The sequence below is a fragment of the Breznakiella homolactica genome (genome assembly GCF_016616095.2).
In the GTDB taxonomy this organism is placed as follows: Bacteria; Spirochaetota; Spirochaetia; order Treponematales; family Breznakiellaceae; genus Breznakiella; species Breznakiella homolactica.
In genome coordinates, this window is sequence record NZ_CP067089.2 from 1553520 (window position 1) to 2014892 (window position 461373).

Sequence of the window (461373 nt, forward strand, 5' to 3'; positions counted from 1 at the left end):
GGACCATGAAAATATCCGCGGAATTGCTGGTTTTCCTCAGCCCCATCTTAGGATACATTATCCGTCTGGTCCAGATATCTCCCGCGTCCGGCGGCGGATTATACAGAAAAGCGGCGGTTTCTGTTCCCTGCGTCCGTTTTTGTATTGACACCGCTGTATATAGCAGATTATTATCATAAATAACGCTACATATAGCGCCATAATTAACCGATAGTTAAAATACCCATGGAAGAGGCTAAGGAGTAGACAATGCCCACACGGATACTGAAACGGGACGGCCGGGAAGCACCCTTTAACATTGAGAAAATCACCAACGCCATTTACAAGGCGGGAATCGCCGCGGGCACCATGGACTGGGAACAGGCCATGAACCTTTCGGAGTCGGCGGCAAAACGCCTGCAGTCGGCCTACGCGGGGACAACCCCGGGGGTGGAGGAAATTCAGGATACGGTGGAGCAAATCATGATCGAAAACGGTCTGTCCTCGGCTGCCAAGAAGTTCATCCTCTACCGGGCGGAGCGCACCAGGATCAGGGAAATGAATACCAGGCTCATGCGGATTTTTGAGGAAATCACCACCAAGGATGCCAAGGATAACGACCTGAAGCGGGAAAACGCCAACATCGACGGCGATACCTCCATGGGGCACATGCTTAAATACGGTTCCGAAGGGGCGAAGCAGTTCAATGAACTGTTCATCCTGAAACCCGGCCACGCGCGGGCCCACCACAACGGGGATATCCATATCCACGATCTGGATTTTCTCACCCTGACCACCACCTGCTGCCAGATTGACATCGCCAAGCTTTTCACCGGCGGTTTCGGAACCGGCCATGGGGTTATCCGGGAACCCAACGATATTCAAAGTTATTCCGCCCTGGCCTGCATCGCCATTCAATCCAATCAAAATGACCAGCACGGGGGCCAGAGCATCCCCAATTTCGACCGGGGCTTGGCACCGGGGGTGGCGAAAACCTATGTCAGGCTGTACCGGGATAACCTGTTCAAAGCCCTGGATCTCCTGGCGCCGGAAACCACGGAACAGATAAAAGAAACCCTGAAGGCGGAACTGTTTACCGGGCACCTGAAACCTTCCCTGGAGGACAACGAAGCCTATACCCAGGCAGAATCCGGGATTCTGGACAAATGGCTCGAGCCGAAAATCCGGCGCCCGGTACAGGACTTTGCCCGGAACACCGCCCTCAGGGAAACCGACCGCAGGACCTACCAGGCCATGGAAGCGCTGATCCACAACCTCAACACCATGCACAGCCGGGCGGGAGCCCAGATACCTTTTTCTTCAATTAACTACGGAACCGATACGTCCCCGGAAGCCCGCATGCTTATCCGGAATCTCCTGGCGGCCACCGAGTCCGGCCTCGGTGACGGGGAAACGGCCATCTTCCCTATCCAGATTTTCCGGGTTAAGGAAGGGGTTAACTACAATCCCGGGGACCCCAACTACGACCTGTTTCAGCAGGCCTGCCGGGTCAGCTCCAAACGGCTCTTCCCCAATTTTTCTTTCCAGGACGCGCCCTTCAATTTCCAGTATTACCGGGAGGGCCGGCCGGAAACGGAGATTGCCTATATGGGCTGCCGGACCCGGGTAATAGCCAATGTCCATGACCAGGAACGGCAGACCACCTACGGCAGGGGGAACCTGAGTTTCACCACCATAAATCTTCCCCGGATTGCCCTGAAAGCCCGGGGGGATACAGATGAATTCTTCAGGGACCTGGACGGGAAAATTGACCTGGTCATTGACCAGCTCCTGGAGCGCTTCGAAATCCAGGCAAGGAAAAAGGTAAAAAACTTTCCCTTCCTCATGGGCCAGGGAATCTGGCTCGATTCGGATACCCTGGGATGGGAGGATGAACTCCGGGAAATCCTGAAACACGGCACCCTTACGGCGGGATTCATAGGCCTGGCGGAATGCCTCAAGGCGCTGTGCGGCAAACACCACGGCGAATCCGCCGAAGCCCAGGCCCTGGGGCTGCGGATCATCGGCCACATGCGGAGCCGCATGGACGCCGCGGTCCTGGAGCACCGGCTGAACTTTTCCCTGATCGCCACCCCGGCGGAGGGCACCGCCGGACGGTTCGTCAAAATGGACCGGGAGAAATTCGGTTCCATTCCCGGAGTAACGGACCGGGAGTACTATACCAACAGTTTCCACATACCGGTGCATTACCCTATCGGAGCGCTGAAAAAAATCGAACTGGAAGCGCCCTACCACGCCATGACCAACGCGGGCCATATCAGCTACATCGAACTGGACGGGGACGCCTCAAAAAACCCCGAAGCCTTTGAGAAAATCGTCCGGGCCATGAAGGAGGCGGGAATCGGCTACGGCAGTCTGAACCATCCGGTGGACCGCGACCCGGTCTGCGGGTACCGGGGTATCATCGGAGAAACCTGCCCCCGGTGCGGACGCAGCGAGGGTGATGAGCCCTTTGAGCGGATCCGGCGGATCACCGGGTATCTGGTGGGAACCCTGGACCGTTTCAACAACGCCAAACGGGCGGAAGAGCGGGACCGGGTCAAGCACTTTAATGTATCCGGCGGCGGAGCGTCTTCCGGGGAATGACGGCCCCGAATCATCCCCGCGCCGCGGACCCGGCCGCCGGCAAAGATATCCTCATTATCGGCGGACGGGAGCCGGAATCCATTGTTGACGGCCCGGGCTTCCGGTACACGGTCTTTGTCCAGGGCTGCGCTCTGGCCTGCCCGGGGTGCCATAATCCCCAGCTCCAGGCCTTTACCGGAGGCACCCCGGTTTCCGTAAAAGAAATTCTCGCGGAGATCGGGGCAAATCCCCTCCTTTCCGGGCTCACCCTTTCCGGAGGTGAGCCGTTTACCCAGGCAGGTCCCTGCGCGGCCCTGGCCCGGGGCGTCAGGGAAATGGGACTTACGGTGGTGACCTATACGGGACTTACCTGGGAAAAAATCATTGTTTCCGGCCGGGAAGACTGGGCCGGGCTTGCGGCGGCTACGGATATCCTCGTGGATGGTCCCTTTATCCGGGAGCTGCGGAACATCGATCTCCGCTTCCGGGGATCTTCCAACCAGCGGCTCATCGACGTGCGCCAAAGTATGGCTTCAGGGGTGGCAGTCACTTTTCCGGAATGACCAAAACGTCCGGAAAATCCCGTTTACGGATGGACCGGAATGCCGCCGCGTACATCATTCATTTGCCGCCAAGAAGCAGTATCTCGGCAATTTCAGACTTAGTTCCGACACGGACATACGGAATTGGCGTACAGGTTCCCGAGCTGACAATGGAATACATATCCCCGTATTTTCTGCACCCATGGTAGTGCGGAAAGAACCGGCGGACAATACGGTTGAGGGGATAAAACTGCCCTCCGTGGGTGTGGCCGCTTAAAAGAAGATCCACCCCCGCTTCTTTCGACCGTTCAATATCCCCGGGCTGATGATCCAGTACAATGATCAGGTTATCTTTGTCGGAAGGCTCCAGGCATTGGGGAATGGTTTTTCTCGTCTGCCCTTCATTTCCTCCCGGGGCCATATCCGAACGGCCAAGCAAGACAACCCCGTCCTGCCGTACAGCGCAGTCCTCTAAAACACGGATATTCGCTTTTTGGAAAAAACTCAGCATATCCGGCAGATCAACCCCTGCGTCATGGTTGCCTAAACAGGCAAACACACCATACCGGCTTTGCAGACCCGTAAGTTCCGCGGCGATTTTCTCAAATTCAAAAACCTCTCTGACATTTTCGGTAAAGGTATCCCCGGTGATACAGATTAAGTCGGGCCGAAGACTGTTTGTCTTTTTTACGATTTTCCGCACGGTCTTCAGGTCATTGATGCTGCCCAGGTGCAGGTCGCTGAGCTGGGCAATGCGCAGCCATTTACCTTGGAAGACCGGTCTAGAAACTTCACAGGTATAGGGGGTGACTGAAATATTTCTGGTATGAATTATTCCATAGACCGTCAGTACAGCGGTAAGTGCGAAGAGGAAAAGCGAGAGAACCGCAAACTGTGACGGCGGAAGGATTTTAAGCAGCGCTGTCAGAATAATATACGCGGGCAATTCAACAAGGCAGGCAAAGAAAAGGGTTATCTGAAAGCTGACCCAATAGCTTCCGAAAATCATGAGAATTTTTGAAACCTTCGAATGTGGCAGCAGGAAACCAGCCGGCAATGCCGCGGAAAATAAAATGCAGACTGTCACATAGAAGATTGGTGAAAAACCGGGCAGAACTCCCTGCGCGGCGACCAGGGTACGCCAGGTGACAAGAAAGGCAATGATACCGTACGCGGACACCAGGGATACAGCCGCTTTTATCTGTTCTTTTCCAATTTCTTTTTTCATCTCACCGCCGTGCTGACTCATCCTCTATGTTTTTTTAAAATAGATTAAATCTTAATAATAACATAATAAAAAAACCGCGGAAAATACCATTTGCGGTGAAAGAATTCAAAAAAGAATTTTACAGAAGAGAAAAGAGAACCGTCACATCATACCATAGTGTGATACTTTCAGAGGCTCACCTCCGGAGGGTATTGCAAGCAGGCTTGCAGATACCCCGCTTAGGGCTGTATCTGTTCATGCGTTTAAACAGTTTGACAATTTCAACCGCCGGAATGATTGCCGCGGCAAGACTGAGAGCAATTAGAAAACTGCCGGAAGAAAGAGGGGTTAACTGGAAATTCCTGCTGAGGCCGGGGATATAAATAACTGAAACGGTCAGCGCTGTGGAAATGGCCATCGAAACAAAAAGGTATTTGCTGCGGTTCTTAATTGAAAAGACAGAAGCGGTCCGGGATTTCATGCTGATGGAATGAAAAATCTCGCAAAAAGACAGGGTCAGAAAAGCCATGGTCATTCCGGTAATAGCGGAAATCTTCAACCCCGTCAGGAAAGATACAATAGTCAGGGCCGCAATGGTAAATCCCTGATATATAATTTCAAAAGCAATACCGCCGGAGAAAAGGCTTTCTCCGGGATCACGGGGTGATTTTTTCATGGAATCAGGGTCGGCCTTTTCCATCCCGAGGGCCATAGCCGGAAATGTGTCAGTGATAAGGTTTAACCACAGGATATGAACCGGCGCAAAAAGCTGCATCCCCGCCAGGGCAGCGGCACATATCGAAATTACTTCCCCCAAATTTGCCGAAAGAAGGAACTGGACAACTTTACGGATGTTTTCATAAATCCGCCGGCCTTCCTCCACGGCATATAGAATGGAAGCAACATTGTCATCGGCAAGAATCATATCAGCGGCGCTTCTGACCCCATCCGTTCCGGCTATGCCCATGCCAATTCCGATATCTGCGTATTTCATAGCCGGAACGTCATTCTCCCCGTCGCCGGTCATGGCGGTGATTTTACCCAGCTTCTTCCAGGCTCTGATAATCCGTGCCTTGTGTTCCGATTCGACCTGGACGTAAACGGCGATCCGCTGGATCCGTTCCTCAAATTCTTTATCACTTAATCCGGAAAGCTCTGCCCCCGTTATAACTTCCTGTCCGGGTGAAAGAATGCCCAATTCCGCGGCGATGGCTATGGCAGAATCCTCATGATCACCCGTAATCATGATAGTCTTAATTCCGGCGGCGCGGCATTTTTCAACCGCATCCCGTACCCCAGGCCGGACAGGGTCTATCAGTCCCGCAAGACCAATAAAGGTAAGATCCCGTTCCAGGGATTCCGCGGAAAGGTCCGCCGGCAAGCGGGAATAATCCCGGTAAGCGGCGGCAAATACCCGCAGGGATTTACCGGCCATATATTTATCATCCACAAGGATCTTTTCTTTCACTTCCCGTGTCATGGGCTGAATCCGGCCGTCGAGAAAAATTTTTGTACAGCGTTCCGCTATTTCGCCGGGAGATCCCCGGGAATACTGCCGCCAGAACAACGGAGAAATTCCGTCTGTTCCGAGCATTCCATGAATGGTAGAAACCATATTACGCTTGGCATCAGAAGGAAGTTTCATAACCTGGGGTTCCAGCATTTCCATCTGCTGTTTTTCCAGTCCCTGGGAGATTCCGAATTCCGCCAGGGCAAGCTCCGCGGGTTCTCCAAGAAGAGTTCCATCCGGCCCCGCGGAAATATCGGCGGAAAGCGCCATAGCCTCGGCTAAGAAAGCTGTATCCCCGGTATGATCTGCCACAGCCATTTTATTCCGGGTAAGGGTACCGGTTTTGTCCGAACAGATTACCTGGGTGCAGCCCAGGGTTTCCGCCGCGCTTAAGCTGCGGACAATGGTATGCCGGCCGGACATCCGGGTCATTCCCATGGAAAGAAGAATAGTAACAACCAGCACCAGTCCCTCCGGAATGGCCGCGACAGCCAGGCTCACCGCCGTAAGAAACATCTCAGACGTGTGACCGCCGAAAGAACCGCCGTTCCGCAAAATACTGACAATGAAAAAGAACAGGCATATACCCAGAACAGCAAAACTTAACACCATGCCGAGGGAAGCCAGATTTTTCTGAAGAGGGGTTTTTTCAGTACGGCTGTTTGCCAGGATTCCGGCGATCTTTCCGATTTTTGTTTTCATACCTGTGGCCATAACGAGACCTTCACCCCGTCCACAGACGACACTGGTACCCATATACGCCATAGTGCTCTGTTCACCCTGGGCTGCATCCCCGCGATGGCCAGAAACAGCCAGACTGTTCTTCTCCGACGGTATTGATTCACCGGTAATAGACGCTTCTTCTATTGTCAGATTTTCCGATTCAAATATTCGAAGATCCGCGGGAACCGAGTCGCCGGTTTCCAGAAGAACAATGTCCCCCGGGACGAGTTCTTCTGTTTTTATTCTAACCTCCACACCATTCCGGCGGACCGTTGCATAGAGGTCTTTCAAACCCTGTAATCCAATTATTGCCCGCTCGGCCTTATTCTCCATAATAATTCCCAGGGCAGTGTTAAGGATTACCACCGCCAGTATGGCTGCCATGTCGATGTTTCTGCCGAAAATCCCCGAAAGAACAGCCGCGGCAATGAGAACAACAATCATAGGATTCTTTATCTGTTCCCATATCCGCTCGGCCATGGTTTTCTTTTTAATATCGTTGAGTTTATTCGGCCCGAATAAAGCCTTCCGCGCAGTAACCGCGATGGTATATAGTCCATTTCTGGAATTTTTCTGCACGGATAATATTTCTGCGGTCCTTTCCAAATAGGCGTTCATAGTTTCTCCCTAAAAGATATTGTTTTTATGAAAAGCCCCTCACTTCTCAGGAAACAATCTATAAAAATACTATTCAAAGATATTTACTTAAACATTAGACAAAAAAAGTGTATTGCCTAAAAAACAGACAACCACTTCAATTTGCCTATTTCCAAACAGCTTCGGTTTATTTTCTAATGCGGATACCAAAGTAACCGGCGGCTGTTTGATGCGTCCTTTCAAAATAAGGATTATGGTCCGGTAACTCAGTCAGCGGGTTATTTTCAGCTAAACTATTATGGAAGATTATTTACGATTTTAAACGCTGCCTGCCCGGCGGAATCCTTCATCATGCCCATCAATTTTTCCGGAGGAACCTCAGTTCCCGCCTTCAGCCACCAGGTTATGGACGCCAGAAAGATGTTGGCGCAGAAAACTGTATAAAACCCGTCGGCAGCTGTTTCTTCAAAACACTTGTCAACGAAAAAAACATTTATTTTCTGCATCATTTCGAAAAAGTAATCTGAAAAGCAATTATAACCGGTTATTGTTATGGCTTTGGCATAGAAAGATTTGTTTTCATAGAAGAAGTAGGTGAGTTTTTCAAGGAGGTCCCATCCGGTAAGCGGCCGGTCTTTTTCAAGTTTCTCGATAAAATCATGATAGAATATCCAGTTCACCAGTTCATATTTATCCTTAAAATGATAATAAAAACTGTTCCGGTTTAAACGGCAGTGCTGCACCAAATCTCCCACGGTTATTTTTTCAAAAGGCCGTTCCGTCATAAATTTCTTCATGGCGTCCGCCAGCATTTCTTTAGTCACATTAGAATGAGACATGATCGCCTGCTCCAAAGTCAAAAATAAACAACCAAAATTAAATCTTATTTTTTTAAAGTATTATGATTATTTTGAATAAAATAATGGATTTTGTCGAAGAAATCATTTTGTTTTTTCCGCTTTTATGGAGAATATTCCGAAAAACCGGCTTTATTAAAAATATTTTGTATTTTCATAAACCTAATCATCTCCGATAAACAGGGCTATTTATTGCTATAATAGTAATATTGCGGCTGATCAGCGCGTGGGGAATTGGACCGTGATAAAACCGCGGCCTCATACTTGACTCCCTGGATATAAGTCACTACAGTTACCTATAGTTGCATACGCAACAATTGCGCAGACAACAAACAGAGGGGATAGCCGTGAAGAAACGGTTCATGAAATATATAAACACCATCGCACGATGTGCGACGCTGTACCGGGACGGACGTCTTGAAGGAACTGGTCTTGGAGGATATCAGGCACCCTATGTCCTCGAAATATGCCGCTCCCCCGGAATCACCCAGGACCAGATTGCGCAGGAGCTCCACGTCAACCGCAGTTCGGTTACCCGCCAGCTGACCCTGCTGGAGGAAAACGGCTTTATCCGCCGGGAACGGAGCGGGATGGACCGCCGGGCCATCGAAGTATATCCCGCGGAAAAAATGCTGGAGTTACTGCCTTCGGTACGGGGTGTGCTTACGGACTGGCATTCCGCCCTCGCAAAAATCCTTACCCAGAATGAACAGGATACATTGGCAGGTCTTTTGGAACGGCTCGCCAAGCACGCGGAAACAATCGTATGAATACAGTAGTCCGTTACGTAAGCCGCAAATGGAGGATCATCAGTGTTGGTCTGCTTATCAAATTTGCCGGGACCATCGTTGAGCTCCTGCTGCCGTGGATGCTGTCGGTTATTCTGGATGACTATGTGCCCCGGAAGGACATACACAGCATTCTTCTCTGGGGAGGACTCATGGTCCTCGCTTCCGCTGCCGGGCTTTTTACCAATGTCTTCGCCAACAAGCTGTCCACAAGGATCTCCCGGGACATCACCAGAAAACTGCGGTACGATCTCTTTGCCAAGGTGATGAAGCTTTCCTGTACCCAGGAAGATTCCTTCACCGCATCTTCTCTTATTTCACGGCTTACCAGTGATACCTACAATGTCCACCAGATGATCGACCGGATGCAGCGTTTGGGAGTGCGGGCCCCTATTCTGCTGCTGGGAGGTATAGCGGTTACGTTTATGCTTGAACCGGTACTCACCCTGGTTCTGGTGGCCATCCTTCCGCTTCTGGCCCTGGTGGTTTTCTGGGTATCCCGCAAAGGGGTGACGCTTTTTACACGGACGCAAAAGGCGCTGGATATACTGATCCGCCGCGCCCAGGAGAGCATGGCTGGGATCCGGGTTATCCAGGCGCTCTCCAAAACCGACTATGAAATACGGCAGTTTGATTCAGCCAATACGGAGATGATGCGGCAGCAGCGCAGCGCCAATCTGCTCATGAATCTGACCAACCCGGCGATGAACATGTTTCTGAACGTCGGGCTCACGGCGGTCATAGTGGCAGGCGCGTACCGGGTCAACGCCGGCATCACCCAGCCGGGGATCATTATTGCCTTCCTGAGTTATTTTACCATTATTCTCAACGCCCTAATGATGGTGTCCCGCCTCTTTGTTCTTTATTCCCAGGGAACTGCCAGCGCCCGGCGCATTACGGAAGTACTGGACGCACCGGAGGAAATGCAGATTGAAGAACACCCTCCCCTTAAAGACGAGGCGCATATACGGTTTGATAAAGTCAGTTTCTCCTATGGCAAGGTCAGGGACAATCTGCGGGATATCAGTTTTTCACTCCTGCCGGGTCAGACCCTGGGTATCATTGGTCCGACGGGCAGCGGCAAAAGTACGCTTATCAGTTTGCTCCTTCATTTTTACAATCCCGATACCGGCAGTATCCATATCCACGGACAGGACATCCGATCCATCCCGCCGGAACTGCTGTACAGCATGTTCGGCGTGGTATTCCAGAATGATTTTTTATTTGCCGGGGAAATCCGCGGAAATATCGATTTCGGTCGCGGCCTCTCGTCGGTACAAATAGAAGAAGCCATACAGACGGCCCAGGCGGAATTTATCCGCCAGCGGGAGGGCGGCCTCGCGGCTCAGATAGCTCCCCGGGGAATGAATCTCAGCGGCGGGCAGAAACAGCGGCTTTTGATTGCCCGGGCTCTCGCGGCGGATCCGGATATACTGATCCTGGATGACAGCTCCAGTGCCTTGGACTACAAGACCGACGCCCAGCTGCGCCGGGCCCTGGCAAGAAATTTCGCGCGTACGACAAAAATCATTATTGCCCAAAGGGTCAGCTCCATTAAAAACGCCGACCATATTTTGGTCTTGGACCAGGGACAGGAAATAGGATACGGAACCCACAGTGAATTGATGCGAACCTGTGACAGTTACCGTGAAATTGCGAAAATGCAGATGGGGGAGGCGGTATAAATGGCGGCGATGAAAACAGGAGGCGGCCCCGTCAGTACCTCTTTTGAACGTCCTTCAATTAAGGTTACCGTAATTCTCGGGCGGCTCTGGAAGTATCTAAAAAAATTTAAATGGATGCTGCTACTTGCTGTGGCGCTCAGTATTGCGGGCAATCTTTTAGCCCTGGTAGGTCCAAAACTGTCCGGCCACGCGGTTGACGCGATCCACCCGGGACCGGGGGGAGTTGATTTTCAAAGTGTCTTTTTTTATGCGGGATGGATGGTCGTTTTTTATATTGTTTCCGCAGTGCTGAGTTATCTGCTGGCGGCGCTGCTGGTAAATCTCGGCAGCCGGGTGGTATACGAAATGCGCCGGGATGTGTACGAACATCTGATGCGGCTTCCCGTCAGGTTTTTCGACTCCCATGCGGCCGGAGAAATACTCAGTGTGCTTTCCTACGACATTGATACTGTCCAGGCTTCTTTATCCAACGATTTAGTACAGATGCTGGCAAGCGTCATAACCGTCCTGGGATCATTGTGGATGATGCTCACCATTTCTCCGCCCCTGGTGCTGATCTTCGCGGTTACTATTCCCTGTTCAATCCTCTTTACCCGTTACCGTTCCATCAAGGTCCGTCCGCTGTACCGTCAGAGATCCATCAACCTGGGTAAGCTCAACGGATATACCGAAGAAATGACCGGGGGGCTGCGGACCATCAAAGCCTACCACCGCCAGGAATACTTCGCCGCCGGATTTGAGAAAAAAAACGCCGAAGCTTGTGAGGCGAATTACCAGGCGGACAGTTTCTCCAGCGCCACCGGCCCATCGGTCGGTTTTATCAATAACGTCTCCCTGGCGCTTATCAGCCTCTTCGGCGCACTGCTGTATATGTCGGGCAGTATCTCCCTGGGCAGCGTGTCTTCCTTTGTATTGTATTCCCGGAAGTTTTCCGGGCCTATCAATGAATTTTCCAATATTATCAGTGAACTCCAGTCCGCCCTGGCAGCCGCGGAACGGGTTCTGCGTCTTCTGGATGAACCGGAAGAGGAATCCGATCCCGCGGACGCCCTGCCCCTTACGGAGGTACAGGGCAATGTGGAACTGCGGGATGTCAGCTTCGGATATCAGCCGGGGGTACCGGTGCTTCAGCATTACAACCTTACGGCAAAACCCGGACAGGTGGTTGCTATTGTGGGACCCACCGGGGCAGGCAAGACAACCATCATCAATCTGCTTATGCGGTTTTATGATGTGGATTCCGGCGTTATTTTTGTGGACGGCTGCGATATCCGGCGGATACGCCGCGGGGATTTACGGAGAGCGTTTTCTATGGTACTGCAGGACACCTGGCTTTTTACCGGTACCATCCGTGAAAATCTTACCTACGGGAAAGAGAATCTTTCCGAAGGTGAGGTAATCGCCGCTACCAAAGCGGCAAAGATTCACGACTTCATTATTTCCCTGCCCGCCGGTTATGATACAATCCTGAAAGAGGGCGGGAGCAGTATATCGAAAGGCCAAAAACAGCTGCTGACCATTGCCCGGGCAATGCTGCTGGACGCACCTATGCTGATCCTGGATGAAGCGACTTCCAATGTCGACACCCAGACGGAACGCGTTATACAGGCGGCGATGCTCAGTCTGATGAAAGGCCGGACCAGTTTTGTTATCGCCCACCGTCTGTCCACTATTCAGAACGCCGATGTCATAGCGGTACTGCGGAACGGCTGTGTAGCCGAATGCGGTACCCACGAAGAACTCATCCAGGCGGGCGGATACTACGCGGAACTATACCAGGCCCAGTTTGATACAGCGGAACAGTACAGCGATTTTGAATGACGGCTTTATTTATCCGCCATGGGTCCTATGTATCGAACTTTATGGTGCCCAGCATCGTAACGACCTCCGGGTCCCGGTGGGAGAAGAAGACACTCTCCCCGGTATCCAGGGCGGCTATTTTTTCCATATCCTCCGGGTTTAACTCAAAATCAAAGACCGAAAAGTTCTCGGCAATCCGTTCCTTGTGCACCGACTTGGGGATAACCACCACCTCCCGCTGAATGAGCCACCGGAGAATCACCTGGGCCGGGGATTTCTGGTATTTCGCGCCGATTGATGAAAGTACTTCATTGGTGAATATATTGTTCTGCCCCTCCGCGAAGGGACCCCAGGATTCAATCTGCACCCCGTTTTCCTTCATAAGTTTCGCGCTTTTAATCTGCTGGTTAAAGGGATGGGTTTCCACCTGGTTCACCATAGGGGCAATTTCGTTGTGCAGGATGAGGTCCACCAGGCGGTCGGGATAGAAATTGCTCACCCCGATAGCCCTGACCCGGCCTTCCTTGTACAGTTCTTCCATGGCCCGCCAGGAACCGTAGTAATCACCGAAGGGCTGGTGGATGAGGTAGAGGTCCAGGTAATCCAGGCCCAGCCGTTCCAGGGATTTATTGAAGGCTATCTTCGCTTTTTCATATCCCTGGTCCTGGACCCAGAGTTTGGTGGTGATGAACAATTCATCCCGGGGCACCCCGCTCCGTTTAATGGCCCGGCCCACGGCTTCCTCGTTTTTGTACGCCGCGGCGGTATCGATGGAACGGTAACCCGTTTCAAGGGCGTCCATCACCGCCTGCTCGCACTGGGCCGGGTCCTCAATCTGGTAAACCCCGAACCCGAGGACAGGCATTTTAATTCCGTTATGTAATGTCACATAGTTCATATTTATTCTCCCTTTTTATATTTTGTATGTTTGTTGTACCCTTGTTACTTTCTTTGCGCAAGGACTTCCCCGAGCACGGAAGCCGCATTGTCCCCCGCCTCCTTTCCGAGGGTATCCCCTATGGACTGTACAAGGCCGCGGAGCTGGGCTTCGGTGATGCCCGTGTTCAGGGCGATACCCATGTGCGCCCGGAGCTGTGGGTTCACCCCATCCAGCCCGGGGATTCTGCCTGTTCCGTTTTTCCGCCGGCGTGGAGCCCCGCGGAAAACATCAGGCCCGCCGTCATCATCAAAAGTATTTTCTTTTTCATACATGCCCCCTTTTGCCTGCGGCCCTGCGCCGGATGATTTATTCTGCCTTAAAAATCCCGAAGAATTGTGAAGAATCTGTGAAAGAACCGTGAGATTTCCATGAGAACGGGTATTCCTCGGGCACTTTATATCCCAGACAAAGCGAGACAAATCCGGTATACTCTTCCCATGAATCTGCTTTCCGTAAAGAATCTTTCCAGGAACGGCCGTGAAGAGCCGCTGTTTACCAACGCGAGTTTTACCCTTGATGAAGGGGAAAAGGCGGCGCTCATCGGGAAAAACGGCTCCGGAAAAAGCACCCTCCTTGCCTGTATCGCGGGGAACCTTGACCCCGGTGAAGGGGACATCATGTTTGCCAAGGACGCGGGGGTTTCATTCCTTCCTCAGAATCCGGTTTACAATCCCGCCCACACCATCCGGGAACATATATTCAAATCCGAAAGCGCCAAGCTCGGGGCAATCCGGAACTACGAGGATATCTGTGAACAGATGGCCGGACGGAGCGAGGCGGACATCACCGCGGGGCTGCGGGATAAACTTGACCGGGCCACCGAGGAAATGACCAAACGGAATCTCTGGGATTACGAAACCCATATCAAACAGATTCTGACCACCTTAGGGATAACAGGCATGGAACAAACCATGGGAACCCTTTCGGGGGGTATGGTAAAAAAGGTTGCCCTGGCCCAGGTGCTGATCGACGATACGAAGATTCTCCTTCTGGACGAGCCCACAAACCATCTGGACATCACCACCATCGCCTGGCTGGAGGACCACCTGCGCCTGACCGACCGGGGGGTATTGATGGTAACCCACGACCGGTACTTCCTTGATAATGTGTGTTCGTCAATTTATGAACTTGACCGGGCGCGGATAAAATCCTACGCGGGGAACTATTCCATCTACCTTGAAAAGAAGGCGGTGGAAGCGGAAATTGAGCAGAACACGGAACGGCGCATCGAGTCAGTGCTGCGGACCGAGCGGGAATGGCTCCTCCGGGGTCCCCAGGCGCGGGGTACCAAGGCTAAGGCCAGGGTCGACGCGGTCCACCGGATGATAAACCGGGACAAAATAAAAGAAGACAAGGATTTTGCCTTTGAGGTTTCCGGCCGCAGGCTGGGAGGGAAAATTCTTGAGCTTGAGCACATCTCGAAATCCTGGGAACCGGGCAAGCCGGTGATTGAGGATTTTTCCTACAGTTTCAAAAAGGGCGAACGTCTGGGCATCTTCGGGGCAAACGGCAGCGGGAAAACCACTCTGCTCAATATCCTCACCAATACCATTCCTCCGGATTCAGGAACCGTAAAGGCCGGGCAGAATACGGTGTTCGGATACTACCGGCAGAATATCGATATGGAACTGTCCGCTCCGGGCACGGAGGCGCCCACGGTGCTTGAGTATATCGAGGAAACCGCGGAGGTCATCACCATGAACAACGGCAAGACCCTCACCGCGGCCCGAATGCTGGAACAGTTCGGCTTTGAGGGGAAAATCCAGTATTCCCCGGTGACCGCCCTGTCCGGAGGTGAACGGAAACGGCTGTACCTGGTGCGGCTCCTCATGGCGAACCCGAACTTTCTGGTCCTGGATGAGCCCACCAACGATTTCGATATCTTCACCATGTCCATCCTGGAATCCTTTCTGGAATCCTACGCGGGCTGTTTGGTGATTGTTTCCCACGACCGCTGTTTCATGGACAAAACCGCGGACATGCTGCTCATCCTTGATAACGCCGGCGGCGTATCCGGTTTCGCGGGAAGCTGCACCGAATACCTGGAAGCCCGGAAAACCTTTGCCGCGGAACCAAAACCGGGCCAGCAACCGGCATCCCCAAAAGACGCCCCGCAAAAAACATCAGCGGAACCGCAGCAGTCAAACAAAAAACAAAAACGGACCTTCAAGGAGCAGAAGGAATTCGAAGCCCTGGAAAATGAGATAACCGCGTCGGAAAACCGCAGGAAGGAACTGGAGGCCCTGCTCTCCGGGGGCGAGACCGATTACAGTAAAATCGGCGGCCTCGGCGCGGAATATGCATCCCTCGGCACGGCCCTGGAAACGCAGTACGCGCGCTGGGAAGAGCTGGCGGAGCTGGAAAACTATTGAAGAAAAATCACATTACGGAACAGCCCCGGTTCATACACAGTGTTCCCGATTCCTTCCGGCTTTCCGCAGAAAATGCTTGACAGGGTAAAAAAACCGTTCAATAATTTCTTAAAACGTTTTAAATAACAGCCGTTCCTAAATACCAATCTGGGATGGCTGCCGATTAAAAACAGAGAGAGCCCGTTCTACACCATCCGATTCTAGAACTGGCTGACTGTGCTTAAAAAAGGTGTTTTCGGACAAGGGAAAATGGCAGTTACCATAAAGGATGTGGCAAAAATGGCGGGAGTCTCAATCAGTACCGTTTCCATGGTACTTAACGGCAATCCCGCGATAAAACTGGGAACCCGCAAAAAAGTGCTGGCCGTCATTGAACAGTGCAACTATAAACCAAACCAGAACGCCCGTTCCCTGGTAACCAAGTCCAATAAGATAATCGGGGTTATCCGGATGACCGATGAAGCCACCCCCGCTCCCCATATTTTCAATTCCACCGTGGATACCTACCTTAGTGAAATGCTCTGGGATATGGAAGCGGTGGCCCATGAAAAGGATTACAGCCTGATCCTGGACTGGCATGACATCAATGATACCAGAAAAATACTTCCCGGCATTGTGGATCCGAATAAGGTGGATGGGATTATCTGTGTGGGGGGAATTATCACCGATTCCTTCATTGACGCCCTCAGCAACAGCAAAATTCCCGTGGTACTCGTGGGAGCCCGGTCCGAAAAAATCGATTTCGTGGACGCGGATTCGGAAAAAGCCATATTTTTAACCACCAGTTACCTCATTGAAGCCGGAAACGGACGGATCGCCTTTATCAATAATATCGGAACATCCCAGAGCGCCAGCAGAAAACTGGCGGGATTTGAGAATGCCGTAAAGGACAGGCAGGTCAGAACCTGGATTACCTCCGCCCGCTTCAGCGGACAATCCGCCTACGATGCATTCGCGGAAATCTGGAAAACCAGTGACGAAAAACCCACTGCGGTGGTTTGTTCATCGGACTGCATAGCCATTGGGGTCATGCGCTACATGAACGATCATGGGCTGCGCTGCCCCGATGATATATCGGTCACCGGGTATGAGGACGGGCTGCTTTCTGAATACAGCATACCCGCCCTTTCAACTGCCCGCATTCATAAAGCCCGCATAGGTCTGGAAGCCTGCGAAGTACTTTTTAACCGCATCAGCAACCGAAGAGCCCGGCATGTAAGCCGCATCATTGAGCCTGAATTGGTTATCCGGGATTCCGTAAAAAGATTAAACCAGGGGAGCTGAGATTTTGTTAAAATAATGCCGATTTTTAAAACGTTTTAAATATATAGGAGAAAGGGTATGCATAAACATGCGGAATTTGAATGTGATGTGGCGGTCATAGGAGCCGGACCAGGCGGGTTGACCGCCGCGATTGCCGCTGCCCGGGAAGGGATGCAGGTAATCCTGGTGGAACGGACCGCGGTCCTGGGGGGCTGCGCTTCATCCGGTTTGGGAATCCTCGGCTATCTTGACGCTAAGGGCAGAAAAACCCTGGGCGGCATATCCTGGGAATACCTGGAAAAACTAAAAGAAATAGAGGGAACGATGATGCCTTCCCCCTGCCCGGTACACAACTCCATCACCCCCATATCTTCAGAAGCCTTTAAATGCCTGGCGGTGCGGATGTGCAAAGAAGCCGGGGTAAAGGTGCTGTTTAACTGCGACCTTACCGGAGTACAGGTGGAAAACGGAACGGTCAAAGCGGTGAGGGTATACGGGAAATGCACGGATATTGACATAAAGGCGAAGGTTTTTGTGGACGGCACCGGCGACGGGGATCTGGCCTATATGGCCGGCGCGGAATATGTACGCGGCCAGGACGGGACTGCCCTCATGCAGCCCTCGACCATGATGTTTTCCGTAACCGGCCACGATCTTGAGAAGTTTTACGCCTTCCTTGAAAAGAATCCTTCCGAACTGGGAATTAAAGAAAAATACGCCGAGGGATATGACCTCAACTTTTTCAGGACTGTCCCGGGACATTGCCTTATCGGCCTTACGGAGATGATAAAAAAAGCCCAGGCCGCGGGGGATATGGATGTCCCCAGGAACCAGTTTATCTACATCAAGACGGCAAGCGAAAAAATTCTCGCCATAAACACTTCCAGGATCATCAACATCGATGCTTCGGACCCCTTTGAGCTTTCCGCGGGAATTGAAGAAGGGTACCGGCAGGTAGAAGTTCTCATGGCATTCATGCGGAAGTACATTCCGGGGTTTGAACATGTGGCGCTGGCCAATATTTCATCCACCCTGGGAATCAGGGAGACCCGGCACTTCATCGGCAAAAAACGCTTGACCAGGGAGATGCTGCCCCAGTATATCAGCGGAGCTCCGGATGACACCGTCGCCCTCTGTTCCTACAACATAGATATCCATTCCGGGGACGGAGATTATATAGATCTTTACCGGGTAGAAGAACCCTTTGGTATCCCCTACGGATGCCTGGTTCCTGAAACCGTTAAAGGGCTCTTTCTGGCCGGACGGACCCTTTCAGTGGACGGCTACGTCTTTGCCGCTGCCCGGGTGATGGGTCCGCTCATTGCCTGCGCCGAGGCCATAGGCGTGGCGGCATCCATGGCGGTTAAGGAAAATCTGGATCCTGCGGAAATAGACGTGGCGGCGCTCCGGAAAACCCTTCTTAAAAATGGGGCGATCCTTACGGTTTAAACAGGTAAATTATTCTGAAGTTTTCAGAAGATTGAATTCGAGAAAGGAGAAAGAAGTATGAAAAAGACCCTGATGATTCTGTTGACGGCAGTCATGATCTCGGTGAATCTTTTTGCCGGCGGCTCAGGAGAAAAAAAGGAAGACTCCGGACAAAAGACCATACGCATGTGGACCTTCCTTGATCCCACCAAGACCGACGGCCGTTCGGTGGCGCTTAAACAAATTATTGACAACTTCGAAGCCGCTAATCCGGGAGTAACGGTAGTCGTGGAACCACAGAACTGGAGTACCATGACGGCGAAGTTCCTCGCCTCAGCGGCCAGTAAAACCGCTCCCGATGTGATCTGGTGTCTCCAGGACGAAATGGGGGGAGTCCTCAACGCGGGAGCCCTGGAACCCTTCGAGAATCTATTCCTGAAAAACTGGACCGCCGCCGAAATTGAGGACATCAGCGATGCCCAATGGGAATTCGCGGTCCGGGACGGCAAGCATTACCAGGTAACCCTGTCAAAGAACCTGATCGCCCTGCTCTACCGGGAAGACCTCTTCAAGCAGAACAACATACCGCTGCCCAGGACCTGGGATGAACTGTTCGCGGCGGCGCAGAAACTTACCGGCCGGGACTCCGCCACCGGCATCATGCGCTACGGCCTGGGACAGAGCTTTACCACGGAAAGCTCCGACGCCCAGATCATCGCCAATATGATTCTCGAAGAACAGGGCTCCCCCTTTGATAGAAACGGAAGAGCCAACTGGGCAAACGCGGCCGGAAGGAAGGCACTTGAACTGACGGTAAATACCATCAAGTCGGGGATCACCCCGGAGACGGCCCTTACCACTACGGTGGACGATGTGTTCCTGGAATTCGGCGCGGGGAAATACGCCATGATGCTTGGCGGCGCGGTGCGGGTACCCAATGTCAAAGCTACCGCATCCTTTGACCCCAACGCGGTACAGCTCATGCTCATCCCCAGTTTCAGCGGCACAAAGAATTCTCCCTCGGTGCTCACCGGCTGGTCCGTGGGGGTATGGTCGGGCAGCCCCGAAAAGGAACTGGCGGGCAAATTTGTGGAAGCCATGATAAGCCCCGAAAGCGACAAACTCTGGGTGCAGGTAGGCGGACAGGCTCCGGTCCGGAAGTCAACCACCAGGGCGCTGGAATCCTGGCTCAACGATCCGTCCAGGGCGTACCTCAAGGTCATGAGCGAAGGCTTTTCCACCGCCGGCTGGGCCCAGCCCACGGATACCTCCGTCGGGGGATGGAAATTCGACCTGAACCAGGCGGTGCAGAATGTGCTGGTAAACGGTATGAGTATTGATGACGCCCTTAAGGCTACTGCAAACCAGTTCAATTCCCGGAACGGGAAATAGGACACCTCGAAGTTGATTTCTATTCCATTTATATTTTAAAGAATAGAAATCAACTTCATGTTTATAAATATAGCGGGGGATATGCCATGAAGGGTAAAAACGGCTTTTTGTTAGTTCTTCCAGCGATGCTGCTGATTCTGTTCATCCTGGTTATCCCTCTGTTTTACGCATTCTATTGCAGTCTTTATAACCTGGATTACCTGGTAAAAGGACCTTTCCAGGGCTTGGGTAATTACCGGTACCTCCTGAACGATCCGGAGATAACGGGGTCCTTTATCCGCACCACCGTAATAACCATCCTGGCCGCGGGGGTATCCCTTATTCTGGGACTCGCCCTTGCCCTCTGGATAGACCGCCATACCGGGCCCTTTGCCTATGTCATAGAGATGATAGGCCTTGTGCCGTGGGTTATCTCCATGGTGGTGGGGGCGCTGCTCTGGCGCTGGATATTTACCACGGATCTGGGATTGATAGATCTTTTCTACGGCAAGCTTACCGGCAAACCCGCCCACGTTCTCAGCCGGGTACGGCCCGCCCAGATCCTGCTGACTTCGGTTCTGGCGTGGAGGACCGTCGGCTATTCCATGATTATGATTCTCGCAGGCCTCAAGGCACTATCCCCGGATCTGATAGAAGCGGCCCGCATCGACGGGGCGGGTCCCTGGCAGATCCTTATGAGGATAAAACTTCCGCTGATAAAGACACCGATGCTTGTTTCCAGCATTGTTCTTACCTTAAGTAACTTTACGAACAATACCGTCCCCATGGTACTTACCGCCGGCGGGCCGGGCTCGGCGACCAATGTGATTACCCTGCATGTGTACAAAATGAGCTTTACCTATTACCAATTTGGACGGTCGTCGGCTCTCTCCATATTGGTATTTCTCGTTACCCTGATCATGGTGGTCTTTTATACCAAGGCGGTAAAATATGATATCTAAGGCAAACACCAAGCATAGAGCCGTCCGTCTCCTTTTCGAAATTCTGATTCTTGTGGCAGTGGCGGTTATAAATCTGCTTCCGATTTATTGGGGTGTGGTCACCTCCCTTAAGAGTCCCCAGGATATTTCATCGTATCCGCCAAAGCTGGCCGGCTTCGATGTGGTATGGACCCATTACCGCCAGATCATGAACAGCGGTTTTCTCCAGAGCCTTCTGAACAGTGTCTTTTATTCGGGGTCTTCCATTATTGCCGGGGTTATCCTCGGTTACTTAGCGGGCTACGGTTTTCAGCGTACCCGTTTTCCGTTCCGGAAAATACTGTTTTACATAGTACTAGCGGGGATTCCCCTGTCGGTGGGTTCATCGGCGCTGCTCATCCCGAATTACCTGTATCTGATGAAGATAGGTTTAACCAACCGCTGGTTCACCCTGATAATACTCTATACGGCCTACAATCTGCCCATGGCTATCTGGATACTGCGCGGCGGGGTGGCTGGGGTGCCCATAGAAATTGAGGAAGCCGCGGCCATCGACGGCTGTTCCCGGTTTTACATTGTTTCCAGCCTCGTTCCCAAGATGATGACGCCCTCCATCGCTTCCTCGGCGCTGTTCATTTTTATCGGCGCCTGGAACGAGTTCATCGCCGCCGCGGTGATGATAGACAAGCCCGCACTGCGGTCGGTACAGCTTTCGATTTATTATTACCAGGGATTCTACGGCCGTGAATGGGGGCCCCTTACCGCCGCCGCGGTGGTGGCCATCATTCCCATACTCCTGGTGTTTTCCATCCTGGGAAGACTGATGGTATCGGGCATGACCGCCGGCGCGGTAAAGGAATGAACTGCCCCGGAGTAAGGGTAATCATCTTGGACAAACCGCTTATCGTCTTGCCCTGGCCTCAAGGTCTCTCATATCCGGTTCGGCCATGGGCCTGAATTCCTTGGCAACCCGGACGTCTTCCTCAAGAACCTGAATGTCGGAAATTCCTATTACCGCGGTGGACACCGGATACGATAAGACGTACGGAAGAAGCTGCCGGATGGTAAGGCCTCTGGTGATCAGATCCCCCCGGGCCACCACCTTCATGGCAATAACTCCAACGTTCTTTTCCCGGGCGATTCGAAAAAACCGGTCCAGATGTCCGGGATCGTCCATGACCTCTCCCGCGGCGTTAAGGGTAATAAGGGCACAGTCATAGGGATAATCTTCCAGGGCATCCGCGAGAACCCGGGACGAGTGGCCGGTAACGCCGAGGAACCGAACAGTCCCATCATCGCGGAGCTTTTCAAAAGCCTGGCGGGCGCTGTTTCTTCCCCGGAGCTGCCCGAGGGTTTGACTGTTGAGATAATGGTGCTGATACAGATCTATGCGATCAGTCTGGAGGCGCCGGAGACTTTGTTCAAAAAGCCGCATGGCGCCGTCATAAGTATAATCATGGCTTTTGGTGGCGAGAAAAACTTCGTCCCGCCGGTCCTTCATCACGTAACCGATATTGGTTTCACTTCCCCCTCCGCCGTACATGGCGGAAGTATCTATATAATTAACACCCAGGTCAATGGCCCTGTTTACGATCTGTACCGCCTCGTCCCGCCGCGAAGCCATGGAGGTGGTAAAGAGCCCGCCGAGCCCAAGAATGGTAACCGGAGCGCCGGTCTTTCCGAGGATCCTCGTGGGCAGCGTTCCTGTCCCGGCGGTGCCGCTCCGGGGCTCCGCGAAAACCTTGCCCGCGCCGGAGACCGCGAGGCCGACACCGGCGGCTGCCGCGGCAAACCCCTTGATAAACGTTCTTCGGTCAATTTTCGTCTCCATATTGTTCTCCTGATATTAATTAATATTTAAATATTTCAGTTTCTAGAGCTGCCATGGAATAAGTACACCATGGCAATTTGCACGGGTCAATATTTTTTCGGTTTTCTTCATAAAAGTTTCACAATTGTGAAATAATTGTAAGATTTACGCAAAAACGGTTTCCCTCCCGGTTCAGCCGGGCTATACTTGACGTGCGTTGATTTCAGGCTGAAGAACGCAACTTATATATAGAAGAAGAAACATGGCGAAACTACTTATTGTGGACGACGACATCCATATCCGCAAACTGGTGCTCACCTACGCAGAGCTGGAGGGCCTCCAGTGCGCCGAGGCGGCTTCCGGCAGGGAGGCCCTGGAAAAAATCAAGGCCGGAGATTTCGATCTGGTGATACTGGATATCATGATGCCCGGTATCGACGGTTTCGAGACTCTCGGGGAACTCCGCAAGCTCAGCCAGGTACCGGTAATCATGCTCACCTCCCGGGGAGAGGAAGGGGACAAACTCCTGGGCTTCAACCTGGGGGTGGATGATTACGTGGTGAAGCCCTTCAGTCCCAAAGAGCTTATGGCCAGGGCGGGCGCGGTAATTAAGCGGAGCAAGTCAAGCGTGAATGAAGAAATCCGTTTCGGAGACCTTTACATCAGCCCCGGCGCCCGGACGGTCCTGATCGGGGACCGCTCACTGAACCTGACCCCTAAGGAATTCGATCTTCTCCTCATCCTTGCCCAGAACGAGCGGCTGGTCCTCACCAGGGAACAGCTTCTGGAAAAGGTCTGGGAATATAACTACGTCGGGGACACCCGCACGGTTGATACCCATGTCAAATCTCTCCGGGAACACCTGGGTGAATACCGGAATCTGATTCAAACCGTCTGGGGGGTGGGATACAAATTTGAATACCATGAAGAAACCTGAACAAAGGGTCTTCCGGACCAGCATGGTCCTCCGGCTCTGGTTTTTTATGATGGCCCTGGTGCTGCTCAGCGTGGTCTTCATGTGGGTGGCCCAGATTTTTCTGCTGGAACGGAATTACATCTCCGCCACCATTGCTGAGGTTCAGAACCGCTTGGAGCCGGTGATGGAGGATTTAAAAACCGAAGACCTGGCAATGAACGCAAAACTCCTCCCCTATTTGAGCAAATCATCCAGCGGAAAAATAATGCTGGCTAATGCATCAGGCCAGTTATTAGTCATGTATACCTACGGCCATCCCATTGATTTGGCCGCGGCGGAAACCGAAACCCTGGTCTGGCCCATGGTGCAGCGGAGCGAGGAATTTCCCCAGCTTCTGCGGGGGGAATCCTACCAGAAAGTGTTCCGCATGGCGGATTCCCGGATCATGGCATTTGAGATGGGCATCCCCGCAACCTACGGTGGTGAGCCGGCCTTTGTCATTCTCCACCGGTCCCTTTACGAAATGTACACGGTGCTCCGTATCAACCGGGGCCAGCTTACGGTGCTGAGCATTATCCTTGCCCTGCTGGCGGCCCTGCTCGCGGCGCTGCTCACCTGGCGTTTTGTGAGGCCCATCCGTATCATCAAGGATACGGTTGACCGCCTTGCCAGGGGTGACTTGGATGCCGTTCCGAATATTACATTAAAGGATGAGATAGGCCAGCTTTCGTTTTCGGTGGAAGAACTGGGAATTGCACTCCAGCGGGTGGACGTTCTCCGGCAGGAGGTGATTGCCAACGTATCCCATGAACTCCGCTCCCCACTGGCGCTTATCACCGGCTACGCGGAGATGGTCCGGGACATCAACTGGAAGGATGAGGAAAAACGGAACGCCGACCTGAACCTTATCATCCAGGAAGCCCGGCGGATGAGCGAGATGGTGAGCGACATCATGGATTATTCCCAGTTCCAGGCAGGGTACATCAGCCTGAAAAAGGAATGGTACAGCCTCTGGGAAATTGTTGAGTCCGAGATTCTCCGGTGCGGCAAAACCGCAGCGGAATACCATATCCGTATCCTCCTGGAAAGTCCGGAGAGCGAAAGCCAGGTGTTTGTGGACGCCTTAAAGATAAGCCAGGTGATCCGAAATTTATTGTACAACGCAATCAACCACACGACCGGAGGAGACACGATAACCGTGACCGTGACGGAGCAGAACGGAGACTGGAAGGTAGCGGTAGCCAACCCGGGAGAGCCCATCCCCGAGGAAGACCGGACCCTCATCTGGGAACGGTACCAGCGCAGCCAGCACCAGGGAGGCCGCCGCCAGGGTACGGGTATCGGCCTTTCCATCGTCAGCACCATCCTCAAGGCGCACCGTATGGACTACGGGGTTGAGTACCGGGACGGACGGACGGTGTTCTGGTTTACCGCCCCAACACACACTGAATTGTGAATTTTTTATGAAGAAATCCCGGATTGCCTTGACCGACATCGGACTCCATGGGGTATTATTTTTTTAGAATTAAGAATCAGTTCCAATATAATTATTGGAACCCTGTATCCCAGTTACACAGGAGAATAATATGAAAAAGACTTTGTTTGTATTAATGGTCTTGGTAATCCTATCGGGCTGCAACAGTAATGCGGCCAGCAACACTGGCAGCAGTGGGAACGCGGTCCAGTCTCAGGGAACAGCGGCGGCCGCGCCGGAGAGCGGTGTTTCCGCCGGAAATCCCGGCGCCTCGGGCAAAGCGGTGGTGTACATGACCTCCGACATAAGCCCGGCGGGACTCGCGGCGGTTTACGGCGCCCTGGGCAGGGAAGCCGCGGGAAACAATGTGGCGGTGAAGCTCAGCACCGGAGAACCCGGCGGAAAACATTTTCTTTCCCCGGATTTAATCAAAGATCTGGTCCAGAGTGTGGACGGTACCATTGTTGAGGCCAACACCGCCTACGGCGGCCGCCGGGCAGCCACGGCTATGCACTACCAGGTGGCCAGGGATCACGGCTTTACCGCAATCGCCCCGGTGGTTATCCTGGACGAAAACGGCGACATCCCCCTCCCGGTAGCAAACGGCAAGCATTTGAAAGAAGACCTCGTGGGAGCCCATTTCAACGACTACGATTTCCACATGGTCCTCTCCCACTTCAAGGGACATGCCATGGGCGGTTTCGGGGGCGCCCTGAAAAACCTGTCCATCGGTTATGCATCATCCCGGGGAAAGAGTCTTATCCATTCGGGGGGGAAGAGCCTTACCAGTCCCTGGGGCGGGGAACAGAACGACTTCCTGGAATCCATGGCGGAGGCTGCCCAGGCGGTGGTGAACGCCGGGGGACCGGAAAACTTTGTCTACATCAATGTGATGAACCACCTCTCCGTGGACTGCGACTGCTCAAGCAATCCCGCGGCGCCCACCATGGCGGATATCGCTATCCTGGCGTCCCTTGACCCGGTGGCTCTGGACAAGGCCTGTGTGGATTTGGTCTACGCCGCGCCGGACGGAAAAGATTTGATTGAACGCATCGAGTCCCGGAACGGCATCCTCACGGTGACCCATGCCGCCGCCATAGGCCTTGGCAGTATGGACTACGAACTGGTACGCCTGGACTAAGGCTGGACTGATGCTTGAAATCCTCCGGCGGGAATGGGTTTACTTCTGGTACTACTTTACCGTTCAGCTTGAACAGGTCTTTCCCTACTGGGTGCTGGGCATCCTCATCGGATCGGTAATTTCCGTTTTCGGAAAGGAAAAAATCCACGCCCTCCTGGGAGCTCTCCAGGGAAAACGCCTAGGTATTCTGGGTGTGGTGCCCGCGAGCCTCATCGGCATTGCTTCGCCTTTGTGCATGTACGGTACCATTCCCATCGCCGCGTCCTTCTCCGAGAAGGGAGTCAAGGACGATTGGCTGGCCGCCTTTATGATGAGCTCCATCCTGCTCAACCCCCAGCTCCTTATCTACAGCGCGTCCCTGGGAACCAGGGTGCTGCTTATCAGGCTGGTGACCTGCTTCATCTGCGGCATGGCCGCGGGACTGCTGGTGCGGATTTTCTACCGGAACAAAAGTTTCTTTAACTTCTCCGGCTTCGGTGCATCAGCCAGCCGGGACACGGACCCCAATCCCATGCTCCGGCTGCTCAAGAATATCTGGCGGAACATCAAAGCCACGGGGATTTACTTCCTCATCGGCATTGTGCTCTCCGCGTTGTTCCAGCGTTACGTCCCCGCATCGGTGGTGGAAAAACTCTTCGGGAACAACCGGGGCTTCGGGGTGCTCATGGCTGCCACCATCGGGGTGCCTCTGTACGCCTGCGGCGGCGGTACCATTCCCCTGATTTCCGGGTGGCTGGCCAACGGCATGAGCCTGGGTTCCGCCGCGGCGTTCATGATTACCGGCCCCGCCACGAAGATTACCAACCTTGGGGCCATGAAGATTGTCCTGGGAATGCGGCGGTTTATTCTGTACATTGTCTTTTCCATCGCATTCGCCTGGATCTGCGGCATGGCCGTGGATTTGATTTTCTAGCAAACACGCAACAGGAGAAACATTACCATGAAAAAACTCGGATTCGGCCTCATGCGTCTGCCGCTGATAAACACAGATGATCCCAAAAGCATCGACCAGGACCAGGTTAACCTGATGACGGACTATTTCCTGGAACGGGGTTTTACTTATTTCGACACCGCCTATCCTTATCACCAGGGCATGAGCGAAATTGCCGCCCGGCGGGCTCTCACGGAGCTCCATCCCCGGGATTCTTTTGTCCTGGCGGACAAGATGCCGACCTGGATGGTGACCGGAACAGAAGACTATCAGCGTTTTTTCATCGAACAGCTGGAACGCTGCGGTGTAGAATACTTTGACTACTACCTCCTCCATACTCTGGGGGAACAGCTCTATGCCGATTCAGTAAAATACGGCGGCTTTAAATTCCTCAAAACCCTGAAAGACCAGGGGAAAATACGGCATATTGGATTCTCCTATCACGACAGGGCGGAACTACTGGACCGGATTCTCACGGAACAGCCGGAAGTTGACTTTGTCCAGCTCCAGCTCAATTACATTGACTGGGACAACGAATCTATCGAATCCAGGAAATGCTGCGAAGTTGCGGTGAAGCACCGGAAACCGGTGATCGTCATGGAGCCTGTCAAAGGCGGTTCCCTGGCCCAGGTACCGGAGGAAGCGGAAAGATTATTAAAAGAGTATGCCCCTCAATCAAGCGCCGCATCCTGGGCGGTCCGCTTCGCCGCGTCTCCGGACAATGTGCTTACGGTCCTCAGCGGCATGAGCAGTCTTGAGCAGATGGAAGACAACGCCGGCTATATGGACAATTTTGTTCCCCTGAATTACGAGGAAGAGGAAATCATCGGGAAAGTGACGGATATTATCAATACGGGCATTGCCATTCCCTGTACGGCCTGCAAATACTGCGTGGATACCTGTCCTCAGGATATCTCCATCCCGGAATACTTTTCCCTGTACAACAACCAGCACCGGTTCCGGCTGCTGCCGCTCCACATGAATTATTACAGGAACCTGACGGTAAAACATGGGAAAGCCTCGGATTGTATCGGGTGCCGGGCATGCGAAAGCCACTGCCCTCAGCATATTGCCATTGCCGATAAGATGAAGGATGTAACCGCTGTGTTTGACCGGGCTTAGATCATTTCGGTTTCTGCGGGATTTTGATTTATATGAAGGCAATTTCATTTCTCAGAATCCGCAGGGCAGCAACAAATTATGATAAAACAAAAACCGGGAATTATCCGCAACTTTACAGCCTAATACATTCAATAATAGTACAGCGGGAACTCTAAGTATCCGTAAAAAAATATCATACCCCCCATTTTTGATTTCCCCGCTTTGTATCCTAATAGCATCCCCGCCGAATAGTGAAAAAAAATAGACGGCGGGCCCGGTATCACCTGGGATAAGCTGTTATTATAGGATGGGTTTTATGTACAAATCTCGCAATCCCGTATTACTTTCCGCCGCGCTTCTCGCCTCAGGCCTATTCTGGGGCTGCGCGGCAAAAGAGGATGCCGTCCGGTATGAGTACGCCGTCATCAGCCGGGGGACTGTTGAAAATACAATTTCCGCCACCGGTACGCTGGACGTGGAGGCGCGGGTAACGGTCCAGGCCCCGGCAACGGGTATCGTCGAGGCCCTCTACGCCGATTACAATTCGCCGGTGAAAAAGGGCCAGATTATAGCGGAGGTCAACACCGCCGCGAATCCGGTGCAGAAACAGATCACCGCCGTGTACAGCCCCATGGACGGGTTTGTCCTTGACCGGACGGTAAACGTAGGCAGCGCCATTCTTGGCCGGGGCAGTCCCGCCGCCACGACGCTGTTCACCCTCGCCCCCGGCCTTGCGATGCTGAAGATTACCGCCTCCATCGGGGAAACGGATATCGCTTCCGTCAGGGAAGGTCAGGAAGTCCGGATCAGCCTGCAGTCCCTGGCGGGGCGGAAATTTACCGGCAATGTCTCAAGCATTCATCTGATGCCGGCCATCACCGATAACGTCGTTTCCTACACGGTGATTATCGGGCTGAACAATACCGATGGTTCACTGCTGCCCGGTATGACCTGTGTCCTGCAGTTTGTACAGGCTAAGGAAGAAAATGTTCTGGTGGTTCCCAACGCCGCCCTGCGGTTCGCCCCGGCAGGAGAAGCTCCCGCTGTCCCGGCTTCAAGCTCAGCCGGAAGCGCCGGTTCATCGGTATCGGCCGTTACCAACGCCCTGACGGGCGGCAAGGCCGGCGGCGGGGGCAATCCTTTCGGGCATCCAACCGGTGGGACTTCCTACGCGGGCGGAGACACAAACCAGGGCGAACCGGATAAAACAGCCGCCGCGATGGAAGTGAAAACCGAAAAGACCCTCTGGTACACCGACGACAGCGGCAAACTGGATTCAGTGCAGGTGTATGCCGGCACCAGCGACGGACTCAGGACAGTGGTGCGGCCCGCTGAAGAAGGGGTGAATCTTGAGGGCTTAAGGATCATTCTCCGGGAGGCCGAATAATGGTCATTGAGCTGGAAGGGGTCAAGCGGATATACCAACTCTCAATGCCGCGCCGCGGAAAAAAAGATCACGGCATAAACGACCAGGAAACGGAAGTGCGGGCTCTGCGGGGAGTGGATCTCTCCGTGGAGGCCGGAGACTTTGTCGCAGTCAGGGGTCCTTCGGGGTCGGGGAAGTCAACGCTCATGAATATCCTGGGCTGCCTGGATAAACCCGACGAAGGGCGGTACCGGCTGGACGGCATTGAAACCGCCGGCCTTGGTTCAGGGGACACCGCGGTCATCCGCAACCGGAAGATTGGTTTTGTGTTTCAATCCTTCAACCTGCTTCCCCGCACGACTGCTTTGGAAAACGTGGAGCGGCCCCTCCTCTACCGGCGCCTCCTGACCGGGGAAGGCAAAAAACAATTCTCCGGCGGCAGGGAACGGAAGGACCGGGCCGCGGCGGTGCTCCGGGAACTGGGGCTTGAAAACCGGATGGACCATCTGCCGAGCCAGCTTTCCGGCGGACAGCAGCAGCGGGTGGCCATAGCCCGGGCCATGGTGAATGACCCGGCCTTTATTCTGGCGGACGAACCCACGGGTAACCTGGACACGGAGATGTCCCTGGAAATCCTGGGCATCTTCCAGGATCTCAACCGCCGGGGCAAGACTATCATCATGGTTACCCATGAACCGGAATACGCGGCCTACTGCCGCCGGATTGTCACCCTCCGGGACGGACGGATCGTATCGGACAAAACCATTCCCCGGCCGGCGGACGCCGTTCTCAACTTAAAAAAATTGCGGGAACAGAACGCCGGTATCGAAAAGGAAGAATCATGAAGCTGCTGCAATTGTTACAAACCTGTTTCCAGTCCCTGGCGCGGAACCGCCTGCGGAGCCTGCTTACCTCCCTGGGAATTATTATCGGCGCCGCCAGCGTCATCGTCATGATGGCCATCGGCGAAGGTTCCCAGAAGCTCATTGACGAACGGATCGCCGCCATGGGAACGAACCTCTTGCAGATTATGCCTCAGCACCAGTACGGTGCCCGGGGGTCGGCGACCCCTAACCTCAAACCGGCCCAGCTCACCATGGCGGATCTGGAGAAGGTCCACGCCGAAGCCGCCTACGTTTCCGCCGTTTCCGGTTTGGCCCAGGGCAGCTTTACCGCCCAGGGGCCTTCCGGCAGCGGCACCATCACCGTCACCGGTGTTGAGAACGATTACCTTTTCATTAAAAACAGGAGCCTGCAATCCGGCTCGCTCTTTGATGAGGACGACCTGCTGCTCACCCGGCGGGTGGCTATTATCGGTACCACCACGGCGCAGAAGCTGCTGGGCACTGCGGACGGCGCGGTGGGTAAGACCATCCAGGTGGGCAGCGGTATCTTTACGGTCAAGGGCGTACTGAAACCAGCGGGTACCAGCGGAGGCCGGGATCAGGATGACCTGTTCTGGATACCCCTGGAAACCTTCCAGGTTCGGCTTTCAGGCACCGGAACCCTGGAGAGCATCGCCGTGAGCGTCCGAACCAAGGCACTCATCTCAAAGGCGGAACAGGATCTCTCCGCCATCATCCGGGAAGCCCACGGCCTTACGGCCGGACAGGCCAATGACTTTTCCATCATGAACAGCGCCGACGCCCTCAGCGTGGCCTCCTCAACGGCCAAGACCATGACCACCCTGCTGGCGTCCATTGCCGCGGTTTCCCTTTTGGTGGGCGGCATCGGCATTATGAACATCATGCTGGTCTCGGTGACCGAACGCACCAGGGAAATCGGCATCCTCATGTCCATCGGCGCCAACAAACGGGACATCCTTCTTCAGTTCCTGTCGGAATCGGTTGTCTTAAGCCTCGCCGGCGGCGTTATCGGAATCGTCTTCGCCCTGATCGCCTGCCGGGTCTTAAACACCATTGATGTGTTCACCGTGGTTAACGCGGGCGTCATTGTCCTTGCCGCGGGTTTCTCCGCCCTGGTGGGCATCTTCTTCGGATTCTACCCGGCGCGGAAAGCGGCGTCCCTCTACCCGATAGACGCCCTGCGGTATGAGTGAGAAAAAACGGCATTACAAGATGAGACGGCGGGGTTATTCACAGCCGCCTCATCTTTTGTATTCGTAATCAAGAATATCACCGGTTAAAGCGTCAATTTCATACTCGTATTTTTCACCAATGATTGTTTTTAGTTCCACTTCATAGTAATAGACGTTTTTATCATTATCCAGTTTGATCTCCTGCTTTTTCAGAGAAGCAGCAGGCAGGCCGGAATCGGAAACGGCAATGGCCAGAGCTTCTTCCGCAGAAATAAATGCGCTCATATTCACTTCGGCACGCGGATCTGACTGGTAGAAAAAACTGATACTATCCGCGATCTCCCCGGTGGACGCGTTAATAGTATAGACATATTTTGCAGCGGAGGTATGGAAAACAAATTTATAAAAGTTTTCATAGCCGGACCGGTAGGCCGCCAGTTCATCGATTTGTGTCACCTGGCTTTCCTCTATACCGGCGTCTTTATAGGCGATTGATTTTGCGTCATCTCCGCTGATAAAAGTTGCCGCCGCCGCCGGAACGGGCACACTAAAAAATACGATAAAAAAAGCGATAAGAGTAATGATCCATTTTTTCATATTGTTGTTCCTTAGTTACGAGTTTGTTTTTTAAATCTTTTTTAAGCATCTCAATAGATAGATCTGTTTGACCATTTTTGTTTGCCAAACAAGTCTATCTATAATTATTATGAAAGTCTGCGGTTTTGCAAATAAACTTTTTTGATTCTGTGAACCGGAGACATTACGGGCAATTGATAACCCACTGAATAAAATTTGAAATAAAGTCTCCCTTCCGTTCCGCTGTTGTATGGCTTTGGGCCCAGACCATTTCAAAGTCAACGCTGCCGTATTCCGCGAGGGCCAGCGCCAGATTGAGATCCATCGTCAGTGGCGCATTGCCCTGAATGATCCCGGAATTGATCCTCCAATGCTTTGCCACAGCTGATGTCCCATAACCGCCGTAATATTCAAGGAGATAGTACAGGGGATTATACATATCCTGCCGGTACAGAGAATCGCTGCCAAGCGCATCAACACTCACCAGGTATTCCTGATAAGCCTCAGCATAGACTCCGTCCCAATCGGTGTATTTGGCGTAAGAATCCCGGTTTGCCTGGAGAAGCCGGGCCATATCCGCGTTATAATGCAGTGCATTGTGCGCGCTGTCGCCGAACAGGAAGTTCTCGGCGGTGGTGCGTTCCAGGGAGTCAAATGCTCCCACACTGTTGGTCGGTGTCTTCAGGTGGGCGGCAAAGGCTCCCACACCTGTGATGGCCGCCGTGTTAGTTTCCTTCTTGTAAACCACCCATACGTCATCCCTGTTCAGTGAATCAATATAGGCCTGCGCCGAAGGGAATGTTTCGGGACTGGCGCCGCCGGAACCCCAGCCTCCGCTGCCGGACCATTGTACTCCGCCGGCGGTATTCATGCCCGCAGGCGGGGATCCCTCCCCCGGGAGGCCAGCGCTTGTTTTGAATGAGACGGTGCCGGGAGTATACGGAAATTCAGTGTCCGCGAGAAAATTGTTTAGTGACCGTTCGATCTCCGAAAGAAGGCAGTCGTAATAGCTTCCGGCGCTGTATATACCGCCGGGAGAAGATATGAGGGTCAAACTGCGGCCTGACGTATCGGTGAGACCGAGCCTGTTGATATACTGCGCGTAGGATTCAGATAAATCGCCGGAAAATGCCGAGGTCCAGGTATCATCCGCGCGGGAATAGGTATTAAAATATTGACCCATCATCCATTCATAGCCCTGATCGGCGTAATCGAAACCGGTTATGGGACACCAGGCCTTTGACCCGTATACCGCGTCGCTGACATAAACGCCGCGGTCATACATGACGGCTCCAATGGATTCCAGGTAGGGGAAGTAAAGCTCACTGTCGCCGCTTGCTCCCATCAGCGCGCTCTGCGCGCCGCCGCCGCTGTGGCCCAGGGTGAAAATACATTCCGTATTGCCGGGAAGTGCCGCTTCATTGTAGCGCAGGTAGCGCACGGCGGCCTTCAGGCCGGTCACGCCCCAGGGCGCGCCGCCGTTATAGGTGAGCGTCCCATCGCTGCCGTAGCCGTTGTCCCTGCCCCTGCAGCCCGCGAACACGTAAATAAATCCCGCATCCATAAAGGGCTTAAGCCCGGTGTCAGTGTAATCTGTGGGCGCGTATTGGCCGGAATAGCCTGCAGTATTGATCGGCAAAATGATCGGCGCTGTCCGGGCTGTGTAACCGTTCACCTGAGCCGATTCATTGATCCGGCAGGTATATGTACCATCGCCGTTACTGACTGACATTATGTAATCTCCCGGAACGTAGATCCCTAAGGATTCATACTCAACGGCCTCAGGTGTTTTACAGTATACAATACCGATCTGCCAGTATATGTTGTATTCCTCATCGTAATGCCACGAAGTATTATCAAAGGCCAGCACCGAATAGGGATCGTCCGCCTTATCCGTCCGGTTTGAGCTGACACAGGCGGCTATCAACAAGGTAAAAGCAAGTAAACCAAGGAGAATCAATTTCTTCATACGAAATTCCTTGCGGTCTTTTCTGCCGTTTAGTATTCCCCGTCATACGGCGGGTTTTTGTTAAACCTATGGGTTACTTAAGGATACAGAATCACGGCTCCCGAAACAGGGGGTGAATAATAAAAAATCGCATGCCATAGGCTTCGAAATTATTCTAGCCGTACCACAGCTCAAGAATACCGTCACAGGATATAGCGCGGCAGAAAAGGATGCCTGAATACTCCGGCGCGGCGTAAGGATCCTATCTGATTGGTTTTTCAGTTTTTTAAATTGATTCCCAAACAGCTATTAACGCTTTATTCCATTGAAGTTTATTAACTATATATTGTATATCGTTCATTCTATAATCTAATGATACTGATAGATCTTTATAACTTCTGGCACTCTCATTATTTCCTTCTAATTTAAGCAAGATTGATAATCCCGCGAAACTTTCCGCCCGCAAACTTTGATTATTTAAATTTACCTCATTGCTTTTTAGAAAATATTCTTCCGACAGAGCGTTTTTATTTTGCTCTAAATATAAAAAACCAAGATTATTATACGGTTCCGCGAACATATAATTTAGATCAATAGCTTTCTTAAATGCATTCTCTGATTTTTCAAAATCTTTTAAATGGTAATACACAACTCCTAAGTTATTCTGAAGGTCAGGATTATTTTGATCTATCTTTTCCGCTTCAGTTAAATAATATAATGCTGTGGTAAAATTATTCCCTTCATCGTATAAATACGCCAATGAAATATAAGAAAATTGATACTTCTCATCTTCTTCAATCGATTTTTTTAAGTAATACACCGCATTATGATGGTCGCCGCAGTAATAATAAAACCAGCCTAAAGAATTGTATATCGATGGTTTTTCAGTAAAAGGTATTATTGGTTGAATAGAATCGATTTCTCTTCCTGAAATCAGTTTTTCATATACTGTATTGTAATTTTCCCTGGCAATTAAATAGTCCGTGTTTGAAATAAATGAGAGATGAAAATATTTAAGCGCGTTAGCGTAATCTCTATCCTGATAGTAAGAAACACCGATATTATTTAATACTTCATAATTGTTTTCATGTTCTTTAAGGGTAATAAGAAAATAATCACGGGCTGCAGTGTTCATATTCAAATGCAAATAGCATAGGCCGTATAAATATGACAGCTCCTGTTGATTGGTAATAAAATATTTATTTAATAATCTAATAACTTCCTCATGTTCGCCGAGAAAATATTTAGTTAGAAGATAGTCAATATCATTTTCGTAAGATATATCTTCACCAAATACCAGAGAGCTATTTGGTGACAAAAAAACCAGGGGGAGCAATAAAAAAACAATATATTTCTTTATCATATTATTTGTTCAATTCCTTGATCTTTTTTTCTTTTCTTTCCCTTAAAGCTTTTAACTCCCGGTCAAATAATTCCCAAAAGTCCATTTCCATTTCTTCCAGGATGTTTTCCTCATGATTATAGCGGGCAATTTTCCCGGCTTCATTTACGCAGTATACATCCGCGTCACCAATTATCCTTAATATGGGAACGGCTTTTATCCCTGTTTCTTCAAGAAAATCCTTCCCCGCGGCATCAAGCCTCATCCAATCTTCGCTTTCCTTTGACGCTGTAAATGTATGAATTCCATATAAGAATGACCAAAACGGACCAACGTCGTATTGTTTGGGCCTCGGCCACACGTCCTCTTTTACTTCTATATACAGACCACGCTCACCCAGAACTTCAGAACCTCCGCCTAAAAGATGCGCAATATACTCTTCAGGAAGTTGAATTCCCAGATCCTTTTGCATTTTATCAATACCGGACATTGTCGATTTATTGGGAGCCATCGGTGAAACACGAAAATCCTTATCCAAATATTTTTCCAATATTTCCATGGTTTTATCGTTCATCAATCTCCTCCGGTAAGTTTTAAAAAAATATGTCTCCGAGACATATACATTTACCCGGAAACTGCCAGACGGGAATCCGCCGCCATTCTCCGTGGTTATCAGACACAGAAAACACAATTATAGTTCAAAACATCCCTCAAAACAGCTTTTTGATACTTAATCAGAAAGTTTTTAATACCAACAATATACCACAGGCTTTGGGTACCGGGAAAGATAAATCACTCACGCTCCGCAGTGATCCCTGGCCCCTGCAGAAATACGCTTCCCTTTGCGCCGGTCTGCGCCGGCGGGATGCGGAACAGTGGCTGCGGAAAAAACAATCAGGATCGCCGCGGCTGTGTCCCGCCATCTTTTTGCACGGAATGTTTTTTCTGTCCGGGATTACGGCAAACCGCCGGTACTGTTTTTCCTGGACTTTCTGGCCATTCTGGGGCTCTACGTGTTTATTGCCTGCTACGGGCTGAAGCTGCCGGACCGCGGCAACCGGGCGTCAGCAAAAGAAATTACGGACACAATGCGGGAAACACAGAAAACCTGACTATTCGTCCGCACCGCAGGAGATTACTATTCAGCCTGTTCAAAAACAAATACACAGGGATCCCTTCCGCTGCTGTTCAGCGGGGAACTTTTTACCTGTTTGGTTTTCAGCGTTATGCCCAGAGCGTTCTGATAATGGTATCTGAAATGTCCCGCGCAGCACCAACAATAGGTTAGCGAAACAGCGGGCTGTTTTTTTAATCTATGAAAATTCGGACAGACACATGTAAACTTTTCATCAACCCGGTAATATATTCCGGTTACGATACACCCGTCATCCCGCAATACCGGATTACCCATATTAGGTATTTTTTTTATTGTTCTAATCTTGTCAGGCAGCGTTAAGGCGCTGATTTTTTTCGCGTGGAGTTTTACATTTTTGTCCCGGACACCGCTTTTGCAGCAGGCGTTGAAATCCATAATTTTACTTTTTAAATCGTTGTCAATGTTTTTATCGAGAATAACCATCGCACGGAAAAAGTACAGACTTTTTTCCTGAATTTTTGATGAGCTGACTAATTTTTCATATCCGTTATTTATTTCATCAATTATGGAGCTGGGAACTCCAAACAATTCCAGTGATTCCTTGAATTTTTCAGGACAGGGCATACCGCGTCTCCATGGAATTCTGCTGACATAGCATATTCCTGAAACCTGTACCTTGACAAGTCCTGTAATAATGTTGCATGTGGCTAACCCGTTACGTACAGCTCATCATGGGCGATCAAGCGGCAGGGTGAATATACCGGTGTGGGTACCCCGGCACCCTGGTATCTTTCCGAGGATGGACTAGCATCCCTGGATATAATGCTTTCCGGCTTGGAAAAAGCCCTTTTTAAGTAAAAACTGAAGGGATTATGCATATAATGGCGTTCCGGCTTACATAATCCGGAGCGCCTTTCATTTTTTCGGTAACTGCAACTTCGCGGATCAGGAAAATTTGACATAACACCGAAGTTGTAACAACATAATAGTAAGAATACGGCGGCAGGACTTTACCGGAAAACCATGGACACAGAAACGGCGCTTATTACCATTAAGAAAACACTCGGGCGGATACTGGCCGGGGCGGTAAAGTTTTCAAATATTATATTGTTTATTCTGCTCTTTCTTTTCGCTGGAATTCTGGTCGGAATAATTCTTATTGACCGGTACGTAACGGACAGTTTTTTTACCGGCCAGATAATCAATATTTTAATTGAAAATAAACTGGCTGTTTGGCTGTTTTCACCGGCCCAATGGCTGATTAAACACAGTATAGCCAACATGCTGGGGTTTCTGCTGATATGCACCGTACTGCTGCTTCTGAAGAGCTTTTTCAAAAGAGTTGTATACAAGAAACAGCGCGGCACCTGGCGGGTGATTATCGCGAGTTTCGCCAACCTGCTGGTCAACTTTGCGATTCTCATCATTCTGTTTGTTGTTTTTGTAAATATTATTGTCGCGGGCTATGTGACCAACACCTATGACAGCATCGTCTCGGGAGACGGCGGAAAATACGAATACGCCGATATGGTAAACCAAATTGAAATGCACCTGAATGATACAAAGGCCGCCGCTAGCCTCGCATTGGGTAAACTGATGTTCGATGTTAACTACAGCCGGGATATCCCCGAAAACCTCAGTGATGATGAATACCGTGAACTTGCCCTTGAACTCTGCGCCCTTATTGAACTCAAAGGAAGCGTGGACAATGCGGAAGAACACTACTTCCGGAATAATTTCTCCCGGGCGCCGAAAACGCTTTCCGGAATGATAGAAACCATCACCAGTTCCGAAGACAATAAATTCGGCTGGAAGCTTATGCCCCCGGACCAGTCACTTCTGCATATGTACGGACCCGACGGGGAATACAACCTTAAATTTATTTCCTCCGACGGATATTTTGAAGCGGTTTACAACAGAGCCGGAGAGCTTCTCACGGAGGAAAATGACCCCGTGAACATGGGTACCTTTAATTACGCCGATCCCGTCTCAGCGCCGGGAAAACATTCGGTTTACGATGTGCTGCCCTACTTCGTCTGGAACAATACCGAGGAAGTCCTCAGGATGTACAGCGACGGCATGGGCGAACCGCAGGACTATTACGCAAACGAAGACGCCCAGGAACGGTACAACAGATACCGGGCATTTTCAGAAAACTGAAAACACATAACCGCAGAAAAAAGCCTGTCCTATTTCAATCCATAGGCCACATCCGAATTTAATACCGGTCCGCCGGTTCCGGACTTGTATCATTTTGCGGTCAGGTATACAATCCTAATGTTAGCATTAGCTAACCGAAACGCCCGCTCCGGTACAGCCGGAAAACGGGTGTTTCTATCAAAATTTTAGGAGCCGTAAATTATGGACACAGAAAAGAACCGGGTTCCGAAAACGGGGATGTCCCGGCTTCTGGAACTGGCGGCAACAAAAAAACCGCTGGTTATCACATCGGTCATTCTTTCTATCCTGGCGTCGGTCTGCAGTTTTATTCCGTATATAGCTATTTATTATGTTATCCGGGAGCTGCTGTGGGTCTATCCTGATTTTTCCCTCCTGGATACCGCCCGGGTTCTCCGACTCGGCGGACTGGCATTCGGGGGAGTCGCCGCGAATATACTGCTTTACTTCGGTGCCCTCATGTGTTCCCATTTGGCAGCCTTCGGCACCCTCTACGAGCTGAAGGTAAATTTCGCGTCCCATCTGGCCAAGGTTCCTCTGGGTTTCCATGTAATTGTGGGCAGCGGCAGGCTCAGGAAGATCATGGACGAGAACATCGAAAAAATCGAAGAATTCATCGCCCACCAGCTTCCGGATCTGGCCGCGGCCTTAACCGCGCCGGTGGTTATGGTAGCCATACTTCTGGGAGTGGACTGGCGTTTCGGCCTGGCCGCGCTGGCGGGGGTAGTCCTGGCGTTCCTCATTCAGTTTCTTATGTACGGCAAGGAGGGAGCCCGCAGGATGATGGCTGCCTACCAGAAGAGTCTTGAGGAAATGAACAACGCCGCGGTTGAATACATCCGGGGTATTTCTGTGGTCAAGGCCTTCAAGCAGACGGTATACTCCTTCCGCCGGCTCCGGGATACCATCCGGGCCTACACCGAAGTGGTAATTCCCTACACCCTCAGCTGGGAAAACTCCATGTCTCTCTTCGTCACACTGATCAACAACATCTATCTTTTTATTGTTCCCGTTGGAATCTTCGTGGGCATGCGGGCCGCCAGCCCGGCGGCCTTTGCGGGCAATTTTATTTTCTATCTGCTCTTTGTGCCAAGCATTGCCACGGTGCTTATGAAGGTAATGTATGTCAACTCCAACAGCATGCGGATTATCAACGGGGTTGAGGCTATGGACGCCCTGCTGGCGAAGCCCGAACTGCCCCGGCCGGCGGATCCCAAAATCCCGGAACGGTTCGATATTGAATTCGATGCGGTAGGTTTTTCCTACACCGAGGACCGGGAAACCGCGGCACTGGAAGAAGTGAGCTTCACCGCGCCCCAGGGTCAGATCACCGCCATTGTGGGTCCCTCCGGGGGCGGTAAGAGTACCATCGCCCACCTTATTCCCCGGTTTTTTGACGTCACCGCCGGAGCCATACGTGTCGGCGGGGTTGATATCCGGGACATGGAACCGGAGTATCTTATGAAGCAGGTGAGCTTTGTGTTCCAGGATGTGTTCCTCTTCAAACAGAGCGTCTGGGAAAATATTGCCATGGGCGGCGGAAATACCGAAGCCACGGAAGAAGAGATCATAGCCGCGGCAAAAGCGGCCCAGTGCCACGATTTTATCATGCGGCTCCCCAAGGGATACGACACCGTGATCGGTACCAGGGGAGTACATCTTTCCGGCGGGGAAAAACAGCGCCTGGCCATTGCCCGGGCCATCGTCAAAGACGCCCCGGTGGTGGTTCTGGACGAGGCTACCGCCTTCGCGGACCCGGAAAATGAGCATCTTATACAGAAAGCCTTTGAAATTCTGATGAAAAATAAAACCGTCGTGATGATCGCCCACCGGCTGTCTACCATCCGCAGCGCGGACAATATTATTGTGGTCGACCGGGGCCGGGTCGCGGAACAGGGAACCCACCAGACGCTGCTTAACCAAAAAGGCAAATACAGCGCCATGTGGGAAACCTACGTCAGTACCGCAAGCTGGCGGATGCATAAAAACGAGGAGGTACATAACCATGCCTAGGAACAGAAAACCCCGGCTCCAGGACGCCCTGATGCTTACCGACAAGGGATACCGGGACCTGCTGAAAGCCACCCTGGCCTGTACGCTTACCAACTTTTCCCTGATGCTACCTTTTATGGTGATGATCCAGATGCTGGTGGAAGTCCTCAAGCCGCTCTCCGGCGGGGAAATCTCCTGGAACCGGATGTGGATCTACCTGGGACTTGGGATCATAGCGGCGCTGCTGGTGTTCCTGGCCAGCAAGAACGATTACAAGAAATGCTACGTTGCCTCTTATATGGAAAGCGAAAACACCCGGATCAGTCTTGCGGAACATATCCGCCGGCTGCCCATGAGCGTTTTTAACTCCAAGGACCTGTCTGAGCTGACCACCAATATGATGGGCGATGTTACCACCAGCGAACATGTGATGAGCCACATCATTCCCCAGCTTTTTGCCAACGCTATTTCCATTACCCTGATCTGTATCGCCATGGCCTTCTTTGACTGGCGCATGGCCCTGGCGGTCTACGCCACGGTTCCCCTGGCGTTCCTGATTGTTCTGGCCAGCCGAAAAATGCAGCGCCGCTTGGGGAATAAGCACGCCGAGGCGAAACTGGCCGCCGCCGGCCAGGTCCAGGAATATATTGAAGGGATCAAGGTAATCAAGGCCTGCGGTCTGGACGGGGAAAAATTTACCGCCCTGGAAGAAGCCCTGCGGGCAATGAAAAATCTGGCTATCCGCTTTGAACTGGGGACCGGTGTCTTTATCACCGGCGCACAGGTGGTGCTTCAGGCGGGGATCGGTATCACCGTACTTGCGGGAACCTACCTCATCACCGGCAGCGCCATCGGATTTATTCCCCTGCTGATGTTTCTGCTTATTGTGACCCGGATCTACGGACCGGTCCTTACCGAGCTTACCCTGCTCCCGGAGCTGCTGTACCAGCAGATTGCCATCGGGCGGATGCGCCGGCTCATGGAGGAGCCCACCATGGAAGGGGATACGGACGTTGCCTTAAAAGACTATACCATTCAGTTTGACAAGGTGGATTTCAGGTATAATAAAGAAGGGGAAGCCGCCATTAAGGAAATGAGTGTTACCATCCCCGCGGACAGTATCACCGCCCTGGTGGGGCCTTCCGGAAGCGGAAAAAGCACCGTATCCCGGCTCGTCGCCCGGTTCTGGGATGTCAACGCCGGTACCATTACCATCGGCGGCAGGGACGTAAAAACCATTGACCCCGAGGAACTCATGGGTTACATGTCCTTCGTGTTTCAGGATGTGGTGCTGTTCAACGATACCATCTACAACAATATCCGCATCGGCAATATAAACGCCACCCATGACGAGATAATGGCCGCGGCAGAAGCGGCCTGCTGCGATGAGTTTGTCCTGAATCTTCCCCAGGGTTACGATACCCTCCTGGGAGAAAACGGCAGCACCCTCTCCGGCGGCGAACGGCAGCGGCTGTCCATTGCCCGGGCGCTGCTCAAGGATGCGCCCATTGTACTCCTGGACGAAGCCACCGCCAGCCTGGATCCGGAAAACGAGGCGCTGATCCAGCGGGCTATTTCCCGGCTTATCGCCGGCAAAACCGTGATCGTCATCGCCCATCGCCTCAGGACCATTACCGAGGCCGACAGGATCATAGTTATGAATGAAGGCCGGGTAGCGGAACAGGGCCGCCATGAGGAGCTGATCACCCGGAATGGACTGTACCACCGGCTTTTTTCCATTCAGCAGGAAAGTCTGGGCTGGAGTGTGTAAAAACCCTTCATAAGGAACAGAATAAAATTGACAATTGTCATTATATATCATTATAATGACAATCATTTCTCAAGGAGTTAGCAATGGGTAATTGGTGGAAATACGGATTGGCCTTCCTCGCCGGAGCGGCGGTCGGTGCGGCGGTGTATAAAAACAGCAAGGAAATCAGAAATCTCTGTACCAAAGCCCTGGGCGGTGCCATGGATCTTAAGGACAAGGCTATGGAAACCGCCGAAGTGATCAAGGAATCGGCGGAGGACATCCTCGCCGAAGCGGACGCGAAACGCAAGGAAAGCGCCGCCGAAGCCTGATATGGAGTTTTCGGTAGTTCATTCTTTACCCGGCAGGATCCGGTGCCGGACAAACCCCGACAGGCTCAGGGTATACCGGTACCAGACTGCAGCTCACGCGCTTTCGGAAATTCCGGGAATCAGGAGCGCGGAGATAAATCCCCGGACCGGAAGTTTTCTTCTCTATTACGACGATACCCTTCTTCCTGAAGGAGCGGTCAAAACGATTCTGGAAAATCTTCCCCTGGACCGGTTTCCCCGGAATGACGCGAAGGAAAATGAACATTCCCTGGGATGGTCCTATATCGGATACCTGCTGTACCGGTTCCTGCAGCCTGCCTGGCTGCGGCCGTTTTTAACGGTCATAGGTGCGGTCCCTTTCCTTATTGCCGGAGTAAAATCCCTCATCCGGGGGAAGCTTACGGTGGATGTACTGGACGCTTCTGCCATCACGGTATCCCTGGCCCAGAAAAACTATTCCTCCGCGTCCACCCTCACGCTGCTCCTCAAAACCGGGGAATACCTGGAACGATGGGCGAAACAGCGCTCCAGGGAAAATCTCGTTTCCGGCATTTCCCTTAATGTCGGGCAGGTATGGGTCCGCAAGGATGGAGAGGATATCCAGATTCCCTATTCACAGCTCAAACCCGGGGACCGCATCGTGCTCAGGGCAGGGACCGTCATCCCGGTGGACGGAGAAGTCCATGAGGGGGATGCCCTGGTAAACGAATCCTCCATGACCGGGGAGCCCCTCGCCGCCGCCCGGAGCGCGGGCGATTCGGTTCACGCCGGAACGGTTATTGCCGAAGGAGAACTCATTGTCCGGGTGCTCAGAATGGGCGAAGATACCCGGTACCAGCGGATTGTACAGCTCATCCATGAGTCCGAGGCGGCTAAATCGAAAACCGAAGCCCGGGCAAATGAAATCGCCGATAAAGTGGTTCCCTTCAGTTTTATTGCGGCGGGCCTTACGTATTTGCTGACCCGCAGCCCCATGAAAGCGGCGTCGGTTCTTTCGGTGGATTATTCCTGCGCCATTAAACTCTCCACTCCCCTGGTATTCCTTGCAGCCATGCGGGAAGGACTGGCCAACGGAGTCTTCTTTAAGGGCGGGGCGCCGATGGAGACCCTCGCGGAGGTGGATACCATTGTGTTCGATAAAACCGGGACCCTCAGCCGGGCGGTGCCGGAAGTAGCCGGTGTAGTTCCCTTCAACGGCTACAGCCAGCGGGAGGTACTTAAGATCGCCGCCTGCCTGGAAGAACATTTTCCCCACCCGGTGGCAAAAGCCGTGGTCCGCCGCGCCCTGGAAGAAAAAGTTGAACATAAGGAAGAACACACCAACGTTAAATATATCGTCGCCCATGGAATCGCCACGGAATACAAGGGCAGGCACACCGTCATAGGGAGCCGCCATTTTGTGTATGAGGACGAAGCGGTCGATATTTCAGCCGCCGCGGAGGAAGAGGAAAAAGCCGCCGCCCGGGGTTTTTCGGTGCTGTACCTAGCCCGGGAAAACGTTCTGGCCGGAATTATCCTTATCCACGATCCCGTACGGGAAGAGGCGGCCGAGGTTATCGCCATGCTGCGCCAGACCGGGATACAGCGGATCTATATGCTCACCGGTGACAACCGCCGGACCGCCGCCAGAGTTTCGGAAGAACTTGGCCTGGACGGTTTCCTAGGGGAAGTGCTGCCCAACGAAAAAGCGGAGATCATCAGGAACCTGAAAAACCGGGGCTGTTCCGTTGCCGTGGTGGGAGACGGCATGAACGATTCTCCGGCCATGTCCGCCGCCGATGTGGGTATTGCCATGAAGGACGGAGCCGACCTTGCCCAGGATGTGGCGGATATCACCCTGAAGGATCCATCCCTCTATCCCCTGGTCATCGCCCGGCTTATGGCCCAGCGGAGCATGAAACGGATAAGGACCAACACGGTTTCGGCCATCGCCATCAACAGCGCCCTTATTATCATGGGGATTGCGGGGAATGGAACCACCGACCGTTCGGTATGGCTCCATAACCTGACAACCCTGGGGATAAGCATGAACAGCATGCGGCCCCTGCTGCCCGAAAGCAAAGGCCCCTGATTATGGTGGTAAGTTACAGTGAAGGCCGGATCAGGCTCCGCTTCAGGGAACTGAGAAATCCCCTGGCGGCGGCCGCCGCGGAAGCGCGGATCCGGGCCGTTCAGGGGGTTACCAAGGTTGCGGTCAAAGTCCTTACCGGCAGCATTCTTATCGAATTCGACCCCGAAGTCCTCCCTCTAAAAAAACTCATCGAACTCGGAAAAAAGGAATTGGGTGTCCTTGGGCTGAGTATTGATATTCCCGGACTGCCCCAGGACTGACTGCCGCCGTACCAGAAAAATACGGAAGTCCCCGCCCCGTGTCAGTAAAAAAAGTTTTCCGCTTTCAATGCAGCGTCACACGGTACTTACCGTCAAGAAAATTACTCCAAAAAATCAAAAATTTGACGGAAAGAAATTACTCATGTACACTGATAAAGGAATCCCAATAATCAATTTTCCATAAAACTCGCAGGAGGAGTAGGAGTGAAAAAGGAAGCTGTATCCCGCAGAAATTTCTTAATCAGTGCCGGTAAAGTAGCCGGCGGCGCCGCCGTTGGAACTATGCTTGCAGGCTGTACCACCAGTCCCGCCAGAACGGACGCAAAGATAAACTGGGACCGCGAAACCGACGTCCTGATTATCGGAAGCGGTTTTGCCGGCATGGCCGCCGCCGTTGAGGCCAAGAAAGCCGGAGCCGACGTTCTGGTTATCGAAAAGAACACGGTTCTCGGGGGAAATTCAATCCAGTGCGCCGGAAATATCCAGCTCGGCGGCGGAACATCCACACAGCTCGCCGCGGGAATCCAGGATACCTGGCAGCGTTTTTACAATGATATCTTTGCATACGGCCACCACCGCGCCGATCCGGAACTTCTCCGGGCGGTCTGCCAGCATATTGTGCCCACCCACGACTGGTTTATCGATCTGGGCCTTAACTTCCGGAGAGTAGTTACCAAGGACGAGGGAATGACCGTCGCGTGTTCCCACAATGCCGCTCCCGGAGACTATCCCGGCAGCAGGGGTATCTCCCAGTGGTACGTTATCTATAAAAAGGTCAAGGAGCAGGGCACGGAAATTCTTACGGAGTGCAAAGCCGGAGAGCTTATAACCAATGCCGACGGCGCCGTTATCGGTGCAAAAGTTACCTATCAGGGCAAACCCATGTACTTTAAAGCCCGGAAAGCGGTTTTCCTGGGAAGCGGCGGATGGAAGTCCAATGTGGCTATGCGCCTCAACTGGGATCCGCGTCTGGACGAGGATCTCGCCGCCGGCGGCGCTCCCTTTGTTGAGACCAGCGGAGAAATGATCAACGCCGCGGTGGATATCGGAGCCGGGATGCGGGACATGTCCTTTGTCTGTGAATTCCGTTTCAAATGGGGTACGAAAATTTATTCCAGCTGGGATCCCCCATCCATAGAAGTTGTTCCCGGCGGCGCGGGCGTCACCATCAGCGCGTTCAACAACATCGTATTGCTCAAGAACGGCGGAGTACGCTTTGTGGATGAGAACGCCGCGGGAGCTTATCCCCAGATTCCCTTCTACAACGCCTTCCTCAATATCAACGACAAACCCCGGAACGTCTGGGCCATTACCGACGCTGCGGGAGCAGCGGATCTGAAGTGGAATCTTGACCATCTCAGATCCCCGTCAGAGACGGCGGCCCCCTATCTGAGCCCCTCCTGTGTCGCCGTGGCCAATACCCTGGAAGAACTCGGAGCAAAAATGGGTTTCCCCGGATCAGCGGTTGCCTCGGAGATCGCGAAGTACAACGGTTTTGTGGATGCCCGCAATGACGCGGACTTCGGCAAGCAGAACATGGGCCGGAAACTCGCGGCGGCGCCCTATTATGCGGTCAAGTGCCAGTTCTTTGCCCACGACCAGATGGGCGGCCTCGCGGTGAACACCAAGGGACAGATCCTCAAGCGTTCGGCGGCGTACGGCCCGGCCCCGATTCCTCTGGATCAGCAGGAAGTTATTCCCCATCTGTACGGCGCCGGCGAGTCGGTAGGCGGCTACGTTGGTGAAGAACGGGGACACGGCAAGATCGGCCTCTACATTGCCCACGCCCTGCTCAGCGCGCCGCACATGGCAGCCGAGACGCCGATCGCGTAACCCTCAGCACAATCCGCCGGTACCGGCGGATTACCATGTAATCTGAAAACACCCGGCTTTACCGCCGGGTGTTTTTTCGTTACGGCATAAATATCAGGATTCCCGTTTTCCATCCCCTTGCCCGGCGGCGGGGGCTTTTTCGCTGCCGCCCTCCGGATCGGATTTTTTCCGGTTCCCTTCCAGAACCTGGGCAATACGTCCGGCAATGGTCCCGGTTTTCGTGTTGTCGGTGGAATCCGGACCGCGGTGGGTGGGCAGAAACAGATTGACCGGCAGGGCGACTAAAATACCTACCAGGGTATCGGTAACCCGCCGCAGGGCCGACCAGATGGGCGGACGTTCGCCGCTGTAAGCCAGGATGATCACCAGATACACGATGCAGGTCAGTGCCGTAGCTTCGGGGAATCCGGTACGCACCGGGATAAGAATGAGCAGGAACAGAAAAAGGCTCATAACCAGATAAAACGGCAGATCGAACAGGGGCCAGCCCATGGCCTTAAAAACCGTAAGAACCAGGGCCGCCGCCAGGCCTCCCAGAATAGTACCGATAATCCTGGTAACCGCGGTCTTAATGCTGTTGGCGGTATCCGGCTGGATGCAGAGTATTGCGGCGATGGTACTCTGCATCGGTACGGTGCTGCGGAAATAGTCGATTACGCAGCAGATAAATACCGCCACCACGGTCTTAACCGACCGCATCCCGATATGGGGCAGGCGGATCCGGCGTTTTCGTTCTCCATTCTCAGGCAATGGCCCTGCGGTATCTTTCTTCATGGCAATATATTGTTAAGTGTAGGCGGAAACCACGGGAACCGCAAGCAAAACGGCCGGTTCAGGGATATGCAGAACCAGCCCGGAGCGTTGCTGTTTCCCGATCCCCTACCCCATGAGAAGCGTGAATAACGCCGACACCGGAAACACCAGAATCAGGGCCGGCAGCAGGTTGGCGGCGCTGATATGTTTGATACCGGCGATGCTGATCCCGACCACAAACGTAAGAAGCCCTCCGACGGAAATAAAATCCAGAATCATGGTTGCCGAAACCACGGGCATGATAAAATTGGCCAGATAAAAAAGCGACGTCAGAATCAGGCACTGGGGTATCACAATAAGGATCATGGCGTAGCCCAGCCGGGAAGCGAAAATCGCCGCGGCGAAAATGTCCATCACCGCCTTGGAAATAAGCACCGTACTGTCCCCGGTCATACCTTCATTTAAAGCCCCGAAAATATTAGCTCCGCTGGCGCAGAGGGTTACCGCCACCAGCAGATAGAACTGCATATATGAATCATGATCGCCCTCAATCGGAAATTTGAGGTGCCGGATAAGCCGTGAAAGAACATTCTTTATCCGCAGGTCAAGATTGAGAAGTTCCCCTATGAGCGCCCCGGAGATCAGAGCCAGCAGCACCGCCGGCAGGGAATGAAGCCTGATAAACGACGTAATGCCAATACCTATGGCGGCCACGCCGAAAATAACGGTTAAAGGCTCTTTGATTCTCTGCGGGATACGATCCCGGCATGAGGCTCCGATAAGTCCGCCGATGAGGACACAGGCGTTGTCAATCCACACTCCAATGGGAAGCATACACTACTCCAGTCAAAAGATTGAGCTACGCTAACATAGAAGATGGTTTGTTTCAAGAAAAAAGTGTGCCGATTGTTTTGGAGCGGGGAAATGTCAGCCGTTCAGAATCTCGGTTTCATCGGAGGTGAGTTCCTCAAATTCATCCTGCTCAAATTCGGCGATTTTCTTGACAATCTGGACCGCTATTTTTTTTCCGATCACACCGGGCCGGCAGAGAAATTTCCGTTTATTCCCAATATTGAGGGAAAAAGGTTCGTCCACCCTGCTGTTGTATAAATTCACGATATCACCGATCCGGAGGGATATGACATCCTTTGCGGTAACCTGTATACTGCCGACCTCAGCGGAAACGCTGATGCTGGCGTTTGAGATTTTATCCTTGAGGATATTCAGGTTTTCCGTGGTGGTTCCCCGGCGGACCGACGAATACCAGAACTGCGCGGAAAGTTTGCCGATGATCGGCTCTATGGTAATATAGGGAATACAGAGGTTCATCATGCCCTCCACATCCCCGATCTTCGTTTCCAGGGTTACGAGAACAACCATTTCGTTGGGAGCGACAATTGAAGCGAACTGGGGATTGGTATCAATCTGGCCCAGCCGGGGCCGGAGATCGATTACCGTTGACCACGCTTCCCGCAGGTTTCCCAGGAGACGGACAATAATGCCTTCCATAACCGATGTTTCAATATCCGTCAGTTCATGCTGGGATTTGGTCCCCTCCCCGGTACCGCCGAAGAGGCGGTCGATAATGGAAAAGGTGATCGCCGGGTCTATCTCCAGAATGGCGTTGCCCTTGAGCGGGTCCATGTTGATAATGGCCAGGGTCGTTGGGGTCGGTATGGAACGGATAAATTCCTCATAGGTCAGCTGGTCCACCGACGCTACGTGGAGATGCACAATACTCCGGAGATTTGCCGAAAGGTTGGTTGTCGCCAGCCGGGCAAAGGTGTCGTGCATGATCGAAACCGTACGGATCTGTTCCTTGGAGAATTTGTCCGGCCGCTTGAAGTCGTATATTTTTATCTTTCGGGTATCCGCCGCCGGCCGGAAATCCTCCGGTTCGGTATCCCCTGCGTTTATCGCGGTGAGTAACTGGTCTATTTCATCCTGGGACAGAACTTCGGTCATAGTCTATCTCTATTTTCGGCTTAATAATATGGATAATAACCCAATATTACATAACTATACAACATTTCCGTAAAAAACAACAGTCTTATATCAGAGGGAACCGCTCTGTGACACGGGTATCGAAAGGGTAAAACAGACCATTTCATCCCGGTTTCCGCCGCTGATAGTACCGTGATGCAGCCCCGCGATAGCCTTGGCAATGGAAAGCCCCAACCCCGATCCGCCTTCGGAACGGGCGGCGTTTCCGCGGTAGAGCCGGTCAAACATATGGGACTCATCCCGGGGAGATAAGTATCCGGTATTGGCAACCTCAAAAATAATCCTGCCGCGGTCTTCCCGGAGGTCCACCGTCACGAGACCGCCGGGCTCCGTATACTGGAGGGCGTTTTTGACCATATTCGAAACACAGCGCTGGAGCAGGTAGGCGTCGGCGGAAAAAACCGTATCCTCCGGAGCGGAGCACCGGAACCGTATATTCCGCTGCATAGCCAGGAACTTGAACCCCCTGCAGGTTTCGGTAACAAACTGGGCCGCGATGATATCCGCGGGGATGATTTTCATTTCCGGGGATTCGTAGCGGCTCAGCTCCTGGAGGCTCATGACCAGCTGTTCAATATGGCCGAGCTCCGCCAGGAGAGCTGCCAGGCGGGAACGGCCGGTGTCGAGCACCCCGTCGGCCATGGCTTCCAGCTGGGCCTTTACCGCGGCCACCGGAGTGCGGAGGTCATGGGAAATATCCTGCATCCATTGGCGGCGCAGGGATTCTTCCCGCTCGAGGCGTTCCCGGAGCTGCTCCGCGGACCGGACAATCACCGCAAACTCATGGGTTTCCGCTGCAACCGACGGAGGTCGCTGGCCGTCCCCGCTGATGGAAACAATATCCCCCGCGAGGGCGGCGGCCTGTTTTGAGAAAACCGATGAAATGAGCAGGGAAATTCCCAAAGCAAGAAGCACCGCAGCGGATCCTCCCGCCAGGGCCGCCTTGATCATGGTGGACAGGAAAATACGGTTCGCCCGGTACGCCAGGAAGTCGGCGTTGTCCACCGAAAAATACCCCACCGGTATGCCGTTGTCCTCGATCACCCGGGGAGGATTCAGGGCCAGGAAGGTCTGCATGGGGCCCATACGCCGTTCCATCTCCGCCGGGCTTATGCGTTTTCCTTCATTAAGAAGAATCATCGGTTTTTTCTGTTCGTCAAAGACAAACACATAGAGGGAATCGGTCATATAGGGAAGCAGCGCGGCCTCGAGCTCCGCGGGGGAAAACCCGCCCCGGAGGCGGTAAACCTTGGACAGTACCGGAAAGAGCAGGTTTTCCAGGTCAGCCTTTTTGTCGGTGTTCCAGCTTTCGATGGAAACCCGGACAGCGAAAATAAAAATCACCGTCATGATCAGGAAAACCGCCAGCACCGCCGTGATCTGGCCGGAAAAAATACGGGTAAAAATATTTTTCATGCCACTGAATTTACGGCAGCCCCTTTGGGAAGGGGTTCCCCGTTAAAACGGTAACCGTAGCCCCGGACCGTACTGATCCAGCCGGAATCTTTCAGTTTCTGGCGCAGGTTGGCGATATGGGTATCCACGGTCCGCTCACTGCCTTCAAAAAAATAGTTGAGGCATTGGGCAAGGATTTTTTCCCGGGAAACAACCTGACCGGCGTTGCGGGCAAGGTACTCGAAGATCTCCCATTCCGCGCCGGTGAGATGTATATCCGTTCCGTTGAGCTTAAGCAGATGGCCCGCGGTATCCATGGCAATCCGGCCGCCCTCCAGGGCCCAGGCCAGGGAAGACCCGCAGTCCCCCCCGGAATTCCCGGCGGTTCTTTTGAGCAGGGCCTTTACCCGGAGCACCAGTTCCTTGGCGGAAAAGGGTTTGCAGATATAGTCATCGGCGCCGAGTTCAAACCCGAGGATCCGGTCGGATTCCGAATCTTTGGCGGTGAGGAATACGATGGGTATCGCCGAAATTCCCCGGATTTTCTTGGCCAGGGCAAAGCCGCTTCCGTCGGGGAGCATGACATCCAGGATAACCAGATCAGCGTTTTCCCGTTCTATGACATCCAAAACCCCGTCGGTTCCCCCGAACTCAATGGTTTTATAGGATTCCAGCTGCAGGTAGCCCGCGCAGGCTTCCCGGATAAGGGTATTGTCTTCAACCAGTATAATACACGCCATAGTTACTCTCCGTAGGTAATCTCCCGCAGGGTGTATACCGGGCCGCGTTCTCTTCGGCGTACCCAGTTCCCCTGGCCATCGTAGATGTAGCTGATTTCCGCCTCTCCGGAATCCCCGCTGAAAAGCCGTTCTCCGATGACGGTGCCGTTTTCCCCATAGGCCCTTTCCAGGGAAGTTTTTACGGTACTGCGGGCATCCAGGGTTTTCCGGCGTGAAAGTCTGCCTTCTTCGGTGTAGGAGTATTCAACCTGTTCATACAAACCGTTCCCGTCATAGCGGGTCTCGGATACCAGGTTGCCCGATGTATCATAGGAAAACTCCGTGCGTTTAAGGAGTTTTCCGTCGGGATACAGGGCTTCGTATACCGAGAGCCGGCGGTCTTCGGTATAGCCGTAGGTCTCCCGGAGACTTACGGTTCCGTCGCTCTTGTAGGTGGTCTTCTCTGCGGCAAGGTGCTGGTCGTTGTAAACGAAACAGGCCTTCCATTCGGCGGCGCCGCCGGAACCGGAGGAGACTTCCTCCGAAAGCCGCCCTTCTTCGTCATAGCGGTATTCGTATTTCCATTTGAGGTCGCCGGAACTGCCGGTACCGGTTATTTCCGACAGGGCGCCGTTTTCCAGATAGGAATAACGGGTTTCAGTCTTAACCGAACCGTCCGTTTCATACTGGGCCATAAGAACCGGATGGCGGTCATCGAAATCGATGGAGCTCTTGAGGCTCAGGTCTCCAAGATCCGTTCCCTGGTATTCACGGATACGGACCGCTTTTCCTCTGATATCTTCGGCTATGCCGGTCAGAGCCGCAGTTTCGTCCTGGGCGGCGCAGGGGACGGCGGCCCCCAGAAAAACACACCACAGAACCGTTCCAATCTTCTGAAACAGCTTCAATACAATTCTCCGGGAATGATGGTATTTCCAAAGAAAAAACATTTCAACGCGGTCCGGCGCTCCGGAAGGATTCCATTGAAAGATAATTATAAAATTCAAAAGATATTTCAAAAATTCGGCGTTCATCTTTGCAGAATCTTAACAATACCCCCAAAAAGCCCTGACCTTTACCGGCTAGATTCTTTGGTATACAGACAGCGGGCTCCGGAGCCAAGTTTTGGCATGGCCCGCAATTTAAACTGAAGGAAGGATAAGATCATGAAAAAGCTTATCACAAAAATCATTACTGCGGCCCTGATAGCGGGAACCGCAGCAGGTATCCATGCCCAGGAATTCGGCATGCCCCGGGACGCAGTCACCATCGGAGAAATGGTTTCCGCCAGCGTTGACTGCACCCAGCTTGTGGACGCGCTGGACGATCATGTGGATCTTTCGGAATTTACCGTGGCGGTATCGGACCTGGCGGACGAAGTGGACATCCTGGCGGACGCCGGAGGCATCACCGTATTTGCTCCGGTGAACGAAGCCGTGGAAGATACGACATTTATGGATTCTGCGGTGGCCGATTATATCGTCCCCGGCACTTTTACCATTGAAGCCCTCCAGGGCATGGAAAGCCTCACCGCCCTTTCGGGAAAGGAACTTTCCGTGGAAGCCGGAGAAACAGGGGTTACCGTAAACGGGATTGCCCTGGCAGCGGATGACAGCATCACATCCCAGGGAATTATCATCAACAAGCTCGCAGGTACCTTTGAAGAGACCCTGCTGACCCTGCGCTGAACAGCTTCGCCGACTGGAGTATAGTATGGAAAAAGGAAAAATATTTAAAAAAATAATCGTGGCGGTATCCGCCGCCGCGGCAGCCTTGGCCTTAGCAGCCTGCGGATCCGGCGAGATGGAACAGGTTTCGCAGCCCGCGGAGCTATCCGGAAGCGGATACGATGTTTCAGCCCCAAAAGACCTCGATTCCGTCTACAGCGGGGCGCTGCCCCAGGATAACGGTACGGTTACCGAAGAATCCGAAGAAAATAAGGAAAATGAGGAGAATCCGGCAGCACCGTAAAAAAATGTTCCAGTAAGTAAAAAAGTATAAAACGGCGCTGTCCGGGAGAAGGATTACGGTTTATCCTGTACCCCGGGCGGCGTTTTTTTTCATTAAATTAAGTAAAAGGCTTTTTCCTGCATCAGCTTCCCGGAAGCGTTGCCAATCGGTGAATTTATCGTATAATGGGAATCACGGAGAAGCGGACCTCGTAATGGAATCAAAAAAAACGTCCCTGTCGATCCGCCTGGGCCAGTTTCTGACCCGGTTAGGCATTGGCATGCAGGCAAAATTGATCATGATTTTCCTCCTGGTGCAGGTTCTGCCATTGATTCTGCTTACGGTTATGGCCTGGCAGCAGGTCCATATCCTGGGGGATATTCTCCGGGAAATTGCCGTGGAGGATGCCTCCGACGCGCTGAACCGGAGCGCGGTGGAAAACATCGAACGGATGTCCACCGACGCCGCCAACAGGGTGGCGGAGTTTCTGTACAGCAGGGACGATGATATCCTCTATCTGGCCACTCTGGAACCGACCCTGGAAAATTACCGGCGCTTTTCCGAGATGCAGCAGGGCGCCATTGTTAAAAAAGGCGAATGGGTCCTGGCAGATGACGGACTGTCCTGGGTGCTTCAGAACCCGCCTCCCGCGGATTCCGCCGGCGGAGTATCCACCAACAGCGAAAACAACGACATGGACGGTTTTAATTACCGTCCGCCGGAAATATACCCATCCGAGAAGGTTCCATTTTACGACGAGATTACCTTTGTGGATCTCGACGGAACGGAACGGGTAAAATACGTTACGCCCCATTCCACCAAGGTCCGGTTTCCCCTGGATTCCCGCCGCCGGGATGTATCCCGGCGGGAAAACACCTATATCAAAGCGGAAAATTATTTTGAGAAACTGACGGCCCTGCAGCCCGGTGAGATTTACGTATCCGATGTGATCGGCGCATACGCGGGATCAAACTACATCGGGATGTATACTCCGGAGAATGTGCAGAAGGCCGCGGCGGACCGGGGCTACGATATTCCCTACCTTCCGGAGGAACAGGCCTACGCCGGGGAGGAAAACCCCAACGGCCGGCGTTTTGAGGGCATTGTACGGTGGGCCACGCCGGTAACCGGGGCGGGCGGCGCGGTCGTAGGGTACGTTACCTTTGCCCTGAACCATGACCATATTATGGAATTTACCGACCATCTTACCCCTATGAATGAGCGGTATACCCGGCTGCCCAGCGCCTATGACGGCAATTATGCCTTCATCTGGGATTACCAGTGCCGGAGCATCTGCCACCCCCGGCACCATTCCATCGTGGGTTACGATCCGGAAACCGGCAGTCCCCAGATTCCCTGGCTGGAATCTTCAATATACGAAGGATGGAAATCCAGCGGACTGGAGAAGTGGACCGATTACGCAAAAGACATACCGGTCTTTTACGAGCAGTCCCGGGCAAAAATACCGGCCCCGGAGCTCACCCGGGCAGGTCTGGTAGGTCTGGATGGCCGGTACCTGAACAACGCCCCCCAATGCACCGGCTGGATGGACCTCACCGGGGAAGGCGGCTCCGGTTCCTTCTATATACTCTGGAGCGGTATTTACAAGCTCAACACCGCCGCGGCAATCCCCTACTACACCGGGCAGTACGCCCCTTCGGAAGCCAATGGGTTTTCCCGCCGGGGCTTCGGTTTTGTGGCCATCGGTTCGGGGCTGGAGGACTTCACCCGTCCGGCGGCGGACATGGAAGGCCGGCTCATTGACGCCATCCAGGAAAACCAGGAATCCACCACCCAGCGGCTCCTGTTCACCACCATTGTCCTAATCATCCTGGTGGTATGCATTGCGATCCTGGTAGCCAGTTCCATTACGGGAAAGATCAACACCCTTATCGCGGGGATCTCCCATTTCCGGGGAGGAGAACGCCAGTTCCGGTTTAATGTACCGGTTAAGGATGAGTTCGGAGCCCTGGCGGATTCCTTCGATGATATGGCGGACAGCATCGTGGCCAGCGTGAAGAATTCCCTGAGCATCACCGACATGGATCGGCGGATCATCTATATGAACGGGCCGGGGCTGGAATTCTGCCGGAAAACCCTGCCGGAAGTAACCGGAGCGCCCTATGCCGAAACCAGTGTGTACCCGGCGAACTCACCCTATGATCCTATTCTGGCGCTGGAGGAAGGAAGGGAAGCGGAAATTTTCTACCTGGAAAACAGCGACCGCTACCTTAAAGGAATAGCCAATTACCTTCTCGATAAAGAAGGCCGGCGGATCGGCTACATCATCGAAACCGCGGACATGACCGATATGGTCCGGGAGCAGATCCGTATCGAGGAACAGAAATCCCTTCTGGATAAAATCTTTTCCGCGTCCCCGGACCTGATCTGGTATATGGATTCCCGAGGGGCGTACTTTACGGTTAATCCCCGGTTTGCCGCCATCGCGGACAGGCCTACGGAAGAGTTTACCGGCAAAACCGCGGAGGAGATTCTTCCGGCGGATATCGCCCGGGGATTCGCGGAGAATGACCTGAAGGCCATTGCCGGATCGGAGCCCCTGTACTCGGAGGAACATCTCAGCTTCGCCGACGGCCACAGGGAAATCCTCGATTCGGTGCGCACCCCCATTTACGACGGCAGCGGTTCCCTCATCGGCCTTCTGGGTTTTGCCCGGAACGTCACCATCCGGGTGGAAATGGAGGAAAAGCTCCGCAGGACCCAGCTGGACCTGGAAAAAGCGGTTAATGACGCCAACGAAGCCAATGCCCACAAAGGGGAATTCCTGGCGCGGATGAGCCATGAAATCCGGACACCCATGAACGCCATCATCGGCCTTACCGCAATTGTACAGAAAAAACTGGGGGAGCTTGCCAGCCGGGAAGGCGCCATGGATCTGGTGGCCGATCACATAGACCAGATCGAATCATCCTCCCAGCATCTGCTGGGGCTTCTCAACGATATCCTGGATCTTTCCAAAATCGAAGCCGGCAGGATCGAACTTACCGATGAAACGGTGCAGCTTTCCCAGCTAGCCGCCACGGTGGCCAACATCATCCGGCCCCGGTGCGAAGAAAAAAACATACACTTTGAAACGACGGTCCCGGATTTCAATCCCCCGGCGTTCCGTCTGGACTCCCTCCGGCTCCGGCAGGTGCTGATAAACCTCCTGGGCAACGCGGTAAAATTTACCCCGGAACACGGCACCATTGAGTTTAAACTCATCAAGAAAGAACACCGGGACGGGAAACTCCTGGTGGAATTCATCGTCAGGGATACGGGTATCGGTATTGCCGGAGAGGATGTCGGCAAAATCTTTGAATCCTTTGAACAGGGCGGAAGCGATATTGCCCGGAAACACGGCGGCACCGGCCTGGGGCTGGCTATCAGCAAACGGATACTCCATATGTTCGGCAGTGAAATTATCGTGGAAAGTACCCCGGGTAAGGGCAGTACCTTCCGTTTCGAGATATGGCTCACGGAAACCCAAGAAGGGCTTGATGAAAAAACCGCCGAGCCCTCCGTGTCCGGAAAATTCCCCGGGGCGCGGATGCTCCTGGTGGACGATGTGGAGGTCAACCGCCTCATCGTGCGGTCCCTGCTGGAGGACACGGGCATTCAAATTGACGAGGCCGCGGACGGAAAGGAAGCGGTGGACATGTTCGCCGCGTCGGCCCCGGGTTATTACAATGTTATTCTCATGGATGTGCAGATGCCCCGGATGGACGGCTATGAGGCGACGGAAGCCATCCGGGTTCTTGATCGGCCGGACGCCGGGACAGTTCCGGTCATCGCCCTGACGGCCAACGCTTTTAAGGAAGACATAGACCGGGCTGCTTCCCACGGCATGAACGACCACATTGCCAAGCCCGTGGAGCTTGACGCGTTGATGAAAGCCCTGTCCCGGTTCCTCAGAGGCAGCGAAGAGGAAACGGAATGATCCCGCTGTATAGCACCGTCTGCACCCTGCTGCTGCTTCACGAAATCGAATCGGCCTATGAGAAGGAATGGGAAATTCTGCATTTACCGGGAAAAATAACGGGATTCCTGCTGATGCACATTCCCATTATAGCGGTTATGTTTCTCGGCCTGTACTGGCTGGCTGCGGGTTTTCCCGCGGGAAACATCGTTTCCCTCATTGTGGGTATTGCCGGACTTTTCCCCTTCACGGTCCATAAGCTGCTGGTCAGGAGGAAGGAACATTTCGGCAGTTTAACTTCAAACATCATTATCATCGCCAGCGGAATAACCGGCATTGCGTTGGCGGCACTAAGCATAGGGAGACTGCTATGAACATGGCGCTGCTTATTATTGACATGCAGAAGGCGTATTATGAAGGTCCCGGTAAGGTGTCCATGGACAAAGCGGCGGAATACATCAGCGAGGCCCTGGGCCTGTTCCGGGAAAACGGTCTTCCCATAGTCTGGATCCAGGACGCTGACGAAGAGGACGGCATTGTCCCGGGAACCCGGGGCTACGAAATCATCGACATACTCAAACCGGAAACCGGAGAAGAAATCGTCAGCAAAACATACAGCAACAGCTTCAACAAAACCGATCTATTCCCCTTCCTCACGTCCCGGAATGCGGATACCGTGATCATCACGGGATACAGCGCGGAATACTGCGTTCTCTCCACCTACCGTGGCGCCAAGGACCATGACCTGTTTCCCATACTGCTGCGGCACGGCTTAGCCAGTGACAGCAAAGAGAACAATACCTTCGTGGAAGATATCAGTGAAACGGTAACCCTTAATGTGCTCAGGCGGATGGTTGAAGGCTAGGACGTCTTAAAATACAGCGGAAGATTTATTCCGGAAGAAACCGGCAATTTTCTCTTGACAAGGCTAGTGTTTACTAGCTATACTAAAGCTAGTAAACACTAGCCTTTAATTGGGAGGAATATGGAACGGGGCAATACAAAACAAAGGATCCTCGACGCGTCCCTGGATCTGTTTTCCGTGCAGGGCTTTGACGGGGTTTCCATTAAGGAAATAGCCGGCCGGGTGGGAATAAAAGACAGTTCCCTGTATAAACACTTTCCCAGCAAACAGGCAATTTTTGACACCCTCTTCGAGGAGATGAATACCCGATTCGAGGAAACCGTGGCTTCCTACAGACTGCCCCAGGGGGAGATCAGGAAGGTAGCCAAAGAGTACGGCCGGAACGATCTGACCTGGCTCAAGAAAGCCTGCGAAGCGGTGTTTCTCTTTTTCCTCAAGGATCCGCGGGCCTCAAAATTCCGGCGGCTCCTGATGATCGAACAGTACAAGAACGGCGCGGCGGCCGCGGCATTCAGAAGCTGGTTTACCGACGCCGCCATGGAATTTCAGACAGCCTTGTTTACGGAGATGATTAAACAGGGAGCTTTCCGGAAAGGGCCGCCGGCAACCATGGCTCTTCAGTTTTACGCTCCCTTTTACCTGCTTTTATTCCAGTACGACACCATGCCGGAGAAAACCGGCGAAGCCCTGGCGGTCCTCATGGCCCATGTGGAACAGTTTGCCGCGGTTTATCAAATACCCCAGAAGGAACGGAAAAAATGAACCTGAATATATTTATGCAGAAAGGCATCGCCAATATTATGAAGACCGCCGGCCGCTTTTACCTGAACAGCAGAAAAGGCCGGGCTTTCCTGGCACGGATAATTCCGGAAATCACCCGGAGCGCCGCACTGCGGGAAGAAAACGAGAAAGCCGGCTGCCACGTGCCGCCCTTCCTCATCGCCAGCATCGCGTCCCGGTGCAATCTGTCCTGCGCGGGCTGCTACGCCCGGGCGGGCGGCGCCCTGAAGGATACTGCCTGCGGCGGCGGACTCAGTCCCGCGGATCTTTCGGCGGAGGAATGGATGGCGGTCTTCGCCGAAGCGGCAAATCTGGGTACGGCGTTCATCCTCCTCGCCGGTGGGGAACCCTTAATGCGCCGGGATGTAATCACCGCGGCCGCGTCAATGCCCAGCCTGGTGTTCCCGGTTTTTACCAACGGAACCCTCATGGATGGAGAATTCCTCTCCCTTTTTGATGAAAACCGCCATCTGATTCCGGTTCTGAGCCTTGAAGGAAACAGGGAGGCCACCGATGTCCGCCGGGGAACGGGAGTCTACGCCGGGGTCGAGTCGGCGATGGCGGAACTCAAGGAGCGGCGTATCCTCTTCGGTGTATCCGTAACCGTCACCCGGGAGAATATGGCGGAAGTGCTGGCCGAATCCTATACCGCGGAACTCCGGAGCCGGGGCTGCGGTATCGTCTTTTTCGTGGAGTATGTCCCGGCGGAACCGGGTACGGAATCTCTGGCCCTGGATAAAGCAGGCCAGGAGGAACTCCAGAGACGCACCCAAGGCCTCAAGGGCCGGTTCAGCGACACCGTTATTCTCTCTTTTTCCGGGGATGAAGAAGCCATGGGCGGCTGCCTGGCCTCGGGGCGGGGATTTTTCCATATCAACCCCAAAGGCGGCGCGGAACCCTGCCCCTTTTCACCCTTCGCCAAAGAGAATATCAAAAACGCTTCCCTCAGGGATATCCTGGGATCGCGGTATTTCGGAGAGATCCGGAACCTAGCTGCGGGAAACCATACCGGGGGCTGTGTACTCTTTGAGAAGGAAGCGGAAGTCCGGGCGATCCTCGCGGGGTAACCGGCCGGTCAGGGACTATTCGCTTACCGAAGCATTGTATTCACTTGACCCTTCCGTGGGAAATACGATTATATGAACCCTATGGTTGTACGAAACAGGCCGGTAAAAACAGTTATAGTAAAATCAAAACTTCCCGTATCGGATTACGCGGTTAATCCCTATGTAGGCTGTCCCCATAAGTGCGTCTACTGCTACGCCTCATTCATGAAGCGCTTCACCGGCCATGGGGAACCCTGGGGAGAATTCCTGGATGTCAAGGAATTCCCGCCCATCACCGATCCATCCCGGTACGACGGCAAGGCACTGTTCTTCGGCTCGGTCACGGACTGCTACAACCCCTACGAAAAAAAATACGGAAAAACCCGGGAACTCCTCCGGCAGTTCGCGGGAACGAAAGCTGAAATAAGTATTTCCACCAAGTCTGCCCTGATCCTCCGGGACCTGGATATTCTTAAACAGATCGAAAACCTCACTGTTTCCTTCTCCATCAATACCCTGGACGAAGGGTTCCGCCGGGATATGGACCGGGCATCCCCGATCAGTGAACGGATTGATGCCATGGCGGTCCTCAATAAAAACGGTATCCGAACGGTGACTTTTATCTCCCCCATTTTTCCGGGGATCACTTCGGTGCCGGATATTGCCCGGGCCACCAGGGATCACTGCGGAGAATACTGGCTGGAAAACCTCAACCTTCGGGGGACCTACCGCCATACGATCATGCAGTATATAGAAAAGAAGCATCCCGGCCTTCTGCCCCTGTACCAGGGGATATACCAGGAAAGGGACAAAAGTTACTGGATCGCTTTGAGCGAAGAACTGGAAGCCTTTGCCCGGCGGGAAGGACTTGTTATGAAAAACTATTTTTACCATGAACTGATCCGGAAAAAATAGAAGACCATCGGGTCAGGAGAGGAAATTTTTATGAACAAAACAGAACTGCGCCTGCGTCCATTGGAGGACGGGGACATCCCCCGGCTCACCGCGTGGCTGTACAAAGACTATATCAGGCAGTGGTACCATGATCCGGAAGAATGGCTCAAGGAAGTCCGGGAACGGAAGGGCGCCTTCGCCTTTCTGCGCCATTTTATTGTCCTGGACGGGGATACACCCTTGGGGTTCTGCCAGTACTATGACTGTTTCGACGCTCAGGAAGAATGGTATGAAGTTACCGAACCGAAAACTATTTACAGCATCGATTATCTTATCGGGGAAGAAGCATATCTGGGCAAAGGCTGGGGCACGGCTATTGTCGGAGCCCTGGTGGAAGCCATCCGGAATCTGGGCCATGCAAAAACCATTCTGGTCCAGCCCGAACCGGAAAACATTCCCTCGAACAGGGCACTGCTGGCAAATGGTTTTATTTTTGATGAAGCTAAGGGGTATTACCGCTTCAGCCTTGTGCCGTAATCCGGCGGCGCGGCAGGCTTTATTTCTACCCGTCGATCCGTTCCAGCTTAAAAATCACCGGACGGACGCCATCGTTGCAGCAGGTGATCATCACTTTCTCATCATTGGTCCAGCCCCGCATGATGGACCCGCCCTGAATGGCGGCGTAAACGTAGCGGCTGATGCTGTCCCAGGCTTCGGAACAGAACTTTCCGCCCAGCATGGGGAAGTAGTTTTCGCTGTCCACAATGATCTCCTGACCGTCCTGGAAAAGTTTGCACTTCCCCGCCTGGGGATCCGCCAGGTATTCGTCGGCCAGGTCCTGGAAATACTCCCGCCGTAAAACCGTTATTTTGCATTTATGCTTGTTTGCCATGGCATTACCTCCCTGATTTCAGACCGCCGTCTTGGTATAATTCTAACATTTTTTTCCGGTTTATCAACACGTACCGGCAAAACCGGAGGATTACGGCATCCGCGGGAAAGGCCGCGGCGTTAACTCCGAAGCTCCGGCCGCAACACTTGATTCTCCGGCGCTTAATCTCTACTATGCAGGAACCATGGTACCTGTTTCACCCCATTCAAAAAAACCTATCCGGATAAGACAGCGGATACTTTGTGTCCTGGTCTGCATCATGGCCGCAGGCCTCTGTTATGCCGGAGAAAATCCTTCCGGGAATATCATTCCCTATGAGGAAGATTTCACCCTCACGGTGTCAGGAAAATACAATATCGTGAGTGTCGGGGACCGGATGGCCGCCAGTTACGAGGCGGACAAACCCTGGGCTCTGGGTCTGGGGCTCCGGTACAAGAGCCTTTCGGCAAGTTTCAGTATTCCCCTCTACAAAATATCCGGCAGGGAACCCTTCAGTACCTTTGACTTCAGGATGAATTCCTATCCGGGCAAGTTCTACTATTCACTGTTCTGCATGCGGTACCAGGATTTTTACCGGGACGCGGATACCAGCGATGTCCGGGACACGGACATGCAGCTCTTTTCCGCGGGCATCACCGGTGGCTGGGTTATGAACCACAAAAACCATTCCCTGGGGGCTGTCTACAATTTGTCCGGCCGTCAGGAAAAATCCAGCGGCAGTCCGCTCTTGGGCTTTGGCGTATTTTATACATCCCTGCACAGCCGGGACGGCGCGCTGGAACAGTACCGGGATAAAGACCGGCTCGTGTCTTTCGGTCCCAGCGCGGGGTACTCCTACACCTTTGTCTTTCCCCGGAATTTCTTCCTCAATCTCATGGCCGCCGCGGAAGTAAACGCCGGTATCAGCGTTGACAGAAAGACCTGGCACTTCATGCCCCAGATCATGCCCAGAATTTCCTTTGGCTACAACCATACGTCATGGTCCCTGAATTTTGTGGGGGACTGCCGCTTCCTGCTCATCCTCCGCAACCCGGAACGGCCCGACGGATTGCTCACCTCCTCCATGACAATAAATTTCTCCTACCGGTTTTGACAGAGCCTTCCGGATTATCTGAAAATAGGAATCGTTTTTAGGAAATCGCTTAAATTGATGGCGTCCCAGGGAAGATGCTCGGCGACAGCCAGACCCGCCAATTCGGTTTCCGCCGCGGCATCCCGGAACAGCCAGGGAAAAATCGCCAGAGCACGGCCCCGCGATTCGGATGCAGCTGCCGGATAACCAACCGGCAGCTGTATCGGATGCTTCTTTTCAGCCTGTCAAAAATAATCTACACTTGAGGCTGTCTTTGGCGCCGCCGGCAGCCAAGGATACCGCGGCAGCGGTATAAAGGAGCGAATGGATGACAAAGCAGGATTTCTGGAATATTATGGACCGTTGCCGCCGCGAGGATACCGAAGCGTACCGCAGCGCCCTGGAAGCGGAAACCGCGGCACTGCCGCCGGAGGAGCTGCGGCTGTTCCGGGCCTACCTCGGCGCGTATATGAACGGTGCCGCCGAGTGCGTATGGCTGGACATGGCATGCAAGGTGATAAACGGCTACGTCAGCGACGACACCGCGCTCTACTTTGCCCTGTGGGTTATCGCCCAGGGAAATACGTATCTGATAAACGCGCTGAAGGATCCGGACTCCCTGGCTGACCTGCCCTATATTCCCTTCGGGCATGCCGAGTTTGAAATGCTCATGGGAGTGGGATTTGATGAAGAAGATTTCGAAGCCCCGCCCAGCGGAGAGTACGGCGCGTTCGAAGAAGCGGATGGTTATGCCGGGGAAGCCGGATTCGCAGTTCCCCCGCAGATCAGTGCGGAAATAGGCGCGGAAATTATCTACAAAAACGGCGGCAGGTACGGCGGGTTTGAAAGCTTCGAAGAAGCCATGGCCGCTATTCCGCAGACCCTGCCCCGCCTGATATCACGCGCGGAACGGGAAGGTTTTATATGGAAGTGAACGTCAACGGAGTAACCCTCTATTACAAAAAAACCGGCAGCGGCCCGGCGCTGGTGCTGCTCCACGGCAACGGAGAGGATCATACCATCTTTGACGAGCTCACCGAAAAACTGAAGGACCGCTTTACCCTCTATGCCCCGGACAGCCGCAACCATGGCCGGAGCGAACAGACCGAAGTGTACGCCTATGAAACCATGGCGGAAGATATTTTTCAGTTTATTAAAAAACTGGACCTGGCTCCGGTGTACCTGCTGGGATTCAGCGACGGCGGTATCATAGGATTACTTCTGGCCATGAAGCACCCGGAGGTTCTGCGGAAGGCGGCCCTCCTGGGGGTCAACCTTAAGCCGGAGGATTTTACCGAAGAGAGCTACGCGTACGTTAAGGAAACCTATGAGCAAACCGGCGACCCGCTCTTCAAACTTATGCTGGAACAGCCGGATATTCCATTGGAAGCCCTGAGGGATGTCCATGTTCCCCTGCTCCTGATGGCCGGGGAGAATGACATCTACAGACCGGAACTTTACAGGGACCTCGTCCGCACCCTTCCGGACGCCCGGCTCATTACCATGGAGGGCCACGACCACTCGAGCTATATTGAACACTCGGATTTGATCGGCAATGATGTAAGGGCTTTCTTTGAGGAATCCCGGCAAAAGCCGATCCCCTGAAACAATGACAGGATACACCAACCAAATGATTACTATCCGGAAGGAAGAACCCAAAGATTATCCGGAAGTCCGGCGGCTCGTGACCGCCGCCTTTGCGACCGTGGAGTACGGAGACGGAACAGAGGCGCATTACCTGGACAGCCTGCGGGAAAAACCGACCTTTATCCCTGAGCTTTCCCTGGTTGCTGAAACCGGAGATAAAACCATCGCCGGCCAGATCGTGCTCTGCAAAACGGAAGTTGCAGCGGCGGACGGCATGATCACAACCCTGGTCCTTTCTCCCCTGAGCGTCCGGCCGGAATATTTCCGGCGGGGGATCGCCCGCAGTCTCATGGAGCGCGCCTTTGGTATTGCCCGGGAGCTGGGGTACACGTCGGTATTCCTCTGCGGGGAACCGGAGATCTATCATGGCCTGGGATTCGTTCCTTCCTATACCTTCGGCATTCACCACCGGAAAGACCCAAAGGCAGACTGGTGTCTGGCCCGGGAACTGGTCCCCGGGGCACTCGAAACCATACAAGGGATCATAGATATTGTCTGACAGGTACGGCGATACACCGGCAGCGTCATCTTAACCACCCATAGGCTGAGTATCATTCAATTCTTTGGACAATCTTTCAATTTATAGTGGCATTTGTCCTTTTTTTAGGTATTAGGGTGAAATTTATTCCCGCCGCGGGTTTATATTATATATATACCTATGTATAAATCGGAGGATTTAATGAAAACCAAAGGTAAGATTTTTCTGCTCGTCCTGAGCCTGTCCGTTATGATTTTTTTGATTGCCTGTGATAACGGAACTACTGATGACCCCGAACTGTATATCTCATCGGGGGCAATATCCGGGACCGAGATCATCCTCAGTCAGCAGCAGATTTACGATTTTTTGGGACGGGAAACCAGAAGCGGTACCATCGCGGTAAAATCCGGCCATCCCACTTCATCGGTAATACCGACCTCAGGATCAATAACAACCGGATTATTTACGGTAACCATCGACAGCGCGGACATTAATGATTCACACCTGTTTTCCCCGTCGCTTTTCGGTTCCGGCGGATTGTCCGTTTCGGATCCCAACGCGAAGATCGCGGTCCTGGATTTCATTCCCACATTCAATGATTCCGGAACTTATTCCATTGTCGAGATCCAGAGCAATAATGACGACCGCTTCTATAAATATGTCTACGCGGACAGGGCCGTCACAATAAACGGCGAAACCGCGTACTACGATGAGGAAGACCGGGAAATCGCCTTATGGAAGGTGTCCCTCGTACAAGGCTGGAACTGGATGGCCTTTGACGATGACCGGTTCGTCTCCTCAAAACCCGCAGACATTACCTGGATCCGTGAAGGTGTTGATTACGACTTTTTTGACTAATCATTAAGCGCGGGCCCGGAAGCCTCCGCGGCTATACGCCGGGCCTCATCCAGGACTTCCGCTATGGACTTATTGGCCTTCCGGACATCCTGGACGCTTTCGTTCACTTCCCGGGAGGTGGCGGTGAGTTTACCGATCTCCCCGGATATGAGGCCGCTCACATTCTGTATTGCTCCGGACTCGTTCTGAACCTCCCGGGTGGTTTCCTCAATATTCTTGAGAGATTCCAGAATCTGCCGTCCGCCCACGGCCTGTTCCTCCACCGCCCTGTTCACGGTATCAAAGGACGTTTCCATATTGTTCACTTCGGTAAACATCACGGAGATGGACCGGGATGTCTCATCCGTGGCGGCCACCATTTCCGCGATTATCTGTTCCATCTTTTTGATCTCATTGGCAATGGAAACCGATTCTTTGTCGGACATCTCCGCCAGCTTCCGGATTTCCCCCGCCACCACGGCAAAACCCTTCCCCGCCTCACCGGCGTGAGCCGCCTCAATGGCGGCGTTCATGGCCAGAATGTTTGTCTGGCCGGTAATGTTCGCGATGGTCCGGTTTGCCTCCTGCAGAGCCCGGGACTGTTCCGAAACCTGCTGGAGTTTTCCCACCAGCTGCGCCATATTATCCCGGCCTTGTTCCGAGGAATCCGACAGGGTGCCGGTGATGGCGCTTACCTTGTTGACCACGGTCCGGATGGATTGGATGCTGGCCACCATCTCCTCAATAGCCGCCGACGAGACAATGATATTCTCCGATTGGGTGGCCACCGCCCGGTTAAGGGAACCGATATTGCCGATGATGGTATCCACGGAACCGGCGGTCTGTTCCACCGATTCCAGCTGCAGGTCGGACCGGCTCTGCACGGAATCCATGTTCTGATTTATTACCGCCAGTCCCTCGGCGGACTTGGACATGGCCGTATCCAGGGTTTTGCTTAAGGACGTTAATTTGGCAAGGTGATCGTTGAGGACATCCAGGGCTTTCCGGAAATTGTCCCGGATCACCATCAGGGCTTTCTGGAGGCTGCCGATCTCATCTGTCCGGAACTTGTTTATTTCCACATCGAAATTCATGTCCGCCAGATCGCCGGTAATTTTGAGGACTTCCTTGATGGGTTTTATAAGAAAGGAAGAAACCTGGAGTGACAAGAGGGCCGCCAGAACCGCCGCCAGGAGCAGGGCCAATCCCAGGGCAATCCAGGCGTTCTTCAGGAGATTGGTCATGAAGGATACCTCGCAGTCCAGAACGATGAGCCCGATAATCCGTCCGTCCCTGATCACCGGGAGATAGGCCGAAAGGTACGTCCCCCACTCGTCCACAAATGGTTTGTCCGCAACCTGGGGGGTTCCGGTGGCGTAGGCCTGGAGTACCTCCTCGGGGATTTCTTCATTAAAAGAAAAAAGATTGGTCAGAAAGCCGTCAAAGTTCCCCTCTTCCAGGAAATTCGTGTCAAAGAGAAACCGGTACCCGTCGGGTCCTTTTTCAATCATGGACACAAAATCTATTTCAAAAATCTCCCCGATGGACTTCATCCCCCGGATAAAGTCCCAGAGTTCCGGCGAATTGTTCTCCACCCCCCGGACAAAATAGTCCCGGTCCCCCACAAAGGGATACTGGGTATCGATCATGGTGGCGACCTTGGTAAGGTTATCCTGAATAGAATGCTTGATATATCCGGCGTATTGAACATACATGGTAACGCCAGCGCCCAGGGAGACAATAATCCCCAGGCCGATAAAAAAAAGGAAGAAACGTGTCTTGAGGCTTTTCAAATGAGCCCTCCATGCGTATTATTATATAGTTAATTATAGCTAATTATAGCCTATAAAGCGGATTTATTTAACCATGTCCGGGGAAAGCCAGGAAAACCTCGCAGAAATAGACACGGAATGAGAGGTCCGGCCAGGGATAATACACTACCCTGTTGGTAAGGAGATGATGGAATGGATTGGCTTGGCCGGTTTAACGGCGCCCTCCGCTACGTGGAGGATAACCTGGACGGGGACATAGATCCCGACCAGCTGGCCCGGATCGCCGGCTGTTCAGGGTTCCACTTCCAGCGGATGTTTTCGTATATGGCGGGGATGCCCCTGTCGGAGTACATCCGCCGGCGGAGAATGACCCGGGCGGCGTTCGATCTGCAGAACGGCGATGAGAAGGTCATCGATATTGCCCTGCGCTACGGATACGACTCCCCCACCGCGTTCAACCGGGCCTTCCGGAATGTCCACGGAGCGGCCCCCTCGGCGGCGCGTCGGAAAGGTATCCGGCTCAAGGCATACCATCCCATCAGCTTCAAAATTACCATACGAGGAGAAGCTGAGATGAATTACCGAATCGAAGACCGGGAAGCCTTCCGCATTGTGGGAGCGAAAATGGAAACCGACTGGAACCCGGAAAAGCAGGAAGGTTTTGTTGAGGTGCCCAAGTTCTGGGTTGAGCAGAAACAGAAGGGTATTATTCCTGAATTATGCGGCCTCATGGACAATAAACTTCCGGGTATTCTGGGTGTGTGCGTGGGTGACTGGCAGAAGCCGGGTAAGCTTGAATATTACATCGCCGTGTCCAGCGGGAAATCCGTACCAAAGGGCATGGCGGAATACCAGGTCCCGGCCTGTACATGGGCGATTTTTGAGTGCATCGGTCCTATGCCCGGTGCCATCCAGAAAATACAGGAACGGATCATGACCGAATGGTTCCCGGGCAGCGGCTACGAGTACGCAGACGGTCCGGACATTGAGGTTTACAGCGACGGCGACCAGTCCGCCGAGGATTACGTCTGCTGGATCTGGGTGCCGGTGAAGAAATAAAGGCCTGAACGCCGGCCCGGTCGGGCCGGGGCTCCGGCCGGAATAATGTTAAGTTTATCAGGTTTTATGTATTTTTTTATCCGTACGGGTGGTGAAATCCTGCAAAGGGCCTACTACAATAGGTAAAATCGCGGGCTTCCGGAGGGTAAAACATGAATACAGCGGCAGGCAGTGCCTGGCAGAGCCGCCTAGCCTACTCTGCTATTAATTTTGGTTTCAGCCTGCTGGGCATGACCGTGAGCATGCTGCTCATGTACTACTACACCGATGTCCTGCTCCTGCCGGCCGCGGCGGTCAGCGGAATCCTCTTCTCAGCCCGTCTCTTTGACGGTGTCATCGATCCTTTTCTGGGCCATTACATGGACCGCCGGACCACCAGGTTCGGAAAATACCGCGGATACATTCTGTACTGGGCCGTACCTATGTGCGCTGCCTTCGTGCTGATGTTTGCGGCTGTCCCCTTTGGCGGTACCGCGCGGATACTCTGGTGTCTTTTGGTCTACCTGGGGTTTACCCTGTGCTTCAGTTTTGTTGAAACCTCCAGTCTTCCCATGCTTTCCTCCTTCGGCAGCAGGAAAAACCGTTCCGCCTGCAATACCTGGAAAATAGCCGGCTGTATTATCGCAACCCTGGTTGTTTCTATTTCCGCTCTAAAGCTGGTCCGGATTCTCGGCAGCGGGTCGGAACAGACAGGGTACTTCCGGATGGCAGTCCTCTTTGCCGCCGTGGTTCTCGCGGCGCTGATCCTGGGGGGCCGGAAACTCAGGGAGGGGACCTATGCCGTCTCAACGGAATCCCGTCCTGGTGACGGTTTCTCCGGCTGCCGGGCGATTGCACTGGCGCTGCGGGAAAAGCCTATTGTCTTTCTTCTCTGCATGTACCTCTGCATTGACGCGGCCACGGCCTTTAAGATACAGGCTGGTATTTATTACCTTAAATACAACATTAACCGGCAGGATCTTACTTCCCTGTTTCTGACCAGTTCCATCGCCATGTCCTTATTGGTGCAGCCCTTGGTTCTGTATTTGTCCGGACGGGTCAGCAGCTGGATCCTGATGGCCGGCGGAAGCATCGTGTCCGCCCTGGCCATGGTAGGGATCGGGTTTTCCGGGAACTCCCCGGTTCTGCTCATAGGGGCGAACTGCATATTCGGTATGGCAAGCGCCTTTCCGGTAAATTTGGCTTTTTCGTCCATGGCCGATATGTCCGAGGCACTTTCGGCAAAACACGGAAAATCCTTCGGAGGGGTGGTTAATTCTTTTCTGGGCGTGGCTTCCCGGATCGGCAGTTCTTCAGCCAGCGCGCTCCTTGCCATCATCCTCTCAGTCACGGCGTATAGCCCCAATACCGTCCAGACTAGCAAAACCCTGCTGGGGATATCCATTGGATTCACGGTAATACCCGTCTTTGTCCTGCTGCTGAGCGGACTCTTCGCCATCCTTTCGATGTATTCCTTTGAGGGAAAAGACTCAAAAAGGCCGGTTCTTCCGCAGCATCTCAGCGGAACTGCTCAGGAAGCGGAGTCTTCATTATGATGGAACGGCCCTCAGGAGAATCACCTCCCAGGTTACTGCGGAAAAAAAACTCTGATTGTGGTATCCCATCAGGCATGGTACACTTTTTTCCAAAGGGTCATACCGTTATGGCGCCCCAAAGCCATCTGCCGCTGTACCAGGGAATGCTCCGCCGGCCGCGGGTGCAGTCACTCATCCAGCAGGGGCTGGAGTATCCGCTCCTGATACTTTTGGCTGCCCCGGGATACGGTAAAACTCAGGCCATGGCTGAGTACCTTTCCCAAAGCAATGCCAGGACTCTCTGGCTTCGCCTGGGCAGCCTGGACAATTTGTATACTCATTTCTGGGCCCATCTGAGGCAGGGTCTTGAAAGGGATTTTCCGGCGCTGGCTAAACGCCTGCGGACCCTGGAATTTCCCGATACACCATCAAAATTCATTGTTTTTCACAATGTCCTTTCCAAAGAAATCAGCGGGGAAGGCCCGGTGATTTGGGTTTTGGATGACTTCGGCGAAATCAACAGTCCGGGGATGAAAACCTTCTTCCGGATGCTTACGGAACTGGAACCGGAAAACTTCCGGCTGGTTCTGGTATCCAACGTTCCATCAAGCATACAGTTCCTCCCGCTTATGAGCGGCCGCCGGTTTGTTATTACCGGAGAAAACCTGCGCTTCACCGCAGAGGAAATAGCCGAACTCTACAGAATGCACGGAGTTTCTCTGGGCCCTGAGGAACTGCACCGCATCGAAGGTTATACCGAAGGCTGGCCACTGCCGCTGCATATTCTGGCCCTGAATCCCGCAGCCATCCCCGGCTCACAAAACGATGACGGAGTCCTAACACACCGGCGGATTTCTTCTATGTTCGAGGAACGCTTTTTTTCCGCTTATTCCCGGCCCCAGCAGAAACTGTTTGCGGGACTGTCCCTGCTGCATTCCTTTACCCGGGAACTTATGGCTGATCTTTACGAAGGGGATCCGGCGGATCTGGAGGCAGCCGCAGGCCACGCGTTTATTATCAATGAACCTGCCACGGGACGGTTTTTCTTTCACTATTTATACTGCCTCTTTCTTCAGGGCAAAACGCATCTCCTCAGTTCCGGAGAACAAACACAGGTATGGCGGCAGGCCGCGGAATACTACGCCGCCGCGGGGGATGCCATACCGGCTATTGCCTGCTTCAGGAAATGCGGAGACCATCAGGGGATGCTTACGGCCATGTGTGACTGTGCCCGGACCCAGCACGGCATTACCATGGGGAACGCGGACTTCTTCCTGGAACACCTGGACCTCCTGACCCCGGAGGAGCAGCGGAATTTTCCCGTAGCGGATTATCTCCGGGCGCTGGTGCATCTGAACACCCTGGAACTGGAAAAAACCGAGTCCCTGCTCCTGGGTCTGGAACAGCGGCTTCTGGCCCAAGACACCCCTGAAGCCCTCAGCCTCCTGGGAGATGTGTACGCGTCTTTGGGATCCCTCCACATGATGGAAACCCGTGAGGACTTCGGGGACTATTATAAAAAAGCATCGGGTTACCTCCCGGCGGGGACAAATTTCAAAAATAAAAACAAGCTGCTCAACCTGAACAACCATAATTTTTCCATGGCGGACAACCAGCCCGGGGCCCGGGAACGGATGGAGCAGGCGGTGCATTACGGCGTTCCCTGGGCATCCCGGGTTCTGGCCGGAGGTCTCAGCGGTATGGAATATATTTTTTCAGCCGAAGCATCATACCTTTCCTATGAACTGGATGCCGCGCAGCAGCACGCTTACCGGGGAATTTACAAAGCGGAGGCCAGTGCCCAGCACGATCTGGTGTGCAACGGATTCTGTATTCTCGCCCGGACTGCCTATATCAGGGGAGATTCCGAAAAACTCCAGGACCATATCCAGAGTATTACAGACTATGCGGAACGGTATGAACTGAACGCTCTGAAGGAAATCCGCGATACCGCCCTGGCGTGGTATTACATCAAACTCCGGGACTTTAAAAAAATCCCCAAAGCTATTCTGACAATCAACGAGTCAGAACATCCGATGCTTGCCTATGGACGGACCCAGATTGTATATGCCAATTTCCTTATTGCCCGGGAGGAATACGCCAAGCTGGTGGGGATGCTGGAGTACCCCAAAGGACTGTTCCTCACCCAGGGAATCTGGCAGGACAGGATAGCCCTGTTCATCATGCGCGCCATCGGGTACTGCCAGATGGAAAAACCCGGTGCCGCCATGGAAGCGCTGTGGACCGCCTACGATATGGCGTACCGCAATAATCTCACCACCCTGTTTATTGAGGCTGAACACTTCATGCTGCCGCTGATCAGTCTGGCCCGGGAGCAGCGGGAGTACGCCTTTGACCGCCAGTGGCTGGACCATATCGACGAACAGGCCGGTGCGTTTGCCAGGCGTGCAGCAGCGGTCAGGGCTTCCTACCGGAAACAAAGTACGGTGAAAACGGGCAGACCCAATCCTCTGACACGCCGGGAAGAGGAGATCCTCCGGGATCTTTCCCGGGGGCTCACCCGGGAGGAAATCGCCGTAGTGTATTCTATTTCCGTCAACACGGTAAAGTCCTTTATACGGACGATCTACAATAAGCTGGACGCGTCAAACAGGGCGGAAGCCGTATCCATAGCCATTCTGAATGGTTATATCGATACCCCGGAATTCAATGAACAATAATTTATTCTATTAAAAAACTTGGAGGAATACTATCTATGGACAATGGCAGTACTGTAAAAACACTGTACCATAATGCGGCAGAATACCAGTTTTCCGCTTTTTCGGAACTATTTGACAAACTGTCCCCAGGATCCCTCTCTGAGGGAATTCTAAACGCCTACGCCATGAGAGGGCAGATCAGACTCTTTGCCGGAGACGATACCTGTATCCAGGATCTGGAAAAAGCCGATGCCCTGGACGGAATGCCCTGGTTCCCCTGCCTGAGCAGACCGTGGCGGCCGGACAGTCCCAACCGGTTTGTGGTATTCAGGGAAACCAACGGCGGGATTCGGCAGTTTTTACGGCTTCTTCCCCGGGCCCGGAAAATTCTAACACGCCGGTACGGCGAGGAAGGCGGCGGCATGGCCCGGCAGATGGAAAGTGAAATCCATTATTTTCTCGGAGATTTCGATTTAGCTATGGCGTTGGCGGAAGAACAGTATAAACGTACCCGGAAGCACTATGGGGAGTCCCTTATGGCTCAGTTTGTACTGTACCGCTGTTATCTAGCTACCGGCGCACCGGACAAAGCTGAACGATGTATGCTTGATATTGTACGGGCCGTCAGAATGCATCCCGAATGCATCGGTCCATACCGGGAAATCCGGGAATGGGCCAATATTACCACCGGCTGGAGCGGAGACAGCCCCCGATTCTGCCCGGCCCCCGGGGGAGGATCCCAGCCGGTTCTGGATGACCGCCGGGCGGCATTGCGGCATGGACTTTCCCTCCTGAGTCCGTCGGAGAAGCCTTTCGCGGTCTATGCGAAGCAGCGCTATGAGGGAGTCTACACAATGCGGCAGTATTATATGGATATATTCCTCTGTATACACTGGTTCCAAGCCGGAGATGTCAAGCAGGCAGAGTCCCATTTTATCAGAGCCTACCATGTGGCGGCAGCCAGCGGACTGGTAATGCCCTTTGTGGAATACGGCGGACAGATTATCCCTCTCCTGGGTTATATTAAAGAAAACAATACGGAATGCCCCCCGGAGTGGATCTCCGCGATTATCCCCCAGGCGGAACAATACGAGGAGAGTCTAACCGCTTACCGGAAATAAAAACCAAACGAAAATTTTTATGCCAAACGCGACAAACCAAACCGAATACGAAACAGTTTGTCCCGGATTTATGGGAAAAGTATACTGAGGCCTTTCTCCGGGAAACCCCCAGGCTGGGCCGGCGGACCGTTTCCTCCGGCATAACCCCGGAGGAAACGGCGGATCGGATACGGGCATACTATTCCTAGCTAATAAACCGGCCGCGGTTACTTTGTTTGCTGAAACAGCCAGTCTCTGGCGGCCTTTAGTTTATAGGCGTGGTCAAAGGAGTACATGTGTTCAACGAAAGCCTCAGGCTTGTCTGAGGCAAACCTCTCCGGCAAAACAGTACCTTTATCGAAACGGATAAAATTTATATTCTCCCCCCGGCGGATCAGCCCTCGGACATACTGTTCCTGTTCCTCCCCCGGGAGACGGGCGGAAAACTGTGTTTCTCCAAACGCGGCGCCGGATTTTTCAAGCATAGCCTCCAAGGCATCCATTCCCGCGGAAGCCTTTGGGTCGGCTTCGGATACGATATAGAAGAACTTTGTGTCCGCCAGCGGACGCAGTACGGCGGTATCCCACTGCCCTCCCACATACATGGCCGCGGCGAATAAATCCGGATGGTTCGCATTGATATAAAAAGACATCATACAGCCCATGGACTGGCCGGTAATATACATCCGGTTTTTATCGATACGGTACTGAGTGACAATGGAATCCAGAAGGCGAAGGGTCATATCCAGTTCCGGTGAGACCTGCCAGTCGTCATTGGTGACAGGATCGGGTCCGGCATACGCGGGAGCAAGCACAAAGGCAGGATTCTGCGACTGGCTTTCTTCGGCTGCCCATATGATAGCTCCGTAACCCTGCATCAGCGGGGCTTCAACCCGTTTCCCGACACAGCTTGCGTCATGGAGGAAAATCACCAGAGGATAGCTTTTGGTCCCGTCATAACTTTCAGGTATAAAAAGGTTATAGGCAAGGGTCCGGCCGGTTACCGCGTCACTGAAGCTGAATTGATTGAATTTTGGAGCTATCCGCTCCCGCAGAACCAGCAGTCCGGTATCAAAGCTTTTATCCGCGCCTCCGTAGGACGCATCCCAGCCGCCGGACCGCCGCGCGGTTTCCGCCGTGGAACACCCGGCAATCATCAGAATTGTTTCAAAAACAATTAATAAAAAAAATACCCTTCGTTTCATACAATCCTCCCGCAGCTTTTTTAATTAAAAACTATGCCGATATTTTTTCCGCGACAATGCAGTACGACTTTTCCGTACTAATTTCAATAATATCTTTGACACGAAAACCGTATCTTCCGGTCATTTCTGCCAGCTCCTCAAGAGTGTATTTTTTAAATCCGTGGTTTGTATATTCCAGTGTATCCAGCCAGTTCTTGGTATAAAACGCGTTGAGAAACAGTCCGTTTTCCCTGAGGACCCGTTTTATTTCGGAGAAACTTTTTCCGGCGTCATTCCAGAAGTAGCAGGTATTAATCGTATATATTTTATCAATTGTTCTATCTTCCATGGGAAGCTCTGCGATATCGGCTTTTAACACCGTTACATTGGCGGCGTCCATAAATTTCTTCCGGCCTTTCCGCACCATGTCTTCGGATATTTCGATACCGTAGATTCTGCGGGGACGCAGCTCATTAAGTTTTTTAATCATATATCCGTTGCCGAAGCCAATATCCAAAATTGTTTCGTCCGGTTTTATATGGATGTTCCCGGAAACCGCCTGGTATTGTTTCCGGTTCATTCGGTTCATAATAAATGTTGATACCGTCCCGCCGATTCCTTCCGGCCGGGCGAATTGCTCCGCAACATATTTGATAAAGGTTTTCTTCATAATTATATTGTATAATAGTTCACTTAAAAAAACCGGGGGTGGCTGCCATTTGTACCAGATATTCAGGGATTCATCTCCGAGGGCCATTTCCAACAGGATTTTTCGGGATTAGCAGAGGTTCTCAAAATCGTGTATAGTTAAACCGGATACATTCTTCAAAATGGAGAGCGTTATGAAAAAAAAATCACCCTGTTTCCTAAGTGTCCTGGCGATTTTTATACTGGCCTGCTCCTCATCCCCCGCTTCTCCAGAAGAGGTTGCTCTGCGTTTTGATACCGAAGGGTTTACGGAAAAAACCGTAACCTTTCCGGACGGCGCCAGTCTCAGATACCGGGCATATAAAAACATCTTCTTTGTACCCAATGCGGAAGACAGGCCCTACCAGTACCTGAATATCTGCACCAAACTGGTAAATCAAGGATACTCCGCGGATTACCAGCCGGCGCGGAACCGCGGCCACCGGGGTGACTACAACCTGGATGAAGCCTTTGCCTGGCTCGCTTCGATTCCAGGCCTTTCGGAGAAAGAATGAAAACAACAAGGATGAAGTTATTTACGGTGATGGTGCTGTTCCCGTTCGTCTGCGCGGCGGCATACGCGGCGGATGAACTGGAAGTGTCCTTAAGCCTGGGTTATCCCCTCAGGGTGTATTCCGGTGACCCCCGGGTATTCCGGTTAAGTGTAACAAACAACGAAGAACAGCCGCTGGAACACCTGGAAATTCTACCGGGAGAGTCCGATGACTTTACCATGGTTCCGGACCGAACCCGTATTCAGCATCTTGATCCTGGTGAAACCGCGGTGATCGACCTGGAGGTTACGGCTATCCGGTCCCGGTACTTCTCCGGATCCGGCTGTCTGAGGCTCGGCGTGGCGGCGGGCGGAGCCACGGTGGGCCGGAGTTTCTGGCTTGAGATTAAACCGCCCCGGTATTTCTGGTCCCGGACTGCGGCGCTCCTGGGAGCGGCAGCTGTCCTGGCCATGGTTTTCATCTTTATTAAACTAAACAGGGAGGATACCCCGCATGATAGATAAGGTACACGAACATATCCTGGATGAACTTCGGATTAACGCCCGGACCGATACGATTTTTATTATTACGGCGATTATCATTAATTTTCTTACCCTGGCCATCAACGCCGCCCTGGCCAATTCCGGAGGCGACAACACCCTCATCATGCTTGCGTTTGTGGTTCTGACCATCGTAGTGTGTGTGGTAGCGGAGATAGGACTTATCCGGGGACGTCAGGCCAGCGGCAAGCTTATCAAAGGACTCATCGCCATGTACAAGGATAATGGTGTTGCACAATACTACGACGAGAGCCTTCTTACCCATTATAAGCTGCGGTACAATCTCTTTGTGACGGTTATTCTGGTTACCGGAATTATTTCCATGGTGGTGCCCTTTCTGGATGTATAACGGGCTTACTTTATTTCCGTATACTCACCGGTACGTATCTTCTCAAGTATTTCGCCATAATCCGGGTCAATAGGAAAGATTCGGGCCTTCCGTTTCATTTCATCGGAAAATACCGGCGTGATTGAGCTTATGCATATATCGGTGTATTTATTTCCCTCAAAATATGATTGTACCCGTATTTTTATTCCATCTGTCATTTGGGGGAATTGTATTTCCTGAAATTGAATTCTGTCATCCACAAACTTAGTTATTGAAAAGTTTCCGTGTTTATCCGCAATTGCCAGTTCCCGGACTCTTCTGTTATTTTGATATAAATGCGGCCGCTTAAAATCAACAAATCCATTTAAGAACAGAATCCCTTCAACATCATGCTCAAAATCGATGGTTATTTCAAACTGTCCCAGCTGATCGGCGGAAACAGCAAGCGGCGGTGAATTAAACCAATAATTATACATAAAGGTTCTGTCGGACGCGAAAAATTTCCTTGAAAAATTATCCGCGGAATATTCGCTCCCGTCTTCACATAAAAAAACAGTGGAACTGCTGTTTTTTATAAAGGTATTGCTGTATCCGTAGGGCGGTTCACTTTGTGTTTTATAGTAATCTATCCAGCTATTATCATCCATAATAAAATACTGCCTCGGGGCCAGCAATAAATAGTACTCGGTCTCTTTTAAAATAAAATATGACGTTTCGCCGGTTTTATAGCTGATTTTTAAATAGCCGTTATTATCAAGAAAACACAGATCTGTTATATCCCGGTATTTTTTAATCCAATCATTGCATTCATACAGCCTATTATTATGGCCGAAGAAATAAAATCCGTCTTCACCGTAAGTTTTTACAAAATCCGGAATAGTAACCTGGGAATAAACAGCAGCGGAAAAAGAAAAAAACAGTATAGCAAAAAAATATCTTTTCATATTTGCCGGTTCCTCCTGACGGACAGTAAAAAACATGGAGCACGCTTTTTTACGCATCATTATTATGTTCCACCATACGCATAAGCCAATTGAGATCAAAAGATGTCTCCTCGAGATTTCCTTCATTGATTTGAAACAGACCATTTTGATCTTTATAATATATTGTACTCTCCATTATTGTTTTCCTGAGATTTTCCTCTGAAAAAAGATATTGGTATAATGATGTATAACCTTCCATTTCTTCATCGGTTTCGGGCATATGATAATAATATTTTTTTTCTATAATAAAGAAAGCATCAGAATCAAAATAATACAGGCAGTATTCTGCCTTTCCCATCTCACCGAATAAAAATAAATCTGTTTTCCGGGCTGTGTTCCCGTCAAAATAGGTATCTATATAACCGCCTTCTGTTGAATATCCCATCCGGCTTTCAGATATTTTTCTCAGTACATTCTGATCATAGCCTGATACTAATTGTATTTTCTCAAGCAGTTCCTTGTTTGGCTCGCTGAAAAGTGAATCCCATAATTTCTTTTCCACTTTTCCATTGGGTTCAAAGCCCAGAAAGAACTGTATTTTCGAAATCACATTCGCCGTTAACGGGCCATAGTATCCATCGATTTCACCAATTTCAGTAAAACCGTATTCAACCAGCTTCCGCTGGAGTTTAAGAATATCGGATCCGTACATTCTATGATTCGTAAGTTCGATTGTCCGTGAATAGCCCTGAGAAAAAAGTAAAAAGGCCGCGTTAAAAAAAAGAAAGGCAAAGCCATATTTCAACATTTTTTACTCACTTCTTTATTATCCAATCGGCTGTTTATTTTATAATTATCCTGTATCCTATTTCAAAAAAATACGCGTTATAAATTCCATAATAATCACTGTTTAGATTCAGATAATCAATAATTTTTACCGCGTTCCGATGCAGTATTCCGAATCCGATCGTCAGATAATTTTTTTTATATATCGGAATATCGAAATTTGCTTTGGCGCTAAGCAGATACGGGAAATGATTGAGAAACAGTATATAGGATCCCCCCATCCCGAACCCAAATGTTAGGCTGAATATTTGCTTAAACGGATACAGTGTTATTCCGCCGTCAAAATACAGATCAAATATATTTCTGTTTAATGAAAATAAGGCTGACAGACCTAAGCTTAAATACATATTCGGCGAATGAAGCATTGTCGTATCCATGTTCATGTAAATAATCTGATTGTCAGAATCAAATATTTTGCCGGAACCCAATACACTGCCATAGGCTATATCGAGATCGAATTCGAGACCTTCCCGTTTATAATCAGGACTGTATGACAATGAGAATAAATTTACTGTTACAAAAACCACGCTTATACAAAGCCATAGTTTTTTCATCAGCCGTGTTTCCTTCAGGTGGTAATCAAAGGTTCCGCAATCTCCCGGCGTCACCGAACCTATTCGATCAACGCCAGTATACCATAGCGCCCGCCTGGTGCATAGAAAAACATTCCGGCTTTTCCGGCAGCGCAGAATATCAATCCCGCGTACCGGATTTTTCCCGGTGAAGCAGGTATACCGGATACAGCAGAAATACGCTGAGCATCAGTCCGTATACGGTGCTGAATCCGGCGTAGCAGAACGCTGTGGATGCGCTTATTTCGACTGCCGCCTGGGGATTATCCCGGACCGTAAGAAAATACGAAAACAATCCCTGGGCCGTGGACACGAGCCCGGCGGTGAGGGATACCCATATCAGAGACCGGTAGTGCCGGGCGGTTCCGCCGGAACCTTCAAACTTTTTCAGTGAAAATAGAAACATTGTCCTGAGTCCCCGGACAAATTCTTTCCAGCGGAAACTGAAAACCGAAAAGAGCAGCACCGCCGCCGGACTTATGGGCATGGAATCCGGATTGATAAAAAATCCCGCATTTCCGCTGAACCAGGCGTAAAGCAGGAAAATTCCCGAAATGAGCAGAAACCCGATAAAAATCATAACCATTCCTTTAGTGTGGCAAATAAGGGTGTATTTTTTATTCAGCCTATATTATTATACGGAAATTCTCCCAGGGTGTTGGAAAAAACAAAACCACAAGAATTCGTAAAACGCATTAAAAAATATACGGTACAGTATGCGGCAAATGGAACAAAAGACTATGAACAATATCGGAAAAGTCCGGGCGGCCGTCGGATATATTGAAAACCACCTTACGGAAAAACTGGATCTGGAAACCATTGCCCGGGGACTCCGGTATTCCAAATACCATCTCCACCGATGCTTCTCAGAAACCCTGGGGGTTACCATCGGGGACTACCTCCAGCGCCGCAGACTCACCGAGGCAGCCAGACGCCTGGTATTCACCAATGAGCCTATCATCGGGGTCGCGCTCGAGGCCGGCTACGAAAGCCAGCAGGCATTTTCCGCGGCCTTTAAATCCATGTACAAATACCCGCCCAACAGATTCCGGGAAGCCGGGATATTCTATCCCCTGCAGCTGGCCCTTGATCTGGATGAAAATCTCGCCGCGTTCCCGCCGGACGATGCCGCGTTCGAACGGCGTATAACCTTTGCCCTGGAGGAAGACATTCCCCGCTGGATGGAGCTGGTCCGGCTGGTGGCGGATGCCTTTCCGTTCCTGGACGAAGATGAACACCGCCGGACCGCAGAATACTGTATCCGCAAGAAACAGGCATTCATCCTGAAGGAAGGCAGCCGGGCGGCGGGGATCATGATTTTTTTCCGCGATACCGGGAGTATCGGCTTTCTGGGTGTCCATCCTCTTTGCCGCGGCAGGGGAATCGCCCGGGCTTTTCTCGATAAAACCATGGATGAACTGCTCCCGGACCGGAGCACCATCACCACTACCACCTACCGTGCCGGGGACAAAGCCGACCGTGGCAGCCGGACAGCGCTGGAACGGCTGGGCTTTACCCAGGGTGAACTGCTCACCGAATTCGGCTATCCTACGCAGCGCTTCAGTATTTCCAGCCGCCCGAGGAATATGAGACAGTTCCATGGCTGAAGTTCAAACCATAACTAAAACCTCCGAAGCGAATCCCCTTGCCCAAGATTTTTCCGCGGGGTCCCTCCTCCGCTTTGCCCTGCCAACCATCTGCATGATGGTGTTTTCCGGGCTGTACACCACCGTAGACACGGTTTTTGTTTCCCGCTTCGTGGGAACCGACGCGCTTTCTTCCATAAATATTGTGACCCCGGTAATCAATGTCATCGTGGGTCTGGGAACCATGCTTACCGCAGGAGGCAGCGCCATCGTGGCCCGCAAGATGGGGGACCGCCGGAACCGGGAGGCCCGGCAGGATTTTACCCTGATTGTTTTTACCGCCGGGCTGTTCGGCCTGGTTATCGCCATTGTGGGACTGCTGTTCCTGGAAAAGATTATCCGGGGGCTCGGAGCGAGCGACCGGCTTCTACCCTACGCGGCGGAATATCTTTCGGTTCTGCTGGCCTTTTCCCCGGCCAATATGCTTCAGGTGGTATTCGCAAGTTTCTTTGTCGCCGCGGGCAGACCCGGCCTGGGTATGGGGCTGGGACTGGCCGCGGGTACCGTCAACGGGGTTCTGGATTTCTTTTTTATGGGAATTCTGGGCATGGGTATCCGCGGTGCTGCTATTGCCACCGGCCTGGGATATACAATCCCCGCTCTTGGGGGAATGATTTTTTTCCTGAGAAATAGGACCGGAATCCTGCGCTTTGTCCGGCCGCGGCTCAGATTCCGGGTCCTGGGAGAAAGCTGTGTCAACGGTTCTTCGGAAATGGTGAGCCAGCTCTCAGCTGCGGTGACTACTTTTCTCTTCAACGCCGCCATGATGCGCCGCCTGGGGGAAGACGGGGTGGCGGCTATCACCATCATAATCTATTCCCAGTTTCTGCTCACCACCCTGTATATCGGGTTCTCCATGGGGGTTTCCCCGGTAATAAGCTACAACTACGGCAGCGGAAATACCGGCGGACTGAAACGGATCTTCAGGATCTGCACGGGCTGTATTACCCTGTTCTCATTGGTGATCTTCGTACTTTCCCTGTGCGGCGGGCCATGCCTGGCGGGTTTCTTTTCCGCTGAAGGCACTCCGGTATACCTCCTTGCCCGGACAGGGTTCCGCATTGTGCCATTCGGTTTCCTCCTCTGCGGACTGAATATTTTTGCATCGGCCTTGTTTACCGCCCTGTCCAACGGCAAAGTTTCCGCGGCTATATCCTTTCTCCGGACATTTGGTTTTCTGACTATCGGAATTGTTGCCCTGCCTCTCTGGATCGGAGACACGGGAATTTGGCTGGCCATTCCCCTGGCGGAATTTCTGACCCTGGTGTTTTCCCTGTTCTGCGTGAGACGCTACCGGAGGGTATATAAATACTATTAATAATTCATTACATGATATATTTCAGCCATAGCTGTTCCTAAAGAATTTTGGCGAAAAAAGAAAAACACAATCAGCATAAGTTTTGAAGACGGCTTTGGGAAGCCGCGAAACCGCCGGAGACTATGAAGCGGACTATCATAAAAATGCAGGACGTGTTTATTCAGCGATAACTGAACCCAGTTCTTTCCCCCAGAAAAAAGCCAGTTCCTCCGCCCTGCGGTTAATCCGTTTCCGGGAAGCCGCGCTGATAGTCCCGAAAGGAAAAACCCTGAGATCCATCTGTTTTCCCTTCATGGAATGCCGCCAGGTGCCCAGCGCTTTGGTGCCGTCCAGGACCACCGCCTCCACCCGGGCGGCGCTCTGCCAGACCGCCTTCTGGGACTTCTCCGGAACGATCCAGTCTTTCCGGCGGTAGGATACAAAAAGGGGATCGAACTTTCCCAGGAGAAAAAGCCCGCCGGATTCAGCCTTCTCCGCCCGCGGAATGTCCCCCAGGGAGTAGTATTCCGTTCCGTCAAAAGTACGGGCTGAGAGCCGGTCCCTGATCAGGTCCAGGGCTTTCTTGGATAGTCCCGCCGTGAGCCCCGCCCAATGGCGGAAATCCTCAAGGCTCGCGGGGCCGTAGAATTCAAAATATCGGGCCATGAGTTCCCCAACCGCGGGCAGTTCCCGGTTTATATCCTTCTCCCACCGGTTCTCCCGGACAGCACGGTGGAAGACAAAGGTCTTGATGGCGGGCTTCTCGGGCAGGCCAAAAAAGAGCCCCGTAACACAGCAATGGCGGATCAGAGCGTATTCGAAATAGTCGTTCTCAGTAAGGAGGTTTTCCATATAGCGGTTGGTTATTTCACGGACATCTTTTTTCGCGATACGATCCCGGTCACGGCATTCCCGGTTCAGGTTTTCAAGGATACCGGCAAACTCTTTGGGAAAAATGTCCCGGTAGTTCTTGCCGAAAAAACGGTTATGGTATACATGGCAGACCAGGTCCCAGTCTTCCGCAGTATACATGTGCAGGGTATGCCGCTGCCCCCAAAGATTTATTATTCTATGGCTCCGATACAGTTCCGCCAGATCCTGTATGGCTGGAGATGGGGTACAGCGGTTCCGGATGGAAACTTCCGCGAACTGCTGAAACTGGGACTGGATACCGCCCAGGTTTCTGATACAGTCCAGCGGAGAAACAAAGGGGTTAAGCAGGCCGTTCCGGCAAAGCCGTTCCAGGGCAAGGTCTTTGGTATTCATCGCAGTTTACTTCATACCACAACAGCGGATAATTATCCAGCCGAAAACGGGCCTTGACCATTACTGCCCAATGGCGGCAGGATGGAAATATCCGTCCCGAGTTAGAAACCGAACGGAAAACAGGCAAGTATTACAGAGAAAAACCGTGATCAGGAGGCGGCATACTATGGCTTTATCCCAGAAGACGCTGGAATTTCTTTTCCAAAACCGGATGGAAGACAGCCGGGACTGGTTCAACGAACACCGGGGAGAATACCGGGAGTACGTTCTGGAACCACTAGCCCAGCTGGTGACTGATCTGACCCCGGGGATGCTGGAAATCGACCCCCTGTTTATCACCGAGCCCAAGGTTGACCGGTGCATTTCCCGGATACACCGGGATGTCCGCTTTTCCCGGGACAAGTCCTTGTACCGGGAAAATTGCTGGATTCTCTTTATCCGGGATAAAAAACTCTACAATGGACTCCCGGCTTTTTACTTTGAAGTGAACCCCGCCAATTTTATCTACGGTATGGGTTATTACCAGGCGTCCACAGCCTCCATGCAGGCGATCAGGAAGCTTATCATCGCAGGTACTCCGGCGTTTAAAAATGCTTTTGAAGCATATAAAACCCAGGACACTTTCCATATCGAAGGGGACCGGTATAAACGGTCCAAGTACCCGGACCAACCCGAGGAACTCCGGGAATGGCTGGACCGGAAGGGACTCTCTTTTAACGCTTCGTGCGCCGACAAAAAACTTCTTTTTTCAGATTCTCTGAGTAGTTTTCTCCTGGAAGGCTTCAGGAAACTGGCCCCGGTCTACCATTTTCTCTTCAGCGCCGAGGATTGGAAGGAAGGATAAGACAAGAAAAAGATACCTCCATTTATTTTACATAGACCGTGATGCGGCCAATGATTTGCCTTATTTAAAATCCTCTCTGCCGGAAGACATAGTGTTATGTGTTATCACTTTGTATTGGTATCGGAGCTGTAAATTGCAGATCCACGGAATAATAAATATTTATGATATAAAATGACAAAGAAACAGTAGTTGTATTAACTACCCAAGATGTCACGAATGGTAATTCATCCTGAAAGTTATATACCGCTGAAGAAGAAATAGGTTCGGTTATTGGCCCAGCATCCATCCGCAAAAAAGGATATCCATACAACGATGTTAGTTTTTTCTGTAAATCAAGATATACATTTATAAAAGGTGAAGGATCCGGATTATCAAAGACTGATATTTTCTGAGGAAATGATATGGTATATAAGGCCGAAGAAATGTATTGTTTTCCATCATACATTTTGAAATAGTATTCAAGCCTGGAGTCATATTCTCCAACGTTTTTATTGTTGTATCGCAGGTAGGAAGTGCCGTCATTGATCAACCCTTTATAATCAGGGAGTCCTTCTTCCACAATAACCTTTTCAAGTGTTGAATCCCATGGCAATCCGCGGAACAGGAATTGATCCGATGCGGAAATATGTACTGCTGAAAATAGAAAAAAGTAAAACATGAGTTTATTCATTGATTTTCCTCATTCTATTTTAGAAAAATGAAAAAATCCTTATCTTGCGCCTGGCAATCAGATTTTGCACAATGTCATTTTAGCCCTGCGGAGGTTAATTAGCAATATGAATCTTAGGCACTGGCAATGGTATCTGTGTACAGTGTATAGCCGTTGCAAGACCCTTTGCGGCTTGCGGTGAGATAAATATTGAGCACGTCTCCTTCCCTGAAAAACACCGGCACCGCAATTGCCACAGGATCGCCAGTTCCCCGATCGATGGTATTCCAGCCGTAGGTATCAGAGGTTTCGTTGTACACCACAGCAATCAGGGTGTCATGCCTATGGGCAGATCCACCGCAAAGAGGTGTGACCAGAAGTTCAACAGTCCCTGACATAGCGGAAGCAGTGACACTCATTTCTTCGGCTACGGGAAGGTTTCCGGAGAAAATCCGGATATTCCAGTAACCCGCAGCGGGATCAGCAATAAATTCACGGTTAATCTTGATAAAACGATTAAAGGGGCTTAAGTTTCGTAAAGCCTTAGCCTGATAAGGCTTGAGTACCCCCTCATTGATGGCCGACCCAAAGAGGGCAATCCGCCCAAACCGGTCCCGCACCGCTCGCTGGGCTCCGGTATTGGCATCCTTCTGTTTGACATAGGCCCGGACATAGGAAATCCCCTTCCACTTAGCCCCTACAAGAGCACCCACTTTGTTCCTAAGTTCCCCGGATACAATGTTTGTAATAGCCATATTCCACACTCCTTTGTTGGTATTTTCTGGTACCACCGCTGCTTCGCCCCTGAAGACCAAAGGGTTCTTCCCGAAAACCATCATCCGGGCTTCCGGGATTCATAACCGCCGGAAGTACAGGCCCCATCCTAGCTTATTTTCACCGAAACCGTGTAATAACGGTTGTTATTAATTCCGTACTCCCATAGTATGGTACAGGCCACGATCCTGCTTCAATGTTCAATGTCCAAAGCATTGTAAAGCCATTTAAACGGTAGTGGTACGTTTCGGGTACGGTAAGGGTACGGTGTGATACCTAAGCTAAACTGCTGTTGCTGAATGCATCGTGCGCTGATATTAACCGGTTTTATACCCCAGATTTTTGGAGGAAAATAGCTATGAAGGTATTTATCGTCTATGCCCACCCCAGTGAAGATTGTTTTACTCGCCATTCCAGGGACAGCTTTATTCAGGGCCTTGAAGCAGCAGGCCACAGCCATACCATATCAGATCTGTATAAGATGGATTTCCGGACAGATATGACCGAGACCGAATACCTCCGGGAATCAAACTACAGGGAGGACCTGCCGGTACCGGAGGATGTACTATCGGAACAGGAGAAAATCAACGCAAGCGATGCTATTACCTTTATATATCCGGTATTCTGGACGGAGGCTCCGGCTAAACTCGTAGGATGGTTTGACCGGGTTTGGACATATGGCTTTGCCTATGGTCAGCGCAGAATGAAACAGCTCAATAAGGGATTGGTGATTTGTACTGCCGGTCATGAGGTACGACACCTAGTTGAGTATGGCCATCTTGAAGCCATGAAAACGGTCATGCTTGGGGACAGGCTGTTTGACCGGGTACGGAACAAGGAATTTGTAGTTATGGATGCTATGACGAAAGGGACGCCCGAGGCGCGCAGGGACAATTGGAATAAGCACCTAAAAACTGCTTACGACCTGGGGGCGGAATTCTAACCGAAGGGCCTTTTCAAAAGAAGAGCTTTCCGTGCCGCCGTTGCATGAAGATTGAGTTAATAACTGGGAATAGTATATACCTTCCGGCAAAGGAGATTATCTTTTTACGGAGGTACCGTTCGGGTTTTGGAGGAATGGGGAACATCTTGTTTCCCTGTACTATACTTACAGTAAGGAGAATCCTTGATACGAAGATATATCCTTGCGGCGCTGGTTCTGTTTCTGGGGGTACTGCCCCGGCTCCCAAGCCAGGAATTCCCGGCATTGGACCTGGATCAAAATCTTGAAAACGATCCTTTGACAGTTAAACTCGCCTTCTTCGGACCCGGAAAAGAACTCTATTCCTGGTGGGGCCATATGGGCTTGGTCATCGAAGACAGTAAAACCGGCGGGGCTGCAATTTTTGATTACGGTGTTTTCTCCTTTGAGTCGGAAAGTTTTTTCCGTAATCTACTTACCGGCAAACTGCTGTACAGCTGCCAGGAGAGTACCGCAGAGTGGAATATACACCGCTATGTATCTGCCGGCCGGGATGTTCGGCTCTATACTCTGGACCTTTCCCCGGAGATCAAAAAACGGATTCTCCTGCAGGCCCGGTGGGATACGGCACCGGAAAACCGGGACTACTATTACCATTTTTTCAAGGACAACTGCGCAACCCGGACCCGGGACATCCTGGCTATGGCCACAGAGGGTGCGTTTTTCCAGGAATACGGTGAAGCACCGGGCCGGTATACCCTGCGGCAGCAGGGCCTGCGGTACACATGGTTTTCTCCTTTCTTTGACTGGCTTCTGGATTTCGCAATGGGCCGGGATATCGACACGCCGGCGACGGTCTGGGAAGAAATGTACCTGCCATTGGAGATTGAGCGGAACATCCGGGATTTTACCTATCCTGATCCAGGAGGGACCATACGGCCTTTGGTACTGTCGGTTGAAACGGTCCATACCGCGGACCGGCCAGCTCCATTAGTGGTCCCAAAGGAACAATGGCCCCGGGCGCTGCTTGCCGGTACCGGTACGGCCCTGGCGCTTATATTACTGGGACTGCTACGGAAATCCCGCTCCACCGCGGGAAGAATACTTATGGGAACCTTCCATGCCGCAGCGGGCTTCTTTTTTGGTATCCTGGGAAGCATTCTCTTTTACCTGTCCCTCTTTTCCATGCACGACTATACCTGGCACAACATCAATCTGTTCTTCATCAATCCGCTGCTTCTGGCGGCGATACCTCTGGGGATTCTTCTGGCTGCGGGACGCGGTCAGGGGTGGAAAATTTCTCCTGAAAAAATGCTTAAGGGATTATGGTCGCTCATTCTTCTGGGAATTCTCCTGGCAGCGGGTATAAAAATCATCCCTGGTTTTTATCAGCATAACCGGACCAGTGAAGCTCTGGTATTGCCTATAGCCCTGGTGTTAAGCCCCGTCCCGGGGTGGCTGCGGAAGAGAATTCAAAAGAAAAGATGAAGAAGTAATCCGGGGGAAAATCTTCCACTCTGTCTCTTTATAAACCCAGAAAAACTGACCAGGTTTATCCGCCGGAGGCAGTTCCCCGCCTCCGGCTGATTTCCCCCGCCGCAGTGGTAACGATGCCGATGACCAGGGTAAAACTCACCCAGAGCCAGAACCGGGGCTGCGCTGCTCCGGGAATCATAATAACCACCGGGAATACCGGAATAAAGGCGTTAGCAGTGCCGTGGGCAATCAGAGCCGAAAGAGGCCGGTTTCCGGAAGCCCGGAGTACCCAGGCGAAAAAGAAAGAATAGCCCGTGGTGAGCATGAGAAAACCGAAGAAATTCATGTATCCCTGACTCGCTCCGGGGACAAACCACAGAGGAATATGCCAGCAAGCCCAGATAACCGAGAGCACCAGGGAACCGCATATCCGGCCGAAACGTTTTTCCAGGAAGGGCAGTATATAACCTCGCCAGCCGATTTCCTCCTGGCCGCCCCCAAGAAAAACCATGGCGAGCCAGTATACAGGAAAGATAAAGATACCAGGCAGCAGCATCGGAGCCCGGTGTTCACCGAAAAACTCCGGAATAATCCAGGCAGCCGCGGTGGACAGTCCCAGTACAAGGAAAAGGGCGGCCCAGGTTTTCCAGCCGAATCGCAGCGAAAAGAATGGTTTAAGAAAAGCCCGGAAAGCACCTTTTCCCTGAATGGTCCGGATAGAAACATAGGCACCAAAGGCTGGTCCGAACGCGCCGATAACGCTTATGAGAACGGAAATGAGCGTCAGCGCATCACCCTCTAAGGAAATGATGCCCAAGCCTACCAGCACCAGCGGTAACCAGAAAAGCCATGACCAGGCAAAGGCAGCTGTAAAAAAACGGACAGGAATGAAATTCTCTTTCACTGCGGAATACTCCAATTAAGATATACTAAAAAAGCCGGTCTCTGATAAGAGACCACTATACTGTAACACATAAAACGAAAGAATTTATTCCATCATAAAAGTTAACTCTGCAAAAATTAGGACACTATTTTCTGAGTACAGAAGAATGAGGAGATATTACTATGGCTGATTTCGATTCACTTCATCCCGGAAGATTCTGCATCCCTGGGCTTCAATAACTTTATTAAAAACGCGGACGCCCATTTTGATGAAGAAATGGAACATTTTGAAAATGATTAACACTGAAGCCCAGGGAACTGCCACCCGCCGGGAACTCTTACCGGCTGAAGGTCAGCGTTTCGGTCCCCCCGGGAACAGCGTCAAACCGGAAAAAGTTTGAAAAGGCAGCTCCGGTTTCACTGGCGACAAAGAGCACATTGTGTTTCACCTTTGTAGAGATTTCAATGGTCTGGCCGCTGCCGAGAGAACCCGCCCGCACACCGTTGAGAAAAACCGGAAAGTCAATAAGAGCCCCGATAAAACCGCCGCTGCGGGTCAGTGAAATCGTACAGGGACTTTCCAGGAGTTCCTCCGGTTCAGCGGGCCGCGGCCGGCCGGTAAATTTTGTTCCGCACTGGAGACATCTGCAGACCAGGGGACCGTGTTCGTTGGTATGGGCCATGGTCCTCAGCCCCAGCTGGGAAAAAATCTCACGGGAAGCGGAACCTTTGAATCCTATGGGTTTGAATTCTCCGGAGCCGCATTTTGGACAAATCAGCGCCTGCAGTGAAAAGACCTCAGTATTTTCAGTATCCATAACCTACCCCTAATTTTTATAGTAAGTATACTACAGAATTTAATCCCCCGCTATCAAACCGGAAAAATATCAGAGATGCGCCGTTTCCCGGAAAAGAAAAAGGCCGCGGTTCACACCGCGGCCCAGTGTTTTACGGTAAAATGCGCTAAGCAGCCTGCCTGAACTGGCTGTGGTAGATGTCCGCGTAAATTCCGTCCCGTTCAATCAGCTCCCGGTGGGTGCCGGTCTCCGCCACGTCACCGTGATCCATTACAACAATACGGTCGGCGCTGTATATTGTGGAAAGCCGGTGGGCGATGACAAAGCTGGTACGGTTCCGCATGAGCTCCTTCATAGCTTTCTGGACAATCATCTCCGTACGGCTGTCCACATTGGAAGTAGCTTCATCAAGGATGAGGATCTCAGGGTCGGATAAAAAGGCCCTGGCAATGGTGATAAGCTGACGCTGTCCTTGGGAAATATTGCCCGCATCCTCCGTAAGTTCCGTATTATACCCATCGGGAAGCTGCAGAATAAAAGACTCTGCATAGGCGGCCCGGGCCGCAGTGATTACCTCTTCGTCGGAAGCACCGGGCTTGCCGTATTTGATATTGTCCAGAATGGTACCGGAAAAAAGCCAGGTATCCTGGAGTACCATGCCGATGCGTCTGCGGAGAACCGGGCGGTCCAGACCCCGGATGTCTTCTCCGTCCACGCGGATAACGCCTTCCTGGATTTCGTAAAACCGCTCCAATAGGTTAACCAGGGTAGTTTTGCCTGCCCCGGTATGGCCCACTATGGCAACGGTTCTGCCTTCCTCCACTTCCAGGCTGAAGTTTTTCATCAGAGGCATATCGCTGTAACCGAAGGTAACGGAGTCAAAGACTACCTTAGCGGCCCCGCTTTGAATTTCCGGAGCACCGGCGTTTTCTTCCATTTCTTCGGTATCCAGGAGGATGAAGATCCGTTCCGCCGAGGCAATGGCCGAAAGAAAACTGCCCCAGATACTAGACAGCCTGGCTACCGGTGACGCGAACTGCTGGGAATACTGCAGGAAAGCCTGTAGGTTACCGATGAGAAGGCCGCCGGCAATAACCCGGAGAGCCCCCAGGGCGGCGATGAGCACATAGACAATATTCTGCGTGAACATCATGATATGCATCATACTCTGGCCGAAAAATCTGGCCCGCCATCCTGATTCACAGACATCCGCATTGGAACTCCGGAACGCCGCGAGGGCTTCTGCCTCTCCGCTGAAACTTTTGATTACCGTAAAGTTATTGCAGCTTTCCTCAATACAGCCATTCAGTGAGCCCAGGCCGGCAAAGTATTTTTTATTATGCCGCTGCGCCGGCGGGGTAAATATTTTAGCGGTAAGAATGCTCGCCGGAACCATAAAACAGGAGAGAAGAGTCAGAAGAGGGCTGATCGTGATCATGATAATCAGGGTTCCCGCCAGAAGTATGACGCTGGAAATAAGCTGGGTCAGACTCTGCTGGAGGTTCTGGGCAATGTTATCAATATCGTTCACCGCCAGGGACATCATATCCCCGGTAGAATGTTTATCGAAGTAAGAAACCGGAACACGGTTGAGTTTGGCCTTTACGGCGTTCCGCAGGGTCTCGGTGGTTCTTAAGGAGACTACGGTCATAAGCCGTTCCTGCAGAAAGGACGCCAGAAAAATCCCCAGGTACAGGAGAGCCGCCGATACAAGCACCCCGGCCAGAGCGGCCAGATCAATACCCGTCCGTGACTGCAGCCCCTGGAAAATCAGTGTGGTGGCTCCGCCCAGAAGTTTTGGGGTGAATACCTGCATGAGGGTTCCGGCAGCGGCTATGATCACAGTGAAGATCACCAGAGGACGGTGCTTCTTCATATAGACCAGCAGGCGCTTCAGGGAAGCCGCCGGGGACACCGGGGCCGCTTTTTGAGCCGCGGATCTTCCGCCGCCGGCGCTGCCGGCGGTACCGCCGCCCTGGATGTTCATTTTCATGTTCATGCCGCTTCCTCCTCGTACCCCTGTGACCGGATGATTTCCCGGTACACAGGGCTGTTTTTCAGCAGTTCATTGTGGGTCCCAAGGCCCGCCAGCACGCCCTTATCCAGCACCGCGATACAGTCCGCGTTTGCAGTAGTGCCTGCCCGCTGGGCCACCAGAACAACGATCTTATCCTCCAGCCGCCGCTTTAAGGAACCCCGCACGGCTGCGTCGGTCTTAAAGTCCAGGGCCGAAAATGAATCATCAAAAAGATAGATGTCCGCCTCCTTGATAATGGTCCGGGCTATACAGAGCCGCTGACGCTGGCCGCCGGAAAAATTGGCCCCGCCCTTTTCCACCGGACTGTCCAGGCCTTCCGGGAGTTCCCGGATAAACTCCGCGGCGCAGGCGTCTTCCAGGACCGCCCAGAGTTCTTCATCCCCCGCACCGGGTTTGGCCAGGAGTAAATTGCTCCGGACAGTCCCTGCCAGGAGAGCTGACTTCTGGGGGGTATAGCTCACTAATTTCCGTAAATCGTTCTGGACCATGGACCGGACATCGGTTCCGCCTATCCGGATACTGCCGCTTTGGACGTCGTAGAACCGCGGGATAAGTGACAGAAGGGTGCTCTTGCCGTCCCCGGTGCCGCCGGCGATTGCCAGGGTCTGTCCCTTCCCCACGGTAAAACTGATATCCGAAAGGGCCGGTTTCGCGGCGCCGGGATAGCTGAAGCTCACCCCGATAAAGGACAGGGAGACAGCCCCGGCAGGTTCCGGCTGTAATGGGTCCTGGAGGCTCAGGGGCGTGTCCAGGACTTCCCGGATACGCCGGGCCGATACCTGGCCCCGGGGCAGAATCAGAAGAACGTTGGTCAGAAGGCCGAAGCCCATGAGAATCTGGGCCGAATAGGAAAGCGCCGCCATGATGGCGCCCACGTCCATATTTCCTCCGGCGGTGGAATTTCCTCCTATCCAAACGATGGCAAGCGCTGCCAGGCTGATAATCAAGGTTATCAATGGCACAAAGACGCTCATGATGGTACCCGCGGCAATAGCGGTTCCGGTATAGTCCCGGTTGGTGGTTCTGTATTTTTCATAATCCACCTCCTCCCGGGCAAAGGCCCGGATAACCCGGACGCCGGTGATGCCCTCCCGGAAAAGGAGATTAAGCCGGTCCAGGAGGGACTGCATTTTTCCGTACAGGGGCACCGCGAAACGATAAATCACCGCCGCGGCCAAAGCCATAAAGGGTACAACCGCCGCAAAGGGAAGCGCCAGGGCCGGATTCAGTTTCCAGGTGAGACAGATACCGCCGATAAGGTAGATTGGCGAGAGGATAAGGAACTTGAAGAACATCTCCACCACAGTCTGCACCTGGGTCACATCACTGGTATTTCTGGTTATCAGAACCGAGGTACCGAAACGGTCGTATTCGGTTTTTGAAAAACTCAGTACCTTGGTGAAAATTTCCTCCCGGAGTTCCTTTCCCAGCCGGAAGGCAATCCTTCCGGCGATGTACATATTAAGCAGAGCCCCCGTGAGGCTTAGGGCTGCGATGCCCAGCATGGTGCCGCCCTGCTTCCAGATGAATCCGAAGTCGCCAGCCATGATGCCCTGGTCCACCATTCCAGCCATCAGGTATGGCAGGTACAGGGCACAGCCGGTTTGCAAAAACAGAAAGACAATGGCAAGAATAGTTTGAACCGGGGGAAGCCGTTTGAATATGCTAAACATGGACCGCCTCCTCCTGTTCTTTTTCCGCCATGGTGATGAGAGCATACAGGCACAGTAATACCGTAAGAAACATAAGCATTGAGAACATGGTGACTGCTCCTCTTTACGCTGCTACAGGGCGATGCCGGATGAGGCTGGTTTCTTCAGGTTTTTAAACCAGCACAGGATATCTCCCAGGATATACCGGAATACAGCTCGGAAGGGAATCATGATCATTCCCCCTTTTCGTTTTTTTCCGAAGAAACGCCGGAAGGCCCGGTTCCATCCCGGTCGGGAACGGGACCGGTGTAATCCGGGCTGAACCGTTCCGCCCCGGGCATATTCTCGGGCGCGGGCCCGCGGCCGTGCCGTCCGCCGCAGCCTTCAAAGCCGCCGCGGAAGGGTCCGCCCGGATGGCCGTGGCGGTGAGGCCTCGGGCCGCCCCGCATTTCCATGAGCCGTTCGAACATCTCCGCGCCCATGCGGGAACGGGCACCATTCATCCAGTCAAAACTCTCCTCATCAGCCTCGATACCCAGCTGAGCCTCAAGGGCGGCGATGATCCGGTCCAGGTAATCCCCGAAGGCGGTCCGCTCTTCGGGATTGAGGCAGCTGAAAATGCCGGAAAAATCCCCCTCCGACTGAGGTTCGGCTTTTCCCTTCTCGGTGAGCCTGACCATCATGATCCGACGGTCGGCTTCCGAGGGAATACGCTCAACAAAGCCCGACTTTTCCAGCTTGTTCAGCAGTTCGTTCAGAGACTGCTGCCGGATGCCCAGGAGATAGGAAAGATCCTTGGTGCTGATTTCCGGCTGAAGCTTAAGAATGGCCAGCACCCTGCCCTGTCCCCGGGTCGGGTCCGCCATGGGACCGCGTTCAGCGTGGCTCTGGAAATGCTGCCGCTGCAGAAGCCACTGGAGCCGGGAAAGTTTTTCATTTAATTCCGTATAATTATCTATCATCATTTTAATCCTCCGTAAGATTTAATACAGGTACCTTCTGAATTAAATATAACAGGTACCTGTATTATTTGTCAAGCATTTTCTACCGGTACCTGTAAAATATTTTCGATATATTTCTTATTTCCGGTATGGAATGGTACTGCCGGTGCGGTGTACTGGGGGTAATAGGTAAAATCGCGGAATTAAAAAAACACCAGGAGGCGGTTCGATTCGCGGCCTCCCGGTGATGGGTATCTGCTGCTGTCTGTGAAGCCGGTACAATTCAGCATCACAGACGTACGGCTTTATTCCAGCTCAAAGACACCGGTGTACAGCTGGTAATAGGTTCCTTTTTTCGAAATCAATTCGTCATGGGAGCCCCGCTCGATAATCCGGCCCTGGTCCATGACCATGATGACATCGGAGTTCATCACCGTGGAAAGCCGGTGGGCAATGACAAACACGGTCCGGCCTTCCATGAGCCGGTCCATACCTTCCTGAACCAGCGCTTCGGTGCGGGTGTCGATAGATGATGTTGCCTCATCCAGAATCATCACCGGCGGGTCCGCCACCACAGCCCGGGCAATGGAGATGAGCTGGCGCTGTCCCTGGGACAGGCCGCTGCCGTCACCTTCCAGAACCGTGTCGTAACCATTGGGCAGCATCATGATGAAGTTGTGCGCGTTGGCAAGTTTGGCCGCTTCGATACACGCTTCGTCGGTGGCGTCCCGGTTCCCGTAGTGCAGGTTTTCCATGACCGTCCCGGTGAAAAGGTTCACATCCTGCAGCACAATACCCAGGGAGCTCCGCAGATCGGGCTTTTTGATTTTTTCGATGTTGATGCTGTCGTACCGGATCTTGCCGCCATCGATATCGTAGAAACGGTTGATCAAATTGGTGATGGTGGTTTTCCCCGCGCCGGTGGCGCCCACCAGGGCAATCTTCTGTCCCGGTTCGGCGGTCAGGGTTATATCGTGCAGAATCTGCTTTCCCGGGGAATAGCTGAAATCAACATGCTCGAACACTACCTGGCCGGAAAGTTTTGACAGGGTGATGGTGCCGTCGCCGTGGGGATGCTTCCATGCCCAGGTTCCGGTATGGCTGGCAGTTTCGCGCATGGTCCCCTTTTCATCCTCCGTGGTGTTTACTAATGTCACATAGCCTTCATCGGTTTCAGGCACTTCATCCATCAAACTGAATATGCGGGTAGCTCCGGCAAGGGCGGTGATAATCGAATTAAACTGGTTGGCCACCTGGGAGATGGGGCTGGTAAAGTTGCGGGAAAGGGTGAGGAATGAAGCGATGGTCCCCAGGGTGATACCATTCATCCCGAACAGGGTGAGGTTGCGGGCCTGCATAATCGCCATCCACGCGCCGATGATTGCCACCACCACATACTGCAGGTAGCCGATGGAGTTTGAAACCGGCATGAGGGCGTTGGCGTATCCGTTCGCGTTGGAGGACGCGTGTTCCCAATTCCGGTTCCTCTGGCGGAAATCCTTTTTCGCCAGCTCCTCATGGCAGAACACCTTGACGATTTTCTGCCCGTTGACCATTTCCTCCACATAGCCGTTAAGCACCCCCAGGGTGTCCTGCTGCTTCACAAAATAGAAACCGCTTTTGCCGGTGAGTTTTTTCGTAACCAATAACTGCACCGTCACCGCGGCCAGTACCACCAAGGTGAGGTAGATGCTCTGGTACAGCATGGCGCAGAACACCGCCACAATAGTACAGACCGAAGTCACCAGCTGGGCCAATGACTGGGCAATCATCTGGCGCAGGGTGTCGGTGTCATTGGTATAGCGGCTCATGATGTCCCCATGGGTGTGGGTATCAAAATACCGGATGGGCAGGTCCTGCATCTTGGCGAACATCTCATCCCGGATACGCTTGAGGGTCCCCTGGGCGATGGTGACCATAACCCGGTTGTACACCAGGGTTGCCAGGGTGCCAATCAGGTAGACCAGACCCATGAGGGCCAGCGCCTTTATGAGGCCGGTGAACACCGGGTTAGCGGTACCTAATAAGGGGACGATGTAATCGTCAATCAAGGACTGGAGAAAGAGGGATGAGGCCACGCTGGCCAGAGCGCTCAGCACGATGCAGACAGCTACGGTGATGAGTGCGGCCCGGTAGGCCTTAAGATACGAAAGCAAACGCTTTACTGTTTTGAGGTTAAACTGGTTATTGTTCATCTGTTTTGCTTCCTTTCTTCTGGGATTCAAAGACCTGCCGGTAAATCACGCTGGTCTTCATCAGTTCCTCCGAGGTGCCGACGGCTTCGATTTTTCCGTCATCCAGGACGATGATTTTATCCGCCTTTTCCACCGAAGCGACCCGCTGGGCAATGATGATCTTTGTGGTTTCGGGAATATATTTTTTGAACGCCTCCTGGATCCGTTTGTCGGTTTTGGTATCCACCGCGCTGGTGGAGTCGTCCAGAATGAGTATCTTTGGTTTTTTCAGGAGCGCCCGGGCAATACAGAGCCGCTGCTTCTGTCCGCCGGATACGTTGGCGCCGCCCTGTTCAATATGGGTATCGTAACCGCCGGGCATCGCCTGGATAAACTCACCCGCGCAGGCCAGCCGGCAGGCTTCTTCAATTTCCGCATCCGTGGCGTGCTCGTTTCCCCAGCGCAGGTTTTCCTTGATGGTCCCGGAAAAGAGGGTGTTCTTCTGGAGCACCATGGCCACTTCGTTCCGCAGGGTGTCCAGGTCATAGTTCCGCACATCAATGCCGCCGACACTGACCGAACCGGCGCTCACGTCGTAGAGCCGGGGAATGAGCTGTACAAAGGAAGTTTTGGATGAACCCGTGGCGCCGATGATGCCCACGGTTTCCCCGGAACCGATGGTAACCGAGGCACGGTCAATCACCTTCTTCTGCGCCTTTGAGGCGTACATAAAATCCACATTGTCGTAGCGGATGCCTCCGTCTGCAACCTGCATCACCGGATTCTCCGGGTTTTTGATATCCGTTTCCTCGTTGAGGATTTCCCCGATGCGCTCCGCCGAGGATGAGGCAATAGTCACCAGGGCAAAAATCATGGACAGCGCCATAAGGCTGTACAGTATCTGGAGTACATAGGAAAAGAGGGCGGTAAGCCCGCCCGTGGTGAGGCCCAGGGCCGCGCTGTTGCCGCTTGCGATGATGGCCTTCGCGCCGAACCAGGAAATGAGAATCATACAAACGTACATGCAGAACTGCATCAGGGGCGAATTGAAGGCAATCATCCGTTCCGCTTTGGCAAAATCCTTATAGATAGATTCCGATGTTCTGCCAAATTTCTTGATTTCATAATCCTGCCGGTTGAATGACTTTACCACCCGGACACCGTGGAGGTTTTCCTGAACGATGTTGTTCAGCTTGTCGTAGGTCCTGAACACCCCGTCGATGATGGGTTTTGCATAGCGGAGAATGAGAAATAGTCCCAGGGCCATGACGGGAACCGTGACCAGGAACATCAGCGATATTTCCCGGTTAATCCGGAAGGACACCACGATGCAGAAGATAATCAGCACCGGGGCTCTGACGGCGGTGCGGATTATCATCTGGTAGGCGTTTTGAATATTGGTGATGTCCGTGGTCAGCCGCGTGATGATGGAGGAGGTTGAAAACTTATCAATATTGGAAAATGAGAATGTCTGCACATTGTCATAGATGTCCTCCCGGAGGTTGGCGGAAAATCCCGCCGCCGCCCTGGCGCCGAACCGGGCGGCGCCCATTCCGGTGATAAGCTGCAAACATGCGAATATTGCCAATGCAGCCCCATACCGCAGCACCGCCGCCATGGAGCCATCCTCGACCCCGAAATCAATCAGGTTCGACATGCATAGGGGAATGGCGATGTCAAAAAACGCTTCCACCACAGATAAAACAACGGTAACCCATGTTGTCCTTTTATGCTCCCGTATGCTTTTTACCAGTGTTCGTATCATTATATCCTCCAATTATGTAACATGTTACATATTAGGTAAAAAAAATAAAGCCGGAAATTATCCTTTATATGAATCAATGTTTTCATATACGGTCAAAAGCAGCCTTCGGAGAGTCTCGGTTTCTTCCTTTGACAGGGCATGAACCAGCATCTGTTCTCCGAAGCGTATCTTCTTTTGTATCTCCCCGGTTATTTTTTTTGCCTTAGCCGTAAGGCCCACCATCTTATTCCGTTTGTCCTCCGGGTCGGCGTACGAGCAGACAAATCCTTTTTGTTCCAGACGGCTCACAATACCCGCCGCTGCCGGGTGGGAAACCCCGAGGAAGTTTTCAATCTCTTTCTGGGTCGCGTCTTCCCGGCGGTCATGCAGGTAATTGAGAACAGTGGACTGGGAAAAGGTCAGATCCTTTTCCTTCAAATCCGCGTCCCCGCCGGCCTTCATTTTATCGGTAATGATTTTTAATAAAGCACCTATATCCCGCTGATCCATACGTTGAAGTTACCATCCTTCGTTAATCTGTAACATATTACAGATTATATGACCACCACCGAATACTGTCAATACATTTATGGAATAAAGAGAATTTATTTGAAAAAACAACACCTCAGCAATAGGTTTAATTATCCCGGCCGCGGTCATTGGCAGTCCGGCGGCGTCCCGCACTATACTTATACCAGGAGGCTGCGGAATGGAAAAACGGGTCTTTTCAGGAGTCAGGGAACAGTGGTTTCCTCTGTATGAAAAGCTGAAAGCCGCCGTCACCGGCCTGACGGGTCCTTTTGAGGAACAGGAGGCATCCAGAACCATTCGCTGGAAACACCGTACCAGTTTTGCGGAGATCAGCGCCAAAAAAACAGCTTTGGTGGCGGCTTTTGCTTCGGACAAGCTCCGCCCGGAATGGAAAGCCTCAAAAACCCAGCAGACCTCCCGGAACAGAATTATACACTACGTTGAACTTACCGACAGCAGCCGTCTTCCGCTCATAGCCGGAGGCATACGGGAGGCTTATGAACTGACCATGGCCACCCCTCCGCGGAAACGGGAACCAGGAAAATCCTATTCCAGCGTGGATGAATATATCGCCGGTTTTCCTCGGAATGTTCAAGACATTCTCCGGGCAGTACGGAAGGCTATCCGACGGGCCGCTCCGGAAGCGGAAGAAAAAATCAGCTGGCAGATGCCCACTTATTATTTCCGGGAAAACCTGGTTCATTTCGCCGCGGCAAAAAACCATCTAAGCCTTTTTCCCACACCGGAGGCGGTGGAAGCCTTTGCCCCAAAGCTTAAGGGATATACCACCACCAAAGGCGGAATCAGGTTCCCGCTGGACAAGGATCCGCCGTACGGCCTTATCGAAGAAATCACCCGCTGGCGGTTGGACCAGGTTAAGAAAAAAGACACACAGCCGAAATCAAAACGTTTTTGATCCGGCCGGGGTTAGGATTTACTCAACCTTGAATTTCGATACCTCCGCCACCAGCATATCGATGCTTGTTTTATTCTGCCCGCTGATGGTGTTGACCTGGTTTACCGCGGAATTGATCTGCTCCGCACCGGAGGCCATCTCGTTTATTCCGTCGGTTATCTGCTGGGTTACCATCTCCAGGTTCTGGCTCTCCCGGATAACCTCGTTGCTCCCGGTGAGCATTTCTTCGGAACCGCCCTTTACCATCTGGGTAATATTGTTGAGCTGGCTGATGGCATCCAGGATCTGCTTGCTGCCGGCACCCTGTTCTTCCATGGCGTTCCGGATATTTTCCTCCTGATCGGATACGGTCCGCACTCCCGAGTCGATGGCTTCAAACTTGCTCAGCACCGCATCGGTGGACTTCGTGATTTTATCGATGGATTCCTTTATCTTCTTCAGTACCGCGGAAATAGTCTTGGACTGTTCCCCGGAGGATTCCGCCAGCTTCCGGATTTCGTCCGCCACCACTGCGAAGCCCTTCCCCGCGTCGCCGGCATGTGCGGCTTCGATGGCGGCGTTCATGGACAGGAGGTTCGTCTGGCTGGCTATATTCTCCATTACAGCGTTGATTTCGAGGAGGCCTTCGGATTCCCGGGCAATCTCCCGGATATCCGCCGAAACTTCCTGCAGACCCGTACGTCCCACCTCGGATGCGTCCGCGAGATTCTGTACATTGTCGGTATTCTTTACCAGGGTCTGGGTGACGGACTGGATATTGGCGAGCATTTCTTCCACCGCAGAAGATGACTCGGCCACGCTGGCGCTCTGGTTTTCGATATGGTTATTGAGCTTGTCAATGTTGACGGTTATCTGTTCCATGGTGGAATTGGTTTCGGTCACGCTGGCGGACTGGTTCACTGCTTGGGTTTTTATGCCCTGGATATTGGCGGTAATTTGATTGACCGCCGCCGCGGTTTCGGTCATGTTGGAGGACAGTTCCGCGGCGATATCAAAAAGGACACCGGACTGGTTCTTTATGGCGACAATCAGGCCTTTGATTTTATCTAGGGTTAAATTAAAGTAATGGGCCATGTCGCCGATTTCATCCTTGGAGGAAAGGCTGATCCGCTTTGTCAGATCCCCCTCGCCTTCTGAAATATCCTTGAGCATGGCCGCCACGCTGACAATAGGTTTAGTGATCCGCAGGGATACCAGGAAGATCACCGCCGCCACCAGGAGAATCGCCGCCAAGGCAAGTCCTATGGTAAATTGGCCCATACCGTAAATCGGATCCATGACCTTGTCCATGGGAATCCCCACCATGATAGCCCAGGGCGCGGTACTTTCACCCACGGTAAAGGGATAATACACAACATGCATATCCGTTTCGTAAATTTTTGAAAAGTAGGATACCTCTATCAGCGTGCCGGTCCTGATGGACGAAACCACACGGTCAAAATTGGAACCCAGCAGTTCCCGGTCGGTGTCCCGGATATTCTGTCCGGTCCTGTTATGGTCGTAGTGGGCCGCCATGGTACCGTTGTTGCTGATCACCGCCGCGACTCCGCTTTCATAGGGTTTAATTCCATCCACAATATCCTGTAGTGCGGTGATGTCGATGTTTACCCCTACCGCTCCCAGAACTGTGTTATTTTTCTTCACCGGGGCAATGACAGTCACCACCAGGGTCTGTTTTCCCTGCACCGTGCGGTATATGGGATCCAGAATACGCTCCCCCTGGGTCTGGTCCAGAACGGCCTGGTAATCCGTATAGGCCCGGAACTCCATGGCTCCGGTTTCACGGGTATACCAGGAAATATACTGCCCCGACCCGTCGGTTCCGGGGGTATTGGCGTACTGCGCGTCCATACCGTCCAATGCGTTGGGTTTCCATACGGTAAAGATCCCCACGTACCGCGGGTTTGATTCCATAATATCCCGGATCATATCATTGTACCGGCCCCTGCGTTCCGCGGGGGCCACGTTCTCAAAACTGTCCATAATCTGTGCCAGGAAACGGGCGCTGTCCAGATAGGATTCGTAACGCCGCTGGATGGTTCCGGCGTTTACCGCCGCGATATTGCGGGCATTCTCATAGGCAGCCGCTGACTGGAGCCCAGCGGACCGGAGCAGGATGATCATTGCGATAGCGGCGATAACCACCGCCATTATCGCCCCAACAATAAGACTCAGCCGGAATTTCAATTTCATGCAAATTCTCCTTTTCCTTGTATCATTGCGTTACAAAAAAACGCAACCGGCGGATTTGCGGATCCCGATGGATCCTGCCGCCGGTTTAGCGTATATAGTTTTCACCCATTCGGGGAAAAGGGCTGCTGTTTCTGTACCATTGTTTCCGGGACTTCGCGGGATATTTTTCCGGACCGCGGTTCATCCGCTGTCCTAATCCGGAAATAACGGTTTAAGTATTATGAGGTGTTCTTCCGATTTTTACAATAAAAATCTTTTTTATGGTATTATTTTACGGTTACTATCGTTCGGGTTACAGCCGGAGACCCGCCGGCAGAATTAGTTTTGAGGAAACCGGCGGAGGGTGTCCCATGTCTATGCATGAAATTGAATACTTTGTGGAAATCGGCGTCCGCGCTGTGGCCGGTTCCGGTCTTCCCGTCCAGGAAAAACGCAACCTCATTTATACCTTGTTCCGCCTCGAAGAATACGGCGACTGTTCCTTTACCAACGCCCGGACCATCAGGGAAATGGCCGAATGCCGGTATACCTTCCTCTTTGACAAGGAGGAAATGTGGGATTATGAAACCAACCGCGGGTTTTACGATACCGGCGGGCTGGAAAAAGATTCGTACGGCATAGGGGATCTTTACATCTACCATGATTACGATGACCGCTTTCCCGAAGGAGACAATAAAATCTGTGTGGATTCCGGCTCGCCTGCCTGGGAGGAAATCGTAAAGGCGGGAAAAATCACCGGACCGGATGCCCAGCCCGTGGAGCAGGTTAACAGCCTGGAGGCGCTGCGCATCGTCAAACTTCTGCTGACCTGGGCAGACTGGATGGATGAGTACGCCTATGAGGGATACATGATGGTCTTCTACATGAGTGACGCCGAACAGCTCATGCAGGAAAATCCCGACGACAGCCTGCTCATGGAGCTTCTCGGCCGCAGCCGGGAGGAGTTCGACGATGAGGCTGCGGACGATGATTTTTCGGACGCCGGCGAACGGTTCGAGCCAGTTCCGGAGGAATTTCTCCCCGCCCGGGTCTACCGCTTCGCGGATACCCTGATTCCGTTCTGCGCGGACCAGGAAACCTGGCCGGACCATTCCTGGGTTTTACGGGGATACAGATCCGCTCTGCCCTATCCCCTGCGATTCTGGGACAGGGAAATTCCCTGCGGGCTGCGGCTTATCCCGGAGGCCGCGCCGGTCCGGATCAACCCCTTTGCTTTTGACGAACAGCCGGTATCATGGATGATTCGGATGGACGATTTACTGGAGGAAATAACGGCGGCCTTTACCGTTATGCAGGGTATCATATACCGCGGCTTTCATGATGAAGACCCGCAGTCGCTGCGGAACTATTTGGATATCCATGGTTTCAAGGACATCCTTTCCAGGATGAGCAAAAACAGCGACACCGTTACCGATGCCGCCGCCGTGGAATTTGCCGGAGCGTTCCGGGACGCCGCGGTTATCTGGGAAAACGCAGTTCCGCAGAACGAACAGACCGCCCCTGATACGCCCTTTATTCAATTCCTGCTCTACTGGAAATCATTGATGCCTACCTACGGTCCCCTGGAAGAAGGCAGCGGCTTTGCGGAGGATACGGTCTCGGCCTATAACGGATCGCACCGGCGGCTGGCGAAAGTCCTGGAAATCCTCTGGGAGCGGTACAAACCGCTGACAGAACAAGCGGAACCGCTGGCGCGGGAAGGCGCCGCGGAGGCAAAACGCTGGAGCGATGAGTTCGCGGAAGCGGCAGATAAGGAGTCGGCGGAAAACAATGGCCGCAGACTGGAGCTCATGGTTTCATTATGGAAGAGCCCGTCGGTTCCCCTGGATGAAAGAATTGACATGATGATGCGGCTTTTGGGCTTCCTTACATCCGCCCGGAAAGAACTCGATTCCGCCGTCACCGAAGCAAAAAATTTCTACGGGAAAGTCCCCAATCTGGAGCCTTCCCTGGCCAAGGCGGGAGAGGCGCTGGAAACACTGCGGACCATTCCCAGGGAGAACTTTCTCGCAAAGGCCGGTGAATTCCGGCCCCGGGGTGTTCCCGAACCTGTCCGCGCGGAAATTACCGTCCGCCGGAAAGGGGAAACCCGCAGCGCCGCGGCGGTGGTGTACTTTTCCGACCCGGCCTGGGAAAAGCCCCTGGCAATTACGGGCGCCGGAGGCAGGATACATTCCGCGGAATTCGAAGAGCCGGTTAAGTAACCTGGCCGGATCAGGCTGCCTGCTTTCCGGAAATGGCACGGACTTAGTTCTTTTTCCCGAGATTATCCAGAATCTCCCGGTAGCGTTTTGTCGCCGGCTCACTGGGTTCGCCCTTGCGGCAGAAGGAAAGCCCCGCCAGCTTTGGTACCACCCGTTCCACCACAATCTGCCCGTCCGCCAGTTTATCTTCCAGCGCGGACAGGGCTTCCCGAAAACGCCGGTCCTTTCTGGCGCGCCTGTAAAACGAAAGCACATACACATAGAGGAAAAGGTTGTAATTCCTGAAGGGGTACTCCACCTGCATGAAGAGTGTCCCGATTCCGTAATGGCAGGGACCCAGGGGCAGACGGGTTTCCCAGTGGGACAGGAGGAAGTCCACCGCCCGGTCCAGGGAGGATTCCGTGCCATAGTACGGGGTATAGCGGAACACGTCCAGAGCGTTGAGGGTTGGCAGCGGATTGGAATGGTTTGTCTCCGGTCCGCGGCCAAAGAAAAACTTCTCACAGCGCCAGCCGCCGTCGGTGTACCGGGTTTCCAGAAGATGCCGTAAGGTTATTTCCATCCGGGGATCATCGGCGTAACCCAATCTGCAGAGGAGCGCCGCGGCGTGGATGGTCTGGCAGGGAAAGACCGCGCCCTTGGGGTAAACCCTGAACCGTCCGTCTTCCTGCCAGGCTTCCCAGAAAAGGTCCGCCACGGCTTTGAGCAGGGGATCTTCCGGATCCATGCCCAGTTCCAGCAGCATGAGAGCACTTTCCAGCGCGGAAAACGGAGCCCCCTTTATGAGGCGCTTGTCCGGGGTGGTCCAGAAGTCAGCCCCCTGGTCGTACCGGCGGGCGATTATCGCTTCGGCATCTGCGGAATAATGTTTGTCCACGGCCATTGGTTCCTCCTGCCCTGCCCCGCCGGAATATTACCCCACCCGGCGGGAGAAAACTCACGCCACAACGGTGTACTTTTCTTCCGGTCTCTGGGCTTCGATATTTTCAAGCATATTAAACAGAAGGAGCACCGTGTTGTCATTCCGTCCGTCCAGACCCGTGTTCCCGCCGGATAGAATATTCGTAAGAAAATACAGAGGCGGACAGCAGTAGTAATCATTCGGCGATACGATGTACACCCCGGCCTCGTCCGATGTCTCCCCGAGATGCATCCAGCGCCAGCCGTAAGCGCGGATAACCGATTCCGCCCAGGCACAGCCCAGGGTGATTCCCAGTTCCTGGGCTTCATCGGGATCACCGCTGCCCTGTTCGAGATAGTCGCCGGCGCGGCGGTAAATTTTCTCCACAATTTCTGCGGGGGTGTCCGTCCCGGCGGCACCCAGCAGGCTGAGAGCTTCCCGGTATTCCGAGCGGATTTCCTCCGCCAGATCCCCGGGCATTTCACTGATGTAGGTGAATCGTTCCATGGTTATTCCGTCTCTCCTTTTTTCCAGATAATAGTGCTTTCCATTTCCGAACCGTAAATATGGATCAGGATTTCCGCGCGTACTATGCCGCTGTCCCCATCCGCTTCTATGGTTCCCCTGGCATTGTCATCGGTATACCACATGCCAGTTATGTCCTCACAGCTTATATCGGTTAATGTTCCCTGCGTGGTTGTTCCGGTGGTTTTTACATCCGCGATCCTGAAGGTAAAATATTCGCTGCTTTCATCACCGGAATAATGGATTTTAATTTCGTAGTAGTTTCCGTCCCGCAGGGATACTCTCATATATTCGACCCCGGCCGTTTTGTCGGTTTTGCCGGCAGTATAAGCCATGGGTTTCATAAAACCAAGTTCCAGCATGGGGGCCTCCGTTTGAAGGGAAGAAAGGGAAACGCAGAGCAGCAGGAAAAAAATTACGGCCGTATGTTTTCGATTCACCCTTTATCCGCCTCTTTGTTTTAAATTTGTTTCCTCCACAAGTATATGGATTTAAGGCTTTTGTAAAGGGGCGGAAAGTCAGCCTATTATATAGGAGGTCATGGAAAGGGAACCCATAACCCGTTCGCTGTTGAATATCCGAACGGGGTCACCGGAGTCCGCGGCTCCCAGGGTATACAGCAGCGGGTCGTAATGGTCACGGGAGGAAAATGCTCGCCGGGCGGAGGGACCGGCGGCGTCATAATTGACGGCGGCGTCGTACCGTCCTTCTTCCACCGCCGCTCTGATATATCCGTCGAATTCATCCGCCCAGGGATAACCGCCGGACCGGTTCCAGTCGACCAGGGACAGGTTATGTACGATGTTGCCGCTGCCCAGAATCAGCACCCCTTCTTCCCTGAGGGGACTGAGTTTCTGTCCAGCCAGATAACTTTCCATAGGTGAATTGCCGGCGTTTACCGAGAGCTGACATACGGGTATATCCGCGCCGGGGTACATACAGTGGAGAACACTCCAGGCGCCGTGGTCCAGCCCCCTCCGGGAATCCGCCTCAGTGCCCGGCCCCATCAGGGAAACTGTCCTGCGGGCCAGATCCGGCGCGCCGGGTGCGGGGTACTGCACCGCGTAGAGCTCTTCGGGGAAGCCGTAAAAATCGTGGATGGTCTCCGGCGTTCCGGTTTCCGATACAGCGTCCCAGGGGCCGAACCAATGGGCGGAAACACAGAGAATCGCTTCGGGCTTTGGCAGGGCTTCCGCCATAGCCGCCCAGCCCCGGGTAAATTGGTTCTGTTCCACGATATTCATGGGTGAACCGTGGCCGGCAAACACTACGGGCATTCTTTTCATTGTACTTTCCTGTTTTTTAAATCTCCAGGAACAATTCTACAACACCGTTCCGGGGGCCGCAAGGCTTCCGCTGAAACGGTCTACTCCCGGTTTCCCGCGGCGTACTCTCCCGGGGCGATGTCCAGGACCTCCCGGGCCGGCTGGATTAAGGCCGATTCGTACCGGCAGGTCCACTGCACGGCAGGATCAATGCCATCCACGGTGTGGCCCGATTCAATGGGCGCGTCGTATTCGAACTGGTAATAGGCTACATTATAGGCGTGACTGACCACCGCGTTGGGATCCAGTCCGCGGAAATGGTATTGTACGTCCGGCAGCCCGAAGGCGTAGAGCCCCAGGGTATCCACCACTTTGTCCTCGGTCCCCTGGATATTAAAAAACCGGGCGTTAACCGCCCCGCGGAGGAAGCGCCGCCATCCCGTATCGGTATTATCCCGCAGCTGTCCGGCGGCAAGTAGTTTTCCAGAGGGCTGAAAAAAACTGCCGCGCAGGATGGGTAGAGTCCGAGGACAATATCCAGCCAATCCCCAAGGATAACCGCCCGATCTACGGGTCTGAGTCCCGCGGCCATCATATCAGAGACCATAACCTGATACGGACAGGAATCCAGAAGTTCAGTTCCATCGGGAACATCCCAGAACTGGGTGCGGGCAAGACTGTCCCCCAGGGGCCGCTTTACCGGCTCGCAGCCGGTGAGCATAACCATGGACGGCGCCGGTCCCTGCTGGTACGTCACGGTGTGTTCCTTTAGGGCAAATGACCGGAGTCCCGTATCCCGGGAGACCGGGTCCGCCGCGCCGAGCCGTTCCGAAAGTTTCTCCAGGATAGTTTCCGTATCCGGGTCCCCGGCGGGTTCCTTAAAAAGGAGGTTCACCATGTAGACGCCGGAAAACCGGGCTTCTTCGCTTAAATCCTGTTTGAGTATCCGCTGCTCTTCCGGCTGTTCTTTTGTATCCATAGTTCTATCCTCCGTGACCGTGTATTTCTTCAGCTTAGCACAAAATCAAAACTGCATCCTGCAAATAGGTGGAAAGAAACCATTGTTTTTACGTAAATAAAAAGATAGTTTATATATATGGGAGAAATAGAAAAAAAACATAAAAAACAGAAAAGAGCTGTTTACGTCTGCCTAGCCGTGATTGTTCTTTTTTTCTTTTCCGCATGTAAAAGTCATCTTAGTAATGACACTGGTGTTTACCATTATCCTGTTTTGCCGTTGGATGAAAGTTTTACTAAAAAACACGTTTTTTTAATCGGATTAGACGGATGGGGAAGTTACAGTTTTGAGAAATCGGACATACCGGTGATCAGAAGCAGTATGGCGGCAGGTTCTTATACGCTTGATGCGCTGGATGTCATGCCGTCCATCACTGTCCCCAATTGGGCATCCATGTTTATGGGAGCCACTCCGGATATCCATGGTTACAAAACTAATCCCCCAACAAATAATGATCCTCCATACGCTGAATCATCTGTCATTGACAAATATGGATTGTTTCCGTCAATCTTTACACTTCTGAAGGAAGAACGTCCCAACTGTACGGTCGCCTATTTTTATGAAAAACCTAAACTTGGTTACCTGTGTCCTGACAATGTACTAGATAAAAAAGAACATATACCGGATCTTTCCGGCGGGGCTTCCGCTCTATTACGTATAACTTCATATATTGAAGCGGAAAAACCTAATTTTACCGCCATCGTCTTTCTCGAACCGGACGGTATTGGACATAGTGTGGGCCATGATACAAATGAATATTACAATCAGCTGAAAAAATTGGATGAATATGTTGCACAAATCATACAGTCAATTCAAAACGCAGGAATATGGAACAATACCATATTGATTTTCTCATCTGACCACGGTGGGATTGGTACAAGCCATGGCAACGATACCGCTGCCGAAAGGAAAATACCAGTGATTATTGCGGGGAAAAATATCCGGCCAGCTTATACAATACCCGGACCTGTGATGGTTTACGATATAGCACCCACTATAGCTCATATTTTCGAACTCGAGATTCCTTTGTTCTGGCAGGGCTCTGTCCTGGATGTGTTTACAGAATAATATCTCATCGGAACTTTCCGTTCAGCAACATACCCTCCAAAAAAACCGGCGGCAAAGCGACAGCCGCCAGTTTCCGGCATGTGCGTTCAGTGGTTATCCTCCGGCGCCCGGTCCGCGCTGTCCATAATCAGGCCAGGTTCTTTATGGGATTGGCCTTCAGGAAGGATTTGTTCTCGGTGAGCAGATCCAGGGCCACGGCGTAGGGTTCCTGATGGACCCCCATGGCAAGCCCCCGTCCCAGAAGAACCGAAACAATGTACTCTTCCCAGGTTTTGAAATTTTCCTTGATCTTCACCGCAGCCTTGGCCATCCATTCCCAGGCTTCCTCCTCGGTGATGTATCCGATGTTGACGAAGAGCCGGGCCAGGTAACCGATACGTTCCAGGTCCCAGGCGTAGAGGGTGGTACAGTTTTCCACCAGTTCCTCCGGCAGCTCCAGGATTTCCGTGATGCCGGAAACACTGGCTTCGTAATCCTCCACATCATCCGCGTCCAGACCCTTGGTATCCCCGGCCTTGAGCTTGGCGAAGGTTTTGGCGAAGTGTTTGGCGTGCCGGCCTCCCAGGAGGGATTCCAGCATTTCCAGCCCTTCATCCCTGCTGTCGATCCCCCAGCCGTTGGACAGGATAGCATCGGTATCGTCTTCATCCATGATAAGATGCAGCGTCTCGTAGGGTTCCCCCTGGGTACCGATGAGGAGAGCCCCGATGGGCATGTACTTTTTATACTCGTCGGGTACGGGATTCTCCGCTATAAAAGCGTTGAAGGCTTCCTCGTCGAATTCATCATCATCGTCTTCTTCGTCGTCGTCATCACCGGCCTGCATCATCTGGCTCATCATATCTCCCAGATTCGGCATACCCTGCATCCCCGCCATGTTCTGCATCATGGCCGCCTGCATCTGCATTTGCTGCCGCATCATTTCAATGCTCTGTTCGGCCTGGCGGGTATAATCGTCGATAAGTTCCTGCCGGTCTTCTTCAGTCACTTCCTGGCCCATTTCCTTGGCCATTTTTTTCTGCTGATCCAGGGCTTCCTTCAGGGCCTGGTCCATTGTTTTTTTGTACTGCTCGATATTGGCGTTAATCAGTTTTTCCATATCGTCCATTTTTCCATCCTCCTGCGGTATTTGTGAATTGTGTTTATTCTCACACCTTGGTTAAAAGAAAATTTACCAGGGGTTCATTATCCTGTTCCGTGGCGAAAGCCAGGGCGCTCTTGCCGTCGTTGTTCACCGTGTCGGGCTTGGGGTCGCCGAATTCAAAAAGCATTTCCGACATGGTCTTGGCCATGGTCTTGTTCCGGTTCTGCGCGGCGTATATGAGGGGTGTGTTTCCTTCCTTGTCCCGGGCAGCCACATCGGCTCCGGCTTCCAGAAGGGAAATCTGAATGTCCTCCATGTAACCGCTTCCGCCCTGACACACCCACATCAGCGGGGTCTGGCCGGCGTTGTTGGGTATGTTCGGATCCGCCTTATACCGCAGCAGCTCCCTGATGAAGGTTCCCTCCAGGGTATTGCTGTTATAGCCTGTGGCCCGGTCCACCCGCCGGCAGACAGTGTTAAGCAGGGTGTTGCCCCCGTCGTCGGCTTCGCCGTTCACCGTCAGGCCTTTATCCGTCATAGCTTTCATTATGGTTTCAATGACTTTGTTTTGGAAGGTCGTATGATTCACGCCCACACCCACGGAGAAGCAGTACATCAGGGGGATTTTTCCCTCACTGTCTTTGAGGACTGGATTCGCCCCATGATCCAGGAGCAGACCGATGAGCCGGGTATCCAGGAGAACGCAGGCAAGGGACAGGGGTACTTTGCCCATGAGGGGAATGCTGACGTGCCGCAATTCTTCACCGTAAAATTCATTGGGATCCGCTCCCAGTTTCAGCAGGGCCTCCACGGCTTCATGGTCCCTTTTTTCGACCGCCTGCATGAGATTCATACCCTTGGCGAGCATTTCCAGCCGGGTGTTTTCATCGTTCTCCGCCCCTTCGGTGTATGTACCGGCCAGCAGAGCGGGGACCCGGATATCCCTGCATTCAAAGGCGATTTCCTTGGGAGTTGTCCCGTAATTATTTTTCTGATCAGGATCGAGCCCGGCGTCCAGGAGCAGCTGAATGGTTTTAAAATACCGCTCCACCTCCTCCCAGTCCCGGTCGTACTGTTCCTGGGCGGATTTTTGCCGGTCCGCCAGCATACGGTCATTGAATTCGTTGCCGTCGCTTTCCTTGGCCATGGCCTCGTCGTATCTCGGTTTTGTGTATTTATAGAAAGATTCCGCCGAACGGACCGCCCGGTCGCAGGCTATGTGGAGCGGGCTTTCGCCGTTTTTGCCGGGAAAGTCCATTTTTTTTCCCGCTTCCTTAATGGCTTCCAGCATTTTGTATTTACCCCGCTCGGCGGCGATATAGGTTGGCGTGACCCCGTCCACATCCTTGCGGAGAACGCTGGTACCGGCATTCAGAAGCAGCTCAGCGGCTTTCTTTTCATCCGCCCAGTAGGCGTAATCACTGGTGTTTTTATAAGCCATACGGTGGAGCGCGTTATAGTTGTATTCACTCTGGTAAGCCGCGTCCGCGCCCGCGGCCAGGAGGGCCTCGATGCCCGCGGCGTCGGCGTGTTCGGCGGCGTAAATCAGCACCGGATAGCTCAAATATTGAAAATTGGGATCCTCCAGCTTTCCGTACAGCGCCGCAGTGCCTTCGGCGGTACTGTTCCTGTCCCGGTAGGAGCTGGAAATTTCGTTCATGATATCGTTGTCCATGGTCTTTGCCCTCACTTCTATTATTGAAGGTATCACGGGAAGAGACCAAATTCAATGAAAGTTTTTTTCATCCGGTTATTTTGAAAGGAATATGATTCCGGGCCCTTCCAGGAGGGGTATTGTTCCCCGTATTCCTACAGCGCTGAACCGCCGGCGAAAAGCCTCTGGTTCCCCGGCTTCCGTTTCCGCCGGTTTTTCTCGCCCCAGTCGCAGAGGGCGTCTAGAATGGGGATCAGGGATTTTCCCCGGCTGGTAAGGCTGTATTCCACCTTGGGCGGAATCTGGGGATACTCCTTCCGGTGAACCAGCCCGTCGGCTTCCAGTTCCTTGAGGGTGAGGCTGAGAGTCTTGTGGGAAACGGTCTTGAGAAAGCGCTTCATTTCATTGTACCGCACCACACCAAAGGCCGAGAGGCCGTACAGGACAGCCATCTTGTATTTCCCGCTGATCAGGGACAGAGTATAGCTGAAGCCGCTCTCCTCGAGGTTTGCCTCGGAAATATATTCCGCGCCCATAGTTTAACTCTCCTTTTGGTTAGTACCGCACCAAAATGTGCGTACTTGCGATTCATCCCATGTATGGTAAAATTATCCCATAGGCAGCCGGCTATGTCCAGAAAAAACACCGGATGCCTGCGGCTAAGAATAGAACAAAGGAGAACCCATGAGCAGGAAAATCATCGTACTCAACGGAAGCCCGCGGCCCAAAGGCAACACCGCTGCCCTCATCGAGGCTTTTACGAAAGGAGCGGAGGAAGCGGGTCATACCGTGACGGCCTTCTTCCTGGATAAGATGAACATCGGCGGCTGCAAAGGCTGCTACGGCGGAGGCAAGGATCCGGAAAGTCCCTGTGTGCAGAAGGACGGCATGGATACGATCTACCCGGTTTTGCGGGAAGCGGATATCGTGGTCTTGGCCTCACCGCTGTATTACTGGACCATCAGCGGACAGCTCAAAACCGCCATTGACCGGATTTTCGCCGTAGCTGAAAGCTACCCCGAATACCATATCCCGGCAAAAGACTGTGTTTTGCTTATGGCCGCGGAAAGCGACGAATACGAAGAAGCTCTCCATTATTACCGGGGCCTCATGAAACATCTTGGATGGAATTCCGCCGGCGAGGTCCTGGCGCAGGGGGTCGTTTCTGTGGGAGATATCACCGGCAAACCGGTCCTTGAAGACGCCCGGAAACTAGGGGCATCGATCCGTTAGAAGCCTGTAATGATCCGCCGCCGGGTTCCGCCGGCGGATCATAACCGGAGGGTTTTCGCGTCTTCGCTCATCCAGACCGGCTTCCGTCCCAGAGGACGGGGCATGCGCTTCGCCTGCGCCAGAAGCGCCGGGAGAATTTCCTCAAACACGGTTTTGCGGAAGTACTTCTCAAAAAGGTACCCCTTATCCCCTTCGCTCAAAGCGATCCGGCCCAGGCGTTCCCCCGGGAACAGCCGGTACAGCGGACTGGTACCGCTGATTCCCAGAACCAGAGTCAGGAGCACATCCCCTTCATCGCTGCAGGCGGTTATTTCCGCCTCCAGGTCCTCCTCGTAGAAACAGGTCTCCAGATACACTTCGTCCCGCAAAGCATTCAGCATGATCTGCCGTTTTGCCGTGGTAGTCATCATTTTTCACCGTCCAGGATAATGCCGGTTCTATTTTTCCCTGTCCAGGGCCTGGGTAATCCATTCCGGCTTCCGCAGGGCCGTGTATTCCAGGAGAGCCGCCATAATGCCGGTATACCCCCGGCCGAGACTCTTCCAGACTTCCAGAGCATCCGGGGAAACCCGGACCGAAACCACGTTTTTTTCCTGCCGCCGGGCGAGCTCCCGGATCCTGGCCAGTTCTTTTTTATAGCTATCGGCGCTGTCCGGCATATCAGCCCTCCCGGTTCGGTTAAATCCGCAGCAATAGAATCGGATAATGTAGTTATTTTTTACTACATATTGTAATTATATTTTACTTCAATTTTTTTATCAATCCCGGCGGCACGGGCTGTAAAGAAAGTTCTTTTTTCATGTCCGCGAGGCTTACCTTGGAGAGGGATTTCCTCAAAGCCGCGATTCCCTCCTCCAGGTGTGACAGGAGCAGTCCGCGGATATTGCTGCCAACGGGACAGCGGGCGGAAGTATTAGGATGAATTTTAAACATTTCCTCTGTTTCATCGCTTTCCACCGCGGTATAAATATCCCAGAGTGAAATTTCTTTTGCCGGCCGTGCCAGAGAAGTTCCGCCCATCCCGGTGCGCACCGAAAGGAGCCCCGCCCTTTTGAGTTTCGGGAAAATATTCCGCACGATCACCGGGTTGCATCCGGCGCTGGCGGCAACCATATCACTGGTGATTCTGATATCCTTAAAATAGGCCACCATAAGAAGGATATGGACGGCAATAGGAAACTGGGTACTCACCCGCATAGGATCTCACCTTCACAATAACAATAATTTTTTGGTACAAATTGTTTGTAACAATTGACATTACAAATGTATCATATTATCATTGTAATATCAACTATTACAAATAGGAGTATACAATGGATCTGCAGGAAGCTATGCGAACGCGCCATTCCGTCCGGGCCTATACGGACAGAAAGATAGAGGGTGAAACCCTGGAAGAACTCCGCCGGACCGTGGAGGAATGCAACCGCGACAGCGGACTGCACATTCAGCTCTGCACCGATGAGCCCGAAGCCTTCTCGGGGATGATGGCCAGGTACGGGAAATTCCGGAACGTCCGGAATTATATCGCCCTGGTAGGAAAAAAGGATGAAACCTTTGAAGAGCGCTGCGGGTATTACGGGGAAAAACTCGTTCTTAAAGCCGCGCAGCTGGGGTTAAATACCTGCTGGGTGGCCTTGACCTTCAGCAAAGGGAAAACCGCCGCCGCCGTAGGGCCGGGAGAAAAACTGCTGATGGTGATAACCATCGGCTACGGTGAAAACGCCGGGGTACCCCACAAGACGAAATCCCCGGAAGAACTGAGTTCCGCCAACGGAGACGCGCCGGAGTGGTTCCGCCGGGGTGTGGAAGCAGCCCAGCTGGCGCCCACAGCCATGAACCAGCAGAAGTTCCGGTTTACCCTGCGGGGTGATATCGTGGCGGCCAGTCCCGGTTCCGGTTTTTATACCAAGACGGACCTGGGGATCGCCAAGTACCACTTTGAGGCCGGGGCCGGCAGCGAAGGCTGGCGCTGGGCGTAGACGGCTAGCGTTTTACCGGCCGGAGGGTTCCTGAGATCTTCAGGATATTCTGTTCAAGAGTCACCTGGAGGGTGCCGTCCCAGTTGAACATAGCCTGGGGATCGCCGGAATCACTTACGATAATTCCCGTCCGGGCGCTGATTCCCGGGGTTATTTCCTTTCCGCCGGGGATACCGGGATCCCAGATTTTTTTCCAGTCCGCGGCGGCGGCTGTCCCGTCGGAGGAAAATTCCCGGGAAAGCACCTGGGGGCCCGCTCCCTGGATATAGCCGATTGTCCGCATGGAAAAACCGCCCCGGGGAAAGCCGAGTTTTCCGTTTTTATCCGTGGTTATTTTATACGCCGTTCCCCGGTGTACGTACTGGATAGTAATGGTCCCGTCGGAAGCTTTTTCCGCGGTAAGGTTGTCGTCGGTCCGCATGGCCGGCGGGGCTACGGCGAACAGCAGCACTCCCCTGAGGCCGCCGGAAAAAACCGGCCGGCCGTACATGTCCATCAGATAGGGAGAAAAGAAAGCCGTCGACCGGGATTTTGACGCGCCGGAAACACTGTCAAAGGTATCCGCCTCCACCCCGGCGTAGCGGACCGGCCCCTGGAAGGTCAGGTAGTTCGCGGAATCGGTCCGGGCTGTGTTAAACCGGTAATCGATCTTCAGTTCCTGGGCGGCGGCAAAGCCGCCGGCAAAAATAATCAGTACAGCAATAACAGAAATTTTCCGTATCATATTCAGCTCCTTGGTTCATCACACCTTGAATGAACCGATAGTTTTTTCCATGACCTGGATATTGTCGTGGGTTTCCCTCGCCAGACTGAGGACATTCTCCGCCGCGGCATTGACTTCCCGGGCATTGCCGCCCATACGGACAATACCTTCCTGGATGGTAGTCACAATACCGGTAAGTTCGTTCATTTCAGTATTCACCCGGTCCATATTGGCGGTGAGCTCCGCGGAGGTTTTCTGCACATCCGCGGAGGAACCGTTCATCTCCGCCAGGGAATGGAGAATCTGGTCCGAAGCGACACGCTGTTCATTCATGGCATTGTGAATTTCCAGCATGAGGTCATCGGTGATGTTTATCTGGGAAGAGACCAGCCGGAAGGCTTCCTGGGATTCCGCCGATGACCGGACCGTATCATTGATCGACTGGGTGATCTCCTTCAGTTCTTTTTTAATTGAAACCGACTGGCTTTGGGAATTCTCCGCCAGTTTTCTGATTTCATCGGCCACCACCGAAAATCCCGCCCCGGCGCTGCCGGCGTGGGCAGCCTCGATGGCGGCGTTCATGGCCAGCAGGTTTGTCTGGGCGGCGATGGTGGCGATGATGGTATTGGCCTCGATGAGCAGCTGGGATTGTTCCAGGATATGCCGGATCTTCCCGTCCACCGCCGCCTGCTTTTCCCGCCCGGAATCGGAAACCGCCACCAGTTCGCCGAACTGGGTTTTCATCTTCTGCACCGAGTTGGTTACGGCTTCGATATTACTGATCATTTCTTCGATGGACGCCGAGGATTGGCTGATGGATTCACCCTGACTGCGGATAAGGCCGTTGAGGCTCACAATGGAATCCGCGGTATGGCCCAGGACCTCAGTGGTCCGGACCAGGGAAGATGACTGGTTTTCGGTCTGGTTCCTGATATCCTCCGCAGCGGCAATGATGCCGGCATTGGCCTTAACCGATTCTTCGGAATGGCTCTCCAGATTTTCGCCGATACCCTGGAGGGCGCCCTGGGCATCCTTGATCTTGAGGACTAATTCCCGCTGGGCCCCGATAAAGGTATTGATATCGCTGATAATCATTCCGATTTCATCGTTCCGCTCCAGGGGAATCCGGTAGGTCAGGTCCGCCTCGCCGGATGTAAGGTTTTCCGCCGCCGCCGCGGTGGCCCGGATGGGAAGCATGACAATGTTCCGGAACATGATAACCAGAAGCACAAAAAGAAGGGTGATTCCCACAATAAGCAGGGGAATGATCACCGAGTTGAGAACCCGGGCTATTTCGTAAACCGAAGAAACCGGAAGACCCATGGAGACAATACCGATGACGGACCCGGACAGGTCCCGCAGGGGGATATGGACAGCCAGGTACTGCTCACCCCGGGCACGGTATTCCCCGGAAAAATTCTCCCCCAATCCCAGGACCGTGTCGGCGATTTCAAGGGCCGCCGGGGAATCATCCATGGCTGTTCCGGAGGCGGCGGAAACCGCGTCAGCGGCGGAAACCCGGGGCTGCGCCGGTGTCACGGCGGAACTGACGGGAGCCGGTTCCCGGATTGCCGGAGAGATTCCGGACTGGACCTGGCTGGCGCCGGTAAACGCGTCGGCCTGGAGGCTTCCGGCACCGGAACCGCTGATACTCCAGTAACCTGACGGGTCCGCCGGAGATGCCGGCATATCGGCGGTGCTGGCCCGGCGGGCCGATCCCTGGTACACATCGATTTCGCATTGGGTAACAGCCTTGAGATCATTGAGAAAACGCCGGGACTGGAGGCTGTATTCAAGTATGCCGTAACCCGCAAGCTCCCCTCCGATAAAAACCGGGGCGGAGGCGGCAATTTCCATGACCGAATCCAGGGAATAAATCCGGACGGAACTGTTTTGGTCATCGGTGTAGGATACAATGGTTCTGGCGTAATCTCTGCCGATGGTGGGAGGTCCGCTGGCACCGCCGATGACATACCCATCCGGATCCACCAGAACGATGCCGTCCACATCCAGGGCTCTGAGAAGGGACGCGGTTTCCTCCCGGATTATCCCGGCATCCTCTCCCGAAAAGAGCCGCAGCACCAGGGGCGATTCGGCGAACCAGGAAATCTTGTTCCCCAGAAGGCGGAGCTGTTCCTCTACCTGTCCGTAAACGAGAAATTCCTTCTGCTCCAACTGCCGCCGGAACGACCGGGACGAGGTATAGATGGTCAGAAAGTTGATCGCCGCCACCACCACGGAAACGAAAACAAGGAAAGAAATCAGTATAGGAATCATCAGCTTTACGCCAATGGACCGTTTTGCCTTTGCCATAGAAATGGTACCCTCAGATTAATAATGAAATTTTCCCTACGCTACAGGTAAACCATGTTAGGTATATCTTGCTTTGTCAATATAGGACAAGTTGTACTTAGAAAAACGCCGTGCTGCGACGCTTCCCGCCGCGGTAAAAACGGCGGAAACTATGCCGCTGTTTAGCGGGAGGGTCAGCAAAGATTTGTTTACTGTAAATGAATAAATTTTTACCCTATGGTAATTTTTCCGCGGTAAAGAAAAAGCGGGGAAAGCGGAAGATTACCGAACCATTTTCCTGGACGGGATACGCTTCCGCAACCCGCCGGAAGACGTCACTTTCAAAACCGGGCCGCAGATCCTCCGGAAGGGCTTCCAGATACGGACGCAGTCCCGTGCCGCGGTACCATTCCATAATGTCCTCATGGGATTGCAGAATATGGTAGTAGGTTGTTTCCCATAAAGAAACATTGCCGGAAATTCCGGAGAGCAAATCGTAATAGTCTCCGGGAAGCAGGTTATAGAACACCCGGGGATTGGTAATATGGGTTTTCCATTTTTTTGAGCCGATCATTTCTTCGATAATTATGTGAATAGGTTCTTTGTAGTTCATGGGAGTCTGGACCGCAAGAACGCCGCCCGGAGCCAGAAGCCCCATAAGCCTGGGAAGCAGTCCGCGGTGGTCCGGGATCCACTGGATGCAGGCGTTGGAGAACACCACATCGAAACCGCCGCCGAGGGAAGCAAGATTCCCGGCGGCGTCCACGCATTCGAAACGGACCGCCGGCATTTTTTTCCGGGCGGATTGTATCATGTCAGGAGAATTATCAATGCCGATAATTTCCGCCCCGGGGAAACGCTCAGCCAGAACCGCGGTGCTGTTTCCCGGGCCGCAGCCCACATCCAGCACCTTTTTAGGGGAACCCAGGGAAATCCTGGCCGCAAGATCTATAGCGGGCTGAGTGCGTTCTCTTTGGAATTTCAAATACTGCGACGGGTCCCAAGCGGGCATGGTCTTTTCTCCTTGCTTGGCGTTTTATTCTTCTGCCGCCGGAACCAGATATAGTGATTCCGGCAAAATCCTCCGGCCCCGGACTCAGTCCAGGCGGAACTTCTTTATCAGTTCCCGGCTTTTCTTCCGGGTCTTGGGGCTGGCCGAGTCCCGGCGGTCCCGGATGAAGCCATCCGCGGCCGCCCGGTCCGGCAGACCGCCGTAAAACTCCTCCAGGATTTCCAGCACTTCGTATTCCAGCAGGGCTTCCTGGCGTTCACTATACTTCGAACGTTCCTTTCGGTTTAAAAGAATCGGAATCACCTTGTCCCGGTACTGCGGTTTATTCCGGAGAACTATCCGGAGATACCGCACCGAGAGTACGCCGATAAGAATTTTCTTATCAAATCCCAGATCCAGATACTGCGGAAGGATATCCGAAAAACAGTCGTCTTTGTCGGCCCGGCTCAGATGGGCCAGGATCACCAGGGCAATCTGCCGGTGGTAGGTGTTTTTGTGGTTAAGCAGCGGGGTGAACCGCTGCCAGTAAGGGTACAGCAGTTTCGGATTCCGCTCCGCCGCGGCGTCAAGAATATGGTAGCCGTGGTAGTACACCATGATGTAGGGATGGTTAACGGTTAGGTCCACCACATCCCGCCGGACCGCTGCATCCTTCAATACCGCATCGGTATAAAAACCGCAGCCAAAATCCTTTTGGGAAATAGCCTCCGCCAATTGGAGGTTTAAGGAAAGCTCCTGTTTTCTGCCCATTCCGATTTATCTCCAGAATAAACCCAGGATACACCGGCCCGCTGTTTTCGTCCAGAAGATTTCCGCAGCGGTGCCCGGCCGCCGCCCTTGCCGAAGCCCTGCCCTTCCCCGTACTATGAAGCATGGGGAAGGACTGTATCATGTGCTGGACCTATAAAAAAGCTATCCCCGGGAACCAGCAATATGAAAACAGCGATCTCGCGGTATTAATAAGGAAAAGAATGAAACGGTTTGAAATTGAAGTAGAAACAGTTACCGGCTGCTGCGCGGCGGGCTACAAATCGGGAGACCGGTTCTACGCGTCGGGACTCAATACCCCGGACGGACCATTCTGCGGCGGGGCGTACATGGCCCTTTTCCCCATGCAGAACGCCCTCCACGGCGGAGCGCGTTTTTCCTTTGAGAAAGACCCCAGAAGTAAAACCCGTCTGGCCTGCCCGGACAACGGCTGCGTGGTGTTTACCATCCGCCTGCTGGAGGAGCCGGGCCAGTAAAACCGGAACGGTTTCAGCGCAGGCACTAAAACAATGAGAAACGTAATAGCCTTCAGCTTTAATCTGCCTTTAATTTTGGGTTAGTATTAGTATGGTATAAGGAGTTTCTTATGTCAGTTATAAAAAAGGCGGGTTTCGCTGTCCTGTTTTTCAGTGTTCTGGTCCTTGCCGGAGGATCTCTGTTTGCCCAGGGAAAAGGGGATATCGGGCTTGAAAGAGCGGAAGAAAGCGCCCTTGCCGAAGCCGGCGGCGGCACGGTGGTCCACAAGGATCAATTCCGGGACCGGGGAATCCGGTATTATAAAATTGTCCTGGTCAATGAAGGGCTGCGCTATTATTTTGAAATCGGCGCTGACGACGGAAGGGTTTACACCCAGAGAACCAGTCCGGTCCGGGAAAATATCCGGAGCACCTCCGATACGGTGCCGGCAATCAGTGAAGAGGCGGCCGTAAAAATTGCACTGGAACGAACCGGAGACGGTACGGTAACCGAAAGCAGGCTGTCCCGGGAAGATGATGGTATATTAATTTATGAAATCAAAATCGCCGGCAGTGAAAACTGGTACAAGACTGATATCGATGCCGTTACCGGGGACGTGATTTTTTATGAACGCCGGCTCCGGGACCGGAGATAAGACACATTCCCCGCCGGTAATAATACGTTAGTTGAAATAATTCCTCAGAACGGTGAATATCCTCATCGGGCCGGCGGTATCTGTGCGGGGTAGTGAAAAAATACCATTGACCGGATGACCGGAACGGAAATTAGGCGTATACTGTACGCTTTAAAGTGAAAGGAGAGCAAACCATGGAATACCGGGAAATCGGAAGAACCGGCAGAAAAGCCGGCATCATCGGTCTGGGCTGCGAAAACTTGGACAACAAACCCTATGACCAGACAGCGGATACCATCAGCGCCGCCCTTGACCGGGGGATAAACCATTTTGATGTTTTCATGCCCGGAAAGGAAATCCGGGAGAATATCGCCAAAGCTCTGGGCAGCCGCCGGAAGGATGTTTATATCCAGGGGCATATCGGATCCACCGACATCAACCAGCAGTATGACATAAGCCGGGACATGCCCACGGTGCAGAAGTATTTTGAAGACTGCCTCCGTATTTTCGGCGGGTACATCGACTTCGGCATGCTCTTCTTTATCGATTCCCAGGACGACTTTGACAAAGTCTTCAGCGGCGGTGTGGCGGATTACGCGGTCAAGCTCAAGGAGAAAGGCGATATCGGCCACATCGGTTTCAGCTCACACCGGCCGGACATTGCCGCGAAGGTGGTGGAAACCGGCATTCCGGAAATCATGCTTTTCAGCATAAATCTGGCCTTCGACCTCTGTCCCCCGGACAAGTATACCCTGGACACCCTGCAGGCAGGCTGGAAGACCGAGGAGTTCAGGGGGCTGGACCCGGAACGGGCCGCCCTCTATACCCTCTGTGAACAGAAGGGAGTGGGTATCAGTGTGATGAAAACTCTGGGCGCGGGAAAACTCATTTCCCCCGAACACACCCCCTTCTCAAAACCCATGACGGTGAACCAGTGTGTTCATTACGCCCTGAGCCGCCCGGCGGTTTTCAGTGTGCTCCTGGGGTGCAGAACCGGAGCGGAAGTGGAAGACGCCCTTACGTATCTGGACGCGGGAGACGCGGAACGGGATTACACCCCCTTTCTGAACGAACTGCACAATGATTTTTCCGGAAACTGTGTGTACTGCAGCCACTGCCAGCCCTGCCCGGTGGAGATCGATATCGCGGCGGTCAACAAATACCTGGACATTGCCCGGCTGGATGAGAGCACTATTCCGCCGTCGGTTCTGTCCCATTACGGCAGCCTGCAGCACCGCGGCGCCGAATGTATAGCCTGCGGAAACTGCGAAGAGCGGTGTCCCTTCGGTGTGCAGATCATTAACAATATGGCCAAGGCCGCGGAACTTTTCGGGTCATAAGGAAGGTAACTGCCAGCGGAACCCCGCGCCCTTTGTTTCAGCGTTCCGCCGAAACAAAGGGCGGAAACCGATCCGCGGAAACCCGGCGTTCCAGGGTCAGGGGATCCACGTCAAAACTCACACCGTCATACTCGTAGTGCAGCTTGCCCTCCTTAAGGAAGAAGCGGTGATTTGACCGGAACGCCACGGCTTTCCAGCTGCCGTCGCCGGCAGGCTGGTCACGGTACAGGGCCTGATCTTCAGTAAGCCTGAGAGCCCCCTCCTCAAGGCGGACATCACGGATACCGCTGACCACCGCTTCCGAGGGGACCTCCGTGCCGGACGCCGATATGAACCGGAAAAGACCGGTAAGTTCGCCCGTGCTTTTCCGGAGGGCCAGCTCGTAGCGGAACAGGGCCGCGCCGCTGAAATCCTTCCGCAGAGATTCCCGCTGTTTCCCCTCCCCTATAGTGTAGATCTTTTCGTTGGATACGATAAACATATCCAGCCGCAGTCCGCTTTTTGAGTACAGTAAATTTGAAAAAGATATCTGATCCGAATAGACTCCCTGAAGGGCTCCGCCCTCAAGTTCATAGACCAGTTCTTTGGTGTACAGGGTTTTTCCGTTTACCCGTGTTACCAGAAAATCAAGAATATCCTTCATAACAGAACTCCTGTTTTTTGTGTTTCTGAAAAATCAGTATACGGGATATACCATGACATCAGTCTGTCATATATCCCGCCGGAAAAACGCAGCGGGAAATTTATCGGCTCTTCTCTCAGTTATTGCCGCCGGGCAGCCAGAAACTGAAAACACTGCCCCTGCCGGGTTCGCTGTCAAGGGAAATACTGCCGCCATGGGCTTCGATAATCCATTTTACCATAGGAAGGCCGAGGCCGAAGCTGACATTTCTGCCGTCCGCGGTGACACCGCTCCGGGACTGGTCAGCCCGGTAAAACCGCTCCCAGACCAAGGGCTGTTCATCCCGGGATATACCCGGCCCGTTGTCGGCGACACGCCCTTCAAGACCTCCGTCCTTCCGGGAAAAACACACCCGCACAAAGCCCCCGTCCCGGCCGTATTTAATACCGTTGGAAATTAAGTTAAGAAGCATCCGGGCCATGAGCGTCCGGTCTCCTTTAAAAGTCAATCCCGGCTCCGTCTCGGCGCTGAGGGCAATACCTTTTTCCCGGGCCTGGGGTTCCAGTTCCGCAATAACTGCGGCGGCGAGCTCATCCATATCGATGGTCTCGGTATCGAGCTCCTGCCGCCCATTGTCCATCCGGGCCAATGCCAGCAGACGGGACACCAGAAGGGACATCCGCCGGGCCTGAGCCTCAATTGACCGCAGGGACTCCATCCGCTCTTCATCGGTCCGCGCCTGGGTCAGGGCGTATTCGCAATGGGAAATAATCACCGCAGCGGGTGTCCGCAGTTCATGGGACGCGTCGGAAGTAAAACGCCGTTCCGTCTCAAAGGCCAGTTCTATCCGTCCCAGCATCTCATCGAAAATCCGGGCGGTTTCATGGAGCTCGTCCTCCGCGCCGGAAAGATTAATTCTCCGGGAAAGGTCCTTTCCTCCGGTAATGGCCTCCGCCGCGGCGTTGATTTTTTTCAAGGGACCCAAGGCCCGTTTGGTGAGAATGTAGCCGCCGGCCAGCGCGGCGGCTACCAGGAGCGGGAAAATGACCGCCGCCAGGAACCTGAGGGATCTCGCCGCGGAAGTTATGGTACCGATAGGTGAAATTCCCCGGATAACCGCCGGACCGTACCCGGGAATATCCGCGGAAAGATCGTAGACCAGGTAGTGGTCGTCGTCCCAGCCGGTTTCCTGGATGGCCCCCGGAGTAAATTCAAGTCCGGGAAATCCCCGGGGAACAGATCCATAGAGCACAGCCCCTCCGGGAGCGCACACCAGAATATACACGCCTTCGTAATCCTCAAGGCTGTCTCCCCGGAAACGCCCCCGGATATACTCGAGGTCGCCGGCATTGTCCGTCACCGCCCGGACAAGCCGTTCCCCGGTATGGGCTTTCTGGATCCGGGTTCCGGTGGCGGATATGAAGAACAGCACCGCCCCGCTGATAACGGCCATAAAGGCGGCGTACCAAAGGGTCATCCGCCAGGTGATCGTAAGCTTCATATACTACTCCCGCAGTACGTAACCGGCGTTTTTTATCGTGTGAATAAGTTTTTTCCCGAAGGGTTCATCCACTTTGCGCCGGAGGTACCGGATATACACATCAACGATATTGGAGCCCCCTTCGTAGTCGTAGCTCCAGACATGCTGTTCGATGGAATCCCGGGACAGTACTATCCCGGCGTTCCGGATCAGATACTCCAGCATGGCAAATTCCTTGCCCGAAAGATCAATAGCCCGGCCGCTCCGTTCCACGGTATGGGTTCCGCAGTCCACAGTCAGGTCGGCCAGGGTAAAGATATTCGTACGCTTCCCGGCGGTCTTCCGGGTCAGGGCCCGGAGCCGGGCGAGAAGTTCTTCAAAAGCAAAGGGTTTAATAAGGTAATCATCAGCGCCGGAGTCCAGTCCGGTAACCCGGTCATCCACGCTGTCCCGGGCCGTGAGGAGCAGAACCGGGGTTGTATTTCTCTGCTCCCGGATGCGGCGGAGAACCTCAAGTCCGTCAAGCTTGGGCATCATGATATCCAGCACCGCCGCATCGTATTCCGCGGATTCCAGGTAGTACAGCGCGGCCTCACCGTCGGTACAGGAATCCACACTGTAGTTTTCCGCCTTAAACCGCTTGGAAAGGACCTCATTCAGATCCTGCTGGTCCTCAGCAATCAATATTCGCATGTTTCTTCCTTATATATAAGGATATACTACCATTCGAAAATTAAAAACAGATTAAGCCGGATAAGTTTTAAAAAAATAAAATATTTCACAAAAAAAGTATTTTTTAATTTTCCTTTAATCTTGATCCCGTATTATTTGGTACAGAAGGGAGGCAAAAGCCTCATAGTCGGATTAAAATTATTGCAAGGAGTTTAGTATGAAGACAAGTAAAAAAACCGGGATCGCAGTTTTCCTCTGTATCATGGTTCTGCTGCCGGCGGGTCTGTTTGCCCAAACATCGCGGACAGATATCGGCTTTGACAAGGCGGAAGAAATCGCCCTGGCCCAGGCCGGCGGCGGCACGGTGGTGAGTTCCGAACTGGACCGGCACGACAGGTTTTATTATTACGAGATAGAAATTATCAAGGACAATGAACGCCACGAATTCGAAATCGGCTCCGATGACGGCCTGGTCTACGAACACAGCATCAAACAGGTACGGAATATCCGGCGGACCAGTACCGCCCGGACCGCGGAAATCTCCCAGGCTAACGCCGAGGCCATTGCCCTGGAGCGGGCCGGCGGCGGCAGGATAACCAGGTCCAAACTCGACCGGGAAGACGGAATACTGGTGTATGAGATAAATATCAGCGACGGTGATACCCGTTACGAACTGGACATCGACGCGGTTACCGGAGATGTGGTCTCCTATGAAATGGAAGTCCGGTACCGGAGGTAACCTGATCACTTCCGGAATCGGCTGTCCCCGCTTCAGGGGCGGCCTGCTCCGGGAGTTTCCGGGCCGGGGTTCGGTATTTCTCCGGCTTATTCCGAAAAATTCCGTTATTCCATAAAATATCTTTGTATAAATCTTGAATTCCGCTATATTATAATAAAGAAAAATCCATACACAATTAAAGGAACCGTACGGATGAGAATTCAGCATTCAAAAGAAGACTATCTCGAAGCCATTCTGATCCTGAGTGAAAAAAACCCCCGGGTCCGGTCGGTGGACGTGGCGGAATTCCTCAGTTACTCAAAACCCAGCATCAGCCGGGCGATTACCCTCCTCCAGGAAGATGGCTTTATAGAACTGGATGTGAACAAACATATCCTGCTCACCAAGGAAGGAAAAAAGATCGCGTCCAAGGTCTATGAAAAGCACACTTTTTTCCGGGAGATGCTGGAACAGGCCGGAGTGGATAAGGATACCGCCGCGGCGGACGCCTGCCGCATCGAACACGCCATCAGCAACAAATCCTTTGATAAACTAAAAGCCGCGTACAATAAAAACCATACCGCTCCCGGCGGCAAGTAGCGCTGGGCTGACTCAGAATAAAATATTCCCCTGGATCCCGTACCAGTTACGGTTTAAAAACAAACTCTTTTATGGCAATCCATGAGCCTCCGTTTTTATACAACCGGTTGCCGGGAAGTTATTGCCCGTCTGTCCGATACTGTATATACTAGCAGAGGACCGGCGGGCTGGAACCGGAACGGTTAAGTAATAATTACCAAGGAAGAATGTGAATAGAATTTTTCGAAACGGACCATTGCTCTGCGTTACTGCCATGATGGCTTTGTTCTCCTCATGCGTATCAACCATAAAACTCAAGGATGCCCAGCGTGAAACCGTGAGCCTCGAGGCTCAGGAATATTACCAGAAACACAAGGCAGTCCGGCTTCCCGCTCTTGGAATCACCGAGACCATTGCCGCGGGAATCGCCGCCTATGATGCCCGGAAACACGCGCCGGAGGTGAACCTTTATCTGGAACAGCATAAACTGGCGGTTGACCGGGAAACCATCGCCGGTGTGCCCGTGGCGGTGATCACCCCCTCCGGAGGATCCAGGGACGATGTACTGGGTTTGTATATCCACGGCGGAGGGTTTATAGCCGGAGAGCCGGTGGACTATTTCGTTCTCCATATGGCCCGGCTCCTGGGGATTTCTATAGTAAGCATTGATTATTCATTAAGCCCCCGGGCCCAGTTTCCGGAGGCTCTGGACGAATGCTTCCGGGTATACCAGGCTTTGGTCAGCGCCCCGGAAAGCGGCAGGATTATTGTATTCGGGGTTTCCGCCGGCGGCAATCTGGTACTCACCACACTGCTTAAAGCCCGGGAGGCCGCACTGCCCTATCCGGCCGCGGCGGTGCTCTGCACACCCTGGGCCGATCTTACCGGTTCCGGGGATTCCTATGTAGCCAACGACGGACGGGATATCCTGGCATGGAATAATTCCGTAGAAAAGACGGTTCTTGCCTATATCGGAAAACGGGAAGATTTTACGAATCCCCTTATTTCCCCGATTTACGCCGATTATCCCCGGGACTTTCCTCCGTGTTTTATTACCACCGGAACCCGGGACCTGCTTCTGAGCGACGCCCTGCGGCTGAGGGTTCTTCTGAAGGAATCGGGGGTTCCCGTACAGCTTGCGGTCTATGAGGGCATGTGGCACGGTTTCAACACCGTTCCGGATATACCCGAGGGAGAATCCTGCAATCAGGAAATCCTGGATTTTCTTTATTCCCTCGGACTGTGACCGCCGCGATGGATTACATCAGACAGGAAGCCGTTCCCGGAGCCGGGCGATTTCCTCCCGGTGTTCTTCCAGGGTGATTGGCGTTTCGGTAATAAACGGCAGTCCCCGGAGCGCGGGATGACTGATTATTGCCAGAATGGCGTCCATGCCAATATACCCGCCCCCCAGAACAGCGTGGCGGTCCTTCCGGCTGCCCCGGCCGTTCTGGCTATCGTTAATATGGAAGGCTTTTAGATACTTAAGCCCGATAATCCGGTCAAAGTTTTCCAGTACGCCGTCCAGGTCATGTACGATATCATAGCCGGAATCCCAGAGATGGCAGGCGTCGAAACAGATTCCCAGGGAATCTCCGGGCAGGGCGGCCTTGTCGATAATAGCCGCCAGTTCCTCAAAGTTCCGCCCCACTTCACTCCCCTTGCCTGCCATGGTTTCCAGGAGTACCGTGGTAGGGCGGCTCCCCGCCAGGACGGTTCTGAGCATCCCGGCGATATAATCCACCGCCGCGGACAATTCCTGGTCCTGGCGGCTACCGGGATGGAAGTTATAGTAATTCCCCGGAAGAAGATCCATGCGGTCCAAATCTTCTGAAAACATCTGCGCGGAGAGCTCCCGGAGATGCGGATCCCGGGAGCAGGCATTTACTGTATAGGGGGCGTGGGCCATAATCTTCCCGAAGTTATTCTCCGCAAGCACCGCGGAGAGGCCCGCCAAATCATCCCGGTTCAGAGGGCGCGCTTTGCTGCCCCGGGGATTCCTGAGAAAAAACTGAAGGGTATTGGCGCCGATCTTTACGGCATCCCGTCCCATGGCGGTATAGCCTTTGCCGGAGGAAATTTGGGTGCCGATATAGTATACCCGGGGGCTGCGCGCGTTTGTTTGTGTCCCTGATCCTTCGGCCATAATTCCGGGTATCCTTTTTCCGTAAAATTTTCCGCCTTTGTCCGCCGGACGGATTTTCATTTTAATACAATTTTTTTTTAAGAAAAACCATCCGGCGTCAAAACCCGGTCCGTTTGGTATATTTATAAAAAGAACACAGCGTATTGAATCCGGGAACTTATTCGGATATGCTTAACAGTATACCATGATGCTGCGGACAATCACGGCGGATGACATGGACAGGGTCATCCAGATTTGGTTTGAATCCTCAATTATAGCCCATGCTTTTGCGGACCCGGAATACTGGCGGTCAAAAACAGAAGCCATGCGGACCTTATATATCCCGAACTCCGAAACCTGGGTCTGGGAGGATGATGAAAACATACAAGGCTTCCTTTCCCTGAACAAAAACGACCTGGCCGCCCTGTTTGTACTGCCTGAAGCCCAGGGACACGGGATCGGTACGGCTTTGATGGATTTAGCCAAAAGCCTCCGGGACGAACTCACCCTCGCGGTCTATACTGAAAATACCCGAAGTGTCTCGTTTTACCGGAAACAGGGGTTTACGGAAATACGGGAACAAACCGATGAGCATACCGGACGCCGGGAACTCATCATGGCCTGGAAGAAATAGAGCAACGCTTTCCTAAAGGGGGTATCATGAAAAAAAGAATCACCGCTGGTCTGGTACTGGGTTTGCTGATCCTGGCTGCCCTTCCCGCTCAGACGGGACAGGACAGTTCCCTGGAAGGGATCTGGACCGGAAAAGACGAAATAGGGGCTTTTCATTTTATTTTTCAGGGAAACACCCTCTTCATGCTCAGCCGGAATACGGTCAGCGTGGGAACATTCTCCGCCGGCGGAGGCAAACTCAGGTACACCGTCCAGAAGCAATACGACGGGTACCAGTGGAACACCGGGAAAAATGATATCCTGGATCTGGAGTATCTCTTTTCCGGAGGGCGTCTGATTCTTGTTTTCGGGGGAGATCCGCTGTCCCTGGAAAAGGTTAATTAGGACCGCCGCCTTCCCAGCGGAACACGGAAAGGAATCGTATGGTATATCTGGCACTGCTGCGCGGAGTCAACGTAGGGGGCAAAAATCTCATCAGGATGGACGCCCTTAAGTCCGCCTTCGAGGGGTTGGGATTTACCGATGTGAAGACCTATATCCAAAGCGGCAATGTCATTTTTTCATCCGCTGAAAAGGACAAGTCCGCTATTGCAAAAAAAATCAGGGAAGAAATCCGGGAAACCTTCGGCGCGGATACGGATATCCTGGTTTTTACCGGCAAACAAATCAGGACTGTGGTCGCGGAAGCTCCGCCGGATTACGGCACCGATGAAGCATGGAAGTATGATGTCCTCTTTTTTGCGGACACCTGCAATCCGGAAGATGTAATCCTGGATTTTCCGGTCCGGGAAGGTGTTGACCGGATCCACCTGGGCAGACAGGTTATTTACGCTGCCCGGCTCAAAAGCCTCGCTTCCAGAAGCCATATTTCCAGGATTATCGGTATGCCGTTTTACAGAAGCCTGAGCATCAGGAACTGGAACACCACCCGGAAACTCAACGAACTCCTGGGGAATTAAAAACCGGCTGCGGGCGTTTTCCGGGAAACGGCAGGCCCTAAAGGAACATCCATGGATAACTTCAAAATCGGACTCCTGCAGATAGCCCCTGCCGCAACCCAGGAAGGAAACCTCGGGAAAGGTCTGGACTACTGCGGCCGGGCAAAAGCGCTGGGGTGCGACTTGGTTCTGTTCCCGGAGATGTGGAACACCGGGTATGTTTTTTCCCGGGACAGCCGGGAAGCCCTGGATGCCGGTTCGCCCTTTGTGCGGGCCTTTCAGGAACAGGCCGGGAACCTGGAAATGGCCGTGGCGCTGACGTATCTCGAGGCCGTTCCCGGAGGAACCAGAAATACCGTTACGGTGTTCGACCGTACCGGGAAAAACATCCTGACATACGCCAAGGTCCACACCTGCGACTTCGGCGATGACGCCTGTCTCATTCCGGGGAATGAGTTCACGGCCGCGGTCCTGGACACCGGCCGCGGAAAAATCACCATCGGCGCTATGATCTGCTATGACCGGGAATTCCCGGAAAGCGCCCGGATCCTGATGCTGAAGGGTGCGGAGCTCATCCTCATTCCAAACGCCTGTCCCATAGGCATCAACCGGAAAAGCCAGCTCCGGTCCCGGGCTTTTGAAAACATGCTGGGGGTGGCCATGGCCAATTACCCGGCGGACAGGGAGGACTGCAACGGCCATTCCCTGGCGTTTGACGGAATAGCCTATGACGATGATTCCCCGGACTGCGGTGAGCGGGATATGCTCCTGACGGAAGCCGGGGAAGCCGAAGGAATCTATACGGCGGAATTCAATATGGACAAACTTGCGGAATACCGGAAACGGGAAGTCTGGGGCAACGCCTACCGGAGACCCGGACGGTATTCCCTTCTCTGCTCCGAAGAGGTCAAGCAGCCTTTTATACGGCGGGATGCCCGGCGCTAAGCCGGAAAAAGAGGATACATATTGGTTGAATTTAAAGTACTGGAACTGAAAAGCAGAGCGGGACAGGAGGATGTGACGGTTTATCCGGTTCTCATCATAAACGGAACGGAGACCCTCCTGTTTGACGCGGGTTACCCGGCCCAGGCCGATACCATTGAATCGGAGCTCAGCCGGCGGGGTTTTTCAATTTCGAATCTCACCGGAATTATTATTTCCCACCACGATCATGACCATGTGGGCTCCCTGCGGGCGCTTAAGACGCGGAATCCTTCCATTAAAATAGCGGCCCATAAAAACGAAGCGCCCTATATAGACGGCAGCCGCACATCCCTGAGGCTGATTCAGGCTGAAGAATACAACATGACCCTGGAGGGCTCCGCCCGGGATTTTGGACTCTGGTTTGCCGGGTATCTGAAAACCATAGAGCCCTGTCCCGTGGATCTTCTCCTCGATGATGCCGCCGGAGAAATAAGCCCGGGGATACGGGTTATTCCCACCCCCGGCCATACCCCGGGACATATCTCCCTCTGGCTGTATGAAAGCGGCACCATCCTGACCGGAGACGCCCTGGCCTTTGAGGGAGGCCGCCTCACGGTTCCCAACCCGGAATTTACGCTGGACATGAAAAAGAGTCTCGCTTCCGTGGAAACCATCCGGGCGCTGTCTCCCAGGACAATAGTCTGTTACCACGGAGGGACGGTGCGGGAAAATATCCCCGGACTGCTGGAAGCTGCGGCCATGGGAAAAACTGAATGAAACAGTGTCCGGGCGGGAGGTGTATATGAATATCCTGAGCGTTGCCCTAGGCGGCGGAATCGGGGCGGTACTGCGGTACGGTTCGTCAAAGCTGGCCCACCGGATTTTTGAAACGTCCTTTCCCCTGGGTATCCTCCTGGTAAATATTCTCGGTTCTTTTCTGATCGGGTTTCTTTTTTCATTATTCAGAATTCATAAAGTTTCGGCCCCGGCGGAATTGTTTTTTATCACCGGCCTGCTCGGGGGCTATACAACATTTTCGTCCTATGCGCTGGAAACCATGGTGCTATTTATGGACGGAAAAACCGGGCCGGCTTTATTAAATCTCCTGCTGAGCAATGGCCTCTGCCTTTTAGCGGTCCTGGCCGGTCTTTGGCTGGGAAAAATCATCTTCCAGCCGGGGTCGGCGGGCTGAGCAGGAAACGGCGCGGAGGGCTTTGGTTAGCCGCTGGCAAAGGGCCGTATCTGTGGTATTATTTCAGCTGACAGAATACAGGATTTACCAACAGGGAGGAACGAAGATGCTCAGATCCTTTTCGGCCTGCACAGACGAAATAGACGACGCGGAACGGGCTGTGTCCGATCTTATCCGGGGACTAGATTTTGAAGGGAATCTGCTCAACAATACCGTGGGTATTCTTTCCTGTTTTGCCGAATTCCTGGAAACGGGAATTATCGAAGCCCTGCAGAAAACACTGCCCTTTGACATCATCGGGACTACTACCATAGCGAATGCGGCTGCCGGAACCCTGGGAGAAACCAGTCTCTGTCTCCTGGTAATTACCAGCGACGACATAGAATTTTCCCTGGGACTCAGCGGGCCCATTTCCGGGGAAGACCCCGAGACATTGAAACAGGCTTACCGGGATGCATCCTCCGGGCGGGAGAGCCGCCCCGCGTTTATGTTCAGTTTCGCGCCCCTGCTCTTCAACACTGGGGTCGACTTTTTCGTCGAAAACCTGGATGAAATCTCCGGCGGGATTCCCAACTTCGGGACCCTGGCGGTGGACCATAACGCGGATTACCATGATTCCCAGGTGATCTTCAGGGGTCAGTCCTGGAGGGACCGCTGCGCGGTACTCCTGGCTTACGGGGATTGTGTCCCGGATTTCTACATCGGGACCATCTCCGACGAGAAGGTCTTCCCCGAGAAAGGGGCGGTTACCGCCTCCCAGGGCAATCAGCTCCAATCGGTGAACAACAAATCCGTCACAGATTATCTGCTCTCTCTGGGGCTCACAAAAAATGAGGAAGGTTCTATCACGGGGATCAATTCCTTCCCTATTATCGTAGACTTCAACGACGGTACCGAGCCCGTGGTCCGGGCAATGTTTGCCCTGACCCCTGACGGGAGTGCCGTGTGCGGCGGTAAGATTCCCGTGGGATCCATCTTAAGTATCGGCCGCTTTGACGCCGATGAGATCATCGATTCATCAACCGCCGCTCTGAACAAGGCGCTGTCCAAAGGCAGGGAGTACAGCTTGCTTTTAGCCTATTCCTGCATAGGCCGGTACTTTACCCTGGAATACAAACAGCTGGCGGAACTGGAATTGCTGGTATCCAGAATGAAAGGCCGCAAAACAAACTACATGATGGCCTATTCCGGCGGCGAAATCTGCCCGGTCCGTACCCGGGATGGGAAAACCGTAAACCGGAGCCACAACAATTCCTTTGTTATCTGCGCACTGTAAGGAGCGGAGAAAGTATCATGGAAACGGGAGACAGGAAAAGTTCTGAAGGGGAAGCGTCCGCAAAAAAGCTACGGGAAGAACTTACGGCCCTCCGGGCCGAAAAAGAAAACCGGGAACGGGAATTCCGGCGGCTGGGACGGGAACTGGCAATGCTCAGACGGCAGCTCGACCGGAACCGGGAAGCCGCCGCTGCACGGGAAAGCATCCAGCGGACCATCGCGGCGAAGCGGTCCGAACTGGAACGGTACATGAAACTCCTCATGGAGAACTGTCCGGACACCATCATTCTCTTCGACAAAGAAGGCAGAATGGTCTATTGTACCGCTTCTTTTCTGCGGAGCTGCGGCATCCCCGCCCTGGGTATGGTCCAGGGACTCCATTACCGTGAACTCCTGGAGCCCTATGCCGAAGCGGACTTTCTTGAAAAAATTGACCGGGGATTTTCCGCGGTTTATGCCGGGACTTCCCTGGTGGAACTTTCCGAAACCGTGGATTTTGCCAGGGACGGAACGCCCCGGAACTACAGCATCCAGCTTACCCCCATGCTGGGGGATGACGGAACGGCCCAGGGCGCCATGGCCTTTTTTTATGACATGACCGAAGTACTCAAGGCCAAAGGCGAGGCTGAGCGGGCCAACGCCGCAAAGTCGGATTTTCTGGCCACGGTCTCCCACGAAATCCGGACCCCCATGAACGCCATTATCGGCCTTTCCGGAATGCTCAAGAGTACCGGACTGGACAATACCCAGCATCAGCATCTCCGGAATATCCAGAACGCTTCCCAGGTACTGCTGAATCTTATAAATGACATTCTGGATTTCTCCAAGATTGAAGCCGGAAAAATGGAAATCTTTCCGGAGTACTTCAGACTGGCCGGGCTCCTATCCAATCTCAGGGCCATGTTTGAACTCATGTTCAGCCAGAAGGGACTGGAATTTTCGTGTACCTTTGCGCCGGACCTGCCCGAGGTTGTCCTGGGTGACGAATCGCGGATCCGGCAGATTTTCACCAATATTCTCAACAATGCCCTCAAGTACACCGAACGGGGACGGATCGATTTTACCGCGGCCCGGGCTCCCGGCGGGAACCTCGCGTTTATTGTGGAAGATACCGGGATCGGAATAAAGGAAGAGGCTCTGCCCCGGCTGTTTACCGCTTTTGAGCAGCTCGATCTTGCCCGGAACAAAAAGGTCACCGGCACCGGTCTGGGTCTGGCCATAACAAAAAAGCTCTGCCTACTCATGGATGGAGATATCCGGGTGGAAAGCCGTTACGGCGAAGGCTCCCGCTTTACCGTTACGCTTCCTCTGGCCGAAGGCCGCCCGGAGGATCTTCCCGCGGAAACCAGAGCCAGCCGGATAGAATTTACCGCCCCGGAGGCCCGGGTGCTGGTGGTGGATGATATCGATATAAACCTCCAGGTTGCCGCGGCCATGCTGGAGCCTTTCAAGGTACAAACCAGCTTTGCCTCCAGCGGAGCTGAGGCGGTGGAAATGGCCGGGACCAATGCCTATGATCTTATTCTTATGGACCACATGATGCCCGGCATGGACGGTGTCGAAGCCGCCGGCCGGATCCGAGCACTGGGAGGGAAAGAAGCCCAGGTGCCCATCGTAGCCCTTACAGCCAACGCCGTAAGCGGCGCCCAGGAAATGTTCCTGGCCAACGGTTTCAGCGGTTTTCTCTCAAAACCCATGGACGAGGGAGCCCTGGCGGATTGCCTCATGACCTGGCTGCCCAGGGATCTGGTTGTTAAGAAATAAGCCATAGACCATTGGGACGTTACGCTTTATGACGGAAAAATCAGGAGGGACCAGTGAAACCCCAGGAACAATTTGTGGCCGAGCTTTTTGAAGGCCAGAACCTTTCATTTATCGGCTCCGTTGACGGGGACGGCTTTCCTCAGATCAGGGCAATGCTCCGCCCCCGAAAGCGGGAGGGCGTCAAAATCATTTATTTTTCCACCAACACCCCCACCAACAAAATCCGCCACTTCCGGGAAAATCCAAAGGCCTGCGTGTACTTCTGTGACCCCAGGGGATTCCGGGGAGCTCTGCTCACGGGAACCATGGAGGTTCTTGAAACCCCGGAATTCAAGGAACTCCTCTGGCATGAGGGCGATGAACTGTACTATCCCGGCGGTATCACGGACCCAAACTACTGTGTGCTCCGGTTCACCGCCCAAAAAGGCCGGATCTACGGAAATCTTCAATCCGAGGATTTTACTGTGGATTACGGTGAATAGGCCTGGGAATCCCCGGCCAGGTCTCCCCTATCTCACGGGAATAGTGTACACTCGTTCCTGTGAGGTATAAAAATGAAGGTAAAATTCTTTTCTTTTTTCTTAATTTTATTTGCTGTATGCGTTTTACCCCTCTTCTGCGGCGGTGCTTCGGAGCCGGTGCTGGTCAATACCGAAACCATTGATCCCGCCCGTGCCGGAAGTGTCTCCGTGGTCTACGGGGCCGATGATATTGAACTCTTCCAGGGTGATGGGGAAGCCCTGATTGTGAAAGAATACATGAGCAAGGACAGCCCGGATTATTACGCCAGGGTTAACAGCGGGACCCCGGATATAACTATCGAACAGGGCCGGCGGCCCCTGGGGAGTTTCCGTTCCCGGATAGAGGTCACCCTTCCCCGGTCCTATACCGGAGAACTGCGGATACGCAGCCAAAGCGGCAGTATCCGGAGCGGCGCTGTTCTCGGCTTATCCACCATACGCCTGGAGACTTCCAGCGGAAAAATACAGATAGATGAAGCCAGGGCGGGTTCCCTGGAAATCACCTCCAGCAGCGGGGGCATTTCCGCGGGAAACCTGTCAGCAAATACCATAACCATCTCCTCCAGCAGCGGCAAAATCCGATGCGATACCGCCGCCGGTACCTTCCGGGCCGAAACCCAGAGCGGGAGCCTCAGTTTCGGTAATCTCCGCGGGGCGGTATCCCTGGAAACATCCAGCGGGGTCGTCCAGGTAGATAGCCTGGAAGGTTCCTTCACGGCCCGGTCGTCCAGCGGCGCCATACGCTGTGCCGTATCCAAGCCCCTCGGAAACATCGGCATGGAGACTTCCAGCGGAAAAATACAGCTCAGCCTGCCGGAAACCACGGCGTTCCAATTCAACGCCGAAACTTCCAGCGGCGCCATACAGACCCCCTTTTCGGACAAGCTGGCGGTACCCTTCAACGACCGGAAAAGCGCCCAGGGTTTTATCAACGGCGCTGAGAATTCCGGCGGGACCTTTTCCGTGAATATAAAAACCTCTTCTGGGTCCATCACCGTCGGCTGGCTGTAGAGCCTGATGAAACTGGGCATCCTCAGAGAATAACAGCCCTGGGGTACCGGCAGGGAAGCAGCCGCCATGACAAATACCCTACTGATTCTATTTTACCTTCCCCTGCTGATTATCAGCGGTATCCTGCTGGTGTCCACAATCTTCCGCAAAAACAAACTCTATGTGGACCGGGTTTATATTATTCTCTGCCTGCTTCTCATAGGGTGGCAGAGTTTTGAACTGCTGTTTTATGGTACCGCCGATCCCCGGGTGGTGGAATTCATTTACTCCGCCAAGTTTATGTTTCTGGCGTTTATTCCGGTGGTTTTTCTTTTCCTGGTTGCCGGGGTGTACCGGATACAAAAGAGAATTCCGTTCTGGGTCAGGATTGTTCTTATTACGGTCCCGGCGGTCACCGCAGTCATGGGGCTCACCGCCATGGGCCATGGACTTTTTCGGACCGGCGTCCAGGTTCTGTCCATGGCTCCGCTCACCCAAATCAAAAGCAGCCGGGGTATCTGGTATTACGTGAATGTCGTCTTTACTTTTGTTCCGGTGCTGAGTATCGGAATCATAGCCTTGGCTCAGCGCAGGAATCTCCCCGGGGTTTATCGTCCCACGGCGACACTGATACTGCTGGGATTCCTGGTTTTTCTCACCGGTTTTCTTACGGAGATCCTGGGCATAGACCAAGGGCACCGGCTGGATTTCAATCTTATCGGTACCAGTGTCGCCAATTTTCTGTTTTACATCGGTGTATCAAGCAACGGCAGGGCGGATTACCTGAACGTATGGCGCCGGAACATGTTCGACTATCTGGATGAAACCATCCTTGTGCTGGACGAGGCCGGAACAGTGGCGGACGCCAATGGACCCGCAAAAAAACTGTTCAGTTCCCTGGGGATACGTCCCCTGGGGCTTCCCGCTGAAACCTTATGGAAAACCCTGGCCGCCGCGGGGAAAATTACCTTCCGCCGGCTGGAAAGCCAGGACCATTCCGCAATGGGCGAAGACATGTACGTGTCCAACGGCAAGTACCCGGTGGTCTACAATATCCGGCACCGCAATCTTTCCGCCGCGGAAACCAGCAGCATGGGAACCGCGGGTACAGGCGGCTTCATTATCCTCACGGAGGTTACCCGTAACCGGCTGCTCATTGAGCGGCTCCGGAGCCTTGCGGGGATCGATTCCCTGACCAAACTTAAAAACCGTTTCGGCTACAACCTGGCCCTGCGGGAACTGGACCGGCCGGAAAACCTTCCCATAAGTATTATTATCGGGGACATCAACGGCCTTAAGAGTCTGAACGACCGTTTCGGCCACGAAACCGGTGACGCACTGCTGGTCAAGGCGGCGGAGATCCTCAGCCGCTGCTGTCCGGAAGAAGGAATTGCCGCCCGGCTGGGAGGGGACGAGTTCGCCATCATGGCAGGACACTGCGGTGCCGGAGCGGCGGCGGAGCTGATCAGGAGTATTCAAACCGCGGCGGAAGAGGTAAATGATTTTCCCCATCCGGTATCTATCGCTTTGGGATGCGCCACTAAAACCAGACCCGGGGAAAATATAAACACCCTTATATCGGCGGCCGACTCCTGTATGTACACCGACAAAAAGTCCGGAGGGCGGAAAGCATGATCGACGCCGTTCCCCTGGCTGTTTACACAGTTCTTGCGCTGTGCTCCCTGGTTCTTATCTTTCTGACTTTGCACAAAAAAGACCGCAGCCGCATGGACAGGGACCTGATCTTTGTGACCGCTGTGATCCTCTGCTGGCTCGTTTCCGCGATTGCCTTTTTCAGTACCCGGGATGCGGCTCTGGCCCGGTTTCTCTTTGATCTGAAACTTCCCTTTGTAGCCCTCACCGTCCTGGCCTGGTTTCTGTACATCGTACGATTTTACGGTCTCACCAGCTATTTTCCCCGGGCCGTCACCGCGTCTCTCTTCATTATTCCAATCTTTACCCTGGGGATTGCGCTGACTTCACCGTACCATAGTTTTATCCGTCAGGAAATGGAAATCCTGGGAACCTATCCCCGCCACATGGTACGTATGGTCCGGGGACCCTGGTTCTGGTACCACTCCGTATACTGTTACATACTGATGCTGGCGGCATTTATTCTTGCCCTGACCCAGCATAAACAGATCCTCAGGATTTACCGCCTGCCTTCAACCCTGCTGCTCCTGGGTATTTCACTTTCAGTGGCAGCCAATATCCTGGTGGTACGGATTTCCCTGGCTTTGGATTTGTCCCTGGTATCGGCAAGCTTTTCTTCAATGCTGCTTTACCTGGCAACGAAAAACTATCACGGCCTGGACTTCTGCATCCGCGCCCGGCAGGAGGCGTTCCATTACCTGGACCGGTCCATATTCATCCTGGACGATGAGGAAGGAATCGTCAGTGCCAACAGGAGCGCACGCTCCTGGCTGGAACAGACGGGAATTACTCCAGAAGGCGGATCATTCCGGAGCGTGGCCGAAAAAATGGCGGCGCTGTCGGAAAAACAGGAATCCCTGGATGATCTTGGCCAGGGAAATGATTTTTACTTCCGCTCCGGACGGATTTTCAACCTCCGAAAAAAACCCATCTACGACAGGCGGAACAATCCCCTGGGGTCTTTTGTCTTCATTACCGACGAAACGGAAAACCGTAAACTTATTGCTTATCTGGACCGGCATTCGGGCATGGATGCGTTAACGGGGTTATCCAACCGGCGGCAGATGGAGGAAGTTTTTTCCCAGCTGGACCGGGACGGCGGCTATCCCCTGGCAATTATCGCCGGTGATCTCAACAATCTTAAGGAAATCAATGATACCCTTGGCCACCAGCAGGGAGACATTCTCCTCCGGGTAACGGCGGAAACCCTTCGCAGTACCTGCCCGCCAAGGGCCCGGATTTTCCGTACCGGAGGGGATGAGTTTACCATCCTCCTGCCTGGTCACGGGACAGAGGACGCGGATTTGCTGACGGACGCCATCCGGAACGCCCTGGAAAAACAGCGGCACCGGTATCCCTTTAAACCTTCTATCGCCCTGGGTGTGGCGGTACAGGAGAACCCCGGGGAGGAGTTTTCCGGGACTCTCCGGCGCGCCGATGCCGCTATGTACCGGGACAAAGAACGCTGTAAATCCCAGCAGGCAAAAAGAACGTTATAAAACTGGCGGCGCTGTTCCAAGGTTTATGAACCCGTAAAAGCCGCGGTAAATTCTTTTATAAAATCCGCTATAAAATACGCGGAAGGTTCCACTAACCCCGGGTCTACCGTATCCAGAGTATCCCGGGGGGTGTGGGTATCCCGTAAGCCGCCGCTGCCCATGTCCGAGGACGCCAGGGCCAGACAGGGTATCCCCTTAACAGCAAAGGGAACATGGTCTCCGGCGTACCAGGGTTCGCCGGTTACCGTTTCTTTCCTTCTTCCAATAATATCCTCCGCCAGCAGCCGTGCTGATTCATCCAGGTTGTAAAATGAAACCGCCGTCCGGGAACCTCTATGGCAGGGGGAATCGCTGTTGATTACCAGTAAAGGCAGGACCGGCGGCCCTCCCGGAATCCCGCCGCCCTGTTCCAGATAAGCAAGATAGGCCAGCATCCCCGGAGCGCCGTAGTAATCCTCGCCGTTGACCGGAACAATATCAACACCAAAGACCCCGGATCCAAGACCCCGGGCCGCCTCAAGAAGCACCGCTGTTCCCGCGGCGTTGTCCAGCGCTCCGGGGGTGTTGTAGGCAGTATCCATGTGGGCGCAGAACACAATCCGGCCCCGGGGTTGCACCACCCGCCGGGACGCAACCAATTGGCGGCTCCGCGCGGGGAGAGTCTTTGAGTTAATCGTGAGAGCCGCGCTTCCTCCCGGGAAATCTGATTCAATTTCCCTCAAAATACCGGCGCTGATATACGCCGAAGGAATGGTAAAATTGCCATCCTCAAAAAGGGGAAAAGGATCCATTCCGCAGAGGGGGTGCTGTCCGGTGGCGGCGACAATGGCCGCCGGCGCCTTCTCCTCGAGAAGGGTAATGAGCCGCCGGTGATCTTCAGGGTAATAAAACGGATAGTCCTTGGGCTGGAGCGGTCCCTTGGTAAGTTCCCCGGTAAGCAGGAGAATCCGGCCGCGGCAGTCAAGGGTCTCCAGTTCCGCCATGGTCCCGGCGGCGGCGGTTCCGGCGGTACCGGAAAAACCACGGGAAAACGTACCGGGAAAGACTTCGAACTCCCGGCCGTTAATGGTAAGCACGGATCTCCCCCGTTCCCAGATCCTGCAGCTGAATGGCAGGGACCGGACATCATATTCCATATTCCTGAGATGCTCCTCAAGATACGCCAGCACCGCGTCGTTCCCCGGGGTGCCTACAGGCCGTTCCCGGGAAAGGGTCTCCAATATTTTTCGAACCATGTATCTCTCCTTCTGCTTTTTCAGAGTAAAGGTACGGAAAATGCAGAGGGTGGTGTACAAGTGTAAGGTTTGAAAATCAAAATTTTGAAATACTCCGGATCAGGACTGCCCTACAGGTCTTCCTGAGGCAGCGCTGCCATCCGGTCAAAAAGACCGGGGAGATTTTCCGCCGCTTTTTTGAGAATCGTAAGTTCTTCCAGCCAGCGGTCCCCGGCGGACAGCAGTTCATCCGCCGGCGGTTGGGACAGGCCGCTAAGTACTTCCCCGGGACGGCCCCGGTCAAAGAGACTGAGGCTGCGGTGGACCGCGGACATGCTGTACCCCGACCGGCGGAGCATGCAGACAATACGCAGCCGTTCCATATCAGCCGGACTGTAGAGCCGTTCCCCTTTGTCCCCCAGAAGTTCCGAATGGACCAGCCGGTTTCGTTCCCAGTTCCGCAGGGTCTCCGCCGTTGTACCCAGAATCATGGCAGCTTCTTTCCGGGAAAGAAACCGTTCAGGCGGAGGATTCCTTTTCTCCGGACCACGATGCCCTTCCCCGGGATTGGCCCATACCCGGAGCAAATCCGCAGTTTCCCGGGCCCGGCGTATTTCTTCTTCAATAATATGAATATACTCCAGGGCAAGATCCCTGCCCGTCTCAAAATCCCGGGACGCCCCGGCACGGATCACGGCATACCCCGCGGCGCGGATTGTCCGGTTGCTGTAGAGAAAACCGAAGATATTCCGGCAGATTTCCAGCTGGAGAACCTGGAGTTCCGTAAAACAGCGGTAATTGTTCTCCCCCCGCTCCGCCGGTGAAATAAAGCCAAGACGTTCGTAGAGCCGTATGGTATTGGGGTGAAGGCCGAAACGCCGGGCCAGGTCTATGGGTTTATAGCAGTCCAAAGAAAAATTCCTTTTTGGAATTCTATACTTTTTCAGCATACTATGCAGAAACGGGAATGTACAGCCAAACCAGTCAGGGCTTGATTGCCAGTTTCCAAAAGAAAGGATATAACAGATCTATGATCGATATGACCCAGGGGAACCCCCTCAGACTGATTTCCCGTTTTGCCCTGCCCCTTTTGGCGGGCAACGTACTCCAGCAGATGTACAACATGGTGGACAGCATTGTGGTAGGCAATTTTGTGGGGAAAGAAGCCTTGGCGGCGGTGGGCAATTCCTATGTGATAAATTTCCTCCTGACATCGCTTTTTATGGGGATCGGACTGGGCGCGACAATTCTCATTTCCCAGTTTTTCGGCGCAAAGCAGAACAGCCGGATCAAGGAAACGGTGGATACCATGTACATCGCCTTGCTTATTTCCGGCGCGGCGGTGACGGTAATAGGCATCTTTATAGCCGAACCCCTGCTCCGCCTGATGAATACCCCCGAAGGCATAACCCTGGACTGGTCCGTGGAGTATCTGCAGATTCTGTTCCTGGGGACAGTTTTCAGCTTCGGGTACAACATTAACAGCGGCATCCTCCAGGGCCTGGGGGACAGCAAGCTGCCACTCCTGTTTCTTGCCATCGCTGCGGTGCTGAACGTTATCCTGGACCTGGTTTTTGTGGTGGCCTTTGGCTGGGGCGTGTTCGGTGTTGCCCTGGCGACCATTATTTCCCAGGCTTTTTCTTTCCTCTTCGGTATCTGGTTTATGAACCGGTACGTAAAGACCGTGCATATTTCCCTCAGGCGTATGCGTTTTAATCCGTCGATCCTCATTCAGAGCATCCGGATCGGGCTTCCCGCGGGGCTGCAGAATATGATGTTTTCCCTGGGAACCATGGTACTCCAGCGGCTGGTAAACAGCTACGGGCCGGCTTTTATGGCGGGGTACAGCAGCGTAGGCAAAATCGACTCATTTGCCTTTATGCCCATCTCCAGTTTTGCCACCGCGGTGACCACCTATGTGGGACAGAACATAGGAGCCCGGAAGATGGACCGGGTAAAAACCGGTGTCCGGAACACTCTGTTCATGTCCGGAGTTTTATGTATAATCATCAGCTTCCTGGTGATTGTGTTCGGCCGATATCTGATGATGGCTTTTTCCAATGACGAGGAAGTGATTCTCACGGGGGTTGAATTTCTCAAACGGCTCATGCCGTGTTACGTTCTGCTGTCCGCTTTGTTTATCTTTAATGCCGCCCTCCGGGGTGCGGGCAGTTCCATACTGCCTCTGGTTTCGTCCATAGTATCCATGCTGGTATTCCGGGTTCCCCTGGCGTATTTCCTGGACAGCCGCTTCGGGAAATTCGAAATGTTCTGGTGTTACGGTATCGGGTGGGCCGCGGGACTTCTGATTTCCGGTATTTACTACATTTCCGGCCGCTGGAAGAAAAAAGCCTACCAAACATTGGAAGCCGCAGAAGGCCAGGGGTGAAGGATTTTTACAGCGCCGCAGCAGAAGCGAAAAAGACAGGAACAATGCGGCCTTATGTACTATACTTTGTATTATAATGTAGAAAGAGGAGTTAAAAATGAAAAAACTGTATTCCACAAAAATGACCAATACCGGAGGCCGGTCCGGGGAAGTGCATTCCCCGGATAAGTCCTTTGCTTTCAAGATCGCGGCGCCGGGCCAGACCGCGGAGGGTGCCACCAATCCCGAGCAGCTATTCGCCGCGGGATTCAGTTCCTGCTTCAACAGCGCCCTGGATGTGGTAATGCTCCAGGAAAAAATCAGGGCTAAAAGTACGGTCTCTGCCATTGTCTCCCTGTATGAAATGGATAAACTGGATTTTAAAATCGGGGTTGAAATCGAAGGCCACATTGAAGGGCAGACACCGGAAAAAACCGAAGAGCTGCTGAAAAAAGCTCATCAGGTCTGCCCCTACTCAAAAGCCACCCGGGGAAATATTGACGTCGTAATAAAGGCCGTGTAAAAAAGCGGTTTCGATAGAATATTCTTCTGATTGATACAAAACGCCGGAACAGGCTGAAAAGGCCTGGATCCGGCGTTCTTTATTTTTACGGTATTATCGTGTACAGTTAACCATCCGGAATCCAAACAGATATCCCGCTGCGTCCGGCGGGACACAGCGGGAGAGGAGCACCAATGACCCTGGATATGACAAAAGGCCCCCCGGCCCGTCTGATGATCCGATTCGCCCTGCCCTTGCTGGCGGGGAATCTGTTCCAGCAGCTTTACAATATCGCAGATACACTTATTGTAGGGCGATACCTGGGCAGAGAAGCGCTGGCTGCAGTGGGTTCGGCTTTTGCCATCATCGTCCTGGTCAATTCCATCCTCATTGGATTATCTATGGGCGCCGCGGTTCTTTTTGCCCAGCTTTTCGGCGCCCGGGAGTACCGCAAATTAAAAAGCGCCATAACTATGGCGGCCGTGTTCATCTTCGGCATTACGGTTATCCTCTCGGCGGGAACATTTTTCTTTACCGATGGCATCATTTCCCTCTACCGCATGCCCCCGGAGACCCTGAACTACGCCGGAGATTACCTGCGGTGCATTTTCGCGGGGTTAATCTTTGTCTCGCTGTACAATTTTTCCGCAAACATTCTCCGGGCTCAAGGCGATTCAAAATCACCGCTGTTCTTCCTTACCGCCGCCTGTATCATCAACATCATTCTGGATTTCTGTTTTGTGCTGGGTTTCGGGATGGGTGTCTTCGGCGCTGCCCTGGCCACAGTTATTGCCCAGGCAATTTCCGGGATAAGCTGCACAATCTGGACCGTGAAAAAGCTGCGGTTTCCTGAATTCAAAAAAAGCGACCATGGCTTTGACCGGGGACTTTTCAGTCTGGTGAGCCGCTATGCCCTGCTCACCGCTATGCAGCAGTCGGTGATGAACTTCGGCATTGTTCTTATCCAGGGATTGGTAAATACCTTCGGGGCGGCGCTTATGGCGGCTTTTGCCGCGGGAGTCAAGATCGACGCCTTCGCATATATGCCGGTACAGGATTTCGGCAACGCTTTGGCGACCTATACAGCCCAGAATACCGGAGCCGGACATGATGACAGAGTCCGGTCCGGTCTCCGCTGGGCGGCGTTAATTTCGGGAATCTTCTCCGTTTTTGTTTCAGTACTGGTTTTTATTTTCGCGGAATCCCTCATCGGAATATTTCTCCGGGACAGTGACCGGGAGGTTACCGCCATGGGAGCCCAGTACCTGCGTATTGAAGGCGCCTTCTATGCGCTTATAGGTTTTCTTTTTCTTTTTTACGGTTTTTACCGGGGGCTTGGCCGGGCGGGTATGTCAATTATACTTACCATAACATCCCTGGGAACCCGGGTGCTCCTGGCCTATTCCCTGGCTCCTGGCTTCGGCTACAAGGCAATCTTCTGGGCTATCCCCATCGGATGGTTCCTCGCCGATCTCCTGGGTCTTCTGGTGTGGCTTAAGACACGGAGGAGTTTGCGCGATGATTTTTCATTTTCTCCGTAGTTTCAGTTAAAACCAAGTTTTTCTTTTTTATTCTTCCCGAAGGTTCTGTATTTTTTCATAGTTAGGTCAATTGATTGTTCTGCAGCTTCTAATGATGTTTCAGCATCAGTATTTTTTCACCACTTCAAGAACTTTATATTTTAAATCGAAATTTATTCGGCATATTACGGTCTAACCATCGTTCATAATAAATCATAACATTAAATAAATCAGAAAAAGCTATAATACACAGGAATACAGTTAAAATAATAAAATGCATATTATTTATACTTACATCTCTCGGTTCTTTCAAAAAGAACCTTATAATAATTGAGCTTGTAAATGAAAAAGCAAAAAAATACAAAGAAATTGCCGCTATATCAAATGAGCTGTGGTTTGACTCCGCTGTAAACACTAATGAATAAAATAAAAAACCAGCAAGAAGAATTATATAAATACCTAACAACAATAGGTTACATAATTTTAAAATCATTTTAATGCTTCGATTCTCCTTTTATATCAATCTTTTTTCTATTAAATATGTTACATATAACACCACAAAAATAACAATATCACGAATGGTACTTGCTTAGCGATATAGAGATAACAGGGTGTGGGTTCGTATAATATATACCGCAGATGCCTTCTATGCGGAGGATTTTCCTGACAGCAGACAGGATATACCAAAAAGGGCCGTCCGGATTTCCCGGACAGCCCTCAATTTCAGATTACCTGTGTAGTGTATTTCTTTATTTTCTCTTCATCCAATTCAACACCAAAACCAGGACCATCAGGAACCATCATAAATCCGTTTTCGTGTTTCAACGGATTCTTCGCGATTTCATCGGCGGGACCGGACAGCTGGCCGAAAGGTACGATGTCATGGGCATAATACGACGCATACGATGTTGATACCGCAGTCAGCCATATTGACTGGGACAAACTGCAGCGCGGACGGTGGAGCACTATCCCGACTCCAGCTCCCTCACATATCGCGGATACCTTGAAGAATCCGTTTAAGCCGCCCGTGCGGTACGGGTCAATGCTTAATACGTCAACACAGTCCATCCGTATAAGGTCTATGGCTCTCTGCACCGCCATTTCCGGGGTAAAGGTATGATAGCCGTTGAATTGCTCACAGATACATACTGGTACGCCGGTGAGTTCCCGCAGCTTCTTAAAGCCGTAGGATTCAAACATCCGGAGACACCCTTCGGAATATTGGAGGTTATACTCGGACATCCGTTTGATTATCCGCGCTCCATCCGCCAGGTCATACGCCTGATTCGCGTCCACACGCAGTATCACATCTTCCCACCCAAACTGCCGGCGTACTTCCTTCAATATCTCAAGATCGTTCTTATCATTGGCGCCGACCTTCAGTTTGATTGTTTTTATTCCTTCGGATATGGCCTGCCCGATCTCCTTAATTGCCTGGTCAACCGGTTTCTCTCCCACGAAAAGCGTAATCGCCTGGCGTTCCCGTACCTTTCCGCCAAACAGTTTATACACCGGAAGTCCCATCTTTTTACCGATCGCGTCGTAACAGGCTTCCTCCACCATATGGATATAATTGCGTTCCCGGACTTCGGCGGTGGGATAACTGTTCCGCCAAACCCGTGAGATTCCCGGGCCACGGCGGTTCGCGATATCCTGGATGTCAAACACATCCATCCCTATCACGTTCTTTTTTATTCCGTCAAGATTTCCGCGGAACCCATAGGTTGATTCCCACTCGGATTCACCGACAATTCCTTCATCGGTATACACCCGTAAGATACTGGTCATTATATTTCCGGCATGGGGCCATTTCCCGACCCAGCTTTCGGTCTCTTCCTGAGTTTCATTACGGTAGGGATTTCCATCGTATCCGTCATTTCCGCCGGTCACTGTGGTGCCAACTTTCGGCATCTTCAGCGCGATAGCTTTAATATCAGTGATTTTCACTTCCATTCCTCCAAAAAAATATTGTTGTAAAAGTCCTAAATCAAATTACCTGTGTAGTGTATTTCTTTATTTTCTCTTCATCCAATTCAACACCAAAACCAGGACCATCAGGAACCATCATAAATCCGTTTTCGTGTTTCAACGGATTCTTCGCGATTTCATCGGCCGACCCGGACAGCTGGCCGTGAGGCACGATGTCATGGGCATAATACGACGCATACGATGTTGATACCGCAGTCAGCCATATTGACTGGGACAAACTGCAGCGAGGACGGTGGAGTACTATCCCGACTCCAGCTCCCTCACATATCGCGGATACCTTGAAGAACCCGTTTAAGCCGCCCGTGCGGTGCGGATCGATGCTTAATACATCAACACAGTCCATCCGTATAAGGTCTATGGCTCTCTGCACCGCCATTTCCGGGGTAAAGGTATGATAGCCGTCAAATTGCTCACAGATACATACTGGAACCCCGGTGAGTTCCCGCAGCTTCTTAAAGCCGTAGGATTCAAACATCCGGAGACACCCTTCGGAATATTGGAGGTTATACTCGGACATCCGTTTGATTATCCGCGCTCCATCCGTCAGGTCATACGCCTGATTCGCATCCACACGCAGTATCACATCTTCCCACCCAAACTGCCGGCGTACTTCCTTCAATATCTCAAGATCGTTCTTATCGTTGGCGCCGACCTTCAGTTTGATTGTTTTTATTCCTTCGGATATGGCCTGTCCAATGTCCTTAATCGCCTGGTCAACCGGTTTCTCTCCCACGAAAAGCGTAATCGCCTGGCGTTCCCGTACCTTTCCGCCAAACAGTTTATACACCGGAAGTCCCATCTTCTTCCCGATCGCGTCGTAACAGGCTTCTTCTACCATATGTATGAAATTGCGTTCCCGGACTTCGGCGGTGGGATAGCTGTTCCGCCAAACCCGTGAGATTCCCGGGCCACGGCGGTTGGCGATATCCTGGATGTCAAACACATCCATCCCTATCACGTTCTTTTTTATTCCGTCCAAGGTTCCGCGAAGGCCATAAGTCGCGTAACATTCGGATTCGCCGACAATTCCTTCATCGGTATACACCCGTAAGATGCTGGTCATTATATTTCCGGCATGGGGCCATTTCCCGACCCAGCTTTCGGTTTGCTCCTGGGTTTCATTGCGGTACGGATTTCCATCGTACCCGTCATTTCCGCCGGTCACTGTGGTGCCAACTTTCGGCATCTTCAGCGCGATAGCTTTAATATCAGTGATTTTCACTTCCATTCCTCCAAAAAAGAAATAACTGCTGAAACCCTAAAAATTCACATGTATAATACACAGGCAACTTTTCTGCCTGGCTCCACTTCAATCAAAGGTATATCCTGGGTCTTGCACCGTTCCTGGCAATATTTGCAGCGCGGGGCAAAACGGCAGCCGGGTTTGGGATTGATGGGATTTGTGACTTCACCGGATAAAATTATTCTTTCCTGTTTTCGATCAAGAACCGGAAGCGGTACGGCGGAAAGCAGCGCCTGGGAATACGGGTGAAACTGTTTTTCAAACAATTTGTTTTTTTCAGTGTACTCCACAACCTTTCCCATATACATGACCATGATATTGGTACTTATATGTTTCACAACACAAAGGTTATGGGTTATAAACATATAGGCCAGGCCGTTTTTTTCCTGCAGATCCATGATTAGATTAAGTATTTGTGCCTGAATTGAAACGTCCAAAGCTGAAACCGGTTCATCGCAGACAATAAACTTTGGGTTAAGCGCCAATGCACGGGCTACGCCTACCCTCTGGCGCTTTCCTCCGTCAAGTTCGTGCGGATAAGTATTCACGTAGCGGGAAGAAAGCCCGACAATATCCATCAGTTCAAGGACCCTGTTTTTTATTTCATTTTTGTCTGTTAAGGTTTTACGGACATAAATTGGCTCCGCTATAAGAGCCTGGACCGAAAGCCGGGGGTTAAGTGACGAAAAAGGATCCTGAAAGATCATCTGCATTTCGCTGTAGAGTGGTTTCTTCTTTCTTCCAAAGGGTCCAAATATGCTTTCACCGTTGTAAAGAACTTCACCCTCTGTTGCTTCCAGCAGACCAAGAAGAACTCTTCCGAGAGTGGACTTTCCGCACCCGGATTCTCCGACAACTCCAAGGGTTTCTAATTGGTCTATTTTCAGATCAACATCATCAACAGCATGCACCAGACCGCTGGGGACCTTAAAATATTTTTTTAATCCACGAACTTCCAAGATAGGTACAGCCATTTCTATTCACCCCATTTGTCTTTGTAAAGAAAACACTTGATTGTATGAGTACCTTTCGTATAGTAATCTGGTTCTTTTTCAGCACATATATCTTTTTTATATATACAGCGCTCATAAAACTTGCAGCCCTTTGGCAGATCTTCAGGATTCGGCATCGAGCCTATTATGGGTGTAAGTCTGCGGGCGTTGGTAGTTAAGTCAGGTATACATTTAAAGAGCCCTTCGGTGTATGGATGATTTTCCTTCCGTACGTATATATCTTCTATTTTACCAATCTCAAATATTTCACCGCTGTAAATTACTGCTATTTTTGAACAAATCTCCACGACGATACCAAGATCATGTGTTATCAGCAGCATTGCTGTATTAAATTCAGATTTTAATTTTCTGATAAGTTCCAGTATCTGCGCCTGAATGGTTACATCCAGCGCTGTCGTCGGTTCATCCGCAAGAATAAGTTCAGGTTCGGCAATTAATGCCATGGCTATAATTATTCTTTGCTTCATGCCGCCGGAAAACTGGAAAGGAAATTCTCCCTGCCTGGCTGGAGGTATCCCAACGAGGGTCAGGATATTATCAACTTTTTTCTTTTTTTCCGCCAATGAAAGTTCTTTAAAATGCAAATCAAGAACTTCCATGATCTGTACACCTACAGTTTTGGTCGGATTAAGGCTCGACATGGGATCCTGAAAAATCATTGATATTTTCCGGCCCCTGATTTCCTGCATTTCCTCATTGGAAAAGTTTATCAAATCTTTTCCGTCATAGCTTATACTGCCTTTTTTAATTTCACCAACATTCTTGGGAAGCAGCTTTAAAATGCTCAAAGCCAATGTAGTTTTTCCGGCACCGGTTTCCCCAACCAATCCTACAGTTTCCCCGGCCTCAAGAGAAAAATTGAGCCCGTTAAGCGCGTGTACAACTCCGCTGTCGGTATTGTATTGAACAAACAGGTCTTTTACTTCCAATAAATTGGACATATTGTCCTTCCTTATCTCTTCATTTTCGGATCGAGAGCATCACGAAGCCCATCACCGATAAAATTGGCGCATGCGACAGTCAACCCAATCATCACTCCGGGAATAATACCCAAGTGCGGGAAATGCCTTACAAATTGTCGGTTTTCCGAAAGTATGGTCCCCCATTCCGGAGTAGGCGGGGAAACACCGATACCCATGAATCCCAGTGCGGCTATAGAGAGAATAGCTCCCCCAATAGCAAAAGTCGCTGCGATAATAACCGGCCCGATTCCATTAGGCAGTATATGTTTTGCAATTATCCTGAAATTACTGGTCCCGCAGCATTTTGCGGCTTCCACAAATTCCTGGCTCCGTAATGTTAAAACAGAAACTCTGGTAAGCCGCGTGAATCGTGGAATTTCGGTTACTGCTATGGCAAACGCCAAAGTAAAGGTGCCGTCACCGAGAGCGATACAGACTGCCATTGATAATAATAAATTCGGACACGCCTGCAAAACATCAGAAAGGCGCATAATAATTGTATCTAACACACCGCCGAAGTATCCGGCCGTCCCGCCCGCAACGAGGCCGATTGAAAGACCGACACCAACAGCTACTATACCGGAAAAAAGCGAGATCCTGCCGCCGTATATAATTCTGGCTAATAAATCTCTTCCAAGAGCGTCAGTCCCAAAAATATGCGAGAAACTAGGCGTCGAAAACCGGTTTGGTATATCCTGCGTGATCACATCTTCATAATCGATATACAACGGAGCGCTCACAATAGCAATCACGATAAAACTCAAAATAACAAGTCCCACTATGGCGAGCTTATTTCTTTTATAACGGGCGAGAATCAACCCCCACTGTGAAGTGTCTTTCTTTTTCCCCATAGCGTCACTTTTATCAGACATGGAATCCCCCTCTGCTGTTGTTCATAGCATCAATAATTACTATTCAAGCTTCACCCTGGGGTCAATAAACGCATAAATAAAATCAATCAATAAATTCACCACCGCTACAAATACCCCTACAAAGAAAATCACACCCATTACAACAGGTATATCCCGGACCCTCGCAGCATTTGCTACGTATGAACCAATCCCCGGAATCGCAAACACCGTCTCGATAACGAGGCTGCCGCTTATTACATTTGCAAACATAAGACCAATATGAGTAACTACGGGCAGAAGTCCATTACGGACGACATGGTTTCTGATTACCCAGCCCTCGCTGCCTCCCTTCGCCCGTGCCGTCCGGATATAATCCTGAGTCAGAACATCGAGCATACTGGAACGGGTTATTCTGATTGTAGAAGCCCCGTGACTGGAACCGCTGCTGAAGGAAGGCAATATATAATGCTTGAATGTTGCGGCGCCCATAACAGGGAGCCATCCAAGTATTGTCCCGAAAATCATCTGCAAAAACATTCCAAGCCAGAAAGTTGGAATACTGAAAAACAGCATCGCAAAAGCAAGGACGGAATAATCTATTGGCGTATTATGTTTAACTGCTGCAAGAATCCCTAAAGATACGCCCATAACCGCCGCGACGAGAGTTATCAATACCGCCAATTTGAGTGTATAAGGAATACGCTCGAAAAACTCATTAAAAACAAGTCTCCCGGTAAACCAGGATCTTCCAAAATCACCCTGGAGAGCGTCCTTCATGTATGTGACGTATCGAACCAGTATGGGATCATCCAAACCAAGTTCAATCCGCTTTTCTATTATTTGTTCAGGAAGGGCGTCCGGACCTAAAATAAGAGAAGCAGGATCTCCAGGGGCAAGTGCGAGTATGGTATAAATAAATAAAGTAACGCCGATTAAAACCGGAATAACCAGCAATATACGTTTCAGTATATATTTTAGAATAGTCATCTATACGTACTCCCTGCTATTTTTATAGGTATTCCGGGGATTACCCCGGAATACATCAATTAAATCCTAATAACCCCAGAACCAATACTTGTAGAACAGACCCCGGCACAGCTGGACATCGAGACCTTTTCTCCAGGCTAAGGTATTTACTTCCTGCAGGATGTGAAGATTATAAGCATCTTCAGCGTCAATAGTCTCAACGTATGCCCATCCGGCGGCACGCTTATCGGGATCGGGTTCTCCGCGGTTTTTCAGGAGGAACGCATCCAATTCCTCATTCTGCCTGGGCCCGTTCCAGTTTGGATAGAATGGGCGCCGCGGACGGTACAATTCATTAAACAGGCGGTCAAAATCCAGATGTGAGGCGGAAGAACTCGACAATAAGGCATCAAAATCACCGGTTCTGTTTTCAATTTCCACGCGGGTTGCGGCATCCACCACAAGGATGCTCATGTTAATTCCGGCTTCCCGCAATGAACCTTGAATAACTTCCGCCGCTCTTTGCTCAGGTCCGGCCCGGACTACAACCTTAAATTCCTGGCCATTATAATTTGCGGCCTTAAGGTATTCCCGTGCTTTATCAAGATCCCTGGTATAGGTGTAATACGTTCCATCAGGCGGCCGTGAAGTAAAAGACTTTGAACCATATAAACTGGTGACCTCGCCTCTTCCGGCGTACACCGCCATATTGACAGCGTCCTTATCAACCGCGTGCTGAACAGCTTTACGGAAATTCATGTTATTCGAAACCCAGCTTTTTTCCAGCAAATTAAATCTCATTGTTAATGTCGTGGAAGAATCGATGGTGTCCCATACTACATTGGGGTCACTCAGGAACAGCAGATTATCAATGGGAGAATTAATTACCACATCAATTTCACCGGACTGCAGAGCAAGTATCATTGTGTTGATGTCGGGTATTGTCCTTATAATAACACGCTTAAACTGTGAAGGCCCTCTCCAATAGTCTTCATTTCTTTCAAGGGTAATCGAGTTTCCAGGTATGCTGCTTACATATTTAAAGGGACCTGTTCCGATAGGTTTATCCTGCATACCCTGAAGACCTACTTCGTCAAAATACTTTTTGCTCTGAATACCAAAATGTCTGATACACATCCAGTTTATCGCGGGCGCATACGGAGCGGTAAAATGAATTATAACGGTCAAGTCATCGACAATTTCGACGTGGTCAAGATTCATCCCGATCCGCCCAGGATTCATTCTTTCATTCCCTTCTATAGTAAAATGGAAATCTTCGGCCGTTAATTTATAACCGTTATGGAAATAGACATTGTCCCTGATATTAATTTTTAGCTGCATCAAGTCAGGAGTGAACTCCCAGGATTCAGCCAGTTCGGGATTTATCTGCATGTTGTAGGTGTCAAAATGAAACGGGAAATCAAATACATTATAAAGAATCGGATGGTCAAATTGGCTTGAATTTCTAGAATGCAAAGATGAAAAAAGAGTAGGTTCCTGCAAAACGCCGATAACCAGTTCCCGGTCCATTCCTTTAGTTCCATCACCTGCAGAGCCAGTGGCAGCATCTTTTTTATTACTGCAACCCAGCATGACCGCTGCAAAACATACAGCAATCAGGATCATTGCGATCTTCTTAGCTTTCATACCCTCTAATTCTCCTTTCCTTGCAATAAAATAAAAACCATATCCCCGTATGGTGGGCTGTACTTTAAAAAACGGAGACTGAAATTAAGCCACCAGTCCGGCAGAAACAAAACACCAAACATCCTCCTTAACGGACAATACACTTACCCTTTGCTTTGAAGATTATAAGAACGGATTTTTTAATGCGTCAACAAATATTTGTATGATTTCATGAGTTTGAATATTCCGATGCAATTATTTGCAAATCTGTGCAGCGCATTCAAACTATAAAAACCAAACCCAACGGTGTGATTTAATTTTTTTACCGGAAGAAATTCACTGCGGTGTTTTTCATAGATTGCGCACATGCAGCATGCCAGAAGCGGAAAATTATTTTCTGACCAGTACAAAGAAAACATCGGCATCCTCCGGAATACATTCCAACCCAATTGTGACAACACTCAATTTATTACGCAGATGCGCAAATCATTTTTCTCTTCAGAATTACGTCTGCTTCTACCAGGCACATTACCCCGAGGCGCACACCAATAGCGCACACCGACATTCCTATGCTCAGCGATTTTGGCGATCATCACCATAAACCGACAGATCATTTCAGTGTCCCAGGGTCGAGAAAAAAATTACAGTTTTTTAAAGATTTTTTACGGACAGGTAGATACAGAAAACTTTATTAACAGAAAATACGCTAAGTGTATTTTCTATAAGCTTTTCTGCGCAGGACTTCCTCCTTTCTGGACTAATAGTAACTCGACTATATATACTTGTCAAGAAAAATCACTCCAAAATATCCAATTATATATATAGGACAAATTTATTAAAAAAGCAGAAGACATGATTAAACCGGAATTATAATAGAAAATATTTAAAAGATCGTCAGACAGAAATGAAGCCAGTGATCTGTACTGTGAATACACAGAAAATTTCTCTCAGTTCATGACAATGATTTTTGTGCATACCCTAACTGCAGGAGTAAATTGTTTTTCATCTAGTCACGCAGGAATTGATTGAGATGCCGAGCCCGCTCCGCTTTGTTCAAACGCTTCATTTATTTTTTTTGCGCCGGTAACCTGCGCTTTGGTATTCCCTGACGGCCATCAGTTAAACGGTACATTAATGTGGTCACCATAAACCCGATCCGCTTCTTTTTAACGCACCCCTTAGCTGCAGTAAAACCTTTGCATTCACTCAAGCGTATTGAAAAGAAATTTCGCAGAGATTATAGCTTTGTATTTGATTATGCACTGCAAACACAGTATCAATACTAGCCGTACTGAAAAATCAATCAGATGTTTTTTGAACTCGATTGCGGCATAAACTGCGGCCCTTCTCTATCAATGTCCGCATTGATATGACACGCCATGATACTGAGAGTAAAATACATCTTAATTATTTTTTGAATCATGATGAACTGAAAAGAGCGATGATATATTTCATGCGGTATTCTCTTAAACACCAATCCGTCAATGATAAAGAAATCGATGATAACGAACTTTGTTCAATCAAAGACATCCATCGGTGAAGTGGCTGTACAAAATTTTCAGCCGGCGATGGATATTGCTGTCATCGTAAATATCATGCCGCTCGTTATTATTGATGATGTAATTAATGGCTGGAGTGTGTGTGACAGCATCTGAATCAGCGGTGCACAAAAAACCGCAAATCTAAAATAAGATTTTCAGTTTCATCGAAAGCTTTACGGAAACGGCAGCCCAGCCGGTTTCCCCAGGGGACCATGAGACGAACCTGCACAGATTTGCAAATAATTGCATCACATTATTCAAACCCGTGAATAACGTACAAATATTTGTTGACATATTGAAAATTCCATCTCTATAATCATCCAGCTGAAATGGAAAGCACATCGTTAATTACTTCGCGGAAAATTTTACAATGGAGGATAGTATGGATTTAGCAACGTTGGACATATCTTCAATGAAGAAGAAAATAATTGAAGCGGAAGGTACCCACTACCCGTCCAAAACCTATGCCGAATATGCCAATAAGCCCAACTACGACACATCCAAAAAGGAATTTCCTATTTTGGTGAGTATCCAGAAAGCTCATTTTTTCATGCTGGTAAAACAAAACTTATTAAACAAGGATGATACCGAAGCAATAAAAAAAGCACTGTCGTCCATTCCCTATGAGGAATTCTATTCCAGTGAATACGACAGAAAAAACGAAGACATGTACTACACCATGGAAAGCTGGATGATGAAAAAGTTCGGGGATGGAACGGGAAATCTCCATCTTGGCAGGAGCCGGAATGATATCGGAAACACTACCATGCGTATCCGCTTAAGAAATTCCCTGCTGGAAATTATGGACTCGCTGCAGGAACTGCATACCGCCTTTATCGCATTGGCAAAGGAATACCGTGATCTGATTATGGTAGCCCATACCCATTCCCAGCAGGCGCAGATCGGTACCTTCGGTCATATACTGATCGGTTTTGCGAAGGTCCTTGAACGGCGTATGGAGGACTGCAAACACGCCTATGCGACGGTCAACCAGAGCCCCATGGGCGCGGCGGCCATTGAAACCTCCGGTTTCAATATGGACAGGGATATTGTTTCGGAATTATTAGGGTTTGACAGCCTGATCGAAAATTCCTATGACGCCATCGCGTGTTCCGACCATATTTCTCAGGCTGCCTGTGCGGTGAAAATTACCGCGATAGAAATCGGACGCATTACCACCAGCCTTTTGTGGTGGAATACCCAGGAATTTGATCTGATCAGATGTGCCCCGTGTTTTGTCGGAACCAGTTCCATTATGCCTCAGAAAAGAAATCCCGGACCGCTGGAATATATCCGGAAAAAAAATGCCCGGATAATCGGTGAGTGTGATGCGGTACTGCTGGAAGCGGATAATGTTCCTTACGAAGAATATCTCAACCTGGGGGAAGCAACGGAAGGTGCGCTTTCCGCGATGTCCGGACTGAAAAAGGTCATCCATCTGCTGTCTCTGGTTATGTCGACCATGGGTGTGGAAGAGAAAAGTTTTGAAAGATGGGCACGGCAAACCTTTGCCGGAATTACCGAGTTTTCCGATATGCTGGTACGGGAAGAAGGAATAAATTACCGATTAGCCCATCATGTGGCTCATGAAATTTCAGGCTATTGCGTTGACAACAGCATTACTCTGGACAAAATGCAGTTTGATATTATTGAAAAATCCTTTGAGAAGGTTGTCGGAAGAAAATTGTCCGCCAGCCATGACACGGTTATGAAAAGCCTTGATTCAACCAATTTTGTGAAGGTCCGTACGGTAAAAGGCGGGCCGGCCCCGGAACCAATGCAGGTCATGCTTGAGAATTGCGCTAAAATCCATAACCAGAACGATCAATGGATTGCCGGCACAAAATCAAGATTGGAGGAAAGTGCCCAAAAACTGGAAAAAGCGTTTAATTCTATTAATTAAGGTTTCTGTACATGGGTTATGTTACTTGAGGTTTTTCATAACCCAAAATTTGAAAAAAGCAGATTTTAAATTTGAGAACTGTATGGCAAAAAACTGTCTGCTTTAGAGGTCTGTGGGGACGTTGCTCAAAACCAACCGGATTTTGAGCAATCCTTAAATATTTGTCCTTTTAAAGGAGTTATTACATGAAACGCATGGTACCTGTTTTTTTGATTTTAGGTCTCGCGGCTATGATGTTTACAAGCTGCAGCGGAAGCAAAGATACACCGTCCGCTTCTTCCGGCGCCGGCGGGGCGCAATACAAGGATACCTTAAATGTCGTTATAGAATCAGAACCCAGTACCCTGTTCCCCTACGACCAGAATGAATTCTACACAGAAACTATTATTAAGCTCATTTACGATACCCTGATCTACAGAACCAATGATGACAAATGGGAATTCACCAGCGAAGTAGCGAAGAGCTGGGAATATATCGCCGACAACCAGGTCAGATTCCATTTGAATGACAATATTTATTTCAGCAACGGTGAAAAGATGACCGCGGAGGATGTCAAATTCTCCCTGGAAACCGCCAACACTTTTACCCGGGTATTGTTCTACAAACAGCTCGATAAAGTCGAAGTAGTCGATGATCTCACGGTTGATGTGTATACCTTCGGACCAAACCCGGCCCTGTTCAGCAACCTGGCCCACCCCCGTTCGTCGCTTATTTCCAAGAAATACTATGAAGAAGTCGGCAAGGAAGGGTACGCCCGGAAACCGGTCGGTTCAGGTCCCTACACTTTGGCAAACTGGAATACCGGTATTGCTATTGATGTCAAGGCCAGAGACAATTACTGGAGAGGTACACCCGGAACTCCCAACATTCATTTTTCGTTTGTTCCCGAAGCTGCCAGCCGTTCCGTGGAAATGGAAACCGGCGCGGCCGATATAGTCACCAGCCCGGACTACAATGACCTTGACCGAATGACCGGACTCGGCTTTGAAGTGGTCGCCAAGAAAAGCGCCCGGATCGCAGGTGTATTTGTCAACTACGGAAACGTACCGGACCTGAAAATCCGCCAAGCCCTGGCATACGCCATTGATTACCCCGCGGTGGTCGAGGCTGTGTACGGCAATATGGCCACCGTTGCCGACGGTATATTCCCCAACACAGTACCCGGATATGAAAAAAACTGGACCATTTCGTATAATCTTGAAAAGGCGAAACAGCTTGTGGCTGAATCCAGGACTCCCCGCGGTCTTTCCCTGGAAGTCATGAGCTACGATCAGACTGAAACGAGCCAGCTTGCCGAAATACTGCAGTTCTATTGGAAGCAGATAGGGATAGACGTAAAGATATCCCAGAACTCCTTTGCCACGGTGCAGAAGCGGCAGTCGGCGGGGGATTATCAGCTGTATCCCATGGCAAGCCAGTACGGTACCCTCGATCCGAGCCGCGCTACCTATCAGTTTGACGGAAAAATTCCCACCATGCTCAATCTGCCCCCGGAAATTAATGCCGAGTTTAAATCCTATTGGGACAGGGGTGCGACGGAAATTGATCTGACCAAGCGTCTGGCTATCTATAAGGAATATCAGGAAAAGATTGTGGAACAGGTGGTGTATATTCCTATAGCGCATAAGATGATTGCCTATATTACCAGTAAGAATGTAGAAGGCTTCTACGGCGCTCCCGGAGGTATCACAACCCTCTGGCAGGTAAAAGTTAAGAAGTAACAATCCTTTGCTCAGGGAGGGCATGTATGAGCCCTCCCTGTTCCTATATTTTTGGGGAATTAATATACCATGATTAGATTTATCATAAAGCGGATACTTTTGATCATCCCTGTTTTGCTTGGTATCTCTCTGTTGATTTTTACAATGCTTTATTTTACTCCCGGCGATCCCACCATAGTAATCATGCCCCAGGATGCTACTGAAGAAGCACGGGCTCAAATGCGCCATGAACTGGGATTGGACAGGCCCTTCTGGGTCCGGTACGGTGAATATTTGAAGAACATCGTTACCAAGCTGGATTTCGGGACTTCATATACAACCCGGCAATCCGTTTCTGTGGAATTGTTTCAAAAATTTCCTTTTACCTTAAAATTGGCTTTTTTGAGCGCCATAGTGGCCACGGTATTTGGGGTAATTCTGGGAATTGTTTCCGCGGTACGGCAGTATACTATTTTTGATAACCTATCTACGGTAATAGGGTTGGCGGCCTATTCTATGCCTATCTTCTGGTTGGGAATGCTGCTGATAATAGTATTTGCCGTCAATCTGCGGTGGCTGCCATCATCGGGAGTAGCTACCTGGAAGGGCTGGATTCTCCCCGCTGTTACCATCGGCACGAATCATATAGCAAAAATAATGCGTATGACCAGATCCAGTATGCTGGAGGTTATGCGGCAGGATTATATCACCACCGCCCGCGCAAAGGGACTGGAAGAACGGGAAGTTATTTTCAAGCACGCCTTCGGCAATGCGTTTATCCCCGTCATTACTACGATTGGGCTTACCTTCGGCCAGACTCTGGGCGGAGCGGTAGTGACCGAACGGGTGTTCTCCATCCCCGGCATTGGTATGTTTATGGTAGATTCAATACGCATGCTGAACTATCCCGTTGTGCAGGGTGCTGTTCTTCTGACAGCCTTCTCTTTCAGTATGATGAATCTGTTAATTGATATTCTCTACGCGTTTATTGATCCCCGCATTAAAGCCCAGTACATGAAAAAGAAGAAACACAAAGTCCCGGTAACAGCAAAGGGGGCAGTGCAATCATGAAACCGTATCTGAAAAAAGAACAGAATGAATATGGCTTCGGTCCGTGGCAGCAGGCCTGGCTTACCTATAAAAAAAGCAAGACTGCCATGGCTGGCCTGATTGTTTTTGCAGCCTTGATTCTGGTGGCGGTATTTGCGGACAAAATCGCCCCCTACGGATATGACGACCAGAATCTGGCGGTGCGTTTTACCCCGCCGGGGAAGGATTTTATCTTCGGTACCGACAACTTCGGCAGGGATATTTTCAGCCGCATTGTCCTGGGAAGCCGTTACTCAATGGTAATCGGGGCGGTGGCCATGTCTTTTTCCTGTATCGTAGGAACAATCCTGGGAGCAATCGCCGGTTTTTACAATGACATCATTGATAACGCCATCATGCGCTTTATTGACCTGCTCATGGCTATTCCCAGTATCATGCTGGCCATAAGTATCATCGCGGTATTGGGGAATGGTGTCCAGAACGTAATACTCGCGGTTGGAATCAGCTCAGTGCCGGCCTATGCCCGGCAGATCCGGGCAACAGTTCTATCAATCAAAGACCAGGAATTTATTGAGGCCGCTACCTGTATCGGGTCAAGCAGAATCCGTACCCTGTTCCGCCATGTGCTGCCCAATTGTCTGGCGCCGATTATCGTTCAGATGTCGCTGAGCGTTTCCCAGGCTATTCTTTCAGCGTCCTCCCTGAGCTTTATCGGCCTTGGGATCACCCCTCCCCTTCCTGAATGGGGAGCCATGCTTTCCGCAGGGCGGCCTTATATACGGGAATATGCCTGGATTGTCACTTTCCCCGGATTGGCAATAATGCTTGTGGTCTTTGCCCTCAACCTGATGGGCGACGGACTCCGTGACGCCCTTGACCCCCGGCTTAAGCGGTAAGGAGACAGTATGAGTCTTTTAGAAGTCAATAACCTTACCATATATTATGAGAAAGAACAGAGTGTAGTAAAAGCGGTTAATGGTATTTCCTTTAAACTAGCCGAAGGGGAAACCATGGGACTGGTGGGAGAGACCGGCGCGGGTAAAACGACAACCGCCCTGGGTATGATGAATCTGGTACCAAATCCTCCGGGAAAGATAAAATCCGGGGAAGTACTGGTGGATGGAAAAAATGTCCTGACCATGTCCAAGAAGGAATTGAGTCGTTTCCACGGGAACCAGGCTGCAATGATCTTTCAGGATCCCATGACTTCCCTTAACCCGATTATGACCGTAGGGAATCAGATCGCGGAAACCATCAGGCATCACGAGAAACTTTCCAGGGCCGATGCGTATAAGAGCGCGGAAAAAATGCTTGAGACCGTCGGTATTGATTCGGACCGTATGAGCGATTACCCTCATCAGTTCTCCGGGGGAATGAAACAGCGGGTAGTGATAGCCATAGCCCTAGCCTGCAATCCCAGGCTGCTGCTGGCTGATGAACCTACCACCGCCCTGGATGTAACTATACAGGCGCAGATCCTGGATTTAATGAACGATCTGAAAAAGAAATACAGTATGGGCATGCTGATGATCACCCACGATCTGGGGGTAGTGGCTGAAATGTGCCAAAGAGTTTCCATTATGTACGCAGGCCGGCTTGTGGAGAGCGGTGATCTGGAAGATGTTTTTGACAGGCCATCCCATCCCTATACGAGAGGTCTGCTCAGTTCTCTGCCGAGTCTCAACGAGGACATGGAGCGGCTGAGGCCCATACCGGGCATGATGCCCGACCCGGCCAATCTGCCTGCCGGCTGCCCATTTTGTCCCCGCTGCGAACAGCGCATGGAAATATGCCAGGATACCATGCCCGGCAACATGGAAGTCAGTAACGGACATTTTACCATGTGCCATCTGTATTCATCCAACAAGGGAGGCACGACATGAGTACCTTTCTGGAAGTTTCAAATCTGAAAAAACATTTTAAAACTCCCAAGGGATTGCTCCATGCCGTGGATGGGGTTAATTTCAAGATTGATGAAGGCAAGACATTAGGCGTGGTCGGAGAATCCGGGTGCGGCAAATCAACCCTTGGCCGGCTCATTGTACACCTCCATGAAATTACGGATGGGAAAATATTTTTTGAAGGCCGGGATATAACCAACCCGCCGCCCAAGGAAATGAAAATCCTCCGCAAAAAAATGCAGATGATTTTCCAGGATCCCTATTCCTCAATCGACCCCCGGATGACGGTCTTTGAGATCATAGGAGAGCCGCTGAAGATCCTGAATCTGTATTCGAATAAGGAAGATTACAATAAACAAATCGATCAGATCATGGATATCGTGGGCCTGGCAAAAAGGGTGCGCGGGGCCTACCCCCATGAACTGGACGGCGGCCGCCGTCAGCGTATCGGCATAGCCAGGGCGCTCGTCCTCAATCCCCAATTTATTGTCTGTGATGAACCCGTTTCCGCGCTGGATGTTTCAATCCAAGCCCAGATACTGAACCTCATGCAGGATCTTCAGCGGGACCGGAACCTGACGTATATGTTCATCACCCATGACCTTTCGGTGGTAAAACATATCTCGGACAATATCGCCGTTATGTATCTTGGCCTGATAGTAGAGTTCTGTGAAACCAAAGCGCTCTTTAAAGCCCCTGCCCATCCCTACACCCGGGCATTGCTGTCCGCCATACCTATTCCGTCGGTCCACGAAAGACGCAAACGGATTATATTAAAAGGAGAAATTTCTTCTCCCATAAACCCAGCGGAATGCTGCCGTTTTGCCGGACGCTGTATTTACGCAAAGGAGCGCTGCCAGCAGGAAGCGCCCCAGCTGCGCGAAGTCACTCCGGGTCATTTCTGCGCCTGCCATTTCGCGGAGGAGATATAACAGACGGCCTTCAAAAAGCAAAGGTCTTTAGCAGGCTGCCATAAAAGGTCTTGAAAGAATAAAAATGAAAATTACTGCAATTGAAACAGCCGTTTATCAGTGGGAACGCAAAATTCCTATTACCAACGGATTGCATACCTATCCGACTCATACATTGGGGCTTATAAAGATAAAAACCGATGAGGGAATTGAAGGGATTGGGTACGGCAAGGTACAGCTGGTAAAACAGTTTGAAGAACAGTTACTAGGCGAAGATCCGTTATGTGTCGAAAGAATCTGGCATAAATTGTGGATTCCAAAACTGGTTGGAAGAAGAGGTCCGACAACCAACGCGATAAGTTCTATTGATATTGCCCTCTGGGATATCCGTGCTAAAGCAGCCGGCATGCCCCTTTACAAATTACTGGGCGGAGCAAAAGACCGTATCCCGGTCTATATAGCCGGCGGGTATTATCAGGAAGGAAAGGATCTGCCTGCGTTAGCCCAGGAAATGAAAGATTATATAGCGATGGGTGCTACGGCTGTTAAGATGAAGGTGGGGGCTAAATCAATCAGCGAAGACGCGAAGCGGGTTGAAGCTGTAAGAAAAGCAGTGGGTGATGAAATAAAAGTCATGGTTGACGCCAATTGCGCGTACAATTTACATGAGGCGATCATGTTTGCGAAACGGATCGAGGAATATTCTCCGTACTGGTTTGAGGAACCGGTTCAGCCCGATGACTATGACGGTTTTAGAAGAATTGGAGAAGCGACATCTATTCCGGTGGCAACCGGAGAAAATGAATACACCCGTTTCGGGTTCCGGGATTTACTGAATCAGGGGCAGGTACCGATCTTAAACGCCGACGCGTTTGTATTAGGCGGGATAACCGAGTTTATGAAGGTAGCCGCCTTAGCCCAGGCGCATAACCGAATGATAGCACCCCATGGCGACCAAACAATACACGTTCATTTACAGTGCGCTATTCAAAACAGCCTTATTCTGGAATATTACCCGGAAAGATTTTATGATCTAAAAGACACGGTGTATACATACTCATTAGGACTCAACTCTGATGGAACCGTTTCCCCTCCCGCAGTTCCGGGCCATGGGTTTTACCCCAATGAGGATTTTCTTAAGCCATACCGTATAGATATTTAATTAAAAAAACAAACTGGGATGGCGCGGCCGTAAAGCCGGCACACATATAGGAGGCGACAAGGACCTTTATTTTTTTCTTGATTGCTCCCTCATTGGATTGTATAATTCTTTTCGAAACCCATGTTATTTTTTCATCCGGAAAGCAGGGGTCCTTACCATGATATAGGAGGATTGTGTAAAAAATGAAAAGTAACATAGAAAATAATGACAGCCATTATACAAGGATAAAGTCGTTCCTTTCATCAATGTCCCCGGCTCAGCAGAAGATAGCCAATTATATTATTTCCAGTTCCGAACAGATCAGTCATTTATCAATAACACAGCTTGCCAGGAAAACCGGGGTTGATCCGGCGACCATTACCAGGTTTTGCCACTTTCTTGGGTTTAAGGGATATTCAGATTTTAAGTACTCGATCAGCCACCGGCTTGTTTCACCGCAAATTATTGAGTTTAAACCTTATTGCGAGAATGATACGGTTTCCGAAATTATGGAAAAAATGAACGTGAACTGCCAGCAGATTTGGCAGGATGTTTACCATCTTATAGATCCTAAGTTGATAGAGCGGACAGCTAAGCTGATTTACAATTCTAAAGCGGTTTATATTTTTGCCGCCGGCGGCTCAACGGGAACCGCGTATTACGCCCAGAAAATATTTCTCCAGATTGGCATTCAATGTCATTTGTTTTCCGACATTATGTTTTCCATACCCGCTTCCGAACACTTAAAAAGTGATGATGTGGTGTTTGCTATTTCCTACTCCGGTGAAGGTAAAATGGTTGTTGAATCGGTAAAAAACGCAAAAAAGAAATGCGCCAATATCATTGGGCTTACCGGGTTTCCGACTTCCGAATTGGCGAAAAACTCAGATATTGTTTTGTGTTTTAATTCAAGAGTTCCGGATGATATTATGTATGTGCACATGGTCTGTATAATGGAAATTTCTATTATTGGTATGTTACAGCACACAATTTATAATAAATACCACAAAGAACTGCTTCCGTTTATAAAAAAATCAAAAGACGCTGTTAAGCTTGCTTTGAATAATTAGCGGTTGCTGATGTTTTCAGTCCTGAACGATTCTCTTTAATTGCTTTATGCGTAATGATATAGAAAGAAACCAGAAATGTCCGCACGGTAATTATCATCCGCGCAAACACAATACATACTATTTCTCTATTCATATATTTTCGCGGCCATTAGAATGTTTGCAAAAACATTCCAGGAAATATCCGCTGGTGTTTTTTCTCCCATATTTATATAGTAACCATCTATTTGACTTACCCATGCCGCCATAGCGCTTAAATAACGGGTCAGATCTGCATTTTCCCATTCATCTGGATTATCTTTCAAATCCTTTTTCAATAGTTTTATGAACTGGACAAAATCATTTTTACTTCTTACGTTATTGACTATTTCATATAATTTCATTGTAGTTAGCCTTTAGTAATTTATTGCAATCGAAGTACCTTCATTTTTTCAGATCTAATTATTTTTTACTATTTTACTGTATACTATCATCCCATTAGGGAAAAATCTATTACCTTTACTAGATGTAAAGCCAGACTGCCATAGAACGGACCATCATGGGGGTTTGATGCCGGTACAGTGTCTGCAGTATACTGGCTGTCAGCATTCATACAAAGGAACTTCCGTGGAAGAAAAAGCCATCGTTATTGTCGGAGCCCGGCAGAACAACCTCAAAAATCTCTCCCTGCGGATTCCCAAAAATCGCATCACCGTTTTTACCGGCGTCTCCGGCTCCGGAAAATCTTCCCTGGTTTTTGAGACCATCGGCGCCGAAGCCCAGCGGCAGATCAACGAAACCCAATCGGGTTTTGCACGGAATCGTCTCGTTCACATGGGCGCCGCTGAGGTGGATTCCATCGAAAACCTCAATGTGCCGGTGATCATCAACCAGAAACGTCTGGGCGGCAACGCCCGGTCCACCGTGGGCACCGCAACGGATATATACACCCACCTCAGACTGCTCTTTTCCCGGGTTGGCCGGCCCTTCGCGGGATTTTCCCATGTGTTTTCCTTTAATCATCCCCAGGGCATGTGTCCCCGCTGTGAAGGACTGGGGTATATCCAGACTATCAGCACGGAGAGGCTTATCGACAGAGAAAAATCCCTGAACGAGGGGGCCATCCGTTTTCCAACCTTCCAGCCAGGAGGCTGGCGGCTCACCCGGTATACCAAATCAGGATACTTCGACAACGAAAGGAAACTGAAGGATTTTACCCCCGAAGAATGGAACACACTCCTTTACGCAGAAGAGCACAAACCCAAAAAGCCCGATTCCGACTGGGGTAAAACCGTACTGTACGAAGGGCTTTTTCCCCGGATAGAGAAAGCCTTCCTCAAAAAGGATTCCCGGGAGCACGCCCAGCGGAAGAAGCTCCTCAAGGAAATCATCATCAAGGAAATCTGTCCGGAATGCGGCGGGAAACGGCTCAATAAGAAAGTTCTCTCCTGCCGGATTAACGGTATGAATATCGCCGACTGCGCGGCGCTGCCCGCGGATGAGCTTTTGGCCTTTGCGGAGACCATAGACAGCGGCCCCTTTGAAAGTGTGGCCGCGGAACTCCGGCGCAAACTCGAACATCTCGTGGCCATCGGCCTTTCCTATCTGAGCCTAGACCGAGAGACCGGTACGCTTTCCGGCGGAGAGTCCCAGCGGATAAAAATGGTGAAACACCTGGGGAGCAGTTTGGTGGACCTGCTCTATATATTCGATGAGCCCAGCATCGGACTCCATCCCAAGGATATCCACCACATTGCGGAGATCATCACCCGTATCAGGGACAAAGGAAACACAGTGCTAATCGTGGAACACGATCCGGACCTTATCAGGCTGGCGGACCACGTGGTGGATATGGGACCCAGTTCGGGCAGGAACGGCGGGGAAATTGTTTATCAGGGAAGTTTCAGCGGCCTGGCCCGGTCAGCGGGAAAGACCGGCGGTTACTTCTCCCGGAGCAGGGGATACAACCGGACGCCCCGGGAACCCCGGGGTTTTCTGGAAATCAAACACGCCGGGCTTTACAACCTCAGAGATCTCACGGTTAAAATACCCCGGGAGGTTTTTGCCGCCGTCACCGGAGTGGCGGGTTCGGGAAAGAGTACCCTCATAAGCCGGGTGATGCCGCTCCAGTATCCGGAGGCGGTGATCATCGACCAGGGGGCTTTTACCGGCACGGTCCGGGGGACACTGCTCACCTACCTGGGACTTCTCGGCGATATCCGGGATCTCTTTGCCCGGGTAAACAGGGTCAGTCCCGGACTCTTCAGCCGGAACAGCGGCGGAGCATGTCCCAGCTGCCGCGGCCTCGGCATGGAACGCCTGGACTTGGCTTTTATGGGAGATATTGAAACCATCTGTGAGGTCTGCGGCGGAACCGGTTTTAATCCGGAAGTGCTGAAATATGAATTTAATAGAAGAAATATTGCTCAAGTGATGGACCTTACCGTGTCCGAAGCGCGGGATTTCTTCCGGGAGGATTTCTCCGGGGACAGTGTGTTTATGGAGAAACTTAATCTTCTGCACCGGCTGGGACTGGACTACCTCACCTTGGGCCAGCGGCTGGACAGTTTTTCCGGAGGAGAACGTCAGCGGCTGAAACTCTCCAAACGCCTGGACAGCACCGGCCGGCTCCTGGTGCTGGACGAGCCCAGTACCGGCCTCCACTCCGCGGATACTGAAAAGCTTATGGCCGTGCTGAACGGCCTGGTAGACCAGGGCAATACCCTTATCGTCATTGAGCATAACCTGGATATCATTTCCCGGGCAGACTGGATTATTGATCTGGGTCCGGGTGCCGGAAGGAACGGCGGAAAAATTGTCTTTGAAGGAACCGCGGAGGAGCTGCTCGAATGCAAGAGCTCCGAGACAGGCCGGTATCTCAGAAAGCATCTGGCATCATAACGGAATCTTCGGTATACTGGTTATACTATCGAGGGGTGATGTTTTGAAACTTCCTATTGCCCATGCTCCATGCAAGGTCTGATACAGGACGGAAATTGCATGGAGCGGCAGTTTAATGACGCCGTCCTAATCAGGCTTTGCATTTCAATCTATTACGATTTGAAGGAGCAAAGCCATGAAGAAATCACATATATTTTCAGACCTCAGGGATTTTCTGATTCTCTGGGTTTCTCAGTCCGTATCCACCCTGGGTACGGCCATGACCAATTTCGCGCTTATCGTCTGGATATACGGACAGAAAGGTACGGCTTCCAGTGTAACGCTGCTGTCGGTCTGTTCGTTTTTACCGTCCATACTCTTTTGTTTTATCGCCGGCACCATTGCTGACCGGTGGGATAAAAAGCGTATCATGCTGGCAGCCGATCTTATGGCGGCCGTGGGAACCGTAACAATACTGGCGCTGTATCTCACATCGTCGCTGCGGATATGGCATCTGTATATCATCAATTTTCTGCTTAGTTTTATGAACGCCTTTCAGAATCCCGCTTCCTATGTGGCGACGAGCTTACTGGTTCCCAAGGAACACTATATCAAAGTCAGCGGACTGCAGGCTTTGTCCGGTTCTATAGCGACGATCCTCGCCCCGGCCATGGGCAGTATGGTACTTGCCTTCGGCGGCCTGGAGGCTGTCCTCGCTGTGGATCTTACCACATTTTCAATCGCGTTTCTGATACTGCTGTTTGCGATCAAAATTCCAAAGGTCAGAAGCGGGGCTGAAAATACAGAAGAGTCTTTTATAAAAAGCTGTATGGCAGGCATACATTTCCTGCGGAGCAACCAGGCCCTGCTGGGTATTATCCTCTTCTTCGCTTTTATCAACTTCATCTCAAAAATGGGCGGATACGGCATGCTGCCGGCGCTGGTCCTCAGCCGGACGGGGAATAATCAGATCGCCCTGGGAATGGTGGAAGCCGCGGTCGGACTCGGCACGCTCGCCGGCAGTATTCTGGTAACCGTCATAAAACCCGCAAAAAGCCGTATTACAGTTATCTTTTTTTCCTGCGGTATTTCGTTTCTCCTGGGCGATGTGGGACAGAGCTTGACCCGCAGCCTACCCTTCTGGATAAGCGCGGCGTTCGCGTCCAATATACCCATGGCTTTTCTGAACGCCAATTTAACGGCCCTTATGCGGACCGCGGTTCCCATCGGAATGCAGGGGCGGGTTTTCTCCGCCCGGGATACCATCCAGTACAGCACCATACCGGTGGGCCTTTTCCTCGGCGGTGTGCTGGCGGACAAAGTTTTTGAACCATTTATGGCAGCAGCCTCACCGCTGCAGAAAATACTGTCGTTTTTTTTCGGTTCTGGGAAAGGTTCGGGCATTGCCGTCATCTTTTTCATCGTGGGCGCCCTCGGATTCGCGGCAAGCTGTCTCGCCTTCCGGAATCCGCTGTACAGAACCCTGGATGAAAAATATAACCGGGAACAAAAACAATAATGCATCCGGAACCCGGGATTTTTCCGGGTTCCGGCCGTTTCTGATACTAAAATCCTAGATAAAAACGGCCCTTTTCATACTTTTTTCCGATTCGCGGAAAGATTTTTTTTGCCATAGTTACTGCAGAAACGCCGCGCCGGAAGCAGAAAAAACGCGGAAGCGGCGGAAAAACTATGGGAGTTACAGAATGAACAAAACCGGATTTTATCTATGGATACCGGTACTGATGATGGTACTGGGCTTGGGCACTGCGGCGGGGGACACCCTGGAAACGGATACCCTTATACGGCGGAAAGGTCCTGCCTTTGAACTGGGGGTGTATGCCGGTCTTGGGGGCGGTATTGCCGTTCCCGGAAAACACGTTATTCCCCTTGCGGAAGCCTCCGCGGGGATTCAGATTACCCCGTGGCTGGGAATCGGCGCCTTCTGCGGGATCAATCCCCTGTCGGACTTTGAACACGCTAAGCTCGGAATCTCCGTGGCCGATACCCCGGGGGCTTATGGTTTTATGTCCGGCATGGAAATCATATTCATGCCCCTGGCGGCCCGGACAGTCCATCCCTTTATCCGGGCGGCCCTGGGGGGTATCACCGTAGGCTGGCTGAGTGATGACGACGGAAAAGAAGGATACGACACAGCCCATGAGGAACGGTTTTTCTTTGCATCCCTTTCCGCCGGAGCGGAGGTCAACTTGTCCCGCCATTTCCGGCTTTACCTCCGCGGGGGATACCGGTTCGCGGGAAACAGCACAATCATGGGAATCGGAAACGGCGGCCTCAGCGGCGCCGAGGCTGCCCTGGGACTGCGCTTTCTGTGGAAAGCCGTAGTGGACTGAACAGAGGCTCCGGCCATGCAGAAAACTGAATCCCGGGGCCGGCGCTTGTTTCTGACCGGCTCCGGGATCTTTTCTTTTCCCTGCCGCTGTATTATCCTTGGGGTGTATGGAACACATTACCCTGGCGGTGTACATTCTCCTTCTTGCCGGAGGCGCCGCAGGAACCGCCGGCCTCGCGGTCATGAAAATCAGGACCGGAAGCGCCATCCCCGGGAAACTCCTGGTGATCCACCTGGTATTCTACGGGGGACTCGGTTTATCCCTGGTATATTATTATCTGAATGCCGTTCTTGGTCTCGCCCCGGCGACTCCGGCGATGGGGATCCTTGCGGTTGTATCCAGCCTGATCCAGGCCGGGCTTTATCTCATGGCGTTCATCTTTCTCCGGGAGATCGCACCGGGAACTCAGCGGTTCAGGATACTTTACCGGATCTGCCGTATTTTCTGCCTGGCGCTGGGAGCGGTCAGCGGGTTTGCGGCTTTATTTTATGGAATGGTCCTTCTGGGCCTGCCCTGGAAAACCTGGCCAATTCCTTCAGCGGTAACCTACAGTCTGGTGGGACTCACGATGCTGCTTCTGGGACTGTACTGTATTCTGACACCGCTGGGTAAAGAGGTTCCCGCGGTGGTATTCCTCATCCGCGGCTGGGGTATAGGGTTTCTGCTCTTCGTGCCTCTTTCCGCGGCGGAATGGGCCTTTAAACAATACGGAACCATTGCCGTGGGTCCTCTGTCCCTGGATTACCTTTTCTTCTGCATCTGCAGCGGCGTATCTATCGCCGCGGCGTTCCGTTCCCTCCGGGCCCGGCCTGCGCCGGCCGGGGAAATTGCTGTCTCCGATGAGGCGGCCCGGCGGTTCGGCTTCACCGTCCGGGAATGTTCCATGGTTCCCATGATTGCCCGGGGATTATCCAATAAGGAAATCGCCGCGGAGCTGGGGATCTCCCCGGCGACAGTACGCAGCCACCTCTATAATCTCTACCAGAAAGCAGGGGTCCGCAGCAGAATAGAACTGCTCAATACCTTGAAGGAATAACGGCTGACCATGGAAGACACGCACGTGACCCTCAGCGCCTACCTTCAAAGCGGGGCAACCAAAGCAAAAATCACCGGCCTTATCTCGGAAAACCTTCTGCTGCTCAAAAGCATAAACTCACAGGAATATCTCCGGGATTACGCTTCTTCTCTGTACAATTGGTTTTTCCGGGAATGTATCAATTACAACCAGTTCATAGGATTTTCCGGCGGCCAATGCCGGACTATCCTTTCCTTATACAAAAAACTTATTGTCTGCCTGGGGGATCTTTCCGTAAAAGCATCCCCGGACGATATAGGGACCATTGTGGATGAACACCGGAGAGCCTTATTGGAAACAATCGCGGCAGGTCATACCCAGAACCGGGAACCGGAAGAAAAGAAACTCTGCGCCGAGTACAGTACGGCTGTTCAGAAGGCAGTTATGCGCATGGACCCGGCGGAACTCCCGGAACCCATACTGGATATCGGCTGCGGAGAAAATGCCTTTTTTCTCCGGGACTGCCTCAATGCCGGCAGGGATGCTTACGGCCTGGATTACTTTCTTCCGAAAATTTTTCCTCACCGCATCTGTACAGCCAGCTGGCTGGAGTATAATTTCGGAACACAGTGCTGGGGCAGTATAATTTCACACATGGCCTTTACGAATCACTGGGCCTACCATTTAGCCCATGGAACAGCGGAGACTGCGGCGTACCGGAAAGCCTACACCCGGATACTGGAGAGCCTTAAACCCGGCGGTTGTTTTTACTGTGTACCGGCGGTTCCGGATATGGAAAAAATTACCGACCGGACTGTATACCGTGTGCGGCGCTATGATAACTTCGCGGCCGGGATAAACATTCCCTCCGCCAGGGTGGAAAGAATTAACCCTTCCGAATAAGTACACTGTCCGCTTTGCGGCTGATTCACTTTTGCCCCACGAAGTTCCACATTACACCGTACCTGTCAAATACCACCCCGGCGCAGGGGCTGTAAAAGGTCTCCGCCAGGGGCATGCCGATACGGCCTTCTTCGGCGAGCACTCCAAAGGCGTGCCTGACGATTTCCGTATCAGCTTCGATGGCCAGGGATATCCGTTCCGACTCAGGGGCATTCAGGTCCATACCGGGGCCGCAGTCGGAAAGCCGGATAAAGTCATCCCCGAAACGCAGCGTTGCCTGGAGTATCCGGTCCTTAAACTCCGGCGGAATGGAATGGCCGGGACTTGGCGGCAGCTCTCCGAAGGTCATCACCTGGATTGTGTCTGTACGGAAAGCCCGTTTGTACAGCGCGATGGCTTCGGCGCAGTTTCCCTGGAAGGTCAGATAGGGTCTGATTTTCATGGCAGCTCCTTTTTTTAACTATAACTCCGTGTCCGGAGAATTGCACATCCGGAGAATTTTAGCGGAAACGGCCTTCCAGGCTCGCCTGCTGAATAATATGCCCATCCATGGCAGCCAGGAGATCCCGCTTCCGGGATTTAGGCGGAATGTCCAGAACTGTATCCAGGACATATACGGTGAAGCGGTATACATGGGACCAGTTGAAGGGCGGCTTCGGTCCGCGGTAACGGTTTTTTCCGTAGCCCCGTCCCTGGACGGCTCCGTCAAGGGTATCGGTCTGTTCACCGGGCGGGATACCGCCGGGAATCACATTCTGAGGAGGAATATTCCAGATGGTCCAATGGTTGAACGCCGGAATGGGATGGCCCATGTCATCCATGATCACCGCCAATGACCGGGCCCCTCGGTCCAGGCCGGAAAGCTGGAGCTCCGGGGACAGGTCCTCTCCCCGGCCGGTATATCGGACCGGTATGGTCTCCCCGTTCCCGAAGGCGGGGCTGGAAACAGTGAACGATTCTTCCATATATTTTCCTTGGCGCTGCCAGCCGCGCATATCCGTTACGTGCGGCGGTTTAGTTTTTCCGCATGCAGCAATCTATAGAAGATTATGATATACATTTTCCATTTTGAAAATGTATCGGGCGCTGTTTTTTGTTGTCCCGGACTATTTTTCCAGCCTGCCGAAGTTCTTAAGGAACAGAAGTTTCTCCGTCGCCTTGGAGGCTTTCCACCAGTTTTCACTCAAACAGAATTCCCGGGAATATTTTTCAAGATTGTCGAACCAGGTCCAGGAGATATCCCAGACACCGCCGGGATGCCGGGTTTCGATGAGGTAGTCCAGCTCCGCGGCTACAATTTCTTCATTTCCCGGATAAAAAGGACTTTCCGGTGAATCAATAAACAGGGACGGCCGGGGAGTATAGTACTGCCACTTAGAGGGATCCCGTTCGATGGTTTTATTTATCAGTGCTGGAATCCGTTCCTTCAGAGAAGCGTAATCGAAAGATACCGGAAGGTTCCGTTCTTCGATGGCCTTAATGAGGGACAGTGCACCGGAAAGCCCCATTTCCCCCTGGGGATCAGCCTGGGCATAATCCGCAAAAAAGATCTCCGCGCTGGAAAGCGCGCGCCGGAAAAGTTCTGATTCCCTGTCACCGTAACGGAGGATAATCCCTGAGATTTCCGCGGTAAGCCCCGGTCCCTGGGCGGTGTTTTCCTTCTCACTGTAATTCCACCAGGGCGCCCGGGGATAGCGGTCGTTTTCCGGCACACTGAAAAGCCATCCCCCGCCGGGCTGCTCCGCCTCTTCCAGAAAGGAAAGGATACCGCCGCAGAGGGGGCTGTCCGGATCCCAGAAGCCGATCGCCCCGAGGATATGCAGGGCATACAGGCAGGTGTTGGGAGTCGATCCCGGATTCCAGTTATCCGGCTCCATGGCATGGCCGAAGCCGCCGTCATGGTTCCGGTATGGCTCCAGGGCCGAAAGCACCGCTTCACGGCTGCCCTCTTCAAAAAAATACCGCCAGAGACTCAGCTCCAGTTCCCGGGCGTTCCGGTGGATCCACCCCGCGATTTCCCCATAGGCTTCTGTATCGAGAATTTTCATACCTGCTCCTGTTTTCTTCAATAAATAATTGTTGAAGATACCGGAAAAAACCATTCCGGTATTGTAAAAAACCGCCATCCCGGGCGGAGGATTCCGAAACCCGGAATGGCGCCGGCCCGGATACAATGCCCCCAGCCCAATCGGCGGTTTACGGGCAATCATTCATTTTTATATTCCGTTCAGAGAAAACTTTTTTTGCGGTATTAACCGCGTTTAAAACTCTCGGAAAACCGGTATAAGGGATGCAGTGTATAAATATTTCAATAATTTTCCTGGGGGATATTCCGACGTTGAGGGAGCCGTTGATGTGAACCTCCAACTGCGCTTCACAGCCGCCGGAAGCAAGCAATGCTGTTACGGTGATCATTTCCCGTTCTTCCAAAGAAAGACCATCCCTTGAGTAAATGTCCCCGAACGCGAACTCAATGATATATTTTCCGAGATCCGGCGCGATATCCGCGAGAGAGGCAATTACTTTTTTTCCGGCGTGACCGTCAACCTGAGAAAGATTGTGAGAACCCACGGCAAAACGGGATTTTTCCATACAAACTCCTTAAAACATGGTATACTTAAAATATAGAATCTAGAGTTAACTCGAGGTCAAGGAAAAAAGCACAATTATGGAATATTCAATAGGCGAATTTTCGGAAATCACAACAATCGGAATATATACACTGCGGTATTATGAGAAAGAAGGATTATTAAAACCTGAAAGGAATGGGAGCGGAAGAAGGGTATACGATGAAAGGGATATTGCCTGGATAGAATTTATCAAAAGGCTGAAAGATACCGGAATGCCGATTACCGAAATACGGGAATACGCTGTACTGCGTGAGAAAGGCGATAAAACATTGCGGCAGCGGTACGCGCTGTTAACAAAACATAAAATCTATCTGGGGAAAAAAATCAAAGAGCTGAACAGGCATTACCGGAAACTTGATGATAAGATCCGGTATTATGAGAATGAAATTAAGAAACGGAAATAACCATAGAATACTTCGGCATACGGAATGGCACCCTTGCGGACAGCTGTTTTTTCCGGTAGAATTATCATCTAATCTTTAAGGAGGTTAACAGCATGGCTGGAATATCCGGAATACTTGCGGCGGCTTGCGTCATCAGGGACAAACTTGCCCGCACCGCCCTGCCCCATCCGGAGAAGGCCTGACAGCGCTGCTGCTCCTTGTCTTGTCCTCCTCCGTATTCCATAATCAGCGAGGACGAATTATATGCATACCAAAATTAACCAATCGCATTGGAAAAAAAGGATCGCCTATTTTCTGGCGAGCCAGAATATTTCCCTCTTCGGTTCTTCGGTGGTGGGGTTTGCCATAATCTGGCACATCACCCTGGAAACTTCTTCCGGTTTCTGGATGATGCTCTCCACAATATGCTCCCTGGTTCCCCAGGTGCTCATCTCCCTCTTCGGCGGGGTCTGGGCGGACCGGCACAACCGGAAGTATCTAATTATGCTGGCGGACGCCTTTATCGCCCTGGCGACCCTTGCCCTGGCGATATCCTTTCTCCTGGGCTTCCGCCGGCTGGAACTCCTCCTCATGGCGTCGGTGGTACGTTCCGCCGGAGCGGGAATTCAAACTCCCGCGGTGAGCGCTATTTTCCCTCAGCTCGTACCTGAAGAAAAACTTACCCAGATCCAGGGGATCAACCAGACCCTGGGTTCGGTGCTCATGCTTCTTTCCCCGGCAGTGGGCGGATTGCTGCTGGGCACCGTGGGTATCGTAGGCGCTTTCTTCGTGGATGTGGTCACCGCGGCCCTGGCTATCCTGGTGATGAGCCGCATCTCCGTTGAAAAAGTGGAACGGGTAAATCCGGAAACTTCCGTATGGGAAGATCTCAAGGGGGGATTGCGGTACACCTTCGGACACCGCCAGCTCCGGAACATCACCATCTGCTATATTTTTTCGTTCTTTCTCATTACCCCCGCGATGGCGCTCACACCCCTGATGGTGGAACGGAGTTTCGGCAGCGAGGTCTGGCGTCTTACGGCCAACGAAATGGTCTGGACCGTGGGATCACTCCTGGGAGGGGCATACGTCGCCCTCAAGGGTCAGTTCAGAAATAAAGTCCGGACCGCGGCGGTCTGCCTTATTGCGTTCGGTATCCTCTTCGGTCTCCTGGGAGTTTCCTGGAACTTTACAGTCTATCTCGTTATCATGGGACTAGCGGGCTGCTTCATGCCTGTGCTGTCCACAACTCAGACGGTGTTTATCCAGGAGATCACCGAAGCGGATGTCCTGGGACGGGTGTTTTCCGTGATACAGCTCTTTTCTTCCAGTGCCATGCCCGCGGCTATTCTTCTCTTCGGCCCTCTGGCGGACCTGGTATCGGTGGAATCCATTATGCTCGTCTGCGGCGGGCTCCTGGCCCTGGTAGGGCTGGTCTACGGGTTTTCAGAAAGGCAGCCGAATAAGCCGGTTTCCTGACAGCGTATTGGTTTAAAAGGAGGCAAACCATGACATACGGACCGGACCCCCGGGCGGTATATCCCAATCCGGCGGTTAAAAGTCTCTGTTTTATAAAAAACACCATCACCCGGAAGAACATCACCGCGGGAGATTACAGCTATTACGATGACGATACGGGGCCGGAGGACTTTGAGCGGCACGTTACCCATCACTATGAATTTCTTGGAGACCGGCTCATCATCGGAAAATTCTGCGCCATCGCAAAAGGTATTGAATTCGTCATGAACGGAGCCAACCACCGGATGGCATCGGTCACTACGTACCCCTTTAACATCATGGGCGGCGGCTGGGAAAAAGCCGTTCCCCAAATCGGTGACCTTCCGTTTAAAGGGGACACCGTGGTCGGGAATGATGTGTGGATAGGCCAGCATGTAACGGTTATGCCCGGTGTCCGCATCGGCGACGGCGCGGTCCTCGCGGCAAACGCCACCGTGGCAAAGGATGTTCCCCCGTACTGTATTGCCGGGGGCAATCCCTGCCGGGTTATCCGGAAGCGTTTCGACGATGAACTCATTGATTACCTGCTGAAACTGAAATGGTGGGATTGGCCCGCGGAGAAAATCTTCCGCAATCTGGAAATTCTCTGCAGCGCCGAGCTGACCGCCATCCGCGGTATCCGGGATTAAGCCTTGGCCGTCCGTAACCGGTTCCGGAAGAAAAGCCCGGCCGGTTACGGAAGTACGGTAGGGAATCTCCGTAAAGGCTCCGGGTAAATCCCTTTGAAAACTTGCATTTGGCGTAAAAGGTTTTATATTTAAAAAAGGCTGTCCTGATACAGTTTTTAGCGGACAGCCGAATACATGTAAAAAGGAACATGCCATGTCCGAGAGAACAGTCAAACGCCTGGTCCGGGGATTCCCCGCAGTGGACGGCGCCGGGGTCCACCTGGTCCGGGTCCTGGGCCATGAAACGGTAAAGGACTTCGATCCTTTTCTTATGCTGGATTCCTTTGATTCCGCCAACCCCGAAGATTATATCGCCGGATTTCCCATGCATCCCCACCGGGGCATTGAGACCATAACCTACCTCATCCGCGGGGAGATTGACCATGAGGACAGCCTGGGCAACGCCGGCCGCATCCGGGACGGCCAGAGCCAGTGGATGACCGCGGGCAGCGGCATACTCCACCAGGAGATGCCTCAGCCAACGGAACGGCTTTTGGGGGCACAGCTCTGGCTCAACCTGCCCGCCGCGGAAAAGATGGCCGAGCCCCGGTACTTCGATATTACCAAAAACATGATCGGTGAAAAACAGACAGCCGATGCCACGGTACGGGTCCTTGCCGGAGAATACGGGGACGTAAAGGGCGCTAAACCTTACCACATTCAAGCTACGTATTACGATGTTGCGGTTAAGCCGGGCAAATCCATCACCATAGATACCAAGGCCGGAGAAACGGTTTTTATATTTCTTATTGAAGGAGACGCGGTCATCACCGGAGACCGGATTCCCGAAAAGACCGCGGTACTCTTCGGCGAGGGGGACCGTATCACGGCGGCGGCTCCCAAGGACGGCCCTTCCCGTTTCCTGTTTCTCTCGGGGAAACCCCTGGGTGAGGAAATTGCCTGGGGTGGCCCCATTGTGATGAATACCCGGACCGAACTCTTTAAGGCTTTTCAGGAACTGGAGGAAGGAACCTTCATCAAGCATAAAGCCGCGCCGCCGAAAGAAAATTAAATACAGCAGGCGGGGTTTACCGCCCGCCTTTGTTTTTCCATTTAAAAAAGGAGACCCATGAAAGACGTGGTAATTATCGGCGGAGGCCCCGCTGGGCTTACCGCCGCGATTTACGCTGCCCGGGCGGGTATGAAGGTCCTGGTCCTGGAAAAGATGTCCTATGGCGGCCAGGTATCCCTTACCGCTGAAGTTGAAAACTATCCCGGCTTTAAGAGTATTCCCGGGATGGAATTCTCCGGGAACCTCTATGAACACGCCCTGGCCCAGAACGCGGAAGTTGCCTTTGAGGATGTCCGGCAGCTCAAACCCCGGGGAGAGAAAAAGAAAATAATCACCGCCGGGAAAACCTATGAGGCGGCGACCATCATTGCCGCCAGCGGCGCCGCCCGGAAAAAACTGGAATGCCCCGGAGAGGCGGAATACATCGGAAAAGGGGTGTCCTTCTGCGCCACCTGCGACGCCGCGTTCTTCCGGGATAAAACCGTTGCCATCGTAGGCGGGGGAAACACCGCTCTGGGGGACGCCCTCTTTCTGTCCAACAGCAGCAAAAAAGTCTACCTGATCCACCGCCGGAATACCTTCCGGGCCCATCTCGCGGTACAGCGGGCGGTACTCAAACGGAAGAACATCGAAATTCTTTACAATACAACCGTGGAATCCATTGCCGGCGGGCAGTTTGTGGAAGGCTGCAAAATCCGGACGCCCCAGGGAACCAAAGATCTTCCGGTGGACGGCATCTTTGTTGCCATAGGAATGAAGCCCGAGACGGAACTGCTTAAAGGCCTGGTAAAGCTGGACCGGTACGGTTACGTGCTCACCGACGAACGGTGCGCCACCGCCATACCGGGACTGTACGTTGCCGGGGATATCAGAAAAAAGCCTCTCCGCCAGATTGTCACCGCTGCTGCGGATGGGGCCGTAGCTGCCGTAGCGGCCTCGGAATACGTGACCATCCGGCAGGAGCGTTTAAAATTCATACATCATCTGGAATAGAAACAAAACAGAGGAACCCTTCAAAAGGATTTATTCCATCCGCATATGCAGAATGGGAAAGTCCCTGCCTTGTCCGTCTTTTTCCGAGCGGCTGAAAATTTTGAAACCAAGGTGTTCGTAAAACCCCCGGGCCCGGGGGTTCTGTTCGTTCACGTCAACACAGCGGGCATCCAGGGTTTCCACGGCATAGAGCGCCAGGGCCCTGCCGCCGCCCTGTCCCCGGGCATCGGGCCGCAGAAAGAGCATTTCAATTTTTCCGTCCGCCGCACCCATAAAACCCAGGATTGCATTTTCGGCGTTTTTGAGAAGATACAGGCCGGAGATGGTTTTGAGTGCTTCCCGTACCAGCGGTTTGAGGGATTGAATGTCCTCTTCATTTAAAAAATCGTGGGTTGCCCTGACTGAGGCTTCCCAGAGTTCAGCAAGAACGGCGAGCGTTTCATCATCCCTGCACGGGGCGGCTTCAATAAACATTTTTGTTCTGTCCTAAAAAAATAAAATCCCGGCGCCGCGGAAAACGAACATATCCGGCGGCAGTCAGTCCGCAGACGCCCGCAATGTAACCGGTTTCCGTCTGTTCGGCCGCCCAGCCTGCGGAAGGTCTTATATAGGATATCCCCAGGACGGGTTTCCGTCCAGGGGAATTGCGGAAAATATTACCATGGTTTTGGTGAAACATGACAGGGTGCTGTCAGTTTTTATTCTGTATACTGAAAGATACCGGCTCATCGGCAGCCGCGGTTTTACAGGAGGAGGAGCGTATGAAGGAAACACAGCAGCCCGAGGGCTGGGGGAAACGGCTGCTTGACGGCAGCCACCAGCCGGCAGAACCGGAGATCCGGGATTATCTGGGGCCGGAAAGCTGTGCCAGGCTCGAACGGCTGGAAGCCATGTTTCGGGAATGTTATGACCTAAGCCGTTCGGTTAATTTCCCCTTTGGCAGCAGCTACGGCTGGGCTTACCGGTACACCCATAAAAAAGCACTGCTCCTCTATGTCTTTTTTGAGGAAGGCCGGTTCTGCTGTACTATTTCCGTTGGGGGCAAAAACGCCCGCCGGGTGGAAGCATTGCGTGACACCTTAAGTCCCAAAGCCCGGAAGCTCTGGGATGACCGCTACCCCTGCGGGGACGGCGGCGGATGGATTCATTATACCGTTGACCGGGACAACCAGCTGGGGGATATTCTCGCTTTTACGCAAGCGAAGGTCCCTCCCCGCCGTAACAGCGGTAAATGAAACAGGAGAAACACCATGTTCCTGCGGGCTAGAGAAAAAGAACATCCCCCGGTTAGCTGAGAAGAACCATGACCCTGGTAAGCAGCTTATCCGTCCCGTATTCCGGGCCGTTGAGGTAATACTCAAAGACTCCCTCCTCCATTACGAAGCCCCGGTCTTTCGCGAAAGCGGCGAGTTCTCCGTAGACCGGTTCCATCAGGGCATTGTCCCCCTGGTAGTAGCAGAAGAGCTTTTTCCCCGCCGGGATCTGCCATGGGATAACGTCACCGGAACCAATGATTGGTTTCGACACCGCGGTGCCGGCCGTGACATTGAGTATTCCCGGCTCTGCCGGGATAATCCGGAGAAAGGGACAGTCCGCTGCGATTGATCCTTCCTGCCACAAAGTACTGCCGATCTCCGCAAAAGCGCGGCCGATAAACTCCGGGATATCCCTCTCCGGGATTGGTGCGCTGATAACCGCCGTATCCTGGGCCGGGGTATCCACAAGAAAAAATTCCGTTATTCTGGGCATAAGGCGCTCCTTTTTTAGCTGTTACTTGCGCTCCGCGGCAATACTTCAGCCGTCGAAGGCCTTCTGGAGTTCGGCAATGTTCAGTTTCTTCATGGTGTACATGGCGGTAAGCATCCGTTCCACCTTGGCTCTGTCGGGATCGGCGCTCAGCCTGGGGATAATGGATGGGACCACCTGCCAGGACAGCCCGTATTTGTCCTTGAGCCATCCGCAGACCTGGGCCGCGGGATCACCACCGTCCGAAAGCCGGTCCCAGTAATAGTCAACTTCATCCTGGGTCTCACAGGTGATTACCAGGGAAACCGCCTCATTGAAGGTGAACACCGGACCGCCGTTCAGGGCGGTAAAGCTCCGGCCGTCAAGTTCAAAATCAACGGTCATCACCGAACCCTCTGCCTGACGGTGGTATTCCTGCCCCGCTTTGCCGTAGCGTTCAATTTTTCCTATGGATGAATTTTTGAAAACACCCGTGTAGAACCGGGCCGCCGCTTCCGCCTGGCTGTCGAACCACAGACAGGTACTGATCTTTTCCATTTTTACCTCCCGGGGTTCAGCCGGTAAACAATACCCCGCAGATAAACTATAGGAAAAATACTCTCCCGCCGCAAGTTTTCCGGTTCACCTTACACAGATGTCCTGCGGGGATTCAAAGTTACGGGAACCTGGATCTCCGTGAGCCATTCTTCGGGGCTGGACCGGTTCCAGATACCGTCGATATGGGACTCCCGGGGATGGTCCGCCGGTTCGTAGTCATTATCCCCGATCCAGTCGTATACCGCAGCGTAGGCCCGCGGCAGCGTTTCGTAGGGTCCCCGGTGGAGTACACAGGCTGCCTGCGGAACCCGGTCCACGGTCTTGAACACGATCTCCGCGGTTCCTCGTCCACGGGCCTCCACAGCCTGGCAGAATTCAATATTTATATCCCGTTCCCGGTATTCTCCGTCGTGGTAGATAATAAAGCAGTACGGGGGATCCTCACAGCACCGGATTCCGGGATTCAGATCCCGGATGATCCGGCCGATTTCCGGCACCACCGTAAAATAGCTGTCATAGGAAGGCACCTGCATCCGTTTGCTGAACACCAGCACCCTGGGAAGTTCCTTCACCACAATTTCATACTGCCGGGGCTCATCCTTTTCAAAGAGGTCCAGGTAGTGATTGATTGAAGAAAGCTGCACGGCGGTCTCCACAGCCTGCCGTTCCAGGGCTTCCCGCCGCCGCCGGAAGAGCTCCGCCGAATCCTTTCCGTCAAGGATTCCCTTGATTTCAGCCACGGAAAAACCGCACTGTTTCAAAGCCACAATCCGATGGGTCACCGGAAGCTGGGAACTGTCGTAATACCGGTATCCCGTAACAGGATCAATGAAAACCGGAGCGATGAGACCTTCTTCCTCATAAAAACGCAGGGCTTTGACCGTAACCCGGGCTATTTTTGAAAACTGTCCGATGCGGTACATCCGCCGCCTCCTTATGGCTGTGCCGGAACCCGCGTCGGGCTACGGGATTTCCGGAGATGGCATTTTAACCAAAACAACTTTCCCGGGCAAGACGCTCCGGCAGCGTCATTCCCAGCGGAAGAAAACCAGGGAAATTCCCAGGGCAATGAGAGCGGTGATTCCCAGAATTATGAACCTGACCGTATCAGCGGCCATGTCGGTTCCGGTCACCGCCCCCTTCAGAAGCAGGATACCCTGGGTCAGGGGAAAAATCTGTGAAACCCGTTGCAGCCCGCGGGGCAGGATCTCAAAAGGCACGGTGGTGCCGGAAAGAAAAAGCATGGGAAAGTACAGGACTGTACAGATGAGGTTGGCGGTCTTCATATTCGGCGCGAGGCTTGCCACCAGGAATCCGACGGAATAGACCGCAAGCTGGACAAATAAAAAGGTCAGGATATAACGGAAGGGCGCTTCCGGCGGTTCCATACCGAAGGCCAGCCATGCAGTAAGGTAAACTCCGAAACCGGAGACCCAGGCAAAAACCAGCTGGAGTGTTCCCACTGCGGCGAGCAGCATAAAAGGACTCACCGGACTTACCCGGAAGCGTTTGAGGATTTTGCCGTGGCGGTATCCGGCGAAAGTCAGCGGAATGCCCATGAGTCCGGCGGCGCAGATTCCCACAGCAGCTACACCGGCGAAGTTTTCCCGCACACCCTGGCCGCCGGAAATACTGCCGATGAGAAGCATGAGGCCTATGGGCATGAGGACCCCGAAGAAGGGCATATCCATTCCCCGGAGAGAGAGCTTCGTTTCTGTTTTCAGCATCGTGAAAAAAGTATTCATACTTATACCGCCTCCATTTCTTTTTCCATATAGAGAAGAAAAACATCCTCCAGACATTTTTTCTCGTGGATTTCCAGGAGTTCCTCCGGCCGGCCAAGGGCGGCCAGCGTTCCGGAACGCATCAGGGCGATCCGGTCACAGAGGTATTCCACTTCGTCCATATAATGGGAAGTAAGAATCACACTCACCCCCTGGGCCTTCAGTTCCTTGATATACGCCCAGACAGACCGGCGGGCGGCCGGATCGAGCCCCGTGGTTAGTTCATCCAGAAAAAGCACCTCCGGTTCGTGGACCTGGGCAATTACCACTGCCAGGGTCTGCCGCTCACCGCCGGACAATGCCGAAACGGGAAGCCCCTCCTTGTCCGACAGGGAAAAATGCCTTAAGAGTTCCCGCCAGTCTTTGGGCCGCCGGTACAGCGACGCCGCAAGTTCACAGGCTTCGCCCACCCGGAGCTTGTCCTGGAACCGGGTTTCCTGGAACTGGACCCCCACCCGGGAGAAAACTTTTTTCCGCTGTTCCCGGGGGTCCATACCCAGAAGCCGAATTGTTCCGCTGTCCGGTGTCCTTACTCCCAGGACACATTCCAAAACAGTAGTTTTTCCCGCACCATTATGTCCCAGGAGCCCGAATATTTCTCCCCGCCCCACGGTAAAACTGACACCGCCCACCGCAGCCAGGGACCCGTATCGCTTCCGCAGATCCGTTACATCGAGAATTGTCTCCATGCGTGCCTCCTGGACAAACTTTAGGGTCTCCCCTAAGAGGAGAGTCAAGGATTGTGAAAAAATTCCGCCGCGGTAAGCTGGCCGCTGTCTCCGGAAAAAAATCCGGCGGCTTCAGATTCCCTATCAGCTATTCACTATAATTGTTAACAATTGGTAACATTTTTACTTGACACCCCCCAGGGGTGTAGTGTATATTCAGAATGGAGCTACAAATGAAAGAAAAATACACGGTTACCGGGATGACCTGTTCCGCCTGCAGCGCCCATGTGGAAAAAGCAACCCGCAAGGTCTCGGGGGTCAGGGATGTGTCGGTCAACCTTCTTCAGAATTCCATGACAGTGGACTACGACGAAACGGAAGCCTCTCCGGATACCATAATCAAAGCCGTTACCGGCGCGGGGTACGGCGCGGCGGTGGCCGGGAAAACCGGCGGACAGGCTTCCGCAGCCCAGGCATCCCGCACAAAGGATCCCGCGGTACAGGAAGCCCGGAATATGAAAAACCGACTTATATGGTCTATCGTCTTTCTGGTGCCGCTTATGTATGTGGCCATGGGGCCGATGGCAGGACTCCCCCTGCCCGCCTTTCTGACCGGGCTCGAAAACGGGGTTACCTTCGGGATGGTCCAGCTGCTGCTGACCCTTCCGATCATGTACCTCAACCGGCGGTACTACGAGAAGGGGTTTAAAAGCCTCGCCAAGGGAGCGCCTACCATGGACGCGCTCATCGCCATTGGATCCTCAGCGGCGGTTATTTACGGCATCTACGGCATTATCCAGATGGGCCGGGGACTGGCGATGCAGGACTTCGCCCTGGTTCACCAGTACCATATGGATATGTATTTTGAATCCGCCGGGACCATCCTCACCCTTATCACGGTGGGTAAGTATCTGGAAAGCCGATCAAAAGGCAAAACCAGTGAGGCTATTGGCCGGCTCATGGATCTCACCCCAAAGACAGCGGTTGTCGAACGGAACGGTGAGGAACAGGAGATTTCCGTGGCCGAGGTGGTTCCCGGGGATATTCTCATTGTAAAACCCGGAAGCCGGATTCCCGTGGACGGCGTTGTCACCGAGGGGTTTGCCGCGGTGGATGAATCCGCTATCACCGGGGAGAGCATTCCCTCGGAAAAAACCCCGGGAAGCCCGGTTACGGGAGCCACGGTTAATACTTCGGGATTTATGAAAATCAGGGCCACCCGTGTCGGGGAAGATACCACCATCGCGCAGATCATCCGCCTGGTTGAGGAGGCCGGGGCCAGCAAAGCCCCCATCGCGCGGCTGGCGGACCGGGTAAGCGCGGTTTTTGTTCCGGTGGTAATTGCCATTGCGGTGATCGCCACCGTGGTCTGGCTCATTCTGGGGTATCCCGTCAACTTTGCCCTGTCCATCGGCATTGCGGTACTGGTGATCAGCTGTCCCTGCGCCCTGGGCCTGGCGACACCCACCGCAATTATGGTGGGAACCGGCAAGGGAGCGGAAATGGGAATTCTTTTCAGGAACGCCGAAAGCATCGAAACCGCCCATACGGTGGGAGCCGCCATCCTCGATAAAACCGGCACGGTCACCCAGGGAAAACCCTCGGTGACGGGAGTCTACCCCGCGACGGGAACCAGCGAAGAAGAACTTCTGTCCCTGGCGGCCGCGGCGGAAAAACCGTCGGAGCATCCCCTGGGAAACGCCATTGTCGAAAAAGCCGCGGCCATGAATATCACCCTTCTCCCGGCTTCGGGATTCGAGCAGGTTCCCGGCAGGGGGATACGGGTCATCATCCGGAATGAAACAGTCATGGCGGGCAACGCAAAAATGCTCGCCGAAGCGGGTATCGCCGCGGGCGCGGAACTGGAAAAACTCGCCCGGGACGCCGCGGCGCAGGGACAGACCCCGCTGTATATTGCCTGGGGAAATTCCCTGCTGGGAATCGTAACCGTGGCGGATACCGTAAAGAGCGACAGCCCGGAAGCTGTCCGGGAACTCCGGGACCTGGGTCTCGATGTAATCCTTCTCACCGGAGACAATGAAGCTACCGCCCGGGCGATAGCCGGTCAGGTCGGCATCGATACGGTCATCGCCGGAGTGCTGCCCCAGGGCAAAGAGCAGGAAGTCCGGAAGCAGCAGGAAAGCGGGACCAAAGTTGCCATGGTAGGGGACGGAATCAACGACGCCCCCGCGCTTGCCCGGGCCGATGTGGGGATTGCCCTGGGAGCCGGAACGGATATCGCCATAGAAAGCGCCGACATCGTACTGATGAAGAGCAGTCTCAGGGATGTGGCGGCGGCAATCAAGCTCTCCCGGGCGACAATCCGCAACATCAAACAGAACCTTTTTTGGGCGTTTTTCTACAATATATTAGGTATTCCGCTGGCGGCGGGAGTCTTTTACAGCATCCTTGGATGGAAACTCAATCCCATGTTCGCGGCGGCGGCCATGAGTCTTTCGTCGGTATTTGTAGTTACCAATGCCCTGCGCCTGCGTTTTTTCAATCCAGAAAAAAAATACCCCGGAAAACAAAACAAACCGGGCAGTACCATATCAACCAAAACCAATGGAGGAACAGAAATGAAAGCGACCATGAAAATCAGCGGCATGAGCTGCGGCCACTGCAAAAACAGGGTAGAACAGGCCCTCAACGGAATTCCCGGAATCCAGGCGTCGGTAGACCTCGATTCCGGTACCGCTTCCGTCACCGGGACAGCGGCGGTCGACGCCGATACCCTGACGAAAACCGTAACCGACGCGGGGTACACCGTGGAATCCGTGGATATTTCCGGATCGTAACATGCGGGCAAATAAAGAAAAGGTAACTAAACTGCTCAGGACCGCCCGGGGGCAGATTGACGGCATCATACGGATGGTCGAAGCCGACCAGTACTGTATCGATATCGTCAATCAGCTCCTGGCCAGCGACGCTATTCTCAAGAAAGCCATGAAAGAAGTCATGCACGGCCATATTACCGGCTGTGTCAGTGACGCTTTCTCCGCGGGCAAAGAAGAGCAGGAAGAGAAAATCAACGAGATAATCGGGGTATTTGATAAATTAAGCAGATAAAACAATTTTTCTATTACAGTGGTAATTTATTTTTTTAGTGAAATAAAACACAACAGAATGTAATATTGCACATAATTCTCCGGGATTCATTTAAAAAAAATACATAACATTGTAACGCACTACAAAAAACTTCAGCATTATTTATAAAAGTATACTATAATAAAAATAGAGAATGGGTATAAACGCCCATTTCAATCCAAACAATTATTTTTTAAAACGGAGGATTAAATGAAGAAACTGTGTGCAATTGTATTGACTGGCTTGATGATCTGCGGCATCGCATTTGCCGGCGGCGGAGGTGATACCACCGGAGTTGTCATGAACAAAGATAAACCCCTGGTTTTCTTTAACCGGCAGCCCTCGGACCCGACTACCGGTGCGATTGATATGACATCCATGAACTGGAACGACAAGACCTATTATGTAGGTTTCGATGCCGCCGGCGGCGGAGCGGTTCAGGGTAAACTGATTACCGACTATCTCGCTACCCGTGACGCTTCCATTGACCGGAACCGTGACGGCACCATCGGATACGTTCTGTGCATCGGCGACGTCGGACACAACGATTCCAAAGCCCGTACCGAAGGTATCCGGAAAGCCCTGGGCACCTGGAACGGTTCCACCGACCCCGGGAGGGCCAAGGAAGGTTCCGTTACCATCGGCGGCAGAGCGTACAAAGTAGTCGAACTTGAAGGCAAAGCCATGACCGGCACCGACGGTTCCACCTGGAACGCAAACGCGGCCACCGAAGCCATGGGCGGATGGGCGACAAAATTCGGCAATCAGATCGACCTGGTGGTTTCCAACAATGACGGTATGGCCATGGGTTGTCTCCAGGCTTCCAACTACCCCGCGGGAGTACCGATTTTCGGTTACGACGCCAATGCCGACGCTATTGAGGCGATCGGAGCGGGAAAACTTACCGGAACCGTTTCCCAGAACGTGGATGCCCAGGCAACCGCGACCCTGCAGGTCCTCAGGAACCTCCTGGACGGACTGACCGGAGCCGATGTGTATACCAAGGGAATCACGGTACCGGACCAGTACGGCAACAAGATCTCCGCGCCCATTGAATACCGGGCTTCCGAGAAGGCGCTGCTGGCCCAGAACTCCGGTGTCAACGCTTCCAACTGGAGGGATTATACCGCGGGAACCCGGGATGCGGGAATCAAAAAATCAACCGCTGCCGCAAAAAGAGTGCTTCTGACTATCTACAACTCTGCGGATAACTTCCTGTCATCATCCTATGTACCTGCCCTCAACTATTACGCGCCGCTGCTCAACATCAACCTGACAATTGTTCAGGGTGACGGCCAGAATGAATCCAGTACCCTGGATAAATTCACCAACCTGAACAACTACGACGGCTATGCCATCAATATGGTAAAGACCAATTCCGGCAGGGACTATACGGACAAGCTGAGATATTAATCTGATCCGCTGATTGTATGAGGTTCATGCGCCTATCTATGGCGCATGAACTTTGCTGTATCTCATAGTGTATTCTAAACGGACAAATGGGGAAGTTTATGGATGAGACAGTACTAGAAATAAAGAATTTGTCCAAATCATTTGCTAAAAACAAAGTTCTCGACGGCATCAGCCTGACGGTAAAAAAAGGATCCGTTTTAGGCCTTATGGGTGAAAACGGCGCCGGCAAATCAACCATGATGAAATGCCTCTTCGGAATTTACAGTAAGGATGAAGGCCAGATTTCGCTGCTCAGCAAACCGGTAGATTTCAGGAATCCGAAAGAAGCACTGGAACACGGGGTTGCCATGGTTCATCAGGAACTGAACCAATGCCTGGACAGGACGGTCACCGACAATCTTTTTCTCGGAAGATACCCTACCCGCTTCGGCGTGGTAGATGAAGCCCGGATGCTCAAGAAAAGCCTCAGTCTTTTCTCATCCCTGAATATCAATGTTAATCCCAAAACAATTATGCGGACCATGTCCGTTTCCCAGCGGCAGATGGTCGAAATCGCCAAGGCGGTTTCTTATGATGCCAAAATCATCGTTCTGGATGAGCCCACTTCATCCTTAACGGAACGGGAAGTATATAAACTTTTTACGATAGTTAAGGACTTACGGAAACAGGGTGTTTCCTTTGTATATATATCCCACAAAATGGATGAGATTTTTCAGATCTGTGATGAAGTCGCGGTGCTGCGGGACGGTAAAATGATCCTCACCAGCCCTATCGATGATACGGATATGAACAAACTCATCTCCGCCATGGTCGGCCGTTCCCTGGATAAACGGTATCCCGATGTAGACAATACCCCGGGGGAGGATTTCCTTGAGGTCCGGAATCTGACTACGAAATTTGAGCCGGTGCTGGAGGATATTTCATTTACCGTTAAAAAGGGAGAGATCTTCGGACTCTATGGTCTTGTGGGAGCAGGCCGGAGTGAGCTCCTGGAATCCCTCTTCGGGGTGAGGACCATCGCCTCCGGTGAGCTTATCGTGGGAGGCAGGAAACTGCGGTTCAAAAACAGCAGGGACGCCATGGACCATGGTTTCGCCATGGTTACCGAGGAACGGAAGCTGAACGGCATGTTCGGCAAGGACACCATTCAGTTCAATATAACCATTACGAACCTGCCGAGCTATAAAACCGGCGGGGTTCTGTCCAACCGGAAGATGTGGGATGCCGCCGAACGGGAAGCAAAAACCATGAAGGTAAAATACGTTTCCGTAGACGAACTGATTACGGCTCTGAGCGGCGGCAATCAGCAGAAGGTTATTATCGGAAAATGGCTGGAACGGCAGCCGGAGGTTTTCCTCATGGATGAACCGACCCGGGGTATTGATGTCGGCGCTAAATATGAAATTTACCAGCTCATCATCAGAATGGCAAAAGAAGGAAAAACCATAATTGTAGTTTCCAGCGAGATGCCTGAAATCCTGGGAATTACCAACCGAATAGCGGTCATGTCAAACCGCCGGCTTGCGGGGATCGTCGACACAAACGACACCGATCAGGAAGCATTGCTCAGGCTGTCATCAAAATATTTGTAACGAGGTAAATCATGGGAAACGGAGAAAAAAAAGAAACCCCCGCTGCTGCTGAAGTAACATCCTTTGAAGAAGACCCAAAACTTAAAGAATATACCCGTTCGCTCATGGAGCTGCGTAAGGACGGTGTCAATAAAGTCCTGTCCGTTAAACAGGAAATATCCGCTGTTAAAAAGAACAAGCTCCTGGAACCTGATGCGAAACAGGAAATGCTTACCCGTTACAGGCAGGAACTGGCGGAAGCCCAAAAAGTCGCCGCCGAGAACCGGGAGGAAGAACAAAAATTGTCCCGGGAAGGTGTGGCCTACACCAACGACCTGGCAAAGGTATATCTGAAACAGGTCGTGGCGGAGGAAAACGAGAAACTCAAGCAGAATAAGGAAGGATATCTCGGGGAAATACGGCAGATAAAGGAAGAATCCGCCGCAGAAGAGGAAAAAATCCGTTCTTCCTTTGCGGAGAAAACCTCAAAAGCCGACCGCGCTTCCCTGAAAGAAGAAATACAGATCCAGCGGTACCAGCTAAAATCGAAACTCTTTGACGCGAAAAGCAAATACTTGACCGCTATGGAAAGCAGCCGGGATGCCAAAAACCAGGCCTATGTTGACCATATTCATACAAACAGAAATCTGCGCAACGGCAAAACAAAATTCTCGGAAAATATAATTCTGAATTTCAGAAACTACATCTACCGGTTTACTTTGTCACAATTCTTTCTTGATAACGGGCTCTACCTTGCCATTATCGTATTCTTTATTGTGTGTATTATTCTGGCGCCCCTTTCAAACCAGGGGAACCTTTTGTCCCTGCCGAATATATTTACCATTTTGGAACAGGCCTCCACCCGTATGTTTTACGCCCTCGGAGTCGCGGGACTCATCCTGCTGGCCGGAACCGACTTAAGCGTCGGGCGCATGGTCGCCCTGGGTTCGGTCATTACCGGTCTGATTCTCCATCCCGGAAGAAACATTGTCACATTTTTCGGTATGGGTCCCTGGGATTTTACGCCCATGCCCATGGGCGCCCGGGTCATCATGGCGCTTGTTCTATCGGTCGTTTTGTGCGTGCTCTTCAGTTCCTTTGCGGGGGTTTTTACCGCCCGGCTTAAAATGCATCCCTTTATCTCAACCCTGGCGACCCAGCTTATCATTTACGGCCTGCTCTTCTTTGGTACCAGCGGCACCCCGGTGGGTTCCATAGACAGCGGTATCAAGGATCTTCTCGGCGGACGATGGATACTGGGAGTTATCAACGGACAGCTGATTACCTTCCCTAAGCTTATAATCCCCGCGGTCATCGCCGTCATTGTGGCATGGTTCATCTGGAACAAGACGATATTCGGCAAGAACATGTACGCCGTCGGAGGCAACTCCGAAGCGGCCAGCGTCAGCGGCATCAGCGTTTTCAAGGTTACCATGGGCGTCTTTATCATGGCGGGAATTTTTTATGGCTTCGGTTCCTTTTTTGAAGCCTTCAAGGCGAACGCCAGCGCCGGAACCGGCCAGGGATACGAACTGGATGCCATAGCGGCGTGTGTCGTCGGCGGAATTTCCTTTAACGGCGGGATCGGAAAAATCGGCGGAGCCGTTATCGGGGTCATCATTTTCACCAGCCTCACCTACTGCCTGACCTTCCTCGGCATTGATACAAACCTTCAGTTTGTGTTCAAGGGCTTCATTATTATCGCCGCGGTTGCCCTGGACAGCGTTAAGTATCTGAAGAAAAAGTAAGAAACTATCCGCGGGAAGCTGTCCGAAAACAAAGAATACCTTCGGACAGTTTCCCAGGGTTCGGGTTTTAAATCTCCGTATTCGATTCTATTAAGCGCTTTCTGAGAAAAACCAGATTAGGCAATACAACGGCAAGATGCAGCAATCCGGCGTAGAGCAGGGATATCAGCGCCAGAGCGAAATTAGGCCCCAGGGCCGTGCGGTCTTCCAGGTTGATCAGCATGGCGATAACCGCGATAAGAACCGTCACCATGGCGGTTATCCAAAGAGTTCTGCTGTAGCTCCAGAAAAACAGCCGGGCTTTTTCCGCCTGTTCCGGAGTGGTGTCCTTTCTGAATCCCGCGGTAAAGGCGGACTTTACCGCGGCGGAGCCGAATAAAAGCAGCTGATACACAACGGGAAAAAACACCATGATCAGCAGACTGGGAAGATCCAGATAATGCAAAAGCATCCCACCGGAAATATACACGGTACCGGCAAAACTCAAGGCCAGGACCGCCACGGCAATACAATAGTTCAGTATCATATACTTCTCCTTTCAAACAGTGAACTTGCTTTACATTTCTGAACGGACCGCAAGGATGAATTCGTACAAAGAATCCCAGGAGTTTTCCGGGATAATACCGGATACGGCAATCTCCTGGTCTGCCAGGGGACTTCTGAAAATGCCATGCTGAAATGCCGCCTCACTGTTTGCATCAAAAACCATTCTTTTCAGCCGGCTTTCCACAGTATCCATATATATTTTTATATTAAAGTATAAAACTGTCTCAAAACATCAGAATAAAAGGTTAATATAATAGAAGAAATTATTAAATTCTCCAAATTCTGCGGATTTTATCCCCTGATTTGCCCTAAAATTTAGATAAAAACCGGCAAAAAAATATTCAAATAATTAGCCATTGACAACTCGGTTAGCATGTAGTAATTTATTTTCGCACCAATAGTTTAAAAGCACTAACATTATCCTTATTTAAGGAGCATATATGCCGTTGACACTAGCCCGGCACGGCAACACATGCGTTATCAAACGGATAACCGGAAAAGATGATACGATCCGGCATCTCGAAAACATGGGCCTCATCATCGGCCATGAGGTGACCGTCATCACAGAAAGCGCCGGGAATCTCATATTAAAAGTAAAAGGCTGCCGGATTGCGGTGGATAAGGCACTGGCGGCACGGATATATATTTAGGAGGATAGGTCAGGATGAAAACATTGCGGAATGCGGAATTAGGCCAGACAGTTACCGTGGTAAAACTCCATGGCAGCGGAGCCGTCAAACGGCGGATTATGGATATGGGTGTGACAAAGGGAACTGAAATATTTGTTCGCAAAGTTGCCCCCCTGGGAGATCCTGTTGAAGTTAATATCCGCGGATATGAGTTAAGCCTGCGCAAAGAAGACGCTGAAATGGTGGAAATAGCCTGAATTAGGAGGAAATAAAGTGGCAGTAACAATTGCGCTGGCGGGAAACCCTAACAGCGGCAAAACAACAATGTTTAATGATCTGACCGGCAGTTCACAGCGGGTCGGAAACTGGCCGGGTGTAACGGTTGAAAAGAAAGACGGAAAACTAAAAACCGACAAGAATGTGATCATACAGGATTTACCGGGGATTTATTCTCTTTCGCCCTACACAATGGAAGAAGTTGTCACCCGGAATTACCTTATCAAGGAAAAACCCGATGCGATTATCGATATCGTGGACGCATCCAATATCGAACGGAACCTGTATCTGACAACACAGCTTACGGAACTCGGTATGCCTGTGGTGGTCGCCCTGAACATGATCGATGTGGTACAGAAAAACGGCGACACCATTGATACAAAAAAACTGGGCAAAATGCTGGGCTGTGAAGTTGTCGAAACATCCGCGATTAAGGGAACAGGCTCCCGGGAAGCGGTTCAGGCGGCGAGGACGCTGGCGTCAAAAAAAGCCGGGTCCGATCCGAAACATACATTTTCCGCCGACGTGGAAAAAAGCCTTGAGGAGATTTCAGATCTTATCCGGGGAAAAATCCCTTCAGACAATATGCGGTGGTATTCCATCAAGGTTTTTGAACGGGACAAGGAAGTAATAAAAGAACTGTCCCTGGACAAAAACACCCGGGAAAAAGCGGAAGGAATAATCAAAGCCTGCGAAGAGAAATACGACGATGACAGTGAAAGTATCATCACCAATGAGCGGTATAACTATATTTCCCAGGTAATACAGGCCTGTGTTACCATAAAAAACAAAGGCTCTCTTTCCACATCCGACAAAATCGACCGGGTTGTAACGAACCGCTGGCTTGCCCTCCCCATCTTTGCGGTGGTTATGTTCCTGGTATACTTTATTTCAATCTCCACCGTGGGAACATGGATGACCGACTGGGTCAATGACAGCCTGTTCGGGGAAATCATCCCTGAAGGCTTCGGCGGCTGGCTGGAAGGAACCGGGATTGCCGTATGGCTGCATTCCCTCATTATGGATGGTATCGTAGCCGGCGTTGGCGCCGTGCTTGGATTCCTGCCTCAGATGCTGGTTCTGTTTTTCTGTCTGGCGATTCTTGAGGACTGCGGATACATGTCCCGCATCGCCTTTGTGCTTGACAGGGTCTTCAGGAAATTCGGACTTTCCGGTAAATCCTTTATCCCCATGCTGATTTCCACCGGCTGCGGTGTCCCGGGAATTATGGCTTCACGGACCATAGAAAGCGAAAATGACCGGCGGATGACCGTAATGACCACCACGTTTATTCCCTGCGGCGCAAAACTTCCCATTATCGCGCTGATCGCGGGAGCGCTGTTTCCCGCTTCAATATGGGTCGGGCCTTCCGCGTATTTCGTGGGTATAGCGGCGGTGATCGTATCGGGCATCATGCTGAAAAAAACAAAGCCCTTTGCCGGTGATCCGGCGCCGTTTGTCATGGAGCTTCCCGCGTACCATCTCCCCAAATTTTCCGGGGTTATCCGCACCATGTTTACCCGGGGATGGGCATTCGTAAAGAAAGCCGGAACCCTGGTACTCATCGCCACAGTAGCGGTCTGGTTCCTCAGCAGCTTCAGCTGGTCCATGCAGATGGTGGATACCGAAGAATCCATGCTGGCAGGTATCGGCAATGTGATCGCTCCGATATTCAGCCCCCTCGGCTGGGGAGACTGGAGAGCGGCGGTGGCAACCTTTACCGGTTTAATTGCCAAGGAAAATGTTGTGGGAACCTTCGGTGTCCTCTACGGTTTTGCGGAAGTTGCCGAGGACGGCGCCGAATACTGGCCCATGCTGGCGGCGGCCTTCACCCAGCTTTCAGCCTACTCCTTCCTGCTTTTCAACCTTCTCTGCGCTCCCTGCTTCGCGGCCATGGGTGCCCTGCGCCGGGAGATGATGTCAGGGAAATGGACCGCCTTCGCAATCGCCTATCAGTGCGTATTTGCCTATGCCGTATCCCTGATGGTGTTCCAGTTCGGTACGCTCTTTACCGGCGGCGGTTTCGGGGTCGGAACTGTCGCGGCTATACTGGTCCTGGCTCTGATGCTGTATCTGCTGTTCAAAAAACCCTGGACTCCTAAACAGCAGATGGAATTGGGACTCCAGGGAGCGGACTGATAATGGCGGCGACCATAATTATCGGGGCAATCGTACTGCTGTGCATTGCATTAGCGGTGCGCAGCCTGATTAAATCCCGCAACAAAGGCGGCTGTGACTGCGGGTGCGGAGGATGCAGCCCCGATAAGCATTGCGGTAAATAAGGGAAAACGGAGGGACGGCCTGAAGCACCCTCCGTTTTTTTTAGGCTCAAGAGGATCTGAGTTAATTAGTAAGAAATGACTCTTCTTTAATTAATTGCAATAATATTACATATATCATATAATTTCGCTGAAAAATATTTACGGTTCTGAGAAACAATGAAAACAGAAAACAACCGGGAAGCGGAGCGGCTTCCGCCGCTAATTGAACATATTCCGGCGGTAATTTTTAGGCTTTCCCATAAAGAAGATTCCTGGCACACGTGGTTTGTCTCCCATAATATTTCAATGTACGGCTACAATGCCGAGGATTTTTTTGCGGACCGTATCCGCTGGCTCGATATTGTCCACCCCGATGATCGGGTCCTGGTAAGCAAAACCGTCAGTGATTACGAAGCAAAAAACATCAATTCATTCAAACTTTATTACCGTCTGATCGCAAAGAACGGGGATTCGTATCCGGTAACCGAATACAACACGGTAAACAGGGACGATGCCGGGGTTATCATCTGCTATGACACGGTAATTACCAGCAATACCCAGGGTGAGGATAACCTGCGGCTGATCAAAGACCATCTCCGGCAGCAGATAGTGCTCAATGATATTCTGATGAGCCTCCATGATTCCGATCCGGACCATGCCCTGCAGATTATTCTGGACCGGACCGGCGCTTACCTGGACACAAGCAGGGCGCTGCTTTTCAAGGACAGCCCCGATCATACAACCTGCAAAATTGTGTATGAATGGTGCAACAAAGATATTGCCTCCGTGATGGCACTGGATTACAGTATCACCTATGAAACCAGCATGCCTGAGATTTACGTCGCCCTCCAAACCACCGGCAATCTGCTGATTAACTACGGGGAGATTCCGGAGAACTGCCGGGAAGAATTTGAGGCGGAAGGACTGGTCGCTTCGGCGATCTTTGCGGTATATCTAAACGGAAACCATTACGGTTTTGTCTGCTTTGACGACTGTGTGGTTGAGCGGCAGTGGGACGATGATACCATCCGGTTTCTTAAAAATATTTCAAACCTTATATCCACGGTGCTCGCGAAACAGAATGCCGCGGAAAAACTCGCCCAGAACCGGAAAACCTATGAAGCCGTTCTGAACAATGTCGATTCATATATTTTCGTCACCGACCCTGCAAACGGGGAAATTATCTACGCCAACCGCTCATTCCGGACAGCGGTCAATGAGGACTGTACCGGCAAGAAAGCCGGAAACTACCTGAACACAGGGATATGCGGTTCCGGATCCTCAGAGGCAAATGCGGAAGGGAACGGGGATTACCAGGAACTGTACTGGGAACGGACCGGCGAGTGGCTGGCTGTTTCATCGGAAGAGATAACCTGGATAGACGGCAATAAGGCAAGACTGTTCAACTGCTATGATATTACCGCGAAGAAACGGTTTGCCGAAACCCTGGAAAAAAGAATTGAGGAGCGGACCGGCGAACTCAAGCTGATGTCCGAAGAAGCGGAACGGGCAAAGGAAAAGGCTGAAGAAGCGGCCCTGGCAAAGACCCAGTTTCTGGCGAACATGTCCCATGAGATGCGGACGCCGATGAACGCCATCATCGGTATGACGACCATGGCAAAGAACACCTCCGATACGGAACGCAAGGATTACTGCATCGGCAAAATTGAAGAAGCGTCGACCCATCTCCTTGGGGTTATCAATGATATCCTGGACATGTCAAAAATCGAAGCCAATAAACTGGAGCTCTCCTTCGGGGATTTTAATTTTGAAAAAATGCTGGTCCGCATGGCCAATGTCATCAACTATACCGTTGGAAGGAAAGGCCAGACCTTCCATGTCACTGTTGACAGCACTATTCCCTTCTGTCTGTACAGCGATGAACAGCATATCGCCCAGGTAATCACCAATCTGCTCTCAAACGCTGTCAAGTTTACCCCAGCCGGCGGGACTATCACCATGTCGGCGCGGATGATTGGGGAGGAAGACGGGGTCTGTTCCATTGAAATAGCCGTATCCGATACGGGAATCGGTATTTCCGGGGATGAACAGAAACGGCTGTTCCGGTCCTTTGAACAGGCTGATTCCGGGATCTCGAGAAAATACGGGGGTACCGGACTGGGACTGGCAATCTCACAAAGTATTGCCGCCATGCTGGACGGCGAAATCACGGTACAGTCAGCGCCCGGCAAAGGCTCAACCTTTGTATTCAACTTTAAAGCCCGGCGCGGCAAAACAGAACAGCGGACCACCCTTGATGAGGATATACACTGGGACAATCTGCGGATCCTCGCAATTGATGCGGCACCGGAAGTGCGGACTTTTTTCACAAACCTCGCGGGAACTCTCCATTTTTCATGCAGCACCGCGGCGGACAGTTCCGAAGCCCTGGAAATAATCAAAACCTCCGGAGAAAATTTTCATATTATCTTTATGGACTGGAACCTGCCGGAAGTAAACAGTTTCGCCCTGGCAAGACAGATCCGTGAGTACGGTGATTTTCTGATCATCATGGTATCCGCGGTTGAGTGGAGTGATATAAAAACGGAAGCCCAGGAAGCCGGGGTCGACCGCTTTATCACAAAGCCGCTCTTCCCTTCTTCAATCATTGACTGTATCAGCGGCTGTCTGAGCAGCAAAGCCGCCGCCGGCCAGTCTCTGGACAGACAGCAGGAGATTGATTTTTCGGGCAAGCACATTCTTCTGGCGGAGGATGTGGAAATCAACCGGGAAATTGTCATTTCTCTTCTGGAACCTACCGGTATCTCCATTGACTGCGCGGAGAACGGAGCCGAAGCGGTAAGCATCTTCAGGGCAAACCCGGAAAAATACGATGCCGTCTTTATGGATATCCATATGCCTGTCATTGACGGATACCAAGCAACCCGGGAGCTCCGGGCGCTGGATCATCCGCGGGCAGCAAAAATTCCTATCATCGCCATGACCGCTAATGTGTTCAGGGAAGACATAGAACAGTGTCTTGCCTGCGGCATGGACGACCACGTCGGGAAACCCCTGGATATGGAAGAAGTAATATCAAAACTGCAGAAATATCTGGGGGTATCCCAGTTCCGGTAACCCCGTACAGTTTCAGCCGGAGCTGTCCCGCGGTCCGCTGCCGGGAACCGATAAGGGAATCCAGTCCGGATTCGCGGTAAAAACAATATCGATGTCACTGTATTTCCAGTAACGCTTGATGGTGAGAATCATATCCTTGCGGATCTTATCCACCTTCCGCACCATGGTGTTGTCATCTTTGAGAAATACATAAATTACCATATAGAGATTGCGGCCCCGCTTGGTGGAATATATCTCGAACCCTTTGAAATCATTTTTTTCCACATAGGACCGAACAATTTTTTCAAGCTCCTGCTGAATTTCCTCCGGCGCCGCGGCAACAAGCAGTTCCCGTATGTTGGCGATAAACTGGCTTACCAGGGTGGGAATAAGGAAGAGTACGAGGATGATAGTCACCGCCGGATCCACGTATACCGCGTAGGGAGCCAGGGTGGTTTTTCTCATGATCATCATAATCAAAAAGGCAATAAGCACCGAAAGGCTTAGAAGCGTGTCGTTGAGCCAGCTCCGGTATTCCGCCGCCAGCAGGGCCGAATGCTGCTGCCGGGATATTTTTCTGAGCATAACGGTGACAAAAGCGCAGCCTCCCACGGAGATCACCGAATAAATCAGGATAAAGGAAACCTCCACCTGGTTTCCGCCGCTCATGATGGAAAATACCGCCGTGCACAGCAGGGCGGTATTCATAATAAGCATAACCGTGGTTCTGATGATGATAAAGAACGGCTCAAAGGATCCGAAGCCGAAGGGGAAGTCCTTGGTATCCGCCCGGGTAACCAGCTTTACAATTTTCAGGGAAGTAAGCGTAAAGAGGGTTGAAATAAATGAGTACAGTCCGTCAAAAAGCACTGAAGTTGACTTGGCCAGTGCTGCGGTAAGGATCCCCAGGAGGGCAAAGAAAAAATTGAGGATGGTGGCGATTTTCATCACCGATGATTCGTTATACTGCTTCATACATTGACTCCGCCGGTCTTAACGGCTGATCTAGGTCTGGCCTGTTTCCGCGTTGGCTGCAGCCAGTATACCCTGGATATGTTCCGGGGTCACCATCCCCTGGCTGAACATAATCAGAGCCCTGAGGGGTAGGTCTCCCAGCATCCGCTGCACCATCCGGCTTATCCCATCATCACCGGAACCGCTTTCCATAACGGTTCCCATGTTCCGCCCAATCTGCTCCAGAAGGACGGCTCCGGCCTTGGTCCCGGCAATTTCCCCAAGGGTGGTATTAACGGTATAGGGTTCACCGGGAACGCGGTTCTGGGCCGGCAGCGGTTTTCCGCAGAGTTCCTAAAAGGCTTCCCGGGAAATCTCCAGGGGAAAGCCGGGATGGCTATATTCATCGGGAACCGGAATATCCGGCGGAACAGCTCCGTCAATGGAGACCGGCGCCGTGCAGCGGATATCCCTGCTGGAGGCTGCCGCGGCCAGAATGTATTCCCCGGCCTCCGTAATCCATTCACCCTTCTGCGGATTGTAATACGCAAAAGCCCTGGGCCCCAGGGTAACGGAAAGGTTTTTCTCCTCCCCTGCCTGAAGGTAAACCTTTCCGAAGGCCCGGAGTTCCCGGACGGGACGGAAAACCTTCGTGTTTTTTGGAGACACATAAAACTGAACGGCTTCGGCTCCGGCCCTGGTTCCGGTGTTTTTTACGCGGACCGAGGCCGTCACAGAACCGCCAGCCTGGGATACCGTGAGATCGCCGTATTCAAAGGCGGTGTACGACAGGCCATACCCAAAAGGAAAGAGTACATCCGCCTCCGCCGCGTCATAGTACCGGTATCCCACGTAAATACTCTCCCGGTACTCTACCGTTTTTTCTCCCCCGGGAAAATTTCTGAAGCTGGGATTATCCTCCAGCTTACGGGGAAAGGTTTCGGCCAGTTTGCCGCAGGGATTGGCGTCACCGAAGAGCAGATCCGCTGACGCCGCCGCGCCGGCCTCGCCCGCCAGGTACAGCATCAGCAGGGCTTTGGCATGGGCCAACCAGGGCATTTCCACAGCGCTTCCCCCGGAAAGGAGAACCACCGTATTGGGATTGACCCGGGAGACGGCTTCAAGAAGGGCAATATGGCTTTCCGGGAGGCGAAGATGGTCCCGGTCAAAGCCCTCGCTTTCATAGGATTCCGGGAGGCCGATACAGACCACCGCCGCTTCCGCTTCCCTTGCAGCGGAAACCGCCGCCTCGATCAGCCCCGGATCCGGCCGGTCATCTTCGGAAATATACCCCGGCGCGTACGTAAAGGGTATTCCCCGCGCTTCAAGGATACCGCAGAGATTGTCCACCTGCCGGGGGTTGATACGGCTGCTGCCGGTTCCCTGGTACCGGGGTGTTTTTCCGAACACCCCGAGGACCGCGATTTTTTTTGTTTTATCCAGGGGAAGAACGGCCCCATCGTTTTTCAGAAGCACCGCAGATTGGGCAGCCGCTTTCCGTGCGAGTTCGTGGTGGGCGTCTCCGTCATAGGTATATCCCGGCTTCCGGCTGTCCTTCGCGGCCAGGAGCAGGGAGATGATCCTGACTGCGGCGGTGTCCAATACTGACTCCCGGAGCCGGCCTTCGGCAACCGCCGCGATGATGGCTTCATCGCTGGCAGGTCCGGTGTAGGGCATATCCAGGTCAAGCCCGGCGGCAAGTCCCTGGACCCGGTCCACCGTTGCCCCCCAGTCGGTCATCACAGAACCTTTAAAGCCCCACTCCGTCCGGAGAATGTCCGTGAGCAGCGTTTTATTCTGGCTGGCGAATTCACCGTTAACCTGGTTGTAGCTGCACATCACGGTCCAGGGCCGGGCCTGTTTTACGGCAGTTTCAAAACCGGCCAGATAAATTTCCCGGAGCGCGCGCTGATCAACGACTGCGTCAATGACCATCCGCCGGGTTTCCTGGTTGTTTACCGCGTAGTGTTTGAGGCTGGTACCGATGCCTTTGCTCTGGATACCTTCGATCAGAGCCGCGGCCATTTGACCCGTAAGACAGGGGTCCTCGGAAAAATACTCGAAATTTCTGCCGCAGAGGGGGCTGCGCTTGATATTGACCCCGGGTCCCAGAATGACAGCCACATCCTCCTGGAGGCATTCCTCCCCCAGGGCTTCTCCGATTTCCCGGAGCAGCGCCGGATCAAAGCTGCAAGCCGTGGCCGCGGCGGTGGGGAAACAGGTGGCCGGGACACTCCGGTTTATCCCCAGATGGTCGCTGCTGCCTTCCTGTTTGCGCAGGCCATGGGGCCCGTCGGTAACCATTATCCGGGAAAGGCCCAGGCGTTCTACACCTTTCGTATGCCAGAAGTCGCTCCCGCTGCAGAGACCGGCTTTTTCTTCCACGGTCATCTGCGCCGCAAGTTCTTTGGCTTTCTTTTCATATTGCTTCATACAGCCCCCTCCGTAACATGCTGAACTAACGGATAAAATTCGTCCTGGCCGGAGGTTCCTGTTCCGGGAATGGTACGCCCGCCTTGATCCCGGCGTCCCGGCATTTGAGAAGCCAGGCCATGTTCCGCCCCAGGGTCCGCATGATCTGGAGTCCCTCCAGATCCCGGACCACATCTTCGGGGGTGGATCCGTGGACCATATTCCAGTACTGGGATGAAACCACGGGCATCTGGGAAATGGTAAAGTACTTAATCAGCTGGTCAAAGGCAGCGGTTGTCCCGGCCCGCCGGGCGGAAACCACCCCGGCGGCGGGTTTGAGGAAAAAAAGATTTCTCCCGGAGGACCCGTTGGCGTAAAACGCCCGGTCCATGAAGGACGTGATCCCCCCGGAAGCGGCGGCGTAATGGACCGGAGTACCAAAAATAAAACCGTCCGCTGTCCCGGCCATATCCAGGAAGACGTTCACCGTATCGCTGAATACGCAGCGGCGGAGCTCCCGGCATTTTCCGCAGGCAATACATCCGGAAAGGGGTTTATTTCCTATGTGAAATATTTCCGCGTCGACACCTTCGTGTTTTATGGTCCGGGAAACTTCTTCCAGGGCCGTATAGGTGCAGCCCCGTTCGCGGGGGCTGCCGTTTACCAGCAATACCTTCATATATTCTACCTCTGTTACAGACTTAATTTTACTATAACAGAGTTCCGGAATTATGCAAGAATTCCAGCGGTATAAAATGACGCGGATTTAAGAATAAAAACGGAACGGAACTTGAATATTAGCCTTTGCCGTCCTGAAAGGACGGGTACAGGGTCATGCCGCCGTCCACATAGAGGGTTATTCCGGTAACGTATTTCGATTCAGCCGAAGCGAGCCAGGCGGCGGCCGCGGCCGCGTCTTCGGGATCGCCGATTCTTTTCATGGGAATCATATCCGTGGTCTGCTTAAGCGCCTTCGGGTCGGAGAATTTTTCGGCATTGATGGGAGTATTCATTGCCCCGGGCCCAATGGCGTTGATCCGGATATTCCGGGACGCGTACTCCATGGCGATGCTTTTGGTAAACATCCCCACCCCGCCCTTGCTGGCGGCGTAATGGGCGAAGGTTGGCCATGGAATGATCTCATGCACCGAAGACATGTTGATGATATTCCCCGGAACACCGCGGCCAAGAAAATATTCCAGAGCGTATTTTGAACCGAGGAACACCCCCGTGAGGTTAACCCCAATGACGGTGTTCCAGTTTTCCAGGGACATCTCATGGGTGGGAACCTGGTTCTCCACCCCGGCGTTGTTTACCCAGATGTCGAGCCGCCCGAAATTGGCGATGGAAGCATCCAGAAGGCTGCGGACACCTTCTTCGGTACTGATGTCCGCCTGGGCCGCCACGGCATTCCCGCCTATAGCCCGGATATCCCGGACAGCCTGATCAGCGCCGGCCTTGTCCGAATGGTAATCTACCACCACGGAAATCCCTTCCCGGGCGAAGCGTTCGGCCACGGCTTTGCCCAGCCCCCTGGAACCGCCGGTGATCACCGCGGCCTTACCTTTCAAATCATCGTACACGTTTTTTACCTTTGTAAGAAAAGCCCCGGCGAACCGGGACAAATAAGATTTTTATACCAGTCCGGATTTTTCCAGCATTTCGTAAATGAAGGTCCCCTTGGCCTTTTCCAGTCCCTTGTGTTCCAGCCACCGCAGGATAAAGGGCAGTTTGATTTCGGTGATCTTCTTCTTGTCCAGCCATTCATGGGAAGCGGAGAGAAGGATACGGAGATCGAAGGCGGACGCGAAGGTTTCAGGTACACCCCGGTCCACATTGAGCAGCGTATAGACCGCTTCCATGGCGGTGCGTACCGAATACTCCGTGGTGAATACCGTATCCCGCTCGGTCTCGGAGAAGTTTCCGATAAAAGCAAGATTTACGCTTCCCTGGGGAACAACCAGCGGCCGGTCGCCTATCCGCCGGGGCATGAAATAGGACATGACGTAGGGCATCATCACCGGCACGGTGTTGGTGGATTTCTCCGCCAGTTCGGGAATCTGGTTTTCGGGAACGCCCATGTGGTAAAGCCATTCCTGAGCGATCTCGATGCCGGTACATTCGCTGGCGGTTTTCTTGACGTAATCACCGGGAACATCATTGAACAGGGCGTAGAACCATACCACCAGTTCATTTTTTCCCTGCTTGTGGAAATGGGGCTGCCGGTTCAAAGTCCAGCTTAAGAGCCAGCTGGAATCCTTGACGGTAACAATCCCGCCGGTAACCACCGTTCCAGCGAAGGGATCCCGTTTGCAGATTTTTTCTATATAAGGAGGAATCTTGTCGTCCAGGGTGGTTATGGTGGCGGAGATGAATTTCGTCTTGGGAATGTCCCCGCAGAATTTCGCCGGTTTGCCGAAGGCAGGATCTTTGGCAGCCAGAGTCTGCCAGAGGCCCCAGCTGCCGCCGGGGGAGGAATTGAGTTTCGCCGGGGTTTTGTGGTCCCCCAGGGAAGAACTTTCGGTGATGCTGCCGTTGGTTACGAAGACCAGATCGTTTTCCGTAAGATTGATGGAACCGTCCTTGCCGTCCTGGGTGTAGAGGATTTTTTTGGCGGTCTTTTTACCCCCGGAAAGATCCATTTCAATATCCTTTACAATAGTACTGAACATGAACTGGACGCCGTTCTTTTTGAGGTAGTCCACCAGGGGCAGCACCAGGGATTCGTACTGGTTGTACTTGGTGAACTTGAGGGCGGATAAATCGGGGAGTCCGTCCAGGTGATGGATAAAACGCATAACGTAGCGGCGCATTTCCATGGCGCTGTGCCATTCCTCAAAGGCGAACATACTCCGCCAGTAAAGCCAGAAATTGGATTTGAAGAAATTTTTGCCGAAGACCTCATTGATTTTTTTGTCGTTCAGGGATTCTTCCGTGGCGAGGATAAGTTCCACCATTTCCTTGGTAGCCGTTTCGTCCAGGGTGAATTTCCCCAGATCCGGCGCGGGTTTGCCCTTTTCAATAGTGGCCCGCATGTGGGAATAGTTGGGGTCCTTCTTGTTGAGCCAGTAGAATTCATCCAGAACCGAAGCGTCTTTTACGTCCAGAGATGGGATCGAACGGAAAAGGTCCCACAGGCATTCGAAGTGGTTTTCCATTTCCCGGCCGCCCCGGATGACCCAGCCCTGGGGCTCGCAGATACCGTCCAGGCTTCCCCCGGGGATTTTCAGCTGTTCCAGAACATGGATATTCTGCCCTTTCATCTGGGCATCCCGTACCAGGAAGGCCGCTGCCGCGAGACCCGCCAGCCCTCCGCCGATAAGATATGCGGATTTATTATCCACCCCTTCGGGTTTTACCGGGCGCGCAAAGGCTTCAAAATTTCCGTTACTGTGATACATAATGGACCTCTTTTTTATTTATTATCTTTAATACCTAATTTAATCGTATAATTAAAGCCTAAGCGTATTTTTATTCATTGTCAAACCGCCAAATACTTCCCGAAAAATACCGGACACAAAAAAACCGGCCTTCCGGCCGGCTTCGGATATGCGGACCCTGTTACGCCAGAATTTTTTCCAGATCTTCCCGGGCAGTTCCGATGGGGGTCAGGCTGAAATTCTCCGACAGGTAGTTCAGTACGTTGGGAGACACAAAGGCCGGGAGCGTCGGGCCGAGGCGTATATTTTTAATACCCAGAGCCAGCAGGGTAAGAAGAATCACCACCGCCTTCTGTTCGTACCATGAAAGGACCAGGGTCAGGGGAAGGCCGTTTACGTCGGTGCCGAAGGCATCCGCCAAAGCTGATGCTACTTTGACGGAGCTGTACGCGTCGTTGCACTGCCCCATATCCATGATCCGGGGAAGCCCGCCGATCTCGCCGATGTCCAGATCGTTGAACCGGTACTTGCCGCAGGCCAGGGTCAGAATCACCGTATCCTTGGGGGTGCTTTTCACGAATTCGGTGTAGTAGTTCCGGCCGGGCTTGGCTCCGTCGCAGCCTCCCACCAGGAAGAAATGTTTGATATCCCCGGATTTTACGGCCCCGATGACCTTCTCGGCCGCGCCCAGTACGGTACCGTGGCCGAACCCCGTGGTCACTTCCGTGCCGCCGTTTATCCCGGTCATGGGATGGTTTTCCGTATAGCCCCCCAGCTCCAGGGCTTTGTCGATCACCGGGGTAAAATCCTTTTTATTTCCGATGTGAACCATGCCGGGATAGGCAACCACCGCGGTGGTAAAAATCCGGTCCCGGTAACTGTCCCTGACCGGCATGAGGCAGTTGGTGGTAAAAAGTACCGGCGCGGGAATGCCGTCAAATTCCTTCTGCTGACTCTGCCAGGCGGTGCCGAAGTTTCCCTTTAAATGGGGGTATTCCTTAAGCTTGGGATATCCGTGGGCGGGAAGCATTTCCCCGTGGGTGTATATATTAATGCCTTTGCCCTTGGTCTGTTCCAGGAGGAGTTTGAGGTCATGGAGATCATGGCCGCTGATAACGATAAATGGCCCCTTCTCCACGGCCAGAGGGACCGTCACCGGAACCGGTGTGCCGTAGGTTTCGGTGTTGGCCTTGTCCAGAAGTTCCATACATTTTAAATTAACCTGACCGGTTTCCATTACCAGGGGGAGCAGGCTTTCCATAGTCCCCTCGCCGCCGATTGCAAGCAGGGCTTTGTAGAAGAAACCGTTCACCTCGGGATTGGTATAGCCCAGGGCCGCGGCGTGATGTGCGTAGGCGGCCATGCCCCGGAGCCCCAGAAGGATCAGGGTCTTGAGAGACCGGATATCCTCGTCAGATTCCCAGAGACTAGCCATGTCGTAATCTTCAGCCTTTGCTCCCAGGGCTTCCTTTTCCATAAGCACCCGTGAAATCTGGCTCCGTACGGATTCATCGTCAAAGTTAACATTGGTTACGGTGGTAAAGAGGCCGTCGATTACCGCGCTGTCCGCGGCAGCCCCGGGGCTTTTTCCTTTTGACGCCCGCGCAAGTCCGATGAGCGCCCCGGTGAGGGCATCCTGCAGAACGGCGGTATGATCCGGTTTGCCGCACACCCCGGCTTTGCCGGTGCAGCCCTTTCCGCCCGCGGTCTGTTCACACTGAAAACAAAACATTTTATACTCCTTTTTTTACATACTATAAAGAATAGGTAAAAATCACGGTAAAATCAAAAAATGATTCGGCGCAAAAAACTCAGTCTTCCAGAATTCCGCCGCTGACGGAGATGGTATGTATCTGCCAGGGAATAGTCCGACCGCTTTTCTGCAGGGCGGTCTTCACCGCCTGGACAATACCGCCGCAGCAGGGAACTTCCATGCGGACCACCGTAACGCTTTTGATATCGTTCTGTCTGAAAATTTCCGTAAGCTTTTCCGCGTAATCCCCGTCATCCAGTTTTGGGCAGCCGATGAGGGTGATCCGGTTTTTCATAAACCGTTCATGGAAATTCCCAAAGGAAAAGGCGGTACAGTCCGCGGCAATGAGCAGGTTGGCATCCTTAAAATACGGGGCGTTTACCGGAACGAGCTTGATCTGCACCGGCCACTGGCCCAGGCGGCTGGGAAGCGCTTCCCCGGAAGGGTTTGAATTCTTGATCCGCTCTTTCTCTTCCCGCTTGAGAATTGCCATCCGGCTTCCGGGACAGCCGGAAAACAGCGCCTCGGGCTGTCCTGCGTTCCGGGCGGCAAGGTGTTTCCGTACAGCGTCCTCGTCGTAGTCCGCGGCTTCCCGCTCCTCGAAGCTGATAGCTCCGGTTGGACAGGCCGGGAGGCAATCTCCCAGACCGTCACAGTAATCGTCACGGATGAGCCGGGCTTTGCCATCCTCCATGGCAATCGCCCCCTCATGACAGGCAGCGGCACAGAGGCCGCAGCCGTTGCACTTCTCCCCGTCAATCCTGATGATTTTCCGTATCATAAAGCTCTCCTTGCTTCCTGTTTTCAGATTATTTGAATGGACGCCTCTCCGTTCCCTTCTTATATATAATACTTGTATTATGGTTCCAAGTATGTTGCAGATGCAACATACAGATTTTTTTCCGGGGTTACTATAAACGGAAAGGAGTGAAAACCAATGAAAGCAGGATTAATCCGGTGCATGCAGACCGAAGAACCGTTGCAGTTGCAGCACAAGAAAAATTTAAGTATTTTTCAGATATGAACGTATCCGCAGCGGTTTTGAGACAGTTCCCCCTCTTCGGGCATATCCGGACCGAGGATATCCCGGCGGTCCTGAAATGTCTGGGCGCCCGGGAAAAAGAATACCGCAAGGGACAGTTTCTCTCCTTCTCCGGAGACGACATCCGCTACGCCGGGCTCGTCCTGGAGGGAAGCATTCACATGGTCAAAGAGGATCTCTGGGGGAACAAATCCATTTTTTCCGTTATGGGGCCGGGAGCTTTCCCGGATGCGGGATGACGGGCTTCTGGAATACGACAGGAACTGCTACACCTTGAGGGGAAAGGATTCCGAAGGTTATAAAGATTTCCTAAAAGAGTTCCGGCCCCGCCGCGGGTTTGCCCAGGCGCCGTTCCGTAATACGGTCATCCGGCCGGGGATAATCGCAGAGCATGGGAGAATCCGGGTCGTAGGTTCCGGCTTTGTCTGACGCGCTGTCGTGGGAATGGTTTGCGTAGCAGTACACGCAGCCGTTCCTGCAGGTATTGTAGGAACCGATATCCACACTGGGGACGCAGTAGCATTCGGTCCGCTGTCCAGGGTCTTTTCCCGGGGATATGCTCCGGCCGCTTACGCGGGAAACCAGGGCCGCGTCGATACAGCCCAGGGGCTTGAGACCGGCGGCGGCAAGGTCCAGGTTTCCGCATCCCCCCAGGCTTATCCCGTGGGCTTTCCCTATTTCAGCAAAATCCTGGACCAGCCTGAGTTTTTCCTGCTCCGGAACATCCGTTATGCCCATGGCATTCATCCGGGGTGTTATTTTCGCGTACAGGTCGAGGAAGCTGATCCGGCACAGTTCCGTGCGGCCCTCCAGATGGCGGGCGAACTTCTCAAAATACGTGCGGTGATGGTCGGGGGTGTAGCCGCGGCCAAGCAGCACCGGACTGTAGCGCCATACGGTCCGTTCGGCGCCGATAGTACCGGAGAGTTTTCTGAAGGTGTCCAGAAGCCGGGCTTTTTTGGGAAGCCCCCCTTCAATATCCTCTCCGTAGGCATTGACCGTAAACTGTATGAAGTACGGATACGGATCGAGGGCCGTAAGCTCCGGAAACATGGGTTCGGGATTCTTTGTCCAGAACGCGATACAGTCAATGGTTTCCGGCGACAGGGAAACCCGGCTGACCTGACGGCGGTTCATGGGGTTGCGCACCAGGGCATACCCCTCCCGAAGGCGGCGGAGGAACCAGTCAAAATAAAAACGGGGTATATCCGTACGCCGGGATACACTGAGGATCATACGGCTCCCTGTCAGCGCCCGACCGGCACGTACTGCTTCATCTTGGCAATCATCTCATCGGCGTTAACCGGTTTTCCGATATGGTCGTTCATGCCCGCTTCCAGGCAGCGGTCGATGTCCTCCCGGAAGACGTTGGCGGTCATGGCTATTATGGGAATGGCCGCGGCCCTCGGTATATGGGTCTTGCTCCTGATAATCCGGGTCGCGGAATATCCGTCCATAAGGGGCATGTGAATATCCATAAAAACCAGATCGTAATCGCCGCCGCTCTCGTCAAAGAGTCCGCAGGCGGTCTGGCCGTTTTCGGCTTCCGTAATTTCTATGCCCGTTTCTTCCAGCATGGCTTTGATAATCTCCCGGTTTACTTCCACATCCTCCACAAGAAGCAGTCTTCTCCCGAGGAAAATATCGGCATTGGATATACCGTTGGCCTGGAGCTGGTCCACCGGCTTTGTCCGTTCCCCGAAGCATCGGTTGATGCAGTCAATAATCGGCGAAGGCAGCAGCGGCTTTGAGATAATATATTCTATTCCCGCCGAAGCGGCTTCTTCAGCGTTCGCGCGGTCCCCGGCGGATACCATAATTACGGAGACGGGTTCAGCGGATTGGGCCCTGATTTTCCCGACCAGTTCCATTCCGGTCATATCCGGCAGAAGCCAATCCACAAAAACCACCTGGTAAGGCTGTTCCCGGATTTTTTCCAGAGAAGCCTGTCCTGACCGTACGGTATCGCACGCGATACCCAGGGAATCGGTGATCGCGTCGAAATACCGGAGCACATCTTCGGAGCCGTCCGCCGCCAGGATCCGGACCTTGCTCCAGTCCACGTTGGGGCTCAGGTGGCTGGAACGCGTGGCGAACCCCCGCTTAACCCGGATGGTAAAGGTAAAACCGGAACCTTTTCCCGGAACGGAACGGACCGATATTGATCCGTCCATCATTTCGACAATGGTTTTTGAAATGGCCAGCCCCAGGCCGGTTCCGCCGAAACGCCGGGTGATACTGCCGTCGGCCTGCTCAAATGAACGGAACAGACGGGACTGCTCTTCTTCGGTCATACCGATTCCTTCATCGGTTACTTCGAAGCACAGAGTGCAGTACCCGTCTTCCTCTCCCAGGGATTTGACCGACAGGGTAATTCGGCCCCCGTTGGGGGTAAATTTTGCGGCGTTCGAAAGCAGGTTCGTTATTACCTGGGCAAGGCGCTGCTGGTCCGCGACAATGGAGGTGGGGACATCGGTATCCACCAGGATGGTAAAATGCTGCCCCTTCTGTTCAAAACGGAAATTATTGACATTCGTTACCCGCTGCAGCATGTACTCCAGCACGAAATCGGAATTCGACAGATCGAATTTTCCCGCCTCTATTTTGGACATATCCAGGATATCGTTGATCACACCCAGCAGATGAACCGAGGCATCGTCGATGCTGCCCAGACACTCCCGGATCCGTTCGATACTGTCACTTTTTAAGGCAATGCCCGTCATACCGATGATGGCATTGATGGGCGTTCTGATTTCATGGCTCATCCTGGAAAGGAAATCACCCTTTGTTTTGCTGGCGTATTCAGCCTGATCCTTCGCGGCGACCAGATCCTCTTCCAGTTTTTTCCTGCCGGTGATATCCATGGCCTGCTGCATATGAACCAGCGCGCCGTCGGTCCATTCGATCATCGATTCCCGGTTGTGGAACCACCGCCCGGTGCGTTCGTGCCGGTAATCCCATTCAATGGGCGTATCGGGTTTTTCATAAAGCTGCTGAAGCGGACAGAACTCACACCGGCTATTGTATCCGTGGAGCGCCTGCCAGCATGGCTGGCCCGTAGGATCGTAGTCGATGGCGTAGCCTTTTTTCATTTTATCATTGATAAATATAATATGATCCGTATCCGGTGCCGTAACAAGCAGCTGGACATCCATTCCGCGGAGAATTTTTATGAAGCTGTCGTTACTCAGTTTTTTTTGAACAGATTCCATTGGACAACCTTTCGCATTTATGACAGGATTGACGCAGCGCAAATAAATAGCTGACTTAAAGTATACTTTATTAAAATACACCAAATCTAGTTCTTAATAAGAAAAATTTATAGAATAATCGAAAAAATACCGGGAAACGACCGCGATATCCCATACCGGCTGCCCAGACAGGTATTCTCCATGCTTAGCGGCTGGGTGTCTTGTTTTTTTTTACGATTCGCTATATAAATTTTAGGTCAATTTCTTAAATTTACGGCAGGAAATTGGCGTAAAACGAGGTGGTCGTTAATGGGGAAAACCGGCAGGGGTTTCTTAAAAAGCGTTTTCTGGGTTGTTTATGCCTGCTCACTGGTATATTTTTTACTCCCCTCCGGTCTGGCCGACACGATTAAAACCCCGGTTTCACTTCCAAAGGAAACCCTTACCGCGGATATAGAAGATCCGCTCTACGGTATGGGGATGCAGTACCCTGAAAACCTGGAAAGCCTCGACGTACCGCCGGAATCGGATTACCTGATTTCGGGGATCCCCGAACCGGAAGCGTATTCACGGCCGCAGCCGATACTGTATACGGCCTATACCGTTAAGCAGGGGGATATGATCGGTGAACTGGCGGCTGATTTCGGGTTAAATCAGGATACGCTGATTTCCGTGAATGATATAAAGAATTCCCGGCTCATCCAGATAGGACAGGCCCTTAGAATACCTAATCAGGATGGGGTGCTCCATACGGTAAAAGCGGGAGAAACTTTGCAGGGAATTGCCGAAAAATACAGCGCCGATTCATCAACCATCATCCTGGCAAATGAATTATTCTCCGAATCCGCCAACGCCGGAACCGCGCTTTTTATTCCCGGTGCCCGGATGCAGAGTGTCGAACTTCAGGAAATAAACGGCGATCTGTTCATCTGGCCTGTCCGGGGTTATATCACGTCACCGTATGGATACCGCGGCAGTCCCTTTACCGGGGTCCGCCAGTTCCACACGGGGATTGATATCCGGGCCGCCACCGGGACACCCATCAAGGCGGCCATGTCCGGGCGGGTCATATCCACGGGATATGACAACATCATGGGAAACCACGTCGTCATCAGCCACCATTCGGGATACCGGACCCTGTACGCCCATTTGAACGTTATCCGCACCAAAGCCGGAAACTACGTCCGCACCGGTGACCATATCGGCGATGCCGGAAGCACCGGCCTGAGCACAGGTCCCCATCTGCATTTTACGGTCTACAAAAACGGGGTCACCGTTAATCCGCGTCTTCTGATGAACTGAACTATCCTGTATGAACACCCCGATTATTTACGAAACCCATCGGCTGTATACCCGGGAAATAAACACCGGCGACATGGAATCACTATCGGCGATTCTTCAGGACCCCGAGGTAATGACCGCGGCATCGCCATGCCCCATTACGCTTTTTCCGCTACTCAACCTTGAACCGGGAAATCTCCTTAACCAGGGTTTCAATATGGCCTTTGTTTTCTTCGCTGATTTCATTGACCCGGGTTACCGCGGCATTAATCTGATCGGCGCCGGTGGCCATTTCGTTCATTCCGTTGGATATTTCCTCGGTCACCCGTCCCAGATTTTCACTCTCGTGGATAACTTCCTTACTGCCCTGGAGCATTTCCTCGGACCCGGTTTTAACCTGCTGGGTAATTACGTTGAGGTCCTCAATGGCCTCAAGGATCTGCTGGCTCCCCCGGCCCTGTTCTTCCATGGCGTTGCGGATATTTTCTTCCTGCTCCGCCACGGTTTTGATCCTGGTATCCATGGCTTCAAACCGTTTCAGCACTTCTTCGGCGGACAGGGAAATTTTATCAATATTTTCCGTTATTCGTTTTAAAACCACGGATATCGTTTTCGACTGTTCTCCGGATGATTCCGCAAGTTTCCGGATTTCATCGGAAACCACGGCGAACCCCTTACCCGCGTCCCCCGCATGGGCGGCTTCTATGGCCGCGTTCATTGAAAGCAGGTTGGTCTGGCTCGCGATGTTTTCAATCACCGCGTTTATTTCCAGCAGGCCTTCGGACTCCTTGGATATTTCCTGGATATCCACGGACATTCCCTGGAGGCTGCTCCGCCCGACATCAGAAGCTTCGGTTAATTCTTTGACGTTTTCCTCATTCTTCATAAGTGTCTGGGTCACGCTGGAGATATTCGCGAGCATTTCCTCTATGGCGGAAGATGACTGGGCGACACCGGCGGCCTGGCTTTCGATATGGTCATTGAGCCTTTCAATATTTGACACAACCTGTTCCATGGTCGAATTGGTTTCGGTTACACTCGAAGACTGGTTGATGGTCTGGCCTTTGATAGCCTGTATGTTCGCGGTTATCTCATTAACCGCGGCGGCGGTCTCGGTCATATTCGACGCCAGATCCGTTCCGATATCGGACAGATCTGAGGATTGGCTTTTTATTACCACAATAACATTCTTGATCTTTTCGATAGTAAGGTTGAAATAATGGGCCATGTCGCCGATTTCATCTTTGGAATGGATATCCAGGGACTTTGTAAGATCCCCCTCCCCTTCGGAAATATCCTTAAGCAGTGAGGCCATATATACAATCGGTTTCATGACTCTGCTGATGATAAAGTATATCACGAACATAAGTATCAGCACAGCGCCTATGCCAAGGCCAATGGTAAATTGGGTTATTTCCCTGAGAGGCGCAAAGACCCGGTCATAGGGTACGGCAATCATGAAGCCCCAGGGGGTGTCGGTATGGCCTACCGTAAAGGGCGCCTCAACTATTTTCATATTTGATTCGGTGATTATATAATCGACGGGCCGTCCGTCCCGGACAGCGTCGGCTAAAGTATTGATATTACCGCCCTGCAGTTCCCGTTCCGTGTCCCGCATCTGCAGGCCCAGATTTTTTTCATTGTAGTGTGCCGCCACAATACCGCTGTTGCTGAACATGGCTGCGAATCCTTCGTCATAGGGGTGTATTCCGGCGACGGTCCGCTGCAGATACTCAATACTGACGGTTATTCCCACACCGCCGATGATTTCCCCGTTCCGCTCAACGGGAGACCAGACATCCACCACCATGGTTTTCCGCCCCTGGATTGTGCGGAAGACCGGGTCGAGGATTAACTCCCCGTTCAGTTTTGCCAGTATTTCCCGGTAATCGGTATACGCCCTGAATTCCACCTGGCCGGTGTTGGTTTCCCGGGTATACCAGGAAATATACTGCCCGGAAGCGTCGGTTCCCGGAGTGTTTGCGTACTGAGCATCGAGGCCGTCAAGGAGATTCGGATAGAATACGCCCGCTATGGCTACAAAATTCGGATTGGACTCCAGCACGCTTAGCATAATGCCGTTATAGGTTTCCCGCCGTCTGCCCGCTTCAAAAATTTCGGTGCTGTCCAAAATCTGCGCCACCGTACGGGCGGCGTCAATGTAAACTTCCAGCTCCCGGGACATGGTTTCGGCGTACTTTCCGGTAAGATTGATAATACTTTCCCTTGCCGCGGCCCGCTGCAGTGTCCGGGAACGCATCAATATCATTGTTGATATTGACGCAACAACGACAATCATCAGCAACGTTACGATTCCGCTTAATCTGAATTTCAGTTTCACAGTATTCTCCGATTTTTTTTAAATATTCTCTACAACAAGAAACAATTATTTAGCAGTAAGCTATGCGGAAGGATGAACAAAAGTAGAGCTTTACTATTTAATTAATATATTTTTCAATCTTTTCATAATTTTAGCTTATTGACAGGGATTATCAAGGTTTTGACATAAAAAAATGTAATTTTACCGGTTTCCGGGCCGGCCGCGGTTTGAGGCCGCGGAACTGTTTTTCCATGACACTCTAGACAGTTATTGTCATTAAAAACTATAGTGTCTGCAGCAGCCTTTAAACGGAGTGAACCATGAAGATTGCAATTTACGGAGCAGGATCCCTGGGAACAATTCTGGGGGCGTATCTTACCAAAGCAGGGACCGCCGCGGACCTGGTCAACCGCAACCGCGCGCATATTGAGGCGCTTCGGAAAAACGGGGCCCGGGTTACGGGAACCGTGGAGTTTACCGTTCCGGTAACGGCGCTGCTGCCCGAGGAGATGACCGGTCCCTACGATGTGATTTTCCTCCTGACAAAGCAGCTGGATAACGAAAACGTCGTTCGTTTCCTTGCCCCCTTCCTTTCCGAAAACGGGGTTATCTGTTCCATGCAGAACGGCATTCCCGAACCGCTGATCGCGTCGATTATTGGAGCGGAAAAAACATTAGGCTGTACCATCGGCTGGGGCGCGACCCTTCTCGGACCGGGGGTGGCGGAACTTACCTCCGAACCGGACCACGAAAGCCTCTCCTTCAGCCTGGGGCGGCTCACGGGCCCGGTGGATGATACGGTCCGGGAAATAAAAAACATTCTGGAAATTATGGGCCATGTCGATATTGATGAAAATTTTATGGGTGCCCGGTGGACGAAGCTTCTGATAAACGCCACCTTCAGCGGTATGGCAACCGCCCTGGGATGCACCTTCGGGGAAGTGGTGGACAATAAGGAAGCCCGGTCCGCGGCCCACCGGGTCATGAAGGAATGCTTTGACACCGCCAAAGCGGCGGGAATAAAACTGGAGCCCCTCCAGGGTAAAAATCTCTCACTGCTCTTTGATTACCGCGGCGGGTTAAAACGCAGAATCGCGTTTATGCTGCTTCCCGCGGCAATGAAGAAGCACCGCAGGCTTAAACCCAGCATGCTTCAGGATATTGAAAACGGAAAACCAACGGAAGTCGATGCCATCAACGGCGCGGTAAGCCGGGCCGGCAGGGAAGCCGGAGTACCCACACCGTTCAACGACAAAACCGCGGAAATAATTCACGCCATTGAGGCGGGAACCATAAAGCCTTCCATGGACAACCTGGCGCGGTTTTCCGGGATTTCCTGACCGCCGGAATAGAGCGGCGGCGGTCAGGTATTATGTTTCAGCGGGTTTTTATTTACATATCCTGCATGATACGGATAACGGAGAAGTCTCCGCTGACCGCCGCGCAGAGAATCGGTGCCATGTACTCATCTACCAGTGACGGAGTCAGCGGTACGGGCATGTTCTTCAGTTTCATTTCAAGCTGGGGATTTTTTGCTGCGTCCAGGGCTTTGACAATATAGTCCTCACTGAAACCCGGAAGTTCGCCGAGGGTGACCGGTGCGCCTATCGCTTTACCGAAGTTTATCATGCCCCGGGCAACGGCTATACCGAGCGCTTTTCCGCTGAGGCCTTTCAAGTCCTCCGTAATATATCCGGCATCAGAAAATATTCCGCCGATCCGCCGCAGCTGTTTTTCGATGGCGGGAGAAAAGAAAACAGCGTAATAGGGATTCATGATGCCGCAGGCTTTTCCGTGGCTGGTTAGGTTCACCAGGGAAAAACTCGTCAGATGGGCGCCGTTGGTTCCGCCCACCATAATAGCGTAGCCGCCGAGATCCGTAGCCATTCCGATGGCGGTACGCGCTTCAGCGTCATTGGGGTTTTTCAGAATCCGGGGAGCGTATTCTACCGTCAGGGCAACGGCGCAGTCCGCAATGGACGCGGCAAGATCGAATTTCGTCTCATCAGCTCCCGCGAAAACCTCAAAACAATGGGCTATGGCGTCGAGGGCGCCGTCGATGGTGACCGCCGCGGGCATGGAAGCGGTAACGGCGTAATCGAAGAGAGCAGCCGCGGGTATGATGGCGTCATCTACAATCAGTTTTTTCTGTCCCGTAACCATATCGGTCACATTGGAATATTTTGTAAGATGGGAACCGGAACTGGCGGATGTCTGAACCGCGATGAGGGGCAGCAGGGTATTGCCGGTTTTCCGCAGGGCATCCGAGACGAGGCCCGTTCCAAAATAAGCCTCAATATCCGCGTCGCAGTCCCTGCCGAGACATGCCAGAATATTGGCCGCTTTGCACGCGTCTATTGCGGACCCTCCGCCTACCGCGATGATGCAGTCAGGTTTATGGTGAAGAATATAGCTTTCAATCCGGTACACATCCTCCCGGGGGGCGTTTGGTCCCGCCTCAGGGACAATCAGGTTTCCGGCCAGGGAAACACCGGAGGCCGCCAGAGACCGGCTGACCGCGTCAGCCACGGGTTTCAGGTACGTTGTATTGCAGACGAGAAGGGCGTTGGTTCCATACCGGGAAACGGCCGGCCCGATCCGGTCCAGGATATCCCATCCGAAGGTATACGATTCACCCTTCCACGCGGAAAGCAGAGACTCTGCCTGCTTGAATAGGTTATTCATACTCAATACTCGCTGTCGCCAAGGTAATTTCTGATTTTACTCAGATCAACGTCCCCCACCGCAGTATTGTCCCCGGCGGATACGGCGGCGGCAATACCCGCGGCGGTGCCGGTGGTGATACACGCCGGCTGATTGCGGAGATGCTTGTGCGCCAGGAAATCGCAGGAAACGTTTCTTCCCGCAAGAAGAACGGTTTTGGAACCCTTCGGAATAAGGATCCGGTACGGAATCTTGAAACTCACCATCCGGCCGACAGCCTGCCGCACGGCATAATCGTTTTCCGATCCTTCGGTACCGTCCGGGGAATGGCCTTCGCCCTGGTGGCCCAAGGTCTGTCTGCCTTTGCAGTATCCGATGCTGTCTGGCCAGTCACGGCCGGCGGCAATATCATCCTCCGTCATGTATAATTCACCGACAATCCTCCGGGTATCCCTGACTCCGATAATCTGTCCCGTGGATGTCAGGAAGGATTTTTCCATACCGGGAATAAACATACGGACAAACTCCATGATCTTGCTCTGCTGCCGCCGGGCTTCCACCACAGCGGAAACAATATCGCTGTTTCTGGTACCGTCGGAATCGTAGACCCGGATGGTGTTTATCGTGGCAGTCCCCCGTTCGGGGAACATGGCCTCGATCCTGAAATAATTGCAGGAATCGTAGAGATACCCGGCTTTCTTCGCTTTCTCAACAATGCTGAAAAAACCGAAAACACGGATCTCCCCGGTTTCCTCATTGACAATACATTGGTTGGGATCAGGGGAAAATTCACCGGGGTTTTCCTTTACATAATCAAGAAACTTCCGGCAGTCAATACCGCCCACGGTAAACAGCAGCGTCAAAGGCCGCATCTTATGATCTTCGGCCCTGCCCTGCTCATAGGGGAACCCGGTGTAAAATGAAACGTCGCCGTCCCCGGTAGCGTCCACAATCCGCTTTCCCTTAAGAATACCCATCCCCGGTTTATTAACCACCAAAAGACCGTCCACGTCTCCGGCGCTGTTTTTGCTTACCCCGCATATCCAGGTATCCAGAAACAAATCTACCTTCGCCTCGCTGAGGAATCTGAAGAACTCGGAAACACAGAGTTCCTGGTCAAAGGGGACGGTCTCGCCTTTTACGGCGCCGCCCTTTGACTCAAGAACCGAAAAAAGCTCCCTGCCAAAACCGGACATAACTTCATAGGGTGTATAGAACAGATTCATAAGACCGGCAGTGGCGATACCGCCCACAGTCTGGAGCCGTTCCACCAGACAGGTCTTCGCGCCGGTACGGCCGGCGGCGACCGCGGCGGCGACACCGGCCATACCTCCGCCGGCAACAATAACATCGTATTCACCCAAAACCGGAAGATCGGCGCCGTACTGTAAATCAGGTCCCAGGAAAAGATTTCCTTTTTCCATACTGTTGCTCCTTATCCTTTAACCGATCCTGCGGTCAGGCCTTTTATAAAATCCTTCTGCAGGAACTGGAATATTATCGTTACCGGCAGCAGTGCAATACAGGCCGCCGCCATAACCGTTCCCCATCTGATCTCACTCGTTTCCATGATAAACTCCGAAATCTTTACCGGCAGTGTTTTTAGCTGGCCGGACATGATAACCGAAGCGTACAGGTATTCGTTCCATGATGAGATAAGGGTATAGGTCATCACCGAAGCGATACCGGGCCCCGCCAGAGGCGCTATAATCTGGAGGAAAATCCTGACCGGACCGGCGCCGTCAATGGTCGCGCATTCATCAATGGATTTGGGAATAGTATCCATGTAGCCTTTCAGCAGCCAGATACCATAGGGAATGGTAAACGTGAGGTGGGCGATTCCCAGCCCCGGATATTTATTTATCAGTCCCATTTTTCCAATGATGAGGTACAGCGGCAGAACGAGCAGTATGGACGGAAACATGTACGTAAAAATAACCATCTTGCTTAAGGTATTTTTAAACGGGAACGTATACCGTGAAAGCCCGAAGGCCGCGGTGGTTACCACAATCAGGTTTACGAACATTGTTCCGATGGCGACGATAAAACTGTTGAATATATTTTTCGTTATCGGTGTCCGTACAAAAACTTCCTGGTACCATTGAAAAGTAAATTTTGAGGGAATAAACTGGTACTTCACCTGGAAAATTTCATTCGAAGGCTTGAAGGAAGTAAGCAGCACATTTACTAGGGGGAAAATAATGATCAGCATAAGTATGAACGCTATCAGAAATCTTTTCCAGCGCATAAATTACTCCTCATCCTTAATCATCTTGAAATACAGGCTGCTGAAGAACGCGAGAACCAGGAACATGGTCATTGCGATAGTCGCGGCTTCACCGAATTTATAAGAACCGAAAGAACGCTGATACACGTAAATCGGCAGGGTTTCCGTCGCAGATGCCGGCCCGCCGCGGGTCATAAGCCAGATCAGGTCAAAGTCGTTGAAAATCCAGATAGTCCTGAAAAGAATAATAATCGCCACCATCTTCTTGAGAAGCGGCAGGGTTATACTGATGAGCTGCTTCCAGGGAGAAGCCCCGTCTATAACAGCGGCTTCATAAATATCGGAAGGGATCGACTGGAGAGCCGCGATAAATCCTACCATTATAAGGGGAAAGCCCCGCCATATACTCACGGTCATTACCGATACGAGCGCAGTATTCGTATTTGCCAGGAACGCGACCCGTTCCGGTGTTATCCGCAGTATCTGCAGAATATAAGTAATCGCGCCCCACCGTTCATGGAGCATCATCCGCCAGGCAAGGGCGGTCACCACCGTAGGAAGAATCCACGGAAGAATATAGAGGGAACGGAGAACATTGATACCTCTGAAAGGCGCGTTGAGAATTATCGCTATGGTCAGCGCCAGAAGGACCTGACCGAGCAGTGTGCCCGCGGTGTACAGGATTGTCCTGCCCAGGGCGTTCCAGAACGTCGGGTCTTTGAAGAGATTAATATAATTTGAAAGACCGGCGAAGTTATTTTTCTTCGTAAACCAGTTGTAGTCACGGAAGCTCAGGGTCACCGTATACACAAAGGGATAACCCACAAACAAAATAAAAACCAGCAGCGCAGGGAGAAAAAACAAATAACCTGTTCTTGCCTGTTTATCAAGTTTCATACAATACCGCCTTAATCCCGGACGGATTTACCATCCGCCCGGGCAGGAAAAATCATGTGCTACTTTTTCGCAAAAGGACCTTCCAGGGGGTAATCAAATTCCTTCATTAAACTTTTTAGGCTTGTGTCGATAAACTCCATGGTCCGGTCAAGGGTCCAGTTGTTGAAAAGATAATTCTGCACGGCATCACTCAGGAAAAGCTGTGAAGAAATCTGTCCCGCGATAATGGACGGTCCCGCTTCAAAGCCGACCCGCCGTGCCGTAGGCAGGGCGTTCTCAAACAGGTAATTAATATGGCTTCTGAATTTCTGCGTCACAGGATCTTTATAGAACGAATCGGATTCAAGAACACTGCGCTGCAGCGGGAGATTGTACACCGGTCTGGCGGCGCATGCCAGGGATACGTTTTCCGGGCGGAAGAAGAACTCTACCCATTTGTTAACGGCTTCCAGGCGCGCATTGCTGTCGGTTTTCGAAACACCCCATGCCCACAATCCTGCGTCATGATAGGGAGGATAGTCAGCGGCGCTCGGCCCCGCGGGGTGTACAATAACACCGAGGTTATCAAGCATGGACGGATTTATATCAGCGGCGACACCGACATCCCCGGCCCATGATGAGGTAAATACCAGTTCACCATTTGCCATGGCGGTCCGGTAATCGACCCACATCCAGTTGCTGATTCCCGAAGGGAACATACCCGTATCATTGAGCTTCTTAAGATACTGGAGCGCTTCCGCTACCTTCTGCCGTTCGGAAGGAATATCCAGGAGATACGCGCCGGTTTCTTCATCAAAGAAATTACCGCCGTTGGCATTGGTCCAGATAAGAAGCTGCTGATAAGCGGCTTCCCGCGCAAGAGCCATACCCATCGCTGTCAGCCCGTTTCCCTTTGTCTTCACACTGGCATTGTACAGATCATCCCAGGTCTTTATAGAATTGGGATCAATACCGGCCTTGGCCAGGACATCCTTGCGGAACCAGATGGCGTTGATATTTGTTGAGAAGGGAATTCCCCAGACCTTTCCGTCCGGTGTCTGGCAGGATTCAATCGAGGCTTTTCCGCTGACGAAGTCCGTACCCGACGGATCGATACGCTTCAGCACATCGTTCATCGGTGACAGCATATCCTGGTAATACATCCAGGAGATTTCCGACTGGTCACAGAGCACCATGTCCGGGCTGTCACCGGAAGTCACCGATGTCATGAGCCGGGTATACCAGTCTTTGTGAGATACATATTCCGCCGTAACCGTAATATCCGGATTTTCCTTCTGGAACTGGTCGATCAGCGCCGCGTGAACTTCCTTGTCCGCGGTTGTGGTCAGTGCTGTCCAGAAAGTCAGATTAATCTTGGAAGAATCCGTACTTCCCCCCGCAAAAACAGCAGTACTAAACAGCAGTGATACAATCATCAGTACTGCAGCCAAAACCATTCTTTTGATTTTCATAGCACTCTCCTTATACCTGTACTTAGGCAAACATATTGATATGGGCAATATCATTTCCCATATTGCAATCCGTAGCATCCTCAACAATGATCTCAACCACATAGGGCTTAGCCGCGGCGGCGGCCCGTTCCAGGGCAGGCTGAATTTCCTCGTAGGTAAAAACCCGTTCAGCCTGGCATCCCAATCCCTGGGCTACCTGTATGTAATTGATAAAATCCTTATTTTCCTTCATGGCGACTTCATATTCGTATTTATACGCGTACTTCTGGTTCTGCCGGATGAGACTGAGGTACGCATTGTTCAGAATAATCACCACAATGGGGAGTTCATATTTCGCCGCCACCGCCAGTTCCTCAACCAGGAAGGTAAATCCGAAGTCACCCATAATACAGACGGCTTTCTGTTTTCCGGCTCCGACGCTGGCGCCTATGGCCGCGGGAATATCAAAGCCGAGGGTTCCCGCTCCGCCGCTGGGAAGGTATTTCCGGGGACGGTTTATTTTCTGGTACTGGCCGCTCCAGATCTGATTCAGGCCGCAGCCGGTGGTGAAATACGTTTCATCATTAAAAACCGAATTGATGTACCCGAAAACATCCCGGGGATCTATTACCTCACCAGCGTTGTTCCACTTCCGCTCGGCGTTCTTTTTCCGGAGCGGAATCGCACCAACCCTGGGTGATCCTTTCCGGGCCGATCCCGTGCTGCGGGCTTCCTGCAGCAGGGCCGGGACGGCTTCCGCCGCGTCCGCCGCGATACCGACTTCGGGTTCGATGAGTTTTCCGATTTCATTTGGATCGATATCAATATGGATAAACCGCCGGTCGCCTTTGTATACACCCAGCGCGCCGGTATGGCGGTCCGTAAAACGGCACCCTACCCCGAGGACCACATCCGATTCAAGGAAAATCTGGTTTCCGCTGGAACTTGCCCCTGCCTGAATACCCATCTGTCCGGCGTTCAGCGGATGGGCTTCCGGAAGGCCGCCTTTGGCCATATAGGTTGTTATTACCGGAATATTCATAAATTCCGCAAATTCCAGCAGCTGTTTCTCGGCGCCCGCGGATACGGTTCCGCCGCCCATAACGATGACGGGATTTTCCGCCGCGTCCAGGAGCGAAACGGCTTTTTTAATCAGCTGCTGATCGGGCTTGGCTTTTCCCGGAACCACCGGGGTATAGTCCGCTATATTGAATTCAATATCCGCCATCTGGATATCCAAAGGAAGATCGATCAGCACCGGCCCGGGCCGGCCGGACCGGGCTTCGGCAAAGGCTTCCCGCAGGGTTTCGGCGATCCGGGAAGCGTCCAAAACACAGTACGATTTCTTGCATACCGGTTTAACGATGGCGGCAATATCCACGCACTGGAACGCGCCCTTTCCCAGCTGGGAGGAATTACCCTGGCCGGTGATGGCAATCAGCGGCACCGAGTCAATCCACGCCGTATATATGCCGGTTACAAAATTTGTCGCCCCCGGGCCGGAAGTACAGATAGCCAGGGCCATTTTTCCCGACGCGCGGTAATACGCGTCAGCGGCATGGACCGCCGCTTCCTCATGGCGCATAAGATAATGGTGAATTTCCGGCGTTTCCTTAAGATATTTATAGACCGGATTAATGCCCGCCCCGGGAATCCCGAAGGCATCGGTTATGCCTTCCTTTTTAAGAATTTCGACGATGACCTGCGCAATTTGCATAGTGCCCCCTGTTCAAAAATTATTCTGAAGTATTTAATCTTTCTTTTAATTTTAAATATTGGAATTGATTTTTAAAATTGTACATCCGCTTCATAAATATTGTCAAGAAAAATATTTTTTAAATGTTTTTGAGATATTTGTATCTTTTTTTATATATAAATTCTAATATTTAAAATACAATTTTGATATTTATATCCTTTACAGATCAGGAAAAAACGGGTATAGTAACAAACGGATTAAAGATTTATCACGGGAGATGATCAGGATTCAGCCATGCAGGAAAAGACGGTTAAGAAAAACAGCGAAGGGACGAAAAAAAACCAGTCCCTGAGAAAGGCTTTGCATATACTCGAGGGGATGACCACCATCAACGGCGCCGCCCGGCTGCAGGACATAGCCCAAAAACTGAATATGCCCCAAAGCACCCTGCTCCGTTTCCTGAATACGTATATCGATTTTGGATATGTGGGCCACGATCCCAACACCCAATGTTATTACCTCACCCTAAAACTGGCGGAACTCGGCTCCCGGGCAAAGGATAATTTTCCCTTCCAGAGTTCGCTGTCAAAATACGTAAAGGAAATAGCGAGAACGTTCAATGAGTCCGCGTCGCTGTGCATAGAGCACGATATGCAGATGGTGTATATCGCCACCGAGGAAGGGCCCGGAAGAATGCTCCAGACCCTCCAGCGGATCGGACGGATAGCCCCGATGCACGCCACCGGCGTGGGCAAACTTCATCTCATGAATTATTCCGATTCCCGGCTCTCGGAACTGGAGAAACGGTACGGCCTCGGCAAATACACCGAACATACTATTACGGACATGGAATCGCTTAAGCGGGAGATAGTGAAAATCCGGGAACAGGGATACGCCGTCGATGATGAAGAATGCGAGGATGGGGTCCGCTGTGTCGCCGTCCCGGTCCGGGATTTCTCAAACGCGGTTATCGCGGGGATAAGTCTTTCCGCCCCGATTACCCGTCTGGATCTGCGGAAAATGGATGAAATCATCAAGTATCTCAAGGATATTTCGGTACAGGCGTCCCGGGAATTGGGATGTGAGTTGTAAGAACCGCCATACGCCGCCGCGGCGATTGATCCGATAAGCAAGAGACCGTACAATAACTGACACCATGAAAAAGCTGCTCATTCTTCTGCTGACTGCGTCTCCGGTATTCGCGCAGTACGCTCCCATTGTACTGGATCCTTCATACGAACACGATAAATGGGGAACCCTGCCCCAGGATCTGGTCTACCATTTTGCGGCGTATACCGTCAGTTTTGACAGCGCAGACGACAATAACGGAGACGGGACCCCGGATCTTTGGGGCATACCGGAATGGGTTTCCTTTGAAATAAAAACAGTTACGGAAAAACACAGCTTATCCGCCCGGCCCCGGTGGATGACCGATCCGCATCTCTACGCCGCGGGGATTGCCCCCGGGGATGAGTCTTACGCCGTGTCCGGCACGGGCCAGCTGGGTGAAGTAAAAACCGACTACCGGTTTGTCCGGGGACATTTGTGTCCCAAGGATACCGCGGAGCGGATAAGCCGGGACGCGGCATATAATACCCATACCCTGCTGAACGCAGTGCCCCAGCTGCAGTGGCAGAACAACGGCATCTGGAAAACCATAGAAAACCTCTGCACCGACTGGGCCGACAAATACGGCCGGGTCTGGGTTGTCTGCGGGCCGGTTTTCTTCGGCCGGAATCCTTCGATGTGGCTGGGCCAGGCCGGCGAAATGCCGGTGGCGATTCCCGACGCGCTGTTTAAGATCGTAATCCGTGAGGATTACGCAGATTCCATAAAATCGATAGCCTTTCTCATACCCAACATCCTGCCGAAGGAACAAAAAAACCCCGGCCAATTTATAACCACCATAGAACGGATCGAAGGGCTGACGGGCTTAACGTTTCTTGCGGCTTTTGAGCAGGATACGGCAGCCCATAAGCAAATCCAGGGAGCCTTGACGGATTGGTAACCCCATAACACTTGTCATTTCCCGGGGAAAAACCCTGTAATATCTTGTATACTTAAAATTTAAGTACTGCAGATTGAATTTAAAAATATCCGGGGTTTTCTATGGCAAAAACACTGGCTGCCATTGCGGTCATGGCGTTACTGCTTTCCTGTGATCAGCCCGCCGGCAGCGGAGAAAAAGAACCGGCGTCCGCCGGAGAAGGGAAATCATTTTCAATAATAAACGAACCGGTGGTCGGACCGGACGGCTCGCTGCTGTCCTACCTGAATGAAACCGTCACTGCCAGTGTGGGCGGGACCGTAATTGCGGCGGGGACTATCAGCGGAGGCTATTTCTCCATCAGCATTCCGGAGCTCGATGTCTTCATGCTCGGGACACCGCCCTTCCCGCCTTCCGTTGCAATCGACCCCGGCAATGCCCTAACCGGAGAACTCTCACTGTATTTCTCCTATGACCTGGGGGTATACAATATGCATAAGGGGATCTATAGCCAGTCCTACGGCGGGCTGACCGGGGAAACCGTGTATGTTTTTTCGGATACTGACTGCACCATGACCGGGAATTATTCCGGATCCGGCAGTACGGGAACCGTCAGTTACACCGTAAACGCCAGACTCCTCAGCCAGTGGAATTCCATTACCATAGAAAGAGTGCCCCAGGGAACGGCCGGGGCCCAGGGCACCGTCACGGCAAAAAGAGACGGATCCTACAAATGGCACCTCAATCTACAGGATTGAGCGCCGCGGGACGCCGCCGGTAAAATCTTAGAGACCGCTTAATTCTTCAATGAACTAAACCGGAAAAAATCCATTGATTCTTTAATTATTCCGGCCCTGGCGTTCAATTCGGTCCAGACGTTCGTGGAGGGCGTCAATCGTTTCCTGAAGGACATCATGCTTCCGGTGGAGTTTTTTCACGCTGGAATGAATGGAAGCTCCGGTGCCCGCGGCGATGGAAGCCCCCAGGGCGCTGAGCACATTGGTGTAATTGCCCATGATCAGCTGGGTCATATCGGTCGGCGCCAGATTGCTGAGCGCCGGGATCAAAAGACACAGCGCCGCAAAAATAACAAGGTAAAAAAACAGAAACAGGTAGATAAAAATGGATATTCTGCTCGACAGTACCGCGGGAATTTTTTCAAGAAAAGAACCGTTTTTTTCCAATTAAAAGCTCCTATCCGGTTTATTTTTAACTATACTTAATTATATACGAATTGCGGAAATTTCCGAATACCGGTCAGATCCGGCGGGATGGATCCGTGTATGTAAAAAAGAATGGCCTATGAGTAAGTACGTTTTTCCGAAAAAATCACTGGACGCATTTTCCTGCCCCCACTGCGGCGCTTATGCCCAGCAGATGTGGAATCCCTGGACCGACAGCGCGAGGCTGGGACCGCTTTCCGGTGATGCCGCGGAAATCAGTGTAAGCCAGTGCATGTACTGCAGCAATATCGGAATATGGATAAACGACCGCATGTGCTACCCCGATACGGGCTGCGGGCTTGTGCCCGCGGCGGGCATGCCCGGGGAAGTACTGTCCCTGTACCATGAAGCCGCGGCGGTGGCAGGCAAATCCCCCCGGTCCGCGGCAGCTCTTCTGCGGCTGGCGGTTCAGCATTTATGCCGGGATCTGGGCGCTGTGGGATACACCATGGACGAAGATATACAGCATCTGGTTATCCGAGGATTGCCCGAAAAAATAGAGCGGCTCTTTTCCAAGGTAAAAGTTACGGGAAACGGCGCGGTTTTTCCGGGACAAATCGCCGACGATGACCGGGAAACCGTGGAAATACTGTTCTCCCTGGTAAATCTTATGGTTGAATATATGATCCATGGCCCCGGGGAAGTGGACCGGATATACCGGCAGCTGCGGTAGAACCCGGTATTAAACCGGAAGCCATACGGCTCCGCCGGCGCGGCGGCCGGCGGATATCCGTATCAGCCTTCTATTTCGCCCAGGAGATCCTCGGCGGCAACGTATTTTTCGCCGGCAATGGATTTTTTCCATTCTTCCTTGGCCGCGGCGAGTACATCCTTTTTGGTCATAATATCGTAGCACGCGCAGCCGAAGATTTTCGAGGCGTAAATCATGCCCTTCATGCCCACGGTCGACCCCGACGCGGCGGTGGCCTGCCAGGTATGGGCGCCGATACCAATGGGATACGCCGCGGTATATACCTGGGCGACCGGGGTAATATGGGAAACATCCCCCACATCGGTGGAAGCCGGGATCGTGTAGTCTATTCCCCAGTAGCCAATGCCGTCATGGATCGGCTTGTTCATGAGGTCGTCCGCGGAATCGGGGTCAACCCCGAGCCCCAGCAGGGTGTTGCGCCGCTGATCCGGGGTCAGGGTATCCGCCAGTTTTCGGCAGAAATCGAGTTCCTCCGGGGTGTACTGGGGGATATCTATGGCCTTGAGATTCTCATACAGAAGGTCCGACATGGCTTTGTTCGCGATCACGTCATAGCAGCCGTGGTTTATGGCGTACTCCACGGTGGTGCCGGTCATCATGGCCGCGCCTTTTGCCACGTCGATAACCCGTTTGATCAAAGGAATAAGTTCCCGCATCCGGGGGCAGCGGACCTGGAAATCCCCGGAAGCGAAATCCGGGACAATATTCGCCCGCTCACCGCCGGAGGTAACCACGTAATGGATCCGGGCGCCGGTGGGCATGTGCTCCCGGAGGAATTCCGTGCCTACCTGCATCAGGGTAAGGGCGTCCAGGGCTGAGCGGCCGAGATGGGGGACCTGGGCCGCGTGGGCGGGGATGCCGTGGAATTTAAAGGTCAGCTGTATGGAGGCGTTGGTGCCGAAGGCCGCCACGGTATTGAGATCCGACGGATGATAGCCGAAAGCCGCGTCGAGATCCGAGAAAACCCCGGCTTTGGCGAGGACCGGCTTGCCGAGCTGCTCCTCCGCGGGGGCGCCGATATACCGGATGGTCCCGGAAAGAAGCCCCGCGTCAATAGCGGCTTTGACCCCCACTGCGGCGCCGAGAAGGGCCGTACCAAGAATATTATGGCCGCATCCGTGCCCGGGGGCTCCCGGTACCACCGGTTCCTGGGTGGTCTGCACTTTCTGCGAAAGCCCCGGAAGAGCGTCAAATTCGCCGAGCAGCCCGATCACCGGGGAACCGGAACCCCACTCCGCCACAAAGGCGTAATCCTGAATATGGTCAAGTTCGGTAACTCTGAACCCCGCTTCCCTGAGATATTTTTTCTGAAGCGCCGAGGATTCTTTCTCTTCATGGGAAAGCTCAGGGTTCTTCCAGAGTTCCTGGGCAATGCGGATAAAATCGTCTTTTTTTTGTTCGATAACCGAAATAATAGTGTTCTTTGCCATAGAAACCCCTCCAGGTGGTAAAAAAATACTGTACTAAATCACGTATCCATAATAATATAATATCACACTAATATCTATAATATTGTAAAGGAGACAAGCTAATGCGAAAATTGATGTTTGTGCTTTTCATTGTACTTGCCGCGGGAATGGTCTTTGCCGGCGGGTCCAGTGACTCCGGGGAAGTGGTCCTGGTGGTTGGCCAGTCCACGGATCCCGTCATCCTCGACGGTCCCATGTACAGCGATACCCCGACCCATAACCTTAATCTGGTACTGTACAATCGGCTCTACGACCTCACTCCGGAAGGGGTACTTGAACCGGACCTCGCGGTGGATATGCCTGTTATCGAAGAAAACGGGACGAAATATACCATCAAAATCAAGCAGGGCGTAAAATTCCACAACGGGAATCCCCTGACCATCGATGACGTAATATTCTCATTTAACCGGGGCGCGTTCCACGAAAAATCCCAGATGAAGTCCATCTACGCCATGATGTACAATGTGCAGAAGGTCGACGAATATACCATGACCTTCCGGACCGGTAAATTCGATTCCTCCAAAGCCCCCGCAGGAATGAAGGACAGTGACCTGAAAACCTTTGAAGAACGGGGAAAATACTACAGCCCCGCGTCATTCGGCTCCCAGGTCAACCAGCTTTCCTGGCTCGGCGCTTCCATCAATGACAAAGAAACCATGGAAAAAGCCGCCACTGACGGCACCCTCCAGGACTACGGCCTTACCTGGGCGGTGGGCACCGGATCCTTCAAATTCGACAGCTGGCGCCAGGGCGACAGCGTAACCCTGGTCCGGAATCCGGATTATTTCGATCAGTCCATTAAATCCAACGTGGACAAAATCATCTTCAAGACCATCCGGGACCCTTCGGCCCTCAAAACCGCCTTCCTCAACAAGGAAGTGGATCTGATTATGAACGTCGTACCCCTGGATGCCCGGGAAATCGAACGCCAGGGCGGAAAAATTCTTACCACCTCCGGTTACTTCGGCTACCACTACCTGGGATTCAACATGAATTCCCCCCGGGTTGGCCAGGTTAACGCCGACGGAACTCCTGACAAGGACGGGGTTTACGATCTCAACGCCCCGTCGGCTAAGCTCCGGGAAGCCATCCTGTACGCCATCAATCCCGCGGATATCGTCAATTCCCCGGACATCATGGATAAACGGGGTATTGTGAGCCTCCAGTACATGGAAACCCTTCCCTTCGGCAAGATCACCGATCCCCGGGGAACCCGGATGGAACAGGGAAATAATCAGACCGGCTATTACAATCCCACCAGGGCTAAACAGATCTTCGACGCCCTCCCGGCATCATACAAGCAGGCGGGAAGCCTCAAATGTACGGTCCTTTCCGGCAGTGTGTACGAAAAAGAAGCCCTGGTCGTTAAGGATCAGGTACGCCGCGCCCTCGGGGTTGACCTGATCAACATCGAACGGGTAGCCCTCTCCGAAGTCGCAACCCGCCGGGGAACCGCCGATCCCAATACCTGGGATCTCATCGTTAACTGGACCCAGACCGACGACAGCTACTATATCTTCGTAGCCTTTGACGGATTCAACACCTCCCTGCTTCATGACACCAAATACTATGAAGCGGCGGCGCAGACCTATATTGACCAGGGCAACTCCCTCCCCAACGGCCCTGCCCGGAATGAAGCCTATCAGAATGCTCAGAAGATCATCCTGAATGCCCTTCCCCGGGTACCTCTGGTAGCCATGCAGGGAATTTCAGCCAGCCAGACCAATATCGAAGGGGTCGCAATTTCTCCCTCCGGGTCCTTCAGGCTGAAGAACGTCGTAAAAAACAAATAAGCCTCCGGAGAACGGGCCCCGTCAGACCATGACTCTGAACCGGCGGCTCGTTCAAGAGGATTTAATCCGGTCCGGGTTAACACCCGGACCTGCAAAAAACACTGCCTGAATGAAAGGTAATCTTATCCGTAACGCGCCCCCAGGGTTCCCTGCCGGGCCATACCCGGGGACTGTCCCGGGGCTGCGGGTTTCAATTTTTTATCTTGATGCCCTACGGGGATGTGATTTGTAAGGAAAAAACATGCTGCATTATATTTTGAGGCGGGTGCTGCAGCTTATTCCCGTCGTTATCGGGGTTACCTTTATTGTGTTCGCCCTGACATACATAGCTCCCGGGGACCCTGCGCGGCTGCTCTTACCCCAGGACGCCAGCGATGAGGACGTCGCGGAAATGCGGAGCGCCATGGGACATGACCGTCCTATGCTGGTTCAATATTTCCATTTTCTTTTCGGATATGACGGCCCCGGAGATTCCTTTGATTACAAGGGGCTTTTACGGCTGGATCTCGGCCGTTCCTATGTTTCAAACCGGCCGGTTTTCGGCACAATTCTTGACCGCTTCCCCAATACTGCGCTTTTGGCGGTTATAGCGCTGGTACTGTCCATAGTGGTATCCATACCATTCGGTATAATTTCCGCCACGCGACCGTACTCAAAAACCGATATGGTGGTCACGGTGCTGGCATTGCTGGGTATTTCCATGCCCGCCTTCTGGCTGGGGATGATGCTGATATGGATATTTTCAGTCCAGCTGCGGCTTTTTCCGTCGCTGGCATCCCCTGCGAACCTGATCAGCCTGGTGCTTCCCGCCATCACCCTGGCGGCCATGAGTACCGCGGTGCAGACCAGAATGACCCGTTCCTCCATGATGGAGGTTATCCGCCAGGATTATATCCGGACAGCCCGGGCAAAGGGCCTCAGTGAAAAGCAGGTTATCCGCAAGCATGCCCTGCGGAACGCCCTGATCCCGGTGGTAACCGTTATCGGGCTCCAGGTCGGAAACCTCATGGTCGGATCGGTAATGACCGAAACGGTATTCTCCTATCCCGGAATCGGGACGATCATGGTGGATGCCATCCAGCGGAAGGACAACCCCCAGATACTGGCTTCGGTGGTCTTTATGGCCCTGGTATTCGCGGTGGTAAACCTGCTGGTGGATATACTATACGCTTTCATCGATCCCCGTATAAAAGCGCAGTACGAAGGATCGGCGAAAAAGAAGAAAGGAGGGTTCCTGAATGGCTTCAAACGCACAAAAACCTGAACATACCCATCCGGGCTCCCTGATCGCAGACGTAACCGATGAAGAGGAAATCGCCGTCCGGCAGGACCGGTCCGCTTTCGGTGAGTTCTGGCACCGGTTCAAAAAGAATAAACTCGCCGTCATCGGTCTGGTGGTGGTGGTTCTGTATATTCTGCTGGCTGTTTTCGCGGATCTTTTTTATTCCGAGGATTTCATTCTCAGCAACCAGATATCCAACGCCTTCGCTTCCCCCGGAACCGTAGCGGACATCGACTGGAATGATGAAATAAAACCCCACCGGTATATTCTGGGGGCGGACAATTTCGGACGGGATGTCCTGGGACGGATTATACACGGCGCCCGGGTCTCGATGATTATCGGGTTTGTGACGGTTATTTTCTCCATAATAGTCGGCGGCGGCCTTGGTGCCCTGGCCGGGTATTACGGCGGCGTCCTGGAAACGATCATCATGCGGGGAGCGGATATTCTGCTGGCAATCCCCAACGTTCTTTTTGCCATGGCCATTGTGGCGGCCCTGGGGCCGAGCTTCAGAAACCTGCTGCTGGCCATAGGGATCACCGCCATACCAACCTATGTCAGAATTGTCCGCGCTTCGGTGCTTACGGTGAAGGATCAGGAATTTGTTGAAGCCGCCCGGGCTATCGGAGCGCGGGATCACCGGCTTATTCTGTTCCATGTTCTTCCGAACTGTATGGCACCGGTTATAGTCCAGGCGACCCTGGGAATCGCCCAGAATATCCTTTCGGCGACATTCCTGTCATTCCTCGGCCTCGGGATCCAGCCGCCTTCTCCGGAATGGGGGAACATGCTTTCCGAAGCCCGCCAGTATATTATCTCCGCCCCGCACACGCTGATCTTCCCGGGGCTGGCGATTATGACAGTAATTCTGGCGTACAATCTGATCGGCGACGGCCTCAGGGATGCCCTGGACCCGAAGCTGAAACGGTAGGAGGGATACTATGGCAGACAAACAATTATCGATTACAACCCTCCGGGTACATTACGAAACTGAAAAGGAAACGGTCCACGCGGTTAACGGGATCAGCCTCGAAATGGATGAAGGGGACAGCCTCGGTATCGTAGGCGAAACCGGCGCCGGCAAAACGACCACGGCGCTGGCAATTCTGGGCCTGCTCCCGAAACCCACCGGAAAAATAATAGAAGGGTCCATACTGTTCGACGGCCAGGACCTGGTACAGGCGGGAGAAACGGAGATGCAGAAAATCCGCGGGAATAAAATTTCCATGATTTTCCAGGATCCCATGACCTCCCTGAACCCCATATTTACCATCGGAGAGCAGATAGCCGAAGTTATCGAAATACACAACGAAATAACGAAAGACGGAGCCATGGAACGGGCGGCGGAAATGCTCGAACTGGTGGGCATTCCCCAGGCCAGAATGGGAGAATATCCCCATCAGTTTTCCGGGGGGATGAAGCAGCGGGTGGTTATCGCCATGGCGCTGGCCTGCAATCCCAAACTTCTTCTGGCGGACGAACCCACCACGGCCCTGGATGTTACCATCCAGGCGCAGGTGCTGCGGATGATGCGGGGACTCAAGGAAAAATTCAACACATCCCTCATTCTTATCAGCCATGACCTGGGGGTTGTCGCCCAGATCTGCACCAAGGTCGCCATCATGTACGCCGGGGAAATCATGGAATACGGGAATATCGAGGATGTTTTCGAAAAGCCCCTGCACCCGTATACCGAAGGACTCTTTAATTCCATCCCCCGGCTCGACGTCGACCGGGACCGGCTTTCGCCCATATCGGGACTTATGCCGGATCCGTCGCGGCTTCCCAAGGGCTGTGTGTTCCATCCCCGGTGTCCCTATGCGGAAGAGGTCTGTGCCAAACGGGTTCCCCAGGTCAATGATACGGAAAACCGCAAGGTCATGTGTCTCATGTATGAAGGCATCATGGAAAACAAGATGAGGAAAACCCATGCCTGAGCAAAGCACAAAAAAAATCCTGGAAGTCCAGGGTCTAAAGAAATACTTCTCCACCCATAAGGGTGAACTGCATGCGGTGGATAATGTTTCCTTCGATATTTATGAAGGGAAAACCCTCGGGGTCGTGGGAGAGTCCGGATGCGGCAAAACCACCGCGGGGCGGACCATACTGCGCCTGCTGGACCCCACCGCGGGCAAGGTTATCTTCGACGGGATCGATGTAACCGCCGCGTCCTCCGCGGAGATGCGGAACCTCCGGGAACGGATGCAGATTATTTTTCAGGATCCCTACGCGTCCCTGAACCCCCGGATGTCCGTCAGCAAAATCATCGGAGAACCCCTGAAAATCCACCGCCGCATAAGCAGCAAGAAGGAACTGGAAAAAAAGGTCCGGGAACTGATGGCCGTGGTTGAACTGGCGGACCGTCTGTACAATTCCTATCCCCATGAACTCGACGGCGGGCGGCGGCAGCGTATCGGTATAGCCCGGGCCCTGGCCCTGGAACCGAAATTCCTGGTCTGCGACGAGCCCGTATCGGCCCTGGACGTTTCCGTTCAGGCCCAGATTCTCAACCTGATGCAGGACCTTCAGGATAAGCTGGGGCTGACCTACATGTTCGTAACCCACGACATGTCGGTGGTAAAGCATATTTCCGACGATATCGCCGTGATGTATCTGGGGCAGGTGGTGGAGAAATCTCCCTCCCACGCGCTGTTTGAAAAGCAGCTGCATCCCTACACCAAGGCGCTCATCGCCGCCATCCCGGTGCTTAAACCCGGCGGGTTCAACGACGACGCCATCCTCAAGGGGGAAATCTCCTCCCCCATCGAGCCGAAACCGGGATGCCGCTTCGCGCCCCGCTGCCCATACGCGACGGAAGCCTGCACCCAGGCGGACCCGCCGCTCCGGGAAATTCAGCCTAACCGGTTCGTTGCCTGTATCAGGGCGGAAGAACTGGCCTAGATATGAAAATCGGACTTATCCGGGTCATCACCTTGGATGACCCGGAACAGACCGGACTCCACGGCCGGATTCTTGAAGAACGGTTTCCCGGCCTGGAGGTTTTTTCCCGGTGTATTCCCGGCCAGCCCCGGGGTGTGTTTGATAAAAAAACCGAACAGGAAGCGGCTCCGAAAATAGCGGAACTGGGGCAGCGTATGGCCGAGACCGGGGGAGCCGAAGCTATTATCATAAGCTGCGCCTCCGATCCAGGACTGGCGGAACTGCGCGGAGCCGTTGGGATTCCCGTTATCGGAGCGGGAACGGCGGTGGCCGCCCTGGCGCTGGTATTGTCCGACCGGGTGGCGACCATGGGGATAACCGGGCAAACCCCGGACCGCATGCGGGAAATCCTCGGGCCGCGGCTCGTCGGAGAGGTCCGGCCGGGCGGTGTGTCTACCACCCTCGACTTGCTGACGGAACAGGGAAAAAACGCCTCCCGGGAAGCCTGCAAAAAACTGGCTAAGGAATCCGGCGCCGGGGTAATTGCCCTGTCATGCACCGGTTACGCCACCATCGGTTTCGCGGCGGAACTTGCCCAAGCCGCGGGTATCCCCGTGCTGGATCCCCTGATTGCCGCGGGCTACGCGGTTCTGTACACTGGTACTTCAGATTAAATAAACAACCCTGCCATACAGGCATGAGGTATGTTATTCATAACAGATAACACCACGACTAAGGAGAATGGAATGCTTAAACAGGTTTTGGAAATGTACGAACTCCTGGACGACGCCGGAGTCAGCGGAAAAAAGGTTGAGGAATTCCTCAGAGGCCGGGGGCTTACGGATATACGGGTGGAAACCATCAAAGGTGAAAAGGGATCCACCGATTTCATACAAATTACCGTACCCGGCAGCTCCGGAAAAAAATCCGGAGGCAAAGCCCCTACTCTGGGGCTCATCGGAAGGCTCGGCGGTATCGGCGCCCGGCCGGAACGGATCGGCATTGTATCGGACGCCGACGGAGCCGTGGCGGTTCTAGCCTGTGCCCTTAAACTGGCGGACATGGCGAAACGGGGCGACACGCTTCCCGGGGATATTATTATTTCAACCCATATCTGCCCCGACGCGCCGACCCAGCCCCACGAGCCGGTACCCTTTATGGGATCTCCGGTGGATATGCAGACCATGAATTCCCACGAAGTGGTTCCGGAAATGGACGCGATCATTTCGGTGGATACCACCAAAGGCAACCGGGTAATCAATCACCGGGGATTCGCCATCAGCCCGACGGTCAAATCCGGCTATATCATGCGGACCAGCGAGGATCTGCTGGATATCATGGAGTGGTCCACCGGCCTCGTGCCGGCGGTATTCCCCCTGGCCACCGGCGACATTACACCCTACGGAAACGGAGTATACCACCTGAACAGCATCCTGCAGCCTTCCACCGCAACGGACGCGCCGGTGGTTGGCGTTGCCATCACCACGGTCAGGCCTGTACCCGGCTGCGGTACCGGCGCCAGCCGTGAGACTGATATCGAAGAAGCCTCCCGGTTCTGCCTCGAGGTCGCCAAAGCCTACGGTGCCGGAAGCTGCGGTTTCTACGATGCCGATGAATTCGCGCTCCTGGAAAAACGCTACGGGTCAATGAAGCAGCTTCAGACCTTCGGTCTGTAGATCTTCGGAAATGCATAGGATCCAGATTACCCTGACTCCGGCGGAGGCCAAACGGATCATTGCCAAGGCAATCGCGGCGCTGCCGGAGGTCAGGGATGCTCTGGCCCAGGGGGCAATTTTTCTCAAAGGCGGCAGCACCGCCTCCGCGGTGGCGGAGGAGTTCGGGTTTCCGGCTCTGCACCTGAGCGGCCGAATCTCCCCCCGCGGGACCCTCGGCGCGGCGGTATCTCCCGATATTCCCCACAACGGACTTATCAGAAACGGTTCCCTTGTTTCAGCTGATGATGACACAGTAACAATAGTGCGGAACCTCGGCAGAGGGGACATCATCATCACCGGAGCCAACGCCGTGGATTCCGAGGGAAACGCCGCCATGATGGCCGGAGCCGAAGGCGGCGGAAATCCCGGAGCGGCCTGGGGCGCCTTCAGCACCGAAGGCGCTTCCGTTATAATTGCCGCGGGCACCGAAAAACTGATCCCCGGTTCCATACGGGACGCGGTTTCCGCCGCCGGACGGAAAGGTGTGGATGTCTCCACCGGCATGGCCGTGGGGCTGCTTCCGGTTTTCGGCAGGCTGATCACGGAACGGGAAGCCCTGGAAATCCTCGCGCCGGTACGGGCCACCGTAATCGGGGCCGGGGGAATTACCGGCGGCGAAGGCTCGTCGGTAATTGTGATAGAAGGCGAACAGTTCGATACACGGAAAGTGTTCGACCTTGTTCTTTCAATAAAAGGAACGGAATTGAGCGGTGCGGCGGAAAGCGCCGGTGAATGCCGGGGCCCCAACTCCCGGTGCGGCCTTCACCGTTCCTGCATATACGCGCAGGGAGGCGGATAATGGAACATAAAAAAATAAGAATCGGAGCGGTCACCATAGGACAGTCCCCGAGAACGGATGTGGCCCCCGAATTTGAATCCGCCCTGGGAATGGATGCCGAACTTATCCAGGCCGGCGCGCTGGACGGCCTTTCCCTGGAAGAAGTACGGAAGCTCGCGCCGAACCCCGGGGATTACATTCTGGTCACCCGGATGCGGGACGGAACGGAAGTTAAAATAGCGGAACACCATATCCTGGACAGGATGAAGGCCGCCATCAGGCAGTTCGAAAACGACGGCCTCGACCTGATTGTGCTCTTCTGCACCGGCCAGTTCCCGGAGATTGATTCCCGGTCCCTTATCCTCAAGCCGGATGTTCTTATGGTGCAGACCGTTCCGGGCATCCTCAAGAAAGGCCGCCTCGGCGCGGTGGTGCCCTCCCCAGACCAGATTCCGGCGATGACGAAAAAATGGGAACAGACCGGGCTGGAGGTCGTAACCGCGGCGGCGTCCCCCTATTCCGGGAAGGAAGAGGATTTCCGGGCCGCGGGCAGAAGCCTGGCGGAACAGAAAGCGGACCTTATCGTTCTCGACTGTATCGGCTATAACAGTGCCATGAAGAAAATCATTAAAGAAGAAAGCGGAAAACCGGTCATCCTTCCCCGGACTCTTCTGGGGAGAATTGCCGGAGAAATAGCAGGAGGCTGAAATGGACATACGGAAAGGAGCCAGAATAGTAATTGCCGATTGCCTCGGCGCTAAACCGGGAGAAACGTTTCTCGTGGTTACGGATCCTTCAAAGCAGAATATCGGGGAGGCCCTGTACAAGGAAGCCCTGGAACTGGGGCTTACGGCACATTACCTTCTCATGCCCGAAACCGGAACCAACGGCGCGGAACCGACCACCGTAGTTTCCGAAGCCATGAAACACGCGGACGTCATCGTCTGCCCCACCCGTTATTCCCTGACCCATACCAACGCCCGCAAGGAAGCCGCCGCCCGGGGTGCCAGGATAGCCACCATGCCCGGAATCACCGAGGATATGTTCGGCGCCGGGGCAATCACCGCGGACTACAAAAAGGTCGCAGCCCTGAGCGACAAAGTAACGGAAATCCTGAGCCGGGGCGAAAACGCCCGGATCGAAAAGGACGGCAAAATCCTGGAGATGTCCCTCAAAGGCCGGAACGGAGTCTCCTCCAACGGGCTCTACCATACGCCGGGCAGCTCCGGAAACCTTCCCACCGGCGAAGGCTATATCGCGCCCCTGGAAGGAACCGCCAACGGGACCATTATCGTCGACGGCTCCCTGGCGGGCTTCGGGAAAGTTACCGGCCCCCTGGAAATAACCATCGAGAACGGAAAGGCTGTAAGTTTTTCCGGCCCCGAAGCGGAATGGATGGAGAAAACCCTGGCCAGCCCGGAAGCCCGCAACGTTGCGGAGCTTGGGGTGGGAACCAACGACATGGCACGGATCACCGGGGTTATCCTGGAGGATGAAAAGGTATACGGAACCATCCACGTCGCCTTCGGCAGCAACGCCACCTTCGGGGGAACCGTCTCCGCCGGGGTTCATATCGACGGGATAATCCTGGGAGCCACCCTCAGCATCGACGGACAGGTTATCGTCCGGGACGGAAAAGTACTGGTATAATGTGGAGCGTGCCGGCGGCGGTAAAATATCGTATATAGCCTTCAGGAAATACCAGGAGGACATACTCGCCGACTTCGAGCGCCGGCGCCTCTCGGGGGAACGGAAGTTTCACTACGTTTCCCCGCCGGGTTCAGGAAAGACCCTCATAGGGCTGGAACTGTTTCTCCGGCTCAATAACAAGGCCCTGGTGCTCTCACCGACTCTGGCAATCCAGGAACAGTGGATCGGAATGGGGCGGCAGCATACCGGCGGAACCAGTTACTCGGCGGATCCTTTTTCCGACGCGGACATGGTATCCCTGACGTACCAGTCCGTAAGCGTCAAGGACGGAACGGCCCTCCATCGGAACGCGAAGAAAATCATCGCCGCCCTGGATCAGCGAAAAGTAGTTATCTTTGATGAATGCCACCACCTTACCCGGTTCTGGGCGGATGTGGTCAAAGCCCTGGATACCAGGGACCGGTATTTTATTGCCCTTACCGCAACGCTCCCCACGGACCGGGATAAAAAAGAAACCGAAACATATTATAAACTGCTCGACACGGTTGATTACGAGGTCCTGCTCCCGCCGGTTATCAGGGAAGGCTACCTTGCCCCCTACAATGACCTTGTGTACACCGTATCACCCACGGATACGGAACTCAAAACCATAGACCGCCTCAGCGCTCCCTACCGGGAGCTTATGACGGAACTCAGGACGGTCCGGGATGTTGCCACCCCCCAGTCCTGGGCGTATGACCGGCTGGATTCCTATTCCGACTCCGCGGGAGTCCCGATTCCCTTTGATGAGCTCTACAGGCAGAAACCGGACTACTGCATCGCCGCCGCCCGTTTTGTCCTGAAGCACGGCATGGAACTTCCCTATTCGGTTATATTCACCAATGAAATGGAGGAAGCGCCGAACTTCGAAGACGTGCTGCTGGTCATGGAGGATTATATACACAGCTGCCTCCGGAAACAGGAGCCCGGCCTTGCATACGCAGAAAAAGCCGTCCGGGCGTTTAGAACCCTGGGATACCATATCGGTGAAGACGGCATAAAGGTTATCCACCGGGGCATCAGGGATATCCTTAGCAACTCCCAGGGAAAACTGTTTGCGCTAAAACCCATCATCGGGACCGAACTCCCGGTCATGGGGGACGATTTTAACTGTCTGGTTATCTGCGATTACGAAGAAAACAAATCCGGCTGCGGCGCCCGGGAGGCCTTTGAGTACATCCTCCACGAACCGGAAATAGCTCCCTGCAGGCCGGTGATGCTTACGGGAAAACGGGTTCTGGCGGCCCCCGCGGTCACGGACGACCTCATGGCCTGCGCCGCGGTCTTTCTGGAGAGGGAAACCATTAACCTCCGGCTCCGGGCCGTCCCCTGCGGGGATGCTTTCGAAATTTTTCCGGAAAACGGCACCTGGAATACCCGGGTTTCGGTTCCCCTGGTAAGCTACGCCCTGGAACGGGGTATAATCCGGTGTCTCATCAGTACCCGTTCGCTTCTGGGGGAAGGCTGGAACGCTGTACGGCTCAATACGCTGATTGATCTGACCAGCGTGACCGGATACGCCATGGTCAACCAGATCCGGGGGCGGACCCTCCGGCTGGATGATAAACGGCCCTTTAAAACCGCGAACAACTGGGATGTGGTGACCCTCATCCAGGATCCGGAACAGGGTGCCTACGATGTTACACGGCTCCGGCAGAAATTTACCCGGTTTTTCGGTCTGAGCAGCGACGGGCAGATAGAAAAAGGCATAGGCCATGTGCATCCGCTGCTGGCCCGCAACACCACGGAAGAACTCTACGCCGCGAGAAAAGATTTCAACGAAACGATGCTCCGCCGGGCCACCGGCCGTCTGGAGGTTTATAAAAAGTGGAATGTTCACAGTCCGTATAAAAACACCTTTATCCACTGTATTGACGCGAAACTGTCAGGGAATAGTGAAGCCGGCGGCACCCTGGCCGCCGAGGGGACCCTCCGGCGGTTATTCCTGCGGACAGCCGGCCCGGCAAAGGCGGTTTCATTTACAGTACCCTTACTGATCCTGGCCGGAGCGATACTGGGAACAGGCCGGCTGCCTGTACTGTTCATTCTCGCCTGTCTGCTCATTCCTGCGGCGGCGGCAGTCCTTCCCGCGGTACTGCCGCCGCCGGTTGTATTTCTGCGGATGCGGAAAAACGCCGCCGCCGGTTTTCTCGGTACGGTCCCGGTATTGGCAGGCCTGATCACCGAAACATTGGTTTCCCTTAATCTGGCGGAAAAGGATAAAACCGCGGGACGGGACGGGATAAAAATTGTCCCCCGGGAGAATAACACCTACCGGATCTACAGCGGCGACGAGATTCTCTCCCCGCTCCTCTCCGACGCCCTGAACGACATTTTCAAGCCCATAGGCAATCAGAAATATTTCCTGTCCGTGCAGAAATACCAGCCCCTGCGGTACCCCGCGGTTTCGTTTCTCTGGAACCAGTTTTACCGGGGAATCAGTAAAAGGAAAAACCTGAAACCCGGGGAATATTATTTCTGGTTCCGCCAGGCGTGCGTAGCATGGAACGGTATTTCCCGGATAAAACTGCTCCCGGAAAGGGTGCTCGTTCCTGTCCCGGAGATCTTCAGCAGAAGGAAAAAAGACGCGGAAAAATTCAGAGCCCTGTGGCAGGAAGAAATCGGAAGCGCAAAACTCGTGGCTTCCCGGGGCAATTCCCGGCAGGAGATCGCGGGTTTTGCCGGAAAGAAGCTTTTTCCCGTCACCATAACCCGAAAGGAACTCTGGATATAACCGTTCCACCGAAAACAGCCCCCGACTCCCGGCCCCGGCGGTCCCCCTTGAGGATTGCCCGGAAACCTGGTAATAATAGGTGACGGTTTATATGATGAAAAACGAACAGGCCATTCTGCGTTTCGCCGTATCGGCTGGAGAGGTTCTGCTGAAAAACGGCGGCGAAATATTCAGGGTACAGGAAACCATCAGCCGGATTCTCGAGGCCTTCGGGCTGCGCAACCATTCCCTGTACATTCTTTCCAACGGCATTTTTGTGACCCTCAACGAAGGGGATGAAAATAACTGTTTCGCCCTCCGGTTCGTACCTTCGGCAAAAACCCATCTCGGGCGTATTGCCGCGGTTAACGAACTTTCCCGGAAAATCGGCAGGGAAGGCGGCGATCCCGTAAAACTTACGGAATACGAAGCGGAACTCGCCGCCTGCGAGAGTCTGCCCTTCGCGCCCCTGTGGATACAGGTACTGGCATGCGCCGCCGGAAGCGGAAGCTTCTGTTTTCTGTTCGGGGGCAAGGCCTTTGACTGTCTGGCGGCTTTTGTGTGCGGCATAGTGCTGCAGCTTTTCCTGTCGTTTTATGGGAAGCGCCAGGTATCCCGGTACATACCGACGATCCTCGGAAGCGCGGTGGTCAGCCTCATGGCTGCGGGGATGGTAAGTTTTTTCAGCGGCCTGTCTCTGGGGCACATCATCGTCGGCTCCGTAATCGCCCTAGTTCCCGGTGTGGCGTTCACCACATCCATCCGGGAGTTTTTCAACGGAGATTACCTGTCCGGCAGTATCCATCTTATTGACGCCCTTCTTACGGGAATATGCATAGCCGCCGGGGTCGCTACCAGCCTGTGGGTATGGCAGCTTATCAGCGGCAGAGGGCTGTTCCTGTGATACTCCAGATTGTTTTACAGGTAGCCGCCGCCATGGTGGCGACTTTGGCTTTTTCGATTCTCTTCAGCGCTCCGGTAAACCACCTTCTCTTCTGCAGTATTGTCGGGGGTGTGGCGTGGTTTGTGAATATCGGACTTATAAGCCTTGGGGTGAACATAATCTTTGCCTGTTTTGCGGCGACCCTGGCGCTCACTATCTGCGCCCGGATCTTTTCCTATTGGAGAAGAGCCCCGGTTACGGTATTCCTTCTGGCGGGCATATTCTCCCTGGTTCCCGGGGCGGGAATTTACTATACGGCGTATTACGCTTTTTCATCGGGGTTTTCCAGGGCCTTTGACAAGGGGCTCGAAACGCTCATGCTCGCGGGCGCTATTGTGGTCGGCATTCTTTTCGGATTCGCCCTGCCCAAAAAGCTGTTCCATATTTTCTCAAAATGAATTCGGCGGACCGCCGGGGTTAATCGTTTATCCCTTTGATGCGGTCCATTTTCCCCCGGTAAAACGCGGAAGTACCGGAACGGCTGTCGATTTCCGTCTGGATCACATCGCGGACCGCTCCGGCAAACTGATGGACCGAATCCATTTTTATTTCACCCTTATCATCCCGGCTGATAAACTGCGCCGGATATACGGGATCAAGCACAACGAGTTTCTGCCTGGGCAGTGAACGGCCCCAGAAGTTTCCCCGGTTAATCCGCCCTTCGGAAAAGACCGTGGCCAGGGGAACCACGGGGATATCCAGCTCCGCGGCAATAAGAAACGCCCCGGGTTTGAACTCCCTGACCTGCTGGTTGTACAGATAGCATTCCCCTTCAGGATAGAAATGAATGAAACGCCGGTGTTTAAAGGCTTTTTCACATTCCGCGGCCAGCTGCCTGAATCCCGACCGCCCCCGGGGTATGGGCATCCCGCCCAGGAGACGGGTCAGGGTTCCCAGCACGGGGGTCTCCACGGTAGCTTCCAGCAGCGTGTGCCAGGTACGGCCCGGAAGGAATATCCGGCTGATCATCACCGGATCCAGAAACGTCGTATGGTTTGAGACAACGATGGCCCTCGGTATTCCCTTCAGTTTTCCGATGTTCTCATAGGAGGAAGAATAAAAAAGTATGTTAACGAACTGCGCCACAGGCCACACCGTATAAAACGTGAGGGTTGACGCCAGCCTGAAGGCCAGTGAATTGTCAATAAGGGATTTTCCGTGTTTGTAAGGCATACTGCAGTCCATCCTCCCCGGAGTTTACGTAACAACCCTGCCCTTCCAGGCAAAACCCTGGCCCGATACGGTTTTGAACCATGACAGGCAGGCCATAAACAGCAGATTAAGAATCATCAGAGGCCATAAAAATGAATACATCGGATTGAGTCTGCGGTCCATAAACAGCATTCCCCAGGTCATGGTGTACAGAATATTTACCATGAGCAGCTGCGCCGTGAACGGGCCGGCGGTCAGCAGCGAGAAGATCAGCAGGGGGAACGGCATAAACAGGAAAAGAAGGGCCGCGACAATGATCAGCGCCAGCAGCACCGTATTTTTCCCGAGAAAATCAAAAATATTTTTTCCGATCCCTTCCACCGCGCTCTGGTAATCAGAGTACATGCGGCACTGAACCTGGCTGCTGATATCGAGAAATTTTGTTTTATATCCTTTGTTCTTGACGTGCCGGGCCAGATACACATCTTCGCTGGTCCGCTTCTTCACCGCTTCAAACCGGCCGCAGCTGTCAAGCACATCCTTTTTAACGGCGATAAACTGCCCCACGGCGGTGGAGAAAAACCCCGATTTAAAGTACGTATTGCACCGGAGGGGAATTATAAAACCGGTAAGAAGAAACATGATCGGAACCGTCACCTTTTCCCCGAAGGTCTGCAGGTCCTGGCCGACGTAACCGGAAATAAAATCGGCCCCCGTGGAATTGAGATTGGTAACCGCCCATGAAACGGAGGTCCTGCTGTGGAGCGTATCGGCGTCGGTAAAAACGATTATTTCACCCTTTGCTTTTTCGGATAGCTGCTGCAGGGCGTGGGGTTTCCCGTACCAGTCGTCGGGAAGCGCGTCCCCCCGGAACAAACGGACCCGGGGGTTCTCCTCGGTTATTTTTTTAATGATCGCGTAGCTGTTGTCGGTGGAGTTGTCATCCAGAACGAGGATCTCGTAATTGCGGTACGTCTGGTCAAGAAGAGAATTGAGACACCGTTCGATGTTTTTTTCCTCGTTCCGGACGGGAATCAGCACCGAAACGAAGGGCCCCTCGGTTTCTTCCGCGGGCCTGGTATCCCTTTTCATCTCCGCGATATTAACCCTCGCAAGAATCAAAAAATACAGCGCCAGGATGATGCTGATTAAAAAATATAAATCCCCGAAGTAGAGCCAGATATTCTGCATGCCATTATCCCAATCCCCGCAGAAGGCCCTGGACGTATTTGTTTGTAGGATATACCGTCAGGGATTTTTCAAGCCAAGGCCTGGCTTCCGCGTTTTTTTTCTGCTGAACGTATGCGTATCCGATAGCCGAATATACATTAAACTGATCATCCTTCTGCATACTGCCCGCGTATGATGTAACAATTTCCTCCATCATTTTTATACCTTTCTTGTAATTATTAAACGGGGACGGAGCGTAGATATACCGGGCGGCAATCATATACTGGGCGGCGGTATTGCTGGGATCGAGTTCCAGGGCGTTTTTGGCGTACTGCCCGACCTTAAGCCCGTTGGACATGGCGTAGGACACGGACTTTACGGCGCAGTTCTGGGAAATATTATCCGCCAGCATCTGCCAGCCTTCCGCGGTTTTCGTCTGGTCCAGGGATTTCTGGGCGTATTCAATACCCCGGTCGTAACAGGCGCCGGCTTCATCCTTCCGTTCTTCATACTGGTAGGCCCGGCCCATCATATATTCACACCGGGAAAGCATGGTATTAAGCTCGGAACCGGTCAGTTTTTCCTGGGCGGTTTTGACGGTTTCCTGGTATAAGGGCACGATTTGATTGGCGCTGAGATTCTGCTCGTACAGGGCATCCCGGAGAACGATAAACCAATCCGGCAGAGGATCGGCACCGATGGTGCAGAACGCGGCAAATAGTATTAATACGATCAGTACAATTTTTTTATTCATCTTATTTAAATCCTTTCCGGCGGGCATCCCCCACTAAATACCCTTACTTAATAATAAACATGGTACGAATGTTTTGGAATAGTTTTCCCGCTTTTTGTGTCAAAATAATCATAATCAGAGAAATTTGCCACAACCCGGAGGCCGCTGCCGTAAAAAGTCTGCTGAATCAGCCGGTCGGGGCTTAAAATTTCAAAGTCCGTCATTTCCGCGTAAGCCGCCTTCCGGGCGAATTCCGACCAATTCCGGGAGTGGTTTACGATCAGATCCTTATTTTCCCCGAAGAAATCCCGGTCGAGGTGGAACATAGGGGCCGTATTATACAGGAATTCATAGGCCATGCGGTTTTCCGTTTCCTCCTCGATCTTCATGGTGGCCCAGTCCCAATGGTAGGAAGTGACCACTGAATCGTTGTACACCAGGTTATACAGGGGAAGGTTGTAGGCCTGGTCGAGAAATATTTTCCTGAAAAACGGCTTTACCGGAACCGGTTTGATCATTTTTTCCGGAGCGCCACCGGTCTGGGAATAATACCGCCCCAAATAATAGGGACTTTCCCGGTTCGCCTTCATATCCTGGTCCATCCAGGAAAAACTCATAAGATCGATCCCATGGGCGAAGGCAATCACCGGCGCGGCAAAGTCGTTTCCCCCTTCGGATCCCACAACCATGGAATAGGTTTTAGCGATATAATCCATGCGGTACAGCCGGGCTTCCAGATCCTTTTCCTTGGTTGTCGGGTGATAGGGCGAATAATCGTCATACACCTCGCCGGTGGCGTCGCAGTCGACAAACCACGCGTTGTAGGGGAGCCCGGAGGCGGTGATCGTTTTAAGTCTGGTCCTGACTTCATCCATGGCAAATACCGGATTTACTTTGCGGCCGACCCCCTGGAACCCCGGGATTTTAACACCATCCCGGTCTTCTATGGCAGCCGATTCATACAGGTCCGGATTATTGAACCGGGCGGTAATCCACGCTTCCGTTCCCGGCTCGTGGATTGAATGGTATGAATCGTACGCGCCGATAAGATACCCGCAGTCCGCGGCTTTTCGGACCGCTTCGGGCTGGATGTATCCCTGTTCCCAGCTGTTAAAAAGAATCATCGCCCGGTCAATCCCGGAGGCATAGAGTTCGTCCACGATGCCCGTTCCCCGGTTGTATGCCCATCCGGCCGGTGGCCGCGCAAAAACATCCAGGTTCGCGTAGAGAATTTCCTTGTTGAAATCGATCCGCTCAAGCCGGCCCAGGGTGCGGAGGTCCCGGCGGAGGTAAGCTTCGGTCTTGTCCGTATGGACCGTAAAAATACCGGGGTCGTAAAAATCGTCCCTAACAAGCATGGCGCTGACGGCACCGGTGATCACCCGCCGCTGGTACTGGTCGATATAGTCCTGGTTTTCCGCGGCCGCGAGCACCCGCCGGAAGTCGGCGCCGCCGTCTTCCAGGCCCCGGGAAAATTCCGCCAGATAGGTAACCGCCGGCGTACCGAGGCTGTTCCGGAACTTCTGCCACCCTATGTCATCGGGATCGATGACTGTCTCGTCAAAAAGGTATATATGCACGGCGCCGGGGAGTTTCGCGATATTCCTGTTGGTTTTGCTTTTATCCCGGAGGCTTACAAATAAATCCTGCTCCTGGATATATTCCCGGTATTTTTTCGCCGCCGTCACAGGATCATGGTCCAGGGCGTACATTCTGAAGCCGAACCGTTTATCCGTATTAATGTCGGGAAAGGTATGGGTAAAGGACGCGGTCAGATCCGGGGACGCGCCGAACCGGATTTCATTGTTGAAATTGTTCTTTATGATGAAAAGGAAAGTCCGTTCCGGCTGGGATACGGCGAAAAAACCCATGGAAAAACTCTGGAGCGGATCAAGGTCCTGCATATACCGGGTAAAGAAATCAATAAAATCGGCATCCCCCGCGGGGATGTACTTTCCCTGGCCGAAGGGCAGTGTATAGGAAGAACCCGCCAGCCGGGGAAAGGTAAAGCGGCCCTCCCCGCCCCCGTAATAGGTAAACTCAATATCCGTATAGTCGGGGAAGTGCTCCACCGCAACGGAAACCGATTCTTCGGGATACTTCCAGGACTCGGTGTTTCCCGATGACGCGTACGAGCTGACAACTCTCCGGTCAGCCGCGGCGGATACGGTTTCCTGCCGGTACGTAATAAGGAGCGTTTCGGGGTCTACGGTAAAGGGCCGTTCAATAAACGAATAGTTTCCCGAAGGCCTCGGACTGGCCCCTTTAACCGGACTGTTCCGGTTAAAACAGGATACCAAAACAAGAGAACAGACCAGAACCGCGCTGAACTGTCTTACAAAACTTTTCATTTCCGGACCTGCTGATATATTATTCCGCTGCACATTGTACAATCCGTAATCCCTTCCCCCTACTATAGAGTTTGTCCGCTGTTTTTTCCAGCCCGGGAGAAGGGGGAGCACAAAGCCGTTCAATCCGGAAAGCACCCGATGAATACCGGTGCCGCGGGTCCTGTCATTACCATTACGGCCCGGATGCTTTCCGGCTTAACCGGTTCAGCGCTGCCCCAAAAAGAGGGCTGCTCCCCCTGGCTCCAAACCTGCATAGCAGGTTTTACGCTACCCCCACTTCTGGTTCCTGGGTTATGGGTATTGTTTTGGTGATATAATGACGGATCCCAAAATCGCAACTAACCCGCTCCGCAAACGGGCTGTCTTTCTGTTTGCATGCCCCGGCGAAGCCATTTAAGCGGTAGTGGTACGTTTCGGGTACGGTAAGGGTACGGAGCGGGTGCGGTGACCAGTCAGGACATAGGTAAGCCAATTTCCGGTCAGGTCTTACTCTAACCTGGAATAATCCCCTACACCCAGCACCCCGCAAAAGCAGGGCAACTGTATTATTTTAGGAAAAAAAAAGCAAAGAAGAACGGTGTTTATTCGGTAACGAGGGGTGCCTGGGCACAGGGGATATGAGCGACTTTCGAGGCCGTTAGGCCGCTGAGGAGCCATATCCCCTGTGCCCAGGCAGGACCCCCGGACCATTATTACGTGCTTCTTTGTATTTCCCCAGGTAATAAAGCAGTTGCCCTGAAAACATCTCATTGACCCCTCTTTTGTAATTAAGTACCTTAGAATAAGAATAAAAATCTACTTTTTCCGGAGGAACCAATGAGCAAGGGCTTTAAATCCTTTTTAATAGCCATCGGGATTTTGATTGTCCTGGTAATTATTATCTATTCGTTTTTCGCGGGCAACTACAACAAAATGGTGGATGCCGAAGAACGGGTTAAAGCCCAGTGGGCGCAGGTTGAAAACGTGTACCAGCGGCGGTTTGATCTGATCCCCAATCTCGTGGCCACCGTCCAGGGGGCAGCCTCCCATGAATCTGATGTCCTGACCCAGGTAACCGAAGCCCGGTCCAGGGCCGGCGGTGTCATGCAGGTCTCCGATGAGGTTCTCAGTGACCCGGACGCGTTCCGGCGGTTCCAGCAGGCCCAGAATGACCTGGGAAGCGCCCTGCAGCGCCTGCTGGTGGTGACGGAAAACTACCCTGATCTAAAAGCCAATTCAAACTTTCTCGCCCTCCAGGACCAGCTTGAGGGAACGGAAAACAGGATTGCCGTGGAACGGCAGCGGTACAACGAGGCGGCCATGGGATACAATGCGTTCATAAAGAAGTTCCCCAGGACCATACTTGCCAATATGTTCGGATTCAGGGAAAAAGCCTATTTTACCGCGGATGCCGGAGCCCAGCGGGCGCCGACGGTAAACTTCAACTAGGGGCCTTTTGTGAAACAGACAAAACTCCTTGCCAAGCTGAACCTCACGGAAAAAGATCTTGATGAGATAAAAGAGGCCGTTGTCCGGGCGGAACAGGAAACCACCGGGGAGATAGCCCTGGCGGCGGTCGGTGAAAGCGACGATTATTCATTTTACGAACTCTTCGCCGCGGTTATCGCGGCGGTCCTCGCATTTGCCGTTCTGCTTCCCTTTCACGGACCCGTAAGCAGATGGATTGACGGGCTGGTATGGGATTTCTCACCCTGGCTGGTGACGGCTTTTTTCGGGGTCGTAAGTTTTGCCCTCATGGCGGCGGTGTTTCTGCTGTTCAACATCCCCGCCCTGGACCGGCTTATAATTCCGCCCAAAGCCCGTTCGGAGTCGGTGTACAGCCGCGCGGCCCGGTATTTTGTTGAAAGCGGCGTATACGCGACCCGGGAGAACAACGGCATTCTGCTGTTTATTTCGCTTATGGAACACGAAGTCCACGTCATCGCCGATTCCGGGATTCTTTCAAAAACAGATTCTCCCGAACTGTCTGTCATAGCGGCAAATCTTGCGGGGGGAATAAAAAACGGAACCGTGAAGCAGTCCCTGCTTGAGGCTGTCCGTTCCTGCGGCGAAATACTCATCCGGGAATTTCCCGCCAAGGACAAAAACACCAATGTACTGGCCGACGGCCTCGTTCTTCTGGAGAAATAAATGAATCGGAAACCATGGCATACTCTGAGGAAAATCATTCCGTTTGCGGTAGTTTTATGCCTGGCGGTTCCGGGCCTGTACGCCCTGGATGTACCGCCTCTCAAGGGACCGGTAAACGACCTGGCCTCGGTAATGACCGCCGCCCAGCGGGAGGAGCTCACAAGCTACCTCATGGCGCTGGATGAACAGACCTCGGTGCAGATGGCGGTTCTTACGGTTCCCAGTCTTGAAGGGGATTCCCTGGAAAGTTTTGCCGAACAGGTTTTTAAAACATGGAAACTCGGACAGGCCGGGAAGGACAACGGAGCCCTGCTCCTGGTGGTGATGGATGAACGGGCAGTCCGCATCGAAGTCGGGTACGGTCTTGAGTCCGAACTGACGGATATAAAAAGCGGCCTCATTATCAGGGAGGTCATTATCCCCGCGTTTCAGGACGGCCGGTACGGAGCCGGAATCACCGCCGGGATCAAAAACATGGCGGGAATAGCCACGGGGAACGAAGAAATAGTCTCCAAGCGGGTCCGTGAGGGCGGGAGCAGCGGCTCCGGAACCGCGGGCATCTTTTTTTCATACGTTTTCTTTTTGTTTATGATCGTCCTGATTGCCGCAAGCAGGAGAGGACGCCGCAGAGGGCGCCGGTATTACGGCGGAGGCCCCTATTACAGGGGCGGCGGCTCCTCGGGGTCATCCTTCAGTTCCCGGGGCGGCGGCAGTTCGGGAGGCAGCAGTTTTTCCGGCGGCGGCGGCCGTTCCGGCGGCGGCGGCGCTTCGGGGAGGTGGTAGCATGAAGTATCCGATTCCGTCCGAGCTGCTTTCCTATGTTGAAGACAGCCATGAAAGACTTCTCGGCCTTATCCGGGAACTCTGCCGTATTACCGCCCCATCCCTCCACGAGGAGCGGCGGGCGGATTTCTGCAGGAAATGGCTGGAAGACCGGGGCGCCGCGGGTGTATATACCGATGCGGCGAAAAATACGGTCTTTCCCGTAAATATTGAGAATAAGAATTCCATTACCGTGATCATGGCCCACACGGATACGGTATTTCCCGATACGGAACCCATGCCCTTTATCGAAAAAGACGGCCGTTTCCACAGTCCCGGGGTCGGAGACGATACGGCAAACCTGGCGGTTCTTCTGATGCTGGCGGCCTTCGTGGCGGAAAAACGCCCGGCTGTTCCCGGCGGTATGCTTTTTGTGGCCAATTCCGCGGAAGAAGGCATGGGAAATCTCCTCGGCTGCCGCCATCTCATGGAACAGTACAAAGGAAGGATCGGGGAAGTCATTTCCCTGGACGCGACCCAATTCAAATATATCCATCACGACGCGGTGGGTTCCCACCGGTACCGGGTGGCGGTTAAAACCGAAGGGGGCCATTCCTTCGGGAATTTCGGCAACCGGAACGCTATCGCCTATCTTGCGTCCCTGATCCAAACCCTGTACCAGATTAAGGTTCCGGACATCGGTACCACAACCTACAATGTGGGAACCATCTCCGGAGGAACTTCGGTCAACACCATTGCCCAGCACGCGGAAATGCTCTACGAATACCGTTCGGATTCCCGGGAGGCCCTGGAAATCATGAAGCGCTTCTTCTATTCCGCCGTGGATACCTACCGGAACATGGGGATTGGCATTGAGGCTGAACTGGTTGGAGAGCGGCCCTGCAGCGATATCAGGGACCATGAATCCCAGAACCGCCTCGTAGAAAAATGCCGGGATATTTACGCCGAATACGCGGGAATAATCCCATCCCTGGAGGCCGGCTCCACGGACTGCAATATTCCGCTTTCCCTGGGCATACCAGCGGTCACCATCGGCGTTTGCCGGGGCGGCGGGATCCATACCCGGGAAGAATGGCTCGAAACCGAGAGCCTCAAAACCGGATTCAAACTCGCGGCGGCGGTAACCGCCAGCTATTTTACGCAGTAAAAGACCGGCGGCAGCCGGGCTGCCGGATATGGGTTTGCGCAGAGCGTAAAAAATGTATACCCTGAAATAGTATGGAAAACACAATTCTCATTCAGGGCGCCCAGCTGGTACGTGATGAGGGTATCACCCCGGGAGATGTCCTCATCAGCGGCAGCCGTATTGCAAAAATCGCCCCGGCCGGCGGAATCACCCCCGGGCCGGATACCGCGGTAATTGACGGAAGAAACCGTATTCTTTCCCCGGGTTTTATAGATCTCCACTGCCACGGCGGCGCCGGAGGTGACGTCAACGACGGCGACCCGGAGGCTTACCGCAAAATGGAGGAATTCCACCGGTCACGGGGGGTCACGGCCTTCATGCCGACCCTTTCGGTGGATCCCATGCCTAAACTCGAAAAGGCCTGCGCCATGGTACGTGCTCTCCGGCAGGAAGATGCCGGCGGCGGGGCGGAAATTCTGGGGGTCCATTTTGAGAGTCCCTATATAAATCCGGTTTACAAAGGATGCCAGGCGGCGGAATGTATCCTGCCTTTTGACGAAAAGGCAATGCATTTTATCCGGCAAAACAGCGATATCATCTCGCGGATCACCCTGGCCCCGGAGCTGGACGGGGTCCTGGAAGCCATACCGGAGCTGCGTCAAATGGGGATACTCGTTTCCGGGGGCCACTCCAACGCGGACGCCGTGATGTTCCGCAGAGCAGCCGACCGGGGAATGACCATGGCAACCCACCTCTACAACGCCATGTCCAGCGTCCGCAAGGAAGGCCCTTACCGTATTCCCGGCGTACTGGAAGCCGCTTTGACGGACGACAGGATTTATACGGAACTCATTGCCGACGGACACCATGTGCCCGGTGAGCTCCTGCAGATTGCCTACCGCTGCAAAGGTCCTGACCGGTTTATGGCCTGCTCCGACGCGAGCAGGGCCGCGGGATACAGCGGTTCGGAACGTGTTTTTATCTGCGGTCAGGAAGCGGTTATTGAAAACGGCGTGGGCATGCTCAAGGACCGCTCAAGCCTGGCATCTTCGGTGGTTGCCCTGGATACCATGGTCCGGGTCCTTGCGGAAAAAGCCGGCCTCACCCCGCACCTGGCGCTGAGAGCCGTCTCGTATGTGCCGGCGAAGGCGGCGGGTATCGATAACCGGAAGGGGCGGCTTGCGGAAGGGTACGACGCGGATCTGGTCCTGCTCGATGAGAAACTCAATGTTTGTTCTGTCTGGTGCCGCGGCATCAAATCCGGAGGAAAATAAAGACGGCACAGGTTTTCCTGTGCCATTGGCTGCCGCATGTAATAATCTGTAACGGAAAAAGTCAGAAATTGCCAGGAAAAAGAAAGTATCAGGCGCCGGACAGAATCGAACTGTCGCATAAAGGTTTTGCAGACCTCTCCCTTACCGCTTGGGTACGGCGCCGTATGTATAGACTCTACTAAATTACGCCTCTTTTGTCCAGCCAGGGGGCCGGACAATATCAAATACAGTTCTCCCGGATATGACCGTCTTTAGGTTCGGCTGTCTCTATATTACCAGTTCTGATGTACCTGGCTGCGGATATACTTGTCGTATATGTTCTTTACCCCGTCCATTTGGGCCGCGGTTAACTCCGGAATTGAGGCCGCCGCCGCGTTGGACAGCACCTGGCGGTTATTGCTTGCGCCGGGAATGACCGAGGTGACCGCGTCAAACATCAGAATCCATTTGAGCGCGTACGGAATAAGGTCATCCGTGCCGAACAGTGATTTCAGTTCCTCGGCTGCCTGCAGGCCCGTATCAAAATCAACACCGGAAAAAGTTTCCCCCTTGTCAAAGGACTCTCCGTGGCGGTTAAACGTTCTGTGGTCATTTTTGCCAAAGGTAGTTTCCTTTGTGTATTTGCCGGTGAGAAGCCCGCTGGCAAGAGGCACCCGTGCGATAATTCCGATATTTCCGGCCTTGGTTTTTGAAAAAAGTTCCTCCGCCGGCTTTAAGCGGAACATATTGAAAATAATTTCGACAGCCGAGATAGGATACTGCATGGCATCCATCGCTTCGCTGACTTTTTCCACACTGACGCCGTAAGAAAAAAGTTTGCCCGACCGCTGCATAGCATCAAGCCTGGTAAAAATCTCATCTTTCCGGTAAACGGAACTGGGCGGGCAATGAAGCAGGAGCATGTCCAGTTTTTCGGCCTGCAGACGTTTAAGGCTTTCGTCGGCAAACCGTTCTACCGCCTCGGGGGTATACATTTCCGCGGTGTGGGGATTGAGTCCCCTGCCGCATTTTGTCACCACAAAAAAATCCGCGCCCGTATCCTTCATGAATCTGCCGATGGATTTTTCACTTTCCCCGGCATTGTAGATATCGGCGGTATCAATAAAGTTTATGCCGTTTTCAGAGGCGGTTTTTAGTATTTTCTCCGCCTCCGCCGGGTTAAAGGTCTCACCCCACTTTGTGCCAAGCTGCCACGTGCCGAGCCCGATTTCCGAAACCGACGCGCCGCTTTTCCCGAGGATTCTTTTATTCAGCATCGTAATTTCCCCTTTATTTTTTCTGTAATAAAACTATTTTTATATCACCTCTTTTCAATCTTATATATCAAAATGAAAAAGAGGGGAAAATTCTCATAATTAAAATCCCCGCAGGCCTGCCCGCGCCGCTGTGCATGGGCGGCCGCCGGGAAATGGGGTTTGGAAGAACCGGCGCTGCGGAGAAACTCAGCCCATGGGGGGGAATATATCCCCGGAACCGGTCAGTCCGTTGGGGCCGGCCTCCGCGATCACATCAGCCAGGGGCTCCCTTATTTTGTCCGTGGGTTTTTCCCCGCGGTATCCGAAGGGAATCACCAGGGAAATAAGCCAGTCCGCGGGATCGGCCTTAAGGATATCCAGGACTTTCCGTTCATCGAAGCCTTCCAGGGCACAGCTGTCGATTCCCAGGGAAGCGGCGGCGTTCATCATATTGGCTGCCGCGATGTACCCCTGGGCGCGGGCCCATTCGTTTGTCCGGTTGTTCGAAGAAATGAATTCCCAGTATCCCCGGTAGTCATCCACGAATACCGGATACCCGCCGGGGAACCGTCCCGAACGGCGGCGGACGAATTCCGATTCCGGGTGGTAATGTTTCGCGGTCCGTACCAGGATAACAGAAACAAAGGAAGCGGTCCGGACGTTTTCCTGGGAGAAACAGGCGTCAAACAGCCGGTCCAGGACAGACTTTTCCCGGGCCGACACGAATAGCCAGGGCTCCAGCCCGAAGGACGAAGGAGAAAGCCTCCCCGCCTCCAGGATGAGTTCCTCATGGTCCGGGGGTATTTTCTTTGCGATGTCAAAAAATTTACAGGCGTACCGGGTAAGCATAGCGGAAAAGAACTCCCGGGTACCTTCCGGGAGTTTCCGCAGGCTCTGATCGAATTCTTCCGTGTCCGGGGAAAGCAGCTCCATCATTCGGCGAATTCCAGGGCGATTTTAAACATGTTCACCAGGGAGGTCTGCCGTTCCTCGGGGGTCATTTCCTTCCGGGTGACATTGGAATCGGAACAGGTCAGCATGGTCAGGGCCTTCTTCTTAAGATACGCCGCGTTGCAGTACAGGGCGTAGGATTCCATATCCGTTCCGGCGCATCCCATTCGGGCCCACTTTTTCCAGCCCTCTTCCCCTTCCGCGTTGTAGAGGGAGAAAATATCCGAGGAGAAAACATTCCCCACCCAGTGGCGTACGTTCATGCTCCGGGCCAGGGAAACGGCTTTTTCCAGCAGCCCGTAATCGGCGCAGGCGGCGTAAGTCCCGGAGAGGCCGTACTGGTAGGCGTAGTTTGAATCCGTGGATGAAGCCTGGGCAAACAAAACGTCCCCGACTTCCACATCCGCGGTGAGGCCCCCGCAGGTTCCGATGCGGATAATATTTTCCACACCGTAATGGCAGAACAGTTCATAGGAATAAATCCCCATACTGGGGCATCCCATACCGGAACCCATTACCGAAACCGGGCGGCCTTTATAGGTGCCGGTAAAAACCAGCATATTCCGGACGCTGCTGTTCTCCTTGACGTTTTCAAGGTAATTATCCGCTACGAATTTCGCCCGCAGGGGGTCTCCGGGCATAAGCACGGTTTTTGCGATATCCCCGGGACAGGCGTTGTTATGGGGTGTCCCTTCTTTGGGACCGAAAATACTTTTAACCATCTGAATCTCCTGATGTTTTGATTTGCTCAGCAGCGGCTCCGGAGAATCTCTCCGGAGCGCCTGTCACAAAGATATTAACTTTTTCCCTTATCAAAGGGAACACCCACGGACCGGGGCGCGTAGTCCTTGCCGCTGAAAATCACCAGGGTCAGGAGGGTGATCAGGTACGGCAGGAGATTGAAAAACTCCGGGGGGAGGAATTTAAGGGACTCGATATTGACAATATACACCGCCAGGGCCGAAGACGCCCCGAAGAGCAGGGACGCTCCCAGAATTCCCAGGGGCAGCCAGCGGCCGAAGGATACCGCCGCCAGGGCAATAAAGCCGCGGCCGTTTATGGTGGTGGTCGTGTACTGGATGGTCTGGGTAAGCACCAGACAGCCCCCGGCGAGGCCCGCCAGGGCACCGGAAACGAGGACCGCGATATACCGGACTTTCATGACATCGATACCCGCCGACGCCACAGCCTGGGGATGCTCCCCGCAGGCCCTGAGCCGCAGCCCCCAGGGCCGTTTATACAGAACGTACCATACGACCACAAGGATAATCAGGGCTATCCACGCGGTAGGATAGATGCCGCCGATCCCGGGCATCATCCCCAGCTTGAAGGGCTCGGTCCGTTCCTGCCGGAAAATAATCTGGCAGAGGAACACCGTGACCCCCGTGGAAAGCAGGTTGATACCGGTTCCGGATACGACCTGGTCCGCTCTGAGGGTGATCGAGGCGAACGCGTGGATCAGCGAGAACAGACAGCCCGAACCCGTGGCGACCAGAAGCGCCAGGGGAATCGACATGCCGGTTTTAACCTCCAGCAGTGTATGGGCGGTGGCCGCCGCCATGGCGCCGATCCCCATGAGTCCTTCCAGGGCAATGTTGGTAACCCCGGAACGTTCACAGAACATGCCGCCGGTGGCGGCTATCAGTATGGGCGCCCATATCATCAGGATTGAAGGAAGCATACCTGTTATGGTCTGGAATACATCACTCATTCCGCGTTTCCTCCTTTTTTCGCTTTTTCTTTCATCTGCCACTCAACAACAATCCGGATTCCCGCCCGCAGTGAAATAAAGACCACCACGAGGCCCATGATAATCGAGGCGATTTCCTTGGGAATCTGCCGGGACTGCATGAGCGGCTGGGCTGATTTAAGCATGCCGAAGAGCAGTCCCGCCAGGGCGGTTCCGCCGGCGGTGCTGTTCCCCACCAGGGCGACGGCGATTCCGTCAAAGCCGTACCCGTCCTGGCCCGCGAGAACCCGGCCGTAGTTGAAGGACCCCAGGGCAACAATGGCGCCGGCAAGCCCCGCAAAGGCCCCGGAAATGGCCATGGCCGTGGTTATACTTGTATTTACGCTGATGCCGCCGTATTTCGCCGCATCCTTGTTGAGCCCCGTAGCCCGCAGGGAATACCCAAGCCGGGTTTTTCCCATCACTAACCAGAAAAAGAGAATGGCAATAATCGTCAGGTAGAGTCCGTAGTTAAGCCGGGACCCGTTGGTGATAGATTCCAGAAAGGGACTCGATAGTTTTGCCGTATCGGGAAAGGTCGGGGTCCGGTACGTATTGGTCCCCGGGATCTGCATGGTAAAATACCGGGACGCGTACAGCGCGATATAGTTCATCATAATGGTGGCCACAACTTCGGACATACTGAACCGGGCCTTGAGGTAACCGACGATTCCGCCCCAGACGGCTCCCGCCGCCAGGGCGGCCAGTACGGCGAGGATCCAGTGCACGTAGGGAATCTGGGGGCCGTAAACCGCCACGAACTGGGCTGCGGTGAGCCCCACAATATACTGGCCTTCGGCGCCGATATTAAAGAGGCCGGTCCGGGAGGCAAAGGCCATGGAAAATCCGCAGAGGATCAGCGGCATGGAAGCGACCAGCCATTCGCCGATGTACCGGATATTCCATACTCCCCGGCGGAGATCCCAGCCGGTGATTACCTGGACAATCGCCGAATACATGCCGCCGGGATTGCGGCCGACCACCAGAACGAGGATGGTGGCCACCAGGAAGCCGAGGATTACCACGGCAACGGAAACCAGGGCATCGGATCTGGTGAAAACTTCCAGTATCCGGTCACGGATGGAGCTGCGGTTTTTGTCAGACATGGGGACCTCCCTGGGGTTGGTTCGGACTGCCGGAAGCCTTTCCGTTTCCGGCGTCGGTACTGCCGACACCGGCCATCATGGCGCCGATTTTCCGTTCATCCGCGGATTCAGCGGGAACGACCCCGACCACGGATCCCTTGGATACCGCGGCGATCCGGTCGCAGAGATTGAGGATTTCATCCAGTTCAAATGAAACCAGGAGAACCGCCCGGCCTTTGTCCCGTTCCTCGATTATGCGCCGGTGAATATATTCAATAGCGCCTACGTCGAGCCCCCGGGTGGGCTGCGAAACGATAAGCAGATCCGGTGAAAGGTCGATTTCCCGGGCAATGATCGCCTTCTGCTGGTTCCCCCCGGACATGGACTTCGCGGAAGTCGCCGGTCCGCTGCCGGCCCGGATGTCGAACTGGGAAATCAGATCCTCCGCGTGCGCGGCGATGGCGGGAAATGACAGGAAGCCCAATTTATTCGAATACGGCTCCCGCCGGAAGCTCTTGAGGACGAGGTTTTCATCCAGCCTGAAATCGAGGATCAGGCCGTATTTATGCCGGTCCTCGGGCACGAGGCCGATACCGCTCTCGTTGCGGCGGCGGATGCTTTCCTTGGAAATATCCGTCCCGTTGAGCAGGATACGCCCGGATTTTACCGGGAGCAGCCCGGCGATTGCGGAGACCAGTTCCGACTGGCCGTTGCCGTCCACCCCGGCCACCCCCACCACTTCGCCGGCCCGGACTTCCAGGGAAAGATTCTGGACCGCCGGAACGCCCTTTGATCCGATGACCGTAAGATCTTCGATCTCGAGCACTATTTTTCCCGGCTGCGCCGGTTTCTTATCGATTCTGAAGCTGACCGACCGGCCGACCATCATCTCGGCAAGCTGATCTTCGTCAGCGGCAGCGACATCTACCGTTCCGATATATTTTCCCCGCCGGAGAACCGTACAGCGGTTGGCGGCGGCTTTTATTTCCTTTAGTTTATGGGTGATGAAAATAATGGTTTTTCCTTCGGACTTGAGCCGTTCGAAGATTTCCAGGAGCTCATCAATTTCCTGGGGAGTGAGAACCGCGGTGGGTTCGTCAAAAATGAGTATATCCGCGTTGCGGTAGAGGATTTTAAGGATTTCCACCCGCTGCTGCATGCCCACGGTGATATTCTCAATCTTATCCCGGGGCTCAACCGCAAGGCCGTATTGGGCCGAAAGCTCGGCCACCCGTTTTTCCGCTGATTTAAGGTCAAGGTTACCCAGTTTGTTTTTTGGTTCCAGCCCAAGGACAATGTTTTCGGTAACCGTAAAATTACTGACCAGTTTGAAGTGCTGATGCACCATGCCAATACCCAGGGAGGTGGCATCATTGGGGCTCCGGATGGAAACTTCCTGTCCCCGGATTTTGATTATCCCCGAATCGGGCTCGTATAACCCGAACAGAATCGACATGAGGGTTGATTTGCCCGCGCCGTTTTCCCCCAGAAGGGCGTGAACTTCCCCCTGGTCTACTTCGAGCTTCACATTATCATTGGCAATGACCCCGGGAAATATTTTTGTAATATTAATCATTTCTATGGCAGGTTCGGCCATGAGCACCTCCTCACGGGACATCACATAAACATCACTGTGATTTATGGTATAGGGATCAGCATTGTGCAATGCTAAACAGCCGGTCCCAGAGGACCGGCTGAAGAAAAAGAAATCTGATGATTAGTTATCCATGGCCTTGAGATTCTGCGGGAAGCCCGGAAGCCGTTTCGCATCCGCGTGGGTGGCGGCAATTTTGATCTGGCCGGAAATAATCTGCTGTTTGACCTTTTCGACTTCGTCGACGATGGCCTTGCTCAGCGCCTTATTGGCGGTTGAATACCCCACACCGTCGGCGGCGAGGTCCAGAGTAATGAGCTCACCTTTAAAGGTGCCGTTTTTACAGGCGTTGAGACCGTAGATGGTACCGGTTTCAACACGCTTGAGCATGGAGGTCAGAACCGCGGAATCGGTGGCATTGTAGAGCCCTTCTTCAAACTGGTCCGAGTCAACCCCGATGGCCCAAACGTTGCGGCCCTGGGTCCGATATTCCTTTGCCTGGGCAATGGTGCCGTTTCCGCTTCCGCCGGCGGCGGAGTAGATGGCGTATACGCCGGAGTCGTACCAGTTTTTAGCCTGGGCTTTGGCGTCCGCGGGATTCCCCCAGTCGTTTACGTAATAGTCCACGATTTGGGCATTGGGAAGCACCGAAAGTACGCCCTGCACATAGCCGACTTCGAATTTGGTGATGGTCTGGCCGGCGATACCGCCGATGAAGCCGAACCGGGGATTGGTGATCCCGTCGGCTTTGGCCTTAAGGGCCGCGGCAACGCCTACCAGGTAGGAACCTTCGTGCTCGGCAAACATAACCTGCATGACGTTGGGGAAATTCACCCAGTCAACGTCGATGATCATGTAATTCTGGTTGGGGTTCCGCTGGGCGACATCCGAAAGGGCGTCCGCGAAGGTAAATCCCGTGGTGATAATAAGATCGTAATGTTCATCCGTGGCCTGCATCAGGTTGGGGATGTACATATCCTGGGTCTGGGCGGTAACCACATCGTAAGCCGAACCGCGGAGCTTGGTGTTGTTCCAGGTATCGCCGTAGAATTCCAGGATTCCCCGCCAGGCGGCTGCGTTGAAGGATTTGTCGTCAATGCCGGTGGCATCGGTAAGAAGACGGACCGTTACCTGATCTCCGCCGGATCCGGACTGCTGGCCGCCGCCGCCGAATACCGAAGAAACCACCAGCACAGCGGTCAGCAGAACACAAATCAAAGCTTTTTTCATTATCATTTTCCTCCTGAGCTAATGTAATGCCGTACTTGGACGCCATTAACTGCATAATATACGTCCTTAAGAATAATTCTGTTTGTGAGCTAGGTCAAGAATGCATGCAACAGTATTTTGTTGGTATTTTACGACACTTGGTATATATATTGTCATAGAAATGATGAAATTTGCATAATTGCAGTTTTATTCGGTGAAAATATTCTATGCTGATTATATGAAATAATATGGAGGCAAAAATGTTCAGTCCGCGGAAGATTGTTCCGTTTTTTTTAATGATTACCATTGTCTGTTCCGCCGGGGCAGAAGAATTTATCGGCGGAGACGCGCTGACCGAACTGTACAGCCCCATTTTTTCCGGGACCGGAGGATTTACCACATCCCAGGGCGCGGCGTCGGCCAGCGCCATAAACCCCGCCGCCGGGGGCGACGCCCAGCTCATTACCTTTGACGCGGGCTACAACGCGCTCTCGGGAATGGGCGACGAGAGCGGTCTCGGCCACGCGGCGGCGGTCGGGGGACTGCTCCCAACGAAATACGCCGTATTCGGCGCGTCCCTGCGCTTTCTCCACAGCCCCTTCGACACGTTTCCGGTGGGAACCACCTTCGGGGGCAACCTCAGCGCGGCAAAGGAACTGTACCCCGGAATGAGCGTCGGCGCGGGACTCAACTTTGGGTTCGGGACGGACTGGACCCTGTCCGGGGATCTCGGATTCCGGTACAACATGGGGAAACTCGGTTTTACGGATAATTTTACCTGGGCCGTGACCATGAAGAACCTGGGAAAAAGCTGGCCCATGGAGTGGCTCACCCCCGCGGCGGGGGTTTCCGCGGATCTGGTAACAATTGCGGGAAAGGACGGGAAACCCTCCCCCTTTAAGCTCGGCGCGGCCGTGGATGTCGGTTTTCCGGGGTTTACCAACATGAACGGAAAAGCGGGGATTTCCGCAACCATCGCGGATCTCGTCGTGATTTCCGGTTCCCTGGGATTCAATGTACAGGAAATAATCGACGGGACCAACGAGACGCCCATACCTTCCGTGGGAATACGCCTTAAATTCACCCTGGATAATACCGGCAGTTCCGAGCCCGGCAAACTGCCCTCCGATGGAGAAGTGGCGGTAAGCCTCAGCGGAAAACCCATTTACAACGACATCTGGGCTATCGGCGGCGGCGTAATCTGGACCGTCGGGGTGCCGGACAAAAAACCGCCGGTGATTACCCTGGATTACCCGGAAACGGTCTGGATCTCGCCGAACAACGACGGCCTCGCGGACGCGCTGGAATTCCCTATTGCCATAACAGACCAGCGGTACGTCATGGAATGGATCTTTGAAATCCAGGATGAATCCGGCGCGGCGGTAAGAACCTACCGGAACAAGGACCGCCGGCCCGAGACCGAAGGGGTCAGGAACGTTATCAGCCGGCTGACGGATGTGAAATCCGGAGTGGAAATCCCTGAAACCCTGCGGTGGGACGGATCCCTGGAAGCCGGAGGGGTCGCGCCGGACGGCCGCTATTTCTTTGTGATCAGCGCCGCCGACGACAACGGCAACCGGGCCGTAACCGGGCGGTACGAAGTAATGGTGGATAATACGCCGCCGGAAGTGGCCCTTGAGGAAATATCCGTTTCCGACAGAATTTTCTCTCCCGACGGTGACGGAAACAAGGATACCCTGGAAATCGTCCAGTCCGGTTCCGCGGAAGACCTCTGGGACGCGGGTATCTATGATGCCGCCGGAACCAAGGTAAAAACCTTTGATGTCGCCGGGGGAGCCCCGGAAACCATCATCTGGGATGGAACCGACGACAGCGGCGCCGTCGTATCCGACGGTGTGTACAGCTACCGCATCAGCGCCACCGACCGGGCGCTCAATTCCACCGGCGCGGTTATCGAAAATATCATCGTAAACACCATCCGGCCCGCGGTCACCCTGCATATCGGAGAAGCGTTTTTCTCTCCCAACGGTGACGGCATAAAAGATATCATGGTCTTTACCCCCGGGGTGCCCGTAACCGACGGCGTCGTAGAATGGTCCGTTGAAATCAGGGATGGTTCCGGCGCTCCCAGGCGGACCATCAGCGGAAGCGGATCCGTCCGCGGAAGAATTGAATTTAACGGCAGGGACAGCAGCGGGACAATGCTGGCGGAAGGCGCATATCAGGCCTTCCTTTCGGTATATTACCGGAACGGCTACGTGTCCACCGCGGTCTCGCCGGCGTTCACCCTTGATATCACGCCCCCCAGCGCAGCTATCCGGGCGGACTACACCGCGTTTTCACCCAACAACGACGGCATACAGGATACGATGATCTTCATACAGGACGGATCGGAGGAAACTTCCTGGACCGGGGAAATACGGAGCGCCGGCCCGGGAAACGGCACTGTTAAGACCTTCCGCTTCAGCGGCAGGCCCGATCCGCGGCTGGAATGGGACGGACGGGACGACACCGGCAGGCTCGCGCCGGACGGGAACTACGAATACCACCTCTCCGCAACGGACGAAGCGGGAAATTCCGGCGCTTCCAACGTAATCGCCTTCAGCCTCAGTACGGCGGATACGCCGGTCATGGTGAGCACCGACCTGCGGGCGTTCTCCCCCAACAACGACAGGGTCAAGGATACGATTACCATTCTGCCCCAGATCCAGGTCAGGGAAGGGATCGCTTCGTATAGAATCGATATCCGTGACAGCCGGGGAACCGCTGTCAGGACCTTTGAAGGAACCGGGTCCGTACCGGCCAGTATAAACTGGAACGGCAGGGACAGCGGCGGGAACCAGGTTCCTGACGGCAGTTACACCGCCGAAATCACCGTGGTCTATACCATGGGGAACCAGCCCACCGCCCGGTCACAGGCATTCCTGGTGGATACCCAGGCCCCGGAGGCTGAAATAAGCGTTCCGTATACATTGTTCTCCCCCAACGGGGACAGCAGGCGGGATACCCTGCCCATAACGGTTACGGCCCAGGGCAGCGACGAATGGTACGCCGCCGTTACCGATGCCCGGGGAACCGAAATCCAGGCCTGGTCATGGAAGGGTCAGGCTCCGGAGATCCGCTGGAACGGAACCGACCGGGCGGGCAATCCCGTGGCCGACGGAACCTACCGGTTTGAACTCCGGGCCGAAGACGAAGCGGGGAACAGCACCAGAAAAACCCTGGACGCCATCACCGTGGACGCCCGGGTGCCCCGGGCCTTCCTCACAGCCTCAGTAAACGCCATAGCGCCGAAGGAAGGGTCCGCGAACGCGGAAGTACGGTTTGCCGTTATGCTTACCCCCAGGGACGGCGTCGGCAGCTGGTCACTGGAACTGCGGGATGAAACGGGAACCCTCCGGCGGCGCTTCGCCGGCCAGGCTTCGGCCCCGCCGGAAGCCATTATTTGGGACGGCAGGGACGAAGCCGGTACGATCCGGGAAGGGAAATACACCGCCCGGCTGACGGTGGACTACGAAAAGGGCGACCAGGTAGACCTTACCGCGGGTCCGGTCACGGTGGATATTTCCGGACCGGTCTTAAGCTTTACCACCAGACCCGAATACTTCAGCCCCGATAATGACGGTGTTGACGACGATCTGTTTATCTCCCTGAAAGCCGAGGACAGTTCGCCCATAGCGAGCTGGAGCTTTGAAATCCGGGAGCCCGTGGCGCCCTACAACCTGTTTTACAGCATCGAAGGCCGGGGAACACCGTCGGACCGCATTGTCTGGGACGGCAGGAGCAATAAGGGTGAGCTTGTCCAGGCCGCAACGGATTATCCGGTACGGTTTACCGCCGCCGATACCCTGGGCAATACCACCAGCATCGACGGAATGATCGGGGTGGATGTCCTGGTTATCCGGGACGGCGACGTGCTCCGCATCCAGGTGCCTTCGATTATTTTCAGGGAGAACGCCGCGGACTTTGAAAGCCTTGCCGAGGATACGGTGGCGAACAACCTGCGGGTGCTCCGGCGGGTCGCCGAAATCCTGAACAAGTTCAAGGATTACCGGGTCAAGGTCGAAGGCCACGCGAACCCGGTCACCAGGACCGCCGCGGAAGAGCGGAATGAGCTGCAGCCCCTGAGCGAAGCCCGGGCAAAGGCCGTGGTGGACCGCCTGGTCGGGTTCGGGGTGGACCGCAACCGGCTTACCTACGTGGGCATGGGCGGCACCAGGCCGGTGGTCAAATACGAGGATCACGACAACTGGTGGAAAAACCGCCGGGTCGAATTCATCCTGATTAAATAACAGATTGAAACGAAGAGCCCCGCCGGCCGCCGGCGGGGCTCTTTTTCGGTCCTGCTTTATTTGAACCCGGAGTGGGGGTAACGGAAGCCACGCGAAGCGGGGCTGCAGTGAGGGGGAGCAGCCCGCGCGAACGGGCAACACCGAGCCGGTTAAGCCGGCAAGTACCCGGCCGTACTGGTAACGCCGGGTGTCGTGTAAAAATGGGAATGAGCGACTTTCGAGGCCATAGGCCGCTGAGGAGCCATTTCCATTTTTACACGACAGGACCCGCAGAACCGTACCCCGGATACTTGCCGGCTTGTCAGACTCGGCGCTCCCCCGCATAATGAGCGACTTTCGAAGCCGCAGGCCGCTGAGGAGCCATACCCCTTGTACCAAGACAGGCCCCCCGGCATTGGCATCGCCATGCTTCTGTGCCGGTAACACCTATTCTCTGGGTGCCCTGCCTACTTTATCCCCACGGTGATCATCATCCTGGCATCCTGATCGTAGGGAGAGCCGTCCCATTCGCCGTAGGTATGGACCGCGGAAAACCCGGCTTCCAGGAACAGATACCGCAGTTCCGCGGCGGAATACAGCCGCCGGACGAAACTCCGTTCCAGCCGCTTTCCGTCTTTGATCAGGATCCACCGGTGGCCCAGGCCCGCCCAGGAATCCACACAGAAGTATTCGGTCAGCACCGTAAAGCCCGCCCGTTCGAACCATTCATTGTCAACAAAATCCCGGACAGCCAGCTCCTTGCCCTGGGTTTCAATAATAAAAACACCCCCGCTTTTGAGGGAATCACAGGCGTTTCTGACAAAAAGTTCATCATCCGCGGGGTTTTCAAAATATCCGAATGAAGTGTAGAGGTTGACGGCGAGATCAAAAGCATCCGGCTCCCTGAACGACCGGACATCATTCAGGATAAAGCGTCCGTCCAGTCCTTCATAGGCAGCGTTTTCTTTGGCAGCCTCCAGGTAGGAAGGGGTAATATCAACCCCCGTGACGGCAAACCCCCGGCGGGAAAATTCATTGGCGATCCGGCCCATACCGCAGCACAGGTCCAGAATCCGCGCATTCCCGGCATCCTCCAGCCCGGAAAGCCGGAGCGCGCCGTCAGCCACAGCGGGGACTTCCGCCCAGCGGTCTTCATCAAACATAATGGGAGCAAAGGACTCCCAGAACCGTTCGTCTTCAAACCATTCTTTTTTAATACCCATGGCCGAAGTATGCCATATTGCTTGACTATTAATAAGAGATGGAAAATGTACTGCTTTAATTCAGGCTTCTGTATAATGAATTAGTTACTTTTTTATACAGAAACACCTGTAATCGGAAATAGTCGAAAAATTCAGATTATTCGACTATAGTTATTTTATGAGTAAAACAACGGAAAAACGAGCCATGTACCATAGGTTTCCCGCTCTCGCCGGTATAACCCTGATTATCCTCACCTCCTGTGTCGTCGGAGGCAAGCCGCGGGAGGATATGCTGCAGAATGCCGGGATATCGGAAGGGATCCGGGCAGACGGGTTCCGTCAGTATCCATTGACCGCGGAAAGTATTTTATATCCTGAATATGACAAGAAAAGTCCCCGGATTGTCTATACCTTTGATCTGCTGGAGGTCACCGGTTCCCGGACCCTTGCGGAAGGGATCTACGGAACCATGTACCAGGGCCAGGAACCGAAGGATTACGCCCGCCGGAAGATTGACGATTTTAACCGGGAAAATTCCAACCCCGGGGATATTGAAATGTACCTGCGGCTTCCCCCGAGCAACCTCACCTGGGAATACACCGAAAGCACCCAGCTCCAGAGCATGGCACCGGGCATCCTGGTAACCAGCCGGGAATACTGGTATTACACCGGCGGAGCCCACGGTATGGGGGAAAAGACCTACTTTGTTTTTGATATTGAAACATCGCAGCGGCTGTCCGTGGGTGACGTTTTCACGGAACAGGCAATGCCGGAGCTTGCGGAATACATTCAGGATGCCCTCCGGGTTTGGTCGGAAATTCCCCCGGGAGCGCCGCTGACAGAGGGCGGTTTTTTTGAAGACACCGTCGAAGTTCCGGAGGATTTCTTCCTCAGCCCCCAGGGAGCCGGTTTCCAGTGGGACCAGTATGAAATAGCCCCTTATGCGTGGGGACAGATCGAGGTGGTTCTCCCTGAGGAGAAGATATCGGGACTGCTCACGGAAAAGGGAGCGGAACTGCTCCGTTCCCTGGCCGCAACAGCCCAATAAGGAACTCCTAGACGGTTCCGCTGTCCCCTTCCCTGATTTCCACCCGGCGGATCTTGCCGCTGATGGTTTTGGGCAGTTCCTCCACGAATTCAATAATCCGGGGATATTTATAGGGCGCGGTGGTTTTCTTGACGTGGTTCTGAAGCTCCGCCTTGAGGCCTTCCTCGGGTTTCCATCCCTTGGCGAGAACCACCGTGGCTTTTACTACGGTACCCCGGTCGGGATCGGGAACCCCCGTGACGGCGCATTCCAGCACCGAGGGATGTTCCAGGAGCGCGCTTTCAACCTCAAAGGGGCCGATCCGGTAGCCGGAACTTTTGATCACGTCATCCGCCCGTCCGACGAACCAGTAGTAGCCGTCCTCATCCCGCCAGGCCATGTCCCCGGTATAGTATATATCATCGTGCCAGACGGATTTCGTCAGAACGTCGTCCCGGTAATATCCGCCGAACATGCCCGCGGGTTTGCGGCGGTCGGTCCGGACGATAACCTGCCCTTCCTCACCCATATCGCAGGAGGAGCCGTCTTCCCTGATAAGGTCAATGTCGTATCCCGGCGACGGAAGGCCCATGGAACCGGGTTTCGGGTTCATCCAGGGAAAGGTCGCCAGGGAGATGGTCAGTTCGGTCTGGCCGTATCCTTCCCGGAGTTTGTGCCCCGTGGCCGCCTTGAACTGTTCGTAGATTTCCGGGTTTAAGGGCTCTCCGGCGACACAGCAGTATTCCAGGGAGGAGAAATCGTATTTCGACAGATCTTCCTTGATAAAAAACCGGTAAATCGTCGGCGGCGCGCAGAAGGTGGTTACCTTGTGCCGGATGATGGTTTCCAGCATCGCCGCCGGAACGAACCGGTCGTAGTCATACACAAAAACAGCGGAACCGCAGATCCATTGGCCGTAGATCTTTCCCCAGGCAGCTTTGGCCCAGCCGGTGTCAGCCACGGTCAGGTGGAGACCGCCGGGTTTGACGCACTGCCAGTATTTCGCGGTAAGCACGTGGCCCAGGGGATAGGCAAAATCGTGGCGCACCATCTTGGGCATGCCCGTCGTTCCGGAGGTAAAATACAGGAGCATGATATCACCGTTGGAAACCGCATCGGCTCCGGAGGGCCGGGCAAAATCCGCCGACGCGTTTTTGACCAGGGCGTTGAAATCGTTCCAGGGCAGGAGGCGCTCACCGGAAAGTTCCGGCGGAGCCTTCTCAGCAAACAGCCGCGCCCCTTCCCCCGCGGGGTCACTGTCCGCGGGCGCGTGAACCGACCGGACAAAGGCCTTGAACCGGAGGGTCGGCTTGTTTTCCGTATCCCGGTTCATCTTTGCTTCGGCTTCATCAATATTGGCGATGACTTCGGGCTCATCCACACAGACGATGCCCGCCACATCCGCAGCCCGGCAGCGGTACACAATATCCTTGGGAGTCAGAAGATGGGTCGCCGGAATGGCGATAGCCCCGAGCTTGTGAAGCCCCAGGAGAGCCGGCCAGTATTCGTGGCGGCGTTTGAGGATAAGCATCACCGGATCGCCCTTTTTGATCCCCGCCGCCCGGAACGCGTTGGCCGCCTGGTCGGACAGCCGTTTCATGTCCCCGAAACTGAAAACCGCCTCGCCGCCTTTCTCATCGCACCATACCAGGGCACGGTCGCTTCCGCCGGCTGCCGCAAGCTCATCCACCACGTCAAAGGCAAAATTGAAATTCTCGGGAATGGTCAGGGAAAAGTTCGCGTAAAAATCCTCATAGGAATCGAATTCGGTCTTTGATAAAAAACGCTCCAGCATACAAAACTCCTGTCATATAAGCGTCCGGAAGCACAGAAAAAATACGGACGCAGAAAATAAAAGACCAGCAGGCCTTAAGTATGGTCCGCGGCACGGCCGCGGGATATTACATAATCATCGCCAGAAAACGCGCCCGGGTTCCCCCCAGAGCCTTCATGCCGTGGGGCTCGCTGGAATCGTAATAAATGCAGTCCCCGGCTTCGAGTTCCATTTCATGGCCTCCCACGGAAATAAGGAGCCGCCCTTCAAGGACGTAATCAAATTCCTGGCCCGGATGGGTATTGAGGTTCAATGGTTTTGATTCTGAATCCGGAGCGACCTCCACCAGGAAGGGCTCGGCTTTTTTATGCTGAAAGGTATAGGCCAGATTCCAGTAGGCATAGGCGGGACGCCGCCGGACCTCCGGAGCCTTGCCCGCCCGGGTAAGGCTGAAGGTCTTGAGTTTCGGTGTTTCGCCGCTTACCAGTTCCGCAAGGTCGACATTAAACCGGGAGGCGATTTCCACCAGAGCCCCCAGGGGGAAGTCGGCGTTTCCCGACTCCCATGCATCGTACTCTTCCGGGGTAAACCCCAGTTCCTTGGCAAGCTTTTCACTGGAAATTTCCTCGATTTCCCGGAGAACCCGGACCCTGGCGGCAATTTCACGGACCTGATCGGACATGGTATCCTCCTTAACAGATACTGATTCAAGGGGGTAAATATTACGGGCTGCCGGCGGTTTTCGGCTCCGGCGATTCCCTAATGGCCTCCGTCGGCTCTCCCCCGGAGCGTACGGGCCAGTTCCTTCCAAATGACTTTATCATTTTCCGGAAGACGGCTGAATTCCCCCTGCCGTCCGTAGGCGGACAGGTCAATAAAGGTTTCAGTCTTCCTGAGCAGTTCCTCAAATTTTCCTTCCTGAAATTCCCTGAGCCAGCCGGGAATCTTCCGGCACAGTTCCTGCATCTTCCCGTAATGGGGCGCGCAGAGACCGTCCGAAGCGGTAAACGCCGCCCGCAGGTCCCGTTCATCCTGGCTGTCCCCGTCCGACTGGGCCAGGAAACTGAGGTACTCCTGTTCAATGCGGTCCCGTTCGGCGCAGACGGGACATTTCCCCTTGGGTTTCCAGGGCTTGTTTTTTTTAAATGCCTCTATCCGGTCCTCCAGGATATCCCGGCCCAGAATCGCCACCGCCAGGCCGTCCCGGAATGATTCGAGATTCCGGGAATGGACATCGCAGAATCCGCCCGCGGCCCGGTACAGTGCCCTGAATCCCCGGTCGGAAACGTGTTCAAAAAGCATATTGTCGATATACCGGTCCGCCCGGTCGGAAATTATGCGGCACAGGGGGCATCCCGGTTTTTCCGAAGCTTTCTGGAGTTCGAAAAAATTGATATGACGGTCAACGGCCATGGTTATTCCCGGACTTCCACGGAACCATCGCCGCGGCCCACAAAGACCGTAGGATGTTTCCGGGTGAAGAGGCCGTTCTCCACAACCCCGGGGATGCGGTTGAGTTCCGTTTCCATAGCAGCGACATCAATAGGTTTTTTGAACCGGATATCCAGAAGTATATTGGCGTGTTCGGTGATGACCGGACCGGCCTTGCGGAGGGCTTCCCGGAGCGCGACTTCGGCGCCCAGGGATTCAAGAGCTTTGGTGGCGGTAACCCGCGCTTCGGGAACCACCTCCACGGAAACCGGAAACCGGAGTCCCAGATTGCCGACTACCTTTGTTTCGTCCACCACGATCGCGTAAGCGGCGGAAGCGTAGGCGACGACTTTTTCCACCAGTAGCGCTCCGCCGCCGCCCTTGGTACAGTTCCCCTGGGGGTCGACTTCATCGGCGCCGTCAATGGTCAAATCCAGGGAACCGCCTATTTCGGCTGAATTGAGAGTAAACAGCGGAATACCCCATTTTTCGCATTCAATGGATGTCTGGAAGCTGGTAGGAACCGCCCGGATATCCGTAAGCTTACCCTGCTGCAAAAGCAACCCAATATGGCGCACCGCGGGAATCGCGGTTGAACCGGTCCCGAGGCCGAGTTTCATGCCGCTTCTGACGAGCTTTTCCACCGCAGCCCTTCCGACGGCATCTTTCATTGCATTCTGATCCATAGGTTTCTACTATACCCCACCTGGGGCATCCATGCAATGCGGACAGGGCACCTGCGGTATACCTGAATAATCCGGCATCGAAGCATGGTTGATACCAGGTTTCGGGGTCCTGCCGGGGTATATGAGGGTATGGCGCGTGTCCTTTGGACACGACTCAGCGGCCTGCGGCCTCGAAAGTCGCTCATACCCTCATATACCCCGGCACCCCGCGTTACCTGTATGGCACCATGCTTCGCTTCCGCTTGTTGAACATACCACAGGTCCCCTGCCTTACCGGAGGTGCTGAGTAAGAGGGGCATTTCCGGGGAGGTGTTATGGCCGAAGGCGGGGGATGGTCACTGACACGGTGGCACTGCGTAACAGCAAACCATATTCCGGTGCAAGCGTTATGACCCCACAGAACAATCCACCCATACCCAGCTTCTCCGAAGACCGGGACTGCCGCAGTCCCTATCCTGTCAGGAAAGGGCAAAGAAGCATGGTGTAAAAAACGGTAACAAGGGGTGGCGCGGAGTGCAGAGTCCGAGCGACTTTGGAGGCGCAGCCGAGACAGTTGTGTCCTCCGGACACGCGCCGGACCCCGCACTCCGCGACAGGACCCCCGGACACGGTTTTAACCATGCTTCTTTGCCATATCGCGGATAGTATACTGCGGCCGCCCCGGACGGCAGCTCAGAGGTTCAGTTTCTGGATTATCTGGTTATCCAGATCCGCTCCCATGAAAAGGTTGTACTGGTATTTGGCCTGCTGGATCAGCATGTCGTAGCCGTTTATGATGCTGCAGCCCGCGTCCTCCGCCCGGGAAAGGAGCTTTGTTTTTTCCGGGCGGTAGATAATATCCATTACCATTTCCTTTCCGGAAAAATTGTACAGTTCCAGGGGGTCAGCATCGACATCGGGCATCATTCCCACCGAAGTCGTCTGGATTATGATATGGGAATACCGGTCCATGAGACCGATGCCGTGGTTGTCCAGGCCTCCCCAGGCAAACCCGTAGCGCTGAGCCAGATCCTTTGCCCGGTACACCGTGCGGTTGAGGATAAGCCCCCCGCCTTTGAGACGGTACACCTCGGCGGCGATTGCCCGGGCGGCTCCGCCGGCGCCGATAATGGTGACCCGCTTCCCGAAGAGGTTTTTCCTGCCGATAAATTTGAGCAGTGAATCGGAAAATCCCCGGGCATCGGTATTGTACCCCATCCATCCCCGGGGGCTGCGGACAATAGTATTGCAGGCGCCGATATAATCAACCTTTTCGGAGCGGCTGATGAGATGGGGAATGACCTCTTCCTTATACGGAATCGTTACCGAAGCTCCTTCGAGCTGTATTTCCTCCGCCAGGCGGAGAAAGGAATTGAGGGAATCAGCGGGAAACGGAACGTACACGGCGTCAACCTTTTCCTGGGTAAACAGGGGATTGAAAAATTCCGGGCTCGACGTCACCGTAAGGGGATACCCCACAACACCGTACACCTTCGTATTCCCGGTGATCTTGCGGAAACGGTACAGTTTGTCCAAGTCCCGGGGATCGAGGTGTCCCGGGGCGGCGGGCTCCATGTCTGGTTCCCCTTTCACGCTGGTATAGCTTAGATGGGAACCCAGGTGTTCCGCCAGGATCCGGGTATTTATTCCATAAGCCCCCATGCACAGGAGAATCTTTTCAATGCCCGCGGTTTCCTTGGCGACCTGATAAATCCTGATAACATCCGCAAGCTTCTGGGGCATGATCGCTACTTTGGCGATTTCGTCCCCCACCCGCCGGAGGTTCATTATTTTTTCCTTGAGATTATCATCGACTCCCTGAAAATTATGGTATGAACGGATGATCCTGGTTCCGAATGTCCGGGCGGCTTCCTCGAGGCTCGGAACATCGAGATCTTCCTCAAGGTCAACGTAGGCGAAGTTTTTCCGCCGGTCCGCATCCGCGAAGGCAAGGCCCTTCGAAAACAGGGTAATCCGGGCCCCTTCCCCGCCCACGAATTTCCCGCCGTCGCTGATGCGCCGGAGGGTAAGGATAACCGGAATCCCCGCCATTTCCGGAAACCGGCGCAGGTTGAACCGTTCATCCGCGTCAAGGCAGTCCGCCCTCAATTCCGCAATATCGATATATTCCCGGCATTTTTCGAGAATTTCCAGGTTCCGGGCCAGGGTCTTTCCGGTCAAGCTGAGGCATATTCTTGCCATTCTTCCTCCTAAAAATCGGAACGGTACACAAAGAGGCCGGAAACAGATCCGCCGCTGAAGTTCACCCTGAGGGCCGCGGGCCACGCCCGGCCGGGAAGAGAAAACACCAGATAGCCTTCCTCATCCCGCAGAGGGGTGCCCAGGACTTCCGAAACCCGCTCCCGGGGGTCGCCGGTCCTGATTCCGAATCCCGATACGGTCGCCACCTGCCAGACCCGGTCCTTGAAAAAATAAATATCCAGGGGCGGATACACAAAGACCACATCATCCTGCCAGGGCTCAAGACCGCGGACCGCGTATACCGATTCGGGGATTCCGAACTGCCGGATGATGCCGTTCAGATCGGCGCCGATAAGAAGCAGCGGATCAATTCCGCTCCGTTCCCCCGCGGGGATCGTTTCGGTTTTTTCGGTATCCTGGGCAGAAAGGACTCTTCCCGGAAACATAACAAAAAAGACTGTCAAAATAAGAACATACTTTCCCCAGCGCATACCCTAAATCTACCGGGAGAAATCCATATCCGCAATAGGTATCCGGGGCTGCCGCAGTGTACTTCCAGGACATTGCAAAGAATCATGGTTACTGCCAAGTCCGGGGGTCCTGTCTTGAGGAAAGGGTGTATGGCTCCTCAGCGGCCTTCGGCCTCGAAAGTCGCTCATACACCCTTTCCTCAAGACACCCCGTGTTACTAATATTGCACCATGCTTCTTTGCCTTTTCCCGGCAGGACCGGGGACTGCGGCTGTCCCGGCTTGGGGAGAGGGCTGGGTATGGGCAGATTTTTCCGGGCGGGAGCATAGCGCCTAGGCAGGGATTTAAGCCACCGCCGCCCGGTACGCCCGCGTCAGCAGCCATCCTCCGTAACCGGCTCTCTCACCACCCGGAAATGCTCCCCTTACCCAGTACCCCCGCAAAATCAGAACACCTGCGGTATGAACACAAGCGGCAGCGAAACATGGTGTCTAAACGGTAACACGGGGTGTCATAGGGTATGGGGTATGAGCGACTTTCGAGGCCGAAGGCCGACACGTCGTGTCCGAAGGACACGCACCATACCCCATACCCTATGACAGGACCCCAAACCAGGTATCAACCATGTTTCGCTGCCGGGTAATACGGCACACTGCTGGTATCCTGATTTCCTTATTAGAGGAAATTATCTTATATTATAAATAGGGAACAGAGTTGGTTTGGTCCCGCTGAACAGGAGTTAAAAAATTGATCTATTTGGAAAAAAGAACCCTTCCTGAGCTGGCACTCAGGGCGGCGGCGGAATTCGGACAGAAACAGGCCTTTGACTTTTACGGTGACCAGGGACTGTACAATCCCATTTCCTATGGAGAATTCGGGCGGCGGACCCGGCAGTTTGCCCGGCTTCTGCAGGATATGGGGGTTCAGCCCGGCGGCCGGGTGATGCTTTTTTCGGAAAACCGGCCCGGGTGGGTAATAGCCTATTTCGGCATAGCCCTGGCGGGCGCCGTTTCGGTGCCGGTGCTTACTGATTTTATCCCGGAACACATTAAGACCATTTCCGAACACGCCGAAGTCTCCCTGATTTTCGCCACCGAACGGACGCTTCATAAAATCTCGGAAGCCGGCATTGATTCCGCCATTCCCGTGGTACGCCTGGACAAAATAACCGGCGACACCATTACAGTACTCCAGAACGGCTCGGAACAGGTTCAGTCCCTCAGTGAAGCCGGAGAATTCCCTTCGGTAAAAGAGGAAGATCTGGCTTCCATACTCTATACATCGGGAACCACCGGCAGCAGCAAAGGAGTTATGCTCTCCCACAGGAATATCGTATTCGATGCCCAGGCGACCAGATCAATCATAAAGGTTTTTCCCCGGGACCGGTTCCTTTCGATCATTCCCCTGGCCCACACCTACGAATGTACCATCGGCATGGTGGTAGCGCTTCTGAACGGAGCTTGTACAACTTACATGGACAAACCGCCGTCGCCGGCAATACTCGTCCCGGCAATGCAGACCCTGCGGCCCACGTTTATGCTCACGGTTCCTCTGATCATTGAAAAAATCTACCGGAGCAGAATAAAACCTACCCTGGAAGCCCATATCCTGTATAAATTCCCCCTGACCCGACGGCTGGCCATACGGTCGGCAGGCCGGAAACTGCTGGCAACCTTCGGCGGGGCCATCCGGTTTTTCGGCATCGGCGGCGCGGCCCTGGCCCCGGATGTGGAAACATTCCTGAAGAAAGCCAAATTCCCCTATGCCATCGGATACGGCCTGACCGAAACCGCGCCCCTGCTCGCCGGTTCGGCGCCTTTCAAAACGGCCCTCCGGTCCACCGGTCCGGCCCTGGCGGGTGTGTCTCTGCGGCTCGCCGATCAGGATGGAAAGATTATCGCCGGAACGGGCGCCGAAAAATACAGCTCAAAAAACCGGGAAGGAGAAATACAGGCCAAGGGCTTGAATGTTATGATGGGGTATTATAAAGACGAGGAACGTACCAAAGAAGCATTCACCCCTGACGGCTGGTTCAGGACCGGCGACCTGGGAAGTTTCGACCGCAAAAGAAGGCTTTCTATAAAAGGGCGGTCCAAGGCCATGATCCTGGGTCCTTCCGGAGAAAATATCTATCCCGAAGAAATTGAGGGAATTCTCAACGCATCGGAATTTGTGGAGGATTCCCTGGTTTATCCCGGCGACAAAGGGGAACTGGTGGCCCTCATTGTGCTGAGCGAAAAAGCCCAGACCATGATCGCGGCCCTGGGGGATATGATTTCGGATCTGAAAAACACGGTAAACAAGCGGCTGGCGGCGTTTTCACGGATCAACCGGATCGAAGTACAGGATGAACCCTTTGAGAAAACCGCGACGAAAAAAATAAAACGATTCCTCTATCCCAAAAAAGACGGTAAGGACACGGAAAAATCCTGATGCGGGGGCCGTTCCGGACGGACGCGTAAAAAGCGTCCGCGGGAAACGGTCCGAACATCAGAATTGTTCATAGGGCATGGTATCCGACGCGGGGTACTGTACGGTCTCCCGGTGCATTTCCCGGTTGACCATGGAGAGGATCAGCACCGATCCTACAGGCAGCCGGTAGGGCACCGAAAATTCACCGCCGGGATGGTCCACCGAGGCGATACGGCGCCGTTCCCCCGAAGGAAGCACAGCCTCAAGCCGCACCGCCAGGGGATAGGGATTTTCCGGCAGGGTATAGCTGAACAGATCGAAGACTTCCCCGGTTTCCAGGGTCAGCGGCGTGGACGCCACCAGGGCAAGGCGGACATTGGATTCCACCACGGACTGACCGGTGGGATTCTGGTATACGATGGTTTCGGGACTTTCCCCGGGCCTGATATTCCGTATGGTAAATGTAAAGGCCACCCCGTTCTGCCGGAGCTGCTCCAGCGCGTCGGCAACCGGCAGCCCCACAAGGTCGGGGATCTTTATCATGGTGTTTTCCGGGCCCCGGCTGACCACGAATTCCAGGGCCGTGGGGCCGGAAATATCCGCCCCCGGCAGAGGATTCTGCTGGAGTATGGTTCCCGGCGGTTCCGAAGAAAACTCGTACATAAAGGGTTCTTTAAGCGAAAGCAGGGGCTGCACCGCGGAGGCGAACAGGGCCTGGAGATCCATCCTGACCTCATCGAGGTCGCGGCCGACGTAATCTTCCACCCGGTCCATTATCACACCCTGGCTCACCACCAGCCTTATCCGCCGGCCGGCCTTAACGATGGTCCCGCCCGCCGGTTCCTGTTCAAGAATGGTACCCTTGTCCTGGGAAGTCTGGGAATACCGGAGCTGTATCCGGGGATACAGCTCCTTGACCTGGAGTTCCAGCAGGGCTTCGGTGAGGTCCTTGCCCCGGATATCCGGAACCATGGTCTGTTCAGCCCCCCGGACCGCGACGAAAAAAACCGTCAGGGCAACGAGGCCCACCAGTACAATTATTCCGATAACCAGAGAGACAAACAGCCGCGCGTGGCTGGCAACATACGATTCTATGGCATCAAAGTCAAAATCAAAACGCTTCCCCATACTTACCCTCTCAGCGGATACCCGCCCCTATCCCAGGACCGTACCGATAAAATCCTTTGATCCGTTCAAAAAGGAACGCCAGTCCAGGGGCTTTTTCGTCCGGTACTGGAGCCGCGTTACGGCAAATATTCCTTCTCCAGTTTGTACCAGTATCCCCGCCTGCTTGTCTATGCCCAGGACTTTTCCCGGAACAGCGCCGCCTTCGGCTCCGCCGGAACCGGCATTCTCCGGGGGAGTCCCTCCGTAGGGATTCCCCTCAAGAATAAAGAGTTCCTGGTTATTATGCAGGGTAACACTCAGCGGCCAGGGTGTAAACGCCCTGATGCGGGCATCAATGGTCAGAACGTCCGCGGACCAGTCGATGGTACCGTCTTCTTTTTTTATAAGGCCGCAGTAGCTTGCCCGGGTATCATCCTGGGGAATCCCCGGCGGAAGGCTGTTCGAGACATCCCGGAGCAGCGCCTCAAGCATCCCGGCACTCCGGACCGCCGCAAGGGCACCCAGGGATTCGGTGGTTTCCCGCCCGGAAAGCGGGAGCCGTTCCTGTGCCAGGATATCCCCGGCGTCCATGGCAAGCGTCAGTTTTTGAATGGTAATTCCGGTCTCCCGTTCCCGGCCAAGGATCGCCGCGGGTATGGGCGTGGCGCCCCGGTATTCGGGCAGAAGGGACGGATGGATATTGATTCCCCCCAGGGGGAAAAGTTCCAGGAATTTCGGGCCGAAAATACGGCCGTAGGCAAAGGAAATCAGAAGATCCGGGCTGAGAGCGGCAATCTGCTCCCGGGCGTCCCGGTCAAGTTTTTCCGGTTTAATCTGCGCCGGCGGGGGCAGACCTTTTTCAGTATAGCGTCCGGAAAGCCGGTCCAGGGCTTCCCCGGTATCGGTGGGCACCGGGGTCCCTTTCCGGCCCCGGGGCGTATCGGGGTTTGTCAGCAGCCCCGCAAGCGCATGGATTCCGGTCTCAAGCTGGAGTTCCGCGAGTTTTTCCAGACAGGGAACCGCGATGGCGGGGCTGCCTGCGAAAATAATGCGCATGGGCTAAGCCTGCTTCCGTTTCTCGTATTTGGCAACCACCCTGGTCCGCTTCATCTCCGAAAGCCGGTCTATGAACAGTACCCCGTCCAGGTGATCGTATTCGTGCTGAATAACCCGGGCGGTAATTCCTTCCGCCTCCATGGTAAAAGGCCTGCCCCGTTCATTCCAGGCTTGGATCTTTACCGCCGCGGGGCGGATCACATCGGCCCATACCCCGGGAATGGAAAGACAGCCCTCTTCATATTTGACCTGATCCTGTGAGGTCCCGATGATCGACGGATTGATGAATACCCGGGGAATATCGCCGTCCACATGGATTACGAAAATCCGCTTCAGGACGCCGACCTGGGGACCTGCCAGGCCGACGCCCTTGTCGGCGTGCATTATTTCAATCATTTCTTCGGAAAGCTTCCTAATTTCGTCATCTATTACCGCAACAGGCTCCGCTTTCAGCCTGAGCAACTCGTTTCCTAAGGTTAATATTTCCATATATACTACATACTACTAAAAAAGGCCCTTCCAGACAAGATATGAGGGGGAGCACAGGGTCTTGCAAGCCGGAAAGCACCCGGGATACCGACGCCGCGGGTCCTGGCTGAGAGAAAGGGTTTTGGCTCCTCGTAGGCCTTCGGCCTCGAAAGTCGCTCAACACCCTTTCTCTCAGCCACCCGGCGTTACCGCTGCGGCCCGGGTGCTTTCCGGCTTAACCGGCCTGGTACTGCCCAGTCGAGAGGGCTGCTCCCCCTCGCTGCAGCCTTGCCGCACTATCTCCGGAGTTTTGCTCCACAGAACTCCTAAAAGACTTGATGCCGCAGGCGGCAAGTCTTACGCTACCCCCACTCCGGGTCCGGCATCACCGCTTACCGGAAAATCCGCTGCCACCAGAACCTCCAACACAGAGCACCTGCATTATACCCGGAAAAGCGGCACAGAAGCATGGTGTAAAAAAGGCAGCGCGGGGTGTCGTATGAAAAGAAATACCGCTATGCGGGATTTTTTTCATACGACGGGTCCCCTGACCTGGTAACCCCATGCTTCTGTGCCGTGTTATTTAATGCAGGTGCCCTGAGCGGACTTTAGTTTTTTCCGAATTTCTGCCATACTTAATACTGTAAAAACTGAATTATTCGGACGGAAAAATCCTTGCCGGTAAAAAGGGGTATCCATGTTCAATGATTGCATTATTATGGCTGGCGGTTCGGGCACACGGCTGTGGCCTGCGAGCAATTCAAAGACGCCGAAACAATTTCTGACGATCCCCGGATCAGGGAACTTTTTTAAGGCCGCGGTCGACCGGGCTCTTTCGGTCATAGATATCGAAGGAGACGGAAAAGTCATTATCATTGCCGGTAAAAACCACGTTCCCCATGTGTCCGAAACCTGCAGATCTTACAGCCGGGACATCCTCAAACACCTGGTACTCATTCCGGAACCGGAAGCGAAAAATACCGCGCCGGCTATTGTCTGCGGGGCGCTGTACACGGACTGGATATCCGGAAGGGACAGAACCATTCTGGTGCTCACCAGCGATCATATCATCAACCCCCTGGAGGTGTTCCAGGCGGACGCGGCGGCGGCGGCGGCCCTGGCTGAAAAACAGCGGCTGGTGGTCTTCGGGATTCCTCCGTCAAAACCGGAGACCGGGTACGGGTATATAGAAGCCGGGGACGGATTGTCGGTATCCGTTGACGCGGAACTGCGGAAGGCCTACGGCGCCGGCGGCGGTCCCAGGGCATTTACGGTTACGTCATTCAAGGAAAAACCCGACAAAAAAACCGCGGAGCAGTACCTTGCGTCGGGCCGATATTACTGGAATTCCGGGATGTTCGCTTTTTCGTCCCGGTTTATCCTGGAGGAATTCCGGAAAAACGCCCCCGAAGTGATTCTTCCCTTCGATAAACTGCGGGCTCCCGATGAACGGTCCTATACGTTTTCCAGCGGTCTCCAGGTTCTGACCACGTGGCTCGATCTGGATAAGGCCTATGCGGGAACCGCCGCTATTTCCTTCGATTACGCCATAGCGGAAAAAACAGCCAAACGCGCCATGGTCGCCGGGGCTTTTGACTGGGTGGATATCGGCAGTTGGGATGAATACGCCGCCCTGACGGGCCGCGGCCGGTCCGAGGTTTATACGGTGGATTCCGGCAACTGTTTCGTGGACTCTGATATACCCGTTGCCCTGGCCGGGGTGGACGGCCTCATCGTGGTGGTCCGTTCCGGAAAAAACGGGGAAACGCCGTCGGTGCTGATCGCTAAAAAAGGCGAAAGCCAGAAAGTACGGGAAATCAGCGATCAAATCCGCGCCGCCGGCAGGACAGAACTCCTGTAACATGCTATACTGCCACCGCTGCGGAGCATTCAGGCAAAGCGGTTTCAAATAATACAATAATTCCGGCGGAATTGCCGGACACACTCTGGAGGTTTACATGGTTATTCTGACACTGAACTGCGGCTCATCATCTGCAAAATATCAGGTGTACGACTGGGATAGTAAGGATGTTCTTGCGGTAGGTATCGTCGAACGGGTCACCCTGGGTGGTTCTTTTATCAGCCACAACGCCAAGGGAAAACCCGAATACACCCTCAAGCATGACTGCCCCAATCATACGGAAGCGGTAGACCTCATTATCAAAACCCTGACCGACCCCGAACACGGGGTTATCCACGACATGAATGTCATAAAAGCCGTGGGCCACCGGGTACTCCACGGGGGCGACCGCTTTACCAAGTCTGTTGTAGTTGACGCCGCCGCGCTCAAGGTTTTTGACGAAGTCCGCGACCTGGGACCGCTGCACATACCCGCCAATATCATGGGCATCGAAGCAGCCCAGAAGGTGCTGCCCAATGTTCCCCACTGCGCGGTAATGGATACCGCCTGGCACCAGACCATGCCCCCGGAATCTTTCCTGTACGCCGTACCCTACGAATGGTACGAAAAATACTCCGTCCGGCGCTACGGCTTCCACGGAACGTCCTTCCTGTACACCGCCAAGCGCGCGTCCGTACTTTTAGGCAAGGATCCCTATAAGACCAATCTTATCATCGCCCATCTGGGGAACGGTTCTTCCATAAACGCGGTTAAGAACGGCTGTTCCTTCGACACCTCCATGGGTCTGACCCCCCTGGAAGGACTCGTCATGGGAACCCGTTCCGGCGACTGCGATCCGGCAATGCCTTTCTATGTGATGCGCAAGACCGGCATGACCGCCGATGAAATGGAATCCGCCCTGAACAAGAAATCCGGACTCCTGGGTCTGACCGGCAAATATACCGACCGCCGGGATATCCAGGCTGCGGTGGAACAGGGAGACGAACAGGCCCGGCTTGCCCAGGATATAGAAGCCTACCGGGTGCGCAAATACATCGGATCCTATATCGCGGCCCTGGGAAGCATCGATGCCCTGGTGCTCACCGCGGGGGTGGGCGAATTCGCATTCTTTATGAGGAAGAAGATCCTTGAAGGCCTCCAGCCCCTGGGGATAATCTACGATCCCAAAAAGAACGAACTCGCCCGGACCCGGAATGCCGAAACCTGCATCTCCGCACCGGAATCAAAGATTCCGATTTTCATTATTCCCACGGACGAAGAGCTGGTAATGACCGAAGACGCCTTCGCTCTCATGGCCGGTACCTATGACGTACATACCAATTTCACCTACTCGTTCCAGAGCAGGGATTACGTAAACAAAGGAAGGGCCGAGGGACTCAAGAAGGATCTTGAAAAAAAACCGGGACTGGCTTCCATAATCGCGGAGCCTAAATAAGGAAGTATATTGAAAAATCAGGAGGGGGCGGATCTTCTCTGCGTGGGAAACGCCATCATAGACGTATTTTCCCAGGTTGATGAGGAAGTGGACAGTTACCTTCCCCTGGGGCCGGCGGTCCGGCACGTTTCCTTTGACCAGATAACGGAGATCCTCGTAACCCTTCCGGAACCGGTCTTCAGTTCCGGAGGGGGATCCGCCAATGTGGCGAAAATCGCCTCCCTCCTGGGGACCCCGTCCGCTTTTATCGGCGTTGTAGGGTCCCAGCCTTCCGGAAAAAAAGACCATTTCGCAGAGCTGTTTGAAAAGGAACTGCAGGATGCCGGGGTAATCCTGGAGCTTATCCAGGGGAAAGCACCCACGGGAGCCTGTATAATTCTTCAGAAATCCGACGGGTCCACAATAATTACCGCATCGCCCTCAGCCTCCCTGGAACTCACCCCGGAAGACATTCCCGAAGAAGCGATCCGCAGGGCACAGGTCCTGGTGATCGACGGCTACATGCTCGGGCGGGAAACCCTGGTGCGCCGGCTCCTGGAAATGGCCGATGAACACGGGACCTCGGTGGCCCTGGATGTGGGGTCCGCGGAGATTGCCAGAACCTGGGCGCTTACCATTGAAGCCTACTGCCGGGCCTATCCCCTGATTCTGTTCATGAACGAAGCGGAGGCGGAAGCCCTGTACACGGCGCTGCTGGAAAGTCAGAAGAGGGATGTCCGCCGCCCTGTGGGCATACGGCAGATTGACGCGTTTTCCCGGGAAATGTTTGAATTCTTCCGGGAATTTACCGCCCAGGATATCTTCCCTATTATTGTTGTGAAACGCGGTCCCAAGGGAGCCGCGGTTTTTGCCGGCGGCAGGATCTACCGGTCCGAGACCCTGGCGGTCATTCCCCTGGAAACCACCGGCGCCGGGGATGCTTTCTGCGCGGCTTTTCTCAGCGCCTGGATACGGGAAAAATCCCTGGGCCAGTGCGCGGACATGGGCAACCGGGTGGCCCGGGAAGTCCTGGACACCCCGGGCACCCGGATCGACAAAAAGAAATTCACCGCCCTGGCCAAAAGTCTGGACTGGTAGGACCGTCCGGAACGGCCGCAGTTTACCTCCGGGATAGAATAAAGAAGCATGGTTAATAACGGATCCGGGGGTCCTGTCGGAGTATTACGGGTATGGCTCCTCGTCGGCCTTTGGCCTCGAAAGTCGCTCATACCCGTAATACTCCGCCACCCCGCGTTACCTTTTTACACCATGATTCTTTGCCTTCTCTCGGCAGGATGGGGACTGCGGCTGTCCCGGTCTTAGGAGAAGCTGGGTATTGGCGAATTTTTCTGTACAGGGCAGAGCACCCAAGCCGGGGATTGGCTCACCGCTGCCGGGACCCCGTACCGGCGGCCGGCTTCCGATACGGCCATAACACCATCCCGGAAACAGCCACCGCGATCCAAAACCACATCAAGGCCAGAACACCTGCATTTTTTCCGAAAGCAGCAAAGAAGCACGGCGTGAACAGGCAGCGCCGGGTGTCGTATGAAAAGAAATTCCGTCATACGGGATTTTTTTCATACGACGGGCCCCGCGGACTGCATCTCTCCATGCTTCTTTGCCGGGTATCATGCATAATGCAGGTGTTCTGGGTTACACCCGTACCAGAGTCGCGGACACAACCGCGGCGGCTTTGTCCGGGCCCGCCAGAATTTCCGCCATTGTGACGGCCCATTCGGCGGCCGTTCCCGGGCCACGGCTGGTCACAATAGTGCCGTCGGTTACGACCCGGTCTTCCGACCATTGGGCACCGGTTACACTGCCTTCCATCCCCGGGAAACAGGTAAACCGACGCCCCTGGAGTATTCCCAATGGCGCCAAAACCACCGCCGGGGACGCGCAGATCGCCGAAACCAGTTTTCCCTTGGCTGCCATATCCTTAATAAACCCGCAGGCATCTCCGGAAGCCGCAATATTCGAGGCCCCGGGCATACCCCCCGGTATAAGTACCCCGTCCCACCCGGAAGGAACGAGGCGGCCTTCTTTTTTCAGGTCTTCCAGCGTGGAATCCGCCTGTACGGAAATCCCCCGGGCGCCGGTAACCAGCAGATCCTCGCCTACCGCGGCGATATGTACGGCAACTCCTGCCCTCCGGAGATAATCAACGGGGGTCACCGCCTCAACTTCCTCAAACCCCTGGGCCAGAAAAAGCACCACATTTTTTTCCATTTTTTATAACTCCTTAATTCAAAAGATTGTAAAACCTTTCCTTACTAGTATATACTTGCCTTCAATGGTTTCCTACCGTACAATTTAGGAACAATACAAAACGGAGTTTTTCATGAAACATGTTCTTGTAATTGATGAATCACCTTTATTTCGTGAATACCTGCGGATAAAACTATCCGACAACGGCCTCGAAGTCAGTACCGCCATCAATGTCCTGGACGGCATTTCAAAAGTAAGGACCCTTACCCCTGACCTGATTATCATGGATTTTAACCTCAGCAAAGGCCGTCAGGATGCTTTTGAAATTCTCAAAGAAAAGAAAAACAACCCCAATACAACGAAAATACCGGTCATCATCATGTCTCAGCGGATCGACCAGAAACGGATCATCGAGCTGGTACCGTATAATGTAAAAAAGGTCTTTACCAAACCCATAAAAATCGACGCCCTCTTCGCCACCCTGGCGGAACTCCTGGAAGTCCAGTTCGAAGTGGATGAAACTCCGGGAATTGTGGAAGTCCACGTCAACGATGATATCGTTTTTATCGAAATCGCCCAGGGGCTTAACCGGGACAAACTGGATCTGCTCCGGTTCAAGATAATAGAGCTTATTGAACTGTACCAGATCCGGGTACCCAAGGTAATCGTAATGCTGAGCGACATAACCCTCACCTTTGCGGACGGACCAAATATCCAGAAACTGCTTGATACGGTTATCCAGGCTTCCCGGGCGCGGCACAAAAACATACGGATCCTGACCCGGGATAGTTTCGTAAAAAAATTCGTTCAGAGCCAGAAGGAGTATGCGGATATCGAAGTGGTGACCAATCTCCAGTACGCCCTGGACGGTCTCCTGTCCGAGCTGGACCGGAACATGGAATTCGGGGAGAAAAAGGCTGAAATAATCGGGGACAAAGTACTGTCCGCGGAACACAGCCAGATGCCCGAAGCCATGCAGCTCCGTTTCGACGCGGAAACCAAGGCAAAGCCCCTGGATATGGAAGAAATCCAGAATATTGCCGCCAACATCCGGATCGCCGCGGTGGATGACGATTTTGTCATCCAGGAACTCATCAGAACTACCTTCGAAAAAGCAGGGGCCCAGGTTTCAGTCTTTTCCGACGGATCCGAATATCTCGCGGCGCTGGAGAATGAAACCTTTGACCTGGTGTTTCTCGATCTCATGATGCCCAATATCGATGGGTTCGAGGTACTCCAGACCCTGCGGTACAAAGATATCCGGCAGCCGGTTATCGTACTGTCCGCGGTGACCCAGCGGGATACGGTTATCAAGGCCTTCCAGATGGGGGTAAAAAGCTATCTGGTAAAACCCCTGAAGCCGGATGACATTCTGAAAAAATCCATGGAAATCCTCAGGACTAATTTTTAGCATGGCCAAGGAAAGCGGCAGGATTGCCAGCCCGTATTACCGTTTTTTCAAAGAGTCGGGAGCGGCTCTGGCCGTAGCGGACAAAGACGGCCGAATCATAGCCACAAATCCCGTTTTTAACCATCTCCTTAAAACCCTTTCCGGAAAGGATACTGCCTCACTGGAAGTTCCGCTCCAGGATTTTCTGGCCCTCCGGGAAACCCCGGAAGCCTACGAGAAATTTTCTAAAGTCCTGACGGGGACAGCGCGGTCAATTCTTCTGGAAACTCCGTACCGCAATGAGCCGGGGGAACTGCACTGGCTGAGAATCAAGGCGTGGACCATACGGGAAATGAGCGGTACCGAGGATAAATTCCAGGGGCCGTTTATCGGAATCAGTCTGGAGGACCAGACCAAGGAACGTCTGGAGGAACGCCGGCTCCAGGCGGATAAGGAAATCGCGGAACGGGGCATGGAGGCAAAGAGCCAGTTTCTGGCGAATATGAGCCACGAGATCCGGACGCCTATCCAGACAATTCTCGGCATGACGGAACTGCTCCAGGACACAAAACTCGACAGGGAACAGACGGAATACACCAGACAGGTAAAATTCTCGGCGGAGGTGCTCCTGTCGCTCATCAACGATATTCTGGATTACTCCAAGATCGAAGCCGGCAAGATGGAACTGGAGAATATCGAATTTGACCTGGAACAGACCATAGAGCAGGCGGTGGAAATGATCGCCATGGAAGCCCATAAGAAGGGCCTGGAAATGATCGTGGACATACCGCCGGCGGCGGATATTCTGGTCCGGGGAGATCCGAATAAATTCCGGCAGATCGTTATCAACCTGGTAAAAAACGCGGTTAAATTCACCAAAGAAGGGAGCATTACTATTTCCGCCCGGCTCGGCGAAACGGACGGGAAAGAATCGGTTACGGTGGCCATTGCCGACACCGGAATCGGCATTTCCGAGGAAAAACGGGCAGGACTGTTCACCACCTTTTTCCAGGGGGATCCGTCAAATACGCGGCAGTTCGGGGGAACCGGTCTGGGGCTCGCGATTTCCCGCAACCTGGTGGAACTCATGCAGGGAAAGATCGAAATGGTCCCCAACGAAGGCGGCGGATCCATATTCCGGTTTACCGTTCCCCTGAAACGGGCGGGAGACCAGAAAACCCCCAAAAGTCCCGCGGAACTCAAGGAAGACCGGGTCCTGGTGGTGGACGACCATCCAAACGCGGGCCACATTATCAGCACATACCTGCGGGATATCGGATACGTAAATATTGAACGGGCATCCTCCGGGGAGGAAGCCCTCCACGTTATGCGGGCCGCCGCCGCCAACGGATGGCCCTTCACGCTGTGTTTTATCGATATGGACATGCCCCAGATGGACGGCTGGCGGCTGGCCGCTGAAATCAACAACAACAAGGAAATCAACCAGGCGCGGCTGGTGCTGATGGTTCCCCACGGTCTTTTGGGAGCCGACGCCAAGATGACCCTCCTCCAGTGGTTCAACGGGTATATAAACAAACCTATCCGCCGGCGTGATCTTGAGGAAACCATCAAATCCGTTACCGCGGAGTCCGAGATTGACCTGGAGCAGGTTCCGGAGAACGGTGACCCAGGGAGTTTATACAGGAGCCAGATCCCGGAAACAGCCCCGGAGACGGTTCCGGCGGAAAGCGAACGGGATAAGCCCCTGATCCTCATTGTGGAGGATCATCCGGTCAACCAGAAGCTTTTCTCCATGATCATGGACAAGCTGGGTTATCCGTCAATCCTTGCGGATGACGGTCTGGATGCCCTGGAAAAAGCCGCGGACAATCCCGTTTCCCTAATATTTATGGATATCCAGATGCCCCGGATGAATGGCTACGAAGCGACCCGGACCCTCCGGGAACGGGGCTTCAAAATACCCATTATCGCGGTTACCGCCAGCGCGCTTTCGGATGAGCGGGACCGGTGCCTGCGGGTGGGAATAGACGATGTTCTGGTAAAACCTTCCAAAAGAAAGGATATCGAAGCCATGCTGAAAAAATGGATCGATATCGGCGCGGAAATCGTCTACCGGGGGATAGAACCGGACCGGCCTGCCCCGTCAGCGGCGGAATCCGCCCCGGAACAGGTTCCGGCGGCGCCTGTTTTCGACAGCCGGGAAGCGCTGGAGACCTTTTTCGACAACCAGGAAACCCTTATGTCCCTGCTTGCCCGTTTTATTGAACGTACGGAAAAGCAGCTGGCCGGAATCCCGGACAGCATCAAACAGGGCGATTGGGAAACCGGGCGGCGGGAGGCTCATACGATAAAGGGCAGCGCCCTTACCCTGGCGGCGAAGGAGCTCGGCCAGGCAGCGGCCAGGCTTGAAATAGCCTTTAAAAAAGAGGATCCCGCGGAAGTTACCGAGACGTACCCCCCGGTAATGGCCGCCTTCCGCCGGTTCAAAGCCGAAGCGGAAATATTTATCAAACCGTAACGGAAAGCACCCGACGGTAATGGTAACACCGGGTGTCATACAAGAATGGGAATGAGCGACTTTCGAGGCCGCAGGCCGACGAGGAGCCATTCCCATTCTTGTATGACAGGACCCGCGGACTCGGTACCGCCGGGTGCTTTCCGGCTTGTCAGACTCTGTGCTACCATAGCCCATGCGTTATTCAAACCTGCATACCCATTCGCTTTTCTGCGACGGGACCGATTCAATAGAAACTTTATGCGAAAAAGCCGCTGAAAAGGGCTTTGAGATTTTGGGGTTCAGCTCCCACGCGCCCCTGCCAAAAACCAGCGGACTTATTTCGGATTGGCACATGCCGGAGGAAAAACTGCCGGAATATATTGACACGGTCAGGAAGGCGCGGCAGCGGTGGAACGGCAAACTGAAGGTATTTCTCGGCCTGGAGGTTGATTATATCCGGGGGATCATGGGACCCGCGGATCCGATTTACCGCAGCCTCGGGCTCGACTATATCATAGGCGCCGTGCATTACGTCCGTCCGCCCCGGGGGGAGCCTTTTACCGTTGACGGGCCGCCCCGGGAGCTTGATCGGGACGTTGCATCGGGTTTCGGCGGCGACGGCAGCGCCCTGATGGAAGCGTACTGGAACGCCCTGGGGGAAATGATTGCCGCCGGAGGATTCAATATCATAGCGCATCTGGATCTGATCAAAAAAAACAACGTCGGAAACCGGTATTTTTCGCCGGAAAGTCCGCTGTACCGGAGCCATACGGACAATATCTGCCGGGCCGTGGCCCGTTCCGGTCTTCTAGTGGAGGTAAACACCGGAGGCTGGAACCGCGGCGCCATTGCCGAGGTATATCCTTCCGGTGCTATTCTGGCGGAACTGCGCAGGGAAAAGGCCCCGGTTCTGATAAACTCCGACGCCCACGCCCACAAAGACCTTGACGGCCACTACCGGGAAGCCCGGGAGGAACTTCTCCGGGCAGGCTATACCGGTGTTATGCGGCTTTCTGAGAATAAAAACGGGATGATTGAATGGGCTGAAGACAGCCTGTAAAACGCCGGACCGGCTTTAAATCAGCGGTTGCGGCGTTCGTCCGCGGTCTTGCATTCTATGCACATGAGGGCATAGGGAATCGCCTCAAGCCGGTTCTGGGGTATTCTTTTCCCGCATTTCATGCAGAGGCCGTATTTACCCTGCTGTATCCTGGTCAGGGCAGAATCGATAAGCCGGAGACGCTTAAGGTCCTGGGACCCGATAGCTTCTATCATCTTGCGGTCAATATCGTCGGAAGCAATGTCCGCAAAGTCCTTCGGGTCCATTCCTTCAACAATTTCTTTAAAGTCATCGTTGCTGGTCATTAAATTCGAGATAATTTCTGATTTCAGATCGGTCAAGGATTTGTCCATTCGCTGCACAAAAGTTTGATCCATGGCGGTCCCCCTACGTACTATTTTTAAACATAGCACTCTGTTTTTTTATCTGGGGTACATTGCAGGACAATTCACTTTTTGTCAAGCCATTGACAGAATTTACATGCAAAAAGCCTATATCCGGGTATTTTAAGGCGGATCAGCCTCTGTTGACAAACCATGGCGGTTCCCTATAGCATTATAAGGTATTTTGGACCGTTTTACGGCGGTCCGCAGATTTCCACCTGAAAGCCAAGGAGTTACTGTGGCGAAAGAAGAAGCGATTGAAGTAGAGGGTGTGGTGCGGGAAGCCCTTCCCAACACTATGTTCAGAGTTGAACTGGATAACCAGAACGGGCATCTGATTCTTGCCCATCTGTCCGGTAAGATGAGAAAACACTATATCCGTATCGTTCCCGGAGACCGGGTCCGGATTGCCCTCTCCCCCTATGATTTAAGCCGCGGCCGCATTATTTACCGGGAACGGTAAATTCCAGAACATTCCTACTTCTTTAGTAAAACCCAAGTAGCCCCTGTCCCCCCTGAAGCGGAGGGATTGTATCCCCGTTCGCCGGCATAGGGACAGCGTTCCAGAAATTCCCGGACCGTCCGTTTAAGGACCGCCTCCCCCTCCGAATGGGTTCCTTTTCCGTGGATAATAACCACTTTCTCAAAACCCTTCCGCCGGGAATCGGCGAAAAAGGCTTCCAGGGAAGCCCAGGCTTCGTCCCTGGTTAAGCCGTGGAGATCCACCGCGGCGTCGGCCTTTTTTTTGAGAAGCCGCTGCCGGTTCCGGGCGGGGGATGCTTCGGATAATCCGGCTTCGGCATCCTTATCGTACACTCCGTTGTTCCTGAGCCATATTGTCATGGGATCGGCTTTTTCGGAAAACTGATCCCGCGCAGCCGTATCCGGCCCGGCGGGGCGCTTTGTACCGGATGAGTCCGGAGGTGCTTTTTTGCCGCTGTCCCGGGATCCGTCTCTGTTCTGACGTTCCCACTGATCCAGAATATCCCCGAAATCCATGGCGTCCTCAGTACGGAATAGTGAATTTACGCTCCGTCCAGCCGGACCGGCCGTCGAAGCTTTCAATATAAACCCAATCCTCGGCGGCGGTGATGATTTCCACGGGCTGCCCCTCGGGAAACTCCGCCGCGGCGGCGCCGTCCGGGGAGGGAACCCGGTACACGGTACAGGCGGACACCACCGCGGGTTTGTGTTTCGATCCCGGGTGTACGCCGCTCAGGAGCCACATTAGGGCGGAAAAACCGATCAAGGCGGTTCCAAGCAGAGCCATACCGTACATAAATCCCGGCGGCCTGGGATCCGGTTTCTTTCCGCGGCGCCGGGACAGGGCGGTCAGCCCCAGAACCAGGAAAACAAAAAGGAACCCGGCGGCGGCAGCCGTAAGGGGAACCCGCGGAACCCACCGCTCATCCTCGGTATACCCGAGACTGAGCTGCGCTTCCGCTTCCCGCCGGAGATCGGCCACGGCGCCTCCGGAGATAAGGTCCCGTTCCGCCCGGCGGAGAACCGCCAGCGACTGCGCCCGGAAACCGGCGTCCCAGTGCGTTTCGGCTTCCCGCTTTATCCGTTCGTATTGGGAACGGAACAGAAAAAAGATCCCGTCCTCCCGGGGATTCACGGGAAACGAACGGGGTTCCGCGGCAGTACCGGAACTGGTATCGGCGGACCGGGGACTTCCGGCCGCGGGAGAAGCGGACGCGGAACTTCCGGACTGCCGGGCGGCAATAACCTGAAAAACCAGGGGCGGCGCGCTGAGATGCGTTCCCGAATAATCGAGATACACCGGCGGGATGGTGAGTTCCCCTTCCTCCAGGGGAATTACCGCGAGTCTGAGCACCGCTCCGCGGTTCCGGTCCGGGACCGCCGGGAGGAGCTGTTCAAGGAGCGCCGTTTCCGGCAGGGTAACCCGGAAGGGAAGCGGAAACGACAGGGGTTTTGACGGATCCCAGCCGGACAGGAAAAGAAGGAATTCCCGCCGTTCCCCCGCCCGGATCTGCCGGGGAAGTTCCCCCCAGTACAGCCGGGGGGAATACCGCTGTCCGTTATTTTCCTGGCCGGTGACATACAGTTCCACCGGGGCTGTTACGGTTTCCCGGCCCGGCACCCGTACTGTAAAAGGCCCCCAGGATATCCGCCCGGCTATCCCGGGGGTGCAGATGAATTCCACCACCGTCCAGCGTTCGCCCCGGCTGCTTCGGTCCGGGATAATCCGGGATTCGCTGCGGATTCTGTCCAGGGTCACTCCGGCGGGCAGTGCCGGAAGGGGAATTTCAACCTCCGAAGGAACCGGATGGCTGACCAGAAATATTACCGCCAATGACTCGCCGGCCTTCGGGGCTTCCGGAGAGATCTGCACGATTACCTGCAGGGGTTCATCCGGGCCGGAAACGGCCTGAACCGGGAAAATACAGAAAAACAGGAGTAAAAGGGTCAGTAATCCAGACTGGAGTCGGAGGTATCCTCCGACCATTCCCGGCTCTTCCATTGGTCCTGCTCCTTTTGTCGGATATAATCAAAGATGGCATTGTTCCTGCCTTCGTCCCGGCGTACATCCACCTGGGAGGATGAAGACGCCGCGGCTTTCTCCCGGGACGCGGAGAGCAGGCTCAGCTCGAGATTGCGTTTTGCCTCAACCTTGCCGGAGTCAATTTCCAGAGCCTTCCGGAACTCATCCGCCGCGCCGGCGTAATCCCCGGTCTGGAACCGGATTATACCGGTGTTGTACTGAATACGGTACTGAAGTTCCCGGTGAGACCCGTCACCGGCCGCGGAAAGAGCCTCCCGGGCGGAGGCAAAACGTCCCAGGGCGGCTTCATTTTCATCCATATTGAGATACACCGTTCCGAGCCCGTATTCCCCGTAGGCGGCGGATTCAGGGTGGGAAAGGGATTCCATATAGGCGGAAATCGCTTCGGTATATCTGCTCCGGGAACTGTAAAAATTCCCTTCCATAACAAGGAGTTTCCCCTGAATCCCGGAACAGCCCGCAAACAGCAGAACAGCCCCGGCAAAAAGCGGTGTATACCGGCGTTTCATTGCCTGCCTCCCAAAGCCCGGCCGATCAGAACCGACAGCGCCAGCGCCGCCAGCCCTGCCACAATGAAAATATGCCATTGGGCTTTCGTTTCCCTCCGGTAGCCGCCCACCGCGGAATCGACCGCCAGGGAATTGATGTATTCCCCCAGGAGGGACGCCGCGTCGTTCCGGCTGCCGTCTATATAAAACCCGCCGGTTCTGTCCGCGGCGTGCCGGAGAGAATCCGGCCGCAGGGAACTTACCACGGGACTGCCGCCGTCCTGCAGCAGGAACCGGTCCGACCCCGGGCCCATTGGCACGGGGCTTCCGGCCTCGGTTCCCAGGGCAACGGCAATCAGGGATATATCGGCGTCTCTGAGGCGTTCCGCCGCCGCCGAAAGGGCGCCGGACAGGGCCTCCCCGTCGGAAAAAAGAATAAGCTGCCGCCGGGTAGAAAAACTGTCCTGGAATGCTCCGGCGGCGGCATCCAGCAAATGCTCGAGATTCGTCCCGGTCCCGGTAAGGGATGAACCCGACAGGCTTTCAAAATAGGTGAGCAGCGCTTCGGAATCGTCCGTCAGGGGGACCGCGAGAACCCCGCTGCCCCGGCCCAGGGCAAGGGCGAACCGGATTCCCCCGGAATCCCGGACAATAGTCCCGGCGATTGACACGGCCCGTCCAAGCCGGGAGGGGGCGACATCCCGGGCATTCATGCTCCGGGATACATCCACGGCGAATACCACATCGACGCCCTTGCGGAGCTCCGGAACGAGACGGCTCCCCCAGCGGGGGCCCGCCATGGCTACGGTAATCGATGCCAGAAAAACCAAAAAGAATACCGCGGACAGGCTGTATACCGCCGAAAAACGGCGCATCGAATCCTGGCGGTCTTCCCCGCCCTGGGGAGCCAGGAAGGTGATAAGGACTTTGATACGCCGCCGGGTAACGGAAGCGGCGGCAATTCCTAAGGGAATCAGCAGAAAAAGAAGATACAGAACCGCGGGCTTATCAAAGCTCATACCAGCGCCCCCAGTATCTGGTACCTGATTATCCGGGAAACCAGAATCAGGATCATGGCGGCGATGATTATGGGTTCATGGAACGCCGCGGTCCTATTTACGGTTCTCGACCGCCGCACGGTCATCTCTCCGGAATCGACCCGGGAAAATGCCGCGGCAAAGGCCTCCGCGGAGGGCGCCGAAATATAGGTCCCCTCCCCGGCCCGGGCAATGGCCTTAAGGCTCTCCGGGTCAAAACGCGAATCAAAAGTACCGGTCCGGCGCATCCGTGTTTCGGGGTCCACGTAATCGATGGCGACCTCGCCGGTACTCCCTACGCCGATCACCCAGAGGTTCGCGCCCACCGACAGAACCGCTCCGGCGGCGGTCTCCGGGTGTATCGCTCCGGCGTTGTTTTCGCCGTCGGTAATCAGGACCACCGCCTTCCGCGGCGCGTGGGAACCGCGGATATGGAACGCTCCCAGGGCAAGACCCGTTCCCAGGGCGGTGCCGTCCCCCAGTTCGCCTATACTCAGACTGTCCAGGCGGGAAGACAAGGCCCGCCGGTCCACGGTGGGCGGTACGAGCAGAGCCGCATCCATACCCAGCGCGGCCAGGCCGATGGCGTCCGAAGGACGGTCCCGGGCAAAATCCCGGACCAGTTCCCGGGATGCGTCAAACCGGCTCCGGCCGTTCATATCCATTCCCGCCATACTGGGACTAATATCCACGACAAACAGGATATCCGCCCCGCGGTTGAGCCAGACCGTTTCGGCGGAAATAAATACCGGTCCGGCGGCGGCAATGATGAGCCCCGCAGCCCCGGCAATCTCCATCACTTTGAGAATTTTTATAATGATTTCAATACTGAAAGGAGCCTTAAAGGATGAACCTCCCGGCGGTCCCAGAGGAATGGAAAAAACAAGTCCCTTTCTGAAAAACCGGGAAACCGCCAGGAAGGCTGCCAGCAACGCAAAGCCGGCAAAAAGCAGGACCGGCCGTTCAAATCCTATACTCACCGGGCACCTTCCTTGTACGCCGGATTTCCGGATACGGCGCCGGTTTCCGTGTCCGGTCCCGGCTGTTCAAGCCCGGCGGAAAACTCCCGGACCGCTTCGAGCATGGCCCGGATGTCCGCCGGCCCGGCGCCTCCGCCGAACCGGTACGCATCGGAACGCCGGAAAAAATCATGCAGAAAAGCTTTTTCCCTGAGAAGGTAACGGGTTTCCCCGTTTTCCGCCCCGGGCTGGAGATACAGAAATTCCCCGGGAACCATGGAACAGCAGTTAACCCCGGCAAAAAAACTGAGGTATCTCCGGAATTCACCGGAAAGGGATGCCAGGATTTTTTCCGCCGCCTCCCCGGAAAAAGAAGCCTTATTCAGTTCTTCCCCGAGTTTCTTGAGGGTTTTCCGGAGGGACCGTACGGTCTGGGCGCGCCGCATGTTGTACTGGAAACTGCCCAGACGCGGAATTCCCCAGGCCATAACCGCAATAACCGCGATGGCTAAAAAAATGAGGGCAGCAATGCTTCCGTAAATAACAGCCATGGTACCGGGTACGCTTGCCCCGGAGGCCGCCGGAGAAAGAATCCGGGAATCGCCGTCACCGCCGAGGATCGAAGTAATATGGACCCTAAGCCCGGTAAATTCATGGGTTCCGAGTTCGATTAAAGGAAGCTCCACCACACCGGGAATGTATGCCTGAAAATCGACCAGGAGGCGCGCGGCCCCGCCGCGGCGTTCCAATTCAACCCTGAGGATCTCCACATCCCGTGCCCGGGGGAGCTCCGAAGGAATATCCCGCACCATACCTTCCGTCCCCGAAAAAGCCGAGCCCAGGGGAACCACCAGCCGGGCGCGGTCTCCCACAAAAACAGTTTGGGGAATAAGGTACGGAACGGTGCTGCTTCCGTTTCCGGATGCCTGCTGACAGAACAGCGGATGCAGGATCAGCAGCCCCCAAAAAACGGCAATTCCCATACGCTTCATATCCGCCGCCTTCCGCTGAAAAAACGGCTCAATTCCACCGCCGCCTCACCGGCGGTGGACAGTTCCTTATGGGCCGCGCCGCTCCGGCGGCAGATAGCTTCCCAGGAGGTACTGCGGTCCCGGTGCCAGCCGCTCCAGGCCTCCCGGAAAGCCGAAAAAGCCGTGGGGGCGTACAGCCGTATCCCTGTTTCCGGATCCTGGAAGCGGAGCAGTCCGGCTTTGGGCATATCAGTATCCAGAGGATCGGTGATTTTTATAGCTATCACATCGTGCCGCCGGCATAACGATCCCAGTTCCTGTTCCCAGTTAATACACAGAAAATCGGAAATCACCACCACCAGGCTCCGCTTCCGCAGCAGGCGTTCCGTTCCCGACAAGGCTTTGCCCAGCCCGCTGCCGCCCTTGGGGACAGCCGACGCCAGCGCGGCGGTAATAACCGCCATGGTATGGGACCTTCCCTTCCGGGGTTTAAAAATACGGGTTATATCCCGGTCAAAGAGGACCGCTCCCAAAGGCTGTCCCGCCCGTTCCGCGGAAAAGGCAATCAGCGCGGCGGCCATAACGGCCTGTTCATAACGGCTTAACGGCCCCTTTCCCCCGGAATGCATGGACGCGGAACAGTCCAGCACCACAGAAACGGTGAGTTCCCGTTCCTCCCGGTACTGTTTTACATAGGGCGTCCCGAACCGGGCGCTTACGTTCCAGTCAATGGAACGGACATCATCCCCGGGCTCGTAGTGCCTGACCTCATCGAAATCGATTCCCTGGCCCTTAAAAATCGAACGGAAATCCCCCGAAAGAAGGTCATCCGCCAGTTCGGCGGCGATCAGGGGAAAGGTGGTAATCCGCTCAAAGAGTTCGTGCCGGTCCATAGCGATCCTAGGGAACGGGAATAAACGACAGTATTCTGGAAATGACGCCGTCGGCATCGAGTCCTTCGGCCTCGGCTTCATAGGAAAGAACAATCCGGTGGCGCAGAACCGGAAGGGTAACAGCCTTAACATCCCCGGGAGTTACGAATGTACGGCCTTCAAAAAGGGCGGCAATGCGGGAACAGCGGTACAGGGCCAGGGTTGCCCGGGGAGAGGCCCCGAAGGAAATAAACCGGTACAGGTCGTCCCGGCTGCCTTTCTTGCTGTCTTCGCCGGGCCGGGTGGCGGATACCACCGATACAATATACTTCTGGATCTGTTCATCGGTCCTGACCGCTTCTGCGGCGGAACGGAGCATCGCCAGGTACTTGCCGTCCAGAATCGGCCGGATGGGCTCCATCCGGGTATGCCCCGAGGCGGAAATATTTTTACCGAATTTGAGTATCCGCAGTTCCTCCTCGGGGCTCGGGTATTTTACCAGAAGCTTCAATAAAAAGCGGTCCAGTTCCGCCTCAGGCAAAGCGTAGGTACCTTCATGCTCAATGGGATTCTGGGTAGCCAGCACAAAAAACGGCTCCGGAAGGGGGTAACTCTGCTCACCGATGGTAACCTGATGTTCTTCCATGGCTTCCAGCAGCGCGGACTGGACCTTAGCGGGAGCCCGGTTTATCTCATCCGCCAGTATGAGGTTGGCGAACACAGGGCCCCGGCGCACGGAAAAAGCCCCCCGGGCCTGTTCCCAGATCAGGGTTCCCGTGAGGTCCGCCGGCAGCAGATCCGGGGTAAACTGAATCCGCTTGAAATCAAGCCCCGTCAGTTCCGCCAGGCTTTTTACGGCCAGGGTTTTGGCCAGCCCCGGAACCCCTTCCAAAAGCACATGCCCTCCGGCGATGAGCGCCATGAGAAGGCCGTTCACCATTTCCTGCTGGCCCACGATACGTTTGGCAAGTTCGCTGCGGCAGGAATCCAGGAGAGTGCTCACATCCGCCGGGATTTTCCCCGTTCCTGTTTCTTCTTGATCCATACCAGTATTGTACCGCCTCCCGCCGTTCCCTGGCAATAATGCGGGGGAGCACCGAGTCTGACAAGCCGGAAAGCACCCGAAGAGTACCGGTGCCGCGGGTCCTGTCGTACAAAAAGGGGAATGGCTCCGTGTCGGCCGGCGGCCTCGAAAGTCGCTCATTCCCCTTTTTGTACACCACCCGGCGTTACCATCACGGTCCGGGTGCTTTCCGGCTTAACCGGCTCGGTACTGCCCTTCGCGGGCGGGCTGCTCCCCCTCGCTCCAGCCTTGCCGCAGTTAAGTATGGAGTTTTGCTCTGCAAAACTCCTAAAAGACTTGACGCCGCAGGCGGCAAGTCTTACGCTACCCCCACTCCTGGTTCCCGGGTATAGGAGTACCCCATACCGGCTATACCACCCCGGAATCAGCCCCGGGAAACCCGGTACCGTTAAGCCGGGTACCCGCATCACCGGGAACAGCGGCACAGAAGCATGGGGCCATAATGGCGACGCGGGGTGTCTGATGAAAAGAAATACCGCCCTGCGGATATTTTTTTCATCAGACGGGCCCCCCGATCCCGGTATCCCCATGCTTCTGTGCCGGGTAACCCAGTATAATGCAGGCCCCCTGGTTGACACACCGTTTTCCTGGGGCTAGTGTAGGACCATGAATATCCTAGCAGAAGAACTAAATTCCGTACTGGATGGAACCGTGGCCGGCCGGCTTTTCTCAAAGCTGGGACGGCGGATTTACTTTCCCAAGGGTATAATCGCCCAGTCCGGGGAAGCGAAAAAGCATGCCCATGTGGCAAACGCCACCATCGGTATGGCATTCAAGGACGGGAAACCGCTGATCCTGTCGGCCATCGCCGAAGGCATGCCCACCCTTACCCCCGCGGAGGCCGTGACATACGCCCCCACCGCTGGAGTTGAGGCGGTCCGCAATGCCTGGAAAAAGGAAATAATCAGAAAAAATCCTTCTATTAATCCTGATGGTTTTTCGCTTCCCGCGGTAGTGCCGGGGCTGAGCGCGGGGATATCCTATCTGGCGGACCTGTTTCTTGATGAAGGGGATACCATACTGACCAGTGATCCCTCCTGGGATAACTACGCCCTTATTTTCGGGGAACGCCGGGGGGCGGCGGTACAGGAAGTACCGTTTTTCGGAGACGCAGACGGCCTCAATATAGCGGGTATATGGGACGCCGTGGCAAAGGCCGCAAAAACCGGAACCGTCCGGATCATCCTGAATTTCCCGAACAATCCCTCGGGATACGCCCCTACAAAAAAAGAAGCCGATGAGCTGACCGCCCTGATCCGGGAAACCGCCGAAGGCGGCGCCGATGTGCTGGTGATCTGTGACGACGCCTATTTCGGGCTTTTTTACGAAGAAGATACCTATAAAGAATCCCTTTTTGGGCGGTTTGCGGCCCTCCACGAACGGGTCCTGGCGGTAAAGATAGACGGGCCCACAAAGGAAGATTACGTATGGGGGCTCAGAGTAGGATTCGTTACGTTCGGTTCCGCGGGAATGGACGGATCCTCCTATGACGCGCTGGTAAAGAAACTCATGGGCATCATCCGTTCTTCGGTATCCTGCGCCAACACCCCGGCCCAGTACCTCATGCTGAAAACCCTGGAGGACAGCAGGACCGCCGGTGAAAAGAAAACCTATTACGGCTATCTCGAGGCCCGGTACCGGAAGGTTAAGGAATTCCTCGCGGCGAACCCGGACCATCCGATACTTAAACCCCTGCCTTTCAATTCCGGGTATTTTATGAGCTTCCGCTGTACCGGCATCGACGCGGAGGAACTGCGCCAGGAACTCCTGTCGAAACACGGGGTCGGCACCATCGCCCTGGGGAATAAATACCTCAGGGTCGCCTTTTCCAGCGCCGAAGCGGACCAGATCGAGGGAATATACCGCACGATTTTTGAAACCGCCGCGGGAATGAAATAGCCGTTACCGGATCCCTGCCGGGATCAGACAAAAAAAGCCGGCCCTTTGGCCGGCTTTTCTGTTTTCTCCATACCGGAGCTAGCCCACAAGCTGTCTGCCGATGTCCTGGAGTTCGGGAATCTGAGTGTACAAAGGCATGTGTCCCCGGGAATTTTTCTTATCCAGATCAACCAGTTTTACGTACAGTTCATTGAGGAGATCCGCAAAAAGCTGTAAATTAGAACCGAAGTTGTTCACCGCCATATCCCGGAGGACCCGGTCAGCGCCGGTACTGCTGCTGAGGCGGTTCCGCAGGGTCGGAACCAGTTCCTTACGGGCCATGGATACAAACCGGGCGGCGGCGGAAATCTGCCGGTACAATTCATCCAGATGGAACCCCTGATACCGGTACTGCTCGGTTTTCTCCGTGAGGATTTCGATTAAATCCCAGGACTGCTTTTCCAGCGGAAGCTGGAGAAGCGCCGGTCGTATAAAACGATTGGAGATATTTGTTTTATAATGTTCCCCAATGCGTTCAATCAATCTGATTATTTCAGGATCTCGTATCTGCATTGTTATAATAATACTCCGCCGTTGACGGATTGACAAGCATGGAACAGCGACAATAGGATTCATTTATGCGTAAACTAATGCTCATTGCAGGCATCTCCGTTGTTTCGGCGCTGTTTGTTTCCTGCGGCTTTTTTGAATCAAGGACAGCGGTGCTCTGGACCGACAGGCCGGAATTTGCCGTCTACGCGGACTATTTTAACGCAGCTCAAAATCAGTACAAAATCGAAACCCGGTACCTTCCGTCCCCGGCGCAGGCCCTTTCCAAGGCAGTTCCCGGGGAGTTTCCGGATATTGTGGTGGGGAGCTGGCTGAAAAGCGCTTCCACCCGGTCCCTGTTTGCTTCTCTGGACAGCATGTTCCGGAACGGAAACATCCAGGAAAGCTCCTTTTACCCCGCCCTGCTTGCGCCGGGCAGAATAGAGGGAAAACAGTACCTGCTTCCGGTTTCCTTCAACATACCGGCGGTTATTTTTTCCCGGGAAAACAGCGGCCTGGTGGACAATCCCTTTGTCCTTTCCATCTCGGAAATACAGGAACTGGGAAAAGCCTACAATATCGAACGGAACGGCGTTTATTCCAGGATGGGTTTTTCGCCTTCCTGGAACGACGAATTCCTCTATGTACTTGCGGATCTGCTCAAGGCTAATTTCCGGGAAGGAAGTCCCCTCGCCTGGGACCCCGCGGCGCTCGAGCAGGCTGTGGCGTATATACAGAACTGGATTCAGAATGCCAACACGAGCATCCAGGCGGAGGATGACTTCGTTTTTAAATACTTTTTCGATCCCCCAGCAAAACTGGCCACATCCGGCAGAATTCTTTTCGGATATATGAAAAGCAGCAATCTTTTTACCCTTCCCGAGGAGGTCCGTTCAAATCTGGACTTCCGCTGGGTATCCAACCGCAATACCATTCCCCTGGCGGAAGGTACGGTTTACTACGGCATACACAAAAAGAGCAAGTCCAAGGGAGCGGCCAGGGCCTTTGCCCAGTGGTTTTTTACTGAAGAAACCCAGCGGTTTATCCTGGAAAGCAGCAGGAAAAACCGGATGAACGAAAACTACTTTGGAGTGGGAAACGGTTTTTCCGCCCTGAGAACGGTAACCGAACAGATCTATCCCCAGTTCTACCCGCTGCTGCTGGGACATATGCCGCCCCAGGATTACCTCACGCCTCCCAATATTCTGCCCAGGGACTGGCTGACTCTGAAGGACCGGGTAATACTGCCCTACCTCAATGACCGTATACGGTCGGACTCGCCGGCCAGCATTCGTTCCCTGGAACGGAGAATCGGAGAATGGTACCGGCTCAATCCGGTCAGGTAAGTCCGGGAACCGCGGAATTTCATGCCCAAATATCTAAAAACTAAACTATTTCCTTCCTGTACCGATAGTTAATATAGAGGTACGGCAGAATTCGGCGGCTCTTATCCGCTGGTTCTGTTTTACCCAGGCAAAGGTGCAGGATGAGTGGAATAGTAATGCCCAACACAACATTCCCCAGCATGGGTTATGCCATCAGCATGGCAGGCAGGGGAAGAATGTCCCTTCCGGTGGCTCCTTCCAGCTATATTTACTCCCATTTTAAAAATATTTCCGGAACACCCGCTCCGGAAGGTGTCCAGGGAGTGACCATTACCAAGCTGAAGGTCCTGGATGTACTTATTGAACAGCTTCAGCAGATCAAGAAAAATCCCGGAATGTCTCTGGATTCCGCGGACACCATGACCGACCAGCAGGTTGACGCCCTGATCGAACAGTACGAAAACCAGATCAAACAGGCTCAGGCCGCGAATGCCGTAATGCCCTACAATCCCCGGCCCAGCGCTCCCGCGGGAGCCCTCTTCAATCTCACAGCATAGGCTTGCCCGGCACAGAAGCATGGTGAAAGCCGGGTCCGGGGGTCCCGTCACATGAAAAAAATCCCGCGGAGCGGTATTTTTTTCATGTGACACCCTGCGTTACCGGTACGGACCATGCTTCTGCGCCGGCTCTTCGGGAGGTGCTGGGTGTGTGCAGCCGGTTATGGGTAGTGTTTGAATCTTTACCCGTTAGGGCACCTTTCTCCCAGGGACCCGGATGTGGGGGTGGTGGAAGCCCCCGGAGCGGCGAACCTTTCAGGTTTGCCGTGAGGAGGCTGGAACCAGGGGGAGCCGCCCTCCCTGACCGGACAGCACAGAGCCGGTTAAGCCGGAAAGGACCCGGGCCGTGATGGTAACGCCGGGTGTTGTATAAAAACGGGAATGAGCGACTTTCGAGGCCGCAGGCCGACGAGGAGCCATTCCCGTTTTTATACAACAGGACCCGCGGCACCGGTACCACCCGGGTACTTTCCGGTTTGTCAGAATCTGTGCTCCCCCCTTAATACTTGAGTTTTTTCGATAATTTTTGTACTTTATAAGTAGCTGCCGGTCTTTTAAAATAATCTGTGATTAAAAAAGACCCCGGTGCATGAAACTCTCTGCAATTTTTAGGCTGTCTGCGGATTTGTATCCCAGGCTCAAAAACGTTACCCTTCGGACCAAAGGTCCGTAGACAAGGAGCTCCAATGAACGTACAAGAACTTAAACACGCAGGTCTCAAGAAATGGGTCGAGGAAGCGGTTGCTCTTATGACTCCCGACGCCGTGGAAGTCTGCGACGGAACCCAGGCTGAATACGACCGGATGATCAAGATTACCGTTGACGGCAAACTTGCCACACCGTTAAATCCTGAGAAACGTCCCGGCTGTGTCCTGTTCCGCTCCGATCCCTCCGACGTTGCCCGGGTGGAAAACCGGACCTACATTGCCTCGGAAAAGGAAATCGATGCCGGTCCCACCAATAACTGGATTGATCCCAAGGAACTCAAAAAAACCATGAAGGAACTGTACACCGGCTGCATGAAAGGCCGGACCATGTACGTTATCCCCTTTTCCATGGGTCCCGTGGGTTCCGATATCGCGAAAATCGGCGTTGAAATCACCGATTCCGCCTACGTTGTGGCGAATATGCACATCATGACCAGGGTCGGCGCGAAAGTCCTCGATGTCCTCGGCACGGACGGATATTTCGTTCCCTGCTACCATTCCGTGGGCAAACCCCTGGCCCAGGGTGAATCCGACAATGGAGTGTGGCCCTGCGCACCACTGGACAAAAAATATATTTCCCACTTCCCGGAAACCCGGGAAATCTGGTCCTACGGTTCGGGATACGGCGGAAACGCCCTGCTCGGCAAGAAGTGTCTTGCCCTGCGGATCGCCTCCGTACTGGCCCGGGATGAAGGCTGGCTCGCCGAGCACATGCTTATTCTCAAAATAACCAACCCCCAGGGCGAAAGCAAGTTTATCACCGGCGCGTTCCCCTCCGCCTGTGGCAAGACCAACCTGGCCATGCTCGTGCCCACCCTCCCCGGCTGGAAAGTCGAAACCGTGGGTGATGATATTGCCTGGATGAAATTCGGCAAGGACGGGCGGCTCTACGCCATCAACCCCGAAGCGGGCTTCTTCGGCGTGGCGCCGGGAACTTCCATGGAATCCAATCCCAACGCCATGCACACCATCGAAAAAAACACCATCTTTACCAATGTGGCACTCACCGCAGATAAGGACATCTGGTGGGAAGGTATCGGCTACGACGCACCGGGCAAACTGATTGACTGGAACGGCAATGAATGGGTCCAGGACAAGGGAAACAAGGAACAGAAACCCGCTGCCCATCCCAACGCGCGGTTCACCGGCCCGGCGAAGCAGTGCCCCTGTATCGCCAAGGAATGGGAAGATCCCGCCGGGGTGCCCATCAGCGCGTTCCTCTTCGGCGGACGCCGGCCCAAAACCATCCCCCTGGTAAATCAGGCCAAGAGCTGGATACACGGTGTGTTCATGGGCTCCATCGTCGGTTCCGAGATTACCGCCGCGGCCCTGGACCTCAAGGTCGGAACCGTGCGGAGGGATCCTTTTGCCATGCTGCCCTTCTGCGGCTACAACATGGGTGACTATTTCCAGCACTGGATCAACATCGGCAAAAAAGGCGACGAGAGCAAGCTGCCCAAGATTTTCTTCGTCAACTGGTTCCGCAAAAACGCGGAGGGAAAATTCATCTGGCCCGGCTACGGCGAAAACTCCCGGGTTCTGGCATGGGTCTTCGAACGCTGCGCCGGCACCGGCAAGGCGGTGGAAACCCCCATTGGGTTTATGCCTACTATGGATGCCATTTCACGGCCTGATGGTGTGACTGATAGTGACATGAAGGAACTCCTGACCGTGGATATCGAAGGATGGAAAGCGGAAATCGCCGACATCCGGGCGAACCACTATCCCAAGTTCGGGGACAAACTGCCCAAGGAATTGTCCGCGGAACTGGAAGCCATCGAAGGCCGGCTTAACAACGCGTAAACAGTATACCTGATGCAGCCCTCCGCGGCTGTTCATTAAAAAGCATGAAAGGGCTTTGTACCGCTGGCCGGTATGAAGCCCTTTTTATTTAATCCCTATTTCTCCGCAGAGCAGCCGGGAATCATTATTCTCCAGGGAAATATCCAGGGGAGAAATACCAAATTCCTCTGCCATAATGTTTAAAATCCGGGATGTGCAGAAGCCTCCCTGGCACCGGCCCAGTCCGGCATCGCAGCGGCGCTTTACGGCGTTTATCGACCGCGGAACGATGGGCCTCCGGAGAGCGTCCAGAATTTCCCCCTCGGTTACCATTTCGCAGCGGCATACAATGTTTCCATAGGCGGGATTTTCCCGGACCAGGCGGTCCTTTTCCGCGAGGTCAAGACCGCGGAATCTGATCCGCCTCCGGGTATGGGTAAATTCTTTTTTGGGGCGCAGGGTTAGTCCGCATTTTTTCAGACAATCAGCAAGCGTTTTTGCGATCGCCGGGGCAGCGGATAACCCCGGTGATTTGATTCCCGCGAGGTTGATAAAATTCCCGCAGAACGGCGACTCGCCGATTATGAAATCGGGGATTTCCGTGTTCGGCCGGACCCCGGCGTACTGCCTGATAACCTGTGAAAAATCGATACCGGGAACGAGACGGTGCGCCTCTCTGATCAGTCCCTCGAGCCCTTCCGCGGTGGTCGCCGTATCGGACCCGTCCGAAACCTGATACGCGTCGGGTCCGGCGATCAGGTTGCCGTGAACCGTGGGAGCCACCAGGATTCCCTTAAACCCGTGTTCATCCGGGCAGGGGAAAACTATGGAATTAATGATTCCACCCTGGTTCTTATCCAGCACATGGTACTGACCGGCAAAATTCGTATGGCTGAATCCGCTGCCGCCGGCCATCCGGTGGACCCGGTCGGAGAAGCAGCCTGCCGCGTTGACAACATACCGGGAAAAAAATTCATGATCCTTCGCGGTTAGACGGAAACTGTCCCGGTTCTTTTCAATAGCGGTTACCTCCGAATTAAGCCGCAGGGAAACCCCGTTCCGGACCGCTGTTTCCGCCAAAGCGATGGCGTACTCCCAGGGATTGACGATTGCCGAGCCCGGAGCGTACAGCGCCGCAATAAGATCCGGGTTGAGGTTCGGTTCGAGACGCAACGCCTCATCACGGTCTATGATTCGGATCCCGTCGGTCCCGTTGGCAATTCCCCGGCGGTACAGCATCCGCAGCTCGCCGATCTCCCGTTCATCAAAGGCCAAGACAAAGGTGGGAAGTTCCCTCCGTTCGACATCGAGTTCCGCGCACAGTTCCCGGGCCAGGCGGATTCCTTCGAGGTTGAGTTTTGCCTCAAGGCTGCCCGGAGGAGCGTCAAAGCCGGCGTGAAGCACGGCGCTGTTGGCTTTGGTTGTGCCCATGGCGACATCGCTGTGCCGTTCCAAAACCAGTACGGAAACTTCATATTGGGAAAGTTCATACGCCGCCGCGGCGCCTATTATGCCGCAGCCGATTATTGCTACATCATACATAAAAAACGGTCCGGCCAAAAAACTGCCCGGACCGGAGTTCGGGACCGGGTAGCGGAAAAAGAAAAGAGTTTTCCGGATACGGCCTGCCGGGGCAGGCCGGTTGGTCCGCCGCTGAAACCTACTTTTTTATGGACGCGTTGTAGTCATCCAAAGCCTGGTTGATCGTCGCGGCCAGCTGGTCTACCGCCTGCGTGGGAGTCAATTCACCGTCATACATCCGCTCAATAACTTTATTAAACGCGGACCGCGCCTCGGGCTGTACCGCGGAGGAAACCCCGGCGGTGTAGTTGTTGACCCGGGTATTGTTGAGGGCGTCAACGGCGGTCTTGTAATTGGGGTTATCCTGGAGGAACTGCACCATTTCGGGAAGTTCATAGGATTTCGGGTTGAAGGCCGTATAGCCTGTACCCCGGCTGAATTTCGCCTGTACTTCCGGCTCGGTGGTGTATTCCAGGAATTTCCAGGCCGCGTCGGCCCGGGCCTTGTCGTTATTCTGGAGCATCCATACGGAACAGCCGCTGACGCATACCCCGCCGCGGTCATTTTCTTCCAGTACCGGATACGGCCCGGTTCCTACCTGGAACGCGCTGCTCCGTTCCGCGGCGCCCACCAGCGCGGTCGATTCAATCATCATACCGATCTGGCCGGCGTAGAACGCGGAGGGGGTATCCGTGGTGGTGGCCCCGTAGTTCACAAACCAGGGCTGCTTGTAGAAATCATTCCACATGGTAAACAGTTTGACCCCGCCGCCGTTCCGGTCAAAATCGGTCCTCGTCGCCGGCGCGGCGCGGCCGTTTTCATTGTTCAGGAAATATTCTCCCAGGGTATACATCTGCTGCTCAAAGAGGTAACTGTAAATCGACTGGGAATACCCGTACCGGCTGGCCCCGGAATCCTGGATCTTTTTCGCGTATTCCGCGATCTGCGCGTAGGTCCTGGGCGGTTTTTCTGGATCCAGGCCGGCGGCTTTAAACACGTCTTTGTTATAATAAAGAATAGGAGTCGAAACAGCGAAGGGCATGGCGTACTGGATGCCGTTTACCGCGTAGAACGCCGCCGCCAGGGGCGATACGTTGCCTTTAAAATCAAATCCCGTTGAATCGATGTATTCCTGGATAGGAATCGCCACCCCGGAATCCGCCATGAACCGCGTACCGATACCGTAAATAATACACAGGTCGGGCAGATCCGCTTTGCTCTGAATAGCCGCTTTCAGTTTGGTGATTATATCATTGTAGTTGCCCTGGAATTCATAATTGACCTTGATTTCATTCTGCCGCTTGTTGAAATTGTCCAGGAGTTCAATGGTGGATTCCCCGCCGATATTGGCGACCCAGAATGTTATCTCCTGGGGCTTGCCCTCCGAACTGCCGGTTTTATCCTTACCGCCCGAACACGAGCCCAGCGCGAGACAAATCAGCCCAACTGAAACAATGGACAGAACAACGCACCTTCCTTTTTTCATTTCCGATCCTCCGTATTATAAATTAATGGCATAACGCCATGGCCGTACAAAATCCGGTCTAGCCTTTTATGGCTCCGGCGGTAAGTCCCGAAATCAGCTGTTTCTGACCAATGAGGAATATCAGAATCGACGGAATCAGAATGATGGTAACCCCCGCCAGGATCATCCCAAAGTTGGCTACCTCTAGGCGGAGACTGGCGACACCGACCTGGACCGTCCGCATGGCAGCCTTGTTGGTGACCAGCAGCGGCCACAGATACTGGTTGTAGTTGTTCAGGAAAACGTAAATCCCCAGCGCTCCCAGCTGGGGCCTGACCAGGGGAATGGCTATCTGCCAGAAGAAACGGAAGTTCCTGCACCCGTCAATAACAGCGGCTTCCCGTATCTCCGTCGAAAGCTGGAGAAACGCCTGGCGCATATTAAACACCGCGAAGGCCGTCGCGAGGTACGGCAGGAACAGCGCGAAGTAGGTATCGGTCAACCGCCAGGAAGCGATGGTGAGGTAATTGGAAATAATTATCGCCTGCCCCGGAATCATCATGGTGCAGAGCATGAGATTGAATAATAGATTTTTCCCTTTAAAGCGGAGTATGGAAAACGCGTATGCCGCCAGGGAACCGGTCAGCAGCTGTCCGATCATAACCGTTGTGGAAACGATAAATGAGTTGAGGATAAACCGCGGGAACGGCGCCATGCGCAGGGCGTTGCGGTAGTTATCAAAATGGATCGACTGCGGCAGAAAACGGGGCGGATACGAAAACAGTTCCTTCTGGGTCATAAAACTTATATCCACACAGTACAGAACGGGAATAACTATGATAAAAGCGAAAATGATATTCAGGGTCAGAAAGATTGTTTTCGACAGCAGTTTCTGTTTCATCAGTAATTCACCTTCCTCTCAATTTTGAACTGAATGCGGGTAAGAATTAACAGGATTAAAAAGAGCACCACCGACTGGCTGGTGGCCAGATCGAAACGACTGTTGTAAAAAGCCTGGGTATAAATTTCGTACACAATTACGTTGGTGCTGCCCTTGGGGCCGCCCTCGGTCATGAGCCTGATCTGCGCGAAGGACTGCAGCGAATTGATCACGTCAATGACCAAAAGAAAAAACAGCGTCGGGGAAATACAGGGAATTGTTATTTTCCAGTGCTTTCTGAAAAAACCGGCCCCGTCCAGCTCCGCGCTTTCATACAGTTCCGCGGGGACACCCTGGAGCGCCGCGAGTATAAAAATAAAATTGAGACCGAGCTGCATCCAGATTGTCACCGCCGCAACCGACGGGAGCGCCCATTTTGCGTTGGTAAGCCAGCCGATTTCGGTTCCCAGAAGATAGTTAAGGTGCCCCACCGTGGGGTGGTACAGAATCAGGAATATCTGGGACGCCGCAGAAGCGGAGATTGCCATGGGCATGGCGTAAACGGTTCTGAATACTTTTCTCCCCGGTATGTTTTCGTTGGCCAGAAGCGCCAGGACAAGGGCAATGGAAATGGTGAAGACCACAATCATGGCGCTGTACTTGAACGAGACATAGAGGCTGTTATAAAAATCGGGGCTGGTAAAGATCCGGATATAGTTCTTCAGGCCGACGAAATTAATGACTTCCCCGGTCGGGTTTGTCTGGGAAACACTGAGATACAGGGTTTTGAAGAAGGGGAAGAAAATAAAAAGGCAGAACAGGACAAAGGCCGGGAGAAGATACAGGTATGGTTCAATCATATCAAAGGTTTTGTATATTCCCAGACTGTTTTTTTTATTCATCAATGCCCCCATCGGACAATCTCTGGTATCCATCTGGTATTTAATTGCAAACCAGAAAAAACCAAAAAAAATATAGTGTACCGGCACACTATATCAGACCATTTATCAAATTTGTCTAACAGAAATCATAGTACGACCGGTTTTTTTATTTTGTCAAGCTTTATTATTTTTCCGAGGTGAAAATTTTCCCCGCCGCTGGGCTGTGGGCGGAAACTATCCGGAAAACCGGGCCTTCCGGGAAAACCGGTTTTCCGCCAGCAGCGGCAAAAGTATGGAAAGAACCGCAGCCCGCCGGGGATGCAATATTTTTTTTCGTTGACATTTCATTTTTTCGCATCTAGGATTCTGACGTACCGGTATAGTTAACCGGATGTAACAAGTGAGGGTAAAAAAATGCTGATTTCAACCACCACAGGATCATGGAGAGACAGGCCGAATAAAACCTATGTGCCTATAATCCGGAGTATTCCAAAATTCGCCGCCGCTGGTTTCGACGCGGTGGATATCAATTTCTGCCATGCCATACACCTGCATCTGTACGAAAACGGAATTGAAATCAACGGCGATTCCTGGATGGACTGGGTTGAGGAAACGAAAAATGTCCTGGCGGAAAACCATATTGCCGCCAACCAGTCCCACGCTCCATTTTACAACGTTCTGGATCATTCCCTGACGGACCGGGAATTCCGGGAGGAGATGGTCCGGCGGTCGGTAATCGCGTCGGGTAAACTTTCTGTTAAGTGGGTGGTTATCCACGCCGGAACCATTCCGGATTCGCCGAGCGCGCGGGAATCCCTCCGGGCGAATATCGAATACTTCAAGCCCCATCTGGAGCTGGCCGCGGAAAACGGTACCGGTATCGCGATCGAAAATCTTTTTGATTTTTCCAGCGACGAAAACAGCCGGGGCGCCCGGCGCTATACCGGCGGACTGGATGAACTCCTGGAATTGGTGGACAGCCTGGCGAGGGATTTCCCGAATGTGGGAATCTGCTGGGACTTCGGCCACGCCAACGAAATGGCGCTGAACCAGGAGCAGGCCCTGAAGCTTGTGGGTAAACGGTTAAAGGCGCTGCACGTCAATGACAACAATGGCGTGCTGGATGATCACACCCTGCCCTTTGCGGGACTGATAGACTGGCCGCGGCTCATGAAGGTACTCAAGGAAATCGGGTATGACGGGGACTTTACCTATGAGATACACCGGTTTACCCAGCGTATGCCCGAAGAACTGATTGATGAAGCATTGAGGTTTTCGGTGTCGGTGGCGCGGTACCTGGTATCTCTGGCGCAGTAGGACGGCACACCGGGAACCGGCCTTGCGCCGTCAGGCCGGGTCCTGGAGAACCGCCGCGGTGAGTTCCCCGAATGATGAGAAAGCCGCAGCCATAGGCCCGCTCCGGAGAAACTGTTCCCGGGAGGTTGCGCCCAGAAGCATGGCGGCAAAATCAAATCCGCCGTTTTCCGCGGTTTTCTGGTCCACCAGGCTGTCGCCGGTATAGAGGACTTCTCCTTTCTCAAGATTGAATTCAGCGGCCATCCGGACCAATCCTTCGGGATCCGGTTTATGGGCCGCCACCTGGTCCAGCCCGTAAATCTTATCGAGAAACGGAAGTATGCCGTCCCGTTCCAGGGGAACCCGCATCAGCTCATACAGTTTTAAAGATACCACTCCGGTTCTGATCCCGGCTCCCTGCAGCCGCTTCAGCCCTTCCCTGACACCGGGGAAAAAAGTAATCATACCGCTCATTTTTTCGGCGCTGATCTGCCGGTACCAGTTTTTCATTTCCCGCAGCTTCTCCGGATCTTTTTCCCCGGTGATGTGTTCGAGCATTATTTCGGGAATATTCCCGATGACCGGCCGGATCTGTTCAGGCGCCATGGGTTGATAGGAAAAATGGTCCGCCGTCAGATAAAGGCAGTGGAGGATAGCCGCTTCCGAATCGGCGATGGTCATGTCAAAATCAAAAATAACGGCTTTGTAAGGTTTCACTGCGGCGCCTTTCATTCAGGTATCGCGTCGAGCGCAACGGGATAGCGCTTGAGGGTTACGTCGTATTCATACCGGTCCGCCCGGTAGATGGTTTTGCTGTAGGTTATCGGGCCGCCGCCTTCTACATACACCGTCCGCTCAAGGACAAGCACCGGAGACGACGGGGAAACGCCGAGTCTGGCAGCTTCAGGCGGCGCGGGAGAGTCCGCCCGGATTATCTGGTCCGCGGTGGAAATTTTGTAGCCCCGTTTTTCAAGCATGGTATAAATCATTCCCGTTTTCGGATCATACTCGGGCATGAGGTAAAAAATGTTGGAAGGCAGATACCCGTAATCGATGGCCAGGGGTTCCTTTCCCGTGGATACGAGCCGGGCGACTTTATAGACCTTGGTATCATTCTGAATGGACAGTTTGTTTAGGATTGACTGGGGTACGGGCACAATGCCGCTTTCGAGGACCGTTATTTCAATATCCATATGTTTCTGGGCAAGTTCCTCGATGAGGCCGATAAGCTGCCCAAGGGAATGTTCTATTTTTTTATTGGCCACATAGGTGCCTTTCCGGTGCCTGCGGGTCAGGATACCTTCGGCAACCATGTTGTTGATTGCGTTGCGGATGGTAACCCGGCTGAGACCGTATAATTCCGCCAGATCCCGTTCACTGGGAAGCTGCTGCCCCGGCTTGTATTCTCCGCTGATTATCTTCTGCTGGATAATATCAATGAATTGTTCAAATAAAGGCTTGCCGTTACCAGGATACAGCATATTTTCAAATCCCCTTATTTATATAAAATGCCATGCTGTGAACGTTACGGTGTTGTGTAAACTCGGTAACTCCATAAAGTAGCATGGTTGTTTTAAATTGACAACAAAATTGCATAATCCCGATCCAGCGGGTTTTCCCATCCCATTAAAAATACATTCCCGTGAATTGCCGTATTTTTTGTTGACAATTCATTTTTTACGGAATATCATACAGAAATGGTATTCTAGTTAAATTCCTCCGGGGATTTAACTATTTTTTTGGTATTATTCTGGTATTCAATATAATACCAATTACTATTAATATCAAGTATGGGGAGAGGCTGAATGGGAACCAAACGAAAAAAAATACTGTTCCTCGGGCTTGACGCGGCCATGCCGGACCTGCTTAAGAAATTTTCCGCGGAAGGGGTCATGCCCAATTTTAAAAAACTTATGGACAGCGGGGTTTTCTCCAGGGTGGAAACCATTTTTCCGCCCCTTACAGCCGCCGGCTGGTCAGCGATTGTCACCGGCGCGGGCTGCGGAACCGCTGGTATCCCGAGCCTTATGGTAAAACTGCCCGGGGAAGAACTGGACCACTGGCATACGTCATTTGACAGGAATATGCTTCTGGCGGAAACACTCTGGGAAGTGGGAGAACGGGAAGGTCTCAAAACGGCTCTGATCAATTGGCCGGTCACCTTCCCCATCGGGGCGGTCAGGGATCCCGGCAGTACCCAGATCGGCGCCGCCCTCAATCCGCCCTTCAGGTATTTCTATATGCCCCTGTGGGATGTGGCGTCCAGCGCGCTCTTCGCCACGGAACGGTTTGCCTGCAACCAGATTCCCGGCAGGGCGGTAATTGTAAAACCATCTCCCGCTGAGGGATGGGTAAACCTTCCGCCGTCAAAGCTGCCGCCGCTGGAATTCCCCATTACCGTCCCTCCCACATACGTGAAGGGATACGGTATGCAGGTTCTGATGACCGCCGAAGGCGCGGGGTACGATACGGTCCTCGTCTGCGAACGGAAGGACTGCGGGTCCGCGGTTTCAAAACTCAAAAAGGGCGGCATCGGGCCATGGATAACGAAAAACTTCGACGCCAGGGATAAAAACCGGGACGGACGGTTTTACTTCCAGCTCATAGATATTTCTCCCGACGGATCCTGTATAAAGCTGTACCAGTCGGCGGTCAACACCGCCGATACCTATACGATCCCCGAATCCATGACCGGTGAGCTTGAAGAGCACGCCGGGGTTTACATGGAGGTGGATGATCCCTGGGCTTGTATGGACCAGTGGATTCCGCCGGAAGTATACATGGACCAGCTCCGCCGCCACGCCGAATGGTGGGGAAAGGCTACCCGCTACACCCTGGAACACCGGGAATGGGATATGGCCTACAGCTGGGTCGGGACCATAGACCATATCCAGCACATGCTCTACGCGGGAATTGTTCCGAAGTCCCGGGTATATGATCCCGCCAAAGCGGACTGGTGCATGGAATGTATCCGCGAAACCTACCGCCAGGTTGACGCCAACATAGGGACTATCCTTGAAGCTATTAACCTGGAGGAAACCATTGTCGCCGTTGTCTCGGATCACGGATTTACCCATCTGGACTGGAATCCCTATGTAAAGGAATGGCTCAGCCGGGCCGGACTGCTCAAGTATATCCTTGACCTGACCACCGACGATCCGTCAAACCTTTCCATCGACTGGTCCGAAACATCCTGCCACCCCCTCGAGCCGTGCCATGCCCATATCTTCATCAACCTCAAGGGACGGGATCCTCAGGGTATTGTCGAGCCGGAGGATTACGAAAAGGTCCAGCAGAAAATAATCCGGGCACTCTACGGAATCACAAACCCCGAGACAGGAGAGTCGGCGGTGGCCATAGCCTGTACACGGAGGGAAGCCGCCACCCTCGGCATCGTACAGAACCGGAAGGACGGACTCGACCGGGTCGGCGATGTGGTATACGCCTGGAAACCGGGGTACATGTCCCATCCGTTTATCTACCGGGTGGGCGTAAAATACCGGGACGGGACAGAGCGGATAACCGCGAACCCCGAACTCATGGAGCAGGCGGTACTTGGCAGGAACTTTACCGGGGTACACCTGTGCCTGCCCTCGGAACCGGACATGCACGCGGTGATGGTTTTATCAGGGGCCGGACTTCCGGCGTATGAACGCCCCAACGTGGGGCGGATTATTGATATCGCGCCCACGGTGGCCCGTCTGCTGGGGATTCCGGTTCCCAAGGACGCAGAAGGAGGTGTCATGTATGATATCATGGACAGGATCTGACAAACCAATTGGAACCATCGGTGTCATCGGCGCCGGAAATATGGGCAAGTGTATTATATCAAAACTGATTGAGCAGGGACGGAGCGTAACGGTATTCGACGCCTTTCCGGAGGCCCTCCGGTGGGCCCGGGATAACGGCGCCGGTACGGCTCCGTCGCCCCTGGCGCTGGCAAAAGAATGCGCCGTAATCATTATGTCCCTCCCGGGACCGGCTCAGATTGAGACAGTGCTTTTCGGGGAAGCGGGTATGTACGAAGGGCTGTCACCGGACAGCGTACTAGTGGATACCAGTACGGTAGATCCCGATACAACAAAAACGAATGCCCGGCGGACCGCCGAACGGGGGGCGGCGTATCTTGACTGCCCGATTCTCGGACGGCCCTCCGCGGCGGGCAAGTGGCTGCTCCCCACCGGAGGGGACAGCGCTGTGCTGGATTACGTCCGGCCCGTGCTGCTGGCATTTGCCCGGGAAGCCATTCATGTGGGAGAGTCCGGCGCGGGAAACGCGCTGAAGCTGCTCAACCAGATGATGTTCTCAGCCATCAACGCGGTTACCTGCGAAACATTGGCCATCGCGGATCATGTCGGGATCGACCGGAAAATATTCTACGAAACCGTCGCTAACAGCGGTGCCGCGACGGTCAGCGGCTTGTTCAAGGAAGTGGGAAAAAATATAGTGGATGAAAATTTCGACAACCCCACCTTTACGGTAGATCTGCTTATAAAGGACGCCCGGTTCGCCCTGGAAATGGCCAAAGCGGCGGACGCGCCGTCGATTATTTCATCCTCGGTCCAGACATACAACCAGCTGGGCCATGCCAGCGGCATGGGAAACCTCGATACCAGCGCGCTGGTTCATTTATTTGAGAAACTCTACCAAAAAGACCATAGGAGGCTGCCATGAAATTATCTTTTGAATACGGATCGGGTCTGATGGACGCGGAACTGCCGGACTATACGGATGTTTTTGTTCCCGGCGAAACCGTTCCCGACCCGCCCCACATCCCGCTGGAAAAACTCGAAGAGGAAACCCTCCGGTCAATCCGCAATCCCATGGGTATGGAACCGCTGTCCAAAACCGCAAAAAAAGGAATGAAGGTCTCGATTATTTTCCCTGATAAGGTAAAGGGCGGATTCCAGGCCACATCCCACCGCAAGGTAGCGATTCCCCTTATCATTAAGGAACTGCTGACCGCGGGGGTGGAAAAAAAAGACATCACCCTCATCTGCTCCAACGGGCTCCACCGGAAAAATACAAAACAGGAAATCCGGAGTCTCCTCGGGGATGCAGTGTTCCACGATTTCTGGTTCTCCGGGCAGATCGTCAACCATGACAGCGAGGATTGGGACAATCTCATAGACCTCGGCAAGGATGAACTCGGGGATCCGGTCATCATGAACAAAACCGTGTATGACGCGGATATCGCGGTTCTCATCGGACACACCATGGGGAATCCCTACGGCGGTTACTCCGGTGGTTACAAACACTGCACCACCGGAATAACCCACTGGAAAAGCATCGGCTCCCACCACAACACGGCGGTGATGCACGGCGCCGATTTTACCCCGGTTTCGGGGAAAAGTCAGATGCGTTCAAAATTCGACGCCATCGGTATGTACATGGAAAAGTGTATGGGGAAAAAGTTTTTCTGCTGCGACGCGGTACTGGATACCAAGGCGAATCAGATCGCGGTATTTTCCGGATACGCCGCCGAGATGCAGCCCGCCAGCTGGGAAGTGGCGGACAAGCGCACCTATGTACCCTGGGCCGACAAAAAATACGATGTCCTTGTGTTCGGTATGCCCCAGGAATTCCATTACGGGAACGGCATGGGCACCAATCCTATTCTGATGCTGCAGGCAATTTCCGCCAATGTAATCCGCCACAAGCGGATTCTCAGCGACCGGTGTGTGGTTATCTGTTCATCCCTGTGCAACGGGTATTTCCACGAAGAGGAATTCCCTTCGTACCGGGCAACCTATGAACTGTTTCAGCATGATTACAACAATGTGCTGCCGGACATTGAACTCTACAACGAGTATTTCGCCCGGAACCAGGAATACATCGACAAATACCGGTACAACTACTGCTACCACCCGTTCCATGCCTTTTCCATGACTGCCTGCGGCCATATCGCGGAAATGAATACCGCCGCAATGTATATTGTCGGCGCCATCGAGCCGGGATACGCCCGGGGTATGGGAATGAAAACCAGGGCTACCTTTGAGGAAGCTCTGGCGGATACGATGAAAAAATACACCGGGGACAAACCGAATATTCTCGCGCTTCCGCGGACGTTTAAAACCGCCGCGGTTCATCTTTGTATGAAGTAAAAAAAACAGGCATATTGCGGACAGCAATATGCCTGGATTGCTTCGGCGGTGCCGTCTTATTTCCGTTTTGGTCCGGGCATTTCGGGGGCGCCTTCACCATTCCAGGCGTTGCACCGCCACTCATCCATACGGCGCAGGCGCCGGGAAAGATCCCGGGCAAGATTCATAATGATAATTGAAAAAGCGGCCATGTCTCTTTTGTAGATTTCCCTGAGAGACCGGTTTGATATGGACATGACCTTGGTTGCGGTGATAGCCCGGACCGTGGCGGCCGAAGGCATCACATCAAGAACTTCCATTTCGCCGAAGGCATCCCCTTCGCCGAATTCAAACAAGGTAAGATTTGCTTTAATAACCGCTACCCGGCCTTCGATAACGAAACGGATTTTATCGTTCCGCTCCCCTTCCAGGATAATATCGTCCCCGGGCCCGTAGTGTTCAAGTTCCATGAGAGGCTGTATTGTATCGATCTGGTTTTCCAGAAGACCACCGAATAAAGAATACTTTTGTAAAGCCGAAGACTCAACCATTATACAGCTTTTCCTTACTATAATATTGAATCCCTATCGGGTATTAGTCAAGAAAAAATTATTCAAAATTGTTCATTAAACGAAGAAAAACCATTTTTCAAAAAGGTATCGTTATGCTGAACCACACACCCGGAAGGTATTACAGACCGATGGCAGGGGCGATCTTCCGCATGGCCAGGATAGTTTCGCCGATAAGATCGTCCAGGGAAAGGCCCAGCCGGTCCGCGCCGTTTTCAATAACTTCCCGGCTGACCCCCGCGGCGAACGCCGGGGTTTTCCATTTCTTCTTTACGGATTTTACCTCGAGGTCCATGACGCTTTTTGAGGGTCTCACCAGAGCGCAGGCGGAAATAAACCCGGTGAGTTCATCCACGGCATAGAGTGTTTTTTCCATGGCCGTAAGAGGTTCAACATCGGTTACCAGCCCCCAGCCGTGGCTGACCACAGCGCGGATATATTCTTCCGGCCAGCCGGCGTCCTCCAGAATGGGACGGGCCTTAACGCAGTGTTCCTGGGGAAACTGTTCATAATCAATATCGTGAACCAGACCCACAATTCCCCAGACATCGGCATCTTCGCCGTTTTTTTCAGCAAAATGCCGCATGGCGGCTTCCACCGAAAGAGCGTGCCGCCACAGGGCTTCGTCGCTGTTGTACTGCCGCCACAATTGTTCCGCTTCCGTTCTGGTAGGTGCCATGGTTATACTCCGCTATACATTAAACTTAAAGAACATCACATCGCCGTCCTGGACGGTGTATTCTTTTCCTTCGATACGGTATTTGCCGGCTTCCTTGATTTTAGCCTCGCTCCCGTACTGGACAATATCCTCAAAAGAATAAACCTCGGCCTTAATAAAGCCTTTCTCAAAATCCGTATGAATCACCCCGGCGGCCTTCGGGGCGGTATCACCGGCGTGGATGGTCCAGGCCCGGCATTCATCCTCACCGGCGGTAAAGAAAGTCCGCAGACCCAGAAGCCGGTAGGCGGCGTGAATCAGGGCGCTCAGCCCGGATTCCTCCAGACCCAGTTCGCTGAGGAAGGCAAGTTTTTCCTCTTCGTCTTCAATATCCGCAAGTTCGGCTTCGAATTTTCCGCAGATAACCACCGCTTCCGAACCTTCCGCCTGGGCCCGTTTCTTTACCGAATCCACGTAGGCGTTGCCGTTCCGCATTCCCTCTTCGTCCACGTTGCAGACGTAGAGCTGGGGCTTCATAGTTATGAAGTGGCAGTCGTATACCGCGGATTTTTCATCGTCGCTCAGACCCGCTGACCGGGCGGGTTTTCCGTCCTCAAGGGCGGGCTGGATTTTGTCCAGGGCGGCGATGGCCAGTTCCGCCAGCTTCTGCTGGTCCTTGGCCTGGACCTTGAGGGTCCGCTGCGCCCGGTCGCGCCGTTTTAGCAGCGTATCGAGATCCGCCAGGGCCAATTCGATATTGATCGTTTCCATATCCGATTCCGGGTCCACTTTGTTTTCCACATGGACCACATCGGGATTGTCGAAACACCGGACGACCTGGGCGATGACCCCCACTTCCCGGATATGGGACAGAAACTGGTTGCCGAGTCCCTCCCCTTTTGACGCGCCTTTTACAAGGCCCGCAATATCCACGAATTCAACGGCTGCCGGAATGGTCCGTTTTGGACTGAAGATGCCGGACAGCCTGGTAAGCCGGCTATCCGGTACGTTGACGATCCCCACATTGGGATTGATAGTACAGAAGGGGTAATTAGCCGCTTCCGCCGGTGCCGAGCTGAGGGCAGAAAAAATAGTGGACTTTCCCACATTCGGGAGTCCAACGATACCGCAGTTTAAAGCCATACGCCATTGTACGGACCGGCAACTTCCTGGTCAACACTGGGGGCGGTCAGGGCGCCTGTGGTATACGGTATTATCCGGCAAAGAAGCATGGGGGTAACGGGTCCGGGGGTCCTGCCGCAGTACTAAGGGTATGGCTCCTCGTCGGCCTGCGGCCTCGAAAGTCGCTCATACCCTTAGTACTGCGGCACCCCGTGTTACCGATACGGCCCATGCTTCTTTGCCGCTGATCCGTAGATACCGCAGGTACCCTGCTTTTGCGGAGGGGCTGGATGGTGTGTTGCGTTTCGGTAGGTATTGTACAGGTCACTGATTCGAGAGTAAATGGGCCCCTACCCAGGAACCTGAAGTGGGGGTAGCGGAAGCCCCCGGAGGGGCAAATCTGAAAGATTTGCCGCGAGGAGGCTGGAGCCAGGGGGAGCAGCCCTCTTGACCGGGCGGCACCGAGCCGGTTTAAGCCGGAAAGCACCCGGCCAGAATGGTAACGCCGGGTGTCGTATAAAATGGGGATTGAGCGACTTTCTAGGCCGAAGGCCGACGAGGAGCCAATCCCCATTTTATACGACAGGACCCGCGGAACCGGTAAACACGGGTGCTTTCCGGATTGGAAGACTCGGTGCTCCCCCTCATCTTGTTTTTCCTAATATATTGCGGTACTATTAAATATATAGTATACTTAAAGCGACTTAAGTATTATTAAAAACCCTGACATTCAGGGGAACGACACCAGGAGGCTGATATGGGTTTTTCATTGGACAGCTACCCAGTGGTTTACCGGGCAAAATACGCTGGCAAGGCTTGGAGTGAGGAGTATTTGGAAAAATCTCATAAAACTCCGGAAGAAGAAGCGGGCATGAGCGAGGGGGATTACGCGAAACTCTCGGAATCCCGCAATTTCTATGACGATATGCCCCTGGTAAGCTACACCACCCAGTACGGCCTCGGCTGCTTTGAGGGACTCAAGGCCCTTCCCCAGAAGGACGGCGGACTGGCGATTTTCCGGCCCGACAGAAACGGGGAACGGTTCTTCAATTCCATGGAAGGCCTCATGATGCCCGGTTTCCCGGCGGACATGTTCGTAAAAGCCTGTGTCGAGACGGTTAAACGGAACGCCGGCCTTGGATTCCGCCCCCATTACAAGAGCGAATGGGAAAAAGACTCCTTCATGAACGCCGATTCGGTCTATATGCGGCCCTTTTCCTATTCAGAAGGGGGTGTCGGGGTTTCCCTTTCAAAAGCGCCCTGGGTTATTATCGTAACCACCCCGGTAAGCTCCTATTTTTCCGGGGGCAAATCGGAAGCCGTGGTCACCGAGCGGATAAGAGCCACCCCAAAGGGAACCGGCTGGATCAAGGCAGCCTCAAACTACGTTATTTCCGCCCTCGCCCGTGAGGAAGCCCATAAAGGCGGGTTCATGGAATGTGTGTTCCTGGACGCCACCGACCGGAAATACTTTGAAGAAGGCTCTTCCAGCAACATTTTCTTCTATTTAAAGTCCGGCGAACTGGTTACGCCTGAACTGGGTGATACCATACTTCCGGGGATAACCCGGTCCAGCATCATAGAACTGGCCCGTGATATAAACGTAAAAACCTCCGAACGCAAAATTTCCGTGGATGAGGTATTCGCCGATGGCGCGGAGTGCTTTGTCACCGGGACAGCCGCCGGGGTTACCCCCATCGAATCCCTGACCTATAACGGCAAAAAAATCGTCTTCAACAACGGTAAGGTCGGAGATCTGAGCGCAAAGCTCAGGGACACCCTCAAAGGGATCCAATACGGGGTTCTTGAAGATACCAAAGGCTGGATGGTAAAGGTGGTATAAATTTCTCCTGAAGCTCCCGCCGTCTATAAAAGCCCGGAATGATCCGGGCTTTTTTATGTATTGAGAATGACATTTTTTCGTTTTTTGTTTACTTTAAATAGATTTTGTTGTATATTTAAAATAATATATATGAAAATGTAAAATACACTACAATAGATATATTAGATTTTTTAAATCTATTTGATTTTCTATTGATATTTTTTATTTACACCGATATATTACTAAATAAATAAACAATAATATTGTTGAATAAAAGGCATTATTATTTTTTGGTTTATTTTTTTACAATATACCTGACTAGTTTAGTCAGTTTATTCGAGCAGCCATAAAACACATGTTTTAAGTGGGCTTAGAGAAGAGGTTAATCATGAAGAAGAATCATTTAGCTTTGTTTGCTATGGTGATTGTTCTATTTCTTACCGCCGCGTTTACCGCGGCATGCAGTTCCCCGGTTTCTTCCCCGGCAGAAATTCCCGGAGGAAGCGGCAATGGAAATGGCGGGGGAAACAGCAATAATGGTAACGGAAACGGCAATGGAGAACAGCCGAATAATCCGGACCCTGTTCCGAGCTACTATAGTATAACCTACAACGGAAACGGAAACACCGCCGGGCAGGCGCCTTCCGATACGGCGGAATACCTGTCAGGCACGGATATTGTTACCGCGGCAGAGACCGGCGATCTGTATAAAGTCGGCTACCGGATCAACGGATGGAACACCAGCAGAGACGGTACGGGCACCCATTATTCCGGGGGTAGTGAATTTACCATGGGAAGCGGCCCGGTAACGCTCTACGCTCAGTGGGAACCGGTGTATCCCATGGTATCCGTAGGGGATAATTTCTCCCTGCTTATCACCGGGGATGGAAGTCTTTACGCTTCAGGGGCCAATGGTGACGGGCAGCTCGGTACCAGCGGCGGCGGTGACAAAAGCAGCTTTACCTACGTTACGGACAACGTTGCCATGGCCAGCGCCCGGTTTGACCACTCGGTAATTCTCAAAAAGGACGGAACTCCCTGGGCCTGGGGCGATAATTCATTTTATAAGCTTGGCATCAACAGTACCGCGATCTATGTCAATTCTCCCCAATTGGTCCAGTCCGAAGGATTTCCCGACCCCGCGGACCCGATAGTCAGGGTAATAGCGGGTACGCAGCACACCGGGTACATCACGAAAAACGGAAACTACTGGGTGGCGGGCAGCAATGAGAGAGGATCCCTGGGATTTGAAAACGGTACCAACTTGGTCGCTCCGAAGCGTGTTGGCTACATGAACAATGTGGTTTCCGGGGACATCGGCAGTTCCTATACCATGCTGGTGACCAAATCCGGCGGTCTGTACGCCGCCGGGATCAATCAATACGGTTCCCTGGGAACCGGCAGCGGAAGCAATCTTGAAGATGGATTTATGATAAATAAAACCAGTGCGGTTCAGGCCATAGGTACATCCGACAGTATCGCGGCGGTATTCACCGGAAACAGCGACTATACCATGATCCTAACGAAAAATGGCAATGTCTATTCCACAGGAAATAACGACACCGGAAAACTGTCCCTGGGAGATACAACCAACCGGAATACTTTTACCCGGGCACAGGAAACCTCCGGCGGCATGAACCAGAATATAACCGGTGTGAATACCATTGCCATGGGTACGGACCATGTCCTGTTCCTTAAAAACGACGGGACCCTGTGGGCAGCCGGCGGAGGCGCCGACAATAAACTTGGCCTCAGCGGTACCGCAAACCAATCCAGGGCCGTCAAAGTTATGAACAACGTTGCCTATGCGGCGGCAGGGAAAAAGTACACATTGGCGGTGACCACCGACGGACGGCTCTACGCCGCTGGAGGAAACAGTTCGGGCCAGTTTGGCGGCTCAATGACCACACCGGTGCAGCCTGGCAAAGACGGCGCCGATCCCAATGTGGAAGCCGGCACCATGTGGTTTGAAGTTGACTGGAGGACCCCTACGGGGAATACCGCGGCCAACTAATGAATACCCCCGGGAAGCAGCTGCTTTCCGGGGTTTTTGCGAAGAGTACCCCACACTATTTGCCTTACGAATCGTATTACTGTGGTGATTTTCCACCCAATTATTGACTAGTTTAGTCAATTTATTCGAGCAGCCATAAAACACACGTTTTAAGCGGGCTTAGAGAAGAGGTTAACCATGAAGAAGAATCATTTAGCATTGTTTGCTATGGCGATTGTTCTATTTCTTACCGCCGCGTTTACCGCGGCGTGCAGCTCCCCGGTTTCTTCCCCAGCGGAGGCGCCCGGCGGCAGCGGCAGTGACGGTGGAAGGCCAACTACTCCGGACCCTGTTCCGAGTTACTACAGCATTACTTACAACGGAAACGGAAACACAGCGGGCAGCATCCCCGAAGATGAAGCCACTTACGAGTCAGGAAAGGATATTGTCACCGCGGCGGAAACCGGGGATCTGTATAAAGTCGGATACCGGATCAACGGATGGAATACCAGCAGCAGCGGCGGCGGGATCCATTACGACAGCGGCAGCCAATTTACCATGGGAGACGGACCGGTAACCCTCTACGCCCAGTGGGAACCGGTATATCCCGTGGTTAAGGCGGGACAGAATTTTACCCTTTTTCTCAAGGAAGATAGAAATCTGTATGTCACCGGGCACGGTCTTTATGGACGGCTTGGTTTAGGCAGCGAAGACATACAGTACACCCCCGTTCAGGTTCCCGTAAGCGGTAGGGTCAGAACCTTCGGCGCCGGCTGGGACAGCGCCGCAGCGGTCATGGAAGACGGAAGGATGTTAGCCTGGGGAAATAATGATTACGCGAAACTCGGTATCGGCACTGAAAACGGCAATACCAGCAGCCCAAAAGAAATTGCCTCGGTGAATGGCACCGTTTCTATCGCGAACGGATTGTACCATACGTTGTTTCTCACCGGCAGCGGTGAACTCTGGGCGGTGGGCTCAAGGATAAACGGCAGCAGCGGGGACGGTACAGCCGGCAACCCTGCCGGGAGCAGAAATAGTAACGTAAATCCGTCCTTTGTCACCGATAACGTAGCCTCCGCGGCAGCCGGGCACGATTATACTATGGTCGTAAAAAAGAACGGCAGTCTCTGGAGTGCCGGCGCTCCCGGCAACGGCCGCCAGGGCAGCGGCGCGACACAGAACGTCGTATTTCTTGCGGAAAATACATCAATGGGTATGGATAACGCCAAGGTATTTGCCGGCACGGAGACCCATACCATGGTACTAAAAAAAGACGGAAGCCTTTGGAGTACCGGGAACAACGACAACAGACAGCTTGGGATCGGCAGCAACAGCGCAAACAGTACATCATTTAAGCCGGTACAGGAATACGTCAACGGAACCGACGCGTCCGGAGGAACCCAGGACATGAAAGATGTTGCCGAGGTTTCGCTGGGAACAATCCACTCTATGATCCTTAAAAACGACGGGACCCTGTGGGCCGTCGGAAGCAACGGAGATTACAGGCTTGGGATCCAGTTTTCCGATGCCAGGAACGCGGCTTTTAAAGTGCTCGATAATGTGGCGCATATCGCCGCTGGAGACAACCACACCATAGCGGTAAAGACTGACGGAACGGTCTGGGGCGCGGGAGCCAACAGGACCGGTCAGTTCGGAAACGGACGGGATAATACCGGCAGAACCTGGACGGAAATAACTGAAGCCCAGTAATTTTCGCAGTACATCAGAAAAAAAATAATAAGCGCCCCGGTTAAGCCGGGGCGTTTTTTTATTCCCGGACCGTATTGCTGGGAACGATATGAAACAATCCGAGATTTACTCGAAAGCAATACTTTGATAGTATTCCTAATATGAGAAAAACATCCATACTGATACTATTACTCACCGCTCTTCTGCTGAAAGCGGGATATGTGTTCAGCCAGAACAGTATTAATATAGAAGAAACTGAAACAATTACCGGGATCACGGTAACCGGACTCAAGAGAACGAAACAGCATATCGCGGAAAATCCGCTCAAAAAGTTTATCGGCATGGATGTATCTTCGGTACATACCGACGATGTGATGGCCGCTGTTCATGGAACGGGGATTCTGGAACCTTTGTCCGTGGAAATCACCGACGATCCCGCGGGAAACGGCAGCATTCTGCATGTAACGGTCTCGGAAAAATGGAGCATATTTCCTATTCCCATGATCAGGGTCAGTTCGGGCAGCTTCTATGGCGGCGCCGGAGTGATGGATGCCAACGCTTTCGGGCTTAATGACAAACTGGTAGCCGGGGCAATGTTCGGTAAACAGGGATGGATGGGAATGGGCGGTTACATCCATACCCAGGGAAATTCCAATTTTCCGGGGTGGAATGTTACCGCGGTGTATAACAACCAGGAACGGGTATATACGGATCAGAACGACGGGGTATACCGGCGGTTCGGGGTAAATTCCATCACCGCTTCCCTGGGTCTCAACTATTCCTTCCTGGATTTAATATCCCTGTCACTGGGCTTCGGGTTTTTTAATGAGGAACTCAAGGATATTGATAATCCCCGGATGGTTCCCGCTGAAAGCGGCATGGGACTGCGGATACGGCCGGGTATTTCTATCCGGAAAAATGACTGGGACGGGTTCTTTTTATCCCAGAAAAGCGCCGGTTTTACATACGGATATATTTACGGATTCGATTTTCCTTCTTACCATTCCTATAATTTCCGCGCTGCGTACGAACAATCCATCATCCCCGGTTTCAGGCTTCTGTTCCACGCCGGAGCACTGTACGAGCCCGGGGTTACACCGCTTTTTGAGTCCTCCCCGTCATCGGTGGGAATCAACATACTGCCCCGGGATTTCTCCGCCCGCCATTACGCCGGCGCGTCCCTGGGCCTCGAAAAATCCCTGCTGAAATTCAAATTCGGCCTTATATCACTGACCGCGGCGTACCAGGTGGTGTATTCCGACGGGCCGGTCCTGGATGAACAGCTGGATCACGGCTTCTTTTCAGCCCTGCGGATATACATGAGCAAAGTGGCCATGCCCGCCCTGGGGCTGGCGTATACCTACAATGCCGCGGCGGACCAGCACGATGTGACCTTCAACATTGGGATGAGCTTCTAGTTTTTCTGTGATATACTCTACATATAAACGTATAAAATTCAAAAGGAGCGGATATGTTCGGAATACGGTACGCAAAATTTGAGCCCGGCCTGTATGTTTTCAGATACAAAAATGGAAAAATAATTCAAGAAGGTGAAGGTTTGTCCTTCCGGTATTACGCTCCCACTACGTCATTGGTGGGGGTGCCCACGGGAAGCGGTGACGCGCCTTTTATGGTAAGCGAAATATCCGTGGACTTCCAGGAACTGACCATTCAGGGACAGCTTACCTACCGTATTTCGGATCCCGCAAAAACGGCGAAGATGCTGAACTATACCATTAACAGCTCAAACCTTCACTACATATCCGACGACCCGCAGCGGCTGCCGGAACGGCTTATCAACCTCGCCCTGGTGGCCACCAAGGGAGCGGTAAAAAATCTTCCCTTAAAACAGGCTATCGTTTCCTCCGATGATGTGGCCCGGAAAGTCCACGCGGCCCTGGGGCAGGACGAAATGGTCAAGGCCCTGGGGGTTGAAATCCTCAGCGTATCCATTGCCGCAATAAAACCGACCCCCGAGACCGCCAAAGCCCTGGAAGCGGAAACCCGGGAACAGATTCTCAAGGAATCGGATCAGGCCATATTCCTGCGCCGCAACTATGCGGTGGAGCAGGAACGGATTATCCGGGAAAGCGAGCTCAACACCGAGATCGCCGTGGAGAACAAAAACCGGGAAATCCAGGAACGGCGCATGGAATCCCAGCGGCTCATGATGCAGAAACAGCTTGAGATGGAAGAGGAACGGCTGAAATTCCAGATCCTCCAGGAAGAGAAAAACCGGGAACTGGTGGGCCTCAAAACAGAGAACGAGAAGACCGAAGCCGACGCGAAAGCCTACGCCTTCCGGGAAATGATGAAGGTATACGAAGGGGTAAATCCGGAGATCCTCAAAGCCCTGGCGAATGCCAACATGGATCCCCGCCGGATCATGGCCATGGCCTTCCAAGGTATCGCCGACGGGGCCGGAAAAATCGGCAACCTCAACATCACCCCGGATCTGCTCAATACCATTATAGAGAACCGTGACTACGAAGAAGAATGAAGAAATATGAAAACCGTATCGTCATAGTCACCCGGGCTACGCGGCTCGAAAAGGTCCTGGCGGCCCAGAACACGGTTTCCCAGGCCCGGTTCTACGTCAAGCAGCTCGGCGGCGACTTTGACGAATACGAGCAGGAGCATCTGCAGTACGGTTCCTCGGTTCAGAATGTAAAACGCGACCTCGACGGACTTGCGGGGATACAGATTCTCGACCGCCAGTATCTGCCGAACTTCGTGTTTGCCCCGGATGATATAATTGTCGTGGTCGGCCAGGACGGCCTGGTGGCAAATACCATAAAATACCTCGACGACCAGCCGGTGATCGGTATCAATCCCGATACAAGCCGGTGGGACGGGGTGCTCCTGCCCTTTCTGCCCGGGGACGCCGTAAAAATCGTCACCGAAACCATTGAAGGCAAACGGAAAACCGAAGCGGTTACCATGGCAAAGGCCAAAGTCCAGAACGGTCAGGAGCTGCTGGCGGTGAACGATTTCTTTATTGGCCAGAAGGGTCACGCGTCTGCCCGGTATATCCTGAAGTACGGCGGTTACCGGGAACCCCAATCCTCCAGCGGAATCATCGTTTCCACGGGACTGGGCTCCACCGGCTGGATGAAAAGTATCATTGCCGGTTCCTCAAGGATCTCCGCGTCGGTTATCGGCCACCCCTTCGGTTTTGACCACGACAGCGAACGGTTTGTCGAAGAGGATGCGGAAATCTCTAAGCAGGCTGAAGAGGAATCCATGGCTATGGACTTTATGGATGTGAGCGAAATACAGGCGGACATGGCGCCTCCGGAACCCATGATGGAACAAGCGGCCCGGGCCGCCTCGGCGCCGCGTCCTATGGGAACCTTAAAAAAAGCCAGCTCCTTTTTCGAAAAAAAGAAAAAGACCTATGGTATTTCGGAACTCTCCAAGGTTGTGGGAAAATGGGCCAGCGAGGAACTCGTCTTTGCGGTCCGGGAACCCTTTCCGAGCAAGACCACCGGTGCCACCCTGGTATTCGGAACCGTCTCCCCGGGTGATACCCTGCGGGTGGAGTCCCTCATGGGGGAAAACGGCGTCATCTTCAGTGACGGCATTGAGACGGATTATATTTCCTTTAACTCGGGGACAGAGGTTCTCATAACCAAGGCGGATAAACAGGGCCGCATGGTGGTATAGCAGGGCTACCTGCGTTATACCAATTCCCGGCAAAGAAGCATGGGATAATGGATCCGGGGGTCCTGCCGGAAGAAAGATGGAATAGCTCCTCATCGGCCTTTGGCCTCGAAAGTCGCTTATTCCTCCTTTCTTCCGGCACCCCACGCTACCATTACGGACCATGCTTCTTTGCCGCTTTTCTGTATAATACAGGGGCTCTGCTCAGAAAAGAGCTGTGTTATGCTAAGCCATTCGGGATTGTGCTAAAGGGCTGCTGGGGCTTAGGTCTATCGGATTTTAGTCCGGGGTTACGGCTCCGGGTCTTTTCCGTAATGGGTGGCGGCCATGGTCTGCTCCAGGGACGTGATGGTTGTATCCAGATCCTTGGAAATAAGCATGGAAAAAATAATATCCACCACCGTGAGCTGGTTGATTCTGGACAGGGTTGCCCCGGTCCGGTACACCCGCTCCAGGGCAGGAACCACCAGGGCAATATCCGCGAAGGTCCGCAGGCTGTTTTCCGTATCCATGGTAAGGGTGATTATGGTGGACTTGTTTTTACGGGCCCATTCCGCCACAGTAAGCATGGCGGAATTCTCCCCGGAATAGGAAATGATAAACGCAAGATCATCGGACCGGAGATTACACGCCGCGGTGATCTGCAGGTCCGTTTCCGAAGTCTGGGAACAGGGAAGTCCAATGCGGATAAGTTTCTGAAACAGATCCTGGGCAACAAGCCCCGAAGCGCCGACGCCGAAGGAATGTATCATCCGGGCGCCGAGGATGGATTCCACGGTGGCGTTGATCCGGTTGATATCGGTCACCGATTCCAGCCGGGCAAGGCTGCGCTGTATCCCGCCGATTACCCCTTTTACGACCTCGGCGGGCTCCATATCCGTTTCAAGATCCAGATCCGGAAGGAAGCGCTCATCGGAGTTCCGGAATACATCGTGGGAAAGGCAAAGCTTGAAATCCGAAAACCCCGTCATGCCGATACGCCGGGAAAACCGTACAATGGCTGCCTGGCTTACGCCGCTTTGGCGGGCAAGTTCCGTTATGTTGAAATACAGAACCTTCCGGGGTTCCGCTAAAACATACTCCGCTACTTTTCGCTCCGCTGCAGGAAGGTCGGGCATGTGCTGGCGAATTGCAAAAAGAGCGCTTTCCATGGCTACGTTCCTTTCCGTGCTGATTTCTCCACTTTACTGATATGGCCGTCGGCTTCCGTTAAAAGCTGTTCCGCCCGCTCGCGGCCGACATTGAGCAGTACCATGACGATGGCTATTTTCGGTTTTTTTCCCGAAGCGTTGAATGCCGTCTCAGCCTCTTCCGTGGAGCACCCGGTTACCTGGCGGATCAGGCGGATGGAACGGATCACCAGCTTCTGGTTTACCGGAGTAAGATCAACCATCAAGTTCTTATATACCTTTCCCAGCCGGATCATGCTCGCGGTGGACAGCATATTGAGGATAAGCTTCTGAGCCGTTCCGGACTTCATCCTGGTGGATCCCGTAACAACTTCGGGCCCCACGTCGGCGTACAGTATATGCTTCGCCACATCAAAGGTCCTGGAGTTGCCGTTGCAGCTTATGGCGCCGGTTACGGCGCCGAGATCCCGGGCGTACTGCAGGGCGCCGAGTACGTACGGTGCCTGTCCGGACGCGGTGATGCCTACCAGCACATCATCTTTCCCGAAGCTGATATTCTTAAGATCCTGAATTCCCGCGTCCGCCCGGTCCTCCGCGGATTCAATGGACCGGGTGAGGGCATCCAGCCCGCCGGCTATGAGTCCCTGGACCATTTCCGGGCTGACCCCGTAGGTGGGCGGACATTCCGAAGCGTCCAGAACACCCAGGCGGCCGGATGTACCCGCTCCGATATACACCAGGCGGCCGCCTTTTTTGAAGGCCGCTACAATATCGTCCACCAGAGCCGCGATCTGCGGAAGAATTTTTCCCACCGCCACGGGAACCTTCCGGTCCTCGTTGTTGATAATGGTCACAATCTCCAGGGCATCCTTGGAGTCAATATCCGCGGATACTTCGTTCCGCTGTTCCGTGGTGTATCCGTCAAGGATTTCTTCGGTGACCGAGTAATCCGGTATCCCGTTTTTGTTATTCTGCACAATTACGCTCCATTTCTTTCAGCCAGTCTATGCACGCCATCAGCGCCCGGGGGGTGTGGAAGAAACCCTTCCATTTACCGCCTTTGAGGGTAAAAGCGGGTTCCCCCCGCCGGTCGAGATAACCATACCATTCACCGTATTCGGGGTCAACGAAATGGCTGAAGATATATTCATCCACCCGGGTAAACCATTCCAAGTGTTCTTTGCGGCCGGTCAGTTTATACGCCAGCAGGAACGCGCAGAGCGCTTCGGCGTGGACCCACCAGAGCTTCATATCCGATTCCAGCTTCTCCGTGGGGAAGCCCTTAAAATCCTGATAATAGAAGAAACCGCCGTATTTCTCATCCCAGCCCCGCTCGGCGCACCAGAGCATAATATCGGCGATATCCTCGACCTTCCGCTGTTCTCCCCGCTTGGCCACGGCAAGCATGAGGAACCACAGGGTCTCCAGGGCGTGGCCCGGATTGAGGAGGCGGCCTTCCATACAGCTTAGGAGATGGGTGCCGTCACTGAGAACCCGCTCGAATACGGCCTTTTCCTTCCGGTCCACATGGAGGGTAAAAATCTGGTTCTCCGCGGCGTCGATGAGGCCGTTGAGTTCAGCCTCCCCGATGATGCCTTCCATTTCGCCGGCAAGCCAAATATCCATCATGGCGGAACCCATGGCTTTTATGGGACGGTTTTTGCCGATCTGCTTTGTCCAGATACCCTTGGGATTGGGCTTGCGTTCCATGGCCCGGCGGTACACCGATTCCGCCATTTCCCGGGCCCACTGCTCTTTGGAGGCCCGGTGGAATTCCGCAAGCCCCGCGGCAAAGAAATATTCCGCAAATATATTGTACGGTTCCACCAGGGGAAGTCCGGCGCGGTCCACGGAGAAGTACAGGTCCCCCGACGGCGCCCGGCCGTGTTTTTTCAGGAATTCCGTTCCGGACCGGGCAAGCTCGAGCCATTGTCTGCGGCGGGCCTCATCGGCCGCGTCCCGGCGGTTGTACAGCTTGGCGAAGGTCCAGATTTCACGGGTCTGCATCCAGGCAAACTTATCGGTATCAAAAACAGTGCCGTCCCGTTCCAGGCAGGAATAATAACCGCCGTTTTCGCGGTCCAATGAATACCGCTCCCAGAAGGGTACTACACTGTTAAACAGGTTGTCTTCATACTTCTCCCTGAGAGTTCGTATGGCGGCCTTGTCCATAAAGAATCCCCTTATTGACCCATATTAGGTGAAATTTTTTTTCACAAAAAAAGTATAGATCCATAAATATTGGCCTGTCAAGAAATATATTTTCATTTTGGCTAATATAGTGTACTATTAGTGCAGAAAACCATTGAAAATCAGCGATTCTGCGCGGAACCGCCGCAGTTTCGGAGGAGATTATTTATATGGAAGAAAAATATTATTTCGGCATTGACGGAGGCGGGACCCACTCCAGATTGTCTATAACGGATGCACAGGGAAAATCCCTGTGCCGGGTAACGTCGGGGAGCACAAATATCTATTCGGTCGCCCAAGAAAAGGTTTTTGAAAACCTTTCGGATCTTTTCAGCCAGGCCTTCACGGAGACCGGACTGGAAAAAAAGGATATTACCCGGGGCTGCATCGGCAGCGCCGGCCTCGCGCGGCCCGCGGAACAGAAGCTGTTCCGGGGATTTTTTGCGGATATCCTGGGGCCGGATATTCCGGTCCTGCTCTGCACGGATGGGGAAATCCTGCTCTGCGGCGGCCTGGGCGGCCTGGAGGGGTACTGCCTTATCGCCGGAACCGGTTCCGTCGCCCTGGGGCGGGCCGAGGACGGCAGGCTGGTCCGGGCCGGCGGGCTGGGATACATGCTGGGGGACGAGGGATCGGCATCCTGGACCGGCAAGGAAGCCATAATCCGGGCCATGCGGAGCCTTGAGCACCGGGATCTTCCCACGTCCATGATGGAATCCATACTGAAACACTGCGGACTCGAGCACAGTTATGAGCTGGTTCAATATATCCACCACACCGCTGGCAAAGCGGAAATCGCGACCCTGGCGCCGCTGGTAACGGAAGCGGCCCGGAACAAAGATCCCCTGGCGGAGGACATACTCCGGCGGGGCGCGGAGGAACTTGCCCTCCTGGTAGCCAGTGTTCTGGAACAGTCCCCCTGGATCGGCAACCGGACCCTGGTTCTTGCCGGCGGTGTTATGGAACACGATGAGATTGTGCGGAACAAACTGGAATCGCTGCTGAAAAAGCAATTTCCCGATCTAACGGCCATGGATCCCAAGGGAACCGCCCTGGAAGGGGCCTGCATACTGGCTATGGAGGGCAGCTAAGATATGAGTTATTAAGCACAGCAGCAGTGAAAGACAGGTCCGAGGGGCCCGTCGGAGGAATAGGGTCTTGAAGACCTATTTCGCTATGATCCCGAACCGGCCGCCGGGGATGAGACCCTTCCGTGTCTCGTTCCTTATATACAATGCGGATTGCCTGTACACAAAAAGCTGCCCGGCGCTTGCTTCCGGGATGCCTCAGCCGTATCTTTAAATAGTACGGTTACGGAGGTACTAAAATGAATGAAAAAACAAAACCGGCCAAACTTAAATGGGGATATTTATTGTTAGGTATCCTTCTCTGCGTGACGGCGCTGATTGCCTTCAGAAATCCGCTGTCGGATATTTTCAGCATCACCATACTATTTGGCATCACGGCAGTACTGAGCGGGATATGGTTTATAATCAGCAATGAAGGACGGACAATTCAGGTTATCATGGGGCTTATCGATATACTCCTCGGGTTCCTCCTGCTGTTTAACATCCCCAGGGGAGCCATAGCGGTGCCCTTTGTGTTTGCCCTGTGGTTTATCCTGGAATCGGTCTTCCGGCTGTCAAAGCTGAAATACGCGAAGATGGTGGGGACCGGGTTTTTCTGGCTTTCCCTGGTTATAAACATCCTCTGTATCCTGGCGGGTATTGCCCTGCTCTTTAATCCCGTTGCAACAGTCATAACCATATCGTTTATCCTGGGATTTTATTTTATGCTCGCTGGGGTGGAATCCATTGTCTATGCCTTCAGCCGGGACACCTGAAGCGGAAGGGATACAAAAAGCCCGCTGGTCTTGTTTACAGGAGGAAAAGGTTTTATCATTTATCAATATGTAATAAAGGAGTCATATTAAAATGAGCGACAGTACAGAAAAGCGTTCTTTCCATTGGGGATACCTGATCCTGGGTATCCTGCTGATCATCACCGCGTTTATCGCCTTCCGGAATCCTGTTTCGGATATACTCGCCATTACCGTGGTATTCGGTATCATGGCGGTGGCCAGCGGAATATGGATGATTGTCTACAGCAACAAACAGGCAGGCAATATTGTCATAGGCATTTTGGATATCATCATCGGTATCATTCTGCTCTTTAATATCGGCGCCGGTGTGCTGGCAATACCCTATGTATTTGCTATATGGTTCATTCTGGATTCGGTGTTCCGGCTGGTCAATATCAAATACGCCAAACTGATAGGCAAAGGGTACTTCTGGTTTTCCCTCATTGTGAATATCCTGTGTATCCTGGCGGGTATTGCCCTGCTCTTCAACCCCATTGCGTCAATCCTGACCATATCCTTCCTCCTGGGATTCTATTTTGTCCTCGCGGGAATCGGATATATTGTATACGCGTTTAACGGAGACCGGTAAAGCCGGCAGCGCTCCGGTACTTATTCCGGAGCGCTGCGGCAGGAAAGGAAAAGCGCGGACCAGAAAAACCGCCGCGGCGGCGCAGCATTAGTTTTTGGTCAAAGCGCTGTCAAAGGCGATATCCGAGGCGGAGAAGTTTATCTTCTTAACATAGGCGCAGCTTTCCGCGGCGCCGAATTCCCGGTCCATGCCGGAGTCCTCCCATTCAACCGAAAGAGGTCCTGTATAACCCGCCTGGTTCAGCTCGCGGATGATACCGTCAAAATCCGTATCACCGTGGCCGACGGACACGAAATTCCACGCCCGGCGGGTATCCCCGAACGGGAGAAAAGACCCCAGAATTCCCGCCAGCTCATTCCGGAAGAGTTTTACATCCTTCATGTGTACGTGGTAGATCCGGTCGGCGAATTCCCGGACGAAAACCACTTCGTTTACCCCCTGCCACACGAGATGGCTGGGATCGTAATTAAAGCCCAGGGTCGGCCGGTTCTTGAATTTCTCCAGCAGACGTTTCGCGGTATAGTAGTCAAAGGCAATTTCAGATGGATGTACTTCCAGGGCAAAGCGTATGCCGCATTCATCAAAGACATCGAAAATCGGGGTCCACAGATCGTAAATCAGCTGGAACCCGGCTTCTATCATTTCTTCCGAGGTCTGGGGATAGGAATACCACCGAGCCCAGATCGGGGAACCGGTGAATCCGTTCACCACGGACACGCCGAATTTCTGTGCCGCCCGGGCGGTATCCTTCATTTCCTGGATCGCCCAGGCCCGTATCTCGTCAGGCTTCCCCGCAAGTTTTGACGGGGCGAAATTATCGAGCCGCTCATCCCATAGATCGCCGACGCACTGGCCGGTAAGGTGGGCGCTGACGGCCTGGCACTGGAGGCCGTGCTTGGCCAGGACTGCCTTAACGGAAGGAATATAGGATTCGTCATGCAGGGCTTTGCCCACATCAAAATGGGCGTGGGTGGCAAGCTCAAGTCCGTCGTATCCCATCTTCTTGGCGAGGATACAGAGATCCTCCAGGGCAAGGTCGCCGAACTGGCCTGAAGCAAGGGTAACTAATCGTCCCATGGGTTTCTCCTTTGGTTAAACAATCCGGACCGGCTTCTTTGAATCCGCCGATTCGTACATGGCGTCAATAATCTTCATTAATATAAGCGCCTGCCGGGGAGTATTAAGCGGCTCCTCGGTCCCGGTAATACTGTATATGAAATTCGAAGCGTTCCCTACCCGGCCCATGGATTCGTCTTTTTCAAAGGCCACATCCAGATCCACCTGGTTTCCGTATTCCTCGGTAAAGATACGGCAGCTGTCGGTACTGGTTTCGTCCACGCCGTCAATGCCGAAAAGACGCTCCACCGTTCCGCCTGCTTTCGTCCCCTGGAAGGTTACCGAAACCACTTCCCGCTCGTTCATCTCCGCCCAGGAATTGCGGATCATAAGGCATTGTCCGGTTTTAAAAGTAACCATGGCGTGGCAGGACGATTCCACATCGGTTACGCCGCCGGCCGCGTCGGGGATTCCCCAGGGACCCTTGAAGGCTTTATTGTCCATGAAGTCGTAAAACGTGGCCGCCAGAAGGTAGTCCGGCTCGGGATAGTCCATAAAGTACAGCGCCAGATCGAGCATATGGGGAAGATCCAGCACCGGGCCGCCGCCGGAAAGGGCTTTGGTGGTGAACCAGCCGCCGAATCCGGGAATACCCGCCCGGCGGATCCAGTTAGCCTGGGCTGAGTTGATTCTCCCGACCCGGCCTTCCCGGATATACCGGACCATGGCCCGGGATTCCGGGCGGGCGCGGTTGTTGAAATCGAACATGAGCCGTTTGCCGGATTTCTCCGACGCCTGGAGCATGGTTTCCATTTCAGCGGCGTTGAGGGCCGGGGGCTTTTCGCAGTAGACATGCTTGCCCGCCTGAAGAGCTTCTGCCACCAGGGGTTTATGGAATTTATTGGGGGTTATCACCGAGACCGCGTCCAAGCTCGGTATTCCCGCGAGCATTTCCGTGAGGTTCGTGTATACGGCGGGAATCCCGTGGCTGCCGGCAAAGGCCTTTGCCCGGTTTATATCCGTATCAGCCAAGGCAAGGACTTCCGCCCCGGCCCGGATAAACCCTTCGTAGTGGTACGACGCCATTCCCCCGGCGCCGACGATTCCTATTTTTACTGTTCCCATTGTGTATCTCCAACACAGTCCCGGACCGGCGGATCTACCCCGCCGGAAGCCGGGTTATTTTTTTCTGTTCTGGGCGAGTACCGCCACAATAATGATGATCCCCTGAACCAGTCCGTTGAGGAACGGCGGAACATTGGCCATTATAAGCACGGTGCTTATAATCCGCAGCATAAGTACACCCAGGAAGGTTCCGATGATTTTGCCTTTGCCGCCGTCCATGGAAGTTCCGCCGATAGCTACCGCCGCGATGGCGTCCATCTCATAGCCGTTACCGGCGCTGGCCGCCTGTATCGACGTAAGCCGGCTGGCCAGGAGAAAAGCCGAAAGACCGTAGAGGGTTCCGGCATAGACGAAGATGAGAGTTTTAACCCGGTCGACACCGATACCGGAAAGCCGGGCCGCCTGCTGGTTCGAACCGATGGCGTACACATAGGTGCCGAATTTCGTCTTTCCCATGATCACCGCGGTTATAATCGTAACGGCGATAAAGAACAGCATCAGGTGGGGAATCCCCAGGAAGCGGCCGGCGGCGATTGCCCGGAAGGGAGCGTACAGTTCCCGGCTTACCGTAAAGGGGCCGCCCTGGCCGAGCTGGTTGATCACCGACCGCCAGGCCGACATGGTCGCCAGGGTTACGATAAACGGCGCTATCCGTCCCTTGGTGACGAGTATCCCGTTGATGAATCCTACAATTAATCCGGCGCCGAGGCAGAAAAGCAGGCAGAGCAGAATGCTGCCGGTACTGTTCAGCACCGTGACCCCCAGACCCGAGATAAGGGCCACCGAAGATCCCACCGACAGGTCGATCATGCCCGCGGAAATCACCAGGCTCATGCCCATGGCGCAGATTCCCACCACGGCTCCCTGGACAAACTGGTTTGTCAGGTTGCTCCATGACAGGAAGGACGGGTTCACGATTACCGCCACTATCAGGAGTATGATAAAACTCAGCCAGTGGCTGTAATTGTCGGTAATATTGTGCCAGGTGTCCTTCACACTCCGGTTCTTTAAAAACGGTACATTCACTATTGCGCCTCCCTGCCGGTTCCGGTGGAATATTCCATAATTTTTACTTCCGAAAGATCCTGCCGTTCCAGGACCGTGTTGATCTGTCCCTTGTACATGACGAGACAGCGGTCGGCAAGCTGGTAGATTTCCGGAAACTCCGTACTGAATACGATAACAGCCTTTCCCTGAGCGGCCATTTCGTTTATGAGTTTGTAGATCGCGTATTTCGATCCCACGTCAATACCCTGGGTGGGATTGTCCATGATATACACATCCGCGCCGAGCTCGAGCCATTTCCCGAGGATTACCTTCTGCTGGTTCCCCCCCGAAAGTGAGGTTATGGGATCATACTCGCTGCCGGCTTTGATATCCATTTTCTCCCGGTTCCGGGCGAACCGTTCCCGCTCGGTTTTTTTTGAAATAAAAAGATTCCGGTGCTTTGCCACAAAATAGGCCATGGAATTGTTCTGGCTGATGGTCAGGTCCGGCAGAATCCCCCGCTCCTTGCGGTTCCGGGGAACCATGGCAATGCCGCTTTTCATAACGTGTCTGATATTCTTCATGGCCAGCGGCCCTTGGCGGGTGGAAATGGTTCCGTTTTTTATGGGGCTCGCGCCGAAAAGAGCCGTGGCGAGTTCATCGGTTCCCGATCCCTGGAGTCCGGTGATAACCACGATTTCGCCCTTGCGGACCGCAAATGAAACATCCGTAAAGCTGTTGCCGGTGAGCCGGTCCACCTTGAGGAGAACGTCGGAGCCCACCGGGGATGGCTGGCCGTCCTTGAGATTGGCCGCCACAAAGGTTTTTCCGATGAGCAGTTCCGTGGCCTGGTGCTCGTCGATATCGCTGATGTTCCCGGACTGTATGAAGGTCCCGTCCCTGAGGACGGTGTATTTGTCGCAGATTTCAAAAACCTCGGGCATCTTATGGGAAATATAAATAAAACTTACGCCCTCGTTTTTAAGCTGCCGCATGATCACAAAGAGGTTTTCAATCTCCCGGGTATTAAGGGCGGTGGTGGGTTCATCCATGATGATGATTTCCGACTTAAACAGGAGCGCCCGGGCAATCTCCACGAGCTGCTTCTGGGCGGTCTCCAGGTCCCCCACCAGGGCGCCGGCATCGATGCCGGTATTCATGTAATCCAGCACTTCCTGGGCACGGTCCATCTCGTTTTTTTTCTGCACAAACCCGGCGGAGGCAAATTCCTCTCCCAGGAACATATTCTGATATACCCTGAGATCATTGCAGAGGCTCAGTTCCTGATGGATAAACCGGATCTTCATCTCATTGGATTTATGGGGAGTCATACCGTGGATAACCGTGCCGTCGATAACAATATCCCCGGAATCCTGGGGAAACGTACCGGCGAGAACATTCATGAGGGTTGTTTTTCCCGCGCCGTTCTCCCCCAGGAGCCCGTGAATTTCCCCGGCCTGTACATCAAAGGAAACATTCTTGAGGGCCTTTACCGGACCAAAGGATTTTGAAATGTTTTTCATTTCCAGTATCATGCAGCAAACCTCGCTTTAATGGTCAAATAATCTAAATTAAAGGAGTATAAGGCCATTTCGAAAAAAACTGCCTGCGGGGAATAGGTTTCTATTTCCGCGCAGGCAGACTTTTACACATTCCCTATGCCGGACTACAGGCTGTAGCGGACCTTGTAGAGTTCACTCTGCATGTACTGTTTGTAATTGGTTTTGTCGATCATTTCCGTGGGGATCTTGTAGCTCTTCTGGAGGGTTTCGCCCTGCATGGCTTTGTATCCCAGATCAATAGCGTCCCGCACCATGGAGGGTGAGAACGTATAGGTCATGAAGTCGACCCCGGTCAGGCCGGAATTCTCAAAGAGCGCCATGAAGCCTTCCCCGGCGGAAACGCCGTTGATCAGCTTGATGTTGATTTTCGCGGGGCCGTGGTAGTTCTTGAGGGCTTCCACGATGCCGAACACGATTTCATCGTCATGGGTAAAGATCGCCTGGATGGATTCGATTTCCGCCACGCTCTTGGTGTTGAGGTAGTTTTCCATCTGTTCCATGGAGGTCTGCTGGCTCCAGTTGGTCACGAAGGACTGGACCATGTTGAAATTCTTGCTGGCGGTGGACAGGAAACCGTTGGTCCGTTCCATGGGAACGGTGGAGCTGTCGCCTTTGAATTCCAGATAGTTGACCCTGCCCCGGGCAAGTTCAGCGCTGAAGTAATTATTGAAGTACCGGCCGGCGCCTTCGCCGATGGCCACATTGTCGCCGGAGATTTCGGCAGTGGGGGTAAAGCCTTCAATAAAGCGGTCATAGATAATAAGGGGAACACCGGCGTCCGTGACGGACTGGGCGGCGCTGCGGAGTTCATCGCCGGTTACGGGCCACAGCACGATCACCGCGGGCTTCATGCCGAGGATGGTTTCCACCGCGTTGCTCTGTTCGCCGGATTCATCGGCGGTCATATACCGATAGTCAAAGCCATGCTCAGCCGCAAGCTTTTTGACCTGGGCTTCGCCGTGGCGGATCGATTCGGCGGTAAACCCGTGGTCCGCGGCGGGGGTAACCACACCCATGAGAGGCTTGTCCGATTTTCCGCCCGCGAACGCGAAACCCGCGGCAGCGATGAGGACCAGTAAAACCGTGGTCAGTTTTTTCATACTATTCTCCTTCTTTTACTTGTAGGTTTCCCTTTTCGAAATAATCAATGTAAATTACATATCATATTTCTGTAAAACAGTACCATCCATTTCATGAGATGTCAAGAAATTTTCAGTATTTTAATAATTATGCCTGGTTTTTCAGATATATTCCGTTTTTGATATATATTTCCCTGCATATTTTTCATAATTTCATGAAAATTTTCATAAAATAAATGTAAAATAATATTTTTTCTGAAAAATAATATTTACCAAAATCTCTATCTGTGGTATAGTGCATTCCAAGAGGCATGGCTGTGAAAAACGATAGAAAAAAATCAACCTACCAGGAGATTGCCGCTGAAGCGGAAGTATCCATTGCAACGGTTTCCCGGATACTGACCGGAGCGTCCAAGGTTAAGCCCGAAACCAGGGACAAGGTCCTTGAGATAATGGCCAGACACGGCTACGATACGGCGGATCTCCAGATGGTTAAACAGCCTCAGACCAGCGGAATTATTATTTTTAACATTCCGTCCCTGGGCAACCCTTTTTACAGCCAGATTGCGTCCGGAGCAAAGGCGGCGGCCCGGCGCCACGGATTTCAGCTCCTGGTGAATGAAGAACATATAAACAGCAATACCATCGCTACCCTGACCGGGCTTATTCAGAAGGTAAACGCCGCGGGTATCATAACGACCAACCATGTCCCTACCCCGCTTCTGCGGAAACTCTATGATACCCTTCCGCTGGTTCAGTGCTGCGAATTCGATAATGAACTGGAAATACCCTATGTCTCCATTGACGATATCGCCGCCACTAAAGCGACCATGGAATACCTTATTTCCCTGGGCCGCCGGCGGATAGCGTTTGTCAACGGGCCCATGCGCTACAAATACGCCCGGCAGCGCCTCAAGGGGTATACGGAATCCCTGGAAAAAGCCGGCATGGCGCAGGATCCGGCCCTGGTTATCCAGCTTCCGGACGTGAGTTACGATATGGCGGTTTCCGCGGTGGGGCAGCTCCTGGCGAGCCCCCAAAAACCGGACGCTTTCTTCTGCATCTCCGATGTATACGCCGCCGCGGTGGTGAAATCCTGCGCCCGGTCGGGGATCAACGTTCCCCGGGACATGATGGTTACGGGATTCGACAACCTCGACATAGCGTCCATGGTTAATCCCGCCATTACCACGGTTAACCAGCCGAAATACCAGCTCGGGTTTTCCAGCTGCGAACTTCTGGTGGACCTGATCAACAATCCCCAGACCGGGGTCCGGAGGATACTCCTGGAAACCGAACTTATTGTCCGGGAATCAACGTCACCCCTGATATCCTGATACGATGTGGCTATATTGTAAGTAACAATATTCTACGGAGGATAGGTATGATTTGTACCACCAGTGAGTCTATTTCCGGCAGGACCTTGGAACACCTTGGCCTTGTAAAGGGAAGCATCGTTCAGTCCAAGCATTTCGGGAAAGACCTCATGGCAGGGCTTAAGACCATTGTAGGCGGAGAGATTAAAGGGTACACGGAAATGCTCCAGGAAGCCCGGCAGATCGCCACCGAACGGATGGAAGAGGAAGCCAAGGCCATGGGAGCCGATGCCATTGTAGCCATCCGGTATACGTCGTCAGCGGTCATGGACGGAGCCGCCGAAGTCACGGCCTACGGTACGGCGGTTAAATTTGCGGGCAACGCTTAAAAAAGCATTTTAGTTTTAAAATTAAGAATATATATTTAAAAAAGTTGTTTTTTTGTATTTAAAAAGCCATTAAATTCAACGATTTTTTTGAATTCTCTTCCTAAAAAGCGCCTGCGTACTTGATTTATTGACAGCATACAATTTACTATGGATCCAGCGGATGAATGGAGCCGCCACGGTCCGTCACGCCCGCAGGCCCCGCCTTAAGCAGTGCTCTGTTTTTTAATAAGGAGACCATCGATGAAAAAGCATCCCCTCAGCGCCCGGCTGGTCCTGGAAGACGGCTCGGAATATACGGGTTTTTCCTTCGGGAAAGCCCGCTCCCAGGCAGGAGAGGTGGTATTCACCACGGGGATGACCGGTTATCCTCAATCGCTGACGGACCCCAGTTTCCGGGGGCAGATCCTGGTCGCGGCGTATCCGCTCCAGGGCAATTACGGGGTGCCGCTGAAGCCGAAAGCCGGAGAAATCCCGCTGGACAGCCGCGGCATTCCCCTTCACTTTGAATCGGGCCGTATCCAGGTTTCGGGTTTTGTGGTCTCCGAAGCCTGCGACGAACCGAGCCACTTCGCGTCGGAAATGGCCCTCCCGGAATGGCTGGAAAAAAACAATGTCCCCGGTATTTTCGGCATCGATACCCGGGCGCTGACCCAGCGGATCCGGGAACAGGGGGTCATGCAGGGAAAGATACTTATTGAAGGAACCCGGGAGGTTACCCTCGATTCGGGTATCGTCCCCCACCCTGTGGAGGATGTCTCCTGCGGCGGTGTTTCGGTGTACACCCCGGAGGGAATAAAGCCGGGAGCCGCGCCGCGGATAGCGCTGGTGGACTGCGGAGCGAAGGCAAATATCCTGCGCTGCCTCCTGGCCCGGAAAGCCGAAGTCATCCGGGTTCCCTGGAACCACGACCTGTCGGGCATTGAATACGACGGACTGTTTCTATCCAACGGCCCCGGGGATCCCAAAGCCTGCGGAAAAACCATCGCCACGGTCAGGAAGGCCTTTTCCGCGGGGAAGCCGATCTTCGGGATATGCCTCGGGAACCAGATCATGGCCCTGGCCGCCGGGGCGGATACATACAAACTCCCCTACGGCCACCGGGGACAGAACCAGCCCTGCATCGAAGCCGGAACGAAACGCTGCTATATCACGAGCCAGAACCACGGCTACGCCGTCCGGGAGGAGACCCTTCCCAAAGGGTGGGAGCCCTGGTTCATCAACGCCAATGACGGAACCGTGGAGGGTATCCGCTCGAAACGGGGTCCGTTCTCGGCGGTCCAGTTCCATCCCGAAGGCTGTCCCGGTCCCCGGGATACGGAATTTCTCATTGACCGGTTTATGGAAGAAGTCAGGGGGACCAGATAATGGATACGCTGAAAAATACGGTAAAGAAAGTGCTCGTCCTCGGTTCCGGGGGACTTAAAATAGGCCAGGCCGGGGAATTCGACTATTCCGGGTCCCAGGCCCTCAAGGCGCTCCGGGAAGAGGGCATCACCACGGTGCTCATCAATCCGAATATAGCCACCATCCAGACCAGCGAAGGCATGGCGGACCGGACGTACTTTCTGCCGGTTACCCCGGAATACGTAAAGCAGGTTATTGAAAAGGAAAAACCCGACGGCCTGCTTCTTTCCTTCGGCGGACAGACGGCGCTCAACTGCGGGGTAAGCCTTGAACGGGACGGAACCCTCTACAAGTACGGAGTGCAGGTCCTGGGTACTCCGGTAAAAGCCATCGAGGATACCGAGGACCGAGAACGCTTTGTGGAGCGGCTCAATGAAATCGGCGCCAAGAGCCCGAAGAGTATTGCCGTGACGGACACGGATGCGGCGGCAGCAGCCGCGGAGGAAATCGGGTATCCGGTTATGGTCCGGGCGGCCTTTGCCCTGGGCGGCTCCGGGTCGGGGATCTGCCGGAACGAGGGAGAACTGCGTAAGCGGTGCGACCGGGCTTTTGCCCACGCCCCTCAGGTTCTCGTGGAGGAATGGCTCGGCGGCTGGAAGGAGATAGAATACGAAGTAGTCCGGGACCGGTATGATAACTGCATCACGGTCTGTAATATGGAAAATTTCGATCCCCTGGGTATCCACACCGGAGAAAGTATTGTCGTCGCGCCCTCCCAGACCTTGACGGATTCGGAATACCACAAACTGCGGCGCATCGCCATAGAAGTCATCCGCCATCTGGGGATTGTGGGTGAATGCAACGTCCAGTACGCGTTGGATCCGTATTCCGAAGACTACCGCATCATCGAAGTAAACGCCCGGCTGTCACGGAGCTCCGCCCTGGCGTCAAAGGCGACGGGATATCCCCTGGCGTTCGTGGCGGCCAAGCTTGCCCTGGGATATTCCCTGACGGATATTGAAAACCGCATCACCCGGGCAACAAAGTCGTGTTTTGAGCCCGCCCTGGATTACTGCGTGGTAAAGGTTCCCCGCTGGGACCTGACCAAATTCAAAAACGTGGATGTGCGTATCGGTTCCGAAATGAAATCCGTCGGGGAGGTCATGTCCATCGGCAGGAATTTCGAAGAAGCCCTGCAGAAGGCGATCCGCATGACCGGCATCGGGGCTCCGGGCCTGGCGGCGGATGAGCAGCTCTGCGGAACCGACTCAGCCGATCTCCGGGAAGCCCTGTCGAAACCCACGGACCGCCGGATCTTCGTCATATACAAAGCCCTCTCGGAGGGATGGTCCGTTGACCGGATCCACCGGCTCACGAAAATAGACCGGTGGTTCCTGGCCAGGATGGCAAATGCCCTGGAAGCGGAACAGGCCCTTCGCCGGCTCAGGGCTGAAACCCCAAAAGGTGACGCCCGGCCTGACCGGGAACTCCTGGCCCGGGCAAAACGTCTGGGCTTTTCCGACAGCCGGATCGGCGAATTCCTGGCGCTCCCGGAACTCACGGTCCGTTCCTTCAGAGAGGAATACCGCCTGAGGCCCGCGGTCAAGCAAATCGATACCCTGGCCGCGGAATACCCTGCCCGGACAAATTACCTGTACATGACCTACGCCGCCCCGGGGACCGGCAGCGGCGCCACCGATGACGTTACGCCGTCCAACCGGGGTGTTATGGTACTGGGGAGCGGAGCCTACCGTATCGGAAGCAGCGTTGAATTTGACTGGTGCTGCGTCAACGCGGTGGAAACCGCCCGCAAGCTCGGCCGTTATTCCATCATGGTAAACTGCAACCCGGAAACAGTGTCCACGGATTACGATATGTGCGACCGGCTGTATTTTGAAGAGCTCAGCATGGAACGGATTATGGACATCTATGAACGGGAACGGCCCGACGGGCTGATCCTTTCCATGGGCGGCCAGATTCCCAACAACCTGGCTACGAAACTGTACAACGCCGGGGCGCTGATCTACGGAACCGCGCCGGAATATATAGACATGGCGGAGGACAGGAATAAATTTTCCGCTCTCCTGGACAAGCTCGGTATTGAGCAGCCCGAATGGAAAGAACTTACCGATCTGGAGTCGGCTAAAGCCTTCGCGGAATCCGTGGGGTACCCGGTGCTCATCCGGCCCAGCTATGTGCTCTCCGGCGCGGCCATGAATGTCGCCTGGGATGATGAAAGCCTGGAACAGTTCCTGGGCATGGCCGCGGAGGTCTCCGCTGAACACCCGGTGGTGATTTCGAAGTTTGTCGAAAACTCCAAGGAAATAGAAATAGACGCGGTGGCGAAACGGGGGGAAATACTGTTCCACGCCATCACCGAACACGTGGAAAACGCCGGGGTCCATTCCGGAGACGCCACGGTGGTGCTCCCCGCGCAAAGACTTTATATCGAAACGATCCGGAAGGTCCGCAGGATAAGCTCGAAAATCGCCGAAGCCCTGGACATTACCGGCCCCTTCAACATTCAGTTCCTGGCCCAGCGCAACCGGGTGCGGGTTATTGAATGCAATCTCCGGGCGAGCCGGAGCTTCCCCTTCTGTTCCAAGGTCAGCCGGGTTAACATGATCGAGATGGCGACCCGGGCCATGCTGGACGAACCGGTCCAGAAAGCGCCTTCGTCGGCTCTGGACCTGGAATGGGTGGGGGTCAAGGCGGCGCAGTTCAGCTTCTCCCGGCTCCATGGGGCCGACCCGGTTACCGGGGTTGAGATGGCATCCACCGGGGAGGTTGGCTGTATCGGCACGGACCTGAACGATGCCTTCCTCAAAGCCATGCTGTCCGTGGGGTACCGGGTCCCGAAAAAACGGATACTCCTTTCCACCGGCCCCATTGAGGACAAGATCAGTTTTCTGGATTCGGCCCGGAAACTCACGGATATGGGTTACGAACTGGTGGCATCCCGGGGAACGGCGAAGTTCCTGGGTACCAACGGCATTCCGGTGACGGCCCTCAACTGGCCCCTGGAATCAAAGGAACCGAATATCGCGGGGTTCATCAAACGCCGGGAAGTCGATCTGGTGATTAACATCCCCAAGAACAACCGCGAAACAGAATTGAAAAACGATTATATCATCCGGCGTATGGCGGTTGATTTCGATATTCCCCTTTTTACCAATATAAAAGTAGCCCGCCAGTTTATCGACGCCCTGGCCTACCAGAAAGAACAGGGGATCGAAATAAAGGCGTGGGAAGATTACCGGTAGCGGGGCAGTACAGAGTCTTTCAGGCCGGAACACATCCGGCGTTACCAGCATGTACAGGTTCGTTCCGGCTTAACCGTCTCTGTGCTGCCCGGGCAAGAGGGGTGTGCCGGTCTTGCATTCAGTTTATTTTGAATATTGCCACCTGGGATTCCACGCAGGATATACTTTCAAGAGTTTCATCAACGGACTTTGTGGAACCGCTGACCATCTGCTCCACATCTTTTGCCTTACGGGCGATATCAACGGCCGAGTCCCGCACGCCCTCGGTGATGGACCGGAGTTTTGACATTTCACCGAGGATAGCGTTGCTCCCGGTCAGCATGGTTCCCGAACCGCTGTGGACAGCATCGGTACTCTGCCGGATGGAGGCAAGGGCTTCCAGTATCTGGGCGCTTCCTTCGGACTGTTCTTCGACGGAATTCTTTATCTCCTCTTCAATCCTGGTTACGGTGTCCACAGAACTGAAAATAACATCAAAAGTAGTTCCGGTGTTGTCGGTATTCCTGACAGCCAGGTCTATAGAATCCTTGAGGTTTTTAAGATTCTCACTGATAATCCTTGACTGGGCATTGGAGACTTCCGCCAGCTTCCTGATTTCATCGGAGACCACGGCGAATCCTTTGCCGGTTTCTCCCGCATGGGCCGCCTCTATGGCGGCATTCATAGCCAGGAGGTTGGTCTGGCTGGCAATATTCCGGATGATTTGATTTGCCTCAAATACACTGTCGGACTGTTCGTTGAGGGCGAGGACTGTTTTTTTGAGTTCCTCCACAGCCACCCTGCCGGATTGAGCCTCGGTATTAAGAGTGCCGAATTCCAGGGAACTCTTCCTGAGATTGTCGGCAATGGAATTGATATTGGCCATCATTTCTTCAATCGCCGAGGAGCTTTTGCTTACGTTCCGGGACTGGTTATTGATCTTGTCATCCTGCTCCTTGGTGATACCGTTCATTTCCTCCACGGTTGAGGAAATGGAAAGTACGATTTCCGCCTGGCCAAGAATGGTCTGTTTGACTTCATCAATCACGGCTGTGATTTCGGAAACCGAAGTAAGAGCGTTGTTCATGGTTTCACAGACCTGGTCGCTGTTCTTCCGGGTATCCTTAACGCCGCTCCGTATTTCGGAAATGATTTTTGACAGGCGATCGATAAATACATTGAGCCGGGTGCCGAGTTCGCCGAGCTCATCGCGGTCGTTCGCCTGGAGACGGATAGTAAGGTCCCCTTCCCCTTCGGCAAGGTCGTTTGCCAGAGCCGCGGCGTTGCGCACGGGAACGCTGATTTTCCGGACCATGACAGCCAGAAACCCCAGAGCGAGAACCACGCAGACCGGCGCGCCCCAGAGGTAATGGATGCCGTTTCCAAGATACCCGATTACAAGCCCGACGAAAATAACCGAAACAACCATGATGATATAAGGCAAAAGCACATTCCTGATAAAGGACCGTCTAAAAAACAACCTGACAAGAATCAGGAAACAGGGCACTGCTACCGCCACTGCCGCCGCAAACAATACAAGAACATTTCTATTTCTGCCTGCTCCAGATCCGCGTCACTGCTCTCAGCTAAGGCTTCTAGAGTCCGGTCATAGTACTGCACCTCCGTCTGGATACTCTTTACTTTTTGATCATAGTCTCCTTCATTCAGAGTAACCTTTACTCTCCGTGCTTCTGCTGGTATCGTTGCATAGTGCGCAAGCTGTCCTCGGTGATACTCAATTAACGCGTTGTACAGTATTCTTACCCGGTCCTCTTGTGTACTCATACCCGACGCTCCAGTCGTTCCAATACGCTGCTTACCGCTCCGATATTCCCTTGCGCTACTTCTTTTCCCAGCCAGTCCTTCAGAAGCTCTACCGCATAGTCTATCGCCTCTTTCTCTATCCGCTTATTCAGATAAAACACCTCGTCTCCTATCTGCGCGTAGTAATACGGATCTTCCGCTCGTTCAAGAAGTGTCTCATTCCGGTCCGCTTCACGCTCACCGGCTTTCACTTCTTCTTCCCCGTGGAATTTCATGCCACGCTGATATTGCAGGACATGGGTCAATTCATGTAACAGTATCGCGTCTGTAGCACTGCTTCCTTCACTGTACGCTGCTTCACGGATGTATATGTTTTTTCCATGTGCCATGAGGGGGAGCACCATACTAGGATTATGGCCCGGATACCGTTTCTTGGGGTCCTGTCAAAAAAAACGGGGGATGGCTCCTCGTCGGCCTTCGGCCTAGAAAGTCGCTCATCCCCCGTTTTCTCTGACACCCCATGATACTTTTTCTGGGGCCGCTGTCTCTGCTATGATGACTCCATTCCCCGAGGGCTGCTCCCCCTGGCTCCAGCCTCCTCACGACAAAACCTCCGGTCTTGCCGCTCCGGGGGCTTCCGCCACCCCCGCTTCGGGTCCCTGGCGGATTCTGACTATTACACTTCATCCTCAGGAACTACATCAATTGCACCAAATGCTTTAAATAACCACCTCAATGCCCCCCATGGAAATGGCCATTCCAATATTGTTACAGCTATTACAAAATGAGTGTCTTTTATTGGCTCTTCAAAGCAGGCAGAATCCCACCAAAACCAAGTTCGATTTTCAGGCTCCATCCAATATAGCCAACTGCTTAAAGACCATTTTCTTTCTTTATCTTGATCAGTTTTTTCTTGCCAGGATAACGTTTTTTGAAATTCAACTAACTCTATCTTTTCTTGATGTGACATTTCAGGATCAAAACTATCAATAAATTTTTTAGGTAATATACATTTCCATTCATCAAGTGTTGGCCAATTCTTGTCATAAGTATTATCTACAATCTTTAAAACTTCTTTTGCATTCTCCAATAGTTCACATGCATCTGATTTACATATTACTACAAATCTGACAGTTCCTAATCCTGTAGGTTTATCAGTTGGTTTTGGTGAATTTTCAAGCCTAATTTTCTCATTGAGAACTTCAGTTCTTACTTGTTTTACTTGCATCTTTACCCGATCCTTGAATAATCTTATCCTGTAGGCTTTTAAGCCCGTCTGGTCGAATTCCATACTGATCTGCAGCCTTTGTTGGATCAGCAATAATTGGTCGATCAGGGAAATCCTTAACTAAATCTTCAGCCACAGCACTTTTTCTTAATTCCTCTACAACAGATTGTGGAACTTCAAAAGTTTTAATTGTCGCTCCATTCATATTTTGTTTTACTCTTTTATTTAAAAAAGCTTGCGCCCTAGCTTCATCTCCAAAATTTAAATATAATGTTGTGTCACCTTGAACAGTAACATATCCATTACTATCTATTAAGATTCTTGTATTCTTAGTTCCTTCAACACGATAGACTGTTACTCTTTCATCAAACGATTTTAAATCATTTATGCTAAAATGTTCTAGTATATAATTAGAATTTTGAAATTTTGAAATTGCCTCTAATTGTTCACTGCTAAGATCCTGAACAATATCCATCCCTTTGCGTCCAAGGGAATTTAAGGTTTGCTGCATCCCAACGGGCAGACTTTTAAACTTATAAAACAGCCACCCTACCCTCGCTACATCAACAAACCCTATCACTGATACCGCCAGCGAAATAAATGACATCGTTACCGCAGTCTCTGCCGCTTCTAGCCCTTCTCCACGATCTATTATCCACGCATCTTCCACCAATGACTGCGCATACAGCATATCACGCCGTGTCCGCGCCTCATTGTACGCTCCGATACTCATTCCCAGATTTGTTCCGGCTATCGCTGTCTCTATCAGTATCCGCGGAAGTAACAGCGCCGTCCCTCCGGTCATGAAAAAACACGCTGCAGCAAGACCTATCGGAAGCACAAAACTTACTATCCCCGTGATCGTTTCTACCGTCTGCTTCCCCTCCAGCCACTGCGCTATCTTTTTCGCATCTTCCGCGTTTATCTCTCCACGGCTCAATACTTCCGCCACCACCGGCGCCATCTGCCAAACAGGAAAACTCCCATCAACTATCTTCTGCTCTACCTTCCCCTGCGCTTCACGGATCGTCTCCACAGCCGCTTCTATTTCAGACACCAAAAGCTCTGTATCAGTTTCCCCTTCAACACTGATCATGCCTATCAGCGGATACTGCAGTTCAAGTTCATACTGTTCATCCCTAAGCAATTTCAGTTCTGCCATCGTCTCTGTTAATGCTTCCCCCCGGCTTTTTATCTTTTTCCACAAACATTGGTTTTAATAGATCTGTTTGTACTAATGTTTCATTTACCCATATCCGATTCTGTACTGCTTCATACCGCCGTTTCGCTTCAAATAATTCGTTCAAATATTCCTGCGACCGTCTGCGTTCTTCACTGGTTTCGCCACCTCGTATAGCGGCGATTAGTTCCCCTCGCAAATCCCACAACTCTTCCTTATTCCGGTTGAGCCGTTCCAACGCATTATTCCGTATCTCTATCTCAAACCACAGAATGATGTCAAACCCTATCCCTAACGCCCCCTCGGGGATGCTCGTCCGTACCGGCAGGTCATAATAGTTTGCAAGCTCCCGGCACATCCCCAGCAATTCCGCAAGTCCTTCACTATTCAGTAGTTTCAACCCGTTCCGGGCATAATCCGCGGTGCTCGCAGCCTTATAAAACGCTTCATACAGATTCGACAGCCGCAGCTCAGCTACACTTATGTCCTGTTTCTTTCGCCGTTTCCAATCAAGGTCATACAATACTAAACTAAACTCTTCTACCGTTCGCTGGATCAGACGCTGTGCTTCATACCGGTGTATTTCCCCCATCACACCCTCCCTTCGAGCCAATCGTCGTACCGGCACAGCAGTTCAAGGTATTCCTGTTCACTCACTTCATATTGCTGCTTTTCAAGCCACCGCTCTACTTCATCCGCAGTCAGCTGCACCAGCCGCCCCATATCCGATTTCCGAAGCCGGTACACCCTATTCCCGGCAGGAAACCGTATATACGGATCACTGTCATATTCCGCTTGCTGCTCCGCTGCTTCCGCTTCAGATTCCAGCTCTTCCACCGTACTGTGCGCCTGGATCCGTCCTTCCGTGTACTGCGCCACATGGGTCAGCTCGTGCGCCAACAGCTTCCGCCCTTCTTCATCCCCGGGATTGTACTGGTTATTCCGGAAATAGATATCCTTGCCTATGGTCACCGCCAGCGCGTTCAACGATCGCGCTAGTTCATCCGCGTAACTGCCCGTATGCACGTGAACGTCCTCGATTTCTCCGCCGTGTTCCAGTCGGTACTCATGTACCCGTACGCTCTCCAGCGGAAACACCCGGTCTGCCTCAGAATCCCTCAGCATCCGCGGTTCCCAGCTTTGGTATTCTGCAAACGGCTGTGCTTTTTTCTCCAATATTGCTGCTTCACGGAATAGCGCGGCCTTGTTCTTTTTCAGATCTATCGCGTATTCTATGATATTCTTTACCCGGGAAAGATTGTAATGAGCATTACAGGCTCCGGCGAGACTTTGCGTATTTTCCATTGCGGGTCCCATATCCTTACACCCCTTTCCGTTTCTTTAATTCTCCCAACACATCGGTACTGTATTGCTGCGCGACTTTTTTCAGGTCTACCGAATCCTCTGTTCCCTCCGCATGTCCCACATCGTGGCTCACACTCCGGGCCAGCGCGGGCTGTTTCGCTTTCGAAAGCTCAGCCTTGTCCTGCTCGTAGTTCGCCTCGATCTTCCGCAGCCGTTCAAGTTCCCGGTCTTGTTCACCCATTCCCGTCCGCGGATGGTCCGCTCTATTCCCCGTGGTCATACCGCGTACCGTCTGTGCCGGCGCCGTGCCGCTGTTCACCCGGCGCGGTGTCCGTGTCGATGGGACCGGTACTCCGCTCCCTGTTCCTCCCGCTGTAGTTCCTGTGATTCCGCTGCCGCCGGACAGTTCCGGTCCAACTCCGCCCAGTGCCGCGCGCAGCACATTCATTTCTCCGCCGGACCCGGTAATCCCACCGGTCGGGACACTTCCGCCTGAGCTTCCGCTGCCGCCCAGGGACACAAACCGGTTATTCATTCCCGAATGTATCGAGGGGCTCGATCCAAAGCTCCGGTTTCCCAGACTTCGCAAATACACCGAAGGCGAGGCCATCCCCGCCATACTGCTCATCGCCGGAAGGCTGCCGGCAATCGCCGCCAATCCGCTGTTCCGCCGCACCTGCTCTATATACCGGTTCAGGGTCCGTTCGCTCATGCCGCCGCTGTGGGCTATTGCCCCAGCCCGGTAGCCCGCCGTTCCCTCGGGGCTTGCCACATTGTACGCCGTGTCGTTCCGCCCTTTCAGTACCCGGCCAAGCGCCTGCCGGAGGCCTTCCACGGTCTTCCCTTCCCGGACCGCTGTCTGTACCAGGGGAGCCAACTCACTCTTATAGTACCCTTCCCGGCCTTCGGGAACCTTCATACTATTCAGCGCCGCCGCCGCGGATGCCGCTTCGGTACCGCTGTATCCGTATGTCCCGCTCAGATCTTTCTCAGTTATACCCGACAGGTCCGCCGCGCTTACTCCTGGGAGCCCCTCCCCCGATCCCTCGCCGATGATCAGGCCGGGAAGGATGGAATCAGTACTATCTCCGCCGTAAGTAAACCCGCTCCGCAGTTCCACCCCAGCGGACCGGAGCTGCACCACAGTGTCGCCGCCTTCCTGCCGCTCCTCAGCCGTCGCTCCGATGTTCCGCACTTCCGCGATTGTTTCCAGTGTGCCCTTTTTCGCTTTCCGGTCAGCGGGCAACGTGGTCCCGGCGCTCCGGTACCGCGGACGGATCATCGCTGCAGCGGGAATCAGTCCGCTGAAACCACCCGCCGCCGGCCCGGTACTCCGGGTTCCGTTTTCCGCGGATACGATGCTTTGGCCGGTTTCGTCCGTTGCGGTCCCGCCGTTCCGGCCAAGCGGTACCGTGGTTTTGGTATCCATTCCGGGAAGCACTGGCGGAGAAGCCCGCCGGGCTTCTTCCCGCAGGATTCCACGCTTCACGTCCTGTACCGCAGCTTCCACCGCTTCCGCGCTGAGTCCGCTGGTCCGGTATTCTTCACTCCCCAGGTATGCCCGCAATCCGGTCTCATTCCCCAGATTGTACCGCACCCCCGGCAGTCCCGCCGCGGCCCGGACTGCCGCAGCTTCCGCCGCTGTGGCGCCCTTTCCGCGGCTCGCCGCTACTGCGGGTTTCATCGTTTCCAGCAATACACCAAGTACTTCTGGGGACAGTCCCTCATCTACCCGGATACTGTGCAGTATCCCCGCCATGGCTTCCGCCTCTTTCCCGGTGTAGCCGTAGTCCCGTTCAAGCACTTCACGGCCGAGACCAACTTCATCAAGTCCTTTTCCGCCAACTCCGCCGATGGTGATCTTACCGCCTTTGGATTCATTCAGGGCCGCGGTCCGCTCCAGTTCCGCTACCACCTGTTCCGCGGGGACCTCACGGATCGGTGCGGTTCCGTCCTTCGCCGCTGCTACCAGTTCCTCCGCGGGGATTTCGTAGTACACCTTCTTCTGCAGCGCCGGGTTCACCGCCGCGGGGGTTCCCGCTATCGCCGCGCTTACCACCTCTCCGACAGGCATCCCCGTACTCATCGAAATCGTGTGGTACTGGCCCAATGTCCGCGTCAGCCGTTCGTTTATTTTCTTCCGCTGTTCTTCGCTTTTTTCGGGGAGACTTCTCAACGCTTCCAGCGCCGCGCCGCTCCCGCCTTTGGGCAGAACCTTCGCTTTTTCAAGTTTCTGTATGTATTGCTCCCGGGCCTTTTCATCATAGAAGTCTACCGTTTCCGGTTCCCGGAACACCCCGGGGATCCCGCTCCGGTACAGCCGGATGGTTTCGTCAGCGCCCGCTGCCTGCCGGCTTTCGCCGTGCATGATTGCCCCAAGGGTTGTCTCCGCGGTTATCACCCGGTCAATACCGCCGCCGGCAGAGCCGGTAAGGACAGCCCCCACGGTCCCGGCCATTTCAGCCTTGCTGACACCGCTCCCGGCGTAGTAGCCCCAGTTCGCGTATATGCTTCCCAGAATTCCCCGGTACAGTGCTTCCTGCCCTTCGGGCATTCCATGCCTCAGAATTTCCCCGGCTTCTTCTTCGGTTATATTCAAAGCACGGGCGTCCGCGTCCCGGCGTATATCCAGCGGAACCCCGATCACACCCCGTTCTAACACCGCCGTTGCTGAGCCGAAGCCGGCTGCAGCTCGGATCAGCCGTTCCACCCGCAGGCCGGCAATTTCCCCGGCCGCCGCCGCGGTCTGTTCTATTTCCCGGGCCCGGAGTTCCGCCGCCCGCTCACGGTCAACCGCCGCCAGATCAGCCGCCGCCAGATCACCCAGTACTTCCCGGTAGGCCGCAAGCCGGGCCTCATTGGCGCCGGCTATGCCGCTTATCCTGTCGGCCCCGAGGCGATCCAGTTCCGCCCGAATCTCGGCGGCCATTCCTTCGGTATCAGATTCCAGCCGGCCGTATTCTTCTCCGGTCTCGGTCAGGTATATCAGCTCCGCGGCGTTCAGCAGCAGTTCCCCGGGATCGTACAGGATTGCCCGGTCTCCGTCCTTGAATATCCGGATTACCGCTTCAATCTTTTTAGCATCATCCGAAAAACCTTTGCCTTCCTGCACCCGCACCCACATTCCGTTCCCGTCGAACGCCCCGTACCAGCCGTCTTTCTTTACTTCACCGTTGGGGTTGTACCCCTGCGTCCAGTCTATCCCGCTTTCATCCTGCAGCGCGTCAAACCGGTATTTTGCCTTCCTCCGGTCGTAGGTCTCGCTGACGCTTCCGTCGCTGTACAGGTAGAGCGGTATGGTAGTTCCATCGGCGGGACTGTCATCAGCCGCCCCGGACCGGGAAGCGCCCTGGTAGGTCAGCGGCAGATAATCTTCATACTGAAGACCCGCCAGTTCCATTTCCCCTTTGCTGATCTGTGTCAGGCTTCCGGTGGTTCCCATGTATGTCCACAGTACCCGCTGGTATCCGTGGCCCTTTACCACTTCCTTTACGAATTGGTCCACCGCCTCTTCGTCCAGCCGGTTTCCTTCAAAAAATTCCGCGTCTATATTGATGTACGCCGCGTCCGCCGTCCGCAGACCCGCCGCCACACTGTGTTCCTCACAAAGTTCCCGCGCCTGTTCCCGCAGCGCGGCCTGTTCATCCGGGTCAGCTCCCCGAGCTTTCGCGTCTCCGTACGCTCCAAGGGTTTCTTCTATCCTGTTCGTTATCTCCGTATACCGGTTATCCCCTAAATACCAGCCGAGTTCCCGTACCATTGTTTCCCCCTTATCTTTTTCACTTCACCGTTTTTTATTCATGCCTTTTCCGAAACGGGTTCTACTCCCCGTCCCTTGCCGCAAGCAGCTGCTCCAGCTGCGTCATCGTATCCCGGTCCCGCTGAGCCTTCTGCTCCCGGTGGATCCGGTCGATCTGTTCAAGCCACGTCTTCCGCTCACTTCCGCTCATCCCCAGTATGGATTCACGCTCCCAGTGAAAGTAATACGCCAGATCCGCCGCCTCACGGTATATCGCTCCCCGCGGGCGGCTTATGCTTCCCCCAGTTCGGTCAGCGCTCCCCAGTATTCATTCCCGCATACTTCACACTTGAGCGGTATCTTCTTTATTACCTGGTGGTTCACCTGGTGCATGAAGTCTACCAGAAAGGCAAAGTCCGCCGAGCTCAGGCCCTCTATAGTTTTCCTGGTGATCATTTTTTCCTGGCCCAGTTCCGTGATGACCTTGCTCAGCAGCACCACGTAGAACGCTCCGCTCCCCCGCTGAACCTGACTGTCCCGTTCTATCAGCACCAGATCCTTAACCTGAATCAGCCGCATGGTCCCGGTGACCTTCCGGCCGGCTTCCGTCCTGATTCCGGTTCCCTTGGGCAGGGTAAATCTAAAACTCGTCCGTATGTTCATGGATCCGCTCCCTTACAATTCGAGGTTTGAAAAACGGCCGCTGTCCCCGCCGGCTTTGGGGCTTTCTCCGGAAGATTCTTCCGGATCGGCCGCCGGACCCGGCGCTCCCGGGGATTCCGGCCGCAGAGATGGCGGCGCTGTCTCGTTCTCAAAGGCCCCGTCGTCATATCGCATACTTCCCCGGTCCGGCGCGGCGGTTCCGCCCATCCGGTCGGTCAGCAGAACCCGCCGGTCCCCGGCCTGGACGTATACCAGATCGGCTTCGGTGGTAAAAAACTCCAGTTCGGGAAACTGGTAATTCCGTTTTAAATACTGAATCGCCTGGGCGCAGTTTTTAAGGTCCGGTTTATCCATTCCGGCGGTCTGCTGGCTTGGGGCCTTTCCCTGGGCCAGCAGCAGTGCCAGGGCATCCGCCAGGGTTTCCCGGGGCATCCCGTCGACGGCTGCCCGGATTTCCTCTTCCCGTGGTATTCCCATATCGTCCTTCTTATATAAACCGGGCTAACAGGCCCGACGCTTCGTTTCTCGATTTGATCGGCATGGGACTGATCCGGCCGCCCCGGAGTCCGAGTCCCGCCACGTTGGAACAGTCCATATCGTCCCCGATTTCCCCTGAGCAGTAAATAAATGCGCAGGAATCAAGGGCTGCCCCCCGCAGGGGAAACCCTTCAAACCGGCAGTTGTAAAACAGGCAGTTCCGGATTGTACCGCCGCTGAAGCCGTTCATCCCGCTGCCGTAGCTGATACTAAAGCCGCTGTGGGCGATAACGGTATTTTCTATTGCCGCGTCCAGAGCTTCAAAATCCGCGAAGGTTGAACCGCTTATCCGGCATCCCAGAAATTCCGCCCGCTGCAGACAGAGGTTTTTAAATATACTCTCCGAGACGGAACATCCCTGCCACCGGCTTCTGATAAGTGTCAGTCCGTCCAGGGTGGCGGTACGGATGGCGGTATCGGTGAAGCGGGCGCGCATAAAACTTGACCGGTAGAAAAAACTCTTTGCAATGCGTGTTCCCTCAAACCGGATATCATTGGCGTGGAGATCCCGGAGCTCAACCTCATTCCAGAGACTGGGCCCTGCGGCAAGACCGCTGAGGTCGCATTCCACAATCTGGCAGTCCCTGAGTTCTCCCTTGAGGATTTCCTGTTCAATAAGCATCCGGTTTGACCGTCCGTAAAAACCCACTGTTCCTCCCGGGGAATTTAATCCCAGCGCCGCACGGTTATCCGCAGGTTTTCCTTGGTGTCCTGCTCTTCCTGCACAACGCTGTAGCCCATGCCGCGGATTTTATCCATCACCGTTTCATACGCGTACTGCCGGGTAATCCGGTTCATGATCTCTTCCTGTTTCTGGCCGGTAAAGGTTTCAATGGCCCACCAGTCCGCCGCAACTTCGTATCCCTTATCCTTCTGCCGGATTCCTATGCTGTAGGAACTGCCGGTTTTTATCTCCATGATGCAGTCTTCGATTATCTCATTTTTGCCGTATCCCTTAAGGGTAATGGTCTGGCCTTGTTCCGCCTCGTTGTATTGAATACCCAGAACCGTCAGAGCCTGCTTGAGCATGGCAAGGTCTTTTATCTGTGTATCCACCTTCGCTATATGGGACATGGGGTCCTCCTTTTTCGGTACTTAGCTTGACGCCGCCGCTTCCTTGAGACGTTCTCCGGTCTTGATTCTGATATACGCGGTGCTGCCAATCTTATAATCCAGTTCCTCTATCTGACACCGGAAGAAATCACCGAACATTTCGATTATTTTGAACTTACCGATTATCTTCTGGAATTCCGCGTCCTCCGCGATGGATTCGGTGACACCTACCTCAATGCCCGTTTTGTCCGCGCCGGTCCGCACGAGAAAAAACCGCTGGACGCCGTTAACTTCCGAGACCTCTATAATCCGGTATACCGTATACACCGGCTCGTATTCCTGTACCTGCTTCGCTACCACCACCGCCCGGGGCAGGGGCGCAATTTCCAGGAGCACCAGGGGGTCCTGAATAATTATTTCAGCCTCCGGAGGGTCGCTCGCGCACGCGGTGAGAAGAATGACCAAGAGTCCGGGGATAAGCAGTTTTTTCATCGAACCTCCCTGATTTCAGCGGACCCGGGATCTACTTTGCCGCCGGAGATTTGTTCAGCAAATTCCATACGTACTCTCCTTCCCGGTCGGTAAAGATTTGGTCAATGGTATCCAGGAAAATATAAAAAGCTTCCACCTGTATTTCTTCGGCAGCGTCCTTCTCCGGCTGCTGCCGTGAACCGGACCGTTCTTCCGGCGCGGGTTTCCCGAATCTTTGTTCCGGCACTCCGGTGTAATAATAGGACCCGGTGGAAATTTCATGCTTACCCTTGGGAAGAACGAAGTTTTCAGCCGCATCCCATCCGATAAACATATTATTTGTGTACAGGCCTCTTCCGGGAGCGGAAAGCGCCGGCACCACCCCGAACAGTTCCGCCGGAATTACCGACCGGACCAACGCAGCGGAAATTTCCCGGTACGCCTCCCAGAGATGTTTCATGGTGAATTCCCGGAGCGGATACCGGATCGATGTGAGGAGAACATTGTTCCGGATCTCCCTGAGTTCCACATAGAGGATACTCAGTTCTTCGGACAGCTGGACCCGGCCGTGGATGGCGTAATCCGCCAGGGCACTTCCGATACCCGCCGAGTTGGTATACCCGGAAAAATCCGACGGGCGCATAACCTGGAACAGGTTTGTGGCGGACAAGAGGTATCCCATGATCAGGCTAAAATAGTCGTCCCCTTCCCGGAGGGGAACCCCGTGCTGGGTAATAAACGGCGCCTGGATAAATTCGAATTCCCCGCTTTCCAGGGCGACTAGTTTAAGAAATTCCAGTTCGAAATTATGTACCAGAACCTTCGGCATTCCGGTTCCGCGGTTCTCCGCAAAGAGGCGGAGGTTCATTTCTGCCAGCGCTGCGTCGATGGCGTCGGGAATATCCCCGGGGGATTCAAAAAACCGGAGCACCGTAACGGGATAGTAGTTCTGCCGGAAGGCGTAAAAACTGAGACTGAGAATATAAAAATCTTCGCTTCTGAATACGAAGGGTTTGCAGATATACTGCAGCGGAACCGTATACTGCTCGTTCCGCAGGGCATTCATAAGCACGAAGGGGTTATTCGCTTTTCGGTCGTAATAGGTGGCGGTGAGCCACTTCTGCATAGAAACGGGTTTTACCAGTCCCCCGTTTACCAGATGTTTCGGAAGTTCCTGGTTAATTTCCGCTACTATCCCGGGGGCCACCGCAGATGCGCCGGAGGTTTCCAGCATAACCATGGCGGGGATCTTTTCGTTTAAACCGTTGTACCGGTCCTGGAGATCCGTAACGACTTGTATTACCGGATCAGGTTTCTGTTCCGCCCCTTTGCCGGGCAGTTTGGCAATTTCCAGTTTCTGCGCGGAGAGAGTATGGGGTATCAACAGCGGAAGCAGAATACAGACTAACCATACAATACTTTTCTTTTCCGTTGACACCGCCATGACCCTCTCCAGTTACAGATTCTTTAGTTTTCCTGTACCGTTAACCCGTATACGGTTACGCCCATTCGGCGTTTTCGTATACAAGTGAAATGGTTTCCTGAATAACACCATTCTCGGTGCTGCTCAGGTCGGAAACGGTCCATCCGCAGGGAACACAGTTAAACAGGTTCCGGCGCTGGATTTCAGTGGTACCGTCCCGGTCCATGAAAACTACGGATACGGATTTCTGCTCGGGATTTCCCCGTTCCACACTCTTCCACCATTCCTTGAGGACCTTGTCCCGGGGATCGGCGTTGCGGACCATCTTTACCGTATCGTACTTTACTTTTCCGACAACCTTCCGGGGATTTTTATCCATCCCGCCCATGTCATCGGAAACTTCCGCGGTGGCACCGAGGCCGGAAACCGAAACAAAGTTTCCGTAATCGATGCCGTCGACTTCAACCTTAAAATAGGTTTTCGTAGTGGGGCTGTAATCTGCCATACGTTCTCCTTTTTGGCTTACTAGCCAGTGTTTTATTCGTTATCAAGGGTTTTCTGAGAAACCCTGAACACGACAAATTCAGCGGGTTTGGCCGGGGCCAGACCCAGTTCGACGACAACGTATCCCGCGTCGATGGATTCCGGGGGATTGAGCTCATCGTCACACCGGACATAAAAGGCTTCCTCAGGGGTATCCCCGAAGAGGGCCCCGGAGCGCCAGATATTCAGCAGGAAGGATGTAATATTCCGGGTGATTTTTTTCCAGAGATCCCGGGTATTCGGTTCGAATACCACCCAGTTGGTACCGTTCTGGATCGCCTGTTCAACCATGCAGAAAAGACGGCGGACGTTGACATACCGCCATTCCGGATCGGAGCTGACCGTCCGCGCTCCCCAGACCCGGATACCCCGGCCGGGGAATTCCCGGATACAGTTGATCCCCTTGGGATTGAGCAGTTCCTGTTCAGCGTCGGTAAGGTTGTACTTGAGACCCAGGGCGGTCTTGAAGATTTCGTTGGCCGGCGCCTTGTGGACGCCCCGGGTCCCGTCAACCCGGCTGCAGATACCGCACATTCCCCCCGAGGGCGGAGCGTACACGTTCTGGTCCGCCGCGGTGTCGTACATCTCGATCCAGGGGAAATAATACGCCCCCATGATGGAGTCCCGGGGCATGGGCATGGTGTCGATGCCTTTTTCCAGCTCCTCAGGAGAATCCAGTACGGCAAAGCGGAAACGGTTTTTCTCGCAGTGGGTCAGGATCGCGTCCTGAGCCGCGGGATCGATGACCCCCGGGGCCGCCACCAGGGCAATATCGGGGATCGTATCAAAGAGGCAGAGGCCGGTCTTTTTTCCCGGGCCGTCGTCGGTTCCGATAATAAGTTTCGCGATATTGGCGGGATTTTCAATTTTCACCGGTTCCTGGGGAGCTTCGGCGGCGTCGGCTTTCTGGTCCGCCCCTTCCTCACCCTTCGCGGCGGGTTTTTTCTTTTCCTGGGGCAGCTCCATCAGGTTGTTGATATACGCCTTGGTTCCGCCGTTCTGAAAGAACTGGTACACCCCATGGCCGAGCCATCCTTTGCTGTGAAGCCCGCCGAAAATCTTGGTATACTGGGTCCAGTTCGTGACCAGGACCGCTTCGTTGACCGGTCCTTTTTCGGCCACCCCCAGGAAGCCGGCGATGTTGGTGGCCCCCGCTTCGATCGGCTTTGAACCGCTGCTTACTTCCTCAACATATACGCCTGGTGTTTGGTAATTAGGCACTTTCGTATCCCCCTTTTACAGGATTGGTATTTTCTTCCCAAAACATGGAAATTAAGCCGGCCCGGTCCGTACACGAATCCGGAGCGGCATATGTGATTATTCAACCGTCTTGCTTCTGATATCCGTTTTCTGAACCCGCCGGAACTCGCCTCCTTTTTCAGAATTCACCGCCGCCTCTATCCGGTACTCAATGGTCACGGCCGGAAATGCCTGGCCCGCCGGCAGGGGCCGATTGACAATGGGCTCCCTGATTACCGGCTCGATATACACGGTATCATTTGAATTGCCGTGCCAGTTGTAGTCCCCCGGGGAAAAGGTATTGTGGTCCTTGAAATACCTGATGATGCAGCCCGCGGCTTCAAGAAGAGCCGGGTATGTCCCGGAAATAACCGTGACGGCGGCAATAAAAGCCACATAGGTCGGAGCGGGATAAGTTTTTTCATCCACAAAAACCTTTTCCCCGTTTTTATCCTGCGACACCTGGGCCACATCCGTTACTATAAGAAAAACACCGGCGGCTTCCGGCGCCGCAGCGGCGGGAACACCGCCGCGTACGTCAAAGAGACCGGTGGATGAACCTACCTCACTGAGGATTCCGAATAGCGTTTCATAGCAGTGTCTGAGTATTCCGTATTGGCTCAATCCAATTCTCTCCGGTTCTCTATTCTGACCTCATCCAGGTACGGAAGCTCATCGTCTTTGAGGACGAGCTTATCCACCGCGACACCGGCGTCAATATCAAACAGCCGGACTTCATCCACCGACAGGATCCCCTCAACCTTTTCAATCTGTTTCAGCACCGTCCCGCCGGTCACCGCCTTGCCGAATTCCCATCCGCCGCCGGTTCCGCCGCACAGGGCGTGGAAATTGGCGCGCAGGGCCGTATCAATATTTTTTTTCAGCCGTTCCACATCCATGACATCGCTTTTGAAAACCAGGGTCATGAGAATATGGAACCCCCGGTACAGCGGCGCCTGAACCCTGATTTTCGTTCCCACCAGTTTCCGTTCATCCAGGTAGCCGTGGACCCTGCGGATCAGTTCCCGGGAAGGGATAAGCCGGTGGGCCAGGGTCTCTCCCGAGGGAATGACGGGAATAACGATTACCGTGATTTCGCCCTGCCGGTTCTTTTCCTTGAGGCACCAGGCCCGGCCCACCGAAGCGGACGCTTCCCGGGAAAGCCACTGGAAGTCCTCGGCCGTGACCGCCCGCTGCAGACTCTTGAAGACTCCGGCTGCCCGGGATTTAAGATTATCGATGGTTTCCATATCCGCGCCGCCCTCGGCGGGAAATGGATTATCGCAGCCGGCGATAAAGGGAATACTCTGGGTGAGGGTCCTCAGTGTTCCCGCGGCCACATTGCCCGAAGAACCGCCGCCGGTGCAGTACGATCCGATACGGATATTGAATTTCCGGCGGGGCGGATTTATCCCCCGCTGGCCGTCACCGAAAAAGATTCTGTTTTCGCGGTAGTCCACCACAAAGTGGCGGGAATGGGAATTTGAAGCGTAAAAGGTGTCCGCCTCTTTGTACCGGACCCAGACGGACTCCCCGTCAATCTGGTACGGCTCGGGGATCCCCTCGCCTTTCATGATTTCCAGTTCGTTGGCCGGCGGAATTGAACCTTCGTCAATATACAGTTCCATTCCCGGAAGCAGCGGTCCATGGGCAGGGCTGACCCACTGCGCGGGCGCGCCGGTACCGGAGCCGGCAATCTCGTTTTTATAGGTGGTCCTGTTCCGGGCGTATACCGCGTTGGTCAGCACCGCCGTCACCGTAGGCTGGATTTCAAAACTGCCCGAAAGAAACCGGACCCTGAGCCAGTACAGGTCCCTGTCAAACTGGTCCTTGCTGGCCATATCCTCGGGGGCGGTAAATTCGATAAACCCCGATTCATGGAATGAGTCGGTATAATCATTTACCGGAAGCCCCTGCCAGCCGGTTCCGTCCCAATATTCCCATGAAAGATCCAGAAGCCGCCGTTCCGCGGCGGATTCAAACAGTTTTTCGTTGAAAAAAGAAAAACGCCGGCTTTTTGGTTTTGATGAACGGTCGTCATCAATTTTTATATACAGAGAACCGGATCCCTTGGGAAAAGCCGACGAAAAGCCGAGGTACAGCGCCGGTATCGTATCGGCGGAAATATCAAAGAGGAGCGTTTCCGGGGTCTGGTTTTGTTTTGTTTTCCGCAGCCGGGTTTTCAGATCGTGCCAGGAAAAATTACTGTTGGTGTATATCGATTCGGGCTGCTGAATACCGGCGTTGTAGCTGAGGCGTATCTTGCTGAATACCGGCGAATGCACCTTGGAAGAAAACTGCCATACCCAGTTTTCCTTGTCGTCCTTAATGTATTCGCCTCCCAGGGAAAAGTCCTTGGTAAGCAGCCGGATTCTGAGCCAGTACCGTTCTTCCTTGTTTACCGCTGTTTTAAAAATGGTATCCGGTACAATGAACTGAACCTCTCCGGGCTGTTTAAAGGCAAAGGTCCCGTCCTTAAAATCAAACCGGTTGGGCCCTGACGTATCCCGGGGGCTTTCCCCGATTTTCGCCCAGTTGCTGCCGTCCCAGTATTCATACGAAAACCGAACGTTTTCATTCTCATCGCCGGGAACGTATATTTCACTGAAGGCGAAGGACAGAAAAACCCTGCTGCCGGGGCGGGAAAATATTTCATCCGCCGAAAGGTAGAATATTTCATTGTATTCGGGATTTTCCGAAAAAATCCGGAAAGAACTGTTCATATCCACCGGCGCGTACTGGGATCCGGAATTGGAAAAACACAGATCCGGCAGAAATCCCGAACCGCCGAAATGGGTCTGGAGTTCCAGACCCGAAACAGTAATGGCTTTGCGGCTTTCCGGAACTTCCGTCAGAACCGCCCGGAGGAAGTACCCTTCCTGCCCGTTTACCGTATTGGGTTCTATGGGAACCGGGCCTTGAATATATATAGTGTTGTCCCGTTTTTTCCGTTTATCTATTGTCTGGCGGGGAGCAATATGCACCCAGGCGCGGCCGTCCCAGTATTCCCAGTACAGAAAATTCGTTATCTCATCCCGCACCGACGTAATTTCCGCGGAGGATTTAAAGGTTATCTGAATGGTGTGGTCGGAAAGCAGATACGAAAACAGCGGTGAACCTATATACAGAATATGATCAATCTCTCCGTTAGCCTCAAAAAGCCTAAAGGGGGAAACTGCATCGTCCCCGCAGTAATCGGTCCAGAGTTCTCCGCGCCGGTTGATACAGGCCAGCAGGCGGTTATTCTGTACGGTAATATTCTGTTCCGTCTCGAACATGTACATGGTGTCGCCGCCGGAAGCCGCGGCTATCTGGGTGCCGGCCTTGACCGCGACAGGTTTTTTATACCCTTCCACAGGAAAGAAACGGATCACTGCCCGGGCCGCCTGGGGCGGGATGAGGGAAAGACCCATAAGCTCGAGGAGGGACAGATACGTTTTTTCCGGAACCTGGTTGAGGCGGTAGAGAGTAAGTTCCGTCATCCAGGCAAAGAGTTCAATCAGGGTGATCCCCGGGTCCGTCGGATTATGGTTTGTCCATTCCGGGCAGTACCGGGGAATCAGCCGTATTGCCTCATCAACGATATCGTCAAAGGTCCTGTCATCCAAGTTGCTTTTTGGAATCAATTTCACCTCGCTCTAAATAAAAGGGATAGACCATATTAAAAAACGTATTCACGGACCGGATCTCATAGTCTATGTGGATGTTTATCGCCACGGGATTGTCAGGGTCGGGTTCACCTCTGACTTCCTTTAAAATAACCCGGGGCTCCCACCTGACTATGGCTTCTTTTACATAATGCTCGGCCAGGGTTACGGCCCTGGGTGTATTGGGAGAAAAAACGAGTTCATTAATGGCACAGCCGAAATCCGGACGCATCAGGCGTTCTCCCGGGCTGGTGCTGAGTATTATTCGGATGGATTCCTCTATGCTTTTTTCATACTGGGAGAAGCGGATATTTCCTTTGATATCGGAAGTGACTGGAAACGCCCATCCTTTACCCAGCAGATTCCTATTCATAACTCACTGTCTCCATTTTATATTTCAATGAATTAACAAATTGTTTTTTTAACTGGGATAACAATTTATTCTACTCAGGCCTCATCAAACAATCTATATAGTTTCCCACGGAATAACAACTTTTTTTTATTTTTTTCGGTGTTTTTATTTTAATCAATCATTGATAAAAGAGGTATTAAATATTTCATTGCATGAATTTTTTAATTTTTCGAAAAAAGTTAGCGTATTAAGTTTTTTATTGTTGATAATTCATCCAAGTATTTGTTAGTATGGAATAGATGGACCTGCCCTCTGATTAATTTAAAAAATTCTTTTTGAATTTCTGTGATGCCGAAAAATTTGCTGTATATTGGCTGTAATAAATACGGGGAGGCTGCGACATGTTTTCGTATTATTTCCTGGGAAAGGTAACCGACAATCAGGATCCGGACTCCCTGAACAGAATCCGGGTCAGCAAAATCGGAGAGGATGAATCCGTTACCGACTGGATTCCCGTTATAACTCCCTACGCCGGAAACGACACCGGCCTTTCCCTGCTCCCCGATGTGGATGATCAGGTATTAGTTGTTTCATTGGATGAACATAATATCAGAAAGGCGGCCATAGGCGGCCTTTGGTCAAACGAAGCTGCGCCGCCTTCCACGGGAGAAAACTCCGACGCGGATCTGAATCAGGACGGAAACAACAGCCTCAGGTTTTTCAAGAGCCGCAGCGGGAGCATGGTTATTTTTGACGACACCGAGGGAGAGGAAAAAATACAGATCATTTCCTCCGACGGAAAATCCCGGTTTGAGTTTCTCAATGCCGATGAAATGGTTTCCCTTACCACGGAGAACGACCTGACCATCGGAGCCAAGGGAGTCATTTCCATCCAGGCTGAAGAAATCGAAATAAACAGCAAGAAACAGCTTAATCTCACCGGGGAGGAATTCCAGATAGCCGCGAAAAAAGCTATGGATATCACCTCCGATCAGGATATAACCGTAAAAGGCTCGGGCATAGCCCTTAATTGAAGGAGAGTGTTTATATGGCCGAAAAACAGGAACTGGAAATTCAGATTACCCATGACGGTACCGTTACAATTAATGTCCAGGGAGCCAAGGGCAGTTCCTGTCTGGATTTAACCAAAGATCTTGAAGAGAGCCTGGGAGTGGTCATGGACCGTGAGCGGAAATCTTCGTTTTACGAACAGCCTGATACGGAAAAAGTCCGGATCCAGGGAGAAAAGCAATGAACCCGGGGGGCATAGACTTTTTTCTTCCCCTGGGACTCTCCATGGACGGAAAACTGTACCGGAAGGGACGGATGCATCTGGCCACCACCGCGGACGAGCTTGAAATCCAAAGCACCGACGAAGTGGGAATGAATACCCGGTACCGGGACATTATGCTTCTATCCCGGGTTATTGATGAACTGGAAGGTATTTCCCCGGTTACGGTAGAGATTATAGAGAATCTTTTTGAAGCGGACTTCCTGTACCTGCAGCTGCTGTACAAGGAATTAAACGGCGACATGGAAACGAGAATTACCGCCACCTGTCCTGAATGCGGAACCCGCAGCCAGGTACATATTCCCAGCCTGTATGAAGATATGGGGCTTTATAAGGATCAGGGTTAGCATTTACCGGAGAGATCCGTGGGGATAACCGGCGTATGGGGAAACAGATGAATACGGGGCAGGAAAAACAGCGGGACACCACCCGGTATGTGGGTATTAACTTATACAAAGCCCGGAAAAAAATTCTCCAGGATTTCCCGGATATGGCGGAAGCGGATATCGCCGTGGAGTACACGGAATCACCCCATCCCCGGTTAACCGTGCTGAACTGCCGGTTTGAGCCTGCCCGGCGGACGATACGGCTTACCGTTTCATCAAACAACCCCATCCGCCATCTGCCCTCAAATTACCAGAACAATGAATTTCTCCGGGGGTTTCTCATGATCTTTCAGCATATTATGAACGATACGGCGGGAACCCTGGATAATCTGCATGAATATTTCAGGCCCATGGAAAGCCCCGTACGGTTTCTTCCGGTACTGGCGGACTGGCTGGGCATACACCTGGATACCCTGGGCGGGGAAGATGAGGTCCGGCGGTTCCTCCAGTACGCGATTCCTCTGTACCGCTACCGCGGTACGGCCCTGGGCCTCCGGGCGCATCTGGCCATTGTATCCGGGGTTATTCCCGAGATCATTGAAGGGTCCCGGCCCTACTCTTCCATGGTTATCCATGAAAACTCCGGAGTGGAAACCAGTCTGTTTGAGGCTGAAAATGAGGAACAGTGTTTTACCATTTTTTTTCCGGTGGAGCGGAGCCGCTTTGATGACACATTGATACGGAGACTTTCCCTGATTGTTCAGCAGGAAAAACCGGTCCACACCAAAGCGTACATCAGTTTTGTGCAGCCCAAAAAAGAATGGAGAAAGGTTACCACCATCCGGGAGGAAAACTCCATGGATCTGGACGGGGTGATATTTATCTAGGGAGCATTTGATATGGCGGAACATCTGGAACCATTCAGACGGGCAAACTTTTTCCCGGGACTGCAGGCAGGACCGGGATACTGGAATGCCATAGAGGATTACCATTTCGAGAAGGAATTGCTCTACAACAAGCTTTTCCACGGATTCGGAATCGTCTCGGGGTACCTCGACTCTCTGCAGGTGCAGGCTGAAAAAACCAAGGGGGGACTTATCACCCTGCTGATTGCCCGGGGTGTCGCCATTGACGGCACCGGCCGGCCGCTGTTTCTGTATGAACCCCAGGTGCTGGTACTGGATCCGAAAAAATTCAAACTTCCCGCTACGGTATTCGTAACCATCAAATACGAAGAACAGTATGTGGAATATTATCAGAATAAAGAAAACAGCGATCTCCAGGGGTATCAGAAGCGGCTGGAAACGGTAAAGCTGGACATAGTCCCGGAAATCCGGGAGCCGGAGCTGGAGATTGAACTTGCCCGGATACAGCTCGCCGAGGACGAAGGCGGCGGGCTGCACGAAATAAAAAACAACGATGATTTTACCGATCCCGGGGTAAACACCCTGGATTACCGCTTTGTTCCCTGGGCGTCGCGGATTAAAAAGGGGATTTCCACCTACCTGCTGCGCTTTTTGGTGGAATTGCTGGAGTATACCAGAACGGTGGCTGCTTCGGGCTACGAGGTACTGCCGGTTATATCGCTCCGGAATCTCCAGAGTTCCGCCATGACCGCCAAGATGATTGTCCAGTGCGCGGGAATTTCCTTTGACGATGTGATTCACCTGATCCATCCCCTGTTTGATCATGACCATCAGGTCCTGTTTGAAATCGCGGAGTACGAACGGGAACACGAGGATGAAGGACGGCTGTACACGGCGAAAAACAGCTATGAAATTTCCAGGACCGCCATGTATGATCTCGGCGACCGCCTGAAAAGCTACAACAACAGCTATGAAGAAATCGATCTTATCCTCAAGGCCCACCGTGCCGTAATGGAAGGACTGCGCCAGACCCTGATCGCCAAAGAAGTGAGCAGCGACGATATTAAATACATCAGCTACACCATGCCCCATGTGCTGCTTTTCGGCGAAGACCGGTACACCCTGGTGGATACCCTCAATCCCGGTTCCAAGGAATCCCTGGAAAACCACCAGTTTGAGCTGGTGGACTGCAGCCATCCCTCCACCCATAACGAAGCGTTTTTCTATCCCGACGGGGTATTGGTCCACGATACGGTAAAACGGTGGATCGGCGGAACCATGCAGTTCCAGCTGCGCAACATCATCCGGGGACGGAAAATGCTGGTCATCCGGCGTACGGATATCCACCAGGGGAATTATTCCGTGGAGGTCCGCCTGGACGGGACCCAGATGCGGGTGCTGGACGTGGACGGGGTCGATACGAAACAGCGCTGGCGGAATCTGTTTGTGGTTTACGACGAGGGTGAGGTAAAAGAAAACGCGGGTCTGATCCGGTTCAGCATCGGGGAAAAAGGCCGTGACAATACGGGAACAATTTGGATCTACCAGATTCTGTAACAGGGAATACGGGCTAAGGAGTATGCGCATAAATGCGCTTCCGATTCAAAAGGATACTAGGAGTATTCATGGGTTTTAAATATTGCAAGGAAGGCCATGTGATGGATCCTTCCTGGAAACAGTGTCCCGTATGTCTGGCGCCGCTCCGCGGCTGGCTGGTACAGCTTAAGGATAATCTTCCGGGAACGGTCTATACCATACATGAAGGAAAATCGTTTATCGGCAGCGGCGCGGACTGCGAAATACGTATCCTTGACGGAAACTTAAGCCGGCAGCATGCCTACATGACCATCGCGGATTCAATCTGTTCCATTGTGGATCTCGGAAACGGGGCGCTTATCAAGGTTAACAACTGCGAGACGGTAAAGACCACCCTGATTGACGGGGATGTAATCCAGCTTGGGGATCTGAGTTTTAAAATAAAATTGCTCTAGGGGGAATAATGAGAAAGACCCGCCGTATACCTGTGTTTGGTTTTTTATTTCTGTTTATGTTCTCCATGTCCGCTGTTCTTAACGCCCAGGAAGAAAAAAGCAAACTCTCAATAAAGATTGACCAGATAATTTCGGATGATTTTCCCAATATACGAGCCTATGCGGTTATCCAGGATGACAAGGGAGAAGTTCTTACCGGACTGTCGCCGGGGCTTTTCCAGTTCCGGATTGATTCCATGGAGACCGAGCTCAAGTCACAGATAACCCCCTTTGCCATGAAAGAGGCTCCCATTGACTACAGCATAATATTTTCCAACAACGGAATCATGGAAGGGGAGCCCCTGGATTTCCAGAAAAACGCGCTCCTGCAGTTTATCGACACCATGAAAGCCTCCGACCGGCTGTCCCTGTATACCATCGGCGAGGAAGCGGGAATAATTTTTGAGGAGATGGGAAAAGAAGACATCGATCCCGCCATGGTCAACAGTGTGGAAATCAGCTCGGTGCAGCCCCGGGTATACGATTCGGTGATCAATGTGGTGCGTAAGGTCCAGCGGAGGCATACCGACCGCAGGGTCATCATAATCATATCCGACGGACGGGATCAGAACAGCCGGTTTACCAAGGACCAGATGAATACGGTACTGGGTGAAGCGGATATTCCGATCTATGCCATAGGCATCCGGGTACTCAATACCCAGAGCCTCAGCAATCTCAACGAAATGGCGGACTTTACCGGGGGATCGTATATATACTCAACCCGGCTCGCGGATATTCCCGATAACCTGAAGCGGATTAATTCGCGGATTACCCAGCCCTACATTATTGACCTGAAGATCCGCAAAATGAAAGCCGATGAATTGCCCCACGTCCTGGAAGTTTCCGTTAATACCAGCGACAGCAGCGGCAAAGGACAGAAAACCTTTGTCGCGGTTAAGGTTCCGGTGCCCCGGTGGGTGCGCTGGACCATACTGATCGCCGCCGCGGCGGCAATCGCGGCGGCGGTGGTGGTGACCATTATTCTCCGTATTAAAAAACGCCACCGCATGGGAATAACCAAACGGAAATGCCCGGAGTGCCGCAACCGTATGAAGGACACCTGGGACTCCTGTCCGTTCTGCCGGTATCTTCCGGAAAAAAAGAAGAAAAAGAAACACAAGGGAAAGAGTGATGCCTGAAACGACGGTCCCCGGTATATACGTTACCGAACAGCAATACACCCTCAATCCGCTGCATATCGATGCCCGGTGTGTAACCGGTTTCGTGGGAATCGCGGAACGGGGACCGCTCCATTCGCCGGTACAGATCCGAAGCTTCGACGAATACCTTAAAATCTTCGGGGCCTTTGATACCGCGGGCAACCTGCCCTTCTCGGTGTACAACTATTTTAAATGCGGCGGCGCAGAATGTATTATTGTCCGGGTAGCCGACGAAACCAACGCCAGAAAAGCCCGTCTCCGGATGAAGTGCCAGAACGGAGGGTTCCAGCTGGAAGCGAAATCCGAAGGGATCTGGGGGAACTACATTAAAGCCCGCGTCTGGCACGAGACCGACGCCGCGGCTCCCGTCCGCGGGGCCGACGGGGAGGAAGGAAACTGGATCGAATTGGAAAACCGGGAAATCCGGGAACAGGATATTCTCCGAATCTCCCTTTCCGGCCGGAGCGTCTACCGCACGGTGGTACGCAAAGAAAATGATATCTGCCACCTCGACAAACCCCTGAGGCTGCTCCGGGGAATCAAGGATCCGTCCGCGGATATAAAGGCGGAAAAGGCCTTTGTATCCCTGAGCCTCAGCTGCAAGGGAAAGACAGAAAACTATCTGCACCTTTCAACGAACCCCGCGTCGGAGCGGTACCTGGTTTCGTATGTCAATGAACGCTCCCGGCTGTGTGTCCTGCATCCGGACCAGCCAGAGGGAATCATCACCCCCTTCTTTGAACAGACCGCATCGGGAGGAAACGACGGGATCGCCGAAATTTCTCCCGGGGATTTTATCGGCCATTACAACGGCCTTAACGACCACCGCGGCCTGGGCGCGCTGGAAAGCAGGGACGATATATCCCTGATCGCGGCGCCGGATATCCCCTGGCTGCTGGGGCAGGCGGGGAAAACCCCGGAAGAACGGGAACAGGGTGTATTCGCTGTTCAGTCCGCTATGGTGGAACAGGCGGAACGCTTCCCCGGAAGGTTCGCGGTGCTGGATATTCCCGGCGTATTTGACAGCCTCAAAGCCATGCAGTGGGCGAAGAAATTCGACAGCCCTTCGGCGGCAGCGTATTATCCGTCCATCGATGTGATCGACCCACTGGATCCCCAGGGATTCAAAACCGTCAGGATTCCGCCTTCGGGGGCGATCTGCGGAAGCATTGTCGCCACGGACAGCGAAAAAGGAATTTTCCACGCCCCGGCGAATACCACCCTCCAGGGCGCGGTGGGACTTTCATCCCGCATAGAGGACCGGGAGTACGAACTGCTCTACCCCGCCGGAGTCAATCTGCTGAAGTATTTTCCCGGCAGGGGAATCAAGATATGGGGGGTGCGGACCCTGTCGTCGGACCCGGAATGGAAATACATCAACGTCCGGCGGACCTTTTCGGCGATCTGCAAAAGCCTTAAACAGGGAACCCAGTGGGCCGTCTTTGAACCGAACGACAAAAATCTGCGCAAGCGTCTGGTCCGGCAGGTATCGGGATTCCTCCTGGACCTGTGGCTTAAGGGCTACCTGGCGGGAAGCACCGCGGAGCAGGGTTTTTTCGTCCGCTGCGACGAGGAACTGAATCCGCCGGAAAATATCGACCAGGGGATCCTCACCTTTGAGGCGGGCCTCGCCATCACGAAACCAGCGGAATTTTTTACTATTTTTATCACCGCCGAAAAAGAAGGCGCCAGTGTATATATCGAAGAATCCTAAAGGAGGCATTGAATGTCGGATGATAAACGGTTGAGTTCATATCTTTTTACCATTGAGATCGATGGTATCGAGACTGCCCGGTTCCAGAAATGCGAAGGGCTTGAGGCGGAAACCTACGTGTATGAAATAGAAGAAGGGGGACTCAATACTTCGACCCACAAATTCTACGGCCGCACCCGGTATCCGAATCTGATTCTTGAAAAGGGCATTACCGAAAATGAGGCTTTGTTCAAATGGTACAAAGAAACCGTTTTGGAAGACCGCAAGATCGAACGGAAAAACGGGTCCATCATCCTCAAGGACACGGAAAACAACGAAGTCAAACGGTGGAATTTTTTCCGGGCCTTTCCCTGCCGGTGGATCGGTCCCAGGCTCGAAACCAATATGGGCAGCGATTACGCCCTGGAACGGATCGAAATAACCCATGAAGGTCTGATGGTGGACGGCAATTAAAGAGCCGGACTATGCCCGGCTAAAAAAAGAAAAATAAAATCCCAGGAGGGAAACATGGCACTGGAAAAAGCGGTAATTACAAATCTCGATACCAATGATGAAATACCGGTTCTTTTTAATCCCAAGGAATACGTAATAGAAAAGAAAACGCCCTGGTCCGAAATGAATGTCTTCGGCCTGGATTCACCGCCGGTGCAGTTTACCATGGGCGAACGGAAACGGCTGACCATGGAGCTGTTCTTCGACACATCCGAGGAAAAAACCGATGTCAGGGAACACACCAACAAGATCGAAAACCTTATGATGGTCAACGCCCAGGAGCACCGGCCGCCGATTCTCCGTTTTTCCTGGGGGAACCTGAGCTTTGAGTGTGTCCTGGAAGACCTGGTGCAGCGGTTTACCCTGTTCACCAATGACGGGACACCCCTGCGCGCTATCCTCAAGGTGGTGTTTAAGGAATACGCCACCGCGGCGGCCCAGCTGTCCAATACCCGCCGGGAATCCGCGGATCATACCAAGCGGATGGTTATCCGGGAGGGCGAATCCATTTCGTCCATCGCGGCCCGGGAGTACAACGATCCCGGCAAGTGGCGGGTCATCGCCGAGGCAAACCATATTGAAGATCCCGAAAACGTAAAACCGGGAACCATCGTCGAACTTCCGCCTTTGTACTAACGGGGAGCGGCCATGAGCGAAAACAAGCATTTAACACCGGTCTGGATTATTTACGTTGACGGGAAACGGCTCGATGTGAAGCACGAAGGAGCCCTCAGGAGGATCACCGTCAATGACCGGCTCAACGGCGTTTCAACCTTTTCGGTACTCTTTGATACCACCGAAACCAAGGTCCGTGATCTGGGACTGATTTCCCTGGAAAGCGAAATCTCGATTCACATTGGATACAAGGACGATGTGGAGGAGCTCTTTTCCGGGGAGGTTCTGGCATTCCGGGCGGTATTCCCCGAATACGGAACGGAACAGCTGGAAGTTACCGGCTGTAATGTGCTTCACAAACTGGCCCGGGGTTCGAGTTACCGCAGCTTTGAGGAACAGTCCCCTTCGGATATTATTTCCGGCCTGATCGATTCCTATTCCCTTAAGGCGGATGTGGACAGCTTCGGCACGGCCCAGCCCTTCTCCTCCGAGGAAGGCTTAAGTGATTACGAATACCTGATGCGGGTAGCCGGAGCGTACGGCAAGGATGTGTTCGCCGACAAGACCACGGTCTATGTGAAGGATGAAATCAGCGTCCGCAGCGACGAAGTTATTTTCGAGTGGGGAAAGAGCCTGATCAGCTTTGAGGCGGAACAGAACATCCGGAACCTGCTTTCCCGGTGCGACTACATCGGCTGGGATCCCCTCAAGAACGAATCCTTTACCGGCGGCGCCGCCCTTTCGGACATTGCCCATACTGTGGGCGGTTCCAGCGACTGGACCGGCGTATCCAAAGGCGGGGGCGGAAAATTCACGGCCCTTGCCGCGGACTTCGGACTCAAGGACGCGGACGACGCGAAACAGCAGGCGGCGGGGATGCTCCAGAAGAATTCATTTTCATTCGGGCGGGCCTCGGGCAGCGCCGAGGGAAACTACAAACTCCGGCCGGGCATGCGGGTGACCATCAAGATGGTGGGTGAAGCATTTGAGGGCGAATACATCGCCGATTCAGTATGCCACCGCTTCGACCACCGGTCTGGATACGTCACGGAGTTCGGCCTTAAACGGAACATGTGTCCGTGAAGGTTCACCGGATAATTCCCGTATCCCGGGTCAACGGCCCGGGAGCGCGGTTTACCCTCTGGGTCCAGGGATGCTCCCGGGGTTGTCCGGGCTGCTTCAATCCCCTTACCCACGGGGACGGCGGGACCGATATGACCGCGGAGGCCATTATCCGGAAAATCCCCGCCGGGGACGTAACGGGCATCACCGTGTCCGGGGGAGAACCCTTTGAGCAGCCCGGGGAACTGGCCCTGCTCCTGGAAGCCGCCGGCAAAAAAGGCCTCCACCGGCTGGTCTATACGGGATTCACCTATGAGGAACTGACGGCAATGGAAAATGAAGCCATCACCGGGGCGCTGAAATTTACAGACATTCTCATAGACGGCCCCTACCGGGAGGACATCCCCCCCGCAAGCCCCTGGACCGGTTCGGGTAATCAGCGGATCCTGGAACTGGAAAACGGCGCCATCCGTTCGGTTTTATCCGATACGGCCGAATCACCCGGAGACGGGGAAATCATCATCACCGAAACCGGAGCCGTCATCGCCACCGGTATATTCAACAGCGCTGAAATAACGCAGTAACGAGGAACACCATGGAAGCAGAACGAGATTCAGGGATTATGATAGAAACACTCATCCGGGCGCGGTACCCCCTGGTGTATGTGGTCTCCTTTGAGGAAGGCCGGGTGGACCGGCGGCTCAAAACCATTACCGGCGCCCGGAAGAAACAGCTCTTCAACTGGACCATCACCAACGGCCTGGAACTGCCCGACGGATCCTGGATCACCGAACTCAAGGACCCCATCAAGGTTCTGGAATACATCCTCCAGTCCGATGTAAACGGCCTCTTTGTTCTGCGGGACTACCACCACTACCTCAACGACCCCGTGGTGGTCAGGAAACTCCGGGACGTGGCTCACGCCCTTAAACTCACCCGGAAGAATATCATCTTCCTCTCCCCGGTCCTCAAGGTTCCCACGGAACTGGAAAAGGAAATCGCCGTCATCGATTACGTCCTCCCGGACAAGGAAGAAATCAGGGATATCATCACGAAAATCGCCGGCTCCCTGGATGACGCCGGCAGCCTGGACATCAAGGAGTCCCCGGAAAAGCTCGATAAGATCGTTGAGGCCGCCCTGGGACTGACCGCCGAAGAAGCGGAAAACGTATTCGCCAAAACCCTGGTCCAGAAAGGCCAGTTCGATATAAACATTATTCTTTCGGAAAAAGAACAGATCATCCGGAAATCCGGAGTACTGGAATACTACCACGCCAACGAGAAGATGGCGGAAGTCGGCGGCCTGGAGGAGCTGAAAAAATGGCTCACCAAACGGGGCAAAGCCTTTACTCCCAAAGCCCGGGAATTCGGGCTGCCCGAACCCCGGGGAATCCTGCTCCTGGGTATCCCCGGATGCGGAAAGAGCCTGACCGCCAAAGCCATCGCCGGCATGTGGCAGCTGCCGCTCCTCAAACTGGACGTGGGCAAAGTATTTTCCAGCTATGTGGGCAGCAGCGAGGAAAACGTCCGCCGCGCCATCCAGACCGCCGAATCCATCGCCCCCAGTATCCTCTGGCTCGATGAAATGGAAAAAGGATTCTCGGGGCTCGGCTCCTCCGGCATGACCGACGGCGGCACCACCGCCCGGGTCTTCGGCACCTTTCTCACCTGGCTCCAGGAAAAAACCACCCCGGTATTTGTGGTAGCCACCAGCAACAACGTAAGTCAGCTCCCCCCGGAACTGCTGCGCAAAGGCCGGTTCGACGAGATCTTCTACGTGGACCTCCCCTCAAAGGAAGAACGCCACGAGATTTTCAATATACACCTGGCAAAACGGAACCGTGATCCGGGACAATTCAACCTGGACAAACTGTCGGGCCTGTCCCACGGATTCTCGGGTTCGGAAATAGAGGAAGTGATCGTCTCCGGGCTGTATGACGCCTTTGACCGCGACCAGGAACTGGAACAGAGCCATCTGGAACAGGTGATCGAAACTTTGATTCCTTTATCCCAGACCATGGAAGAACAGATCCGCGGGATCCGTGACTGGGCGAAACTCCGGGCCCGGCGGGCCAGCACCATCCAGTGGGAGGATGAAGGCGGCGCCGTGCGGCAGCTGGAAATGTAACCCCACAGAGTGCCGCGTTTCTCCGCAGTGTTCCTTTGGGATACTGCACAGCTGTGATGAGAATTTGAAATGAAACCGGCGGTTCCCGCAACAGGGACCGCATAGGGAGGTGTGATATGTTCAGGTACCGGGAAGAGCTGGAAAAACTCCTGGAAAAATACCCGGATCCGCGAAAGAAGGATACCGGGATCATCGAGTTCCGGCGGAAACAGGTGACCAAAGCGGCCCTCCCCAAGTTCGGGGTGGTCCATGACAACCAGGATCCCCAGTACCTCGGCCGTATCAGGGTCGCCTGCGACATGATCGCCCCCGGGGCCGTCACCGACTGGCTCCCGGTCATCCGCATGGGCGCCACCGCCGAAACCGGATGGTGGCAGCTCCCGGACATCGGTACCCAGTGCCTCCTGGCCTTTCCCTGGGGATGCCACAGCAAACCCGTGATCCTCGGCTTCCTCTACGACCAGAAACACCTCCCCCCGGAACACTCCACTGAAAAAGCCGCAGACAGCATCGTCTACCAGACCACCGCTCACCGCATGGAAATCATTGACGAAGACGGCAAAGAATCAATCATCATCTCCACCAAGGACGGCCAGATCCGCTACTCCGCCACCACGGACAAGGGTATCGAGATCATCAACGAACTCGGGGATATACAGATCCAATGCCGGAAACTCACCATCGAAGGGGAGAAAGAAGTCCAGATAGCCGCCGAGAAGAATGTCACCATCAACGGCGAAGACTCCCTCGCCATCAAAAGCACAAAGGGAACCAAACTCACCAGTGACAAGGACATCACCATCAGCGGCAGCAGTATCAAGCTCAACGGATCCAAGGGCGTCGCCTCAGGCGGCAAACAGCTTGCCGCGGAAGGCGACAAGGTCATGGGATTCGATATCCACCAGATGGTCATCCCCTCGGGATCAGGCACCGCGGTCGTGCCACTCCCCCACCCCTTTATCGGCAAACTCGCGGACAAACTCTCAGACGACGTCAAGGTCAACGACCACAACGCCGCGGTCAAGGGCAGTGTGGCCAAACACGACAACCCCTTGCACATGCAGCTGCCGGGAACCATCAAGTTCAACCAGAACCCCAAAAAGGAAGGGGAAGTATCAAACTTGACCGCCGCGAAGCTCAAGATCAACGGCAAGGAAGCGGCCACCATCGGAAGCATGGTAACCACCTGCAATGACATGGGAATGCAGAACAACAGTACCGTCATTGCCGTGGGGGCCAGTATCCCCATGCCCGCGATTATCAATCCCATTAACATGGATGAATACAAGAAGGAACGGGCCGACCAGGAAACCAGGAACCCGGAGTTCACCACCGTGAAGTGGTCGAAGACATCCGTCAAAGAAGGCGAGGAACTGGGACTGTCCGCGGCGGTGAAAGATATTGACGACGGGAACATGGTGACCTTCCAGGTGTGGAAGGACGGACAGGATCCGGCGGCGCATATCCCCTACGCTCAGATACCGGCGACTATCGACGGCGGGAGCGCGAAAGGAACATGGCAATACCGGTTTGTGGGGGATGAACTCCCGGATGACGACTCGAAGTTCTTTTTCACTGCCCACAGCGCGTGGTGTCCGATGAAGGAGAGCGGCAGCGCTACCATAGAACTAAAGCGGCCGAAGCTGTCGAGTCCGGAATGGAAAGACAGAGAGGGGAGTACCACCAGTAAGGGATTGGTGGGAGAAGCGCTGACCCTGTCGGTGAAGTGCAACAGCGATATGGAAGACGGGGATGGGGTGGTATTCCGGATCTATGACACCGACGGCAACCAGGTTGGAGAAGTTGGCGGGGAGAACCAGGGCGGCACCGCTGAGGCCGGGTGGATACCGACTAAACCAGCAAAAGATGCTGATGAAGAACATTGCATGTATCATTTTTCTGCTGACGCATATAGAAGCAAGCCATGTGAAAGCAGCAATTATAAGGCAAAAAGGGTTATTCCCGAATATACAGAGCTTCAATGGCATTGGGTCGATGGAGATGGCAATGAACACAAAATTACCAAAGCAGAAAATGGAGCTGAAGTGTATTTTTCTGCAAAAATAGAGAATTTACATGATGGAGATCCGATAGAAGTACGTATCTATAGAAGCGGCTATGCTAAAGAAGAAGAGTATACACACAAGGATATTCTAAAAATAGAAAATCAAAAAATAAACAGTAACTTCCATATTAAAATTGATAATGAAGAAATAATAGGCATTCAAGAAGATGAAACCATAGAATATCTTTTTAAGATTAAAGCAGTCGGATTTACTGAATGGAGTGACGACAGTGATTTACTCGAAGCTGTCTTCTGTTTTGATTTGCACTTACATGTAAAACCCGAATCATTCGATTGGGATGATGAGTTTATTCTTCAATCAACAGATGACAGTTTTAGCCAGTCACTGACAACAAAGGATGATACCGAAACACTCGATGATATCCTATCACTTCATTATTCCGGAATTATTCCTGGAAAAAATTACATAGTAAAGATGAAAAATAAAAATGGAAAAGAAAGAATAATTTTACCAGAAAGTTCATTTATAGATCTTCTTGGAGCGAGGTAAGTTATGAGTGATATTGCACGGGCAGTACAGCAAGATGATGTCAATGCCCTTACGCTTGGAAAATTTTCATTTCATTTTTATAAGAGGTATGATCTTCACTTATGGAAAGAGAATGTTAATTCTGCCCCAAGTCGCAAAGAAAAAGTATCAAATAGATATATTTACTTTTTTAGAAGATATCTTAAAAAAAATCCGGAAAGTGGAATAAGAGAATTTACTATAGAGTTCTTTTCAGAGTATTTTGCCGATAAAGACGGCAATTATATCAATTATGACATATCAGACCGAAGCAATACCAAATCAAAAGACACTTTGATAACATTACCATTAATACTTGGTCCTGATAGAGCATTAGACGGCATTTATTATAATTATTATATTTTTCTTTCTCCATTTAGAATAAGCGAAGCTAGTATAGACGCAGCTAAACTGTTTATAAGTAACTCAAACGAAGAGAAACTGCATAAATCTTTCCATACTTTTTCGGCAGGAGAAAATGTTAGTTTATTTTCTAAAATGAAGACTGACGGATATCTTGAAGTTGAGTTAAATGATTATATACATTATAGCTTTACTCTTTGTGAAGAAGCCAATAAGTTTATCACCAAATATAGAGACCATATAAACCCGGATAACGAAAGCGCACGGATTAAAGGTTTTGCGGATATAATGAATGGGGTTCTAGAATCTGAAGAAAAACTATGGGACACACTTTCAGAAGAAGCCGTAACATCGAGGAATAGTAATAATAATAGTGTGCAAACAGCCAAAGCTGCCGTTTACCAAGACAATACAGATATCCCTAAATATTTGAAGGAACGCAAAAATTATACAAGGCATTTTAATTTTGACTGGGACTTTTCATATACCAAAAGAGACCATTTCCATAAATGGAGGTATAACTATTTATTAAAAACAATGTATCTGCAGGAAGGAATAGAATTAGCTTCCAGTGAATTGTTGGAATGGATCAAAACAGAAGGATTTAACTTCTGTCTCTCTAATGTTTTGTTCGGTACCTATTCAGATACCGGGGAAGAAAATATCAATCAAAAATTAACGAAAAAAAACAATTACACACTTGATGATATTAAGGAACTGTTTACCACTGATAAATCATTAAGCGAAGATGGAGGCAGTGAAATATTTGAAGCGTATATAGGCTATATCTATTCCATTTTAAATTCTTCGTATGTAGGCCGGGAATATCTTGTTGATTTGGGAAAGACCGTTGCTGAAGACACTGAAATTAAAAATGCCCGCTATACTAGTTATGGTGAATTGCTGGAAGAAGAAGCATTTGACCGCACCAATTCATACAATTACGCGACCGGTGCATTCAAGATAACAAAGAGTGTAAGCAATTGTTTTGCCGAAATACTGGGAAACCTTTCGTTATATATAATTTATTATTATAAAGATATAAGTGTTACATCAGATGGATCTTTTTCAGAAGTAATTAACGATATACTAGATAGAATTTCCGGCACAGTTTTGGAAAAACGAGGGTTTTCATTTATTAAAAAAATAGAAAATAAAACCAGAACTCTACCAAAATCTGTTTTATCAAATATTTCAATTACAGGTGATACCGTACAAATTAATCAATATGTAGTTAAAGCAAAAAATGTAGATGATTTCCAAACATTCCTTTCTAGATTCAAACGATTCGAGATAGCCTGTGATATAATTTCTGCCGGATTGGATACAATACAATTGGTCATGATTCTAAAGAAAAACGATATCACACTGCAGGATACCTTACAGGTAACAAGTATCGGAATAAGCTATGGTCAGTTTATTCGGACACAAGTTTTAAAGCTGGGAAATTCCGCGAAACTCGATATCGCATCAAACGGCATAGCAGCAATTTTGTCAAGTGTTGCTGCGTATGAAGAATACAAACAGGGTGACTATGATTCCAGTATAGCACAGGTGGTACAAGCAGGCGGATCAATAATCTCTATCATTGGAATGGCTGCCGCCGTTTGCATCGGCGGGAAATGGGTTCTTATCGGAAAAATATTGTTCTACTCCGGAACTTTAATCAGTGTTGTCGCAGGATTATTCGGCATAAAACTTAATCAATCGACTATAGAACTACTACTGAGCCGGTGCTTTTGGGGAAAAGATTATGAATCAACAACGGCGCTTGGTGAATGGGCACTAGTTGATTTACGGAAATGGAAAACACCCCCAATAGGCTCTTCAGCACAGTGGGCTGGCAATATTGAAGCCCAGGAACACGCACTGTTACATGAACTTTACAATTTTGAAATTGATGTGTGTGAAATCGCCTGGTCGGATATGAATCGAACCGCAGGATTGTTTTGCTTGGTACTAAAAACCGAATTAAAACCATTAACAGAAATTGAGATTGAGATCGAAATCCCGAAGCCAAGACGTCCAAACAAAGAAACGCATACATTTATGCTTCGGGAGGGGGAAAATGTTTTTTTTAATCATGAAAAACCGGGCAGAGGAAGAAGTTCATTGACAAGCAGAGATGGCATAGACAAGATAGAAACTATCATGGTAATTTTTGGTGCAAAACAGAAATTTGCTGGCCTGCCTGTTAATTCATGGGGAAATGATCCTATGACTCATGCAATAAATGCGTTATTATATGGGGGAAGAGCTACCTATGATAACGTTGAAAACATTGAAGACTATAAAGCCTTTATTGTTGACACAGAAAAAGATTTTATAGAGCTAGGTAGGAATTTCATTGCGAGACAGAGCAGATACGCCAAACCTGCGGAGATAGATATAGCGATAAAATTATACCCCATGGGTAAAGCAGATAATAATACGAAGTGTATTGAAAAGAAACTGGGAATTGGGAAGTCCCAGCTATGAAAAGGAGATGAATTATTTCCATATCATTAATGAAAAAAATACTAGTAATTGTTCTTATAGTACTCTATGGATGCAGCGGTAATATAAAACCCAGGCATGATTCAATATACAGTGCCATCAGCAGCGGCGATTATAGGGATGTGGTTGCCTTTGTAACACAGGACAAGAATAATCTACTGCCACAAGACAATAAACCATATCCGGTAATTTATGCACTCAATGTGCGATATTACAATGAGGAGATATGTCTGTATCTCTATGAACAGACCCATGAATATTTGAAAACAGAAAATGAGGAAAACAGAAAACAGGTTGAGTTTTTTATCTTTACCAACAGCCTTGCCAACGTACATTTTAAAATATGCGATAAAGTACTGGACAATGGTTTTAATATACAGATGTTTTTACCTGACAGAAGATTATACAATGATAGATATAATGTTTGGACAATACTCAGTTCAGACTTTTTAACAGAGACAGCCAGGCTAGCTATTCTCAATTACCTCGTATCAAAAAATGCTGACATTCGTGAGATTAACCCTCTAATCCTCAAGATTTCCGCAACAAGTGGATATAGTGAATTAGTACAAAGACTGATAGAAGTAGGAATGGATATTCATGCAATAGATCATGAAGGGAAAAATGCTGCCTTTTATGCGACGGAATATAACAACATAGCAATGCTAGAAACACTCCTTGAGGCCGGTATTGATTGTACTTATACCAGCCCGTATAATTTCTCTTGTATTCATTTTGTAAATAGTAAAGAAGCCATAGCTTTACTAATTCAATATGGAGCTGACCTTAATCAAAAGGGTGGTGAAAACAATATTGGTATTATTGATGTTCTGATAAGACGGTATCTTTCTGCAGTAGAGGTCTTTACGAAAGAAAATCATGTAGATGAAACACAAAATATAGAAACCAAATATTATGATGCATTGTCTTTTGCTCTGCAACAAGGGGCAGATGTCAATTATTATTTTATTGCTTACTTCTCTGATAATGAAATAAAATATAATACCCCCTTATATTACGCTGAGATGAAAAATTGTCCCCAGCGTTTCATTGATTTACTAAAATCTTATGGTGCAGAATCATTATCACAAGATATTCCTGATGAGGAAACGTAATGAAATACAGATATTGCGGCATTACACCGCTTATTTTCCTTTTTATTGGAATAGGTACATTTTTATTCTATATGTACCTGTACATTGTAGAAAAAAGATTGATTCTCACTGGTATTAATTCTGTTGCCCTCTTGTTATTTGCCAGCTTCTTTTCATATAGCTCTTTTATAGAAATATCTGATGATAAAGTTGAATTTTTATTATTTAATAAAGTGGTTAGGGAAATAGATCTGCAAAAAGTCAAAAAAACAGAATTTGAGTATAATAAAATTATATTTTTTACTAATACTGAAACGGTTAAGATTTATTTTAGAAAGTTAAAAGATGAGGATGCTGACAGTATACGAAAACAGCTTAAAATATTATTAAATAGAAACTAACTTTAGGTACAGGTAGGATTTCATCAAACCGTTAGGATTATTTATAGGCATAAAGTATCAACTATCTTTGCCAACAAAGAGAAGGCAGTACCACCCAGGAACCCAAAGTGGGGGTAGCGGAAGACCCGTGAAGCGGGGCTGGAGCGAGGGGGAGCAGCCCGCGAACACCGGAGACACCACAGCGGGATTTGGGGCCCTCAGTATCGGCACCATGGGGTGGCTCAGGGACAACGGAATGAGCGACTTTCGAGGCCGCAAGGCCGACACGTCGTGTCATTTGGACACGCGCCATTCCGCTGTCCCTGAGTCAGGACCCCCGGAACCGGTTACTCAGGGCCCCTGCCCCGCGCTGGTGCTCCCCCTTCATGCACATGCAGCTGCCGGGAACCATCAAGTTCAACCAGAACCCCAAAAAGGAAGGGGAAGTATCAAACTTGACCGCCGCGAAGCTCAAGATCAACGGCAAGGAAGCGGCCACCATCGGAAGCATGGTAACCACCTGTAATGACATGGGAATGCAGAACAACAGTACCGTCATTGCCGTGCCGTGGGAGTAAGCATCCCCATGCCCGCGATTATCAATCCCATTAACATGGATGAATACAAGAAGGAACGGGCCGATCAGAAAACCAGGACCCCGGAGTTCACCACAAAAAACCGCCCGGAAAAAAGATCCGGACGGATTAAATAAAAATTTTCTTCAGTTTACCGTACGAATTCCGCAGCCTGCTGTCCGGCGATCCGTCCGGAGTTATACGCGAAGCCCTGGGTGACCCCGGGAGTTTCATAGTAGGGATACCCGTACATACCCCCCGCGTCCTGGCCGGCCGCATACAGACCTTCAATGGGTGTAAGCTGCTGATCCAAAGCCCGCATGTACTGGTCAACCCGGATTCCGCCCAGGGTACCGAATATTGCCGGTTCCATCCGGACGGCGTAGTACGGCCCCTTGTCCAGGGAAATCAGGAACAGGGGATTCTTGCTGAAGTCATCATCCCGCTTCTGGCTGATCATCCGCTGGTACCGGGCTATTTCGTTTTCGAAAACCCCGTCGGTAAATCCGATCGCAGCCGCAAGGCCGGCAATGGAATCCGCCTTCCAGGCGGCATTGGCGTCCATGCTTCTCTGCATTTCGATATCCATCAGCTCACCGAAGGGATCAAGAGCCCGGGACCGCCAGTTGCTGCTGCGGATCAGATTCTGGGCGGTCTGTTCATTAAAGAAGCCTTTGAAACCTTTATCCTTAACAATGTCGTAGCTGTTCTGGTCAAAGATCACGTAAAAAGATCCCGCCTGGCGGATGGCCGAAGCTCCCTTGGCCAGAGGCTGGGTTATACAGTACTCCTCGTTCATGAAGCGCCGGCCCTGGGTATCCAGCATGAGGAATCCGGTATAATTGAGATACTTAAAGTAAAAATCATTGAAGTTAACGTCCGCGTTGGCAGCGAATTCCGTTACGTGGGGGTAGATTTCATCGCTGAGCTTAGCGCCGGCGGATATAGCCATGGTAAGGCCTTCCCCGCTGGAAGCGGCCAGCCCGCTGAGCCAGTACCGGTCGCTGCCGGTATACTGCCTGAGCATTTCCTTACTGCCCCCGAAACCGCCGGTGGCGATGATCACCGCCTTGGCCCGGGCTTCCACGGTGCGGCCGTCGGTATGCCGGCCACGGACACCCGCGATTTTCCCGTTCTCGACAATCAGTTCCTGGGCCGCGGTCTGGAGAAGCAGGGTATTGCGGGGATTCTTCAGAATATAGTTGTCATACAGGTTCTGGAGCTTGGCGCTGCCTTTTCCCGTATCATGGGTGACACCGTTCGGGCTGAGCCGGAGATTGTACCCATGGTCCTTGAGCCAGTCCGCGGTATTGCCGGAGGTCTCAAGGACGGTTTTTACCACGAGGCTGTTGGCGGTCCATTGGTTGTAATCCATGAACTCCTCGAAAAGCCCCTCCACCGTGACGGTGCTTCCGGCGGCTTTGGCTATGCCGCTTTCCGGACCGATAAAGCCCGTGGTCAGTGCGCTCATGCCGCCGACTTTTCCGGTCTTTTCAAAAATTACAACGCTGACTCCCGCCTCAGTAGCCGCCAGGGCCGCCGCGCTCCCCGCGCCTCCGGCGCCGACAATGATAAGGTCCGCCGAATATTGCCGGTGTTCCGCTGAACGGGGAACCGAACGGTTCAGGGCAACGAGGTCGGCGCCGGCCTTCTCCAGGGCGGCGGCCGCGGCATTGAGAACCCCGCGGCTGGTAAGGGTACAGCCGGTGACACTGTCCACCGCCAGGGACTGGTGTTTCACGATGTCCGCGGGGATCTGGTCCGCCACGGGTTCAATAAATCCCGGAGTATCGTCGCAGCTTACAATTTTCACCGAAAGTATGCGGCTCGCGTCAACGGAAACTTCCACCGTGATCGGCCTGATATTCCGGGGAGAATCGAAGCGGAACCCCTCCACGCTTTTTTCGCCCCATTTACCGTAGGCCTCGCCGGTATACGTACCGGGAGTAAAGGCTAATGCCGCCGGAGCGCTTCTGGAAGCCCGAAGATCCGAGGCGCTTATCCCCGCCGCGGACAGAGCCTCCTCAACGGCGCCCATTATGGCCCTGCTGGTCTTTGTGGCACCGGAGACCGCGTCCACCTGCACCTGCTGGGACCTGACAATAGCCTGCGGAATAAGTTCCAGGGCCTGGTCGGAAATCCCCGGTGTTTCCTGATGTGAAAGAACCCGTACGCCGGTGATCTCACCGCTTTGAAGGTTCACCGATACGGTAACCGGTCCGTTGTGTCCCTCGGCGGTTCCCTCAAAAGAGCCGGTGGCATTACGTACCGAACCCTGACTGCTGCAGCCCGCCAGTATTAACGGGACTATCAGTGCCAGGGAAAGAAAAACATAACGTCCTGATAAATGCTTTTTCATCAAAAATCCCCCTAAGCGTGTTTCTGATTAACAGCCCGAAGGATAAAGGTTAAAGCCGGTGTAAAGTCAATTGTTATTTTTCTTAATAGGAAGAAAATATTCGTAATAAACCGTTCCGATTTCTTTTTCGCCCGTATTGCCGCCGGGATCATTATGCCTGCGGTAGGTTACGAACAGCTGAAAACCCCAGGGATCCCCGTCAAGTACCAGGCTGTTTTCCGCCATATACTCCAGGGCTTTATCAAAGCGGCGGCTGAGGCTGGGACCGGAATTTTCCACCGCGAGAATGGTCCTGATACAGCTTCTGGACGGGATGGTTTTAACCAGGGAAGTGTCGGCGGGGACCGCAAGGGATTCCGCGTCCGCCCTGCGGATGGCGTAGCCGCCCTGGCGGATAAAGCCTTTTTCGGGATCGGTAAGAGACGACCGGGGAACCAGGGAAAAAATTCTGACCAGGGGCATTTTGTCGATCCATTGGGGAAGGATGGTCCGGATCTTTGCGCCGGAAAAAAAACTGTCATCCTCATGGTGGAGCAGATAGAGAAGCTCCGGGCTGGTCTCAATGCGGAAGGTATCCAGCTGCGCGGGGATATTCACAAGGGTATCGGCGTATTCGGCAATAAACGCTTCCACTTTCCGGTCCCAGTCTATTTTCTCAGCCAGGGCCTTCTGTTTTTCCTTAAGTTTGGGGATGAATGAATCCAGGGTATCGTTTTTGAGGGAAAGGTTTATCTCCTGCATGGAAAAATTGAGCGAACGCAGGCGTTTGCAGTTTCCCAGCCGGAAAACAGTAAATTTATCAAAATACCGGTAGCCGTTTTCCTCATCCCGGAGAGGCCGGAACACCCCTTCCCGTTCATAAAAACGCAGCGCTTCGGGGCTCATCCCGAAAAGGCTGGCCGCTTCCTTTATGGTGTACTTCTTTTTCATACAATTCCGCCGTTTCTACACTCTACAAAAAACGCGGAGATTCCGAAAGAATGCCGGAGGAAACGGAAAGCCGGTCAGTCCTTGGGGGCTATTTCCAGGATCAGTTCCACTTCGCCTTTGGAAAGCTTTACCGCCCGGGCTATCTCATCCACGGACCAGCCCTGGTGGGCCAGCTTAACCACGGTTTCCCGGGTCCCGATGGGGGGCGCCCCGCGGTCCTTGGCGGATCCCTTGCGGCCTTCGTTCTTGAAGAGGGTGCCCATGATTTTGACCTGTTCCTGGGCCTGCTTGGATACTTCCTCAAGCCGGGTCTCCGCCCGGGCAAGCCATTCACGGGCGACCTGCATGGATTCGATCCGGGATTCTATATGCTTCAGCAGATCGTCGAGGTCGGAAATCTTATCCGCCGCCGACTGGGCTTTTTCGTTTTCTTTGGCGAGCACGTCCACGGATGCGCGGATACTTTCAAGGTCTGTAAACAGCCGTTCCACCCCGGAACGGGTATCCCTGAGGGCATCCTCGGTTTCCTGCAGTACTTTGAAGTTCCGGTCTATGCCGTCGTTGGTCATATCCAGGATCTGGTTCTTCTTTTCCATCCGCTGGTATTTTTCTTCCGTATCCGCCATGGCGTCGTCGAGCCTGCGGAGCTGCACCTGCATGGCCTGGAGAATGTCGTCGGAGGATGAAACCTGGGTCAGCTTTTCCTCCACCGCCTGGGAGGTCTGGAGGAGCCGGTTGAAGTCCGCTTCCATGAGTTCGATCCGCCGTTTTTCCGAAAGGAACCGGGTCATCTTGGCGTTGACTTCGTCTTCTAGGCGCTTGATTTTTACGAACTGGCCTTCGAGTTCCGCCGCTTCGGAGCGGCGCTGGTCCAGCCGGTTGAGGTCATCCTTGAGGTCCTCGATACGGCGTTCCAGGTCAGCCTTAAGCTCATCAGCCTGATCAAAGAGTTTCGTCTGGGCGATGAATTCCTTGATACGGCGGTCCGCGTCCCTGATGGCGCTGTCCAGGGTCTTCGCCTGTTCTTCGGTCCGGGAGAAGATCTCGTTCCGGTGGGAATCGGCTTCGTCCTGGACTTCCTGGATGGCGGCGCGCACCGACGCGAGGCGGTCGTCGCTTTCGTTGACCAGATCCCGGGCGCGGCGGCGGGCTTCGTCCACCGTGGATTCCGCCTCCCTGAGCTGGGTCACGTAATTGGCCTGCCAGGTTTCTATCTCCATCCGGGAAGCGTCCAGCATACCGGAAATTTCGGTGTTCCGCTGCTCCACCTGGTCGGCGATTTCCTTGACCGCGGCTTCCATTTCCCGCTGGCTCTGCTTGAGATTCTCCGCCATGGACAGTTCGTACCGGCGGATCTCGGATTTGACCGCGTTCTCCGCGCCGGTCCGGGCGTCCTCAAGATCCCGGCTGATCTGTTCCTTAAGCGACAGGAGCGACCGGTCGGTCTGATCCATGATTTCGCGGATACCCTCTTCGAACGCGCCGGTTTCCGCCTTGAGGTGTTCCAGTTCGGCCACGATCCGGTCGCTTTCATCGGAAAGGCGCTGTTTTAATTCTTCATTGAAGGAAAGTTCCAGGTTCCGCCGCTGCGCTATGGATTCCCCGGCGATTTCCGCCAGGCTGGTATCCATAGAGGTCTTCCATTCGGTAAGGCGCTGGTCGATTTCAGTGCTGCGCTTGGTAAGGTCGGCGAAGAAGTCATCCTCAAAGAGCTGGAGCTTTTCGGAAACATTTTCGTAGGCCCGGGTCTTGAGGGCGTTGAGTTCCTGCTCGAGGCCGTCCATATCCGTTTTAAGCCGTCCTACGGAGGCGGCGAATTCCGCGGAAACCCGGTCCCGGGTGGCGGCGGAATCCTGCTCGAAGAGGCCGAAATCCTGGCGGACCCGGCTTTCGGTTTCCTGCATGGACCTGCGCAGTTCGCCGTCCAGCCGGCCAACATCGTCGGACAGGGCTTCGATCATGCGGAACTGCTCCGCCTGGGCGGACCGGTACTCCTCGAGCCGGGAGTCGGCTTCCTCCAGGGCTTTCCGTTCCGCCTCGGCCATATCTTTTTTCCAGGTGTCCTTCTGGTTTTTCGCCAGGGCGTTCAGTTCCTGGACATCTTTCTTCCATTCATCCCGGTATGCCTTCTGCTTGGTCTCGAGTTCGGCATGGTCGGTTTTCCATTCGTCTTTATAGGTTTTGATGAGCCCCTGGACTTCCAGCACCTTGGATTTTGCGCTTTCCTGGTAATCCTTGAGCTTCTCCTCCACCGCGGACTGGAAACGCCGGGACCGTTCCAGGGCCTGTTCCTTGAGCTTACCGAAGGCGGCTTCTTCCATTTTATCCGCCCGGGAGCCCGCCCGTTCCACCGCTTCCTTGAGGGTTTTATTGATTATATCCATATCCCGGGCAAGGCTGGCCGCCCGCTGCTGTTCGATCTTGTCCACCGCCTCCCGGTGGTCTTCCACCTGGCGTTCGATGGTTTCCGCCGATGCCTGCAGATCCGATACGGCGGACCGCACCGCTGCGGTGACCGCCTCGGTGGCCCGTTCCAGGGCTTCGGAATTTTCCCGTTCAAACCGGAGTTCCAGCTCCGAGAGGTCCTTTTCAAGGGATTCGAGCCGGGATTTCGCGTCCCCCACTCGTTTTACCGCGTTCTCCACAAAGGCGGATTCGTCCTTGATCCGGCTGAGATTTTCCTGTACCCGGCCGGTCATGCGCATGAGTTCTTCCAGGGAGGCATCGTAGGAATTGATCCGCTCGTCGATGCGGGCCACCGCCTCGGCTTTTCCGGCGAGTTCATCGTCGGTTACCACCAGACGCTTCATCAGCTCCTTGGCGGATTTCTGCTGGACATCGAGTTCCACCGAATAGTCCCGGACCGCGGCTTCCTTTTCGGCAACGAAAGCCCCTAGTTCTTCCTTGAGCTTTTCGCCGTATTTACGCATCTTTTCCAGGGACCGGTTGTTTTTATCGAGCTGCCGGTAGAGAATGAGGACCAGCGCCACAATTCCCAGGGTCAGCAGGTTTCCCACAGTGAAAAAACTCATTATCTCTAACCTAACACATATGACCGCAATTGGCGATAGTCGGTGAATACAAAATCAGCCTCCCCTGTATTGCGGCGCCTGTTTCCGAACCGGGATGTAACCAGCGCGGTTTTCATTCCCGCGCCCTTTGCTCCAATTATATCATATGAAACGCTGTTTCCAACATACAATATCCGGTCTGGCGGAACCAGGAGCCGTTTGGAAAGCTCCAGGAACGGCGCGGGATCGGGTTTTAAATGATTGGTGATTTCCGAGGAGAATATTGTATCCCAGCAGCCGGCAATCCCCAGGTATTCAGCCTTTCGTTCCGGGGGGAAATCCGACAGCAGGCCCAGTTTGAATCCGCTGTCCCGCAGAGCCTGCAGGGTTTCCTTGACATGGGAAAAGAGCCTGATCCGCTTAAAAAGCGGTTCCCATCCCCGGTAAATGAGCCGTTCGGTCTTTTCCTTCACCACCCCGGGATCTTTTTTAAGGATCTTCGCCATGACTTCCGCCTGGAGATCGTAAAATGAACCTTCGGGGTTCTCCTCCCGGAGGATATCCCGGGCTTTTCCCATGGCAATGAGAAGCCGCAGTTCCCTGAGTACAAAGGGAACCAGCCGTATATAGAACCGGTAATTCGGGTAGAGCGTTCCGTCAAGATCAAAGGTCACCGCAGAAATATCTTTTCTCATTCTACCTTTATACTATACCGGAAACGAACCTGTCCACTTGAGTCCGCGGGGGAGAAAAGCCAGGACGCAAAAAACGCCCGGAGGTGGGTTTCAATGTCCCGGGGCAGGGGCGGATCGAACCGGATTGTAGCCCCCAGGACGGTCCCGCCGGGTTCAATGGTGAATGAAACCGCGGTGCTGAGGCTGTCCGGCTGGCCCGTCAGGAGCCTGTCGGGAATGCGGGTCCGCCGGGTACTCCAGAGCTCCCGGGCGGCGCCGTCCCCGAAATCAAAGGCCCCGAGCACATCCCCGCCGCCGGGGGTCGTTCCCCCCGCATAGGCGGTACCCGAACCGGAACCTGACGGCTGGGCGGAAGAACTCCCGGTTCCGTTTCCGCCGCCGCCCGAGGCGAGGCGGTCCGCTACATCCGAGAGGGACCGGTCAAAGGAATCACTCTGCCCCTGGGCGGGCCCCGAGGGCTGGGCGGTGCTGCGGCCTTCGAGGAGCGCCGACTGGGCAGCGGCGGCGTCATTGGGGGACGGCGCCGGCGGGGTTTCAGAGGCCAGGGCACTTTCGGACAGGGGCGCGAACGGGTCGGCCCCTCCCTGGAACTGGGAAGGAGCGCGGGAACGGGACGGCGATAGCGCGGCCTCCGGGTCGGGCCTGAGGCTCGGCTGCGCCGCCTGTTCCGGCGCGGCGGTACCCGAGCCGGAGGGCGCCGAAGTTTCCGCCGGTGAGGCGGGACGGGGAGCCGCCGACGGGGCGGCGGGAACCGCCGCGGGACCCTGGGTCACGGCGGTGCTGGGAGCCTGGGTAGTGCCGCCCACCGGGGCCGGAGGCGGCGGTATTTCGATGGGCTGGAGTTCGACATACACGGGATTGAGGCTTTCCGGCGGCGGTTCGGGACCGCGGATCCTGATAAGTGAAAATACCAGGAACAGCAGAACCCACAGAATGACCGCCACCAGGATACTCAGTTCCATCCGCCGCCGGTCCTGTTCAACCATGGTCATGCTACTGCTCCAGGGTGTGGAGATTTATGCCCCGGAAGCCGCTCTTCCTGAGAATGTCCAGCACTTCTATGGTAAGTCCGTAGGATACCGAACGGTCCGCTTCCAGGGTAATGGTCTTAATTTCCGCCCGCTCCGCCGCAGAAATTCCGCTCAGGGCGGCCTCAAGATCCTCCAGGCGCATCCGGTCCTTGTTGAGGTACACCTCATCCCGGCTGACCACCACCACCGCAAGCCTGGTCATGGCCGTGGGTTCGGCGGTGGAGGATTCCGGGAGCTGCAGGGTTATGCCCGGAAGTATGGCAAAGGTAGTGGAAACCAGGAAGAACAGGATGAGCTGGAAAACCACGTCGATCATGGGAATCATGTCCACGGAGGTCCTGGCTTCGAGTCTCCGTTTATACTGCACGGGATTCCTCTCCCTTGGGCGGTACCATAAGCAGGATCATATCCCCCACGGAGCTTTCGGTATCGACGATTATCCGGTTCGACCGGGACACGAAGAAATTGTAAAATATGGTTGCCGGGATGGATACGATCAGTCCCGCCGCGGTGGTGATCAGCGCTTCCGCGATGGCCCCCGCCAGAAGCGCGGGGTTTCCCATGGCGCCGGAGGCGGCCAGGACCCCGAAGGCGCGGATATTCCCGGTGACGGTCCCCAAAAGGCCGAGCAGGGTGGAAATATTCGCGATGGTTCCCAGGGCGCTAATGTACCGCTCCAGGCGGGGCATCTCCCGCTGGGACGCGTGGGATACCGCGTCCCGGACGGACTGTTCTCCCCGGTCCGCGAAATCGAGGCCCGCCTTAACCATCTTTGCCAGGGGGGAAGCGGCGTTTTCGCAGAGCACCGCGGCTTCGCTGAACTTGCCCCGCTTGAGCAGATCCGTGAGGGACGGCACCAGGGAATTGTACTCCTTCCGTACGGACCGGAAATACAGCAGACGTTCTATCACAATTACCGTGGCGGCCACCGCGCAGAGAGCGATGAAGATCATCACCGGACCGCCTTTGATTAATACATCCAACATAGGCATACCTCATTCATTTTTTGCTGATACTATCTTCTATAAAGAAAACTGAATCCGTAAACCCGCCTGGAATCCTCTGCCCAGGTACGGTGCCAGAAGGGTCCGTTCATCCCGCTGGAAAGCGGCGGCAATATCCGCCACTTCGGCGATTATGCGCACCCCCCGGGAAATCCGGTAAAATCCGCTGACATCGAAATACGGGAGATCGAATTCCGAAAAATCGAAATCCGCCCCCACCGACAGGGCGGCGCCGAAACGCTCCCGCTGGTCCCGGTATTCCGCCTGGCCGTAAATACGGAAAGGCTGTCCGTACACAGGGAGATCCATCCATTCGGCGCTCCAGCCCAGGGAAAGGAAAACCGGACCGAACCATTTCCGCAGGGAAATATCGGTATTAAAAGACGTATATTCCTCGCTGCCGTAGGTGTACAGCCGCCGGGAAGAAGTCTCCGCCGGCGCCAGGGGAAGGATCCGCCCGCCGCCGGAATAACTCATGGCCCAGCCGGCGTCCAGGTGCAATGTCAGGTCCTGGACCAGGAAAACTTCCAGCGCCAGATCGGTGAACCAGCGGCTGTCGTTGGAAAGTACCGGGCCGACATCCAGGAATGGATTGATCCGCCATTCCTCCGCCAGGGAACGCTGCTCCGACTTGAGTCCCCCGGTGAGGCTGAAGGACAGCCTATCGAGTACTCCCGCCGATACGTGCAAGGAGAAGGGAACCAGCACGGCGATGTCCTGGGAGGAAGCGAATCCCACCGAGGCCCCGAAGGACAGGGCCGGAGAATATTCGAAGTTTCCGTACAGTTTCCCGCCCAGGATATAGGCAAACCGGTCATCGGTCTCGACCCCGTCGGGGTCATTCACCAGACCCATGAAGGAAAAATCCGTTTCCGCTCCGACAGCAAGCCGGTTTCCGGTCCACTCCAGGGCCAGGACAGGAACCGCCGACAGCTCGTGGCTCTGGGTTTCACCCGAAAACAGGGACCGGCTCCGTTCCAGGGAAAGGGACGCGCTGCCGCCGCTGAGGCCGGCCCTGAATCCCAGAGCCCCCAGGGGACGGGCGTAATTCGCTTCCAGGGTAAAATACCGGTGGCCTATTCCGTAAAAATCCGTACTTTTACCCTGAAGGCCGTTGGATTCATCGGAAAAAGATGCCCCCAGGGACCACTGGGAAACACCGCTGTTCCCTCTGATTCTGCCCTGGATGCCGGTTTTCCGGTCCGAATACCCCTCCCCCATTTCATGGAAGCCGAATCCGTCCAGGGATTCATGGGAAAAAATGAGGCTGTACGAGGGGGTCTGCCCCGGCCGGTATATTGAAATGTTTGCGGTCACCCCGCTCCAGAGGGCGCCGCCGATACTGGCCTCACTGAAGGTTTCCCCCAGTTCGGGCCGTACCTGGGTATCGATCATGGCTTCGGTCCGGTAGGCTGTGTCGGGAATGGAGATCTCCCGCGCCGCGGGAAGCGGCGGCGCTTCCGGGATGGGGAGCGGCGGCAGCGGCGGAGGCGGCGCGGCAATATTCTGGTTTTCCACGGCCCGGACTTCCTCACTTACGTCGGGAAGGGACAGTACCGGGACATCCGGAGACACCGCTCCGTCGAGCCCGGGGTTATCCTGGGCCCGGAGCATCCCCCCGGAGAAATTCAGAAAACAAAATACCGCGGCCAGGAACAAAACAGGTTTTCCGGGTTTCCGTATATAGTTCATCAGTTTCCCTCCAGAAGGCGCTGGGCCCTGCCCGTCCAGGGCGACGAAGGGTACAGCTGCCGGAGGGTCGCGGTAATTTCCGCCGCGCTGTCTCTCCTGCCCAGACGGAGCCGAGCCTGGGCGGCCTTGTACAGAGCCTCCGGAGCCAGGTCGGTCCGGATATCCCTGCCCTCGGTGGAACGTTCCCCTGCGGGAGCGTCCGCGGCGGCGGAGGCGGCATTGAGATAGCTTCCCGCGGCCTGTTCCCAGCCGTCCAGAGCCATGTAATAATCGCCCCGGAGGAGATAGGCCTCGGCGGCGGCGCCCGGCGCTTCGCCCCGGAGGGTAATTACCTCATCCGCCAGGGACAGCCCCGATTCCCGCTGGCTGCTTTCGGTTACGTAATACCGGGCCAGTTCAAGGGCCGCGCTCCGGCCCGCGGGGGTACTCACCCCGCCCGCCCGGTTCATGGACACATGGAGTCTGGCGGCCTGCTCCGGGAGTCCGGTCATTATGTACCGCAGGGTTTCAGCCTCGGCGTCGGCTCCCACGGAACGGGCCCGGTCGCCGAATTCCGCCAGGATCGTGGTGTAGGTATTGAACGCGGCCTCCCAGGACTGTTTATCCCAGTAGGCCCGGGCCAGGGCGAGGAGTCCGGGAAACCGGTACTGGCTGCCGGGATACCCCGAAGCAAGCCGTTCCCACAGGAGGATGGCCTGGTCGCCGGAACCCAGGGCCTTCCGGGACAATCCGCCGAAGTACAAAGCTCCGTCCATAAAAGAACCCGCCGGATACTGGTCCCGGTAGGTTTCGAAACGAACGGCGGCATCATTGTACCGCCCCGCGCCGTACATGATCTCTCCCCGGCGGTAGGCCGCTTCTTCCGCCAGGGCATGCTCGGGAAAATTACGGATGAGCGCTTCATAGGCCCGGTCGGCTTCGTTGATCTGCCCGGCCTGGTAATACACCGAGCCTTTCTCAAAGGCCGCCCGGACGGTATAGGATGTCATACTCCGGGAACTGGCCGGGGACTGTACCGCGGCGGCTTTGTCCAGGGCGTTCAAAGCGCCCTGGTAATCACCGAAAAACGGCCGCAGGGTTCCTTCAAGGTAGAACGCCCGGGCCGCCGACTCGGCCTGATTCTGGGAGGGGAGCTGCCCCTGGGCAATGACCGCGGACCTGTTGGCCATGGCGGCGGCGGTCCGGTAGTCCCCGAGATTGGAATAACTCCACGCCGCCAGGTACGCCGCGGTGGATGCTTCTTCATGGGCGGGGTATTCCGCCGCGAATGCGCTGAGGGCCTGGGCGGCCTCGGTAAACCGGGAGGACCGGTACAGGGACCAGGCCCTGATATATTCGGCCCAGGAAGCGGCGAGCCCGCCGCTTTCCGCAGTCTCCAGGGCTTCATCAAGATACATAATACCGTTCCGGTAATCGCCGGTTACGGCGGCGGATACACCCCGCATATAATAAAATGCGAATATATCTTCCCCGGGAAGCGCCGAAACATCTATAAACTGTTCCATCTCTGAAGCGCCGTCCAGAACGCGCCGGTACTGGTTCCGCTCAAAGAGAAGTCCCATGCGGCCGAGGTGGGCTTCCGCTGACTGGCGGTCTCTCTCGATCACCGCGGTGTAGGCTTCCAGGGATTCCACAGCCCGGTTATTACGTTTATACAATTCGGCGCTGAGAAGCTGCGGCGCGCCGTTCCCGGCGGGACCGAGAACCGCCAAAGCCGCCGCCGCGTCATCGTTCCGGTACAGGGCGTACGCCGAATAGGCCAGGGCCAGATCAGCAAGATCCTTTCTGCCGCCGGCGGCAGCCAGGGAATGGGCGTCCCCGAGATCCGCGGCGGCCCGGTCCCACTGTTCCAGCCCCAGGGCGTACCAGCCCTTCCTAAGCAGGAAAAGGGTTTTATCGCCCTGAATAAGTTCCTGGTTATCCGCTAAGATCTGGTATGCTCCGGGGAGATCACCTTCACGGTAGGCAATTTCCGCCAGGTATATCGGGACATCGGGGTTAATCGCGCCGCCGCCCGCAAGGGCCGTTACCCGGAGAAAGTATGACCGGGCCAGATCGTAGCGGCCTTCATGGAAGGCACTGGCACCCACCTGGAGCCAGAAATCCGAAAGCGCTTCGGGATCGGACCGGAGAACATTTTCGGCCCTGATGATGATCGCCGATACGGCGGCTTCGTTGTTCCGGTGCTGTTCCAGATCGAGCATCCGCTGGAGGGCGGCTACAGCGATTTCCCTGCGGGGGGAATTTTCCGCGGACTCCAGGATCTGCAGCGCCCTGGTATTGTTTCCCTGGGCGATGTATCCGTCCGAAGCTTTGAGGGCGAGCTGCTCCCGGGTAAACGCGTCCAGCTGCGCGGTATCGAGCTGTTCCCACAGGGCGGTGAGCCGTTTTGGCATATCCAGCCGGGTGTAAATATCGAAAACAAAAATCAAAGCCGACGGGTCGGTCTCCAGGGGAAGATCCAGATCCCGGAGCTTTTCAAAAAAAGACTCAAAGGCGGCCAGAGCGGTTTCGTATTCTTCCAGGGCCGTGGCTGCTTTGCCTTGGTACAGGAGGGACTGGAGGAAGGTATCCTGGTCCGGAGGATTCTCTGTGAGACCGGTAAACCGGGCCAGGGCGGGACCGTAATCTCCCCGGTCGTATTCAATAACCCCTTTCCAGAAGGGAACATACGGAAGGTATTTCGTTGACCGGTACCGGCTTTCTACCGCGGACAGAGCCGAATACGCCTCCCCGGGCCGTCCGAGGCGGTACAGGGTTACCCCCCGGCGGTACCGGGCGTCGGCGGCGTAGGACGAATTAGGCCAGTTCCGGATAAAATCATCATAAGATTCCAGGGCTAATGTATAATTTCCCGCGAGGAAACGGACCTCAGCGTCAAGAAAGGCTTCCCGGTCAAGATTCTGCGCAGCCAGAAATGCCGCCGGCACAAAGAACAGCAGGAAAAGGGAAACTTTTTTCATAGTATAAAGATATATCTTTTTCTGGACAATTTCAAAGTTTGGGTAACCGGATTATGCGGGGGCACCGCGTCTTTCAATCCGAAAAGCACCCGTGAATACGGCGCTGAGGGACCTGTCGTGACACCCGGCGTTGCCGATACGGCCGGGTATCCGCATGATTATGGAAAAATTAGCCCGGAAGCATAACGCAGGCATGGCAGCGCGGGGTTTAGGAGGGGGCCCTGTTTACGGGTCGAAGGATGATTCCACGGGTACCCGGACAAGGTTGACGAAATTGCCGGGATACCGGTTTTTAAACTTGGTGAAGGAAGTTTCCTCCGCGCTTTCAAAGACCGTTATCCTGAATATACCTTCTTCGGTAAAGTACGGCACCAGGACCGCCACATGGAAATGCTGGCGCATCCGGGGCGCCGGTCCGATTTCATTGTTAACCGAAGCCAGATATATTCTTCCCGGTTCATCAATCGCCAGGGTATACAGAAGGGAATGGAGTCCCTCAACCCCGTATCCGGCATTGTGGAGAAATCCCGGATAGGCCCGGAGCCGGCTCAGTCCCTGTTCTCGCACGGTGACCGTGGCGACATGGGCCGACCGGACTTCGATTTCATCGAGATAGGCGAATGAGGGAGAACGGAGCCGGGAACCCGCGGCGGCGAGATTCCGGGTCCAGTCCAGGCCGAAGAAGGGGTCCCGGAGTTCCTCATAGGGTTCAGTCAGGGATGATCCCCGCTCCCCGTAGGGTTCCTTTAACGGTGCGATGGAAAGCCGTTCCCCCGTGACAGGCCGGAGGATACCATCCACGATCCATTTGGCAAAACCTGAACAGTTGACCCCTTCGGTCCCGTCCTGCGGTTTTAGGGTATGGATAAAAACGTATTGGCCGTTTTCGTCTATGGCGCCGTCGTCCCGGAAGGAAAGCTCCGGAAGCCGTTCCCGGACGTTTGTTGTAAAGGCCGTGATATCCCGGTACAATCCCGGTACGGGATCGAAATACCGCCGGGGAAATTTTCCCTCCGCCGCGGCAAGGGCTTCTTCCACCGGCGCGGAAAGAAGCCGCCGGAAGGGAATCGCCAGGGGAAGAGAACGGACAACATATCCTTCGTACAGGACCACATCCATCTGGCTCCGGTCGTCCCCCAGGGGCCGGAACTGGACATAGGTATAGGGGTCGCTCCGGAGGAAAACCCTGATCCGCAGGGGCGCCCCGTCGGTCATGCTGCGGGTCAGAATCCAGGAACCCTGGATCCAGCCGGGATAGGAGCCGTCCCTGCCCCGGGCGAGGATGACCATGAATTCATCCCGTCCCGCTTCGGAACGGACTTCGATATAATCCCCCCCGGGAAGCCGGTAAAGGGCACTGCCCTTGGCAAGCACCCGGCCGGGGGCGTCGGTGAGCCATGAGTCCATAAGGCCGGCCCGGAGGCCGGAATCATCGGCGATAGTTCGGGTGGGAACATCCTGTGCCGCGGCGGCAAGTATTCCAAAAAAGAGAAAAAAAACTGCCGCCGGGAACCCGCCCCGGATTTTCGGGAAAACCATATTCTCTTCAAATATCGGTACTTTCCGGGGTAATCATTAAAGTTGTTCGGCAGCTTCAGCCTGCCGAAGGCTATCCGCTATAAAACGCCTATTCCGCAGCATTATCCCGGGGTTCACAGATATTCCGCTCCCATCTTAATCATCCGGCCGTTGTCTGTCCCGATATACAGGTTGCCGCCCACCATAAGAGGCCTGACGCTGGAAGCGCCGGGGACCGCGTTGGACTTGAGAATCCTTCCGGTGGCGGGGTCCGCCGTTACCAAAGTACCGCCGGCGCTGCCCCAGTAGAGTCTTCCCTGGGAAAGCAGCGGGGCCGATTCAACACCGGAAACGGGAAGCCCCGCGTCACTGCCGTCGGCGGATACTATCCTGATCAGGGTTTTATCCGAAGCCCAGAGATACAGGCGGGAAGCGTCCAGCTCCGGCTCTATCCGTATACCCTGGGGAATGGTCCGTTCCCACAGGATACGGCCTGAGTCAATATCCACCGCAATGATCAGCCCCGAGCGGTTCGAGGCATAAATTGTCCCATCCATATACCGGGGCGACAGAACATCCGTACCAAGCCTCGAAGGAACCTCAAGCCGGATGGATCCCGCGGCCACATCCATGATGACCACACTGCCCGCTCCGTTGATACCTACCAGTTCCCGTCCGGCCAGGACCAGCGGAGAAACGATACCCCCGGCCACGGGGATTTCCCGGAGCATCTGGGCGTTTTCCTGGCGGCAGATGGCGACCCCCCGGGGAGTCGCCATGGCAACCCCGTCGGGAACCGGAACGGCCTTTGACCGGGGAAGCGCCGCCCAGCTGTCGAAATTCCACTGTCCCCGGGGCGTTCCCGTAGAGCCGTCGAGGATGGTAAGGTCCGTTTCTCCGGTAACCGCCACAGAAGTATCCAGGCCCGTCATGGCCGCCGAATTTTCACCGTAGGTCCACAGAACATTGCCCAGGTCGTCAACGCCGTATACCCGGCCGTCGCTGTCCATGGCAAGCAGGATAGTGCCGACCCGGCTGATGCTGTCCGAAAGGGCGGTATCCGAAATTTTCGCGTCCCAAACAACCGCCGGATAGGGATTCGGCGGCGGTTCCTGTTTTTTCTCCTGCCGCGGATATACCCGGCGCTCCCGGTAGGACGGGAAAAATTCCCCCGGCAGGGCGGCGGGGATTTTTGAAACCTCGCCGCCGGGATCATTCAGGTATCCCATAAGCCCCAGAAGTTCCCCCGCGGCGTCACCGAGGGGAACCGCCTTATACCGCTGGAGGGCTGCTTCAATCAGGGTCCGGGTTTCAAATGTATCCGGAGGAATTCCGCCGGCGTTCGAGGCTTCTCGGAACAGGGTATCGTAGGCAGCGTCCGCCGCCGCCAGAGATTCCCGGTCCGCCGCGATCCGCGCGTTTCCGATGCCGCCGCCGATCCGGAGTTCCTCCCCGGTCCCGGCACCCGGGGCCATGCTGAATGCCCGGTCAAGCACCGCGGCGGAAACAGGATCGCTGTCCCGCTGGGAAAAAAGAGTCTGCAGCCGGCCGCTTCCGGGAAGGAGCGCCACATTCCCCTGGTCAACCGCCAGGGTGGTCATCGCGCCGCGGTCCCGGTCCGCCGGGGCGGCGGCGGCGCCTTCGTACGTAAGGAGGAACCGGGTCCCCCGGACCCGGCTGACGGCATTGGGGGTTCCCACGAGAAATTCATCCCCAAGGGACAGTTTTTCAACCTTTGCCAGGAGCGCCCCCCGGCTGAGGCGGAGTTCCGCTTCCCGTACCGTTTCTTCCTCCCCGGCAATACTCCGGACCACCCCGATTTCGAGTTCCGAGTCCGGAAGAAGCCGGATATTTGCCATGGAAGAAAAGGTTATCTCCAGGGACGCGAGATCTCCGGTGATGACCGTATCTCCGGCAAACAGAGCAGCTCCGTTTTCCAGGGGAATACGCTCATTGGACCGGACCAGTTCCGCGTTTCCCTGAACGAGGCGTACCGTAGTTTCAAGTTCCGAAATTATTGGTACCGGTACGGATTCCTCAGCCGCCGGCGGAGCGGCCTCCCCGGGTTCGTTCCGGAAAAACCGGCTCCGGATAGCATCACAGGAACAAAGCGCGCACACCACAATCACGGCCCCCAGGACCGCGGCAAATTTCATCTTCATACTATATATGATACTACCTGGAACGGAATTCGTCAGCAGCGTCAGGGTACCTGCTTTATACGGGAGAGCACAGAGACTCAAAACCGGAAATTTCCCGTGTTCTACCGATGCCGCGAGTCCTGTCACCCCGGTGATTTTACATAATGCCTTTTTTCTGATATATTTATTGAAGGTAAAAAAATTCCTGCATGGACTGGCAGCCAGACTGCATCCGGTGCAGGTTTAAAGAAGACGCCCCGGAGGGATCCTATGAAACTGTATAGCCGCGGACAGTTGATATTTTTTTCAGTTTTAAGCGCTCTTATTGTGCTGATGTTCGCCGTGGGAATCGGGATTTTTAAATTCCCATCCCAGCGGAGCGGTAATACCGCCGCGGCCGCCGCCGTTCCGCCCGGTACGGTTAGTATCGGTGATCCCTTTGAAGCCCTGGAGCTGCGTCAGTCCTCCTATACTGATCCGAAGCTTATAAAAACCGCGGAACTGAGCGCCTTCACCGAGGACGAACGGGAAAATATTTCGATTTATGAACAGCTCAACGAAGCCGTGGTGAACGTGACCACCGAAACAGTGGCCATCAACTGGTTCCTCGAGCCGGTTCCCCAGCAGGGAGGCTCCGGTTCCGGGTCAATCATCGACACCCGGGGTTACGTACTGACCAACAACCACGTTATCGAAAACGCCTACAAGGTATTCGTCAACCTGGCCGACGGCAGCCAGTTTGAAGGCCAGGTAATCGGTACGGACCCGGAAAATGACCTGGCGGTTCTGAAATTCGAGCCGCCCCGGGGGATGCAGCTTAAAACGGTCCCCTTCGGTGAGTCGGGCGGCCTCCGGGTAGGACAGAAAGTCCTGGCCATCGGCAACCCCTTCGCGCTGGAACGGACTCTTACGGTGGGTATCGTATCCGGGCTTGGCCGTCCTATTCAGACCTCAAACCGCAATATTATCCGGGACATGATCCAGACCGACGCTTCAATCAACCCCGGCAATTCCGGAGGTCCCCTCCTGGATGCCCAGGGCCGCATGATCGGCATCAATACCATGATTTATTCCCCCTCGGGAGGGTCCGTGGGTATCGGATTTGCGGTTCCCGTTAATACCGCAAAACGGGTGGTCGCGGAAATCATTGAATTCGGGAAGGTCCGGCGGGGCTGGATCGACGCTACGGTGGTGCAGATATTCCCCGCTCTGGTACGGTACGCCAACCTTCCGGTTGATTCCGGTCTCCTGGTTTCCCGGACCCGGAGGGGCGGGTTCGCGGAGCGCGCGGGTCTGCGCCAGGGCAGCGAACCGGTACGGTACGGATCCAGCGTTATCTACCTCGGCGGGGATATCATCACCTCCGTGGATGGTATGAAGGTAAACACCCTGGCGGATCTGTACTCCGCCCTGGAGGACAACAAACCAGGGGAAAAAATAGCCGTTGAAGTAAACCGGGGAGGCAGGACCGTAAAACTCGAGGTAGTCCTGGCGGACCGGGAAGAAACAATAAATTAACCCGGTTTAAACAAACAGGGCTGTCCGAAGCGTGTCCGGACAGCCCCCATTTTCAGATTACCCCCAGATCACGGCCGACTTTTTTAAAGGCTTCTATACAGCGGTCCAGCATCTCATCCGTATGGGCCGCGGAAAGCTGAACCCGGATACGGGCGGCGCCCTTGGGAACCACCGGATAACTGAAGGCAATAACGTAAATCCCCTCATCCAGGAGACCTTCCGCCATCCGAACCGCCAGGACTTCATCCTTGAGCATCACCGGGACAATGGGATGCTCCCCGGGGCGGATAGCAAAACCCGCTTCTTCCATGGCTTTCCTGAACCGGGCGGTGTTGTGTCTGAGGGTATTCCGGTGTTCGGGAGCCCCCGAAGCCAGACGTATAGCCTCCCGGGTACCGCCCACAATGGCGGGAGGTATGGTATTGCTGAAAAGATAGGGCCTGGCTTTCTGGCGGAGCCATTGGATCAGTTCCCGCCTCCCCGCCACACAGCCCCCTGAGGCTCCTCCGAGGGCTTTCCCGAAGGTGGTGGTAATGAGATCCACCCGGTCCATAACGTTCCAGTATTCATGGGTACCCCGGCCCCGGTCTCCGATAAACCCCGTGGCGTGGCTGTCATCCACCAGGACCAGGGCGTCGTATTTTTCCGCCAGGGAACATATCTTCGGAAGGTCCGCCATATCGCCGTCCATGGAGAATACGCCGTCGGTGGCAATAAGCCGGTACTTGGCATCCCGGCCGTCGATAAGTTTCTGTTCCAGGTCATCCATATCCATGTGGGCGTAGATGAACCGGTCCGCTTTGCACAGCCGGATTCCGTCAATCACCGAGGCGTGGTTCAGGGAATCCGTATATACCGCGCAGTCCTTGTCCAGGAGCGCCTCAAAAACACCGCCGTTGGCGTCAAAGCAGGATGAAAGGAGAATGGCGTCCTCGGTACCGAGGAATTCCGAAATTTCAGACTCCAGGAGTTTATGGGGTTCCTGGGTCCCGCAGATAAACCGGACCGAAGACAGTCCGTAGCCCCACTTTTCCATTGCCCGGGCGGCGGCATCGGCGAGTTCCTTTCTGCCGGACAGTCCCAGGTAATTATTGGCGCAGAAATTAAGGGCTTCCCGTTCGGGACCGCCGCCGGTTTTCGTTCTGATTTCCGGTCCCTGGGGAGTCGCGAGAACCCGTTCATCCTTGTACAGGCCCTGGGTTTTCAGCGCCGAGAGCTGTTCCGAAAGATCGTTTTTGATTGCGCCGTACATGGTCCCTCCTTAATATATCAAACCAATGCCCACACCGCCGAAGGGTCCCCACTCGGAATCCCTCAGGCACACACCTCCGAGAACGCTGAATACAAATGTGGACGGGGGCGGGAAAAATTTGAATTCCGCCCCGGCACTGAACTGTTCCAGGGATACGGGGCTGTCCCCCGCAAAGGCAAAATCGGTCTTTGCGGAAATTCCCGCGGCGAATATCCGGTGCCGGTATCCAACACCGCCGGAGACAATCCCCCGGGGAATCCCTTCATCGGGGCGTCCTCTTTCTCCGGGCCAGGCCAATCCCGGGCTCAGCACCACCGTAATCGGGACGGGAAAAGTCCAGGACAGGGGTACAAAAACCTCCGGGCCTGAGACAAGTCCGAATGGACTGACCTCACCCTTCCAGGACCATCCGTACGCCGCACCCAGAGCCAGGCCGAAAGGTTCCCCGCCGCCCCCGAAAAAACGCCATTTTACGGATCCCGCAAAGGCGGTCGCCGCGTCCCCCTCAAATTCAGGATCCACATTGAGAGCCGCGGCGATTTCCAGCCGGTCCATAGGACTGAACCGGAAGGCCAGGGCAAAAGGAAGCGAAGTCCAGGCGCCCCGGGAAGGTTCAGGCCGGCCGAAGAGAAGTCCCGCGTCGAACTGGTAAGACCCTTTCGGAAGCTGGTCCGGCACCGGTGAAAACAGGAATCCCGGTTTCCCGGAAAACAGGGACCGGGGATATATCTGTATGGACGAATCGATGGTTACCGCAGCACTGGCGGATCTCTCGGCGGGTTTCGAGCCGTCCCAGGGCAGGGATTCGGTCTCGAGGCGGGCGTAATACACGCCGTCCGGCAGAGGAGTACCACCCCGGCCCCGGCCGTCCCAGATGACCGTCTGGGACCACGTCCTGAAGGGGCCGATATACTGGTAATATACGGTTTCACCCGCGGCGTTGGAAATGACGAGAGTACCCTGGCCGGAGGAGCTGGCTTCGAAGGAAAATTCCGTGGTTCCAAGGTTTCCGGAATTTCCGGGATTAAAACGCTGCCGGGATACGGCAAGGCCGCTTATCCTGAACGCGGCGGGACGGAGCACAAAATCCGCGGTCTCCATGGCTCCCGCGGTGATATAAACGGTCCGGCTTGCATCCTCCCAGCCAAAAGCCCGCACCCGGACCGAACGGAACCCTTCGGGAAGGGTCAGTATGGAACCGGTCATAAGACTGCCGTCGACGTAGACCGCCGGATTAAAAGGGAGGATATTGCTGTCGGGGCTTCCGGCGGCCCGCTGGACCGTGACCCAGAGTCGTCCCGTGGCCCGCTCCAGATCGAGGGAAACACGAACCCGGCCGTTTTCCGGCACCGATATCCTGACCTGGCGGTCGAGGTACCCTTCCCGCTCGAGACGCAGGGAATACCGTCCCGGGGAAAGGTCAGACATGGTCAGAGGTGTAGTCCCGCGGGAAATGCCGTCAATGTAAACCTTGGCCCCGGTGGGATTGCTTTGAATATACAGTCCGGTGCCCGTAACCTCTTCTATGCTGTCCCCGGAAACCGGGCTTGCCGCAAGGAAAAGCAGCAGCCCCAATACGGGAAGAACTCTGCGGAACATACTAAGACTATAAAGCTTTTTCCCATGGTTTGCATATCCGCCCGGACAGCCGCATTATATCTTTTATCCGCCAAGGAAACCGGGGGCTGCCGCTACGAACCGATTCTTCCGTCCTGGGAAAAACTGAAGTAGGAATTCCCCGAAAATATCAGATGATCGAGGAAACGGATGCCCAGGATATCCGCGGCGGCCTGGAGGCGTACGGTTATATCCTCATCTTCCTGTGAAGGCTGAAGATGGCCCGACGGATGGTTATGGGCGACAATCACCGCGCTGGCCCTGTCCAGGATCGGGTCGGAATACACCTCCCGGGGATGAACAATGGTCCTGTTTACCAGGCCGATGGTTACGATACGGACCGCCATAACCTCATGGGCGCCGTTCAGCGAGAGGCACATAAAATGTTCCTGCCGGCGGTTCCCGTAATGGCGGATCACGTTGAAGGCGTCCGTGGGATGGGTGATCCGTATACCCGACGGTCCCCACCGGCGGCGGCCGAATTCCAGCATCGCGGCAATGGTGCAGGCCTTGGATTCTCCCATGCCGGTAATTGCCGCGAGATCCCTGACCGAAGGAATTTCTTTTTCCCGGTCCAAACGGTCCTGCAGTTCCCTGGCCAGGGTAAAGACGTTTTTCCCCTTGATACCGGCGTTGAGGATAACCGCCAGAAGTTCCCGGTCGGACAGGGCACAGGGCCCCTGGTTTAAAAGCCGCTCCCGGGGACGTTCTTCCTCAGGAAGCTCCAGCGGCCCCGGAGTTTCGGCTTTCCGGTATGCCGACGGTACTTCCCCGGCAGCCTGCCGCAGGATAGTATGGTGTTTTTCTTTCATATAAAAAATACGGCGCCGCGCGTAATCCTGCTTCAATGGACTGCCGATACTTCAAGTATGAACCATCGTTTTTCTGTAGTGTTTGTTTTTCTGTGCACAGCGGTTTTATTGGCGTCCTGCGCCGGCAGTCCCGGCGCCCAGGCCCCGGAACGGCCGGAAAAGCCTCCGATCCCCGAAAAAATCCTCGGCAGGGGCCTCGTTCAGCCGGAGGATCTTGCGGGTTTCCTCCTGGAAACAAACCCCGGCGCCGATCCGGCGTTTGTCCGCAGTCTCGCCCGCTATTATGAGGAAGAATCAGCCGCCGAAGGGGTCAGCCACGATGTGGCATTCAGCCAGATGTGTCTGGAGACGGGATTCCTCCGTTTCGGCGGGCTGGTGACACCGGACATGAACAATTTCTGCGGCCTCGGTTCCATAGGTCCGGGCCAGCCTGGGGAGCGTTTTCCCACACCCCGGATAGGCGTACGGGCCCATATTCAGCATTTAAAAGCCTACGCCACGGATCAGCCGTTAAACCAGGAGCTGGTCGATCCCCGCTACCGCTGGGTTAAGTACGGCTCCGCCCCCACGATCTACGATTTGGCGGGACGCTGGGCAACGGACAAGGAATATGGAAGGAAAATAGCGGCCATACTGGACAGGCTCTACACATACGCCTTTGAGGGATAAGCGCACCGGTTAATCTAACCGATGCAAAAAAACGTCCGGTTTCCCGTTTCTCTATAACTCCAATTCCATCCATCCCCGGGAGAAACGCATCACCATTTTTCCGTCCCGGAAGAACGCGTCGGTAAGGGGGATCCCGTACCGGGAAAATCCCGCGGCCAAAGACGCGGTAAATTCATCCTGAAAATCAAGGCCCGCCGGATTCCACGGGGTTCCGCTGCCGGAAGTATAGCCGGGGAGCGTTTCATTGACGCCGGCCGTAAGGGCATCCGTAAAGGGCCGCTCCAGAATACGCACGGCGGGGTAAAAAGCTTCGGATTCGGCCAGAACCAGGGCGGCGCCGCCGCTGTTGAAGCTCTGTATGTACAGGCCGGTCACCGCGCCGGAAGCATTACCCAGGGGCATAGGAAAAGGACGCATATCAATATACACCACCGGGCTATCGGGATTCAGCGGCGGCAGATTCCGGTCCATCCCGTTTTTCCAGGCGTCCCTGAAAGCGGCGGCTATGCTTTCATCACCGGAGAATGAGCCCACCAGGGCAGCGGGCTCCAGTCTGAGGGACGGCGGCTCACCGGGGATAAACACCACCGAGCCGTTCTCATCCTCCGTCATAAGCCCCAGATCAAAACACTGGGACCGGCGGTTATCCTGCAGGAACTCACCGGTCCTGGGAGAACCGTAGCCCGCCGCGCCGTTGGCGCCCCCCAGGCCAAGGCTTTTGCCGTAATGGTCAAGGAAATCGTCCCGGACAGTATATACCCTGTTCCGGTCCGACGCCTTGAGCGCGAGGACGAGATCAGGAAGTCCCCAGGAATTTGCCCGGCCCTCCCTGGTCCGCCAGTTCTGAACCCAGGTAACAGGGTTTGGCCGGGGCCACCGGTGAACCTTGTCACCCCCCAGGACTCCCGCCAGGGGTGTCTCCATGTACAGGGCTTCGGTATAGGCCGACTTAAAGAGATCGGAAAGGGCCTTCTTTTCAGCCTCATCACCGGGGGCCTCAGCGGAAAGGAATTCCCCCACCCCCTGGGCGGGACGGATTTCCGGAATGGCTTCCGGCCTGAAACTGAGGGTATCCGGAAGCGGATACGAAGTCCGGGAAGAATCCGCCGGGGATTCTCCGGCGGGAGCCTCCGGGGTTCCGCCGCCCGAAGACTGCTGCCCGGATTCCAGCCCGGCGCAGGCAGCAAACAGCAGGACCGCAGTGCCGGCCAGGAAGAATCTATATATTCCGCGCGTATTTCTTTTATTCATATTCATATTGTACTATAGTTATCGGTAAGAATCTAAAGGACCTACGGGCTCCGGACGGATTTAGGCGCATACTTAAAATATATACAGGAACAAAAAATGAGTGAACTATTTATCGGTTTCACATCCTTTACCTGGCAGGACGCGGTGATGATCCTGATTGGTATCGTACTGATTGTGCTGGCCATCAAAAAGGAATATGAACCCATGCTGCTGCTGCCCATCGGGTTCGGGACAATCCTGGTAAATCTGCCCCTTTCCGCGGTACTCGAATACGACGGGGCGCCGGGGTTCCTGAAGCTCCTCTTCGACGCGGGGATCGCGACGGAGCTGTTTCCGGTGCTTATTTTTATCGCCGTGGGAGCCATGTGCGATTTCGGGCCGATGTTCAAGAATCCGGTGATGATGTTCTTCGGCGCCGCGGCGCAGTTCGGAATTTTTATAACCATCCTGGTGGGTGTTGCCCTGGGGTTCGATCTTAAACTGGCTGCCGCGGTGGGAATAATCGGGGCCGCCGACGGGCCGACATCTATTTTCGTGGCGACCCGGTTCGCGAAGGAGTATCTGGGACCAATATCGGTGGCGGCCTATTCCTATATGGCTCTGGTTCCCCTGATCCAGCCTCCGGTAATCAAGCTGCTGACCACAAAAAAAGAACGGACCATTAAAATGGTAGCCCATGATTCGGATATTCCCAAAAGCCTGCGGATATGTTTTCCCATCGTGGTTACCCTGGTTTCCGGCATGGTGGCGCCCATGAGCGTTCCCCTGATCGGTTCGTTGATGTTCGGCAACCTTATCCGTGAGTGCGGCGTCCTGGACCGGCTTTCCAATGCAGCGCAGAATGAGCTGGCCAATATCGTTACCCTGCTTCTGGGAATAACCATCGGGGCCAGCATGCGGTCGGAGCAGTTCCTGCAGGGAACGACCCTGATGATCCTTGTCATGGGGCTGTGCGCATTCATCTTCGATACCGCCGGGGGAGTCCTGTTCGCTAAACTGCTGAATCTTTTTATGAAGGAAAAGATCAATCCCATGGTGGGCGCCGCGGGCATATCGGCGTTCCCCATGAGCGCCCGGGTTGTCCAGCGCCTGGCCACAAAGGAAGATCCCAATACCTTCATCATAATGCACGCGGTCAGCGCCAATGTTTCGGGCCAGCTCGGCTCGGTAATCGCCGGGGGCATAGTCCTTGCATTGGTCCCGATTCTGCTGGGCGCGTAGGAGGAACGGAATGAATCAGCTGCTGATTGCTATCCAGAACGGATCAAATATACAGAAAAGCCTCTTCCTTATGGTCTGCGGCCTGGTGTTTGTTTTTTCGGTACAGGTTGTCTTCTATCTGATTATCAAACTCTGGCCCAGGAAAAAAGCCTCCGGCCCCGACGGGGCTTAGCGGGATACTATCTGAGTTTTTTCAGTTTGCTCAGGAAAAGAAGGCTGTTGGCTTCGCCGATAGCCTTGAGCCGCTCATAGTCTTCCTTTGTTTCCGTATCCGATCCGGAGATAATAAGGTCATTGCCCCGCCGCAGGAACCAGAGATAGTGTTTTTCCCGGAGCCGCAGGGGGTCTCTGCGGCTGTACCGGATCTCGAGCTGCTGTTCCAGGTAACCCGCCAGGGTGATATGGTTTTCATCCCCGGAAATCCAGAAGGCGGTTCCGTCCCCCAGAAAAAGCACCATCCGTTTAAACCCTTCATTTACCGAAGCGTCGTTCCTGAATCCGTCAAAAATCAGGTTCTGCCGGCCCAGGCTCAGGTCGTATCCCTGGAGCCGGAGGTTTTTCCTGAGGGCGATGATTTCGGTACGGACCTTCTGGGCAACCTCGGGATTTTTAGACGCCCCCTGGAGTTCCGACCGCCATGAACGGAGTTCATCCTCGTAGAACCCGAACTCCGCCGTACGGCTGAGAAAGAATGTGGTTTCCGAAAGGAGTTTCCATACATCGGAAAAGCGGTCCGTCAGCAAGACCGCCAGCTCCGATACGTTCAGCTTTGCCATTCTCCTGTTCCTGCCCTATACTACGATTATAGGATGTAATAACAGTCAAATGCGAGTCCTGGTAGTTTCCGATATCCATGCCAATATTGCCGCCTTTGAGGCGGTGCTGAAACAGGAAAAAAACGGGTACGATGCCGTACTGTGCCTCGGGGATATTGTCGGGTACGGGCCGTACCCCAACGAATGCGTTGAACTGGTATCCGAGGTCTGTACGGTCACCCTGGCGGGGAACCACGACCTGGCGGCATCGGGCGGTATGGATATTTCCGCATTTTCCGCCCGCGCAAAAAAAGCGGTAAAATGGACCCGGTCCCGGCTGTCCGGAAAAAACAGGCTGTTCCTGGAAAGCCTCGTTCCCCTGGGAGAATACCAGGGGGTTCTTCTGTCCCACGGCGGCCCGGAAAATCCCGTATGGAGCTATGTGATTTCGGAGATGGACGCGGCGGTATCATTTGGCATGGTGAATTTTAATGACTGCCTCTTCGGCCATACCCATATTCCCTCCGCCTTCATACAGCCGCCGGAGGACGGAACCGATGGTACCCGCCGGATTGAAGTCCGCTCCGGCGTCCCGGATTCTCCGGTAGAACAGGGTCCCCCCGGAACCCGGCGGCTCCTCAATCCCGGAAGCGTGGGCTTTCCCCGGGACACCGCGGACGCCCATAGGGACTCAAATCTGGACCACGCCGCCGCCCGGTACGGGACCTTCGACACCGGGACCGGCCTATGGATTTTCAGACGGACGGAATACGATATGAACGAAACCGCTATGGCAATGATGAAAGCCGGTCTCTGGTGAGGGCCGCCGCAGTATACCCGAGGGACAGAGCAGCGAAGCATGGAATAGCGGTCCGGGGGTCCTGTTGAGGAAAGGGCGCATGGCTCCTCAGCGGCCTGCGGCCTCGAAAGTCGCTCATGCGCCCTTTCCTCAAGCCACCCCATGTGACCAATATGACACCATGCTTCGCTGCCTTTTCTCACGGAAACTGGGGACTGCGGCGGCCCCTGTCTGGCGGGGGCTCGGTGAGGGTGAATAGTCTGTATAGGGCATAGCACCGATAGCTGGTATCGTTCACCCTCACCCAGACACCGCATAATGGCAGCACTTCCCGCTGTCGGCCTCCACACCATACCAGCAGAGTCCCCCACACCCCAGCCCCCGCAAAAGCAGGACACCTGCATTTATCCAGAACAGCGGCACAGAAGCATGGTGTCAAAATGGCAGCGCCGGGTGTCGGATGAAAGAAATACCGCTCCGCGGATATTTTTTCATCCGACGGGCCCCGCGGACATTGTATTTCCATGCTTCTGTGCCGGTTAATGCGCATAATGCACGTGTCCTGATGCATCCCGCGATTGACCTTTACCGGGATTGCGAATTATAGTTCTATAACATGGGTGTTTTAACGAGCCAGAAACTGGTTGCCTATTATGAACGCTATAAAACCATAGATGTTACCTACACGAAAGAAATTATTCAGGTAACCGGCCTGATAACCCAGCAGGTAGTACTGAAGTGCCTGGGTGATTTCTGGCCCTGCGTAATCTATTCCTCATCGTTCCAGGGCGCGAAAGTTGTAACCAATGTCAATTCGGGACTGCTCCAGAAACTTCAGCAGGCGAACAATCTGGTGAGTCTCCGTTTTTGTTTCAAAAGCGCCGATACCGGATCGCCGGTGGCGTTTTTCGTCTCCGCCAAATCCGTGGGATATATTCCCTACAACAATTCCAAGGATGTTGGAGTTTTCCACCTTCAGTTTATTCAGCGGCCCCCGGACGACCTTATCGAAATCATGGGGAGGCTCCTGGATGCCAATATCAATTCCGCCAAACGGCGGGAGGAACGCATTCTCCTTACCCCGGATATCATCAGGAAAATGAAGCTGTATTCCAAGGACAGCGCGGTTTTTATCCAGGGTGTTCCCCGGCGCTGCATACTCAGGGACATTTCCTTTTCCGGCGCGAAGATCATCATGATGGGGGTCTCGAAATTCCTGGTAAACAAGGATATCGCCCTGCGGGTCGATTTCGACGATCCCCGGGAAAGCTATCTATTGAAGGGGAAATTTATCCGGACCGAGGAAGTTGAGGGACGGAAGGAACTGCTTGCCCTGGCGGTGCTTTTCAACGAAACCCAGATTCCCATGGGCTATAAAATACGGGTCAACGATTTCCTCGGCCAGACACGGGCGGATAGCCGGAATGACCATTCGGTAAGCACCGTCCCGAAGCCGGCGCCGGAACCGCCCGCGGCGGAGCCACCCCGGGAGAACGGGGATGAGGAACCAAGTGAACAGCAGTAAAAACGGGATTGTTTTTTTGTCCGTTCCGGAATCACTCCGGGGCAGGGTCGAAGCCGAGTCAGGCGGTAATTTCAGCATTGATCCGTCCATTCCCATCCCGGTGGAACTTCCCCCGGGAGAAAAAGACCTTGATCTGGAGAACCTTTCCTGGGAAATGATCCTCTCGGGCATGATCCGGGTGGTGTCGGAAAATCCCGGCGGTGAGGACGCCGATTACTACCGCCGTTTTGTCCTGGCGGTCAAACCCGATATTCTGGGGGAATTCTCCGAAGCGGCGATCCTCAAGGCGCGGAACGGTGATTACGATATGGCGCTGGAAATATTCGCCGCCCTCAAAGGACTCTTCCCCGCGTCCCCGGTGGTGCTGCTCAATACAGCCCTGGTCCTGGAGGACCGCGCCGATGCCCTGGAACGGGCCGGACGGGAGGAGGAAGCAGAGGCGGAAAATGAACGGGCCCATGGGGTTTATAAGGAAGTTCTCGCCCTGGATCCGCCCTTTCCCAACGCCCTGTTCAACGGCGCGTTCTTCTTTATGAAACGGAGAAACTTTGACAAAGCCCGGGAGTATTTTTCAAAATATATTCCCCTTTCGGATGACCCCGAAAAAAAGGACCGTGCCCAGAAGATTGTCAGGGAAATCGAAACCCGCAGCCTGGACGATGAGATATTCCGGGAAGCCTATGACTTTATCCGCATGGGCAATGAAACCGAAGGCATCAACAAAGCGAGGAATTTCCTCGAGCGCCATCCTGATGTTTGGAACGGCTGGTTCATCCTCGGCTGGGGGCTGCGCAGGCTGGAACGGTGGGAAGACGCCGCCGCCGCGTTCAGGAAAGCCATAGAACTGGGAGGCGACAACGCCGATACCCGGAACGAGCTGGCCATCTGCCTCATGGAAACCAACGATCTCAAGGGCGCCCGTAAGGAACTGGAGGCCGCCCTCTCGGAGGAGCCGGAAAACGTCAAAATTATATCCAATCTGGGTATCCTGGCCCTCAAAAACGGCGACGACGCGGAAGCGGCGGCGTTTTTCAGGACCGTGCTTGAGCTGGAACCGGAAGATCCCGTGGCGCTGCAATACCTTTCCCGGTTTGACGATTAGGTTTCTCCCAGGGAAAAATCACCGATTATCTTAAACCGTTTTCCGTCCCGGACTACCTCAAGCTTACGGTCGGGGAAGTAATCCGGCAGTTTCTGCTGCAGCAGCTTCGCCGCCTCGGCCATAAAACCTTCAAACTGCTCATAAGGAACTTTGTCCAGGGTCGCCACCCGGAAGGAAACAATATACCCCCGGCCATGTTCCGAACTTAAGCCCGCGGTAAAGTCGGGGGCAATCTCAAAGAGACCATCCATTTCGGGGTTATCGGTGGCGCCCCGTTTGGGGCGGTTGGGATGCAGGGGGAAACAATCACCCCAGTGGTCTTCCAGAATATTGTCAATCTCATGGAACAGGGCATCAAGCTGCTTTTCGAATGCCCGGAGTTTCGGGTGAATATACACGGCGCCCCCATGGATAGCTGCGGAAAATCTGAACCGACTATACCACAGTCCTCCGGCAGGGGAAACGGGTTCCCCGCCGGATAGGCTCCGGATCAGCCCGGTAAGGCCAGGGCGATAACTTCCTCAAACCGTTCCACGGGGTGGAATTCAATTCCTTTTTTAACATAATCGGGAATCTCATCCAGGTCGCGGGTATTCTGCTTCGGGATGATGATATGCTTGGCGTGGTTCCGCCGGGCGGCTATGGTTTTTTCCTTGAGCCCGCCGATGGGCAGCACCTGGCCGGTGAGGCTGAGTTCGCCGGTCATGACCAGCCGGTCGGTTATCTTTTTGTTCCGGATGAGCGAAAGCAGTGCCGTGGCCATGGTTATTCCCGCGGAAGGTCCGTCCTTGGGGGTGGCTCCCTCGGGGATATGGAGATGGATATGGTTTTTCTCAAACCATTCGGTGCTGACCCCGTATTTCTCCGCGGCCAGCTTCCGGGCGTAGGTCATGGCAATGGTGGCGGACTCCTTCATGGTTTCGCCCATCTTTCCGGTAAGGGTAAGCCCTTCCTTGCCGGGCAGGGAAATGGCTTCGATAACCAGGGTATCCCCGCCCAGGCTGGTCCAGGCCAGACCCACGGACATACCCGGGCGGTCGGCTTTCTTGACCTCCCCTTCCGGGAAAATGGGTTTCCCCAGGTATTCTTCAACCTGCGGTTTCTCGATGCTGAATTTTTCAACGGGCTCCGGGACTTTGGATTTCGGCTCCTTCGCTTTTACGTCCTTAGCCTTCGTTTCCTTGGCCTTCCCGTTTTTCGGAACCTCCGGGGCCGGGGCGGTTTCTTCGGTTTCCACAATCCGCTTGGCCAGCTTGCGGTTTATCTTATCGAGGTTTTTCTCGAAGGTACGGACCCCCGCCTCCCGGGCGTAGCCGTTGGCGATATAAAGCAGCGCGTCCTTGCTGTATTTAACCTGGTGTTTCTTAAGCCCGCTTTTCTCGAGGCTTTTGGGAATAAGGTACCGTTTGGCGATTTCCAGTTTTTCCGTGTCAATGTAGCCCGGGAGCTGGATAATTTCCATACGGTCCAGCAGGGGCAGCGGAATCGTATCCAGGGTATTGGCGGTGACGATGAAGAAAATATGGGAAACATCAAAGGGCAGATCCAGGTAGTGGTCCCGGAAGCTGTAGTTCTGCTCGGGATCGAGCACCTCCAGCAGCGCGCTGGAAGGATCCCCCTGGAAACTGGAACCCATCTTGTCGATTTCATCAATCATAAACACCGGGTCTTTGGTTTTGACGATCTTAAGCCCCTGGATGATCTTGCCGGGCATGGCGCCGATATAGGTCCGCCGGTGGCCTTTAATTTCAGCCTCGTCCCGCATGCCCCCCACGGAGAAGCGGAAAAACTCTTTGCCCAGCGCCCGGGCGATGGAGCGGCCCACGGAGGTTTTCCCCACCCCGGGAGGCCCCACGAGACAGACAATGGAACCTTTGGTATCCTTCCGGAGTTTCCGGACCGCCAGGTATTCCACGATACGGCTCTTCACATCCTTGAGCCCGTAGTGGTCCTCTTCGAGGACCGACGTTGCCTTGGCCAGGTCGAAATACTCCGGTTCCGGATCGTTCCAGGGAAGGCTCACAATCGTATCGAGGTAGTTCCGGGTAACGATGAATTCACTGGAATTGGGATCCATAAGCTTGAACTTTTCCAGCTCCTGGTCCACGGTTTCCTTTATCTCGCCTTCGAATTTAAACTCATCCAGCTTTTCCTTGAACCGCTGGTATTCGGAGCTTTTGGCATCCGTGGCAAGACCCAGTTCGTTTTTGATGGCCTTGAGCTCTTCCTTGAGAAAATAATCCCGCTGGGATTTTTCGATCTTTTCGTTGATTTCTTTCTGGATTTTTTTCTGAATCCTGAGAAGTTCCTGTTCCTTCTTGATGAATATGAGGACCTGCTCCATCCGTTTGCGGACGTTGAGGATTTCCAGGATTTTCTGCTGTTCCGTTTTGTCGATGTTGAGGATGCTGGCGATAAAGTCGGCAATTTTACCGGGATGGTCTATGTTGATCATATTGAGGCGCATCTCCTCGGAGAACAGCGGGTTGTTCTCCGATATCTGCTTCATCTCGCTGATCAGGGCCCGGGTAAGGGCCTTAACTTCGCTGGTGTTGTCCCCTTCATCCTCCAGGTATTCCACCGCCGCCACAATCGGATCCGAGGGGTTAAGGGTTTTCTTTATCTTGAACCGCTTCAAGGTTGAAATAAATATATTCACCCCCCCGTCGGGAAGATTGATCTTTTTTACGATCTTCGCCACCGTGCCGACCTTGTACAGATCTTCAATGGTAGGGGTTTCGGTTTCGTTTATGAGCATAACCAGGCCGATGAGCCCGTCCCCGGCGACGGCGTCGTCCACGACTTTAACATCATTGGGGTTGCCGATCATGATCGGTGTAAAAATCCCGGGAAAAATCGGGCGGCCCATGAGGGCTACCAGGGGAAGTTTGTTCGGGAGAATTTGATCAATAGGTACTACACTTTGTTCGGACATACGAACCGTCCTTTGCATTAATTTTGGTTTTTACTGAGAGATACGAAGCCGTAACTCCGGGTTTTGGAATTTTTATATCAATTTTAAATATCGTAAAATTTATATGAAAAGGCAAGAAAAGGGAGACTTCCCGGGTATTCTTCACTGCTGCGATACAGTTAACCGGCGGAACCACACCACCCCGCCACCATTCATCCCTGCACCCAGGAACCAGAAGCGGGGGTAGGACGGGATAGCCGAACCCGTTGGATAATGCAACAGTGCGGGCTCTGTGAGACCGCACATCAGGAACGGCACAGCGGGTGAGGAAGCCCGTCCGCAGGGGGAGCCGCCCGCCTGACCGGGGCAGCACCGAGCCGGTTAAGCCAGAAAGCACCCGGGCCGTACTGGTACCGCCGGGTTTTTCGTATAACACGACTTTGGAGGCCGAAGGCTGCTGAGTCGTGTCCAAAGGACACGCGCCATCACCGTTTCTCTGTGACGGGCCCCGCGGAACTGGTAAAACCCGGGTGCTTTCCGGATTGTCAGTCTCTGTGCTCCCCCTTTCCGCATTGGGGCTTCCCGTATTACAATTACGGTATGAGCCAGTCGATCCGGTCCCAGGTGGACCTCATCAGGGAAGCGTTCCATTATCAGAACCGCTTTGACGGCACCACCATGGTGTTTAAAGTGGATTTTCCCGTTACCGAGGATCCGGGGTTTCCGTATCTGATGAAGGATCTGGCGCTGCTTGCCCGGACCGGTATCCGGGTGGTGATCATTCCCGGTTCAAAGGAATGGATCGATTCGGTACTCCGGGAGTACGGAATTGTTTCCACCTACGCCGGCAGTACCCGGATAACCACGGAAGCGGCTATTCCCTTTGTGAAGATGGCGGCCTTTAACGTAGCCACCCGGTATATGACCGGCCTTTCCGCGGACCGGGCGGACGCGGTGATCGGCAATTTCGTCCGGGCCCGGGGACTTGGGGTGGTGAACGGTACGGATATGGCCCATACCGGCACGGTGGATAAAATCCTCGTCAATCCCCTGCGGCGCATCCTCGACCTGGGGATGATTCCTATTCTGCCCTGCATCGGCTGGAGCGCCACGGGAAAACCCTACAATGTGCCCAGCGACGAAATAGCCCTGGCGGCGTCGGCGGCCCTGGGGGCGGTAAAACTGTTCATCATCTCCGTTGAAAAGGGGCTGCGGCCGGACAGGTACCGCATCCCCGAAAGTATACAGCTCGGTGAAAACGACCGCATCATCCGGCTCACCCCCCAGGAAGCTGAGCAGATCCTGGAACAGAACCGGGAAAACCGGGAAAGCGGCGGCGAGGATAAACCCCTGAATGAGATTGATCTGGCCCTGAGGGCCTCAAAAGCCGGGGTGGAACGGGTCCATCTGGTGGACGGCCGGGAGGAAGGGGCTGTTCTCAGGGAACTCTTCTCAAACCTCGGCGCCGGCACCATGGTCTACGGCGACGAATACGAATCCATACGGCCCTTAAAAACAAAGGATATCGCCGACGTGCTCCGGCTCATGGAACCCCTCATGCAGCAGGGGGTCCTGCTCCGCCGGACCGCCGAAGATGTTCAGGAAAGAAAAGACGATTACGCGGTGTTCGAAATAGACGGTTCGGTGCATGCCTGTGCGGCACTCCATGACTGGGGTGACGCCCAGGGAGAAATCGCGGCCATTGCCACGGACCCGGCCTACGGTCACATGGGTCTCGGCAGGAGGCTCGTCCGGTATCTGGCGGACAGGGCCCAGAAGCAGGGATTCCAGAGGGTCTTTGTACTGACCACCAAGACCCAGGACTGGTTCGAGTTCCTGGGCTTTAAGGAAGTCCCCCTAAGCAGCCTCCCGGAACGGAAACGGGCGTACTACGACAAAGACCGGAAAAGCAAGATCTTCGCCCTGGACATCCAGTAGCCTGCCTTTCCCCGGGCAAATATAGAGCCGGGAAATTCCTATACCTAACGGCAGGTAACACCGAGGATCACATAGAAATGGCGATATGTGCCATATTTTTTAAATTATTTATTGACAATAGAGAATGAAGGATTATTAAATAATGTACATGAGCAGGAAAATAGTATTATTATTAATTTTATTAATACCATTTTTTGCATGTAAAAATAATTTCGAAAGAATTGATTGCAATTTTACTGATGATATTGTTTTATCATTAACTACTGAATATGATAAACTGGAATACCACATATATTTTACTAATTTAGTACAAAAATATAATGATTTTTTTGGTATTGAAGATGATTTTTTTAATTATTTAGTAAGAGTAATTGACATAAATGAAAGTTTGAATGAGGCATTGTTTTTTGATAAATATTATAAATTAATAAATAATATACCAGAAGAGCTTAATATTATATTCAATGAATTTCATTCATTAAATAATATAACATATAAAGATTATACTAATTTTACTGTTATGGTATTTATTCTTTTTATAGAAGAAGCAAATAAAAATGCGGAATATAAAAATAGAGTAAATGAAGTATATGATAATAAAAAAATATTTGAAAATGTTAATTTAAATAATATAAATAGAATAAAGAAACTTTTTTCCAATGATGATATGAAAATTATTGAGAATAATAAAATAAATATTATTGAAAATATTTTTTTTTGAATTGAATATAATGGATATAAATATGAAAAGTGTGGATAAAAATAATGTATAAAACTGAACGACAAAAATACGGTACATAACAAACGCTATACGCCGCGTCGGCCCTTTGGGCCTCCTCGGGTTTCGCTACGGCTAGGTCAGCTGTGCTTCCCACGCCTCCGCTCAACCACATTTGCCTCGCGCCGGTTGCGCTCGGCAAACGTCGTATAGCTGTAACGATAAATGACTCCCGAGGCCGGAGGCCGACACAGCCCCCTCGCTGACCGGACAGCACAGAGTCGGAAAGTGCCCGGCCGTGATGGTAACGCTGGGTGTCACATAGGTAAGGGGATGAGTGGCTTTCGATGCCAAAGGCCGACGAGTGGGGTCCTCCGGCCTCACGCAGCCCTCCTCCACAGGGCAGTACAGAGCCGGTTAAGCCGGAAAGCGCCCGGCCGTGATGGTAACGCCGGGTGTCAGATGAAAAGAAATACCGCTTTGCGGTGTTTTTTTCATCTGACGGGCCCCGCGGTACCGGTACTCCCCGGGCGCTTTCCGGCTTGAAAGACTCCGTATTTTCCGCGTCCATTGCTGTACGTTTTATCCCCGGGGTGTTACCATTAGTATATGTCCCGAAGTGTTACCTATGAAGCCCTGGTCCTGCGGGTACGCCCGTCGGGCGAATCCAACCGGGAAGCCTTTTTCCTCACCCCCGAAGAGGGGATCGTCCGGGCAATTCTGTACGGCGGGCCCAAGAGCAAACTCCGTTCCCATGTGGCGCCTTTCCACCGGGGAACCCTCTGGATTTACCGGGATCCGGCTAAGGACAGCCGCAAGGTAAGCGACTTCGATGTCCGGTCCTGGCGGCCGGGGATCCGGGAACAGTACGAACGGACCATCGCGGCGGGGGCGCTGGCGGAAACAATTCTCGCGGGCCACGGCGGCGGCGGGAATTGGGACGAAGCCCTTACCCTGGCGGACGCGACCCTGGATGCCCTGGACACCGCGGATGAACGGGGAGCGGCGATTCTTCTGGTTCAGTTTCTCTGGAACTGGGCCAATGTACTCGGTGTACAGCCCCATACGGATACCTGCGCATCCTGCGCTTGTGAATGCCCCGCCGATGAGCTATTATGGTACTCAAAACAGGAAGGAGCCTTTGTCTGCCGCCGGTGTACGGACCACATGGATCCGGCAAACAGCGGGGCCTATCTCCCGGTCAATCCCGGGGTCAGGCGGTGGCTCACAGTCGCCGGCAGCATACATCCCGCGGAACTGCATCGGTATACCCTGGATACGGCTTCCGCCGCCCAGGCAAAAACCCTGGTCACGGGAATCCTCACCGGGGCACTGGGCCGGCGGCTCGCTTCCTGGGATGTCCGGTAATTCGAATCTAAAAATGCGGAAGGATAAAACGCCGTCCGCGGTCTGTATTTAATATCCAGGAGGGGAACCATGCGGGCGGTTGATATCATCATGAACAAGCGGTCCGGGAAGGAATTATCCCGGGAGGAAATAGAATTTCTCATTATGGGGTACGTGGAAGGAACTATCCCCGATTACCAGGTCTCGGCCTGGGCAATGGCGGTGTATTTTCAGGGAATGACTCCCCGGGAAACCGCTTACCTCACCGAGGTCATGCTTAAATCCGGGGAAACCATTGACCTATCCGGCCTCCCCGGTCCTTTTGTGGATAAGCATTCCACCGGCGGCGTTGGAGACAAAACCAGCCTCATCCTGGCGCCCCTGGTTGCCGCTCTGGGGATCCGGGACCCCATGATGTCCGGCCGCGCCCTGGGACATACCGGCGGGACCCTGGATAAGCTGGAATCCATCCCCGGCTACCGCACGGACCTGACGGTGGCGCAGTTCAAGGAAATACTCCTCAAGGACGGTTTTGCCATGACCGGTCAGACCAAGGAAATCGTCCCCGCGGACCGTCTGCTCTACGCCCTCAGGGATGTCAGCGGGACCGTGGAGTCGATTCCCCTGATAACCGCCAGTATTCTTTCCAAAAAAGTCGCCGAAGGCGCCGACGCTCTGGTGCTGGATGTAAAATTCGGGTCCGGAGCCTTTATGAAAGACCCGGAAGACGGGGAAAAACTAGCCCGTTCCCTGGTGGATACCGGGGCGGCCATGGGCAAGAAAATCATTGCCCTTCTTACGGATATGAACGAACCCCTGGGAAATATGGTGGGCAATTTCCTGGAGGTTGAGGAAAGCCTGGACTGTCTCGAAGGGAAAGGCCCCGGAGACCTCATGGAAGTAACCCTGGCCCTGGCGGCCCGCATGGCCGTCCTGGGCGGCAAGGCAAAGGACGCCGATCAGGGGAGAAAACTCTGTGAGGAAGCCCTGGCGGAAGGGACGCCCCGGCAGCTCTTCCTGGACAATGTACAAAGCCAGGGCGGGGATATCGGCAAACTCCTGGAGCTGCGGGGTACCTGCCGGTCCTCCTTTGCGGCGGAGATCAAAGCGGAAAAATCCGGCTACATTTCCCGGGTAGACGCCTGGGAAGTCGGCCACGCCGGGGTCCAGCTCGGTGTCGGGCGGAACCGCAAAGAAGACGCCGTGAGCCCCACCGCCGGGGTCCAGTTCCATAAAAAAGGCGGCGATGCCGTCCGGCAGGGCGACACCATCATGACCGTCTGGGGAAAAGACGAAGCCGGCCTGGCCGCGGCGCTCCCGCAGCTGCAGAAAGCCGTCACCTACGGAGACGCCCCGCCACCGAAACGAACGCTAATACTGAAGGAAATCGCATCAGCATGAATTGGGAAAAAAAAGAAGTTCCCGCGGAACTCGTCAAGGATCTGTCCGCCAAGTACGGATGTGATCTTCTGACCGCCTCTATTCTTGCCCGGCGGGGACTTACGGAGGGTGAAACCATCCGGTATTTTCTTGAGGACGATCCCCGGTATCTCAGGAACCCCTTTGAGCTTCCGGGCATGGAGGACGCGGTAGACCGTATCCTGGCCGCCAAGGAAGAGGGTGAAAAAATTCTGGTATTCGGGGACCGGGATGTGGACGGCATAACCAGTACCGCCCTCCTTTCATCCTTCCTCATGGATCTCGGCATGGATGTCCGGTGGCAGGTCCCCATGGGGGATGAATCCTACGGACTTTCGGTTAAGGCTGTAGAGGAATTCGCCGCCGATTACGGGACCTTGATTATTACAGTGGACTGCGGTATTTCCAATATCGCGGAAATTGCCCGGGCGGCGGAACTGGGGGTGGATGTGATTGTTACCGACCACCACAATCCCCAGGATGACCTTCCCCAGGCCCTGACCATCGTAAACCCCAAGCTCAGGGATTCCCCCTACCCCTTCCGGGATCTGGCGGGATGCGGGGTGGCGTACAAGCTCGTTTCGGCTCTGCGCTTCGCCCTGAAAAGTGAACTCTACGGCCAGCCCCTGTGCATTCTCAATACCCGGCCCGCCAACGACGCGTTCATCATCGAAATCGTCAAAATGCGGAACCTCGCCGAGATCGACCGTCTCACGGAAACCGTGGTCCCCGGCATGGTCAGTCTCGGGGAAACCCGGATACCCGGGTTTCTCCAGGGACAGCAGATACTGGCATGGGACGTTCCCCTGCAGAAGAAAACCCTGGCAAAGATATTCGGCAACGGCACGGAATTCTACATCATGGATCTCGCCCCGGAAATAGGCCGGGACATTCCCTCCACCGCCGGCAAGAGCCTGCTGAGGATCAAAGAACTCTCCCGGATTGCCCGGTATTCCGAGAATCCCCTCACCGAACTGGACATACTGATAAACCTGTTCATTACGTTTGTCCAGCGGCGGGAAAATTTCTTCGGCGAAGACGACCCCGAAGATCTGCAGCTCGCGGCCCTGGGGACCCTGGCGGATCTCATGCCCCTCAGGGATGAAAACCGGATCATTGTCCGGGGCGGTATCGCGGCGCTTATGAAAAAAGCGCGGCCCGGCCTTTCCAATCTCCTTTTCAAACTCGGCCTCGCCGGGCGGCACATCGGCACCCAGGAAATCTCCTGGCAGCTCTGCCCCGCAATAAACGCGGCGGGCCGCATGGGCAGCCCCGACAAGGCCGTTGCCCTGCTTCTGGAAAAGGATCCCAAGGAACGGGACCGCCTGGCCGACGAAATCATCACCATGAATGAAAACCGGAAAAAACTCGGGGGCGACGTATGGACCATTGTTGAGCCCCTGGCCGAACAGAGCCTGGAAACCTACGGCAGCAAAATGGTCCTCGCCGCGGGTGAAAATATAATCCGCGGGGTTACGGGAATAATGGCCACCCGCCTGGTAAACCGGTTCAAGGTTCCCGCCATGGTGGTATCCTTCGGTGAGGAAACCGCCACGGGCTCCCTCCGTTCGGTTAAGGGGTACGACCTCCGGGGAATCCTCGAACAGTGCGCCGACCTTTTCATAGACTGGGGCGGCCATGATTACGCGGCGGGCTTCAGCATGTACCGGAACCGCTGGGATGATTTCCAGGAACGGCTCAAGGCGGCGGTGTATACCATAGAGCTCAGGGAAGATACCGATGAAGAAACCATTCTTGTAGACGCGGAGCTGCCCCAGGCCTATCTTACCCCGGATATTTTCAGACTTCTGGACCAGTTCGAGCCGTACGGCGAGGGAAACAGCCCTCTCACATTCATGGCCCGGGGCCTTAAGGTAACGGACCTCAACCTCATGGGAAAGACCGAGGCAAAACACGTAAAACTGACCCTGGACGCGGGCAGGCATAAGTGGCCCGCGGTGTACTGGCAGGCCGCCGAAAAAGTAAAAAAGGATTTCGACCTTGAGGATACGGTGGATCTCGTGTTCAGGCTGTCCCGGAATTGGTTCAACGGAATTGAAACCCCCCAGCTTATTATTACCGATATAAGGCGGCCTTAAGTGACAGCACACCAGCGGAAATATTCATCGTGGAACCGTTTTATCACCCTTCTGGCATTTTTTCTGATTCTGACATCCGTTCCCGGATGCGCCCAGAGCCGGGATCAGAGCCAGGTTCAGGAAACTCCGGCGGCTGAAGCGCCGCACCCCGAAACGCCCCCGGAACCCGCGAAGACAGTTTTCGCGGCGATCCCGGACAGGATCCGCCCCGGGGAGCCCCTGACCGTGGTGGTTTCCCCGGGAAGCGATTTCCCCGATTCGCCGGAACTCAGGGCCGTTTTGATGAACGGTGAAGGGAGCCGCCTTTCCCGGGCTGTTTTCTTCGACTATCCCCTGGACAGCGGCACCGTTAAGGCGGCGCTCCTGACGGTACCCTCCACGGCCCGGTCAGGCCCGGCGCATATCCAGCTTGAGGACAACGACGGATCCCTGGGCATCATTCCCCTGGCCATACTGGAACGGGAATTCGTCCACGAGGAAATTCCCCTGGACCAGCGGAATACCGACATCAGGACGGTTCCTGATCCCCAGAAAACCCGGGAATCGGAAATTCTCTGGTCCATTATCTCCTCCACCGGGACGGACATCCACGCGGAAGGGCTTTTTTCGCCTCCGGTGACTTCAACCCGGAGAACGAGCCATTTCGGGGACCGGCGGGTATACCGGTACACCGACGGTTCAACCGCGACATCGATCCATGCCGGGGTTGACTACGGCATCCCCAGGGGAACCCCGGTACTAGCCTGCGCCCCGGGCAGGGTGGTGCTTTCGGCGTTCCGCATTGTCACCGGTAATTCCGTGATAATCGAACACCTTCCCGGAGTGTATTCCCTGTATTACCATCTCGATAAACTTGGGGTCAATGAAGGCGATTTTGTGGAAACCGGCGTCTTGCTGGGAGAATCCGGATCAACGGGGCTGTCCACCGGACCGCACCTGCACTGGGAAATACGGATTGCCGGGGAGAATACCGATCCCGACGTACTGGTCGGCCGGCCGCTTCTTGACAAAGAAATGGTAATCCGTACAATAGGAAGCTAGAAAAAGCATATCTTTGATATTCTTAATATAAAAGTCCCTTTTGGGGACTTATTTTTACCGCGGCAGGAAGGGAGGTGATTTAGTTGGCGCATATCATCGTAGATGATAATGAGATGCTGGAAAAAGCCATTAAACGTTTCAAGCGCATGGTGGAGAAAGAAGGCATTATCCGGGAATACAAGAAACGGGAATACTACGAAAAACCTTCCACCATCCTCAACCGGAAAAAGAAAGCAATCCAGAGAAAGCTTCTGAAGAAATCCCGGAAGGGCAAGGCGGACTATTAATTATCCCCCTGTCAAGGAGACCGCTCTTTATAGAGCGGTTTTTTTATTAGCAGGTCCGGTTTAACCCGACCATAGATTCGATGCGGCTGAAATCACAAAATACTGTTATATACATAGGTCTTATTGGGTTTGTCCCGCGGAGGCTCATCGTAAAAACAACAAGAAATTTCTATATATTATTTATACTATTTCTAACCGCCGGACTGTTTCTTTCCTGCGGGACAGCCCCGCCGGTGGAAACCGCGGACGGATGGACGGCGCCGGAATTTCCGGTTCCCCATGAACTGAGTCCCCAGTGGCAGTCCTTTTCGCGGGGAGTAGATTATTTTGAAGCATCCATCCGGGATCCCAGACTCAAATTATGGGCGCTCAGAATCGACCTCTCCGACCCGGCTGTCAGTGTCGTCATCAACGATCCCGGGCCGGCGGCTTCCGTGGTGGAGAGTATTAAAACAACTACCTTTGCAGAAACCTACGGATGCGCCGCAGCAATAAACACCAACCCCTTTGACCCTGCGTCCGCAGTTGAGGGTGAAGAACGCCGGGTAGTAGGTCTCGCGGTTTCCCGGGGAAGGGTTATTTCCCCGCCGGATCCGCGGTACGGGGCGCTCGTTTTTTACCGGTCCGGGAAAGCCGCCGCGGTACATCAGGGAGAGATTCAAACCACTGATACCATTGAAAACGCCGCGGGCGGTTTTTTTATGGTACTGGAAAACGGCCGCCTCCCGGAATCGGTACCCGAGCACAGGCAGAACCTGCGGTTTCCCCGGAGCGCCGCGGGGGTATCCCTGGACGGAAGTGTATTCTACCTGCTGGCAATTGACGGGCGGCGTTCTTCCAGCGTCGGGGCCACGGAGGCTGAAACCGGGATAATCCTTAAAGGGCTCGGCGCGTCCAGCGGGCTTATTTTTGACGGCGGCGGATCAACCGCATTGGCGCTCCGTTTTCCCGACGGAAAAATCAGAACGCTAAATACCCCGGTACACGGAGGCATCCCCGGGCGGGAACGGGCGGTGGCGACCTGCCTCGGCATCCGGGTTCTCGAGAATCCCCCGGAGCAGCCGCGGGATAACTAGCGGCCCGCGCGGAAACATGGGTATATTATTCCCGGGGCCCGGCACCGATATATGCATGCTGCGGAGGATCCGGCTGCCGTATCAGGAAAGCTTTTCTTCGATATATTGTTTCAGTATAAGCGCGTGGTTTTGAGTCTCATCCCGGGCGGCATAGAGCAGGGTTACCATGGGTTTCGATTTGATTTTTTCCAGAAAATCACCGAAGTCCGGGGACGAATCCAGTTCCTGCCGATATTTGCCGGTAAACTCCGCCCACCGTTTTTCGGGGTCCCCGTGGACCCATTCCCTCAGCTCCGTGGAAGGGCTGATCTCCTTTGCCCACAGACTAAAACGGAGATTTTCCTTTTTAATCCCCCGCGGCCAGAGGCGGTCCACCAATACCCTGAACCCGTCACTTTCTTCGGCTGTCTCGTACACCCGTTTAACGGCTATTCTCGTCATATCAGCTCCATATTTTAAATAATTAGAAATCTTTGTTAAGGATAGTTCAGTCCTGGTGCGAATACAATACGGAACCGCAGAAGCCGGCAGGGCCCGCAAGAGAAAAATCCGTAATATTGACAAAGGGGAGATTAAAACAGTACACATAACAAAACCTTGACCGTAAAAGTAAAAATGAAAAGGAAGAAGAATCATGAAAAAATGGAAACCCGCAAAAATAGCCGCTCTCTCCGTTCTCGGACTCGTACTGCTGGCAATAACCGCCGCGGGAATTCTGCTGCTGTACCTTTCGGTCAATGAATACAGACCCGGCGCCTTCGAGCCGGTCACGGTCCGGGGGACAGGGGAAAAAAAGCTCCGGGCAGGCGGCAGAGTCAGCATCCTTTCATGGAATATCGGCTACGGCTCCCTGGACAGGAACCAGGATTTTTTTATGGACGGCGGAACCATGGTTCGGCCCGCTGACGGCAGTTTTGTCCGGGAGAATATGGAAGGCATCAGGGAGTTCCTGCGGACTGCTGAGGCGGATGTATATTTCCTCCAGGAAACGGATATACAATCCCGGAGATCGTATTACTTCAACCAAGCCGAATACCTCACGGCGGCATTTCCCGGAAACAGCGCGTTTGCCGTTAACTTCCTGTGCCGGTTTATCCCCTACCCCTTTCCCGAACCCATCGGAAAAGTTGAAAGCGGGCTGCTGACCCTGAACACGTATCCGGTCCGGGCGGCACAGCGGATCGCCCTGCCCTCGCCGTTTGCCTGGCCCATCCGGATTGCCCAGCTTAAACGGTGCCTCCTGGTGGAACGCATTGAACTTGAAGAAGACGGCCGGGAACTGGTATTGGTCAACCTCCATCTGGAGGCGTATGACGGCGGGGAAGGAAAGGCCGCCCAGACAAAAGTGCTTTTGGACTTCCTTGCCGGGGAATATGAAAAGGGAAATTACTGTATCGCCGGGGGCGATTTTAATCAGACCTTTCCCGGGGTCAGCGAAGAACGCTTTCCGGTAATTAACAATGAGTTCTTCATGCCAGGCGCGCTTTCGGCAGCAATACTAGATCCGGGATGGCAGTTCACGGCGGACACGGAAACACCCAGCGCCCGGCTGCTGAATAAACCCTACCCCGAAGACGGAGCCGGAGTCCAGCTGTATGTTATCGACGGATTCATAGTATCTCCAAATGTTGAAATCATTAATGTTAAAACCGAGGATCTGGGTTTTGGTTATTCCGACCATAATCCGGTATTGCTTCGCTGCCTTCTCCGGTGAGACCGGATTAGGGCACGGACCGGCAATACCCGGTTTTTCTTATTCCTTGAAATATTCCCGCACTATCCCTAAACTTTAAAAAAGAAGTTAAAAAAAGAGGTTTATCGATGGATACCCATACTCACCCGAATAACGCCGGCGGGCACAGCCACGGCGGACACGGTTATATGGACATGCAGAGCGGCGGCGGTTCATCCCACAGCGGAATGGACGGCCATAAGAATCACATGGAAAATCTGAAGATAAAATTCCTCGTTTCCCTGATTCTCAGTCTTCCGGTTTTTATTTTTTCACCCATGATGGGAATGGAATTTCCCTGGCAGATCCGGTTTCCGGGTTCCGGCTGGGCCGTTCTTTTTTTCGGAACGGCGCTGTTTTTTTACGGCGGGATGCCCTTCCTTAAAGGTGCTTTGTCGGAAATAAAAAACAAAAGCCCCGCTATGATGACGCTGATATCCCTTGGCATTACCACCGCCTATGTGTACAGCGTCTATGCTTTTCTGTCAAATATATTCAGCCCCGGCGGAATCCACCGGATGGACTTTTTCTGGGAACTGGCAACCCTCATTATCATAATGCTCCTGGGACACTGGATCGAAATGAACGCCGTCGGCCGGGCCGGTAACGCCCTTAAAAAAATGGCCGAACTGCTCCCGGATACGGCGGTGGTGACAGACAGCAGCGGCAAGACACAGAAAGTACTGTTACGTGACCTTGCCATAGGAAACATGGTTCTGGTAAAAACGGGAGAACGGATTCCCGCGGACGGAACGGTTGTACAGGGACAGACCACGGTAAACGAGTCCATGGTTACCGGAGAATCGGGGGAAGTTAAAAAAGAAACCGGTGACACCGTAATCGGCGGAAGTATCAATGGATCGGGAACAATAACGATTACCGTAACCGGTACCGGCGATTCGGGTTACCTCTCGAAGGTTATGGATCTGGTAAAAAACGCCCAGCAGGAAAAATCGCGGTCCGAAACCCTGGCGGATAAAGTCGCGAAATGGCTTTTTTACGCTGCCCTGGCGGCGGGTATCCTGTCACTGATCATCTGGTTTATCGTAACAGGGGATTTTTCAATTGCCCTGGAGAGAATGGTAACGGTACTCATCATAGCCTGTCCCCACGCCCTCGGTCTGGCGATTCCCCTGGTCATTGCCCGGTGTGTTTCCCTGGGCGCGAAACACGGCCTCCTGGTCCGCAGCAGAAAAGCGCTGGAGCTGGCGGTTAAAACCGATACTATTATGCTCGATAAAACAGGAACCCTGACGGAAGGAAAATTCAGTATTTCCCGCATAGTTCCTTTCAGCGGCGCCTATGACGAAAATACAATTCTTTCTCTGGCCGCCGCGGTGGAAGCGAAATCGAACCATCCCCTTTCGGCGGGCATTGTCCGGGAGGCAGAAGCCCGGGGGATCACCATAGAGGACGCGAAGGACAGCGTCAGCATGGCGGGAATCGGAATTCAGGGCACCGTAAACGGGAGGAATATTAAAATTGTCAGCCCGGCCTATATGGACAAAGAGGCAATACCGTACCCGGCGGAGAAAGCCGAAGAACTGGCGAAAGAGGGGAACTCCATCAGTATAATCCTTGAAGACGGCAAAGCCCTGGGGCTGATTGCCCAGGGAGACCGTATCAAAGAGGATGCGAAGGATTTTATAGAAGAACTGAAGCGAAGAAAAATCAATCCGGTTATGCTGAGCGGCGACAACCGGAACGCTGCGGAACGGGTTGCTTCGGCCCTGGGGATTGCCGACGTCCGCGCGGGGCTGCTTCCGGAAGACAAGGAACGGGAAGTAACGGCCTACCGGGAAAAAGGGAACGTTGTTATGATGGTGGGAGACGGTGTCAATGACGCCCCGGCTCTGGCCAGGGCCGATGTCGGCGTTGCCATCGGCGCGGGTACGGATATCGCGGTTGATACGGCGGACATTATTCTGGTAAAAAACAACCCGGCGGACATCCTTCATTTTCTGTCGCTTTCAAAAAACACTTCCAGGAAAATGAAACAGAATCTCTGGTGGGGCGCTGGGTACAATATCGTCGCGATCCCGCTGGCCGCGGGGATTCTTGCCCCCATCGGGATCGTGCTTAGTCCCGCCGTGGGGGCCATTCTCATGTCCCTCAGCACCGTGATCGTCGCGGGTAATGCATTTTTACTGAAACTGTAATCCGGCGTCCGTCACAGGTGCAGGCGCCGCTGCAGTTCCTTCCAAAGCGCTTTTCCCTCAAAGAGCAGAATAGATCCAATGGAAATAACTGACAGGGCAAAACATACCGCCGCCGGATATACAATGGTAACGACATCAAACAGAATAAGGAGCAGGGAAAAAACACCCATTACGCTGATTATCAGCAGGTACAGGGTGTAATCCTCAACGCCGAGCTTCATTATTTTTGCGTATACCGCCAGCGCCACCATCGCGAAACTGAATAAAATAGGAAGCACAAAATTGAGGGACCACCCGTTGAATCCGGTAAAAAAATCCCATGCCAGGGCGAGAACAGAAATAAAAATAACCTGTTTAAAAATATTCTTTGGTATATTCTTCCATTTATTTATCAATAAGAATGAAAGCCAGAGACTTCCAAGCCCCGCGACAACAAACAGGGACCACCACCCGCCGAAGGGAACGCTTATGTTAACGGCAATACTTGCCGCCGCGGCAATGACAGTACCAAAGGCAATCAGATTTATCAGTGTTCTGTACGGGGAAACCACCGGCGGGATTACCGGGAAAACATTCCCTGATTCATCGGGGGTTCCCGCCAAATCCCCCTGGCAGAGAGGACAGTTTTTCGGGGTGCCGGCGGCCCGGATATTGCATTTTTTGCAGTACAGCATATTACGCACCTTCCCCGCGGAGTTCCGTGGTATTGGAAACGATCTCCACCTCGAGGCCCAGCCCGGTGAGGGTGCGGAAGAAACACCGCTGAATATCGCTGCTGATAAAGGGAGAAGAAAAACTGATAACCAGATTATCCTCAAAGGAACAGACACATAAATGGGGCCGTTTGCTGCTGTTGAATAAATCAAACAAACGGATATAGGGGCTAAGCTCCGGCGGCATGGTTATCTTTCCGATATTGGAAAATACCGCGGTATCCTCTTTTTCCACTTTCCATGCCGAAAACTTGAGTACCGGAGCCTTTATGAAAAGCGGAACCACTTTGATAAACATCCGGTGCTCCAATGCGGAGAACTGATTGAGCCGCCGGGATATTTTTTCAGGAGCTAGCTGCTCCTTGAAGGAACGCTTTACCTGGGCAAGAACATTCTCAAACCCGGCGCCGTCTTCCTGGAAATTATGGCTTACATTGAAGGTACCGAAAAAGTTTCTCGCTGAAAGGCTGGAAAAAAAACGCCTGAGATCAACCGGGATGATAACCGAGACCGGTTTCTCTTCGTCACGGAAGGTCATTCCTTCGTGGATGGAAAGAATAAGCACCGAGGTCAGATACTCACTCACGGTGGCGCCCATTTCACGTACTTTTTCTATCAGAGCCTTTGCGGAAAGACAGCCTTCGATGACACCCAGCCGGTATTCGGGGAAACGTTCCCCGCGGACATAGTACGCCCTGGGACGCTTCTGAATCTGACCGAGCTTCTGCGCTGAGTAGTACTTGTCAAAGGCATCTCTCCGTTTCTGCTCATCAGACGCATCGTAATCGTGCATTACCACATCGCTGTCAATGGTGTCCTTGTGTTTTTCCAGCAGGTAATAATAAACAAGCGTTTTAAGAAACTGGAGCGCCCCGGTTCCGTCCGCCAGCGCGTGGTATATTTCCAGGTTTATTCTTTTCCGGTAATAGGTTACTTCGAACAAAAGGCTCTTATGGTCCGCATCGTACAGCGGCGCGCAGGGAGGTTTGTTTTCTTCCCTGACTATAGGTATAAACTTGCTGTCTTCAAAATAATACCAGAAGACCCCCCGCCGGAGGATTGACCGGTAAAATGGAAACTTCTCCATTGTGTGGTCAAGGGCATTCTGCAGCACCGCGGGATCAACGGTTTCGTACAGCTCACAGGCGAAACGGAAAACCTTGGTATCCCCTCTCGTTGTGGTAGGCGGGAATATTTTCGCGGCATTATCAAGTCGGCTCCATTCTCGGTTATATTCCATACACCAGTACCTTTATATTACAATATACTGTATAACACCGCAAATTTGATTATTTATTCTTTATAAATTCGGATATAAAAGCAGTGTGAAGTAAAATAACAACAACAAACGTTAAGCTCCGCAGTCCCCTAAAAATTTGTTTATTAACTGATAGGTTCTTTTTACGTGCACAAACCGCGGGGGCAGCATCATGTACGCATGGAAGGCGTCTTTCATCCGGTAGATGGTTACTTTGTTTCCGGCTTCTTCGAGTTTTTTGCCGTAATATTCACCTTCATCCCTGAGGGGACAGTACTCGGCGGTAATAATCAGCGTATCCGGCTGACGGGTGAGGTCATCCGCTTCCAGAGGGGCAAAATACGGATTGGTAAGATCCTCCTCCGAGGAACGGTACAGCTCAATAACATCCTGGACCCGTTTGGAAGTTAAGAGGTAGTCATAGCCGTTTTCCCGTATCGAAGGGAACGGCGAATTTTCACTGTGGTCGTTTCCTGTGGCGGGGTATAACAGAATCTGCCTCCTGGGCATGAATTCTCCCCTGTCCCGGGCCATGAGGGATACGGCGGCGGCAAGATTTCCGCCGGCACTGTCCCCGATAAGGACAATATCCTCGGGCCGTATATTGAAAAAACCTTTACCGAGAAAAAGTTCCCGGGCAACGGCGTAGCAGTCATCGGGACCGGCGGGAAATTTATGTTCCGGCGCCAGGCGGTAATCAACGGATGCGACGATGCTGCAGGTTGCCCCGGCCAGATTTGCGCACATGCTGGTGTAGCTTTCGATACTTCCGGTCACCCATCCTCCGCCGTGGAAGAAAAGCAGCAGGGCCCGGGGATTGCCTTTCTGGGGAAGGAAAAGCCGAACCTGGACCTGATGGTCACCGACGGTGACGCACTGGTCCCAGATAGCGTATTCCGGAGGAACCCCTTTCAGTTTGGCGGACAGGTTTTCAAACTGCCGTTCAACCTTATAGGTTTTCTTTACGTCCACGTCGAGAAAAGCGATTGCCTTAAGGGCCGCCCGCATTGCAGAATTTATAGCCATAGGGTTATCATTACCTTTTTTTGGAAATCCAATCAAGCATAAACGAAAACACCCTATTTCGTACAGGCTCCCGGGAAAGAACGAGATCATGGAGCCCTTCGGGTATTTCCGCCAGGGTAACACTGTGGGCGAGACGGGGGGCGTATTTCTTTATATGCCGGACATCAAGGACCGCATCGGACCGCGCGATAATATCATCCCACTCTTTTTCCCAGGAGGAACGTTCCGAATGCATCACCAGGACAGGCACCGCTATTTTCAAACCGCGCTTAACCCGCTTCTGCCCGAGGCGGACAGCCCGCAGCCACGCGAGATACAGGGGCACCCCTTCAGAGGGTTTCAGCTTGAGATCGTAATCCCATTCGCCCTTCATGGATTTATGGACGCTGACCGCATAGTACGGCGACAGAACATTTTTCATTTTCGCGTACGGGAAAAGACGGCTCACGGAGGAAATAAGGGGTATACCGACGGCCCGGACAAACCACGGAGTATTAAATTCAAGGAAGGGGCTGTTGAGAATGAGCTGGTTCACATATATCCGGTTTTTTCCGCCCTGCCCGTCCTCGGCGCAGTACAATGAAGCCAGCAGGCCTCCGGTGGAGTGGCCGATCATGGCAATAAAACTGTTTCCTTCGGAACGGATGGTTTCTATGGCTTGGTCGATCTCGGGATAATATTCCTTCATGTCCCTGCAGTAATTGAAATGCTGGTGTTCCAGGAGAGAACGCCCGTATTTTCTCAAATCAAGAGCGTAAAAATTGTAACCCGCCTGGAGAAAAACTTCCGCCATGTGCAGCTGGAAGAAATAGTCTATATACCCGTGAATATACAAAACCGCCGATTCGGATTTTTTCGGTGTCTGCGCCGAAATCAGAGTCGATATGACCGGACCTTCATAATCATCGGGAAAGTTAAAAACCCGTTCAACCAGTTCCATGGATAGTCTCCGCTTTTTTAGATAGACCCCGGGGAGTCATAATATAAGTATAGCGGAAAGAACGGTTTTTTCAAAATGCGGACAATTCAAAAAATGCCATCACCGGCCAGTGGTCTGACAGGGGAAACCCATGGGCGTAGTAGCGCGGGACCGCAGCGAGCAGGGGCTTTACCGGTCCTTTTACCATTATTTTGTCTATTGCTTCATTCATGAAGATCTCATCGGTGATGGGCTGACTCGGAAAGGTAACCGGCGGAAGCAAGCCAAGGGAATTAAACACTTCCGAAAATCCCGCGGATGATAATATCCGCGCGGGGTGGATAGGATCGTTGAAGTCGCCAGCAACAAAGGCCGCCTCATCTTTGGGTACAATATCCGCGAGGGCCCTGGCCGCAAGGACCGCCTCATTGTGGCGGTATGATACTCCCGTGGCCATCTCGTCGGCGTTTTCCTGGTGGGTAAAATGGACGGTCGAGACAAACAACGGCCTGTGCCCGCCGATGGTCTCCAGCCGTACCCAGAAAAGCCTCCGGTCTTTCTCGGGCATATCCAGGGGAACAGCGCCGTGTTCGATTTCCCTGAAAAACCTGTTCTTAAAATAAATATTGCCTTCGGTTTTCCATCCCCGGAATGAATCCTCAACCCGGCTGTATCCCGGCAGGGCATTGTCAAGCACGGGAACCGTGGCGGGCTGCAGTTCCTGGAAACAGCAGATATCGGGCTCGTAAATTTTCAGGAAGGAGACAACCGTTTTTTCACGGTCAGCCCACCGTTCCGTTTTCCAGAGATTTAAACTTAACAAACTGAAGCGGGGACTATTCATACATCCTCCCTGCCGCTTCCCAGCACATCAGGGAAACGGCGGCTGATCCGCTGGTACGCGCCGAGACCGAGCACATGGACCCAGGCAATATCGATATCGAAATAACCGCTGCGGCATCCGGGCCGGCCGAAGTAATCCCATTCGGTATGGTTGAGCTGCTCCGGCTGCCAGCCCGTATCTTCAGCGCCCCGGCCAAGGAGATCATCACCGCGGGCCACAAGCTGCGTGCAGGAATTCACCATAAGACAAGCCTGGTCGTAATAAAAGGACTCGCCGGTATGTTCCCAGAGCCTGAGAAAATCATAGGCGATGGCCATTCCGTAAAAATCGAGATGGTGGTGCGCTACGGAAACCGAAGTTAAACCGGCGGTCCTGAATCCCCGTTTCCCCAGGGGGGTGTCGGGCCGGAAAAATACATTGTACTGCCATATCCATGAGATGACAAAATCCGCGGCTTCCCGGGCGTACCGGAGCAGGGATCCATCGTTATTCCGTTCGTACAAATCAAGGAACATGGCAAGAAGGGCTGTGCCCGCTTCCTTGTCGCAGGAATCCGCATCCAGGGTGTCGCCGAAAAAAGCGCCCTCATCCGCAAGCGCGGAGTAATACCCCGCGGCACGGGAAAGCGAATCATCCAGTGCTTTCCGGTCTTCGAAGTACGGCTCAAGCGCTGTGAGGAATGATACGATATACGCGCCATTCGTTCCCAGGCTGTTGACCGGCTTTCCGTCAGGGGACCACCACCGGCCGAAGGAACCGCTGTCGCCGTCCCGCATCTGATGGGCAAGATAAAAAGCAGCGACCCGCTTGGGCAGTTTGATAAACTCAGGGATGGTTCTGCCCCGGTTTTTCAGTTCTTCATACAAATACACGTAAGACTTCATAACTTCGCCGTTGCACCGGGCATTGACGAGGAATCTGAAGGCATCGTTTTCCGAAATGCCCAGGTATCCGCCCCAGATTTTTCTGTTCGGATCGTAGCAATCCTGGTGAACCCCCGGCGCTGTTTCTCCCTTCAGAAAAAAACGTCCGATCCCTTCGGCCAGCGCGGCAAGGAATTCGCTTTTTCCGGTTTTTCCGTCCCGGAGCCGGGGAGAAACGAAACGGAACACCAAATCGGGCAGGACTTCGCCGTCGGCTCTGAGAAAAATCAGGGCGGCCTCAAGGCTCTTTACCAGAAACGATCCCGCGGTGTAATCATACACACTCTGCAGCTCGCCGTTGTTGCGGCCCATGGCGATATAGGCGCCGCCGTTTTCGGCCGGTTCGGCCATGGACAGGAGATGGGTGAATTTGAGGTCCCGGTATTCTTCCCAGGAAAGGACCGGAGCATAAATTTTCCCGAAGCCGGCGGATGCCGCGAGCTTTTCCGCAAACTGCCGGAACCGGAAAAAGATACTGCCCCGGGCGGGACCGGCGGAACAAAAAAAATCACGGGTCACGGTAAAAGGAAAACCGCTGCCGGAAATGAGGCTGGTACCGGAAGCATCGTCCGGCGAAGGAACCAGGGATTTCTTCCCGGTATAGGAGGCGGGCCATTCCCGCCCCGGCATGCGGATGGAAATCTGTCCCCTATCGTCCCGATGTTCCGCGGATACACTGGAAACATAACGGGCTTCCCGGGCCGGTTCGGTACAGCAGATAAAAAAACGCGACGCCGAATAAAAGCTTGCGCATGACGGAAGAGGCATACGGTTTTCGAGGAATGACCAGGGCCCATCCGATTCCCGGGGGAATGAACCCTTCCCCATTCTGTTTCCCCGGTACATCACCGAGGGGATGAACAGTTCACATTCTTCCCCGAATCCGGAAGCGGCGGTAAAACTCAGCGCCCAGTCCGTTTCTTTCAGAATCTCCCAGGTCCGGCGGACCTTTACGATACCCGACTCTTCGGAAAACTGATCCCGGATGGACACCGCCGGACTTCCGCTGTCAGGGAATTCGGCGGATACGGAAAGACCGCTTACTTCAATTCTGCCGGGGAGAACCGGCTCTCCGTGAAGTTCCATTCCGTACTGCACGGAAAATTCCGGGGAATCATTGAGATAAACATCCACCTGTCCGCAGCCGCCGGTTTCCAAACGCATGGTTATTCCTTAATACCGGTCATGGCAATGCCGGCGATTATTTTCTTTCTGAAAAATATATAGAAAATAAACTGGGGTACCGAGGCGATCACCGCCCCGGACATAATAAGGGCATACTGAGTCCCATGGGTTCCCTGAAAATTAGCGATCCCCACGGTAATGGTGTATTTTATCGTATCATTGATTGCGATCAGGGGCCACAGAAAATCATTCCACGCGTTGATAAAGGACAGGATGATAACCGTAGCCATGGCCGCTTTTCCCAGGGGAAGAATAATCGTGAGGAAAATCCTGAACCGGCCGGCGCCGTCTATAAACGCGGCCTCCTCAAGGGCAGCGGGAATACCTTCATAAAACTGTTTCAGGATAAATATCCCTATGGGCAGGGCGAGCCGCGGCAGCACCGCCGCCGTAAGGGTATTGATGATACCGTACGTATTAAACTGGAGGTAGAGCGGTATTATCAATACCTGAAAAGGAACCATCATCCCCGCCATGACCAGCCAGAACAGTACATTCCGGCCGGCGAATTTTATCTTCGCAAAGGCGTACGCGATGGGAGCGTCCAGAATAACCGTAAAGATCATTGCGGCCAATGAGACAAGAAAAGAATTCCCCATCCAGTTGAGTATATATGTGGAATTAAAAGCCTTGATATAATTCGCCACGGTTGGGCTTTTGGGGAACAGGGTAAAAACATCCGTAAGCACATCCTGTTCCAGTTTAAGGGAAGTGATTACCAGCCATATCAGGGGAAAGAACCAGATAAGAATCAGCAGCGCCTCAAGCAGCCTTTTGATAATAGGGGCAATACGTTTCATGATTCCTTCCTTCCAAGGGCAATATACTGAACAACGGAAATCACCAGTATTATCAGGAACAGCACATAGGACATGGCAGCGGAATACCCCATCTTGTAGTATTTAAATCCCGTTTCATACACATACTGAATCAGGACCCTGGTTGTCCCGTAGGGGCCGCCGCCGGTCATAACGTACACCTGCCCGAAAACATTAAATGACGCTATTACCTGGAGGATGAGGCACAGTACCGTGGTGGGTTTTACCAGGGGTACGGTTATATTAAACAATACCTGGCGGTAATTCGCGCCGTCCATCTGCGCTGATTCGTAAATTTCCTTTGATATCTGTTTAATAGCCGCGGAAAAAAGGATCATATTGAAACCGGCGGTCCACCATATAGTGGCAAGGCAGACCGACCAGATCGCGAGGTTCGGGTCCGTGAGCCACCCTATCGGGGTTGACCCCAGGGATGTCAGAATCTGGTTGAAGAGTCCGTAGTTCCGCTGCATCATCCAGGCCCAGAGGGTACTTACCACGGTCATGGATAAAATGTAGGGAATAAAAAAAACATTTTCCGCGATAATCCGCAGAGGGCTCTTTGAGGTTACCAGGAGAGCCATAAGAAATCCCACCACCAGCAGGACCGGAGTTGTTATCAGCACAAACTGGACCGTATGCCAGAGAGAGCTGAAAAACACTTCATCCTTAAACATGGTGATATAATTCGCCAGCCCCACAAATTCGCGGGTCGAAAGAATATCCCATTTAAAAAAACTGATGAATAATCCGAACCCCAGGGGGAAGATCATCAGTACCGTAAAAACAATCATAAATGGGAGTGAAAAAAGAATACCGTCCCGTAAATCCTTGTTGCCTGGAATTGCCATACCCTGTCCTGCTTTTCCGCATGAGAATAAAACACTGAATCATGCGGCGTTGGACCGCATGATTCAAGTTCTGCAGATTATCTATTAATAGGAAGCAATTATGTTATTAACCTTCCGCTCCATTTCGGCCAGGGCCGTCTTTACATTCTGGTTTGTGGCGACCGCGTACTCGAGGCTGTCCGAAAGGCCGTTGTAAATTTCATCCCAGGCGCCGGTACGGGGCGGAGCGATGGCAGAGGCCGCCGCGTCGGCATACCCGCTGCGGTACGGCAGGGCTTTGAATTCCGGTTTTTCCGAAACCGACTTCCGTGTGGGGATGTGGCCGGCTTTGGCCCAGAGTTCACCGTGCTCGGTCATCCAGAGAATAAACGTTACCGCGGCTTCAAGTTTCTTCTGATCCATGGTTTTCTGGACGGGGACCGCCAGGGTGTGGGAACCGGACCACGCCGCGGGCTGGCCCATCATGGCCGGAAGCGGAACCGCGGCGAAGGTAAGGCCGTCCTGTTTTTCAAAGGCGCCGGTCGCCCATACGCCGTTAAAGTGCATACCCGCTTTGCCGAGCCGGAATTCCGCCATGGCGCCGTCGTAATCGAGCTGCGCCGGGGTTACCTTATAACGCTGGACCGTATCGATAAGTCCCTGGAGGGCTTTTTCTCCGGCGGCGTTGTTGAAATTGGCTTTCGTATTATCCGCGCTGAGAATATCCACACCCTGCTGCTTCAGGAGCGACATGAAAAGCCGGGTAAGGGTATAGGCCTTGTAGGTTGCGGTGGTGTTATCCACGGCAAGACCCATGGCGCCGGTTCTGTCCCGGACTGCCTGAGCGGCCTGGATTACTTCGTCGTAGGTAACCGGGACCTTGGATACCCCCGCCTGCCTGAAGAGTTCGGTATTGTAATACATGATGAGGGCATGGACATCCAGCGGAAGGGCGTACAGCTTACCGTCGAACCGGCAGGCTTCCAGGGGCGCGGCAAAAAAATCATCCAGGGGGGCGTTCACCTGGGTGAGGAGATCATCCAGGGAATAGAGGGACCCCTTGGGGACGTAGTTAAGCAGGTTGCTCTGGTGGACCACCACTACATCCGGAGCGTTCCGCGCCGCGAGAGCGGTGGTGAGTTTCGTGTAGTAATCGTCGAATTTAACCGTATCGGTTTTCATGACGATATCGGGGTGGGTCCGGTTAAACTCAGCGACCATGGCGTCGAAGAATTCACCGTCGCCGCCGGTAAAGAGGGACCAGAAACTAACTTCCACCGGACCTCCGGCGCCTGTTGCTTTATCCTGGCCGCCGCCCGCCAAAAGCGGTGCTGCGCAGAATACCGTCAAAATCAGTGCTGCAAATAAAGACCGTTTCAGGGTAGCTTTATTCATATTCGCCTCCTTGTCCCCGGCATTGCCGGGTATGTTGCTCCGGCAAAGCCGGTATGGTACATTTTTTCAGGAACCTTTTGCCTCGGGATCTATCTTTTTCTGAACCGTTGTTTCCCGGTAAATAAGCCGGGGTTTAAGGTTAACGGTTTCGTATTTCCGCTCCGGATCCTCTATATGCAGGACCAGTTCCTCGAGGGCGGTTTTCCCCAGAATGTTTTTGGGAACATCCACGGTGCTGAGCCGGGGCTGCATAAACTGGGACATATACAGGTTGTCATACCCGAATACTTCCGTATCACCCGGAACATTCCGTCCGTTTTCATACAATGATTTGAGGACTCCCATGGCAAGCAGGTCATTGAAACAGGCCACCGCGGTAAAATCGATTCCCCGGTGAAGTGCCTGGTTTATCTGGGCGTATCCGTCTTCGATGTGGCCCGACGTTGTTATGGTATAGGATTCATCCCACTTGAGATCCCGGGACCGGTACGCGTCCTCCAGGCCTTTTATTCTGTCATGGGTATTGCTGATAAAGTCCGGTCCGGCCAGGTAAAGAATTTTCCGGTGTCCCCGGTCAAGGAGATCCTCAAAGACCTGCCGCTGCCCTTCGGCATCACCGTGTAGTATGGAGTGATCCTCCAGCCCCGGAAGGTAGCGGCCCACAAGAAGAAAGGGAATTTTTAGGGAATGAAACACCGAGGGCTGCTTTCCGCCGCTCAGGGACGGAAACCCCAGCAGGCCGTCTACCTTTCTTCCAAGAAGCAGTTTAACCGCCGCCCGTTCGTTTTCGGTCTGTTCTTCGGTATTAATCAGGAGAATACTGTAATTCTGTTTCCGGGCGGCTTCCTCAATTCCGACAATTACCTCGGCAAAGAAGGGGTTCGCGGAATCCGCTGAAACCACCCCGATCGTGTGGGACCGGTTGGAACGCATACTGCCGGCGACCATGTTCGGGATATACCCCATTTCATGGGCTTTTTCCGTTATTAATGCCCGGGCGGCGGCGCTTATCCGGGTATCCCCCCGGAGCGCTCTGGATACGGTATTTATCGAATAACCCGTTGATTCCGCCAGGTCCTTCAGCTTCACCATAGATTAACGTTAACACTGATTTTAAGAATACGCAAGAAAAAGTTTTAAAAAATCCACTTTATATAGAGAATTCGGCCTGTTTTCCAGACTTTTTTGATTTAACGTTAATTCAACAAATAACAAAAAACCGCTTCCATAGAATACGGAAGCGGTTTAGTTTATTCGGTGCCGCCAGATTCAATTATGAGGGAACGCTCTCCAGGTACGTCCGGACCGAATCCGCTATGGTTTTGTATATCCAGCGGCGTTTTTCGTCGTCATGCTCCAGGAGGGTGAACCGGAATCCCGGAAGTTCGCTGGCGAACCCCGAGAGAGGCACCACGCAGATGCCGGTGGAAGCCAGAAGCCAATAGACGAACCGTTTGTCCGGCGCAACATCGGCGGTTTTTTCGCGGATAAAGTCCGCAAGGGACGGGTCCGACACCGGAAGGGACCGGTTGATGGAATTGCCGTCATGGAGTACGGCGGCATCGAATATGGCAGTCGCGTAAAGGGCGCCCCGGGGCTTCACCAGGGATATACCATTGGTATCCGCAAACGCCGTATAGGCTTCCTCCGCCCGTTTTTCGAACATCGCCGCCCGGCGGGTAAGATGCTCGGGGTACCGGGCGTCGCCCATGATGGCCGGGATACAGAGCTGGGGAAGGCTGGTGGAACAGACCTCCAGGCGTTTGGCGTCCACGAGGCTCTGGATGTACGTGTCGAACCAGGGATCCGCCTTGCGGTTGTACACTTCGATCCATCCGCACCGGGCGCCGGGCCAGGGGACTTCCTTTGAGATTGACCTGAGGGAAAGCCCCGGAACGTCGCCGATTACCTGGGAAAGGGCCGCGGTTTCGGCGCCGCCGTACACAATATTGGCGTATGTTTCGTCGCAGACAATAAAAAGGCCGTAGGTCCGGGCGATCCGGACGAATTCCCTGAGAACCTCCACGGGGTAGACCGCCCCGGTGGGATTATCCGGGTTGATGAGGAGTATTCCGGCGATGGAGTCGTTGTACCGGACCTTAAGTTCCACATCGGCCATATCGGGCATCCAGGACCGTTCCGGGTCGAGGCGGTAGGTCAGGTGCTCGTAGCCCGAATGGGCCGCTTCGGCGGAGGAAAGGGTTGAATACGCCGGGGACGGCCCGAGCACCCGCGCCTCACGCCGGAGAAACCCGAAGACCTTGGCCACCGCGTCGCCGAGGCCGTTGAAAAACAGGATATCCCCGGCGTTGATCAGCGCGGGATCGGGATCCCCGGGACCGCCGATCTTTTTCCGCTGGTTTGCCTTTTCGGCCAGGAAATCCCGGGATTCCCGGGCGCCTTCGGTTTCGGAATACGCGTAGGAAAGGTCCTCCGCGGCCTTCTGCATGACGATATCCTTGATCCACTGGTCCACGGGCTCGCCCTTTTTAACGGGGTCACCGATATTTTCCCACTGGATAGGGATATTCCACTTTGACAGTTCCCGGGCAAAGGCCACGATTTCCCGGATTTCGTACTTGAGCTTGCCGGCTCCCGGATGAACAATATTTCTTCTCATGGTGCGCTCCTTCGGCGGATTTCCGGAAATATCCCGAAAGTCCCGCCCGGCCGTATCCCCGCAGAGGAAAACTTCCTTTTTTGGCTTAAGCTTGCCCGCAGGGGGCACAAAAAAGGCCGTAATCCTCTCAGGAGGATCACGGCCCGATCATCTTTATCGTGAACGGCTAAACGCGATCCTCCCGGATAGCGGCCGCTGCTGCAAGAATGGTTTCTGTCATGGACACAAATTCAACATTCATACAATAAGTATGCCAGGGTTTTCCGCGCGTGTCAATAATGAGGGAGAGCACCGGGACTGACAAGCAGGAAAGCACCCGTGGATACGGCGCCGCGGGTCCTGTCATAGAGCAATGGGTTTGGTTCCCCGGTATAAGGAACTATTCTGCTATTTTGTCGCCGGCAGCCGGCTGCATGGGGATTTTTTTTATTGCATCCTTCTGCCGGGTGCAATATAATTTTATCTAGATTTTTTAGTGATTATCCCGCTGACGGCCGATCTTTTTTATTCATATTTTAAGGAAAATAATGAATGGGCCGTTGCTGCCGCTACGTGTTTTTTCCTGCACTAAGCTTTACTATTAGTCGGATAATCACAGCATCAACGCGGTAAGCATGATGCTGTTTTTTTATGAACCACCGGCCGTTGCTGAGGCCGGGCGCCCCCGCATCATTCCCGGATTCCGCGTTGGAAGGGGAATTATGTACAACGAAGACAAACCGCTCATTGTCACCATAGATGATGACCCTATCATCCTTAACACTATTTTAAGTATTCTAAAACCCTACTACAGGGTATGCCCTTTTGATTCCGGAGAGACGGCGCTGAAATTTCTTACGTCCTCTCCCGCAGATCTGATTCTCCTTGACTGTAATATGCCCGGAATGAGCGGATTCGAGGTCATGGACAGCGTTAAAAATAATATACTGATCTCTGAAATCCCCATCCTTTTTTTAACCGGAAAGGAGGACCATAACAGTGAGATCCTGGCACTGGAAAAAGGCGCGGCGGATTACCTGCGCAAACCCATAGAACCGGAAGTTCTCCTGACCCGTGTACGCCAACAGCTGGAATTGCAGCGTTACCGGAAGCATCTGGAAGCTCTTGTTGAAAAAAAACGAAAGACTTAATCCATGCATACAACCGGATAAAACTCCGGGAAGACGCCACCCTCAACATGCTGGCAATGGCCACGGATATACGGGACCACAGTACAGGAGACCACATCTGGCGCGTTACGGAATTCGTCCGGGTGCTCACTTGGAAACTGCTGGATAAGCCTGATAACAGCCATGGCCTGAGTTTTGATCAAGTGCAGGATATTGTTAAAGCGTCAAAACTCCATGATTTAGGAAAGATCGCTATTCCCGATCAAATTCTCAGAAAAGCGGATAAACTTACCGCCGGGGAGTTCGAAATCGTAAAGGAGCACCCCCTCCAGGGGGCAAGGTTTCTTGATGGGTTTGCAGACCCCCTGGGGGACGATGTCTTTCTCTCCATCGCCAGGGACATTGCCCTTTACCATCATGAAAAGTGGGATGGAACCGGTTATCCCACAGGTCTTATGGGGGAAGATATTCCTCTATCCGCCCGGATTGTGGCAATTGCCGATGTTTATGACGCCCTTATCTCGATCCGGCCTTACAAGAAAGCATTCACCCACGAAGATTCAGTGGAAATAATTATAAATGACAGTGAACGGCATTTTGATCCTTACTTGGTGGAACTCTTCGGTGAATGTACCGATGTATTTAAGCCCATTCCGGAGGAAGCTATCCGGAGGAGCAGAAAGTCCGGAAGTGACGGAGAACAGAAATGGTCAACCGACAAAGGGACCGGACTATAAAACTGAAATTCCCCATTTTCCAGCGGCTGCTTCTTGCAGCCTTGCCGCACCTGGTGCTGATATTTACCGTGGTCATCGCCATAGTTATGCAAAGCGTTTTCCAGGCCAGCGTATCAGCGGCCTGGATGTTGGAATGAAAAAACGGAAATCACCATACGGCGGTTTTATTCAACCTTAAACCGCGATACTTCCTTTACCAGCAGCTCTATGTTTTCACGGTTCTTCACGCTTATCTCATTTACGCGGGTTACCGCTATGTTTATCTGATCCGCTCCGGCCGCCATCTCATTCATTCCTCCGTTTATCTCCTGGGTCATCATCTCAAGATTCTTGCTTTCATGGATCACTTCCTTGCTCCCATCAAACATTTCCGTCGAACCTTCTTTCACCTGCTGTGTTATCTCATTGAGCCGCCCTATCGCTTCCAGGATCTGTTTGCTCCCCTGACTCTGTTCTTCCATCGCGTTCCGGATGTTCTCTTCCTGCTGCGCCACCGTCTTTACACCGCTGTCGATCAGCTCGAACTTCTTCAGCACGTTGTCTGTTGAGGCTGTAATTTTGTCTATCGAAGCCTTGATCTTCTTCAGCACTGTGCTGATCGTCTTTGACTGTTCCCCGGAGTTCTCCGCCAGTTTCCGGATTTCATCCGCCACTACCGCAAAGCCTTTCCCCACATCTCCGGCGTGCGCCGCTTCTATCGCCGCGTTCATCGACAATAGATTTGTCTGGCTTGCGATGCTTTCCATCACCGAGTTGATTTCAAGCAGCCCCTCCGATTCCCGGGCTATTTCCTGAATATCCGCCACAACATCCTCAAGCCCGCCGCGGCCAACTTCCGACGATTCAATCAGTTCCTTTACATTCTCCCCATTGTTTATCAGTGTCTGTGTTACAGAATGGATATTGGCCAGCATTTCTTCTATCGCCGACGACGATTGCACGACACTGGCACTCTGGTTTTCCACATGACCGTTCAGCTTGTCGATATTCACCGTGATATGTTCCATAGCCGTGTTCGTTTCCGTTACACTTACGCTTTGGCTGGTGATCCGCCCCTTGATATTCTGGACATTCGCCGTTATCTGATTTATCGCCGCCGCAGTTTCCGTCATGTTGCTTGACAGTTCGCTTCCGATGTCAAACAGCGTTCCCGTCTGGTGTTCTATCGTTATGACAAGGTTCTTTATTTTTTCCAGTGTCTGGTTAAAATAATGCGCAAGGCTCCCCACTTCGTCCTTTGAATTGATGTGGAGCGTCCGCGTCAGATCCCCTTCGCCTTCGGCTATGTCTTTCAGGTTTTCCGTTATCTTGACAATCGGGTTGGTCATACTCTGAAGCACGAGGAAAATAATGGCCGCCACAGCCAGTATCGCTATACCTGCCACGATCATGGTAAAACGGGTAAGGTCACTTACGTCGGTAAGAATGTACGATTCCGTGGCGGCGACCATGACCGCCCATGTCATGGAGGAATTGCCGATCCGGAACGGAGTTATCACCATCTCCACGTTGGTACCAAGGACAGGCGCGTAGGAACTGCATTCGAATGGCCTTCCTTCACGCACGGCCGCAGCCGCGGCCTGTATGTAATCACCGTAGATAGTATCAACATCAGTAAGGTTCTTTCCTACCCGGTCGGACTGATAACTGCCCAGAATAAATCCGCTCTGGCTGTAGATCGACATCGCGGCAATTTCATCCCCATGGCTTTGCAGCAATTCCGTCACCGCTGGCTGCACCGCATCGATAGACAGGAGACAGCCGACCCGTGCCACCGTCTGTCCGGTTTCGGTGTTGATAACAGGAATCGCCATTTTGACAAGATACGTATCTTTGCCGTCTGCTTTTCCGGGGACAGGCTCAAACACCATATCCATCTGCGCGGTCGCGCCGTCCATATTGGCTACCGCGGTATCAATTTCATCCTTGGGCATTGCGCCGCCATATATTACCGATCCATCCTTCGTATAACGTATGGCATACTGCCCCGTAGGGGAGGAACCGTTCCTGCCTATATATTGGCTGTCCATGCCATCGACACCATTGACCCGCCATACCGTATATATTGAAGTCATAGCAGTCTCACCCGCAAGGACGCCGTGAAGCAGAGTGTCGTAGCGGTCCCGTCTGAGTTCCGGCTCAACAGACTCATAGTCCTCCATGACGCTCGCCACCGTACGCAATACCCGAATGAAGGCGTCTTCCCTTCCCTTCCAGTGTTCCGCCTGTACTTCGGTCAGATATCTGATCGCGGTTTTGCTTTGCCTAAGGCTAATACCGGATGCTGTTTGCAAAAGCGTAAAAGAAATTCCGAAAACAAGAGCAACCATAATTGTGATTACAATAAGGCTGAGTTTGAATTTCAATTTCATTTCTATACCCCCATATCCTTTATAAGGTTTCATAGCTATGAGAAAACTGATAACGGTAAAAACCCCGGCATTCTTGCGCCGGGGTTTTTACCATAGATATTTTTATTGTTTATTATATGCTGGCAGGCATTCTGATATCTCTATTTTGCCTTGTCAAGCTGGATTCTCATTATATAAGCGGTTTGCCAGCGTTTTTAACCAAAAACTAACAAAGCGACTGTTCTGCAGACATTCCCAAGGAGTACAGCCGGATTTTATGGGAGGATTCTACGCCAGTGTATTACTCTCAAATGACCATAGGGGACAATTCCTCACGCCATACCATATCTAACAGATAATTGCTGTAACCTCGGACATAAGGGCCGAACATATCTCCTTGGGTATTGGTATCAAGCGCACTAGTCCATTTTTCAGGGTTTCTACTGGATAAATATGAGGGCGGCACCTCCCACCGCGGCAATGGCGCCGATGACTTCTTTTATCCTGATCTTTTCCTTCTTTATAATGGCGTCGGGTATCAGTATCAGTATGGGAGTAAGCCCCATCAGGGTGGCGGCAACCCCCGAGGAGGTCCGCTGCATGGCAACTAAGCCCAGGGTAACACCCATAAAGGGCCCGATAAACGCCCCCAGGGTAAGGGAACGGACCGCCGGTAGATCCCGCAGGCCCCGCAGAGGGGCCTTGATCTGACCCATGCACAGGGCCAGAACAATAAACCCCAGGAGTCCAGCGATGACTCTGATATGGGTTGCCGCTATGGGATCCGACGCGGGTGCGCCGATTTTTGAAAGAATAAGCCCGCCGGACTGGCCCAGGGCCGCGAAAAAAGCAAACACAATCCCCCGGATGCGGCGGCTGGATGCGCCGGGGGCGGCCGCGGACCGGTCCGGTTTATCCGGACTGCGGTCAAGGATAACAAATACAATGGCCGCGGTTACAATCAGCATTCCCGTTATTCCCAGGGGGCTGATACGCTCACCGAAAACGAAAAAACCCAATACCGCGGTAATCAGCGGGGACGACACAAAAACAACCTGCGCCATCCGCGCTCCGATATCTATATACGACTGGAAGAGAAAAATATCGCCGAAAACAAACCCGACCAGCCCGGAAATGCTCAGCCAGATCCAGACTTCCCTGCCCGCACTGAACGGGATAGGTTCTCCTCTGAGGATTATCCCGGCAATGGTAAAAAAGATCAGCGCCGCCAGAAGACGGAGTATGTTCAGGGCGATGCTCCCGATGCGTTTAGCGGCGAATTCAAAACACAGGGCCGTAAATGTCCAGCAGACCGATGTTGCCAGGGCGGCGATTTCTCCTACGTAATTGCTCATACTGTTATATACAACAATTTTTCAGGTTTGTCAGGCAAGGCCGGCTTCGGGAAGCCATGCAGGCCAAGCCCGCATCCAGCGTGGCGCCGGTTTTCCGGAAAAGCCGGACCCTGGATGCGGGCAGGACACTATGATAATCTGGAAACAATGACGGGTTTTGACTACATCATCGCGGCAATCGAACTATTTGAGAATTCCCTGCGCCGGGAATCACCGGCCCATCCGGTTTCCAGTGTATCCGTCTGGGCATCCAAGGTCGGATATTCAAGCCACCATTTTACCCGGCTTTTTTCGGAAATCACCGGCATGGGGGCCCGGGAATATATCACCGGACGCCGGCTGAGCGAAGCGGCCAGACGCATCACCGGTTCCGATACTCCCCTGGCGGTGACCGCCGCCGAACTGGGTTACGCCGACTATGAAACCTTTTCCCGGTCCTTTAAAGCCTATTTCGGGGTAAATCCCAAAACATACCGGGACGGAACCCCCGGCTCCGTCCCCATCCTCGAACGGGCAGAACCCCGCCGGCAAAACCCGGGAGCGTTCCTGGAACCGCCGGAACCGGATATTATAGAAGAAGATAAACACTGTCTTACCGGTATGGCGTTTTTTATGGACGACGGCACCCCGAGTTTCCACAAACCCTGGCGGATCTTTTCGTCGGTGGAACATCTCGTCAGGGACCCCCTCCAGCCCCTCCGGTATTACCAGTTCTCATCCTGGCCCTCCGGAACGGAGGAGCTCGGCGGGCAGCCCATACTCTGCGCCATGGAGACCCGGGAAACGTCCGGACAGGAGACTTTTCTGTATACCCGGATTATACCGCCGTCCCGGTACATCCGTTTCGTGCACCGGGCGGATATTTCGGAAATAAGAAAAACCTACGCCTATATCTACGGCGTGTACCTGTCCGAAGCGCACATCGCTCCCGGGGAATCTTGGGAATTCCAGCGTTACGGAAATCCCGGAGATCCCCTGGAAATACTGATTCCCCTGGAAACTAGAAATTGAATTCCTCTTCCCAGCCGAATTCGCCGCTGTCCTCGTACCATTGGGGCCAATGGGAACACCACGCGGGAACGGAAATTTCCCGGACCCGGTCCTCCGACGGGTGGTAGGGCTTAATATCGAGTACCGGCGATCCCGGGGCCGCGTCGGTCCACTCAATGCGGATGGTCCCGTTTTTTGCGTCGATCCCCGTTACCCGGTTCACCGAAATGCACAGAGGATTCGGCCTCATAGGTCCGCGTCCGGCAAACACGCCGAGCCGGGCCGGGCCCTTGGTATATGGGCCGGGAGTCTCCAGATAGTCATCCGACCATGGGGGCAGCTGATTGGGCACCCAGACAATCACGACATGGCCGAACCCTTCCAGCCCCAAAAGGCCGGGGGCGTATTTGGGATCCAAGGCGATGTATGGGCCGTTTTCATCCCGAATTTCCCCGATACTGTTAACCGTAAATTTCATAGCAACCTCCGTAAGGTAATTACCCAGAATATGCCCTAAGTCCGGCCTATTGTCCCTGACAAAACGGAACACTTATTTGACTAAACGGGATATTGGATACACCGCCGTTTACCCTGTTATCCCGGAGCGGCGCCGGGGATATGTTCCGGTAGCTTTACACCGCTCCGGAAAATCTGTATATTGTTTGTAATATTACTGTCCAAGGAGGCTGAACATGAAACACAGAGAGATTGCGCTTACGGATAAAACCTCCGGGACACAGAATTCATAATTATAAAAATCAATACTTTCTGATTTTTTAAACCATCCGAAATTCTGTTTCTCCCGGGGTTTTATCCTCTCACCTGGCCGCATTATTTAACAGGGAGAAACTACCATGAATAATAACGAAACAATCGAAAGCTGGGGCTGGAACCGTTTTTTGGAAAAGACCTCAGGACAGTATATCCGTACCGGCACGGTACGGGGACGTATCCTCGAAGTCCGGCGGGCGGATTGGCTCGTAATCGCCGAATCACCGGAAAACACCATGACTCAATACAACGCGGCGGTTTCGGGGACGCTGGCCCGGGATGCGGGCTCAGGCATGCCGGTCACCGGCGACTGGGTCACGCTTCGTCTGCCGGAATCCGGCGGTCCCGGGCTCATAACGGCGGTGCTTCCGCGGTATTCGAAATTCTCCCGGAAAGCTCCGGGGGATGTGGATCATGACCGGATACAGGAACAGATTATTGCCGCGAACATCGATACGGTCTTTATTGTTGCCGCGGCCGGCCACGACTGGAATCCCGGCCGCATAGAACGGTACGTCACCCTTGCCTGGGAATCCGGAGCCAGTCCCGTTCTGGTCATCACCAAGGCGGATATTGCCGAAAATCTCGATGAGCTCATAGCCGAAGGGTATACCGCGGCGCCGGGTATTCCAGTCATTCCCGTAAGCGCAAAAACCGGCATCGGAATAACGGATCTTACGGCAATTCTGACCGCGGGAAAAACAGCGGTACTCCTGGGTTCCTCAGGGGCGGGAAAAAGCACCCTGCTCAATGCCCTGGCGGGAACGGACCTTCAGCAGACGCGGGAAGTAAGAGCCGACGATCACCGGGGAAGGCATACCACCACGGCGAGAACCCTGTTCCGGCTGGCATCGGGGGCGCTCATAATAGACACACCGGGTCTCCGGGAGATCCAGCTCTGGACCGACGCCAAAGGGGTTGATACCGCTTTTGAGGACGTTGAACGCTTTGCGTCCCAATGCCGGTTCAGGAACTGCGGCCATACCGGGGAACCGGGCTGCGCGGTACAGGCGGCCCTGGAATCGGGGGATCTGCCGGCGGACCGGTATAACCGCTGGAGGAAACTCCGCAGGGAAGCGGATTACCTTGAACGGAAGACCAACAAGGCCGCCGAACTGGCGGAACGGGAACGGTGGAAGGATCTCACCAAAACCATTCGTCACATCAAAAAAGACACGAAGGGACTTCGGTAATCAAAAAAATTACAGCCCCGGGAAACCGGGGCTGCTTTTTCAGGAATTAACGAGATCCTTGTACAGATAACGTTTTATTTTCTTCTGAGCGTTCTTTTCAAATTCTTCATTGACAATTTTAAAATCCGCGATCTTTTTGAAAGCTACCAGCGTCCGGTTGGCCTGTTCAATTTCTTTCTTAACCAGATCATGGATAAACTGACCATCCAGGGATTTTCCGGGATAATCCTCCGCCAGGGCTTCCATATTGGGATAGACCATGGCGACAATCTGTTCGGCGCCAGATTCGGCCTCCCTGCGTCCGGCGACCAGGATTTCCCCCACCACCCGGGATCCTTCAAAGCAGGTTTCAATCTCTTCGGGGTAAATATTTTTGCCCCCGGAACTGACAATAAGATTTTTCTTTCTGCCGTTTATAAAAATAAACCCATACTTGTCCATAAAACCGAGGTCGCCGGTTCTGAGGAACCCGTCTTGGGTAAAGACCTCGGCGGTGGCTTCGGGGTTCTCATAATACCCCAGCATAAGGGACGGCGATTTCACCGCGATCTCCCCCACTCCGTCGGCGTCCCGATCGATAATTTTAACGTCCGTATATTTTACCGCGAGCCCCACGGAAACATTGTTTTTATGCCAGGGGGTATTTACGCTTATCAATGGACTGTTCTCGCTCATACCATACCCGTGGACAATGCAGAACCCCAGGGAATCGAAAAAGTCCGCGGTTTTGGGGTTGAGCGGACCGCCCCCGGCAACCATGATGCGCACCGAATCGAGACCTATTTTTTTCCGTATGCTCTTAAGCGCCGCCTTTCCGAACTGCGGGAATTTACGTTTGTTGAAGAACGTGGTGATCTTCCGAAGAAGGGAAATCAGTTTCTGTACGATTTTCGGCTGCTGGGTAAAACCGTGTTTGATTCCGGCCATAACTTTATCGTACAGAATGGGAACCGCGATAAGGAAGGTTCCGCCGCCGTCACGGATATCGTCGATAACCACCTTTCCGACGAGTTTTTCTACAATAATAATACCCGCGCCCACGGAAAGGGGTGAAATAAAGGAACAGGTCGTGGGATAGGTATGATGCAGGGGAAGGACATTGATAAATACATCCCAGTTGTATGCCCGGAGGGAACGGACCGCCGCGTTGGCGTTGGCGATGATCCCCTTATGGTGGAGCATCACGCCCTTGGCAAGGCCCGTTGTACCTGAGGTAAAAATAATGGAAACGGGATCGTGCGCATCAATTTCCGATACCGCCGGAAGCGTCTGGGACACGTTGTCCTTTCCGAAGGAATAAAAATTCTGTCCGCCCTCATGCCCCAGGACAATGAGAGCATCCAAAGATACGCCCATAGAAGAAAGGGACGCGGCAAAATCCTGTTTACGGGATGAGTAGAAAAAAGCCCGGGGATTTGCCATTTTTAAAATATTGGCGCATTCCTTTTCGGATACGGTAAAATCAATGGGAACAATCACGAGGCCGGCAATAACCGTCCCCAGCCAGACTATCATCCATTCGGGCCGGTTCTCCGCCCAGAGCGCGACCCGGTCGCCTTTTTTTAAACCCAGCGCAAGAAGTCCCCGGGCTATTCTCCGGGATTCATCCGCCAGCTGTTTATATGTCAGCAGGGAAAACTCGGTCTGTTTGCCCGTCCGGGACAGAATCGCGCGGGTATCGGAATATTTTTTTTCAATCCCGTCGAGCCATGCGATGAAATTCGGATAATCCATATCCGGCCAATCGGCAATATATTCTTCCGGTTTCAGCATAGAATAAAAGTATACGAAAATATTGGACTTTGCAACATTGCTTATAAGTCCGGCACAAAAAAAAGAAAAATAATCCAAGGATTCCATAATTTCGCCATAAATGAGACCGCCCGGGAAGAATATCCGTTCCGGCGGCCAAGTCACCGGCTTTTCGCGTGAGGACGAAAGAGGTATCTATTTTAGTCATTGTCCTTAAGATTCTATTATATTTATAGAAAAGAATTGAATGGTTTTTGATCGGGGCCCGTACCGGGCAGGAGGAAACACTGTCTTACCGGCATTAGTTGAAGTTTACGAATTATATTTTTTAAATTTGGATTTTTCTCTGGATAAAAATCCAATATATGATATAATTCTAAAACCTCCAACTATATGGTGAATTCAGAAGAATACTCACTATAAAGAGTCGTTAATCTCTGAAAACATAGTATTCTCACTAGAGTGTAGCAGTGTTATGGATCAAGAAGTAGAATCTGTTTTAGACCGAATAAGAACAATCCGCATTACTAAGCAGCTTTCTGTTCTTGATGTAGCAACTAAGGCTGGTATCTCCCATTCCTATCTTTATTACATTGAATCAAAAAAAAAGATCCCCACCATAACAACCCTGCACAAACTGGCTACCGCTATGGATATCAAAATGATTGATTTCTTTAAATAGCGGTCCGGTTTTCAGAAACCTGTCCGCCTTTATAATCCTCCGTCCAAAGAGCCTCCTTGCGATTTATTTTTTTTCTTTTGCGGTCCGTTCAAACTGGTATCGCCTGTAAAAAGAATACAGTTCCTTACCGTATTCACTCAGTTCCCATTGTTCGTCGCCCTTGTTTTCGCCGGCCAGGCTGACTATCCGGAACGCCCTGAAATCGGTCATAATTTTCTTTACCGTGTTTGACGGCGTGGGATAATCCTTACGGATTTTTTTTGCCAGATCCGGGTTCAGTACGTTTCCGAGAAACCGAGAAAGCTCGGATGTCGTTTTAACCGAGTACAGTTCCGGGGCGAGGATTTTGAAAAGTTTAATATATCTGAAGTTGCGGGTGTTCTCCCAGTTTTCGCCGTTCACGTAAAAGAAGCTGATCGGTTCCTTGTTGTACGCCAGGAGCCGGAGGGTATACTTCATTTTAACCTTGATCCGGGACATTATTTCCTTGTCTTCGATTTTAAGCTCATAACGCAGTTTGGCGTTTTCCCGGCTGAGGCGGCCGAGCTCATTCGCGGCGGAGGCTTCCATGATCTGGTCGGACCGGACCCAGCCGGTACGCGGTTCGATACTCATGGTCCTGATCAGCAGCCCCCTGGATTTATTAACCAGGTCGCCGCTGTTGGACCACCGTTCATGGGGATTTTCCAGCAGCTTCGTTTTAAAATCATTGAGGCGCTTGTTGCTTTCCTTGTCCTTTTCAATCCGCGAAGGGGATTTCCGCGCCTTATCCGCCACGACCATGGCAATTACCGGGATGCCCCGCTTCCGCGCCTGGATATATTCTTTTTCGGCAACGGAAGACTTGTCCCCAAGCATGTTGTATTTATGGGCAGCAACCGCGAGAAAATAATCACAGTCATCTATTGTTTTTTGTATGAAGGCCCATTGTCCGGGATCGCCCGCGTCAAACTGGTCCATAGTAACCGGGATATGGCCTAATTCAATCACCATCTTAGCCAGTTCGTGGCGCTCATTCTTTAAATCATCCAGGGTAGAGCTTATGTACACATGGTACTTTTTTTCCATCATTCATTTTCTCCATTCCATGGTAATGAGCATAGTTCCGGAATCGTAAGAAAACCCACTCATTTTTTTTATCTTTTTTAAGCATAGTTTTCATATCAAAAAAAAGCAACCTTTATCTTGAAACTTGACACAATATGTCACAATTATACATGATAAACGGATAAAACTATGCAGATACACCGACTGTTCGAAATCCTTTACCTGCTGCTGGATAAAAAGCAGGTCACCGCCAAGGAGCTGGCTTCCCAGTTTGAGGTTTCTTCCCGGACCATATACAGGGACCTGGAAACCCTCTGTGAAGCGGGCATCCCGATTTATACGATCCAGGGCAAGGGAGGCGGAATTTCCCTGATGGATTCATTTGTTCTCGATAAGGCGCTGCTTTCGGAAAAAGAGCAGAATGACCTGCTCATGTCGCTCCAGAGCCTCGGGGCTTCCGGCGCGGTCGATTCGGGGCCTATTCTTTCAAAACTGGCGGGAATATTCCGAAAACCGGCGGTAAACTGGATCGAAGTCGACTTTTCCCGGTGGGGAGCCGCCGGGGGAGAAAAAAAGAAATTTGACCTTCTGCGGACAGCCCTGATTGAGTCACGGATGATACGGTTTACCTACTTTGATTCCCAGGGAAAAACCACAGCCAGGTACGTCTGTCCCGTAAAACTGTTTTTTAAATCCCGGGCCTGGTATCTGCAGGCGTATGCCCTGGAAAATAAAAGCCACCGGACCTTTAAGATAAACCGCATGTTTACCATCAGCATCTGCCGGGAACAGTTTAAACGGGAGGAACTTCCCCTGCTCCCTTCGGCGGATGAGATTCAGGAAAATACATGGCCCTATACGGAACTGACCATAAAATTCTCTCCCGCCGTAGCGTACCGCCTGTATGATGAGTTCGATGCCCGAACAGTGGTGAAACGGCCCGACGGATACTATGAAGTCACGGCGGCCATGCCCGAGGACAGCTGGCTGTACAGCTTTATTCTTTCCTTCGGGGACAGCGCGGAGGTACTCAAGCCGGAACGGGTCAGATCGCGGCTTAAGGAGTATCTGATGGCCATGAACCGCCTATACAACGAAAATTCATAAAAAAAGATTTTAATATGACAAATTGCTGTCATATTATATCAGCTAAAATAAAGCATCAAACACCAAGGAGAAAAAAATGGAAAATCAGATCTTTTGCCAGAGCTGCGGTATGCCTTTGAACGGAGAAGCGGATTTCGGCACCAATGCCGACGGAACGAAAAACCAGGATTACTGCTCGTACTGTTACCAGTCGGGGGCTTTTACCAGTGATACAACCATGGAGGAAATGATCGAAGTCTGCGTTCCCCATATGTCCGGCGCCAATTCGGGGATGAGCGCGGAGGAAGCCAGGAAACGGATGACCCAGTGGTTCCCGACCCTGAAACGCTGGAAAAAGGCGTAACCGCCCCTGCGGATCCGGGGACATTCCCCGGACCGCGGCGGAAAAAATGTAAAAAATTCAGTATATTTAAGATATGAAAAAAAATGGAACCATGATGCAGTACTTTGAATGGTATCTGCCCGCAGGAATGCTCTGGAAACAAATCGCCGAACAGGCGGAAGAGCTCAAAAACAACGGAATTACCGCCCTCTGGATACCGCCGCCCTATAAAGGAAGCAGCGGGATCAAAGACGTAGGATACGCGGTATACGATCTGTATGACCTGGGAGAATTCGACCAGAAAGGAACTGTTCCCACCAAGTACGGAACCAAGGATGAACTCCTGGCTGCGATACAGGCGGCCCACCAGCACGGCATGCAGGTCTACGCCGATATTGTCCTGGACCACAAAATGGGAGCCGACGCAACGGAAACCGTGGCGGCCAAGGAGTACAACCCGGAAAACCGGAACGAACAGGAAGGGGCAAGCAAGGAAGTTACCGTCTGGACCCATTTTACCTTTCCGGGGCGCAATAAAAAATATTCGGATTTTGAGTGGCACTGGAACGATTTTGTTGCCATTGACTGGGATGAAAAACGGGATGAAAAGGGCATCTTCAAATTCCGGGGAAAGGAATGGCAGGAAAATGTTGACGGGGAACTGGGCAATTACGACTACCTCATGGGTGCGGATATTGATCTCAACAATCCCGATGTGGTGGAAGAATTAACCAAATGGGGGTACTGGTTTCTTAAGACCACCGATGTGGACGGGTTCCGCCTTGACGCGGTCAAGCATATGGAATTTACATTTTACCGTGACTGGCTGGAAACCCTCAGAAAGGAAGTCAAGGAAGAACTGTTCAGCGTCGGGGAATACTGGCAGAGCGATTACAATGCGCTGAAAAACTATATCGAAACAACAGAAGGCACCCTGTCCCTGTTTGACGTTCCCCTGCATTTCAAATTCAGTGAAGCGTCGAACCAGGGAAACAAATTTGATATGCGGACTATTTTTGACGGCACCCTGACCAAGGATGATCCGCTCCGGTCGGTCACCTTTGTGGATAACCACGATACCCAGCCGGGCCAATCCCTGGAATCCTGGGTACAGGATTGGTTCAAACCTCTGGCGTACGCGCTGACCCTGCTCAGGGCCGAAGGGTATCCCTGTGTTTTTTACGGCGACTACTATGGGATTCCTCATAACAATATACAGCCCAAGAAGGATATGCTGGTTCCCCTGCTCAAGGCCCGGGAACTCTACGCGTACGGGGAACAGCACGATTACTTTGACCACGCCAATACCATCGGATGGACCAGGGAAGGCGACGATGAACACGAAGGGTCAGGCCTCGCGGTGGTGCTTACCAATGGCAGCAGCGGGGACAAAGTAATGTATGTCGGGAAAAAATTCGCCGGGCACCAGTTCCGGGATTATACCGGAAACCGGACGGAACTGGTTGCCATCGGGGAAGACGGCAACGGCAAGTTTCCCGTAAACGGCGGGTCCGTTTCCGTATGGGTGGATAAAAAAGATTAGTCCGTTCCCGGAAAAGGGCAGATTCGGATTCCCGGCTTAAAACCGGCGGATTGCGGTGGACCAGAAGCCAATAATTCCGTATAGTATAGTCAAATAATTTGAATTATTTGACTATTTCCGATTGCAAGTGTTTCTGATGCAAGGAATTAGTTAATTCCTAACATCAGAAACGCAAAGTTAAGGGGTATATACGGTATGATTGGATTTCTCATAAAGAAGACATTTTTCGATCTCTGGGATAATATGTTCCGGGTCGCCCTGATCAATATCGGTTTTATTGCATCCCTCGCGATCCCCGTACTGCTTCCGTCGGTTCTCGAATCGGTTCCCGCCGCGGCGATTGCGGTTATTGTGATCGGGGTATTATGGTGTTTCGTGTACCTGTCCGCGGCGGCTCTGTGCGTAAAATCGATTTCCGACTACGGATCCTTCGGGTTCCGGGATTTTTTCCAGAACCTTAAACTAGCCTGGCCGTCGGGGATTGTGCTTGGCTTGATTGTCCTGCTCATGCTGTTCCTGGTGAACGTCGGCATCCCCTTCTACCTTGCCATGGATTCCATGGTCGGGCTGCTTCTGGCGGCGGTCATTTTCTGGACCCTGGTGGTGGGGATACTGTCTTTCCAGTTTTTCTTCGCGGTCCGGGCCCGGCTGGATACAAAGCTGTCCAAGGTTATTAAGAAGTGTTTTATCTTCTTTTTCGACAACCCGGGGCTGTGTTTCTTTTCCCTGCTCCACAATATAGTTATTCTGGTGATATCCGCCCTGCTGGCGTTCCTGTTTCCCGGCCCCGCGGGGATTCTGCTGTACATGGACGAAGCCATGCGGCTCCGCCTGTTAAAGTACGACTGGCTTGAGGAGAATCCCGAAGCCGACCGCAGAAAAATCCCCTGGGACGCGCTTCTTATTGAGGAACGGGAAAAGACCGGTACCCGGTCTTTCAAAAACTTTATTTTTCCCTGGAAAGATTAAGGGGTCACCCTCTGCCGGAATCCGCGCGGCTAATTGTCTTTGTAAGCCGTTTTTTGCGGGCCATTTCCGCTTAAGGAAATGGCCTGTTTGTGTATAGCGGCTCAGGTTATTGTTGATTTTTAGGATTTTTTATCCTGCGGATTTTTCCCTTTTTGGTGCCGTCACCGATCATGATTACCGCGAGAATTATCATCAGTCCCTTTACCACCATCTGCGGTTCCGACGGAATCGTAAGCAGGTTCATAATATTGGTGATTGAATAGATTATCAGCCCGCCAATAACCGAACCGATTGGCCCGCCGGTTCCGCCGGCAAGTGAGGCGCCGCCGACAACCACAGCGGCAATTGTATCCAGTTCATAACCCTTTGCGAGCAGCGAGCTTCCCTGGGTAAGCTGCGCGGCGAGAACGAGCCCGCCCAGTCCGGACAGTAATCCATTTATTGTATAAACCTTCAGAAGTGAACGTTTAACCGGTATTCCCGACAGACGAGCGGATTCGGAATTTCCGCCTATTGCGTAAAGGCTTCTTCCGAATGTGGTGTAGTGCATTACAAACGCGGCAACAAGCATAACCGCAATGAATAGAATTACCGGATTTGGAATTCCCAGAGTTTTTCCGGAAAACGCCCAGATAAAATTATTATCGTAGATACCAATGAGACTTCCGGACTGAACGAG

At 53.3% G+C, this 461373-nt stretch carries 412 protein-coding genes and 1 tRNA gene (1 of these 413 cut by a window edge); 210 read left to right on the forward strand and 203 right to left on the reverse strand.

Translation table 11 applies throughout. The features are described 5' to 3' along the window. Positions 1 to 249: 249 nt before the first annotated feature. Positions 250 to 2586 (forward strand): anaerobic ribonucleoside triphosphate reductase, encoded by a 2337-nt coding sequence (locus JFL75_RS07165; RefSeq protein WP_215625996.1) that lies wholly within the window; start codon positions 250 to 252, stop codon positions 2584 to 2586. Continuing rightward, positions 2583 to 3128, forward strand: a complete 546-nt coding sequence (locus JFL75_RS07170) for a 4Fe-4S single cluster domain-containing protein (protein WP_215625997.1) — start codon at positions 2583 to 2585, stop codon at positions 3126 to 3128. Before JFL75_RS07165 ends, JFL75_RS07170 begins: the two co-directional genes overlap by 4 nt. Positions 3129 to 3186: 58 nt before the next feature. Here the strand turns inward: JFL75_RS07170 and JFL75_RS07175 are convergent, their stop codons facing one another. The 3 genes from JFL75_RS07175 to JFL75_RS07185 all read right to left on the reverse strand — a co-directional run bounded on the left by JFL75_RS07175 (position 3187) and on the right by JFL75_RS07185 (position 7983). Next, a complete protein-coding gene (locus JFL75_RS07175) occupies positions 3187 to 4335 on the reverse strand; it encodes a metallophosphoesterase (RefSeq protein ID WP_215625998.1) in 1149 nt (382 codons plus the stop codon). A 175-nt stretch (positions 4336 to 4510) separates the two neighbouring features. Continuing rightward, positions 4511 to 7165, reverse strand: coding sequence for a cation-translocating P-type ATPase (locus JFL75_RS07180; RefSeq protein WP_215625999.1), 2655 nt, complete (start codon positions 7163 to 7165; stop codon positions 4511 to 4513). Positions 7166 to 7440: 275 nt separating this feature from the next. Next, on the reverse strand, positions 7441 to 7983 hold the full coding sequence (locus JFL75_RS07185) for a TetR/AcrR family transcriptional regulator C-terminal domain-containing protein (RefSeq protein WP_215626000.1): 543 nt from the start codon (positions 7981 to 7983) through the stop codon (positions 7441 to 7443). Positions 7984 to 8348: 365 nt separating this feature from the next. On the opposite strand from JFL75_RS07185, the gene JFL75_RS07190 reads away from it, so the two are divergent. The 3 genes from JFL75_RS07190 to JFL75_RS07200 are packed head-to-tail and all read left to right on the forward strand — an operon-like array spanning position 8349 to position 12295. After that, complete coding sequence (locus tag JFL75_RS07190; protein ID WP_215626001.1) at positions 8349 to 8771, forward strand: MarR family winged helix-turn-helix transcriptional regulator; 423 nt, start codon at positions 8349 to 8351, stop codon at positions 8769 to 8771. Continuing rightward, positions 8768 to 10474, forward strand: a complete 1707-nt coding sequence (locus JFL75_RS07195; protein ID WP_215626002.1) for an ABC transporter ATP-binding protein — start codon at positions 8768 to 8770, stop codon at positions 10472 to 10474. The genes JFL75_RS07190 and JFL75_RS07195 overlap by 4 nt, the downstream gene beginning before the upstream one ends. Beyond that, positions 10475 to 12295: an ABC transporter ATP-binding protein gene (locus JFL75_RS07200; RefSeq protein WP_223292794.1), complete on the forward strand. Its 1821-nt coding sequence runs from the start codon at positions 10475 to 10477 to the stop codon at positions 12293 to 12295. 25 nt (positions 12296 to 12320) lie between these two features. Here the strand turns inward: JFL75_RS07200 and JFL75_RS07205 are convergent, their stop codons facing one another. Together JFL75_RS07205 and JFL75_RS07210 are read right to left on the reverse strand one after the other, a co-directional pair. Further along, a complete protein-coding gene (locus JFL75_RS07205; protein ID WP_215626003.1) occupies positions 12321 to 13172 on the reverse strand; it encodes an aldo/keto reductase in 852 nt (283 codons plus the stop codon). Between the two features lie 44 nt (positions 13173 to 13216). After that, a complete protein-coding gene (locus JFL75_RS07210) occupies positions 13217 to 13378 on the reverse strand; it encodes a carboxymuconolactone decarboxylase family protein (protein ID WP_215626004.1) in 162 nt (53 codons plus the stop codon). 273 nt (positions 13379 to 13651) lie between these two features. On the opposite strand from JFL75_RS07210, the gene JFL75_RS07215 reads away from it, so the two are divergent. From JFL75_RS07215 to JFL75_RS07240, 6 genes are all read left to right on the forward strand, one after another. Then, complete coding sequence (locus tag JFL75_RS07215; RefSeq protein ID WP_215626005.1) at positions 13652 to 15586, forward strand: ABC-F family ATP-binding cassette domain-containing protein; 1935 nt, start codon at positions 13652 to 13654, stop codon at positions 15584 to 15586. 249 nt (positions 15587 to 15835) lie between these two features. Next, the gene (locus tag JFL75_RS07220) at positions 15836 to 16870 is read left to right on the forward strand and encodes a LacI family DNA-binding transcriptional regulator (protein ID WP_215626006.1); all 1035 of its coding nucleotides are present in this window, start codon (positions 15836 to 15838) and stop codon (positions 16868 to 16870) included. A 57-nt stretch (positions 16871 to 16927) separates the two neighbouring features. Beyond that, entirely contained in the window at positions 16928 to 18298 is a 1371-nt protein-coding gene (locus tag JFL75_RS07225; protein WP_215626007.1) for an FAD-dependent oxidoreductase, read from the forward strand. 57 nt (positions 18299 to 18355) lie between these two features. After that, positions 18356 to 19669: an ABC transporter substrate-binding protein gene (locus JFL75_RS07230; protein WP_215626008.1), complete on the forward strand. Its 1314-nt coding sequence runs from the start codon at positions 18356 to 18358 to the stop codon at positions 19667 to 19669. A gap of 86 nt (positions 19670 to 19755) precedes the next feature. Next, positions 19756 to 20610, forward strand: coding sequence for a carbohydrate ABC transporter permease (locus tag JFL75_RS07235; protein ID WP_215626009.1), 855 nt, complete (start codon positions 19756 to 19758; stop codon positions 20608 to 20610). Continuing rightward, a complete protein-coding gene (locus JFL75_RS07240; RefSeq protein WP_215626010.1) occupies positions 20600 to 21451 on the forward strand; it encodes a carbohydrate ABC transporter permease in 852 nt (283 codons plus the stop codon). The genes JFL75_RS07235 and JFL75_RS07240 overlap by 11 nt, the downstream gene beginning before the upstream one ends. 39 nt (positions 21452 to 21490) lie before the next feature. Here JFL75_RS07240 and JFL75_RS07245 read toward each other — a convergent pair whose 3' ends face one another. After that, a complete protein-coding gene (locus JFL75_RS07245; RefSeq protein WP_215628739.1) occupies positions 21491 to 22420 on the reverse strand; it encodes an aldo/keto reductase in 930 nt (309 codons plus the stop codon). Between the two features lie 241 nt (positions 22421 to 22661). Between JFL75_RS07245 and JFL75_RS07250 the strand changes: the two genes are divergently transcribed. The 8 genes from JFL75_RS07250 (at position 22662) to JFL75_RS07285 (ending at position 31387) form a co-directional block, all read left to right on the forward strand. Beyond that, positions 22662 to 23336 carry a response regulator transcription factor gene (locus tag JFL75_RS07250; RefSeq protein ID WP_215626011.1) on the forward strand — a complete coding sequence of 225 codons (675 nt, stop codon included), beginning with the start codon at positions 22662 to 22664 and terminating at the stop codon, positions 23334 to 23336. Further along, positions 23323 to 24771, forward strand: coding sequence for a sensor histidine kinase (locus JFL75_RS07255; protein ID WP_215626012.1), 1449 nt, complete (start codon positions 23323 to 23325; stop codon positions 24769 to 24771). The genes JFL75_RS07250 and JFL75_RS07255 overlap by 14 nt, the downstream gene beginning before the upstream one ends. Positions 24772 to 24901: 130 nt before the next feature. Beyond that, positions 24902 to 25930, forward strand: coding sequence for a DUF362 domain-containing protein (locus JFL75_RS07260; RefSeq protein ID WP_223292795.1), 1029 nt, complete (start codon positions 24902 to 24904; stop codon positions 25928 to 25930). A gap of 10 nt (positions 25931 to 25940) precedes the next feature. Beyond that, complete coding sequence (locus JFL75_RS07265; protein WP_215626013.1) at positions 25941 to 26843, forward strand: permease; 903 nt, start codon at positions 25941 to 25943, stop codon at positions 26841 to 26843. Positions 26844 to 26870: 27 nt separating this feature from the next. Further along, positions 26871 to 27983, forward strand: coding sequence for an aldo/keto reductase (locus JFL75_RS07270; protein WP_215626014.1), 1113 nt, complete (start codon positions 26871 to 26873; stop codon positions 27981 to 27983). Positions 27984 to 28278: 295 nt separating this feature from the next. Continuing rightward, a complete protein-coding gene (locus JFL75_RS07275) occupies positions 28279 to 29349 on the forward strand; it encodes an efflux RND transporter periplasmic adaptor subunit (protein WP_215626015.1) in 1071 nt (356 codons plus the stop codon). Then, entirely contained in the window at positions 29349 to 30173 is an 825-nt protein-coding gene (locus tag JFL75_RS07280; protein ID WP_223292796.1) for an ABC transporter ATP-binding protein, read from the forward strand. The genes JFL75_RS07275 and JFL75_RS07280 overlap by 1 nt, the downstream gene beginning before the upstream one ends. After that, a complete protein-coding gene (locus tag JFL75_RS07285; protein WP_215626016.1) occupies positions 30170 to 31387 on the forward strand; it encodes an ABC transporter permease in 1218 nt (405 codons plus the stop codon). The genes JFL75_RS07280 and JFL75_RS07285 overlap by 4 nt, the downstream gene beginning before the upstream one ends. A gap of 48 nt (positions 31388 to 31435) precedes the next feature. On the opposite strand, the gene JFL75_RS07290 is transcribed toward JFL75_RS07285, so the two are convergent. From JFL75_RS07290 to JFL75_RS07305, 4 genes are all read right to left on the reverse strand, one after another. Then, positions 31436 to 31963 (reverse strand): PepSY domain-containing protein, encoded by a 528-nt coding sequence (locus tag JFL75_RS07290; protein WP_215626017.1) that lies wholly within the window; start codon positions 31961 to 31963, stop codon positions 31436 to 31438. 163 nt (positions 31964 to 32126) lie between these two features. After that, on the reverse strand, positions 32127 to 33911 hold the full coding sequence (locus tag JFL75_RS07295; protein ID WP_215626018.1) for a subtype A tannase: 1785 nt from the start codon (positions 33909 to 33911) through the stop codon (positions 32127 to 32129). 265 nt (positions 33912 to 34176) lie between these two features. Further along, a complete protein-coding gene (locus JFL75_RS07300; RefSeq protein WP_215626019.1) occupies positions 34177 to 35253 on the reverse strand; it encodes a tetratricopeptide repeat protein in 1077 nt (358 codons plus the stop codon). A gap of 1 nt (position 35254) precedes the next feature. Next, entirely contained in the window at positions 35255 to 35806 is a 552-nt protein-coding gene (locus JFL75_RS07305) for a hypothetical protein (RefSeq protein WP_215626020.1), read from the reverse strand. Between the two features lie 301 nt (positions 35807 to 36107). On the opposite strand from JFL75_RS07305, the gene JFL75_RS07310 reads away from it, so the two are divergent. After that, complete coding sequence (locus JFL75_RS07310) at positions 36108 to 36344, forward strand: hypothetical protein (RefSeq protein ID WP_215626021.1); 237 nt, start codon at positions 36108 to 36110, stop codon at positions 36342 to 36344. Between the two features lie 26 nt (positions 36345 to 36370). Here JFL75_RS07310 and JFL75_RS07315 read toward each other — a convergent pair whose 3' ends face one another. After that, positions 36371 to 36952 (reverse strand): hypothetical protein, encoded by a 582-nt coding sequence (locus JFL75_RS07315; protein ID WP_215626022.1) that lies wholly within the window; start codon positions 36950 to 36952, stop codon positions 36371 to 36373. 399 nt (positions 36953 to 37351) lie between these two features. On the opposite strand from JFL75_RS07315, the gene JFL75_RS07320 reads away from it, so the two are divergent. The 7 genes from JFL75_RS07320 to JFL75_RS07350 all read left to right on the forward strand — a co-directional run bounded on the left by JFL75_RS07320 (position 37352) and on the right by JFL75_RS07350 (position 46744). After that, positions 37352 to 38488 carry a hypothetical protein gene (locus JFL75_RS07320; protein ID WP_215626023.1) on the forward strand — a complete coding sequence of 379 codons (1137 nt, stop codon included), beginning with the start codon at positions 37352 to 37354 and terminating at the stop codon, positions 38486 to 38488. A 201-nt stretch (positions 38489 to 38689) separates the two neighbouring features. Further along, positions 38690 to 40519: an ABC transporter ATP-binding protein gene (locus JFL75_RS07325; protein WP_215626024.1), complete on the forward strand. Its 1830-nt coding sequence runs from the start codon at positions 38690 to 38692 to the stop codon at positions 40517 to 40519. Next, positions 40512 to 42269 (forward strand): ABC transporter ATP-binding protein, encoded by a 1758-nt coding sequence (locus tag JFL75_RS07330; RefSeq protein WP_215626025.1) that lies wholly within the window; start codon positions 40512 to 40514, stop codon positions 42267 to 42269. The genes JFL75_RS07325 and JFL75_RS07330 overlap by 8 nt, the downstream gene beginning before the upstream one ends. Before the next feature lie 83 nt (positions 42270 to 42352). After that, positions 42353 to 42580, forward strand: coding sequence for a hypothetical protein (locus JFL75_RS07335; RefSeq protein WP_215626026.1), 228 nt, complete (start codon positions 42353 to 42355; stop codon positions 42578 to 42580). 1 nt (position 42581) lies between these two features. Continuing rightward, on the forward strand, positions 42582 to 44651 hold the full coding sequence (locus JFL75_RS07340; RefSeq protein ID WP_215626027.1) for a heavy metal translocating P-type ATPase: 2070 nt from the start codon (positions 42582 to 42584) through the stop codon (positions 44649 to 44651). Between the two features lie 2 nt (positions 44652 to 44653). Further along, complete coding sequence (locus JFL75_RS07345; RefSeq protein ID WP_215626028.1) at positions 44654 to 44911, forward strand: HMA2 domain-containing protein; 258 nt, start codon at positions 44654 to 44656, stop codon at positions 44909 to 44911. Between the two features lie 204 nt (positions 44912 to 45115). Then, complete coding sequence (locus tag JFL75_RS07350; RefSeq protein ID WP_215626029.1) at positions 45116 to 46744, forward strand: FAD-dependent oxidoreductase; 1629 nt, start codon at positions 45116 to 45118, stop codon at positions 46742 to 46744. 93 nt (positions 46745 to 46837) lie between these two features. On the opposite strand, the gene JFL75_RS07355 is transcribed toward JFL75_RS07350, so the two are convergent. The 6 genes from JFL75_RS07355 to JFL75_RS07380 all read right to left on the reverse strand — a co-directional run bounded on the left by JFL75_RS07355 (position 46838) and on the right by JFL75_RS07380 (position 52523). Then, complete coding sequence (locus JFL75_RS07355; RefSeq protein ID WP_215626030.1) at positions 46838 to 47518, reverse strand: FUSC family protein; 681 nt, start codon at positions 47516 to 47518, stop codon at positions 46838 to 46840. A 105-nt stretch (positions 47519 to 47623) separates the two neighbouring features. Continuing rightward, positions 47624 to 48331 (reverse strand): DUF554 domain-containing protein, encoded by a 708-nt coding sequence (locus tag JFL75_RS07360; protein ID WP_215626031.1) that lies wholly within the window; start codon positions 48329 to 48331, stop codon positions 47624 to 47626. A 93-nt stretch (positions 48332 to 48424) separates the two neighbouring features. Then, positions 48425 to 49462 (reverse strand): flagellar motor switch protein FliM, encoded by a 1038-nt coding sequence (gene fliM, locus JFL75_RS07365; RefSeq protein WP_215626032.1) that lies wholly within the window; start codon positions 49460 to 49462, stop codon positions 48425 to 48427. 90 nt (positions 49463 to 49552) lie between these two features. Next, positions 49553 to 50917, reverse strand: a complete 1365-nt coding sequence (locus tag JFL75_RS07370; protein ID WP_215626033.1) for a sensor histidine kinase — start codon at positions 50915 to 50917, stop codon at positions 49553 to 49555. Then, positions 50914 to 51636, reverse strand: a complete 723-nt coding sequence (locus JFL75_RS07375; RefSeq protein ID WP_215626034.1) for a response regulator transcription factor — start codon at positions 51634 to 51636, stop codon at positions 50914 to 50916. Before JFL75_RS07375 ends, JFL75_RS07370 begins: the two co-directional genes overlap by 4 nt. 2 nt (positions 51637 to 51638) lie before the next feature. Then, complete coding sequence (locus tag JFL75_RS07380; protein ID WP_215626035.1) at positions 51639 to 52523, reverse strand: hypothetical protein; 885 nt, start codon at positions 52521 to 52523, stop codon at positions 51639 to 51641. A gap of 258 nt (positions 52524 to 52781) precedes the next feature. Between JFL75_RS07380 and JFL75_RS07385 the strand changes: the two genes are divergently transcribed. The 9 genes from JFL75_RS07385 (at position 52782) to JFL75_RS07425 (ending at position 61606) form a co-directional block, all read left to right on the forward strand. Then, positions 52782 to 53303, forward strand: coding sequence for a fasciclin domain-containing protein (locus JFL75_RS07385; protein WP_215626036.1), 522 nt, complete (start codon positions 52782 to 52784; stop codon positions 53301 to 53303). 25 nt (positions 53304 to 53328) lie between these two features. After that, entirely contained in the window at positions 53329 to 53586 is a 258-nt protein-coding gene (locus JFL75_RS07390) for a hypothetical protein (RefSeq protein ID WP_215626037.1), read from the forward strand. A gap of 193 nt (positions 53587 to 53779) precedes the next feature. Next, positions 53780 to 57505: an ATP-binding protein gene (locus JFL75_RS07395; protein WP_215626038.1), complete on the forward strand. Its 3726-nt coding sequence runs from the start codon at positions 53780 to 53782 to the stop codon at positions 57503 to 57505. Next, a complete protein-coding gene (locus tag JFL75_RS07400) occupies positions 57502 to 57858 on the forward strand; it encodes a DUF6713 family protein (RefSeq protein ID WP_215626039.1) in 357 nt (118 codons plus the stop codon). Before JFL75_RS07395 ends, JFL75_RS07400 begins: the two co-directional genes overlap by 4 nt. Beyond that, positions 57855 to 58349 carry a cysteine hydrolase family protein gene (locus JFL75_RS07405; RefSeq protein WP_215626040.1) on the forward strand — a complete coding sequence of 165 codons (495 nt, stop codon included), beginning with the start codon at positions 57855 to 57857 and terminating at the stop codon, positions 58347 to 58349. Before JFL75_RS07400 ends, JFL75_RS07405 begins: the two co-directional genes overlap by 4 nt. 120 nt (positions 58350 to 58469) lie before the next feature. Continuing rightward, complete coding sequence (locus tag JFL75_RS07410) at positions 58470 to 59111, forward strand: TetR/AcrR family transcriptional regulator (protein WP_215626041.1); 642 nt, start codon at positions 58470 to 58472, stop codon at positions 59109 to 59111. After that, positions 59108 to 60196: a radical SAM/SPASM domain-containing protein gene (locus JFL75_RS07415; protein ID WP_215626042.1), complete on the forward strand. Its 1089-nt coding sequence runs from the start codon at positions 59108 to 59110 to the stop codon at positions 60194 to 60196. The genes JFL75_RS07410 and JFL75_RS07415 overlap by 4 nt, the downstream gene beginning before the upstream one ends. Positions 60197 to 60268: 72 nt before the next feature. After that, a complete protein-coding gene (locus tag JFL75_RS07420) occupies positions 60269 to 61090 on the forward strand; it encodes a radical SAM protein (RefSeq protein WP_215626043.1) in 822 nt (273 codons plus the stop codon). 30 nt (positions 61091 to 61120) lie between these two features. Then, on the forward strand, positions 61121 to 61606 hold the full coding sequence (locus tag JFL75_RS07425) for a GNAT family N-acetyltransferase (RefSeq protein ID WP_215626044.1): 486 nt from the start codon (positions 61121 to 61123) through the stop codon (positions 61604 to 61606). Between the two features lie 25 nt (positions 61607 to 61631). Here JFL75_RS07425 and JFL75_RS07430 read toward each other — a convergent pair whose 3' ends face one another. Further along, on the reverse strand, positions 61632 to 61961 hold the full coding sequence (locus tag JFL75_RS07430; protein WP_215626045.1) for a TIGR04076 family protein: 330 nt from the start codon (positions 61959 to 61961) through the stop codon (positions 61632 to 61634). Between the two features lie 184 nt (positions 61962 to 62145). Between JFL75_RS07430 and JFL75_RS07435 the strand changes: the two genes are divergently transcribed. The 5 genes from JFL75_RS07435 to JFL75_RS07455 all read left to right on the forward strand — a co-directional run bounded on the left by JFL75_RS07435 (position 62146) and on the right by JFL75_RS07455 (position 66016). Continuing rightward, the gene (locus JFL75_RS07435) at positions 62146 to 63054 is read left to right on the forward strand and encodes a DUF4421 family protein (RefSeq protein ID WP_215626046.1); all 909 of its coding nucleotides are present in this window, start codon (positions 62146 to 62148) and stop codon (positions 63052 to 63054) included. 307 nt (positions 63055 to 63361) lie between these two features. Continuing rightward, complete coding sequence (locus JFL75_RS07440; RefSeq protein WP_215626047.1) at positions 63362 to 63967, forward strand: DUF4240 domain-containing protein; 606 nt, start codon at positions 63362 to 63364, stop codon at positions 63965 to 63967. Next, the gene (locus JFL75_RS07445) at positions 63958 to 64638 is read left to right on the forward strand and encodes an alpha/beta fold hydrolase (RefSeq protein WP_215626048.1); all 681 of its coding nucleotides are present in this window, start codon (positions 63958 to 63960) and stop codon (positions 64636 to 64638) included. The genes JFL75_RS07440 and JFL75_RS07445 overlap by 10 nt, the downstream gene beginning before the upstream one ends. A gap of 25 nt (positions 64639 to 64663) precedes the next feature. Next, on the forward strand, positions 64664 to 65179 hold the full coding sequence (locus tag JFL75_RS07450) for a GNAT family N-acetyltransferase (RefSeq protein ID WP_215626049.1): 516 nt from the start codon (positions 64664 to 64666) through the stop codon (positions 65177 to 65179). Positions 65180 to 65359: 180 nt separating this feature from the next. After that, positions 65360 to 66016: a hypothetical protein gene (locus tag JFL75_RS07455; protein WP_215626050.1), complete on the forward strand. Its 657-nt coding sequence runs from the start codon at positions 65360 to 65362 to the stop codon at positions 66014 to 66016. On the opposite strand, the gene JFL75_RS07460 is transcribed toward JFL75_RS07455, so the two are convergent. Continuing rightward, positions 66013 to 67788 carry a methyl-accepting chemotaxis protein gene (locus JFL75_RS07460; protein ID WP_215626051.1) on the reverse strand — a complete coding sequence of 592 codons (1776 nt, stop codon included), beginning with the start codon at positions 67786 to 67788 and terminating at the stop codon, positions 66013 to 66015. The genes JFL75_RS07455 and JFL75_RS07460 overlap by 4 nt on opposite strands. Positions 67789 to 67959: 171 nt before the next feature. Between JFL75_RS07460 and JFL75_RS07465 the strand changes: the two genes are divergently transcribed. The 4 genes from JFL75_RS07465 to JFL75_RS07480 all read left to right on the forward strand — a co-directional run bounded on the left by JFL75_RS07465 (position 67960) and on the right by JFL75_RS07480 (position 74121). Further along, entirely contained in the window at positions 67960 to 68826 is an 867-nt protein-coding gene (locus JFL75_RS07465; RefSeq protein ID WP_215626052.1) for an AraC family transcriptional regulator, read from the forward strand. 152 nt (positions 68827 to 68978) lie between these two features. Further along, a complete protein-coding gene (locus JFL75_RS07470) occupies positions 68979 to 70361 on the forward strand; it encodes an MFS transporter (RefSeq protein WP_215626053.1) in 1383 nt (460 codons plus the stop codon). Between the two features lie 107 nt (positions 70362 to 70468). After that, on the forward strand, positions 70469 to 73021 hold the full coding sequence (locus tag JFL75_RS07475) for a helix-turn-helix transcriptional regulator (RefSeq protein WP_215626054.1): 2553 nt from the start codon (positions 70469 to 70471) through the stop codon (positions 73019 to 73021). A gap of 35 nt (positions 73022 to 73056) precedes the next feature. Next, positions 73057 to 74121, forward strand: coding sequence for a hypothetical protein (locus JFL75_RS07480; protein WP_215626055.1), 1065 nt, complete (start codon positions 73057 to 73059; stop codon positions 74119 to 74121). Between the two features lie 206 nt (positions 74122 to 74327). Here the strand turns inward: JFL75_RS07480 and JFL75_RS07485 are convergent, their stop codons facing one another. After that, positions 74328 to 75305, reverse strand: a complete 978-nt coding sequence (locus JFL75_RS07485) for a carboxylesterase family protein (protein ID WP_215626056.1) — start codon at positions 75303 to 75305, stop codon at positions 74328 to 74330. A gap of 31 nt (positions 75306 to 75336) precedes the next feature. Then, a complete protein-coding gene (locus JFL75_RS07490; RefSeq protein WP_215626057.1) occupies positions 75337 to 75954 on the reverse strand; it encodes a class I SAM-dependent methyltransferase in 618 nt (205 codons plus the stop codon). Positions 75955 to 76126: 172 nt separating this feature from the next. On the opposite strand from JFL75_RS07490, the gene JFL75_RS07495 reads away from it, so the two are divergent. The 3 genes from JFL75_RS07495 to JFL75_RS07505 are packed head-to-tail and all read left to right on the forward strand — an operon-like array spanning position 76127 to position 77374. Next, the gene (locus JFL75_RS07495) at positions 76127 to 76486 is read left to right on the forward strand and encodes a hypothetical protein (RefSeq protein ID WP_215626058.1); all 360 of its coding nucleotides are present in this window, start codon (positions 76127 to 76129) and stop codon (positions 76484 to 76486) included. Continuing rightward, the gene (locus JFL75_RS07500; RefSeq protein WP_215626059.1) at positions 76483 to 76989 is read left to right on the forward strand and encodes a hypothetical protein; all 507 of its coding nucleotides are present in this window, start codon (positions 76483 to 76485) and stop codon (positions 76987 to 76989) included. The genes JFL75_RS07495 and JFL75_RS07500 overlap by 4 nt, the downstream gene beginning before the upstream one ends. Continuing rightward, the gene (locus JFL75_RS07505; RefSeq protein ID WP_215626060.1) at positions 76979 to 77374 is read left to right on the forward strand and encodes a hypothetical protein; all 396 of its coding nucleotides are present in this window, start codon (positions 76979 to 76981) and stop codon (positions 77372 to 77374) included. The genes JFL75_RS07500 and JFL75_RS07505 overlap by 11 nt, the downstream gene beginning before the upstream one ends. A gap of 5 nt (positions 77375 to 77379) precedes the next feature. Here JFL75_RS07505 and JFL75_RS07510 read toward each other — a convergent pair whose 3' ends face one another. The 4 genes from JFL75_RS07510 to JFL75_RS07525 form a co-directional block, all read right to left on the reverse strand. Continuing rightward, entirely contained in the window at positions 77380 to 78000 is a 621-nt protein-coding gene (locus JFL75_RS07510; protein ID WP_215626061.1) for an NADase-type glycan-binding domain-containing protein, read from the reverse strand. 346 nt (positions 78001 to 78346) lie between these two features. Next, on the reverse strand, positions 78347 to 79084 hold the full coding sequence (locus JFL75_RS07515; RefSeq protein WP_215626062.1) for a peptidoglycan-binding domain-containing protein: 738 nt from the start codon (positions 79082 to 79084) through the stop codon (positions 78347 to 78349). A 34-nt stretch (positions 79085 to 79118) separates the two neighbouring features. Then, positions 79119 to 79676, reverse strand: coding sequence for a hypothetical protein (locus JFL75_RS07520; protein ID WP_215626063.1), 558 nt, complete (start codon positions 79674 to 79676; stop codon positions 79119 to 79121). A gap of 139 nt (positions 79677 to 79815) precedes the next feature. After that, the gene (locus JFL75_RS07525; protein ID WP_215626064.1) at positions 79816 to 80274 is read right to left on the reverse strand and encodes a hypothetical protein; all 459 of its coding nucleotides are present in this window, start codon (positions 80272 to 80274) and stop codon (positions 79816 to 79818) included. Positions 80275 to 80419: 145 nt separating this feature from the next. On the opposite strand from JFL75_RS07525, the gene JFL75_RS07530 reads away from it, so the two are divergent. After that, positions 80420 to 81301 carry a GNAT family N-acetyltransferase gene (locus JFL75_RS07530; RefSeq protein ID WP_215626065.1) on the forward strand — a complete coding sequence of 294 codons (882 nt, stop codon included), beginning with the start codon at positions 80420 to 80422 and terminating at the stop codon, positions 81299 to 81301. After that, a complete protein-coding gene (locus JFL75_RS07535) occupies positions 81294 to 82658 on the forward strand; it encodes an MATE family efflux transporter (RefSeq protein WP_215626066.1) in 1365 nt (454 codons plus the stop codon). The genes JFL75_RS07530 and JFL75_RS07535 overlap by 8 nt, the downstream gene beginning before the upstream one ends. Positions 82659 to 82814: 156 nt before the next feature. On the opposite strand, the gene JFL75_RS07540 is transcribed toward JFL75_RS07535, so the two are convergent. Further along, a complete protein-coding gene (locus JFL75_RS07540; RefSeq protein WP_215626067.1) occupies positions 82815 to 83903 on the reverse strand; it encodes a DNA glycosylase AlkZ-like family protein in 1089 nt (362 codons plus the stop codon). A gap of 166 nt (positions 83904 to 84069) precedes the next feature. On the opposite strand from JFL75_RS07540, the gene JFL75_RS07545 reads away from it, so the two are divergent. Beyond that, complete coding sequence (locus JFL75_RS07545; protein ID WP_215626068.1) at positions 84070 to 84747, forward strand: DUF2461 domain-containing protein; 678 nt, start codon at positions 84070 to 84072, stop codon at positions 84745 to 84747. A gap of 94 nt (positions 84748 to 84841) precedes the next feature. On the opposite strand, the gene JFL75_RS07550 is transcribed toward JFL75_RS07545, so the two are convergent. Both JFL75_RS07550 and JFL75_RS07555 read right to left on the reverse strand, forming a co-directional pair. Continuing rightward, the gene (locus JFL75_RS07550; RefSeq protein WP_215626069.1) at positions 84842 to 85417 is read right to left on the reverse strand and encodes a hypothetical protein; all 576 of its coding nucleotides are present in this window, start codon (positions 85415 to 85417) and stop codon (positions 84842 to 84844) included. Between the two features lie 113 nt (positions 85418 to 85530). Next, complete coding sequence (locus JFL75_RS07555; RefSeq protein WP_215626070.1) at positions 85531 to 86151, reverse strand: DUF6266 family protein; 621 nt, start codon at positions 86149 to 86151, stop codon at positions 85531 to 85533. A 377-nt stretch (positions 86152 to 86528) separates the two neighbouring features. Between JFL75_RS07555 and JFL75_RS07560 the strand changes: the two genes are divergently transcribed. Beyond that, positions 86529 to 87113, forward strand: coding sequence for an NAD(P)H-dependent oxidoreductase (locus JFL75_RS07560; protein ID WP_215626071.1), 585 nt, complete (start codon positions 86529 to 86531; stop codon positions 87111 to 87113). A 183-nt stretch (positions 87114 to 87296) separates the two neighbouring features. Continuing rightward, positions 87297 to 88580 (forward strand): lipoprotein N-acyltransferase Lnb domain-containing protein, encoded by a 1284-nt coding sequence (locus JFL75_RS07565; protein WP_215626072.1) that lies wholly within the window; start codon positions 87297 to 87299, stop codon positions 88578 to 88580. 64 nt (positions 88581 to 88644) lie between these two features. On the opposite strand, the gene JFL75_RS07570 is transcribed toward JFL75_RS07565, so the two are convergent. The 8 genes from JFL75_RS07570 to JFL75_RS07605 form a co-directional block, all read right to left on the reverse strand. After that, positions 88645 to 89472: a CPBP family intramembrane glutamic endopeptidase gene (locus JFL75_RS07570; RefSeq protein ID WP_215626073.1), complete on the reverse strand. Its 828-nt coding sequence runs from the start codon at positions 89470 to 89472 to the stop codon at positions 88645 to 88647. A 316-nt stretch (positions 89473 to 89788) separates the two neighbouring features. Then, a complete protein-coding gene (locus JFL75_RS07575) occupies positions 89789 to 90268 on the reverse strand; it encodes a hypothetical protein (protein ID WP_215626074.1) in 480 nt (159 codons plus the stop codon). Positions 90269 to 90413: 145 nt separating this feature from the next. After that, positions 90414 to 92246 (reverse strand): ABC transporter ATP-binding protein, encoded by a 1833-nt coding sequence (locus tag JFL75_RS07580; RefSeq protein WP_215626075.1) that lies wholly within the window; start codon positions 92244 to 92246, stop codon positions 90414 to 90416. Beyond that, complete coding sequence (locus tag JFL75_RS07585; protein WP_215626076.1) at positions 92243 to 93958, reverse strand: ABC transporter ATP-binding protein; 1716 nt, start codon at positions 93956 to 93958, stop codon at positions 92243 to 92245. Before JFL75_RS07585 ends, JFL75_RS07580 begins: the two co-directional genes overlap by 4 nt. Before the next feature lie 212 nt (positions 93959 to 94170). Continuing rightward, a complete protein-coding gene (locus JFL75_RS07590; protein ID WP_215626077.1) occupies positions 94171 to 94902 on the reverse strand; it encodes a MarR family winged helix-turn-helix transcriptional regulator in 732 nt (243 codons plus the stop codon). A 281-nt stretch (positions 94903 to 95183) separates the two neighbouring features. Further along, a complete protein-coding gene (locus JFL75_RS07595; RefSeq protein WP_215626078.1) occupies positions 95184 to 97073 on the reverse strand; it encodes an ABC transporter ATP-binding protein in 1890 nt (629 codons plus the stop codon). Continuing rightward, on the reverse strand, positions 97063 to 98817 hold the full coding sequence (locus JFL75_RS07600) for an ABC transporter ATP-binding protein (RefSeq protein WP_215626079.1): 1755 nt from the start codon (positions 98815 to 98817) through the stop codon (positions 97063 to 97065). Before JFL75_RS07600 ends, JFL75_RS07595 begins: the two co-directional genes overlap by 11 nt. 57 nt (positions 98818 to 98874) lie before the next feature. After that, the gene (locus JFL75_RS07605) at positions 98875 to 99306 is read right to left on the reverse strand and encodes a MarR family winged helix-turn-helix transcriptional regulator (RefSeq protein ID WP_215626080.1); all 432 of its coding nucleotides are present in this window, start codon (positions 99304 to 99306) and stop codon (positions 98875 to 98877) included. Between the two features lie 199 nt (positions 99307 to 99505). Between JFL75_RS07605 and JFL75_RS07610 the strand changes: the two genes are divergently transcribed. Next, positions 99506 to 100243 carry a DUF5655 domain-containing protein gene (locus tag JFL75_RS07610; RefSeq protein WP_215626081.1) on the forward strand — a complete coding sequence of 246 codons (738 nt, stop codon included), beginning with the start codon at positions 99506 to 99508 and terminating at the stop codon, positions 100241 to 100243. 18 nt (positions 100244 to 100261) lie between these two features. Here the strand turns inward: JFL75_RS07610 and JFL75_RS07615 are convergent, their stop codons facing one another. Beyond that, positions 100262 to 102436, reverse strand: a complete 2175-nt coding sequence (locus tag JFL75_RS07615) for a methyl-accepting chemotaxis protein (protein ID WP_215626082.1) — start codon at positions 102434 to 102436, stop codon at positions 100262 to 100264. Between the two features lie 350 nt (positions 102437 to 102786). On the opposite strand from JFL75_RS07615, the gene JFL75_RS07620 reads away from it, so the two are divergent. Continuing rightward, on the forward strand, positions 102787 to 104640 hold the full coding sequence (locus tag JFL75_RS07620) for a hypothetical protein (RefSeq protein WP_215626083.1): 1854 nt from the start codon (positions 102787 to 102789) through the stop codon (positions 104638 to 104640). 43 nt (positions 104641 to 104683) lie between these two features. On the opposite strand, the gene JFL75_RS07625 is transcribed toward JFL75_RS07620, so the two are convergent. From JFL75_RS07625 to JFL75_RS07650, 6 genes are all read right to left on the reverse strand, one after another. After that, positions 104684 to 105523, reverse strand: coding sequence for a prenyltransferase/squalene oxidase repeat-containing protein (locus tag JFL75_RS07625; RefSeq protein ID WP_215626084.1), 840 nt, complete (start codon positions 105521 to 105523; stop codon positions 104684 to 104686). A gap of 54 nt (positions 105524 to 105577) precedes the next feature. Next, positions 105578 to 106048 (reverse strand): hypothetical protein, encoded by a 471-nt coding sequence (locus tag JFL75_RS07630; RefSeq protein WP_215626085.1) that lies wholly within the window; start codon positions 106046 to 106048, stop codon positions 105578 to 105580. Positions 106049 to 106050: 2 nt separating this feature from the next. Then, the gene (locus JFL75_RS07635; RefSeq protein ID WP_215626086.1) at positions 106051 to 106428 is read right to left on the reverse strand and encodes a hypothetical protein; all 378 of its coding nucleotides are present in this window, start codon (positions 106426 to 106428) and stop codon (positions 106051 to 106053) included. Positions 106429 to 106584: 156 nt separating this feature from the next. Continuing rightward, positions 106585 to 107352 (reverse strand): 4,5-DOPA-extradiol-dioxygenase, encoded by a 768-nt coding sequence (gene ygiD, locus JFL75_RS07640; protein WP_215626087.1) that lies wholly within the window; start codon positions 107350 to 107352, stop codon positions 106585 to 106587. A gap of 80 nt (positions 107353 to 107432) precedes the next feature. Next, positions 107433 to 107702 (reverse strand): DUF4261 domain-containing protein, encoded by a 270-nt coding sequence (locus JFL75_RS07645; RefSeq protein WP_349629694.1) that lies wholly within the window; start codon positions 107700 to 107702, stop codon positions 107433 to 107435. Beyond that, positions 107600 to 108310 carry a hypothetical protein gene (locus JFL75_RS07650; RefSeq protein WP_215626089.1) on the reverse strand — a complete coding sequence of 237 codons (711 nt, stop codon included), beginning with the start codon at positions 108308 to 108310 and terminating at the stop codon, positions 107600 to 107602. Before JFL75_RS07650 ends, JFL75_RS07645 begins: the two co-directional genes overlap by 103 nt. A gap of 117 nt (positions 108311 to 108427) precedes the next feature. Here JFL75_RS07650 and JFL75_RS07655 point away from each other — a divergent pair, with 117 nt between their 5' ends. After that, entirely contained in the window at positions 108428 to 109417 is a 990-nt protein-coding gene (locus tag JFL75_RS07655; protein WP_215626090.1) for an alkaline phosphatase family protein, read from the forward strand. A gap of 127 nt (positions 109418 to 109544) precedes the next feature. Here JFL75_RS07655 and JFL75_RS07660 read toward each other — a convergent pair whose 3' ends face one another. The 3 genes from JFL75_RS07660 to JFL75_RS07670 form a co-directional block, all read right to left on the reverse strand. Further along, a complete protein-coding gene (locus JFL75_RS07660; protein WP_215626091.1) occupies positions 109545 to 110525 on the reverse strand; it encodes a DUF1266 domain-containing protein in 981 nt (326 codons plus the stop codon). A gap of 40 nt (positions 110526 to 110565) precedes the next feature. Then, positions 110566 to 112176, reverse strand: coding sequence for an ankyrin repeat domain-containing protein (locus JFL75_RS07665; protein ID WP_215626092.1), 1611 nt, complete (start codon positions 112174 to 112176; stop codon positions 110566 to 110568). A 134-nt stretch (positions 112177 to 112310) separates the two neighbouring features. Further along, positions 112311 to 112691, reverse strand: coding sequence for a winged helix-turn-helix transcriptional regulator (locus JFL75_RS07670; protein WP_215626093.1), 381 nt, complete (start codon positions 112689 to 112691; stop codon positions 112311 to 112313). A gap of 148 nt (positions 112692 to 112839) precedes the next feature. Between JFL75_RS07670 and JFL75_RS07675 the strand changes: the two genes are divergently transcribed. Continuing rightward, the gene (locus JFL75_RS07675; RefSeq protein ID WP_215626094.1) at positions 112840 to 113388 is read left to right on the forward strand and encodes a flavodoxin family protein; all 549 of its coding nucleotides are present in this window, start codon (positions 112840 to 112842) and stop codon (positions 113386 to 113388) included. 38 nt (positions 113389 to 113426) lie between these two features. Here JFL75_RS07675 and JFL75_RS07680 read toward each other — a convergent pair whose 3' ends face one another. The 3 genes from JFL75_RS07680 to JFL75_RS07690 all read right to left on the reverse strand — a co-directional run bounded on the left by JFL75_RS07680 (position 113427) and on the right by JFL75_RS07690 (position 114585). Next, a complete protein-coding gene (locus tag JFL75_RS07680) occupies positions 113427 to 113798 on the reverse strand; it encodes a hypothetical protein (RefSeq protein ID WP_215626095.1) in 372 nt (123 codons plus the stop codon). Between the two features lie 27 nt (positions 113799 to 113825). Beyond that, positions 113826 to 114047 carry a BrnA antitoxin family protein gene (locus JFL75_RS07685; RefSeq protein WP_215626096.1) on the reverse strand — a complete coding sequence of 74 codons (222 nt, stop codon included), beginning with the start codon at positions 114045 to 114047 and terminating at the stop codon, positions 113826 to 113828. A gap of 82 nt (positions 114048 to 114129) precedes the next feature. Continuing rightward, the gene (locus JFL75_RS07690) at positions 114130 to 114585 is read right to left on the reverse strand and encodes an Rrf2 family transcriptional regulator (protein WP_215626097.1); all 456 of its coding nucleotides are present in this window, start codon (positions 114583 to 114585) and stop codon (positions 114130 to 114132) included. A gap of 116 nt (positions 114586 to 114701) precedes the next feature. Between JFL75_RS07690 and JFL75_RS07695 the strand changes: the two genes are divergently transcribed. Beyond that, positions 114702 to 115367: a nitroreductase family protein gene (locus tag JFL75_RS07695; protein ID WP_215626098.1), complete on the forward strand. Its 666-nt coding sequence runs from the start codon at positions 114702 to 114704 to the stop codon at positions 115365 to 115367. A gap of 4 nt (positions 115368 to 115371) precedes the next feature. On the opposite strand, the gene JFL75_RS07700 is transcribed toward JFL75_RS07695, so the two are convergent. The 4 genes from JFL75_RS07700 to JFL75_RS07715 form a co-directional block, all read right to left on the reverse strand. Next, entirely contained in the window at positions 115372 to 116091 is a 720-nt protein-coding gene (locus JFL75_RS07700; RefSeq protein WP_215626099.1) for a hypothetical protein, read from the reverse strand. 18 nt (positions 116092 to 116109) lie between these two features. Continuing rightward, positions 116110 to 118383, reverse strand: a complete 2274-nt coding sequence (locus tag JFL75_RS07705) for a methyl-accepting chemotaxis protein (RefSeq protein ID WP_215626100.1) — start codon at positions 118381 to 118383, stop codon at positions 116110 to 116112. A 214-nt stretch (positions 118384 to 118597) separates the two neighbouring features. Continuing rightward, positions 118598 to 119374 carry a methyltransferase domain-containing protein gene (locus JFL75_RS07710; RefSeq protein WP_215626101.1) on the reverse strand — a complete coding sequence of 259 codons (777 nt, stop codon included), beginning with the start codon at positions 119372 to 119374 and terminating at the stop codon, positions 118598 to 118600. An 84-nt stretch (positions 119375 to 119458) separates the two neighbouring features. Continuing rightward, positions 119459 to 120124 carry a hypothetical protein gene (locus tag JFL75_RS07715; protein WP_215626102.1) on the reverse strand — a complete coding sequence of 222 codons (666 nt, stop codon included), beginning with the start codon at positions 120122 to 120124 and terminating at the stop codon, positions 119459 to 119461. Positions 120125 to 120345: 221 nt separating this feature from the next. On the opposite strand from JFL75_RS07715, the gene JFL75_RS07720 reads away from it, so the two are divergent. The 3 genes from JFL75_RS07720 to JFL75_RS07730 all read left to right on the forward strand — a co-directional run bounded on the left by JFL75_RS07720 (position 120346) and on the right by JFL75_RS07730 (position 122572). Beyond that, on the forward strand, positions 120346 to 120618 hold the full coding sequence (locus JFL75_RS07720; protein WP_215626103.1) for a TIGR04076 family protein: 273 nt from the start codon (positions 120346 to 120348) through the stop codon (positions 120616 to 120618). A gap of 110 nt (positions 120619 to 120728) precedes the next feature. Beyond that, positions 120729 to 121253 carry a PepSY domain-containing protein gene (locus tag JFL75_RS07725; protein WP_215626104.1) on the forward strand — a complete coding sequence of 175 codons (525 nt, stop codon included), beginning with the start codon at positions 120729 to 120731 and terminating at the stop codon, positions 121251 to 121253. Between the two features lie 173 nt (positions 121254 to 121426). Further along, the gene (locus JFL75_RS07730) at positions 121427 to 122572 is read left to right on the forward strand and encodes an aldo/keto reductase (protein ID WP_215626105.1); all 1146 of its coding nucleotides are present in this window, start codon (positions 121427 to 121429) and stop codon (positions 122570 to 122572) included. A 37-nt stretch (positions 122573 to 122609) separates the two neighbouring features. On the opposite strand, the gene JFL75_RS07735 is transcribed toward JFL75_RS07730, so the two are convergent. The 3 genes from JFL75_RS07735 to JFL75_RS07745 form a co-directional block, all read right to left on the reverse strand. Continuing rightward, on the reverse strand, positions 122610 to 123215 hold the full coding sequence (locus tag JFL75_RS07735; RefSeq protein WP_215626106.1) for a hypothetical protein: 606 nt from the start codon (positions 123213 to 123215) through the stop codon (positions 122610 to 122612). A gap of 115 nt (positions 123216 to 123330) precedes the next feature. Then, positions 123331 to 124695 (reverse strand): sensor histidine kinase, encoded by a 1365-nt coding sequence (locus JFL75_RS07740; RefSeq protein ID WP_215626107.1) that lies wholly within the window; start codon positions 124693 to 124695, stop codon positions 123331 to 123333. Positions 124696 to 124698: 3 nt separating this feature from the next. Then, positions 124699 to 125367 carry a response regulator transcription factor gene (locus JFL75_RS07745; RefSeq protein WP_215626108.1) on the reverse strand — a complete coding sequence of 223 codons (669 nt, stop codon included), beginning with the start codon at positions 125365 to 125367 and terminating at the stop codon, positions 124699 to 124701. A gap of 196 nt (positions 125368 to 125563) precedes the next feature. Between JFL75_RS07745 and JFL75_RS07750 the strand changes: the two genes are divergently transcribed. The 3 genes from JFL75_RS07750 (at position 125564) to JFL75_RS07760 (ending at position 127889) form a co-directional block, all read left to right on the forward strand. Next, a complete protein-coding gene (locus JFL75_RS07750; RefSeq protein ID WP_215626109.1) occupies positions 125564 to 126085 on the forward strand; it encodes a PepSY domain-containing protein in 522 nt (173 codons plus the stop codon). A gap of 192 nt (positions 126086 to 126277) precedes the next feature. Then, a complete protein-coding gene (locus JFL75_RS07755) occupies positions 126278 to 126664 on the forward strand; it encodes a metal-dependent transcriptional regulator (protein ID WP_215626110.1) in 387 nt (128 codons plus the stop codon). Positions 126665 to 126872: 208 nt separating this feature from the next. Beyond that, positions 126873 to 127889, forward strand: coding sequence for an alpha/beta hydrolase (locus JFL75_RS07760; protein WP_215626111.1), 1017 nt, complete (start codon positions 126873 to 126875; stop codon positions 127887 to 127889). Positions 127890 to 127907: 18 nt separating this feature from the next. Here the strand turns inward: JFL75_RS07760 and JFL75_RS07765 are convergent, their stop codons facing one another. Beyond that, positions 127908 to 128789 (reverse strand): deoxyribonuclease IV, encoded by an 882-nt coding sequence (locus tag JFL75_RS07765; protein WP_215626112.1) that lies wholly within the window; start codon positions 128787 to 128789, stop codon positions 127908 to 127910. Between the two features lie 184 nt (positions 128790 to 128973). Here JFL75_RS07765 and JFL75_RS07770 point away from each other — a divergent pair, with 184 nt between their 5' ends. The 12 genes from JFL75_RS07770 (at position 128974) to JFL75_RS07825 (ending at position 140157) form a co-directional block, all read left to right on the forward strand. Beyond that, positions 128974 to 129402: an N-acetyltransferase gene (locus JFL75_RS07770; protein WP_215626113.1), complete on the forward strand. Its 429-nt coding sequence runs from the start codon at positions 128974 to 128976 to the stop codon at positions 129400 to 129402. Between the two features lie 26 nt (positions 129403 to 129428). Next, positions 129429 to 129785, forward strand: a complete 357-nt coding sequence (locus JFL75_RS07775; protein WP_215626114.1) for a hypothetical protein — start codon at positions 129429 to 129431, stop codon at positions 129783 to 129785. Positions 129786 to 129823: 38 nt separating this feature from the next. Continuing rightward, positions 129824 to 130360, forward strand: a complete 537-nt coding sequence (locus JFL75_RS07780) for a DUF1697 domain-containing protein (RefSeq protein WP_215626115.1) — start codon at positions 129824 to 129826, stop codon at positions 130358 to 130360. 51 nt (positions 130361 to 130411) lie between these two features. Continuing rightward, positions 130412 to 131284 (forward strand): carbon-nitrogen hydrolase family protein, encoded by an 873-nt coding sequence (locus JFL75_RS07785; RefSeq protein ID WP_215626116.1) that lies wholly within the window; start codon positions 130412 to 130414, stop codon positions 131282 to 131284. 21 nt (positions 131285 to 131305) lie between these two features. Further along, positions 131306 to 132040, forward strand: a complete 735-nt coding sequence (locus tag JFL75_RS07790) for an MBL fold metallo-hydrolase (RefSeq protein WP_215626117.1) — start codon at positions 131306 to 131308, stop codon at positions 132038 to 132040. Between the two features lie 25 nt (positions 132041 to 132065). Beyond that, the gene (gene crcB, locus JFL75_RS07795; RefSeq protein ID WP_215626118.1) at positions 132066 to 132455 is read left to right on the forward strand and encodes a fluoride efflux transporter CrcB; all 390 of its coding nucleotides are present in this window, start codon (positions 132066 to 132068) and stop codon (positions 132453 to 132455) included. A gap of 106 nt (positions 132456 to 132561) precedes the next feature. Beyond that, a complete protein-coding gene (locus JFL75_RS07800; RefSeq protein ID WP_215626119.1) occupies positions 132562 to 133731 on the forward strand; it encodes an FIST N-terminal domain-containing protein in 1170 nt (389 codons plus the stop codon). Positions 133732 to 133748: 17 nt separating this feature from the next. Further along, the gene (locus JFL75_RS07805; protein ID WP_215626120.1) at positions 133749 to 135494 is read left to right on the forward strand and encodes an ATP-binding protein; all 1746 of its coding nucleotides are present in this window, start codon (positions 133749 to 133751) and stop codon (positions 135492 to 135494) included. Positions 135495 to 135547: 53 nt separating this feature from the next. Then, positions 135548 to 135976: a pyridoxamine 5'-phosphate oxidase family protein gene (locus tag JFL75_RS07810; protein ID WP_215626121.1), complete on the forward strand. Its 429-nt coding sequence runs from the start codon at positions 135548 to 135550 to the stop codon at positions 135974 to 135976. A 72-nt stretch (positions 135977 to 136048) separates the two neighbouring features. Further along, a complete protein-coding gene (locus JFL75_RS07815; RefSeq protein ID WP_215626122.1) occupies positions 136049 to 137026 on the forward strand; it encodes a DUF4097 family beta strand repeat-containing protein in 978 nt (325 codons plus the stop codon). A gap of 66 nt (positions 137027 to 137092) precedes the next feature. Then, on the forward strand, positions 137093 to 138640 hold the full coding sequence (locus JFL75_RS07820) for a sensor domain-containing diguanylate cyclase (RefSeq protein WP_215626123.1): 1548 nt from the start codon (positions 137093 to 137095) through the stop codon (positions 138638 to 138640). Beyond that, complete coding sequence (locus JFL75_RS07825) at positions 138637 to 140157, forward strand: histidine kinase N-terminal 7TM domain-containing diguanylate cyclase (protein WP_215626124.1); 1521 nt, start codon at positions 138637 to 138639, stop codon at positions 140155 to 140157. The genes JFL75_RS07820 and JFL75_RS07825 overlap by 4 nt, the downstream gene beginning before the upstream one ends. A 23-nt stretch (positions 140158 to 140180) precedes the next feature. Here JFL75_RS07825 and JFL75_RS07830 read toward each other — a convergent pair whose 3' ends face one another. Continuing rightward, the gene (locus tag JFL75_RS07830; protein ID WP_215626125.1) at positions 140181 to 141392 is read right to left on the reverse strand and encodes a M28 family peptidase; all 1212 of its coding nucleotides are present in this window, start codon (positions 141390 to 141392) and stop codon (positions 140181 to 140183) included. 110 nt (positions 141393 to 141502) lie between these two features. Then, complete coding sequence (locus JFL75_RS07835) at positions 141503 to 142282, reverse strand: MerR family transcriptional regulator (protein ID WP_215626126.1); 780 nt, start codon at positions 142280 to 142282, stop codon at positions 141503 to 141505. 119 nt (positions 142283 to 142401) lie between these two features. On the opposite strand from JFL75_RS07835, the gene JFL75_RS07840 reads away from it, so the two are divergent. The 3 genes from JFL75_RS07840 to JFL75_RS07850 all read left to right on the forward strand — a co-directional run bounded on the left by JFL75_RS07840 (position 142402) and on the right by JFL75_RS07850 (position 145782). Next, entirely contained in the window at positions 142402 to 143760 is a 1359-nt protein-coding gene (locus JFL75_RS07840) for an MATE family efflux transporter (RefSeq protein ID WP_215626127.1), read from the forward strand. Positions 143761 to 143857: 97 nt separating this feature from the next. Continuing rightward, entirely contained in the window at positions 143858 to 144262 is a 405-nt protein-coding gene (locus JFL75_RS07845) for an organic hydroperoxide resistance protein (RefSeq protein ID WP_215626128.1), read from the forward strand. Between the two features lie 173 nt (positions 144263 to 144435). Beyond that, positions 144436 to 145782 (forward strand): MATE family efflux transporter, encoded by a 1347-nt coding sequence (locus JFL75_RS07850; protein ID WP_215626129.1) that lies wholly within the window; start codon positions 144436 to 144438, stop codon positions 145780 to 145782. Positions 145783 to 146484: 702 nt separating this feature from the next. On the opposite strand, the gene JFL75_RS07855 is transcribed toward JFL75_RS07850, so the two are convergent. From JFL75_RS07855 to JFL75_RS07885, 7 genes are all read right to left on the reverse strand, one after another. Continuing rightward, positions 146485 to 147708 carry a mandelate racemase/muconate lactonizing enzyme family protein gene (locus tag JFL75_RS07855; RefSeq protein WP_215626130.1) on the reverse strand — a complete coding sequence of 408 codons (1224 nt, stop codon included), beginning with the start codon at positions 147706 to 147708 and terminating at the stop codon, positions 146485 to 146487. Between the two features lie 40 nt (positions 147709 to 147748). Continuing rightward, a complete protein-coding gene (locus tag JFL75_RS07860) occupies positions 147749 to 148972 on the reverse strand; it encodes a mandelate racemase/muconate lactonizing enzyme family protein (RefSeq protein ID WP_215626131.1) in 1224 nt (407 codons plus the stop codon). Positions 148973 to 149016: 44 nt separating this feature from the next. Continuing rightward, complete coding sequence (locus JFL75_RS07865) at positions 149017 to 149967, reverse strand: ABC transporter ATP-binding protein (RefSeq protein WP_215626132.1); 951 nt, start codon at positions 149965 to 149967, stop codon at positions 149017 to 149019. Between the two features lie 2 nt (positions 149968 to 149969). Next, on the reverse strand, positions 149970 to 150947 hold the full coding sequence (locus tag JFL75_RS07870; protein ID WP_215626133.1) for an ABC transporter ATP-binding protein: 978 nt from the start codon (positions 150945 to 150947) through the stop codon (positions 149970 to 149972). A gap of 11 nt (positions 150948 to 150958) precedes the next feature. Further along, entirely contained in the window at positions 150959 to 151840 is an 882-nt protein-coding gene (locus tag JFL75_RS07875) for an ABC transporter permease (RefSeq protein ID WP_215626134.1), read from the reverse strand. Between the two features lie 39 nt (positions 151841 to 151879). Further along, positions 151880 to 152806, reverse strand: coding sequence for an ABC transporter permease (locus JFL75_RS07880; RefSeq protein WP_223292797.1), 927 nt, complete (start codon positions 152804 to 152806; stop codon positions 151880 to 151882). 66 nt (positions 152807 to 152872) lie between these two features. Beyond that, complete coding sequence (locus tag JFL75_RS07885) at positions 152873 to 154432, reverse strand: ABC transporter substrate-binding protein (RefSeq protein ID WP_215626135.1); 1560 nt, start codon at positions 154430 to 154432, stop codon at positions 152873 to 152875. Between the two features lie 1902 nt (positions 154433 to 156334). On the opposite strand from JFL75_RS07885, the gene argH reads away from it, so the two are divergent. The 8 genes from argH (at position 156335) to JFL75_RS07925 (ending at position 165628) form a co-directional block, all read left to right on the forward strand. Further along, entirely contained in the window at positions 156335 to 157855 is a 1521-nt protein-coding gene (argH, locus tag JFL75_RS07890; protein WP_215626136.1) for an argininosuccinate lyase, read from the forward strand. A gap of 185 nt (positions 157856 to 158040) precedes the next feature. Next, positions 158041 to 159576, forward strand: coding sequence for an ABC transporter substrate-binding protein (locus JFL75_RS07895; RefSeq protein ID WP_215626137.1), 1536 nt, complete (start codon positions 158041 to 158043; stop codon positions 159574 to 159576). Between the two features lie 69 nt (positions 159577 to 159645). Beyond that, positions 159646 to 160626, forward strand: a complete 981-nt coding sequence (locus JFL75_RS07900) for an ABC transporter permease (RefSeq protein WP_215626138.1) — start codon at positions 159646 to 159648, stop codon at positions 160624 to 160626. Further along, a complete protein-coding gene (locus tag JFL75_RS07905; protein WP_215626139.1) occupies positions 160623 to 161501 on the forward strand; it encodes an ABC transporter permease in 879 nt (292 codons plus the stop codon). Before JFL75_RS07900 ends, JFL75_RS07905 begins: the two co-directional genes overlap by 4 nt. A gap of 9 nt (positions 161502 to 161510) precedes the next feature. Continuing rightward, a complete protein-coding gene (locus JFL75_RS07910) occupies positions 161511 to 162488 on the forward strand; it encodes an ABC transporter ATP-binding protein (RefSeq protein WP_215626140.1) in 978 nt (325 codons plus the stop codon). Beyond that, positions 162485 to 163438 (forward strand): ABC transporter ATP-binding protein, encoded by a 954-nt coding sequence (locus tag JFL75_RS07915; RefSeq protein WP_215626141.1) that lies wholly within the window; start codon positions 162485 to 162487, stop codon positions 163436 to 163438. Before JFL75_RS07910 ends, JFL75_RS07915 begins: the two co-directional genes overlap by 4 nt. Positions 163439 to 163502: 64 nt before the next feature. After that, the gene (locus tag JFL75_RS07920; protein ID WP_215626142.1) at positions 163503 to 164579 is read left to right on the forward strand and encodes a mandelate racemase/muconate lactonizing enzyme family protein; all 1077 of its coding nucleotides are present in this window, start codon (positions 163503 to 163505) and stop codon (positions 164577 to 164579) included. Between the two features lie 182 nt (positions 164580 to 164761). Beyond that, positions 164762 to 165628 (forward strand): MurR/RpiR family transcriptional regulator, encoded by an 867-nt coding sequence (locus tag JFL75_RS07925; RefSeq protein WP_215626143.1) that lies wholly within the window; start codon positions 164762 to 164764, stop codon positions 165626 to 165628. Positions 165629 to 165753: 125 nt separating this feature from the next. Here the strand turns inward: JFL75_RS07925 and JFL75_RS07930 are convergent, their stop codons facing one another. Then, the gene (locus JFL75_RS07930) at positions 165754 to 166008 is read right to left on the reverse strand and encodes a DUF7660 family protein (protein ID WP_215626144.1); all 255 of its coding nucleotides are present in this window, start codon (positions 166006 to 166008) and stop codon (positions 165754 to 165756) included. A gap of 223 nt (positions 166009 to 166231) precedes the next feature. Here JFL75_RS07930 and JFL75_RS07935 point away from each other — a divergent pair, with 223 nt between their 5' ends. The 5 genes from JFL75_RS07935 to JFL75_RS07955 all read left to right on the forward strand — a co-directional run bounded on the left by JFL75_RS07935 (position 166232) and on the right by JFL75_RS07955 (position 172756). Continuing rightward, on the forward strand, positions 166232 to 168505 hold the full coding sequence (locus JFL75_RS07935) for an excinuclease ABC subunit UvrA (protein ID WP_215626145.1): 2274 nt from the start codon (positions 166232 to 166234) through the stop codon (positions 168503 to 168505). Between the two features lie 175 nt (positions 168506 to 168680). Further along, positions 168681 to 170003: an MFS transporter gene (locus JFL75_RS07940; RefSeq protein ID WP_215626146.1), complete on the forward strand. Its 1323-nt coding sequence runs from the start codon at positions 168681 to 168683 to the stop codon at positions 170001 to 170003. 187 nt (positions 170004 to 170190) lie between these two features. Then, positions 170191 to 170838: a hypothetical protein gene (locus tag JFL75_RS07945; RefSeq protein ID WP_215626147.1), complete on the forward strand. Its 648-nt coding sequence runs from the start codon at positions 170191 to 170193 to the stop codon at positions 170836 to 170838. A 106-nt stretch (positions 170839 to 170944) separates the two neighbouring features. Then, entirely contained in the window at positions 170945 to 171874 is a 930-nt protein-coding gene (locus tag JFL75_RS07950; RefSeq protein ID WP_215626148.1) for a helix-turn-helix domain-containing protein, read from the forward strand. 9 nt (positions 171875 to 171883) lie between these two features. Next, entirely contained in the window at positions 171884 to 172756 is an 873-nt protein-coding gene (locus JFL75_RS07955) for a class I SAM-dependent methyltransferase (RefSeq protein ID WP_215626149.1), read from the forward strand. A gap of 25 nt (positions 172757 to 172781) precedes the next feature. Here the strand turns inward: JFL75_RS07955 and JFL75_RS07960 are convergent, their stop codons facing one another. The 4 genes from JFL75_RS07960 to JFL75_RS07975 form a co-directional block, all read right to left on the reverse strand. After that, positions 172782 to 173198: a VOC family protein gene (locus tag JFL75_RS07960; RefSeq protein WP_215626150.1), complete on the reverse strand. Its 417-nt coding sequence runs from the start codon at positions 173196 to 173198 to the stop codon at positions 172782 to 172784. 58 nt (positions 173199 to 173256) lie between these two features. Beyond that, positions 173257 to 173721 carry a YbhB/YbcL family Raf kinase inhibitor-like protein gene (locus JFL75_RS07965; protein WP_215626151.1) on the reverse strand — a complete coding sequence of 155 codons (465 nt, stop codon included), beginning with the start codon at positions 173719 to 173721 and terminating at the stop codon, positions 173257 to 173259. A 141-nt stretch (positions 173722 to 173862) separates the two neighbouring features. Further along, on the reverse strand, positions 173863 to 174804 hold the full coding sequence (locus tag JFL75_RS07970) for a hypothetical protein (RefSeq protein ID WP_215626152.1): 942 nt from the start codon (positions 174802 to 174804) through the stop codon (positions 173863 to 173865). A gap of 148 nt (positions 174805 to 174952) precedes the next feature. Beyond that, positions 174953 to 175348, reverse strand: coding sequence for a carboxymuconolactone decarboxylase family protein (locus JFL75_RS07975; RefSeq protein WP_215626153.1), 396 nt, complete (start codon positions 175346 to 175348; stop codon positions 174953 to 174955). A gap of 76 nt (positions 175349 to 175424) precedes the next feature. Here JFL75_RS07975 and JFL75_RS07980 point away from each other — a divergent pair, with 76 nt between their 5' ends. The 5 genes from JFL75_RS07980 to trxB all read left to right on the forward strand — a co-directional run bounded on the left by JFL75_RS07980 (position 175425) and on the right by trxB (position 179960). Then, on the forward strand, positions 175425 to 175790 hold the full coding sequence (locus tag JFL75_RS07980; RefSeq protein WP_215626154.1) for a MerR family transcriptional regulator: 366 nt from the start codon (positions 175425 to 175427) through the stop codon (positions 175788 to 175790). A 243-nt stretch (positions 175791 to 176033) separates the two neighbouring features. Further along, on the forward strand, positions 176034 to 177248 hold the full coding sequence (locus JFL75_RS07985; RefSeq protein ID WP_215626155.1) for an MFS transporter: 1215 nt from the start codon (positions 176034 to 176036) through the stop codon (positions 177246 to 177248). 29 nt (positions 177249 to 177277) lie between these two features. Beyond that, the gene (locus JFL75_RS07990; RefSeq protein WP_215626156.1) at positions 177278 to 177916 is read left to right on the forward strand and encodes a Vat family streptogramin A O-acetyltransferase; all 639 of its coding nucleotides are present in this window, start codon (positions 177278 to 177280) and stop codon (positions 177914 to 177916) included. 193 nt (positions 177917 to 178109) lie between these two features. Continuing rightward, a complete protein-coding gene (locus tag JFL75_RS07995) occupies positions 178110 to 178967 on the forward strand; it encodes a pirin family protein (protein WP_215626157.1) in 858 nt (285 codons plus the stop codon). A 57-nt stretch (positions 178968 to 179024) separates the two neighbouring features. Next, positions 179025 to 179960: a thioredoxin-disulfide reductase gene (gene trxB, locus JFL75_RS08000; RefSeq protein ID WP_215626158.1), complete on the forward strand. Its 936-nt coding sequence runs from the start codon at positions 179025 to 179027 to the stop codon at positions 179958 to 179960. Positions 179961 to 179990: 30 nt separating this feature from the next. Here trxB and JFL75_RS08005 read toward each other — a convergent pair whose 3' ends face one another. Continuing rightward, positions 179991 to 180434 carry a GNAT family N-acetyltransferase gene (locus tag JFL75_RS08005; protein WP_215626159.1) on the reverse strand — a complete coding sequence of 148 codons (444 nt, stop codon included), beginning with the start codon at positions 180432 to 180434 and terminating at the stop codon, positions 179991 to 179993. Positions 180435 to 180721: 287 nt separating this feature from the next. On the opposite strand from JFL75_RS08005, the gene JFL75_RS08010 reads away from it, so the two are divergent. Continuing rightward, positions 180722 to 181195 carry a DUF3788 family protein gene (locus tag JFL75_RS08010; protein WP_215626160.1) on the forward strand — a complete coding sequence of 158 codons (474 nt, stop codon included), beginning with the start codon at positions 180722 to 180724 and terminating at the stop codon, positions 181193 to 181195. A 52-nt stretch (positions 181196 to 181247) separates the two neighbouring features. Here the strand turns inward: JFL75_RS08010 and JFL75_RS08015 are convergent, their stop codons facing one another. The 5 genes from JFL75_RS08015 to JFL75_RS08035 all read right to left on the reverse strand — a co-directional run bounded on the left by JFL75_RS08015 (position 181248) and on the right by JFL75_RS08035 (position 184716). Next, positions 181248 to 181709, reverse strand: a complete 462-nt coding sequence (locus JFL75_RS08015; RefSeq protein ID WP_215626161.1) for a GyrI-like domain-containing protein — start codon at positions 181707 to 181709, stop codon at positions 181248 to 181250. Positions 181710 to 181754: 45 nt separating this feature from the next. Continuing rightward, positions 181755 to 182243 (reverse strand): VOC family protein, encoded by a 489-nt coding sequence (locus JFL75_RS08020; protein ID WP_215626162.1) that lies wholly within the window; start codon positions 182241 to 182243, stop codon positions 181755 to 181757. A gap of 89 nt (positions 182244 to 182332) precedes the next feature. Then, positions 182333 to 183166: a MerR family transcriptional regulator gene (locus tag JFL75_RS08025; protein WP_215626163.1), complete on the reverse strand. Its 834-nt coding sequence runs from the start codon at positions 183164 to 183166 to the stop codon at positions 182333 to 182335. Positions 183167 to 183271: 105 nt separating this feature from the next. After that, complete coding sequence (locus JFL75_RS08030; RefSeq protein WP_215626164.1) at positions 183272 to 183988, reverse strand: ABC transporter permease; 717 nt, start codon at positions 183986 to 183988, stop codon at positions 183272 to 183274. 2 nt (positions 183989 to 183990) lie between these two features. Then, entirely contained in the window at positions 183991 to 184716 is a 726-nt protein-coding gene (locus JFL75_RS08035) for an ABC transporter ATP-binding protein (RefSeq protein ID WP_215626165.1), read from the reverse strand. Between the two features lie 212 nt (positions 184717 to 184928). On the opposite strand from JFL75_RS08035, the gene JFL75_RS08040 reads away from it, so the two are divergent. The 5 genes from JFL75_RS08040 to JFL75_RS08060 all read left to right on the forward strand — a co-directional run bounded on the left by JFL75_RS08040 (position 184929) and on the right by JFL75_RS08060 (position 192514). Continuing rightward, complete coding sequence (locus tag JFL75_RS08040; RefSeq protein WP_223292798.1) at positions 184929 to 187493, forward strand: heavy metal translocating P-type ATPase; 2565 nt, start codon at positions 184929 to 184931, stop codon at positions 187491 to 187493. Between the two features lies 1 nt (position 187494). Further along, positions 187495 to 187764: a metal-sensing transcriptional repressor gene (locus tag JFL75_RS08045; protein ID WP_215626167.1), complete on the forward strand. Its 270-nt coding sequence runs from the start codon at positions 187495 to 187497 to the stop codon at positions 187762 to 187764. A gap of 264 nt (positions 187765 to 188028) precedes the next feature. Continuing rightward, positions 188029 to 189195, forward strand: a complete 1167-nt coding sequence (locus tag JFL75_RS08050; RefSeq protein ID WP_223292835.1) for a substrate-binding domain-containing protein — start codon at positions 188029 to 188031, stop codon at positions 189193 to 189195. 98 nt (positions 189196 to 189293) lie between these two features. Further along, the gene (locus JFL75_RS08055; protein WP_215626169.1) at positions 189294 to 190787 is read left to right on the forward strand and encodes a sugar ABC transporter ATP-binding protein; all 1494 of its coding nucleotides are present in this window, start codon (positions 189294 to 189296) and stop codon (positions 190785 to 190787) included. A gap of 11 nt (positions 190788 to 190798) precedes the next feature. After that, on the forward strand, positions 190799 to 192514 hold the full coding sequence (locus tag JFL75_RS08060; protein WP_223292799.1) for an ABC transporter permease subunit: 1716 nt from the start codon (positions 190799 to 190801) through the stop codon (positions 192512 to 192514). 67 nt (positions 192515 to 192581) lie between these two features. Here JFL75_RS08060 and JFL75_RS08065 read toward each other — a convergent pair whose 3' ends face one another. Continuing rightward, positions 192582 to 193040 carry a hypothetical protein gene (locus tag JFL75_RS08065; RefSeq protein ID WP_215626170.1) on the reverse strand — a complete coding sequence of 153 codons (459 nt, stop codon included), beginning with the start codon at positions 193038 to 193040 and terminating at the stop codon, positions 192582 to 192584. A gap of 30 nt (positions 193041 to 193070) precedes the next feature. Beyond that, positions 193071 to 193223 carry a hypothetical protein gene (locus tag JFL75_RS08070; protein ID WP_215626171.1) on the reverse strand — a complete coding sequence of 51 codons (153 nt, stop codon included), beginning with the start codon at positions 193221 to 193223 and terminating at the stop codon, positions 193071 to 193073. A gap of 277 nt (positions 193224 to 193500) precedes the next feature. Here JFL75_RS08070 and JFL75_RS08075 point away from each other — a divergent pair, with 277 nt between their 5' ends. The 5 genes from JFL75_RS08075 to JFL75_RS08095 all read left to right on the forward strand — a co-directional run bounded on the left by JFL75_RS08075 (position 193501) and on the right by JFL75_RS08095 (position 199304). Further along, positions 193501 to 193710 carry a FeoA family protein gene (locus JFL75_RS08075; RefSeq protein WP_215626172.1) on the forward strand — a complete coding sequence of 70 codons (210 nt, stop codon included), beginning with the start codon at positions 193501 to 193503 and terminating at the stop codon, positions 193708 to 193710. Between the two features lie 14 nt (positions 193711 to 193724). Beyond that, positions 193725 to 193946 carry a FeoA family protein gene (locus JFL75_RS08080; RefSeq protein WP_215626173.1) on the forward strand — a complete coding sequence of 74 codons (222 nt, stop codon included), beginning with the start codon at positions 193725 to 193727 and terminating at the stop codon, positions 193944 to 193946. A 16-nt stretch (positions 193947 to 193962) separates the two neighbouring features. Beyond that, complete coding sequence (gene feoB / locus JFL75_RS08085; RefSeq protein WP_215626174.1) at positions 193963 to 196104, forward strand: ferrous iron transport protein B; 2142 nt, start codon at positions 193963 to 193965, stop codon at positions 196102 to 196104. A 2-nt stretch (positions 196105 to 196106) separates the two neighbouring features. Further along, a complete protein-coding gene (locus JFL75_RS20965) occupies positions 196107 to 196247 on the forward strand; it encodes a FeoB-associated Cys-rich membrane protein (protein ID WP_215626175.1) in 141 nt (46 codons plus the stop codon). A 156-nt stretch (positions 196248 to 196403) separates the two neighbouring features. Beyond that, on the forward strand, positions 196404 to 199304 hold the full coding sequence (locus JFL75_RS08095) for a response regulator (RefSeq protein WP_215626176.1): 2901 nt from the start codon (positions 196404 to 196406) through the stop codon (positions 199302 to 199304). Between the two features lie 12 nt (positions 199305 to 199316). Here JFL75_RS08095 and JFL75_RS08100 read toward each other — a convergent pair whose 3' ends face one another. The 8 genes from JFL75_RS08100 to JFL75_RS08135 all read right to left on the reverse strand — a co-directional run bounded on the left by JFL75_RS08100 (position 199317) and on the right by JFL75_RS08135 (position 208563). Continuing rightward, complete coding sequence (locus JFL75_RS08100; RefSeq protein ID WP_215626177.1) at positions 199317 to 200258, reverse strand: cation diffusion facilitator family transporter; 942 nt, start codon at positions 200256 to 200258, stop codon at positions 199317 to 199319. A 30-nt stretch (positions 200259 to 200288) separates the two neighbouring features. Then, complete coding sequence (locus JFL75_RS08105; RefSeq protein WP_215626178.1) at positions 200289 to 200462, reverse strand: hypothetical protein; 174 nt, start codon at positions 200460 to 200462, stop codon at positions 200289 to 200291. A gap of 129 nt (positions 200463 to 200591) precedes the next feature. Beyond that, on the reverse strand, positions 200592 to 202670 hold the full coding sequence (locus tag JFL75_RS08110) for a glycoside hydrolase family 3 C-terminal domain-containing protein (RefSeq protein WP_215626179.1): 2079 nt from the start codon (positions 202668 to 202670) through the stop codon (positions 200592 to 200594). A gap of 25 nt (positions 202671 to 202695) precedes the next feature. After that, the gene (locus tag JFL75_RS08115) at positions 202696 to 203328 is read right to left on the reverse strand and encodes a flavodoxin family protein (RefSeq protein ID WP_215626180.1); all 633 of its coding nucleotides are present in this window, start codon (positions 203326 to 203328) and stop codon (positions 202696 to 202698) included. Positions 203329 to 203446: 118 nt separating this feature from the next. Then, positions 203447 to 204232, reverse strand: coding sequence for a glucose-1-dehydrogenase (locus JFL75_RS08120; RefSeq protein WP_215626181.1), 786 nt, complete (start codon positions 204230 to 204232; stop codon positions 203447 to 203449). A 51-nt stretch (positions 204233 to 204283) separates the two neighbouring features. Continuing rightward, positions 204284 to 206050: an oleate hydratase gene (locus tag JFL75_RS08125; RefSeq protein ID WP_215626182.1), complete on the reverse strand. Its 1767-nt coding sequence runs from the start codon at positions 206048 to 206050 to the stop codon at positions 204284 to 204286. Positions 206051 to 206210: 160 nt separating this feature from the next. Beyond that, positions 206211 to 207761: a hydroxylamine reductase gene (hcp, locus tag JFL75_RS08130; RefSeq protein WP_215626183.1), complete on the reverse strand. Its 1551-nt coding sequence runs from the start codon at positions 207759 to 207761 to the stop codon at positions 206211 to 206213. A gap of 79 nt (positions 207762 to 207840) precedes the next feature. Continuing rightward, entirely contained in the window at positions 207841 to 208563 is a 723-nt protein-coding gene (locus JFL75_RS08135) for an ATP-binding protein (RefSeq protein ID WP_215626184.1), read from the reverse strand. 239 nt (positions 208564 to 208802) lie between these two features. Between JFL75_RS08135 and JFL75_RS08140 the strand changes: the two genes are divergently transcribed. Further along, positions 208803 to 209063: a cyclic nucleotide-binding domain-containing protein gene (locus JFL75_RS08140; protein ID WP_215626185.1), complete on the forward strand. Its 261-nt coding sequence runs from the start codon at positions 208803 to 208805 to the stop codon at positions 209061 to 209063. A 70-nt stretch (positions 209064 to 209133) separates the two neighbouring features. Here the strand turns inward: JFL75_RS08140 and JFL75_RS08145 are convergent, their stop codons facing one another. Together JFL75_RS08145 and JFL75_RS08150 are read right to left on the reverse strand one after the other, a co-directional pair. Beyond that, positions 209134 to 210060: a DUF1848 domain-containing protein gene (locus JFL75_RS08145; RefSeq protein WP_215626186.1), complete on the reverse strand. Its 927-nt coding sequence runs from the start codon at positions 210058 to 210060 to the stop codon at positions 209134 to 209136. A gap of 11 nt (positions 210061 to 210071) precedes the next feature. Continuing rightward, positions 210072 to 212036: a response regulator gene (locus tag JFL75_RS08150; RefSeq protein WP_215626187.1), complete on the reverse strand. Its 1965-nt coding sequence runs from the start codon at positions 212034 to 212036 to the stop codon at positions 210072 to 210074. Positions 212037 to 212324: 288 nt separating this feature from the next. On the opposite strand from JFL75_RS08150, the gene JFL75_RS08155 reads away from it, so the two are divergent. Next, positions 212325 to 213317, forward strand: coding sequence for a peptidoglycan DD-metalloendopeptidase family protein (locus JFL75_RS08155; RefSeq protein WP_215626188.1), 993 nt, complete (start codon positions 212325 to 212327; stop codon positions 213315 to 213317). Between the two features lie 151 nt (positions 213318 to 213468). Here the strand turns inward: JFL75_RS08155 and JFL75_RS08160 are convergent, their stop codons facing one another. Next, positions 213469 to 215637, reverse strand: coding sequence for a methyl-accepting chemotaxis protein (locus tag JFL75_RS08160; RefSeq protein WP_215626189.1), 2169 nt, complete (start codon positions 215635 to 215637; stop codon positions 213469 to 213471). A gap of 299 nt (positions 215638 to 215936) precedes the next feature. On the opposite strand from JFL75_RS08160, the gene JFL75_RS08165 reads away from it, so the two are divergent. Beyond that, positions 215937 to 216956 carry a ketopantoate reductase family protein gene (locus JFL75_RS08165; RefSeq protein WP_215626190.1) on the forward strand — a complete coding sequence of 340 codons (1020 nt, stop codon included), beginning with the start codon at positions 215937 to 215939 and terminating at the stop codon, positions 216954 to 216956. Positions 216957 to 217008: 52 nt separating this feature from the next. Here the strand turns inward: JFL75_RS08165 and JFL75_RS08170 are convergent, their stop codons facing one another. From JFL75_RS08170 to JFL75_RS08195, 6 genes are read right to left on the reverse strand one after another with little or no spacing between them, the layout of a single operon-like run. Next, a complete protein-coding gene (locus JFL75_RS08170) occupies positions 217009 to 218301 on the reverse strand; it encodes an iron-containing alcohol dehydrogenase (RefSeq protein ID WP_215626191.1) in 1293 nt (430 codons plus the stop codon). 2 nt (positions 218302 to 218303) lie between these two features. After that, positions 218304 to 219704, reverse strand: a complete 1401-nt coding sequence (locus JFL75_RS08175) for an FAD-dependent oxidoreductase (RefSeq protein WP_215626192.1) — start codon at positions 219702 to 219704, stop codon at positions 218304 to 218306. A gap of 11 nt (positions 219705 to 219715) precedes the next feature. Beyond that, positions 219716 to 220528 (reverse strand): carbohydrate ABC transporter permease, encoded by an 813-nt coding sequence (locus tag JFL75_RS08180; RefSeq protein ID WP_215626193.1) that lies wholly within the window; start codon positions 220526 to 220528, stop codon positions 219716 to 219718. A 3-nt stretch (positions 220529 to 220531) separates the two neighbouring features. Next, positions 220532 to 221404, reverse strand: coding sequence for a carbohydrate ABC transporter permease (locus tag JFL75_RS08185; RefSeq protein WP_215626194.1), 873 nt, complete (start codon positions 221402 to 221404; stop codon positions 220532 to 220534). A gap of 59 nt (positions 221405 to 221463) precedes the next feature. Further along, positions 221464 to 222855, reverse strand: coding sequence for an ABC transporter substrate-binding protein (locus JFL75_RS08190; protein WP_215626195.1), 1392 nt, complete (start codon positions 222853 to 222855; stop codon positions 221464 to 221466). Between the two features lie 22 nt (positions 222856 to 222877). Then, positions 222878 to 224551, reverse strand: a complete 1674-nt coding sequence (locus tag JFL75_RS08195) for a thiamine pyrophosphate-dependent enzyme (RefSeq protein WP_215626196.1) — start codon at positions 224549 to 224551, stop codon at positions 222878 to 222880. Positions 224552 to 224824: 273 nt separating this feature from the next. Between JFL75_RS08195 and JFL75_RS08200 the strand changes: the two genes are divergently transcribed. From JFL75_RS08200 to JFL75_RS08210, 3 genes are all read left to right on the forward strand, one after another. Further along, a complete protein-coding gene (locus JFL75_RS08200) occupies positions 224825 to 225622 on the forward strand; it encodes an IclR family transcriptional regulator (protein WP_215626197.1) in 798 nt (265 codons plus the stop codon). Between the two features lie 64 nt (positions 225623 to 225686). Then, entirely contained in the window at positions 225687 to 226538 is an 852-nt protein-coding gene (locus tag JFL75_RS08205; RefSeq protein ID WP_215626198.1) for a DNA/RNA non-specific endonuclease, read from the forward strand. Between the two features lie 101 nt (positions 226539 to 226639). Further along, complete coding sequence (locus tag JFL75_RS08210) at positions 226640 to 227275, forward strand: hypothetical protein (protein ID WP_215626199.1); 636 nt, start codon at positions 226640 to 226642, stop codon at positions 227273 to 227275. Between the two features lie 81 nt (positions 227276 to 227356). On the opposite strand, the gene JFL75_RS08215 is transcribed toward JFL75_RS08210, so the two are convergent. Next, a complete protein-coding gene (locus JFL75_RS08215) occupies positions 227357 to 227701 on the reverse strand; it encodes a spectrin repeat-containing protein (RefSeq protein WP_215626200.1) in 345 nt (114 codons plus the stop codon). Positions 227702 to 227819: 118 nt separating this feature from the next. On the opposite strand from JFL75_RS08215, the gene JFL75_RS08220 reads away from it, so the two are divergent. After that, positions 227820 to 228413 (forward strand): DUF4145 domain-containing protein, encoded by a 594-nt coding sequence (locus JFL75_RS08220; protein WP_215626201.1) that lies wholly within the window; start codon positions 227820 to 227822, stop codon positions 228411 to 228413. 62 nt (positions 228414 to 228475) lie between these two features. On the opposite strand, the gene JFL75_RS08225 is transcribed toward JFL75_RS08220, so the two are convergent. Then, on the reverse strand, positions 228476 to 229882 hold the full coding sequence (locus JFL75_RS08225; RefSeq protein WP_215626202.1) for an amidohydrolase: 1407 nt from the start codon (positions 229880 to 229882) through the stop codon (positions 228476 to 228478). 101 nt (positions 229883 to 229983) lie between these two features. Between JFL75_RS08225 and JFL75_RS08230 the strand changes: the two genes are divergently transcribed. From JFL75_RS08230 to JFL75_RS08290, 13 genes are all read left to right on the forward strand, one after another. Beyond that, a complete protein-coding gene (locus JFL75_RS08230) occupies positions 229984 to 231714 on the forward strand; it encodes an ABC transporter substrate-binding protein (protein WP_215626203.1) in 1731 nt (576 codons plus the stop codon). 241 nt (positions 231715 to 231955) lie between these two features. After that, a complete protein-coding gene (locus JFL75_RS08235; protein WP_215626204.1) occupies positions 231956 to 232978 on the forward strand; it encodes an ABC transporter permease in 1023 nt (340 codons plus the stop codon). Continuing rightward, positions 232953 to 233927 carry an ABC transporter permease gene (locus JFL75_RS08240; protein WP_215626205.1) on the forward strand — a complete coding sequence of 325 codons (975 nt, stop codon included), beginning with the start codon at positions 232953 to 232955 and terminating at the stop codon, positions 233925 to 233927. Before JFL75_RS08235 ends, JFL75_RS08240 begins: the two co-directional genes overlap by 26 nt. 10 nt (positions 233928 to 233937) lie before the next feature. Further along, positions 233938 to 234933, forward strand: a complete 996-nt coding sequence (locus JFL75_RS08245; RefSeq protein WP_215626206.1) for an ABC transporter ATP-binding protein — start codon at positions 233938 to 233940, stop codon at positions 234931 to 234933. Beyond that, positions 234926 to 235897: an ABC transporter ATP-binding protein gene (locus JFL75_RS08250; protein WP_215626207.1), complete on the forward strand. Its 972-nt coding sequence runs from the start codon at positions 234926 to 234928 to the stop codon at positions 235895 to 235897. Before JFL75_RS08245 ends, JFL75_RS08250 begins: the two co-directional genes overlap by 8 nt. 2 nt (positions 235898 to 235899) lie before the next feature. Next, positions 235900 to 236550: an aspartate/glutamate racemase family protein gene (locus JFL75_RS08255; protein WP_215626208.1), complete on the forward strand. Its 651-nt coding sequence runs from the start codon at positions 235900 to 235902 to the stop codon at positions 236548 to 236550. A 72-nt stretch (positions 236551 to 236622) separates the two neighbouring features. Continuing rightward, on the forward strand, positions 236623 to 237552 hold the full coding sequence (locus JFL75_RS08260) for a DUF1177 domain-containing protein (protein WP_223292800.1): 930 nt from the start codon (positions 236623 to 236625) through the stop codon (positions 237550 to 237552). Positions 237553 to 237562: 10 nt separating this feature from the next. Beyond that, the gene (locus tag JFL75_RS08265; protein WP_215626210.1) at positions 237563 to 238390 is read left to right on the forward strand and encodes a hypothetical protein; all 828 of its coding nucleotides are present in this window, start codon (positions 237563 to 237565) and stop codon (positions 238388 to 238390) included. Continuing rightward, the gene (locus JFL75_RS08270; RefSeq protein WP_215626211.1) at positions 238390 to 239076 is read left to right on the forward strand and encodes an AroM family protein; all 687 of its coding nucleotides are present in this window, start codon (positions 238390 to 238392) and stop codon (positions 239074 to 239076) included. The genes JFL75_RS08265 and JFL75_RS08270 overlap by 1 nt, the downstream gene beginning before the upstream one ends. A gap of 1 nt (position 239077) precedes the next feature. Continuing rightward, a complete protein-coding gene (locus JFL75_RS08275) occupies positions 239078 to 240019 on the forward strand; it encodes an aminopeptidase (protein ID WP_215626212.1) in 942 nt (313 codons plus the stop codon). 1 nt (position 240020) lies between these two features. Beyond that, entirely contained in the window at positions 240021 to 242792 is a 2772-nt protein-coding gene (locus tag JFL75_RS08280) for a DEAD/DEAH box helicase family protein (protein WP_215626213.1), read from the forward strand. 91 nt (positions 242793 to 242883) lie between these two features. Then, complete coding sequence (locus JFL75_RS08285; protein ID WP_215626214.1) at positions 242884 to 243675, forward strand: threonine/serine exporter family protein; 792 nt, start codon at positions 242884 to 242886, stop codon at positions 243673 to 243675. Continuing rightward, complete coding sequence (locus JFL75_RS08290) at positions 243672 to 244112, forward strand: threonine/serine exporter family protein (RefSeq protein ID WP_215626215.1); 441 nt, start codon at positions 243672 to 243674, stop codon at positions 244110 to 244112. The genes JFL75_RS08285 and JFL75_RS08290 overlap by 4 nt, the downstream gene beginning before the upstream one ends. A 19-nt stretch (positions 244113 to 244131) precedes the next feature. On the opposite strand, the gene JFL75_RS08295 is transcribed toward JFL75_RS08290, so the two are convergent. From JFL75_RS08295 to JFL75_RS08310, 4 genes are read right to left on the reverse strand one after another with little or no spacing between them, the layout of a single operon-like run. Then, positions 244132 to 244887 (reverse strand): lysophospholipid acyltransferase family protein, encoded by a 756-nt coding sequence (locus JFL75_RS08295; protein WP_215626216.1) that lies wholly within the window; start codon positions 244885 to 244887, stop codon positions 244132 to 244134. A gap of 24 nt (positions 244888 to 244911) precedes the next feature. After that, entirely contained in the window at positions 244912 to 246057 is a 1146-nt protein-coding gene (locus JFL75_RS08300; RefSeq protein ID WP_215626217.1) for a glycosyltransferase family 2 protein, read from the reverse strand. A 4-nt stretch (positions 246058 to 246061) separates the two neighbouring features. Next, on the reverse strand, positions 246062 to 246790 hold the full coding sequence (locus JFL75_RS08305) for a tetratricopeptide repeat protein (protein ID WP_215626218.1): 729 nt from the start codon (positions 246788 to 246790) through the stop codon (positions 246062 to 246064). Between the two features lie 47 nt (positions 246791 to 246837). Continuing rightward, positions 246838 to 249120, reverse strand: coding sequence for a glycoside hydrolase (locus tag JFL75_RS08310; RefSeq protein ID WP_215626219.1), 2283 nt, complete (start codon positions 249118 to 249120; stop codon positions 246838 to 246840). Positions 249121 to 249936: 816 nt separating this feature from the next. On the opposite strand from JFL75_RS08310, the gene JFL75_RS08315 reads away from it, so the two are divergent. From JFL75_RS08315 to nagA, 5 genes are all read left to right on the forward strand, one after another. Next, positions 249937 to 250548: a LemA family protein gene (locus tag JFL75_RS08315; protein ID WP_215626220.1), complete on the forward strand. Its 612-nt coding sequence runs from the start codon at positions 249937 to 249939 to the stop codon at positions 250546 to 250548. A gap of 9 nt (positions 250549 to 250557) precedes the next feature. After that, entirely contained in the window at positions 250558 to 251250 is a 693-nt protein-coding gene (locus JFL75_RS08320; protein ID WP_215626221.1) for a TPM domain-containing protein, read from the forward strand. Next, positions 251251 to 252033 carry a TPM domain-containing protein gene (locus JFL75_RS08325; protein WP_215626222.1) on the forward strand — a complete coding sequence of 261 codons (783 nt, stop codon included), beginning with the start codon at positions 251251 to 251253 and terminating at the stop codon, positions 252031 to 252033. It abuts the gene before it with no gap. 1 nt (position 252034) lies between these two features. Then, positions 252035 to 253180 carry a M20/M25/M40 family metallo-hydrolase gene (locus JFL75_RS08330; protein ID WP_215626223.1) on the forward strand — a complete coding sequence of 382 codons (1146 nt, stop codon included), beginning with the start codon at positions 252035 to 252037 and terminating at the stop codon, positions 253178 to 253180. Positions 253181 to 253251: 71 nt separating this feature from the next. Next, positions 253252 to 254433, forward strand: coding sequence for an N-acetylglucosamine-6-phosphate deacetylase (gene nagA / locus JFL75_RS08335; RefSeq protein WP_215626224.1), 1182 nt, complete (start codon positions 253252 to 253254; stop codon positions 254431 to 254433). A gap of 90 nt (positions 254434 to 254523) precedes the next feature. On the opposite strand, the gene JFL75_RS08340 is transcribed toward nagA, so the two are convergent. The 8 genes from JFL75_RS08340 to JFL75_RS08375 all read right to left on the reverse strand — a co-directional run bounded on the left by JFL75_RS08340 (position 254524) and on the right by JFL75_RS08375 (position 262257). Continuing rightward, a tRNA-Cys gene (locus JFL75_RS08340) sits at positions 254524 to 254595 on the reverse strand. Between the two features lie 110 nt (positions 254596 to 254705). Beyond that, complete coding sequence (locus JFL75_RS08345; RefSeq protein ID WP_215626225.1) at positions 254706 to 255689, reverse strand: aldo/keto reductase; 984 nt, start codon at positions 255687 to 255689, stop codon at positions 254706 to 254708. Between the two features lie 186 nt (positions 255690 to 255875). After that, entirely contained in the window at positions 255876 to 256604 is a 729-nt protein-coding gene (locus JFL75_RS08350) for a nitroreductase family protein (protein WP_215626226.1), read from the reverse strand. Further along, a complete protein-coding gene (gene deoD / locus JFL75_RS08355; protein WP_215626227.1) occupies positions 256601 to 257341 on the reverse strand; it encodes a purine-nucleoside phosphorylase in 741 nt (246 codons plus the stop codon). Before deoD ends, JFL75_RS08350 begins: the two co-directional genes overlap by 4 nt. Positions 257342 to 257415: 74 nt before the next feature. Continuing rightward, entirely contained in the window at positions 257416 to 258330 is a 915-nt protein-coding gene (locus JFL75_RS08360) for an ABC transporter permease (RefSeq protein ID WP_215626228.1), read from the reverse strand. Continuing rightward, positions 258327 to 259454: an ABC transporter permease gene (locus tag JFL75_RS08365; RefSeq protein ID WP_215626229.1), complete on the reverse strand. Its 1128-nt coding sequence runs from the start codon at positions 259452 to 259454 to the stop codon at positions 258327 to 258329. The genes JFL75_RS08360 and JFL75_RS08365 overlap by 4 nt, the downstream gene beginning before the upstream one ends. Then, positions 259447 to 261030 (reverse strand): ABC transporter ATP-binding protein, encoded by a 1584-nt coding sequence (locus JFL75_RS08370; protein ID WP_215626230.1) that lies wholly within the window; start codon positions 261028 to 261030, stop codon positions 259447 to 259449. Before JFL75_RS08370 ends, JFL75_RS08365 begins: the two co-directional genes overlap by 8 nt. A gap of 120 nt (positions 261031 to 261150) precedes the next feature. Next, positions 261151 to 262257 carry a BMP family lipoprotein gene (locus JFL75_RS08375; protein WP_215626231.1) on the reverse strand — a complete coding sequence of 369 codons (1107 nt, stop codon included), beginning with the start codon at positions 262255 to 262257 and terminating at the stop codon, positions 261151 to 261153. 239 nt (positions 262258 to 262496) lie between these two features. Between JFL75_RS08375 and JFL75_RS08380 the strand changes: the two genes are divergently transcribed. Further along, positions 262497 to 266489, forward strand: coding sequence for a FlgD immunoglobulin-like domain containing protein (locus JFL75_RS08380; protein WP_215626232.1), 3993 nt, complete (start codon positions 262497 to 262499; stop codon positions 266487 to 266489). Between the two features lie 446 nt (positions 266490 to 266935). Here the strand turns inward: JFL75_RS08380 and JFL75_RS08385 are convergent, their stop codons facing one another. Beyond that, on the reverse strand, positions 266936 to 267691 hold the full coding sequence (locus JFL75_RS08385; RefSeq protein ID WP_215626233.1) for a class I SAM-dependent methyltransferase: 756 nt from the start codon (positions 267689 to 267691) through the stop codon (positions 266936 to 266938). A gap of 157 nt (positions 267692 to 267848) precedes the next feature. Here JFL75_RS08385 and JFL75_RS08390 point away from each other — a divergent pair, with 157 nt between their 5' ends. Further along, complete coding sequence (locus JFL75_RS08390) at positions 267849 to 268718, forward strand: RsiV family protein (protein WP_215626234.1); 870 nt, start codon at positions 267849 to 267851, stop codon at positions 268716 to 268718. Positions 268719 to 268725: 7 nt separating this feature from the next. Here JFL75_RS08390 and JFL75_RS08395 read toward each other — a convergent pair whose 3' ends face one another. The 6 genes from JFL75_RS08395 to JFL75_RS08420 all read right to left on the reverse strand — a co-directional run bounded on the left by JFL75_RS08395 (position 268726) and on the right by JFL75_RS08420 (position 275260). Further along, positions 268726 to 270492, reverse strand: coding sequence for an AMP-binding protein (locus JFL75_RS08395; RefSeq protein WP_215626235.1), 1767 nt, complete (start codon positions 270490 to 270492; stop codon positions 268726 to 268728). Between the two features lie 106 nt (positions 270493 to 270598). After that, complete coding sequence (locus JFL75_RS08400) at positions 270599 to 271153, reverse strand: helix-turn-helix domain-containing protein (protein ID WP_215626236.1); 555 nt, start codon at positions 271151 to 271153, stop codon at positions 270599 to 270601. Between the two features lie 77 nt (positions 271154 to 271230). Beyond that, positions 271231 to 271884: a DUF6062 family protein gene (locus JFL75_RS08405; protein ID WP_215626237.1), complete on the reverse strand. Its 654-nt coding sequence runs from the start codon at positions 271882 to 271884 to the stop codon at positions 271231 to 271233. Positions 271885 to 271886: 2 nt separating this feature from the next. Continuing rightward, on the reverse strand, positions 271887 to 272588 hold the full coding sequence (rpiA, locus tag JFL75_RS08410) for a ribose-5-phosphate isomerase RpiA (RefSeq protein WP_215626238.1): 702 nt from the start codon (positions 272586 to 272588) through the stop codon (positions 271887 to 271889). A 672-nt stretch (positions 272589 to 273260) separates the two neighbouring features. Further along, the gene (locus tag JFL75_RS08415) at positions 273261 to 274769 is read right to left on the reverse strand and encodes a type I 3-dehydroquinate dehydratase (RefSeq protein ID WP_215626239.1); all 1509 of its coding nucleotides are present in this window, start codon (positions 274767 to 274769) and stop codon (positions 273261 to 273263) included. Positions 274770 to 274777: 8 nt separating this feature from the next. Beyond that, the gene (locus JFL75_RS08420; protein ID WP_215626240.1) at positions 274778 to 275260 is read right to left on the reverse strand and encodes a hypothetical protein; all 483 of its coding nucleotides are present in this window, start codon (positions 275258 to 275260) and stop codon (positions 274778 to 274780) included. A gap of 726 nt (positions 275261 to 275986) precedes the next feature. Between JFL75_RS08420 and JFL75_RS08425 the strand changes: the two genes are divergently transcribed. Then, positions 275987 to 277672, forward strand: coding sequence for an AMP-binding protein (locus JFL75_RS08425; protein ID WP_215626241.1), 1686 nt, complete (start codon positions 275987 to 275989; stop codon positions 277670 to 277672). 57 nt (positions 277673 to 277729) lie between these two features. On the opposite strand, the gene JFL75_RS08430 is transcribed toward JFL75_RS08425, so the two are convergent. Genes JFL75_RS08430 through def form a run of 3 tightly spaced genes read right to left on the reverse strand, consistent with a single transcriptional unit; the run spans position 277730 to position 280303 of the window. Next, positions 277730 to 278779 (reverse strand): PASTA domain-containing protein, encoded by a 1050-nt coding sequence (locus JFL75_RS08430; protein ID WP_215626242.1) that lies wholly within the window; start codon positions 278777 to 278779, stop codon positions 277730 to 277732. Positions 278780 to 278806: 27 nt separating this feature from the next. Further along, positions 278807 to 279814 (reverse strand): methionyl-tRNA formyltransferase, encoded by a 1008-nt coding sequence (gene fmt, locus JFL75_RS08435; RefSeq protein WP_215626243.1) that lies wholly within the window; start codon positions 279812 to 279814, stop codon positions 278807 to 278809. Positions 279815 to 279817: 3 nt separating this feature from the next. After that, a complete protein-coding gene (def, locus tag JFL75_RS08440) occupies positions 279818 to 280303 on the reverse strand; it encodes a peptide deformylase (RefSeq protein WP_215626244.1) in 486 nt (161 codons plus the stop codon). A gap of 676 nt (positions 280304 to 280979) precedes the next feature. Here def and JFL75_RS08445 point away from each other — a divergent pair. The 3 genes from JFL75_RS08445 to JFL75_RS08455 all read left to right on the forward strand — a co-directional run bounded on the left by JFL75_RS08445 (position 280980) and on the right by JFL75_RS08455 (position 284655). Next, a complete protein-coding gene (locus tag JFL75_RS08445; protein ID WP_215626245.1) occupies positions 280980 to 282143 on the forward strand; it encodes a mannose-1-phosphate guanylyltransferase in 1164 nt (387 codons plus the stop codon). A gap of 97 nt (positions 282144 to 282240) precedes the next feature. Next, positions 282241 to 283578 carry an acetate kinase gene (locus tag JFL75_RS08450; protein ID WP_215626246.1) on the forward strand — a complete coding sequence of 446 codons (1338 nt, stop codon included), beginning with the start codon at positions 282241 to 282243 and terminating at the stop codon, positions 283576 to 283578. 9 nt (positions 283579 to 283587) lie between these two features. Next, a complete protein-coding gene (locus tag JFL75_RS08455; RefSeq protein ID WP_215626247.1) occupies positions 283588 to 284655 on the forward strand; it encodes a carbohydrate kinase family protein in 1068 nt (355 codons plus the stop codon). A gap of 558 nt (positions 284656 to 285213) precedes the next feature. On the opposite strand, the gene JFL75_RS08460 is transcribed toward JFL75_RS08455, so the two are convergent. Continuing rightward, complete coding sequence (locus tag JFL75_RS08460) at positions 285214 to 285789, reverse strand: DJ-1 family glyoxalase III (protein WP_215626248.1); 576 nt, start codon at positions 285787 to 285789, stop codon at positions 285214 to 285216. A 112-nt stretch (positions 285790 to 285901) separates the two neighbouring features. Here JFL75_RS08460 and JFL75_RS08465 point away from each other — a divergent pair, with 112 nt between their 5' ends. The 3 genes from JFL75_RS08465 (at position 285902) to JFL75_RS08475 (ending at position 290676) form a co-directional block, all read left to right on the forward strand. Beyond that, on the forward strand, positions 285902 to 287179 hold the full coding sequence (locus JFL75_RS08465) for a response regulator (RefSeq protein ID WP_215626249.1): 1278 nt from the start codon (positions 285902 to 285904) through the stop codon (positions 287177 to 287179). A gap of 1 nt (position 287180) precedes the next feature. Then, the gene (locus JFL75_RS08470) at positions 287181 to 289637 is read left to right on the forward strand and encodes a response regulator (protein WP_215626250.1); all 2457 of its coding nucleotides are present in this window, start codon (positions 287181 to 287183) and stop codon (positions 289635 to 289637) included. A 172-nt stretch (positions 289638 to 289809) separates the two neighbouring features. Beyond that, positions 289810 to 290676 (forward strand): histidinol-phosphatase, encoded by an 867-nt coding sequence (locus JFL75_RS08475; RefSeq protein WP_215626251.1) that lies wholly within the window; start codon positions 289810 to 289812, stop codon positions 290674 to 290676. A 20-nt stretch (positions 290677 to 290696) separates the two neighbouring features. On the opposite strand, the gene JFL75_RS08480 is transcribed toward JFL75_RS08475, so the two are convergent. Continuing rightward, entirely contained in the window at positions 290697 to 291053 is a 357-nt protein-coding gene (locus JFL75_RS08480; protein ID WP_215626252.1) for a TraR/DksA family transcriptional regulator, read from the reverse strand. A gap of 244 nt (positions 291054 to 291297) precedes the next feature. Here JFL75_RS08480 and infA point away from each other — a divergent pair, with 244 nt between their 5' ends. Further along, entirely contained in the window at positions 291298 to 291522 is a 225-nt protein-coding gene (infA, locus tag JFL75_RS08485; protein WP_010257891.1) for a translation initiation factor IF-1, read from the forward strand. A 14-nt stretch (positions 291523 to 291536) separates the two neighbouring features. On the opposite strand, the gene JFL75_RS08490 is transcribed toward infA, so the two are convergent. The 8 genes from JFL75_RS08490 to JFL75_RS08525 are packed head-to-tail and all read right to left on the reverse strand — an operon-like array spanning position 291537 to position 298958. Further along, positions 291537 to 292058 (reverse strand): Smr/MutS family protein, encoded by a 522-nt coding sequence (locus tag JFL75_RS08490; protein WP_215626253.1) that lies wholly within the window; start codon positions 292056 to 292058, stop codon positions 291537 to 291539. Between the two features lie 7 nt (positions 292059 to 292065). Further along, positions 292066 to 293544: an SH3 domain-containing protein gene (locus JFL75_RS08495; protein ID WP_215626254.1), complete on the reverse strand. Its 1479-nt coding sequence runs from the start codon at positions 293542 to 293544 to the stop codon at positions 292066 to 292068. After that, entirely contained in the window at positions 293490 to 294095 is a 606-nt protein-coding gene (locus JFL75_RS08500) for a tetratricopeptide repeat protein (protein WP_215626255.1), read from the reverse strand. Before JFL75_RS08500 ends, JFL75_RS08495 begins: the two co-directional genes overlap by 55 nt. Continuing rightward, on the reverse strand, positions 294092 to 295093 hold the full coding sequence (locus JFL75_RS08505; RefSeq protein WP_215626256.1) for a vWA domain-containing protein: 1002 nt from the start codon (positions 295091 to 295093) through the stop codon (positions 294092 to 294094). The genes JFL75_RS08500 and JFL75_RS08505 overlap by 4 nt, the downstream gene beginning before the upstream one ends. Further along, a complete protein-coding gene (locus tag JFL75_RS08510) occupies positions 295090 to 296091 on the reverse strand; it encodes a VWA domain-containing protein (protein ID WP_215626257.1) in 1002 nt (333 codons plus the stop codon). Before JFL75_RS08510 ends, JFL75_RS08505 begins: the two co-directional genes overlap by 4 nt. After that, positions 296088 to 297062: a hypothetical protein gene (locus JFL75_RS08515; RefSeq protein WP_215626258.1), complete on the reverse strand. Its 975-nt coding sequence runs from the start codon at positions 297060 to 297062 to the stop codon at positions 296088 to 296090. The genes JFL75_RS08510 and JFL75_RS08515 overlap by 4 nt, the downstream gene beginning before the upstream one ends. Further along, the gene (locus JFL75_RS08520) at positions 297059 to 297934 is read right to left on the reverse strand and encodes a DUF58 domain-containing protein (protein WP_215626259.1); all 876 of its coding nucleotides are present in this window, start codon (positions 297932 to 297934) and stop codon (positions 297059 to 297061) included. Before JFL75_RS08520 ends, JFL75_RS08515 begins: the two co-directional genes overlap by 4 nt. Before the next feature lie 7 nt (positions 297935 to 297941). Beyond that, positions 297942 to 298958 carry an AAA family ATPase gene (locus tag JFL75_RS08525; protein WP_215626260.1) on the reverse strand — a complete coding sequence of 339 codons (1017 nt, stop codon included), beginning with the start codon at positions 298956 to 298958 and terminating at the stop codon, positions 297942 to 297944. Positions 298959 to 299459: 501 nt separating this feature from the next. Between JFL75_RS08525 and JFL75_RS20870 the strand changes: the two genes are divergently transcribed. Both JFL75_RS20870 and JFL75_RS08530 read left to right on the forward strand, forming a co-directional pair. Next, positions 299460 to 299594, forward strand: coding sequence for a hypothetical protein (locus tag JFL75_RS20870; protein ID WP_285291974.1), 135 nt, complete (start codon positions 299460 to 299462; stop codon positions 299592 to 299594). A 9-nt stretch (positions 299595 to 299603) separates the two neighbouring features. Next, positions 299604 to 300896 carry an aminotransferase class I/II-fold pyridoxal phosphate-dependent enzyme gene (locus tag JFL75_RS08530; protein WP_215626261.1) on the forward strand — a complete coding sequence of 431 codons (1293 nt, stop codon included), beginning with the start codon at positions 299604 to 299606 and terminating at the stop codon, positions 300894 to 300896. Between the two features lie 78 nt (positions 300897 to 300974). Here the strand turns inward: JFL75_RS08530 and JFL75_RS08535 are convergent, their stop codons facing one another. Next, entirely contained in the window at positions 300975 to 301448 is a 474-nt protein-coding gene (locus tag JFL75_RS08535) for a hypothetical protein (protein WP_215626262.1), read from the reverse strand. A gap of 65 nt (positions 301449 to 301513) precedes the next feature. Here JFL75_RS08535 and JFL75_RS08540 point away from each other — a divergent pair, with 65 nt between their 5' ends. The 3 genes from JFL75_RS08540 to JFL75_RS08550 all read left to right on the forward strand — a co-directional run bounded on the left by JFL75_RS08540 (position 301514) and on the right by JFL75_RS08550 (position 305816). Next, positions 301514 to 302770: an ABC transporter substrate-binding protein gene (locus JFL75_RS08540; protein WP_215626263.1), complete on the forward strand. Its 1257-nt coding sequence runs from the start codon at positions 301514 to 301516 to the stop codon at positions 302768 to 302770. 155 nt (positions 302771 to 302925) lie between these two features. Further along, positions 302926 to 303306 (forward strand): hypothetical protein, encoded by a 381-nt coding sequence (locus JFL75_RS08545; protein WP_223292801.1) that lies wholly within the window; start codon positions 302926 to 302928, stop codon positions 303304 to 303306. A gap of 686 nt (positions 303307 to 303992) precedes the next feature. After that, entirely contained in the window at positions 303993 to 305816 is a 1824-nt protein-coding gene (locus JFL75_RS08550; protein WP_215626265.1) for a phosphoenolpyruvate carboxykinase (GTP), read from the forward strand. An 84-nt stretch (positions 305817 to 305900) separates the two neighbouring features. Here the strand turns inward: JFL75_RS08550 and JFL75_RS08555 are convergent, their stop codons facing one another. The 4 genes from JFL75_RS08555 to JFL75_RS08570 form a co-directional block, all read right to left on the reverse strand. Continuing rightward, entirely contained in the window at positions 305901 to 307337 is a 1437-nt protein-coding gene (locus JFL75_RS08555) for an NAD(P)/FAD-dependent oxidoreductase (RefSeq protein WP_215626266.1), read from the reverse strand. Between the two features lie 118 nt (positions 307338 to 307455). After that, on the reverse strand, positions 307456 to 308802 hold the full coding sequence (locus JFL75_RS08560; protein WP_215626267.1) for an ABC transporter substrate-binding protein: 1347 nt from the start codon (positions 308800 to 308802) through the stop codon (positions 307456 to 307458). Between the two features lie 58 nt (positions 308803 to 308860). Beyond that, positions 308861 to 309682 (reverse strand): carbohydrate ABC transporter permease, encoded by an 822-nt coding sequence (locus JFL75_RS08565; RefSeq protein ID WP_215626268.1) that lies wholly within the window; start codon positions 309680 to 309682, stop codon positions 308861 to 308863. Continuing rightward, positions 309682 to 310563, reverse strand: a complete 882-nt coding sequence (locus JFL75_RS08570) for a carbohydrate ABC transporter permease (RefSeq protein WP_215626269.1) — start codon at positions 310561 to 310563, stop codon at positions 309682 to 309684. The genes JFL75_RS08565 and JFL75_RS08570 overlap by 1 nt, the downstream gene beginning before the upstream one ends. A gap of 393 nt (positions 310564 to 310956) precedes the next feature. Between JFL75_RS08570 and JFL75_RS08575 the strand changes: the two genes are divergently transcribed. Then, on the forward strand, positions 310957 to 311859 hold the full coding sequence (locus JFL75_RS08575; RefSeq protein ID WP_215626270.1) for a sugar phosphate isomerase/epimerase family protein: 903 nt from the start codon (positions 310957 to 310959) through the stop codon (positions 311857 to 311859). Positions 311860 to 311889: 30 nt separating this feature from the next. Here the strand turns inward: JFL75_RS08575 and JFL75_RS08580 are convergent, their stop codons facing one another. Together JFL75_RS08580 and JFL75_RS08585 are read right to left on the reverse strand one after the other, a co-directional pair. Next, positions 311890 to 312555 carry an HAD family hydrolase gene (locus tag JFL75_RS08580; RefSeq protein WP_215626271.1) on the reverse strand — a complete coding sequence of 222 codons (666 nt, stop codon included), beginning with the start codon at positions 312553 to 312555 and terminating at the stop codon, positions 311890 to 311892. Between the two features lie 11 nt (positions 312556 to 312566). After that, positions 312567 to 313319: a GntR family transcriptional regulator gene (locus JFL75_RS08585; RefSeq protein WP_215626272.1), complete on the reverse strand. Its 753-nt coding sequence runs from the start codon at positions 313317 to 313319 to the stop codon at positions 312567 to 312569. Between the two features lie 324 nt (positions 313320 to 313643). Here JFL75_RS08585 and JFL75_RS08590 point away from each other — a divergent pair, with 324 nt between their 5' ends. Genes JFL75_RS08590 through JFL75_RS08600 form a run of 3 tightly spaced genes read left to right on the forward strand, consistent with a single transcriptional unit; the run spans position 313644 to position 317942 of the window. Continuing rightward, a complete protein-coding gene (locus tag JFL75_RS08590) occupies positions 313644 to 315608 on the forward strand; it encodes an alkaline phosphatase family protein (protein ID WP_215626273.1) in 1965 nt (654 codons plus the stop codon). Continuing rightward, positions 315586 to 316512 carry an NAD(P)-dependent oxidoreductase gene (locus tag JFL75_RS08595; RefSeq protein WP_215626274.1) on the forward strand — a complete coding sequence of 309 codons (927 nt, stop codon included), beginning with the start codon at positions 315586 to 315588 and terminating at the stop codon, positions 316510 to 316512. Before JFL75_RS08590 ends, JFL75_RS08595 begins: the two co-directional genes overlap by 23 nt. Beyond that, entirely contained in the window at positions 316509 to 317942 is a 1434-nt protein-coding gene (locus tag JFL75_RS08600; RefSeq protein WP_215626275.1) for a lactate racemase domain-containing protein, read from the forward strand. The genes JFL75_RS08595 and JFL75_RS08600 overlap by 4 nt, the downstream gene beginning before the upstream one ends. Before the next feature lie 56 nt (positions 317943 to 317998). Here the strand turns inward: JFL75_RS08600 and JFL75_RS08605 are convergent, their stop codons facing one another. The 3 genes from JFL75_RS08605 to ychF all read right to left on the reverse strand — a co-directional run bounded on the left by JFL75_RS08605 (position 317999) and on the right by ychF (position 320291). Beyond that, the gene (locus JFL75_RS08605; RefSeq protein ID WP_215626276.1) at positions 317999 to 318472 is read right to left on the reverse strand and encodes a cyclic nucleotide-binding domain-containing protein; all 474 of its coding nucleotides are present in this window, start codon (positions 318470 to 318472) and stop codon (positions 317999 to 318001) included. A 139-nt stretch (positions 318473 to 318611) separates the two neighbouring features. Beyond that, positions 318612 to 319169 (reverse strand): HD domain-containing protein, encoded by a 558-nt coding sequence (locus JFL75_RS08610; protein ID WP_215626277.1) that lies wholly within the window; start codon positions 319167 to 319169, stop codon positions 318612 to 318614. A 12-nt stretch (positions 319170 to 319181) separates the two neighbouring features. Further along, on the reverse strand, positions 319182 to 320291 hold the full coding sequence (gene ychF / locus JFL75_RS08615) for a redox-regulated ATPase YchF (RefSeq protein ID WP_215626278.1): 1110 nt from the start codon (positions 320289 to 320291) through the stop codon (positions 319182 to 319184). A gap of 736 nt (positions 320292 to 321027) precedes the next feature. Between ychF and ilvE the strand changes: the two genes are divergently transcribed. From ilvE to JFL75_RS08645, 6 genes are all read left to right on the forward strand, one after another. Continuing rightward, positions 321028 to 322113 carry a branched-chain-amino-acid transaminase gene (gene ilvE / locus JFL75_RS08620; RefSeq protein ID WP_215626279.1) on the forward strand — a complete coding sequence of 362 codons (1086 nt, stop codon included), beginning with the start codon at positions 321028 to 321030 and terminating at the stop codon, positions 322111 to 322113. A gap of 367 nt (positions 322114 to 322480) precedes the next feature. Beyond that, positions 322481 to 324106 carry an InlB B-repeat-containing protein gene (locus JFL75_RS08625; RefSeq protein ID WP_215626280.1) on the forward strand — a complete coding sequence of 542 codons (1626 nt, stop codon included), beginning with the start codon at positions 322481 to 322483 and terminating at the stop codon, positions 324104 to 324106. A 177-nt stretch (positions 324107 to 324283) separates the two neighbouring features. Continuing rightward, positions 324284 to 325798 (forward strand): InlB B-repeat-containing protein, encoded by a 1515-nt coding sequence (locus JFL75_RS08630; RefSeq protein ID WP_215626281.1) that lies wholly within the window; start codon positions 324284 to 324286, stop codon positions 325796 to 325798. 140 nt (positions 325799 to 325938) lie between these two features. Further along, entirely contained in the window at positions 325939 to 327195 is a 1257-nt protein-coding gene (locus JFL75_RS08635; RefSeq protein ID WP_215626282.1) for a BamA/TamA family outer membrane protein, read from the forward strand. Positions 327196 to 327248: 53 nt separating this feature from the next. Beyond that, the gene (locus JFL75_RS08640; protein WP_215626283.1) at positions 327249 to 328277 is read left to right on the forward strand and encodes an SPFH domain-containing protein; all 1029 of its coding nucleotides are present in this window, start codon (positions 327249 to 327251) and stop codon (positions 328275 to 328277) included. Continuing rightward, positions 328274 to 329443, forward strand: a complete 1170-nt coding sequence (locus JFL75_RS08645) for a diacylglycerol kinase catalytic domain-containing protein (protein ID WP_215626284.1) — start codon at positions 328274 to 328276, stop codon at positions 329441 to 329443. Before JFL75_RS08640 ends, JFL75_RS08645 begins: the two co-directional genes overlap by 4 nt. Before the next feature lie 287 nt (positions 329444 to 329730). Here JFL75_RS08645 and JFL75_RS08650 read toward each other — a convergent pair whose 3' ends face one another. The 3 genes from JFL75_RS08650 to JFL75_RS08660 are packed head-to-tail and all read right to left on the reverse strand — an operon-like array spanning position 329731 to position 332742. Further along, complete coding sequence (locus JFL75_RS08650; RefSeq protein WP_215626285.1) at positions 329731 to 330591, reverse strand: MurR/RpiR family transcriptional regulator; 861 nt, start codon at positions 330589 to 330591, stop codon at positions 329731 to 329733. A gap of 2 nt (positions 330592 to 330593) precedes the next feature. Continuing rightward, on the reverse strand, positions 330594 to 331547 hold the full coding sequence (gene murQ / locus JFL75_RS08655; protein WP_490337722.1) for an N-acetylmuramic acid 6-phosphate etherase: 954 nt from the start codon (positions 331545 to 331547) through the stop codon (positions 330594 to 330596). Then, positions 331537 to 332742, reverse strand: coding sequence for an AGE family epimerase/isomerase (locus JFL75_RS08660; protein WP_215626286.1), 1206 nt, complete (start codon positions 332740 to 332742; stop codon positions 331537 to 331539). Before JFL75_RS08660 ends, murQ begins: the two co-directional genes overlap by 11 nt. 188 nt (positions 332743 to 332930) lie before the next feature. Here JFL75_RS08660 and JFL75_RS08665 point away from each other — a divergent pair, with 188 nt between their 5' ends. The 3 genes from JFL75_RS08665 (at position 332931) to JFL75_RS08675 (ending at position 335210) form a co-directional block, all read left to right on the forward strand. After that, positions 332931 to 333851: an N-acetylglucosamine kinase gene (locus JFL75_RS08665; protein ID WP_215626287.1), complete on the forward strand. Its 921-nt coding sequence runs from the start codon at positions 332931 to 332933 to the stop codon at positions 333849 to 333851. Between the two features lie 236 nt (positions 333852 to 334087). Then, a complete protein-coding gene (locus JFL75_RS08670; RefSeq protein WP_215626288.1) occupies positions 334088 to 334603 on the forward strand; it encodes an HdeD family acid-resistance protein in 516 nt (171 codons plus the stop codon). A 91-nt stretch (positions 334604 to 334694) separates the two neighbouring features. Beyond that, complete coding sequence (locus JFL75_RS08675; protein WP_215626289.1) at positions 334695 to 335210, forward strand: HdeD family acid-resistance protein; 516 nt, start codon at positions 334695 to 334697, stop codon at positions 335208 to 335210. An 87-nt stretch (positions 335211 to 335297) separates the two neighbouring features. Here the strand turns inward: JFL75_RS08675 and JFL75_RS08680 are convergent, their stop codons facing one another. From JFL75_RS08680 to JFL75_RS08700, 5 genes are all read right to left on the reverse strand, one after another. After that, a complete protein-coding gene (locus JFL75_RS08680; protein WP_215626290.1) occupies positions 335298 to 336287 on the reverse strand; it encodes a sugar phosphate isomerase/epimerase family protein in 990 nt (329 codons plus the stop codon). 15 nt (positions 336288 to 336302) lie between these two features. Continuing rightward, complete coding sequence (locus JFL75_RS08685; protein WP_215626291.1) at positions 336303 to 337391, reverse strand: Gfo/Idh/MocA family protein; 1089 nt, start codon at positions 337389 to 337391, stop codon at positions 336303 to 336305. Positions 337392 to 337445: 54 nt separating this feature from the next. Then, entirely contained in the window at positions 337446 to 338417 is a 972-nt protein-coding gene (locus JFL75_RS08690; protein ID WP_215626292.1) for an ABC transporter permease, read from the reverse strand. Then, positions 338417 to 339901 carry a sugar ABC transporter ATP-binding protein gene (locus JFL75_RS08695; RefSeq protein ID WP_349629695.1) on the reverse strand — a complete coding sequence of 495 codons (1485 nt, stop codon included), beginning with the start codon at positions 339899 to 339901 and terminating at the stop codon, positions 338417 to 338419. The genes JFL75_RS08690 and JFL75_RS08695 overlap by 1 nt, the downstream gene beginning before the upstream one ends. A 143-nt stretch (positions 339902 to 340044) precedes the next feature. Next, positions 340045 to 341040 (reverse strand): sugar ABC transporter substrate-binding protein, encoded by a 996-nt coding sequence (locus tag JFL75_RS08700; RefSeq protein ID WP_215626294.1) that lies wholly within the window; start codon positions 341038 to 341040, stop codon positions 340045 to 340047. Between the two features lie 296 nt (positions 341041 to 341336). On the opposite strand from JFL75_RS08700, the gene JFL75_RS08705 reads away from it, so the two are divergent. From JFL75_RS08705 to carB, 4 genes are all read left to right on the forward strand, one after another. Further along, on the forward strand, positions 341337 to 342356 hold the full coding sequence (locus JFL75_RS08705) for a LacI family DNA-binding transcriptional regulator (RefSeq protein ID WP_223292802.1): 1020 nt from the start codon (positions 341337 to 341339) through the stop codon (positions 342354 to 342356). 47 nt (positions 342357 to 342403) lie between these two features. Further along, positions 342404 to 342724, forward strand: coding sequence for a YbjQ family protein (locus JFL75_RS08710; protein WP_215626296.1), 321 nt, complete (start codon positions 342404 to 342406; stop codon positions 342722 to 342724). A gap of 240 nt (positions 342725 to 342964) precedes the next feature. Further along, entirely contained in the window at positions 342965 to 344089 is a 1125-nt protein-coding gene (gene carA, locus JFL75_RS08715) for a glutamine-hydrolyzing carbamoyl-phosphate synthase small subunit (protein WP_215626297.1), read from the forward strand. Next, the gene (gene carB / locus JFL75_RS08720; RefSeq protein ID WP_223292803.1) at positions 344089 to 347331 is read left to right on the forward strand and encodes a carbamoyl-phosphate synthase (glutamine-hydrolyzing) large subunit; all 3243 of its coding nucleotides are present in this window, start codon (positions 344089 to 344091) and stop codon (positions 347329 to 347331) included. The genes carA and carB overlap by 1 nt, the downstream gene beginning before the upstream one ends. Positions 347332 to 347449: 118 nt before the next feature. Here the strand turns inward: carB and JFL75_RS08725 are convergent, their stop codons facing one another. From JFL75_RS08725 to JFL75_RS08810, 19 genes are all read right to left on the reverse strand, one after another. Then, positions 347450 to 348754 (reverse strand): methyl-accepting chemotaxis protein, encoded by a 1305-nt coding sequence (locus JFL75_RS08725; RefSeq protein ID WP_215626298.1) that lies wholly within the window; start codon positions 348752 to 348754, stop codon positions 347450 to 347452. 337 nt (positions 348755 to 349091) lie between these two features. Then, positions 349092 to 349463: an eCIS core domain-containing protein gene (locus tag JFL75_RS08730; RefSeq protein WP_215626299.1), complete on the reverse strand. Its 372-nt coding sequence runs from the start codon at positions 349461 to 349463 to the stop codon at positions 349092 to 349094. 287 nt (positions 349464 to 349750) lie between these two features. After that, positions 349751 to 350302 carry a hypothetical protein gene (locus JFL75_RS08735; protein WP_215626300.1) on the reverse strand — a complete coding sequence of 184 codons (552 nt, stop codon included), beginning with the start codon at positions 350300 to 350302 and terminating at the stop codon, positions 349751 to 349753. Next, positions 350277 to 351464, reverse strand: a complete 1188-nt coding sequence (locus tag JFL75_RS08740; RefSeq protein WP_215626301.1) for a hypothetical protein — start codon at positions 351462 to 351464, stop codon at positions 350277 to 350279. The genes JFL75_RS08735 and JFL75_RS08740 overlap by 26 nt, the downstream gene beginning before the upstream one ends. After that, on the reverse strand, positions 351442 to 352074 hold the full coding sequence (locus JFL75_RS08745) for a hypothetical protein (protein WP_215626302.1): 633 nt from the start codon (positions 352072 to 352074) through the stop codon (positions 351442 to 351444). The genes JFL75_RS08740 and JFL75_RS08745 overlap by 23 nt, the downstream gene beginning before the upstream one ends. Then, positions 352074 to 352787 (reverse strand): eCIS core domain-containing protein, encoded by a 714-nt coding sequence (locus JFL75_RS08750; RefSeq protein WP_215626303.1) that lies wholly within the window; start codon positions 352785 to 352787, stop codon positions 352074 to 352076. Before JFL75_RS08750 ends, JFL75_RS08745 begins: the two co-directional genes overlap by 1 nt. Positions 352788 to 352803: 16 nt before the next feature. Beyond that, on the reverse strand, positions 352804 to 356547 hold the full coding sequence (locus JFL75_RS08755) for a hypothetical protein (protein WP_215626304.1): 3744 nt from the start codon (positions 356545 to 356547) through the stop codon (positions 352804 to 352806). 61 nt (positions 356548 to 356608) lie between these two features. After that, on the reverse strand, positions 356609 to 356737 hold the full coding sequence (locus JFL75_RS20875) for a hypothetical protein (RefSeq protein WP_285291975.1): 129 nt from the start codon (positions 356735 to 356737) through the stop codon (positions 356609 to 356611). Positions 356738 to 356817: 80 nt separating this feature from the next. Continuing rightward, a complete protein-coding gene (locus JFL75_RS08760; protein ID WP_223292804.1) occupies positions 356818 to 357189 on the reverse strand; it encodes a hypothetical protein in 372 nt (123 codons plus the stop codon). Between the two features lie 12 nt (positions 357190 to 357201). Continuing rightward, a complete protein-coding gene (locus tag JFL75_RS08765; protein ID WP_215626305.1) occupies positions 357202 to 357666 on the reverse strand; it encodes a hypothetical protein in 465 nt (154 codons plus the stop codon). A 10-nt stretch (positions 357667 to 357676) separates the two neighbouring features. Beyond that, positions 357677 to 358375, reverse strand: coding sequence for a pentapeptide repeat-containing protein (locus JFL75_RS08770; RefSeq protein ID WP_215626306.1), 699 nt, complete (start codon positions 358373 to 358375; stop codon positions 357677 to 357679). A gap of 17 nt (positions 358376 to 358392) precedes the next feature. Continuing rightward, positions 358393 to 358800, reverse strand: a complete 408-nt coding sequence (locus tag JFL75_RS08775) for a DUF1257 domain-containing protein (RefSeq protein ID WP_215626307.1) — start codon at positions 358798 to 358800, stop codon at positions 358393 to 358395. Between the two features lie 21 nt (positions 358801 to 358821). Further along, positions 358822 to 359271: a putative periplasmic lipoprotein gene (locus JFL75_RS08780; protein WP_215626308.1), complete on the reverse strand. Its 450-nt coding sequence runs from the start codon at positions 359269 to 359271 to the stop codon at positions 358822 to 358824. 31 nt (positions 359272 to 359302) lie between these two features. Next, the gene (locus tag JFL75_RS08785; protein ID WP_215626309.1) at positions 359303 to 360694 is read right to left on the reverse strand and encodes a hypothetical protein; all 1392 of its coding nucleotides are present in this window, start codon (positions 360692 to 360694) and stop codon (positions 359303 to 359305) included. Positions 360695 to 360749: 55 nt separating this feature from the next. Continuing rightward, positions 360750 to 361178, reverse strand: coding sequence for a phage tail protein (locus JFL75_RS08790; RefSeq protein ID WP_215626310.1), 429 nt, complete (start codon positions 361176 to 361178; stop codon positions 360750 to 360752). 32 nt (positions 361179 to 361210) lie between these two features. Further along, entirely contained in the window at positions 361211 to 362437 is a 1227-nt protein-coding gene (locus tag JFL75_RS08795) for a phage tail sheath family protein (protein ID WP_215626311.1), read from the reverse strand. A gap of 96 nt (positions 362438 to 362533) precedes the next feature. After that, positions 362534 to 363079 carry a hypothetical protein gene (locus JFL75_RS08800; protein ID WP_215626312.1) on the reverse strand — a complete coding sequence of 182 codons (546 nt, stop codon included), beginning with the start codon at positions 363077 to 363079 and terminating at the stop codon, positions 362534 to 362536. After that, entirely contained in the window at positions 363076 to 366081 is a 3006-nt protein-coding gene (locus tag JFL75_RS08805; RefSeq protein WP_215626313.1) for a putative baseplate assembly protein, read from the reverse strand. Before JFL75_RS08805 ends, JFL75_RS08800 begins: the two co-directional genes overlap by 4 nt. Further along, positions 366056 to 366475, reverse strand: coding sequence for a GPW/gp25 family protein (locus JFL75_RS08810; RefSeq protein WP_215626314.1), 420 nt, complete (start codon positions 366473 to 366475; stop codon positions 366056 to 366058). The genes JFL75_RS08805 and JFL75_RS08810 overlap by 26 nt, the downstream gene beginning before the upstream one ends. Before the next feature lie 380 nt (positions 366476 to 366855). Between JFL75_RS08810 and JFL75_RS08815 the strand changes: the two genes are divergently transcribed. From JFL75_RS08815 to JFL75_RS20880, 19 genes are all read left to right on the forward strand, one after another. Continuing rightward, positions 366856 to 367488 (forward strand): phage baseplate assembly protein V, encoded by a 633-nt coding sequence (locus tag JFL75_RS08815; RefSeq protein WP_215626315.1) that lies wholly within the window; start codon positions 366856 to 366858, stop codon positions 367486 to 367488. 14 nt (positions 367489 to 367502) lie between these two features. After that, positions 367503 to 367709 (forward strand): DUF2997 domain-containing protein, encoded by a 207-nt coding sequence (locus JFL75_RS08820; protein WP_215626316.1) that lies wholly within the window; start codon positions 367503 to 367505, stop codon positions 367707 to 367709. Continuing rightward, a complete protein-coding gene (locus JFL75_RS08825; protein WP_223292805.1) occupies positions 367706 to 368092 on the forward strand; it encodes a CpXC domain-containing protein in 387 nt (128 codons plus the stop codon). The genes JFL75_RS08820 and JFL75_RS08825 overlap by 4 nt, the downstream gene beginning before the upstream one ends. 35 nt (positions 368093 to 368127) lie before the next feature. Then, a complete protein-coding gene (locus JFL75_RS08830) occupies positions 368128 to 368958 on the forward strand; it encodes a phage tail protein (RefSeq protein WP_215626317.1) in 831 nt (276 codons plus the stop codon). A 12-nt stretch (positions 368959 to 368970) separates the two neighbouring features. Then, positions 368971 to 370494: a hypothetical protein gene (locus tag JFL75_RS08835; protein ID WP_215626318.1), complete on the forward strand. Its 1524-nt coding sequence runs from the start codon at positions 368971 to 368973 to the stop codon at positions 370492 to 370494. A gap of 68 nt (positions 370495 to 370562) precedes the next feature. Next, positions 370563 to 370928, forward strand: coding sequence for an FHA domain-containing protein (locus JFL75_RS08840; RefSeq protein WP_215626319.1), 366 nt, complete (start codon positions 370563 to 370565; stop codon positions 370926 to 370928). Positions 370929 to 370936: 8 nt separating this feature from the next. Beyond that, on the forward strand, positions 370937 to 372106 hold the full coding sequence (locus JFL75_RS08845) for a VWA domain-containing protein (RefSeq protein WP_215626320.1): 1170 nt from the start codon (positions 370937 to 370939) through the stop codon (positions 372104 to 372106). Next, entirely contained in the window at positions 372099 to 373841 is a 1743-nt protein-coding gene (locus JFL75_RS08850; RefSeq protein ID WP_223292806.1) for a phage tail sheath family protein, read from the forward strand. Before JFL75_RS08845 ends, JFL75_RS08850 begins: the two co-directional genes overlap by 8 nt. 12 nt (positions 373842 to 373853) lie before the next feature. Next, entirely contained in the window at positions 373854 to 374294 is a 441-nt protein-coding gene (locus JFL75_RS08855) for a phage tail protein (protein ID WP_215626321.1), read from the forward strand. Between the two features lie 54 nt (positions 374295 to 374348). Further along, complete coding sequence (locus tag JFL75_RS08860; RefSeq protein ID WP_215626322.1) at positions 374349 to 374969, forward strand: CIS tube protein; 621 nt, start codon at positions 374349 to 374351, stop codon at positions 374967 to 374969. 12 nt (positions 374970 to 374981) lie between these two features. After that, on the forward strand, positions 374982 to 376031 hold the full coding sequence (locus JFL75_RS08865) for a phage late control D family protein (protein ID WP_215626323.1): 1050 nt from the start codon (positions 374982 to 374984) through the stop codon (positions 376029 to 376031). Then, positions 376028 to 376594 carry a 4Fe-4S single cluster domain-containing protein gene (locus JFL75_RS08870; protein ID WP_215626324.1) on the forward strand — a complete coding sequence of 189 codons (567 nt, stop codon included), beginning with the start codon at positions 376028 to 376030 and terminating at the stop codon, positions 376592 to 376594. Before JFL75_RS08865 ends, JFL75_RS08870 begins: the two co-directional genes overlap by 4 nt. An 11-nt stretch (positions 376595 to 376605) precedes the next feature. Continuing rightward, entirely contained in the window at positions 376606 to 378138 is a 1533-nt protein-coding gene (locus JFL75_RS08875) for an AAA family ATPase (RefSeq protein ID WP_215626325.1), read from the forward strand. A gap of 116 nt (positions 378139 to 378254) precedes the next feature. Next, complete coding sequence (locus tag JFL75_RS08880) at positions 378255 to 380714, forward strand: phage baseplate assembly protein V (protein WP_215626326.1); 2460 nt, start codon at positions 378255 to 378257, stop codon at positions 380712 to 380714. Between the two features lie 3 nt (positions 380715 to 380717). Beyond that, positions 380718 to 383573 carry a hypothetical protein gene (locus tag JFL75_RS08885; protein WP_215626327.1) on the forward strand — a complete coding sequence of 952 codons (2856 nt, stop codon included), beginning with the start codon at positions 380718 to 380720 and terminating at the stop codon, positions 383571 to 383573. Positions 383574 to 383602: 29 nt separating this feature from the next. Next, positions 383603 to 384706 (forward strand): ankyrin repeat domain-containing protein, encoded by a 1104-nt coding sequence (locus JFL75_RS08890; protein ID WP_215626328.1) that lies wholly within the window; start codon positions 383603 to 383605, stop codon positions 384704 to 384706. Next, positions 384706 to 385086, forward strand: a complete 381-nt coding sequence (locus JFL75_RS08895) for a hypothetical protein (RefSeq protein ID WP_215626329.1) — start codon at positions 384706 to 384708, stop codon at positions 385084 to 385086. The genes JFL75_RS08890 and JFL75_RS08895 overlap by 1 nt, the downstream gene beginning before the upstream one ends. A 365-nt stretch (positions 385087 to 385451) precedes the next feature. Beyond that, positions 385452 to 385643 carry a PAAR domain-containing protein gene (locus JFL75_RS08900; RefSeq protein WP_215626330.1) on the forward strand — a complete coding sequence of 64 codons (192 nt, stop codon included), beginning with the start codon at positions 385452 to 385454 and terminating at the stop codon, positions 385641 to 385643. A gap of 8 nt (positions 385644 to 385651) precedes the next feature. Further along, positions 385652 to 385777, forward strand: coding sequence for a hypothetical protein (locus JFL75_RS20880; RefSeq protein WP_285291976.1), 126 nt, complete (start codon positions 385652 to 385654; stop codon positions 385775 to 385777). A 14-nt stretch (positions 385778 to 385791) separates the two neighbouring features. Here JFL75_RS20880 and JFL75_RS08905 read toward each other — a convergent pair whose 3' ends face one another. The 11 genes from JFL75_RS08905 to JFL75_RS08955 all read right to left on the reverse strand — a co-directional run bounded on the left by JFL75_RS08905 (position 385792) and on the right by JFL75_RS08955 (position 403005). Next, the gene (locus tag JFL75_RS08905) at positions 385792 to 387999 is read right to left on the reverse strand and encodes an FAD-dependent oxidoreductase (RefSeq protein ID WP_215626331.1); all 2208 of its coding nucleotides are present in this window, start codon (positions 387997 to 387999) and stop codon (positions 385792 to 385794) included. A 66-nt stretch (positions 388000 to 388065) separates the two neighbouring features. After that, entirely contained in the window at positions 388066 to 388929 is an 864-nt protein-coding gene (locus JFL75_RS08910) for a helix-turn-helix domain-containing protein (protein ID WP_215626332.1), read from the reverse strand. Between the two features lie 74 nt (positions 388930 to 389003). After that, entirely contained in the window at positions 389004 to 391961 is a 2958-nt protein-coding gene (locus JFL75_RS08915) for a SpiroCoCo family coiled-coil protein (protein WP_215626333.1), read from the reverse strand. Positions 391962 to 391966: 5 nt separating this feature from the next. Further along, positions 391967 to 392635, reverse strand: a complete 669-nt coding sequence (locus JFL75_RS08920; protein WP_215626334.1) for an HAD family hydrolase — start codon at positions 392633 to 392635, stop codon at positions 391967 to 391969. After that, entirely contained in the window at positions 392632 to 393627 is a 996-nt protein-coding gene (locus JFL75_RS08925; RefSeq protein ID WP_215626335.1) for a hypothetical protein, read from the reverse strand. The genes JFL75_RS08920 and JFL75_RS08925 overlap by 4 nt, the downstream gene beginning before the upstream one ends. Position 393628: 1 nt before the next feature. Next, entirely contained in the window at positions 393629 to 394033 is a 405-nt protein-coding gene (locus tag JFL75_RS08930; RefSeq protein WP_215626336.1) for an ExbD/TolR family protein, read from the reverse strand. Beyond that, positions 394023 to 394652 (reverse strand): MotA/TolQ/ExbB proton channel family protein, encoded by a 630-nt coding sequence (locus tag JFL75_RS08935; RefSeq protein WP_215626337.1) that lies wholly within the window; start codon positions 394650 to 394652, stop codon positions 394023 to 394025. The genes JFL75_RS08930 and JFL75_RS08935 overlap by 11 nt, the downstream gene beginning before the upstream one ends. Before the next feature lie 36 nt (positions 394653 to 394688). Beyond that, positions 394689 to 396362 (reverse strand): hypothetical protein, encoded by a 1674-nt coding sequence (locus tag JFL75_RS08940; protein WP_215626338.1) that lies wholly within the window; start codon positions 396360 to 396362, stop codon positions 394689 to 394691. Continuing rightward, positions 396362 to 399325, reverse strand: coding sequence for a tetratricopeptide repeat protein (locus JFL75_RS08945; RefSeq protein ID WP_215626339.1), 2964 nt, complete (start codon positions 399323 to 399325; stop codon positions 396362 to 396364). Before JFL75_RS08945 ends, JFL75_RS08940 begins: the two co-directional genes overlap by 1 nt. Positions 399326 to 399550: 225 nt before the next feature. Continuing rightward, positions 399551 to 400864, reverse strand: a complete 1314-nt coding sequence (locus JFL75_RS08950) for a DUF8515 domain-containing protein (RefSeq protein ID WP_215626340.1) — start codon at positions 400862 to 400864, stop codon at positions 399551 to 399553. Between the two features lie 113 nt (positions 400865 to 400977). Continuing rightward, positions 400978 to 403005 (reverse strand): outer membrane protein assembly factor BamB family protein, encoded by a 2028-nt coding sequence (locus tag JFL75_RS08955; protein WP_215626341.1) that lies wholly within the window; start codon positions 403003 to 403005, stop codon positions 400978 to 400980. Between the two features lie 249 nt (positions 403006 to 403254). Between JFL75_RS08955 and JFL75_RS08960 the strand changes: the two genes are divergently transcribed. After that, positions 403255 to 404502, forward strand: coding sequence for a S1C family serine protease (locus JFL75_RS08960; RefSeq protein WP_215626342.1), 1248 nt, complete (start codon positions 403255 to 403257; stop codon positions 404500 to 404502). Positions 404503 to 404554: 52 nt separating this feature from the next. Here JFL75_RS08960 and JFL75_RS08965 read toward each other — a convergent pair whose 3' ends face one another. The 3 genes from JFL75_RS08965 to radC form a co-directional block, all read right to left on the reverse strand. Beyond that, the gene (locus JFL75_RS08965) at positions 404555 to 405754 is read right to left on the reverse strand and encodes a glycine C-acetyltransferase (protein ID WP_215626343.1); all 1200 of its coding nucleotides are present in this window, start codon (positions 405752 to 405754) and stop codon (positions 404555 to 404557) included. A gap of 9 nt (positions 405755 to 405763) precedes the next feature. Further along, entirely contained in the window at positions 405764 to 407353 is a 1590-nt protein-coding gene (locus JFL75_RS08970) for a PEGA domain-containing protein (protein WP_215626344.1), read from the reverse strand. Between the two features lie 92 nt (positions 407354 to 407445). Continuing rightward, positions 407446 to 408183, reverse strand: a complete 738-nt coding sequence (gene radC, locus JFL75_RS08975) for a RadC family protein (protein WP_215626345.1) — start codon at positions 408181 to 408183, stop codon at positions 407446 to 407448. Between the two features lie 57 nt (positions 408184 to 408240). Between radC and JFL75_RS08980 the strand changes: the two genes are divergently transcribed. Then, positions 408241 to 408852, forward strand: a complete 612-nt coding sequence (locus JFL75_RS08980) for a glucosaminidase domain-containing protein (RefSeq protein ID WP_215626346.1) — start codon at positions 408241 to 408243, stop codon at positions 408850 to 408852. Positions 408853 to 408903: 51 nt separating this feature from the next. Here JFL75_RS08980 and JFL75_RS08985 read toward each other — a convergent pair whose 3' ends face one another. Beyond that, complete coding sequence (locus JFL75_RS08985) at positions 408904 to 410103, reverse strand: hypothetical protein (RefSeq protein WP_215626347.1); 1200 nt, start codon at positions 410101 to 410103, stop codon at positions 408904 to 408906. A gap of 96 nt (positions 410104 to 410199) precedes the next feature. On the opposite strand from JFL75_RS08985, the gene JFL75_RS08990 reads away from it, so the two are divergent. Further along, positions 410200 to 411324 (forward strand): sodium ion-translocating decarboxylase subunit beta, encoded by a 1125-nt coding sequence (locus JFL75_RS08990; protein WP_215626348.1) that lies wholly within the window; start codon positions 410200 to 410202, stop codon positions 411322 to 411324. A gap of 10 nt (positions 411325 to 411334) precedes the next feature. Continuing rightward, on the forward strand, positions 411335 to 411496 hold the full coding sequence (locus JFL75_RS08995) for a hypothetical protein (protein WP_215626349.1): 162 nt from the start codon (positions 411335 to 411337) through the stop codon (positions 411494 to 411496). 7 nt (positions 411497 to 411503) lie between these two features. Here the strand turns inward: JFL75_RS08995 and JFL75_RS09000 are convergent, their stop codons facing one another. Then, entirely contained in the window at positions 411504 to 412100 is a 597-nt protein-coding gene (locus tag JFL75_RS09000; RefSeq protein ID WP_215626350.1) for a hypothetical protein, read from the reverse strand. A gap of 49 nt (positions 412101 to 412149) precedes the next feature. On the opposite strand from JFL75_RS09000, the gene JFL75_RS09005 reads away from it, so the two are divergent. The 3 genes from JFL75_RS09005 to JFL75_RS09015 all read left to right on the forward strand — a co-directional run bounded on the left by JFL75_RS09005 (position 412150) and on the right by JFL75_RS09015 (position 415505). Continuing rightward, complete coding sequence (locus tag JFL75_RS09005) at positions 412150 to 412899, forward strand: metallophosphoesterase family protein (protein WP_215626351.1); 750 nt, start codon at positions 412150 to 412152, stop codon at positions 412897 to 412899. 595 nt (positions 412900 to 413494) lie between these two features. Then, the gene (locus JFL75_RS09010; RefSeq protein ID WP_223292807.1) at positions 413495 to 414403 is read left to right on the forward strand and encodes a PilZ domain-containing protein; all 909 of its coding nucleotides are present in this window, start codon (positions 413495 to 413497) and stop codon (positions 414401 to 414403) included. Continuing rightward, positions 414390 to 415505 (forward strand): tetratricopeptide repeat protein, encoded by a 1116-nt coding sequence (locus JFL75_RS09015; RefSeq protein WP_223292808.1) that lies wholly within the window; start codon positions 414390 to 414392, stop codon positions 415503 to 415505. Before JFL75_RS09010 ends, JFL75_RS09015 begins: the two co-directional genes overlap by 14 nt. Here JFL75_RS09015 and JFL75_RS09020 read toward each other — a convergent pair. After that, complete coding sequence (locus JFL75_RS09020; RefSeq protein ID WP_215626353.1) at positions 415502 to 415903, reverse strand: hypothetical protein; 402 nt, start codon at positions 415901 to 415903, stop codon at positions 415502 to 415504. The genes JFL75_RS09015 and JFL75_RS09020 overlap by 4 nt on opposite strands. 92 nt (positions 415904 to 415995) lie before the next feature. Next, positions 415996 to 418440, reverse strand: a complete 2445-nt coding sequence (lon, locus tag JFL75_RS09025) for an endopeptidase La (protein ID WP_215626354.1) — start codon at positions 418438 to 418440, stop codon at positions 415996 to 415998. A gap of 579 nt (positions 418441 to 419019) precedes the next feature. On the opposite strand from lon, the gene argA reads away from it, so the two are divergent. From argA to JFL75_RS09065, 8 genes are all read left to right on the forward strand, one after another. Then, positions 419020 to 420357, forward strand: a complete 1338-nt coding sequence (gene argA, locus JFL75_RS09030; RefSeq protein ID WP_215626355.1) for an amino-acid N-acetyltransferase — start codon at positions 419020 to 419022, stop codon at positions 420355 to 420357. A 148-nt stretch (positions 420358 to 420505) separates the two neighbouring features. Further along, the gene (locus JFL75_RS09035) at positions 420506 to 421078 is read left to right on the forward strand and encodes a hypothetical protein (RefSeq protein ID WP_215626356.1); all 573 of its coding nucleotides are present in this window, start codon (positions 420506 to 420508) and stop codon (positions 421076 to 421078) included. Between the two features lie 606 nt (positions 421079 to 421684). Continuing rightward, positions 421685 to 422443 (forward strand): DNA repair protein RecO, encoded by a 759-nt coding sequence (recO, locus tag JFL75_RS09040; protein ID WP_215626357.1) that lies wholly within the window; start codon positions 421685 to 421687, stop codon positions 422441 to 422443. Positions 422444 to 422512: 69 nt separating this feature from the next. Continuing rightward, positions 422513 to 423823 (forward strand): thymidine phosphorylase, encoded by a 1311-nt coding sequence (locus tag JFL75_RS09045; RefSeq protein WP_215626358.1) that lies wholly within the window; start codon positions 422513 to 422515, stop codon positions 423821 to 423823. After that, positions 423820 to 425940 (forward strand): single-stranded-DNA-specific exonuclease RecJ, encoded by a 2121-nt coding sequence (recJ, locus tag JFL75_RS09050; protein WP_215626359.1) that lies wholly within the window; start codon positions 423820 to 423822, stop codon positions 425938 to 425940. The genes JFL75_RS09045 and recJ overlap by 4 nt, the downstream gene beginning before the upstream one ends. Then, on the forward strand, positions 425941 to 426981 hold the full coding sequence (locus tag JFL75_RS09055) for a M23 family metallopeptidase (protein ID WP_215626360.1): 1041 nt from the start codon (positions 425941 to 425943) through the stop codon (positions 426979 to 426981). It begins immediately after the preceding gene. 83 nt (positions 426982 to 427064) lie between these two features. Beyond that, positions 427065 to 427268, forward strand: coding sequence for a 30S ribosomal protein S21 (gene rpsU, locus JFL75_RS09060; protein WP_215626361.1), 204 nt, complete (start codon positions 427065 to 427067; stop codon positions 427266 to 427268). 233 nt (positions 427269 to 427501) lie between these two features. Continuing rightward, positions 427502 to 428344, forward strand: coding sequence for a phosphodiester glycosidase family protein (locus tag JFL75_RS09065; protein ID WP_215626362.1), 843 nt, complete (start codon positions 427502 to 427504; stop codon positions 428342 to 428344). A gap of 81 nt (positions 428345 to 428425) precedes the next feature. Here JFL75_RS09065 and JFL75_RS09070 read toward each other — a convergent pair whose 3' ends face one another. After that, positions 428426 to 428785 (reverse strand): DUF488 domain-containing protein, encoded by a 360-nt coding sequence (locus tag JFL75_RS09070; RefSeq protein ID WP_215626363.1) that lies wholly within the window; start codon positions 428783 to 428785, stop codon positions 428426 to 428428. A gap of 193 nt (positions 428786 to 428978) precedes the next feature. Between JFL75_RS09070 and JFL75_RS09075 the strand changes: the two genes are divergently transcribed. Next, positions 428979 to 430058, forward strand: a complete 1080-nt coding sequence (locus JFL75_RS09075; protein ID WP_215626364.1) for an endonuclease/exonuclease/phosphatase family protein — start codon at positions 428979 to 428981, stop codon at positions 430056 to 430058. 107 nt (positions 430059 to 430165) lie between these two features. Next, the gene (locus tag JFL75_RS09080; protein ID WP_215626365.1) at positions 430166 to 432235 is read left to right on the forward strand and encodes a copper-translocating P-type ATPase; all 2070 of its coding nucleotides are present in this window, start codon (positions 430166 to 430168) and stop codon (positions 432233 to 432235) included. 11 nt (positions 432236 to 432246) lie between these two features. Here JFL75_RS09080 and JFL75_RS09085 read toward each other — a convergent pair whose 3' ends face one another. The 11 genes from JFL75_RS09085 to JFL75_RS09135 form a co-directional block, all read right to left on the reverse strand. Next, positions 432247 to 432909 carry a DUF6320 domain-containing protein gene (locus tag JFL75_RS09085; RefSeq protein ID WP_215626366.1) on the reverse strand — a complete coding sequence of 221 codons (663 nt, stop codon included), beginning with the start codon at positions 432907 to 432909 and terminating at the stop codon, positions 432247 to 432249. 1 nt (position 432910) lies between these two features. Further along, complete coding sequence (locus JFL75_RS09090; protein WP_215626367.1) at positions 432911 to 434188, reverse strand: condensation domain-containing protein; 1278 nt, start codon at positions 434186 to 434188, stop codon at positions 432911 to 432913. A 111-nt stretch (positions 434189 to 434299) separates the two neighbouring features. Beyond that, positions 434300 to 435232, reverse strand: coding sequence for an alpha/beta hydrolase (locus JFL75_RS09095; RefSeq protein ID WP_215626368.1), 933 nt, complete (start codon positions 435230 to 435232; stop codon positions 434300 to 434302). 10 nt (positions 435233 to 435242) lie between these two features. Then, positions 435243 to 436172 (reverse strand): alpha/beta hydrolase, encoded by a 930-nt coding sequence (locus tag JFL75_RS09100; RefSeq protein ID WP_215626369.1) that lies wholly within the window; start codon positions 436170 to 436172, stop codon positions 435243 to 435245. A 70-nt stretch (positions 436173 to 436242) separates the two neighbouring features. Next, positions 436243 to 436995, reverse strand: a complete 753-nt coding sequence (locus tag JFL75_RS09105) for an endonuclease/exonuclease/phosphatase family protein (RefSeq protein ID WP_215626370.1) — start codon at positions 436993 to 436995, stop codon at positions 436243 to 436245. After that, positions 436992 to 439082 carry a hypothetical protein gene (locus JFL75_RS09110; RefSeq protein WP_215626371.1) on the reverse strand — a complete coding sequence of 697 codons (2091 nt, stop codon included), beginning with the start codon at positions 439080 to 439082 and terminating at the stop codon, positions 436992 to 436994. The genes JFL75_RS09105 and JFL75_RS09110 overlap by 4 nt, the downstream gene beginning before the upstream one ends. Before the next feature lie 2 nt (positions 439083 to 439084). Further along, complete coding sequence (locus JFL75_RS09115) at positions 439085 to 439903, reverse strand: carbohydrate ABC transporter permease (RefSeq protein WP_215626372.1); 819 nt, start codon at positions 439901 to 439903, stop codon at positions 439085 to 439087. Continuing rightward, positions 439900 to 440772 carry a carbohydrate ABC transporter permease gene (locus JFL75_RS09120; protein ID WP_215626373.1) on the reverse strand — a complete coding sequence of 291 codons (873 nt, stop codon included), beginning with the start codon at positions 440770 to 440772 and terminating at the stop codon, positions 439900 to 439902. The genes JFL75_RS09115 and JFL75_RS09120 overlap by 4 nt, the downstream gene beginning before the upstream one ends. A gap of 84 nt (positions 440773 to 440856) precedes the next feature. Next, positions 440857 to 442146: an ABC transporter substrate-binding protein gene (locus JFL75_RS09125; RefSeq protein WP_215626374.1), complete on the reverse strand. Its 1290-nt coding sequence runs from the start codon at positions 442144 to 442146 to the stop codon at positions 440857 to 440859. 66 nt (positions 442147 to 442212) lie between these two features. Beyond that, positions 442213 to 443238: a LacI family DNA-binding transcriptional regulator gene (locus tag JFL75_RS09130; RefSeq protein WP_215626375.1), complete on the reverse strand. Its 1026-nt coding sequence runs from the start codon at positions 443236 to 443238 to the stop codon at positions 442213 to 442215. A gap of 181 nt (positions 443239 to 443419) precedes the next feature. Beyond that, positions 443420 to 444766: a pyridoxal phosphate-dependent aminotransferase gene (locus JFL75_RS09135; protein ID WP_215626376.1), complete on the reverse strand. Its 1347-nt coding sequence runs from the start codon at positions 444764 to 444766 to the stop codon at positions 443420 to 443422. Between the two features lie 701 nt (positions 444767 to 445467). Here JFL75_RS09135 and JFL75_RS09140 point away from each other — a divergent pair. Both JFL75_RS09140 and JFL75_RS09145 read left to right on the forward strand, forming a co-directional pair. Further along, complete coding sequence (locus JFL75_RS09140; protein ID WP_215626377.1) at positions 445468 to 445896, forward strand: response regulator; 429 nt, start codon at positions 445468 to 445470, stop codon at positions 445894 to 445896. A gap of 47 nt (positions 445897 to 445943) precedes the next feature. Continuing rightward, positions 445944 to 446612 carry an HD-GYP domain-containing protein gene (locus JFL75_RS09145; RefSeq protein WP_215626378.1) on the forward strand — a complete coding sequence of 223 codons (669 nt, stop codon included), beginning with the start codon at positions 445944 to 445946 and terminating at the stop codon, positions 446610 to 446612. 164 nt (positions 446613 to 446776) lie between these two features. Here JFL75_RS09145 and JFL75_RS09150 read toward each other — a convergent pair whose 3' ends face one another. After that, complete coding sequence (locus JFL75_RS09150; RefSeq protein WP_215626379.1) at positions 446777 to 448984, reverse strand: methyl-accepting chemotaxis protein; 2208 nt, start codon at positions 448982 to 448984, stop codon at positions 446777 to 446779. Between the two features lie 419 nt (positions 448985 to 449403). Continuing rightward, the gene (locus tag JFL75_RS09155) at positions 449404 to 450318 is read right to left on the reverse strand and encodes a DMT family transporter (protein ID WP_215626380.1); all 915 of its coding nucleotides are present in this window, start codon (positions 450316 to 450318) and stop codon (positions 449404 to 449406) included. A gap of 147 nt (positions 450319 to 450465) precedes the next feature. Here JFL75_RS09155 and JFL75_RS09160 point away from each other — a divergent pair, with 147 nt between their 5' ends. After that, entirely contained in the window at positions 450466 to 451329 is an 864-nt protein-coding gene (locus JFL75_RS09160; protein ID WP_215626381.1) for a helix-turn-helix domain-containing protein, read from the forward strand. Here JFL75_RS09160 and JFL75_RS09165 read toward each other — a convergent pair. After that, complete coding sequence (locus JFL75_RS09165) at positions 451319 to 451786, reverse strand: TrmO family methyltransferase domain-containing protein (protein ID WP_215626382.1); 468 nt, start codon at positions 451784 to 451786, stop codon at positions 451319 to 451321. The genes JFL75_RS09160 and JFL75_RS09165 overlap by 11 nt on opposite strands. 376 nt (positions 451787 to 452162) lie before the next feature. Here JFL75_RS09165 and rsgA point away from each other — a divergent pair, with 376 nt between their 5' ends. Then, entirely contained in the window at positions 452163 to 453272 is a 1110-nt protein-coding gene (gene rsgA, locus JFL75_RS09170; RefSeq protein WP_215626383.1) for a ribosome small subunit-dependent GTPase A, read from the forward strand. A gap of 39 nt (positions 453273 to 453311) precedes the next feature. Here the strand turns inward: rsgA and JFL75_RS09175 are convergent, their stop codons facing one another. Next, positions 453312 to 455045 carry an AMP-dependent synthetase/ligase gene (locus JFL75_RS09175; RefSeq protein ID WP_215626384.1) on the reverse strand — a complete coding sequence of 578 codons (1734 nt, stop codon included), beginning with the start codon at positions 455043 to 455045 and terminating at the stop codon, positions 453312 to 453314. A gap of 454 nt (positions 455046 to 455499) precedes the next feature. Between JFL75_RS09175 and JFL75_RS09180 the strand changes: the two genes are divergently transcribed. Further along, positions 455500 to 455706: a helix-turn-helix domain-containing protein gene (locus tag JFL75_RS09180; RefSeq protein WP_215626385.1), complete on the forward strand. Its 207-nt coding sequence runs from the start codon at positions 455500 to 455502 to the stop codon at positions 455704 to 455706. Between the two features lie 63 nt (positions 455707 to 455769). Here the strand turns inward: JFL75_RS09180 and JFL75_RS09185 are convergent, their stop codons facing one another. Further along, positions 455770 to 456777: a DUF4062 domain-containing protein gene (locus JFL75_RS09185; protein ID WP_215626386.1), complete on the reverse strand. Its 1008-nt coding sequence runs from the start codon at positions 456775 to 456777 to the stop codon at positions 455770 to 455772. A gap of 165 nt (positions 456778 to 456942) precedes the next feature. Between JFL75_RS09185 and JFL75_RS09190 the strand changes: the two genes are divergently transcribed. The 4 genes from JFL75_RS09190 to JFL75_RS09205 all read left to right on the forward strand — a co-directional run bounded on the left by JFL75_RS09190 (position 456943) and on the right by JFL75_RS09205 (position 460694). Further along, positions 456943 to 457860 (forward strand): helix-turn-helix transcriptional regulator, encoded by a 918-nt coding sequence (locus JFL75_RS09190; protein ID WP_215626387.1) that lies wholly within the window; start codon positions 456943 to 456945, stop codon positions 457858 to 457860. Positions 457861 to 457936: 76 nt separating this feature from the next. Next, complete coding sequence (locus JFL75_RS09195) at positions 457937 to 458203, forward strand: zinc ribbon domain-containing protein (RefSeq protein ID WP_215626388.1); 267 nt, start codon at positions 457937 to 457939, stop codon at positions 458201 to 458203. A gap of 73 nt (positions 458204 to 458276) precedes the next feature. Then, complete coding sequence (locus JFL75_RS09200) at positions 458277 to 459725, forward strand: alpha-amylase (RefSeq protein WP_215626389.1); 1449 nt, start codon at positions 458277 to 458279, stop codon at positions 459723 to 459725. A gap of 195 nt (positions 459726 to 459920) precedes the next feature. Then, the gene (locus JFL75_RS09205; protein WP_215626390.1) at positions 459921 to 460694 is read left to right on the forward strand and encodes a YesL family protein; all 774 of its coding nucleotides are present in this window, start codon (positions 459921 to 459923) and stop codon (positions 460692 to 460694) included. 106 nt (positions 460695 to 460800) lie between these two features. Here the strand turns inward: JFL75_RS09205 and JFL75_RS09210 are convergent, their stop codons facing one another. Further along, on the reverse strand, positions 460801 to 461373 hold the 3' portion of the coding sequence (locus tag JFL75_RS09210; RefSeq protein WP_215626391.1) for an ABC transporter permease. 426 nt of this gene lie beyond the right edge of the window; 573 of the gene's 999 nt are visible here — the last part of the coding sequence; the start codon falls outside the window, past its right edge; its stop codon occupies positions 460801 to 460803.

Coding starts and splice junctions, on each gene's coding strand:
- JFL75_RS07970 (WP_215626152.1), bottom strand. CDS start 174,804: ATGAAAATTCTCGATACAGAAGCCTATGGGGAAATCGCGGGGTGGATC.
- JFL75_RS07175 (WP_215625998.1), bottom strand. CDS start 4,335: ATGAAAAAAGAAATTGGAAAAGAACAGATAAAAGCGGCTGTATCCCTG.
- JFL75_RS08540 (WP_215626263.1), top strand. CDS start 301,514: ATGCGTAAACTAATGCTCATTGCAGGCATCTCCGTTGTTTCGGCGCTG.
- JFL75_RS09140 (WP_215626377.1), top strand. CDS start 445,468: ATGTACAACGAAGACAAACCGCTCATTGTCACCATAGATGATGACCCT.
- JFL75_RS07580 (WP_215626075.1), bottom strand. CDS start 92,246: ATGAACATGAAAATGAACATCCAGGGCGGCGGTACCGCCGGCAGCGCC.
- ychF (WP_215626278.1), bottom strand. CDS start 320,291: ATGGCTTTAAACTGCGGTATCGTTGGACTCCCGAATGTGGGAAAGTCC.
- JFL75_RS08370 (WP_215626230.1), bottom strand. CDS start 261,030: ATGGCCGAACCTGCCATAGAAATGATTAATATTACAAAAATATTTCCC.
- JFL75_RS08780 (WP_215626308.1), bottom strand. CDS start 359,271: ATGAAAAAACTGCTTATCCCCGGACTCTTGGTCATTCTTCTCACCGCG.
- JFL75_RS07685 (WP_215626096.1), bottom strand. CDS start 114,047: ATGCCGGACAGCGCCGATAGCTATAAAAAAGAACTGGCCAGGATCCGG.
- JFL75_RS08560 (WP_215626267.1), bottom strand. CDS start 308,802: ATGAAAAAAGGAAGGTGCGTTGTTCTGTCCATTGTTTCAGTTGGGCTG.
- JFL75_RS07775 (WP_215626114.1), top strand. CDS start 129,429: ATGAAAAAAAGAATCACCGCTGGTCTGGTACTGGGTTTGCTGATCCTG.
- JFL75_RS07725 (WP_215626104.1), top strand. CDS start 120,729: ATGTCAGTTATAAAAAAGGCGGGTTTCGCTGTCCTGTTTTTCAGTGTT.
- JFL75_RS09085 (WP_215626366.1), bottom strand. CDS start 432,909: ATGCTGTACTGCAAAAAATGCAATATCCGGGCCGCCGGCACCCCGAAA.
- JFL75_RS07850 (WP_215626129.1), top strand. CDS start 144,436: ATGACCCTGGATATGACAAAAGGCCCCCCGGCCCGTCTGATGATCCGA.
- JFL75_RS08210 (WP_215626199.1), top strand. CDS start 226,640: ATGGCAAAAACACTGGCTGCCATTGCGGTCATGGCGTTACTGCTTTCC.
- JFL75_RS08015 (WP_215626161.1), bottom strand. CDS start 181,709: ATGCCCAGAATAACGGAATTTTTTCTTGTGGATACCCCGGCCCAGGAT.
- JFL75_RS08850 (WP_223292806.1), top strand. CDS start 372,099: ATGCCTGAAACGACGGTCCCCGGTATATACGTTACCGAACAGCAATAC.
- deoD (WP_215626227.1), bottom strand. CDS start 257,341: ATGGTTAAAAGTATTTTCGGTCCCAAAGAAGGGACACCCCATAACAAC.
- JFL75_RS08830 (WP_215626317.1), top strand. CDS start 368,128: ATGGGGAAACAGATGAATACGGGGCAGGAAAAACAGCGGGACACCACC.
- JFL75_RS07770 (WP_215626113.1), top strand. CDS start 128,974: ATGATGCTGCGGACAATCACGGCGGATGACATGGACAGGGTCATCCAG.
- JFL75_RS07675 (WP_215626094.1), top strand. CDS start 112,840: ATGAGCAGGAAAATCATCGTACTCAACGGAAGCCCGCGGCCCAAAGGC.
- JFL75_RS07800 (WP_215626119.1), top strand. CDS start 132,562: ATGCTCAGATCCTTTTCGGCCTGCACAGACGAAATAGACGACGCGGAA.
- JFL75_RS07225 (WP_215626007.1), top strand. CDS start 16,928: ATGCATAAACATGCGGAATTTGAATGTGATGTGGCGGTCATAGGAGCC.
- JFL75_RS07180 (WP_215625999.1), bottom strand. CDS start 7,165: ATGAACGCCTATTTGGAAAGGACCGCAGAAATATTATCCGTGCAGAAA.
- JFL75_RS08205 (WP_215626198.1), top strand. CDS start 225,687: ATGAAAAAGCTGCTCATTCTTCTGCTGACTGCGTCTCCGGTATTCGCG.
- JFL75_RS07575 (WP_215626074.1), bottom strand. CDS start 90,268: ATGGATACTGAAAATACTGAGGTCTTTTCACTGCAGGCGCTGATTTGT.
- JFL75_RS09035 (WP_215626356.1), top strand. CDS start 420,506: ATGAGCAGGAAAATAGTATTATTATTAATTTTATTAATACCATTTTTT.
- JFL75_RS09185 (WP_215626386.1), bottom strand. CDS start 456,777: ATGATGGAAAAAAAGTACCATGTGTACATAAGCTCTACCCTGGATGAT.
- JFL75_RS07525 (WP_215626064.1), bottom strand. CDS start 80,274: ATGATTTTTATCGGGTTTCTGCTCATTTCGGGAATTTTCCTGCTTTAC.
- rsgA (WP_215626383.1), top strand. CDS start 452,163: ATGAATAATAACGAAACAATCGAAAGCTGGGGCTGGAACCGTTTTTTG.
- JFL75_RS08165 (WP_215626190.1), top strand. CDS start 215,937: ATGAAGATTGCAATTTACGGAGCAGGATCCCTGGGAACAATTCTGGGG.
- JFL75_RS08430 (WP_215626242.1), bottom strand. CDS start 278,779: ATGGGGAAGCGTTTTGATTTTGACTTTGATGCCATAGAATCGTATGTT.
- JFL75_RS08785 (WP_215626309.1), bottom strand. CDS start 360,694: ATGGCGGTGTCAACGGAAAAGAAAAGTATTGTATGGTTAGTCTGTATT.
- JFL75_RS08945 (WP_215626339.1), bottom strand. CDS start 399,325: ATGAAAAAAGTTTCCCTTTTCCTGCTGTTCTTTGTGCCGGCGGCATTT.
- JFL75_RS08325 (WP_215626222.1), top strand. CDS start 251,251: ATGAATCGGAAACCATGGCATACTCTGAGGAAAATCATTCCGTTTGCG.
- JFL75_RS08185 (WP_215626194.1), bottom strand. CDS start 221,404: ATGAAACTTGATAAACAGGCAAGAACAGGTTATTTGTTTTTTCTCCCT.
- JFL75_RS08585 (WP_215626272.1), bottom strand. CDS start 313,319: ATGCTGTATCCTGGTAACGGCAAGCCTTTATTTGAACAATTCATTGAT.
- JFL75_RS09095 (WP_215626368.1), bottom strand. CDS start 435,232: ATGGCTATAAATTCTGCAATGCGGGCGGCCCTTAAGGCAATCGCTTTT.
- JFL75_RS07740 (WP_215626107.1), bottom strand. CDS start 124,695: ATGAAGCTTACGATCACCTGGCGGATGACCCTTTGGTACGCCGCCTTT.
- JFL75_RS07880 (WP_223292797.1), bottom strand. CDS start 152,806: ATGACTATTCTAAAATATATACTGAAACGTATATTGCTGGTTATTCCG.
- JFL75_RS08420 (WP_215626240.1), bottom strand. CDS start 275,260: ATGCGCTGGGGAAAGTATGTTCTTATTTTGACAGTCTTTTTTGTTATG.
- JFL75_RS08390 (WP_215626234.1), top strand. CDS start 267,849: ATGAGTAAAACAACGGAAAAACGAGCCATGTACCATAGGTTTCCCGCT.
- JFL75_RS07530 (WP_215626065.1), top strand. CDS start 80,420: ATGGAACAAAAGACTATGAACAATATCGGAAAAGTCCGGGCGGCCGTC.
- JFL75_RS08170 (WP_215626191.1), bottom strand. CDS start 218,301: ATGAATAACCTATTCAAGCAGGCAGAGTCTCTGCTTTCCGCGTGGAAG.
- JFL75_RS07485 (WP_215626056.1), bottom strand. CDS start 75,305: ATGAAACGAAGGGTATTTTTTTTATTAATTGTTTTTGAAACAATTCTG.
- JFL75_RS08480 (WP_215626252.1), bottom strand. CDS start 291,053: ATGGATCAAACTTTTGTGCAGCGAATGGACAAATCCTTGACCGATCTG.
- JFL75_RS07535 (WP_215626066.1), top strand. CDS start 81,294: ATGGCTGAAGTTCAAACCATAACTAAAACCTCCGAAGCGAATCCCCTT.
- JFL75_RS08640 (WP_215626283.1), top strand. CDS start 327,249: ATGTTCGGAATACGGTACGCAAAATTTGAGCCCGGCCTGTATGTTTTC.
- JFL75_RS08070 (WP_215626171.1), bottom strand. CDS start 193,223: ATGGTTTTTGATGCAAACAGTGAGGCGGCATTTCAGCATGGCATTTTC.
- JFL75_RS07750 (WP_215626109.1), top strand. CDS start 125,564: ATGAAGACAAGTAAAAAAACCGGGATCGCAGTTTTCCTCTGTATCATG.
- JFL75_RS07195 (WP_215626002.1), top strand. CDS start 8,768: ATGAATACAGTAGTCCGTTACGTAAGCCGCAAATGGAGGATCATCAGT.
- JFL75_RS07960 (WP_215626150.1), bottom strand. CDS start 173,198: ATGAAAATCAGACCCTATCTGACCTTCCAGGGAAACTGCGCCGAAGCC.
- JFL75_RS07815 (WP_215626122.1), top strand. CDS start 136,049: ATGAAGGTAAAATTCTTTTCTTTTTTCTTAATTTTATTTGCTGTATGC.
- JFL75_RS08590 (WP_215626273.1), top strand. CDS start 313,644: ATGGGAACCAAACGAAAAAAAATACTGTTCCTCGGGCTTGACGCGGCC.
- JFL75_RS07550 (WP_215626069.1), bottom strand. CDS start 85,417: ATGAATAAACTCATGTTTTACTTTTTTCTATTTTCAGCAGTACATATT.
- JFL75_RS07785 (WP_215626116.1), top strand. CDS start 130,412: ATGGATAACTTCAAAATCGGACTCCTGCAGATAGCCCCTGCCGCAACC.
- JFL75_RS07510 (WP_215626061.1), bottom strand. CDS start 78,000: ATGGATGATAATAGCTGGATAGATTACTATAAAACACAAAGTGAACCG.
- JFL75_RS07420 (WP_215626043.1), top strand. CDS start 60,269: ATGAACCCTATGGTTGTACGAAACAGGCCGGTAAAAACAGTTATAGTA.
- JFL75_RS07780 (WP_215626115.1), top strand. CDS start 129,824: ATGGTATATCTGGCACTGCTGCGCGGAGTCAACGTAGGGGGCAAAAAT.
- JFL75_RS08730 (WP_215626299.1), bottom strand. CDS start 349,463: ATGGCACATGGAAAAAACATATACATCCGTGAAGCAGCGTACAGTGAA.
- JFL75_RS08700 (WP_215626294.1), bottom strand. CDS start 341,040: ATGAAAAAACTGACCACGGTTTTACTGGTCCTCATCGCTGCCGCGGGT.
- JFL75_RS08415 (WP_215626239.1), bottom strand. CDS start 274,769: ATGGCAAGAATATGCCTCAGCTTGACCGGAAAGACCCTGGCCCGGAAC.
- JFL75_RS07245 (WP_215628739.1), bottom strand. CDS start 22,420: ATGGAGACGAAAATTGACCGAAGAACGTTTATCAAGGGGTTTGCCGCG.
- JFL75_RS08270 (WP_215626211.1), top strand. CDS start 238,390: ATGGAACATAAAAAAATAAGAATCGGAGCGGTCACCATAGGACAGTCC.
- JFL75_RS08745 (WP_215626302.1), bottom strand. CDS start 352,074: ATGGGGGAAATACACCGGTATGAAGCACAGCGTCTGATCCAGCGAACG.
- crcB (WP_215626118.1), top strand. CDS start 132,066: ATGAATATCCTGAGCGTTGCCCTAGGCGGCGGAATCGGGGCGGTACTG.
- def (WP_215626244.1), bottom strand. CDS start 280,303: ATGGAAATATTAACCTTAGGAAACGAGTTGCTCAGGCTGAAAGCGGAG.
- JFL75_RS08915 (WP_215626333.1), bottom strand. CDS start 391,961: ATGAGTTTTTTCACTGTGGGAAACCTGCTGACCCTGGGAATTGTGGCG.
- JFL75_RS09100 (WP_215626369.1), bottom strand. CDS start 436,172: ATGGAACTGGTTGAACGGGTTTTTAACTTTCCCGATGATTATGAAGGT.
- JFL75_RS08330 (WP_215626223.1), top strand. CDS start 252,035: ATGAAGTATCCGATTCCGTCCGAGCTGCTTTCCTATGTTGAAGACAGC.
- JFL75_RS07395 (WP_215626038.1), top strand. CDS start 53,780: ATGGAATCAAAAAAAACGTCCCTGTCGATCCGCCTGGGCCAGTTTCTG.
- JFL75_RS09160 (WP_215626381.1), top strand. CDS start 450,466: ATGACGGGTTTTGACTACATCATCGCGGCAATCGAACTATTTGAGAAT.
- JFL75_RS07200 (WP_223292794.1), top strand. CDS start 10,475: ATGGCGGCGATGAAAACAGGAGGCGGCCCCGTCAGTACCTCTTTTGAA.
- JFL75_RS07735 (WP_215626106.1), bottom strand. CDS start 123,215: ATGAAGGATATTCTTGATTTTCTGGTAACACGGGTAAACGGAAAAACC.
- JFL75_RS08500 (WP_215626255.1), bottom strand. CDS start 294,095: ATGAAACGCCGGTATACACCGCTTTTTGCCGGGGCTGTTCTGCTGTTT.
- JFL75_RS09105 (WP_215626370.1), bottom strand. CDS start 436,995: ATGAATAGTCCCCGCTTCAGTTTGTTAAGTTTAAATCTCTGGAAAACG.
- JFL75_RS09125 (WP_215626374.1), bottom strand. CDS start 442,146: ATGAATAAAGCTACCCTGAAACGGTCTTTATTTGCAGCACTGATTTTG.
- JFL75_RS07950 (WP_215626148.1), top strand. CDS start 170,945: ATGGAACACATTACCCTGGCGGTGTACATTCTCCTTCTTGCCGGAGGC.
- JFL75_RS08905 (WP_215626331.1), bottom strand. CDS start 387,999: ATGAAAAAGCATTTATCAGGACGTTATGTTTTTCTTTCCCTGGCACTG.
- JFL75_RS08515 (WP_215626258.1), bottom strand. CDS start 297,062: ATGAAGCGTATGGGAATTGCCGTTTTTTGGGGGCTGCTGATCCTGCAT.
- JFL75_RS08565 (WP_215626268.1), bottom strand. CDS start 309,682: ATGAAACAGAAACTGCTGTCGAAAACAATCTTTCTGACCCTGAATATC.
- JFL75_RS07965 (WP_215626151.1), bottom strand. CDS start 173,721: ATGGAAGAATCGTTCACTGTTTCCAGCCCCGCCTTCGGGAACGGGGAG.
- recO (WP_215626357.1), top strand. CDS start 421,685: ATGTCCCGAAGTGTTACCTATGAAGCCCTGGTCCTGCGGGTACGCCCG.
- ygiD (WP_215626087.1), bottom strand. CDS start 107,352: ATGAAAAGAATGCCCGTAGTGTTTGCCGGCCACGGTTCACCCATGAAT.
- JFL75_RS08265 (WP_215626210.1), top strand. CDS start 237,563: ATGCATAGGATCCAGATTACCCTGACTCCGGCGGAGGCCAAACGGATC.
- JFL75_RS07505 (WP_215626060.1), top strand. CDS start 76,979: ATGATAGATAAGGTACACGAACATATCCTGGATGAACTTCGGATTAAC.
- JFL75_RS08400 (WP_215626236.1), bottom strand. CDS start 271,153: ATGTCCGATCAGGTCCGTGAAATTGCCGCCAGGGTCCGGGTTCTCCGG.
- JFL75_RS07465 (WP_215626052.1), top strand. CDS start 67,960: ATGGATTGGCTTGGCCGGTTTAACGGCGCCCTCCGCTACGTGGAGGAT.
- JFL75_RS07765 (WP_215626112.1), bottom strand. CDS start 128,789: ATGGCCGAAGGATCAGGGACACAAACAAACGCGCGCAGCCCCCGGGTA.
- JFL75_RS07515 (WP_215626062.1), bottom strand. CDS start 79,084: ATGTTGAAATATGGCTTTGCCTTTCTTTTTTTTAACGCGGCCTTTTTA.
- JFL75_RS07885 (WP_215626135.1), bottom strand. CDS start 154,432: ATGAAAGCTAAGAAGATCGCAATGATCCTGATTGCTGTATGTTTTGCA.
- JFL75_RS08525 (WP_215626260.1), bottom strand. CDS start 298,958: ATGGATCAAGAAGAAACAGGAACGGGGAAAATCCCGGCGGATGTGAGC.
- JFL75_RS08890 (WP_215626328.1), top strand. CDS start 383,603: ATGAAAAAAATACTAGTAATTGTTCTTATAGTACTCTATGGATGCAGC.
- JFL75_RS08820 (WP_215626316.1), top strand. CDS start 367,503: ATGGCCGAAAAACAGGAACTGGAAATTCAGATTACCCATGACGGTACC.
- JFL75_RS07300 (WP_215626019.1), bottom strand. CDS start 35,253: ATGATAAAGAAATATATTGTTTTTTTATTGCTCCCCCTGGTTTTTTTG.
- JFL75_RS07170 (WP_215625997.1), top strand. CDS start 2,583: ATGACGGCCCCGAATCATCCCCGCGCCGCGGACCCGGCCGCCGGCAAA.
- JFL75_RS09175 (WP_215626384.1), bottom strand. CDS start 455,045: ATGCTGAAACCGGAAGAATATATTGCCGATTGGCCGGATATGGATTAT.
- JFL75_RS08875 (WP_215626325.1), top strand. CDS start 376,606: ATGGAAGCAGAACGAGATTCAGGGATTATGATAGAAACACTCATCCGG.
- JFL75_RS07845 (WP_215626128.1), top strand. CDS start 143,858: ATGAAAAAACTGTATTCCACAAAAATGACCAATACCGGAGGCCGGTCC.
- carB (WP_223292803.1), top strand. CDS start 344,089: ATGGATACGCTGAAAAATACGGTAAAGAAAGTGCTCGTCCTCGGTTCC.
- JFL75_RS09130 (WP_215626375.1), bottom strand. CDS start 443,238: ATGGTGAAGCTGAAGGACCTGGCGGAATCAACGGGTTATTCGATAAAT.
- ilvE (WP_215626279.1), top strand. CDS start 321,028: ATGGGTTTTTCATTGGACAGCTACCCAGTGGTTTACCGGGCAAAATAC.
- JFL75_RS08815 (WP_215626315.1), top strand. CDS start 366,856: ATGTTTTCGTATTATTTCCTGGGAAAGGTAACCGACAATCAGGATCCG.
- JFL75_RS07375 (WP_215626034.1), bottom strand. CDS start 51,636: ATGGCGTGTATTATACTGGTTGAAGACAATACCCTTATCCGGGAAGCC.
- JFL75_RS08970 (WP_215626344.1), bottom strand. CDS start 407,353: ATGTTCCGCAGAGTTCTTCCCGTATTGGGGCTGCTGCTTTTCCTTGCG.
- JFL75_RS07385 (WP_215626036.1), top strand. CDS start 52,782: ATGAAAAAGCTTATCACAAAAATCATTACTGCGGCCCTGATAGCGGGA.
- JFL75_RS07275 (WP_215626015.1), top strand. CDS start 28,279: ATGTACAAATCTCGCAATCCCGTATTACTTTCCGCCGCGCTTCTCGCC.
- JFL75_RS07870 (WP_215626133.1), bottom strand. CDS start 150,947: ATGTCCAATTTATTGGAAGTAAAAGACCTGTTTGTTCAATACAATACC.
- JFL75_RS08295 (WP_215626216.1), bottom strand. CDS start 244,887: ATGCCTTACAAACACGGAAAATCCCTTATTGACAATTCACTGGCCTTC.
- JFL75_RS07585 (WP_215626076.1), bottom strand. CDS start 93,958: ATGTTTAGCATATTCAAACGGCTTCCCCCGGTTCAAACTATTCTTGCC.
- JFL75_RS08520 (WP_215626259.1), bottom strand. CDS start 297,934: ATGGACCGGCACGAACTCTTTGAGCGGATTACCACCTTTCCCCTGATC.
- JFL75_RS08925 (WP_215626335.1), bottom strand. CDS start 393,627: ATGACCATGGTTGAACAGGACCGGCGGCGGATGGAACTGAGTATCCTG.
- JFL75_RS08075 (WP_215626172.1), top strand. CDS start 193,501: ATGCCGTTGACACTAGCCCGGCACGGCAACACATGCGTTATCAAACGG.
- JFL75_RS07990 (WP_215626156.1), top strand. CDS start 177,278: ATGACATACGGACCGGACCCCCGGGCGGTATATCCCAATCCGGCGGTT.
- JFL75_RS07360 (WP_215626031.1), bottom strand. CDS start 48,331: ATGCTTCCCATTGGAGTGTGGATTGACAACGCCTGTGTCCTCATCGGC.
- JFL75_RS09110 (WP_215626371.1), bottom strand. CDS start 439,082: ATGCGTTTGGAAACCGGCGGCTGCGGACAGGTGGATGTTTATCTCAAT.
- JFL75_RS07910 (WP_215626140.1), top strand. CDS start 161,511: ATGAGTCTTTTAGAAGTCAATAACCTTACCATATATTATGAGAAAGAA.
- JFL75_RS07610 (WP_215626081.1), top strand. CDS start 99,506: ATGGAAAAACGGGTCTTTTCAGGAGTCAGGGAACAGTGGTTTCCTCTG.
- JFL75_RS07905 (WP_215626139.1), top strand. CDS start 160,623: ATGAAACCGTATCTGAAAAAAGAACAGAATGAATATGGCTTCGGTCCG.
- JFL75_RS08180 (WP_215626193.1), bottom strand. CDS start 220,528: ATGCGCTGGAAAAGATTTCTGATAGCGTTCATACTTATGCTGATCATT.
- JFL75_RS08910 (WP_215626332.1), bottom strand. CDS start 388,929: ATGAAAAAGAAGTACACCATAAAGGAAGCGGCCAGCCTTTTCGGGATG.
- JFL75_RS07425 (WP_215626044.1), top strand. CDS start 61,121: ATGAACAAAACAGAACTGCGCCTGCGTCCATTGGAGGACGGGGACATC.
- JFL75_RS07650 (WP_215626089.1), bottom strand. CDS start 108,310: ATGGATACAAAAGAACAGCCGGAAGAGCAGCGGATACTCAAACAGGAT.
- JFL75_RS08030 (WP_215626164.1), bottom strand. CDS start 183,988: ATGAATACTTTTTTCACGATGCTGAAAACAGAAACGAAGCTCTCTCTC.
- JFL75_RS08895 (WP_215626329.1), top strand. CDS start 384,706: ATGAAATACAGATATTGCGGCATTACACCGCTTATTTTCCTTTTTATT.
- JFL75_RS09200 (WP_215626389.1), top strand. CDS start 458,277: ATGAAAAAAAATGGAACCATGATGCAGTACTTTGAATGGTATCTGCCC.
- JFL75_RS08285 (WP_215626214.1), top strand. CDS start 242,884: ATGATGAAAAACGAACAGGCCATTCTGCGTTTCGCCGTATCGGCTGGA.
- JFL75_RS07495 (WP_215626058.1), top strand. CDS start 76,127: ATGAAAAAAAAATCACCCTGTTTCCTAAGTGTCCTGGCGATTTTTATA.
- JFL75_RS08845 (WP_215626320.1), top strand. CDS start 370,937: ATGAGAAAGACCCGCCGTATACCTGTGTTTGGTTTTTTATTTCTGTTT.
- JFL75_RS08575 (WP_215626270.1), top strand. CDS start 310,957: ATGCTGATTTCAACCACCACAGGATCATGGAGAGACAGGCCGAATAAA.
- JFL75_RS07985 (WP_215626155.1), top strand. CDS start 176,034: ATGCATACCAAAATTAACCAATCGCATTGGAAAAAAAGGATCGCCTAT.
- JFL75_RS07895 (WP_215626137.1), top strand. CDS start 158,041: ATGAAACGCATGGTACCTGTTTTTTTGATTTTAGGTCTCGCGGCTATG.
- JFL75_RS08530 (WP_215626261.1), top strand. CDS start 299,604: ATGAATATCCTAGCAGAAGAACTAAATTCCGTACTGGATGGAACCGTG.
- JFL75_RS07980 (WP_215626154.1), top strand. CDS start 175,425: ATGGAATATTCAATAGGCGAATTTTCGGAAATCACAACAATCGGAATA.
- JFL75_RS07875 (WP_215626134.1), bottom strand. CDS start 151,840: ATGTCTGATAAAAGTGACGCTATGGGGAAAAAGAAAGACACTTCACAG.
- JFL75_RS09180 (WP_215626385.1), top strand. CDS start 455,500: ATGGATCAAGAAGTAGAATCTGTTTTAGACCGAATAAGAACAATCCGC.
- JFL75_RS07215 (WP_215626005.1), top strand. CDS start 13,652: ATGAATCTGCTTTCCGTAAAGAATCTTTCCAGGAACGGCCGTGAAGAG.
- JFL75_RS08555 (WP_215626266.1), bottom strand. CDS start 307,337: ATGTATGATGTAGCAATAATCGGCTGCGGCATAATAGGCGCCGCGGCG.
- nagA (WP_215626224.1), top strand. CDS start 253,252: ATGGAAAACACAATTCTCATTCAGGGCGCCCAGCTGGTACGTGATGAG.
- fliM (WP_215626032.1), bottom strand. CDS start 49,462: ATGACCGAAGTTCTGTCCCAGGATGAAATAGACCAGTTACTCACCGCG.
- JFL75_RS07475 (WP_215626054.1), top strand. CDS start 70,469: ATGGCGCCCCAAAGCCATCTGCCGCTGTACCAGGGAATGCTCCGCCGG.
- JFL75_RS08195 (WP_215626196.1), bottom strand. CDS start 224,551: ATGCAAATTGCGCAGGTCATCGTCGAAATTCTTAAAAAGGAAGGCATA.
- JFL75_RS08740 (WP_215626301.1), bottom strand. CDS start 351,464: ATGGCAGAACTGAAATTGCTTAGGGATGAACAGTATGAACTTGAACTG.
- JFL75_RS07665 (WP_215626092.1), bottom strand. CDS start 112,176: ATGGACAACGATATCATGAACGAAATTTCCAGCTCCTACCGGGACAGG.
- JFL75_RS08190 (WP_215626195.1), bottom strand. CDS start 222,855: ATGAAAATCAAAAGAATGGTTTTGGCTGCAGTACTGATGATTGTATCA.
- JFL75_RS08055 (WP_215626169.1), top strand. CDS start 189,294: ATGGATGAGACAGTACTAGAAATAAAGAATTTGTCCAAATCATTTGCT.
- JFL75_RS07260 (WP_223292795.1), top strand. CDS start 24,902: ATGAAAAAGACTTTGTTTGTATTAATGGTCTTGGTAATCCTATCGGGC.
- JFL75_RS07820 (WP_215626123.1), top strand. CDS start 137,093: ATGACAAATACCCTACTGATTCTATTTTACCTTCCCCTGCTGATTATC.
- JFL75_RS07560 (WP_215626071.1), top strand. CDS start 86,529: ATGAAGGTATTTATCGTCTATGCCCACCCCAGTGAAGATTGTTTTACT.
- JFL75_RS08460 (WP_215626248.1), bottom strand. CDS start 285,789: ATGGAAAAAAATGTGGTGCTTTTTCTGGCCCAGGGGTTTGAGGAAGTT.
- JFL75_RS08855 (WP_215626321.1), top strand. CDS start 373,854: ATGTCGGATGATAAACGGTTGAGTTCATATCTTTTTACCATTGAGATC.
- JFL75_RS07295 (WP_215626018.1), bottom strand. CDS start 33,911: ATGAAGAAATTGATTCTCCTTGGTTTACTTGCTTTTACCTTGTTGATA.
- JFL75_RS08140 (WP_215626185.1), top strand. CDS start 208,803: ATGAACGTATCCGCAGCGGTTTTGAGACAGTTCCCCCTCTTCGGGCAT.
- JFL75_RS09080 (WP_215626365.1), top strand. CDS start 430,166: ATGGATACCCATACTCACCCGAATAACGCCGGCGGGCACAGCCACGGC.
- JFL75_RS09000 (WP_215626350.1), bottom strand. CDS start 412,100: ATGGCAAAGCTGAACGTATCGGAGCTGGCGGTCTTGCTGACGGACCGC.
- JFL75_RS09070 (WP_215626363.1), bottom strand. CDS start 428,785: ATGACGAGAATAGCCGTTAAACGGGTGTACGAGACAGCCGAAGAAAGT.
- argH (WP_215626136.1), top strand. CDS start 156,335: ATGGATTTAGCAACGTTGGACATATCTTCAATGAAGAAGAAAATAATT.
- JFL75_RS07620 (WP_215626083.1), top strand. CDS start 102,787: ATGTCTATGCATGAAATTGAATACTTTGTGGAAATCGGCGTCCGCGCT.
- JFL75_RS07615 (WP_215626082.1), bottom strand. CDS start 102,436: ATGAAATTGAAATTCCGGCTGAGTCTTATTGTTGGGGCGATAATGGCG.
- JFL75_RS07335 (WP_215626026.1), top strand. CDS start 42,353: ATGGGTAATTGGTGGAAATACGGATTGGCCTTCCTCGCCGGAGCGGCG.
- JFL75_RS07490 (WP_215626057.1), bottom strand. CDS start 75,954: ATGAAGAAAACCTTTATCAAATATGTTGCGGAGCAATTCGCCCGGCCG.
- JFL75_RS07555 (WP_215626070.1), bottom strand. CDS start 86,151: ATGGCTATTACAAACATTGTATCCGGGGAACTTAGGAACAAAGTGGGT.
- JFL75_RS07825 (WP_215626124.1), top strand. CDS start 138,637: ATGATCGACGCCGTTCCCCTGGCTGTTTACACAGTTCTTGCGCTGTGC.
- JFL75_RS08625 (WP_215626280.1), top strand. CDS start 322,481: ATGAAGAAGAATCATTTAGCTTTGTTTGCTATGGTGATTGTTCTATTT.
- JFL75_RS08225 (WP_215626202.1), bottom strand. CDS start 229,882: ATGGCAAAGAACACTATTATTTCGGTTATCGAACAAAAAAAAGACGAT.
- JFL75_RS08865 (WP_215626323.1), top strand. CDS start 374,982: ATGAGCGAAAACAAGCATTTAACACCGGTCTGGATTATTTACGTTGAC.
- JFL75_RS07305 (WP_215626020.1), bottom strand. CDS start 35,806: ATGAACGATAAAACCATGGAAATATTGGAAAAATATTTGGATAAGGAT.
- JFL75_RS08145 (WP_215626186.1), bottom strand. CDS start 210,060: ATGATCCTCAGTGTATCCCGGCGTACGGATATACCCCGTTTTTATTTT.
- JFL75_RS08020 (WP_215626162.1), bottom strand. CDS start 182,243: ATGGAAAAGATCAGTACCTGTCTGTGGTTCGACAGCCAGGCGGAAGCG.
- JFL75_RS08395 (WP_215626235.1), bottom strand. CDS start 270,492: ATGCTGGAGCGTTTTTTATCAAAGACCGAATTCGATTCCTATGAGGAT.
- JFL75_RS07240 (WP_215626010.1), top strand. CDS start 20,600: ATGATATCTAAGGCAAACACCAAGCATAGAGCCGTCCGTCTCCTTTTC.
- JFL75_RS07660 (WP_215626091.1), bottom strand. CDS start 110,525: ATGGACGATATGGAAAAACTGATTAACGCCAATATCGAGCAGTACAAA.
- JFL75_RS07680 (WP_215626095.1), bottom strand. CDS start 113,798: ATGATGACTACCACGGCAAAACGGCAGATCATGCTGAATGCTTTGCGG.
- JFL75_RS07280 (WP_223292796.1), top strand. CDS start 29,349: ATGGTCATTGAGCTGGAAGGGGTCAAGCGGATATACCAACTCTCAATG.
- JFL75_RS07220 (WP_215626006.1), top strand. CDS start 15,836: ATGGCAGTTACCATAAAGGATGTGGCAAAAATGGCGGGAGTCTCAATC.
- JFL75_RS08105 (WP_215626178.1), bottom strand. CDS start 200,462: ATGGGAACCGTTATGGAAAGCGGTTCCGGTGATGATGGGATAAGCCGG.
- JFL75_RS08790 (WP_215626310.1), bottom strand. CDS start 361,178: ATGGCAGATTACAGCCCCACTACGAAAACCTATTTTAAGGTTGAAGTC.
- JFL75_RS07445 (WP_215626048.1), top strand. CDS start 63,958: ATGGAAGTGAACGTCAACGGAGTAACCCTCTATTACAAAAAAACCGGC.
- JFL75_RS08750 (WP_215626303.1), bottom strand. CDS start 352,787: ATGGAAAATACGCAAAGTCTCGCCGGAGCCTGTAATGCTCATTACAAT.
- fmt (WP_215626243.1), bottom strand. CDS start 279,814: ATGCGCATTATTTTCGCAGGCAGCCCCGCCATCGCGGTTCCCTGTCTG.
- JFL75_RS09090 (WP_215626367.1), bottom strand. CDS start 434,188: ATGGAATATAACCGAGAATGGAGCCGACTTGATAATGCCGCGAAAATA.
- JFL75_RS08305 (WP_215626218.1), bottom strand. CDS start 246,790: ATGAATAAAAAAATTGTACTGATCGTATTAATACTATTTGCCGCGTTC.
- JFL75_RS07320 (WP_215626023.1), top strand. CDS start 37,352: ATGGACACAGAAACGGCGCTTATTACCATTAAGAAAACACTCGGGCGG.
- JFL75_RS07730 (WP_215626105.1), top strand. CDS start 121,427: ATGGAATACCGGGAAATCGGAAGAACCGGCAGAAAAGCCGGCATCATC.
- JFL75_RS08405 (WP_215626237.1), bottom strand. CDS start 271,884: ATGGCCGTTGACCGTCATATCAATTTTTTCGAACTCCAGAAAGCTTCG.
- JFL75_RS08490 (WP_215626253.1), bottom strand. CDS start 292,058: ATGGATTTCGGGGATATTCTGGATCAGTGGGAACGTCAGAACAGAGAC.
- JFL75_RS08375 (WP_215626231.1), bottom strand. CDS start 262,257: ATGAAAAAAGCTTTGATTTGTGTTCTGCTGACCGCTGTGCTGGTGGTT.
- JFL75_RS08595 (WP_215626274.1), top strand. CDS start 315,586: ATGATATCATGGACAGGATCTGACAAACCAATTGGAACCATCGGTGTC.
- JFL75_RS07900 (WP_215626138.1), top strand. CDS start 159,646: ATGATTAGATTTATCATAAAGCGGATACTTTTGATCATCCCTGTTTTG.
- JFL75_RS07635 (WP_215626086.1), bottom strand. CDS start 106,428: ATGCTGGAACTTGGTTTTATGAAACCCATGGCTTATACTGCCGGCAAA.
- JFL75_RS07370 (WP_215626033.1), bottom strand. CDS start 50,917: ATGAAAAATATTTTTACCCGTATTTTTTCCGGCCAGATCACGGCGGTG.
- JFL75_RS07745 (WP_215626108.1), bottom strand. CDS start 125,367: ATGCGAATATTGATTGCTGAGGACCAGCAGGATCTGAATGAGGTCCTT.
- JFL75_RS07355 (WP_215626030.1), bottom strand. CDS start 47,518: ATGAAGAAAGATACCGCAGGGCCATTGCCTGAGAATGGAGAACGAAAA.
- JFL75_RS07410 (WP_215626041.1), top strand. CDS start 58,470: ATGGAACGGGGCAATACAAAACAAAGGATCCTCGACGCGTCCCTGGAT.
- JFL75_RS07975 (WP_215626153.1), bottom strand. CDS start 175,348: ATGGAAAAATCCCGTTTTGCCGTGGGTTCTCACAATCTTTCTCAGGTT.
- JFL75_RS08900 (WP_215626330.1), top strand. CDS start 385,452: ATGCACATGCAGCTGCCGGGAACCATCAAGTTCAACCAGAACCCCAAA.
- JFL75_RS08255 (WP_215626208.1), top strand. CDS start 235,900: ATGAAAATCGGACTTATCCGGGTCATCACCTTGGATGACCCGGAACAG.
- JFL75_RS07500 (WP_215626059.1), top strand. CDS start 76,483: ATGAAAACAACAAGGATGAAGTTATTTACGGTGATGGTGCTGTTCCCG.
- JFL75_RS08735 (WP_215626300.1), bottom strand. CDS start 350,302: ATGCAAGTAAAACAAGTAAGAACTGAAGTTCTCAATGAGAAAATTAGG.
- JFL75_RS08110 (WP_215626179.1), bottom strand. CDS start 202,670: ATGAAGCAATATGAAAAGAAAGCCAAAGAACTTGCGGCGCAGATGACC.
- JFL75_RS07325 (WP_215626024.1), top strand. CDS start 38,690: ATGGACACAGAAAAGAACCGGGTTCCGAAAACGGGGATGTCCCGGCTT.
- JFL75_RS08010 (WP_215626160.1), top strand. CDS start 180,722: ATGAAGGAAACACAGCAGCCCGAGGGCTGGGGGAAACGGCTGCTTGAC.
- JFL75_RS08035 (WP_215626165.1), bottom strand. CDS start 184,716: ATGGAGACAATTCTCGATGTAACGGATCTGCGGAAGCGATACGGGTCC.
- radC (WP_215626345.1), bottom strand. CDS start 408,183: ATGAAAGAAAAACACCATACTATCCTGCGGCAGGCTGCCGGGGAAGTA.
- JFL75_RS07700 (WP_215626099.1), bottom strand. CDS start 116,091: ATGATACGGAAAATTTCTGTTATTGCTGTACTGATTATTTTTGCCGGC.
- JFL75_RS08380 (WP_215626232.1), top strand. CDS start 262,497: ATGTTCAGTCCGCGGAAGATTGTTCCGTTTTTTTTAATGATTACCATT.
- JFL75_RS08880 (WP_215626326.1), top strand. CDS start 378,255: ATGTTCAGGTACCGGGAAGAGCTGGAAAAACTCCTGGAAAAATACCCG.
- JFL75_RS08150 (WP_215626187.1), bottom strand. CDS start 212,036: ATGGAATCTGTTCAAAAAAAACTGAGTAACGACAGCTTCATAAAAATT.
- JFL75_RS07920 (WP_215626142.1), top strand. CDS start 163,503: ATGAAAATTACTGCAATTGAAACAGCCGTTTATCAGTGGGAACGCAAA.
- trxB (WP_215626158.1), top strand. CDS start 179,025: ATGAAAGACGTGGTAATTATCGGCGGAGGCCCCGCTGGGCTTACCGCC.
- JFL75_RS08710 (WP_215626296.1), top strand. CDS start 342,404: ATGATTTGTACCACCAGTGAGTCTATTTCCGGCAGGACCTTGGAACAC.
- JFL75_RS07840 (WP_215626127.1), top strand. CDS start 142,402: ATGATCGATATGACCCAGGGGAACCCCCTCAGACTGATTTCCCGTTTT.
- JFL75_RS08450 (WP_215626246.1), top strand. CDS start 282,241: ATGGTTATTCTGACACTGAACTGCGGCTCATCATCTGCAAAATATCAG.
- JFL75_RS08155 (WP_215626188.1), top strand. CDS start 212,325: ATGGGGAAAACCGGCAGGGGTTTCTTAAAAAGCGTTTTCTGGGTTGTT.
- JFL75_RS07695 (WP_215626098.1), top strand. CDS start 114,702: ATGGATCTGCAGGAAGCTATGCGAACGCGCCATTCCGTCCGGGCCTAT.
- JFL75_RS08360 (WP_215626228.1), bottom strand. CDS start 258,330: ATGAGTGATGTATTCCAGACCATAACAGGTATGCTTCCTTCAATCCTG.
- JFL75_RS08365 (WP_215626229.1), bottom strand. CDS start 259,454: ATGTCTGACAAAAACCGCAGCTCCATCCGTGACCGGATACTGGAAGTT.
- JFL75_RS09190 (WP_215626387.1), top strand. CDS start 456,943: ATGCAGATACACCGACTGTTCGAAATCCTTTACCTGCTGCTGGATAAA.
- JFL75_RS09205 (WP_215626390.1), top strand. CDS start 459,921: ATGATTGGATTTCTCATAAAGAAGACATTTTTCGATCTCTGGGATAAT.
- JFL75_RS08045 (WP_215626167.1), top strand. CDS start 187,495: ATGCGGGCAAATAAAGAAAAGGTAACTAAACTGCTCAGGACCGCCCGG.
- JFL75_RS08755 (WP_215626304.1), bottom strand. CDS start 356,547: ATGGTACGGGAACTCGGCTGGTATTTAGGGGATAACCGGTATACGGAG.
- JFL75_RS07435 (WP_215626046.1), top strand. CDS start 62,146: ATGGTACCTGTTTCACCCCATTCAAAAAAACCTATCCGGATAAGACAG.
- JFL75_RS08950 (WP_215626340.1), bottom strand. CDS start 400,864: ATGGTTTTCCCGAAAATCCGGGGCGGGTTCCCGGCGGCAGTTTTTTTT.
- JFL75_RS08960 (WP_215626342.1), top strand. CDS start 403,255: ATGAAACTGTATAGCCGCGGACAGTTGATATTTTTTTCAGTTTTAAGC.
- JFL75_RS07710 (WP_215626101.1), bottom strand. CDS start 119,374: ATGCCCGCTTGGGACCCGTCGCAGTATTTGAAATTCCAAAGAGAACGC.
- JFL75_RS08825 (WP_223292805.1), top strand. CDS start 367,706: ATGAACCCGGGGGGCATAGACTTTTTTCTTCCCCTGGGACTCTCCATG.
- JFL75_RS08630 (WP_215626281.1), top strand. CDS start 324,284: ATGAAGAAGAATCATTTAGCATTGTTTGCTATGGCGATTGTTCTATTT.
- JFL75_RS07595 (WP_215626078.1), bottom strand. CDS start 97,073: ATGAACAATAACCAGTTTAACCTCAAAACAGTAAAGCGTTTGCTTTCG.
- JFL75_RS08885 (WP_215626327.1), top strand. CDS start 380,718: ATGAGTGATATTGCACGGGCAGTACAGCAAGATGATGTCAATGCCCTT.
- JFL75_RS08635 (WP_215626282.1), top strand. CDS start 325,939: ATGAGAAAAACATCCATACTGATACTATTACTCACCGCTCTTCTGCTG.
- JFL75_RS08600 (WP_215626275.1), top strand. CDS start 316,509: ATGAAATTATCTTTTGAATACGGATCGGGTCTGATGGACGCGGAACTG.
- JFL75_RS09115 (WP_215626372.1), bottom strand. CDS start 439,903: ATGAAACGTATTGCCCCTATTATCAAAAGGCTGCTTGAGGCGCTGCTG.
- JFL75_RS07690 (WP_215626097.1), bottom strand. CDS start 114,585: ATGCGGGTGAGTACCCAGTTTCCTATTGCCGTCCATATCCTTCTTATG.
- JFL75_RS08235 (WP_215626204.1), top strand. CDS start 231,956: ATGCTGCATTATATTTTGAGGCGGGTGCTGCAGCTTATTCCCGTCGTT.
- JFL75_RS08935 (WP_215626337.1), bottom strand. CDS start 394,652: ATGTTGGATGTATTAATCAAAGGCGGTCCGGTGATGATCTTCATCGCT.
- JFL75_RS08080 (WP_215626173.1), top strand. CDS start 193,725: ATGAAAACATTGCGGAATGCGGAATTAGGCCAGACAGTTACCGTGGTA.
- JFL75_RS07540 (WP_215626067.1), bottom strand. CDS start 83,903: ATGAATACCAAAGACCTTGCCCTGGAACGGCTTTGCCGGAACGGCCTG.
- JFL75_RS07455 (WP_215626050.1), top strand. CDS start 65,360: ATGAAAACCAAAGGTAAGATTTTTCTGCTCGTCCTGAGCCTGTCCGTT.
- JFL75_RS09155 (WP_215626380.1), bottom strand. CDS start 450,318: ATGAGCAATTACGTAGGAGAAATCGCCGCCCTGGCAACATCGGTCTGC.
- JFL75_RS08115 (WP_215626180.1), bottom strand. CDS start 203,328: ATGAAGGTATTGCTGGTAAACGGCAGCCCCCGCGAACGGGGCTGCACC.
- JFL75_RS08230 (WP_215626203.1), top strand. CDS start 229,984: ATGCGAAAATTGATGTTTGTGCTTTTCATTGTACTTGCCGCGGGAATG.
- JFL75_RS08350 (WP_215626226.1), bottom strand. CDS start 256,604: ATGATGGAGCTGCTTTCCCCGGACACGGAAGAATTCGATCAGAGCCTG.
- JFL75_RS07715 (WP_215626102.1), bottom strand. CDS start 120,124: ATGGGCAGAAAACAGGAGCTTTCCTTAAACCTCCAATTGGCGGAGGCT.
- JFL75_RS07480 (WP_215626055.1), top strand. CDS start 73,057: ATGGACAATGGCAGTACTGTAAAAACACTGTACCATAATGCGGCAGAA.
- JFL75_RS20965 (WP_215626175.1), top strand. CDS start 196,107: ATGGCGGCGACCATAATTATCGGGGCAATCGTACTGCTGTGCATTGCA.
- JFL75_RS08545 (WP_223292801.1), top strand. CDS start 302,926: ATGCCCAACACAACATTCCCCAGCATGGGTTATGCCATCAGCATGGCA.
- JFL75_RS07315 (WP_215626022.1), bottom strand. CDS start 36,952: ATGCCCTGTCCTGAAAAATTCAAGGAATCACTGGAATTGTTTGGAGTT.
- JFL75_RS08245 (WP_215626206.1), top strand. CDS start 233,938: ATGGCAGACAAACAATTATCGATTACAACCCTCCGGGTACATTACGAA.
- JFL75_RS08665 (WP_215626287.1), top strand. CDS start 332,931: ATGGAAGAAAAATATTATTTCGGCATTGACGGAGGCGGGACCCACTCC.
- JFL75_RS08065 (WP_215626170.1), bottom strand. CDS start 193,040: ATGATACTGAACTATTGTATTGCCGTGGCGGTCCTGGCCTTGAGTTTT.
- JFL75_RS08385 (WP_215626233.1), bottom strand. CDS start 267,691: ATGGGTATTAAAAAAGAATGGTTTGAAGACGAACGGTTCTGGGAGTCC.
- JFL75_RS07405 (WP_215626040.1), top strand. CDS start 57,855: ATGAACATGGCGCTGCTTATTATTGACATGCAGAAGGCGTATTATGAA.
- JFL75_RS07185 (WP_215626000.1), bottom strand. CDS start 7,983: ATGTCTCATTCTAATGTGACTAAAGAAATGCTGGCGGACGCCATGAAG.
- JFL75_RS09075 (WP_215626364.1), top strand. CDS start 428,979: ATGAAAAAATGGAAACCCGCAAAAATAGCCGCTCTCTCCGTTCTCGGA.
- JFL75_RS07250 (WP_215626011.1), top strand. CDS start 22,662: ATGGCGAAACTACTTATTGTGGACGACGACATCCATATCCGCAAACTG.
- JFL75_RS07345 (WP_215626028.1), top strand. CDS start 44,654: ATGGTGGTAAGTTACAGTGAAGGCCGGATCAGGCTCCGCTTCAGGGAA.
- JFL75_RS08645 (WP_215626284.1), top strand. CDS start 328,274: ATGAAGAAATATGAAAACCGTATCGTCATAGTCACCCGGGCTACGCGG.
- JFL75_RS07865 (WP_215626132.1), bottom strand. CDS start 149,967: ATGGCTGTACCTATCTTGGAAGTTCGTGGATTAAAAAAATATTTTAAG.
- JFL75_RS08955 (WP_215626341.1), bottom strand. CDS start 403,005: ATGAAGATGAAATTTGCCGCGGTCCTGGGGGCCGTGATTGTGGTGTGC.
- JFL75_RS07630 (WP_215626085.1), bottom strand. CDS start 106,048: ATGGAACGATTCACCTACATCAGTGAAATGCCCGGGGATCTGGCGGAG.
- JFL75_RS07605 (WP_215626080.1), bottom strand. CDS start 99,306: ATGGATCAGCGGGATATAGGTGCTTTATTAAAAATCATTACCGATAAA.
- JFL75_RS07830 (WP_215626125.1), bottom strand. CDS start 141,392: ATGGTTCGAAAAATATTGGAGACCCTTTCCCGGGAACGGCCTGTAGGC.
- hcp (WP_215626183.1), bottom strand. CDS start 207,761: ATGTTTTGTTTTCAGTGTGAACAGACCGCGGGCGGAAAGGGCTGCACC.
- JFL75_RS09010 (WP_223292807.1), top strand. CDS start 413,495: ATGGGTGTTTTAACGAGCCAGAAACTGGTTGCCTATTATGAACGCTAT.
- recJ (WP_215626359.1), top strand. CDS start 423,820: ATGAATTGGGAAAAAAAAGAAGTTCCCGCGGAACTCGTCAAGGATCTG.
- JFL75_RS08475 (WP_215626251.1), top strand. CDS start 289,810: ATGCGTTATTCAAACCTGCATACCCATTCGCTTTTCTGCGACGGGACC.
- JFL75_RS08980 (WP_215626346.1), top strand. CDS start 408,241: ATGAACCATCGTTTTTCTGTAGTGTTTGTTTTTCTGTGCACAGCGGTT.
- JFL75_RS08760 (WP_223292804.1), bottom strand. CDS start 357,189: ATGAACATACGGACGAGTTTTAGATTTACCCTGCCCAAGGGAACCGGA.
- JFL75_RS08050 (WP_223292835.1), top strand. CDS start 188,029: ATGATCTGCGGCATCGCATTTGCCGGCGGCGGAGGTGATACCACCGGA.
- JFL75_RS08685 (WP_215626291.1), bottom strand. CDS start 337,391: ATGGGAACAGTAAAAATAGGAATCGTCGGCGCCGGGGGAATGGCGTCG.
- JFL75_RS07545 (WP_215626068.1), top strand. CDS start 84,070: ATGGCTTTATCCCAGAAGACGCTGGAATTTCTTTTCCAAAACCGGATG.
- JFL75_RS07470 (WP_215626053.1), top strand. CDS start 68,979: ATGAATACAGCGGCAGGCAGTGCCTGGCAGAGCCGCCTAGCCTACTCT.
- JFL75_RS08920 (WP_215626334.1), bottom strand. CDS start 392,635: ATGAGAAAAGATATTTCTGCGGTGACCTTTGATCTTGACGGAACGCTC.
- JFL75_RS08135 (WP_215626184.1), bottom strand. CDS start 208,563: ATGATACGGAAAATCATCAGGATTGACGGGGAGAAGTGCAACGGCTGC.
- JFL75_RS08445 (WP_215626245.1), top strand. CDS start 280,980: ATGTTCAATGATTGCATTATTATGGCTGGCGGTTCGGGCACACGGCTG.
- JFL75_RS08260 (WP_223292800.1), top strand. CDS start 236,623: ATGCTTAAACAGGTTTTGGAAATGTACGAACTCCTGGACGACGCCGGA.
- JFL75_RS07945 (WP_215626147.1), top strand. CDS start 170,191: ATGAACAAAACCGGATTTTATCTATGGATACCGGTACTGATGATGGTA.
- JFL75_RS08175 (WP_215626192.1), bottom strand. CDS start 219,704: ATGGAAAAAGGAAATCTTTTCCTGGGACCTGATTTACAGTACGGCGCC.
- JFL75_RS08605 (WP_215626276.1), bottom strand. CDS start 318,472: ATGGTTGAGTCTTCGGCTTTACAAAAGTATTCTTTATTCGGTGGTCTT.
- JFL75_RS08275 (WP_215626212.1), top strand. CDS start 239,078: ATGGACATACGGAAAGGAGCCAGAATAGTAATTGCCGATTGCCTCGGC.
- JFL75_RS07755 (WP_215626110.1), top strand. CDS start 126,278: ATGAGAATTCAGCATTCAAAAGAAGACTATCTCGAAGCCATTCTGATC.
- JFL75_RS08775 (WP_215626307.1), bottom strand. CDS start 358,800: ATGTCCCATATAGCGAAGGTGGATACACAGATAAAAGACCTTGCCATG.
- JFL75_RS08660 (WP_215626286.1), bottom strand. CDS start 332,742: ATGGACAAGGCCGCCATACGAACTCTCAGGGAGAAGTATGAAGACAAC.
- JFL75_RS08250 (WP_215626207.1), top strand. CDS start 234,926: ATGCCTGAGCAAAGCACAAAAAAAATCCTGGAAGTCCAGGGTCTAAAG.
- JFL75_RS08200 (WP_215626197.1), top strand. CDS start 224,825: ATGCAGGAAAAGACGGTTAAGAAAAACAGCGAAGGGACGAAAAAAAAC.
- JFL75_RS07705 (WP_215626100.1), bottom strand. CDS start 118,383: ATGGCAAAGGCAAAACGGTCCATTGGCGTAAAGCTGATGATTCCTATA.
- JFL75_RS07415 (WP_215626042.1), top strand. CDS start 59,108: ATGAACCTGAATATATTTATGCAGAAAGGCATCGCCAATATTATGAAG.
- JFL75_RS08610 (WP_215626277.1), bottom strand. CDS start 319,169: ATGGCACCTACCAGAACGGAAGCGGAACAATTGTGGCGGCAGTACAAC.
- JFL75_RS09005 (WP_215626351.1), top strand. CDS start 412,150: ATGCGAGTCCTGGTAGTTTCCGATATCCATGCCAATATTGCCGCCTTT.
- JFL75_RS07270 (WP_215626014.1), top strand. CDS start 26,871: ATGAAAAAACTCGGATTCGGCCTCATGCGTCTGCCGCTGATAAACACA.
- JFL75_RS08765 (WP_215626305.1), bottom strand. CDS start 357,666: ATGGGAATACCACGGGAAGAGGAAATCCGGGCAGCCGTCGACGGGATG.
- JFL75_RS20875 (WP_285291975.1), bottom strand. CDS start 356,737: ATGAGCGGAAGTGAGCGGAAGACGTGGCTTGAACAGATCGACCGGATC.
- JFL75_RS07655 (WP_215626090.1), top strand. CDS start 108,428: ATGGGAGAAATAGAAAAAAAACATAAAAAACAGAAAAGAGCTGTTTAC.
- argA (WP_215626355.1), top strand. CDS start 419,020: ATGAGCCAGTCGATCCGGTCCCAGGTGGACCTCATCAGGGAAGCGTTC.
- JFL75_RS07720 (WP_215626103.1), top strand. CDS start 120,346: ATGAAACGGTTTGAAATTGAAGTAGAAACAGTTACCGGCTGCTGCGCG.
- JFL75_RS09165 (WP_215626382.1), bottom strand. CDS start 451,786: ATGAAATTTACGGTTAACAGTATCGGGGAAATTCGGGATGAAAACGGC.
- JFL75_RS07590 (WP_215626077.1), bottom strand. CDS start 94,902: ATGATGATAGATAATTATACGGAATTAAATGAAAAACTTTCCCGGCTC.
- JFL75_RS08095 (WP_215626176.1), top strand. CDS start 196,404: ATGAAAACAGAAAACAACCGGGAAGCGGAGCGGCTTCCGCCGCTAATT.
- JFL75_RS08315 (WP_215626220.1), top strand. CDS start 249,937: ATGAGCAAGGGCTTTAAATCCTTTTTAATAGCCATCGGGATTTTGATT.
- JFL75_RS07205 (WP_215626003.1), bottom strand. CDS start 13,172: ATGAACTATGTGACATTACATAACGGAATTAAAATGCCTGTCCTCGGG.
- JFL75_RS20870 (WP_285291974.1), top strand. CDS start 299,460: ATGAAAAGAAATACCGCCCTGCGGATATTTTTTTCATCAGACGGGCCC.
- JFL75_RS08495 (WP_215626254.1), bottom strand. CDS start 293,544: ATGGAAGAGCCGGGAATGGTCGGAGGATACCTCCGACTCCAGTCTGGA.
- JFL75_RS09135 (WP_215626376.1), bottom strand. CDS start 444,766: ATGAGAAGAAATATTGTTCATCCGGGAGCCGGCAAGCTCAAGTACGAA.
- JFL75_RS07340 (WP_215626027.1), top strand. CDS start 42,582: ATGGAGTTTTCGGTAGTTCATTCTTTACCCGGCAGGATCCGGTGCCGG.
- carA (WP_215626297.1), top strand. CDS start 342,965: ATGAAAAAGCATCCCCTCAGCGCCCGGCTGGTCCTGGAAGACGGCTCG.
- JFL75_RS08100 (WP_215626177.1), bottom strand. CDS start 200,258: ATGAAGCAGTATAACGAATCATCGGTGATGAAAATCGCCACCATCCTC.
- JFL75_RS07440 (WP_215626047.1), top strand. CDS start 63,362: ATGACAAAGCAGGATTTCTGGAATATTATGGACCGTTGCCGCCGCGAG.
- JFL75_RS08675 (WP_215626289.1), top strand. CDS start 334,695: ATGAGCGACAGTACAGAAAAGCGTTCTTTCCATTGGGGATACCTGATC.
- JFL75_RS08985 (WP_215626347.1), bottom strand. CDS start 410,103: ATGAATAAAAGAAATACGCGCGGAATATATAGATTCTTCCTGGCCGGC.
- JFL75_RS07230 (WP_215626008.1), top strand. CDS start 18,356: ATGAAAAAGACCCTGATGATTCTGTTGACGGCAGTCATGATCTCGGTG.
- JFL75_RS07930 (WP_215626144.1), bottom strand. CDS start 166,008: ATGAAATTATATGAAATAGTCAATAACGTAAGAAGTAAAAATGATTTT.
- JFL75_RS07265 (WP_215626013.1), top strand. CDS start 25,941: ATGCTTGAAATCCTCCGGCGGGAATGGGTTTACTTCTGGTACTACTTT.
- JFL75_RS07600 (WP_215626079.1), bottom strand. CDS start 98,817: ATGATACGAACACTGGTAAAAAGCATACGGGAGCATAAAAGGACAACA.
- JFL75_RS07165 (WP_215625996.1), top strand. CDS start 250: ATGCCCACACGGATACTGAAACGGGACGGCCGGGAAGCACCCTTTAAC.
- JFL75_RS09045 (WP_215626358.1), top strand. CDS start 422,513: ATGCGGGCGGTTGATATCATCATGAACAAGCGGTCCGGGAAGGAATTA.
- JFL75_RS08345 (WP_215626225.1), bottom strand. CDS start 255,689: ATGCTGAATAAAAGAATCCTCGGGAAAAGCGGCGCGTCGGTTTCGGAA.
- JFL75_RS09150 (WP_215626379.1), bottom strand. CDS start 448,984: ATGAAATTGAAATTCAAACTCAGCCTTATTGTAATCACAATTATGGTT.
- JFL75_RS08125 (WP_215626182.1), bottom strand. CDS start 206,050: ATGTATCACAGTAACGGAAATTTTGAAGCCTTTGCGCGCCCGGTAAAA.
- JFL75_RS08025 (WP_215626163.1), bottom strand. CDS start 183,166: ATGTACCGCATCGGACAGTTTTCAAAAATAGCCCGGGTTACGGTCAAA.
- JFL75_RS09195 (WP_215626388.1), top strand. CDS start 457,937: ATGGAAAATCAGATCTTTTGCCAGAGCTGCGGTATGCCTTTGAACGGA.
- JFL75_RS07670 (WP_215626093.1), bottom strand. CDS start 112,691: ATGGGCGCGGAATATATTTCCGAGGCAAACCTCGAGGAGAGCGGCTTC.
- JFL75_RS07995 (WP_215626157.1), top strand. CDS start 178,110: ATGTCCGAGAGAACAGTCAAACGCCTGGTCCGGGGATTCCCCGCAGTG.
- JFL75_RS07805 (WP_215626120.1), top strand. CDS start 133,749: ATGGAAACGGGAGACAGGAAAAGTTCTGAAGGGGAAGCGTCCGCAAAA.
- JFL75_RS07290 (WP_215626017.1), bottom strand. CDS start 31,963: ATGAAAAAATGGATCATTACTCTTATCGCTTTTTTTATCGTATTTTTT.
- JFL75_RS07520 (WP_215626063.1), bottom strand. CDS start 79,676: ATGAAAAAACTATGGCTTTGTATAAGCGTGGTTTTTGTAACAGTAAAT.
- JFL75_RS08840 (WP_215626319.1), top strand. CDS start 370,563: ATGGGTTTTAAATATTGCAAGGAAGGCCATGTGATGGATCCTTCCTGG.
- JFL75_RS08965 (WP_215626343.1), bottom strand. CDS start 405,754: ATGTACGGCGCAATCAAAAACGATCTTTCGGAACAGCTCTCGGCGCTG.
- JFL75_RS08550 (WP_215626265.1), top strand. CDS start 303,993: ATGAACGTACAAGAACTTAAACACGCAGGTCTCAAGAAATGGGTCGAG.
- lon (WP_215626354.1), bottom strand. CDS start 418,440: ATGTCCGAACAAAGTGTAGTACCTATTGATCAAATTCTCCCGAACAAA.
- JFL75_RS20880 (WP_285291976.1), top strand. CDS start 385,652: ATGCCCGCGATTATCAATCCCATTAACATGGATGAATACAAGAAGGAA.
- JFL75_RS08570 (WP_215626269.1), bottom strand. CDS start 310,563: ATGAATAAAAAAAACAGTCTGGGAATATACAAAACCTTTGATATGATT.
- JFL75_RS07430 (WP_215626045.1), bottom strand. CDS start 61,961: ATGGCAAACAAGCATAAATGCAAAATAACGGTTTTACGGCGGGAGTAT.
- JFL75_RS08310 (WP_215626219.1), bottom strand. CDS start 249,120: ATGAAAAGTTTTGTAAGACAGTTCAGCGCGGTTCTGGTCTGTTCTCTT.
- JFL75_RS08650 (WP_215626285.1), bottom strand. CDS start 330,591: ATGGAAAGCGCTCTTTTTGCAATTCGCCAGCACATGCCCGACCTTCCT.
- JFL75_RS08995 (WP_215626349.1), top strand. CDS start 411,335: ATGAATCAGCTGCTGATTGCTATCCAGAACGGATCAAATATACAGAAA.
- JFL75_RS08535 (WP_215626262.1), bottom strand. CDS start 301,448: ATGCAGATACGAGATCCTGAAATAATCAGATTGATTGAACGCATTGGG.
- JFL75_RS08670 (WP_215626288.1), top strand. CDS start 334,088: ATGAATGAAAAAACAAAACCGGCCAAACTTAAATGGGGATATTTATTG.
- JFL75_RS07925 (WP_215626143.1), top strand. CDS start 164,762: ATGAAAAGTAACATAGAAAATAATGACAGCCATTATACAAGGATAAAG.
- JFL75_RS08835 (WP_215626318.1), top strand. CDS start 368,971: ATGGCGGAACATCTGGAACCATTCAGACGGGCAAACTTTTTCCCGGGA.
- JFL75_RS08695 (WP_349629695.1), bottom strand. CDS start 339,901: ATGAAAAACATTTCAAAATCCTTTGGTCCGGTAAAGGCCCTCAAGAAT.
- JFL75_RS08465 (WP_215626249.1), top strand. CDS start 285,902: ATGAAACATGTTCTTGTAATTGATGAATCACCTTTATTTCGTGAATAC.
- JFL75_RS07625 (WP_215626084.1), bottom strand. CDS start 105,523: ATGGCCGTGGACAAACATTATTCCGCAGATGCCGAAGCGATAATCGCC.
- JFL75_RS08470 (WP_215626250.1), top strand. CDS start 287,181: ATGGCCAAGGAAAGCGGCAGGATTGCCAGCCCGTATTACCGTTTTTTC.
- JFL75_RS08680 (WP_215626290.1), bottom strand. CDS start 336,287: ATGGGACGATTAGTTACCCTTGCTTCAGGCCAGTTCGGCGACCTTGCC.
- JFL75_RS07940 (WP_215626146.1), top strand. CDS start 168,681: ATGAAGAAATCACATATATTTTCAGACCTCAGGGATTTTCTGATTCTC.
- JFL75_RS08810 (WP_215626314.1), bottom strand. CDS start 366,475: ATGAATAGGAATCTGCTGGGTAAAGGATGGGCGTTTCCAGTCACTTCC.
- JFL75_RS08300 (WP_215626217.1), bottom strand. CDS start 246,057: ATGCAGAATATCTGGCTCTACTTCGGGGATTTATATTTTTTAATCAGC.
- rpiA (WP_215626238.1), bottom strand. CDS start 272,588: ATGGATCAGAATGCAATGAAAGATGCCGTCGGAAGGGCTGCGGTGGAA.
- JFL75_RS07255 (WP_215626012.1), top strand. CDS start 23,323: ATGAAGAAACCTGAACAAAGGGTCTTCCGGACCAGCATGGTCCTCCGG.
- JFL75_RS08040 (WP_223292798.1), top strand. CDS start 184,929: ATGAAAGAAAAATACACGGTTACCGGGATGACCTGTTCCGCCTGCAGC.
- JFL75_RS07235 (WP_215626009.1), top strand. CDS start 19,756: ATGAAGGGTAAAAACGGCTTTTTGTTAGTTCTTCCAGCGATGCTGCTG.
- JFL75_RS07450 (WP_215626049.1), top strand. CDS start 64,664: ATGATTACTATCCGGAAGGAAGAACCCAAAGATTATCCGGAAGTCCGG.
- JFL75_RS08005 (WP_215626159.1), bottom strand. CDS start 180,434: ATGTTTATTGAAGCCGCCCCGTGCAGGGATGATGAAACGCTCGCCGTT.
- JFL75_RS08505 (WP_215626256.1), bottom strand. CDS start 295,093: ATGAGCTTTGATAAGCCCGCGGTTCTGTATCTTCTTTTTCTGCTGATT.
- JFL75_RS07330 (WP_215626025.1), top strand. CDS start 40,512: ATGCCTAGGAACAGAAAACCCCGGCTCCAGGACGCCCTGATGCTTACC.
- JFL75_RS08220 (WP_215626201.1), top strand. CDS start 227,820: ATGAGTAAGTACGTTTTTCCGAAAAAATCACTGGACGCATTTTCCTGC.
- JFL75_RS07390 (WP_215626037.1), top strand. CDS start 53,329: ATGGAAAAAGGAAAAATATTTAAAAAAATAATCGTGGCGGTATCCGCC.
- JFL75_RS07915 (WP_215626141.1), top strand. CDS start 162,485: ATGAGTACCTTTCTGGAAGTTTCAAATCTGAAAAAACATTTTAAAACT.
- JFL75_RS08860 (WP_215626322.1), top strand. CDS start 374,349: ATGGCACTGGAAAAAGCGGTAATTACAAATCTCGATACCAATGATGAA.
- JFL75_RS08940 (WP_215626338.1), bottom strand. CDS start 396,362: ATGAACTATATACGGAAACCCGGAAAACCTGTTTTGTTCCTGGCCGCG.
- JFL75_RS08240 (WP_215626205.1), top strand. CDS start 232,953: ATGGCTTCAAACGCACAAAAACCTGAACATACCCATCCGGGCTCCCTG.
- JFL75_RS08990 (WP_215626348.1), top strand. CDS start 410,200: ATGAGTGAACTATTTATCGGTTTCACATCCTTTACCTGGCAGGACGCG.
- JFL75_RS09120 (WP_215626373.1), bottom strand. CDS start 440,772: ATGGCAATTCCAGGCAACAAGGATTTACGGGACGGTATTCTTTTTTCA.
- JFL75_RS07400 (WP_215626039.1), top strand. CDS start 57,502: ATGATCCCGCTGTATAGCACCGTCTGCACCCTGCTGCTGCTTCACGAA.
- JFL75_RS09145 (WP_215626378.1), top strand. CDS start 445,944: ATGCTGGCAATGGCCACGGATATACGGGACCACAGTACAGGAGACCAC.
- JFL75_RS08060 (WP_223292799.1), top strand. CDS start 190,799: ATGGGAAACGGAGAAAAAAAAGAAACCCCCGCTGCTGCTGAAGTAACA.
- JFL75_RS07955 (WP_215626149.1), top strand. CDS start 171,884: ATGGAAGACACGCACGTGACCCTCAGCGCCTACCTTCAAAGCGGGGCA.
- JFL75_RS07285 (WP_215626016.1), top strand. CDS start 30,170: ATGAAGCTGCTGCAATTGTTACAAACCTGTTTCCAGTCCCTGGCGCGG.